Here is a 457,007-nt window from a genome sequence, read left to right on the forward strand (position 1 = left end):
GCACTTCGACCCGATCTCCATCGCGCGCACGGCCCGCAGGCACAAGCTGGCCTCCGAGGCGTCCAAGCGCTTCGAGCGGGGCGTCGACCCGGAGGCCGCGTCCGCCGCCGCCCAGCGCACGGTCGACCTGTTGGTCCTCCTCGCCGGCGGTACCGCCGACGCCGGGGTCACCGAGGTCATCGCACCGTCCGCGCCGCACACCATCTCCATCCCGGCGAACCACCCGGACAAGGTCGCGGGCGTCGACTACGGCCGCGAGACCGTCGTACGCCGCCTCCAGCAGGTCGGCTGCGACGTCTACGGGCAGGACGAGCTGATCGTCACCGTGCCGTCCTGGCGGCCCGACCTGACGGACCCTAACGACCTGGCCGAAGAGGTCATCCGGCTTGAGGGCTACGAGAACCTGCCCTCGACGCTGCCCAGGCCCCCCGCGGGCCTGGGCCTGACCGACCGGCAGCGGCTGCACCGCCGGGTAGGCCGCGCGCTGGCCGGCGCCGGGTACGTGGAGGCGCTGAACTACCCGTTCATCGGGACCGAGGTGCTCGACCAGCTCGGCCTGGACGACGACGACCCGCGCCGCACCGTGGTGACGCTGGTCAACCCGCTCTCCGACGAAGAGCCCGCGATGCGTACGACGCTGCTGCCGGGGCTCCTCGGCGCGCTGCGGCGCAACGACGGCCGGGGCTCGCACGACCTGGCGCTCTTCGAGACCGGTCTGGTCTTCCGGCCGACCGGCGAGGAGGGGACGGCCGGGCGGTTGCCCGTCGACCGCCGCCCCACCGACGAGGAGATCGCCGGGATCGACGCCGCGCTGCCGCGGCAGCCGCGCCGTGCCGCCGTCGTCCTCGCGGGCGCCCGTGAGCAGGCCGGCTGGTGGGGCAAGGGCCGTCCGGCGGACTGGGCGGACGCCGTCGAGGCCGCGCGAACCGTCGCCCGCGAGGCCGGGGTCGAACTGACCGTGCGCGGCGACCGGCACGCTCCCTGGCACCCGGGCCGCTGCGCAGCGCTGTACGTGAGCGTGAACGGCGAGGAGACGCTCGTCGGCCACGCCGGTGAGCTGCACCCGCGGGTCGTCAAGGCGCTGCATCTGCCGGAGCGCAGCTGCGCCATGGAGATCGAGCTCGATCTCCTGGAGCAGGCGGGCACCGGGGTGCTTGTCGCGCCGCGCATCTCGGCCTTCCCGGTCGCGACGCAGGATGTCGCGCTGGTCGTCGACCGGGACGTCCCGGCCGCCGACGTCGAGGCCGCGCTGCGTGAGGGTGCGGGTGAACTCCTTGAGTCCGTCCGGCTGTTCGACGTGTACGAGGGGGAGCAGCTCGGTGAGGGGCGGAAGTCGCTCGCTTACGCGTTGCGCTTCCGCGCGGGTGATCGGACGCTGACCGTGGACGAGGCATCGGCCGCGCGGGATGCGGCGGTTGCCCTCGCGGGCTCGCGTACGGGGGCTGTTCTGCGGAGTTAGCTCCGCTGGTTGGTGTGGTGGCGGGGGACTGCGGTCGCTGGTCGGGTGCGGGTGCATCGTGGCCGGTCGCGCAGTTCCCCGCGCCCCTTTGGGGGCCGGGCGCGCGGGTTCCCGCGCCGCTTGAGTGCTGAGGGCGCCTCCTTGTGGGGGCGTCCTTTGTGGTGTTTGTGGGGGAGTCACTCTTTTGGGTGACAAGTGTGGGTGATCCGGGTCGGGCAGGGTGTGCGGTCGACAGAATCGACCCGGCCGAAGTGGCCGGTGCCTGCGCTGAACAGGGCCTAGGGGGGCCGTCGGCATGATCCGTATCAAGGCTGGGGTGCCCCGTCGGGCGGGGCCCCGGGGGAACCACCTGACACTCGGTCGCGCCAGGGCTCGCGCCCGCCGCCGGCTCGGCCGCGCCGAGGCCCGGCGCCTCGACCGGGGCCGGCAGCGGCTGCGTCGCCTGCTCGCGCTGGGGCTGCCCACCGCCTGGGGCGCGGTGGCGATCACGTACAAGCTGGCGTGCCCGCTCGCCCAGCAGAACGGGCTCGGCGCGCGGATCGTCACCTGCGCCGTGTTCTTCGCCGTCGGCACGGGACTGATGCTGCACGTCAGACGAGGCCTGCTGCGGGAGTTGCGGCAGATCCGCAGAGTGGCGGGGGCCGCTCAGGGCGTCCTCCTGCGCCCGCTGCCGCCGAGCGTCGAGGGGCTGAACATCGCCGCCGCCCAGGTGTCCGCGGACCGTGGGGCCAGCGTCGGGGGAGACCTGTACGAGGTGATCGGCACGGAACACGGTGTCCGGGTCGTGATGGGCGACGTCCGCGGGCACGGGCTGGCCGCCATCGGGACCGTCGCCGCCGTACTGGGAAGTTTCCGCGAGGCCGTCCACGACGAACCCGAACTCCCGGGCGTGCTGAGGAAACTGGAGCGCGCCATGGGCCGGCACCTCAGGGAGCGCGCGAAGGCCGAGCACCCCTCGTCCGGGCTCGCCCCCGACAGCCCGGTCGCCGAGGAGTTCGTGACCGTGCTGCTTCTGGACATCGGCCGCGACGGCGAGGTGCGCGCCCTGAACTGCGGTCACCCATGGCCGTATCTGCTGCGCCCCGACGGCGGGCCGACCGATGTACGAGGACGCGTGGAGCACCTCGGCCCCGGCGATCCGCTGCCTCCCCTCGGAGCGTTCCCCCTCCCCGCCGAACTGCCGGTCGTCCACTGCGGACGACTGCTGCCCGGCGAGGCGCTGTTCCTCTACACGGACGGCGTCGAGGACGCCCGCGACGGCGCAGGCCGGTTCTTCCCGCTGCGCACCGCGCTCACCGAGGCCACCCGCACCCACCCCACCTCGCCACAGGCGGTACTGGGCACGGTCTTCACCCGACTGTTCGCCCACGCGGACGGCCTCCCGACCGACGACGTGGCCGTCCTGGTCCTGGGGAACGGCAGGACACAGGTCCCGACGTCACAGCGCGAGCAAGTGGCAACACCCCTTTAGGAGCGGCACCCCGGGGGCGCCCCCTGAGCGACGCGGGGCTGTCGCACGTGCGGCTCCGCCGCGTGGGCGCGACCAGCCACGACACACCCGCACCCGACGGACAACGCCCAGTCACCCGGCACAACCCGGCGGAGCCGTCCGCCCGCCACGGAGTGTCGGGCAGGCAGCTGGGCGGACGGCGTAATTCCGGGCCGCCGCACTGTACGAGGGGGAGCCGGCGGCCCGGCCGGCCTCTTGCGAGGCATTTCAGTCAACCGGTTCACAACTCTGAGCGACAGCGCGCGTACTGCCCGGATCCGGGCACTCCGTTCACACCCCGTGTGAAGGGGGAGGCGCTAGGTTGAACAGCACCGTCTGCACCGAGCCATCGGATGGCCTTCATGCAGCCCAACACTCTGCTCGACGCGATCCTCGACGAGGCCGGAGTCTCACACGCGGGACTCGCGGCCCATGTGAACCAGGCAGGACGGGTGCGCGGCCTCGCACTCCGCTACGAACACACCGCCGTGGCACGGTGGTTGAAGGGTCAGCGGCCCCGCGGCCAGGTGCCCGACCTGATCTGCGAGGTCCTCGCCGCCCGGCTCCAACGGCCCGTCACGCTCGACGACATCGGCCTCGGAGTGCCCGGCGAACCGGCCACCCCGCACGGCACGACCCTCTCCGGCTTCGTCGAGCGGGCCACCGCGCTGTGGCGCTCCGACGAACAGCAGCGCCCGCACATACTGGGCGCCCCCGCCGTCACCGGCACGCCCGCCGTGATGCCCGTGTGGGAGTGGGAGAACCCGCCGGAGGACGTGGACGTCTCGCGCGGCGGACGGCACCGCGTGCGCATGTCCGACATCGAGATGCTGCGCGCCGCCCGCGCCCACTACGAGCAGATGTACCGCAAGGCGGGTGGCGTCGCGACCCGTACCCGCATCGTCGGGTTCCTCAACTCCGAGACCGCGCCGCTGCTGCGGGGCAGCTACACCGACGCCACCGGCCGGCAGCTCCACCGTGCCACCGGCGGCCTGGTGGCGATCGCCGGCATCTGCGCGTACGACTCCGACGCGCACGGGCTCGCCCAGCGCTACTTCCACCAGGCGCTCAGGCTCGCGAAGGCCAGCGGGGACAGGGGACTCGGCGCCTATGTGATCGCGCTCCTCGTCAACCAGGCGCTGTTCATGCGTGAGCACCGGCAGGCCGTGGCCTTCGCCGAGGCCGCGCTGCGCGCAGCGGGACGGCACATCACCCCGGCGCTCGCGTCGGACCTCTCCGCGATGCAGGCCAAGGCGTACGCACACCTCGGTGACGGCAGCAGCGCGCTGTCCTGCATCCGGCGTGCCGAGCAGGCCGCAGACCGCATCCGGCGTGGCTACGAGCCGGACGAGACGGGCTATGTCCAGCCGGGCCTGGTCAACGTGCAGGTGGCGGAGGCGCTGTTGAGCCTCGGCGACCTGAGTGCCGCGCGGGAGCACGCCGCGGCCGCCGTGGACAACCCGGCGCACGACCGGGGCAGAGTGCACCGGCTCGCCATGCTCAGCCAGATCGAGTTGCGCCAGGGGAACGCCGACAGAGCGGTGGTCACCGCCGTCGAGATGGCGGAACGGGCACGGGGGATGGAGTCCCAGCGCCTGCGCGACAGACTGCGGGCGGTACGCGAACACCTGGTGGCCAGCGGGTGCGCGGGCACCTCCGAGGCCGCCGAACTCATCGACGGAGCACTGCGCGTGCCGCTCTAGGAGAATCCTTCACGCGAAGCCGTCCCACCGCTTCCGGGGGCCCCGAGCCCCCGGGCCGGCCGGCCCTGCGCCTACGACTGTCCCTCCGCCGTGCCTACCGCTGCGCTGCGAGTGGCCCACCGCGCGCCTGCTGTGCGGTCGCTCCTGCTGCGATATTGCCATCTACTCGGCGGAAGGTGGCAGAAAAGTGCAGTGGACGAAACAGAACGAACAAATCGTGTACGCAAATCGCTGGTTCAGCGTCAATCTCGCAGATGTCGAACTGCCGGACGGCCGACATCTCGATCACTTCTTAATCCGGCTGCGGCCCGTCGCCGTGGCCACTGTCGTGAACGAGGCGAACGAGGTGCTTCTGCTGTGGCGGCACCGCTTCATCACCGACAGCTGGGGATGGGAGCTTCCCGCGGGCGTCGTCGAGGACGGAGAGGACATCGCCGTCGCGGCGGCCCGCGAACTGGAGGAGGAGACCGGGTGGCGACCGGGACCTCTGCGCCATCTGATGAGCGTCGAGCCCTCGAACGGGCTCACCGACGCCCGGCACCACATCTACTGGGCCGACGAAGGCGCGTACATCGGGCATCCTGTGGACGACTTCGAGTCGGACCGCCGGGAATGGGTTCCTCTCAAGCTTGCTCCCGACATGGTCGCCCGCGGTGAGGTTCCGGCCGCCAACATGGCAGCCGCGCTGCTCCTGCTGCACCATCTGAGGCTCGGGCAGGACGCCGTGCCCTGATCCCCCACCGCGTCCACGGGCTCAGTGGCCCAGAGCCTGCCAGACCGCCACGGCCAGCGCGCCCACTGCCGTGACGACCGCGACCGCGCGCAGCGGCCAGCGGGTGTGTTCGAGAGCGATGACCCGCGTGCTCAGGTCGTCGATCTCCTTGGCGGTCTGTTCGGCGCGATGACTGAGCAGAGTCATGCACCCCTCGACGGTGGCGTGTGCCACGTCGAGACGGCGCCGTAACTCTGCGACTTCTCCTCGGACCACGGGATGCTCCGGGTCGGCGGTCACGTGTCCGCTCCTTTCTGTAGTCGTCACATCCCTTACATGTGCACGGAAAGTCAACAGGCCTGGTGGGTGCGTGGGGAGCGTGTGCGAGGGGCATATGCGAGCCCAGCGCGCACACGGTGTGTGAATGCGGCGGACCCGGCCCTCAAAAGAGAGCCGGGTCCGCACAGGCCAGCACTTATACGGAGAGTAGCCGTATCCGGGTGCTACCCGTAGGTGTAGAAGCCCGATCCCGACTTCCGCCCGAGACGCCCCGCGTCGACCATCCGCTGGAGCAGCGGCGGAGCCGCGTACAGCGGCTCCTTGTACTCCTCGTACATCGAGTACGCGACCGAGGCCACCGTGTCGAGGCCGATGAGGTCGGAGAGCTTGAGCGGACCCATCGGGTGCGCGCACCCCAGCTCCATGCCGTTGTCGATGTCCTCGCGGCTCGCCATGCCGGACTCGAACATCCGGATCGCGGAGAGCAGGTAGGGAATCAGCAGCGCGTTGACCACGAAGCCCGAGCGGTCCTGGGCGCGGATCGCGTGCTTGCCGAGGATCTTCTCCACCAGGGACTGCGCCCGGCTGATGGTGCCCTCGGAGGTGGTGAGGGCCGGGATCAGCTCGACGAGCTTCTGCACCGGGGCCGGGTTGAAGAAGTGGATGCCGATGACCTGGTCGGGGCGCGAGGTGGCGACGGCGAGCTTCACCAGCGGGATGGAGGAGGTGTTCGAGGCGAGGATCGCGTCCTGCCGGACCACCACCTGGTCGAGCACCTGGAAGATCTCCGTCTTCACCTGCTCGTTCTCGACGACCGCCTCGATCACCAGATCGCGGTCGGAGAACTCGCCGAGGTCCGTCGTGAAGGAGAGCCGCTCCTGTGTGGCGTCCCGCTCCTCCTCGGAGATCTTGCCGCGCTCGGCGGCCTTGGAGAGTGAGTTGTAGAGCCGGGTCCGGCCAATCTCCAACGCCTCACCAGTGGTCTCGGCGACCTTCACATCCAGGCCGGCGCGGGCGCACACCTCGGCGATGCCCGCTCCCATCTGGCCGCAGCCCACCACTCCGACGCGTTCGATGTCGGTCACATCGTCCCTTTCGCTCTCACTGTCCGCTCTCACTGTCATGGGGCCGGCAGGTATCCGTTGTCCGGTACCTGCCGCCGCCACGCACGTTACTCCGGATCTGTCCACGTTCGGCGGGCCGGGTCGGGCATGCTGTGCCAGGTGGACGGTCCGTGACCAGGCGGACCCACTGTGTTTGGGGTGTACGGCATGGGGCGTATGTCACGACGGGGATTCGCGGCGGTCGCGGCGGCAGGACTGTCGGGACTCGTCACGGCGGGACTGGCCGTGGCGGCGGAGATGTCCGAGGGCGGCGGAGGAGGCGGGGGCCGCGGCTCCGGTGGTACTCGCCGGCACCGGCGCCGGGACCCCGCCGGTGCGCTGCGCGGAATGTGGCTGGCGACCGTGGCGAACCGCGACTGGCCCTCGAAGCCCGGCCTGACCGCGCAGGCGCAGCGCGCCGAACTGCTCGCGCACCTCGACACGGCGGTGGAGCGCCGACTGAACGCGGTGATCTTCCAGGTGCGCCCGACGGCCGACGCGCTGTGGGCCTCGCCCTTCGAGCCCTGGGCGCAGTACCTGACCGGTGTCCAGGGCAAGGACCCCGGCTGGGACCCGCTGGGCACCGCAGTCGAGGAGGCCCACGCGCGCGGACTGGAACTGCACGCCTGGTTCAACCCGTACCGCGTCGCCAACCACACCGACCCGACGAGGCTCGTCGCCTCGCACCCGGCCCGCGTCCACCCCGACTGGGTCGTGCCCTACGGCGGGAAGCTCTACTACAACCCCGGTCTGCCCGAGGTCCGGGCCTTCGTCCAGGACGCGATGCTGGACGCGGTGAAGAAGTACGCCGTGGACGCCGTCCACTGGGACGACTACTTCTACCCGTACCCGGTCGCGGGCCAGGTCTTCGACGACGACGCCGCGTACGCCGCGCACGGCGGGCAGTTCCCCGACCGGGCGGCCTGGCGGCGCAACAACATCGACCAACTGGTGCTGGAGACGGCCGCCCGGATCAAGGAGGTCCGGCCCGGCACGCAGTTCGGGATCAGCCCGTTCGGGGTCTGGCGCAACGCCACGACCGACCCGCTGGGCTCGGACACCCGGGCCGGCGTGCAGACGTACGACGACCTGCACGCGGACACCAGGAAATGGGTCCGGGAGAACTGGGTCGACTACATCTGCCCGCAGCTGTACTGGAACATCGGCTTCGCCGCGGCCGACTACGCGAAGCTCGTTCCCTGGTGGTCGCAGACCGCGCAGGGCAGCAGGACGAAGCTGTACGTGGGGGAGGCGCTCTACAAGGCCGGTGACCCTGCGCAGCCCGCGGCCTGGCAGGACCCGGCGGAACTGTCCCGGCACCTGACCCTCGCCGGGAACCATCCGCAGGTGCGCGGGCACGTCTTCTTCTCGGCCAAGGAAGTGGCCGCCGACCGTGTCGGAGCCATGGCGAGGGTGGTCGCCGACCACTACCGGCAGCCCGCGAAGCCCACTCTCTGACCCGGCAGGTCCGCCGGGGCCGTCGGGTCCGCCAGGTTCCTCGGGTCCGTCAGGGCCTGTCCTCGCGGTGCTGGACCACACAGTCGGGGCCGGGAGACATCAGGGTCTCGTGACCGTCCTCGAAGCGGACCCGGTACGGGGGGTTCCCCTGCTGTCCGAGCACTTCGATGACTTCCGCGACCCGGTCGTGCTGCCCGACGATCCTGCCGTGCACCAGCAGCTGGTCGCCTACGGTTGCCTGCATCGGTGGGGCCTCCTCGTTCCGCACGGGAGTGGCGATTCGTGACCGCAAGTCTACGGCGGGTAGCGCCCGTTGGGATCGGCCCGGACCTACCCCTCGGCCCCTTGCCCGTCGTCAGCCCCGGGCCCGCTGGGTGACGGCGATGCAGACGAGTACGGCGGCGGCCGTCAGCGGGGCGGCCGGGGTCACCCGCTCGCCCAGCAGCAGCACCGACCACACCAGGGTGAGAAGCGGCTGGGCGAGCTGCAGCTGGCTGGCCTTCGGGATGCCGATCGCGGCCATCCCGCGGTACCAGACGACCAGGCCGAGGAACTGCGACCCGACCGCGACCCACAGCAGCCCGGTCACACTGTGCGCGGTCAGCCGCACGGGCTCGTACGACAGCGCGATCGCGGCGGCCGGCACCGTGAGCGGCAGGCACATGACCAGCGCCCAGCCGATGACCTGCCAGCCCGGCATCACCCGGGCCAGCCGGCCGCCCTCCGTGTAGCCCGCCGCGCAGATCAGGAGCGCCCCGAAGAGGTAGGCGTCCGCGCTGCTCAGGGCGCCGCCGCTCTGCTGCACGGTGAACGCGATGACGACTGCGGCGCCCGCGTAGGCCGCGACCCAGAAGGTGCGGGAGGGGCGGGTGCCGACGCGCAGCGCCGAGAACAGGGCGGTCGTCAGGGGAAGCAGACCGACGACGACCGCGGCGTGCGCGGTGGTCGACGTCTCCAGGGCGAGGGTGGTGAGCAGCGGGAAGCCGAGGACGACTCCGGCGGCGACGACGGCGAGGCCCGCCCAGTGGCGGCGGCCGGGGAGCGGCACGCGCAGGGCCAGCAGGCAGCCGCCCGCGACGAGCGCGGCCAGGACGCTCCGCACGGCCACGAGCGACCAGGGGCCGAAGCCCTCCAGGCCCCACGCGGTGGCGGGGAAGGTGAGGGAGAAGGCGGTGACGCCGAGCGCGGCGAGGAGGGTCCCGGTTCGGGGATCAGGCTGCTCCGGCCGGGCGGAGCCCCGGTCGCCGGCGGCGGTGTCACGGACCTCGGCGTCGGCGGGGCGACCGTCGGGGGAGGCCCGGACGACCCTCGAAAGAGTGCCGGGCACCGCTATCGAGGTCGGTGCGGTAGCGCTATTCTCTGCTCTCATGCACGAGCGTAGCAGTGTCGCTGATCTGGCCAACAGTCTGAGAAGTGAGCTGGACCGCTACTCTCCAGGTGGAAAGCTGCCGTCCAGCCGGGCGCTCGTCGAGCGGTTCCGGGTGAGCCCCGTGACCGTGTCACGGGCGCTGGCCCAGCTCTCCGCCGAGGGGCTTGTCGTCACCAGGCCCGGGGCGGGGGCGTTCCGGGCCGAGCCGCGCGCCGCCGGGCCGGCCGTGGGGGACACCTCCTGGCAGGAGGTCGCACTCAGCGCGGACGCCACGTCCGACCTCGTGCCCCGCACGGTGGACGCCTCCGGGGTACTGGTCTCGCTGGCCACCCCGCCGCCCGGAGTCATCGAGTTCAACGGCGGCTATCTGCACCCCTCGCTCCAGCCCGAGCGGGCGATGGCCGCGGCGCTGTCCCGGGCGGGCCGACGCCCCGGCGTCTGGGCGCGCCCGCCGGTCGACGGACTGCCGGACCTGCGCGAGTGGTTCGCGCGGGGCATCGGCGGCGCCGTGACCGCCGCCGAGGTGCTGATCACGGCCGGCGGCCAGTCCGCGCTGACCACCGCGCTGCGCGCACTCGCGCCGCCCGGCGCCCCCGTCCTCGTCGAGTCACCCACGTACCCCGGGATGCTGGCGATCGCCCGCGCGGCCGGGCTGCGGCCCGTGCCCGTGCCCGTGGACCGGGACGGGGTGAAGCCGGAGCTGCTCGCCGACGCCTTCCGGGCCACCGGCGCCCGCGTCTTCGTCTGCCAGCCGCTGTTCCAGAACCCGACCGGCGCGGTGCTCGCCCCGGAGCGGCGCGGCGAGGTGCTGCGGATCGCCCGCGAGGCGGGCGCGTTCGTCATCGAGGACGACTTCGTACGCCGGCTCGTGCACGAGGACTCGGGCCCGCTGCCGCGTCCGCTGGCCTCGGACGACGCCGACGGAGTGGTCGTGCACGTCTGCTCGCTGACCAAGGCCACCTCGCCGAGCTTCCGGGTGAGCGCGCTGGCCGCCCGCGGTCCCGTCCTGGAACGGCTGCGGGCCATCCAGGTCGTCGACACCTTCTTCGTACCGCGACCGCTCCAGGAGGCGGCCCTGGAACTCGTCGGCTCGCCCGCCTGGCCCCGCCATCTCCGGGCCGTCTCGGCGGAACTGCGCATCCGGCGCGACGCGATGGCCGCCGCGCTGGGCCTGCGGCTGCCCGAACTGGCCCTGCCCCACATCCCGTCCGGCGGCTACCAGCTGTGGGTGCGCCTGCCCGACGGCACTGGGGGTACCTCCCAGGCTTTCGGCTCCGGGGGAGAGACGGCGCTGCTGTCCGCCGCCCTGCGCGCGGGCGTGGCCGTCACCCCGGGCCGCCCCTACTTCAGCGCCGAGCCACCGGCGGCCCATCTGCGACTCAGCTTCGCGGCGGTCGCGAGCACCGCCGAGATCACCGAGGGGGTGCGCAGACTGCGTACGGCCTGCGCCGAAATCGGTTCGACAGCCGGATCCTGAGCTGGGACTCTCCCGCCATGAACGACACACCGAGTCTGCCCGAGGGCTACGAGATCTCCACCGACCCCGCGCGTATCGACGTCGACCGCGTCCACCGCTGGCTCTCCACCGACGCGTACTGGGCACTCGACCGGCCGCGCGAGCTGCAGGAGCGCGCCATCGAGGGATCACTCAACTTCGGTGTCTACGAGACGGTTTCGGGTGACCAGGTCGCGTATGCGCGCGTGGTGACCGACGGGGCGACCTTCGGGTGGCTCTGCGATGTGTACGTGGACCGGTCCGCGCGGGGCCGAGGGCTGGGGACCGCCTTCGTCGCCGCCGTGTGCGACCACCTCCAGCCCCTCGGTCTGCGCCGCGTGCTGCTCGCCACCCAGGACGCGCACGGGGTCTACGAGAAACTCGGGTTCAAGGGGCTCGACCGGCCCGACCGGTGGATGGCGCTCGGCCGCGAATGATCTTTCACCGGCCTTCGACCGGCCTCTCATCGGCCTTTGTCGATCTCCGTGCACGAGCCCGTCCACGCGTCTGTGCGCGAGCGTTCGCGTGAGCATTCCGTGAGCGCCGTCGATCAGCTCTTGACCTGCGCAGTTCCGGCCTTCACGATCGCCGCATGCATGTTCGGGTCACGCTGATCGCCGCCGCCCGCGGTTCCTCGTTGCTCGCCGAGCGCTTCGACGACGACCGGCCGCTCGACCAGGCGGGTTGGGGCGAGGTGCAGCGCGTCGCCCATGCCCTCATACCGTTGGCGGCGGCCGAGCTGCGGTACTGCTCGCCGACACCGCGCAGCCGGGCCACCGGTGACGCGCTGGGCCTGTCACCGCTGGCCCAGCCCGCCCTGCGGGACTGCGACATGGGCCGCTGGCGCGGTCTGACCCTCGGGGAGGCGATGGCCCGTGAACCCGAGGCCGTGGACGCCTGGCTCGCCGACCCGTACTCCGCGGCCCACGGCGGCGAGCCGTTGGCCGAGTTCGTCCAGCGTGTCGGCAGCTGGCTCGACACCCGCCCCGCCGACGACGGCGGAAGGATCGTCGCCGTGGCGGAACCCGCGGTCGTACGCGCGGCGCTCGTCTACGCCCTGCGGGCGCACCCGTCGACGTACTGGAACTTCGACGTCCGTCCGCTGTCGACGGCCACCCTCATCGGCTGGGCCGGCCGCTGGAATCTGCGCTTCGACGCTCAGTACGAACGCGTGTAGTCCGTCGTGAGGACCAGGTCCTTGGCGGGGCCGCCCACCCGCCACACCGTCCGCCAGCGGTCCACGTCGTACACGGTGAACTCGCCCCGGTAGAGGTCCGCCGAGCACGGATGGTCGGCGACGTACCGCCCCGACGTGAGGTCCAGGTCGTGGAAGGGGCGGCCGTCCGCGAACCGTACGTCGGCCCGTCCGGGAGCGCCGCCCGGCAGGAACCGCAGGGTGCGCTCGGCGGGCCGGGCCACGCCCTGCCAGGTGAAGGTGCCGGACTCACGGTGGAGCAGCCCCTCGGAGCGGCTGGAGCCGTCGAGCCGCTCGAAGACCGTCGTCCCGCTGAAGGCACCCGCCGCCCCGCTCGCGAGATCCCGCACCGAACGCTCCACCTGCCAGCTTCCGGCCAGGTACGCCAGCACATCGCTCACCGGCCGGAATCCGGCCATCCCCTCCGCCACAGCGGCCTCTCCTGTCCAACCCATTGACGTGCTCCTGCCTCCTACCTATCTTGCCGTTCGAAGTATTGATCAGCGTCCGGTATCTCGAACAAGTAATGCGCGTCATCACGTCATGTCGCACGCCTCTCAGAGCCGCGGAGGATCCATGTCACATGCCCGCACCCGCACTCGCTGGAGACTCGCCCTCACGGCCACCACACTGCTGGCCGCCTCCTTCCTCGTACCGGCACCGGTGGGTGCCGCCCCCGTGAACGCCGCCGCCGAGGACGTCACCGACTACGCGATCACCGTCGACCCCAGGGCCTCGGGCGCGAGAATCGACGACACGATGTACGGCGTCTTCTTCGAGGACATCAACCGGGCCGCGGACGGCGGTCTGTACGCGGAGCTGGTGCAGAACCGGTCCTTCGAGTACTCGACCGCCGACAACCGCTCGTACACCCCGCTCACCTCCTGGGCCGCCACCGGCACCGCGAGGACCGTGGACGACGACGGCCGGCTGAACGCCCGCAACCGCACCTACCTCGCGCTGGACGGCGGCTCGTCCGTCACCAACTCCGGCTACAACACCGGGATCCCGGTGCGGGAGGGCAACGCCTACGACTTCTCGGTGTGGGCCCGCGCCGACGCGTCCGCCACCCTCACGGTGACCCTGGGGGACGCCGACGGCGAGCTGGCACAGGCCCGCCGCGTCACCGCCCGCGGCGGCTGGGCCAAGTACACGGCACGCCTCACCGCGACCCGCACCAGCGCCACCGGCCGCCTCACGGTGGCCGCGGGCAGCCCCGTCGCGCTCGACATGATCTCGCTCGTCCCGCGCGACACCTACAAGGGTCACGGCCTGCGCGAGGACCTCGCCCGGAAGATCGCCGCCCTCGACCCTGCCTTCGTCCGCTTCCCGGGCGGCTGCCTGGTCAACACCGGCAGCATGAAGGGATACGACGAGGAGTCCGGCTGGGAGCGCAAGCGCGCGTACCAGTGGAAGGACACGATCGGCCCGGTCGAGCAGCGCGCCACGAACGCCAACTTCTGGGGCTACAACCAGAGTTACGGCCTCGGCTACTACGAGTACTTCCAGTTCTCCGAGGACATCGGAGCCATGCCGCTGCCCGTGGTGCCCGCCCTCGTCACCGGCTGCGGCCAGAACCAGGCCGTCGACGACGACGCGCTCCTCAGGCGGCACATCCAGGACACCCTGGACCTCATCGAGTTCGCCAACGGGCCGGTGACCAGCGAGTGGGGCAGGCAGCGGGCGAAGATGGGCCACCCGAAGCCCTTCCGCCTCACCCACCTCGCGGTCGGCAACGAGGAGAACCTGCCGAACGAATACTTCGAGCGGTTCAAGCAGTTCCGCGCGGCCGTCGAGGCGAAGTACCCGGACGTCACCGTCGTCTCCAACTCCGGCCCCGACGACAGCGGTTCGACCTTCGACACGGCCTGGAAGCTCAACCGGGAAGCGAACGTCGACATGGTCGACGAGCACTACTACAACAGCCCGCAGTGGTTCCTGCAGAACAACGACCGCTACGACTCGTACGACAGGAACGGCCCCCAGGTCTTCCTCGGCGAGTACGCCTCCCAGGGCAACACCTTCAAGAACGCCCTCTCCGAAGCCGCGTTCATGACCGGTCTTGAGCGCAACGCGGACGTCGTGAAGCTCGCCTCGTACGCCCCGCTGCTCGCCAACGAGGACTACGTGCAGTGGCGCCCGGACCTGATCTGGTTCAACAACCACGCGTCCTGGAACTCCGCCAACTACGAGGTGCAGAAGCTCTTCATGCGCAATGTCGGCGACCGGGTCGTACCGTCGCGCGCGACCGGCACACCGTCGGTCAGCGGCCCCATCACGGGCGCGGTCGGCCTGTCGACGTGGGCGACGAGCGCCGCGTACGACGAGGTGAAGGTGACCGGCGCGGACGGCACGGAACTGCTGGCCGACGACTTCTCCGGTGACGCCTCGCAGTGGACCCACACCGGCGGCGGCAGCTGGAGCGTGCAGGACGGCCAGTACGTGCAGAGCGACGAGGCCGCCGAGAACACCATGGTCTCCGCGGGTGACCCGGCCTGGCACGACTACGACGTGCACGTGAAGGCCACCAAGAAGGCCGGCAAGGAGGGCTTCCTCGTCGCCTTCGGCGTCAAGGACACCGGCAACTACTACTGGTGGAACCTGGGCGGCTGGAACAACACCCAGTCCGCCGTCGAACAGGCCGTGGACGGTGGCAAGTCGACGCTGATCTCCAAGGCCGGGTCCATCGAGACGGGCCGCGCCTACGACATCGACATCAAGGTGCGCGGCCGGCAGGTGACCCTCCTCCTCGACGGCCAGGAGTGGGGAAGCTTCACCGACGACAAGCCGGCCGAGCCGTTCCGGCAGGTCGTGACCGAGGACAAGAAGACCGGTGACCTGATCGTCAAGGTGGTCAACGCCCAGGCGGCGGACGCCCGTACGGCGGTCGACCTCGGGAGTGCGAAGGTCCGCTCGAAGGCCTCGGTGACCACCCTCGCCGCCGCCCCCGACGCCGTGAACACCGAGACGGACACGGCCGTCGCGCCGGTCACGTCCACCTTCTCGGGAGTCGCGAGGAAGTTCACGTACACCTTCCCGGCGAACTCGGTGACCTTCCTGCGTACCAGGAAGGGGTGACCGGCCGGGCGGCCCGGGTGTGGTGGCAGACGCCCGGGCCGCCCTCCGGCGTGAAGGCGGGTCAGCCCTTCTCGGTGGTGTCCTTGGTGCTCAGGAAGAGGTCCTGGCCGTCCTTCGTGACGGCGAAGCTGGCGTCGGCGCGGAGTTCCAGGACGGCTCCGCCTTCGGGGTATCCCGTGTTGGTCGCCCACAACGGCTTGTCGTCCGCGGTGTAGACGACCAGGTTGCCGTCCTCTTGGAAGACGGCCTTGTAGTTCTCGCCGGAGGTCAGGGACGCCCAGACGGGCCTGTCGGTCTCGTCGTAGGCGACGAGGTTGCCGTCCGTCTGCATGATCAGCTTCATGTGCGCGGTCTGCAGGAACTCACCGGGCTGCAGGGTCCGCCGGGGCTGCACCGTCAGCGTCTCCGGCAGGGGCGCGGGACTCGACGGCTTCTTGCTCGCCTCCGCATCGTCCGCGCCGGCCGTGCTCCGGTGGGAGTCGCCGCGGCTCGCGGACGCCTTCGGGTCCTTGGCGTTGTCGTCGGCCGAGCCGGAACTCTCCAGGGCGATCACGGTGGCCACCACGATCGCGACAGCGACCACGGCACCGCCGGCGATGAGCGGCTTACGGCGGCGGAGCCGGCCCGACCGTGTGCCGGGCGCGGACGGGCCGGACGGTTCGGCCTGCGTCGGAGGAGGCAGGAACCGCGTCTGGGCGGCGGCCACCGGAGCGGGAGCCGGGCCGTCCGGCGGGGCGGGAGCGGCACCGGGCGCGGTGACGTTGACCTTCGTGGGCGCGTACGGCGCCGCGGGTGCGTACGGCGCCGAGGGCGTGGGCGACCCGGGAGTCGCGGCCACGGTCGGGGTCGCGGCCGTGTCGGAGGCGGCCGCCATGGCGATGATCCGCTGATAGGCGGGGTGCCGCACGATGTCGGTCTCGCTGTCGCACAGCTCCACGATCCGCTGCGGCTGGGGTCGTCGCGCCGGGTCCTTGTGCGCGCAGAGAGCGATCAGCTCGGCCATCTCGGCGGGGATCCCGGCGAGGTCCATGTCCTCGTGGACGGTGCGGTAGGAGACGGTGGCCAGCGAGCCCTGCCCGTACGGCGCACGGCCGGTGAGGCAGTAGGCCAGGGTGACGCCGAGTGCGAACACGTCGGACGGCGGCCCCGCCTCGCTCCGGGTGAGGGTCTCCGGGGCGATGAACCCGGGCGTGCCGATGGCGGTGCCGACCTGCGTGATGTTCGACATCTCGTCGCTGCGGGCGATCCCGAAGTCGATCAGCTGAGGGCCGGTGGCCGAGAGGATGACGTTCTGAGGCTTGATGTCGCGGTGCAGCACACCGTGTACGTGGACGTCGGCGAGCCCTTCGGCCAGCGCGGCCAGCACGGCGCGGCCGAGGTCGACCGGGAAGGGCCCCGACGTCTCGACGGCGTCGGCCAGCGTCGGACCGGGCACGTACTCGGTCGCCATCCAGAACGGCGGATTGTCCACCTCGGCGTCGATGAGTGCCGCCGTGAACGCGTTGCGGATGGTCCCCAGGGTCTCCACCTCGCGACGGAAACGCTGCAACGCCGCCGGGTCGTCCTGGAGATGGGCGTTGATGACCTTGATCGCGGCGGGCCGCCCCCCGGGTGTCCGGCCGAGGTAGACGCTTCCCATGCCTCCGGAACCGAGCCGTCCGAGTAAACGGTAGCGACCTATGTTCGTCGGGTCGGAATTCTGCAGTGGGTACACCTGACACGCCCTCCAGGCAGTCGAGACACACGCGTCCGTAGTGACGTGGCTTGTGTCCAAGACTCTCTGCGGCGGGATGTCGGTTCCGGTGCCACCGTTCCCTCAGCTCCGCCCTGAGGACGAAGAATATAGCGCCCGTGACACCGGCCACTCCCCAGGGAAGCCCGGGCGAACCGAGGGAAGATTGCATAAACGTGCAGCGAAACGTATAGTCATGCCATCCAAGAGGAGGGTTCCATGGCGGTACGTGCGGCAGTGGCCGGAGCGAGTGGGTACGCGGGCGGGGAACTGCTGCGTCTGCTTCTGGTGCACCCCGAGATCGAGATCGGCGCCCTGACCGGCAACTCCAACGCGGGACAGCGCCTCGGCGCGCTGCAGCCTCATCTTTTCCCGCTGGCCGACCGCGTACTCCAGGAGACCACGGCCGATGTCCTCGCGGGACACGACGTCGTCTTCCTGGCGCTGCCCCACGGGCAGTCCGCCGCCGTCGCCGAGCAGCTCGGCCCGGAGGTCCTGGTCGTCGACATGGGCGCCGACTTCCGGCTGAAGGACGCGGCCGACTGGGAGCGGTTCTACGGCTCGGCGCACGCCGGGACCTGGCCCTACGGCCTCCCCGAGCTGCCCGGCGCCCGCGCGGCGCTGGAAGGCTCGAAGCGCGTCGCCGTGCCCGGCTGCTATCCGACGGCCGTCACGCTCGCGCTCTTCCCCGCCTACGCGGCCGGGCTCGCCGAGCACGAGGCCGTCGTCGTCGCCGCGTCCGGGACGTCCGGCGCCGGCAAGTCCCCCAAGACGCACCTGCTCGGCAGCGAGGTCATGGGGTCCATGTCCCCGTACGGCGTCGGCGGCGGCCACCGGCACACCCCCGAGATGATCCAGAACCTCGGCGCCGTCGCGGACGGGCCCGTCACCGTCTCCTTCACCCCGACCCTCGCCCCGATGTCCCGGGGCATCCTCGCCACGTGCAGCGCCAGGGCGAGGCCCGGCGTCACCGCGGAGTCCGTCCGGGCCGCCTACGAGAAGGCTTACGCGGACGAGCCGTTCGTGTTCCTGCTGCCCGAGGGCCAGTGGCCGGCGACCGCGTCCGTCCACGGTTCCAACGCCGTTCAGGTGCAGGTCGCGTACGACGAGGCCGCGGGGCGCATCATCGCGATCAGCGCCATCGACAACCTGACCAAGGGCACCGCGGGCGGTGCCGTCCAGAGCATGAACATCGCCCTCGGACTCGACGAGACCACCGGGCTTTCCACGATCGGAGTCGCACCGTGAGTGTCACGGCAGCAAAGGGGTTCACGGCGGCCGGTATCGCCGCCGGGATCAAGGAGAGCGGCGGTCCCGACCTGGCCCTCGTGGTCAACAACGGGCCCCGCCTCGCCGCCGCGGGCGTCTTCACCTCCAACCGCGTGAAGGCCGCGCCGGTGCTGTGGTCCGAGCAGGTCCTCAAGGGCGGCACGCTGACCGCCGTCGTCCTCAACTCCGGCGGCGCCAACGCCTGTACGGGACCCAAGGGCTTCCAGGACACGCACGCCACCGCCGAGAAGGTGGCCGAGGTCCTCGGGCAGAACGCGGGCGAGGTCGCCGTGGCCTCCACCGGGCTCATCGGCATCCTGCTCCCGATGGACAAGCTCCTGCCGGGCGTCGAGCAGGCCGCCGCCGCTCTGTCCGAACACGGCGGCGAGAAGGCCGCCATCGCCATCAAGACCACCGACACCGTCCACAAGACGTCGGTCGTCCAGGGCGACGGCTGGACCGTCGGCGGCATGGCCAAGGGCGCGGGCATGCTCGCCCCCGGCCTCGCCACGATGCTGGTCGTCCTCACCACGGACGCCGACGTCGACAGCGAGGCGCTGGACAAGGCGCTGCGGGCGGCCACGAAGGTCACCTTCGACCGCGTCGACTCCGACGGCTGCATGTCGACGAACGACACTGTGCTGCTGCTCGCCTCCGGCGCCTCGGGGATCACCCCGCAGTACGCGGAGTTCGCCGAGGCCGTACGGGCCGTCTGCGACGACCTCGGCCAGCAGCTGATCCGGGACGCCGAGGGCGCGGGCAAGGACATCAAGATCGAGGTCGTCAACGCGGCGAGCGAGGACGACGCCGTCGAGGTGGGCCGCTCCATCGCCCGCAACAACCTCCTCAAGTGCGCCATCCACGGCGAGGACCCCAACTGGGGCCGCGTGCTCTCCGCCATCGGCACCACCTCCGCCGCCTTCGAGCCCGACCTGCTGAACGTCGCCATCAACGGCGTCTGGGTCTGCAAGAACGGTTCTGTGGGCGAGGACCGCGACCAGGTCGACATGCGCTACCGCGAGGTCCACATCGTCGCCGACCTCGCCGCGGGCGACGAGACGGCCACGATCTGGACCAACGACCTCACCGCGGAGTACGTCCACGAGAACAGCGCGTACTCGTCATGAGCGCCACCCGTAAGCACACCGCGCTGCCCAAGGCCCAGATCCTCATCGAGGCGCTGCCCTGGCTGACCCGGCACAACGGGAAGACGGTCGTCATCAAATTCGGCGGCAACGCCATGATCGACGAGGACCTGAAGGCCGCGTTCGCCCAGGACGTCGTGTTCCTGCGCCAGGCCGGCCTCAAGCCCGTCGTCGTGCACGGCGGCGGCCCGCAGATCAGCGCGGCGCTGGACCGGCACGGCATCGTCAGCGAGTTCAAGGCGGGCCTGAGGGTCACCACCGAGGACGCCATGGACGTCGTACGCATGGTGCTCGCCGGACAGGTCCAGCGCGAACTGGTCGGACTGCTCAACCAGCACGGTCCGCTCGCCGTGGGACTCACCGGCGAGGACGCGCACACCATCACCGCCGTCAAGCACCAGCCCGAGATCGACGGGGAGTTGGTCGACATCGGGCGGGTGGGCGAGATCACCGCGATCGACACGGGCGCGATCGAGGCACTGCTCGCCGACGGCCGGATCCCGGTCGTCTCCTCGATCGCCCGTAGCGAGGACGACGGACATGTCTACAACGTCAATGCTGATACGGCGGCTGCGGCACTCGCTGCGGCGCTGGGCGCCGAAACACTGATGGTCCTCACCGACGTCGAGGGACTCTACGAGGACTGGCCCAACTCCGACGAGGTCATCAGCCGGCTCACCGCCAAGGAGCTGGAGAAGCTGCTGCCCGAGCTGGCCAGCGGCATGGTGCCCAAGATGGAGGGCTGTCTGCACGCCGTGCGCAACGGCGTGAACACCGCCCGCGTGATCGACGGCCGGGTCCAGCACTCGATCCTGCTGGAGATCTTCACCGACGAAGGCATCGGCACGATGGTCGTGCCCGATGCGGAGGGGGACGCTGACGCATGACCGCCAACGAGGAACTCACCCAGCGCTGGCAGGGCGCGCTCATGGACAACTACGGCACCCCCCGGCTGCCGCTCGTCCGTGGCGCCGGCACCAGGCTGTGGGACGCCGACGGCACCGAGTACCTGGACTTCGTCGGCGGGATCGCGGTCAACGCGCTCGGCCACGCCCACCCGGCGATCGTCGAGGCCGTGACCCGGCAGATCTCGTCCCTCGGCCATGTCTCCAACCTCTTCGTCGCCGAGCCGCCCGTCACGCTCGCCGAACGCCTCCTCCAGCTCTTCGGGCGGGACGGCCGCGTCTACTTCTGCAACTCGGGGGCCGAGGCCGTCGAGGGCGCCTTCAAGATCGGCCGGCTGACCGGGCGCCCGCACATGGTGGCGACCGACGGCGGCTTCCACGGCCGCACCATGGGCGCGCTCGCGCTCACCGGCCAGCCGGGCAAACGGGATCCCTTCCTGCCGCTCCCGGGCGACGTCACGCATGTCCCGTACGGGGACCCGCAGGCGCTGGCCGCCGCCGTCACCGAGGACACCGCGCTCGTCGTCATCGAGCCGATCCAGGGTGAGAACGGTGTGGTCGTGCCGCCCCCCGGCTATCTGAAGGCGGCCCGTGCCATCACCGCCGCCACCGGCAGCCTCCTCGTCCTGGACGAGGTGCAGACCGGCGTCGGCCGGACCGGGCACTGGTTCGAGTACCAGGCGCACGAGGGTGTCCTGCCGGACATCGTCACGCTCGCGAAGGGCCTCGGCGGCGGGCTGCCGCTCGGCGCGACGGTCGCCTTCGGGCGCGCCGCGCAGTTCCTGAAGCCCGGTCACCACGGCACGACGTTCGGCGGCAACCCGGTCGCCTGCGCCGCGGGGCTCGCCGTCCTCGACACGATCGAGTCCGAGGGCCTGCTGGAGAACGTGAAGCGGTCCGGCGAGAAACTGCGCGACGGAATAGAGTCCCTCGGCCACCCGCTGGTCGACCATGTCCGGGGCTCGGGGCTCCTCCTGGGTATCGTGCTCACCGAGCCGCTCGCGCCCCGAGCGCAACAGGCGGCTCAGGACGCCGGCCTCCTGGTGAACGCGCCCGCCCCCGATGTCGTACGGCTGATGCCGCCCCTGAACATCACCGAAGACGAGGTGGACACGTTCCTCCGGGCCTTCGCCGGTGTTCTCGACGCGGTGACCGACGTGACCGACGAGGACGGACGAACCGGAGAATGACCGGAGAATGAGACGACGATGAGTCAGGCGCAGGATCACGACCACGCGGGGCCCGCTGTCCCGCAGACCCGCACCGCACGCCACCGCCGGATCGTGGACATCCTCAACCGGCAGCCGGTGCGCTCCCAGAGCCAGTTGGCGAAGCTGCTCGCCGACGACGGGCTGAACGTCACCCAGGCGACGCTCTCCCGGGACCTGGACGAGCTGAACGCGGTGAAGATCCGCAACAACGACGGCGACCTGATCTACGCGGTGCCGAGCGAGGGGGGTTTCCGGACGCCTCGCGCTCCGCTGGGGGAGTCGGCGAAGGAGGAGCGGATGCGGAGGCTGTCCTCGGAGCTGCTGATCTCCGCGGAGGCGTCGGCGAACCTGGTGGTTCTGCGGACTCCGCCCGGGGCCGCGCAGTTCCTCGCCTCGGCCATCGATCAGGCGGAGTTGCAGGACATCCTTGGCACGATCGCGGGCGACGACACGCTGCTGCTGATCAGCCGCGATCCCACGGGGGGTCAGGCCCTGGCGGACCATTTGCTGCGGCTGGCCCAGAACCACCACTGAGGTGGCGCGCGGGGTTCGTTGTCGGGTGCGGGTGCGGGTGCGCTGTGGCTGGCCGCGCAGTTCCCCGCGCCCCTGAAAAACGGGGCTACGCCCCGGCTTTTCCCCCTGCCGGCGCGGGCCGTACCAATACACGCCCCCGCCCCGACCCCTAAGGGGCGCGGGGAACTGCGCGCCCAGCCACGACGGGCCCGCAGACGCCCTGGCGGGAGGGTCGTGCTTTAGGGGCGCGAGGAACTGCGCGAGCGACCACAGTGGGCCCGCAGCCGAAAGACAAGCCGTTTCAGCCCAGCCGGTTGGCCAAACCGCCCGTGCAGCGGACCTCGTCGCCCGCCGTGATCAGCAGCGCCTCGATGTCCGGGAGGGACTCCAGCCACGCGAGGGCCTGCCGCGAGCCCATCGCGAAGGCCGCAGTCGCCCAGGCGTCAGCCCAGGTGATCCGGGGGCCGACGACGGTCACCGCGACCAGGTCGGTGACCGCGGAGCGGCCCGTACGCGGATCCACTATGTGCGTACCGCGCTCGGCGGACCCCGACGTGGCCACGGCCAGCCGGTCGACCCCGGCCGCGGAGACGACGGCGGCAAGCCCGCCCGGCCGCAACGGGTCGGACACCCCGACCCGCCAGGGCCGGTGCGGCCCCGGCACGCCGAACATCTGCACGTCACCGCCGCCGTTCACGCTCACCCCGCTCGCCCCGGCCTCGACGAGCCGCAGGGCCGCCCGCTCGACGGACCAGCCCTTCACGATGCCGGTCGGATCGATGGCACCCGCGTACGTCGAACTGAACCAGCCGTCGCTCAACCGCTCGGCCTCGGCGCACAGTTCGAGGACCTCGGCGACCTCCGGATCGCACTCCTCCACGGTCAGCAGGCCCTGCGCCAGCCGGGAGATCTGGCTGTCCTCGCGATAGGTGCTGAAGACCTCGTCCACCACATGGAGCTGGGCGACGGCAGCCGCCAACGCGGCCTGTACCGCCTCGGGTTCACCCCCTCGTACGTCGAAGGAGAAGACCGTGCCCATCACCTCCTCCGCGTGACGCACCGCCAGAGGCGCCTCAGCGGGTTCGGCGGGCCCGGCGGGTTCAGCCACCGGCCTGGTCCAGGGCCGACTGCAGGGACTCCTTGTAGCCGCCGCTGGTGTAGGTGGCACCCGAGACGGCGTCGATGTCGGCGCTGCCCGCCGCGACCGCCGCCGCGTTCAGCTTCGGCACCGCGTCACCGCTGATCTGGTCGCTGCGACCACCCTTGGGCTGCTGCACCGCCTCGGCCTTGGTGATCTTCCCGCCGGTCACGGTGACCCGTACCTGCACGGGCCCGTAGTCGGTCGTGACGGCCTTGCCGGTGACGGTCTTCGCCTGCGCGGAGCCCGCCCCCGACCCGCTCGCGTCGCCGGACCCGCTGCCGCCACCGGTGGCGCTCCCCGTGCCACCGGTGCCGCCGCCCGTGCCGCTCGCCTCGGCCGAACCGCCGCCCGTCGCCCCCGCCTTGTCGAGAGCCGACTGCAGCGACTTCTTGTAGCCGCCGCTGGTGTAGGTGGCACCCGAGACGGCGTCGATGTCGGCGCTGCCGACCGTGACGGCCGCCTTGTTCAGCTTCGGCACGGCGTCGGTGCTGACCGTGGTGCTGCGTCCGCCGGTGGGCGACTGCAGGGCGGCGGCCGAGGTGATCTTCCCGCCGGCCACGGTGATGCGGACCTGGACGTTGCCGTACTCGGTCTTGACGACGTCACCGGTGAGGGTCTGGGCCTGCGTGCCGCCGGCGGCCTGCACTCCTCCGGAACCCTGCGGGGCGGCCGACTGCTGCTGTGACGCGCCGTCGGCGGACGCGGCCGCCGGGTCAGACGCGGGCTTCAGCGACAGCAGCAGGACGATCCCGGACACCGTGGCGGCACCGGCCAGCACGATGCGGCGCATGGGATGACTCTTCTTCATGGGTCCGGACTCCCGTTCCTCAGAGTTCGAAGGACTCGTGGTGGATGCGGCGGGCAGGCACGCCGGCGCCGCGAAGTGCGGTGTACGCGACCTCGGCGAAGCCGGGCGGCCCGCACAGGAACACGTCGTGATCGTCGATGTCGGGCAGCTTCTGGCGCAGCGTCTCCGGATTGATGTCGGGGCGCTCCCCGTCGGGGCTGTTCACCGCGTACATCAGCCGGGCACCGCGCTCGTCGGCGATGGCCGACAGCTCGTCCCACAGCGCCAGGTCCTGGGTGCTGTTGGCCCGGTACAGCAGGGTCAGGTCGCCACGTTCCGCGGGCAGCGTCTCGAACAGCGCCCGCATCGGGGTGATGCCCACGCCGCCGGCCATCAGCAGCACCTTGCCCTGGCTGCGCCGGGACGCCGTCAGCGCGCCGTACGGGCCCTCGGCCCACACCCGCGTGCCCCGCTTCAGCCCCTTCAGCGCGGTGCTGTGGTCGCCCAGCGCCTTGACGGTGATCCGCAGCAGACCGGGACGCGGCGCGGCCGACAGCGAGTACGGGTGTGAACTGAGCCGCATGCCCGGCGCCATGAACCGCCAGCGGAAGAACTGTCCCGGCTCGGCACCGATCCGGTGCAGCCGCTTCCCGCTGATCAGCACGGAGACGATGCCGGGCGCCTCCTCGACGACCTCCTCGACCTGCATCCGGTGGCGCAGGTTCAGCCGGACCGGCGTGATCACCCGGTACCAGATCACCAGTGCGGTGACCGTCCCGTACAGCGCGTACCAGGCCGTCGTCGCGGCCGGCTCGACCGCGAAGTCGTTGCCGGTGGACAGTTGGTGCCAGAACGACAGGTACACGGACACGTAGGTGAGCAGGTGGATGTGGTACCAGGTGTCGTACGGGATCCGCTTGCGCAGCCCGCCCACCGAGATCAGGCCGATGAACAGCAGCAGGCCCGTGCCGATCGCCGCCTTGCCCATGTCGGGCAGGGTCTTGACCGAGTCGATGGTCTGCTCGACGACCCCGGTGTTCGCCTGGAGGGCGTAGCCGTACATCGTCAGTCCGATGTGGGCGAGGACGAGACAGAGCGTGTAACGGCCGCTCATGGCGTGCCAGCGGGCGACCCGGTCCGAGCCGACCCGGCGTTCCAGAGCGGGCACCCGGGCCATCTGCAGGACCACGAGAGCCATCAGATACCCGGCGAGCAGACCGGTGATCCGGCCCGCGTTCAGGATCCGGCCCTTGTCGTCGGCGATGGACGGCGTGTTGCTCCACCACAGCCAGACGACGCCCGCCGCGCCCGCCCATACGGCGATCAGCAGCGGGATGGCGGGGGAGCGACGAGGGCGGATGCGGCGCATCGTCTGGCGCCGCGCCGCGCGACCGCCGGCGATCGTGCTCACGGTTCCTCCGTGGGGGACGCTGGGAAGGGGAGTGACCCCTCGGCCCACTGGTACGTCCCGGGACGGCCGTGTGTTCAACGGGCCGCGGGGCAAGCCGTGAACTGCTGAGACTCGCGGTAACCGGCGGAGGCTACCAACTAGTAATGAGTGAGGGCGGTCGGCCCGCCGTCCGTCCCGATGGCGATGTGCGGACTACGGGCGGGCCGGGCCCAGTCGAGGATCCGCCGCATGGCGTCCGCGGGCACGGACACACAACCGGCCGTCGCCCCGGACCCGTTGACGTGCAGGAAGATCCCCGCGCCCCGACCCCGTACGGGCCGCTCGTAGTTGAAGCCGATGACGAGCGCGTGCGCGTACTGCGTCCGGTACGAGATCAGGTGCTCGGACTCGGCGGCGCGGCAGTCGGCCGGGCGGGGGTCGGTCCACCGGTTGTAGGAGCTGGAGGCGTTGTCCTGGCACCACCAGGACGTCTGCTCCACCCGGCGGTACGGCGTGCGCGTCCCCTCGGGCGCCGGGTCGATCCCGAAGGCGTACGGCAGGTCGTACAGGCCGGTGGGTGTGGTGTTGGTGCCCTGCTCGCGGGAGCCGCCCTCGACGAGCCCCTCGGCGCCGAAGCGCGCGGGCGCGGAACCGGCCTCGACCCAGCGTCCGCCACGGCGGTTCCACCAGGTGACCGTGCCGGTCGTCGAGGAGGTTGAGGCGGCCCGCGCGGTGATGAGCTGGCTGCCCCCGCCCGTGTCCGCCATCCGCTCGGGCAGCGGGGGCGGACCGGTGGGAGCCGGTCCCGCGGCGAGCACGAGGAGGGACACGGACGCGAGGACGGCGGCTCCGAGGCGCATGCTCAGACGGTACGGGCCGGCATGGGCAGCGGCAGCCCGGGCAGGCCGTCCATGCTGGTCCCGATGTGCTCCTTCTTCTCGAAGTACGCGTTCAGTGAGACGTCGTCCTCGCGCGCGAAGCGCTTGGCGTGCAGGTCACGGTCCTCGTCGTACGACATGAAGGGCACGGCGTAACCGCAGCTGTCCCGGACGAGTTCGGCCGTCACCACGATGATCGCCCGTAGGCCGTGCGGGTCAGGGGCGATGTCCGGGAAGTGTGCGAGGAGGTCCTCGAACCGGGGGTCGTCACGGAAGACCGGCTCGCCCCGTCCGTGCACGCGGACGATGTTCGGCGGGCCCTGGAAGGCGCACCACATCAGGGTGATCCGGCCGTTCTCCCGCAGGTGCGCGATCGTCTCGGCGTGGCTGCCGGCGAAGTCCAGGTAGGCGACGGTGAGGTCGTCGAGCACCGCGAACGAACCGGTCAGCCCCTTGGGTGAGAGGTTGACCGTGCCGTCGCCCGACAGGGGGGCGGTCGCGGTGAAGAAGAGGGGCTGCGCCTCGATGAAGGTCCGCAGGCGACCGTCTATGCGTTCGTATGTCTTTCCCATGTCAAGTGATTATCGTCGTAGGTCTTTCGCCTGTCTAAGGATTTACGTTCCAGGGTGTCTTCACGCGGGTGGCGAGGACAGCCCCGGGACCCGCGGGCCTTGTGGCCCACGGGTCCCGGACTCGCCCCGGCCGGCGTGCGGGGCGCCCGTGGGGGGAACGTCGTCGCCGGTTCGGCGTGTTCGGTTACTGGTTCAGCTCGCAGGGGGCGAGTGCTTCGAGTCCTTCGGGCTTGGCGGCGGTGCGGCCGATGGCGGTCTCGATGCGGTTGAGTACGGCGACGCGCTTGTCCTCCAGGGGGCCGAGGATGGCGTTCTGGACGAAGTTGGCGCCGCCCTGGCCGACGGTGTCGATGAGCCGCTGGTTCGCTTCGGCGATCTGGGTGTCGAGGAGGGCGAGGTTCCTGGTGACCTCGTCCTGCGCGGAGGCGGGGATCGCGGGGAGACTGCCCTCCACCGCGGGGCAGTCGACCGTGCCGACGGCGCCCGCGTCGCCCGTGTCCTCGGCTCCGCCCGCGTTCCCGCCGGGCTCCTCCGTGGCGGCTTCGGTCGGCTCGGCCCCGGCCTCCTCGCCCGCCTCGTCGCCCGCTTCCGCCGCACCGTCGGCGTTCAGCTCGCAGGGGGCGAGTGCTTCGAGTCCTTCGGGCTTGGCGGCGGTGCGGCCGATGGCGGTCTCGATGCGGTTGAGTACGGCGACGCGCTTGTCCTCCAGGGGGCCGAGGATGGCGTTCTGGACGAAGTTGGCGCCGCCCTGGCCGACGGTGTCGACGAGTCGCTTGTTGGCCTCGGTGATCTGGGTGTCGAGGAGGGCGAGGTTCCTGGTGACCTCGTCCTGCGCGGAGGCGGGGATCGCGGGGAGACTGCCCTGCACGGCCGGGCAGCTGATCGTGCCGGGGGAGGCGAGGGTGCCGGCGGCCCGGCCGTTGTCGCTCTTGGACGTCTCCCCCGCGAGGGCGGAACCGGCGATGACCGCTCCGGACAGCGCCACCGCGGCGGCGCCGCCGATGATCGCCACGCGACGCTTGTTGTACTTCGGAAGAGCCCTGGACATGGGGATGCCTCACTTGGGTCAGGAGTGGGTGTACAGACGCGGCGCCGGCGTTCGCGGTGAAGTACGGGAAAGCGGTTTCTCGCGTTCAATGGGCGCGGGAAATTACTTGGCTTCGCGCTTTTTCGACCCTGAGCGGACCCCGAGCGGACCCCGGGCCGGGCCTAAGTGGACCCCGGGCCGGGTCCGAGCCGTCTCGGGCGCGCCTCGGATTGACGAATCATGCATTGGTCTGCATACTCATGCATGGCGGCGTGGTGACATGGTGCGAAGCGGGACCGGTGGGCGCGCGGTCAGGTGCGGGTCGTATCGGGCCGGTCGCGCGGTTCTCCGCCCCCCTGCCGGGCGTCCTCTCGGGCGCTTTCTTGTCCACTCTCGTCCACTTCTTGTCCACGGTTCTGAGGAGCGCAGTCAGTGAGCAGCAACAGTGGTGACGTACGGCTCTGGGGCGGCCGGTTCGCCGATGGTCCCGCCGAGGCCCTGGCGAAGCTGTCCGCGTCCGTCCACTTCGACTGGCGGCTGGCGCCCTACGACATCGCCGGTTCGCGTGCCCACGCGCGTGTGCTGCACAAGGCGCACCTCCTCGACGACGACGAGCTGAACCGCATGCTTGCGGGCCTCGACCGGCTGGAGACCGCCGTCGCGGACGGCTCCTTCGTCGGCACCGTCGCCGACGAGGACGTCCACACCGCCCTGGAGCGCGGGCTCCTGGAGCAGCTCGGCCCGGACCTCGGCGGCAAGCTGCGCGCGGGCCGCTCGCGCAACGACCAGGTGGCCACGCTCTTCCGTATGTACCTGCGCGACCACGCCCGGATCATCGGCGGACTGATCGCCGATCTCCAGGACGCGCTGGTCGGTCTGGCGGAGGCGCACCCGGACGTCGCGATGCCCGGCCGCACCCACCTCCAGCACGCCCAGCCGGTGCTGTTCGCCCACCATGTCCTGGCCCACGCGCAGGCACTCTCCCGGGACGCCGAGCGGCTGCGGCAGTGGGACGAGCGGACCGCGGTGTCGCCGTACGGCTCCGGTGCGCTCGCGGGCAGCAGCCTCGGGCTCGACCCGGAGTCGGTCGCCAAGGACCTCGGCTTCGAGAACGGCAGCGTCGGCAACTCCATCGACGGCACGGCTTCCCGTGACTTCGCCGCGGAGTTCGCCTTCATCACCGCGATGATCGGTGTCAACCTCTCCCGGATCGCCGAGGAGGTCATCATCTGGAACACGAAGGAGTTCTCCTTCGTCACCCTCCACGACGCCTTCTCCACCGGCTCGTCGATCATGCCGCAGAAGAAGAACCCGGACATCGCGGAGCTGGCGCGCGGCAAGAGCGGTCGCCTGATCGGCAACCTGACGGGTCTGATGGCCACGCTGAAGGCGCTGCCCCTCGCCTACAACCGTGACCTGCAGGAGGACAAGGAGCCGGTCTTCGACTCCTGCGACCAGCTGGAGGTCCTGCTGCCGGCCTTCACCGGGATGATGGCCACGCTGACGATCAACCGGGAGCGCATGGAGGAGCTGGCACCTGCCGGTTTCTCGCTCGCCACCGACATCGCCGAGTGGCTGGTCAAGCAGGGGGTGCCGTTCCGGGTCGCGCACGAGGTCGCGGGGGAGTGCGTGAAGGTAGCCGAGGCGGACGGCATCGAACTCGACGGGCTCACCGATGAGCAGTTCGCGAAGATCTCGGCGCATCTCACGCCGGAGGTGCGGTCGGTCCTGAACGTGCCGGGTGCGCTGGCGTCGCGCGACGCGCGTGGTGGTACGGCTCCGAGCGCGGTCGCCGTCCAACTCACCGAGGTGAAGTCGGACGTGGCGCTCCAGCACGGGTGGGCCGCGGCGAAGACCAAGCGGTAGGGCTGCGCCGCTTCAGGGGGTGCGGGCGTGGCGGTCCGGGGCTTCGTTGCGCCGTTCCCCGCGCCCCCGAGGGGTGAAGGCTGCTCGTCGGTGGCGGGCGGTCGTGGCTGGGCGCGCAGTTCCCCGCGCCCCTGAGGGGCGGGGTGGTGGCCGCAGTTGCTTGCGCCCCTGAGGGGTGAAGGCTGCTCGTTGGCTCCGGGCGGTCGTTGCTGGGCGCGCCGTTCCCCGCGCCCCTGAAAAGCGGGGCTGCGCCCCGGCCGCACGCCCTGAAGGGACGTGGGAACGGCGTGTCCAGCCACGTGCGCGACGTGCGGCGGGCGGTTGGCCTCGGCTTTTGAGGGGCGCGGGGAACTGCGCGCTCGGCAGCAGGTGACGTCCAGTGGGCGACTGGCCTCGGCTCTTGAGGGGCGCGGGGAACTGCGCGGCAAGCCGTGACTCACCCGCCCCGAAGGTCATCGGGTTACGTTGGTCGGACGGCCGTACCGGAGCCGACGCCGACCCACGGAGCTCGCGATGCCCTTCGCCCGACTGGCCTCAGCAACAACCCCCACCTGCCACCTCGGACTGGGCCTCGCCGCGGTGGGCCGCCCCGGCTACATCACCCTCGGCCGCGCCCACGACCTCGGAGAGGACCGCAGCGTCGAAGCGCTGCGCACCCGCACCCACGAACTCCTCGACGCCGCCTACGCCCAGGGCGTGCGCTACTTCGACGCCGCCCGCTCGTACGGCCGTTCGGAGGAGTTCCTCGCAGGCTGGCTGCGGGCGCGGCCGGCCGTCGACGACATCGTCGTCGGCAGCAAGTGGGGCTACACCTACACGGCCGACTGGCGTACCGACGCCGAGGCCCACGAGGTCAAGGACCACAGCCTCGCCACGTACGAGAGGCAGCGCGCCGAGAGCGCGGAACTGCTCGGCGACCGGCTCGACCTCTACCAGATCCACTCGGTCACACCCGAGAGCCCGGCCCTCACAGACAAGGAACTGCACGCCGAGCTGGCCGAGGCGGCGGCCCGGGGCCTGACCGTCGGGTTCTCCACCAGCGGCCCCGCCCAGGCCGACGCGATCCGCGCAGCCCTCGCCGTGACGGTCGGTTCGGAACCCCTCTTCCGGACCGTCCAGGCCACGTACAACGTCCTGGACACCTCCGCCGGGCCCGCGCTCGCGGAAGCACGCGAGGCCGGACTCACCGTGATCATCAAGGAGGGCATGGCCAACGGCCGTCTCGCCGACCCGCACGCGCCGGCCGCGGTGCGCGCCATCGCCGAGGAGGCGGGCGTCGGCTCCGACGCGGTCGCCCTCGCCTTCGTCCTGCGCCGCCCCTGGGCGGGCGTGGTCCTCTCCGGCGCGGCCACCACCAACCAGCTCGCGTCCAACCTGCACGCGGCGGTCGTCGACCTCGACGACGAACAGGCGGCCCGGCTCGACACGCTGGCCGAGGAGCCGGGCATGTACTGGGAGCGCCGCGGACAGCTCCCCTGGCACTGATCCACAGCCCCCCGGGGATCTTCCCACCCCCGATTCTTCGGCCTGCGCCATGGGCCGTGAGCGTCACGCGCCACTGGTGAGACAATCATGTCTCATATGGGTTATGGTTGTCTCATGGCCGTCGATCGTGAACACGTGCTGCGCACCGCAGCCGCCCTGCTGACCCGGAAATCCACCGCGACCACGGACGAGGTCGCCAAGGCGGCCGGGATCAGCCGGGCGACCCTGCACCGCCACTTCGCGGGACGGGACGCCCTCGTGCGTGCGCTCGAAGAGCTGGGCATCCAGGAGTGCGAGGCCGCGCTGGACGCGGCACGGCTCGACGACGGCACCGCCCGGGAGGCCGTACGCCGTCTGGTGGGCGAGTTCGAGAGTGCCGCGGGCCTGCTCGGCTTCCTCTACACCGAGAACCAGCTGTTCGAGGGCGAGGGGCAGAACGAGGGCTGGTCCCGGATCGACGCCCGGATCGCCGCGCTGTTCCGGCGGGGCCAGGAGAGCGGTGAGTTCCGTATCGACCTGACCCCGGCCTGGCTCACCGAAGCCCTCTACGGGCTCTTCGCCTCAGGGGCGTGGGCCGTGAGCGAGGGCCGGGTGGCGGCCAAGGACTTCCAGTACATGATCGTCGAGCTGCTGCTCGGCGGCGCACTACGGAGAGATGCATCATGACCAGCACCCTGCGGCCGGCGTCCGTGGCGGAGGCGGAGAAGCGACCGGGCCGTTGGCTCGCGCTCTCCGTCCTCGTCCTCGCCGTGCTGCTGGTGGCCGTCGACGCGACCGTCCTCGGTCTCGCGACCCCCTACATCAGCGAGGACCTGAAGCCCTCCGGCAACCAGCTCCTGTGGATCGGTGACGTCTACTCGTTCGTCATCGCCGGTCTGCTCGTCTCCATGGGCAGCCTCGGCGACCGCGTCGGCCGCAAGAAGCTGCTGCTCGTGGGCTCGGTCGCGTTCGGCCTGATATCCGTGCTCAACGCGTACGCGAGCACGCCCGAACTGCTGATCGTGGCGCGGGCGTTGCTCGGTGTCGCGGGTGCCACGCTGATGCCCGCCACCCTCGCCCTGATCCGCAACCTCTTCCACGACCCGCGCGAACGCAGCCTCGCCATCGGCATCTGGGGCGCCACCGCCTCGGCCGGCACCGCGGTCGGCCCCGTCCTCGGCGGCTTCCTGCTCGAACACTTCTGGTGGGGCTCGGTCTTCCTGATCAACCTGCCCGTGATGGCGGTCCTCGTCCTGGTCGGCGTGAAGCTGCTGCCGGAGTCCCGCAACCCCGAGCCCGGCCCCTGGGACCTCGTCAGCGTCGTACTGTCCCTCGTCGGCATGGTGGGCATCGTGTACGGCATCAAGGAGGCCGCGTCCCACGGCCCGAACCTGACGGCGGGCGCGGCGGCCCTGCTGGGCGCGGCGGCGTTGTACGGCTTCGTACGCCGCCAACTGACGCTCCCCGTCCCGCTCCTGAACATGCGGCTGTTCCGCCACCGCGGCTTCTCCGGAGCCGTGCTCGCGGACCTGCTGACCATCCTCGGCCTGTCCGGAGTGGTCTTCTTCCTCTCGCAGTACCTGCAACTCGTGCAGGGCCGCGGACCGTTGGAGGCCGGACTCGCCGAACTGCCCGCCGCGGTGGGCGCGGTGGCGGCGGGCCTCGTAGCCGGGACGTTCGCGCGCCGCTACTCGGTACGTGCCGTGGTGGCGGGCGGTCTCGCCGCGATCGGGCTCGCCCTGGGCGCGCTGACCGTACTGGACCAGTCCACCGGCTATCCGCTCCTCGGGGCGGCCCTGCTGGTGGTCGGCGTCGGCGCGGGCTTCTCGTTCACCGTGACCGCCGACGTGATCCTCTCCAGCGTGCCCAAGGAACAGGCGGGCGCGGCGTCCGCCGTCTCCGAGACGGCTTACGAACTGGGGGCGGCCCTCGGTATCGCGCTGCTCGGCTCGATCGTCACGGGCGTCTACGCCGGCTTCACGGCACCCGCGGGTACGCCGCAGGACGTGGCCGACGCGGCGCACGAGTCCCTCGGCGGAGCGGTGGAGGCCTCCTCGGCCCTGCCCACCCCCGAGCCGCTCCTCGACGCGGCCCGCACGGCCTTCGTCGACGGCATCGCCCTCGCGGCGGGCCTGGGCGCCCTGGTCCTACTGGCCGCGTCGGCAGCGGCCTGGGTACTGCTGCGTGGGCAGAAGCTGGACAACGGGGCTGAACACCCGTAGTCCCTGGCTTCGTGTCGGCCGACGGCTCCCCGCGTCCCGAAAGGGGCGCGGGGAACGGCGCGCCCAGCCCACGACGGCCGATTCGCACGAGCCGTCCCGGCCCCCACCCCCAGGGGCGCGGGGAACGGCGCACTCGACCTACGACGGCCTACACGTACGAACCGTCCTCGCCCCCCACCCCCAGGGGCGCGGGGAACGGCGCACTCGACCAACGACGGCCGATTCGTACGAACTGTCCCGGCCCTCACCCCCAGGGGCGCGGGGAACTGCGCGACCAGCCCCCACGTGCCCGCAGCCGACGAACAAGCTTCAGTGGACCCGCAGAACCAGCGGAGCTAAGCCGCTTCCTTGGCCTTGGTGGCGTACATGTCCACGTACTCCTGCCCGGACAGCCGCATGACCTCGGCCATCACGGAGTCCGTCACGGCCCGCAGCACATAGCGGTCACGGTCCATGCCCTCGTACCGCGAGAACTCCATCGCCTCGCCGAAGCGGACGGTGACCCGTCCGGGGCGGGGGAACCCGGCACCACCGGGCTGGATCTTGTCCGTGCCGATGATGGCGAACGGGACCACGGGCGCGCCGGTCATCAGCGCCAGCCGGGCGATACCGGTGCGGCCACGGTAGAGCCGGCCGTCGGGGGAGCGGGTGCCCTCCGGGTAGATGCTGAAGACCTTGCCCTCCTCCAGCACCCGGCGGCCCGTCATCAGCGCCGCGACACCGCCGCGGCCGCCGTCCCGGTCGACCGGGATCATGCCGCAGCCGGTGAAGAACCAGGCCATCAGACGGCCCTTGAGGCCCTTGCCGGTGACGTACTCGTCCTTGCCGATGAAGAAGACCTGACGGTCGCAGAACAGCGGCATGATCATCGAGTCGATGAACGTGAGATGGTTTCCGGCGAGGATGACCGGACCCGTGCCCGGGATGCGCTCCGCACCCTCCACCCGTGGGCGGAACATCAGGCGCATGATCGGTCCGAGCACTGCCTTGATGAGCGCGAAGCGGGACAACGGGCCCTCCTGTGTCACGGGGTGGGTTATGCAGGTCTATGCAGGTGAGGACGATACTCGCGCGTGCCGGGGTCTTGCACATCGGGTTCACCGACTGGATACGCACTGTTGACTCTTGTTTACCTGCGGTGGCGCCCCGTCACGCGCCTGTCATCCGAACGAGACGGTGTGACGCATTCCGCACGAGTTGGCCCTCTTGGGGCAAGTTCCCGACCACGGCTCCCCAAACTTCTGTCCGCGCCCTGACTTCTTTTCAGCCCGTCCGCTGTTCGAGGGCCCGCCCCCAACTCGCCCACCCTGTACGACACACACCGTCACCCGTGTGTTCCGTCCAAGGTCTCCCACCCGTCACCCCACCGCACCTACGATCAGTCCCGCTTTGACAGGTGCAGGGCAGTATGCGGAGGAGCGCTCATGGGCACGCACGGGACGCAAGGGACACAGGGGCCGAACGAGGGCCGCACCGGGGGAATCACCCCGGGACGACGCGCACTGCTCGGGGCCGCGGTCCTCGGCGCCGGCGGAGCGGTCCTCGGACTGCCGGCCACGGCGAGAGCCGACGACAAGCACGGAGGCGGCGGCTACCGGAGCCTGCCCAAGCCGACGATCATCGGGCACCGCGGAGCCAGCGGCTACCGCCCGGAGCACACGCTCGGCTCGTACCAGCTGGCGCTCGACCTCGGCGCGCACGTCATCGAGGCGGGCGACCTCGTGCCGACCAAGGACGGCCACCTCGTGTGCCGCCACGAACCCGAGATCGGCGGTACGACGGACGTCTCCGCGCACCCCGAGTTCGCCGGCCGCAAGGTCACCAAGCTCCTCGACGGGGTCTCCACGACCGGCTGGTTCACCGAGGACTTCACGCTCGCCGAGCTGAAGACCCTCCGCGCCAAGGAGCGCATCCCGGCCAACCGCCCGCACAACACGCTCTACGACGGCCGCTGGGAGATCCCCACCTTCGAGGAGGTGCTGCGCTGGCGGGACGAGCAGAGCAGGAAGCTCGGCCGGCAGGTCTGGATCTACCCCGAGCTCAAGCACCCCACCTACTTCCGCAAGCTGGGCCTCGGCCTGGAGGAGCGGGTCGCCAAGGTGCTGCGCAGGCACGGCCTGGACAAGAAGAACTCGCCGGTCATCCTCCAGTCCTTCGAGCCGACCAGCGTGCAGCGCCTGAACAAGCTGGTGGACAACGCGCTCGTGGTGCTGCTGTCCGCCGCGAACACCCGCCCCTGGGACTTCGTGGAGACGGGCGACCCGCGTACGGTCGCCGACCTGGTCAAGCCCGCGGGCCTGAAGCAGATCGCCTCCTACGCGCAGGGCATCGGGCCGACCCTCGACCTGATCATCCTCAAGGACGCGAGCGGCAACCTCACCACGCCGACCACCCTGGTCCGGGACGCGCACGCCGAGGGCCTGATCCTGCACCCGTACACGATGCGCAACGAGAACCCCTTCCTGCCCGCGAACTTCCGCAAGGGGACCGACGCGGACGCCTACGGTGACGTCTTCGGCGCCTTCGCCACGTACTTCGCCACCGGCATCGACGGGGTCTTCACCGACAACCCGGACACCGGCATCCTCGCCCGCGAGGACTTCCTCAAGAAGAACTGACCAGCCGGAAGAAGTGACCAGCCGGAAGAACTGGCCAGCGGGGGAGAACCGACCGGCAGGACGAACCGACCCGTCCGTGGTCCCGGTCGTCAACGGCTGAGCCCTCGGACCCGGTCGGGTGACGCACGGCCGTCCCGGCAACCTCGTGCCGGGGCGGCCGCGTCGTGCCGCATATGACCCACGACATGGTTGCCACACTGCGCCCCCTGCTCGTCGCCGAGGCCTCGGCCGAGGCATATGCCTCCGGAACCGAGTCCAGCGACCTGGAACAGGCCGTCTGGGTGCGCCTCCTGGAGCGCCTCGGCACGGACGGCCCGCCCGCCGATCCGGCCGCCTGGCTGCGCGGCGCCGTCCGCTCCGAGGCACGGCGCGCCGTGCGCACCGCGAGCATCGAACGGCCGTACGCGTCCGAGCCCGCCGACGACAGCCGGCCGGGCCCGGAGCAGCTCGCCCTCAGCGCCGCCCGGCGCCGCGCCCTGCACTCCGCCGTGCGGCGGCTGCCGGGTCGCTGCCCGCGTCTCATGGCCGCTCTGCTGTCCCCGAAGGACCTCACTTATCGGGAGATCGCGGGGGAGTTGGGTATCTCACAGGGGAGTCTCGGTCCGGATCGTTCCAGATGCCTGAGTTGTCTGCGCCGAATGCTCACATCGGAGGTTGCGGCGCATGAACCGCGGGGATAGGAGTGAGGGACAACCGGCGGAACAGGTGAGCGGGAGGCATGCACACATGGGCATGAGCGTGACCATCTCGGCGGCGACCGAACAGGACGCCGAACAGATCCTCAAACTGCAGTTCCTCTGCTACCAGAGCGAGGCCGAGCTGTACGGCGACTACAGCATCGAGCCCCTCACCCAGCCGCTCGACTCCCTCAAGGCGGAGCTCACGGACGGCACGGTCCTGGTGGCCCGGCTCGGCGACGAGGTGGTGGCCTCGGTGCGTGGCTCCGTGGGCGTGGATGGCACGGCCCGGATCGACAAGCTGATCGTGCATCCCCGGATGCAGCGGCATGGGCTGGGCGGGCGGTTGCTCGACGCGATCGAGTCCAGGCTCGCGTCCGACGCCGGGGCCAAGAGTTTCCAGCTCTTCACCGGACACCGCAGTGACCGCAATCTGCGGTTGTACCGGAAGCACGGGTACGAGCCCGTGTCGACCGAGCGGGTCGATGAGCGGCTCAGTCTGGTGACACTGGCGAAGGACGCGTCCGCCAGTGCCTTCGTGGCCAGCGCGTAGACCTGTTGTTCGTCTGCCGGTTCCGTCGTGGCTGGCCGCGCGGTTCCCCGCGCCCCTTGCGGGCACGGCCGGCTGCTCGTCCGTCTACGAACCTGTCCGAGCGGTCGTCCTGCTTCTGCGGAGCCAGAACATCGCCGTGACCGGGAGCAGGACCGGGATGAACAGATAGCCCATGCCGTAGTCCGACCAGACCGTGGCGTCGGGGAAGGCGGAGGGGTCGGCCAGGGTCCAGGTGCCCACGATCAGGACGCCCGCGAGTTCGGCGGCGCAGCACACCAGCGCCGCCCTGCGGGCCCGCTCGCCGCCGCGTACGAGCGAATAGGTGATGAAGCCGTAGACGAGGCCGGCCACCGCCGACAGCGAGTAGGCGAGGGGTGCCTTGTCGAACTCCGTCGCGATCTGCACGGCCGAGCGCGACACGGCGCCGACGACCATCACCCCGTACAGCCAGACCAGCAGCATGCCGGGGCCGCCGATCAGCCGCGCGCGGCCGGACTTTCCGGACTCCTCGGGCGAACCGGGCCCCTCGGGTGTCCTGGGCTCCTCGGCGGGCACCGCCATCTCAGCCTCCCCAGATGTCGTAGAGCCGGACCTGCAGCACGGCGAGCACCACGCCGCCCGCCGCGACCGTGATCGAACCCCAGCGGGTGCGCTCCGCCAGTGACATGAAGCCCGCCGCCGGAACGCACGCGAAGGCGCCGATCAGATAGGACACGAAGATCGTCGTGCCCTGCTCCGGCTTCTCGCCGCGGGCCAGCTGGACGATGCCGACCACGAGCTGGACGAGGGTGAGGAGTGTCACCACGGCCATACCGATGAAGTGCCAGTCCTTGGTCGGCTGGTCCCGGTAGGCGGCCCAGCCGCACCAGGCGGCGAGCGCTAGCGCGGCGACGGCCGTCGCGACCGTCAGGGCATCAAGCATGCCGCGACCCTATTACGGGCCAAAAGGCCCGATGCCCTCGCCCCCGGGGTGCCCCGTAGGGTCGAGGGCATGAAGATCCAAGCCGATGCCCTGCTGTTCGACAACGACGGAACACTCGTCTTGTCCCTTGAGTCGGTGTACCGATGCTGGAGCAGGTGGGCCGCGGAGTACGGGATCACCCCGGAGGAGTTCGCCCGGGTCGAACTGCACGGCCGCCCGGCCGCCGAGATAGCCGCCGACCTGCTGCCGGCCGCCAGGGTCCCGGAGGCCGTCGTGCGCATCGAGCAGCTGGAGGTGGAGGACGTCGCGGGCGGCGTGCGGCTGCTGCCCGGGACGAAGGCGCTCCTCGACTCGCTGCCGGCCGACCGCTGGGCCGTCGTCACCTCCGCCACCCGGCGGCTGGGTGAGGCCCGCCTCGCCGAGGTCGGCATCCGCCCCAAGAACCTGATCGCCGCCGATGACATCACGCGCGGCAAGCCCGACCCCGAGCCGTTCCTGCTCGCCGCCCGGCGGCTCGGCGTGGACCCGGCCCGCTGTGTCGTCTTCGAGGACGCGCCGGCGGGTCTTCAGTCCGGCCGCGCGGCCGGCATGACCACCGTGGCATTGACCACAACCCACCGGGCCGCCGAGCTGACCGCGGACATCGTGGTCGCGGACCTCTCGGCCGTGTCCGCACTGGTCACCGACGCCGGGGTGGAGCTCTCCGTCAGGGACTGAGCGGCGTCTTAAAGGTGTCCACCGCTGTCCGTCATGCGGACAGCGGTTCTCTGTCCCAGGCAAAGATCTGCTTTAATTTTCTCATGACCACGACGAGCAGCCGCATCCTTGCGACCGAGGCGACCATGACGCCCGGTGCTCGCTGTATGTGTCGAATGTGCGCCTTCTAGAGGGCCCCCGCACCACCCGCAGCCTCGCGCCCCGAAGCGAGTTCGCTCACGTCCGCCCGTACGCCCTTCTCGTACGCGACTGAGCCTGCCCCGCGCACGCAGTTCTGCCGAAGCCCGGTTCCCGACGCCACCGCGTGAACGACCGTGCCGCGTTCGACCGAATGCACCCGTGCCCGGCGCACACCCACGCCCTGCACTCGACAGTGACGGAAACCCCAGTGATCACGACAACAGGCCTGACCAAGGTCTACCGCTCCCGCGGCCGTGAGATCACCGCCCTGGACGGCGTCGATCTGCATGTCCGCGAAGGCGAGGTGTACGGCGTCATCGGACAGTCCGGCGCCGGCAAGTCCTCCCTCATCCGCTGCGTCAACCTGCTGGAGCGCCCCACCGCCGGCACCGTGACCGTCGCCGGACAGGACCTCACGGCTCTCGCCGGGCGCGGCCCGCGCGCCGGCAAGGAGCTGCGGCAGGCGCGCAGCCGTATCGGCATGGTCTTCCAGCACTTCAACCTGCTGTCGACGCGGACCGTCCAGGACAACGTCGAGCTGCCGCTGGAGATCCTCGGCAAGTCGGGCAGGGAGCGTTCCCGCAAGGCGCTGGAACTGCTCGACCTGGTCGGCCTCACCGACAAGGCCAAGGCCTACCCGGCCCAGCTCTCCGGCGGACAGAAGCAGCGCGTCGGCATCGCCCGCGCCCTCGCGGGGGACCCGAAGGTGCTCCTCTCGGACGAGGCGACCAGCGCCCTGGACCCCGAGACGACCCGCTCGATCCTCCACCTGCTGCGCGACCTGAACCGCCAGCTGGGTCTGACCGTCCTGCTCATCACGCACGAGATGGACGTAGTCAAGACCGTCTGCGACTCGGCGGCGCTCATGGAGAACGGACAGATCGTCGAGTCCGGCACCGTCACCGAGCTGCTCGCCACCCCCGGCTCCGAGCTGGCCGCCGCGCTCTTCCCGGTGAGCGGCGAGGCCTCGGGGGACGACCGCACGGTCCTCGACGTCACCTTCCACGGCGACGCCGCCACCCGGCCGGTCATCTCGCAGCTCTCGCGCACGTACAACATCGACATCTCCATCCTCGGCGCCGCGATGGACACCGTCGCGGGCCGGCAGGTCGGCCGTATGCGCATCGAACTGCCCGGGCGGTACGAGGACAACGTCGTGCCGATCGGCTTCCTGCGCGAGCAGGGCCTGCAGATCGACATCCAGGGTCACGCGCCCGCGCTGGTGAAGGAAGGTGCCAAGTGACCTGGTCCGAGATGCAGCCGCTGCTGGAGCAGGCGTGTTGGGACACCCTCTACATGGTCGGCTGGTCGACGGTCATCGCCGTCGTCGGCGGTCTGCCGCTGGGCATCCTGCTGGTCCTCACCGACCGGGGCGGCCTGCTGCAGAACACCGTGCTGAACAAGGTCATCGGGCAGGTCGTGAACATCGCCCGCTCGATGCCGTTCATCATTCTGATGGTCGCGCTGATGGGCTTCACCCGGTCGATCACCGGCACCACCATCGGCCGTGAGGCCGCCATCGTGCCGCTCGCGATCGGCGCCATCCCGTTCTTCGCGCGCCTGGTCGAGACGGCTGTCCGCGAAGTGGACGGCGGACTCGTCGAGGCCGTGCAGTCGATGGGCGGCAACACCTGGACCGTGGTCCGCAAGGTGCTCGTCCCCGAGTCGCTCCCGTCGCTGATCTCCAGCACCACGACGACGATCGTCGCGCTCATCGGCTACTCCGCGATGGCCGGCACCGTCGGCGCGGGCGGCCTCGGCGACATCGCCATCCGCTACGGCTACCAGCGCTTCGAGACCGAACTGATGTGGATCACCGTCGGCATTCTCGCCGTGGTCATCTCCCTCATCCAGTTCGCCGGCGACTACGCCGCGCGGGGGCTGCACCGGCGCGGCGGCAAGTCGGGGGCCGCGCCGCGGCTCAGGCTGCCGAGGAGCAGGGCCGCCGTGAACTCCGGTTCCCAGGCGTCGACCGACACCGGCTCCGGTACCGGCCCCGCTGACGCGGACACCTCCGCCCAAGCGCCCGCGGCCGACGTCGGCAAGGTCGCCTGAGGCCCTTCGCGCACGGCTCCCCGTACGCGTCCCCACCCCACCCGCAGACGTCCCCGCACACCCTTCGCGGGGTCACCCAGCCCAAATGGAAAGGCACTTTTCGTGCGTAACGCCGTAAAGCTCACCACCGCTGTCCTCGCCGCCGGAGCCCTCACCCTGGGCCTCACGGCCTGCGGCTCGGACAAGGACGACGCCTCCGACACCAGCGGACCGCTGATCGTCGCCGCCAGTCCGGTTCCCCACGCGGAGATCCTCACCTACGTGAAGGACAACCTCGCGAAGGACGCGGGACTCGATCTGCAGGTCAAGGAGTTCACGGACTACGTCCTGCCGAACACCGCGACCGAGGACGGCTCGGTCGGCGCCAACTACTTCCAGAACCAGCCGTACCTCGACGACTTCAACAAGAAGAACGGCACCCACATCGTGCCCGTCGTCACGGTGCACCTGGAGCCGCTCGGCCTCTACTCCAACAAGATCAAGAAGGCCGACGAGCTGAAGAGCGGTGCGACGGTCGCCGTCCCGAACGACACGGTCAACGAGGCGCGGGCGCTCAAGCTCCTCGACGCCAACGGGATCATCACGCTCAAGGACGGCGCGGGCAACGACGCGACCCCCAAGGACATCGCGAAGAACCCGAAGAACCTGAAGTTCAAGGAGCTGGAGGCGGCCCAGACCCCGCGCTCCCTGGACGACGTCGACGCCGCGGTGATCAACGGCAACTACGCCATCGAGTCCGACCTCAAGCCCTCCGACGACGCCCTCGTCCTGGAGTCCGCCGACGACAACCCGTACGGCAACTTCCTCGCCGTCAAGGAGGGCAACGAGGACGACCCGCGCGTCAAGAAGCTCGCCAAGCTCCTGACCTCGGCCGAGGTCAAGAAGTTCATCGAGGACAAGTACGCCGGTTCCGTCATCGCGTCGTTCTGACCGTTCCGAACCCGCTCCCGACCGCCTGAACCACCTGATCCATTCGAGGAAGGCCGACGATGCGCAAGCCCGTCATCTCCGCGGCAGCCGCCGCACTGGCCCTCGGCCTGACCCTGACCGCCTGCGGTTCCGGGGACGAGGGCTCCGGCGGCGGAGGTGACGGCGGCACGCTGATCGTCGGCGCCACCGCGGTCCCGGCCGGCGAGGTCCTCTCGTACATCAAGAAGGACCTCGCCGCGAAGAACGGACTCGACCTGGAGATCAAGGAGTTCACGGACTACGTCCTGCCGAACACCGCCCTCCAGGAGGGCTCGCTCGACGCGAACCTGTACCAGAACGAGCCCTACCTGGACGACTTCAACAAGTCCAAGGGCACCGACCTGGTCCCGGTCGTGGACGCGTACCTGCCGCCCATGGGCGTCTACTCGAAGAAGGTCAAGGATGTCGCCGACCTTCCCGACGGAGCCACCGTCGCGGTGCCGAGCGACATCACCAACGAGGGCCGGGCCCTGAAGCTGCTCGCCTCCGAGGGCGTCATCACCCTCAAGGAGGGCGCCGGTACGACCGCGTCCCCCGCGGACATCGCGAAGAACCCGAAGAACCTCGAGTTCAAGGAGCTGGAACCGGCGCAGCTGCCGCGCTCCCTGGACGACGTGGCCGCCGCGGTCATCAACAACAACTACGCCCAGGACGCGGGTCTCAGCCCGGCCGACGACGCCATCCTGCTGGAGTCCGCGAAGAACAACCCGTACGCGAACCTCCTCGCCGTGAAGAAGGGCAACGAGGACGACCCGCGGGTCGAGAAGCTCGCCAAGCTCCTGACCTCCGACGAGGTGCGCAAGTTCATCCAGGACAAGTACAAGGGATCGGTGCTGCCCGTCACTTCCGGGTGACACCGATCCCGGGACCTTCCCGCCGCGTCACGGTGTCGACTCGTCGACAAGGAGCCGACTCCGTGGTGCAGTTCGGTGCCTGCATGCTGCATGCTGGGCAGTTCAGCAGGCCCGACGGTCCCTGATGGTTACGGAGCGGCGCATGACTAACACCTTCCCCGACATCTCCCTGAACACGGAGCGGTTGGTGCTGCGCCCTCTTGAGGACGAGGACATTCCTGCCTTCACGGAGATGATGAACGACGAGCAGGTCGCCGCCTGGACGTCGGTTCCGCAGCCCTTCACCGAGGCCGCCGCCCGCAACTGGATCGACGAGTACGCGCCCGCCGAGCGCACCTCGGGCCGTGGACTCGACCTCGTCGTCACGGAGTTCCTGACCCAGCGCCTGGTCGGCATCATCCAACTCGGCAACACGAATTGGCATGTCCGCTCCACGGAGCTCTCGTACATCACCGCACCCTGGGCCCGCGGCGAGGGCTACGCCTCCGAGGCGTCGCTCGCCACCGCCCAATGGCTGTTCAACGACCAGAAGTTCGAACGTCTGGAGCTGCGCACCGCGGCGGACAACACCGCCTCCCAGCAGGTCGCGCAGAAGATCGGCTGCATCAGCGAGGGCGTCCTGCGGGGCGCCTGTATAGCGCGCACCCGCACCGAGGACGGCCGCTGGGAGGACCTGCGCACCGACTTCATCGTGTGGGGCCTGCTCCCCGAGGACATCGAGGGCATCGCCGAGCAGCTCGCCGACACCGGTGGTTTCACGGCGTACTCCGACTGGAACTGAACCGGAGGGGACCCGCGCCCCTGCCCGCACACCCTTCCGACCCCTGCCCCGACCCCCGGACGTCACGAGGTACGCTCACGGGGCTCCGCACGCCTGCCTGGCGGCCACACACCCACCTGACGACCTGCGAAGACTCCAGGAGACTGACAACGATGGCCGACCGGGTCACGGTGATCGGCTGTGACGGCTCGCCGCTGACCGACGCGGCGCGCTCGGCTCTCGGCGCCGCCACACTGGTGGCGGGCGCGGGACATCACCTGACTCTCCCCGAGGTGCCCCGGACCGCCGAGCGCATCCGGCTCGGCAGCGTCGCCCTCGCGGCCCGCCGCATCGCCGCCCACCGCGGCACGGCCGTCGTCCTCGCCGACGGCGACCCCGGCTTCTTCGGGGTCGTACGCACCCTGCGCGCCCCCGAGTTCGGCCTGGAGGTCGAAGTCGTCCCCGCGGTCTCCGCCGTGGCCGCGGCCTTCGCCCGCGCCGGGATGCCCTGGGACGACGCACAGGTGGTCGTCGCACACCGGCGCACCCTGCGACGCGCGGTGAATGTGTGCCGCGCCCACACCAAGGTCGCCGTCCTCACCTCACCCGGCGCCGGCCCCGCCGAACTCGGCCTCCTCCTCGAAGGGGTCCACCGCACCTTCGTCATCTGCGAGGAGCTCGGCACCGAGCGTGAGCGGGTCACGATGCTCACCTCCGACAAGGTCGCCGACCACACCTGGCGCGACCCGAACGTCGTCATCGTCATGGGCGGCCCCGTCACGGCTTCCGAGGGCGGCGGTTGGATCGCCGGCCGCGACCCGGGCACCGGCCCGCGCGGCTGGGCGCTGCCCGACGACATGTACGGCGACGCGCTCGGCGAGGGCGAGACCGAGGTGCTGCGCGCCGCCCAACTCGCCCGCCTCGGGCCGCGGATCGGCGACCTCGTCTGGGACATCGGCTCCGGCAGCGGTGCCTTCGCCACCGAGGCCGCGCGCTGCGGCGCCGCCGTCATCGCCGTCGACCGCGACCCGGACGCCTGTGCCCGCACCATGGCCACCGCCCGCCGTTTCGGCGTCCAGCTCCAGATCGCGCACGGCACCGCCCCGCACATCCTTGAGAACCTCCCCGAGCCGGACGTCGTGCGCGTCGGCGGCGGCGGCGCCGCAGTGGTCTCCGCCGTCGCCGACCGGCGTCCCGAGCGGATCGTCACGCACGCCGCGACCCGCGACGCCGCCGAACTCATCGGCAGGGACCTGACCGAGCACGGCTACCGGGTCGAGTGCGCACTCCTGCAGTCCGTCGAGCTGGACACCCGTGCCTGGACGGAGAAGGAGCGGAGCGTGGCGTTCCTGCTCTCGGGAGAACTGGGCCGGCGCCAGGCGCCGCGCTGAGCGTTCGGCGGGCTGTCCGCGGGCGCGTCGTGGCCGGCCGCGCCGTTCCCCGCGCCCCTTTCGGGCGGCGGCCGGTGCGGGGGGGGGGGTCACCCTTCGATCGCGGCCTGTGATCCTGTTGTCGTACTGCGCGCGGTAGGCTGGCCGATCGTTGTACTGCAATCGGGTTGTCCGGTATATCGCCGTTCAATGTCCGTAAATCACACCCATTTTGGGGTGCGTGTGGTACGGCAGAACCGGAGGACGCGCAAAGTGGCGCAGTCCACAGCGGGCCGTGACGGATCACCCTGTCGCGGTGGCGGGCCGACCGCGACAATGCCAGTTAATGGCTTTGTCGACCGGTCGTTCGTGCCGCCCGGCCCGTGTGCTCGTTCTCATGACGGGTGGTCGGTGCGCCGCCCCGGACGAAGCAGGTCGTAGGAGCACTAAACCGATGGGCGAGGGGTACGCATGACCGACACCGGCCAGGTCCCGGGCGAGGGACTGCCGGAGAACGCAGGCATGGTGGAGCAGCCGGGCGTCCCCGCCCCCGGCGCGTACACCTACCTCTCCGAGCCCACCGCCGAAGACGAAGACCTGTTGCTGCTGCCGGGCGCCCAGGGTGCGTGGGGCAACGAAGTGGCCCCACCGGCCCCGGTGCCGGTCGTCGAGACCGTCCACGAGCCCGGACCGCACGAGACGTCGGGCCGCGACAGCGGTTCGGTCGACCTCAGCGCCGTCCGGATGTCGTCGTCCGCGCCGCAGCCACCCGTCGCCCGCCGTCCGTTGCACCTCGGCCCGCCGACTCCGGACGGCGCCGGCAGCCCGGTGCGTTCGCTCGCCGACCGGGGTCCGGCGGGAGCACCGCCCACCCCCTTCCCCGTACGGCAGGCCGGTCCGGCCGCGTCCGGGCCCGAGTACCTCGATGTGCCGCGTGACGAGATCGCGTTGCAGGGCGGGTCTCCGTGGGGGGCCCAGACTCAGGTCCAGGTCGCGCCTGCGGTGGCACAGGTCGTTTCCGAGGGGACGGCTGCAGAAACGGTCTTCCCGGAGGGTGCGGGGGCATACGCGGGCGGCCCGGTGGCCGTCGAGTCCGCGCCGGTCGCGCAGGTGTCCGACGCGGGGGACGGTCCGTCGCCCGCCGAGGGCCAGGGTGTTCCGGTTCCGCAGGAGCAGGCCGAGGCCCCGGTGGCGGAGCAGCCGGCCGGAGTTCCGCAGACGCAGGACGCGCCGGGCGCCGACGAGCTTCCCGAGGCCGCGCACGCGCAGGCCGTCGCGGAGCCCGCCGAGCCCGCCGACGCTTTTGTGGAGCCCGCCGAGGACGCCGGGCGGGTTCCGGAGGCCCCGCCGGTCCCCGAGGAGGCGTACCTTCCTCCGCAGCCGGAACCGGTTCAGTTCCCGTCCCCCGATCAGCAGACGGGCATCGCCCAGGCCGCCGCCGAAGCCGCGCCGGCCCCGGAGGCCGGCCAGGTCCCGGCGGCGGTTCTGGTGCAGGACTACGCGCAGGCTCCTCAGCTCGCCGACGGTTCGCTGTTCCCGCACGCCCCGGAAGGTGGCCACGGCTCCGAGTTCGCCCAGGCTCTCCCCGAGTTCACGCACGCCCCTCAGTCCGAGCCCTTCCCGGCCGCACCCGCGGCCGTCCAGTTCGCCCGCCCCTCGGACGAGACCGGCCAACCCGCCCCTGAGGCGTCCGAGGCCCCGCAGGCCGAAGGCGCCGAGCAGCCCGTGCACCTGGCGCCGGTCCCGCAGCCCGTCCACCCGGTGGAGCCGCACGCTCAGGACGCGGCGGCCCCGTTCGCCGAGGCCGGACCGCACAACGGGTTCCAGGAGCCGCAGCCGACGGAGGCCGAGCCTTTCGTGGCGGCGGGCGTCCAGATCCAGGACGCCGCCGAGGCCCCGCAATTCACCGCGCCCGCCGGGCCCGTCGTGCCCGCGGAAGCGGCGGAGGGCGCCGTCGGTGCCCCCGACGCGGCACAGGCGGCGCAGACCGACCCCGCCGCGTACGCCGAGGCGCCCGCGGCACCCGCCGAGCACGCCGTCGGGGACGAGTCCCACGGCGAGGCGGCCCCGCTCCAGGACGTGTTCCCGCAGGCGGCGCAGCCGGACCAGGCAGAGCAGGCAGAGCAGGCCGAGCAGGTGGCGCAGCCCGTCGGTCAGTTCGTACCGGTCGAGGGCATGGTTCCGACCACCCCGCACCTGGCTCCCACCCCGCCGCACGGCATGACCGTGCCGCCCCTCCCGGAGGAGCGGGCCGAGCAGACGGCCGAGGGGACGGCGGCCCAGCCCGCGGCGTCCGTCGAGCAGCCCACCCCAGAACCCGCGCCCGAACCGGCACTCGCCCCGGCGCCCGACATCGAGTCGGACGAGGAGCCGATCCTCGTGCTGCCCGCGCCCCGGGAGCCCGAACTGGCCCCCGAGGCCGAGGCGCTCCCCGTACCGGAGGCTCCCGTGGCGGACGACGGCCCGGAACACGTGGTCGCACAGCAGGCGGAAGACCTGGACACCCGGGCCGCCGACCAGGAAGAGAGCACGGCCGCCGTGGACCGGACACGAGAGTCCACCGGCCCGGCAGCGCCCGGCTACGACGACGCCGAGCGCGAGGCGGTCCTGCGCGTGATGCGCGAGCGCCGCGACATCCGCAACGGCTTCCGCAGCGACCCCATCCCGCACGACGTGCTGCTCCGCGTCCTGGAGGCGGCCCACACGGCGCCGTCCGTCGGCCATTCCCAGCCCTGGGACTTCGTCGTCATCCGCTCCGCCGAGACCCGGCGCTCGATGCACGAACTGGCCGCGCGCCAGCGTGAGGCGTACGCCAAGTCGCTTCCCAAGGGCCGCGCGAAGCAGTTCAAGGAACTGAAGATCGAGGCCATCCTCGACACCCCGGTGAACATCGTCGTCACCGCCGACCCGACCCGGGGCGGCCGGCACACCCTGGGCCGCCACACGCAGCCGCAGATGGCCCCCTACTCCTCGGCGCTCGCCGTCGAGAACCTGTGGCTCGCGGCCCGTGCCGAGGGCCTGGGCGTGGGCTGGGTGAGCTTCTTCGACGAGCGGGAGATGGTCCGCGGTCTCGGCCTGCCCGAGCACCTGGAGGTCGTCGCCTACCTCTGCGTCGGATACGTCGACGAGTTCCCGGAGGAGCCCGAGCTGATGCAGGCGGGCTGGTCCAAGCGTCGCCCGCTGTCCTGGGTGGTCCACGAGGAGACGTACGGCCGCCGCGCGCTGCCCGGCGAGGAGCCGCACGACCTGCTCGCCGAGACGATCACGAACATCCGTCCGCTGGACGCCAAGGCACTCGGCGAGGCCTGGGAACGCCAGAAGCGCATGACCAAGCCGGCCGGGGCCCTCGGCATGCTGGAGATCATCTCCGCGCAGCTCTCCGGTCTCTCCCGGATGTGCCCGCCCCCCATCCCGGAACCGGCCGCCGTCGCGATCTTCGCGGGCGACCACGGCGTACACGCCCAGGGCGTCACCCCGTGGCCGCAGGAGGTCACGGGCCAGATGGTGGCCAACATCCTCGGCGGCGGCGCGGTCTGCAACGCCTTCGCCGCCCAGGTCGGTGCCGAGGTCTGCGTCATCGACGTGGGCGTGGCCTCCGACCTGCCCGCGACCCCGGGCCTGCTGCCGCGCAAGGTCCGGGCGGGCACGGCCGACATGACGACCGGTCCCGCGCTGACCCGCGAGGAGGTCAGGGCGGCCATCGAGGTGGGCATCGAGACCGCCCGCGACCTGGTGGCGGCCGGTAACAAGGCCCTGATCACAGGTGAGATGGGCATCGCCAACACCACGGCGTCGGCCGCCCTGATCTCCGTCTACACCGGCAGCGATCCCGCCGAGGTCACCGGCCGCGGCACCGGCATCAACGACGAGACCCTGGCCCGCAAGACCGAGGTGGTACGCCGGGCCCTGGAACTCCACCAGCCGGACCCGGCCGACCCGATCGGCGTCCTCGCGGCCATCGGTGGCCTGGAACACGCCGCGATGGTGGGCCTCCTCCTCGGCGGCGCCTCCCTGCGTACGCCGGTGATCCTGGACGGCGTCAGCGCCGGCGCGGCCGCACTGGTCGCCCGCGCGATCGCCCCCGAGGTCCTCGCGGCCTGCATCGCCGGCCACCGCAGCGCCGAGCCCGGCCATGTGGCCGCACTCAACAAGCTGGGCCTGCGCCCCCTGGTCGACCTCGACCTCCGCCTCGGCGAGGGCACGGGCGCCCTCCTGGCCCTCCCGGTCGTCCAGAGCGCGGCCAGGGCGATGCACGAGGTGGCGACGTTCGACTCGGCAGGCGTCACCGAGAAGTAGGGCCGGTGGTTGTGGGCAGGCGTTCCGCAGGGCGGAACGGGTGGGCACAACCACCGGCCCACCCGCAGGGTCGGGGGGCGCGTGGGGCGGAGCCCTCGGTTTCGGGAAGGGGCGGGCCAGGGGAAAGAACCCCCACCCACCCCGACCCCCACCACCCCGCCCCTTAAAATCCGCACGTCAGGCCCGCTCCACCGCCGCAGCGCGCCACCCCGTACCACCCGCATGAGGAGCCGTACCTCCATGGCCGAAAACCCCGCCTACCCCGTAGGTCTCCGCCTCTTTGGGCGCCGCGTAGTGGTCCTCGGCGGCGGCCAGGTCGCCCAGCGCCGCCTCCCGGCCCTCATCGCGGCGGGCGCGGACATCCAGCTGGTGTCCCCGTCCGCGACCCCCTCGGTCGAGGCCATGGCGGACGCCGGCGAACTGGCCTGGACCAGGCGCCGGTACGAGCCGGGCGACCTCGCGGAGTCCTGGTACGTCCTGATCGCCACCCCCGACTCCGCGGCGAACGCGGAGGCCTCCGCCGAGGCGGAGGCGCGCCGCGTGTGGTGCGTCCGCGCGGACGACGCCGACGAGGCCACCGCCTGGACCCCGGCGACGGGCCACAGCGAGGGCGTCACGGTGGCCGTCCTGACCACGAACGCCAAGGGCCGCGACCCCCGCCACACCGCGGCCATCCGCGACGCGGTGGTCGAGGGCCTGCGCGACGGCACCCTCGTGGCACCCCACCACCGCACCCGTACGCCCGGCGTCTCCCTGGTCGGCGGCGGACCCGGTGACCCGGACCTGATCACGGTGCGCGGCCGGCGCCTCCTCGCCGAGGCGGACGTGGTCATCGCCGACCGCCTGGGCCCGCGCGACCTGCTCGCCGAACTTCCGCCGCACGTCGAGGTGATCGACGCGGCGAAGATCCCGTACGGGCGCTTCATGGCCCAGGAGGCCATCAACAACGCGCTCATCGAGCACGCCCTGCAGGGCAAGTCGGTGGTCCGGCTCAAAGGCGGCGACCCCTTCGTCTTCGGCCGCGGCATGGAGGAGGCCCAGGCACTGGCCGAGGCGGGCATCTCCTGCACGGTCGTCCCGGGCATCTCCAGCTCGATCTCCGTGCCGGGCGCGGCGGGCATCCCGGTCACGCACCGCGGGGTCGCCCACGAGTTCACCGTCGTGAGCGGTCATGTGGCCCCCGACGACGAACGCTCCCTGGTCGACTGGGCGGCGCTCGCCAAGCTCCGCGGAACCCTGGTGATCCTGATGGGCGTGGACAAGATCGGCGCCATCGCCCGTACGCTCATGGACAACGGCAAGGCGCCCGGCACCCCCGTGGCGCTCGTCCAGGAGGGCACGACAGCGGCGCAGCGCCGGGTCGACGCGACCCTCGCGACGGTCGCCGAGACGGTCCGGGCCGAGGAGGTCCGGCCGCCGGCGGTGATCGTCATCGGGGAGGTCGTGACCGTGGGCGCGGACGGCTCGTTCGAGACATCTGAGTAACCCCGGGTAACACAACCCGTTCCAAGCCGTTGGCACCGCACCCAGGACAAGGCAGTATCACCCTGTGGCCGATCTCATCACCGTTGAGGACCCAGCCGACCCGCGCCTGCGTGACTACACAGGCCTGACCGACGTGGAGCTGCGCCGCAAGCGCGAACCGGCCGAGGGCCTGTTCATCGCCGAGGGCGAGAAGGTCATCAGACGGGCCAAGGACGCCGGCTACGAGATGCGCTCGATGCTGCTGTCCGCCAAGTGGGTGGACGTCATGCGCGATGTCATCGACGAACTCCCGGCCCCGGTGTACGCGGTCAGCCCGGACCTCGCCGAACAGGTCACCGGCTATCACGTGCACCGCGGCGCGCTCGCCTCCATGCAGCGCAAACCGCTGCCGACCCCCGACGACCTGCTGCGCACGGCCCGGCGGATCGTCGTCATGGAGTCGGTCAACGACCACACCAACATCGGGGCGATCTTCCGCTCGGCCGCCGCCCTCGGCATGGACGCGGTACTGCTCTCCCCGGACTGCGCGGACCCCCTGTACCGGCGTTCGGTGAAGGTCTCCATGGGCGCGGTCTTCGCGGTCCCGTACGCGCGTCTGGACTCCTGGCCCAAGAGCCTGGAGTCGGTGCGTGAGGCGGGCTTCGGCCTCCTCGCGCTCACCCCGGACGAGAAGGCCAAGTCCCTCGACGAGGTGGCCCCGCACCGCATGGAGCGGGTCGCCCTGATGCTCGGCGCGGAGGGCGACGGCCTGTCCACCCAGGCCCTGGTGGCGGCGGACGAATGGGTCCGCATCCCGATGGCCCACGGAGTCGACTCGCTCAACGTGGGCGCCGCGGCGGCGGTCGCCTTCTACGCGGTGGCGACGGGCAGACCCGCGCCCTGAGGGGACGCGGGGCTGCGCATTCGCGGCCCCGCCGCGGCGACCGGGGCGCCTCTTGAGGGGCGCGGGGCCGTCACATGCGCGGCTCCGCCGTGTGGGCGCGCCCAGCCACGACGCACCCGCGGACGACGACCGGACCCACCCGCCCCGCTAGAGCACGCTCAGCCGATACGGCTGCTCGTGCCCCGCAGCCCTGCCCGAGGCGCCCCCACCATCAAGGCCCCGGGCAGGCCCCTGGCACCCCTGCGCCGCGGCGATGGCCAGAGCCACCAACAGCGTCACCACGACGAACACGAACAGCCGCTGGCGCAGCAGCCGAGGATTGGCGGGCCGCCGCCCGGTCCCCGTGGTCCGTGGCCCGGTCCGTGGCCCGGCCCGCCCCGTCCCGCTGCGCGGCGCTCCGGTCCGGCCGCCGGACTGCCCCGTGCGGCTGCCGGACTGACCGGCCCGGCTGCCGGGACCCGACCGTGCCGAGTTGCCCCGCGAGGGCGCCGGACGCGCCCCGGACCGCGACGAGGGACCGGTGCCGCGCGGCGGGGGAGTGCCCTGCGTACGCCGCTGGGTGCGCTGCTCCGGATAGTCGTCGTAGCCGTCGGGGAGCCGCCCGGTGGGCCGGTCGGCCTCCGCCGCACGGGGAGCGGACGGCCGGGTCTCGCCCATGCCCTGCGCCTCGCGCGCCGCGATCTCCTTGAGCCGCAACGACAACTGCAGTGTGCTGGGCCGCTCCTCGGGATCCTTCGCCAGACAGGCGCGTACGAGCGGGGCCAGCGCGTCGGGCACACCGTGCAGTTGCGGTTCCTCGTGCACCACCCGGTAGAGCATCACCTCGGAACTGCCGTGCCCGAAGGGCGAGTCCTGCGTCGCGGCGTACGCCAGCGTGGCGCCGAGCGCGAAGACGTCCGTGGCCGGTGTGACGGCGGCGCCCCGCACCTGCTCCGGCGCGAGGAAGCCGGGCGAACCCACGGCCGTACCGACGTGCGTCAGGGTGCTCGCGCCGGTCGCCCAGGCGATACCGAAGTCGATGATGCGCGGCCCCTTGGGGGACAGCAGGATGTTCGACGGCTTCAGGTCCCGGTGGACGACCCCGGCCTCGTGCACGGCGACGAGCCCCTCGGAGAGGGCGGCGCCGACGGCCGCGACCTCGGACGCGAACATCGGTCCGTCCTCGGTGACCTTGTCGTGCAGCGAGGGCCCGGGAACGTACTGCGTCGCGAACCAGGGCCGTTCGGCCTCCAGGTCCGCCGCGACGAGCCGCGCGGTGCACCCGCCCCGGATCCTGCGCGCCGCCGACACCTCGCGGGCGAAGCGCGACCGGAACTCCTGGTCCTCCGCGAGGTCGGGCCGGATCACCTTCAGCGCGACCCGCTGGCCGCGCCGGTCGGAGCCCAGATAGACAACGCCCATCCCGCCCGCGCCGAGCCGTCGGTGAAGCCTGAACGAGCCGACGACACGCGGGTCCTCGCGCCTCAGGCGCATCATCGCCATGTCCATCCCCGCTGCCCGGTCCGTTTGACGAGCCACAGCTTACGTTTCCGCGGCCGGGTGCGCGCAGAGGCCGCGCCCTCACGGCCCGACCGATTGTCAGTGCCGGGTGGGAAACTTGAAAGGTGGTCAGGGGACGGGGGACTGCCGCGGCGTTGAGCTGCGCGGATTCCCAACCATCGCGCGCAGAAGGGGGATTGGACCCGTGAAGGGTGATCGCGTGGAGATAGTGGTCGACGCGGGAGACACGACCCGTACGTACGAGGTGGTGGCCAGCCGGGCGGGTCGGCGGGTGGAGACAGCGGTCCGCAGAGGGGTGGTCGAAGTGAGCGAAGTCACCCGAAGTGGATCAGTCGTCCGTACGGCCCGGTTCATGGCCACCAGGGTGCTCGCACTGGTCGAACAACCGGTCCCGAGAGAGGACAGCTCGGAACAGACCGGACGTCCCCTCCGGGAAACCCCCGAGACCTAGGACCTCTTCTCCACCCAGGGGAGTACTCCGCAGGTCACCGCTCATCCTCCGGGAGGCCCGGCAATAGGTACGAGGGCATGACGACCCACACGCCCCTCCCGCCTAGATTTGTTGTCAAGCGGCGGGTGGCAGCACTCGTCCCCCGAGGTCAGACACCCGCCGCTGCCAGATATTCAGAGTCGGACACCAGAAGCTTTCCAACAGAACGGTCAGGAGAGGGACCATGGCTGACACGGCATCGCGGACCATGATCCGCACGCAGGGACGCAAGGCGTACAGCGCCGCGTTCGGGCCCAGCCGGTCCGGTCGGCGCCACCCCCTGGTGGCGACGGCCATGGTCCTCCCACTGGCCACCCTGCTCGTAGTCGTCTTCGGCGGCTGGGAGGCAGTGGTCACACAGGCGTCGTCCGTGGGCGTGATGCTGGGGCGCTGAGCGGCGCCCCAGGCCCGGAAGAGCGGTCCGGGCGGGGACATCCGGCCATGAAACCCCGTGGGGACGGGGGTGCGGCGGACGGCAAAAAATGCGGGCGCAGCTGGGGAGCTGCGCCCGCATTGCTTTGCCCGCGCACGCACCTGAGACCCTGTGGACCCGCCCACGCGGGGACGGGACGTACGACTTCAGGGGGACCCGAGTGACCGCAGATGTGCTGCCCGCGCTCCGTGCCAAGGTGCGGGCCGCCGCCCATCCGGCGGCGGAGGCCTGCGCCTGCGGTACGGACACCTCCGTGCTGGCCGACCGTTCCGACGGCACCGTCGTCCGGCACGGCGGCACGGTGGCGAAGGCGCACGCCGCCGACACCGACCCCACGCGGCTCGCGGCGCGGCTGGCCGTGGCCGCCCACCCCGGGCTCGACGGTGTCCTCCTGCCGCCGCTCGGCCCTGGCGCGGTCGAACTGCACGGCCGGCCGGTCACCTTCTGGTCCTACGGCACCCCCGTGGACCGTGACGACCCCGACGCCGCTCCCTGGGAGGAGGCCGCGACCCTCCTCGCGCGACTGCACCGCACTCCCGACTCCGTCCTCCCGCCCGGACTGCCGCCCATGCGCGGCCCGGTGAAGGCCGCCCGGGCCGTCGCCCGCCTCCGGGCCGCAGGACCCCACCCGGCGGCCTCCCCCGTCCTGCGCGCCTGGGCCGTCCTGCCCCCCTGGGCACGCGACGAGGCCCCCATGCCGGACCTGCGCACCCTGTGCCACGGCGATCTGCACCTGGGCCAGCTGGTGCGGTCGGGGAGCGGCGACTGGCTGCTCATCGACATCGACGACCTCGGCCGGGGCGACCCCGCCTGGGACCTGGCCCGCCCCGCCGCCTGGTTCGCCTGCGGCCTCCTCCCGCCCGACGAGTGGACCCGCTTCCTCACCGCGTACCGGAAGGCCGGGGGCACGGCCGTCCCCGCGGACAGCGACCCCTGGCCCGCCCTCGACGTGCCGGCCCGCGCCCTGACCGTGCAGACCGCGGCCCAGGCGATCGCCAAGTCGGTCGCGGCGGGGCGCCCGTTGGACGAGGTCGAGACGTCCGTGATCGACGCATGTGACCGAATGGCCACGCACCCGCCCGAGTTGGCGGGAGGATTCGCGACGTAGGGTGCAACCGACCGCAGCCGGACAGAGTCTGTCCTGGCGGAAGCAGTAACGACCGGCGAGGAGTTGAGCCGAGCATGCAGTGTCCGAAGTGCCATGCGCCGATGCACACGTACAACCGCAATGGTGTCCAGATCGAGCAGTGCAGCGGCTGCCGCGGGATCTTTCTCGACTACGGCGAGCTGGAGTCACTGACCCGTCTGGAGGGTCAGTGGTCGCAGCCGGGCCCGCCGCCCCCGGGCGCCCAGCAGGCCTACCCGTCCGCACCCGCACCAGCCTGGGGCGCCCCGCAGCACGGCGGTCACGGTGGACACGGCGGTCAGTACGGCCACGGCCACAAGCGTCAGAAGAGCTTCGGCCACATGCTCTTCTCCTCCTGACCCGAGGAACGACGAAGCCCCCGACCGTACGAGACGGTCGGGGGCTTCGGGTGGTGCGCGATACTGGGATTGAACCAGTGACCTCTTCCGTGTCAGGGAAGCGCTCTCCCGCTGAGCTAATCGCGCGGGTGGGACCTGCCGGTGATGCGTACTGCCTGGTGGTACGTGCTGCGTGCGCGATACTGGGATTGAACCAGTGACCTCTTCCGTGTCAGGGAAGCGCTCTCCCGCTGAGCTAATCGCGCGGGACCGGATCCCACCGTACCTACCGGCAGATCCAGTGGACGATACTGGGATTGAACCAGTGACCTCTTCCGTGTCAGGGAAGCGCTCTCCCGCTGAGCTAATCGTCCTTGGAGGTGGAGACGGGATTTGAACCCGTGTAGACGGCTTTGCAGGCCGTTGCCTCGCCTCTCGGCCACTCCACCAGGAGCGCGGGGGGTCGGGAAGATCCCCCACTTCCTGCGAGCGGACGACCAGGTTCGAACTGGCGACCTCAACCTTGGCAAGGTTGCGCTCTACCAACTGAGCTACGTCCGCTTGTCGTTTCCGGTCGGCTCTCGCGTCCCGGCGACGTGTTGAACTCTAGCGGATACCCGGGCCAGCACAAAAACGCGTTTGCGCAGCGTGCTGCGCTACGCCCGCTCCAGGACACGGTCGAGGCACCCGCAGGTCACCCACCATAGACTCACAGTCGTGCACGACCTCCCAGCTCTCGCCCGCTTCGGCGGCCTCGTCGCGACCGGCCTCCTCGATGTCACCGGCGACCCCGCGGCGCTCGACTCCAGGGGTTTCTGGGCCGTCAGCGCCGACTTCGAGGGGCGCGTGGTCTGCGCCCGTTTCGCGGACGTGCGACGCGAGGCCGTACCCGCGCCGGTGCCGGGACGGTGGACGGGCCCCGCGGTCGACGACTGGACGTCGTCGCTCGACCGCACCGCGTACACGGCGGGGGTACGCCGCATACGTGAGCTCATCGCGGCCGGCGAGGTGTACCAGGCGAACCTCTGCCGGGTGCTGTCGGCGCCCGTCGCGCCGGACGCCGACGTGGACGCGCTGACCGCCCTGCTGGCACGCGGCAACCCGGCACCGTATGCCGGAACGATTCGGCTGCCCGGGCACGGCGTCGACATAGCCACCGCGTCCCCGGAGCTCTTCCTGCGCCGGACCGGCCGTGTCGTCGAGTCGGGGCCGATCAAGGGCACCGGGCGCACCGAGGCGGACCTGTTGCCGAAGGACCACGCCGAGAACGTGATGATCGTGGACCTGGTCCGCAACGACATGGGCCGGGTGTGCGCCACGGGCACCGTGACCGTGCCCGACCTGTGCGTCGTCGAGAAGCACCCGGGGCTCGTCCACCTCGTCTCCACCGTCCGCGGCGAACTGCGCGAGGGCGCCGGCTGGCCCGAGCTGCTGGGCGCGACCTTCCCGCCCGGATCCGTCACCGGCGCCCCCAAGTCCAGCGCCCTGCGGATCATCGAGGAACTGGAGACGGCGCCCCGCGGGCCGTACTGCGGCGGCGTCGGCTGGGTCGACGCCGACCGCGGCACCGGGGAGCTGGCCGTCGGGATCCGCACCTTCTGGATCGACCGGGCCCGCGGCCTGCTGTGCTTCGGCTCCGGCGCGGGCATCACCTGGGGCTCGGACCCCCGGCGCGAATGGGAGGAGACCGAGCTGAAGGCCGCCCGGCTGCTCGCTGTAGCGTCGGGGGAGTACCCAGGGGCGTACGACGCGGGTGACGTGGGCGGGGCCACGTCCGCGGACGGCCCCGGGGTCTCCGGCCGGAAGAGCACACAGGGCCGGTGACCCCGCACGTTCTCGGCGTTCTCGTGAGGTGAGGTTCAGTGAAGATCTGGCTCGACGGCAGGCTGCAGGACGGCGAGTCGGCCCGTGTCTCGGTGTTCGACCACGGGCTGACCGTGGGCGACGGCATCTTCGAGACCGTGAAGGCGGTCCACGGCCGTCCCTTCGCGCTCACCCGGCACCTCGACCGGCTGGCGCGCTCGGCGACCGGTCTCGGACTGCCCGAGCCCGACCGCGACGAGGTGCGCCGGGCCTGCACGGCCGTCCTGGAGGCGAATCCGATGCCACTCGGCCGCCTGCGGATCACGTACACCGGCGGTCATGGACCGCTCGGCTCGGACCGTGGTGAGCGCGGGCAGACCCTGGTCGTGGCCCTGGGGGAGACCAGCCGACGCCCCGACTCCACTGCCGTGATCACCGTCCCCTGGACCCGCAACGAGCGCGGCGCGCTGACGGGCCTCAAGACGACGTCGTACGCCGAGAACGTCGTCGCCCTCGCCCGCGCGCGTGAGCGGGGCGGGTCCGAGGCGCTGTTCGCGAACACCGTCGGGCAGCTCTGCGAGGGCACGGGCTCCAACGTCTTCGTCGTCCTCGACGGCGAGATCCACACCCCGCCCGTCGCCTCCGGGTGCCTCGCGGGCATCACCCGCGCCCTCACCGTCGACTGGACCGGCGCCCGGGAGACCGACCTCCCGCTGGACGTCCTGGAGCGGGCCGAGGAGGTCTTCCTGACCTCGACGCTGCGCGACGTACAGGCCGTGCACCGGGTCGACGACCGCGAACTGCCCGGCGCCCCCGGCCCGGTGACCGCCAAGGCCATGCGGATCTTCGACGAGCGGGCCGGCGACGACCTCGACCCCTGAGCCGTCCCCCGAGTCGGTCGCCGGTCGGAAACCGTCGGCCGAACTCGATGGCGTGAGGGTGTCCGGACGGGTACAACACCCCTGATGACCACCACCCTGCGGCCGACCGAGCCGCTTCAGCGAGACGGCGACGGTTCGCTGTCGCGCCACTACACGGTGTGCGTGAACAGTCGTCCCGTAGGAGCGATACACCTCGCCACCCGCTCCGGCCCCGAGTCGTCCGTCGCCCGGATCCGTGAACTGCGCATCGAGGAGCCGGACCGGGGACGCGGCCGGGGCACCGTGGCCGCGCTCGCCGCGGAGGAGGTGGCGCGCGGATGGGGCTGCCGGCGGATCGAGGTGTCGGTACCGGCCGACGCCGCGACGGCCCTGAGGCTCGTGACGGCCCTCGGTTACGTGCTGCGCAACCGTGCCATGGAGAAACGGCTCGGCGACACCGCGCCCGAACTGCCCGCCGGCAGCCGGGGACGCCCCATGACGGAGGCCGAGTTCGAAGCCTGGTCGGTGCGGGCCGAGGAGGAGCACACCCGGAGCCGGATCACCCGGGGCGTCCCCGAGGCCGAGGCCCGCGCCAAGTCCGAGCGGGACCACGCCACTCTGCTGCCGGACGGGCTCGGCAGCGAGGGCGTGGACCTCAGCGTTCTGGAGCACGAGGGGACTCCGGTGGGCATGCTGTGGCTGGCGTCGCGCGACGGCTGGGCGTTCGTCGACCGCGTCGAGGCCGACGAGAGACACCGGGGCCGGGGGCACGGCCGTTCACTGATGCTCCTGGCGGAGGCGCGGGCGTTCGCCGCCGGACACCCTGGTGTCCGCCTGAACGTCTCCGCCGGGAACACCCCGGCCGAGCGGCTCTACGAGTCACTCGGCTACGAGACGACCACGTATCACTTCTACAAGGACCTGCTGTAGGGGGTGGGGCTGGGCTGGGGGCGGGTGGGAGCCCATGCCGGGAGCCGGGAGCCGGGAGCCGGGAGGCAGGGGCGTCGGCCGGGTTCGTTCGGCAGGAGGCGGTGGTCGTCAGGCCTCCCGCTCGGCCAGCAAGCGGTCCACGATCTCCTCGATCCGCTCGCGCAGCCCCTCCTGGCTCTTGCCGCCGTCGAGCCGCTCACCGTCGATGACGTACGTCGGCGTGCCGGTCACGCCGATGGCCTTGCCCTCGGCCTGGTCGGCGTCGACGATCAGGATGTGCCGGCCGTCGATCAGGGCCGTGTCGAACTCCTCGACGTCCAGGCCGAGTCCGCGGGCCACATCGAGGAGAAGCGCCTCCCCCTCGCGGTCCAGCTCCGACACGCGCTCCAGCACCGCCTCGACGTACGGCCAGGCGCTGCCCTGTTCCGCGGCCTCCTCGGCGGCCTGGGCCGCCGCGAACGCGTGCTTGTGCTTCTCCAGCGGGAAGTGCCGCAGCCGCAGCTCCAGCCGGTCGCCGTAACGGGCACGCAGCGCGCGCAGGTCGTCCAGGGCGCTACGGCAGTCCGGGCACTGGAGTTCGCACCAGATGTCCAGGACGGGGACGGCGGGGCGGGCGGGGGAGGAGTCGCTCATGGGGCCAGTCTTCCAGCCGGGACCTGTGCGGCCCAACCGGGACCTCAGGAGGACCCGACCCGGAGATGTCCCTGAGGTATCCCCGGACCATGGCATACCGGGCACGGGGCGGTGCAGGATGGAAGGGACGAAGTGCCCAGCCCCGCCCCGCTCACCATGCCTGGAGGACCGGATGATTGCCGAGACCGTCTGTTCCGCCGTCGCCGCGGCAGGCCTGGGCATCGCCGCGGTCACCGCGTACCGCAAGCGTTTCCTCACCGCGGCCCGCCTTGCCGCCTACTCGCTGGTCCCGCTCGGTCTGGTGATGACCGGGGTCGTCGAATGGGCGGCCGACACCGCCTTCAGCCCGACGGCCTGGGCCGGCTTCGGCGTGCTCGGGGCGGCCTGGCTGCTGTTCATGACCACGCGCGCGGTGGAGCGGCGTTCGGGCGGGACCCGCAAGGAGCGCAGGGCGGCCAGGGCCGCGCAGCGCGAGGCGGTGGCCCCGGCGGCCTCGGCGCCCTCGCTGGGCCCGGCGACCGCCCGCCCGGCGGCCCGCCCCGAGGCCAAGCCGCGCAAGGCCGCGGCGGGGGACGACTTCAGCGACATCGAGGCCATCCTGAAAAAGCACGGGATATGAAGAATCAGCGGCACGCGAGGATTTTCTGAATCGCCCCCGCGAGCCGGATGGACCTGCGATCGTCCGCGGGCGCGCGCCTATCCCAGATCGTGGAACGCCGTGTCACGGATTTCGGCTAACTCCCCCATAATCCGGGCGTGTTGATCGCCCGGGGAGTCTCGGCTGCGTCATCATCGCGGCGAGATGCTGGACACAACCCAGAGCGACACCGTTGTTCCTCCCGAGGAACGGCGGGGTTGTCTCTTCGCGCTTTCCCAGCCACCGCTGATGATCTTCCTTGCGGTGATCGGCTGTTTGCTGCTCATGGCTTCGCTGCACGATCTGCTGCTGCTCTGAGCCGTAAACGGAGTCCCCGGCGTCACCCGCTGCGGACTCCGTCAGCCTGCCGCTTCCTTGCGCCGTGCCCGGTAGGCGGCCACATGAAGACGGTTTCCGCAGGTGCGGCTGTCGCAGTAGCGGCGGGAGCGGTTGCGGGAGAGATCGACGAAGGCGCGTCGGCAGTCCGGTGCCTCACAGCGACGCAGCCGTTCCTGTTCCCCCGCGACCACGAAGAAGGCCAGTGCCATGCCGCAGTCCGCGGCGAGATGGTCGGCGACGGACGCGCCCGGTGCGAAGTAGTGCACGTGCCAGTCATAGCTGTCATGGTTCGTGAGACGCGGCGTGGTGCCCGCGGCTGCGACGAGTTCGTTGATGAGCGAGGCGGCGGTACGGGCGTCGGGAGCGGCGAAGACCGCGGCGAAGCGGCCCCGGATCCGGCGCACCGCCGAGAGATCGAGCTCGGACAGGGTCCCGACATCGCTCATGTTGTGGTTTCGTACGAAATCGAGCAGCGCCGCGAGGTTGGCGAGTCCGTCCGTGGTGTCGTCCTCCGGTGCGGTGTTCACCAGATCGACCACGGTGTCGAGGGCGCACCGGGTGTCGTGGGTGATCAGCACGTTTCGCTCCCTGGCCTGGGGGTCGGGCGGACGCCCGCCGATGCAGGCCGATGCTAGCGGCTCCACACGAAGAGAACCCGGGCCCACCCGTCTGGGCCGCGGGAACCGGCGCGCCCAGCCGCAGCCGCCGGGCACTGGACGTCCGACCGGGACCCCTACTCACCTGAGGGGCGCGGGGAACGGCGCGCCCAGCGGAAGTCGCCGGGTACTGGATGTCCGACCGGGACCCCCACTCACCTGAGGGGCGCGGGGAACGGCGCGCCCAGCGGAAGTCGCCGGGCGCTGGACGTCCGACCTGGCCCCCGACCCACCCAGGGGCGCGGGGAACGGCGCACTCGGCCCAGGACACCCCGCACAGAACCCGCACCCCACCCCAGGGCACTGCAAAGGCGCCGCCCCCGCAAGTCGCACGGAGACGGCACCCATGTGATCCATATGCGGTTGTCTGAGCCCGAGCCGTCACCCCGAGTGGACGGCGCCGGGCGGCTTGGTGCGGAGTCCCGTCCTAGCTTTCGGCCAGGATGTGTGAGAGCTCCGTATCGAGATCGAAGTGCCGGTGTTCCGTGCCAGGGGGCACGGCGGCGTCGGTGCGCTTCAGGAACGACTCCAGGGCCCGCGCAGGGGCCTCCAGCAGTGCTTCGCCCTCCGGAGAGCTCAGGGCGATGCACACGACGCCCTGACCGTGGCTACGGGACGGCCAGACTCGGACGTCGCCGGTACCGGTGGGCCGGTGCAGACCCTCGGCGAGAAGGTCGCGGGCGAACACCCATTCGACAGTCTCCTCCGCTCCGGTGTGGAAGGTGGCGTGCACGGCGTAGGGATCGGCCGTGTCGTACCGCAGGCCTGCGGGGACAGGCAGAGAGGACTCGCTCGACACAACGAGGCGCAGGTGCAGCTCGCAGCTGACCGTGGTGTTCATAAGCGCCAGGGCCTTTCGCTCAGTGTGCGCTCGGGGATTCGCACGTCGGCGAAATCGACATGCCACCTACGGTGCCGTTGTAAACCCCTCTGAGTGTTTTGCGTGTCTTTAGGTACCTCATCCGGCCGAGTACCCGTTCGCGTACTACGACCATTCCGGTGACCGGTTTCCGTCCGGTAGGGTTTGGCCGTATGAATACGGGGAGTGACGGAACGGGGGAGGTCGCCATGGCGACCGACGAAACTAAGAGCGAGCCGGCGCTCGGGTCCCGTGCGCCGCAATTCATCAAGGCGCGCCGCATGCTGCACCTGAGCTGGCAGGTGGGCGTCTTCGTAGTGGGTCTCGCGGTCGTCGTGGCCGGTGTGATCATGCTGCCCCTGCCCGGTCCGGGCTGGCTGGTGATCTTCGGCGGTATGGCGATCTGGGCGACCGAGTTCGTCTGGGCGCAGCTGGTGCTCCGCTGGACGAAGCGCAAAGTCACCGAGGCGACACAGAAGGCACTCGACCCGAAGGTCCGGCGTCGCAACATCATCCTGACGAGCATCGGGCTGGTGATCATCGCGGTGCTGGTCGGGGTGTACGTGTGGAAGTTCGGCATCGAGATGCCGTGGAACATCAAGGAGTAGCGGGGGTCCGCGCACTCACGGGCCGGTCGGAAGCACGCCCTGACATGGGGTAATCTACTTCCTGCGCCCGGGCGATTAGCTCAGCGGGAGAGCGCTTCGTTCACACCGAAGAGGTCACTGGTTCGATCCCAGTATCGCCCACGTTGCCGACAGGCGGCTGGGTCCACGGAACTCGTGGACCCAGCCGCCTGTCGTCGTTCCTGACGGCCCGACTGCCGCACCCCGCCGCCCGCGTTCCCCTGACGGCAGCCACGGCTCGCACCTCGACCTCGTGCTTGGGGGTGGCGGCCCCGCGGCCCCATGCCGCGCCCGTCGCTGGGAGGCGGCACCCCACGGCCCGCATCCCGCGCCCCTCGCTCGGAGGCGGCACCCCGCGGCCTTGCCCCCACAACCCCGCCGCTCGTAGATGCCGGCTCCCGGCCGACACGGCATCCCGCACGCCCGCGGCCCCGCACACCCTCAGCCCGCGGTCCCGCCCCTCCCTTTCGGCCTTCCCCCACCGAACCCCCGCCCTTCATATTTGCGTTCGACCACTCGGCCCACCCCGCCCTACCTGCGGAGCAGCCCAACTCCGCGGTCAATTCGCCCCAGTTCACGCTGACGCGTCGGCGGGCCGCTTCACATCAATTCCTGTCCGAATCATTGACGACCGCTTAGGGCCTCCGTACCTTGTGCCAGCAAGCGCTTACTTGAAACGATTCATGGCAGCGGACAGCGACGTCGCGGGGAGGCCCGACTGTGGGAAAAAACGGGAGTGTTGAGAGGCGGACGGTCCTCAAGGCGGCCGGAGCGTCGCTGGCGACGGTCGGGCTCGCCGCGACGGCCGGCTGCGGGGGAGACGGCGGCGGATCGGGCGACGGCACGGTCGAGATCCGCTTCGCCTGGTGGGGCGCGGAGGAGCGGGCCAAGCGCATCAACCAGTCCATCAAGCTCTTCGAGAAGAAGTATCCGAAGATCAAGGTGAAGACGGACTTCCAGGATTACGTGGCCTTTTGGGAGAAGTTCCAGACCCAGGCCGCGGGCGGGAATCCACCGGACGTATTCCAGAACGCGGTCGCATTCCTGCGGAAGTACGACAAGAGAAGTATTCTTCTCGACCTCAAGTCCCAAGTGGACGCGGGAAATCTGGACCTCAAGAACTTCCGGGCCGGAGTCGAGAAGGTCGGCGAGGTCGACGGGAAACTGCTGGGCATACCCGTCGGCTCCAACACCATGTCGCTCGTCATCGACGAGAAAGTCTTCAAAGCCGCCGGTGTGAAGGCCGAGCAGGGCTGGACCTGGGACGAGTACTTCGCCGCGCTCAAGAAGATCCACGACACCCAGAAGGTGGCGGGCGACAGCGGCTACTTCGGGATCATGTACCTCTACGACCTCTATCTGCGCCAGAACGGCAAGGCGTTCTTCACCGAGGACGGACTCGGCTTCGAGGAGGCCGATCTGACGGAGTGGTGGCAGGACGGCTACAACCGTGTGAAGGCCGGAATCGTCACCGACCCGAAGAAGGTCGAGCAGCTCAAGCCGAAGTCGGCGCTGGCCTCCGGCGACGCCGGGTCCGAGTTCACCTGGGACAACTTCACCGTGCGCTACTCCGTGGAGGGCGACAGCACCTACGGGCTGGCGCCGATCCCGACGACCGACGGCAAGGAGACCGGCCAGTACCTCGGCTCGCTCATGCTGAGCGGTTTCGCCCGGACCAAGCACCCCAAGGAAGTGGCCCAGTTCATCTCCTTCATGGTCCACGACCCCGAGGTCGGCAAGATCATGGGCTACGACCGGGGCCTGCTCTCCACCACGGAGCAGTTCGACGCGTACAAGCCGACCGACGCCCCCAACCAGGCGATCGCGAAGTACGAGGCGGACGTCGCCGATGCCGGGCTGCTCGGGACCATCACGCCGCACCCGGCGGGCGCCGACACCGTGGAGGCCGCGTTCCTGCGCGTCGCCGGCGACATGTCGACGGGCAAGACGAAGGTCTCCGACGCGGTCAAGCAGTTCTTCTCCGAGGCGAAGACCGCCCTCGCCACCTGATGGGAACAGCAGTGACGACGCTCATCAAGGACTCTCCGCCGGATGCCCCGGAGAAGCGTCCCGGTCCCCCCGCCGCCGCCAAGCGGCGGGGCCGCCGGGAGAATCTGGCCGGCTACCTCTTCATGTCCCCCTGGATCGCGGGCTTTCTGCTGCTGACCGCGGGGCCCATGGCCGCATCGCTGTATTTCGCGTTCACCGACTACAACCTCTTCGACTCCCCGAAGTGGATCGGCCTCGACAACTTCACCCGGATGCTCGACGACCCCCGGTGGCAGAAGTCGGTCGAGGTGACGGCGAAGTACGTCATCATCGGCACCCCGCTGAAGCTGCTGCTCGCGCTGGGGGTCGCCCTGCTGCTCGCCCAGAGCCGGCGCGGGCAGGCCTTCTACCGGGCCGCGTTCTACGCCCCCTCGCTGATCGGCGCGAGCGTGTCCATCGGCTTCGTGTGGCGCGCGCTGTTCTCCGACGACGCCGCGGTGGACCGTACGCAGTCGTTCTTCGGGTTCGACGTCGGTGGCTGGGTCGGCAATCCGGACTGGGTGCTCTACAGCCTGGTGGCACTCACCGTCTGGCAGTTCGGCGCCCCCATGGTCATCTTCCTCGCCGGCCTGAAGCAGGTACCGAGGGAGCTGTACGAGGCGGCCGAGGTCGACGGCGCCGGACCGTTCAAACGGTTCTGGAGCATCACCCTGCCGATGATCTCCCCCGTGCTGTTCTTCAACGTGCTGCTGGAGACCATCCACTCGTTCCAGATCTTCGGTTCCGCGTACGTCGTCTCCAACGCCACCTGCGGACCGGCCGACGCCACGCTCGTCTACACCTGTTACCTGTACCAGAAGGGCTTCAAGGAGGCCCAGATGGGCTTCGCCTCCGCGATGGCCTGGATGCTGCTGCTCGCCGTGGCGCTGGTGACGGCGGTCCTCTTCTGGTCCCAGAAGCGATGGGTGCACTACGAGGAGGCCTCCCGATGAGCACCACCGGCACGACCACGGCCACGACCGTGACCACGCGTACGAACGCCACCCCGCCGAGCAAGTCCCCGGCACTCGGGCGGAAGAGCACCGGATCGCTCGCCTGGCACCTCGGCGCGCTGCTCGTCCTCGCGGTCGTCCTCTATCCCGTCGTCTGGGTCCTCGGCGCCTCGTTCAAGCCCAGCCGGGAGATCATCGGCAGCCTGCAGCTCTTCCCGACCAGCCCGATCCTCCAGAACTTCAAGGGGCTCGCCGACGGCATCGCGGACATCTCGATCGCCACGTTCTTCCAGAACTCCCTCTTCTACGCGCTCGGCTCCGTCATCGGCATCCTCATCTCCTGCTCGCTGACGGCGTACGCCTTCGCCCGCATCCGGTTCGCCGGGCGCAACCTGATGTTCTCGCTGATGATCGGCACCCTGCTGCTGCCGTACCACGTGCTGCTCATCCCGCAGTACGTGATGTTCCAGAAGATGGAACTGATCAACACGTACGTGCCGCTGCTGATCGGCAAGTTCCTGGCCACCGAGGCGTTCTTCGTCTTCCTCATGGTGCAGTTCATGCGGAACCTGCCCAAGGAACTGGACGAGGCGGCCCGGCTCGACGGCTGCGGTCACCTGCGGATCTACTGGTCGATCGTCCTGCCGCTGTGCCGGCCGGCCCTCATCACCAGTGCGATCTTCACCTTCATCAACGCCTGGAACGACTTCATGGGCCCGCTGATCTACCTCAACGAGCCCGCCAAGTACACCGTCTCCCTCGGCATGATGATGTTCCGCGACCAGGAGGGCGTCGCCAACTACGGCGGCATGATCGCCATGTCACTGGTGGCGCTGCTGCCCGTGCTGGCCTTCTTCCTCGCCTTCCAGCGCTATCTGATCGACGGTATGGCGACCTCCGGTCTGAAGGGCTGACCCACACATGAAGGCTCGTACGGCACCGGCGCCGGTGTCCGCGCAGAAGCGCCCCCAGCGGGAGTCCGCCCTCGCCGAGCGGTTCGCGCTCTTCGCCGAGTGTCTGCTCACCGGGGTGTGGATCGCGGTGGCCTCGCTGCCCGTGGTCACCTACCCCGCCGCGTTCGCCGCCGGGTCACGGCACCTCCGGCGGCGTACGGCTCATGAGGCCGGCGGCCTGCGGGAGTTCGTCGCGGACTTCCGTGCCGCCGTGCGCGGCGGGTGGCTCGCCGGACTCGCCGGGTGGGCGGCGGCCCTCGCGGTGTGGGTCGATGTGCAGGCCGTACGCGCCGGGATCCCGGGCGGCCCGTTCGTCGGGGCCGTGGGGCTGTTCGCGCTGATCGGGCTGGCCGTCGCCGGGCTGCGCGCGGCGGCGGTCTGGGAGCCCGGCGCCTCCTGGCGCGAGCTGCTCGGCGCCGCCGGGCGCCGTACGGTCCTCGACCCCGCGGGGTCCTTCCTGCTCGTCGGCGGACTGGTCGTCGTGGCCGTCTCCGCCTGGTTCGTGCCGCCGCTGGCGATCCCCGTCCTGGGGGCCGTGGCGGCGGCGGCCCTCGCCGTGGAGGAACGCGGTCGCCACCGCTGACCGGCGGTTTCTCACAAGAATTACAAGGCTCACAAGGTTCGCAAGGCTCAAGGCTCACAAGGCAGGCGCCCCGGCGTCGCCCCTCTCTCTGTCATGCCCCTGACTTCCTCGCAAGGACTCGTAAGGAAAGGAAGGCCATGTCCCCCATCCCCCGCAGGTCCCTCCTCAAGGCGGCCGCCGTCGCCGGAGCCGCCGCCCAGTTCAGCTGGGCCCTGGGCGCGCAAGATGCGCAGGCAGCGCAGGCCGCCCCGAGAGCCGAGGCCGCCGACGCGGACCCGGTGACCCTGGACTGGCTGGAGGACGGCGGCCTCGGCGAGGCACCGGGCTCGACCGTGGGCGTGCCCTGGCCGAAGGGCGCGTACGAGAAGGACCAGACCTTCGCGCTGACCGACGCCGACGGCAAGGCCGTGCCCGTGCAGTCCTGGCCGATCGGCTACTGGCCCGACGGCTCCCTCAAGTGGACCGCGCACGCGGTCGGGCCGGGAGCGGGCAGCGGCAAGCTCACCCTCGACGCGGGTTCGCCCGCCGCGCCCGCCAAGAAGGTGACCGTCGACAGGCGCGGCGGCTCCATCGAGGTGTCGACCGGGGTCATCACCGCGAAGCTCGGCAAGGGCGGTTCCACGCTGGTCAGGTCCGTACTGCGCGGCTGGACGGAGATCGCCAGGGACGGGCGTCTCGTGCTGCTGCGCCAGCCGGAGATCGAGGACGGCGACCAGGGCGCCGAGAAGTACGAGCGCTTCGAGAGCGTGATCTCCGAGGCCGAGGTCGAGCAGGACGGGCCGGTCCGCGCCGTCGTCCGTATCGACGGCAAGCACCGCAAGGGCAGCCGGAGCTGGCTGCCCTTCTCGGTGCGGCTCTACTTCTACGCGGGCGGCGAGTCGTTCCGCATGGTGCACACGATCACCTTCGACGGCACCCAGGAACCCGGCAAGGCCAGTGGCGACTTCATCCGCGGCATCGGCGTCCGCTTCAAGGTGCCGATGCGCGACGCCGCGTACGACCGGCACATCCGTATCGGCGGGGAGGGGACCGGGCTGCTGCGCGAGGCGGTGAAGGGGATCACCGGGCTGCGCCGGGACCCGGGCGCGGCCATCCGGACGGCCCAGTTCGAGGGACAGAAGCTGCCCGATCCGTCGACCTGGGACCAGCGGGTGACCACCCGGCTCCAGTACATCCCCGAATGGGGCGACTACACCCTCTCGCAGCTGTCGGCGGACGGCTTCGGCGTGCGCAAGCGCACCAAGAAGGGCCATGGCTGGATCTCCGCGGGCGGTGGTCGGCGGGCCAGCGGCTTCGGGTACGTCGGCGGCGCGAGCGGCGGACTGGCCTTCGGGCTGCGGGACTTCTGGGAGAAGTTCCCCGCCCAGCTCGACATCCGCGACGCCCAGACCGACGAGGCCGAGGTCACGCTCTGGCTCTGGTCGCCCGAGTCGCAGCCCATGGACCTGCGCTTCTACCACGACGGCATGGGCCAGGACACGTACCCCGAACAGCTCGAAGGCCTCAACATCACCTACGAGGACTACGAGCCCGGCTTCGGCACCCCCTACGGCATCGCCCGTACCAGCGAACTCCTCTTCTGGGCCCACGCGTCGACACCGAGTGCCGAGGCGATGGCCAAGCAGGTGGCCGCCGTACGTACCCCGGCGCAGCTCGCCGCTCCGCCCCGGCATCTGGTCAAGGCCGGTGTCTTCGGCCGACTGTTCTCCGAGCCGGACCGCTCCACCGCCGCCAAGGCGAAGATCGAGGACCATCTCGACTTCCTCTTCACCTATTACAGGGACCAGGTGGAGATGCGCAGGTGGTACGGCTTCTGGGACTACGGCGACATCATGCACACGTACGACCCGAGCCGCCATCAGTGGTGCTACGACGTGGGCGGCTACGCCTGGGACAACTCCGAGCTCTCGCCCGACCTGTGGCTCTGGTTCGCCTACATGCGCTCCGGCCGCTCCGACATCTTCCGTTTCGCCGAGGCCATGACCCGGCACACCGGCGAGGTCGACGTCTATCACCTGGGGCAGTGGGCCGGCCTCGGTACCCGGCACGGCGTCCAGCACTACGCCGACAGCGCCAAGCAGCAGCGCATCGCCAACACCACCTACCGGCGCTACTACTACTTCCTCACCGGCGACGAACGCGTCGGCGACCTCATGCACGCCAACGTCGACTCCGACGAGACGTTCCTCGTCCTCGACCCGATCCGCAAGATCCGCACCGAGCCGTACGAACCGGACCGCAACGCGCTCTCGATCGGCTTCGGCACCGACTGGAGCGGGCTGGTGTCGGCGTGGCTCACCGAGTGGGAGCGGCGCGGGCCCAAGTGGGAGAAGGCGAAGGCTCGGGTCCTGTCCACGATGGAGACCATCGCCGCGCAACCCAACGGGTTCGTCCAGGGCAGCGCGCTGTACGACCTCGACACCGGGAAGTTCGCCGTCGCGTCGAGTGCCGTGGTCGGGGTGTCGCACCTCTCGGCGATGTTCGGGCTCGTCGAGCTGAACGCCGAGCTGCTCGACCAGATCGACATGCCGGAGTTCAAGGAGGCGTGGCTCGACTACTGCCGGTACTTCAACGCGACGAAGGCCGAGCAGAAGGCGCGTTACGGGTCCGACTTCGGCTCTCTGCTGTTGTTCCAGGGGCACTCGAGGCAGGACGCGTACGCGGCGGTGGAGCTGGACGACGACGCGCTGGCCGCGCGGGCGTGGCGGCAGTTCTACAACAGTGCCGACACGTGGGACTACAAGGAGTCGACCGACTGGTCCACGAAGGAGGTCGGGGGGCCGACCGGGTTGGTGTCCGGTAGTGAGGCGGCCTGGGTGTCCACGAACACGACTGCGTTGTACGGGCTCGCGGCGATTCAGAATCTGGCGTTGATCGGTGATCGGATGCCGTGACGCTTCCGCTGGGGCCCTTCAGGGGTGCGGGGGACCGCGCGGGCGGCCACGACGTGCGCGCCGCACCCCTGCCGGGGGGGGGAAGGGGCTGGGTGCGGGTCCGTTGTGGCTGGGCGCGCCGTTCCCCGCGCCCCTCGGGAGTGCCCCTGCGGGGCGACTCCCTGTGGGGGTGGAACCCGTTCGGGGTGGGTTGTGACGTGCGGGTCCGTTGTGGCTGGGCGCGCCGTTCCCCGCGCCCCTCGGGAGCGCCCCTGCGGGGCGACTCCCCGGCCGGGGTGGCGGTGTCAGCGCATTCTGCTCAGGGCGTCCCTGGCCCGGCGGGCGTCTCGTAGGCGTTGTTCGTAGGTGGCGCCCAGGGAGAGGAGCAGGAGGCCGGCCAGGGCGGGGGGTACCCAGCGGGGGATCGCGCCCATGGCCTGGGCGATGTACGGGGCGAGTTCGTGCAGTGCGACCAGGACGAGCGTGCCGCCGCCGAGGACCAGCGGTGCCCGGAGGCGGTGACGGACGCCGACGAGGGTGACGGCGAGCGCCGCGGAGCCCAGCAGCAGAGGGCGCAGCCAGTTCGTGTCGCCCCACACCGCCAGGAGGCTCGGCACCAGCGTCACCGAGAGGCCGGGCCCGTACGCCGTCCAGGACGAGGCCTCCGCGTCACGGCTCCTGCGGACGTACCCGAGGATCAGCGCGGGCACCGTCACCGGCAGCGTGTACGCCTCGGGGGAGCCGACCTCCCAGGCGATCAGCCGGACCCAGGCGGCCAGCACGAACAGCACGGCCGCCGCATGACCGACCCGCCTGCGGTCCTCGCGTACGGCCGTGCCCGCGGCGATCACCGCGCACAGGGCCAGGACCAGGGCGAGAACGGGCAGTTCTGCGGTCGCGAGACCGATGGCCGGCAGGGCCGCGACGGCCCCGGTGATCTCGACGGACACCGTCGTCGTGGGGTCGCCGAGCCGGGGCGCCAGCAGCGCGGCAGCGGCCGGCACCACCAGGACGAGCAGTGCGATGTGCTGCGGCTGCCAGTCGAGGGACGCGCCGACGGCACAGGCGAGCCCCGTGGCGTACGCGAGGGAGGCGGCAGCCGAGACGGCCCGGATCGTGGCCGGTGTCCGCCGGGCGGCGACCGCCGCGAACACCGCGGTCAGGCTCGCGAGGACGGCGAGCGTGGCGGCCTCGGAGGCCAGGGAGAGGGCCACGAGGTGGAGTGAGCCGAGGAGCGTCAGGCAGAGTGCCGTGGGCACCACCGCAGCCTGTGTCAGGAGTGAGAACCGGCCGACGGCCGAAGGGCTGTCCGCGGTCGGAGGCGTGTGGGCCGCTGCCACGAGTGCCGCCGTGAGCGCCGCCGCCGTGATCGCCCCCTGCGCCGGCAATGCTGCCGGGTAGGGGAGTTCGGCGACGGCGGGCAGGACGAGGGCCGTGGCCCAGGCCAGGATCAGGGACCCGCTCAGGGCGAGGGAGCGGAGCGGGCCGCCCCGGAACGTCAGGGCCAGCACCGCCGCCACCGCCGCCAGCACCAGGGGTGCGCTCTCCGTGCCGGACGGCCAGGGCGCGGAGACCGTCACCGCGTCACGGGCGTCGGACGGCGCACCGGACCACACGCGTGACGCCCAGCCGGCCGGGCCGAGCAGCACCAGGGTCACGACGGGCAGGGTCCACGCCACGGCGAGGGCCTGCACCGTCGCGGAGGACCACCACAGGCCACGGCGCACGGTCGGGGGCAGCCAGGTGCCGCGTACCGCCAGCAGGGCGATGGCGCAGGCCAGACAGGCCGGGACCGTCCACACACCGGGCAGTGCCGACCGCAGCACGCCACCCGCCGCGGCGACGGCGAGCAGACCGCCGGCCGACGCCAGACCGAGAGCGGCCCGCGCCTCGGGGGCACGCCACGCCGTCCCCAGCGCGATCGCCGCGGCGAGGGCGAGGAGCGCCGCCGCACGGGCAGCGGCGCTCGGATCGGGGGCGTCCCACAGGAGGACGCCGGCTGCCAGGACGCCCAGGGCGCCCGTCCCGTACGCGCCGGCGGCGGCGACGACACGTACGGAGCGCAGCGCCGTCGCGAGGGTGACGGCCGCGTCGAGCGCGGCCGTCACCAGCAGCGCCGCCGTGATCGTGTGGTCGCCAGCGCCGGCCGCGACCGCCCAGAGCGGGAGCGGGAGTTGGGCCGCCGCCACGGCTGCCGGGAGCGGCAGGCGCAGGTCACCGAGAACACGGCCGTACGCCGTCCACAGCGCGGCCAGGAGCGCCGCGGACGCTGCCGCGTAGCCGGCGCCGTCCACTGCGGAGAGGGCGACCTCGTGCAGGGCGTACGCGTCGAGCACCGTCAGGGCGAGGCCCAGGCCCGCCACCGCCTCCGCCGTCGAGCGGAGCCCGCGCTTCAGCAGCGGCACCGGCGCGGCGAGCGTGGCCGCGGTGACCGCGCCGAGGACCGCCGCCCGTCCGGCGATGCCCATGTCGCCCCAGCTCACCAGGGTGAACGCGATCGCCGCGACGGTCAGCAGGACACCGCCGAGGACGAGCAGCACGTTCTGCACACCGGGGGCCGTGGCCTCCGGGCGTCGGGGGTGGTGGCTGCGGGAGGGCCAGGTGGTCGGGACAGGGGCCGGGGCCGCCTGGAGCCCGGCCGACCGGAGCGCGTCGAGCAGCCAGGCCCGGCGGGCCAGCAACTGGGCCCTTCGGGCGTCCAGTTGCCACAGCTCGTGGTCGAGGATCCGCAACTCCTCGGCCGGCGGCGGAATGTTCGTCATGTCCGGGAGTGTGGTCCGGGTCACGTCTCACGGCATGAGCACACATACTCAGGACGTACTCAGATCCGCCATGGGCCCGCCGTGTGCCCGTCGCGGGCGGGTGCCACGGACGGCTGCCGCGAACGGTTGCGGTGGACCGTCTGCGGTGGGCTCTTGTCACGGACGGACGGACCCGGATCATGAGGCGTATGGACTGGACGCACTACCGCTTCCGCAGCCTCTGGAGTCTCGCCGCCCCGCTCGGCGACGTCTACGGCGCGCTGGCCGACGCCGAGCGCTATCCGCGCTGGTGGCCACAGGTGCGCGAGGTGACGCCCGTCGACGGGGTCAGCGGTGTCATCCGCGTCCGCTCGGTGCTGCCGTACGACCTGGTGTTCACCGCCCGGGAGACGCGCCGCGACATGGCGGCCGGAATCCTGGAGATCACGATGACGGGTGACGTGGACGGCTGGGCACGGTGGACCCTCGTCGCCGACGGACCGGACACGCGTGCCCGCTACGACCAGGAGGTGCGTGTGACCAAGCCGCTGCTGCGGCGGTTCGCGGTGCCGGGGCGGCCCGTCTTCCGCGCCAACCACGCGCTGATGATGCGGGCCGGGCGGCGCGGGCTCGCCGCCCACCTTCGCGGGAACCGCGAAGCGGTTTGAAGGAAACGCACGGAGACCTGTATTGTTCGGTGCGTTCCCGGGCGATTAGCTCAGTGGGAGAGCGCTTCGTTCACACCGAAGAGGTCACTGGTTCGAACCCAGTATCGCCCACCGGGAAAGGCCGGTCCGTCACAGACGGACCGGCTTTTTGCATGCCCCGCGAGTGGCGTGGCTCAGGCGGCCTCCGCCGGGATCTCGGGGCGCAGGGGCCAGGACTGGTCGACCAGTTCGTCCGAGCCGCTGCGGGCGAACCACGCCTGCAGGCCACGGGCCTGCGCGGCATGCCAGCCGCCCTGCAACGTGTGCAGTTCGGCCGGCGAGAGCCGCTCCATGCGGGTTGCGAAACGCCGCCCGATCGCCCGTACGACCTCCAGCGAGGCCAGTGCGTCGGCCGCCGCGTCATGGGCACCCTGCAGCTCCACCTCGTAGTGCGCGCACAGGTCCGTGAGCGTGCGGCGGCCCTTGCGGTAGCGGTCCAGGTACTTGTCGAGGACCCGCGGATCGAGGACGCGCAGCGGCACGCCGTCGAACCAGTGGTCCAGCGAGGACGCCCGGTGCCTGCGCAACTCCCGGTCCAGGAGCGTCAGATCGAAGGGCGCGTTCATCACCACGAGCGGGCGTCCGGCCGCGCTCTGTTCGGACAGTTCCCTGACTATCTCGTTCATCACGGGCGCCGGCCAGCGGCCGCTCCGCCGCAGGTGTTCGTCCGTCAGGCCGTGCACCGCCGTGGCGCCCTCGGGCACCGGCACCCCCGGATTCACCAGCCAGCGCCGTACACGCGGGCGGCTGCCGGGGGAGTCCTGGACGACGACTGCGGCCGACACGATCCGGTCGGTCTCCACGTCGACACCCGTCGTCTCGGTGTCGAAAGCGGCCAGGGGGCCTTCGTACCAGCACGTCATACGCAAACAACTCCTCGATCACCTTCGGCAGTTGACGCGCCGTCCCCTGCCCTTTTTGTGATACCCGGGCTGTTTGCGCCGTACGCCGGAAGGAGACAACAGAGGTACGGGTCTTTGCAGTTCAGCGACCCGTCGCGGGGATTCACCGAATTCGGAAGGCTGTTGCACATGTCGCTCGCGCAGCCCGAGCAGGGCGGGCTGCTGCCCAGTCGCACGGCACCGCATCGAGGCTCACTGGCCACCACGGCCTGCATGGAGACATTGCAGGTCGGCTATCTGCACGCGGTCGCCGCCGCCTCGGGCTGCTCCCTGTCCCAGCCCTTTCCGGACAACGGCATCGACTGGCACGTCAGCCACAGCGCCCCCGGGCACACGGTCGACGACGAAGTCACCATCAAGGTGCAGCTCAAGTGCACGTACCAGATCCCGCCGAACCCGCCGGGCGCCGCCTTCTCCTTCACGCTCGACAACGCCCACCTGGAGAAGCTGGCCCGGACCCCGGTCTCGGTGCACAAAATACTGGTCGTGATGCTCGTGCCCAGGTCACAGGACGACTGGCTGCGCGCCGGCCACGACCGCCTCGACCTGCGGCACTGCTGCTACTGGATCAACCTCGCCGGCCAGCGGATCACCGGCCGGCGCAGGACCACCGTGCGGATACCGACCTCCCGCGTCTTCGACGACCGGGCGCTCTGCGAGATCATGACGCGGGTCGGTACGGGAGGCATACCGTGACGCACCGCCCCTTCGACGAGCCCCTACGCCCGGTCAGGCCCCACCCCGTCGAGCCGCCGGGCCAGTGGGACCAGCCGCCGCGGCCCGACCAGGTCGACCCCGCCGTCCTCGGCGCGCTGCTGCACCGGCACGGCTGGCAGCGCCGCGGAGGAGCGCCGGGCCGGTACGGCCGCTGGACCCCGCCCGGGCCCGGCTCCGGCACCAGCCTGCTCGTGCCGGAGAACCGGGCGTTCCCCGACAGCGAGGACCTCCTCGGTGAGGCCCTCGTCGCGCTGTCCCGCAGCGGCTCGCCCGCCGCCCGTGACGTCCTGGTCGGTCTCGCCGTGCCCAGCGACGAGATCCGCTGGTGGCGCGATGTGCCGACGGGCCCGGTCGGCGTCTCGCCGTGGACCGTCGAGGAGCAGATGCGCACGGCGGCGCGGCAGATACTCCTCGCGGGCGCCCTCGCCGAGCGCGGGCGGGCCGGCTACCACGGCGCCCGCCACCGCAGGCCCGCCGCCACCTCCCTGGAGAGCGTGCTCGTCGGAGCCGCCCCCGGCGGCCGCAGGCTCACCGCGTTCGTGCCGGTCGCCACCGGCCGCCCCCTCGCCGTCCGCCTCCACCAGGCGCTGTACGCGGCCCGTGAGGCGATCGACTACCGGCGTGCGACCGGTGGCATGGACGCCTTCGACGGGGCCGTGGAGGCGGGCGTGAGCCATGAGCTCACGGAGGCGCTCGTGGCCCTGGTGCGGGGCACGGAAGGTGCCAGGGTCGCCGTCGAATGGGCGCCCGCCGCCGGGGTCCCCGAGGGGTGCTCGGCGTCCGCGGAACCCGTCGAGTTCTCGCCGGGGGACCTGCCCGCACTCCGTGAGGCGGGGGCCCGCTATCTGCGCGAGGAACCCTCCGTGCCCGTGCGCATCACCGGCGCGGTGGTGCGGATGCGCAGGTCGGGGCCGCGCGGCGGCGGAACCGTACGGCTGAAGGTCATCGCGGGCGCCGAGGTGCCGCACGTGCGGATGACCCTCGACGAGGAGTCGTACCGGATCGCGGGGCACGCCCATCTCGTCGGACTGCCGGTGCGGGTGCACGGGCGGCTGGAGAGCCGCGGCGGATTCCGGCGGCTGACCGGGGCGTCCGGGGTGGCACCCGTGCAGGTGGACGAGGCGGAGCGCGACCGGCTGATGAAGTCGCTGCAGGAGAACCTCGACTTCTTCGAGGAGGCGTGCAGCGGGGACTGACGTGCTTCACGGCGGTGTGCGGCGGGGACCGACGTGCTCCACGGCGGTGTGCGACGGGGGCCGCCGGGTCGTGGTGGTTAACCGTTTCGCGGAGGGCACCCCCGGCTCGGTACGATCCTCTCCATTACGCACGTAAGAGAAAGTGCGTTCCCTTCAGGTAGGAGAGTCCGGTGTCAGACGTCCGTGTGATCATCCAACGCGATTCCGAGCGGGAAGAGCGCGTGGTGACGACGGGGACTACGGCGGCCGAGCTCTTCGCCGGTGAGCGCACCATCGTCGCCGCGCGGGTGGCAGGCGAGCTGAAGGACCTCGCGTACGAGGTGAAGGACGGCGAGACCGTCGAGAGCGTCGAGATCTCCTCCGTCGACGGTCTGAACATCCTGCGCCACTCCGCCGCGCACGTGATGGCGCAGGCCGTCCAGGAGCTGTTCCCCGAGGCCAAGCTGGGCATCGGCCCGCCGGTCAAGGACGGCTTCTACTACGACTTCGACGTGGCGAGGCCCTTCACCCCCGAGGACCTCAAGGCCGTCGAGAAGAAGATGCAGGAGATCCAGAAGCGCGGCCAGCGCTTCTCCCGCCGCGTCGTCACCGACGAGGCCGCCCGCGAGGAGCTCGCCGACGAGCCGTACAAGCTGGAGCTGATCGGCCTCAAGGGCTCCGCTTCGAGCGACGACGGCGCGGACGTCGAGGTGGGCGCGGGCGAGCTCACCATCTACGACAACCTCGACGCCAAGACCGGCGACCTGTGCTGGAAGGACCTCTGCCGCGGTCCCCACCTGCCCACCACCCGCAACATCCCGGCGTTCAAGCTGATGCGCAACGCCGCCGCCTACTGGCGCGGCAGCGAGAAGAACCCGATGCTCCAGCGCATCTACGGCACCGCCTGGCCCACCAAGGAAGAGCTCAAGGCGCACCTGGAGTTCCTCGCCGAGGCCGAGAAGCGCGACCACCGCAAGCTCGGCAGCGAACTCGACCTGTTCTCCATCCCGGAGCAGATCGGCTCGGGCCTCGCGGTCTTCCACCCCAAGGGCGGCATCGTCCGCCGCGTCATGGAGGACTACTCGCGGCGCCGCCACGAGGAGGAGGGGTACGAGTTCGTCTACACCCCGCACGCCACCAAGGGGAAGCTCTTCGAGACCTCGGGCCACCTGGACTGGTACGCCGACGGCATGTACCCGCCCATGCAGCTCGACGAGGGCGTGGACTACTACCTCAAGCCCATGAACTGCCCGATGCACAACCTGATCTTCGACGCGCGAGGCCGCTCCTACCGCGAACTGCCGCTGCGCCTCTTCGAGTTCGGGACCGTGTACCGGTACGAGAAGTCGGGCGTCGTGCACGGCCTGACCCGGGCCCGCGGCTTCACCCAGGACGACGCGCACATCTACTGCACCAAGGAGCAGATGGCGGAGGAGCTCGACAAGACGCTCACCTTCGTGCTCGGGCTGCTCCGCGACTACGGCCTGACCGACTTCTACCTGGAGCTGTCCACCAAGGACCCGGAGAAGTTCGTCGGCTCGGACGAGGTGTGGGAGGAGGCCACCGAGACGCTGCGGCAGGTGGCCGAGAAGCAGGGCCTCCCGCTCGTTCCGGACCCGGGCGGCGCCGCGTTCTACGGGCCGAAGATCTCCGTCCAGACCAAGGACGCGATCGGCCGGACCTGGCAGATGTCGACCGTGCAGCTCGACTTCAACCTGCCGGAGCGGTTCGACCTGGAGTACACCAGCCCCGACGGCTCCAAGCAGCGCCCCGTCATGATCCACCGTGCGCTGTTCGGGTCGATCGAGCGCTTCTTCGCGGTGCTCCTCGAGCACTACGCGGGCGCGTTCCCGGCGTGGCTCGCGCCCGTCCAGGCGGTCGGCATCCCGATCGGCGACGCGCACATCGACCATCTGCAGAAGTTCGCCGCCGAGGCGAAGAAGAAGGGTCTGCGGGTCGAGGTCGACTCGTCCTCCGACCGTATGCAGAAGAAGATCCGCAACGCGCAGAAGCAGAAGGTGCCCTTCATGGTCATCGCGGGCGACGAGGACATGGCGGCCGGCGCCGTCTCGTTCCGTTACCGCGACGGCTCCCAGGAGAACGGCATCCCGCTCGACGAGGCCATCGCGAAGATCGCGAAGGTCGTCGAGGAGCGGGCACAGGTCTGATCCGTACGCGCCTGAACGCGCTTGATCGCGTCCGGAAGCCCCCGGGAAGCTCAGCTGCCCGGGGGCTTCTCCTCGCTGGAGAAGACCTGGAGCAGCCAGGACGAGAACGATCCCGTCACCGCGCCGAGCAGGGCGAGCCCGCACGCCATCAGGCCCACCGCGATCACGCGCCCCACCGGCGTCACGGGAGCCACATCCCCGTACCCCACGGTCGCCATCGTCGCGCACGTCCACCACACCGCGTCGCCGAAGGTACGGATCGTCGCGCCCGGTGCCGCGTGCTCCTGCTGGTACACGGCGAGGGCGCCCGCGAAGCCGAGGAGGGACACGGCGAGACCCGCGTACGTGATCACCCGCGCGTGCAGGGCGAGCCGGGGCCGGCCACGGCGGCGCTGGACGGCCTCGTAGACCTTCACCACGCGCAGGGGGCGCAGCAGGGGCAGCAGCAGGACGACCGTGTCCAGCCAGTGCGTCCGCATGAAGCGGAGCCCCTGGCCGCTCAGCCGCCAGCGCACGGCGTAGTCGACGACGAAGACCGCCCAGGCCGCCAGCATCAGCGCCAGAAAGACACTCCGCAACGGCCCGGGCAGCCCGTGGCCCAGGACCCGGATCGCGTACGAGGTGAAGAAGAGCACCGAGGCGACGACGAGCGGCATCTCGGTGCGGCGCTCCCAGCGTGTCGTGCGGGTGTCGTCGTCCATCGCCTCAGCTTGGCCGCAGGCCCTTTCGCGCGGTACCCGGCGACACGCCGCGAACGGGCGAAGCCATATGCTTCACCACATGACGAGTGAGCCGGAGCAGCAGATCGGAGTCGGCACACAGGACGCGTTCCAGCGCCTGTGGACGCCCCACCGGATGGCGTACATCCAGGGTGAGAACAAGCCGACCGGCCCCGGGGCCGACGACGGCTGCCCCTTCTGCTCGATTCCGGCGAAGTCCGACGAGGACGGTCTCGTCATCAAGCGCGGCGAGCAGGTCTACGCGGTGCTCAACCTGTACCCGTACAACGGTGGGCATCTGATGGTCGTGCCCTACCGGCACGTCGCGGACTACACCGATCTGACCGTCCCGGAGACCGCCGAGCTCGGTGAGCTGACCAAGCAGGCGATGACCGCGCTGCGGACCGCGTCCGGTGCGCACGGCTTCAACATCGGGATGAACCAGGGCTCGGTCGCGGGGGCCGGTATCGCCGCGCACCTGCACCAGCACATCGTGCCCCGCTGGGGCGGCGACACGAACTTCATGCCGGTGGTCGGGCACACCCGGGTGCTGCCCCAACTCCTCGCGGACACCCGCAAGATGCTCGCTGAGGCCTGGCCCTCGGCCTGAGCCCGACAGGCACCGCGGAGCCGCGACCGCGTCGTGCGGCTCCGCCGGACCTCTCGCACGGCTCAGCCACCTGGGAGGTCCGCCGGGCGTCCACCTGCCGTTGAGGCCAGGCCTCCAGGATGTCCACCCGGCGTGGACGCCTACGCGTCGTACAGGTCCGCCTTCCTCGGGGAGGCCTCCTGGACGGCACCGCTGAGGGCGGACGAGCGGTTGCCGAACTTGGTGGTGTCCACGCCGTTGTCGTTGAGGACCCGGATCGCCGCCGCGTGCACCACACGCAGCACGGGCGTCGCGGCGCGCAGGGCGTCGTCCGCCATGAAGCGGTGCCGCCAGGGCTTGGCCGCCCAGGCGTGGCGCAGGCCGAACGGCTCCGGCAGGGTCAGCTTGCCGCCGAGCCAGTCGAGGATCGGCGGATACCAGGTGAAGGGCGCCCGCACCGCGAGCCGTACGACCTCGTCGGCGTCGATCAGCGGCAGCTTCTGGGTCTTGGTCTCCCAGAACCTGACGGTCTTGGGGACCACCTTCACCTTCGCGGCGGGACCGCTGGTGAAGAGCGAGTGCACGGGACCCAGTGCGTGGCCGGTGACCTCGATGCGCAGCGTCTCGTGCAGCACGGTCACGGTGATCAGCATCGTGATGATCAGCTGGCCGTCCCAGAGCGTCCACTGAACCCCGAGGTAGTGGCGGTCGCCGCTGCCGAACTGCTGCTTGTTGCAGATCTCCTGTATTTTGTGCGTCTTCACCTGGTACGCGTCCACGTCGGTGCCGCCCGGCCGGGAGACCGATCCGGCGTTCTCGTTGATCGGCGTGACCACCCAGTGCTTTATCGAAGGCGCCGGGAAACCACCGGTGTTGAGCGGGCCGCGCTCCAGCATGCGCAGCTGGTCGTGGATCGACCTGATGACGTCCCAGCTGCGGAACGGGTGGATCTCCTTGGTGGAGTCCGCCGACACCAGGTCCTCGGCGAGCTGCCAGGTGCCCCAGCGGGTGCCCATGCCGAGTATTCCCTTGGGGCCCGCGTAGAAGACGGAGTTGGACTGCTGCTCGGCGCTCAGCCGGGCCAGGCCCTGGCGCAGCCGCTCGGCCGTCGTCTCGCCGGGGCTGCCGGGCACCGCCTCGGGGATCTTGGCGCCGATGCCGCCGCCCGCCAGCAGACTGCTCCAGCGCTCCCGCAGATCATGGGCCGTGCGCTCGCAGATCTGCTTCGCCCAGACCCAGCCGAGGACGGGCGCGACGATCGCCGCGCGGGCGTACCAGGCCCAGAAGCCGGTGAACGGCATCTTCAGCAGGAAGAGGACCGCCAGGGCGCCCACCCCGACCAGGATGGTGGTGGCGAGGACTCCGGCCCGCTTGTCCTCGGACTTGGCGACCGACCGGCGGATCTGGAAGACCAGCAGCCAGATGAGCAGACCGGGCAGGAAGATCAGGCCGGTCAGCACCATCACGGCGGTGAGCCAGCTGTCCCGCTCCTTGCGGATGCGGTTCGCCGCCAGGCAGTGCTCGACGACCACCTGCGGCTCGGTGCCGAAGGACTGGATGAGCGCGCCGCGTCCGCCGCCCAGCATCCGGACCTGCACGGCCCGGGCGAAGGCCTCGCCCAGGTTCGGCTTGAAGATCGACGCCCACTTGCGGCCCGGCGAGACCTTCGACTGGTGCCACTCGCTGTTGGCGTCGAGAATCGCTTCGACGGGACTGTCCCGGTAGGCCGCGGAGGCGAGCGCGAACGTCGCCGCCGTCTGCCCCGCGGAACCCGAGAGCGGAACCTGTGCCCCCGGCCTGAAATCGAATGCCTCGTCCGCCATTACCGCCCCCATCGCCGCCTTGCCCCGCTGCTGCGGCATTCCCGACTTCCGTGCTCCGCACACCTGTTGATCAGGTCATCGTCTTGATCAGGTTCTCAGCGTATCGCCAGGGGCCGACATTCGTCGGCGGACGGCCACAGCCGCCCGCCGATCGAAGGGGAGATCAACTAGGGAGTGCCGTGCGCCTGTTCGCGAATCCTGTCGGTCAACTGGGCAGGCATCGGCTCGTGCCGGGCATAGGTGCGGTCGAAGCGCGCGGTGCCGTGCGACAGCGAGCGTAGATCGACGGCGTACCGCCCGATCTCGATCTCCGGCACTTCGGCCCGCACGAGGGTCCGGCCGCCCGCCGCCTGCTCGGTGCCGACGACCCGACCGCGCCGGCCCGACAGATCGCTCAGCACGGCCCCCACGTACTCGTCGCCCACCAGGACCGTCACCTCGGCGACCGGCTCCAGGAGATGGATCCGCGCGTCGGCCGCGGCCTCCCGCAGAGCGAGCGCGCCGGCCGTCTGGAACGCCGCGTCGGAGGAGTCCACGGAGTGCGCCTTGCCGTCGGTCAGCGTGATCCGTACGTCGATGAGCGGATAGCCCGCCGTCACGCCCCTGGCGGCCTGGGCGCGCACCCCCTTCTCCACGGACGGGATGAACTGCCGGGGCACGGCACCGCCCACCACCTTGTCGACGAACTCGATGCCGGAGCCGCCGGGCAGCGGCTCCACCTCGATCTCGCAGATCGCGTACTGCCCGTGCCCGCCGGACTGCTTCACATGGCGCCCGCGCCCGGCCGACCTGGCGGCGAACGTCTCCCGCAGGGACACCTTGTGCGGTACGACGTCGACCTGGACGCCGTACCGGTTGCGCAGCCGTTCCAGGGCGACGTCGGCGTGGGCCTCACCCAGACACCACAGGACGACCTGGTGGGTGTTCTGGTTCTGTTCCAGGCGCATCGTCGGGTCCTCGGCGACCAGCCGGCCCAGGCCCTGCGAGAGCTTGTCCTCGTCGGCCTTGCTGTGCGCCTGGATGGCGAGCGGCAGTAAGGGGTCGGGCATCTCCCACGGCTCCATGAGGAGCGGGTCGTCCTTGGCCGAGAGCGTGTCACCGGTCTCGGCGCGGTTCAGCTTGGCCACACAGGCCAGGTCGCCCGCGATCGCGTGGGTGAGGGCGCGCTGCTGCTTGCCGAAGGGTGCCGACAAGGCGCCGACGCGTTCGTCGACGTCGTGGTCCTCGTGGCCGCGGTCGGCGAGCCCGTGCCCGGACACGTGCACCGTCTCGTCGGGGCGCAGCGTCCCGGAGAACACCCGCACCATCGAGACCCGGCCGACGTACGGGTCGGAGGCGGTCTTCACGACCTCGGCGACCAGCGGCCCGTCCGGGTCGCAGGCCTTGACCCGGCGGGCCCGGCCGTCCGGGGTGGTGACCGTCGGGGCCTCGCGCTCCAGCGGGGTCGGGAAGCCGCCCGTGATCAGTTCGAGGAGTTCCACGGTGCCCAGCCCCTGACGGGCGCCCTCGGCGGCCGGCGCGGCGGCGAGCACCGGATGGAAGACACCCCGCGCGACGGCCCGCTCCAGATCCCGCACGAGTGTCTTGAAATCGATCTCCTCACCGCTGAGATAGCGGTCCATGAGGGTCTCGTCCTCGCTCTCCGAGATGATTCCCTCGATCAGCCGGTTGCGGGCCGTCTCGATGAGCGGCACCTGCTCGGGACCCGGCTCGGACTCCTTGCGCTCCCCGGAGGAGTAGTCGAACAGGCGCTGCGAGAGCAGCCCGATCAGTCCCGTCACCGGCACGTGCCCGTCGGGTCCCGGGGGGCCGTGCAGCGGCAGGTAGAGCGGCAGTACGGCGTCGGGGTCGTCCGCGCCGAAGGCGTCCGCGCAGATCCGGGTCATGTCGTCGAAGTCGGCCCGGGCCGATTCCAGGTGCGTCACCACGATGGCCCGGGGCATGCCGACCGCCGCGCACTCCTCCCACACCATGCGCGTCGAGCCGTCCACCCCGTCCGAGGCCGAGACGACGAAAAGGGCCGCGTCCGCCGCTCGCAGACCGGCCCTCAGCTCGCCGACGAAATCGGCGTAACCGGGAGTGTCCAGCACATTGATCTTGTATCCGTCCCAGTCGACCGGGACCAGCGAGAGCTGCACCGAACGCTGCTGCCGGTGCTCGATCTCGTCGTAGTCGGAGACGGTGCCGCCGTCCTCCACACGGCCCGCCCTGTTCACCGCTCCCGCCGTCAGCGCGAGAGCCTCCACCAGAGTGGTCTTGCCCGAGCCGCTGTGGCCGACCAGCACCACATTCCGTACGGACGCGGGGTGGTCGGCCGCCGTAGCCCTGCCGGCGGCTCCGGGGTGTGCGTTCGCCTTGTCGCCCATGGAATTGCCTCCCGTGCACGGTGAGGTCACTGTGGGCGCGGGCCTGCGGATCCGCGAATGGCGGCTCCGGTGACGCCCGCGGTGCCATCGAGCTTCGCACTCGTGTCACGGTGCGTCCATACAACGGACGCGATCGTGCCGCCTCCCGGATGCCACCCCGGACATCGCCCCGGATATCGCCCGGGATGTCACCAGGACGTGACACGGGGCGCGGGTGCCCGACCGTCGCACACGCGCACGCGTGACTACGATGGGCCAGCCGGTGGCCAGCAGGGGCCGCCCGGCCACACCGACCCTCGGGAAGGCCATGCTGAACAAGTACGCGCGTGCATTCTTTACGCGTGTCCTCACACCGTTCGCCGCGTTTCTCATCCGCCGAGGGGTGAGCCCCGACACGGTCACCATCCTGGGCACGGCCGGAGTGATCGCGGGAGCGCTGGTCTTCTTCCCCCGGGGAGAGCTGTTCTGGGGCACGATCGTCATCACGCTCTTCGTGTTCTCGGACATGGTCGACGGCAACATGGCGCGCCAGCTCGGCCGCTCCAGCCGCTGGGGCGCCTTCCTCGACTCGACGCTCGACCGGGTCGCCGACAGCGCGATCTTCGGCGGCTTCGCCCTCTGGTACGCGGGCGGCGGTGACAACCTCGTCCTGTGCGCCGTGTCGATCTTCTGCCTGGCCAGCGGTCAGGTGGTGTCGTACACCAAGGCCAGGGGTGAGTCGATCGGCCTGCCCGTCGCCGTCAACGGCCTTGTCGAGCGCGCCGAACGCCTGGTGATCTCCCTGGTCGCGGCCGGTCTGGCGGGCTTCCACAAGACCTTCGGCGTGCCCGGCATCGACGTGCTGCTGCCGATCGCGCTGTGGATCGTCGCCGTGGGCAGCGTCGTCACGCTGATCCAGCGCGTCGTCACGGTGCGCCGGGAGGCCGCCGAGGCCGACGCGGCGGTCACCGCCCCGCCCGGGAACACGCCGGGAAGCACACCCGGGAACACCCCGGGGAACGCTTCGCGCAACAGCGGGGCCACCTCGTGAGCGGTCCGCGGGACCAGCTGGCGTACGGCGCGTACGCCGCGGGCTGGGGAGCCGTCAAGCGACTCCCCGAGCCCGTCGCGGTGCGCCTCGGCCGGACCATCGCCGACATCGCGTGGAAGCGCCGCGGCAAGGGCGTACTGCGCCTCGAATCGAACTACGCGCGCGTGCTGCCCGACGCGAGCCCGGAGCGGCTCAGGGAGCTGTCCCGCGCGGGCATGCGCTCGTACCTGCGCTACTGGATGGAGTCGTTCCGGCTGCCCGCCTGGAGCAAGGAGCGCATCAGGAGCGGTTTCGAGCCGAAGGACCTCCACCATCTGACCGAGGGGCTCGCGGCGGGCAAGGGCGTCATCATCGCGCTGCCGCACCTGGGCAACTGGGACCTCGCGGGCGCCTGGGTCACCACCAAGCTGGGGATCCCGTTCACGACGGTCGCCGAGCGCCTCAAGCCGGAGAAGCTGTACGACCGGTTCGTGGCGTACCGCGAGGGCCTCGGCATGGAGGTGCTGCCGCACAGCGGCGGCACCGCGTTCGGCACGCTGGCCAGGCGGCTGCGCGACGGCGGCCTGATCTGCCTGGTCGCCGAGCGCGACCTGTCCGCCTCCGGCGTCGAGGTCACCTTCTTCGGGGACACCACCCGGATGCCCGCAGGGCCCGCGCTGCTCGCCCAGCAGACCGGCGCGCTGCTGCTGCCGGTGACACTGTGGTACGACGACTCGCCCGTGATGCGTGGCCGAGTCCATCCCCCTGTCGAGGCGCCCGAGTCAGGTACCCGGGCCGAGAAGACGTCTGTGATGACGCAGGCGCTGGCCGATGCCTTCGCCACGGGGATCGCCGACCATCCGGAGGACTGGCACATGCTGCAACGTCTGTGGCTCGCCGACCTGGAGCCCCGCCCGGGGCCGGCCGAGGGGGAGTCCCCGGCCCCCGCGGAGTCCGCCTCGAAGACCCCCGGCGGGGAGCACCCGTCCGGAGCGCACGGCGGACCGGTCCGGCCAGGGGAGCGGCCGTGAGGATCGGCATCGTCTGCCCGTACTCCTGGGACGTCCCCGGAGGAGTCCAGTTCCACATCCGCGACCTGGCGGACCACCTCATCGCGCTCGGGCACCACGTGTCCGTCCTCGCCCCCGCCGACGACGAGACACCGCTCCCGCCGTACGTCGTCTCGGCGGGCCGTGCCGTGCCCGTGCGGTACAACGGCTCGGTCGCGCGCCTCAACTTCGGGTTCCTGTCCGCCGCGCGGGTGCGCCGCTGGCTGCACGACGGCACGTTCGACGTGATCCACATCCACGAGCCGGCCTCGCCCTCCCTCGGCCTGCTGGCCTGCTGGGCGGCCCAGGGACCGATCGTCGCGACCTTCCACACCTCGAACCCGCGGTCCCGGGCGATGATCGCCGCGTACCCGATCCTGCAGCCCGCCCTGGAGAAGATCAGCGCGCGGATCGCGGTGAGCGAGTACGCGCGGCGCACGCTTGTCGAGCACCTGGGCGGTGACGCCGTGGTCATCCCGAACGGCGTCGACGTGGACCACTTCGCGAAGGCCGAGCCCAACCCCGAGTGGCAGGGCGGGACGATCGGCTTCGTGGGCCGCATCGACGAGCCCCGCAAGGGCCTGCCGGTCCTCATGAAGGCGCTGCCGAAGATCCTCGCCGAACGGCCCGGGACCCGGCTGCTGGTCGCCGGACGCGGTGACGAGAAGGAGGCCGTCGAGAAGCTTCCCGCCGAGCTGCGCCCGCGCGTGGAGTTCCTCGGCATGGTCAGCGACGAGGACAAGGCACGGTTCCTGCGCAGCGTCGACCTGTACATCGCGCCCAACACCGGCGGCGAGAGCTTCGGGATCATCCTGGTCGAGGCCATGTCCGCGGGCGCGCCCGTGCTCGCCTCCGACCTCGACGCGTTCGCACAGGTCCTCGACCAGGGCGCGGCGGGGGAGCTGTTCGCCAACGAGGACGCGGACGCGCTGGCCGCCGCGGCGGTACGGCTCCTCGGTGATCCGGGGCGGCGCGCGGAACTCAGCGAGCGGGGGAGCGCGCACGTGCGGCGCTTCGACTGGTCGACGGTCGGGGCGGACATCCTGTCCGTGTACGAGACGGTCACCGACGGGGCCGCGGCCGTCGCGGCGGCGGACGATCCGACCGAGCCGGGGGGTCTGCTGGCCCGCTTCGGCCTGGCCCGAGACTGAGAGGCGCCGTCCCCTGGGGGCTGCGCCCCCGGACCCCGCCGTCGGCCTGAACGGCCTCGTCCTCAAACGCCGGACGGGCTGAAAAGCCAAGCCCCGGCGAAGCCGGCTTTCAAGGGGCGCGGGGAACTGCGCGACCAGCACTCATCGGACCCGCACCCGACAACCCCGCCGCGGCAGCCGGCTTTCAAGGGGCGCGGGGAACGGCGCACTCGGCCCCATCGGACCCGCACCCGACAACCCCGGCGCCGGAGGCGCCGCCCAGGGGCCGACGCCGCGTCGGACGGCGAAGGCCCCACCGGTAGCGTGTGCCCCCGTGACCTCCACACTGATCTGGATCGTGGTCGCCCTCGTGGCGATCGGCCTCTACCTGAGCTGGACAGCGGGCCGACTCGACCGCCTGCACTCGCGGATCGACGCCGCCCGCGCCGCACTCGACGCACAGCTCCTGAGGCGCGCCTCGGTGGCACAGGAACTGGCCACCGCCGGAGTACTCGATCCGGCCGCGTCGATGGTGCTCTACGAGGCCGCGCACGCGGCCCGGCAGGCCGAGGAGGACAACAGGGAGGTCGCCGAGAGCGACCTCAGCCAGGCACTGCGGGCCGTCTTCGGAGAGGCCGAGCAGGTCGAGGCGGTCCAGGCGGCCCCGGGCGGCGAGGACGCGGCCAGGGAACTCGCCCAGGCGGTACGCAGGGTCCCGATGGCCAGGCGCTTCCACAACGACGCCGTACGGGCGGCCCGCGCGCTGCGCCGCCACCGCAAGGTGCGCTGGTTCCGGCTGGCCGGACACGCGCCCTTCCCGCTGGCCTTCGAGATGGACGACGAGCCCCCGACGGCGCTGGCGGACCGCCCCGGGACATAGTCCGCGAGCCCGCCGCGGCCCAGCCGGTGTGTGAACCCCGGACAATCCCCTGACCAGCGGCAACGCGCATCGCGGCGCGGAAAATGAGCCACCGCCTGTCCATTGGCCCTTGCTGTGGCCTGGTCCCCGGGCGTTTCCTCGGTGTTTGCAGAAGCCCTCTTTCACCGAGTGAGGTCAACCCTTGTCCAGCACGCTCTCCCACCCCGCCCAGCCCACCGACACCCCGGCCACCGGCACCGCGCGCGTGAAGCGCGGTATGGCCGAGCAGCTCAAGGGCGGCGTGATCATGGACGTCGTCACGCCCGACCAGGCGAAGATCGCCGAGGACGCGGGCGCCGTGGCCGTGATGGCCCTGGAGCGGGTCCCGGCCGACATCCGCAAGGACGGCGGCGTGGCGCGCATGTCCGACCCGGACATGATCGAGGGCATCATCGAGGCCGTCTCGATCCCGGTGATGGCGAAGTCGCGCATCGGCCACTTCGTGGAGGCCCAGGTCCTGCAGTCCCTCGGCGTCGACTACATCGACGAGTCCGAGGTCCTCACCCCCGCCGACGAGGTCAACCACTCCGACAAGTGGGCCTACACGACTCCCTTCGTCTGTGGCGCCACCAACCTGGGCGAGGCCCTGCGCCGCATAGCCGAGGGCGCCGCCATGATCCGCTCCAAGGGCGAGGCCGGCACCGGCAACGTCGTCGAGGCCGTCCGCCACCTGCGCCAGATCAAGAACGAGATCGCCCGGCTGCGCGGCTACGACAACAACGAGCTGTACGCCGCCGCCAAGGAGCTGCGCGCCCCGTACGAGATCGTCAAGGAGGTCGCCGAGCTGGGCAAGCTCCCGGTCGTGCTGTTCTCCGCCGGTGGCGTGGCCACCCCGGCCGACGCCGCCCTGATGCGCCAGCTCGGCGCCGAGGGTGTCTTCGTCGGCTCCGGCATCTTCAAGTCCGGCGACCCCGCCAAGCGCGCCGCGGCCATCGTGAAGGCCACCACCTTCTACGACGACCCGAAGATCATCGCGGACGCCTCCCGCAACCTGGGCGAGGCCATGGTCGGCATCAACTGCGACACCCTCCCCGAGTCCGAGCGCTACGCGAACCGCGGCTGGTAGTCGCCCTCGGGACGGCACGCACACTCCGGACGGCAGGCGTCGTCCGGACGTCAGACGTCATCCTGACGGCACTCACCCTCCGGACGGAAAGCACCCTCTTCAGGGCACCCCTTCACACAAGGCAGGCACTCCGTAGATGAGCACCACCCCCGTCATAGGCGTCCTGGCCCTCCAGGGCGACGTACGGGAGCACCTCATCGCCCTGGCCTCGGCGGACGCCGTGGCCAGGCCGGTGCGGCGCCCCGAGGAACTCGCCGAGGTGGACGGACTGATCGTCCCCGGCGGTGAGTCCACCACCATCTCCAAACTGGCCGTCCTCTTCGGCCTGATGGAGCCACTCCGCGCGCGCGTGCGAGCCGGTCTGCCCGTCTACGGCAGCTGCGCGGGCATGATCATGCTCGCCGACAAGATCCTCGACCCGCGCTCGGGCCAGGAGACCATCGGCGGCATCGACATGATCGTGCGCCGCAACGCCTTCGGACGGCAGAACGAATCCTTCGAGGCGAAGGTCGACGTGGCGGGCATCGAGGGCGATGCCGTGGAGGGCCTCTTCATCCGGGCCCCGTGGGTCGAGTCGGTGGGTGCCGAGGCCGAGGTGCTTGCGGAGCACGCCGGTCACATCGTCGCCGTACGCCAGGGCAACGCGCTCGCCACGTCTTTCCACCCGGAACTGACCGGCGACCACCGCGTGCACGGTCTCTTCGTCGACATGGTGCGCGCGAACCGGACAGCGGCGTCCTAGTAGGATCTGGGCGTCCCCCGCAGGCTCTCGCAGTCCCGGGGTGTTCGTACCGGTTGGGTTACGCGAAGGAGACAGGCAGATGTCCGGCCACTCTAAATGGGCTACGACGAAGCACAAGAAGGCCGTGATCGACGCCAAACGCGGCAAGCTCTTCGCGAAGCTGATCAAGAACATCGAGGTCGCGGCGCGGATGGGCGGCGTCGACCTCGACGGCAATCCGACGCTGTACGACGCCGTGCAGAAGGCCAAGAAGTCCTCTGTTCCCAACAAGAACATCGACTCCGCGGTCAAGCGCGGCGGCGGTCTCGAAGCCGGCGGCGCCGACTACGAGACGATCATGTACGAGGGGTACGGCCCGAACGGTGTCGCGGTGCTCATCGAGTGCCTCACCGACAACCGCAACCGCGCCGCCTCCGACGTACGTGTCGCCATGACCCGCAACGGCGGCAACATGGCCGACCCGGGTTCCGTCTCGTACCTCTTCAACCGCAAGGGCGTCGTCATCGTCCCCAAGGGCGAGCTGTCCGAGGACGACGTCCTGGACGCCGTGCTCGACGCGGGCGCCGAGGAGGTCAACGACCTCGGTGAGTCCTTCGAGGTCATCTCCGAGGCCACCGACCTGGTCGCCGTGCGCACCGCGCTCCAGGAGGCCGGTGTCGACTACGACTCCGCCGACGCCAACTTCGTCCCCACCATGCAGGTCGAGCTGGACGAGGACGGCGCCCGGAAGATCTTCAAGCTCATCGACGCCCTTGAGGACAGCGACGACGTGCAGAACGTCTTCGCCAACTTCGACGTGAGCGACGAGGTCATGGAGAAGGTCGACGCGTAACTCCGCACTCGGCGCTCCGCACTTCGCGCGTGACGCCGCGGCGAGCCGTACGGGCTCAACGGGCCGACGGGACACACCCCGTCGGCCCGTCCCGTTGTAGGCCCGACCCTTGTCGGGCGTCGATGGCGGGCGTTGTCGGTGGCACCCGATAACCTGCACGAATCGGGGGCAGCTCCCCGGTGGTGGCCGGGTGGGACCGAGGAATCGAAGGAGGGGGCCGGGTGCGCGTACTGGGCGTTGACCCCGGATTGACCCGGTGCGGCGTCGGTGTCGTCGACGGAGTGGCGGGCCGACCGCTCACCATGATCGCCGTCGGTGTCGTGCGCACCCCCGCGGACGCGGAGTTGGGGCAGCGTCTCGTCGCCATCGAGCAGGGCATCGAGAAGTGGCTCGACGACCACCGGCCCGAATACGTCGCCGTGGAGCGGGTGTTCAGCCAGCACAACGTCCGTACGGTGATGGGCACGGCCCAGGCCAGCGCCGTCGCGATGCTCTGCGCGGCCCGCCGCGGCATCCCCGTCGCCCTGCACACCCCCAGCGAGGTCAAGGCCGCCGTCACCGGCAACGGCCGCGCGGACAAGGCCCAGGTCGGCGCCATGGTCACCCGGCTGCTCCGGCTCGACGCGCCCCCCAAGCCCGCCGACGCCGCCGACGCCCTCGCCCTCGCCATCTGTCACATCTGGCGCGCCCCGGCCGTGAACCGCCTCCAGCAGGCACAGGCCGCGCACCGCCAGGCCCAGCTCTCCAGCCGGAAGGTCACCCGATGATCGCCTTCGTCAGCGGCCAGGTCGCCGCCCTCGCCCCCGACTCCGCGGTGGTCGAGGTGGGCGGCATCGGCATCGCCGTACAGTGCACGCCCAACACGCTCTCCGGACTGCGCATGGGCAAGGAGGCCCGGCTCGCCACCTCCCTGGTCGTACGGGAGGACTCGCTGACCCTGTACGGCTTCGTGGACGACGACGAGCGCCAGACCTTCGTGCTGCTGCAGACCGCGAGCGGCGTGGGCCCGCGGCTGGCCCAGGCCATGCTCGCCGTGCACAGCCCCGACGCCCTGCGCCGCGCGGTCTCCACCGGCGACGAGAAGGCCCTCACCGCCGTCCCGGGCATCGGCAAGAAGGGCGCCCAGAAGCTGCTGCTCGAACTGAAGGACCGCCTCGGTGAGCCGCTCGGCACGGGCGGCGCGGCCATCGGACGGCCCGTCGCCGCCGGGTGGCGCGAGCAGTTGCATGCCGCGCTCATCGGGCTGGGGTATGCGACCCGGGAGGCCGACGAGGCGGTCTCCGCGGTCGCGCCGCAGGCGGACGCCTCCGGCGAGGTGCCGCAGATCGGTCAGTTGTTGAAGGCCGCGCTCCAGACGCTCAACCGGGCTCGCTGACCCCCGCGGGAGGCTGTCGTGACGCTGCGGGTCCGCTGTGGCTGGTCGCGCAGTTCCCCGCGCCCCTACGAGGGCGCGCCTTCACGGGTCGCGCCCCCGTAGGAACGATCCCCGCCCGTACGACCCGGAACCACTACCCCGCGAGGCACGCCGAATGAACTGGGACGAGACGACCGACGACGACACCGCCGAGCGGCTCGTCGGTGCGGCCGGTGACCGTGAGGAGCAGGCCGTCGAGGCCGCCCTGCGGCCCAAGGACCTCGGTGAGTTCATCGGTCAGGAGAAGGTCCGCGAGCAGCTCGACCTCGTCCTGCGCGCCGCCCGCGCGCGCGGCGCCACCGCCGACCACGTGCTGCTCTCCGGGGCCCCGGGCCTGGGCAAGACCACCCTCTCGATGATCATCGCCGCCGAGATGGAAGCCCCGATCCGCATCACCAGCGGCCCCGCCATCCAGCACGCGGGCGACCTCGCGGCGATCCTCTCCTCCCTCCAGGAGGGCGAGGTCCTCTTCCTCGACGAGATCCACCGCATGTCGCGGCCCGCCGAGGAGATGCTCTACATGGCGATGGAGGACTTCCGCGTCGACGTCATCGTCGGCAAGGGCCCCGGCGCCACCGCCATCCCGCTCGAACTGCCGCCCTTCACGCTGGTCGGCGCCACCACACGCGCGGGTCTGCTGCCGCCCCCGCTGCGCGACCGCTTCGGCTTCACCGCCCACATGGAGTTCTACGAGCCCGCCGAGCTGGAGCGTGTCATCCACCGCTCCGCGCACCTGCTCGACGTGGAGATCGACACGGACGGAGCCGCCGAGATCGCCGGCCGCTCCCGGGGCACACCCCGTATCGCCAACCGTCTGCTGCGCCGTGTCCGCGACTACGCCCAGGTCAAGGCCGACGGAATCATCGACCAGGACATCGCCAGGGCCGCCCTCGCCGTGTACGAAGTGGACAGCCGCGGCCTCGACCGCCTCGACCGGGGCGTCCTCGAAGCCCTTCTGAAGCTCTTCGGCGGCGGGCCCGTCGGCCTCTCCACGCTCGCCGTGGCCGTGGGGGAGGAGCGCGAGACCGTCGAAGAGGTCGCCGAACCCTTCCTCGTACGCGAGGGACTGCTGGCGCGTACGCCCCGCGGGCGTGTGGCCACACCGGCGGCCTGGGCCCACCTCGGCCTGACGCCGCCCCGGTCGTCAACCGGTGGAAACGGACAAGGGGACCTGTTCGGGGCGTGACGGCGAGGGGGCTCGCGAGGTCAGGAACCCCGGTGCCATGCTGAGCGTTGTTCCTTGACGGCGGACTCGCTTAGACTCCGCCGATGCCGCCCTTGTCGACGGTGTACATACCCCCATCCATCAGGCCGCTCACCATCGCGGTCGAATGAAGGAAGTTCCGTCCCGTGAGTCTCGTGACCCTCCTCCCGTTCATCGTGCTCATCGGGGCCATGTTCCTGATGACCCGGTCGGCCAAGAAGAAGCAGAATGCGGCTGCGCAGATGCGCAACGACATGCAGCCCGGTACCGGCGTCCGCACGATCGGTGGCATGTACGCGACGGTGAAGGAGGTCAACGAGGAGACGGTCCTTCTTGACGCAGGCCCGGGCGTCGACCTGCTCTTCGCGAAGAACGCCATCGGCGCGGTCCTCGGCGACGACGAGTACAACCGCATCGTCCACGGCATCGAGCACGACCTGAAGTCCGACGAGTCGGTCGTGCCGGACGACGCCTCCTCCCTCACCGAGACGGACGAGCCCGCCGACGCCTCCGACGGCAAGGCCATCGACCTCGGCAAGAAGGACGCGGCCGACGAGCCCGTCGCCGAACCGATCGCCGAGCCGGCGGCCGAGCCCGCCGACGAGTCCGCCGTCGCGGAGCCGAAGAAGACCGACGGCGCAGAGCTGAAGAAGTCCGACGGCGAGTCCGACACGAAGTAGCCGCGACCGGGGACCGCGAAGCGCGCCGCTCGCGCGCCGCGGTTCCCGGACGTCCGGCTTCGCGCGGAACCTCCACACCATTTGATGCCCGTCCGCGAAGGTACCGAGAGACCGGGCGGACGAAGAGGGAGAACGAGAAGGTGGCAGCACCCAAGAAGGGCCGACAGGGCACCCAGGGCAGGCCGGGGCGCACCTTGGCCCTGATCCTGATCGCCATCGTGGCGCTCACCGGCGGCATGTTCGCCTCCGGGCACACGACACCGCGACTGGGCATCGACCTCGCCGGCGGTACGAGCATCACGCTCCAGGCGAAGAACGAGCCCGGTCAGAAGAACGCGATCAACAAGACCAACATGGACACCGCGGTCGACATCATGAACCGCCGTGTCAACGGTCTGGGCGTCAGCGAAGCGGAGGTGCAGACCCAGGGCGACAGCAACATCATCGTCAACATCCCCAAGGGTACGAACTCCGAGCAGGCCCGGGAACAGGTCGGTACCACCGCCAAACTCTACTTCCGTCCCGTCCTGGTGACCGAGGTCTCCGGCGCCGACGCCGCGACCCCCTCGCCGAGCGCTTCCGGCAGCTCCGGCGCGAGCCCTTCCGCCTCCGCCAAGGAGAGCGAGAAGGCCACCTCGTCCTCGTCGCCCTCCGCCTCCGCCACCTCGCAGGGCCGGGCGGTCACCGACGCGCTGAAGGCCGATCCCACTCCCTCGGCGAGCGGCACGGGCAGTGCCGCCGCCAGCCCCTCGGCGTCCGCGAGCACCGACCCGGCGACCGCGAAGCTCCAGGCCGAGTACACCGCCCTGGACTGCAGCAAGAAGACGGCTCGCGCCAAGGCGGGTGACGGCGCCAAGGCCGGCGACCCGACCGTGGCCTGCGGCCAGAACTCGCAGGGCCAGTGGCAGAAGTACATCCTCGGCCCGGCCGAGGTCGAGGGCACGGATGTCGACAAGGCCTCGGCCCTGTTCGACACCCAGGGTGCCGCGGGCTGGAAAGTCACCATGGACTTCACGGACAAGGGTGGCAAGAAGTTCGCGAGCATCACGGGCAAGCTGGCGAAGAACCAGTCCCCGCAGAACCAGTTCGCCATCGTCCTCGACGGTGAGGTCGTCTCCGACCCGTACGTCAGCCAGGCGCTGACCGGCGGCACCGCGGAGATCTCCGGCAGCTTCGACCAGCAGGAGGCGCAGGACCTCGCCAATATGCTGTCGTACGGCGCGCTGCCGCTCACCTTCACCGAGGCGAGCGTCACCACCGTCACCGCCGCGCTCGGCGGCGAGCAGCTGGAGGCCGGTCTGATCGCCGGCGCCATCGGCCTGGCCCTGGTCATCATCTACCTGGTGCTCTACTACCGGGGTCTGTCGCTCATCGCCATCGCCTCGCTGCTGGTCTCCGCGGTCATGACCTACGTGATCATGTCGCTGCTCGGCCCGACCATCGGCTTCGCGCTGAACCTGCCGGCGGTCTGCGGCGCCATTGTGGCCATCGGCATCACGGCGGACTCGTTCATCGTGTTCTTCGAGCGCATCCGTGACGAGATCCGCGAAGGCCGCACCATGCGCCCCGCGGTCGAGCGTGCCTGGCCTCGTGCCCGGCGCACCATCCTGGTCTCCGACTTCGTGTCGTTCCTCGCCGCCGCCGTGCTGTTCGTCGTCACCGTCGGCAAGGTCCAGGGCTTCGCCTTCACGCTGGGTCTGACCACCCTGCTCGACGTGGTCGTCGTCTTCTTCTTCACCAAGCCGCTGATGACGATCCTGGCCCGCAAGAAGTTCTTCGCCGAGGGCCACAGCTGGTCCGGCCTCGATCCGAAGCGACTGGGTGTCCAGCCGCCGCTGCGCCGCACCCGCCGTGCGTCCGCCCCCGTCGACACGAAGGAGGCGTGAGATGTCGAAACTCGGCACCCTCGGCGCCCGGCTCCACCGCGGCGAGATCGGTTACGACTTCGTCGGCAAGCGCAAGATCTGGTACGGCGTCTCGATCCTGATCACCATCACGGCCATCCTGGGCCTCGCGGTGCGCGGTCTGAACATGGGCATCGAGTTCCAGGGCGGCGCCGTCTTCACCACCGAGCGCACCAGCATCTCGGTGAGCCAGGCGGAGACGTACGCGGAAGAGGCCTCCGGCCACGACGCGATCGTCCAGAAGCTCGGCAACGGCGGACTGCGCATCCAGGTCGCCGGCGTCGACACCAGCAAGTCCGACCAGATCAAGCAGCAGCTCGCCAAGGACCTGAAGGTCGACTCGGAGAAGATCGCCGCCGACCTGGTCGGCCCCAGCTGGGGTGATCAGGTCGCCAACAAGGCCTGGCAGGGCCTGGCGATCTTCATGGTCCTGGTGGTGATCTATCTGGCCATCGCCTTCGAGTGGCGCATGGCCGCGGCAGCGCTCGTGGCGCTCATCCACGACATCACCATCACGGTCGGTGTCTACGCGCTCGTCGGCTTCGAAGTCACACCGGGCACCGTGATCGGTCTGCTCACGATCCTCGGTTATTCGCTGTACGACACGGTGGTCGTCTTCGACAGCCTCAAGGAGCAGACGAAGGACATCACCAAACAGACCCGCTACACGTACAGCGAGATCGCCGACCGCTCGATCAACGGCACCCTGGTGCGTTCCATCAACACCACGGTCGTCGCGCTGCTCCCGGTGGCCGGCCTGCTGTTCATCGGTGGCGGCGTCCTCGGCGCGGGCATGCTCAACGACATCTCGCTGTCGCTGTTCGTCGGCCTCGCGGCCGGTGCGTACTCCTCGATCTTCATCGCCACGCCGCTCGTCGCCGACCTCAAGGAGCGCGAGCCGCAGATAAAGGCACTGAGGAAGCGCATCCTGGCCAAGCGGGCCGCCGCCGCGGCGAAGGGCGAGTCCCTGGAGACCCCCGTCGTCGAGCGCTCGTACGACGACGAGGAGCCGGAGGACGACGCGACCCCCGCGGTCGTCGGACCCCGTGCCCAGCGCGCCCAGCCCTCGTCCCGGGGCAGGGGCCGCGGCCGTCCCTCGGGGAAGCGCCGATGACCGGCGTCCAGGAGCTGCTGCTCAGCCGGATCCGTGACGTGCCGGACTACCCGGAGCCGGGCGTGATGTTCAAGGACATCACCCCGCTCCTGGCGGACCCGGCGGCGTTCACCGCGCTCACCGAGGCACTGGCCGAGATCAGTGTCCGCAACGGCGCCACGAAGATCGTCGGCCTGGAGGCCCGCGGCTTCATCCTGGGCGCCCCCGTCGCGGTCCGCGCCGGGCTCGGCTTCATCCCCGTACGCAAGGCGGGCAAGCTCCCCGGAGCGACCCTCAGCCAGTCGTACGAGCTGGAGTACGGCTCCGCCGAGATCGAGGTGCACGCCGAGGACCTCACGCCGGGCGACCGCGTCATGGTCGTCGACGACGTCCTCGCCACCGGTGGCACCGCCGAGGCCTCGCTCCGGCTCATCCGCAGGGCGGGAGCCGAGATCGCCGGTGTCGCCGTTCTCATGGAGCTCGGCTTCCTGGGCGGCCGCGCCCGCCTGGAGCCGGTTCTGGACGGCGTTCCGCTGGAGGCACTGCTCACGGTCTGAGCGAGCCGGACGACCGGCCGCCCGCAAGAGGACGGCCACCCGCCCGACACCGCTCAGAACCCCGTAGGACACCGCGTGGGCGGGTCCCGGAGGAATCCGGGACCCGCCTCTCGTGTTTCTCCCGTAGAAGCCCGTCGCACCGGCCGAAGGGGAGACCCGGGCCCGGGATCGCTACCATGGGGTTTCCGGAGCCTGACCGGGGACCCGGATCGCGCACGAGGAGCCCTCTTGCCAGACGAGGCCCAGCCACTCGCCCCCAGGGCCGAACGCCCGGGTGTACCCACCGCCGCCAAGCCCGACCAGGCCGCGGCGCCCGCAGGCACGCCCGCGGCGCCGGCGCCCGCGCCCGCACCCGCGAAGAACGGGTCGGCAGCCCCGGCCACCGCCGCCAAGGCGGCCGATCAGCCACGCCCCGACCCGACGACGGCCACCGAGCGTCCGGCCTCCACGCCCGCGGCCCGCCCCGCACCCGCCGCCCGGCCCGCGGCCGGCCAGCCCGCGCGCTCCGGCGGCGGCTCCTCCAACCGCGTACGCGCCCGGCTCGCGCGTCTCGGCGTCCAGCGCTCGAACCCGTACAACCCGGTGCTGGAGCCGCTGCTGCGGATAGTGCGCAGTAACGACCCGAAGATCGAGACGTCGACGCTGCGGCAGGTCGAGCGCGCCTACCAGGTCGCCGAGCGCTGGCACCGCGGCCAGAAGCGCAAGAGCGGCGACCCGTACATCACGCACCCGCTCGCGGTGACGACGATCCTCGCCGAGCTGGGCATGGACCCGGCCACGCTGATGGCGGGACTCCTGCACGACACCGTCGAGGACACCGAGTACGGCCTCGACACCCTCCGCAAGGACTTCGGCGACCAGGTCGCCCTTCTCGTCGACGGCGTCACCAAGCTCGACAAGGTCAAGTTCGGCGAGGCCGCGCAGGCCGAGACCGTCCGCAAGATGGTCGTCGCCATGGCCAAGGACCCGCGCGTCCTGGTCATCAAGCTCGCCGACCGTCTGCACAACATGCGCACCATGCGCTACCTCAAGCGCGAGAAGCAGGAGAAGAAGGCGCGCGAGACCCTGGAGATCTACGCGCCGCTCGCCCACCGCCTGGGCATGAACACCATCAAGTGGGAGCTGGAGGACCTCGCCTTCGCGATCCTCTACCCCAAGATGTACGACGAGATCGTGCGCCTGGTCGCCGAGCGCGCCCCCAAGCGCGACGAGTACCTCGCCATAGTGACCGACGAGGTCCAGTCCGACCTGCGCGCGGCCCGCATCAAGGCGACCGTCACCGGCCGCCCGAAGCACTACTACAGCGTCTACCAGAAGATGATCGTCCGCGGCCGTGACTTCGCGGAGATCTACGACCTGGTGGGCATCCGCGTCCTCGTCGACACGGTCCGCGACTGCTACGCCGCCCTCGGCACCGTGCACGCGCGATGGAACCCGGTCCCCGGCCGGTTCAAGGACTACATCGCGATGCCGAAGTTCAACATGTACCAGTCGCTGCACACGACGGTCATCGGCCCCAACGGCAAGCCGGTCGAACTCCAGATCCGTACGTTCGACATGCACCGCCGCGCCGAGTACGGCATCGCGGCCCACTGGAAGTACAAGCAGGAGGCCGTCGCAGGCGCCTCCAAGGTGCGCTCCGACCAGCCGAGGACCACCGGCAAGGACGACCACCTCAACGACATGGCGTGGCTGCGCCAGCTCCTCGACTGGCAGAAGGAGACCGAGGACCCGGGCGAGTTCCTGGAGTCCCTGCGCTTCGACCTGTCGCGCAACGAGGTCTTCGTCTTCACGCCGAAGGGCGACGTGATAGCGCTGCCGGCCGGCGCCACGCCCGTGGACTTCTCCTACGCGGTGCACACGGAGGTGGGCCACCGCACCATAGGAGCACGCGTCAACGGACGCCTCGTGCCGCTGGAGTCGACCCTTGACAACGGCGACCTGGTGGAGGTCTTCACCTCCAAGGCGGCCGGGGCCGGACCGTCGCGGGACTGGCTGGGCTTCGTCAAGTCGCCCCGCGCCCGCAACAAGATCCGTGCCTGGTTCTCCAAGGAGCGCCGCGACGAGGCCATCGAGCAGGGCAAGGACGCCATCGCGCGGGCCATGCGCAAGCAGAACCTGCCGATCCAGCGCATCCTCACCGGCGACTCGCTGGTCACGCTCGCGCACGAGATGCGCTACCCCGACATCTCGTCCCTGTACGCGGCGATCGGCGAGGGCCATGTCGCGGCGCAGGGCGTCGTGCAGAAGCTCGTCCAGGCGCTCGGCGGCGAGGAGGCCGCCTCCGAGGAGATCGACGAGAGCGTCCCGCCCGCGCGCGGCCGCGGCCGCAAGCGCCGCTCCAACGCCGACCCGGGTGTCGTCGTCAAGGGCGTCGACGACGTGTGGGTCAAGCTGGCCCGCTGTTGTACGCCCGTTCCCGGCGACCCCATCATGGGCTTCGTGACGCGCGGCAGCGGAGTGTCGGTCCACCGCACCGACTGCGTCAACGTCGACTCCCTGTCCCGTGAGCCCGAGCGCATCCTTGAGGTCGAGTGGGCTCCCACCCAGTCCTCGGTCTTCCTGGTAGCCATCCAGGTCGAGGCGCTGGACCGCTCACGGCTCCTGTCGGACGTCACGAGGATCCTGTCCGACCAGCACGTCAACATCCTGTCCGCGGCCGTCCAGACGTCCCGCGACCGGGTGGCCACCTCCCGCTTCACCTTCGAGATGGGCGACCCCAAGCACCTGGGCCACGTCCTGAAGGCGGTCAGGGGAGTGGAGGGCGTGTACGACGTCTACCGCGTGACGTCGGCCCGCAGGCCCTCGGAGGCCTGACACAGCGGACAGCAACAGGAGAGGCCCCCGTACGGTGCGTACGGGGGCCTCTCCCATGTTGTCGAACAGCGCCCCCGAAGGGGCGCGGGGAACTGCGCGACCAGCCACAGCGCACCCGCGGACAACCAACCAACCAACCGACCGTCCGGCGGAGCGCAAAGGCGGGAGCGCTAGCCGCCGAACTCGTGCAGCCCCTTGAGCGCCTGCTCCAACAGCGCCTGCCGACCGTCGAGCTCCCGCTGGAGCTTGTCGGCCTTCGCGTTGTTCCCCGCGGAGCGAGCCGTCTCGATCTGCCCCTGGAGCTTGTCCACGGCCGCCTGCAGCTGACCGGTCAGACCCTCCGCACGCGCGCGTGCCTCCGGGTTCGTCCGGCGCCACTCGGTCTCCTCGGACTCCTGCAGAGCCCGCTCCACCGCGTGCATCCGGCCCTCGACCTTCGGGCGGGCGTCCCGCGGCACGTGACCGATGGCCTCCCACCGCTCGTTGATCGAGCGGAAGGCGGCCCTGGCCGCCTTCAGGTCCTGCACCGGGACGAGCTTCTCGGCCTCCTCGGCCAGCTCCTCCTTGAGCTTCAGGTTCTCCGTCTGCTCCGCGTCCCGCTCGGCGAAGACCGAGCTGCGCGCCGCGAAGAACACGTCCTGGGCGCCGCGGAAGCGGTTCCACAGGTCGTCCTCGTGCTCGCGCTGGGCGCGGCCCGCGGCTTTCCAGTCCGCCATCAGCTCGCGGTAACGGGCCGCCGTCGGGCCCCAGTCGGCCGAGGCGGAGAGCGCCTCGGCCTCCGCGACCAGCTTCTCCTTGGTCTTGCGGGCCTCCTCGCGCTGCGCGTCCAGCGACGCGAAGTGCGCCTTGCGCCGCTTGGAGAACGCCGAGCGCGCGTGCGAGAAGCGGTGCCACAGCTCGTCGTCGGACTTCCGGTCGAGCCTCGGCAGGCCCTTCCAGGTGTCCACCAGGGCGCGCAGCCGCTCACCGGCGGCCCGCCACTGGTCGGACTGGGCCAGCTCCTCCGCCTCGACGACCAGCGCCTCCTTGGAGTGCCTGGCCTCGTCGGACTGCTTCGCCCGCTGTGCCTTGCGCTCCTCGCGGCGTGCGTCGACCGTCTCGACGAGCTTGTCCAACCGCTTCTTCAGCGCGTCCAGATCCCCGACCGCGTGGTGGGCGTCCACCTGTTCGCGGATGTGTGAGATGGCGATCTGGGCGTCCTTGGAGGACAGGTCGGTGGTCTTCACCCGTCGTTCGAGGAGGCCGATCTCCACGACCAGGCCCTCGTACTTGCGCTCGAAGTAGGCCAGTGCTTCGTCGGGGGTTCCCGCCTGCCAGGAACCGACGACCTGCTCGCCCTCGGCCGTACGCACGTACACGGTCCCCGTCTCGTCGACGCGGCCCCACGGGTCGCTGCTCACAGCGCCTCCTCCACATGATGCCTGCGTGGGGCTGCTTTGCCCCCGGACATCGTCCACAGTTTCGTCACGGCCAACATAGGCGACCGGCGGGGCGGCTGTCCGCATCCCGCGCGACCGAAATTTCGCTGCTGGAGGTCAGGATTTCGTCACGGTCGCCTTGTCGATCACGACCGTCGCGTTGGGTGCCCCGTCGCCCTGGCCAGTGATCTCGCCGGCGCCCGCGATTTTCTTCAGCACCTTCATGCCCGATTCGGAAATCGTGCCGAACGGTGTGTAGTTGGCCGGCAACTGACTGTCCTGGTAGACGAGGAAGAACTGGCTGCCGCCGGTGTCGCGGCCTTCCTTCGTCTGCGCGTTGTACTGGTTGGCCATCGCGACCGTGCCCGCCGGATACACGTCGCCCTTGAGGCGCTTGTCCTTGAGGTTCTCGTCGGGAATCGTGTAGCCGGGGCCGCCCATGCCGGTGCCCTGCGGGTCGCCGCACTGGAGCACGTAGATGCCGTTCGTGGTCAGGCGGTGGCACTTGGTGTGATCCAGGTAGCCCTTGCCCGTCAGGAAGCTGAACGAGTTCACGGTGTGCGGGGCCTTCGAGGCCGGCATGTCGATGTCTATCGCGCCGCAGGTCGTCTGCAGCTTCATCGTGTAGTCCGCCGACTTGTCGATGGTGATCGCCGGCTCCTTCTTGTAGCTCAGCTTCTTCACCTTGCCCGCCGCGGCCTTGTCGCAGGGGTCGGGAGCCTTGCTGGGGGAGGCGCTCGGGGTGGCCTCCGCGGCCGCGTCGGACTTGTCGTCGTCCTTCTTGAAGACCCCGGTCGCGTACGACACCACGCTGCCCACGACGATGACGCCGAGGACCGACGCGATCACCGCGTTACGAGCGTGGGCCTTGCGCCGAGCGGACGTACGCCGCTGCTGTTGCCGCAAGAACTTCTCCCGGGCGAGCTGACGCCGCCGCTGTTCCTGGGTGACCACCGGGTTATCTCCTCATGCGTCTCGTACGTCAGGTGGGACGCGTGCGTCTTGTGAGCCGACCGCCTGCGTGTGCCCCGTACCGTATATGGGTTCGCTGTGGTTCCGGCAGCGCCGGTAGGCTCTGGACCGCAGCGAAACCATTCCCCGTACGACATTCCGTACGGCATACCGAAGGACGAACGTGCTCATTGCCGGGTTCCCCGCCGGGGCCTGGGGCACCAACTGTTATGTGGTCGCCCCCGCCGCCGGTGAGGAGTGCGTGATCATCGACCCGGGCCACCAGGCCGCCCAGGGAGTCGAGGAAGCGCTTGCCAAGCATCGGCTCAAGCCCGTCGCCGTCGTCCTCACACACGGCCACATCGACCATGTCGCCTCGGTCGTCCCGGTCTGCGGCGCGCACGACGTGCCCGCGTGGATCCACCCCGAGGACCGGTACATGATGAGCGACCCGGAGCGGGCACTCGGCCGCTCGATCGGCATGCCGCTGATGGGCGAACTCATTATCGGTGAACCGGACGACGTGCGGGAACTGACGGACGGCGCCGCGCTGAAGCTCGCCGGCCTCGACTTCTCCGTCGCGCACGCGCCCGGCCATACGAAGGGGTCGGTGACGTTCAGGATGCCCGAGACCACGGAGATCCCCTCCGTGTTCTTCTCCGGGGATCTGCTCTTCGCCGGCTCCATCGGACGCACCGACCTGCCCGGCGGCGACATGGACGAGATGCTCGGCTCGCTGGCACGCGTGTGCCTGCCGCTCGACGACTCGACCGTGGTGCTGTCCGGCCACGGCGCCCAGACGACCATCGGCCAGGAGCGCGCCACCAACCCGTACCTGCGGCAGGTGGCGGCGCCCGGCCCTGGAGCGGACCCCACCTCCGCTCCTCGACGAGGAATGTGACGAGAGACTTCCCGTGAGCACCTTCAAGGCCCCCAAGGGCACGTACGACCTGATTCCGCCGGACAGCGCGAAGTACCTCGCGGTGCGTGAGGCCATCGCCGCTCCGCTGCGCAACTCCGGTTACGGATACATCGAGACACCCGGATTCGAGAGCGTCGAGCTGTTCGCGCGCGGGGTCGGTGAGTCCACCGACATCGTGACCAAGGAGATGTACGCCTTCGAGACCAAGGGCGGCGACCTGCTGGCCCTGCGCCCCGAGGGCACGGCCTCCGTGCTGCGCGCCGCGCTGGAGGCCAACCTCCACAAGCTCGGCAACCTCCCCGTCAAGCTCTGGTACTCGGGGTCCTACTACCGCTACGAGCGACCGCAGAAGGGCCGCTACAGGCACTTCTCCCAGGTCGGCGCGGAAGCCATCGGGGCGGAGGACCCGGCGCTGGACGCCGAGTTGATCATCCTGGCCGACCAGGCGTACCGCTCGCTCGGCCTGCGCGAGTTCCGGATCCTGCTCAACTCGCTGGGCGACAAGGAGTGCCGTCCCGTCTACCGGGCCGCGCTCCAGGACTTCCTGCGGGGGCTCGACCTCGACGAGGAGACTCTGCGCCGGGCCGACATCAACCCGCTGCGCGTCCTCGACGACAAGCGGGACGACGTCCAGAAGCAGCTGGTGGGCGCCCCGCTCCTGCGGGACTACCTCTGCGACGCGTGCAAGGCGTACCACGAGGAGGTGCGCGAGCTGATCACGGCGGCGGGCGTCTCCTACGAGGACGACCCGAAGCTCGTCCGGGGCCTCGACTACTACACGCGGACGACCTTCGAGTTCGTGCACGACGGCCTGGGCTCGCAGTCCGCGGTCGGGGGTGGCGGGCGCTACGACGGTCTCTCCGAGATGATCGGCGGTCCCGCGCTGCCGTCCGTCGGCTGGGCGCTGGGCGTCGACCGTACGGTTCTCGCCCTTGAGGCGGAGGGGGTCGCGCTCCAGCTGCCCTCGGCCACCAGCGTGTTCGCCGTCCCGCTGGGGGAGGAGGCGCGCCGGGTGCTCTTCGGTGTGGTCACCGAGCTGCGTCGGAACGGGGTCGCGGCGGACTTCTCGTACGGGGCGAAGGGTCTGAAGGGTGCGATGAAGAACGCCAACCGGAGTGGGGCGCGGTACACCGTCGTCGCCGGTGAGCGGGACCTCTCCGAGGGGGTCGTGCAGCTGAAGGACATGGAGTCCGGGGAGCAGGTCGCCGTCGGCGTGAACGAGATCGTGGCGGAGCTTGAGTCCCGGCTGAGCTAGAGCTTTCTTCCGCCCCCGCCGCCCCTACCCGTTCCCGTCCACGCCTGGGGGCTGCGCCCCCTCGCCCCCCTTTCGCGCTGCGCGCTCGTCCTCAAACGCCGGACGGGCTGGTGATCCAGCCCCTCCGGCGTTTGAGGAGCGGGGGTTCGGGGGCCGGCCCCCGAGGCAGGTCAGTCCAGCAAGCCGAAGCGCATCGCGCTCGTGACCGCCGCCGTCCGGTCGTCGACCCCCAGTTTGCCGAACGCCCGCAGCAGATGCGTCTTCACCGTCGATTCGCCGATGAACAACCGCCGCCCGATCTCCGCGTTCGTGCACCCGTCGGAGACGAGCCGCAGAACCGCCACCTCCCGCGCGGACAACCGCGGAACCTCAGGCTTCGTCCGCAGCTGGTCCACCAGCCGCGCGGCGACCGAGGGCGCCAGCACCGTCTCCCCGCGCGCGGCGGCCCGTACCGCGTTCGCCAGTTCCCCGCGGGGCATGTCCTTGAGCAGATAACCCGCGGCCCCGGCCTCGACGGCCCGCAGGATGTCCCGGTCGGTCTCGTACGTGGTGAGCACCACGATCCGGCACGCCGACCCCGCCGCGGTCATCCGCACGATCGAGTCGACACCCCCGCCGCCGGGCATCCGCAGGTCCATCAGCACGATGTCGGGCCGGAGTTCCGCCGTGAGGGCCTCCGCCTCGGGACCGCTGGAGGCGTCGGCCACGACGTCGAGATCGGGCTCGGCGCTGAGCATCGCACGCAGCCCCTCGCGCACGACAGGGTGATCGTCGGCAAGGACGATCCGGATCACTGGATACCCCTTTCGAGTGGTACGGGTTGTTCGGGATGTACGGGTGGCGCGAGAGGCGCCTGTGGTGCCGGGAGCCGGACAGTGACCGTCGTACCGTCCCCCGGCGCGCCGCGGATCACCGCCGTCCCGCCCACCTCGGCGGCCCGCGCCCGCAGCCCCACGAGCCCGTAGCCGCCGGACGGCGCCGACGGATCGAAGCCGCAGCCATCGTCGCGCACGCACACCGAGAGCGTGTCGTCGGCGTAGGTGAGCTCGACGGCGACGGCGGCCGAACTCCCCGCGTGCTTGAGGGCGTTGGAGAGTGCCTCCTGACAGGCGCGCAGGATCACCACCTCGGCCCCGGCGGGCAGCGCGCGGACGGGCCCGGACACGGCCACCGACGCCTCGTGCCGTGCGGCGAGCCGGCTCAGCGCGTCGGGCAGCGACGCCCCGTCGAGGTCGGCGGGCGTACCTCCGGCGACCAGGGCCCGCGCCTCGGCGAGGTTCTGCCGTGCGGTCCCGTCCATCAGGGCCAGATGCCGGCGGGCCTCCGCCATGTCGGAGCGGTCCAGCTCCGCCTCGACCGCCTGCGTGAGCATCAGCAGACTCGTGAAGCCCTGCGCGAGCGTGTCGTGGATCTCCCGGGAGAGGCGCTCCCGCTCGGCCAGCGCGCCGTGCGCGGCCGAGAGCCGGGAGAGCTCGTGACGGCTGGCGTCCAGCTCGGCGATCAGCGTGGCCCGGTCCTGGCTCTGCTCGACGATCCGGATGATCCAGCTGCCGACGGCCACCGAGAAGACGAGGGTGACCACGGCGAACACCGAGTTGAAGAAGACGGCGTGGTCGCTGGGCCACCACAGCAGCGCCCAGCCCACCACCGGCGCGAGGTTGATGACGGTCACCGCCACCAGGGCCCGGCGCAGGCACAGCGCCATGAAGCACGGCGGGACGAGCGCGAAGGTCATCAGACGTGTCTCGCCGACCAGGACCGCGGAGGGGAGGAACAGCGCCAGGGATCCGACGATGTAGCCGAGCGCCCGCCGCTCGTCGGGCGGTTCGCCCCTGAGGATCGGGCGGCCCACCACCACGTACCAGGGGACCAGCGGGACCAGGAGGGCCGCGGCGACGACACGGGTGTGCCACCCCGGGTGGTCCGTGCCGAGCACGAACACCAGGGTGGCCGCCCAGACCACGGCGAAGTACGAGTCCCAGAGCCGGAAGGAGCGGTCCCAGGAGTAGGCGCCGCGGTCCATGGACCTGTCGCTCATCCGTCGCGGCGGCTCTTCCATCGGAAGGTCAGCAGACACAGCAGCAATCCTCCGACGCACCACGCCCCGAGCACCAGAGCGATCCGACCGAACTCCCAGCCGCCCGCCTGCTCCAGGACCCGCGCCGACTCCGGCAGGAACACTCCGCGCAGCCCCTGGCACATCCACTTCAGCGGGAACAGCGCGCTGATGTCGAGCATCCAGTCCGGGATGGTGTCGACGGAGATGTAGACCCCGGAGATGAACTGCAGTACCAGGAAGGGCAGTACGACCACGGAGGTGGCGCTCCTGCCGGTCTTCGGGACCGAGCTGATCGCTGTGCCGAGCGTGGCGCAGGCCGTCAGACCCAGCAGGAAGATCCAGCCGAAGTGCAGCCACTTCGTGGCGTCCGAGGGCAGCTCCACGCCGTAGAACGTGATGCCCACGGTGAGCAGGAACACCGTCTCCAGGAAACCGGTGACGAGAACCAGCCAGATCTTTCCGATGAAGTACGCGGTCGGCGGCATCGGGGTGCCGCGCAGCCGGCGCAGCACCTTCTCGTCCCGTTCGATCGCGATCGAGATGCCGAGCGACTGGAAACTGGTGCTCATGATTCCGGCGGCCATCATCGCCGGCACGTACAGCTGGGAGGCGGTGACGCCCGCCCCGGTCACGTCGTCGCTGAAGATCGACGCGAAGAGGAAGAGGAACACGATCGGAAAGGCGAAGGTGAAGACCACCTGGTCGCGCAGCCGGAAGAACTGCCTGATCTCCAGGGCGCCCCGGTGGAATCCGAGCAGCCAGGCCGCCGGGAGCCGCTGCGCGCCGCTCGCCTCCGTACGCACCCGTGTCGTGGTCGTGGTCGTGGTCATCGCGCGTCCTCCAGCCCCGTGAGCCGCAGATAGACGTCCTCCAGGGTCGGGCGGCTCACCCGTAGCCCCGGGATCTCCCCGTCGAAGCGGTGCATGAGCTCGGCGACCGTGCGTGTGGGCGTCCCGGTGCGCTCCGTACGGGGAGAGCCGTCGGACTCCGTCCATTCGACGGTGGCCTCGGTGCCGAGCCGGTCGCGCAGTGCCGCGGGTTCGCCCTCGGCCACGACCCGGCCGCGCGCGATCACCGCGAGCCGGTTCGCGAGCGCCTCCGCCTCCTCCAGATAGTGCGTGGTCAGCAGGATCGTCGTGCCCTCGTCCGCGAGCCTGCGGATCAGCTCCCAGAACTGCCGTCGGGCCGCCGGGTCGAAACCGGTCGTCGGCTCGTCCAGGAGCAGCAGGTCGGGGCCGCCGATCACGCCGAGCGCCACGTCGAGCCGGCGCCGCTGCCCGCCCGAGAGCGCCTTGATCCGGCTGCCGGTCTTCTCCTCCAGGCCCACCAGGCCGATGACCTCCGCCGGGTCGCGGGGCCTCGGGTAGTAGCGCGCGAAGTGCCGGACCGTTTCGCCGACCGTCAACTCCGGGGGCGCTGATTCGTCCTGCCAGACGATTCCGACACGTGAACGCCACGCGCGCGTGGCGTTCGACGGATCCGTGCCGAGCACCGAGACCTCGCCCGCGTCGCGGGTGCGGTTGCCCTGGAGGATCTCCACCGTGGTGCTCTTGCCCGCGCCATTGGGTCCGAGCAGGCCGAACACCTCGCCCCGCCGGATGCCGAGATCGATGCCGTCGACGGCGGTGACGTCCCCGTACTGCTTGCGCAGCCCCCGTACGTCGACCGCGAGTTCGTTCGCGTGTGCTGTCATGCGAACGAGCGTCCCGTCGAAGCGAGCGTTCCGGGACGACCGCACGTACTTCCTTATGTCCATCGAACGGTGGACACCCGCGCGTGTGCGGCACAATGACCGTGCCCGGAAGGTCCTCTCAAGCTACGGAAACGGCGTGATGAGCAAGACGACAGTCAGGGAAGGCGTCTCCACCGGCCCGGAAGCCGCCGGTGCCCCACGGACCGTGGGCGGCGGGCGTTTCCTCGCCCTTCTGCTGATGATCACGGGTGCGGCCGGACTGCTGGCCTCCTGGGTCATCACCATCGACAAGTTCAAGCTGCTGGAGGACCCGAACTTCACGCCGGGCTGCAGCCTGAACCCGGTCGTCTCCTGCGGCAACATCATGAAGAGCGACCAGGCCTCCGTCTTCGGGTTCCCCAACCCGATGATGGGCCTCGTGGCGTACGGCATCGTGATCGCCGTCGGCGTGAGCCTGCTCGGCAGGGCGACCTACCCGCGCTGGTACTGGCTGACCTTCAACGCGGGCACGCTGTTCGGCGTCGGATTCGTGACCTGGCTGCAGTACCAGTCGCTGTACAACATCAACTCGCTGTGCCTGTGGTGCTGCCTCGCCTGGGTCGCGACGATCATCATGTTCTGGGCCGTCACCTCGCACAACGTCCGCAACGGCCTGCTGCCCGCGCCCGGCTGGCTGAAGGGGTTCCTCGACGAGTTCGCCTGGGTGCTGCCGGTCCTGCACATCGGGATCATCGGCATGCTGATCCTGACGCGCTGGTGGGACTTCTGGACCAGCTGACGGAGCGGCCGGCTTGCGGGACAGGGGCCGGGGCGCGTTGTCAGTGGGGTGACATAGGGTTTCGCACGTGGAGCCCGACCTGTTTACCGCCGCAGCCGAGGAACGCCAGGAGAAGGACCCGTCCGGGAGCCCCCTGGCCGTCCGGATGCGCCCGCGCACCCTCGACGAGGTCGAGGGCCAGCAGCATCTGCTGAAGCCGGGCTCGCCCCTGCGCAGACTCGTCGGCGAGGGCGGCGGCGGCCCGGCCGGACCCTCCTCGGTGATCCTCTGGGGCCCGCCCGGCACCGGCAAGACGACCCTGGCGTACGTGGTCTCCAAGGCGACGAACAAGCGCTTCGTGGAGCTCTCCGCTATCACCGCGGGCGTCAAGGAGGTCCGCGCGGTCATCGAGGGCGCCCGCCGCGCCACCGGGGGCTACGGCAAGGAGACCGTCCTCTTCCTCGACGAGATCCACCGCTTCAGCAAGGCCCAGCAGGACTCCCTGCTCCCGGCGGTCGAGAACCGCTGGGTGACGCTGATCGCGGCGACCACGGAGAACCCGTACTTCTCGATCATCTCCCCGCTGCTGTCCCGCTCGCTGCTGCTCACCCTCGAACCGCTCACCGACGACGACCTGCGCGGGCTGCTGCGCCGGGCGCTCACCGACGAGCGCGGCCTCAAGGGCGCCCTCACCCTCCCCGAGGACAGCGAGGAGCACCTCCTGCGGATCGCCGGCGGTGACGCCCGGCGTGCCCTCACCGCACTGGAGGCCGCCGCCGGGGCGGCGCTCGACAAGAAGGACGCCGGGATCACCCTCCAGACCCTGGAGGAGACCGTCGACCGGGCCGCGGTGAAGTACGACCGCGACGGCGACCAGCACTACGACGTGGCCAGCGCCCTGATCAAGTCGATCCGGGGCTCGGACGTCGACGCGGCACTGCACTACCTGGCCCGGATGATCGAGGCCGGCGAGGACCCCCGGTTCATCGCCCGGCGGCTGATGATCTCCGCCAGCGAGGACATCGGCCTCGCCGATCCGAACGCCCTGCCGACCGCCGTCGCGGCCGCCCAGGCCGTCGCCATGATCGGCTTCCCCGAGGCCGCGCTCACCCTCAGCCACGCCACCATCGCCCTCGCCCTGGCCCCGAAGTCGAACGCCGCGACGACGGCGATCGGCGCCGCCATGGAGGACGTCCGCAAGGGCCACGCGGGACCCGTGCCGATGCACCTGCGCGACGGGCACTACAAGGGCGCGGCCAAGCTCGGCCACGCGCAGGGGTACGTGTATCCGCACGACCTGCCCGAAGGCATCGCCGCCCAGCAGTACGCGCCCGAGGAGCTCAAGGACCGCGAGTACTACACGCCGACCCGGCACGGCGCCGAGGCGCGCTACGCGGACGCGGTGGAGTGGACGAGGAAGCACCTCGGTCGAGGACGGCCCTGATCACCTGTAGACTCTCCGAAGCGCTGCGTCCCGTGTCCGGCTCCGGTCGGCACCACCAGAACGGGACATGCAGCCGGAGCCCCCACCCCCGGGTGAGGAATCCAGGAGCGTCGCGCACCGTCGAAGGTGTCGCGGGCAGCCCATCACCCTCTCGGAATTCTCCGGGAACCGGTCGGTGGGCCACTCGCGTGCTGCACATGTGCCCAGCTCAGGGAGCGGCTGCCCGCCAGGTCCGTCAGGACCCGAAGGGTTTCCCTGGCTGCGGATGCGACCTCCCCTAACCACTGGTGAAGCCGTATTCACATCAGAAATCACGAGGTGTTTGGTTCATGACGAACCAGTCCCGCCCCAAGGTCAAGAAGTCGCGTGCCCTCGGCATCGCGCTGACCCCGAAGGCCGTCAAGTACTTCGAGGCGCGCCCGTACCCGCCCGGCGAGCACGGCCGTGGCCGCAAGCAGAACTCGGACTACAAGGTCCGTCTGCTGGAGAAGCAGCGTCTGCGCGCGCAGTACGACGTGTCCGAGCGTCAGCTCGTCCGCGCGTACGAGCGTGCCGCCAAGACGCAGGGCAAGACCGGTGAGGCCCTGGTCATCGAGCTGGAGCGTCGTCTCGACGCGCTGGTTCTTCGTTCGGGCATCGCCCGCACGATCTACCAGGCCCGCCAGATGGTCGTGCACGGCCACATCGAGGTCAACGGTGGCAAGGTCGACAAGCCGTCCTTCCGCGTCAAGCCCGACGACGTCGTGATGGTCCGCGAGCGCAGCCGCAGCAAGACCCTGTTCGAGGTCGCCCGTGCCGGTGGGTTCGCCCCCGACGGTGAGACCCCGCGCTACCTCCAGGTGAACCTCGGCGCCCTGGCGTTCCGCCTGGACCGCGAGCCGAACCGCAAGGAAATCCCGGTCATCTGCGACGAGCAGCTCGTCGTCGAGTACTACGCCCGCTGATCAGGCGCAGTACCGCACCACCGGCCTAGCGCCTGCTTTCAGCCCGTCGCCTCCTCACCCTCGCGGGTGGGCGAGGCGGCGGGTTCTCGCATGTCCGGGGGTGCCGGGATGCCGCGCGGCGCGGGTGCCGCGCCGAGTGCCTCCTGCCGGGGGTGCCCCAGCGCCCGGACCACCGCCGCCTGCCGGCCCAGCCGCGCCCCGTCCCGTACGCACTCCTCGTACCGCTCGTCGCCCAGCCGCTCCCGGGCCGTCTCCTCGCACTGCTCGTGCGGGGCGTTGTAATAGGCGGAGCCGAACAGGGGCAGGCCCACCGACGGCCACATCCGGGAGGCGGAACCCTGGAGCACCGCAGCCTCGGCGGCGTCGCCCTCCGTCACGGTGACCAGCGCGAGCAGTTCCACCGCCAGCACCGTGCCGAGCAGGTCGTGGAAGACATGTGTGATGTCCAGGCACTCCGTCAGCAACTGCCGGGCCCCGGGCAGATCGGCCTCGGTCCAGGCCGCGTACGCCAGCACGTACAGCGCGTACGCCAGCGACCAGCGCTCCCCGTGGTCCACGCAGACCCGGCGCACCTCCTCGCACAGCCGCACCGCATCCGGCAGATCGCCCTGGAAGGCCAGCGCCATCGCCAGCTCGACCTGCCCCATCAGGACGTTGCTGTTGAGCTCGCCGATGTCGTGATAGCGGTCGAGCGCCGAGCGCAGCAGCGTCTCCGCGCGGGGCATGTCGTCGGTGACCAGGGCCAGGCAGCCGGTGCGGTGCTCGGCGTAGGCGAGCGCGGTGAAGTCACCGGAACGTTCCGCCGTCCGACGGCACTCGTCGAGCGCGGCGACCGCGGGCACGGTGTCGCCCTGGAGGATCGCCACATAGCCGAGCACCCACAGTGCCTTCAGCCGGGAGCGCTCGTGCTCGGTGTCCAGCTCCACGCTCCGCTCCAGCCAGTGCCGCCCCTCCGACAGCCGCCCGCAGCCCACCCAGTAGAACCAGAGGGTCCCCGCGAGGTACTGGCCCAGATGTCCGCCGTCCGGCTCGCTCAGACAGTGCTCCAGGGCGCGGCGCAGGTTCGGCAGCTCCGCCTCCACCCGCGCGGCCACCTCACGCTGCCGGGGCGAGAACCAGTCCAGCTCGCCCCACGTCGCGAGCCCCATGTACCAGTCGCGGTGGCGCCGCCGGAGCCGCTCCCCGTCCTCTGTGGCCTCCAGCCAGTCCGCCCCGTACGCCCGGACCGTGTCCAGCATCCGGTAGCGCACCCCGGCCGCCGTCTCCTCACGGGTGATCACCGACTGGGCCAGCAGCTCGCCGAGCACGTCGAGGATGTTGTCGGGGTGCAGCCCGTCGCCCCCGCACACGTACTCCACGGACTCCAGGTCGAACCGCCCGGCGAACACCGAGAGCCGCGACCACATCAGCCGCTCCTGCGGTGTGCACAGTTCATGGCTCCAGCCGATCGCCGTACGCAGGGTCTGATGTCGCGGCAGCATGTCGCGCCCCCCGCCCGTGAGCAGCCGGAAGCGGTCGTCGAGCCGGGCCAGCAACTGGGCGGGGGAGAGGGCCCGCAGCCGTCCCGCGGCCAGCTCGACCGCGAGCGGGACACCGTCCAGCCGCCGGCAGATCTCCCGCACGTCCGCGCGGTTGCCGTCGTGCAGGGTGAAACCCGGTGTGCCGGCGGCGGCCCGGTCCGCGAACAGCTCGGCCGCCTCCCGCTCGGTCAGCGGCGCCAGCGGGAACAGCTGCTCGCCCTCCACCGAGAGCGGCCTGCGCCCTACCGCGAGCACCCGCAGGCCCGCCGAGCGTCTCAGCAGCTCACCGACCAGCGACGCGCACGCGTCGACCAGATGCTCGAACCCGTCGAGCACGAGCAGGAGCCGGCGCTCCGCGAGATGTTCGAGCAGGACCTGGCGCGGCGGCCGCGAGGTGTGATCCGTCAGCCCCAGCGCCTCCACGACCGCGTACTCGACGAGTTCCGGCTCGCGCAGCGCGGCCAGCTCCACCCGCCACACCCCGTCGCGCGGCCGGACCAGGGCCGCCGCGCGCGCCGCCAGCCGCGACTTGCCGACTCCGCCCGGGCCCGTCACCGTCACCAGCCGCTCGGCGTCGAGGGCCGTGCCCAGCTGCGTCAGTTCGGCCGAGCGGCCCACGAACGAGTTGAGCTCCAGAGGCAGATTGCCGGCCCGGTGACCGCCCGCCCCCGCACCGGAACGCTGAGAACCATGAGAACGCGACATAGGCAACGGAGCGTACTCACCCATACGCACTCCGTACAATCGCTTCGCGCAACTCCGGTTCCGGCGGACGGTAATCCGGTACGGAGCCGCGGCCCCGGCGCGATAGGGTCACAGGACGACTTTTCGATGGTGAGGCACGAATTCAGGGAGCGGGTGCGCAGTGTCCGGTGGTGAGGTGGCCGGGATCCTGGTGGCCGTCTTCTGGGCGATCCTGGTCTCCTTCCTCGCGGTGGCACTCGCGAGGCTGGCCCAGACGCTCAGGGCGACCACCAAGCTCGTCGCGGACGTGACCGAACAGACGGTCCCGCTCCTCGCGGACGCCTCCGCGGCCGTGCGCTCCGCGCAGACACAGATCGAGCGGGTCGACGCCATCGCGTCGGACGTCCAGGAGGTCACGTCGAACGCGTCGGCGCTCTCCTCGACCGTCGCCTCGACCTTCGGTGGCCCGCTGGTGAAGGTCGCGGCGTTCGGCTACGGCGTGCGCCGGGCCATGAGCGGCGGCCGCCGCGAGGACGAGCCCGCCAAGCCCACGCGACGCACTGTGATCGTGGGCCGCACCGTCCCGTCGGCGCGACGGGGAAAGCGGAAGAAGGACTGACGCGATGTTCCGCCGTACGTTCTGGTTCACCGCGGGCGCAGCCGCCGGCGTGTGGGCCACCACCAAGGTCAACCGCAAGATCAGGCAGCTGACGCCCGAGAGCCTGGCGGCGCAGGCCGCCAACAAGGCGATCGAAGCGGGCCACCGCCTCAAGGACTTCGCACTCGACGTCCGTGACGGCATGGCCCAGCGCGAGGCGGAACTCGGTGAGGCCCTCGGGCTGAACGCCGACCCCGAACTGCCGTCCCCGCGCGATGTCGCAGCCCTGGAGAACGGCAGCGACCCCCGGCACGGCAAGAATGCGAAGTACAGCAAGAACCCGACGTACGTCGAGAGGTCGACGTACTCGTACAACCGGAATGAGGACCACTGATGGAGTCGGCCGAGATTCGTCGCCGCTGGTTGAGCTTCTTCGAGGAGCGCGGGCACACCGTCGTCCCTTCGGCGTCGCTCATCGCGGACGACCCGACTCTCCTCCTGGTCCCGGCCGGCATGGTTCCCTTCAAGCCGTACTTCCTCGGTGAGGTCAAGCCCCCCTTCGCCCGCGCCACCAGCGTCCAGAAGTGCGTCCGGACACCGGACATCGAAGAGGTCGGCAAGACCACCCGGCACGGCACGTTCTTCCAGATGTGCGGCAACTTCTCCTTCGGCGACTACTTCAAGGAAGGCGCCATCAAGTACGCCTGGGAGCTGCTGACCAGCCCTCAGGACAAGGGTGGTTACGGCCTGGAGCCGGAGAAGCTCTGGATCACCGTGTACCTGGAGGACGACGAGGCCGAGCGCATCTGGCACGAGGTCGTCGGCGTCCCCAAGGAGCGCATCCAGCGCCTCGGCAAGAAGGACAACTACTGGTCCATGGGCGTCCCGGGCCCCTGCGGCCCGTGTTCCGAGATCAACTACGACCGCGGCCCCGAGTTCGGCGTCGAGGGCGGCCCTGCCGTCAACGACGAGCGGTACGTGGAGATCTGGAACCTCGTCTTCATGCAGTACGAGCGCGGCGAGGGCACCTCGAAGGAGGACTTCGAGATCCTCGGCGACCTGCCGAGCAAGAACATCGACACCGGCCTCGGCCTGGAACGCCTCGCCATGATCCTGCAGGGCGTGCAGAACCTGTACGAGATCGACACCTCCATGGCCGTCATCAGGAAGGCCACCGAGCTGACCGGTGTCGAGTACGGCGCCGCCCACGGTTCCGACGTCTCCCTGCGCGTGGTCACCGACCACATGCGGACGTCCGTGATGCTCATCGGCGACGGCGTCTCCCCGGGCAACGAGGGCCGCGGTTACGTGCTGCGCCGCATCATGCGCCGCGCCATCCGCAACATGCGGCTGCTCGGCGCCACCGGACCGGTCGTGCAGGACCTCGTCGACGTCGTCATCGAGATGATGGGCCGGCAGTACCCGGAGCTCGTCTCCGACCGCAAGCGCATCGAGACCGTCGCCCTCGCCGAGGAGGCCGCCTTCCTCAAGGCGCTGAAGGGCGGCACCAACATCCTCGACACCGCCGTGACGGAGACCAAGGCCTCCGGAGGCACCGTCCTCTCCGGCGACAAGGCCTTCCTGCTCCACGACACCTGGGGCTTCCCGATCGACCTCACCCTGGAAATGGCCTCCGAACAGGGCCTCTCCGTGGACGAGGACGGCTTCCGGCGCCTGATGAAGGAGCAGCGGGAGCGCGCCAAGGCCGACGCCAAGGCCAAGAAGACCGGTCACGCCGACATGGGCGCCTACCGCGAGATCGCCGACGCCGCCGGCGAGACCGACTTCATCGGCTACACGAGCACCGAGGGCGAGTCCACGGTTGTCGGCATCCTCGTCGACGGTGCCTCCTCGCCGGCCGCCATCGAGGGCGACGAGGTCGAGATCGTCCTGGACCGCACCCCGTTCTACGCCGAGGGCGGCGGCCAGATCGGCGACACCGGCCGCATCAGGATCGACACCGGCGCCGTGATCGAGGTCAGGGACTGCCAGAAGCCCGTCCCCGGGGTGTACGTCCACAAGGGCGTCGTCCAGGTCGGCGAGGTGACCGTCGGAGCCAAGGCCCAGGCCGTCATCGACGTGCGCCGCCGCACGGCCATCGCCCGCGCCCACTCGGCCACGCACCTCACCCACCAGGCCCTGCGCGACGCCCTGGGCCCGACGGCCGCCCAGGCCGGTTCCGAGAACCAGCCAGGCCGCTTCCGCTTCGACTTCGGCTCCCCGTCCGCCGTGCCCACGGCCGTGATGACGGACGTCGAGCAGAAGATCAACGAGGTGCTCACCCGCGACCTCGACGTCCACGCCGAGGTCCTGAGCATCGACGAGGCCAAGAAGCAGGGCGCCATCGCCGAGTTCGGCGAGAAGTACGGCGAGCGGGTGCGCGTCGTCACCATCGGCGACTTCTCCAAGGAGCTGTGCGGCGGCACGCACGTGCACAACACCTCCCAGCTCGGCCTGGTGAAGCTGCTCGGCGAGTCGTCGATCGGTTCGGGTGTACGCCGTATCGAGGCCCTGGTGGGTGTCGACGCCTACAACTTCCTCGCCCGCGAGCACACGGTCGTCGCCCAGCTCCAGGAGCTGATCAAGGGCCGTCCGGAGGAGCTTCCGGAGAAGGTTTCGGCCATGCTCGGCAAGCTGAAGGACGCCGAGAAGGAGATCGAGAAGTTCCGCGCGGAGAAGGTCCTCCAGGCCGCCGCCGGTCTCGCCGGGTCCGCCAAGGACGTACGCGGCGTCGCCGTGGTCACCGGGCAGGTCCCGGACGGCACGAGCGCCGACGACCTGCGCAAGCTGGTCCTCGACGTGCGCGGCCGTATCCAGGGCGGACGGGCCGTCGTGGTCGCCCTGTTCACCGCCGTGGGCGGCAAGCCGCTCACGGTCATCGCCACCAACGAGGCCGCCCGCGAGCGCGGCCTCAAGGCCGGTGACCTGGTGCGCACGGCCGCCAAGACCCTCGGCGGCGGCGGTGGCGGCAAGCCCGACGTCGCTCAGGGCGGTGGCCAGAATCCGTCCGCCATCGGTGAGGCCGCCGACGCCGTCGAGCGGCTTGTGGCCGAGACCGCCAAGTGAGCGACGGCGAGCGGGTCATGCGCCGCGGTCGCCGGCTCGCCGTCGACGTCGGGGACGCCCGGATCGGGGTCGCCTCCTGCGACCCCGACGGGATCCTCGCCACGCCGGTGGAGACCGTGCCGGGGCGCGACGTCCCGGCCGCCCACCGGCGCCTGAGGCAACTCGTCGAGGAGTACGAGCCGATCGAGGTCGTCGTCGGTCTTCCTCGCTCCCTCAAGGGGGGCGAGGGCCCGGCCGCGGTCAAGGTCCGCGCCTTCGCCCAGGAGCTCGCACGGGGCATCGCACCCATCCCGGTGCGCCTCGTGGACGAGAGGATGACCACAGTGACGGCCAGTCAGGGACTGCGCGCCTCGGGCGTGAAGTCCAAGAAGGGCAGATCGGTCATCGACCAGGTGGCAGCCGTGATCATTCTCCAGCAGGCACTGGAGTCCGAACGGGCGTCAGGCACATCCCCCGGCGAGGGCGTCGAAGTGGTCATCTGATCGCGGTACGGTAACGTTCCGCGCGATGCGGTGGTGTTCGAATAGCCTCCGCACAGGAGAGAGGCGACGGAAGCCCAGCCACCGCGCGACCACCGCCTCGCGGCTCTAGGGGATCGATGACCGAGTATGGCCGGGGCCCAGGCTCCGAACCGTGGCATCCCGAGGACCCGTTGTACGGGGACGGCGGATGGGGAGGACAGGAGGCCCAGGCGGCCCAGTCCCCCTACGGCGGCCAGCCGCAGCATTATCCGGAGCAGCCGCAGCAGCCGCAGTACGGCGACTGGGGCACGGGCCAGCAGGCCGACTACGACCAGGGGCAGCAGCAGTACGCCCAGGGACAGCAGCAGCACTACGGCCAGGAGCAGCAGCAGTACGGCGGTCAGCCTCCGCAGCAGTACAACGGTCAGGGTGGGCAGGGCTACCCCGACCACGGCGGTCAGCAGTACGACCAGAACGGCCGGCCGTACAACGGCGGCGGCTGGGACACGGGTCAGCAGTACCAGCCGCAGCAGCAGGTCCCGTACAGCGGTGACCCGAACGACCCCTACGGCGGCCAGGCCGTGGCGTACGGCGGTCAGCAGCCCGACTACTACGGGACCCCCGACGCGTACCCGCCGCCGGAGCCACCGGGCCGCCGCCGCGCCGAACCGGAGCCGGAAGCGGAACCGGAATCGCAGCGGACCGACTGGGACCCGGGCCCGGACCAGGGCGAGCACGCGTTCTTCGCCGACGGTGACGACGAGGACGACACCGACGACGATCCGCAGAGCCGTCGGCGTGGAAAAAGCGGAAAAGGCGGCAAAGGCGGTAAGGGGAGCAAGGGCAAAGGCGAGAAGAAGAGCCGGAGCGGCTGTGCCTGCCTGGTCGTCTCGCTCGTCTTCACCTCGGTGATCGGCGGAGTCGGATATTTCGGCTACCAGTTCTATCAGAGCCGTTTCGGCTCGGCTCCCGACTACGCGGGCGACGGAACCGGTGAGCAGGTGACCGTCGTCATTCCCAAGGGCGCCTTCGGATCGGTGATCGGCCAGAAACTGAAGGCGGCCGGCGTCGTCAGGAGTGTGGACGCGTTCGTCGCGGCCCAGGCGCAGAACGCGGACGGCGACAAGATTCAGGCGGGTTCCTACCTCCTGAAAAAGGAGATGTCCGCAGAAAGCGCTGTCGCGCTGATGCTCGATCCCAAGAGCCAGAACAATCTGGTGGTCCGGGAGGGGCAGCGCAACGTCACGGTGTACGAGGCGATCGACAAGCAGCTGGAACTCTCCAAGGGAACCACCGCCAAGGTCGCCAAGAGCAAGTACAAGAGCCTCGGGCTGCCGGACTGGGCGAACGACGACAGCGACATCAAGGACCCGCTGGAAGGATTCCTCTATCCGGCGACCTATCCCGCCGACAAGAACATGAAGCCCGAGACCGTCCTGAAGGACATGGTTTCGCAGGCCAACAAGGAGTACGCCAAGTACGACCTGGAGGCGAAGGCCAAGGACCTCGGCCTGGAGGACCCGCTGCAGGTCGTCACGGTCGCGAGTCTCGTCCAGGCCGAGGGCATCACGCACGACGACTTCAAGAAGATGGCGTCCGTCGTCTACAACCGGCTGAAGCCGACGAACGACGTCACCAACCAGAAACTTGAGTTCGACTCGACGTACAACTATCTCAAGGGCCAGAGCAAGATCGATATCTCTGTCGCCGAGATCCGCAACTACGACGACCCGTACAACACGTACTTCTACAAGGGTCTGCCGCCCGGGCCGATCGGTAATCCCGGCGACGAGGCACTGAGGGCGGCGCTGAAGCCCGACGGCGGTGCGTGGATGTTCTTCATCTCCATCGACGGCAAGAAGACGGACTTCACCAAGACCTTGGCCGAGCACGAGAAGTTGGTTCAGAAATTCAATGAGCGGCGCAACAAGGACTGACGGAGAACGGCGGTTCCGAGCCGCCGTTCTCGGTTCCCCGATCGCCCATTCCCTTTCCCCGGTGCTGCACCGTGCCGCGTACGAGGAACTGGGTCTGCACAACTGGTCGTACGACCGTTTCCGGATCGACGAGGCGGCCCTGCCCGAATTCATCGGGGAACTCGGTCCCGAATGGGCCGGACTCTCGCTGACGATGCCGCTCAAGCGCGCGGTCATTCCGCTGCTCGACGAGATCAGTGGGACCGCGGCCTCCGTCGAGGCCGTGAACACGGTGGTGTGCACGCAGGACGGCCGCCGGGTCGGCGACAACACCGACATCCCCGGGATCGTCGCCGCCCTGCGGGAGCGGGGCATCGAACAAGTGGAATCCGCGGCGATCCTCGGCGCGGGCGCCACCGCCTCCTCCGCGCTGGCCGCCCTCGCCCGCGTCTGCACCGGCGAGGTCGTCGTGTACGTCCGCAGTGCGGCGCGCGCCGCCGAGATGCGGCAGTGGGGCGAGCGGCTCGACATCGAGGTGCGTACGGCCGACTGGGCGGACGCCGGACAGGCGCTGCGCGCACCCCTGGTGGTCGCGACCACCCCGGCGGGCGCCACCGACGCCCTCACCCCGTCCGTCCCCGAACGGCCCGCCACCCTCTTCGACGTCCTGTACGACCCCTGGCCGACCGACCTCGCGGCCCGCTGGTCCGCCTACGGGGGCGCCGTCGTCAGCGGACTCGACCTGCTTGTACACCAGGCGGTCCTCCAGGTCGAGCAGATGACGGGTCTGGCTCCGGGCCCGGTCGACACCATGCGGACGGCGGGGGAGAAGTCCCTCGCGGCCCGCCAGGACGGCCGCTAGGATCCGGCTCTCGATTCCGCAGGGGCGGAGCTCGATTCCGCAGGGGGCGGAGTCGGGGCATCGGGAAAATCGGGGGACAGATCCATGTACGTGACACAGGCGTCCTGGAAATCGGAGATCTTCCAGTCCGTGGTGGGCTTCCTGCCGGACTGGGCGCAGGGCACCGCGCTGGGGGTGTTCGTGCTCGCCGTCGTGACGCCCTGGGCCCTCAAGCTGAAGCGCAGGTTCGTGTACCACCGGGCGGTGCGTACGGGGCGGCCCATTCCCGAGTCGGCACGGTACGCACAGGGCCGCGGCGCCGACCATCTGGGCACCTACGCGCCGCTGCCCCGGCGGGACGACACCGCGGCCTGATCCCGGGTCCGCCGCCCCGGACCGTGCGCCCCGGCCGCGTCCGCCTGATGGACCTGCGGCCGGGCGGTCCGCCCGGACGTGGGAGGATCGACGGCGGCGGGCCAGGGCCGCGCACCCGGTCGCGCCGCCACCGTACGCGAGGACGCGTGTACGCAGAGCAGGACGCAGTACCAGGGCGCGAGCATGAGGAGCACCGTTGAGCAGGTTGCGCTGGCTGACCGCCGGGGAGTCCCACGGTCCCGCACTGGTGGCGACGTTGGAGGGTCTTCCCGCCGGCGTACCGATCACCACCGAGATGGTGGCGGACCACCTGGCCCGGCGGCGCCTGGGCTACGGGCGCGGGGCGCGGATGAAGTTCGAGCGGGACGAGGTCACCTTCCTGGGCGGCGTCCGGCACGGCCTGACGATGGGTTCGCCGGTCGCGGTGATGGTCGGCAACACCGAGTGGCCCAAGTGGGAACAGGTCATGGCGGCCGACCCGGTCGACCCGCATGTCCTCGCCGAGCTGGCGCGCAACGCCCCGCTGACCCGGCCGAGGCCCGGCCACGCCGACCTCGCCGGGATGCAGAAGTACGGGTTCGACGAGGCGCGGCCGATCCTGGAGCGGGCCTCCGCACGGGAGACCGCGGCGCGGGTGGCGCTGGGCGCGGTGGCGCGCTCGTACCTCAAGGAGACCGCCGGCATCGAGATCGTCTCGCACGTGGTCGAGCTGGCGTCGGCGAAAGCCCCCTACGGAGTTCTCCCCACTCCCAACGATGTCGAGAGGCTGGACGCGGATCCGGTGCGCTGCCTGGACGCGGACGCGTCGAAGGCGATGGTCGCGGAGATCGACCAGGCCCACAAGGACGGCGACACGCTCGGCGGCGTCGTGGAGGTCCTGGCGTACGGCGTGCCGGTCGGCCTCGGCTCGCACGTGCACTGGGACCGGCGCCTCGACGCCCGGCTGGCGGCGGCGCTGATGGGCATCCAGGCGATCAAGGGCGTGGAGGTCGGCGACGGTTTCGACCTCGCACGGGTCCCCGGCTCCAAGGCGCACGACGAGATCGTGCAGACGGACGAGGGCATCCGGCGCACCTCCGGCCGCTCCGGCGGCACCGAGGGCGGTCTGACGACCGGCGAACTGCTGCGCGTGCGGGCGGCGATGAAGCCCATCGCCACGGTGCCGCGGGCCCTGGCGACCATCGACGTGGCGACCGGCGAGGCGACCAAGGCGCACCACCAGCGCTCGGACGTGTGCGCGGTGCCGGCGGCGGGGATCGTCGCCGAGGCGATGGTCGCGCTGGTCCTGGCGGACGCGGTCGCGGAGAAGTTCGGCGGCGACAGCGTGCCGGAGACCCGGCGCAACGTGAAGTCCTACCTTGAGAACCTGGTCGTGCGGTGAGCGCTCCCAGGATCGTGCTGGTCGGCCCGATGGGCGTCGGCAAGTCCACGGTCGGCGCGCTGCTCGCGGAGCGGCTCGGCTGCCGCTTCCGGGACACCGACGGGGACATCGTGGCCGAGCAGGGCCGCACCATCGCGGACATCTTCGTGGAAGAGGGCGAGTCGGCCTTCCGGACCCTCGAAAAGCAGGCCGTGCGGCGGGCGCTCACCGAACACGAGGGCGTCCTGGCCCTCGGCGGTGGCTCCGTCCTCGACGCGGACACCCGGGCGCTGCTCGCCGGGCACGCCGTCGTGTATCTCTCGATGGACGTCGAGGAAGCGGTCCAGCGCACCGGCCTGAACGCGGCCCGGCCGCTGCTCGCGGTCAACCCGCGCCGGCAGTGGCGCGAGCTGATGGACGCCCGCCGCCCGCTGTACGCGGAGGTCGCTACCGCCGTGGTGGCCACCGACGGCCGCACCCCCGAAGAGGTCACCCGAGCGGTCCTCGACGCACTGGAGTTGAAGGAAGCATGAACGAGGCAGTGACGCGGATCCACGTCGGCGGCACGGCGGGCAGTGAGCCGTACGAGGTCCTGGTCGGCCGCCAACTGCTCGGCGAGCTGGGGCAGTTGGTGGGAGAGCGGACCAAGCGGGTCGCGGTGATCCACCCCGAGGCGCTCGCCGAGACCGGTGACGCGCTCCGCGCGGACCTGGCCGGACAGGGCTTCGACGCCGTCGCCATCCAGGTGCCCAACGCGGAGGAGGCCAAGACCGCGGAGGTCGCCGCCTACTGCTGGAAGGCGCTCGGGCAGTCCGGCTTCACCCGCACCGACGTCATCATCGGCGTCGGCGGCGGCTCCACCACCGACCTGGCCGGGTTCGTCGCGGCGACCTGGCTGCGCGGGGTGCGCTGGATCGCCATCCCCACCACCGTGCTGGCCATGGTGGACGCGGCGGTCGGCGGCAAGACCGGCATCAACACCGCCGAGGGCAAGAACCTCGTCGGCGCGTTCCACCCGCCGGTGGGCGTGCTGTGCGACCTCGCCGCGCTCGACTCGCTGCCCGTCAACGACTTCGTGTCGGGGCTCGCCGAGATCATCAAGGCCGGTTTCATCGCCGACCCGGAGATCCTCCAGCTCATCGAGGCCGACCCGCAGGGCGCCCGTACACCCGCCGGGCCGCACACCGCCGAGCTCATCGAACGCTCCATCAGGGTCAAGGCCGAGGTCGTCTCGTCCGACCTGAGGGAATCCGGGCTGCGCGAGATCCTCAACTACGGGCACACGCTCGCCCACGCCATCGAGAAGAACGAGCGCTACGAGTGGCGGCACGGCGCGGCGGTCTCGGTCGGTATGCACTTCGCGGCCGAACTGGGCCGTCTCGCCGGGCGTCTGGACGACGTGACCGCGGACCGGCACCGCACGATCCTGGAGTCCGTCGGGCTGCCGCTGAGCTACCGCTACGACCAGTGGCCCAAGCTCCTGGAGAACATGAAGGTCGACAAGAAGTCCCGCGGCGACCTGCTCCGCTTCATCGTCCTCGACGGACTGGCCAAACCGACCGTCCTTGAGGGCCCCGACCCGGCGGTGCTCCTCGCCGCCTACGGCGAAGTGGGCGAATAGCTCCCACAGGCGGTACTTGCGCCGATTCGCCTTGCGCGGACGGGCACTTCGGACCGCTCCCGGCCGTTCACCAAACGGCGGCCGGGGACGGTACCGTTCGGTAGGAGAGCGGGGCAGCGCCCCGCTGCCAGCGCCCATTGCCTGTACGAGACGGAGTGGCACCGGATGCAGCACGCAGTGGGGTCTCCGCTGCCGCCGCCCCATCAGCCGGGGCACGGACCGGCCGCCGGCTGGTCGGGGGCCGCACCACACCCGGGACAGCACCACCCGGGCCCGCACGTCGGCGCTCCCTCGGGACCGGCGCCGGTGAATCCGCCCGCGGGTCCGCCGCCGGTCTTCTCCGGAGCGCAGACGGGGCCCGCCGCCCCGCACCAACAGGGCCACCCGCACCCGCCGGGCCATCCGCCCGCGCCGCACCACGCGGTCCCGCACCACGCTCCCGTACCGCCGACGCCGGACACCACGGGCCACGTCCAGCTGCCGCCGGGCGGTCCCGTCCCGATGCCGAGCGCGCCACCCGCCACCGGCACCCCCGACCCGACGTCCACGACGCTCGCCGTGCTGCTCATCGGGCCCGCGGGCGCGGGCAAGACCAGCGTCGCCAAGTACTGGGCGGACCACCGCCGGGTGCCCACGGCGCACATCAGCCTGGACGACGTCCGTGAGTGGGTGCGCTCGGGCTTCGCCGATCCGCAGGCGGGGTGGAACGACATGTCGGAGGCGCAGTATCGTCTCGCCCGCCGCACCTGCGGCTTCTCGGCCCGCAACTTCCTGGCCAACAACATCTCCTGCATCCTCGACGACGCGGTCTTCCCCGACCGGCCCGTCGTGGGCCTCGGCGGCTGGAAGCGCCACGTCGGGCCCGGCCTGCTGCCGGTCGTCCTCCTGCCGGGTCTGGAGATAGTCCTGGAGCGCAACGCCGAGCGCTCCGGAAACCGCCGCCTCAGCGACGAGGAAGTGGCCCGCATCCACGGGCGGATGGCCGGCTGGTACGGCTCGGGTCTGCCGATCATCGACAACTCCCAACTCGACGTCCCCCAGACGGCCCGAGTCCTGGACGACGTCCTGGCCCGCTCCATCGCAAGCCCACCCCAGTGGTAGCCCCCGCCTGACACCCACCCCCGATGGCGCCCCCGAAGGGGCGCGGGGAACGGCGCGGGCAACCCCCACGGCCCCCGCAGGAAAGCTCCGGGGGCGCGGGCACCGGCACGCTTTTCAGGGGCGCGGGGAACGGCGCAACGAGCGGTCACGGCGCCGCACCCGCTTCTTGGGGGCGCGGGGAACGGCGCAACAAGCGCACCCCCACCCCACCCGGCCCCCTCAAACCGGCACAATCCGAGCGAAGCTCATACGCTCACACCATGCCAGAGGTGCACGAAACCCGCCGAGTCCGGCTAAAAGAACGCGTCAACGCCAGCGGCAGCGCCTCCGCGCTGGTCACCCGCCCGGCCAACGTCCGCTACCTCACGGGCGTGGCCCCGCACGGAGCGGTACTCCTGCTGGGCAGGACCGAGGACCTGCTCGTGCATGCCACTCCGCCCGGCACCCCCGGCACCGCCACCGCCGAGGGCCGCCCGGACGAGGCCCTGCGCGTCCATGCCCTGCCGAGCCCCGGCGGCGACCCCGCCGTCGCCGCCGCGGACCTCGCCGCGGCCCAGGGCGCCGACTCCCTCGCCGTGGAGGAGCACCACCTGACCGTCGGCCGGTACCGGGCGATCGGTTCCGTGGCGCCCCGCCTGCGCCTCGCGGACGTCGGCGGAGCCGTCGAACAGCTGCGGGTGATCAAGGACGAGGAGGAGATCTCCTGTCTGCGCATCGGCGCGGAGATCGCCGACCAGGCCCTGGGCGAACTCCTGGAGTCGATCCTCGTCGGCCGCACCGAACGGCACCTCGCGCTGGAACTGGAACGCCGCCTCGTCGACCACGGCGCCGAGGGACCGGCCTTCAGGACCTCGGTCGGTACCGGCCCGCACTCCGGGCGCCGCGGGCACCGGCCGACCGACCGCCGGGTCGAGGAGGGAGATTTCCTCTCCGTCTGCCTCGGGGCGACCTACCACGGGTACCGCTGCGAGATCGGCCGCACCTTCGTCATCGGCACCTCTCCGGCCGGCTGGCAGATCGAGCTGTACGACCTCGTCTTCGCATCCCAGAGGGCCGGTCGCGAAGCCCTGGTGCCGGGCGCCGCCTACCGTGACGTGGACCGCGCGGCCCGCCAGGTGCTGGACTCCGCGGGGTACGCGGAGGGCCTTCCCGAGGCCACCGGACACGGTGTGGGGCTCGAAATCGACGAGGAGCCGCAGTTGGCCCCCGCGGCCATGGGTAAACTGGACGCTTGCGTGCCGGTCACCGTCGAACCGGGGGTCCACCTCCCGGGCCGGGGCGGTGTCCGGATCGATGACACGCTCGTCGTGCGCCCTGAGGCGGACGGCGGACCCGAGCTACTCACCATCACGACCAAGGAACTGCTCGCGCTCTAGTTTGCGCGTGTTACCGGGGTCGTCCACGTCAGTCCAGGAGATTCCGCAACCGTGGCTTCCACGAACGACCTCAAGAACGGCCTCGTGCTCAAGCTCGACGGGGGCCAGCTCTGGTCCGTCGTCGAGTTCCAGCACGTCAAGCCCGGCAAGGGCCCGGCCTTCGTGCGCACCAAGCTGAAGAACGTGCTTTCCGGCAAGGTCGTCGACAAGACGTTCAACGCCGGCGTCAAGGTCGAGACGGCCACTGTCGACAAGCGCGACATGCAGTTCTCGTACATGGACGGCGAGTACTTCGTCTTCATGGACATGCAGACCTACGACCAGCTCATGGTCGACCGCAAGGCCGTCGGCGACGCCGCCAACTTCCTGATCGAGGGCTTCACCGCCACCGTGGCGCAGCACGAGGGCGAGGTGCTCTTCGTCGAGCTGCCGGCCGCCGTCGAGCTCGTCGTCCAGGAGACCGAGCCGGGCGTCCAGGGCGACCGTTCCACGGGCGGCACCAAGCCCGCCACCCTGGAGACCGGGCACCAGATCAACGTCCCGCTCTTCATCACCACCGGTGAGAAGATCAAGGTCGACACCCGTACGAGCGACTACCTCGGCCGGGTGAACAGCTAACCGTGGCTGCCCGCAATACGGCCCGCAAGCGCGCCTTCCAGATCCTCTTCGAGGGTGACCAGCGAGACGTCGACGTCCAGACGGTCCTCGCGGACTGGATCCGGCACTCCAGGACCGACACCCGGCAGCCGCCGGTGAGCGAGTTCACGATGCAGCTGGTCGAGGGCTACGCGAACTACTCACGGCGCATCGACGAGCTGATCTCGCAGTACGCCGTCGACTGGACGCTCGACAGGATGCCGGTCGTCGACCGCAACATCCTGCGCCTCGGCGCGTACGAACTGATCTGGATGGACGAGACCCCGGACGCGGTCGTGCTCGACGAGGCGGTGCAGCTCGCCAAGGAGTTCTCCACGGACGACTCGCCCGCCTTCGTGAACGGGCTCCTCGGCCGGTTCAAGGAGCTCAAGTCCTCCTTGCGCCGGGACGACGCCTGAGTCTCGGCGCTCCACTTCGCACGGTTCGCTGTCGTGTGCGGGTCGCCGGGGGCCGAGCGCGCAGTACCCCGCGCCCCTGAGGTACGCCGGAGGGCCCCCAGTGATCAACTGGGGGCCCTCCGGCGTACCTGCCCCGCCCTCGGGGTCGTACGGGCCGTGGAAATGCCCTCGGGGTGGCCGGAACCAACTGGTTCCGGCCACCCCGAGGGCACGTTTCTTCTCAGTGCTGGTGCGGGTCAGCCCTCGTCGTGGGAGACCGCGCGGCGCGCGTCCGCGTCCAGGACGCCCCAGCTGATCAGCTGCTCGGTGAGGACCGAGGGCGACTGGTCGTAGATGACGGCGAGAGTGCGCAGGTCGTCCTGGCGGATCGACAGCACCTTGCCGTTGTAGTCGCCGCGCTGGGACTGGATCGTCGCCGCGTAACGCTGCAGGGGGCCTGCCTTCTCGGCCGGCACGTGGGCCAGCCGCTCCAGGTCGAGGACCAGCTTCGGCGGCGGCTCGGCGGCCCCGCCCGGCGTGGTGCCCGGCAGCAGCTCCTGCACGGGAACACCGTAGAAGTCCGCCAGCTCCGCAAGGCGCTGTACGGTCACGGCGCGGTCGCCGCGCTCGTACGAACCGACCACGACCGCCTTCCAGCGGCCCTGGGACTTCTCCTCGACGCCGTGGAGGGAAAGGCCCTGCTGGGTACGGATGGCGCGGAGCTTGGCCCCGAGCTGTTTGGCGTATTCGCTGGACATATAGCTCCCCGGACACTGTGTCGACGTGCGGCTCGGCCGCGCGGCTGGTGACTCACTGTGAGGTTACGCAGCGTGACTCTGGCTCGTCAAGCCGAATGGTCCGGACCGGTCTCCCCGTGGAAGCGGAACACGGCCGGGACCAGGGTGGTGATCAGGGGCGTTGCCGGGCTGGTACCGTGGATGGCGCAATTCCGACGTCCTTTAATGATCCGTCCAGAGAGGCGGAGAAGGAGGTCCGTTTCGTATGGACACCGAACAGCAGAAGCAGCGGTACGAGTCCGACGCCCGGCCCGTTCTTGAGGCGCCCGACATCGCGCGGGTCCTGACCCGCATCGCCCACGAGATCGTCGAGCGCGCCAAGGGCGCCGAGGACGTGGTGCTCCTTGGCATTCCGACCCGGGGCGTCCACCTGGCCCGGCGGCTCGCCGCCAAGCTCCAGGAGATCACCGACCGCGCCATCCCGGTCGGCTCCCTCGACATCACCATGTACCGCGACGACCTGCGCATGCACCCGCCGCGTGCGCTGGCCCGCACCGACATCCCCGGTGACGGCATCGACGGCCGCCTCGTCGTCCTCGTCGACGACGTGCTCTTCTCCGGCCGCACCATCCGAGCCGCCCTCGACGCGCTGAACGACATCGGCCGCCCGCGCGCCGTGCAGCTCGCGGTCCTCGTCGACCGCGGCCACCGCGAACTCCCGATCCGCGCCGACTACGTCGGCAAGAACCTCCCCACGTCGTTGCGGGAGACGGTCAAGGTCCAGCTCGCCGAGGAGGACGGTCGCGACACCGTGCTGCTCGGTGTGAAGCAGACCTCCCCGGGCGGGCCGCAGTAGCTCTCCGGCGTACGGCACCGCCGTACGCCGCGCCCATTCGCGCCCCCGCCCGCCCGGCCGTGCCCCCGAGCGCCTCCGGACGCCCGCCTCCCGACCTGAACCGCCTTGCGCCTTCTGCCTTACGGAGCCTGAAAGATGCAGCGTCATCTCATCTCGGCCGCCGACCTCACCCGCGACGACGCCGTCCTGATCCTCGACACCGCCGAGGAGATGGCCCGGGTCGCCGACCGGCCGATCAAGAAGCTGCCGACCCTGCGCGGCCGCACCGTCGTCAACCTGTTCTTCGAGGACTCCACCCGGACCCGGATCTCCTTCGAGGCCGCCGAGAAGCGCCTCTCCGCGGACGTCATCAACTTCACCGCCAAGGGCTCCAGCGTCTCCAAGGGCGAGTCCCTGAAGGACACCGCCCAGACCCTGGAGGCGATGGGCGTCGACGCCGTCGTCATCCGGCACGGCGCCTCCGGAGCCCCGTACCGCCTCGCGACCTCCGGCTGGATCGACGCGGCCGTCATCAACGCCGGCGACGGCACCCACCAGCACCCCACGCAGGCGCTGCTCGACGCCTTCACCATGCGGCGCCGGCTCGTCGGCCGGGACGCGGGCCTCGGCCAGGACCTGGCGGGCAAGCGGATCACGCTCGTCGGCGACATCCTGCACAGCCGGGTCGCCCGTTCGAACGTGGACCTGCTGCACACCCTCGGCGCCGAGGTCACCCTCGTCGCCCCGCCGACCCTGGTGCCGGTCGGCGTCGAGGCCTGGCCCTGCGAGGTCTCGTACGACCTCGACAGCACGCTGTCCAAGTCCGACGCCGTGATGCTGCTGCGCGTGCAGCGCGAGCGGATGAACGCGGCGTTCTTCCCGACCGAGCGCGAGTACTCGCGGCGCTACGGCCTCGACGGCGACCGCATGGCGAAGATGCCCGAGCACGCCATCGTGATGCACCCCGGGCCGATGGTCCGCGGCATGGAGATCACCGCCGAGGTCGCCGACTCGGGGCGCTGCACCGCCATCGAGCAGGTCACCAACGGGGTCTCGATCCGGATGGCCGTCCTGTACCTGCTGCTCGGTGGCAACGAACCCGCCGTCACCCACACCCGTACCGAGGAGAAGTAAGTCACATGAGCAAGATCCTTATCCGTGGTGCGAAGGTGCTCGGCGGCGAGCCGCAGGACGTCCTCATCGACGGCGACACGATCGCCGAGGTCGGCAGCGGGCTGTCCGCCGAGGGCGCGGAGGTCGTCGAGGCCGACGGCAAGGTGCTGCTGCCGGGGCTCGTCGACCTGCACACCCATCTGCGCGAGCCCGGCCGCGAGGACTCCGAGACGGTCCTGACCGGTACGCGTGCCGCCGCGAGCGGCGGCTACACCGCCGTGTTCGCCATGGCCAACACCTTCCCGGTCGCCGACACCGCAGGCGTGGTCGAGCAGGTCTACCGGCTCGGCCAGGAGCACGGCTACTGCGACGTGCAGCCCATCGGGGCCGTCACCGTCGGCCTGGAGGGCAAGAAGCTCGCCGAGCTGGGCGCGATGCACGAGTCCGCCGCGGGCGTCACCGTCTTCTCGGACGACGGCAAGTGCGTCGACGACGCGGTGATCATGCGCAGGGCCCTGGAGTACGTGAAGGCCTTCGGCGGCGTCGTCGCCCAGCACGCCCAGGAGCCCCGCCTCACCGAGGGCGCCCAGATGAACGAGGGCGTCGTCTCCGCGGAGCTGGGACTCGGCGGCTGGCCCGCGGTCGCCGAGGAGTCGATCATCGCCCGGGACGTCCTGCTCGCCGAGCACGTCGGCTCCCGCGTCCACATCTGCCACCTCTCGACCGCCGGATCCGTCGAGATCGTCCGCTGGGCCAAGTCCCGCGGCATCGACGTGACCGCCGAGGTCACCCCGCACCACCTGCTCCTCACCGACGAGCTGGTGCGCTCGTACAACCCCGTCTACAAGGTCAACCCGCCGCTGCGCACCGAGCGCGACGTGCTGGCCCTGCGCGAGGCGCTCGCCGACGGCACGATCGACATCGTCGCCACCGACCACGCCCCGCACCCGCACGAGGACAAGGACTGCGAGTGGGCCGCCGCCGCCATGGGCATGGTGGGCCTCGAAACCGCGCTCTCGGTCGTCCAGCGGACGATGGTCGAGACGGGACTGCTCGACTGGGCCGGCGTCGCCGACCGCATGTCCCTCAAGCCCGCCGAGATCGGCGGGGCGAAGGGCCACGGCCGCCCCGTCTCGGCAGGTGAGCCCGCCAACCTCACGCTCGTCGACACCGCATACCGTGGTGAGGTGGACCCCGCGGGCTTCGCATCGCGCAGCCGCAACACTCCGTACGAGGGTCGTGAGCTGCCGGGCCGTGTCACGCACACGTGGCTGCGGGGCAGGGCCACGCTCGTCGACGGGAAGCTCGCGTGACATCACTCACCCCCCTTGCAGCGCAGATCACCACGGACCTCGGCACGCGCCTCGCGGCGGAACAGAAGTCCGCCGAAGTGACCGACTGGGCCGCCCGGGTCGGCTGGCTCGTCGGCCTCGCCCTGTTCATCGCGCTCGTCTACTGGCTGATGCGCGAGGGCTGGAAATGGCGCGGCACACTCCAGGGCGACCTGCCCGAGCTGCCTGACGCGCCGGAAGAGCCCGGTGCGGCGAGACTGACCATGAGCGGCCGCTACCACGGCTCCACCACCGCCGGGCAGTGGCTCGACCGCATCGTGGCGCACGGCCTGGGCACCCGCAGCCGGGTCGAGCTGACGCTCACGGATGCGGGACTGGATGTCGTCCGTCCCGGGGCGGCCGACTTCTTCGTGCCCCTCACGCAGGTGCGCGAGGCCAGGCTCGACAAGGGCATCGCGGGCAAGGTCCTCTCCGAGGGCGGCCTGCTGGTCGTCACCTGGGAGCACGGCGACAAGCTGATCGACTCCGGCTTCCGCTCCGACCACGCGGCGGAGCACACCGAGTGGGTCGAGACCCTGAACCACATGATCGACAAGAGCAGCGACATCGACCAGAGCAGCGACACGGAAGGCGCACGATGACCACCTCCGACCAGGGAACCGCCTCGCAGAGGCAGAAGGCGGCTCCCGCCGTACTCGTTCTGGAGGACGGCCGGACCTTCCGCGGCCGTGCCTACGGGGCCGTGGGGGTGACCTTCGGCGAAGCGGTGTTCTCCACCGGCATGACCGGCTACCAGGAGACCCTCACCGACCCGTCGTACCACCGCCAGGTCGTCGTGATGACCTCCCCGCACGTCGGCAACACCGGGGTGAACGACGACGACCCCGAGTCGAAGCGGATCTGGGTCGCGGGCTACGTCGTACGCGACCCCGCGCGCGTGCCCTCCAACTGGCGCTCCCGGCGCTCGCTGGACGAGGAGCTCGCCGCGCAGGGCGTCGTGGGCATCAGCGGCATCGACACGCGCGCGCTCACCCGCCACCTGCGTGAGCGCGGCGCCATGCGCGTCGGCATCTTCTCCGGCAACGCGCTGCCCGACGAGGGCACCATGCTGACCGAGGTGCGCCAGGCCCCCGAGATGCAGGGCTCCAGCCTCTACGAGGAGGTCGCCACCAAGGAGTCGTACGTCGTCCCGGCCATCGGTGAGAAGAAGTTCACCGTCGCCGCGATCGACCTCGGCATCAAGGGCATGACCCCGCACCGCATGGCCGAGCGCGGCATCGAGGTGCACGTGCTGCCCGCCACCGCCACCGTGGAGGAGATCTACGCGGTCGCCCCCGACGGCGTGTTCTTCTCGAACGGCCCCGGTGACCCGGAGCAGGCCGAGCACCCGGTCTCCCTGATGCGTGCGGTTCTGGAGCGGCAGACGCCGCTGTTCGGCATCTGCTTCGGCAACCAGATCCTCGGCCGCGCCCTCGGCTTCGGCACGTACAAGCTGAAGTACGGGCACCGGGGTATCAACCAGCCCGTGCAGGACCGTACGACCGGCAAGGTCGAGGTGACCGCGCACAACCACGGGTTCGCCGTCGACGCGCCGCTCGACCAGGTCTCCGAGACCCCCTTCGGGCGGGCCGAGGTCAGCCACGTCTGCCTGAACGACCAGGTCGTCGAGGGGCTCCAGCTGCTCGACCGGCCCGCGTTCAGCGTCCAGTACCACCCCGAAGCGGCCGCGGGCCCGCACGACGCCGCCTACCTGTTCGACCGCTTCACGTCTTTGATGAACACAGCCCAGATGGAGGGCCAGCGTGCCTAAGCGCTCCGATATCCAGTCCGTCCTGGTCATCGGCTCCGGCCCGATCGTCATCGGGCAGGCCGCCGAGTTCGACTACTCCGGCACCCAGGCCTGCCGGGTCCTCAAGGCCGAGGGCCTGCGGGTGATCCTGGTCAACTCCAACCCCGCGACGATCATGACCGACCCGGAGATCGCCGACGCCACGTACGTCGAGCCGATCACCCCGGAGTTCGTCGAGAAGATCATCGCCAAGGAGCGGCCCGACACGCTGCTGCCGACGCTCGGCGGCCAGACCGCGCTCAACACCGCGATCTCCATGCACGAGCAGGGTGTGCTGGAGAAGTACGGCGTCGAACTGATCGGCGCCAACGTCGAGGCCATCAACAAGGGCGAGGACCGCGACCTCTTCAAGGGCGTCGTCGAGGCCGTCCGCGAGAAGATCGGGCACGGCGAGTCCGCCCGCTCGGTCATCTGCCACACCATGGACGACGTGATCCAGGGCGTGGACACGCTAGGCGGCTACCCCGTCGTCGTGCGCCCCTCCTTCACCATGGGCGGCGCCGGCTCCGGCTTCGCGCACGACGAGGAGGAGCTGCGCCGCATCGCGGGGCAGGGCCTCACGCTCTCCCCGACCACCGAGGTGCTCCTGGAGGAGTCCATCCTCGGCTGGAAGGAGTACGAGCTGGAGCTGATGCGCGACAAGAACGACAACGTCGTGGTCGTCTGCTCCATCGAGAACTTCGACCCGATGGGCGTCCACACCGGCGACTCGATCACCGTGGCGCCCTCGATGACGCTGACCGACCGCGAGTACCAGCGGCTGCGTGACATCGGCATCGCGATCATCCGCGAGGTCGGCGTCGACACCGGCGGCTGCAACATCCAGTTCGCGGTCAACCCCGACGACGGCCGCATCATCGTCATCGAGATGAACCCGCGCGTCTCGCGTTCCTCGGCCCTCGCGTCGAAGGCCACCGGCTTCCCGATCGCCAAGATCGCGGCCAAGCTGGCCGTCGGCTACACGCTCGACGAGATCCCGAACGACATCACCGAGAAGACGCCGGCGTCCTTCGAGCCGACCCTCGACTACGTGGTCGTCAAGGCACCGCGGTTCGCCTTCGAGAAGTTCCCGTCCGCCGACTCCACGCTGACCACGACCATGAAGTCGGTCGGCGAGGCCATGGCGATCGGCCGCAACTTCACCGAGGCGCTCCAGAAGGCGCTGCGGTCGCTGGAGAAGAAGGGCTCGCAGTTCACCTTCGTGGGCGAGCCCGGCGACAAGGCCGAACTGCTCGCGGAGTCCGTACGGCCCACCGACGGGCGCATCAACTCCGTCATGCAGGCCATCCGCGCGGGCGCCACGCCCGAGGAGGTCTTCGACGCGACCAAGATCGATCCCTGGTTCGTGGACCAGCTGTTCCTGATCAAGGAGATCGCGGACGAGCTGGCCGCCGCCGACAAGCTGGAGCCCTCGCTGCTCGCCGAGGCCAAGCGGCACGGCTTCTCCGACGTCCAGATCGGCGAGATCCGGGGCCTGCGCGAGGACGTCGTCCGCGAGGTGCGGCACGCGCTGGGCGTCCGGCCGGTCTACAAGACGGTCGACACCTGCGCCGCCGAGTTCGCCGCCAAGACGCCGTACTTCTACTCCTCGTACGACGAGGAGACGGAGGTGGCCCCGCGCGAGAAGCCCGCGGTGATCATCCTCGGCTCGGGTCCGAACCGCATCGGCCAGGGCATCGAGTTCGACTACTCCTGCGTCCACGCCTCCTTCGCGCTGAGCGACGCGGGCTACGAGACCGTGATGGTCAACTGCAACCCCGAGACCGTCTCCACGGACTACGACACCTCCGACCGGCTCTACTTCGAGCCGCTCACCCTGGAGGACGTACTGGAGATCGTCCACGCCGAGACGCTTGCCGGACCGATCGCGGGCGTGATCGTCCAGCTCGGCGGCCAGACCCCGCTGGGCCTGGCGCAGGCGCTCAAGGACAACGGCGTCCCGGTCGTGGGCACCCCGCCCGAGGCCATCCATGCCGCCGAGGACCGCGGCGCCTTCGGCCAGGTGCTCGCCGAGGCCGGACTGCCCGCGCCCAAGCACGGCACCGCCACGACCTTCGCCGGGGCCAAGGCCATCGCCGACGAGATCGGCTACCCCGTCCTCGTCCGGCCGTCGTACGTCCTCGGCGGACGCGGCATGGAGATCGTGTACGACGAGACGCGGCTGGCCTCGTACATCGCGGAGTCCACCGAGATCAGCCCGTCCCGGCCGGTCCTGGTCGACCGCTTCCTGGACGACGCGATCGAGATCGACGTGGACGCCCTGTACGACGGCCACGAGCTGTACCTCGGCGGAGTCATGGAGCACATCGAGGAGGCCGGCATCCACTCCGGCGACTCGGCGTGCGCCCTGCCCCCGATCACGCTCGGCGGGTTCGACATCAAGCGGCTGCGCGCCTCGACCGAGGCCATCGCCAAGGGCGTCGGCGTCCGCGGACTGATCAACATCCAGTTCGCGCTGGCCGGGGACATCCTGTACGTCCTGGAGGCCAACCCGCGCGCCTCGCGCACGGTCCCCTTCACCTCCAAGGCGACCGCGGTGCCGCTCGCCAAGGCCGCCGCCCGGATCTCGCTGGGCGCGACCGTCGCCGAGCTGCGCGCCGAGGGGCTGCTGCCGGCCGTCGGCGACGGCGGTGAACTGCCGCTGGACGCGCCGATCTCCGTCAAGGAGGCCGTCATGCCGTGGTCGCGCTTCCGCGACATCCACGGCCGCGGTGTCGACACGATCCTCGGCCCGGAGATGCGCTCCACCGGCGAGGTCATGGGCATCGACTCGGTGTTCGGCACGGCGTACGCCAAGTCCCAGGCGGGCGCGTACGGTCCGCTGCCGACCAAGGGGCGCGCCTTCATCTCGGTCGCCAACCGCGACAAGCGCTCGATGATCTTCCCGGCGCGTGAACTCGTCGCCCACGGCTTCGAGCTGCTCGCCACGTCCGGCACGGCCGAGGTGCTCAAGCGCAACGGCATCAACGCCACCGTGGTGCGCAAGCAGTCCGAGGGCGAGGGCCCGAACGGCGAGAAGACGATCGTCCAGCTCATCCACGAGGGCGGGGTCGACCTCATCGTCAACACGCCGTACGGCACCGGGGGCCGCCTCGACGGCTACGACATCCGTACGGCGGCCGTGTCCCGCTCCGTGCCCTGCCTGACGACCGTCCAGGCGCTCGCCGCGGCCGTCCAGGGCATCGACGCGCTCAACCGCGGAGACGTGGGCGTGCGTTCCCTGCAGGAACACGCGGAACGCCTGACCGCGGCCCGCGACTAGCGACGACGAGGGGGACACCGGAAACGGTGTCCCCCTCTTCATGAGGCCCATCAGGCTCTTCTTGAGGACACCGACCATGTACAAGCTCTTCTTCCGGCTCGCGTTCCGGCGTATGGACCCCGAGCAGGCCCACCACCTCGCCTTCCGCTGGATCCGGCTGGCCGTCCGGATCCCCGTCCTGCGGACCTTCGTCGCCGCCGTGCTCGCGCCCCGGTACGAGGAACTGCGGACCGAGGCGTTCGGGCTGCGGATGCACGGCCCGTTCGGGCTCGCGGCCGGCTTCGACAAGAACGCGGTCTCTGTCGACGGCATGTCGATGCTGGGCTTCGACCACGTGGAGATCGGCACCGTCACCGGGGAGGCGCAGAGCGGCAACCCGAAGAAGCGGCTGTTCCGCCTTGTGCCGGACCGCGCGCTGATCAACCGCATGGGATTCAACAACGAGGGCTCCGAGGCCGTGGCGGAGCGTCTGAGGACCCGTACGCCCGTCTTCAGGACCGTCGTGGGCGTCAACATCGGCAAGACCAAGGTCGTACCGGAGGACGAGGCCGCCGCCGACTACGTGAAGTCCACCGTGCGGCTGGCCGCGTACGCCGACTACCTCGTGGTCAACGTCAGCTCCCCGAACACGCCCGGACTGCGCAACCTCCAGGCGACCGAGTCGCTGCGGCCCCTGCTCACCGCCGTGCGCGAGGCCGCCGACCGGACCGTGACCGCACGCCGCGTGCCGCTGCTCGTGAAGATCGCGCCGGACCTCGCCGACGAGGACGTGGACGCCGTCGCCGACCTCGCCGTCGAGCTGGGCCTGGACGGGATCATCGCCACGAACACCACCATCGCGCGCGAGGAACTGGGGCTGGCGTCCGACGCCTCCCTCGTCGCGGAGACCGGCGGGCTCTCGGGCGCCCCGCTGAAGGCACGCTCCCTGGAGGTGCTGCGTCGCCTCTACGCGCGCGTGGGCGACCGGATCACCCTGGTGGGCGTCGGCGGCGTCGAGAACGCCGAGGACGCCTGGCAGCGCATCCTGGCGGGCGCCACGCTGGTCCAGGGCTACAGCGCCTTCGTCTACGAGGGCCCCTTCTGGGGACGCGGCATCCACAAGGGTCTCGCCGCACGCCTGCGCACGAGCCCGTACGCCACCCTCGCCGACGCGGTCGGCGCCGACGTGAGGAACACGAGGAGAACGGTATGAGCCTGGAACCCTTCGGCGCGCGCCTGCGCCGGGCCATGGACGAGCGTGGCCCCCTGTGCGTCGGTATCGACCCGCACGCCTCCCTGCTCGCCGACTGGGGCCTGAACGACGACGTCGCGGGCCTGCAGCGCTTCAGCCGTACCGTCGTCGAGGCGCTGGCCGACCGGGTCGCCGTACTGAAGCCGCAGAGCGCGTTCTTCGAGCGCTTCGGGTCGCGCGGCATCGCCGTCCTGGAGAAGTCGGTCGAGGAGGCGCGCGCGGCCGGGGCGCTGGTCGTCATGGACGCCAAGCGCGGTGACATCGGCTCGACCATGGCGGCGTACGCCTCCGCCTTCCTGGAGAAGGGCTCACCGCTGTTCTCCGACGCGCTGACCGTCTCGCCGTACCTCGGCTACGGGTCGCTGAAGCCGGCGGTCGAACTCGCCCGGGAGAGCGGCTCGGGGCTGTTCGTGCTCGCGCTGACCTCCAACCCGGAGGGCGCCGAGGTGCAGCACGCGGTACGCCCGGAGGACACGGCCGTGCGGAACGTGGGCGCGACCGTGCTGGCGCACCTCGCGGAGGAGAACGAGGGGGAGACCCCGATGGGCTCCTTCGGGGCGGTGGTCGGCGCGACGCTCGGCGATCTGTCCTCGTACGACCTCGACATCAACGGCCCGCTCCTCGCTCCCGGGATCGGTGCCCAGGGCGCGACCCCGGCCGACCTTCCCCGGGTCTTCGGCGCGGCGGTGCGTCAGGTGGTGCCCAACGTCAGCCGGGGTGTTCTGCGTCACGGTCCCGACATCGGCGCGCTACGCGCGTCATCGGACCTCTTCGCGGAGGAGATCAGGGTGGCGGTGGAGGCGGCGTAGCGGCTTCGGCGCGCGTCTTCCGGACGTCCCGCGTCTGAATACATGCTCAAATCCGGGGAGTTTTGTCGTAAATGTCGGACTCGATAGAGGCTGACCAGGACTTTTCCTCTGTTCTCGCTGACTCCGGCGGACTTGCCCGCTAGTCTCCGACCAGAGTCAACGGGCAGAAGTGTTGCTCGTTGCTCGCCAGGTGTGGGGCGATTAGGTTCCTCACCGGTCCGTATCCGACAGTTCGACATCCGAGGTGACGTAGGCGTGGCTCTTCCGCCCCTTACCCCTGAACAGCGCGCAGCCGCGCTCGAAAAGGCCGCCGCGGCTCGCCGGGAGCGGGCCGAGGTCAAGAATCGACTCAAGCACTCCGGCGCCTCGCTCCACGAGGTCATCAAGCAGGGTCAGGAGAACGACGTCATCGGCAAGATGAAGGTCTCCGCTCTCCTGGAGTCCCTGCCGGGCGTGGGCAAGGTCCGCGCCAAGCAGATCATGGAGCGTCTCGGGATCTCCGAGAGCCGCCGTGTGCGAGGTCTTGGCTCCAATCAGATCGCCTCTTTGGAGCGCGAGTTCGGCGGCGGTGCGGCCTGACGTTCTCAGGCACCCCTGAGAACCTGGATAATCGCCGCATGGCTGCAACACCCCGGGGGACGACCCCCGTACCCCCGGACGTACGTCCGCGGCTGACCGTGCTCTCCGGCCCCTCCGGGGTCGGCAAGAGCACGGTCGTCGCCCATATGCGCAAGGCACACCCCGAGGTCTGGCTCTCGGTGTCGGCGACGACCCGCAAGCCGCGCCCCGGCGAGAAGCATGGCGTCCACTACTTCTTCGTCAGTGACGAGGAGATGGACAAGCTGATCGCCAACGGCGAGCTTCTCGAATGGGCGGAGTTCGCGGGCAACCGCTACGGCACGCCTCGCGACGCCGTGCTCGAACGGCTGGAGTCGGGCGAGTCGGTCCTCCTGGAGATCGATCTCCAGGGAGCCCGGCAGGTCCGCGAGTCCATGTCCGACGCCCTGCTGGTGTTCCTGGCCCCTCCCTCCTGGGAGGAGCTGGTCCGCCGGCTCACCGGGCGGGGCACCGAGCCGCCCGAAGTGATCGAGCGCCGGCTGGAGGCCGCCAAGATCGAGCTGGCGGCCGAGCCGGAGTTCGATATCACCCTGGTCAACACCTCTGTCGAGGACGTGGCGCGCGAGCTGCTAGCCTTGATGGAAGTTGTTTGATCTTTCAGGATCACCTTTAAGGTCGATTTCCACCTTTCGGAAGGCAGAGCGTGTCCTCTTCCATCACAGCGCCCGAGGGCATCATCAACCCTCCGATCGACGAGCTTCTTGAGGCCACCGACTCGAAGTACAGCCTGGTGATCTACGCGGCCAAGCGTGCCCGCCAGATCAACGCGTACTACTCGCAGCTCGGTGAGGGCCTCCTTGAGTACGTCGGTCCCCTCGTGGACACCCACGTCCACGAGAAGCCGCTGTCGATCGCCCTCCGGGAGATCAACGCGGGTCTGCTGACGTCGGAAGCCATCGAGGGCCCGGCTCAGTAGTATTTTCTGCTTGCAGTTCTCTTATCCACAGGCCCGGCAGCGCCCCTGCCGGGCCTGTGGTGTGTGATGGGGACGTACGTATCCGAGACGCGCGGTTTTGATCCGTACGGGTTCGAGGCGTACGGGTTCGTGTGTTTTCCGAGGCGCGGGGAGTGACGTGGACAAGCCGAAGGTAGTGCTGGGGGTCAGTGGTGGCATCGCCGCCTACAAGGCGTGCGAGCTGCTGCGCCGACTGACCGAGTCGGGACACGACGTGCGGGTCGTACCGACCGAATCCGCGCTGCACTTCGTCGGCGCCGCCACCTGGTCCGCCCTCTCCGGACACCCCGTCTCGACCGAGGTCTGGTCGGACGTGCACGAGGTGCCGCACGTGCGGATCGGCCAGGGCGCCGACCTGGTCGTCGTCGCGCCCGCCACCGCGGACCTGCTGGCGAAGGCGGCCCACGGCCTGGCCGACGACCTCCTCACGAACACCCTGCTCACCGCCCGCTGTCCGGTCGTCTTCGCGCCCGCCATGCACACCGAGATGTGGGAGCACCCGGCCACCCAGGAGAACGTGGCGACCCTGCGCCGCCGGGGTGCCGTCGTCATCGAACCGGCCGTGGGCCGGCTGACCGGCGTGGACACCGGCAAGGGGCGGCTGCCCGACCCCACCGAGATCTTCGAGGTCTGCCGCCGGGTGCTCGCACGGGGAGCGGCCGAACCGGACCTCGCCGGCCGGCACGTCGTCGTCAGCGCGGGTGGCACCCGCGAGCCGCTCGACCCGGTCCGCTTCCTCGGCAACCGCTCCTCCGGAAAGCAGGGGTACGCCCTCGCGCGCACCGCCGCCGCCCGGGGCGCCCGGGTCACACTGATCGCCGCGAACACCGGGATGCCGGACCCGGCGGGCGTCGACGTCATCCAGGTCGGCACGGCCGTGCAGCTGCGCGAGGCCGTGCTCAAGGCCGCCCCGGAGGCCGACGCCGTGGTGATGGCGGCGGCGGTGGCGGACTTCCGGCCCGCCGCCTACGCCTCGGGGAAGATCAAGAAGAAGGACGGCCAGGAACCGGAGCCCATCGTTCTCGTTCGCAATCCGGACATCCTCGCGGAGATCTCGAAGGACCGCACCCGAACGGGTCAGGTGGTCGTCGGTTTCGCCGCCGAGACGGACGACGTCCTGGCCAACGGACGCGTGAAACTGAAGCGCAAGGGCTGCGACCTCCTCGTCGTCAACGAGGTGGGGGAGCGCAAGACCTTCGGCTCCGAGGAGAACGAGGCGGTCGTGCTCGGCGCCGACGGAAGCGAGACCCCGGTGCCGTACGGGCCCAAGGAAGCACTGGCCGACACCGTGTGGGACCTCGTGGCACGCCGACTGGGATAGAACCGCGATGGAACGGCCCCATCATTTCAGGCCACCCCTTCATCACCCCAGGACACCCCTTTTCACCAGCGTGCAAGGGTGTGGGAACCTGGCGCAGACGGTTCTTCGTGTCGCAGAATGCCCGTGCCGCAGGTCACAGCGCTTCCGAGAGGCGAGACAGTAGCCCCGCGGCGGAGCGCGACCGATAAACTGTTACCGGACGACGCCGGGCGCAGCTCCCGGCCGTCCGCCAATGATCAGCCAGCAGCCGCTGCAACCACAGGGAGCGTTGTGTCCCGTCGCCTGTTCACCTCGGAGTCCGTGACCGAGGGTCACCCCGACAAGATCGCTGACCAGATCAGCGACACCATCCTCGATGCGCTTCTGCGAGAGGACCCGACGTCCCGGGTCGCCGTCGAGACGCTGATCACGACCGGCCTCGTACACGTGGCCGGCGAGGTCACGACCAAGGCCTACGCGCCGATCGCGCAGCTCGTGCGCGACAAGATCCTCGAAATCGGCTACGACTCCTCGAAGAAGGGCTTCGACGGCGCGTCCTGTGGCGTGTCCGTGTCGATCGGCTCTCAGTCCCCGGACATCGCGCAGGGCGTCGACACCGCGTACGAGAAGCGGGTCGAGGGTGCCGCCGCAGGTGAAGAAGGGGACGAGCTCGACAAGCAGGGCGCCGGCGACCAGGGCCTGATGTTCGGCTACGCGACGGACGAGACCCCGGAGCTCATGCCGCTCCCGATCCACCTCGCGCACCGCCTCGCGCGCCGCCTCTCCGAGGTCCGCAAGAACGGCACGATCCCGTACCTGCGCCCCGACGGCAAGACGCAGGTCACCATCGAGTACGACGGCGACAAGGCGGTCCGCCTGGACACGGTCGTCGTCTCCTCGCAGCACGCGTCGGACATCGACCTGGACTCGCTGCTCGCGCCCGACATCCGCGAGTTCGTGGTGGAGCCCGAGCTGAAGGCGCTCCTGGACGACGGCATCAAGCTGGAGACCGAGGGCTACCGGCTGCTGGTCAACCCCACCGGCCGCTTCGAGATCGGCGGCCCGATGGGTGACGCCGGCCTGACCGGCCGCAAGATCATCATCGACACCTACGGCGGTATGGCCCGCCACGGTGGCGGCGCGTTCTCCGGCAAGGACCCGTCCAAGGTCGACCGCTCCGCCGCGTACGCCATGCGGTGGGTCGCCAAGAACGTCGTCGCGGCGGGCCTCGCCTCCCGCTGCGAGGTCCAGGTCGCCTACGCGATCGGCAAGGCCGAGCCCGTCGGCCTCTTCGTCGAGACCTTCGGCACCGCCAAGGTCGACGCGGAGAAGATCGAGACGGCCATCTCCGAGGTCTTCGACCTCCGCCCGGCCGCGATCATCCGCGACCTCGACCTGCTGCGGCCGATCTACTCGAAGACCGCCGCGTACGGCCACTTCGGGCGCGCGCTGCCGGAGTTCACCTGGGAGAAGACGGACCGGGTGGACGCACTGCGCAAGGCGGCGGGGCTCTAGCCCGCGGCTCCTGTCCACGCACCGAGGCCCGGTCCCCTGAGGGGGGCCGGGCCTCGGTGTTGTCCGGCGTGTGCGCCGCGGACACCTGGCAGAAGCGCCCCGGGGCCACAAGCGCCTCGACGGCGTTCGCGATCCGTGGCCGGCCCGATCCCGGGCGCGTGGCGGTGTCAGTGCGGTCTGGTAGGAATGCTGCTGTGAGCAGCGAGCACGGGCAGGCGGGGGGCGGGGCCGACGGGGCGCCGCCCGAGCAGCTTGCGTTGATTCGGGACGCCGTGCGCAAGGCGCCGCGGGCCAAGCCGAGGACCTGGCGCGGGGCCGCGGTCGCCCAGGATCTGCCCGTCGCGCGAGTGCTCGTCGACAAGGGAGTGCTGCACCTCGACCGTTACTTCGACTACGCGGTGCCCGAGGAGTTGGACGCCGACGCACAGCCCGGAGTGCGGGTACGCGTTCGGTTCGGGGCCGGGCGGCATCGGGTGCGGGAGGGGCGGCGCGAGGGCGGCGGGCTGATCGACGGGTTCCTCGTCGAGCGGCTGGCCGAGTCCGACTACTCGGGCCCCCTCGCCGCGCTCGCCCAAGTCGTCTCGCCCGAGCCCGTGTTGAGCGAGGAGTTGCTCGGCCTCGCGCGCGCCGTCGCCGACCGGTACGCCGGAAGCCTGGCAGATGTGCTGCAACTGGCCGTCCCGCCACGCAACGCCCGGGCCGAGGGGAAGCCCTCACCCGAGCCGCTCCCCGTTCCCGCGGCGCCCGCGCCGGGGCCCTGGGTCAGGTATCCGCGGGGGGCCGCCTTCATCGAGTCGCTCGCGAGCGGTGGGGCACCCCGGGCCGTGTGGAACGCGCTGCCGGGGCCCAGCTGGGCCGAGGAGCTGGCGCGGGCCGTGGCGGCGACGCTGGCCTCGGGGCGCGGCGCGCTCGTCGTCGTGCCTGACGGACGGGCCGTCAGCCGGGTCGACGCGGCGCTCACCTCGGTACTGGGGGAGGGGCGCCATGCCGTGCTCACCGCCGAGGCCGGCCCCGAGAAGCGCTACCGGCAGTGGCTGGCCGTGCGGCGCGGGTCCGTACGGGCCGTGGTGGGCACCAGGGCCGCCATGTTCGCGCCCGTCCGGGATCTGGGCCTCGTGGTGATCTGGGACGACGGGGACGGCAGCCACAGCGAGCCGCACGCACCGCAGCCGCACGCCCGGGAGGTGCTGCTGCTGCGGGCCGCCCATGACAAGTGCGCCTTCCTGCTGGGGAGTTGGAGCTGCACCGTCGAGGCCGCACAGCTCGTCGAGACCGGCTGGGCGGCTCCGATCGTCGCCGAGCGGGTTCAGGTGCGGGCGGCGGCTCCGCTCGTACGCACCGTCGGCGACCAGGACCTCGCACGTGACGAGGCGGCGCGGGCCGCCCGGCTGCCCACCCTCGCCTGGCAGGCCGTCCGGGAAGGGCTGAGGCAGGGGCCCGTACTGGTGCAGGTGCCGCGGCGGGGCTACGTACCGCGGATGGCCTGTGCGCAGTGCCGCGCGCCCGCGCGCTGCCGGCACTGTGCCGGGCCGCTGGAGGGGCAGGACGCCGGGGGCCTGCGGTGCGGGTGGTGCGGCCGGGAGGAAGGCGGCTGGCACTGTCCCGAGTGCGGAGGGTTCCGGCTGCGGGCGCAGGTCGTCGGGGCACGGCGGACCGCCGAGGAGCTGGGTCGCGCGTTTCCCGCCGTCCCCGTGCGCACGTCGGGTCGCGAACAGGTGCTGGACACGGTGCCGGGGTCGCCCGCGCTCGTCGTCAGTACACCGGGCGCGGAGCCCGTGGCCGAGGGCGGCTACGCGGCGGCGCTGCTGCTCGACGGCTGGGCGATGCTGGGGCGTCCCGATCTGCGGGCCGGAGAGGAAGCACTGCGGCGGTGGATCGACGCCGCCGCGCTGGTACGGGGGCAGCCGGACGGCGGGACCGTGGTGGTCGTCGCCGAGCCGACGCTGCGGCCCGTACAGGCGCTGGTGCGGTGGGATCCCGTCGGGCACGCCGTCCGTGAGCTGGCCGAGCGGGCCGAGCTGGGGTTTCCGCCGGTGTCGCGGATGGCGTCCGTGTCCGGGACCGCGGAAGCGCTCGCCGAATTCCTCGCCGCGGTCGAACTGCCCGGCGAGGCCGAGCTGTTGGGGCCGGTGCCGGTGGCTCCGGCGGATCCGGGGCGGCCTCGGCGGGCCGGCGGGCCGCCCATGGGCGAGCAGTGGGAGCGGGCGCTGATCCGGGTGCCGCCGGGGAAGGGGGCCGCGCTGGCCTCCGCCCTGAAGCATGCGCAGGCCGCCCGGATGGCTCGCGGGGGAAGTGCTCGTGGCGGGGGCAGTGGGGGCAACGCGGGCGGCGGGGGCGGAAGTGAAGCGGTTCGGATTCGGATCGATCCGCCCGACATCGGGTGACCGCCCGGTCCCGGTGACCAGCGGAGAGCTGCGGAGAGCCGGGGATTCCGGGTGCCCGAGACCGCGGAGAACGCGGAGACCGCCGGGATACGCGTCTGCCCCCGAGCTTCTCGGGGGCAGACGGGGAACCGCTTCGGTTCGGCCGGGTGAGGGCGTCGGTCGTGGCGCGTCAGCCGTTGCGCGGGCCGGGGAAGGCGCTCGGCCTGACCTCCTCGCGGAGGGTGGGGCTGCCCGCCGTCGGCTGGGTCGGCATCGGCATGGGCATCGGCATGGAGCGGGCGGCCGGGACCGTGGGCATGCCGGTGTTGACGGCAACCGTGCGGGCTCCCGACGGCTCGGTCGCGCGCTCGGCCTCGGCGGCGGCCTGCGCGGCGGCCCGGCGGGCGCCGTAACGGCGGTGCACCGCCTGTTTGGTGACTCCGAGAGCCGAGCCCACCGCGTCCCACGAGAAACCCAGCGAACGGTCGAAGTCCACGGCGGCCGTGACCAGGGTCTCGACGCTGTCCCGCAGCTCCTGGGCGAGCCGGACGGTCGGAGCGGGAGCGCGTCCGTAGACGACGAAGCCCGTGGAGGGGCCGGAGCGGCGCGGGCGGTAGACGTTGCCCAGCTGGGCTGTCAGCGTGCGCAGTGCGTCCACCTGCCGGCGGACCCGCTCGATGTCCCGCACCAGCAAGTGCAGGCTTGCCCGAGCCTGGGCGTCGTGGGTTGCGTGGTCGGCCATGAACAAGCCTCTCGGACCGGCGTTGAAAAGGTCCGGGCCGCGATTGCGGCCCGTTTTGGTCAACTCTTTCTTGACCAACGCGTTTCGGGGTGAGTGGTCACGCATCAGGGGCGCGGGGGCTTGTCCGTACGCCCCCGGTGATCGGGCGAGCGCTCGGCTCGGCAACCGGTCTGACTAGGGTTTTTACCGTCCACAGCGGCTGAGCGGTGGTCCTGGAGGGCGCTTTCGACACGTCGGTGGCCGACCGCTCGGAGGTGCGCCGAACGAGGGCTGGAGCCGGTCCGGCGTCGTTGTGTGTTGCCGCCGGTGGGGAAGTGCGCAACGGAGGTCCGGGGGCGGAGCCCCCGGTCGGTGACGGGAGTCCGGCCGGGCTCCAGGGGCGCGGTGCGACGGCCGAGGGGCCCTCGGGTACGGCTCCCCATAGACTGGTGCGCTGCCCGTTGTGAATTCGCCCGAGAGGCCGACTGCCACCCATGAAGCTCGTCTTCGCCGGTACCCCCGAGGTCGCCGTTCCCGCTCTGGACGCCCTGATCGCCTCCGGGCGGCACGAGGTGGCCGCCGTCGTCACGCGGCCCGACGCGCCCGCCGGACGGGGGCGCAGGCTCGTCGCGAGCCCTGTCGCGCAGCGTGCCGAGGAAGCCGGCATCGAGGTGCTCAAGCCGGTCAAGCCACGGGACGAGGACTTCCTCGCGCGGCTGCGGGAGATCGCCCCGGACTGCTGCCCCGTCGTGGCCTACGGTGCGCTGCTGCCCCGCGTGGCGCTCGACATCCCCGCCCAGGGCTGGGTCAACCTGCACTTCTCGCTGCTGCCCGCCTGGCGCGGGGCGGCGCCCGTGCAGCACGCCGTCATGGCCGGGGACGAGATCACCGGGGCGTCCACCTTCCTCATCGAGGAGGGGCTCGACTCCGGGCCCGTGTACGGGACCGTCACCGAGGAGGTGCGGCCCACCGACACCAGCGGGGATCTGCTGACGCGGCTCGCCTTCGCCGGGTCCGGGCTGCTCGCGGCGACCATGGACGGGATCGAGGACGGCACGCTCAAGGCCGTGCCGCAGCCGGCCGACGGCGTGACCCTGGCTCCGAAGATCACCGTCGAGGACGCGCATGTGGACTGGGCCGCGCCGGCGCTCCGGGTCGACCGGGTCGTACGGGGGTGCACGCCCGCGCCCGGGTCGTGGACCGTGTTCCGGGGGGAGCGGCTGAAGTTGATCCAGGTCGTGCCGGTTCCTGAGCGGACGGATCTGGCGCCGGGGGCGTTGGCCGTCGGGAAGAACAACGTGTACGTCGGTACCGGGTCGTACGCCGTCGAGTTGTTGTGGGTGCAGGCGCAGGGGAAGAAGCCGATGCGGGCCGCCGACTGGGCCCGGGGGGTTCGGATCGCCTCCGGCGAGGTGGTGGGGGGCTGAGGGGGGCGCTCCGCGGGGTGGGGGGGCCTCGTCCGCCGGTCGTGGGGGCTGGGCGCGCAGTTCCCCGCGCCCCTGGGCGGTTGCCGTGCCCTCGGTGTGAGGTGAGGCCCCGCTGTCCTGGAGGTGCGCGGTTCCTCGCGCCCCTGGCGGGGTTGCGGTGAGCCGGGCCTGGAGGTGTGGGGCTTTGCCGGTGTGGAGGTGCGTGGTTCTCCGTGCCCCTGGCGGGGCGCGTAACCTGGGGACATATCTCTTCCCTTGAGCCGGAGCACCTTTTACGTGAACGAGCAGTCTCGTCGTCCCCGTCAGCAGGGCAAGCCCTACCGCCGTCCGAAGAAGGACCCGGTGCGGATGCTCGCCTTCGATGCTTTGCGGGCGGTGGACGAGAGGGACGCGTATGCGAATCTCGTGCTCCCGCCCCTGCTGCGCAAGGCGCGGGAGCAGGGCGACTTCGACGGGCGGGACGCGGCACTGGCGACGGAGCTGGTGTACGGGACGCTGCGCCGTCAGGGGACGTACGACGCCGTCATCGCCGCGTGTGTGGACCGGCCGCTGCGCGAGGTCGACCCGCCCGTCCTGGACGTGCTGAGCCTGGGCGCGCACCAGTTGCTGGGGACGCGGATCCCGACGCACGCCGCCGTGTCCGCGACCGTCGACCTCGCGCGGGTCGTGCTCGGCGACGGGCGGGCCAAGTTCGTCAACGCCGTGCTCCGCAAGATCTCGCGACAGGAGCTGGACGCCTGGATCGAGCAGGTCGCGCCGCCCTACGACGAGGACGCCGAGGACCATCTCGCGGTCGTGCACTCGCATCCGCGGTGGATCGTCTCGGCCCTGTGGGACTCGCTGGGCGGCGGGCGCGCCGGTATCGAGGACCTGCTGGAGGCCGACAACGAACGGCCCGAGGTGACCCTGGTCGCCAGGCCCGGCCGCGCCACCGCCGAGGAGATCCTCGGCGAGGTCGGCGAGGAGACCGCGCTGCCGGGGCGGTGGTCGCCCTACGCCGTGCGGCTGTCCGAGGGCGGGGAGCCGGGCGCCATCGACGCCGTGCGTGAAGGACGGGCCGGTGTTCAGGACGAGGGCAGCCAGCTCGTGGCGATCGCCCTCGCGAACGCGCCCCTCGACGGACCGGACAAGGCGTGGCTCGACGGGTGCGCGGGACCGGGCGGCAAGGCGGCCATGCTCGCCGGGCTCGCCGCCGAGCGCGGGGCCGTGCTGCTCGCCTCCGAGAAGCAGCCGCACCGGGCCAAACTGGTCGCGAAGGCACTCGCCGGGAACCCCGGGCCGTACCAGGTCATCGCCGCCGACGGGACCCGACCGCCGTGGCGTCCGGGGACCTTCGACCGCGTGCTGATGGACGTGCCCTGCACCGGGCTCGGTGCCCTGCGGCGGCGGCCCGAGGCGCGCTGGCGGCGGCGGCCCGCGGACCTGGACGGGTTCGCGCCGTTGCAGCGCGGGCTGCTGCGTACCGCGCTCGACTCGGTGCGGGTGGGCGGTGTCGTCGGGTACGCCACCTGCTCGCCGCACCTCGCCGAGACCCGGGCCGTGGTCAACGACGTACTCAAGGAGAAGGACGCCGAGCTCATCGACGCCCGTCCGCTCTTCACGGACGTACCGGCCCTGGGCGAGGGCCCGGACGTCCAGCTGTGGCCGCATGTGCACGGGACGGACGCCATGTATCTGGCGCTGATCCGCCGCACCGGCTGACCGGCCTCCGACCTCTGGTCCCCGGCCCACCAGTCCGCGGTGGGCCGGTTCGGGCTGTCCCGGCCCGGTTATTCGGACGGGCCGCCGGGGCGCGAAGCCGGTCCCGAAGACTCCGCGTCGGTCGTGGTGGGGGCGGCGGGTGATGAGGGTGTCGGCGGGTCGGCCGTCGGGGCGCTCCCGGTCTCGCTCCGGGGCTCGCGTCCGGCCCCGGTTCCCGTCTCCCGGGCCAGCCGGCTCGGCCACCAGACCTTCGGGCCGACGTCCAGGAACAGGGACGTCACGAGGACCGAGCGCACGATGAACGTGTCCAGCAGTACGCCCAGGGCCACCGTGAACCCGATCTCGGCGAAGGCCACCATCGGGAGCGTGCCCAGGGCGGCGAAGGTGCCCGCGAGGACCAGGCCCGCCGAGGTGATGACCGCGCCGGTGGCGGCGAGGCCCGTGACCACGCCCTTGCGCGTGCCCTGGCGGACGGCCTCCTCGCGGATGCGGGTGGTCAGGAAGATGTTGTAGTCGATGCCCAGGGCCACCAGGAAGACGAACACGAACAGCGGGAAGTCCGTCGACTCGCCCGCGTAGTCGAAGACGTACCGGAACGCGAGCGCGCTGATGCCCAGCGCGGCGGCGAAGGACAGCACCACCGTGCCGATCAGGAGCAGCGGGGCGATCAGGGCGCGGAGCAGCGCGCAGAGGATCAGCAGCACCACGACCAGCACCAGCGGGATGATCAGGAAGTTGTCGTGGGTCGTCGCCCTGTCCATGTCCAGCAGAGCCGCCGTACCGCCGCCCACCTGGGCGTCGGCGTCGGGCACCGCGTGCACGGCGTCCCTTACCCGCTCCACCGTCTGTTTCGCGGCCTCGCTGTCGGCGGGGTCCGTCATGGTGGCCTCGAAGAGGACCTTGCCCTCGAACTCGGGTTTCGTGCCGGGCGGCAGGCCGAGGGATTCCGGTACGACACCGCGGGTGTCCGCGACCGCCTGCCCGACCTCCTCGGCCCGGTCACGGTTGCCGACGATGACGAGCGGATCGCCGCTGCCCGCCGGGAAGTACCGCTCGGACACCTCCTGGCCGACGATCGAGTCGGGTTTGCCGGTGAAGGCGTCGGCGTTGCTGATGCCCTCCGCGCGCAGCTGGACGAGGCCGAGCGAGAGCAGCGCGAGCACGGCCGCCGTGACGCCCCAGACCAGCCGCGGCCGGTGCGAGAAGCGGTTGCCCATGCGCGCCCAGACACCGCGCTCGGTCGGGTCGGCGGAGCCGAAGTGCGGGACCACCGGCCAGAAGATCCAGCGGCCGCAGATCACCAGCAGGGCCGGGAAGAGCGTCAGCATGGCGACCAGCGCCACGGCGACGCCGATGGCGGCCACCGGGCCGAGGCCGCGCGTCGAGTTCATCTCGGCGGCGAGCAGCACCAGCATGCTCAGAACGACGGTGGCGCCGGACGCGACGACGGCCGGACCCGCCCGGTGCAGGGCCAGCGCCATGGCCTCGTGGCGGTCCTCGTGGCGGCGCAGCTCCTCCCGGTAGCGGGCCACCAGGAGCAGGGCGTAGTCCGTCCCCGCGCCGAAGACGAGCACCGTGAGGATCCCCGCGCTCTGCCCGTTGACGGTCAGCCCCGCGTGTTCCGCGAGCAGATAGACCAGCGCCTGCGCGGTGAACAGCGCGGCGACCACACCGAGCAGCGGGACCAGCAGCAGGGTCGGGCTGCGGTAGGTGAGCAGCAGCATCACGATGACGACGGCCATCGCCGAGAACAGCAGCGTGGAGTCGATGCCCTCGAAGGCCTCGGAGAAGTCGGCGGACGTGCCGCCCGGGCCCGTGATGTGCACGGCGAGCCCGTCCCCGCCCTTGCCGACGTCCTCGCGGATCGCGTCGACCGCTGGCGCGATGCGCTCCCAGCCCTTCTCGTCCATCGTGATCGGCACGGAGACCTGGGCCGCCCGCGGGGCCGGCCTCCGGTCGAACACGGGACCACGGGTCTCCGCGCCACGGATCCCGTGCGCGCGCAGTTCCCTGAGCTCCCGTACGTCCCTGGCGATCCGCACCCGGTCCTGTGCGGTGAGGCCGTCGGCCCGGGCGTACACGACGATCGCGGGGAGCTGTTCCGGCCTGAAGTTCTCGGAGGTCTGCAGGACTTGGGTGGACTCGGCGGAACCGGGCAGCCAGGAGGCCGCGTCGTTGTCCTGGGCGTCGGTGAGTTTCTGGGCGAAGGGTGCCGTGAGGACGAGCAGCACCAGCCACAGTCCCACCACGAGCCACTTGGACCGCCGCCCGCAGACGAGCCAGCCGATACCCCGACGCTGCTTCCCCGCTGTTTCCCGCGTTCCCTGTGTGTCCGTCATGGCATTCCCCGTAGCCGCTCATGGAGCCGGTGGGCCGACAAGGATGGCACGGGCGGTCCGGCCGGTGCAGCCCCTCGGCCCGAACGAGTTGGTACATACCGACCGGTCCGCGCCGGGACCGGGGAGGCAACCGGCTCCGGGCATGGCAGGCTGGTGACATGGCCGCGCAGATCAACCCCAGCATCCTCTCCGCCGACTTCGCCCGCCTTGCCGAGGAGGCAAAGGCGGTGGAAGGGGCGGACTGGCTGCATGTCGACGTGATGGACAACCATTTCGTCCCGAACCTCACGCTCGGTGTGCCGGTCGTAGAGTCCCTGGCGCGTGCGACGGACACACCGCTGGACTGTCATCTGATGATCGAGGACGCCGATCGGTGGGCGCCCCAGTACGTAGAGGCGGGTGCCGGTTCCGTCACCTTCCATGTCGAGGCGGCCGCGGCACCCGTGCGGCTCGCCCGCGAGATCCGGGCCAAGGGCGCCCGTGCCTCGATGGCGCTGAGGCCCGCGACCCCCATCGAGCCGTACGAGGACCTGCTGCCCGAGCTCGACATGCTGCTGATCATGACCGTCGAGCCGGGCTTCGGGGGCCAGGCGTTTCTCGACATCATGCTTCCGAAGATTCGCCGTACCCGCGAGTTGATCAGCAAGCACGGACTCGAACTGTGGCTGCAGGTCGACGGCGGGGTCTCCGCCTCCACCATCGAGCGCTGCGCCGAGGCGGGAGCCGACGTCTTCGTCGCCGGCTCGGCCGTCTACGGTGCCGCCGACCCCGCCCAGGCGGTACGTGCATTGCGCACGCAGGCGGAGGGGGCGACGGCCCAGGCAGCATGGGCATGCGGCCACTGAGCCAAGGGAACGTGAACGCCGCCCCTCAGGGCTGATCAAGTACGCCGGATCTGCAAGGATGAACGGCGAATCCAGAGTGTGAACAGCAGTGAGGAGAACGCCGTGTCGGGTATGTCGGCGGGCCGGTCAGCCATGCGGATGGGACCCGCTGAGCTGGTGCAGGCGGCGGCCATGGCCCGCCGCTTCTACCTTGAGGGCAAATCCAAGATCCAGATCGCCGAGGAGTTCGGCGTCAGCCGCTTCAAGGTGGCCCGGGTCCTGGAGACCGCTCTCGAACGGGATCTCGTGAGGATCGAGATCCGTGTCCCCGCGGAGCTGGACGCGGAGCGCTCCGACGCGCTGCGCGCCCGCTACGGACTGCGGCATGCCGTGGTCGTGGAGTCCCCGGCCGAGGCCGAGGAGTCGCCCGACCCGGAGAACCTCGGCGAGGTGGCCGCCGACCTGCTCGGTGAGCTGGTCGCCGAGGGCGATGTGCTCGGTCTCGCCTGGGGCCGCTCCACCATCCACATGGCGGCGGCGCTCGACCGGCTGCCGCCGTGCACGGTGGTGCAGCTGACGGGTGTCTACGACGCCGGGACGGCCGAGCGCGGCTCGGTCGAGGCCGTCCGCCGGGCCGCCCAGGTCTCGGGGGGCGACGCCCACCCCATCTACGCGCCGATGCTCCTGCCGGACGTGGCCACCGCGGCCGCCCTGCGCAGCCAGACGGGCATCGCCCGGGCCTTCGAGTACTTCGACAAGGTCACCGTGGCCTGCGTGTCCATCGGGTCCTGGGAAGCCGGCATCTCCACGGTGCACGACATGCTCACCGAGGAGGAGCGCGCCCACTACGCGTCCCTCGGGGTCGAGGCCGAGATGTCCGCGCACCTCTTCGACGTCGAGGGCCGCCGGGTCGGGCGCGACCTGGGGGAGCGGTGCATCACCGTCGAGGCCGACCGGCTGCGGCGGATCCCGGAGGTCGTCGCGATCGCCGGGGGGCAGCGCAAGGCCGCCGCCATCGACGCGGTGCTGCGGTCCGGCCTCGTCACCAGCCTGGTGACGGACACGGCCGCCGCGGACGCCCTGATGACGATGGGTCCGACACCGCGTCCGGCCCTCGACCGGGAGGACCCCGACGGGCTCTGACGGGCTTCGAGCCCGTCGCGGTACACCGGGGTGCACCGTGGCCCGGCTCGGATTGCCGTGACACCCGGCGATCCACGGGCGGTTCGACGGCGCGCCGTGAGGGGACGGCCGTGGCAGCATCGACGACATGCTGCTCCGGTCCGTCCCTCGTCTGTTTCGCGGACCGTGCCCCGGCCCGTTTCGCCGTCTGTGCGCGGGGCTGGTGGTCTGCCTCGCGGCCCTGCTCCTGGCCGGCTGCTCCTCGACGGACACGGCGGGGGAGACGGACACTGCGGTGGCCTCGGCTCCCGGGTGGGCCGCCGGGACGGACACCGTCCGCGCGGCCGAGCTGCCGGCCGAGGCCCGCCGGACGCTCACCCTCATCGACGCGGGCGGCCCCTTCCCGTACGCCAAGGACGGCGCCGTCTTCGGGAACTTCGAGCGCGAGCTGCCACGGCACGAACGCGGCCACTACCGCGAGTACACCGTGCGGACGCCCGGCGAGCGGGACCGCGGGGCCCGGCGCATTGTCACCGGGCGGGGCGGCGAGGTCTACTACACCGATGATCACTACAACTCGTTCAGGGCGGTGCTGAGATGACGCACGACGTGCCCGCGCCGGGCCGCCACGTGGTCACCCTGGACCTCGACGGGGTCGCGGACAAGGCCGGCCTCATGGAGCGCTGCGTACGCGCCCTGGAGCTGCCGGAGTGGTTCGGCCGCAACTGGGACGCGCTCGCCGACAGCCTCACCGACCCGTCCGTGTGGCCCCCGGCCGCCGCCGAGCGGGGACTGCTGGTCGTCGTCACCGGCTGGCGGGCGTACGCGCGCACGCGGCCCGACGAGTGGGCGACCGCCGAGGACGTCTTCGCCCAGGCGGCCGACCGCACGCCGGCGCTCACCGTGGCGCTGGCGCTTGGAGGATCCCACCAGCAGCCCTCTGACCAGCCTGGATGATCGGCCCAGGGCGTGGATGCCGCCCCGCATGGGACAATGAAGTACGTGCTCTCCCTCGGGCTGTCCTGTCCGGGGGCCGCCTCTGATCGACTGGGATGTGCAGCACGTGCGTTTCCTCAACGACATCCAGCCCGCGTACGACCTGACGTACGACGACGTCTTCATGGTGCCGAGCCGTTCCGCGGTCGGCTCGCGGCAGGGCGTCGACCTGGCTTCGCCGGACGGCACCGGCACCACGATTCCCCTGGTCGTCGCCAACATGACCGCGATCGCGGGACGCCGGATGGCCGAGACCGTGGCCCGCCGCGGCGGGCTCGTCGTCATCCCGCAGGACATCCCGATCGAGGTCGTCACCGAGGTCGTCTCCTGGGTCAAGAGCCGTCATCTGGTCCTCGACACCCCGATCATCCTCGCCCCGCACCAGACCGTCGCCGACGCGCTGTCCCTGCTGCCCAAGCGCGCGCACAACGCCGGTGTCGTGGTGGACGGCGAGGGCCGGCCCGTCGGTGTGGTCACCGACGCCGACCTGAACGGGGTGGACCGCTTCACCCAGCTGTCCGAGGTCATGTCCCGGGACCTGCTGCTGCTCGACGCGGACATCGAGCCGGGCGAGGCGTTCAACAGGCTCGACCACGCCAACCGCCGCTACGCCCCGGCCGTCGACAAGGACGGCAGGCTCGCCGGCATCATCACCCGCAAGGGCGCCCTGCGCGCCACGCTCTACACACCGGCCACCGACGCGGACGGCAAGCTGCGTATCGCGGCCGCCGTCGGTATCAACGGCGATGTCGCGGGCAAGGCCAAGCAGTTGCTCGCCGCGGGCGTCGACACGCTCGTCGTGGACACCGCGCACGGCCATCAGGAGTCGATGCTCTCCGCGGTGCGGGCCGTCCGCGGACTCGACCCCCAGGTGCCGATCGTCGCGGGCAACATCGTCGCCGCCGAGGGCGTACGCGATCTGATCGAGGCCGGCGCGGACATCATCAAGGTCGGTGTCGGACCGGGCGCCATGTGCACCACACGCATGATGACCGGCGTGGGCCGCCCGCAGTTCTCGGCCGTCCTGGAGTGCGCGGCCGAGGCGAAGAAGCACGGCAAGCATGTGTGGGCCGACGGCGGTGTGCGGCACCCTCGCGATGTCGCCATGGCGCTTGCCGCGGGCGCGTCGAACGTGATGGTGGGCTCGTGGTTCGCCGGTACGTACGAGTCCCCGGGCGACCTCCAGCACGACGCCAACGGGCGTCCCTACAAGGAGTCGTTCGGCATGGCGTCCGCGCGCGCGGTGCGCAACCGTACGTCGGAGGAGTCGGCGTACGACCGGGCGCGCAAGGCGCTGTTCGAGGAGGGGATCTCGACGTCCCGGATGTTCCTCGACCCGACCCGGCCGGGGGTCGAGGATCTGATCGACTCGATCATCGCGGGCGTGCGGTCTTCGTGCACGTATGCCGGTGCCAATTCTCTTGCGGAGTTCGCTGAGCGGGCCGTTGTCGGGGTGCAGAGTGCTGCGGGGTATGCGGAGGGGCAGCCGCTGCATGCCAGCTGGAGCTGACGGCTCCGCCGGTGGGGGTGGGTGTGTATGTGCGGGTCCGTTGTGGCTGGTCGCGCAGTTCCCCGCGCCCCTAAAAGCGAAAGACTGCGCCGTTCCCCGCGCCCCTGAAAGACGAAGGGGTGCGCCGTTCCCCGCGCCCCTGAAGGTGAAGGGGTGCGCCGTTCCCCGCGCCCCTGAAAGACGAAGGGGTGCGCCGTTTCCCCGTGCCCCTGGTGGGGCGCGCAACGAATGTCCGTTCGTTGGCGATGTGCGCAATGATCTTGCGGATGCGCGCAAGGTTGCTGCATTACGGGTGGAAAGCCCGGACTCATAGAGTCATGCGCTGAACGAAGTGTGGCGGGGACCCCGTGCACGGTGGTCCCCTCTGCCGGGCTGCCGTGGGGCCGCGCCGCCTCGACCTCGGCAGCGATGAAGGAGCCAGCCGCGTGCACGACCAAGGCGCACCCCCGCAGTCCCGAAGTCACCCCTCGTCCGCCGGGCCCGGCGCGCGCATGATGCGGCGCAAGCCCGTGGAGGCCCTGGTCGCCGAGGGTGGCCAGGGCGAGGGCGGCAGCCTGCGGCGCTCCCTCGGCCTCTGGCAGCTGACGATGATCAGCATCGGCGCCACACTCGGCACCGGCATCTTCGTGGTGCTCGGCGAGGCCGTTCCGAAGGCGGGCCCGGCCGTCACCGTCTCCTTCGTGATCGCCGGACTCACGGCACTCTTCTCGGCCCTCTCGTACGCCGAGCTCGCCGGCACCATCCCGGTCGCCGGATCCTCGTACTCGTACACGTACGCGACCATGGGCGAGCTCGTCGCCTGGATCTGCGGCTGGTGTCTCGTCCTGGAGTACGGCGTCTCCGTCGCGGCCGTGGCCGTCGGCTGGGGCGAGTACCTCAACGAGCTGCTCGACGGCACGATCGGCGTCACCATCCCGGACGCGCTCTCCGCGCCGCCCGGCGACGGCGGGATCTTCAACCTGCCCGCGCTGATCGTCGTGCTGCTCGCCATGGCGTTCCTGCTCGGCGGCGCCCGCGAGTCCGCGCGCGCCAACACCGTCATGGTCGTCGTCAAGATCGCCGCGCTGCTGCTGTTCTGCCTCATCGGTGTGCAGGGCTTCCGCTCCGGCAACTACGAGGACTTCATGCCGCTCGGCATGGCCGGCGTCAGCGCCGCCGGAGCGACCCTCTTCTTCTCCTACATCGGCTTCGACGCCGCCTCCACCGCGGGCGAGGAGGCCAGGAACGCCCAGCGCGACCTGCCCCGCGCGATCATGCTCTCCCTGATCATCGTGACCGCCCTGTACGTGCTCGTCGCGGCCGTCGCCGTCGGCGCCATGCCCTGGCGGGACTTCACCGACTCGGAGGCCGCGCTCGCCGGGATCATGAAGGACGTCACCGGCGACGCCGTGTGGGGCACGCTGCTCGCGGCCGGCGCGGTCATCGCCATCGCGAGTGTCGTCCTGACCGTGCTCTACGGGCAGACCCGCATCCTCTTCGCCATGTCCCGCGACGGTCTCGTGCCCAAGGTCTTCTCGCGCGTCCACCCGAAGAGCGGGACCCCGCGCGTCAACACGGTCATCGTGTCCATGTTCTGCGGCGTTCTCGCCGCCGCGATCCCGCTCGGGCAGCTCGCCGACGCGACCAGCATCGGCACGCTCTTCGCCTTCGCGCTGGTGAACGTCGCCGTCGTGGTGCTGCGGCGTACGCGGCCCGGGATGCCCCGGACCTTCCGGGTGCCGCTGTCACCGCTGATGCCCGCGCTCGGCTTCGGCTTCTGCGTGTGGATGATGGGCAGCCTCGACACCGTGACCTGGGTGGTCTTCGGAGTCTGGATGGCTGTCGGGCTCGTGTTCTACTTCAGTTACGGCTACCGGCGGTCGCGGCTCGCGACCGGTGCGACCAGTGCGGCGACCGGTGCGAACAGCGAAGAGAAGTGATCGACCCGCAGTGCTGAACGATCTCGACGAACGTATCGTGCACGCCCTTGCCGAGGACGCCCGGCGCTCCTACGCCGACATCGGGCAGGAGGTCGGGCTGTCCGCGCCCGCCGTGAAACGGCGGGTCGACCGGCTGCGGTCCAGTGGTGCCATCACCGGGTTCACCGTCCGGGTGGACCCGGCGGCGCTCGGGTGGGAGACCGAGGGGTTCGTCGAGATCTACTGTCGGCGGAACACCTCACCGGAGACGATCCAGCGGGGCCTTGAGCGGTATCAGGAGGTGGTGGCCGCTTCCACCGTCACGGGGGAGGCGGACGCGGTCGTGCAGGTCTTCGCCTCCGACATGCGGCACTTCGAGCGGGTGCTTGAGCGGATCGCGGGGGAGCCGTTCGTCGAGCGGACGAAGTCCGTGTTGGTGCTTTCGCCGTTGTTGCGGAGGTTTTCTTCGGGGGTCCCGACGTGACGCTGCCGCTAGGGGTGGGGTGGGTGGGGCTGTTGCGCCGTTCCCCGCGCCCCTGGACGCCGAAGACTGCGCTGTTTACCGCGCCCCTGAAGGACGAAAGATTGCGCCGTTCCCCGCGCTCCTAAGGGCGAAAAGACTGCGCCGTTCCCCGCGCCCCCAGGGATGGGTGGGGCTAGCATCGGGTGTGTGATCTGGCGACATTGAGTTGAGCGTTGTGCCTCCCGAGGGCCGCCTTGGATGCCGTGGTTCGGCGTCCGGATTCTCCGCGGTTCTTTCGGGAAGGCCCCATGACACTCTCTTCCGCGCAGCGGCTCACGGCCACGCTGTACGGCTACGCGTTCCTCGACGACTTCGTCCTGCTCTATCCGGTGTACGCGCTGCTGTTCGCCGACACCGGGCTCACGGTCTGGCAGATCTCCTCCCTGTTCGCCACCTGGTCGCTGACCGGGGTCCTGCTGGAGATACCGTCCGGCGCCTGGGCCGACGCCGTCTCACGGCGGCTGCTCCTGTGGATCGGTCCGCTGCTCACCGCCGCCGGATTCACGCTCTGGGTGCTCGTCCCCTCGTACTGGGCCTTCGCCCTCGGCTTCGTGCTCTGGGGCGCCAAGGGGGCGCTCGGCTCCGGCGCGCTGGAGGCGCTGGTGTACGAGGAGCTCGACCGGCTCGGCGCGGCCGACCGCTACGGACGCGTCATGGGCCGGGCCCGCGCGGCCGGGCTCGTCGCCGTGATGGCGTCGATGGCCCTGGCCGGACCGGTCTTCGCGTTCGGCGGCTATCCGGCAGCCGGGGTCGCCAGTGTGGCGGCCTGTCTGCTGACGGCCGCCGTCGCGACCCGGTTCCCCGAGCACCGGACGGCGGACTCCGGGGCCAAGTCAGGCGAGGGATGGGTCCGGCCGCTGCGGGCCGGGCTCGCCGAGGCCCGCGGGGACCGGTCCGTACGCGCCGCCCTGCTGCTCGTACCGGCCGTCACCGCGGTGTGGGGCGCGCTCGACGAGTACACGCCGCTGCTCGTCCGGGACACGGGGGTCGCCGAGAACGCCGTGTCGCACTGGCTGTTGCTGATCTGGGCGGGCGCGACGGTCGGCGGACTGCTGGCCGGACCGGCGCAGCGGCTGGGCAGGGGCGGGTTCGCCGGGATCCTGGCGGGCTCCGCGCTGGCCCTCGCCGCGGGCGCGGCGGCGCGGACCCCGGCCGGTATCGCCCTGGTGGCCCTCGCCTTCTGCGGATTCCAACTGGCGAGCGTCCTGGCCGACGCCCGGCTGCAGGAGACCATCGAGGGAACCGGCCGGGCCACCCTGACCTCCGTCGCCGGGGTGGGCACCGACCTGGCCACCGTCGCCGTGTTCGGCGCGTACGCGGCGGTCGGGTCGGTGACCTCGCACAGCGCCGCCTTCGCGCTGTCAGCGGTGCCCTACCTCCTCACGGCGCTGATCGTCGCCGCCGGGAGGAACGCGGCCGGAACCGCGGCTAGAACTCCGGAAGCCACGGCACGACGGTGAAGTCGCCCGTGCCCTTCTTCACCTTCTCGAAGGGCGCGGAGCTGACGCACTTGGGCAGCCCCACGGTCTCGACGGGGTTGCCCACGGAGGCCCAGCTGTAGCCGAGCCGGTCGTGCCGTCCGGTGTCGTGGACGGTGACGCCGACCCGCTTGCCCTTCGCACCGGGCAGATCGGAGTCGGTGATCACACCCGAGACGACCGCCACCCTGCCGCCGGTGAGCAGGCAGTCCACCTCGGCCTCCGCCCAGGCACCGTGGCCGTCGGCGTAGTGGCTCCACTCGAAGGTGCCCGTCGCCTTGAGCGGATCGTCGTTGTCCTTCGCCGCCAGATGCGCGTCGAAGGAGAACGTGATGTCGTCACCGGCGGAGCGGTACAGCTTCGCGCTGCCGGTGAGCGCGGCGGCCTCGCGCGCCGCCCCGGAGCCGGGCTCCCGCTGCGTGCGGGAGTCCGGCTCGCGCCCCGTGTCGGACGCGGCGGCGGATCCGGCGAGTCCGGCGGTGAGAAGCAGGGCCGCGCCCAGCACGGCGGACCTCGTACTACGGCTCCCGAGGGTCCGTGCGCGGCGGTTCGGGACGGTGTCCGTACGGTGGTTCGGCGGAGTCGTTCGGCGGTTCATGGTTCCCCCTTCGGCTGGTGGTGCTCAGCTGGTCGTGCGGGCAGCTCCCACTGTCCCGACACCGACCGCGTGCCACATCAAGCCGTGGGCGGCACTCGGCGTCAGCCACCCGGCTGACGGGCCGCCGCGACCTCAACCCACGGGATGAGGGCCCCCGGGCCCGGCGCACGCAACGAATCGCCGCCGGAGTGCCGACGGACGCAACGATTCCTCCACCGGCGCGCAACGGCTCCTCCTTGTCCCCCCGAACCCGTCGCCCGTACCGTCTATCTGGCTGTCCGTCCCGCCGCCTGTGCGGCTCCGGACCCCTTTCGTCAGACCCCTTTCGTCCCGGTGAGGAACACGCATGCGCACCGCCCTGCTCCAGAGCTCCGGCCGCCCCGGATCCGTCGTCGAGAACCTGCGGGTCCTGGACGAGGCCGCGGGCCGTGCCGCCGCCGCGGGCGCCGGGCTGCTGATCACCCCCGAGCTGTTCCTCACCGGCTACGCGATCGGCGCCGATGTGCGCCGGCTCGCCGAGCCCGCCGACGGGGACTCCGCGGACGAGATCGCCGACATCGCCGGCCGGCACGGTGTGGCCGTCGCCTACGGCTACCCGGAGCGCGCGTCGGACCTGGTCTTCAACTCGGTCCAGCTGATCTCCGCCGACGGCACGCGCCTCGCGAACTACCGCAAGACCCACCTCTTCGGCTGCTTCGAACAGGAGTGGTTCACCCCCGGCGACGAGCCGGTCGTCCAGACCGAGCTGCACGGCCTCCGTGTCGGCCTCATGATCTGCTACGACGTGGAGTTCCCGGAGAACGTCCGCGCGCACGCCGTGGCCGACACCGATCTGCTCGTGGTGCCGACGGCGCAGATGCACCCGTTCCAGTTCGTCGCCGAGTCCGTCGTCCCCGTGCGGGCCTTCGAGAACCAGCTGTACGTCGCCTACGTCAACCGGGTCGGCACGGAAGGGGAGTTCGAGTTCGTCGGGCTCTCCACCCTGGCCGGCCCCGACGGCGGCGCCCGGGCCCGCGCGGGCCGCGCCGAGGAACTCGTCCTCGGCGACGTGGACCCCGCGTTCCTCGCCGCCTCCCGCGAGGCCAACCCGTATCTGAAGGACCGCCGCCCCGGCCTCTACGGGTCCCTTGTCTGACACCCCCGCTCCACGAGCCCCACCAGCCCCACCCCGAGCTTTTCGCGCAAGGAGTCCGTACCCCATGACGTCCACGGTGCCCCCCGCCGTCCCGCACACCGACGCGCAGCCGCCGATCACCATGTTCGGGCCGGACTTCCCGTACGCCTACGACGACTTCCTCGCGCACCCCGCGGGTCTGGGCCAGCTGCCGGCGACCGAGCTCGGCACCGAGGTGGCGGTCGTCGGCGGTGGCCTGTCCGGCGTCGTGGCCGCGTACGAGCTGATGAAGATGGGCCTCAAGCCCGTCGTGTACGAGGCCGATCAGATCGGCGGGCGGCTCCGGACGGTCGGTTTCGAGGGCTGCGATCCCTCGCTGACCGCAGAGATGGGCGCGATGCGCTTCCCGCCGTCCTCCACGGCGCTCCAGCACTACATCGACCTGGTGGGGCTGCGGACCGAGCCGTTCCCCAACCCGCTCTCCGAGACCACGCCCTCGACCGTCGTCGACCTCAAGGGCGAGTCGCACTACGCCGAGACGGTCGCCGACCTGCCGCAGGTCTACCGGGACGTGGCGGCCGCCTGGAACACCTGCCTGGAGGAGGGCGCCGACTTCTCCGACATGAACCAGGCGATGCGCGAGCGTGACGTGCCCCGTATCCGCGAGATCTGGGGCAAGCTCGTCGAGAAGCTCGACAACCAGACCTTCTACGGGTTCCTCTGCGACTCCGAGGCGTTCAAGTCCTTCCGGCACCGCGAGATCTTCGGCCAGGTCGGCTTCGGCACGGGCGGCTGGGACACCGACTTCCCGAACTCCATCCTGGAGATCCTGCGCGTCGTCTACAGCGAGGCCGACGACCACCACCGCGGCATCGTCGGCGGCAGTCAGCAGCTCCCGCTGCGCCTGTGGGAGCGCGAGCCGGAGAAGATCGTGCACTGGGCGCGGGGGACCTCGCTGGCCACGCTGCACGGCGGGGAGCCCCGGCCGGCCGTGACCCGTCTGAACCGCACCGCGGGCAACCGGATCACCGTCACGGACGCCTCGGGCGACATCCGTACGTACCGGGCGGCGATCTTCACCGCCCAGTCCTGGATGCTGCTCTCCAAGGTGGCCTGTGACGACGCGCTGTTCCCGATCGACCACTGGACCGCGATCGAGCGCACCCACTACATGGAGAGCTCCAAGCTCTTCGTGCCGGTGGACCGGCCGTTCTGGCTCGACAAGGACGAGGAGACCGGGCGGGACGTCATGTCGATGACGCTCACCGACCGGATGACGCGCGGCACGTACCTCCTCGACGACGGCCCCGGCAGGCCGGCCGTCATCTGCCTCTCCTACACGTGGTGCGACGACAGTCTGAAGTGGCTGCCGTTGTCCGCGAACGAGCGGATGGAGGTCATGCTGAAGTCGCTCGGGGAGATCTATCCGAAGGTCGACATTCGCAAGCACGTCATCGGTAATCCGGTCACCGTGTCCTGGGAGAACGAGCCGTACTTCATGGGGGCGTTCAAGGCGAACCTGCCTGGCCATTACCGGTATCAGCGACGGCTGTTCACGCACTTCATGCAGGATCGGCTGCCCGAGGACAAGCGGGGCATCTTCCTCGCGGGGGACGACATCTCCTGGACGGCCGGGTGGGCCGAGGGGGCCGTGCAGACCGCGCTCAACGCGGTGTGGGGCGTGATGCACCACTTCGGTGGCGGGACCGATCCGTCCAACCCGGGTCCCGGGGACGTCTACGACGAGATAGCCCCGCTGGAACTCCCGGAGGACTGAGGGCGCCCTTCCGCGGGGCGGGGGCGGGTTGCTGTCGGTCCAGTCCCCGCTGCGGCCGGTGGGGGCCGATCGCGCAGTTCCCCGCGCCCCTGAAAGCAGGGGCACAGCCCGCCCATCAGCCGCCCAGGGCCCCCACCGAGCCCCGTCAGGGGCGCGGGGAACGGCGCGGTCAACCCCCACTGGGCCGCAGGCAAATCAGGGCCGGCCCCCATCAGGGGCGCGGGGAACTGCGCGACAAGCCCTCACCGGGCCGCAGGCACATCACTGCCGGGCCCTGTCGGGGGCGCGGGGAACGGCGCGGTCAACCCCCACCGCCCCGCAGGTCGGCTCACCGGCCGGGCGGCGCCGTCGACGGCGAGACGCCCAGCGGAGTGAGGAGACAGCGGCCGACCAACCCCACCCCCGCGTCGAGCCGCTCGGTGAACTCCTCGGCCAGTGCGGGGAGTTCGCGAAACGCCCACAGCCCCCGCGCAGCGGACCACGCCGCATCCCGGGCCCGCTCCAGACTCCACGCCCCCAGCAGATGGGTCAGCGGATCGGCGATCTGGAGCAGGTCCGGCCCCGGCATCAGGTCCTCCCGGATCCGCTCCTCCAGCGTGACGAGCACATCGCCCACCCGGTCGAACTCGTCCTCAAGCTCGGCCGGTTCGCAGCCGAGCGTACGACAGGCGTCCACCACCGCGAGCGCGAGGTCGTGCCCGATGTGCGCATTGATACCGGCGAGGGCGAACTGCAGCGGACGTACCCCCGGATGCCCCCGCAGCTGGAACAGCGGCCGCCAGCAGGCGGGCGGCCGGCGTTCCTGCGCGACCGCCTCGACGGCCCCGAGGTAGCGCTCCGCGAACCGCACGTCCAGCGTGCTCGCGGCCCGTGCGTCGGCGAAGTGCCCCGCTTCCAGGCGCCTGCCGACCTCCTCGGTGACGGCGAGGTAGACGCGGTTGAAGACCGCGACACCGTCACGCTCCGGCCAGAGCGCGTCGAGCGCGCGCATACGGCGTACCACCGCGTCGAGGCCGTGGACGTGGACCGTGTCTTTCGCGAAGCGTTCCAACCGCACCATGGGGGCAGCGTCCCAGGCCTAGGCTGTGCCGAGGGCCGCCGGGCCGGACGCTTCCCCAGAACGGGGGATTACGCGGGGCCCGGAGGAGGGGGAGCACCACGTGTCAGTCCGACGTGCCGAGCGCCTGGCCGCCCGGCGGGCGGAGCGCCGACGCGCCGCCCGGCGCGGCGCCATGGTGGCGATGGCCTCCGCCGTCGTCGTGGCCGGCACCGTGACGGGGATGATGTCCGCGCTGGACGACGGCCGGGGCGGCGACGAGGCACGCCCCGACGTGACCGGCACACCGTTCCTGCAGCCGCTGCCCGCTGTGCCCACCCCCTCGCCCTCGGCGACGTCCGGCTCCCCGTCGCCCTCGGCGTCCGCGGCGAAGGCGGAACCGAGCCCGAAGCCGTCGAAGTCCGCGTCGACGAGACCGAGGACCGAGCCCGCGTCCGTGCGGCTCTACCGCCATTCCGACTCCCAGGTCCTCGACTGGATCCGGGCCAACCCCGACGACCCGCGCCGCCCGGTCATCGAGTCCCGGATAGCCGACCGGCCCGCCGCGGTCTGGTTCGCGGACTACACGCCGTCGAACATCACCGCCCGCGTCAGGGCGGTCACCTCGGCCGGGGCCGCGAAGGGCGGCGTGCCCGTCGTCGTCCCGTACGCGATACCGGACCGCGACTGCGGCGGGGCCTCGCAGGGCGGCGCGCCCGACCTCGGCGCGTACGGCGGGTGGATCGAGAGGTTCGCGGCGGGCCTCGGCAGCCGCGAGGTCGTCGTGATCCTGGAGCCCGACGCGATCGCCCAGTCCGACTGTCTTTCCGAGGGTGAACGGACGGCCCGTTTCAGCGCGTTGGCCCGGGCGGGCCGTGTCCTGAAGGCGGCGAATCCGAAGGCGCGGGTCTACTTCGACGCGGGGCACTCGGACTGGAACTCGCCGCAGAAGCAGGCCGGACTCCTGCGCCGGGCCGGGGCCGCGTCAACCGCCTCCTCGGACGGGATCTTCAGCAACGTCTCCAACTTCAACCGCACGGGCGACGAGGTCGCGTACGTCCGCCGGACCCTCGACGCGCTCGGCGGGCCCGCGAGCCTGGGCGCCGTGATCGACACCAGCCGCAACGGCAACGGAGCCCCGGCCGACGGCGAGTGGTGCGACCCGGCGGGCCGCAAGCTCGGGCAGGCGCCGACCCTGGGCACCGGGGAGGCCCGGATCGACGCCTATCTGTGGGTGAAGCTGCCGGGTGAGTCCGACGGCTGCCGGGGCACGCCGGGGACGTTCACCCCGGACTACGCCTACGACCTGGCGCGCTGACCGTCCGCCGGGCCGGAGCCGGATCCGGAGCCGGGGTCAGGTTCGGAGCCGCCCTCGGTACCCGCCTCGCGCCCGGAGCTGTAGGAGGACGTGCCCTCGTCCAGCAGCGGTTCCTGCGACTTGAGGTGCGCGGGGGCCATCGCCCGCAGCGCGTGGTAGCCGGTGATGACGACGAGCGTGCCGAGCGCGATACCGCTCAGCGAGAAGGTGTCGGTGAACTTCATCGTGACGTTCCCGACGCCGATGATGATGCCCGCCGCGGCCGGCACCAGGTTCAGCGGATTGCGCAGGTCCACCCCGGCGTTGAGCCAGATCTGCGCGCCGAGCAGGCCGATCATCCCGTACAGGATGACGGTGATCCCGCCGAGCACGCCGCCCGGGACGGCGGCCACGACCGCGCCGAACTTCGGGCAGAGGCCGAAGAGCAGCGCGAAGCCGGCGGCGGCCCAGTAGGCGGCCGTGGAGTAGACGCGGGTCGCCGCCATGACGCCGATGTTCTCGGAGTACGTGGTGTTGGGCGGGCCGCCCACGGCGGTGGAGAGCATCGAGCCGACCCCGTCCGCGGAGATCGCGGTGCCCAGCTTGTCGTCCAGCGAGTCGCCGGTCATCTCGCCGACGGCCTTCACATGGCCCGCGTTCTCGGCGACCAGCGCGATGACGACGGGCAGGGCCACGAGGATCGCCGACCAGTCGAAGGCCGGGCCGTGGAAGGCCGGCAGCCCGATCCAGTCCGCCGAGCCGACTCCGGAGAGGTCGAGACGCCAGTGGTCGGTGAGCTTGCCGCTCGCGTCGGCCGAGTGGATCCGGCCGAAGACCAGGTCGAAGAGCCACGAGATGCCGTACCCGAAGACCAGGCCGAGGAAGATCGCGATCCGGGACCAGAAGCCGCGCAGGCACACCACGGCCAGACCGGTGAACAGCATCACGAGCAGGGCCGTCCACTGGTCCTGCGGCCAGTACGTGGCGGCGGTGACCGGGGCCAGGTTGAAGCCGATCAGCATGACGACCGCGCCCGTGACGATCGGCGGCATCGCGGCATGGATGATCCGCGCCCCGAACCGGCGCACCGCGAGACCGACCAGGAACAGCGCGACGCCCACGACGAACACGGCGCCGGTCACGGTCGCGCTGGAGCCGCCCTGCGCGCGGATCACCGCGGCGACGCCCACGAAGGAGAGCGAACAGCCCAGATAGCTGGGCACCCGGCCGCGGGTCGCGAGCAGGAAGATGACCGTCGAGACGCCCGACATCATGATCGCGAGATTCGGGTCCAGGCCCATCAGGACCGGTGCGACGAAGGAAGCCCCGAACATGGCCACGACGTGCTGGGCGCCGAGCCCGGCCGTCCGTGGCCACGAGAGCCGTTCGTCGGGGCGGACGACCGCTCCGGGTGCGGGTGTCCGCCCGTCACCGTGCAGCTTCCAGCGCACACCGAGGTCCATGGTGGGGATTCGCTTTCTCTGTACCTGAGGTTGCGTACCTGAGGTTCCGTACGTGAAGTCCGTGCCTGAGATTCACGCAGGCGAAGTTCCGTACGTGAAGATCAGCGCCATGGTAGGTCGCGGCCCGGGGAGCGGCCGGTTCAGGGCCGGGGATTCGGAATATTCACGTCCGCCGCGCTGACCTCGCCGGACGTCGTACGGCCGCTGGACCGCAGCACGCCCGCGAACGCGGCGAGCCCGAACGCCAGCACGGTCACCAGGACGAAGGACGTCACCAGGCTCGTCGCATCCGCGACGGTACCGATCGCGGACGGGGCGATCAGTCCCGAGGTGTAGGTGATGGTGGCCACGCCCGCGATGGCCTGCGCCGGGTTGGGGCCGCTGCGGCCCGCCGCCGCGAAGCAGAGCGGTACGACCACGGCTATGCCGAGGCCCAGCAGGGCGAAGCCGGTCATGGCCAGGGCCGCGTTCTGCGCCAGTACGACGAGCAGGGCGCCGGCGGTGGCGAGGAGTCCGCTGACCCGTACGGTGCGCACCGGGCCGAACCGGTCCACCACCGCGTCCCCGGCGAGGCGCGCGAGCGCCATGGTGAGGGTGAAGCCCGTCGTGCACGCGGCCGCGAGTCCCGCGGAACTGCCGAGGACGTCCCGCAGATAGACCGCCGACCAGTCCAGGCTCGCCCCCTCCGCGAACACCGCGCAGAAGCCGATCGCGCCGATGAGCAGCGCCGACCTGGGCGGCAGCGCGAAACGCGGGGGCGCTTCCTCGTCCTCGGTGGCCCGCAGGTCCAGTACGCCCTGGCAGGCGACCGTGCCGAGCAGGGTGAGCGCCGCGGCGGCGAGCGCGTGGTGCAGCCGGGCGTCCGTGCCCAGATGCGCGGCGAGCGTGCCGGCGGCCGAGCCGACCAGGGCGCCCGCGCTCCACATGCCGTGCAGTCCGGACATGATCGACTTGTCCAGCCGGTTCTCCACCTCGACGCCCAGCGCGTTCATCGCCACGTCGGCCATGCCCGCCGTGGCGCCGTAGACGAACAGGGCCAGGCACAGGGTGAGCAGGTTCGGCGCCAGGGCCGGCAGGACGAGTGCGAGCGTCCACAGCGCCATGAGTCCGCGCAGGGCCGTGCGGGCGCCGAAGCGGTGGCTGACGCTGCCGGCGAGAGGCATCGCCAGGGAGGCGCCGATCGCGGGGAAGGCGAGTGCCAGGCCGAGCTGGCCCGCGCTCACCGACGCGTGGTCCTGGATCCACGGCACGCGCGTCGCGAACGAGCCGGTGACGGCGCCGTGCACGGCGAACACCGCCGCCACGGCGTACCGGGAGCGCTTCACCTCGCGCCGGTCGTACACCACTTCACTCATGCTCCCGGCCCCTGTCTGTCATCTTCGGCGTTCTCCGGTGCGTCCTCTGTCGGCTTCCGGACGTGCCGCCGAAAACTATCAGGCAACCTGCCTGATAGATAGATTGTTTTTACGCCCGCCGCAGACGGCGGCCCTGATCTGGAAGGATCCCGGCATGCCCGCATCACCGAGCACCGCCCGGGCCATCAACGACCGGCTCGCCCTGCGGCTGCTGCAGCAGGAAGGCCCACTGACGGCAGGGGAGTTGAAGCAGCTCACGGGACTGTCCCGGCCCTCGGTCGCCGACCTCGTGGAGCGCCTCGCCGCGGCCGGGCTGATCGGTGTGGTCGGGGAGTCGGGCGAGCAGCGGCGCGGCCCGAACGCCCGGCTGTACGGCATCGTCGCCGACCGGGCGCACCTGGCGGCCCTCGATGTGCGCACCGAGGGCGTGTCGGTGGTCGTCGCGGATCTGCTGGGCACGGTTCTGGCCGAGGCGTCGGTGCCGATCGCGGACGAGACGGACACCGCGCCCGCCGTCGAGCAGGCGGTCGCGCTGGTCGAACGCACGGCCAAGGAGGCCGGTGTCGAAGGGCTGCACACCGTCGGCATCGGCGCCCCCGGCCTGATCGACCCCGCCACCGGTGAACTCCGCAACTCCTCCGGCCTGCCCGAATGGCACCGCCGGCTGGCCGCGGTCCTTCAGGAGCGCCTCCAGGCCCGCGTCGTCGTCGAGAACGAGACCAACCTCGCGGCCCTGGCCGAGCAGCGCGACGGGGCCGCCCGCGACCGCGAGACCTTCGTGCTGCTCTGGCTCGGCCACGGGATCGGCGCCGCCGTGGTCCTCGACGGGGTCCTGCGCCGGGGTGCCTCCGGCGGTACGGGGGAGATCGGCTTCCTGCCGGTGCCGGGCACGGACGGCCTGCCGTCCGCGACGGGCTGCGAGGGCGGCTTCCACTCCCTCGCGGGCGCGGCGGCGATCGCCGAACTGGCGCGGCGGTACGGGGTGGTGGCCTCCGCCGTGGAGCATGAGCCGCATGCGGCGGCGCTGGTGCGGGAGGCGGTGTCGCGCGCCTCGGGCTCTGCCTCGGGCCCCGCCTCGGAGTTCCTCGACGCGCTCGCCGATCGTGTCGCCCTCGGGGCCGCGTCCGTGATCGCCGTGCTGGACCCCGGATGCGTGGTCCTCTCGGGCGAGATCGGCCGGGCGGGCGGCGAGGTGCTCGCGGCCCGGGTGCGGGACCGGCTCGGCCGGATGACACCGCTGCCCACCGAGGTGCGGGCCGGCAGCCTGGGCGGCGGCGCCGTCCTGCGCGGCGCCCTGCTGATGGCGCGGGACGGGGCCCAGGACGAGTTGTTCGCACCTCCGGAGCGGTGAGGCCCGTGCGGCCCGTGCCGCGTCGCCCGGGACCGTACCGGGTCGCGCCGGGCCCGTACCTGGTGGTGCGGGCCCGTGCCGGGAAAGGAGACCCGGCGGCGGGGCAAGGGCCTCCGTCACCGCCGCCGGGTCGATCTGGGGCGGGTCGGCGAACGCGGACCCGGAGAGGCGCCGGTGAACGCAGACCCTAGAGAGGACTAGACCAAAGCGTCAATAGGTATGGACCACCAGCGAGACGCCTTGATCACCGAGAAGTTGATCAGAGCCTGACGCGTCACGAGTGTCCCGTGAAGTCCATCGGTACACCTTGTGAGCCACCCCACAGAATTCACCCGCATGGGCGTCGATCAGGCGTGGCACACTGAGTCTGTACCAGAAGCAGCGCACTCCGGGGTCGGTGAAAGTCCGAACCGGCGGTTACAGTCCGCGACCCGGTCGCTTCCAGCGGCCGGTTGACCAGGTGAAATTCCTGGACCGACGGTTAAAGTCCGGATGGGAGGCAGTGCGCGGCGGGCGGGCATTCGTGCGCGCCGCCGTCTGTTTCGACGTGTCCCACGGGCACGTCCTACGCGGCGTCGTCCCCGGTGTTCCCGCTCGTTTCACATCTGTCGTCATCGACAGGCCCCGGAGTCCGTGCCCTATGAGGCAGGAGGACCCGGGAAGTGTTCACCGGAATCGTTGAAGAGCTGGGTGAAGTCACCGCCGTCGAGAACCTCGGCGACGCCTCACGTTTCCGACTGCGTGGCCCTGTGGTCACCGAAGGTGCACGTCACGGGGACTCCATCGCCGTCAACGGCGTCTGTCTGACGGTCGTCGACCACGAGGACGGCGAGTTCACCGCCGACGTCATGGCCGAGACCCTGGACCGCTCCAGCCTCGGCGCCCTCACCGTCGGCTCCCGCGTCAACCTCGAACGGCCCATGGCCGTCGGCGAGCGGCTCGGCGGGCACATCGTGCAGGGCCATGTGGACGGCACGGGCGAGGTCATCGAGCGCAAGCCGTCCGAGCACTGGGAGATCGTGAAGATCTCACTGCCCGCGGACCTCTCGCGCTACGTCGTCGAGAAGGGCTCCATCACCGTCGACGGCATCAGCCTGACCGTCGTCGACGCCGGCCCCGACTTCTTCACCGTCAGCCTCATCCCGACCACCCTCGACCTGACCACCCTGGGCCGCAAGCAGCCCGGCGACCCGGTCAACCTTGAGGTCGACGTGATCGCCAAGTACGTCGAGCGGCTGCTCGGCCCGCAGGGGCAGCGACCTGTGGCCCTGCCCGGCACCGAGGGAGCGACACGGTGAACTGGCTCAACTCCGAGGCGTTCACGCTCTTCGGCCAGCACATCAAGTGGGCCGACATGATCGGCAACGTGATCGGGCTGATCGGCCTCGCCCTCGGCTGGCGCCGCTCCATCTGGACCTGGCCCGTCCAGTTCCTGTCCGGCGCCATCCTCCTCGCCGCCTTCGCCACCGCCCACCTCTCGGGCAGCGCGGGCAAGCAGCTGGTGGTCATGGCCGTCGCGCTGTGGGGCTACTGGCAGTGGAACCGCGGCAGGGGCGGCGCCCAGGACGGCTCCATCGCCGTCCGGTTCGCCACCTGGCGCGAACGCGGCTACCTGCTCGGCGCAGCCGCCGTGGGCACCCTCGCGGTCGGCAGCCTGTTCACCGCGTACCCGTCGCTCTCCTGGGACCCCTGGCCCGACGCGTACATATTCGTCGGCACGGTCGTCGCGATGTACGCCCAGGCGCGCGGCATGGTCGAGTTCTGGTTCGCCTGGCTGCTCGTCGACCTGGTGGGCGTGCCGCTCAACTTCGCCAACGGCTTCGCGTTCTCCGGATTCGTCTACATCATCTACGGCGCGCTCGTCCTGTGGGGCATGCGCGACTGGTGGCTGCGCTCCCGCAAGGCCGGGCAGCCCGTCCTGGAAGGAGCCCCGGCATGACGACAACGCCGGTTTGGTACAGCACAGGTCAGGACGAGGACGCCTCGGACTTCACCCTCGACCCGGTCGAGAAGGCCGTCGCGGACATCGCCGCGGGCCGTCCGGTCGTGGTCGTCGACGACGAGGACCGTGAGAACGAGGGCGACCTCGTCATCGCCGCCGAGAAGGCGACCCCCGAGATCATCGCCTTCATGATGAGCGAGTGCCGCGGTCTGATCTGCGCGCCCATGGAGGGCGACGAGCTCGACCGCCTCCAGCTCCCGCAGATGGTCGAGAACAACACCGAGTCGATGCGCACGGCCTTCACGGTCTCCGTCGACGCGGGCCCCGCCTCCGGCGTGACCACCGGCATCTCCGCCGCCGACCGCGCCACCACGCTGCGGCTGCTCGCGGGAGGACAGGCGGGGGCGGCCGACTTCGTACGCCCCGGTCACATCTTCCCGCTGCGCGCCAAGCCCGGCGGTGTGCTCGTCCGCAACGGCCACACCGAGGCCGCCGTAGACCTCGCCCGGCTCGCGGGCCTGCGCCCCGCCGGGGCCATCGTCGAGATCGCCGGCGAGGACGGGCGGATGCTGCGCCTGCCCGAGCTGATCCCCTTCGCCCGCAAGCACGGGCTGACGATCATCTCCATCGAGGACCTGATCGCCTACCGCCGCACCGCCGAGCCCACGGTCCGCCGCGAGGCCAGGACCCATCTGCCCACCGCCTTCGGCGAGTTCACGGCGTACGGCTACCGTTCCACCGTCGACGGCGTCGAGCACGTCGCGCTGGTCCACGGCGAGATCGGCGACGGTGACGACGTCGTCGTGCGCATCCACTCCGAATGCCTCACCGGGGACGTCTTCCACTCCCTGCGCTGCGACTGCGGCCCCCAGCTCGAAGCCTCCCTGCAGCGCATCCAGGCCGAGGGCCGCGGGGTCGTGGTCTACCTCCGGGGCCACGAGGGGCGCGGCATCGGGCTGCTGTCCAAGCTGCGCGCGTACGAGCTGCAGGAGCGCGGACGCGACACCCTGGACGCCAACCTGGAACTCGGCCTGCCCGCCGACGCACGCGACTACGCGGCGGGCGCGCAGATCCTGGAGGACCTCGGGGTGCGCAGCCTGCGGCTGATGACCAACAACCCCGACAAGACCGCGGCGCTCGTCCGCCACGGCCTCAAGGTCACCGACCGCGAGCCGATGCCCGTGACCGCGGGCGAGCACAACCTCCGGTACCTGCGCACCAAGCGGGACCGGATGGGGCACGACCTGCCCTGGCTGGACACGACCACCGTGTCGGCCTGCGGCAATCAGTGACCCGTAACCAGCAATCAGCAATCTGATCAGTAATCAGCATCAGTAACGGCACAGCGCAGCACTGCACTGCACTGCACGAGGAGACACAGACGTGAGCGGCAAGGGCGCACCCGAACTGTCCGTACGCAACTGCGGTGACCTGCGGGTCGCCGTCATCGCGGCACAGTGGCACGAGAAGGTCATGGACGGACTCGTCGACGGCGCGCTGCGCGCCCTGCACGAGCTGGGCATCGACGAGCCGACCCTCCTGCGTGTCCCCGGCAGCTTCGAGCTGCCGGTCGTCGCGAAGGTCCTCGCGGGCCGCGGCTACGACGCGATCGTCGCGCTCGGCGTCGTCATCCGCGGCGGCACCCCGCACTTCGAGTACGTGTGCCAGGGCGTCACCCAGGGCCTCACCCAGGTCTCCGTCGACACCGGTGTCCCCATCGGCTTCGGCGTGCTGACCGTCGACACGGAGGAGCAGGCACTGGACCGCGCGGGCATCGAGGGCTCGAACGAGGACAAGGGACATGAGGCGGTGACGGCGGCCGTGGCGACCGCGGCCACCCTGCGCTCGGTATCCGAACCCTGGCGCTGATGTAGGCCCGCGACCGCGTAGGGTGAGGACCACCATGTCCAAGAAGACTTTCGAGGAGCTCTTCACCGAGCTCCAGCACAAGGCAGCCACCGGCGACCCCGCCACCTCCCGCACCGCGGAACTGGTCGGCAAGGGGGTCCATGCCATCGGCAAGAAGGTCGTCGAAGAGGCCGCCGAGGTCTGGATGGCCGCAGAGCACGAGGGCAAGGAAGCAGCCGCCGAGGAGATCTCGCAGCTGCTCTACCACGTCCAGGTGATGATGGTCGCTCGCGGCATCACCCTGGACGACGTGTACGCCCACCTCTGAGCCCTCGCCCCCACCCCCGTACCCGCACGAACGAAGGAAGCCGACCTCATGCTGCGCATCGCCGTCCCCAACAAGGGTTCCCTGTCAGGCCCCGCGGGGGAGATGCTGCATGAGGCCGGCTACCAGCAGCGCCGGGAGGCCAAGGAGCTGCGGATCGTCGACCCGGAGAACGAGGTCGAGTTCTTCTACCTCCGCCCCCGCGACATCGCGATCTACGTCTCCTCCGGCAAGCTCGACATCGGCATCACCGGCCGTGATCTGCTCATCGACTCCGCGGCCGACGCGGAGGAGATCCTGCCCCTCGGCTTCGCCCGCTCCACCTTCCGCTTCGCGACCAAGCCCGGCACGGTCAAGACCGTCGACGACCTCGCCGGGAAGACCGTCGCCACCTCGTACGAGGGCATCGTCGGCAAGTACCTCGCCGACAAGGGCGTCGACGCGTCCGTCGTGCACCTCGACGGCGCCGTCGAGACGGCCATCGAGCTCGGCGTCGCCGAGGTCATCGCCGACGTCGTCGAGACCGGCACCTCGCTGCGCAACGCGGGCCTTGAGGTCTTCGGCGACCCGATCATGAAGTCCGAGGCGACCGTCATCCGCCGCACCGGTGCGGAGACCGCGGGGGACACCGAGCCCAAGGTCCAGCAGTTCCTGCGCCGCCTCCAGGGCGTCCTCGTCGCACGGACCTACGTGATGATGGACTACGACTGCCGCGTCGAGCAGCTGGAGAAGGCCGTCGCGCTCACCCCGGGCCTGGAGTCGCCGACCGTCTCGCCGCTCCACAACGAGGGCTGGGTCGCCGTGCGCGCCATGGTCCCGTCCAAGGAGGCCCAGCGGATCATGGACGACCTGTACGAGATCGGCGCGCGGGCCATCCTGACCACGGCCATCCACGCCTGCCGTCTCTGAGGACCTTGAGGAACAGCTTCGCCATGCCGGACCACACCGAGCCGCCCGCCCTCCCCGTGACCTTCAGGCCCGGGCGCACCCGGGCCGTACTGCTGACCGCCGGTGCCACGATCTTTGTGGTCATCACCACGGTCGCGCTGCTGCTCGAAAAGCTCGGTCCGGGGGAGCGGCTCAGCTTCGTCTTCACCGCGGCGCTCCTCTTCGGGGCGCTCGCACTGCTCTCCCGCCCGAAGGTCGTCGCCGACGAATCCGGGGTCACCGTCGTCAACATCACCAGCAGGCGGCGGCTGGCCTGGGCGGAGATCCTGCAGGTCAACCTGCGTCCAGGAGACCCGTGGGTGTTCCTGAACCTCAGCGACGGCACCAGCCTGCCCGTGCTCGGCATCCAGCCGGGCATCGCCAAAGCGCACGCCATCAGCGACGCCCGCGCGCTGCGCGCCCTCGCCGAGGCCCGCTCCCTCGGCGAGCGGGACGGGCGCTCCGACGGCCCGCACGACGAACATCACGGCTGACTCTCAGCCTTCCACCCTGCCGTACGGGCCCGTGTCTTGATTAATCTGTTGGCGGAGGCGTTTTCGTTGCGCCTCCGCCGCTGACTTCCCACCCGGAACTCAGAGGCCCCCTGCTATTCGAGGAGTGACTCCCTCCAGCGATGGACGGATCGTCCTGTAGTACCTGCGCCGCCCCCTCCCGACATATCGAGGCGGCGGCATGACCATCCCCCTGCTGCTCCTCGGGGCGGCGTTCCTGTTGATCCTCGCCAACGGCTTCTTCGTGGCGGCCGAGTTCGGCCTCGTCACGGTGGAGCGCCCCGATGCCGAGAAGGCCGCGGCCGAGGGCGACCGACGGGCCCGTACCGTCGTCAATTCCCTCAAGGAGCTGTCCTTCCAGCTGTCCGGCACCCAGCTCGGGATCACCATCACCTCGCTGGTCGTCGGCATGCTCGCCGAACCGGCGCTCGCCGAGCTGCTGAACGGCCCGTTCACCGCCGTCGGCGTCCCCGAAGGCGCCGTGTCCGGTGTCGCCGTCGTCGTCGGCATGCTGCTGGCCTCGGCCGTGCAGATGGTGATCGGCGAACTCGTGCCCAAGAACTGGGCGGTGTCCAGGCCCTTGCAGGTCGCGCGGTTCGTCGCGGGCCCGCAGCACGTCTTCTCGACCCTGTTCCGGCCGGTGATCGCCGGCCTGAACTCCGTCGCCAACCGGCTCGTACGCGCTCTGGGCGTCGAGCCCACGGCGGAACTGGCCTCCGCGCGCACGCCCGGCGAGCTGGTCTCCCTGGCCCGGCACTCGGCCCAGGCGGGCGCGCTGGAGCAGGACACCGCGGACCTGTTCGTACGGACCCTCTCCCTGGCCGACCTCACCGCGCAGCACGTCATGACCCCGCGGGTGAAGGTCAGCGCCCTCCAGTCCTCCGCGACCGCCGAGGACGTCGTCAACCTCACCCGCGCCACCGGCCTCTCCCGTTTCCCCGTCTACCGGGAGCGGATCGACGAGATCGTCGGCATGGTGCACCTCAAGGACGCCCTCGCGGTGCCCGCGCACGACCGGCTGCGCACGCCGGTCACCAGGATCGCCCAGACCCCGCTGCTCGTCCCGGAGACGCTGCCCGTGCAGCCCCTCCTGGAGCGGCTGCGCAACGAGCAGCCCATCGCCGTCGTCGTCGACGAGTACGGCGGCACGGCCGGGGTCGTCACCCTGGAGGACATCGTCGAGGAGCTCGTCGGCGAGGTCCGCGACGAGCACGACGGACAGGACGTGCCGGAACTCGCCGTTGCACCGCCCGAGGACGGCCGGCCCGCCTGGGACGCCGACGGCAGCTGCCGCGTCGACATCCTCCAGCGCATCGGCCTGGAGGTCCCCGAGGGCCCGTACGAGACCGTCGCGGGCCTCGTCGCCGATCTGCTCGGCCGTATCCCGGCGCCGGGTGACCGGGCCGAGCTGCCCGGCTGGCGCCTCTCGGTCCGCCAGGTCGGGCACTACCGCGCCGAGCGGGTCCGGCTCGTCAGGACCGCCGACGCGGAGTCCGCCCTCGCTTCCGCCCCTGTTTCCGTCTCCGCGGCGGAGGCCGTCCGATGAGCGTGCTCCAACTCCTCTTCGCAGGTCTGCTCGTGCTCGCCAACGGCTTCTTCGTCGGCGCCGAGTTCGCCCTGGTCTCCGTCCGCCGCAGTCAGATCGAACCGCTCGGCACGGCACGGGCCCGGCAGGTCATGTACGGCCTGGAGAACCTGCCGCACATGATGGCCGCCGCGCAGTTCGGCATCACCATGTGTTCACTGACCCTCGGCGCGGTCGCCGAGCCCACCGTGGCGCACCTCCTGGAGCCGGTCTTCCACGCCGCGCACCTGCCCGAGGGCATGATCCACCCGCTCGGGTACGTCATAGCGCTCGCCGCGGTCGTCTTCCTCCACCTGGTGGTCGGCGAGATGCTGCCGAAGAACCTGGCGATGGCCGCTCCCGAGAAGACCGCGTTGTGGCTCAGCCCCGGCCTGGTCGCCTTCGCCCGGCTGTGCAAGCCGGTCACCGTGGCCCTCGGTGCCTGCGCCCGCGTCATCCTGAAGCTCTTCGGTGTCGAGCCCAGGGACGAGGTCGAGGCGGTCTTCACCAGCGAGCAGCTCAACCGGCTCGTCGAGGACGCGGGCCAGGCCGGCCTGCTCGACCCCGGGGAGCAGGAGCGCCTGGAGGACGCGCTGGAACTGGGCTCCCGCCCGGTCACGGACGTGCTCCTGGACCGCGAGTCGCTGGTCAGCGTGGGCCCCTCGGTCACCCCGGGCCAGGTCGTCGCCCTCACCGCCCGCACCGGGTACTCGCGTTTCCCGGTGGTCGCGGAGAACGGCGCCTTCATGGGCTACCTGCACGTGAAGGACGTCCTCGACCTGGAGGAGTCCGAGCGGGCGGTGCCGCAGCAGGTCTGGCGCCCCATGACGACCCTCAGCGCCGAGCTTCCGCTGGACGACGCCCTGACCGTGATGCGCCGCGCCGCGACGCACCTGGCCCAGGTCGCCGACGCGTCGGGCCGGGTCCTGGGCCTGGTCGCCCTGGAGGACGTCCTGGAACTCCTGGTCGGCGAGGTCCGCGACCCGGCCCACCGGGACGCCCCACCGGTACGGGTGGGCGAGCCGCGCGCCGGTTCCCCGGAACCCGCGGAACCCCCACAAGAGGCCCTGGCCAGCTGACACGGCCGACCCGCGCCCCCACGTCCTGGGGGCGCGGGGAACGGCGCAATCCTTTTGCTATTGGCTTTGCAGGGGCGCGGGGAACAGCGCAGTCTTTTCGCTTTTCAGGGGGCGCGCGGAACGGCGCGACAAGCCCACGACGCCGCCGCACCCGCGACACCTCGGCAACCCACCGAGCCGGCGGGCGCACCCAACCCCGGAGGGTTCTCGGGGCGCGGGCCCGACGGGGGTCTCACACCCCGGAGGGACCGCGCCCCGAGAGAACCTCCCCATACGCCTGCATCAGATCGGCCAACCGAAGCGTCGCCAGATCATCCCGCGTCAGATGCCCCGGATACCCGGAAAGCCGCAGATCCCGATAAGCACAGCTCTTCTCGTACAACGTGCGCAAGAACCGCCCGTTCCCGAGCTCGTCGATCCACCCCTGGTCGACGACGTGCCCACTGATGGACCGCAGCTCGTCGAGCGCCTCCTCGTCCCACACGTCCCCGTTGTCCGCGGCCAGCACCTCACCGATCGAGGTCAGCTCCAGAGGCCGGTACGACGGAAAGTCGACCCGGGTCGTGAACCGCGACGACAGCCCGGGGTTGGCGGCGAGCAACCGGTCCATCCCCTCCGGATAGCCCGCGAGGATCACCACCAGATGATTGCGGTTGTCCTCCGCCCGCTTCAGCAGCACCTGGAGCGCCTCGTCCCCGTACGCGTCGCCCTTGCCGTACCCGGAGTTGGAGAGCGAGTACGCCTCGTCGACGAAGAGCACCCCGCCGATCGCGGAGTCGATCAGCTCGTTGGCCTTCACCGCGGTCTGGCCGAGATACTCGCCCACCAGGTCGGCCCGCTGCGCCTCGACGAGATGGTCGCCGCCGAGCAGACCGAGCGCGTAGAAGACCCGCCCGAGAATGCGTGCCACGGTGGTCTTGCCGGTGCCGGAGGGGCCGGAGAACACGAAGTGCCGTTTCGGCGGCTGGACCGGCAGCCCCTGCCCGGCCCGCAGCCGCGCCATGTTCAGCTGGGCCGAGAGTGCCTTCACCTGGCGCTTCACCGGTTCGAGGCCGACCATGCCCTCCAGTTCGGACAGTGCCTCTTCGAGCAGCGCGGGATCGGTGGGCCCGGTCGGCAGATGCGGCGGCAGCACCGGCACGATGGCCTTCTCGCGGACCCGGTCGGACTCGGACGCCAGCGCTCCGGGCGGCGGCAGCTCGGGCTCGGACAGCTTCAGGTCCCGGCCCTCGGCGCCGAACAGCGGGTCCACGCCGTCGGGCCCGTCCAGGATGTCCTGCCCGACCCCGGTGAGCGTGATCGCCGCGAGGTCGGCCGTCTCGTCGTACCCGTCGCCCTCGGAGATCGCGGCGAGCCGGGCCGAGGTGTCCATGAACGCCGGGTCGACCCGGTGGACCGCCCGGTACAGGGGGAGGGCCGCCGCGGAGCGGCCCGTGCCCTCGTGCGCCCGCGCCAGCCAGTACCGCAGCTCCTTGCGCTGCGGCTGCTCGCTGCGGCACCGCATCAGCGCCGACGACAGCAGCGGCTCGGCCTGCCCGTACATCTCCAGGCGCACGCGGGCCATCCCACCGAACAGGCCCGCCTCGATGCCCAGCATCGGGTCGTCGATCAGCGGGTCCGTGTGCCGGACCAACTGCTCCCAGTCCTTGACGAGATAGGCCCGGCAGGCGTGCAGGAACCGGACCTGCGGATCCGCGTCCACCGGGGGCAGGCTCGCCAACGCCCGGTCCAGCTCCGGGACATGACGTCCGTCGAGCCAGTGCGAGGAGTGCGCGAGCAGCAGATCACGGGGCGATTCCAGCACCGGCTGCACCCACCAGCCCAGCCAGTACCAGGAGTTGAGCGTGCGCCGGTGTCGGGTGCGCTGCTCGCCGAAGCGGTCGCGGTGCCGGAACATCCGGAGCAGTGCGGTCGTCGTGTCGATGCGCAGCGCGTGCAGTCCGAGCCAGCCGTCCGCCATCCCCGGATCCATCCGGACCGCGGCGCGGAACTCCTCCTCCGCCTGGGGGTAGGCCCCCATCGTGTAGGCATCCACACCTCGCAGCCAGGCGAGGTCGGCCGGGGCCTCGGGGCCCTGCGTGCCGAAGTCCATCACGTCCCCCACAAACCGTGCCCCCGTTGATCACCGGGCGGGCCGGTGCCCGTCGGCAGTCTTCGTCGAACCGCTGTGCCGCGGACGGGAGTTGCGTGCGGTGCGGAGAGCAGCCGTCCGAAGGTCGCACCAAGAGGCATCGTACCTGCGGGGGAGCGCCGGACCGTAGGGTGCCGCACGACGGGTTCTTCGAGGTGGGAGCAGACGCGACGCACTCAGGACGGTCACTGAGGGTGAACGAATTGCGCACCGGAGCGTCCGGAAAGCGTGTGAAGACAGAACGAAGCCCCCGATCACGGGGGAACAACCGGGGGCCTCGCGTCTGTGGGGCGGCCCCGAAGGCCGCTCATTGAGAACGTAAGACCTGTACGGCCCCTCGGTCAAGCCGAGTTGGGGCACTGAGGCAACTTCTCGGACAGGCGTCTTCACAAGTTCAGCACACAGGCGCAGGCCCGTCACGGTCCGTGATGGAAAGCTCTCCCGGCGGTGTCCCGGAAGGTCCGGGGAGTACCTCATATCCGTCTGAACACTGCCGTACCAGAAGGTCGGCGAACGGCTCCGAAGGGTCCTCGGCGAAGTGCCGGCGCTCGGCGCGGACCCATCCTTCCCAGAAGTCGCTCTGTGCCGAGCCGTCCCGCAGGCGCCCCCGTGCCCATGCGTCCTCGTGGGGCATCTCCATCCACAGCAGCCCGGCCAGATGCGGCCGCAGCGCGCGACGGCCCGCACCGACCCCCTCGACGAGGATCACGGGCGCCGGCGGCAGGGCGCGGGCCGGCCCGAAGCCGCCCAGCCGCCAGTCGTAGGGGTGATAGTGCGCGGTCTCCCCGCGGCCCAGTGGTCCGACGACCTCGTGGAACAGTCGTCCCGTCCACGCGAACAGCTCCTCGTGCGTGGCGATGTCGTCCAGGCGCAGCACGGGGGCGCCGTCCAGCGCCTCGGCGAGGCGGTCCGTGAAGGTGGTCTTGCCGGAGCCCGCGTGGCCGTCGACGCCGACGAGCCGGACGGGGCCGCAGGAGGGCGGCAGCCGGCGCAGCCGGTGGGCGAGGGTGTGGAGATGGATGGGGATTCCCTGGGGGCGGAGGGGGGTGTACGCATTCCGGAGGAACACTCTACCGATGTCGAAATAGGGTGAATCGGGTCACTTGACCCGCCAGTGGTCTCGACCAATATTGGTCGGCGCCGCGACGCCCGAAGTGCTGGCAGAAGCCGTGATCACGTTCCATAGTTGGCGCACACCCACACATCACCCACGCACTGGACCAGCCCGTTCCGGACACCTGGGGGTCTCCCGTCCATGACCAGAGCTGAACAGCCGTCCCGCAGAACCGTCCTGGCCGCAGCGGTGGCGGCGGCCGCCGCCGGAGCGGCGAGCCCGGCCGCCGCCGCGAGCCCGACGCCCCGCACCGTGAAAGCCCCGAACGCAGCCGCTTTGTCGAAAGCGCCCTCCGGCCTCGTGGACAACCACGCCTGGACCTCGTACGCGCACTGGCGCGGCGGCACCGCGGAAGGGACCCGTGCCGTGCAGGGGGCCCGCCCGGGTCTGGAGATCCGGACCCCCCAAGGCCGCGTCGACTACCCGGACCCGCACACGGGCACGACCGCCACCTGGGAGTACGCCCGCTGGACCTCGCCGGCCCACCGGCTCGGCGTCCCCTCCACCGAGGTCATCGCCTCCTGGAACGCGCGGACCCCGGCGGGCACCTGGCTGCAGATCGAGTTGAGGGGCACGTACTCCGACGGCACGGACACCCCCTGGTACGTGATGGGCCGCTGGGCGGCCGGCGACCAGGACATCCGGCGGACCTCGGTGGACGACCAGAGCGACGGCAGGAGCAGCATCTGGACCGACACCTTCGCCATCGACGACGCGGCCTCCGGGCTGCGCCTGGTCTCGTACCGGCTGCGGCTGACCCTCTACCGCAAGCCCGGAACCAAGGCCACGCCGACCGTGTGGCGGCTCGGCGCGATGGGCTCCGACGTCCCGGACCGCTTCACCGTCCCGGCGTCGGCGCCCGGTCTCGCACGGGAACTGACGGTGCCGCGCTACTCGCAGGAGATCCACGCGGGCCAGTACCCGGAGTACGACAACGGCGGCGAGGCCTGGTGCAGCCCCACCTCCTCCCAGATGATCATCGAGTACTGGGGGCGGAAACCCACGGCCGAGGCGCTGGCCTGGGTCAACCCCGCGTACGCGGACCCGCAGGTGTGCCACGCGGCACGGTTCACCTTCGACTACCAGTACGACGGCTGCGGCAACTGGCCCTTCAACGCGGCGTACGCGGCCACGTACAAGGATCTTCAGGGTGTGGTGACCCGGCTCCACTCGCTCACCGACCTGGAGACGCTGATCGCCGCCGGGATCCCGGCCATAACGTCGCAGTCGTTCCTCGCGGCCGAGCTGACCGGCGCGGGGTACGGCACGGCCGGGCACCTGATGACGGTCATCGGCTTCACCGCCGACGGCGACGTGATCGCCAACGACCCGAACTCGCCCGACAACGCCGCGGTGCGGCGCGTCTACAAGCGGCGCGAGTGGGAGAACATCTGGCTCCGCACGAAGAGGTACAACGCCGCCGGGAACGTCGCCTCCGGCACCGGCGGGGTCTGTTACCTCTACTTCCCGGCCCAGCTCACGACCGCCCAGCGCAAGGCCCTGGCGGCGGTGGGCGTGCACTGATCACGGACGCCGGTACGGCCCAGGGGCGGCTCCTCTCGCAGAGGGGCCGCCCCTGTGGCGCCTGCGACCTCCGTCCGGGACGCACTCCCGTCCGGCGCGCGTGACCAAGCTCTCCCCCGCAAAAGCCCGATCCGATGGCAAGGTGGACGAACCGGTGGGGGAATTCCATCCGAAACCGGCGGGGGAGTCCATCGCAAGCCGACCGTGAGTGAGCCGCCATGACCACCACCTCTGCCACCGCCGGACACGTCCGCGCCCGTACGGGCGGCCCCAAGGACGACGGGCCGAAGATCCTTGAGCACGTCATGGGCTGGACCTTCGTGCTGGTGCTCGCGATGTTCGTGACACAGCTCGGCCTGGTCTGACGCCAGGACCGCGCCGGCCGGTCGAAGAGACTCGAACAGGCTGATCGTACGGCTCTGCCATACTGCGAGGTCCCGCCCGCGGTTGGAGACCAGGTCCGGAATTGAGTAACAGCCCACAGCGCGGTGTCGACCGCCCCGTAGCGCGCGGCACCGATCGTTCCTTGGCGCGCCGAGCCGAACTCATCGTCATCGGGCGGAAGTTGTTCGCCGACACCTCCTACGACACCCTGTCGATGGACGACATCGCCAAGCAGGCGCACGTCGCCAAGGGGCTGATCTACTACTACTTCCGGTCCAAGCGCGGTTACTACCTGGCGATCGTCGAGGACTCGGTGGCCGAGCTGGTCTCCCGGGCGGCCGGCGGTCTCGAACTGCCCCCGGAAGAGCGGGTGCACCGCACCATCGACGGCTATCTGCGCTACGCCGAGCACAACCAGGCCGCTTACCGGACCATCATCAGCGGCGGTGTCGGTTTCGACGCCGAGGTGCACGCCATCCGCGACGGGGTGCGGGAAGCCATCGTCGAGACCATCGCCGAAGGGGCGTACGGGCGGCGGAAGGTGGGCCCGCTGCCGCGTACGGCGCTGCTGGGCTGGCTGTGCAGCGTGGAGGGGGCCACCCTCGACTGGATCGACCACCGCGGTCTGCCGCGCGACCTGATGCGCGAGCTGCTGGTGAAGATGCTCGGCGGCACGATGCGCGCCGTCGAGGAGCTGGACGTCTCCTATCCGGCCCCGCAGGCCGCGCGCCGCACCACCTGACACGGCAGTCGGGGCGGGGGCCGTTGCCGACCCCCGCCCCGACTGCCTTACCGGAGAGGCTAGTTGATCGCCTTGATCAGCTCGCCGTTCGACGTGTCACCGCTCAGCTCCCAGAAGAACGTGCCGCCCAGGCCCTGCGCGTTCTTGTAGTTCATCTTCCCGGCGATGGTCGACGGGGTGTCGTAGCTCCACCAGTTGCTGCCGCACTTGCCGTACGCAGTGCCGCCCACCGTGCCGGTGACCGGGCACTTCGTCTTGAGCACCTTGTAGTCGTCGATGCCCTGCTCGTACGTGCCCGCGGCCGGCCCGGTCGCCGTGCCGCCGGGCGCCGCCTGGGTCACTCCGGTCCAGCCGCGCCCGTAGAAGCCGATGCCGAGCAGCAGCTTCGAGGCCGGGACGCCCATGCCCTTGAGCTTGGCGATCGTCGCGGAGGTGTGGAAGTCCGCCTTCGGGATCCCCGAGTAGGAGTTCAGCGCGGAGTGCGGAGCCGTGGGCCCGGTCGCGTCCCAGGCACCGAAGAAGTCGTACGTCATCGGGTTGTACCAGTCGACGTACTGGGCCGCGCCCGCGTAGTCCGCCGCGTCGAGCTTGCCGCCCGCCGTGGCGTCGGCCGGGATCGCCGAGGTGACCAGCGCGGAGCCGCCGAACTTGGCGCGGACGGCCGACATCAGGTTCTTGTACGCGGCCCGCCCGCTGGTGTCACAGCTGAGGCCGCAGCTGTTGGGGTACTCCCAGTCGATGTCGATGCCGTCGAAGACGTCGGCCCACTTCGAGTTCTCGACCAGGTCGTAGCAGGACTGGGCGAAGGCCGCGGGGTTCTTGGCCGCCTCGGTGAAGCCGCCGGACCAGGTCCAGCCGCCGAAGGACCACAGGACCTTGAGGTTCGGGTGCTTCTTCTTCAGCTCGCGGAGCTGGTTGAAGTTGCCGCGCAGCGGCTGGTCCCAGGTGTCCGCGACGCCGTCGACCGACTCGGCCGCGGTGTGGGTGCGCTCGTTGGCCGCGTAGGCGTCGCCCATCGCGCACTTGCCGCCGGTGACGTTGCCGAAGGCGTAGTTGATGTGCGTCAGCTTGGCCGCGGACCCGGACGTCTCGATGTTCTTGACCAGGTACTTCCGGTCGTAGGTGCCCCATTCGGTGAAGTAGCCGACGACCTTGGAGCCGGCTGCTTCGGGGGCTGCCGCCGTGGGGGTGGCGGCCTTCTCTGTCGTGGCCGCCGTGGCGGCCGCGGTGGCCGTGCCCGCACCGGCGAGCAGTCCCGCGCCGAGGACGGCGCAACACGCGGCGGACAGGAGCGCCCGGAAACGGACGCGGGGGCGGAGCGAGGTGAGCATCGGATCTCCTCGTGGGGGAGAGGGGAACAGGCGCCGATTGGCATGAACGCGGTTAAGCGTTGGAGCGAAACAGTAGGAGGACTAGACCAGTTGGTCAATGGTTCGGACCAATACGCCACCGGAATTCTGTAGTCTTGAGTAAGCGGTCGTTAACTGGTGACGCGATGCCTCCGATCGGGCATACTCACAGCGCACAGCCGCTGATCAGGCGCTTCCGCGACCCGGAGGCGCGAGCATCACCGGTGCTCAGTGAGACCCGGCGGCGCGGCCCCACCCAGGCGCGCGCCCGCCGATGTGCCCGACAGGGAGGATCGTCGCCATGCCCGACCGCGCCCCGCAGCCGGTGGACCGTCAACTGCCCACGGACGAGGCCCGGGATCTGATCTCGCTCGTCCGCGACATCGCGCAGCGTGAGATCGCCCCGAAGGCGGCCGAGGAGGAGGATGCCGGACGCTTCCCGCGGGAGGTCTTCACCCTCCTCTCGGAGTCGGGACTGCTCGGCCTCCCCTACGACTCGGAGCACGGCGGCGGGGACCAGCCGTACGAGGTCTACCTCCAGGTCCTCGAAGAGCTCGCCGCGGCCCGCCTCACCGTGGGTCTCGGGGTCAGCGTGCACTCCCTCGCCTGCCACGCCCTCGCCAACTACGGCACCAAGGAACAGCAGGTCGAGCACCTCCCGAACATGCTCGGCGGCGGCCTCCTGGGCGCCTACTGCCTCTCCGAACCGGCCTCCGGCTCGGACGCGGCCTCACTGCGTACGAAGGCCGTGCGCGACGGCGACTCCTGGGTGCTCACCGGCACCAAGGCCTGGATCACGCACGGCGGGGTCGCGGACTTCTGCACCGTGCTCGCGCGGACCGGCGGCGAGGGGGCGCGGGGCATCACGGCATTCCTGGTGCCCGGTGACGCCGAAGGGCTGAGTGCCGCGGTGCCCGAGAAGAAGATGGGCATGAAGGGCTCGCCCACCGCGCAGGTCCACTTCGACGGGGTGCGGATCCCCGACAGCCGGCGCATCGGCGAGGAGGGGCAGGGCTTCGCCATCGCCCTGTCCGCGCTGGACTCCGGACGGCTCGGCATCGCGGCGTGCGCCATCGGGGTCGCCCAGGCCGCTCTGGACGAGGCGGTCGCCTATGCCACGGGGCGCGAACAGTTCGGCCGGCCGATCGCGGACTTCCAGGGCCTGCGCTTCATGCTGGCGGACATGGCGACCCGGATCGAGGCGGGCCGTTCGCTGTATCTCGCCGCGGCCCGGCTGCGTGACGCGGGACGGCCCTTCGCCCGGCAGGCGGCCATGGCGAAGCTGTTCTGCACCGACGCCGCGATGCAGGTCACCGTGGACGCCGTCCAGGTGCTCGGCGGGTACGGCTACACCGCGGACTTCCCCGTCGAGCGGTACATGAGGGAGGCCAAGGTGCTGCAGATCGTCGAGGGCACCAATCAGATCCAGCGGATGGTCATCGCCCGTCACCTCGCGGGTCCCGAGTCCCGCTGAACCGTCCGTACGCGTACATCGCCGAAGGGGCCACCAGCCTGGCCCACTCCGGGTCGTGGCGGCCCGGCAGGGTCCGCCCGCGGTCGGCCCAGGCGCGGACCATGGCGCGGTAGATGGGGGGATCCAGGGGCTGGTGAGGCCCCTGGGAGCCCTGCGGGCCCAGGGAGCCCTGGGGCATCTGTGACACCTGGGGCCTCTGGAGTCCATGAGGTCCTTGGGCTCCCTGTGACGCGTGGGATTCCTGGGGCTCGGGCAATACCCGCGTCCACTGAGTCTCCTGGGGCACCAGGCGCTGCGGGGGCGCCTGGTGCTGCTGCGTCCCCTGGTTTCCCTGGTTCCCCTGCGCCCCATGAGCTCCGTGAGTCCCCTGGGAAACCGATTCTGCGGGGGGAAGAAGAAACCCGCGACGACGGCCCGTCTCTGCGTATGTCTCTGCGTACGAAGGGGTCATACCGGGCCAACGCGCCTCGGGCCGGGCAGGTCACCGACTGGCGAATTCGTCTGTGCGTTCGCGGGGGTTCCGGGGCTCGGGAGGGCTGCCGGACTCTGGCCCCGCACACACTTCTGACGTACCGTCAGTTCCCCCGTGCCGCGTGCCCCGGGAGGCAGCCGATGCCCGACGACCGTCCCGTAGCCCTCGACGAGTACCCCGTGCACCAGGTCCCCCTTTCGATGAAGCACGTGGCGACAGGGGACCGGAACGCCTACGACCGGTGCATCTTCCACGTCTTCGACCATCAGGGCCGCGCCCTGCTCGTCCTGGGGCTCGGGGTCTATCCGAACATGGGCGTCATCGACGCGTACGCCACCCTGCGTGTCGGGGACACCCTGCACGCCGTGCGCGCCTCGGACGCCCTCGACGACGACGAGCGGATGAGGCCGGCCGTCGGCCCGCTCCGGATCCACGTCGAACGCCCCCTGAAGAACTTCGTCCTGAGCTGCGCGGCCGATCCCGACGACCCGGACGGACTGTCGTACGAGATCCACTGGTCCGCGGACTTCCCCGCGCTGTGGGAACCGCATCACGTCCAACGCCGGGGCGCCCGGCTCACGTTGGAGGGCAGGCGGTTCGTCCAGGCGGGCCGGTGCGACGGCTGGATCAAGGTCGCGGGGGAGGAGACGCGACTGTCGGACGGCGGCTGGACCGGCACCCGCGACCGCAGCTGGGGCACGCGTCCGCTCCCCGGTGAGGAGGGTGGCAGGCTGGCCGAGGAACACCGGACCGAGGGCTTCCACTGGCTCTGGTGTCCCGTCCGCTTCGAGGACCGATTCCTGATGGTCGTCACCCAGGAGGACGCCGACGGCCACCGGACCCTGAACGACGCCACACTCGTACGTGCCGGGCAGCGCGACCGCCAACTCGGCTGGCCCCAGGCGGAGATCGCCTACCGGAGCGGCACCCGCCACCCGGAGCGCGCGACCGTCCACCTCGGTGATCCCCGCAAGCCGCTCGAACTGGGCGTCGAGATCCTGGCCTCCTCCCCGCTCGCCGTCGGCGCGGGCTACCCGCCCGCCGAGGACTGGCAGCACGGCACCTGGCAGGGCAGGGGCTGGACCGACCGCCGCACGTACGACCTCTCGGACCCGGCCGTACTCGGGCTCGCCGCGTACGGGGTGACCGACCACGCCGCCCGCTTCACCCTCGACGGGCGGACCGGGTACGGGATCTTCGAGCACGGCTCGTTCGGACGGCACGACCCGAGCGGCTTCACCGGCTTCGACTCGGTCGCGCCGTGAACAGCGTCGAGGACGTGCAGGAAGCGCAGGGCGCGACGGACATGAAGGAGTGGAGAGATGGCGACCGCACCCCGTCCCCGGCCCCGCACGACGACCCGTGACCCGGAGGAGCTCGCACGACGGCTGACCGCCTGGCTCGCCGGCCGGCTGCCCGGCGCCGGAGCGGTCGACGTCCGCGTCCCCGCGTCCAACGGACTGTCGAGCGAGACCCTGCTCTTCGACATCGAACACCCCCAACCACCGTGTCGTGCCTGCGCGTTGCGGCTCGCGGCGGACCCGGCGGCGTACACCGTCTTCCCGGTCTACGACCTGCCGCGCCAGTACCGCACCATGCGGCTGGTCGCGGACCGCACGGACGTCCCGGTGCCGCGGGTGCTGTGGCTGGAGGAGGATCCGGGCCCGCTCGGGGCGCCCTTCTTCGTCATGGAACGCGTCGAGGGACGCGTACCGCCCGACGTCATGCCCTATACCTACGAGGGCAGTTGGCTGCACGCGGCGAGCGGGGCCGAGCGTGAACGGCTGGAGACGGCCTCGGTCGGACTCCTCGCCCGGTTGCACGACCAGGTCCCGGTGAAGGAGGCCGGTTTCCTCGCGTCCCCCGGAGACGGAAGCCCTCTGCGGAGCCACGTCGAGGCCCAACGCGCCTACTACGCATGGGTGGTCGACGGGCTGTCACGCTCGCCCCTCATCGAGGCCGCCTTCGACCGGCTCGACACGCTCTGGCCGCGGGACGAGGGCGAGACGGTGATCAGCTGGGGCGACGCACGCATCGGGAACGTCATCTACGACGGTTTCGAGCCCGTCGCGGTGCTCGACTGGGAGATGGCGGCACTGGCACCGCGCGAGGTCGACCTCGGCTGGATGATCTACCTGCACCGCTTCTTCCAGGACCTCACGGAGAGCTTCGGACAGCGCGGACTGCCCGGCTTCCTGAGCAGGGACCGGGTGGAGGCGCGCTATGCCGAACTCACCGGCCACCCACCGCGGGACATGGACTTCCACATCCTGTACGCGGCACTGCGGCACGCCGTCGTCATGCTGCGCGTCGCCTACCGCCAGGTGCACTTCGGCGAGGCCGACGTCCCGGCGGATCCGGACACACTGATCCTGCACCATGACAGCCTGCGAGCCATGGTGCGGGGCGGTTACCGGGAATGAGGACCCCCTCGGCGGGGACCGGGCCGAGAAGGGTCAGTGCACGTTCTAGGCGGCCTCGCGCCGCATCACCGGCACCTGCCGGGGCCGCGAACCGGGGCCTCCGACGTGCGAGAAGGGCTGGGTCCGCCAGTCGAGTCCCTGAGGGAGCGTCAACAGCAGGGCCATCTCCTGCTCCTGGGCTTCCATCGTCTCGTCGGCGGGCTGGGCGTCGGCCGCCGCGCGGCCCGTACCGGCGCAGACCGTGAGCCCGAAGGGGTTCCACGGCGACGCGCAGAGCGCGTGCTCCGGCAGGCTCTCCTCGTCGGCCAGCAGCGCGATGGGCTGCGCGCAGTCCGGGCAGATCACCCGGTACATCTCGAAGGTGTCGTACGCGTCGAGCTCCTCGCCGTCCAGGGCGTCAGATTCGACGCCCTCCGGCTCGGGCTCCACAACCGGCTGCTGCCGCTTGGACGCGGTACGACCAAGACGCTTCAGACTCTGCATGGGTTACTCCCCCTTGGATGGGCCGACAAGGTGCTGCGACCTCGGCCACAGCAAGCACTTCCCGTCCCGTCTCCGCGGTAATCACGAGAACATCACGGAAGCCGGCGGTGCCATGTGGCGTTCGTCACATGCTGCCCGCAGGTGCCCGACCCGGCTGGTTTGTACCCCGCGCATGCCGCGGGACCGCCCCGTCCACATCACAAAGCGGGTATGACCTGCGCAGCTGAGTACACGGGGGGATCAAGGGCACTGTAGGTTCTCCGCCATGGAGGAGCTGGACCGCCACATCGTGCAGCTGCTCGTCGAAGACGGGCGGATGAGTTACACCGACCTGGGCAAGGCCACGGGCCTGTCCACGTCGGCCGTGCACCAGCGGGTGCGCCGGCTGGAGCAGCGGGGCGTCATCCGCGGGTATGCCGCGGTCGTCGACCCGGAGGCCGTGGGACTGCCGCTGACGGCCTTCATCTCGGTGAAACCCTTCGACCCCAGTGCCCCGGACGACATCGCCGAACGGCTGGCGGGGGTCCCGGAGATCGAGGCCTGCCACAGCGTCGCCGGCGACGAGAACTACATCCTCAAGGTCCGTGTCGCGACACCGCACGAGCTGGAGGAGCTGCTCGCGCGCCTGCGCTCGCTGGCGGGGGTGTCCACGCGGACGACGGTGGTCCTCTCGACGCCGTACGAGGCCCGGCCGCCGAAGATCTGAGGCGGGGTCTTCACCAAGGTCGGCTCCTGCGTCTGCGGGCCGATGGTGGCTGCTCGCGCCCCGCGGCGGAGCCGCATACGGGCACGGCCTCGCTCCCCCCGGGGGCTGCGCCCCGCTGACCGGGTCGCGCTGCCGAGGGGCGAGACTGTTGTCCATGAGTGAGAGCACCACCGAACCCGAGCCGAGCCGCACCCCCTCGGGCACACCACGTACGACACCGTCCGGTCAGGACGACGGCTCCCGCGGAGCGCGGACCCTGCTGCTGCGGGGCGGCGAAGTGCACAGCCCCGCCGACCCGTTCGCCACCGCGATGGTCGTGGAACGCGGACAGGTCGCCTGGGTCGGCTCGGAGGGCGCCGCCGACGCGTTCTCGGACGGCGTGGACGAGGTGGTCGACCTCGAAGGGGCGCTCGTCACCCCGGCGTTCACCGACGCGCACGTGCACACCACGGCCACCGGCCTCGCCCTCACCGGCCTCGACCTCTCCGACGCCCGCGCCCTCGGCGACGCGCTGGCCCGCGTACGGGACTTCGCGGCCTCCCGCCCCGCCGACCGGGTGCTTCTCGGGCACGGCTGGGACGCGTCCCGCTGGCCCGAGCGGCGGCCCCCGCGGCGCGACGAGCTCGACGAGGCCACCGGCGGCCGCCCGCTCTACCTCAGCCGCATCGACGTCCACTCGGCCGTCGCCACCACGGCCATGCTCGACCTGGCGCCGGGCGTGCGCGGGGCGGCCGGGTTCGAGGACGGCGAACCGCTCACCCGCGACGCCCATCACGCCGTACGCGCCGCCGCGTTCGCGGCCGTGACGCCGGCGCAGCGCACGGAGGCCCAGCGCGCGGCCCTGCGGCACGCGGCCTCGCTCGGCATCGGCTCCGTGCACGAGTGCGCGGGCCCGGAGATCTCCTCCGAGGACGACTTCACCGGGCTGCTGCGGCTCGCCGCCGAAGAGGCCGGCCCCCGTGTCGTCGGCTACTGGGCCGAGCAGGACGTCACCAAGGCCCTCGCCCTGGGAGCCGCAGGCGCGGCGGGCGACCTCTTCGTGGACGGCGCCCTCGGCTCGCACACGGCCTGTCTGCACCGGCCGTACACCGACGCGGACCACACCGGCACGGCCTACCTGGACACCGCTGCCGTCGCCGCCCATGTGGTGGCGTGCACCGAGGCGGGGCTCCAGGCGGGCTTCCACGCCATCGGAGACGCCGCCGTGGCCTCGGTGGTCGACGGTATGCGCGCAGCCGCCGAGAAGGTCGGTCTGGCCCGCGTACGCGCCGCCCGGCACCGCGTCGAGCACGCCGAGATGCTCACGCCCGGGACGATCGCCGGTTTCGCCGACCTCGGCCTCACCGCATCCGTCCAGCCGGCCTTCGACGCGCTGTGGGGCGGCGAGGAGGGCATGTACGCCGAGCGCCTGGGTGCCGAGCGCGCCCGCACGCTCAACCCCTACGCGGCCCTGCTGCGGGCCGGCGTGCCGCTCGCCTTCGGTTCCGACAGCCCCGTCACGCCGCTCGACCCCTGGGGCACGATCCGTGCCGCCGCCTTCCATCGAACTCCTGAGCACCGGGTGTCCGTCCGCGCCGCCTTCACGGCGCACACGCGGGGCGGCTGGCGGGCGGTCGGACGGGACGACGGGGGGTCCCTGGTGCCGGGCGCGCCCGCGGACTACGCCGTGTGGCGCACCGAGGAACTCGTGGTCCAGGCCCCGGACGACCGGGTGGCCCGCTGGTCGACCGACCCCCGCTCCGGAACCCCTGGACTGCCCGACCTGTCACCCGGCGCGGGCCTGCCCGTCTGTCTGCGTACCGTGGTGGACGGTCGAACCGTATTCGTACGGCCGGACGAGTGATGTCCCGGGGTGGCGCGGAGCCGATCATGGCCCGGCGGCGCGTCGCGCGACCTGCGCATCCTCGGCGCTGACCAGGCATTTGATGGAAAACCCGCAGGTGGAACGACTGTTGACAGTGAGCGGCAGGTGGCCGGTAGGTTCGGCCGGGTCCACCACCGGACGTCCGACCGGTGAACTTCCGCGCAGTCGCCGCAGCGCAGTTGGGTCAGGGGTGGTGTGCCGCACCGGCGCACCACCACTGGGAGCCAGGCCCAGCGACCGTGCCACGGGGCGAGGGAACGTTCCGGCCGGATGGTGTGACCCGGGTGGGGCCCGGACGCTCAGTAGACAACGGCTTTCGGTCGACCCGCAGCCAGCGGGTCCCAGGTCGGCCCGAAGGGCGCCGGGCCCCGATCCGCAGTTCCGACCCTCTCTGCGAGACTTTCAAGTCGGCGCCTTACCTGCGTGAAGAGCGACGCTCGCTATGGTGGTGCCCCTTCGCACGGAAGTCTTAAGGGGAAGCTGTGAACGACGGCGTTGAGCGACATTTCGGTCCGCTCGGCACGACCTTGGTGATCATCCCGACCTTCAACGAGGCGGAGAACATCAAGAGGATCGTCGGCCGGGTGCGGGCCGCCGTGCCCGCGGCGCACGTCCTGATCGCCGACGACAACAGCCCCGACGGCACCGGCAAACTCGCCGACGAGCTGACCGTCGAGGACGACCACGTCCACGTGCTGCACCGCAAGGGCAAGGAAGGCCTCGGCGCCGCCTACCTCGCGGGCTTCTCCTGGGGCCTGGAACACGGGTACGGGGTCCTCGTCGAGATGGACGCCGACGGCTCGCACCAGCCCGAGGAACTGCCCCGGCTGCTGACCGCCCTCAAGGGGGCCGATCTGGTGCTCGGATCCCGCTGGGTGCCGGGCGGCAGGGTGGTGAACTGGCCCAAGTCCCGTGAGTTCCTCTCGCGCGGCGGAAGCCTGTACTCGCGCGTCCTGCTCGACGTGCCGATCCGTGACGTCACCGGCGGCTATCGGGCCTTCCGGCGCGAGACCCTGGAGCGCCTCGGCCTCGGAGAGGTCTCCTCGCAGGGTTACTGCTTCCAGGTCGACCTGGCCCGCCGGGCCGTGAGAGCCGGGTGTCACGTGGTCGAGGTGCCGATCACCTTCGTCGAGCGCGAACTGGGTGACTCCAAGATGAGCCGCGACATCCTGGTGGAGGCCCTGTGGCGGGTCACCACGTGGGGTGTGGGGGAGCGGGCCGGGCGAGTGCTGGGGCGCAAGCAGCCCTGAGGCTCGTCCGTTCCGGCCGAGTCCCACGGGCACCCAGGCCCCCAGGCGAGGCGCACAGGTGGGGCTGATCTCCTGTTTATGTCGTACTGAGCCCTGGCCAGGCACACTGGAGACATGACGACTGGCGCATCGATCCCGCCCTCCTCCTCCGCTTCCTCCGGTCGGCCCCGGCGCTCCCGGCTGCTGAGGTTCCTGCCGCTGGGCGTCGCCGCGTGGCTCGTGCTGGAGATCTGGCTGCTGACGGTGGTGGCGGGCGCGGCCAGCGGCTTCGCGGTGGTGGTGCTGCTGATCGCCGGGTTCGTCCTCGGGTCCGTGGTCATCAAGCGGGCCGGTCGGCGGGCCTTCCGTGCGCTGAGCGAGACGCTGCAACAGCAGCAGAGCGGGGCGCTGCCTGAGGGCCGGGCCAATTCCGAGGGCAACGGCCTGATGATGCTCGGGGGACTCCTCCTGATGCTGCCGGGGCTGATCTCCGACGCGCTCGGGCTGCTTCTGCTGGTGCCGCCGGTACAGAAGGCGCTGGGCCGGTATGCGGAGCGGACGTTCGAGCGCAAGGTGCGGGAGGCTTCGGGGTCCTTCGGCAGCGCGTTTCAGCAGGCGCGGATTCATCGGCCCGACGGGAAGGTCGTGCAGGGCGAGGTGATCCGCGAGGACGCGCCGCGGGACCGCCGGGACAACCCGGGCTCACACCCGCCGCTGACCGGCTGAGGCCCCGGCAGGGGGTCTTCCGCCCCCGCCGCCCCTACCCACCCCGTAACAACCAGGGGGCTCCGCCCCCGAACCCCCGCTCCTCAAACGCCGGAGGGGCTGAGAGCTCAGGGGCTCCGCCCCCACCCTCCTGCTCCACATGCGCCGGAGGGGCTGGGCTGCTCAGGGGCGCGGGGAACAGCGCAGTCTTTTAGGGGCGCGGGGAACGGCGCGATCAGCCACGGCGGACCCGCACCCGCGAAGACTGCCGGACGGTTGGTCGTTCTTCAGGGGCGCGGGGAACTGCGCACGGCCCCCAGCCCCAGAATGGCCGGCACCCGAAAAACCGAGCCCCACGCAAACGCACAGAACCGCAGGAACCGTACCCAAAGGTACGGCGCCCGCGGTCGCGTGCGTGCGCTGTATGCCGCTCAACCCCCGGAGGGGCTACGCGGACTTGCGGCTGTCCCGAGGGTGGACCGCAATGTTCATGGCTCCGGATCGAAGCACGGCCAAGCGCTCTTCGAGGACCTCTTCGAGCTCCTCTCGCGTACGCCGTTCCATCAGCATGTCCCAATGCGTACGCGCGGGCTTGGCCTTCTTCTCTTCAGGGCCGTCGCCGTCCACCAGGAGTGCCTGGGCCCCGCAGACCTTGCACTCCCACTCCGGCGGGATCTCCGCCTCCACCGAGAAGGGCATCTCGAATCGATGGCCCTTCTCGCATGCGTACTCCACGGCCTGGCGCGGGGCCAGGTCGATGCCGCGGTCCGTCTCGTAGCTAGTCACCACGAGGCGCGTGCCGCGAAGAGCTCGCTCACTCATGAATCGTGCCTCCCGGGCTTGTCGCCCACAGGACAGGTGTCGCTGTCGTCGTCATCCGGTCAACGTCCGGTCGGCGGTAAAGATTCCCGTTCCGGGTCGTGCGTCGCCGTCGTAGCCGCCCTTGTAGTACCCACCTGCGCCCGGTTTGTCACATCTGACAGCAGATGTGACCCGGTGTTGCGGCATCTTTGACGCGCAGTAACGGTACGCCTGGCAGGCCAAACGCGTACACTACCGCCCTTTGGCCCCGAGTGCTAAATCCTCGCGGGAACGGGGTTACCCGCGTCGCGCACCGCCTGCCGCACGGGTACCCGCGCGAGCAGGACGAATCCCAGCACGAAGAAGGCAACGAGCGAGATGATCGCGTCCCGATAGCTGCCCGTCAGCTGGTAGGTCAGACCGAACAGGAGCGGGCCCAGCCAGCTCATCCCGCGGTCGCTCATCTCGTACGCCGAGAAGTACTCGGCCTCCTTGCCGGGCGGCACCAGGTGCGAGAACAGGGACCGGGACAGCGCCTGGCTGCCGCCGAGGACGAGCCCGATGCCCGCGGCGAGCACGAAGAACCAGCCGGGCGCTCCCGCGGGCAGGAAGTATCCGGCGGCCAGCGTGAGGGTCCAGGCGACCAGGGACCCGAGGATGATCCGTTTGGCGCCGTACGTCCGGGCCAGCCGGCCCATCCCGAGGGCGCCGGCCACCGCGAGCAGCTGGACCAGCAGTACGGCGACGATCAGCGTCGACTGGTCGAGGCCCAGTTCCTCGGACCCGTACACGGAGGCCTGTGAGATGACCGTCTGGATGCCGTCGTTGTAGACGAGGTACGCCAGGAGGAAGGCGAGGGTGAGCGGTTGGCGGCGCATGTCGCGCACGGTCGCCGCCAGTTGCCGCCAGCCGGGCGCGAACCTGTCCGCGGAACCCGACGGCGCGCGCCGGTCGCGCAGCCGCTTGAGCGGTATCAGGGTGAAGGCGCCCCACCAGATGCCCGCCGAGGCCAGACAGATGCGGACCGCCATCGCCTCCGAGACGCCGAAGCTGTCGTGGGCGGTGTAGAGCACCAGGTTCGCCACCAGGACCAGCGAACCCGCCGCGTAGCCGAAGGCCCAGCCCCTCGACGAGACGGCGTCGCGCTCCTCTGGCGGGGCGATCTGCGGAAGATACGAGTTGTAGAGCACCATCGAGACGGCCAGCGAGGCGTTGGCCACGATGAGCAGGAGGCCGCCCAGCAGATAGCGGTCGCCGTCCAGGAAGAACATGCCCGCCGTGGCCGCGGCGCCCAGGTAGGCCGAGAGCGCGAGGAGCGGCTTCTTGCGGCCGCTGCGGTCGGCCGCCGCGCCCGCCAGCGGCATCACGAAGATCGACAGGATCACGGACGCGGACACGGAGTAGGCGAAGAACGAGCCCGCGCGCAGGGGGATCCCCAGCGGGTGCACGAATCCGTCCGCGTCCGCGGCGGCCTTGGCCACCGAGGTCAGATAGGGGCCGAGGAACACGGTGAGCACGCTCGTCGAGTAGACGGAACACGCCCAGTCGTAGAAGTACCAGCCGCGTTGCTCGCGCCGCCGTTCGGCGGCCCCGTCGGCCGCCCGTTCCCGCACGGTGTCGGTGCCCACCCGTGCCCTCGCTTCCCCGTCGTGTCCCTGTACGCGGAACGCTCTGTCGTGTCCCCGTACGCGGACGCCGCGCGGTGCGCCGGACCGTCAGGCCCAGGCGCCACGGTCCCGCAGGACCCCGCGCAGCGTCTCGATGTGATCGGTCATGATGCCATCGACTCCCAGGTCCAGAAGGCGGTGCATCCGCTCGGGTTCGTTGACCGTCCACACGTGGACCTGCAGCCCGCGCGCGTGGGCCGCGCGCACGAAGCGGCGGTCGACCACCGGGACGCCCGACTGGCTCTCGGGCACCTGGGCGCAGACCGCCGAGTTCCGCAGCGCGGCGGGCAGTCCCCACGACCGCAGGCGCAGCCCCAGGACGCCCCGGACGCCGTACGAGGTCGCCAGGCGGGGGCCGGCCACCCGCTGGGCGCGGGCGACCCGGGCCTCGGAGAAGGAGCCGACGCAGACGCGGTCCCAGGAGCCGGTGCGCCCGATCAGGTCGAGGAGCGGGCGCAGCGCGGGCTCCGCCTTCACGTCGACGTTCCACCGGATGTCGGGGAAGGCCTCCAGCAGCTCCTCGAACAGGGGGACCGGCTCGGCGCCCGCCACGCGCGCGTGCCGCACGTCGTCCCAGGGGAGGTCCGCTATCCGGCCCGCCCCGTCGGTCACCCGGTCCAGCGTCGAGTCGTGGAAGGCGACGAGTTTTCCGTCCGCCGTGGCGTGCACGTCGGTCTCGATGTACCGGTAGCCGGCCTCGACCGCGCGGCGGAACTGGGCCGCGGTGTTCTCCAGGCCGTCGGCGGCCCCGCCCCGGTGGGCGAAGGCTATGGGCCCGGGATGGTCGAGGTAGGGGTGGCGTATGTGCGAGATCACCCGCGCAGTATCGCCCGCTTTGATGGCCCGGTGGCAACGACCGCGCTGCCGCCCGGTGATGCCGTGGGGACGGCGGACACCCGCAGGAAGAACTGGGCCAGCGGTCCGATGGTCACCGCGTACAGGACCGTGCCCGCGCCGACCGTGCCGCCGAGGACGAAGCCCGTCGCGACCACGGCCACTTCGAGGGTCGTGCGCACCAGGCGGATCGAGCGGCCGGTGCGCCGGTGGAAGCCGGTCATCAGGCCGTCGCGCGGGCCCGGACCGAAGCGGGCCGCTATGTAGAGGCCGGTCGCCATACCGTTGAGCACGATGCCCGCCACCATCAGCGGGACCCGGATCGCGAGGGCGTGCACGTCCGGCAGCAGGGCGAGCGCGCCGTCCATCGCGATGCCGACCACGAAGACGTTGGACACCGTGCCGAGGCCCGGGCGCTGGCGCAGCGGGATCCACAGGAGAAGGACGACGGCCCCCACGACGATCGACACGACGCCGATCGTCAGCCCGGTCCGTTCGGCGAGGCCCTGATGCAGCACACCCCAGGGCTCCAGGCCCAGACCCGCCTCCACGAGGAGGGCCGAACTCGCTCCGTACAGGGCCAGACCCGCGTACAGCTGGAGGAGTCGGCGGGTGAGGTGCCCCGACGGCGGAGTGGGCAAGGTGTGCCTCCCTGGTGGTGGTAGTGGACTGACTCATGGCACTCTGTGGCTTGGAAAGAGATCTTATCCATGGCCAATTCGACAGAGGTGGACCGGTAATCATGGCGCAGTGGACTTCGGCGGTGGGGGCCGCTCAGCTCGCCCGGCTGCTCAACTCACAGCAGGAGCGCCCCGCGGGCCCCGGCACGCGTCGGCCGCCCGCCTACCGCGCCCTCGCCGACGGCGTCCGGCTGCTCGTCCTCGAAGGCCGGGTTCCCGTGGCCGCGCGTCTGCCCGCCGAGCGCGAACTGGCCCTCTCCCTGTCCGTCAGCCGCACCACCGTGGCCGCCGCCTACGAGGCACTGCGCGCCGAGGGCTTCCTGGAGTCCCGCAGGGGAGCGGGCAGCTGGACCGCCGTACCGGCGGGGAACCCGCTGCCCGCGCGCGGCCTCGAACCCCTGCCGCCCGAGACCCTCGGCTCCATGATCGACCTGGGCTGCGCCGCCCTGCCCGCCCCCGAACCCTGGCTCACCCGCGCCGTCCAGGGCGCCCTGGAGGAGCTGCCGCCGTACGCCCACACGCACGGCGACTATCCGGCGGGGCTGCCCGCGCTGCGCCAGACCCTCGCCGAGCGGTACACCGCGCGCGGCATTCCCACCATGCCCGAGCAGATCATGGTGACCACCGGGGCCATGGGCGCCATCGACGCCATCTGTCACCTCTTCGCCCCTCGCGGGGAACGCATCGCCGTCGAGTCGCCCTCGTACGCCAACATCCTTCAGCTGATGCGCGAGGCCGGTGCCCGGCTGGTGCCCGTCGCCATGGCCGAGGGGCTCGCGGGCTGGGACATGGACCGCTGGCGGCAGGTGCTGCGTGACGCGGCCCCCCGGCTCGCCTATGTCGTCGCCGACTTCCACAACCCGACCGGCGCGCTCGCCGACGAGGACCAGCGGCGGCAGCTCGTCGACGCCGCGCGGTCCGCCGGCACCGTGCTGGTCGTGGACGAGACCATGAGTGAACTGGACCTGGCCGAAGGGCTCGAACGGCCGCGCCCCGTCTGCGGGTTCGACCCGGCCGGGTCGACGGTCATCACGGTCGGTTCTGCCAGCAAGGCCTTCTGGGCCGGGATGCGGATCGGCTGGGTCCGCGCCGCGCCCGACGTGATCCGCAGCCTGGTCGCGGCCCGCGCCTACGCCGACCTCGGCACCCCCGTCCTGGAACAGCTTGCCGTCAACTGGCTGCTCAGCACGGGTGGTTGGGAGCAGGCCGTGGACGTGCGGCGTAACCAGGCCCGCGAGAACCGGGACGCGCTGGTGGGGGCGCTGCGCCGGGAACTGCCCGACTGGGAGTTCGACGTGCCCCGCGGTGGACTCACCCTGTGGGTGCGCACGGGGGGTCTGTCCGGGTCGCGGCTGGCCGAGGTCGGTGAACGGGTGGGCGTACGGGTGCCGTCGGGGCCCCGGTTCGGGGTGGACGGGGCCTTCGAAGGCTATGTGCGGCTGCCGTTCACGGTCGGCGGGGCGGTCGCCGACGAGGCCGCTGCGCGGTTGGCGGCGGCGGCGCGGATGGTTGCGAGCGGCGCGCACGGGGGGACGGAGACGCCACGCACGTTCGTGGCGTGACAGTGACCTCCGGTCGGGATTGCGGGTGCGGGTGCGTTGTGGTTGGCCGCGCCGTTCCTCGCGCCCCTGGGTGGGTGGGGGTTGAGGTCGGCTTTCACGTGCGGGTGCGTTGTGGTTGGCTGCGCCGTTCCTCGCGCCCCTGGGTGGGTGGGGGTTGAGGTCGGCTTTCACGTGTGGGTGCGTTGTGGTTGGCTGCGCCGTTCCCCGCGCCCCTGGGTGGGTGTCATGTGCGGGTGGGGTGCGGCCCTTTTAGGGGCGCGGGGAACGGCGCAGTCTTTTGGTTTTTAGGGGCGCGGGGAACTGCGCGGCCGACCACGGTGGACGGGCGGCCGAATTGTGGCGCCGGACCGGGGTCAGCCTTCGGCGGCCACGCTCAGCGGGCCCGGGGCCGTGACGTGTGCGGCGGGTACCGGTGTCGCGTCCGCCGGCGTCGTGTGGCCGGGCAGCAGACCGAGCACCGCCCGGCGATGGGTCTCGCTAGTCGCCTCGTCGTACGGGTCCGGGGTCGCCGGCACCTGGAGGCGATGGACCGGGCCCGCGCCCAGCCGCGCGTAACCACGGCCGGCGGGCACGTCGGGCGTGGGAGTCGTGTGCGGCGGCACCCCGAGCACCGCTTCGAGCTGACGCGCCGACGCCTGACCGAGGACGACACGCGCGCGTGTGTGCCCCAGTACCGTCTCGCCGAGCGACTCCACGGCGTCGAACTGCTCGGCCACCACGACCGTGACACCGGCCGCCCGGCCGTGGCGCAACGGAGTCTGGAGGAGGGTCTGCGGATCACTGCGGCTGTCGGCCGCCGCGAGGTGGCCGAGCGCGCTCGGCCGGTCCAGGAGGAGCCACAGAGGGCGCCGGGTGTCCTCCGGCGGGGTCAGGCCCGCCTGCCGCGCTCGGTTCGCCGCGATGAGACGGCGCTCCGTCTCGTGCGCCGCCCATTCGAGGGCGGCCAGTGCGCCGGACAGGCCGCATTCGATGCCCAGGACGCCGTCGCACCCCGTCAGGCACGCGTACTCGCCCGTACCGCCGCCCTCGACGATCAGTACGTCACCGTGCCGCAGGGCCTGCAGCGCGATCGAGCGCAGCAGCGTGGTCGTGCCGCTGCCGGGGCCGCCGACCGCGAGCAGATGCGGTTCGGTGGAGCGCACACCGGTACGCCAGACCACCGGGGGGACGTCCCGCTGCTCCTGGCCGAAGGCGAGCGGAAGCGTGCGCCGGACACCGGCCGGGTCGGTGAAGCCGAGGACGGTCTCGCCCGGAGCCGTGACGAACCGCTGGGCGGCGACGTCGGTGGCGAGCGGCGGCAGGACGGAGACCGAGAGCTGGTTGCTCTCCTCGTCCCACGCGAAGCGGTACTCCCGGCCGCGGCCCGACTTGGCGTGCAGCAACTGCTCGATACGGGCCCGGGAGTCCGCCTCCCCGTCCGTGAAGTAGGCGGGGTACCGCACGGACAGCTGCGAGACCCGGCCCGTGTCGTCGAACTCGTACGAGTCGAAGGCCTTGTTCCACTCGCCGCCGTGGGCATAGAGCGGCGCCGGGTCCTCGGGGACGGAGAAGTACGGGACGAGCGCCTCGTAGAGGGACTCCAGGCGCTTGCTCTGCGCGTCGTCGGGGCCGGTCGGCGCGGGCGGGGTGCGGTCCCTGCCCTGCCATGCGGCCGCCGCCATCAGGGTGATGACGGCGAGCAGCGGCCCGTACGGGATGAGGGCCACGATCAGGACGACCGAGGCCACCAGGAACAGCAGCGGACCGCGCCGGTCCTTGGGGGTGTCCGCCCATCTGCGCCGGCCGGCGCCCGCCAGCCGACGCAGTCCACGGCTGATGGTGATCAGCGGGTGGAGGACGTCGGTGGCGCTGTCGGCGGCCGTCCGGGCCAGGTCCCGGCTGCGGGCGATCTGCGCGCTGCCGGTGCTCAGAATGCGGGGGAGGGGGCGCCGGGCCACTGCTGTCTCCTGGAGGTGCGTGCGAACGGGATGGGGGTCAGAACTTGATCCCGCCGAGCAGTCCGGCCAGGCTCGCGCCGCCGGCCGTGATGCTCGGGGCGATGGCCGTGCCCGCGAGGTAGAAGCCGAAGAGGGCGCAGACCATCGCGTGCGAGGCCTTGAGGCCGTCCTTGCGGAAGAAGAGGAAGACGATGATGCCGAGCAGGACCACGCCTGACATGGACAGGATCATGAGAGTTTCTCCTGGATCGATGGGGACAGTCACCATGAGTACTTCCAGGCTCACAGGATGTATCCATACGATAAAAGGTGCAACTGGGTGAAATACTGCTTATTTCACCCCGATGGCTCCGCTCGGCGGGGTCCCTCGGTGGCCCCCTTGGTGATTTGCCGGTTTCGTGGTGATCTTTGCCTCCGGTGGGCCGGGTCATGTGCCCGCGAAGCCAGTACTCTGGCGATTCACCCGTACGGTCGCACCGCTGGCGGCCGCACGTTCCCGCAGTCCTGTTCGTCGTCGCTGTGATGCACAGCGGTCCAGCAGTGAGAGTCCCGCAGAGAGAGGCGGTCCCGTCGATGAGTGAAGCCCCCGACCCCGAGGTCGTGGAGCTGGCGACCAAGATCTTCGATCTGGCCCGGCAGGGGCGGACCGAGGCGCTCGTGGCGTACGTCGACGCGGGTGTTCCGGCCAACCTCACCAATGACCGCGGCGACTCGCTCGTGATGCTCGCCGCCTACCACGGTCACGCCGACGCCGTGAGCGCCCTCCTGGAGCGCGGGGCGGAGGCGGACCGTATCAACGACCGAGGCCAGACTCCGCTCGCCGGAGCCGTCTTCAAGGGCGAGGACGCCGTCATCCGCGTCCTCCTCGACGCGGGCGCGGACCCCTCGGCGGGGACTCCCTCCGCCGTCGACACGGCCCGCATGTTCGCGAAGGCCGAACTGCTCGACCTGTTCGGAGCACACTGAACCATCCGCCTTGACCAGGCGAAACAGCTTTTTTGGGGGAGGCGGAACGGGGCCGCCGGAAATGCGGTCGCGGCAGCGAGAACCGCTGGGTCATCATGACGTCGTGATTCACGGACGCGATGGCTGGGCAGGTGTTGCCGCACCGCGCGGACCGTGAAGCGGCCCGTACGGGCCACCGACGAGAGGCAGAGGAACATGGTCTACAGCAAGCAGGAAACGGCGGGCGCCCCGACGTGTTGTCACGTGGCCAGGTAGAGCAGGACCCCGGTTGCGTCGACGCTTGATGTGAGGCTGTTTCCCATGTTCGATCCGGTCATAGCGCCCAGCGGTACGCTGCTCGGCCTGCTCCAGAGGGGCCGCGGCGACGGCACGCTGCACGCGCTCACCGCACCGCGGGCCGAAGCGCTCGCGGCGCTCAACCACTGCGTGCTGAGCGACCCCCGCCACGACTGGCAGGTGGAGAACCGCTCTCTCTATTACGCCCGTCTCCACCTCGACCTGGGCGGAGGCCTCGACGAGATCGAGGCGCACCTCTTCGACGCGGCGGACGTGCTCGACACCGACGAGTCACGCACGGGCCTCGCGCTCGCCGTCCTCGGCCACCTCGCCTCGTACGGCAGGCGGGACGCCCTGGAGTTGCTGCGGCGGTACGCCGCCTGCGGCGCCAACTGGGCCTGGGCCCTCGACGAACTGGCACTGCGCGACGACGACGCCGGTCTGCGCGCGCTCGCGGCCCCCGTGCTCGCCCGGTTCCCCACCGATCCCGAGGGCGAGGCCGAGCTGGCGGCGGTCGTCCGGGACTCCTTCGAACCCCGGCCCTGGCGGCTGTGGGCCGACGATCCCCGCGAATCGATCGCCGCGCGGGTGCGTGCCGCCGGTGAAAGCGGTTCCTTCGACCGCTGGCAGCAGCAGATGCGACCCACCGGGCCACGCCCCGGATGGAGCGTGCGGGCCGTCTTCGAGTGGGCCCAGCAGGGCATCGAACGCGGAGCCGCACTCCATGTGCCCGCCGCTCGCTGCCTGACGGCCGTCGCCGGACCCGAGGACCGCCCCGAGATCGTCGAGGCCGCCCGCACCGGGGACGACGGCGCACGTTGCACAGCTCTGCGCTATCTCGCCGACAGCCATGATCCCGACGCCCTCGACCTGGTGGAGGCCGCGCAGGCCTCCGGCTCACGGCTCGTCGTGGACGCCGCCTTGGACGCCTTCGAACGCATGCGGAGCGTGGCCGCCGTGCAACGGGCCCGCGGCTGGGCCCACCGGCCCGACGCCCTGGGAGAGGCCGCCGGACGCGTCCTCGCCTGCCGGGGCGGCGCACAGGACAGCGAACTGGTCCTGGGCGCCCTGCGCGAAGCCGTACGGGGCGAAGGCCCTGACGCGCAGACGCTGTGGACCCTCGTCGACGGCGCCGGACGGCTCGGTATCGCAGGGGCGGCGCCCGTCCTGCGGCACGTCTACCGCGAGACGGCCTCCTCCCATCTGCGGGGGCGTGCGGCTCGGGCGCTGGCCGCCACCGATCCCTCCTTCGCCGCGGGATTCGCCGTCGAATGCCTGTGGGACTGCGAGGAGACCACCCGAGAGGTGGCCGCACGGCACGCCGAGACCGGGGACGCCCGAGTGGTCGACCAGCTCCGCCGGCTCGCCGCCGATCCGGCCGAAGAGGCCGACGTACAGACCGCGGTCCGCAGCCGCATCGGACCGGACGCGTCCGCCGTGTGAGACCGCGCGCGGCAGCCGTGCGGAGCGCCGTGCGCGACCGGCGGGTGAGCGTTTCGTCGTCGGCCCGTATCCCGTCGGTACGGGCCCGGACGCCGGAGCGTGACCGGTTCGTGATGCGGGGGCGTGCGGAGCACAACGCTCATGGGACGTTCCTCGTCCGGACAGATCCACGTTGACGCGGCCACGTCCAGCACGACGACAACACCCGTATGCGTGTCGTCATCGTCACCGAGTCCTTTCCCCCCGATGTGAACGGCGTGGCCCACTGCGCGCTCCAGACCGCCCGGCACCTCGTCGAGCGCGGTCACACCCCCGTCGTCGTCGCTCCGGCAACCTCCCCCAAGCTCTCGGCCCCCTCCGAACAGTCGGACTCCTCCTTCGGGACCGGGTCCGACGCCTCCGCACCGTGCCCCGTCGTCCGCATCCCGTCCCTCCCGCTCCCCGGCTACCCCCAGGTCCGCGTCGCCCTCCCCAGCCGACGCGTCGCCGCCGCGATCACCGCACACCGCGCCGACATCGTGCACCTGGCCGGCCCCTTCGTCCTCGGCGTCCGCGGCATGGCCGCCGCCGGCCGGCTCGGCATCCCCGCCGTGGCCGTCTACCAGACCGACCTCGCCGGCTACGCCCGTACGTACATGGGCACGGGCGAGGCCGCCGCCTGGCGCCGCATCCGCTCCGTCCACGCCGCGGCCGACCGCACGCTCGCCCCGTCCAGCGCCGCTCTGCACGACCTGGAGGCGCACGGTGTGCCCCGGGTGCGGCTGTGGCCGCGGGGCGTCGACACCGTCCGCTTCCGGCCGCGGCACCGGGACGAGGCCCTGCGCCGTGAACTCGCCCCGAACGGCGAACTGATCGTCGGCTACGTGGGCCGGCTCGCCCCCGAGAAGCAGATCGAACTCCTCGGCGGCGCCTGCGGTCTGCCGGGCGTCCGCGTGGTCGTCGTGGGCGACGGCCCCAGCGGGCCGAGCCTGGACCAGGCGCTGCCGGGGGCCGTCTTCCTCGGGCGCCGCACCGGCGACGAACTCGCCCGGATCTTCGCCTCCCTGGACGTCTTCGTGCACACCGGACCGTTCGAGACCTTCTGCCAGACCGTCCAGGAGGCGATGGCCAGCGGCGTCCCCGTCGTCGCCCCCGCCGCGGGCGGCCCGCTGGACCTGGTGGCGCACGGGCGCACCGGACTGCTCGTCCCACCGCGCGACGAGGCCGCCGTGCGCGACGCCGTGTGGTCGCTCGCCGCCGACCCCGCCCTGCGGGCCGCTTACGGCGCCGAGGCACGGCGTACCGTCGAGGGCCGTACCTGGGCCGCCGTCGGGGACGCGCTCATCGAGCACTACACGGACGTCCTGGCCGGCCGGGCGGTGGTGGCGGCATGAGCGGGTCCCTGAGCATCGTGCGGCTCGCCAACTTCGTCGCCCCCACCTCGGGAGGCCTGCGGACCGCGCTGCGCGAACTGGGCGCCGGCTACCAGGCGGCCGGACACCGGCCCGTACTGATCGTGCCCGGCGAGCGCGCCTCGGACCGCGAGACCGAACAGGGGCGCGTCATCACCCTGCCGGGCCCGCTGCTCCCCGGCACCGGCGGCTACCGCGTCCTCACCGACAGACGGCGCGTGGCGGCGCTCCTGGAGGCGCTCGCACCCGACCGCCTGGAGGTCTCCGACCGTACGACGCTGCGCTGGACCGGCGTCTGGGCGCGACGCGCCCGGGTGCCCGCGGTGATGGTCTCCCACGAGACCGCCGACGGCGTGCTGCGCACCTGGGGCATGCCGCCCGGCCTGGCCCGGCGCACCTCCGACGCCATCAACCTCCGTACCGCGCACCACTACGCGCGCGTCGTGTGCACCACGGAGTTCGCGGAGCGCGAGTTCGTCCGCATCGGCGCACGCAATGTCGTACGCGCCCCGCTGGGCGTCGATCTGGAGGGCCGGCACCCCGCGCTGCGGGACCCGGCGCTCCGGGCCCGGTACGCGCACGTGGACGAGACGCTGCTGGTGATGTGCTCCAGGCTGTCCGTCGAGAAGCGGCCCGGTACGGCACTGGACGCACTGGAGGCACTGATGCGCAGCGGGCAGCGCGCGGTGCTGGTCGTGGCCGGTGAGGGGCCGTTGCGGGCCCGGCTCGAACAGCGGGCGCGCGAGCGGCGGCTGCCGGTCACCTTCCTCGGGCACGTCGCCGACCGCGCGCTCCTCGGCGGGCTGCAGGCCTCCGCCGACGTCTGTCTGGCGCCCGGGCCCGCGGAGACCTTCGGACTCGCCGCCCTGGAGGCCATGGCCTGCGGCACGCCCGTCGTCGCCAGCGCCTCCTCCGCCCTCCCGGAGGTCATCGGCTCCGCCGGAGCCACCGCCGCGGACACCGGAACGGCCTTCGGCGCCGCGGTCAGGATGCTCATGGACCGGCCCGAGAACGAGCGCCGGGAGGCGGCACGCGCGCGTGCCGCCTGTTTCGGGTGGCCGGCCGCCGTGGAGGCCTTCCTCACGGCGCACGACGCGCCGGTCCGTGTGGGACCGCGGGACTCGATGCCCGCCGCCGTCGTCCGTTCCGTGCCACGGCCCAGGGAAGGTGTCGCATGAGACCCCTGCGGTTCGTGGCGCTGGGCGACTCCCTGACGGAAGGAGTGGGCGATCCGGTGGGTGAGGGGTGGCGCGGCTGGGCCGCGCTGCTCGCCGCGGGGCTGAGCCCGTCGGAGGCGCCGGTGGAGTTCCGTAACTTCGCGGTCAGCGGCGCCCAGACGCGCGACGTCCTGGAACGCCAGCTGCCCGCGGCGCTCGCCGAACGGCCGGACCTCGCCTCGGTCGTCATCGGCGTGAACGACACCCTGCGGTGCACCTTCGACATCCACGCCGTGGCCGAGCGGCTCGACGAGGTGTACGCGGCGTTCACCGGACAGGGCGCCGTCCTGCTCACCGCCTGTCTGCCCGACCCCGGGGCGATGCTGGGGCTGCCGGGGGCGCTCGCCCGGCCGCTCGCCCGGCGCCAGCGGGCCGTGAACGCGGTCGTGCACGCGCTGTCCGCGCGGTACGGGGCTGTGCATCTGCATGCCGCGGAGGGCGACTGGGTCGCCGACCGGGGCATGTGGAGCGCCGACCGGCTGCATCCGGGGGAGCGGGGGCATCGGCAGCTCGCGCTCCACTTCCACGCGCTGTTGGCGGAGACGGGGGTGGCCACCGGGCCCGTGCCTTGTCCCGAGCCGGAGTTTCCCGGGCCCACGCGGTCGGCGAGCCTCTGGTGGCTGGCCACCGCCGGGACCGGGTGGGTGGCTCGGCGGTGCACCGATCTGTTGCCGCAGCTTCTCGGGCTGGCCGCGGCGGAGGTTCGGCATCGGGTGCGGGGCACTGGCGTGCGGCTTGATCTTGTGGCTGCACGGGCGGTGGCTTCTGCGTTGGCCGGTCTTGCGGTGGCGGATCGGGCCGATGCGGTGTGACGCTTCGCGTGTGGCTCCGCCTGGGTGAGGCTGATTGTGGGGTGCGGGTGGGTGGGGGCTGGCCGCGCCGTTCCCCGCGCCCCTCAAAGGCAAAGGATTGCGCCGTTCCCTGCGCCCCTGAGGGCCAAAGGACTGCGCCGTTGCCCGCGCCCTTGAAGGCCAAGAGACTGCGCCGTTGCCCGCGCCCTTGAAGGCCAAGAGACTGCGCCGTTGCCCGCGCCCTTGAAGGCCAAGAGACTACGCCGTTGCCCGCGTACCTAGGTCGTGTGGCTGCCAGTGGGGACGAAGCGGATGGGGGTGCCCGGGGGGGCCTGGGCCGTGGGGGGGAGGTCTTGGGGGTGGATCACTGCGATCACCGGGTAGCCGCCGGTGGTCGGGTGGTCTGCCAGGAAGACGACCGGGCGGCCGTCCGGGGGGACCTGGACCGCGCCCAGGACCATGCCCTCGCTGGGCAGTTCGCCGCCGATCGCCCGCTCCAGGGCGCGCCCCTCCGTGCGCAGGCCGATGCGGTTGCTCGCCGAGGACACCCGGTAGGTGTGCGTGGTGAACGTGTGCCAGGCCGCGGCCGTGAACCAGTCGTCGCGTGGGCCGGGGATCACCCGCAGGACGAGTTCGGCCGGTGGGGACGGCTGCGGAACGACGTCCACGCGCGCGGGGATGTCGTACGGCTTCCCCAGGGGGAGCACCGCTCCGGCGACGAGGGGCGGCGGGCCGAGGCCCGAGAGGAGGTCGGTCGAGCGGCTGCCCAGCACCTGTTCGACGGTCACCCCGCCCGAGACGGCCACGTAGGCGCGTACTCCGGAGACCGCAGGTCCCACCGACAGCAGTGCTCCGCCGGGTACGTGCACCGGGGCGCCCCAGGCGGCCGGGCGGCCGTCCACGGCGACGGGGCACGGGGCGCCCCCCACGGCCACCGTGACCGCCGAACGCGGCCGCAGGTCACAACCGTTGAGTGTCGTCTCCAGGAGGGCCGCCTCGGGCGGATTGCCGACGAGCCGGTTCATCAGGGCGGCGGCGGGCGCGTCCAGCGCCCCGGAGCGCGGCACCCCGAGGTGCGCGTGGCCCGGGCGTCCCAGGTCCTGCACCGTGGTCAGCGCCCCGGCCCGTACGACGACCAGCGCGCGGTCCGTCATCAGGAGTCCACCGGGACGAAGCGGACCGGCGTGCCCGGCGACAGCAGCGCGGCCGGCACCCGCGCGTGGTCCCACAGGACGGCGTCCGTCGTGCCGATCAGCTGCCAGCCGCCCGGCGACGAGCGCGGGTACACGCCCGTGTACGGGCCCGCGAGGCCGACAGAACCCGCCGGGACCGTCGTACGGGGTGTCGCGCGCCGGGGTACGCCGTAGCGCTCCGGGAGCCCGGTCAGATAGCCGAAGCCGGGAGCGAACCCGCAGAACGCGACGCGGAACTCGGCAGCCGCGTGGACGCGCGCCACCTCGTCCGGGGACACGCCCCAGAGTTCGGCGACGTCCGCGAGGTCGGGGCCGTCGTAGCGTACCCGGATCTCCACGACGTCCTTCGCGGGCGGCGGCACGGGCGGGAGACGTGCGACGGACAGCTGCGCGGCCAGCCGGGACGGGTCGTCGAGACCGTCGAGGAGGACCGTGCGGGCGGCGGGCACGATCTCGCGCACGGAGAGGGAACCCTCCGCGCGACGGCGGAGCAGATCGGCGTGCAGGGCCTGTGCCTCCTCGTCCGTGGACACCTCGACGAGCAGGGCACGGTCGCCGACCGGCAGTGCCCTCATACGAACGCCTCGACGCGGACGCCCGAATCTTCCAGCCGTGCGCGGACCCGGCGGGCCAGGTCCACCGCGCCGGGCGTGTCGCCGTGCAGGCACAGGGACCGGGCCCGTACGGCGATGTCACGGCCAGAGAGGGACGTGACGACACCAGAACGGGCGAGACCCACCGAGCGTTCCACGACGGCGCCGGGATCGGTGATCACCGCATCCTTCAAGCGGCGAGGCACGAGTGTGCCCGCCTCGGTGTACGCGCGGTCCGCGAACGCCTCCGTGACGACCGGCAGGCCCACCGCGGCCGCCACGACGAGGAACCGCGAGTCGGGCAGGCCGAGCACCGGCAGCGTGGAGTCGGCCAGGAGCACCCCTGCCGCGACCGCCTCGGCCTGCTCCGCGTCGTGCATGACGCGGTTGTAGAGCGCCCCGTGCGGTTTGACGTAGGCCACGCGCGCGCCCGCCGCGCGGGCGAAGACCTCCAGGGCACCGATCTGGTACGCCACCTCGGCGGCCAGCTCGTCGGGCGGCACGTCCATCGCGCGTCGCCCGAAGCCCGCCAGGTCCCGGTAGGAGACCTGGGCACCGATCCGTACACCGCGCTCGGCGGCGAGGTCGCACACCCGCCGCATGGTCGAGGCGTCCCCGGCATGGAAGCCGCAGGCCACGTTGGCGCTGGTGACGACGGACAGCAGCTGTTCGTCGTCGGTCAGGTGCCAGCGGCCGAAACCCTCGCCCAGATCGGCGTTGAGATCGATCGAGGTACCGAGAGGGGTACCGGTGGAGGTCATGACGTGTCCGTTCTCCGGTCGGGCGACTCAGGCGACGCGGTACTGCTCGTCGCGGGCGTCGGTGATGAACATCTGGCCCGGCGCGTGGGTGATGGCGAACGGCGGGCGCGAGGCCATGACCGCGGCCTGCGGCGTCACACCGCAGGCCCAGAACACCGGGATGTCGTCCGGCTCGAAGTCCACCGGATCGCCGAAGTCGGGGCGGCCCAGGTCCTCGATGCCGAGGGCACCCGGATCGCCGCAGTACACCGGGCTGCCGTGCACCGCGGGCAGCAGACTGGTCTCCCGGATCGCCACGGGCAGGTGCTCGGGCGGCACCGGACGCATGGACACCACCATGGGCCCCTGCAGCCGCCCGGCGGGCCGGCACTGGCGGCCCGTCACATACATGGAGACGTTGCGTCCCTGCTCGATGTGGCGCATCGGCACGCCCGCGTCGACCAGCGCCCACTCGAAGGTGAAGCTGCACCCGATGAGGAACGACACGAGGTCGTCGCGCCAGTGCCCCACCACGTCCGTGGGCTCCTCCACCAGTTCGCCGTGCTCCCACACCCGGTAGCGGGGCAGATCGGTGCGCAGATCGGCGCCGTCGGCCAGGACCGTCGTCCGGGAACCGGCGTCGGTGACGTCCAGCACCGGGCAGGCCTTCGGGTTGCGCTGGCAGAACAGGAGCATGTCGTACGCCCAGTCGGCCGGCACCGAGATCAGGTTCGCCTGGGTGTGGCCCGCGGAGCAGCCCGCGGTGGGACCCGACACACCCGCGCGGAACCGCGAGCGGGCCTCCGCCGGGCTCCACGCGTGCGCGTGGTCGTCGAGAAGGTTGAGCGGGCGGTGCTGCGTGCGGTTCACAGAAGCTCCTTCCCACGGGTCTCGGGCAGACCGATCAGGGCCAGTGCCGCGAGACCGTAGCCGATCGCGCCGAAGACCAGCGCGCCCCCGACACCCCAACTGTCGGCCAGGAAGCCCACCAGGGTCGGGAAGACCGCGCCCACGGCACGGCCGGTGTTGTACGTGAAGCCCTGCCCCGTGCCGCGTACGGCCGTCGGGTACAGCTCACTGAGGAACGAGCCGAAGCCGCTGAAGATCGCCGACATGCAGAACCCGAGCGGGAAACCGAGCACGAGGACAAGGGTGTTGGCGCCGCTCGGGATGTTCGCGTAGGCCAGGATGCAGATCGCCGAGAGGATCGCGAAGAGCAGGATGTTCCGTTTGCGGCCCAGCTTGTCGGTGAGGTAACCGCCGGTCAGATAGCCGATGAAGGCTCCGGAGATCAGGAACGCGAGGTAGCCGCCGGTGCCGACGACGGACAGTCCGCGGTCCGTCTTCAGATACGTCGGGACCCAGGTGGCCAGCGTGTAGTAACCGCCCTGGACGCCCGTGGAGAGCAGGACCGCGAAGATCGTCGTCTTCAGCAGTCCGGGCGCGGCGGCCGTGCCCGGCTTGAAGATCGCGGCGAAGGAACCCTTCCCGGGGCTCTCCTTACGGCGTTCGGCCGCCTCCGGGGCGTCCTTCACCTGGCGGCGCACCCAGACGACCAGCAGGGCCGGCAGGGCGCCGGTCCAGAACATCACGCGCCAGGCGATGTCGTCGTCGAGGAACTGGAAGACCAGCGTGTAGACGACCACGGCGAGTCCCCAGCCCACGGCCCAGGCGCTCTGGACCGCGCCGAGCGTACGGCCCCGGTGTTCGGGGCTCGCGTACTCGGCGACCAGGATCGCGCCGACCGCCCACTCACCGCCGAAACCGAGGCCCTGGAGAGCGCGGAAGACCAGCAGGGTCTCGTAGTTCGGCGCGAAGCCGCAGGCCACCGTGAAGACCGCGTACGTGATGACGGTGATCATCAGTGCTTTGACGCGCCCGATCCGGTCCGCGATGACACCCGCGGCGGCGCCACCGATCGCGGACACGACCAGCGTGACAGTCGTGAACAGCCCGGTCTGGCCACTGCTGAGACCGAAGTACGCGGCCAGGGCCACCATGCTCAGCGGCAGTGTGAAGTAGTCGTACGAGTCCAGGCCGTAGCCGCCGAACGCGCCGCCGAAGGCGCGGCGGCCGCGCGGCCCGAGGGCCCGCAGCCAGGCGAACGCACCCTCGTCGGCGGTGGGTTCACCCGCTCCGGGGCGCGTCTCGGTGGTGGGCGGGGCCTGCGGTGGAGGGGTCGTGCTCATGGGCACCTCGCAGATGAGGGACGGGAGGGTGCTGGGGACTGAGCCGTGCCATGCCGTGCGGAAGCCGTCGGTGCCGGGAGGAGGAGACAGTGCCCGCCGGGCCCGGTGCCTGATAAGCAAGGTAGAGGATCGTTGAACGATCCTTCAATACCCATGTTGTTTCGTTCTTGTATCTGCGATTGAATTCGAGAGTGGCCGAACTGAACGGACTGGCGGACGACCGCGCGCTGCTGGGCCGCACCAGCACCGCCGAGCGGGTCTCGGACATCCTGCGGAGCCGGATCGCCGACGGGTACTTCCCGCCCGGCAAGCGCCTGTCCGAGGACAGCATCGGCGGCGCGCTCGGTGTCTCGCGCAACACGCTGCGCGAGGCGTTCCGGCTCCTCACGCACGAGCGGCTGCTGGTCCACCAGCTCAACCGGGGCGTGTTCGTACGGGTCCTGACCGTGGAGGACGTCGAGGACATCTACCGCACCCGCAGCCTCGTCGAATGCGCCGTCGTACGCGGACTCGGCAAGCCGCCGTACGCGGTGGACGGCCTCGCCGAGGCGGTCGCGGACGGCCGGCGGGCGGCCCACGAGGGTGACTGGAAGGGCCTGGGCACGGCCAACATCCACTTCCACCAGGAACTGGTGGCGCTCGCCGGCAGCGCCCGTACCGACGAGCTGATGCGCAGCGTTTTCGCCGAACTCCGGCTCGCCTTCCACCTCGTGGACGACCCGAAGCGCCTCCACGAGCCCTACCTGGCCCGCAACGGCCAGATCCTCCAGGCCCTCCAGACCGGCGACCGCGAGCAGGCGGAGAACTTGCTGGCGGTGTACTTGGACGACTCCCGCAAAAGGGTCACGGAGGTATACAGCCGCAGAGTGGCGGATCCCCTCTAGCGAAGCCCCTCCAGGGGCGCGGGGAACGGCGCAGTCTTCTGCCCCTAAGGGGCGCGGGGAACGGCGCAATCTTTTGCTTTTAGGGGCGCGGGGAACGGCGCGACCACCCCACCGCACCCAGCGGAGCGTTTCGGTGGATGTCAGACCAAGCACCTAGTCTGTGCACCGTGACTCCGCCCGCACCGACACCCCCCGCTCCGCCCCAGCTCAGCGCAGCGCCCCGCCCCGCACCGGGCCCGGCCGCCGACGAGGGCCTGGCGCGGCGGCTGCGCGCGCTCGCCTGCACGGCGCCGCTGCACGACCTCGACGTACGCAAGGCGAACCTCGCGGGCGAGTACTCGGTGTACGGCATGGCGGAGGTGGCCCTCGCCTCCATCGACCTCATCACTCTGAACATGGACTTCGACACGGGCGCCGACCACGACCAGATAGTGGCCAGGCTCATCCCGCGCATCGCCGCCCAGGCCCCGCGGCGGCCCGTCGCCGAGCACGAGCGGGTGGCCCGCTGGGTCCTGGAGAACCTGATCAACGTCGGCAGCGTCGACCGGGGCTTCCGGGCCGTGTACGGCACGTTCGCGACCGACGGCTCGTACGTGCGCCGTGACTACGACTTCAAGCTGATCGAGGAGGTGGCGGGTTACGGGGGGAGCGTGTACCTCCGTACGACGGACGAGGCGGTCAACGTCCTCGTGGGCGCCCTCGACACCGACGTCACCAGCGCGCAGATCGCCGCCGAGGTCAAGCTGGAGGTGCTGATCAGCCGGGGCCGCCTCGCGGACGCCCAGCTTGCCGCCGAGCAGGCCCGCTACCGGACCGTGCAGTACTCGGAGACGCTCCGCAGGGCCCTGGACGCGACCCGGCGCAACGTCCGGGCGGTGGACTGGCTGCAGGCCGTGCCCGACATGATCGCCGAGGCCCTCGACCACGTGGCCGACCGCTACCGGCACGAGAACGCGATCCTCACCAACATCCGCAAGGCGCGCGACGAGTCGGAGGACCCTGAGCAGAAGCGCCGCGCCGCCGAACTGGTCGACATCGTCAAGGACTGCATCCGGCGCCACACGCAGTTGCAGTCCCGGCTCCTGGAGGCCGGGCCGCTGTTCCGTGCCGAGCAGGACCGGCAGGCCTTCGCGACTCCGATGACGACCTCCGGGATAGACCTCTACGGGCATCTCGTCGCGCCCGTGCTGCCGCTGCCCATGGAGCAGGCGCTGCGGGTGACCGACGTCTTCTTCGCGCGCGGCACGGGGCTGCGCACCCCCGCGTCCGTCCGGGTCGGGGATCTGGTCGACCTGCTGCTGACACCGCCGGTGGAGCGGGAGCACCTGGGCGCCGAGATGCCCGAACCGGATCTGATCGCCACGCCGGACGACAGCCGGTTCAGCGAGGAGCAGCTCGCCGCGGCCATGGTGCTGCTCGACCTGCCGGCCGACGCGCCGCGCCGGCTGTCCGGGCTGCTCGCGGACGCGCGGCGGCAGGATCCCGAACTGCCGTACCTGGTCGCCCTGCTGGCGGTGCACGCGGCCAGTCCGCCGGTCGGTACCGCGTATCGGCAGGGCGAGGAGCGACTGCTGTTCGCCGTGGACGACGGGGTCGAGCTGGACGATCCGGAGTTCGGCGGGGCGGATCTCATCGTGGGGATGGCTCTGCTGGACGTGGCCGGGATGACGGCCGGCCGGACGGAGGTCGCGTGAGCGGTTTCCTGAGCAGGGCGGGGTGCTGCGGGCGGGTTGTGACGTGCGGGCCGTCCGTGGCCGGGCGCGCAGTTCCCCGCGCTCCTGGGGGCGCTCCCGAGGGGCCGCCTGACCTGGGCCCCGATATTCACGAGGGCCGTGTTTTCGTAGCAAGGAGTCTCAGTCGTGAGTGAGCAGGTCGAGTGGAGTGAGCCGGAGGCGGTCACCGCGGCGGTGAGTGCCCCCGTCACCCCTGCCGACACCGCGGACGCGGCACGGCTCGTGGCCTTCGGGCTGCAGCCCAAGACGCAGCCCGCGCGGGATCAGGAGTACGCCGAGCTGCTGCGGCGCTACCGCGAGGATCCCCCCTTCGCGCGGCTCGCCGACGCCGTGGCCACCGGGCTCGGGCTCGTCGTGCTTGAGGTGTCCCCGCGGGCCGGGATGGCGGTCACCGCCGCCGAGGACTCGGTGTTCGCCGTGCGCATGGGCGACTACGCGCGGCGGGCGTCCGCCGACTCGGGCGACCGGTTCCTGCACGGACTCGCCCACCTCGCCGTCGCCGCCCTGGCCTTCCCGCGGCCAGAGGATCTCGCGGACGACGGATACATCGGGCGCGTGTCGGTCAACGGCGTCGACGCGTTCGTACGGCAGGCCTGCCGGCGCCTGGAGGAGCGGGCCGAGGAGCTGGGGGAGAACACCGACCCGGCCACGGACGCGCCGGGCCTTGAGGCCGCCTGGCGGATCTGGGCGCGGCGCAGCTCCGCCGGGGCCACCAAGGACGCGCGAAGACTGGCCGGTTCGACCACCGGCATCGTCGGCAAGGCGGCCGCGTTCCTCACCGACTCCGGGTTCCTGCAGCGCACCGGGGACGACGGCGGAGGGACGTACCGGACGACCGCTCGTTATCAGCTCCAGGTACGGGACATGGCGGGCAGCGCCGCCCTGGCCGAGCTGCTGGAGCTGGGCGTCGTGCCGGTGACCGACGGCACCGCGAGCCTGATGCCCGCCGAGGACGGCGACGATCTGGAGCTGGCCGCCGACGCAGGGCTGCCGTTCCACTCGTAACCGACCCGGATCCGACCCGGCCGGGCCCGATCCCCCCGACCACTGACCCCCTCGAAACCCTCCCGCCACTTCCCCCCACCGCTTACGACTACGAGAGTCCGCCATGTACGAGCTGTCCCGGGTCCGCCTCTACTCCATCGGGCCGGCCGGTGCGCGCTACGCCGACACCGTGCTGGACCTGCGCGGAGTCGGCGGCCTTGTGCCCGACCCCGCGCCCACCCAGGCGGAGTTCTTCCAGGAGGAGCCCGTCGGACCGCCGCGCCGCCCCGCACCCGCCGGTGTGCTCTTCCTGGAGAACGGCGGCGGCAAGTCCGTACTGCTCAAGCTGATCTTCTCGGTGATGCTGCCCGGCCACCGGAACACCCTGGGCGGCGCCAGCTCCGGCGTGCTGCGCAAGTTCCTGCTCGCGGACGACTGCGGGCACGTGGCCCTGGAGTGGCAGCACACGCTCACCGGTGAGTGCGTCGTGGTCGGCAAGGTCAGTGAGTGGCGCGGACGGCAGGTCTCCAACGACCCGCGGAAGTTCGCCGAGGCCTGGTACTCCTTCCGGCCCGGACCCGGGCTGAGCCTGGACAACCTGCCGGTCGCCGAGGCCACCGTCGTGCGACCGCCCGTGGAGGGCGTCTCGGGCGCGCAGGGCCGACGGCGCACCATGAAGGGCTTCAGGGACGCGCTCACCGAGGCGGGCAAGGCGTACCCGCACCTCGAAGTGCACTGGGAGGAGATCCACGACCGGTGGATCGAACACCTCGGTGACCTGGGCCTGGACCCAGAACTGTTCCGCTACCAGCGCGAGATGAACGCCGACGAGGGCGAGGCCGCCGGTCTCTTCGCAGTCAAGAAGGACTCCGACTTCACCGACCTGCTGCTGCGCGCGGTCACCGACACCAGGGACACCGACGGCCTCGCCGACCTGGTGGGCGGATTCGGCAACAAGCTGGGACGACGCGCCGAACTCATCGCCGAACGGGAGTTCACCGCCGGATCCGTGGACCTGCTCGGACGGATCGTCGAAGCGGCCGGCGCACGCTCCCACGCGCGCGACATCCACACGGCCGCCGAGCGGCGTACGCGCACACTGGCCCGGCGGCTCTCCGCGCGCGCCGTGCTGGAGCGCGGCCGCACCGGCGACCTCGCCCAGCAGGTCACCACCGCCGCCCACCGGGTCACCGACGCGGCGGATGCCAGGGAACGCAGCGCACTGATCGCGGCCGAACTGGCCTACCGGCACGCCTCGCTGGCACTCGCCGGAGCGGAGAAGGGCGCGGCCGCGCAGAAGAAGGAACTCGCCGACGCGCGCACCCTGCACTCGGCATGGCAGGCGGCGGAAGCCGTGCTGCGGCACCGCGCGGCAGCCGACCGCTCCACGCGCGTGGCGGCCGCGATCCTTGAGGCCGAGCGGGACGCCGCACCGGCCCTCGCCGCACGTTCGCGGGCCGCCGTCGATCTCGTACGTGCCCTGCACGCGGCGGCCGAAGGGGCCGAGGCGGTCGCCAACGAGGAGGAGGAGCGGTCCAGTTCGCTCCAGGAGGTCGGCGAGGCCGCCCACCGGGACGCGACGGCCGCCGCCACCGAGGCCCAGCGCGCCCGCAGTGAGGTCGGCCATCTGCGCCAGCGCCTCGGCGAGGTCGAGCAGGAGACCGCCGAGGCGGTGCGGGCCGGCTGGCTCGACGACACCGCCCCCGACGCCGACCCGGCCCGTGCCGCGCTCGCCGCCAGCGACGCCGAGAAGACGGCCGTCGCCGCGTGGGACACCGCGCGCGAGGCGTCCCGCCGCACCGCGGACCATGCCCGGGAAGCCGCGTCCGTCGAGTCCCGGGCCGAGCTCACCGCGGCCCGCGCGGCCGACGCGGCGACGGCGGCCGAGCACGCGTACGACGCGGAACGGCGTATCGCCCAGGCGCTGGCGGGCGAGGAGCGGCTCGCCGAACTGCTCAGCCTGCCCGGCGCCTCCGGCGGTTCGGCAGGCTCCGGGCGCCCGTCGCTGCCCGGGCCCCGGCACGCGGTCGCCACCGACGACAGCGCCGACGGCGGGAGCGCCCCGGCGACAGGAGCCCCCGACGGCTCCGCGGCCGACGGGCCCCTCACGCCCCGCGAACTGGACCACTACGCCGACGAGCTCCGACAGCTCCTCGACGACACCGTCACCTCCGCCGAACGACAGCTCTTCGAACTGCGGACCGCCGCGGCCGACGACTCCCGCATCCTCGGCGCGCTCGGCGACGGCGGACTGCTGCCGCCCGGCCCCGACGTGCTCGCCACCGTGGAGTACCTCGGCGAGCACGGCATCCCCGCGCTGCCCGGCTGGCGCTACCTCGCGCAGGCCGTCGACCCCGTCGACCACGCGCGCGTGATGGCCGCCCGGCCCGAACTGGTCGACGGCGTGATCATCACGGACCCGGACACCCACGCGCGGGCCCGGGACGCACTCACCGACGCCGCGCTGCTCCCGCGCTCCACCGTGGCCGTCGGTACGGCCGCCGCGCTCCTCGCCCCGACCCCGGCCCCCGGCGCGGGCGGCGACGACGTCTTCCTCGTACCGCCGAACCCGGCCATGCACGACGAGCACGCCGCCGACGAGGAGCGGCAGGCGCTGCGCAGGCGCGCGGCCGAACGGGACGACGAGATCCGCGTGTCGGCGGCCCGGCTCGCCAAGGACCGCGAGCTCGCCGCGCGGCTCGCCTCCTGGCGGACGGGCTGCCCGGCGGGGCGGCTCACCGAACTGGCCACGGCGGCCGGTGACGCGCGTACCTTCGCCGAGGAGGCCGAGGCCGAGCTCGCCGAGGCGCGAGCCGCGCGGACCGAGGCCGACGAGGCGGCGGCCGAGGCGGCCCACGCGCGCGACGAACGGCAGGAGGCCGCACAGCGCGCCCGGCGCGGGGCCGACGCGCTCGCCGGACTCGCCTTCCGGCTGCGCGAACGCGCCGCCTGGCAGGTCAAGGTGCGCGAACTCGCCGACGACGCGGCCGAGTCGGAGGCCCGCGCCCAGGCCTGTCTGGAGCGGGCCCGCGCCGCCGACGAGGACCGGCGCGGCACCCAGCGCGCCGCCGACGACGCCCGCCGCACGGCGCGTGCGCTGCGCGCCGAGCGCGCGGAGATCGCGGGCGCCCCGGACGACCTGCCGGCGGAGGAGCCGGGAGCCGCGAAGTCGTCGCTGCCCGCGCTCCGCGAGGCTTACCGGGCCGCCTCCCAGCTGTACGAGAAGGTCGGCGTCGGCGCCGACCTGCGCTCCGAGCAGGCCCGGGCCGAGAGCGACGAGCGCACGGCCCTCACGGAGCTGAACCGGCTGACCAACAAGGTGCGCACGCGCGCCGCCCAGCTCCTGGAGTCCACCGACGGCTCCGACGGCCCGTCCCGGCAGGCCGCCGTGGCCCGTGCCGAGGAGCTGGTCCAGCTCCTCGAAGGCCGCGTGTCGACCGCGAGCGAACAGCTCGGCCGGCTGCGCGGAGAGGCGGAGCGGCACGCGCCCGAGGACGCCGACGCCCACACCGAGCTGCCCGAGGACCTCGTGCCGCGCGACGCGGAGCACGCACAGACGCTGCTCCGCACCGCCACCGGCCAACTGGCCTCCCGCACCGAGGCGTTGAACCAGGCACGCGCGGCGCACACCGAGCTGCTCGACGCCCACCGCGCCGCCGAGGACGCGGCCGGCGGCTTCGACGAGACGGCCGCCCTGCTCCGGGACCTCCTGCGGGAGCACTCGGACGACGAGCAGGAGGACACCGAGCCCTATCCGGGCACGCTCGAAGAGGCCAGGCAGTCCGCCGCCGAGGCCCGCCGCTCCCTGCGCGGTTGCGCCGCCGACCTCTCCGCCGCCGAGGCGGCCGTGCGCGAGGCGAGCGACATCCTCGTACGGCACGCCAACTCCACGCGGTACGAGCAGGTGCGCACCCCCGCGCGTCAGCAGATCCGGGAGCTGCCCGCGTCCGCGCTGCCCGAGCACGCGCAGAAGTGGGCGGACGCCTTCGCACCCCGACTGCGGGTCCTCACCGACGAGCTGGCGCAGCTGGAGCGCAACCGCGACTCCATCGTGGACCGGCTGCGCGGGATGGTCGAGTCCGCGCTCGCCACCCTGCGCTCGGCCCAGCGGCTGTCCCGGCTCCCCGAAGGACTGGGGGAGTGGTCAGGGCAGGAGTTCCTGCGGATCCGCTTCGAGGAACCCGACCAGGCCACGCTCGCCGAGCGGCTCGGCGAGGTCGTCGACGAGGCGACCAGGGCGGCGGTCAAGAAGAACTCCGACCTGCGCCGCGACGGGATGTCCCTGCTGCTCAGAGCGGTCGGCGCGGCCCTCCAGCCCAAGGGTGTGGCCGTCGAGATCCTCAAGCCCGACGCCGTACTGCGCGCCGAGCGCGTCCCCGTCGGACAGATGGGCGACGTGTTCTCCGGCGGCCAGCTGCTCACCGCGGCGATCGCGCTGTACTGCACGATGGCGGCCCTGCGTTCCAACGACCGGGGCCGGGACAAGCACCGGCACGCCGGCACGCTGTTCCTGGACAACCCCATCGGGCGCGCCAACGCGACGTACCTGCTGGAGCTGCAGCGCGCCGTCTCCGACGCGCTGGGCGTGCAACTCCTCTACACGACAGGTCTGTTCGACACGACCGCGCTCGCCGAGTTCCCGCTGGTCATCCGGCTGCGCAACGACGCGGACCTGCGGGCGGGGCTCAAGTACATCAGCGTGGAGGAACACCTGCGTCCGGGGCTCCCGAGGGAGGTCCCCACGGGGGAGGCCGCCCACACCGAGATCACGGCGACCCGCATGTACAAGCGGCCCGCGCCGAGCGCCCCGTAACCGGGCGGTGGTGGGGAACTGCGGGCCCGCTGGGGGCTGGTCGCGCAGTTCCCCGCGCCCCTAAGGGGCGCCTTACGCATCCTCTTTCAGAAGATCGGCGCACTTCTCGCCGATCATCATCGTCGTGATGCACGGATTCACGCTGACCAGATCCGGCATCACAGCCCCGTCAGCGACCCGCAGCCGTTCCACCCCCTTGACCCGCAACCGCGGGTCGAGCGGGGCGGAGGCGTCACCCGGCGCACCCATCTTCACCGTGCAGGACGGGTGGTAGACGGTGTTGTGGGTCTTGTGGATGTAGTCGAGCAGCTCGTCGTCCGTGCGGACGTCGGGGCCGGGGGCCAGCTCGGCCCCGGCCCACCCGCTCAGCGCGGGCTGCGAGGCGATCCGCCGGGCCAGCTTCAGCCCGTACGTCATCACGCGCGCGTCGTGCTCGTGCGTGAAGTACCGCGGATCGACCTTCGGCTTGTCCCGGTAGTCGCGGGTCCGCAGCCGCACCGTGCCGCGTGACTTCGCGCGGGTGACGTTCGGGGTGAGGCAGAACGCGTTCTCGGAGGTCGGGTAGCCCCACCGCGCGGTGTTCATGTCGAACGGCACCGAGCCGTAGTGGAACATCAGGTCGGGCCGGTCCAGACCCGGTTCGGTGTCGTAGAAGATGCCCGCCTCCCACCACTGGCTGGAGGTGGTCGTCATGGGCTGCTCGGCGTCCCACATGATGACGCCCTCGGGATGGTCCTGGAGGTTCTCGCCCACTCCGGCCGCGTCCACCACCACGTCGACGCCCACCTCGCGCAGATGCCCGGCGGGCCCGATGCCCGACAGCATCAGCAGCTTCGCGCTGTCGATCGAGCCGCAGGACACGATCACCTCGCGCCGGGCCCGTACCGTCCGGGTGTGGATCAGGTCCGGGTCCAGGTACTCGGCGCCGACACAGCGCCGCCCGTCGAGCACGAGCTTCTTGGCGCGCACCCCGGTACGGACGTCCAGGTTGGGCCGCTTGCCGAGGATCGGGTGCAGATACGCGACCGACGAGGACTGCCGGATGTTGTTCTCGTCGGAGTTGATCTGGAACCAACCGGCGCCCCGCACCACGGTCCTGCCCGTGTTGAACGGGGTGGTCGGAATGCCCGCCTGGGCGCAGGCCTCCAACAGGGCGGTCCCACAGGGGTCGTCGCTCTTCAGCGAACGAAGCTTCACCGGGCCGGTGCGGCCGTGGTGCTCGCCGGGAGCGTCGTTGTTCTCCAGCCGCCGGTAGAGCGGGAAGAGTTCGGCCGAGCTCCACCCCGTACAGCCCGCGGCGGCCCAGTCGTCCAGGTCCTCGGCCGGTGCCCAGAAGGCGATACAGGAGTTGTGCGAGGAACAGCCGCCGAGCACCCTGGCGCGGGCGTGCCGCATGAAACTGTTGCCGCTGGCCTGCGGCTCGACCGGGTAGTCCCAGTCGTAGCCCGACTCCAGCAGCCCCATCCAGCGCTCCAGCTTCATGACGGCGTCGTCGCCGACGTCACTGGGCCCGGCCTCCAGGACGCACACCGTGACGGACGGGTCCTCGGAGAGCCGGGCCGCCACCACATTGCCCGCGGTGCCCCCACCCACCACCACATAGTCGAACTCATCTTCTTGCATGGGGAGTTGACCTCCTTGGAGTCCTGGAGCTCTTGCGTTCCTTGCAGTTCTTGAGTCGTTCTGTCCGTGGGGTGGGCGGGGAGGGGGTTGTGTCGGCGGCTCAGTCGGCCGTCGGGGCCGACGCGGGGGAGGCGGGCGGAAGAGGCGCGTCGGCGGCCCGGTACTGGTGCTCCGCGAGCACGCCGGTGCGGTGCCGCTGAACGAACCAGTAGTAGGCGAAGCCGCCACCCATCACGATGCCGACGAACAGGACGGCACCCCACCGCAGATACCAGTGATACGGGGCCGCCGCGTTGTAGACCGCCGCGCGCGGCCAGATCAGGTTGATCATCATGGCCGTGCCCCACACCACGGCGACGATGTTGACGGGCAGTCCCCAGCGGCCGAGCGAGAACCTTCCCTCGCCCGCGGGCTGCCATTCACCACGCAGCCTGGCCACCAGCATGGGCCCGGTGACCAGCAGATACGCCAGGTAGATCAGGATGATGCCGATGCTGGTTACCACGGTGAAGATCTGCGGCTGACGGATGTTGACCACCAGGATGGCCAGCGCCAGGATGCCGATGATCACCGCGGGCAGGATCGGGGTCTGGAAGCGCGGATGGACCTTGGCCAGCTTGGAGGAGGCGGGCAGGTTGTTGTCCCGCGCCATCGCGAAGGCCAGCCGGATCGCCGCCGTGTGCACGGCCAGGGCGCACACGGTGACCGCGATGAACACGCACCACAGCATGGCCTTGCCCGCGTCCTCGCCGAGCACGTTGAGGACGACGTACTGCAGGCCGTCCGTGGAGAGCCGGTCGCCCTTGAGGCTGGACACGCTCATCAGCGCGAGCAGCAGGACGAGTCCGCCGAGGACGAACGAGGCGACGATGGCCCGGATGATCGCGCGCGGCGCGTTGCGCGACGGGTCGAGGGACTCCTCGCCGAGCGAGGCGGCCGTGTCGAAGCCGTACATCACGTACGCGGACGCCAGCGACGCGACCAGGAACGCGCCGAAGTAGCCGCCGGGCTGGCCCGCTCCCGTGCCGTTCGTCTCCAGCACGACCCCGGGTCCACGGGTGATGTGCACGGCGAACAGCACGATCAGTACGACGGTCGCGATCAGCTCGATGAAGACGCCCGCGGTGTTGATCCTCGCCATCAGCTTCACACCGAGGGCGTTGACCAGCGTGGTGAAGACGATGAGGACGGAGGCCAGCAGCACGGCGTTGGTGGCGACGTCGTACTTGCCCGTGCCGTCGCCCACGAACTGGAACGCGGAAGAGATCTGAGGAAGTGTCAGCTGATAGGCGAGGGCCACGGCGGCGATCGACACGACCGAGGCGATGAGCATCGTCCAGCCCGCCAGCCAGCCGATGTGCGGATTGCCGATCTTCTTGGACCAGTTGTAGACGGAACCGGCCACGGGATAGCGGGCGGCGAGTTCCGCGAAGCAGAGGGCGACCATGAACTGGCCTATGAAGACCATGGGCCAGGACCACCAGTAGGCGGGCCCGCCACTGCCGTAACCGAAGTAGAAGAGCTGGAAGGTTCCGGTGAGGATGGAGATGTAGCTGATGCCGGCGGCGAAGGTGTGGAAGTTGCCGAGGGTGCGTTTCAGCTCGGGCTTGTAGCCGAACTCGTTGAGTTCCGAGTCGTCGTGACCGTGCTTCTCGGCTGGTTGCTCCGAGGGTTGCTCGGTGGTGGTCATGAGCGGCCTCCTGGGGAAGGGGGAGTTCTCCCGGGCGGGAGGGGAGCGCGGCTCGTGCGGGGCCGTTGGCGTGCGGTGTTGGATCTCAGGGTGAAGAAGGCTGGATCTTACGGTGCTTGAGACCGGTTCTGACCATGGGGAGGGCCGGTTTCTTACGAGGGTTCCGCGGATTTCCCCGCGATGAATCCGCGGAACCGGCCCTACCGGTCTCACGGGCGCGGCTCACGAGAACCACCCCTGCGGACTCGGATTCGTCGTGCGCCAGATGTGCTTGGTCTCGCGGTACTCGGCGAGGCCGGCAGGTCCGAGTTCCCGCCCGAACCCGGACTGCTTGTAGCCTCCCCACTCGGCCTGCGGGACGTACGGGTGGTAGTCGTTGATCCAGACCGTTCCGATGCGCAGCGCCGACGCGACCCGCTGCGCCTTCGCCTCGTCGGACGTGAAGATGCCGCCGGCCAGCCCGTAGATCGTGGCGTTGGCCAGCCTGACCGCCTCCGCCTCGTCGGTGAACCGCTCCACGGTCAGTACCGGCCCGAACGACTCGTCCTGGACGACGGACATCTGCCCGGAGCACTCGTCGAGCACGGTCGGCGGGTAGTAGAAGCCGTCCGGGTGCGGGGGCTCGGCCGGCCGCTCCCCTCCGCAGCGCAGCACCGCCCCCTCCTCAAGACCCTTGGCGACGTACGCCTCGACCTTCGCCCGGTGGGCCGCCGAGATCAGCGGCCCGGTCTGCGCCCGCTCGTCGAACGGCCCGCCCAGCCTGATCAGCCGGGCCCTGCGCACCACCTCGTCCACGAAACGGTCGTGCAGGGAGTCCTCGACCAGCAACCGTGCCCCGGCCGAGCAGACCTGCCCGGAATGCAGGAAGACGGCCGTCAACGCCATGTCGACGGCCGTCTCGAAGTCCGCGTCGGCGAAGACGATGTTCGGGTTCTTGCCGCCCAGTTCGAGGGCGACCTTCTTCACCGTCCCGGCCGCCGCGGCCATGAGTCTGCGTCCGGTCTGCAGACCGCCGGTGAAGGAGACGAGGTCCACGTCCGGGTGGTCGCCCAGCGGAGCGCCCGCCTCGGGCCCGGCGCCGAGGATCAGGTTCGCCACCCCGGCGGGCACCCCGGCCTCCTCCAGAAGGCGCATCAGATGGATCGCGGTGTGCGGGGTCAGCTCGCTCGGCTTGAGAACGAAGGTGTTGCCCGCGGCCAGCGCCGGGGCGACCTTCCACGCCGTCTGGAGCAGCGGATAGTTCCAGGGGGTGATCAGCGCGCACACACCGACCGGTTCGTGCACCACCCGGCTGTCGACGCCCTCCGTGCCCGTCTCCACGACCCGGCCGGACTCGCTCCCCACGAGCCGCCCGAAATAGCGGAAGCAGTTCTCGATGTCGTCGATGTCGTACTCGCTCTCCACCAGGCGCTTGCCGGTGTCGAGGGACTCCGCCCGGGCGAGTACGTCCTTGTCGCGGGCGAGCAGGTCGGCGACCCGCAGCAGCAGATCGCCGCGCTCGTTCGCGGGGGTCCGCGGCCAGGGGCCCTCGTCGAAGGCGCGGCGCGCGGCCGCGATCGCGTCGGCCGTGTCCTCGCCGCCCGCCTCGTCGACGACCGCCACGAGCGAACCGTCGGCCGGACAGCGGATCTCACGGGTGCGCTTCTCCCGCGCGCCCGTCCAGGTGCCGCCGATGTAGAGATCCGCCATCCCTGCCTCCCAGCATGCCTATGAGCCACTCGTGGAACATCCCGATGTGGTGCTCGGTGGGCACCAGCACCCCGCCCCTGCGATAGGCGCGGGACGCCATGGCGGGCTGCGTTCGCTCGCACGCCTCGAAGTCCTGGGCGTTGACCCGGTGGAAAAGCTCCACGGACTTCGACACGTCGGCGCCCGACTCGACGACCTCGGGGGCGTAGAGCCAGTCGCACTCCACGATCGTCCGGTCCTCGGCGAGGGGGAACATGCGGTGCAGGATGACATGGTCGGGGACGAGATTGATGAACACAGTGGGTTTGACCGTTATCGCATAGTAACGACGGTCCTGATCCTCCGCGACCTCAGGGAGCCGCCCGAATCCCTCGCTGCCGTCGACCGTGAAGCCCTTCACCTCCTCGCCGAACTCGGCGCCGTGGCCCACGTAGTACTGGGCGGCGTAACCGTCCGCGAACTCCGGCAGGACATCGGTGAGTTCGGGGTGGATGGTCGCGCAGTGGTAGCACTCCATGAAGTTCTCGACGATCAGTTTCCAGTTCGCCCGCACGTCATAGGTGATGCGTTTTCCGAGCGCGAGGTTCTCGGTGCCGTAGTGCTCGATGGCCGCGACGTCCCCCAGGCGCTCGACGGCCGCGCCCATCACCGTCTCCTCGAAGGACGGCGGCCGGTCGGCCAGGCACACCCAGGCATACCCGAGCCACTCCCGCAGCGCGACCTTGACCAGTCCGTACTCGGTGCGGTCGACGTCCGGCATCTTCACCAGGTTCGGCGCCGCGATCAGTCTGCCGTCGAGGTCGTACGTCCAGGCGTGGTACGGGCACTGGAGGTTGCGCCGGACCTCGCCCGCCTCCTCGGTGCAGAGCCGGGCCCCGCGGTGCCGGCAGATGTTGAGGAAGGCGCGCAGCTCACCGGTACGGGACCGGGTGACCAGGACGTTCTCACGGCCGACCTGGACCGTGCGGAACGCGCCCGGTTTCGCCAGATCGGCGCCGCGGACCGCGCAGAACCACATCGACTCGAAGAGGTGTTCCTGCTCCTGCCGGAAGATCTCCGGATCGGTGTAGTAGTGCCCGGGAAGTGTGCTGATCAGGCTCGGGGAGGGCTGGGCGGAGGCGGCGGGGGAGACGGAGGTCGTCGACACGAGGGTGCTCCTCAGGCGGGCGCGGCGGCGAGGCGGTGGGGGTCGAACAGGCCGATCGGGTGACCGGTGGTCCCCGTCAGGGCCAGATCGGCGAGGATCTCGCCGACCACCGGCACGAACTTGAAGCCGTGGCCGGAGAAACCGCAGGCCACGGTCACGGACTCGGGATGCGCGGGGTGCGGGGCGATGACGAAGTGCTCGTCAGGGGTGTTGGAGTACATGCAGGTGGCGGCCTTGAGGAAGGTGCCGGGCAGGTCGGGGATGCAGCGGGCCATGTGGTCCGCCATCGCCCGGATCTCGTCCTCGTGGACCGTCCGGTCGATGGTCTCCGGGGTGCAGACCTGGCCCTTGCGGAAGAACGCGACCTTGGCGCCCAGCTCCGGCCCGTCGATGGCCGGGAAGCCGTACACCTGGACGTCGTCCGCGTCCTCCCAGATGTAGATCGGGTGGTTCCCGGGCACGAACGGCCGGACCCCGCCCCGGGGCTGGAACCAGTACATGACCTGCCGTTCGATGGTGAACGGCACCCCGATGTCGGTGAGCAGCTGCGGCGCCCACGCGCCCGGGCAGATCACCAGCCGGCCCGCCGTGTACGTGTTCTCGGCCGTATGTACCCGCACGCCGTCCCGGTACGGCTCCCAACGGGTCATCGGCTCGTCGAAGTGCAGGTCGGCGCCCTGCCGGGTGGCGAGCTGGAGATGGGCCGCGACCATGTTCTCGGGGCGGACCAGGCCGGCCTTCTCCTCGAAGAGCCCGACCTCGTCGTCCTTGGGGGCGAGGGTGGGGAAACGGCGGCGGATCTCGGCCGCGTCGAGCATCTCGTGGGGCAGATCCCACTGGGTGGCCGAGCGCAGCGAACCGGAGACGGTCAGCGAGTCGGGCCGGCCGATCATCACGCCGCCGCACAGCGTCGCGATCTCCCGCCCGGTGGTCCGCTCCACGTCCTCGTACAGCTCGTAGGCGCGCAGCAGCAGCGGCACGTACGCCGGGTCCTCGAAGTAGGACTGCCGGGTGATCCGCGAACCACCGTGACTGGAACCGCGGTTGTGCACCGGCCCGAACTTCTCCAGCCCGAGCACCCGCACACCGCGCGAGGACAGATGATGAGCGGCGGCACTACCCATACCGCCAAGACCGATGACGACGACGTCGTAGGTGGGGGACACGGTGACCTCCGTCTTTGTCCTTCTGGGGGCGCGGGGAACGGCGTAATCTTTTGTCTTTAGGGGGCGCGGGGAACGGCGCAACCTCTTGTCTTCAAGGGGCGCGGGGAACGGCGCGACCGGCCCCACCGTCCCACCACCCCCTCGCGGAGCGATCAGCACCGAATACGGCTCATCTTCGGATCGAAGATCGGCTCATCGACAACCGTCGCCGCAACCTTCTCCCCGAAGTACTCGACGGAGACCCCCGCCCCCACGGGCAACACCGGCAACCACGCGTACGCCACACACCGCCCCACCGTGTACCCGTACGCCGCACTGGTGACATACCCCGCGGGCGAACCACCGACGTACACCGGCTCCTTGCCGAGAACGACGTCCCCGGGATCGTCGAGCAGCAATGGCGTGAGCCGCCGCCGAGGCTCGCCGCGCCCCTCCAACGCCTCCATGCCCAAGAACTCCCCCTTGTCCAGCCGGACGGCAAAGCCGACCCCCGCCTCGTACGGATCGTGCTCGTCGGTCATGTCGACCCCCCACGCGCGATACCCCTTCTCCAGGCGCAGGCTGTTGAACGCCGAGCGCCCGGCCGCGATCACGCCGTGTTCCCGCCCCGCCTCCCAGAGCGTGTCCCAGAGGCGGAGCCCCAGGTCGGCGCTGGTGTAGAGCTCCCAGCCCAGCTCACCGACGTAGCTCAACCGCATGGCGGTGACGGGCACATGGCCGATGTACGTCTCCTTGGCGCGGAAGTATCCGAAGCCCTCGTGGGAGAAGTCGTCGTGGGTGAGCGGCTGGACGAGTTCGCGGGCGAGCGGCCCCCAGACACCGACACAACACGTGCCGGACGTGATGTCCCGGATGTGTACGCCGTCGGGGGCGTGCCTGGTCAACCAGTCCAGGTCCGCGGGGGAGTTGGCGCCCACCTGGAAGCGGTCGGGGCCCAGCCGCGCGACGGTGAGGTCGGAGCGGATGCCGCCCGTCCCGTCCAGGAGCAGGGTGTAGGTGACCGCGCCGGGCTTCTTGCGGAGGTTGTTGGTGGTCATGCCGTGCAGGAAGTCGAGGGCTCCGGGGCCGGTGACTTCGAGGCGGCGCAGGGGAGTCATGTCGTAGAGCGCGACCCTCTCGCGGGTCACCCGCGCCTCGGCCGCCGCGACGGGCGACCAGTGACGCGCCGACCAGGCATCGCGTTCGGGTACGTCCGGTCCGGCGGCGAGCGGGGCGTTCGCCTCGTACCAGTGCGGACGCTCCCAGCCGCCGCCCTCCAGGAAGTACGCGCCCAGTTCCTGCTGGCGGGCGTGGAACGGGCTGACCCGCAGGGGGCGCGGCCGCTCCATCGGCTGGAGCGGATGCAGCACGTCGTACACCTCGACGAACTGCTGCGAACCGCGCTCCCTGATGTACGAGGGTGAGCGCTGGGCGTCCTCGAAGCGCGTGAGGTCGCACTCGTGGGCGTCGATCCGCGGGCGGCCGTCGATCATCCACTCGGCCACGGCCTTGGCGACACCGGCCGAGTGGGTCACCCACACGGCCTCCGCCAGCCAGAAGCCGCGCAGCGCACGCGATTCGCCGAGCACCGGCATGCCGTCCGGGGTGAAGGAGAAGACGCCGTTGAAACCCTCCTCGATCTCGCTTCCGCGCAGCGCGGGCATCAGCCGGCGGCAGTCGTCCCAGCTGGGCGCCCAGTCCTCCTCGGTGAAGGGGAACGACGACGGCATCTCCAGGTCGTTCGCACGTGCCTCGTCGTAGCCGAGGACCGCGAACGGATCCACGGGGAGCGGCCGGTGGGCGTAACTGCCGATGCCGATGCGGTCGGCGTGCTCGCGGAAGTAGAGGTCGCGGTCCTGGAAGCGGAGGATCGGCCTCGACGCCTCCGGGTCGGCACCGGCACCGGCACCGGTCCTGGCCCCGGCCCCGGCCCCGGCTCCGGCCCCGGCTCCGGCCTCGGCACCGGCGTCGGTGTCGGCCAGTTCAGGGAGGGGCTTCGTCCGTGCGTACTGGTGGGCGAGCGGCTGCAGGGGTACGTCGACTCCGGCCATGCGGCCGATGACCGGCCCCCAGAATCCGGCCGCCGAGACCACATGGTCGGCGGGGAAGACGCCTTGGTCGGTGACGACGGCGGTGACCCTGCCGTCCTCCCGCTCGATCCCGGTGACGGTGTGCCGGTCCAGGAAGCGGGCGCCGCGGCTCTCGGCCCGCTCCATCTGGGCGCGAGCCGCGAGCAGTGCGCGGGCCAGTCCGTCGTCGGGCGTGTGGAAGCCGCCCAGGACCACCGACTCGTCGATCAGGGGCCAGAGCTCCTTGCAGCGGGCCGCGCTCACGATCTCGCCGCGTACGCCCCAGGAGGCGGCGTAACCGGCCCTGCGGTGCAGTTCGGCGAGCCGCTCGGGAGTCGTCGCGAGCTCCAGGCCGCCCACCTGGTTGAAGCAGGAAACCCCCTCCACCTCAAGGGAGTTGCACTTCTCGACCGTGTACCGGGCGAATTCGGTGAGCGTCTTGGACGGACTCGTCTGGAAGACCAGGCCCGGCGCGTGGGAGGTGGAACCGCCGGGAGCGGGCAGCGGACCCTGTTCGAGGACGGTGACATCGGTCCAGCCGCGGGCGGTCAGCTCGTCCGCGAGGGAGCAGCCGACGATACCGGCGCCGATGACGACCACTCGGGGGTTGGTTCCGGGCGTGCCCATGTGCGCACTCATGTCGGTGTGGGCGCCGACGTGCGTGTCCGTGTGGGCGCCCGTGTCCGTGGCTCGGCTGTTCACAGGACCACCACCGAGCGCAGCACCTCACCGCGTCGCATCCGCGCGAACGCCTCCTCGACCTCGTCGAGCGCGATGGTCTCCGAGACGAACGCGCCCAGGTCCAGCAGCCCGTAGAGGTACTGGTCGATGAGGAACGGGAAGTCCCGGCTCGGCAGGCAGTCGCCGTACCAGGAGGACTTGATCGCGCCGCCGCGGGAGAACACGTCGATCAGCGGGAGTTCGACCTTCATGTCCGGGGACGGCACGCCGACCTGAACCAGCAGGCCCGCGTGATCGCGCATGTAGAAGGCCTGCTCGAAGGTCTCCGGGCGGCCCACGGCGTCGATGGCGATGTCGACCCCGAAGCCGTCGGTGAGGGCGCGCACGGCCTCGACCGGGTCGGTGCCACGGGAGTTGACCGTGTGGGTGGCGCCGAACTTCTCCGCCCGGTCGAGCTTCTTGTCGTCGATGTCGACGGCGATGACCTTCATGGCGCCGTTGAGGCAGGCGCCCGCGATGGCCGCGTCACCGACACCGCCGCAGCCGATGACGGCGACCGTGTCACCGCGCCCGACGTTGCCGGTGTTCACCGCCGCGCCGTAACCGGCCATCACCCCGCAGCCGATCAGGCCGGCGGCCTCGGGGCGGGCCGCGGGGTTGATCTTCACGGCCTGGCCCGCCGCGACCAGGGTCTTCTCGGCGAAGGCGCCGATGCCGAGCGCGTTGCTGAGCGGGGTGCCGTCGAGGAGGGTCATCGGCTGAGTGGCGTTGCGCGAGTCGAAGCAGTACCAGGGGCGGCCACGGCGGCAGGAGCGACAGGAACCGCAGGGAGCCCGCCAGGCGAGGACCACGTAGTCACCGGCTTCGAGGTCGGTGACGCCCTCACCGACCGCCTCGATCGTGCCGGCCGCCTCATGGCCCAGCAGGAACGGGAAGTCGTCGTTGATCGCGCCCTCCCGATAGTGCAGATCCGTGTGGCAGACCCCGCAGGCCTGCACGGTGACGAGCACCTCGCCCGGACCGGGGTCGGGAACGACGATCGTCCGCACCTCGACGGGTGCGCCCTTCTTCACAGCGACTACGGCACGGACCTCAGATGGCACGACCTGGCTCCTCTGCTGTTGCGCAATGCACTATGGGTTGCGCTATGAGGAACATAGTGAGAACGCCCCCAGGGGGCCGTCAAGAGGTACGCGTTAACCCTTGGCAAAAGGAATCGGCCGCCCGAAATCTGTCCGACACACAGAGGCGCGGGGCCAGGTGTTCCTGGCCCCGCGCCGTGTCCCGCGTCCGATTCCGCCTCCGCGAGAAACCGGGTGTCCGGCTCAGGTCCGCGTCGGATTCCGCCTCCGTACGAAGACCGGTGTCCTGTTCCGGTCCGGGTGGGATTTGGCCTCTGCGGGAGGCCCGGTGCCCGGCTCCGGTTCGCGTCCGATCACGCGTCCGGTCCTGGGTCCGGATCCGCTTCCGTCAGAAGCCGTATCCCATCCGGCGCGAGAGGTCGGCCGCGGCCGCCACCGTGCGCTTGGCGAGCTCCGGCAGCCGGTCCGGCTCCAGCCGGTACACCGGACCGGAGACGCTGATCGCGCCGATCACCTTGCCGTCGTGCGCGCGCACCGGCGAGGCCGTGGCGGCCAGGCCCAGTTCCAGCTCCTCCAGGGCGAACGCGTACCCCTGCTCGACCACGGCCTCCAACTCGGCGCGCAGCGCGGCCGTACCGGTGATCGTGCGCTCGGTGAACCGCGGCAGGGTCCTGGCCAGCAGCCCTTCGCGGAGCGTCGGCGGCAGATGGGCCAGCAGCACCTTGCCGCTGGAGGTGGCGTGCAGCGGGGTGCGCCTGCCCAGCCAGTTCTGCGCGGTGACCGACGCGGCGCCACGGGCCTGCATGATGTTGACCGCCGCGTTGTCGTCCAGGACCGCGATGTTGACGGTCTCGCCCAGCTCGTCCGCGAGTTCGCGGCAGACGGGCACCCCCTCCTGCGAGATGTCCAGACGTACTGCCGCCGCCCCCGCCAGGCGTAGTACGCCGGCACCCAGGAAGTACTTCCCGCGGTCCTTCGCCTGGGCGACCAGGCCGCGGTTCTCCAGCACTCCGAGGAGCCGGAAGGCCGTGGACTTGTGCACCTCCAGCTCGTCGGCGATCTCGGTGACGCCCGCCTCGCCGAGCCGGGCCAGGATCTCCAGCACGCTCACCGCGCGGTCCACCGACTGGACGGCGCTCCCCGCGCCTCTGCTCTGCTTCTCCGGTGTCTCCCCTGTGCGGTCAGCCTGCTTCTGAGTGCGGGTCATAGCTCAACTCTCACCACCTGGCGGCTCGGTTTGAGCCGCATCTGCCGGAAGCCCTTGACGCGACGGGCATCCCGCGCGGATTCTGTTGCGCATAGCGCTCCCTCGTGCGCCATACGAAACATCATGTTACCGAAGAGTCCGTGACCTGGAAGGTCTCGGACCAGACCGGACCTGTGAGGCCCAGGACTGTGGGTCCTGGACCGAGAGGGGGGCCCGTGATTCCCGTCTGCCGCCTTGATGACCTCCCCGCGGGCGAATCCGTCCGTGTCGACACCATGCCGCCCGTCGCCGTCTTCAACGCCGACGGCGAGCTGTACGCCGTCGACGACACCTGCACCCATCAGGACGCGTCCCTCTCCGAGGGATGGCTGGAGGGCTGCCTGGTCGAATGTCCCTTGCACGCCGCCTCGTTCGATCTCCGCACGGGGCAGCCGACGTGCCTGCCGGCCCGCCGCGCCGTCCGCACCCACCGCGTCACCGTCGACGACGGCGTCATCCATGTCCACCTGGCAGCGAAGGAGGGCACGGCGGCATGACGACCCCCTGCGTGAGGGGCACGACAGCACGCGCCCCTCGGCTCCACCTTTTCACGGGCCCCGCCCGGCACACCGCCGCGAGGCTCACGGACCGCCCGGGGCACGGCGTTCTGGGAAGGCCCCGATCGGCGCCCGCCGGCCGGAAGGAGCCCCGCGCATGAGGACCGTCACCGTCGTCGGAGCCTCCCTCGCCGGGCTGTACGCGGCCCGCGAACTGCGCGCCCAGGGGTTCGACGGGCGGTTGGTGATCGTCGGAGACGAACCGCACCACCCGTACGACCGACCGCCCCTGTCCAAGGACTTCCTCACCGGCCGGACCGGCGAGGACGGACTCGCGCTCAGCGACGCCGAGGAGATCGCCGAACTCGACGCCGAGTGGCTGCTCGGCACCCGCGCCCGTGGCCTCGACGTCCGCGGTCGCACCGTCGTCCTGGACGACGGCCGCACCGTCTCCGGCGACGGCGTCGTCATCGCCACGGGAGCCTCGGCGCGCCGGCTGCCGGGCCCACGACTCGCCGGGGTCCACACCCTGCGCACCCTCGACGACGCCCGCGCCCTGCGCGCCGAACTGACCGCGGGTGCCCGCCGCGTCGTCGTCATCGGCGGGGGCTTCATCGGCGCCGAGACCGCGTCCTCGTGTGCGGGACTCGGTCACGAGGTCACCGTCGTGGAGGCGGCTCCGCTGCCGCTGGTGCCCCAACTCGGCCCGCGGATGGCGGCCTTGTGCGCCGCACTGCACCGCCGTGCCGGCGTCGGCCTGGTCACCGGCACGGGCGTCGCCGCTCTGCGCGGCACGGTCGCGGTCACCGCAGTGGAATTCTCCGACGGCCGGCTCCTCCCCGCCGATGTCGTGATCGTCGGCATCGGAGCCGTCCCCAACACCGGCTGGCTGGCGGGCTCGCCGCTCGCGCTGCAAGACGGCGTGCTGTGCGACGACGGCTGCGCGACGACCATGCCCCAGGTGGTCGCCGTCGGTGACGTGGCCCGCGTGGGCGGCACCCGCGCGGAACACTGGACCAGCGCCACCGAGCAGCCCCGGGTCGCCGTGCGCAACCTCCTGGCCGGGTACACCGCGGAGACCGTGCGCCCGGTGCCCTACTTCTGGTCCGACCAGTACGGGGCGCGTATCCAGTTCGCCGGACAGCGGCTCGACACCGACACCGTCCGCATCGCCGAGGGCACCGTCACCGACGGAGCGCCGGGTGAGGACGGCCTCCTCGCGCTGTACGAGCGCGAGGGCCGCACGACCGCGGTGCTCTCCGTGGACCGCCCACGCCCGTTCACGAGGGCCCGGCGCGAACTGGGCCGCGGGGCGGACGCGCGGGAGGCGGTGTCCTAGAAGAACCACCGCCCGACCCGCCCGACCCGCCCGACCCGCGCTCCACGCTCAGGAGCGCGACGACCGTCCCGCGCCGCCACCCCCATGCTCAGGAGTTGCGACGACCGTCCCGCGCCGCCCTCCACGTGCGTTCAGGAGTGCGACAACTGCCCGGTGCCGCCGCCCCGTCGGCGTATCCGCTCCTGGGTCCGCTCCGCCGACCGCTCCTGACGCCGGGCCTTGCGCCGCTCGCGCCGCAGGGCGCGGGCCGTGCTGCTCGGCTCCGACACCACTCCGTGGCGCTGGTTCCACACCTGGCGCGTCACCCAGACGTCCAGCGCGCCCCAGGTCGCCACCACCGTGCTCGCCACGCTGCTCAGCACCATGGGGAACGCGAGCCAGGAACCGGCCAGCGTGCACAGAAAGGCGACCATGGCCTGGATCAGCGTGACGGCGATGATGATGACGGCCCGCACCGCGGACGTACGCACGGGATCAGGCAGCCGACGCCTGGTCGCGGGTTCCTCGACCCACAAGGGCCGGTAGTACCCCTGCTCCGCGGGCTCCGTGAGGATCTGTTCCCCGGCATGTCCCACGGCCTCCGGCACCCGGCCGCCCCCGCTTCCGGCGAAGGGCTTCGCCCCGGCCTCCGTCACAGCCCCGGTCCTGCCCTCTCCCACAGCCGTGGTGTCCGCCTCCGAGGCAGACACCGCTACTTCCTCCGCCGCGGGCCCGGTTCCGGCCTCCGCCGCGATCACGGAGTCCCACCGGGCCTCCGCCGCACGGTCCGCTTCCGCCGCCGCGAGGTTCATCGCCGCGAGGTCGGCCGCAATGTCGGCCTGAACTCCCCGACGCGGGATCTGTGATCCCCGCTCCGCCTCCGCGACCGTCGCGGCACCCGTCCCGGATGCCGCGTAACGCTCCGCCGTGCCCATCAACTTGTCACTCCCCACCGCCTGACAGCCGCTCGCTCCGGTGTCACGAGACTCCGGCTCCCCATCGGCTGCCCGGCTTGCGCTGGTATACGCCCCCTGGACGCGGCATACGGCACCTGCAGCCGATTCCGCCTCCACCTTCCTTACAGACAGACGATCGACGTAAGCCGAAGATTCCCGGTGACCGAAAAATTTCGGCCAACTGATCTGCCGCGCGGACCAGATCACACCCCTTGTACCGCGTCCGATTCGGGGAGGCAATCTCCTCCAATGAACGGACAACTGCGGATGTCTTGTTCCCGATACGCACCGAATCGGCTCGGACAGGCTCGGACAGGCCTTCGAGATACCTGTGCGTCGGTAGTAGGCTCACGCCGTTTGTTGCCGTACATGTGTGCCCCCGGCCTGCGGGGGCCGAGCTGGGGGAGGCCATGCGCTTTCGCGGGAAGTCCATCCGCCGGAAGATCGTGGCGCTGCTTCTCGTGCCGCTGGTCTCCCTGACCGGGATCTGGGGCTTCGCCACGGTACTCACGGGGCGCGAGGTCAACCAGCTGTTCGACACGACGTTCATCGTGCAGGAGATCGGCTATCCCACCGAGGACGTCATCAGTGTCCTCCAGGCCGAGCGGCGCCAGACCCTCGTCTACCTCGCGGACCCCCGGGCCTCCGACGCCCTCACCGACCTGCGGCGCACCCGGACCGCCACCGACGAGGTCGTCTCGAAGATCCGCAGGAACGCCCGGGACGCCGAGGTACGGGACGAGATGGGTTCCGACGCCACCGAGCGGCTCACCGCGATCCTGGACGCCTTCGACGGCGTCGGGTCGCTGCGCCAGAGCGTCGAGGACAACACGGTCACCCGCGCCCAGGCACTGGACCTCTACAACCGCCTGGTGGACCCCTGTTACATCCTCCTGGCCAACCTCCAGGTCCTCGACAACGTGGACGTGGACAAGCAGGGCCGCGCACTCGTCAACATGTCGCGCTCCCGTGAGCTGCTCGCCCGCGAGGACGCCCTGCTCGGCTCCGCCCTCGTCGTCGGCAACGTCACCCGTGACGAGGCCCGCGACATCTCCGACCTCGTCGCCCAGCGCACGATCATGTACGAGATCAACCTCCCGCAGCTGCCCTCCGCCGAGCGCGTCCGCTTCGAGCGCTACTGGAAGAACGCCGCCACCGCGCCTCTGCGCGTGGCCGAGCAGTCCGTCCTCGCCTCCGCGCCGGGCACCCCGCGCGGAGTCACGGCGAAGAGCTGGGACGGCCTCGCCGACGAGGTCCTCGACGGCCTCGACAAGCTCAACACCCAGGCGGGCGACCGCTTCCAGGACCGCGTGCGCCCCGTCGCGGTCGGCGTCATCGTCAAGGCGGCCATCGCAGGCGTCCTCGGCCTGGCCGCGGTGCTGGTCTCGCTCTTCATGTCCGTACGCATCGGCCGCGGCCTCATCCGCGACCTGCGCCGCCTCCGCCAGGAGGCCCACGAGACCGCGGGCGTCCGGCTGCCCAGCGTGATGCGCCGCCTCTCGGCGGGCGAACAGGTCGACGTGGAGACGGAAGTCCCGCGCCTGGAGTACGAGAGGAACGAGATAGGCGAGGTCAGCCAGGCTCTCAACAGTCTCCAGCGGTCGGCCGTCGAGGCCGCGGTCAAGCAGTCCGAACTGCGCAGCGGCGTCTCCGACGTCTTCGTGAACCTCGCCCGCCGCAGCCAGGTCCTGCTGCACAAGCAGCTCACCCTGCTCGACACGATGGAGCGCAGGACCGAGGACACCGACGAACTCGCCGACCTCTTCCGCCTCGACCACCTGACGACCCGTATGCGCCGGCACGCGGAAGGCCTGGTGATCCTCTCCGGAGCGGCCCCCTCCCGGCAGTGGCGCAAGCCCGTCCAGCTGATGGACGTCGTACGGGCCGCCGTCGCCGAGGTCGAGGACTACGAGCGCATCGAGGTCCGCCGGCTGCCCCGGATGGCCGTCACCGGATCCGCCGTCGCCGACGTAACCCACCTGGTGGCCGAACTGCTCGAGAACGCCACGGTGTTCTCGCCGCCGCACACGGCCGTGCAGGTGCTCGGCGAGCGCGTCGCCAACGGTTTCACCCTGGAGATCCACGACCGCGGCCTCGGTATGGCCGCCGAGGCGCTCCTGGACGCCAACCTCCGGCTCGCCGAGACTCCCGAGTTCGAGCTCTCCGACACCGACCGGCTGGGCCTGTTCGTGGTCAGCCGGCTCGCCCAGCGGCAGAACGTACGCGTCTCCCTGCAGCCGTCCCCGTACGGCGGGACGACCGCGGTGGTCTTCGTGCCCGACGCGCTGCTCTCGGACGACGTGCCGGACACCAACGGCGTCGGGTTCCGCCTCGACCGGGCGACTCCCTCGCGGAACTCGAAGAGCGAGGCGGACGAGGGCCGCAGGGCCGCCCTGTCGCAGGTGCCGGTGTCGCTGCCCGGCCTGTCGACGTCGATCCTCGACGGACCGGTCGAACTGGAGGCGCCCGTCGGCCTGGACGCCCTCGACGACTTCCCGGGCGCCCTCGACGACGAGGACGGCGAACGCGGCGGCATCTTCCGCCCGCGCCGATCCATCGCCGGGACGGCCGGCGACGAGGCACGTGACGCTCCGCGCGAGTCGTCCCTCTCCTCCGAGATCCCCTCCGGGGACGACGAGCAGCCCGACGGCCTGCCGCCGCGGCGCCGCACCCCCAAACTCGTCAGCTCTCACGGACGCCCCGTGGCCCGGGCCAGATCACGGCGCGACGAACTGACGGACCGCACGGACACCGGTGAGGTCACCGAACTGCCCCAGTCGGCCCAGGAGCCGTCGGAAGGCTCCGGTGTGCTCGAAGAGCTGCCGAAGCGGTCGAGGGGCGCCAGACGGGGTCCGGGACGCCGTGAGGCCGGGGACCCGCTCTCCGCCCGCAGGGACACGGCCGACGACTGGCCCGCGGGCACCGGCCCGAGTACGGGCGCGGACACCGGTACGGGTATCGCTCCGGCGGACCGGGACCGTCGCCCGGCCCTGGACCGCGGCGTGGACCGTGGCGGCGAGCGCCCGGGCACGACGGGCAGGCCCACCGGGCCCGGTGGATCGGTCGCCCGCGGACCGGGCGCCGGAGAAGGCGGCATCGGTGGAGGCGGCCTGCCCCGCCGGGTGCGACAGGCCAACCTGGCCCCCCAGCTGAAGGAAGGGCCCGACCGGCGCACCACGCGCGACACGGCCCGTACGACGGACCCCTCGGAGCGTGACGCAGACGAAGTACGCAGCCGGATGGCCTCGCTCCAGCGCGGCTGGCGGCGTGGCCGCGAGGAGAACGCCGCGGGCGACGACGCCCAGGACGGCACAGCACCAGGAACGACTAAGGGAGACGGCCGATGACCGCACCGAAGGCCGCCGGCCACACCACGACCACCACGTCGACGGGGGAGCTCAACTGGCTCCTCGACGACCTGGTGGCGCGTGTCGCCAGCATCCGCAAGGCACTCGTGCTCTCCGGAGACGGCCTCCCCACGGGGGTCTCCACCGATCTGACGAGGGAGGACAGCGAGCATCTCGCCGCCGTCGCCTCCGGATTCCACAGCCTCGCCAAGGGCGTCGGCCGTCACTTCGACGCGGGCAGCGTCCGGCAGACGGTCGTCGAGCTGGACGAGGCGTTCCTGTTCGTCACGGCCGCCGGTGACGGCAGCTGCCTCGCCGTCCTCTCGGACGCCGATTCCGACGTCGGGCAGGTCGCGTACGAGATGACGCTGCTGGTGAAGAGGGTCGGTGTGCATCTCGCCGCCGCTCCGCGCACCGAACTGCCCACGGGCGGGTAGTGATTTGGCATGAGCGGAGACGGGCAGGGGCTGTCCCACTGGTTCGACGACGAGGCCGGACCGGTGGTCCGTCCGTATGCCATGACACGAGGCCGCACCACCAGCCCGAACCAGCACCGCCTCGACCTGATCGCGGTGGTGGTGACGGAGGAGTACGCGTCCGACCCGGAGGCGGACAACTCGCTGTCCCCGGAACACGTGGACATCGTCGAACTCTGCCGTGACGCACCCCAGTCGGTAGCCGAACTGGCCGCCGAACTCGACCTGCCCATCGGGGTCGTACGGGTCCTCATAGGCGACCTCGTGGAGGACGAGCTCGTCCATGTGACGCGTCCGGTACCCCCGGCGGAGCTGCCGGACGAAAGCATTCTGCGTGACGTGATCAGCGGCCTGCGGGCCCTGTGAACCCCGTGACCCCGAATGTCCGCGCACACCTGCGGGACAAGTGGCACCACCCGAACACGAGACACACCTGAGCGAGAAGCGAGAGAAGAGATCGATGATCTTCGGGCGCACTGAACGCGGCAAGGCCCCGGTCGAGCCCGTCACTCTCAAGATCCTGGTGGCGGGCGGCTTCGGCGTGGGCAAGACCACCCTGGTCGGCGCCGTCAGCGAGATCAAGCCGCTGCGTACCGAGGAGCTGCTGACCGAGGCGGGCCGTCCCGTCGACGACACCAGCGGTGTGGAGGGCAAGCACACCACCACGGTCGCCATGGACTTCGGCCGCATCACGCTGCGCGAGGACCTCGTGCTGTACCTCTTCGGCACACCCGGCCAGGACCGTTTCTGGTTCCTGTGGGACGAACTCGCGACCGGCGCCCTGGGGGCGGTCGTGCTCGCCGACACCCGCCGCCTGGAGGACTGCTTCGCGGCGGTCGACTACTTCGAGCGGCGCTCCATCCCCTTCGTGGTGGGCGTCAACTGCTTCGAGGGCGCCTCCCGTTACCCCGTCGAGGACGTCCGTCAGGCCCTCGACCTCGACTCCGCGGTCCCCGTGGTCCTGTGCGACGCCCGCGGCCGGGAGTCGGTCAAGGAGGTCCTCATCGAGGTCGTCCAGCACGCCATGGCGTACGCGGCCGACCGCCGCCGCACCCTCACCAGCTGACCTCACCGGTCGACGCGCCTCTCGTGCTCCACGCGCGCGTGGAGCACGAAAAGCGTAAGAAGCACGGGAAGCGCCGGAACGCGGCTCAGTCCGCGTCGTCGTGCCAGCCGAAGCTCTTCTCCACCGCCTTGTGCCAGTTGTGGTACTCGCGGTCGCGTACCGACGCCTCCATGGACGGCGTCCACTCGACGTCCTTCTGCCAGTGCGTCTTCAGCTCGTCGAGGTCGTTCCACACCCCGGTCGCCAGACCGGCCGCGTAGGCCGCTCCCAGGCAGGTCGTCTCGGAGACCTTCGGGCGGATCACCGGCACGTCGAGCACATCCGCCTGGTGCTGCATGAGCAGGTTGTTCTTGGTCATGCCGCCGTCGACCTTCAGGGTCGTGATGTGCACCCCGGAGTCCTGGTACATGGCGTCCACGACCTCACGCGTCTGCCAGCTCGTCGCTTCCAGAACGGCCCGCGCCAGGTGCCCCTTCGTGACGTACCGGGTCAGACCCGTGACGACCCCGCGCGCGTCGGAGCGCCAGTACGGCGCGAACAGACCCGAGAACGCGGGCACGATGTACGCGCCGCCGTTGTCGTCGACACTCGCGGCCAGGGTCTCGATCTCGTCGGCGGTACGGATGATGCCGAGCTGGTCGCGGAACCACTGCACCAGCGCGCCGGTGATCGCGATGGACCCCTCCAGGCAGTAGACCGGCGCCTCTGTGCCGATCTTGTACCCCATGGTCGTCAGCAGGCCGTTCTTCGAGGGCACGGGCCGGTTCCCGGTGTTGAGCAGCAGGAAACTGCCCGTCCCGTACGTGTTCTTGGCCGTGCCGACGTCGTAGCAGGCCTGCCCGAACACCGCCGCCTGCTGGTCGCCCAGCGCGGAGGCCACCGGGACCCCGGCGAGCTGGCCCACGGCGGTTCCGTACACCTCGGACGAGGATTTGATCTCGGGGAGGACCGCTTCGGGGACGTTCATCGCGGAGAGGATGGACTGGTCCCACTGAAGGGTTTCGAGGTTCATCAGCATCGTGCGGCCGGCGTTGGTGACGTCGGTGACGTGCCGGCCGCCGTCGGTGCCGCCGGTCAGGTTCCAGATCAGCCAGGAGTCGATCGTGCCGAAGGCGATCTCGCCCCGCTCGGCGCGGGCCCGCAGCCCCGGCACGTTGTCGAGCAGCCAGGCCGCCTTGGGCCCGGAGAAGTAGCTGGCCAGCGGCAGTCCCGTCTGCTCGCGGAAACGGTCCTGCCCGTCCGAGCCGCCGAGTTCGGTGCAGAGCGCGGAGGTACGGGTGTCCTGCCAGACGATCGCGTTGTGCACGGGTTTGCCGGTGGCGCGGTCCCACAGGACCGTCGTCTCGCGCTGGTTGGTGATGCCCAGCGCGCTGAGCTGGTCGGCGCGCAGCCCGGCCTTCGCGATCGCGCCCGCGACCACGGCCTGCACCTTCGACCAGATCTCGGTGGCGTCGTGCTCCACCCAGCCGGGTTTGGGGAAGATCTGGCGATGCTCACGCTGGTCGACGGCGACGATCGCGCCGTCCTGGTTGAAGACGATGCAGCGGCTCGACGTGGTGCCCTGGTCGATCGCGGCGACGAACTTGTCCGTCATGGCGTCCCCTTCGTCGGATTCTGCGGAAGGCCGCGGCCGGGTCCTGCTGTCACCTGCCTGTCGTCCGCCCGGCGGACGGCAGACGACCGCCGTCCGCCCGCAGACGGGGATGTGACGACAGGGCCTAGAAGGCCGCGTTGAAGATGACCCCGGACAGCGCTCCGCCGATCAGCGGTCCCACCACCGGGATCCACGAGTAGCTCCAGTCCGAAGTGCCCTTGTTGGGGATCGGCAGGATGGCGTGGGCGATACGCGGGCCCAGGTCACGGGCCGGGTTGATGGCGTACCCCGTCGGACCACCGAGCGACAGACCGATGCCGACCACCAGGAACGCGACGATCAGGATCGCGGTACCGGACTGGCCGAGTCCCTCGGTGAGCCCGAAGGCCAGGATCGGCAGGACCAGACCGACGGTCGCGATGATCTCGGTGATGAGGTTCGCCACGGGATTGCGGATCTCGGGCGCGGTGGAGAAGATCCCGAGCGTCGGCTGCGCGATCTCTTCCTCGGCGTTGGCCTGGAACTGCGCGAAGTAGACCAGCCAGCACAGCACCGCGCCGAGGAACGCGCCGACCATCTGCCCGGCGATGTAGATGTGGACCTGGTCCCAGTCGCCGGTGTCGATCGCGATGCCGATCGTCACCGCCGGGTTGAGGTGTCCGCCGGACAGCGGCGCGGCGGTGTACGCGCCGGCCAGCACGCCGAAGCCCCAGCCGAACGCGATGACGACCCAGCCGGCGTCCTTCGCCTTGGAATAGTTGAGTACGACGGCGGCGACCACGCCGGCGCCGAAGAGGATGAGGATCGCTGTGCCGATGACCTCACCGACGAAAACATCTCCGTTGCTCATGGCGGCTCCTAGGCCCAAACCCGGGGCGATCCGCCCCGGTCCACCGTGCAGGGTGCGTTCCCATGGCTACTTCAGCCGAGGGCAGGGAGGTCCCGCACCCCGCCCGGCGTCCGTGACGAGCGTGCCGTAGCAGTCGAATCGCCCGTGGGGGATGGCCCGTTGGCGCGGACGGGAGCCCACGCGGCGCAGTGCCTGAATACGCCAGAATGCGGCGACGCCGACTGACACCGGAAGTGTTCACCGGCGCTGTGGGAGCGTCAAGGTCGCGGGCGAGAACGGTTCGCGCCCACGTCCTCGGCCGACCGACAGCAGTCGGAAGTCCCGCCGGGCGCAGGCCTGTTGCCCGTCTGACCGCCGCGCCCGTCGCCCTGCGGGCCTCACGCACGGCTGCCCGGCGGCCTGCCTCCCGGCCCCCGCCGGCCTCGGCGCCGCTCCGGAACCGCGCCGGCCCGTGCGGCCCGGCAGCCCCGCACGGCCCGCCGCCTCATCTGACGGCGATCACGGCCGATCCGTGCCCGAACAGCCCCTGGTTCGCGCAGACTCCGACCCGGGCGCCCGCGACCTGCCGGTCGCCCGCCGCGCCCCGCAGCTGCCATGTGAGCTCGCAGACCTGGGCGATCGCCTGTGCGGGAACGGCCTCTCCGAAGGAGGAGAGCCCGCCGCTGACATTGACGGGTATGCGTCCGCCCAGGGCCGTGGCGCCCTCCGCGAGCAGCTTGGCGCCCTCGCCCTCGCCGCACAGCCCCAGGTCCTCGTACCACTGCAGTTCCAGGGCCGTGGACAGGTCGTAGACCTCGGCGAGCGAGAGGTCCTCCGGGCCGATCCCCGCCTCCTCGTACGCGGCCCGCGCGATCGACGCGCGGAACGTCTCGGCCGCGGGCTCCACAGCGACCGCCGAGTCCGTCGCGATGTCCGGCAGGTCCAGCACGGTGTTGGGATAGCGGGGCGTCACCGTGGACACCGCGCGGATCCGCACCGGGTCCGCCGCCCCGTGCCGACGCGCGAACTCCATGCTGGACAGCACCAGCGCCGCCGCGCCGTCCGAGGTGGCGCAGATGTCGAGCAGCCGGAGCGGATCGGCGACCACGGCCGACGCGGCGACCTCCTCGGCGGTGACCCGCTTGCGGTAGCGGGCGTTCGGATTGAGCGCCCCCATGGCCGCGTTCTTCACCTTGACCTGGGCGAAGTCCTCCAGGGTGTCCCCGTGGACCGCCATCCGCCGCCGCGCGTACAGCCCGAAGTACGTCGGATTAGTCGCCCCCAGGACGCGGAACCGCAGCCAGTCCGGATCGTCGGGCCGGTCCCCGCCCGCGGGCCGGAAGAACCCCTTCGGGGCCGCGTCCGCACCCACCACGAGCACCACCTCCGCGAGACCCGAAAGGATCTGCGCCCGCGCCGTGTCGACGGCCTGCGCCCCCGACGCGCACGCGGCGTACACGCTCGCCACCCGGGCCCCCTGCCAGCCGAGCGCCTTGGCGAACGTCGTCCCCGCCACGTATCCCGGATAGCCGCCACGCACCGTGTCCGCGCCGACGATCGAGTCGACCTGACGCCAGTCGAGGCCCGCGTCGGAGAGCGCCTCGCGCGCCGCCACCGTCCCGTACTCGACGAATCCCCGGCCCCACTTGCCCCACGGGTGCATGCCCGCGCCGAGCACCGCCACCTCACCCGTCATGCCGTCACCCCCGTCGGCCGCCAGTGCCAGGTCGTCCAGGTCGTCTCCGCGTCCTCGTTCAGCACGCCCGGGACGACCTCCACCTCCATGCCCACCGTCAGATCGGCGACGGCGACCCCGGGAACCGTCTGTCCGAGCACCACCAGGCGTTCGGATTCCAGCTCCACCGCGATCAACGCGTAGGGCTCCCATTCGAGTTCCCGTTCGGACACGTACGGTGACGGCGGCCGGTACCGGCTGTCCGTGTAGGACCAGACGCGGCCCCGCTTCGACAGCGGCACTTCGACGAGTTCCCCGCCGGAGCAACCCGGATTGCGGCAGAAGGCGTCCTCCCGGGGGAAGAACACGGACGCGCAGGCCGAGCAGCGCGTGCCGAGGAGCCGGAAGTCGTCTCCCTCGCCGGCGAACCAGCCGGTGACGACGGGTGTACGAGTGCGCGACAAGGTTCCTCCACGGCGCTGTATCTGACGGAACGTCAGAAGTCTGTCACGGGCCACGCCGATTGGGCAGTGCGTCGGAGTGGCCCGTCCGGAGGCGCGGAGAACCGCCGGGGCCTCCCGTGCGTCCGACTATCGGTAGGGACGACCGGGGCCCACGGGGGTGGTTCCGGCCGTCCCTCACCCGCAGTGACGGGAACGGCCCCTCGGGGCCCGGCCCGGTCGGCCGATCGGGCGCGGACTGTATCCGATCACTTCCCTCGGGGAACCCGCGCCTGATAGACGCATGGTCATGACCCGACTCACCACAGCGGTACGCGGTCTCGTCACCGCACTCGCCGCCCTGCTCGCCGTCAGCGCCGCCTCCGCCACCGCGACGGCGACATCCGAGCCGAAGGCCCCCGAGGACTTCGTGGCCCTGCGTTCCGTAGACCGCACGATCATCCAGGAGATCCGCTACTTCACCCCGCACAACTTCGTGGGCGAGCGCGTCGACGGCTACCGGGAGCCGCTGTGCATCCTCACCAGGCCCGCCGCCGAGGCCCTCCACAGGGCTCAGCAGCAACTGCTGCCCCAGGGCTACTCCCTGAAGGTGTACGACTGCTACCGGCCCCAGCGCGCCGTCGACCACTTCGTCCGCTGGGCCGAGGACCTCGACGACCAGACCATGAAGGACGAGTTCTACCCGGACGTCGACAAGACCCGTCTGTTCGAGGACGGTTACATCGCCGAGAAGTCCGGCCACAGCCGGGGCTCCACGACGGACCTCACGCTCGTGAAGCTCCCGGCGGCCCCGACCCGCCCGTACGTCCCCGGAGAGCCCCTCGTGCCCTGCTTCGCACCCCAGGCCGAGCGTTTCCCGGACAACTCCGTCGACATGGGCACGGGCTACGACTGCTTCGACACCCTGTCGCACACGCTCGACCCGCGCGTCCAGGGCCCGCAGCGCGCCAACAGGCTCCTCCTGAAGGACACCCTGGAAGGCCTCGGCTTCGTGAACCTGGCCGAGGAGTGGTGGCACTTCACCTACAAGCCCGAGGCCTATCCCGACACCTACTTCGACTTCCCGGTGTCGGCCAAATCCCTCATCAGGTCCCACTGAGGGGGCACCGAGGAGGTACTGAGCAGGCGCCGAGGCAGTACTGAGGCGGCCAGCCACAACAACATTGTGATCATCGGATACAGTCCGGGCGTGTCTCCATCCCAGATCCCGTCCGCCAACTCCGCGCCGGGCACCCACTGTTCGAGCTGCGGCGCGCCCTACGGAGAAGGCGTCTCCGGCTGGCCGCGTACCTGCGCCTCCTGCGGCGACATGGCCTACCGCAACCCGTTGCCGGTCGCGGTGGCCCTGCAGCCCGTGTACGACACCAAGGGCGCGGCCCTGGTCGTCATCACCCGAACCATCGCCCCCGCGCGCGGGGGAGTCGCTCTGCCCGGCGGGTTCATCGACCACAGGGAGGACTGGCGGCAGGCCGTCGTCCGTGAGCTCAAGGAGGAGACGGGAATCGTCGCGGCCAGCCGCGACGTACGCCTCGTCGACGCGCTGAGCTCACCCGACGGGCACCTGCTGCTCTTCGGCGCCCTCCCGGAGCGCCCCGCCGACGACCTGCCGCCGTCCGTCCCGACGGACGAGACCGAGGGCTACCACCTGCTGCGCAGATCGACCGAACTCGCCTTTCCGCTGCACACCATGGCGGCCCGGGCCTGGTTCGAGGGCCGCTACATCTGAGAGCCCCGTCGGGCCTTCTCAAGCCGGCCGTCAGCTCAACAGCCCACGCACCCGTACGGGAAGGGACGGCTCCTCCGGGCCGTCCTCCCCCTCCCGCTCCACGACCACACGTTTCCCCAGCCTGCGCGTCACATAGCGCTCGATCTCCGGCTCGTCCCAGCCGTCCCCGGCGTCGACGACCACCAGCCCGCCCCCGGTCCGTCCGCGGGCGGGCGCCCACACCTCCAGCTCCAGAGAGCCGTCGTCACCACGTACGGGCAGTACGGCCCCCGCGCGGACCAGTACCGGAATCCGTGACAGAGGGGCGTCGACCAGCACCTGGGCGGGCCCCTCGTACACCTCCTCGGTCACCACGTCGTACCAGCGGCCCCGCGGCACCCGCACGGCACGCCGCTCCGTCCCCGGAGTCAGCACCGGAGCCACCAGGAGACAGTCGCCGAGCAGGAAGGCGTCCTCGCAGTCGCGCAACGCCCGGTCCTCCGGGACGCCCCACCACAGCGGCCGTACGTACGGCGCACCCGTACGCCGTGCCAGATGCGCCAGCGTCATGAAGTACGGCAGCAGCCGCCGCCGCCCGACGAGCGCCACGCGCGCGTGCTCCAGCACCTCGTCACCGAACTCCCAGGGCTCCCTGCGCCCGGCCCGCGGGCCCGCGTGCGTACGGAACAGCGGCAGGTACGCGCCCAGCTGGAACCACCGGAGATACAGCTCGGGGGAGGGGCTCCCGTCGAAGCCGCCCACGTCGGGCCCCGAGTACGGCACGCCGCACAGCCCCAGCCCCAGCACCAGGGACAGCGACGCCCGCAGCCCGGGCCAGCCCGTGGCCACCTCCCCGGACCAGACCCCTCCGTAGCGCTGCGTTCCCGCCCACCCGGAGCGCGAGAACAGGAACGGCCGCTCCCGGGGCGCCAGTTCGCTCAGCCCCTCGTGGGCCGCCCGCGCCATGGCGAGCGCGTACACGTTGTGCGCCTCGCGATGGTCGCCGCCGCGCCCCTCCAGATCGTGCCGCGCCGAACGGGGCAGCGTGGACTCGCCGAAGGCGGTGAAGGACACGGGCTCGTTCAGGTCGTGCCAGAAGCCGGCGAACCCCTGGGAGAGCCGCTCCTCGTAGAGCCCGCCCCACCACCGGCGCGTACGCGCGCGCGTGAAGTCCGGATAGACCGCCTCGCCCGGCCGGACCACACCGCGCACCACCTCCCCGGCGGAGTCCCGAACGAAGGCGTCCTCGTCGCTCCCGCCGTCGTACACGGGATTCCCCGGCTCGGCCTTGACCGCCGGATCCACGATCGACACCAGCCGGATCCCGTCCCGGCGCAGCTCCTCCGCCAGCACCGGCAGCTTCGGAAAGCGGTCCCGGTCGACCGTGAACACCCGCTGCGCGTCGAAATGGTCGATACCCAGGTGTACGGCGTCCAGCGGCAGCCCACGCTCGTGGTAGCCGCCCACGATCCGCCGCACCTCCTGCTCGCTCCCGAAGCCCGACCGCGCGTGATGGTGCCCCAGGGCCCAGGCCGGCGGCAGCGCGGCGGCCCCGGTCAGCGACGCCCAGGTGTGCAGCACACGCGCGGGAGTGCCCACCATCACCCAGCAGCGCAGCGGACCACCGTCCATGCGCAGATCGCTCGCCCCGGCCCGGTCGTGCCCGGACCCGGCACCCTCCTCGCCCTCGCGCAGGGTCACGGTGCCGTCCCAGGAACTGTCGTGGAACACCAGGTGCGTGGCGGCGTCGGCCACCACCATCTGCACCGGCATGGTGAGATACAGCGGATCGTCACCTGAACCGAAGGCACGCCCGGGATCGGTGTTCCACAGCCGGTACGTCCCGTCGCGCAACCGGGGCCCCGAAGCACGCCCCCCGAGGCCGAAGAAGCGCGCGTCCGCCGCCACTTCCGACCGCTGCATCCAACGGGCCCCGCCACCACCGGCCGGCTCCCACCACCGCGGCGGCAGCTCGCGCCGCAGGCTCACCCCGCCCGGCGTGCACACCTCCACGGCGCCGAGCCGGGACACGACCACCGTCATCCGCTCCGCCACCACCCGCCAGGCACCGTCCTTGTCCGGCTCCAGCACGGCTCGCGGGTCGGGCTCGGGAGCGGCACCCGCGAGCGCGTACGAGGGCTCGGGGCCCGCGCCGTCCCAGCCCCAGAAGACCGCTCCATTGGCCGTGACGGTGATCCGCAGCTCCGACCGGGTGAACCGGATGACACCTCCACCGGGCGCCGGTTCCGCGGACAGCACCGGCCCGGGGACCCTCGCGCGTTCGGCCCCCCGCGCGGGCAGCCCCGAGGCGTCGATACGCCTCCTGCGCCACGCGGCCCGCACGGCGAGCAAGCCCTGAGCCGCCCCCGCCGAACCGACTGCTTTCACCGAACGCACCAGGTCACGACCGTTCATGCTGCTCAGCCTGCCACCCGAATGGCCCCCTGAGTGCTCCGTTCAGCTTCCGTTCACCCACGGCGGGACCACATGTTCACGAGCCGGACTATGTGGGGCCAACCCTGGTGTCAAAGTCGATCACATGGCATCGTCCGTCTCAGCCGCGTGACGCGCACACCCCAGTTCGTGCGCGGTACACGCACACGACGCGCGCAGTCCGGGAGCCGACCCATGACCTCATCGAACCCCTCGCCGCTCTGGCAGCCCGACCGGGAACGCGTCGCCCAGGCGCAGATCACCCGATTCCAGGCGTGGGCGGCCGAGCACCACGGAGCCCCGGCCGAGGGCGGATACGCCGATCTGCACCGGTGGTCCGTGGACGAACTGGACACGTTCTGGAAAGCCGTCACGGAATTCTTCGACGTACGGTTCTCCACCCCCTACGCGCGCGTGCTGGGCGACCGCTCGATGCCCGGAGCCCGGTGGTTCCCCGGAGCCACCCTCAACTACGCGGAACACGCACTGCGAGCGGCCGACACCCGAGCGGACGAACCGGCCCTCCTGTACGTCGACGAGACCCACGAACCCCGCCCCGTCAGCTGGTCCGAACTACGCCGACAGGTCGGCTCCCTGGCCGCCGAACTGCGTGCCCTCGGCGTACGCCCCGGAGACCGCGTCAGCGGATACCTCCCGAACGTCCCCCAGGCCGTGGTCGCCCTCCTCGCCACCGCCGCCGTCGGCGGAGTGTGGACGTCCTGCGCCCCGGACTTCGGCGCGCGCAGCGTCCTCGACCGCTTCCAGCAGATCGAGCCCGTCGTCCTCTTCGCCGTCGACGGCTACCGCTACGGAGGCAAGGAGCACGACCGCCGGGACACCGTCGCCGAACTGCGCCGCGAACTGCCCACGCTGCGCGCCGTCGTCCACGTCCCGCTCCTGGACACCGAGGCCCCCGAGGGCACCCTGGAATGGTCCGCCCTCACCTCGGCGGACGTGACACCCGTCTACGAAGAGGTGCCTTTCGACCACCCCCTCTGGGTCCTCTACTCCTCCGGCACGACCGGCCTGCCCAAGGCCATCGTCCAGTCCCAGGGCGGCATCCTCGTCGAACACCTCAAACAGCTCGGCCTGCACTGCGACCTGGGACCCGAGGACCGCTTCTTCTGGTACACGTCCACCGGCTGGATGATGTGGAACTTCCTCGTCTCCGGCCTCCTGACCGGCACCACGATCGTCCTGTACGACGGCAGCCCCGGCTATCCGGACACCGGCGCCCAGTGGCGCATCGCCGAACGCACCGGCGCCACCCTGTACGGCACCTCGGCGGCGTACGTCATGGCCTGCCGCAAGGCGGACGTCCACCCCTCCCGCGACTTCGACCTCTCCCGGATCAAGTGCGTCGCCACCACCGGTTCGCCCCTGCCGCCCGACGGATTCCGCTGGCTGCACGACGAGGTGCGCGACGACCTGTGGATCGCCTCCGTCAGCGGCGGCACCGACGTGTGCTCCTGCTTCGCGGGAGCCGTCCCCACCCTCCCCGTCCACATCGGCGAGCTCCAGGCCCCGGGCCTCGGCACCGACCTCCAGTCCTGGGACCCCAGCGGCAAACCCCTCATCGACGAGGTCGGCGAACTCGTCGTCACCAACCCCATGCCGTCCATGCCGATCCGTTTCTGGAACGACCCCGACGGCAGCCGCTACCACGACAGCTACTTCGACACGTATCCCGGAGCGTGGCGCCACGGCGACTGGATCACCGTCACCTCACGCGGCTCCGTCGTCATCCACGGCCGGTCGGACTCCACCCTCAACCGCCAGGGCGTACGCATGGGGTCGGCCGACATCTACGAAGCGGTGGAGCGCCTCCCGGAGATCCGCGAATCCCTCGTCATCGGCGTCGAACAACCCGACGGCGGCTACTGGATGCCGCTCTTCGTCCACCTCGCCCCGGGAGCCGAACTCGACGACGCGCTCCTCGCCCGCATCAAGCGGACCATCCGGGAACAGCTCTCACCCCGCCACATCCCCGACGAGGTCATCGAAGTCCCCGGCATCCCCCACACCCTGACCGGCAAGCGCATCGAGGTCCCGGTCAAACGCCTCCTCCAGGGCACGCCCCTCGACAAGGCGGTCAACCCCGGCTCCGTCGACAACCTCGACCTGCTCCACTTCTACGAGCGACTGGCCCGCGACCGCGCCTGACCACCCCGCGCAGAGGCCGTTGTCAGTGCCGCCGGTTACGGTGAGTGAGCATTGATCACTGCGCACAGGGGGAAAGATGGCGCACACCCAGCACCAGACCATGCGACGCGTCCTGCGCCGCGAAATCGCCGGAACCATCGGTCTGCTGACCGACGAGCAGGACTTCACGGCGATGCGGCGCCGCTACCGCACCTTCGCCTTCGACGACCACGCGAGCTATCTCCGGCAGGTGGAGACCCTCCTCAGGACACTCGCGTCCGAGGGCGGCCACACCACGGTGGCGCTCTTCGACCCCGAGGAGTACGCGGAGTTCTGCGCCGAGCACGGACTCGACCCCGACACCGCGTCCAGCCGCACCCGCTTCACGGCGGATCTCGCCGCGACCGGCGCGACCGTCCCCTACCAGGGCCAGGACCTCGACGCCCTCGTCCCCGACCTCATCGACGAAGCGGTCCGCCGGGCCACCTGGGAGTACGCGACCACGCTCCTGGCCCGGATCGGCAGTTGCGCCTCCTGCGGCGAGGACATCGGCCGAGCGGCCTTCCTACGAGCCTCGGATCTGCTCATCCGCATCCTCCAGGCCTCCGGCCCCGGAGAGCGGCACCTCGTGTGCAGCGTCTCCACCGAGCCCGAGGCACTCGTGTCGGTCCTGCGCACCGACGACGACCAGCACGGAACACCGCAGCTGGACGAGACCGAGGCCCTCGAATTCACCACCGTGCTCGCCCTCGGCATCGCCACCCGGAGCGCAGGCGGACTCGTCATGCGCACCAGCACGCCCGGCACGACCGACCGGGTCTACGGCTGGCGCCTGCGGGGCGAGGGACTGGAACCCCTCACCGCCGGAGAAGTCTTCGACGCCTACTGCACGGACGTCGAATCCGGAGACCTCGTCTCCCCGGAGTCGGGCGTCGACTACTGCGCACCACCGGACCTGGGCGACGACGGGCCCACGACCGCGCACACGCACTGAACAGCCGCACTGCGCACACGCACCGAACGCACGAGGGGCGCCCCACCCTTCGGTGGAGCGCCCCTCGATGCTCGGACTACTCGCCGGACAGCACCGCCTGAGCCGCAGTGCGCGCCTCCTCGGCGCTGTCGCAGGCACGCGCGGCCGCCGCGGCCCGCTCGCACTGCGCCAGCGTGTACTTGGCCAACGTCGCGCGGACGTAGGGAATCGACGCCGCACCCATGGAGAGGGAGGTGACACCCAGACCGGTCAGCACACAGGCGAGCAGCGGGTCCGAAGCGGCCTCGCCACAGACGCCACAGCTCTTGCCCTCGGCCGCGGCCGCGTCGGCGGACATCGCGACCAGGTCGAGCAGCGCGGGCTGCCACGGATCCTGGAGCCGGGACACGGCGCCCACCTGACGGTCGGCGGCGAAGGTGTACTGCGCGAGGTCGTTGGTCCCCAGCGAAAGGAACTCGACCTCCTGCAGGATCGAGCGCGCCCGCAGGGAAGCCGACGGAATCTCGACCATGGCGCCGAACTTCGCCCGCAGGCCCGCCGCACGGCACGCGTCGGCGAACGCCTTGGCGTCCGCACGGTCGGCGACCATCGGCGCCATGACCTCAAGGTGGACGGGCAGTCCCTCGGAAGCCTTCGACAGCGCCGTCAGCTGCGTACGCAGCACGTCGGGGTGGTCGAGCAACGACCGCAAACCGCGCACGCCGAGCGCCGGGTTCGGCTCGTCGGCGGGCGTCAGGAAGTCGAGGGGTTTGTCGGCGCCCGCGTCGAGCACGCGCACCACGACCCGCCCCTCGGGGAAGGCTTCGAGCACCTTGCGGTACGCCTCGACCTGCTTCTCCTCGGACGGCGCGTTCTTGCTGTCGTCGAGGAAGAGGAACTCGGTGCGGAACAGACCCACGCCTTCGGCGCCCGCCTCGATCGCCGCCGGCACGTCCGCGGGGCCGCCGATGTTGACCAGCAGCGGAACCTTGTGTCCGTCGGAGGTGGCGCCGGGCCCGGTCGACCCGGCGAGCGCCGCCTTGCGCGCAGCCGCAGCGGCCTCCATCTCGGCCTTCTTCTCCGCACTCGGGTTCACGAAGATCTCACCGGTGCTGCCGTCCACGGCGACCATCGTGCCCTCGGCCAGCTCACCGGCTCCCGGCAGTGCCACCACGGCGGGCACTCCGAGCGCCCGCGCCAGGATCGCGCTGTGGCTCGTCGGCCCGCCCTCCTCGGTGACGAAACCGAGGACCAGCGTGGGGTCCAGCAGCGCCGTGTCGGCGGGCGCGAGGTCCCGAGCGATAAGGACGTACGGCTCGTCACTGTCGGGAACTCCCGGCATCGGAACACCGAGCAGTCGGGCGACGATACGGTTCCGCACGTCGTCGAGGTCCGCCACACGGCCCGCGAGGTACTCACCGGCATTCGCCAGGAGCGCGCGGTACGAGGCGAACGCGTCGTACACCCCGCGCTCCGCCGTACTTCCGACGGCGATACGCCGTTCCACGTCGGCCATGAGCTCCGGGTCCTGGGCCATCATGGCCTGGGCCTCAAGAACGGCCTGGGCCTCGCCGCCCGCCAGATTGCCGCGCGCCATCAGGTCGGCGGCCACGGCTTCCACGGCCTGGCGGGCGCGACCCTGTTCGCGCTCCGCGTCCTCCACCGGTATCTGCTTGGCAGGCGGCTCAAGCACCGCCGTTCCCATGTGCCGAACTTCGCCGATCGCCACACCGTGGCTCACGCCGACGCCTCGCAGCGTTGTCTCCATGTCACCCGTCTCCGATAGAGCGGCGGGCCGTGCCGCCGTGATGTCGTGCTGTGCCTGCCGTCGTCGACGGCGATGAGGTCAGTGCCAGCTGAAGAGAGCGTCGCCAGCCTTCACGTCGCCGTCAACGCTGACGTCGGAGAGAGACTCGGCGGTGGCTTCGAGCGCCACGATGGGACAGATGGGGGACTTGCCGGCCGCTTCGACGGCGGCAGGGTCCCACCGCACCACGGCCTGTCCACGCTGAACCGTGTCGCCCTTGTTGACGAGCAGCTCGAAACCCTCGCCATTGAGCTGAACGGTGTCGATACCGAGGTGCGTCAGCACTCCGTGACCCTCGTCGTCGACCACGACGAAGGCGTGCGGATGAAGGGAGACGACGACACCGTCGATGGGTGCAAAGGCCTCCGAAGCCTCCCGCACGGGGTCGATCGCGGTACCGGGGCCGACCATGGCCCCGGAGAAGACCGGGTCCGGTACAGCGGTGAGTCCGATGGTGCGTCCTGCAAGAGGGGACGTCACGATGGTCATGGGAAGCCTCCCGGGGGGCGGGGATTCAGATGGGCCGTCACTGCCTGTCCCGGACGGCGCACTGTTGAGCAGCGTAAGTCATAAGAAGTGACGGTTCCGCGCCAGAGGACCCGGTTGGCGGTCGTAGTGCACAGCGCAAACGATTTGCGCCCGCTCCGGAGCCCCGTGTACTGTCGTACTCCTGCTTGAGGCCGAGTGATGCGAGTGTGCTTCTGTGCCTGGCAGCACCCAACTTGTCAGATCCTATCTCGGGGTCTGGTTCTGCATGTCCGCAGAATCGGTGGTCAGAGAGACGGAAATTCACTGATAGAGTTTGGGAACACGAAGGGAAGCGCCCGGAGGAAAGCCCGAGAGGGTGAGTACAAAGGAAGCGTCCGTTCCTTGAGAACTCAACAGCGTGCCAAAAATCAACGCCAGATATGTTGATACCCCGTCTCCGGCCGTTCGGTCGGGACGAGGTTCCTTTGAAAAAGTCCTGCCGGGCGTAAGCACGGTAGGCGCATCAGCGAGGACGCTGTGAACGGCCTTCCTTATTCCGGTTGGTCGTTCCGCTCTCATGATGTGATCCCGATTACGGGAAAACATTCACGGAGAGTTTGATCCTGGCTCAGGACGAACGCTGGCGGCGTGCTTAACACATGCAAGTCGAACGATGAAGCCCTTCGGGGTGGATTAGTGGCGAACGGGTGAGTAACACGTGGGCAATCTGCCCTTCACTCTGGGACAAGCCCTGGAAACGGGGTCTAATACCGGATGATACTTCCACTCGCATGGGTGGGGGTTGAAAGCTCCGGCGGTGAAGGATGAGCCCGCGGCCTATCAGCTTGTTGGTGAGGTAGAAGCTCACCAAGGCGACGACGGGTAGCCGGCCTGAGAGGGCGACCGGTCACACTGGGACTGAGACACGGCCCAGACTCCTACGGGAGGCAGCAGTGGGGAATATTGCACAATGGGCGAAAGCCTGATGCAGCGACGCCGCGTGAGGGATGACGGCCTTCGGGTTGTAAACCTCTTTCAGCAGGGAAGAAGCGAAAGTGACGGTACCTGCAGAAGAAGCGCCGGCTAACTACGTGCCAGCAGCCGCGGTAATACGTAGGGCGCAAGCGTTGTCCGGAATTATTGGGCGTAAAGAGCTCGTAGGCGGTCTGTCGCGTCGGATGTGAAAGCCCGGGGCTTAACCCCGGGTCTGCATTCGATACGGGCAGACTAGAGTGTGGTAGGGGAGATCGGAATTCCTGGTGTAGCGGTGAAATGCGCAGATATCAGGAGGAACACCGGTGGCGAAGGCGGATCTCTGGGCCATTACTGACGCTGAGGAGCGAAAGCGTGGGGAGCGAACAGGATTAGATACCCTGGTAGTCCACGCCGTAAACGGTGGGAACTAGGTGTTGGCGACATTCCACGTCGTCGGTGCCGCAGCTAACGCATTAAGTTCCCCGCCTGGGGAGTACGGCCGCAAGGCTAAAACTCAAAGGAATTGACGGGGGCCCGCACAAGCAGCGGAGCATGTGGCTTAATTCGACGCAACGCGAAGAACCTTACCAAGGCTTGACATCGCCCGGAAAGCCGTAGAGATACGGCCCCCCTTGTGGTCGGGTGACAGGTGGTGCATGGCTGTCGTCAGCTCGTGTCGTGAGATGTTGGGTTAAGTCCCGCAACGAGCGCAACCCTTGTTCTGTGTTGCCAGCATGCCCTTCGGGGTGATGGGGACTCACAGGAGACTGCCGGGGTCAACTCGGAGGAAGGTGGGGACGACGTCAAGTCATCATGCCCCTTATGTCTTGGGCTGCACACGTGCTACAATGGCAGGTACAATGAGCTGCGATACCGCAAGGTGGAGCGAATCTCAAAAAGCCTGTCTCAGTTCGGATTGGGGTCTGCAACTCGACCCCATGAAGTCGGAGTTGCTAGTAATCGCAGATCAGCATTGCTGCGGTGAATACGTTCCCGGGCCTTGTACACACCGCCCGTCACGTCACGAAAGTCGGTAACACCCGAAGCCGGTGGCCCAACCCCCTTGTGGGGAGGGAGCTGTCGAAGGTGGGACTGGCGATTGGGACGAAGTCGTAACAAGGTAGCCGTACCGGAAGGTGCGGCTGGATCACCTCCTTTCTAAGGAGCATTTCTTACCAGGAACCTTCGGGAACCTGGTCAGAGGCCAGTACATCGGCGAATGTTCGATGCTGGTTGCTCAAGGGTGGAACGTTGATTATTCGGCACTCTCAGTCTTCTTCTGGCTGCAAGTACTGTCCTTCGGGGCGTGGAAAGCAGACCCGGGGGGTCGAGAGGGTCGGGCACGCTGTTGGGTGTCTGAAGGTGCGGCCGTCATGGTCGTCCTTCGGTGCCGGCCCCAGTGCACTCACCTGGTAAGGGTGGGGTGATGGGTGGTTGGTCGTTGTTTGAGAACTGCACAGTGGACGCGAGCATCTGTGGCCAAGTTTTTAAGGGCGCACGGTGGATGCCTTGGTACCAGGAACCGATGAAGGACGTGGGAGGCCACGATAGTCCCCGGGGAGCCGTCAACCAGGCTTTGATCCGGGGGTTTCCGAATGGGGAAACCCGGCAGTCGTCATGGGCTGTCACCCACATCTGAACACATAGGGTGTGTGGAGGGAACGCGGGGAAGTGAAACATCTCAGTACCCGCAGGAAGAGAAAACAACCGTGATTCCGGGAGTAGTGGCGAGCGAAACCGGATGAGGCCAAACCGTATGTGTGTGAGACCCGGCAGGGGTTGCGCATGCGGGGTTGTGGGATCTCTCTTTCACAGTCTGCCGGCTGTGAGACGAGTCAGAAACCGTTGGTGTAGGCGAAGGACATGCGAAAGGTCCGGCGTAGAGGGTAAGACCCCCGTAGTCGAAACATCAACGGCTCGTTTGAGAGACACCCAAGTAGCACGGGGCCCGAGAAATCCCGTGTGAATCTGGCGGGACCACCCGCTAAGCCTAAATATTCCCTGGTGACCGATAGCGGATAGTACCGTGAGGGAATGGTGAAAAGTACCGCGGGAGCGGAGTGAAATAGTACCTGAAACCGTGTGCCTACAAGCCGTGGGAGCGTCGCTGTATGTGCTTGCACATGCAGTCGTGACTGCGTGCCTTTTGAAGAATGAGCCTGCGAGTTTGCGGTGTGTTGCGAGGTTAACCCGTGTGGGGAAGCCGTAGCGAAAGCGAGTCCGAATAGGGCGATATAGTAGCGCGCTCAAGACCCGAAGCGGAGTGATCTAGCCATGGGCAGGTTGAAGCGGCTGTAAGAGGTCGTGGAGGACCGAACCCACCAGGGTTGAAAACCTGGGGGATGACCTGTGGTTAGGGGTGAAAGGCCAATCAAACTCCGTGATAGCTGGTTCTCCCCGAAATGCATTTAGGTGCAGCGTCGTGTGTTTCTTACCGGAGGTAGAGCACTGGATAGGCGATGGGCCCTACCGGGTTACTGACCTTAGCCAAACTCCGAATGCCGGTAAGTGAGAGCGCGGCAGTGAGACTGTGGGGGATAAGCTCCATGGTCGAGAGGGAAACAGCCCAGAGCATCGACTAAGGCCCCTAAGCGTACGCTAAGTGGGAAAGGATGTGGAGTCGCACAGACAACCAGGAGGTTGGCTTAGAAGCAGCCACCCTTGAAAGAGTGCGTAATAGCTCACTGGTCTAGTGATTCCGCGCCGACAATGTAGCGGGGCTCAAGCGTACCGCCGAAGTCGTGTCATTCATGCAATAGGGCCAACGCCTGTATGGATGGGTAGGGGAGCGTCGTGTGCCGGGTGAAGCCGCGCCGGAAGGCAGTGGTGGACGGTTCACGAGTGAGAATGCAGGCATGAGTAGCGATACACACGTGAGAAACGTGTGCGCCGATTGACTAAGGGTTCCTGGGTCAAGCTGATCTGCCCAGGGTAAGTCGGGACCTAAGGCGAGGCCGACAGGCGTAGTCGATGGATAACCGGTTGATATTCCGGTACCCGCTGTGAAGCGTCAAACATCGAACCAGGCGATGCTAAGTCCGTGAAGCCGTTCCGGACCCTTCGGGGAATGGAAAGTGGTGGAGCCGACGGACCAGACCTGTAGTAGGTGAGTGATGGGGTGACGCAGGAAGGTAGTCCAGCCCGGGCGGTGGTTGTCCCGGGGTAAGGGTGTAGCCCGTTATCTAGGTAAATCCGGATGACGTTAAGGGTGAGACCTGATGCCGAGCCGATTGTGGTGAAGTGGATGATCCTATGCTGTCGAGAAAAGCCTCTAGCGAGTTTCATGGCGGCCCGTACCCTAAACCGACTCAGGTGGTCAGGTAGAGAATACCGAGGCGTTCGGGTGAACTATGGTTAAGGAACTCGGCAAAATGCCCCCGTAACTTCGGGAGAAGGGGGCCATTCTTGGTGATCCGATTTACTCGGTGAGCTGGGGATGGCCGCAGAGACCAGCGAGAAGCGACTGTTTACTAAAAACACAGGTCCGTGCGAAGCCGTAAGGCGATGTATACGGACTGACGCCTGCCCGGTGCTGGAACGTTAAGGGGACCGGTTAGTGCACCTTCGGGTGTGCGAGGCTGAGAACTTAAGCGCCAGTAAACGGCGGTGGTAACTATAACCATCCTAAGGTAGCGAAATTCCTTGTCGGGTAAGTTCCGACCTGCACGAATGGCGTAACGACTTCTCGACTGTCTCAACCATAGGCCCGGTGAAATTGCACTACGAGTAAAGATGCTCGTTTCGCGCAGCAGGACGGAAAGACCCCGGGACCTTTACTATAGTTTGATATTGGTGTTCGGTTCGGCTTGTGTAGGATAGCTGGGAGACTGTGAAGCATTGGCGCCAGCCAGTGTGGAGTCGTCGTTGAAATACCAGTCTGGTCGTGCTGGATGTCTAACCTGGGTCCGTGATCCGGATCAGGGACAGTGTCTGATGGGTAGTTTAACTGGGGCGGTTGCCTCCTAAAGAGTAACGGAGGCGCCCAAAGGTTCCCTCAGCCTGGTTGGCAATCAGGTGTTGAGTGTAAGTGCACAAGGGAGCTTGACTGTGAGACCGACGGGTCGAGCAGGGACGAAAGTCGGGACTAGTGATCCGGCGGTGGCTTGTGGAAGCGCCGTCGCTCAACGGATAAAAGGTACCCCGGGGATAACAGGCTGATCTTCCCCAAGAGTCCATATCGACGGGATGGTTTGGCACCTCGATGTCGGCTCGTCGCATCCTGGGGCTGGAGTCGGTCCCAAGGGTTGGGCTGTTCGCCCATTAAAGCGGTACGCGAGCTGGGTTTAGAACGTCGTGAGACAGTTCGGTCCCTATCCGCTGTGCGCGTAGGAATATTGAGAAGGGCTGTCCCTAGTACGAGAGGACCGGGACGGACGAACCTCTGGTGTGCCAGTTGTCCTGCCAAGGGCATGGCTGGTTGGCTACGTTCGGGAGGGATAACCGCTGAAAGCATCTAAGCGGGAAGCCTGCTTCGAGATGAGTATTCCCACCAACTAGATTGGTTAAGGCTCCCAGTAGACGACTGGGTTGATAGGCCGGATGTGGAAGCCCTGTAAGGGGTGGAGCTGACCGGTACTAATAGGCCGAGGGCTTGTCCTCAGTTGCTCGCGTCCACTGTGTTGGTTCTGAAACCACGAACAACCCCGCACTCCCTTGTTTGGTCACGGGGGGTGTGGTGCGGTTGATTTGAATCAGAGTTTCAAAGTGTTTCGGTGGTCATAGCGTGAGGGAAACGCCCGGTTACATTCCGAACCCGGAAGCTAAGCCTTACAGCGCCGATGGTACTGCAGGGGGGACCCTGTGGGAGAGTAGGACGCCGCCGAACTTCTTTTAGAGCTCCGGCTCCCTGGATTATCAATCCAGGGAGCCGGAGCTTTTTTTGTTTTCAGAGAGGCCGCCGAACCCCCTCCGCGCTGCGGGCAGATGCCTGAGGGTAAGGTCAGGGGGCAACGTTGGCACGTTCCCACAGGAGGCCCCCGGGTGGAGGTCCAGGAGACCCGCGTCCAGACAGACCGGGTCCTCACCATCCCGAACATCCTCAGCATGGCGCGTCTCGCGGGCGTACCGCTCTTTCTGTGGCTGATCCTCAGGCCGGAGTTCGGCGGCCCCAACAGCGACGGCTGGGCACTTCTGGTGCTCATGTTGAGCGGTATCAGCGACTATCTGGACGGCAAGCTCGCCCGGCGGTGGAACCAGATCAGCAGCCTCGGCCGGCTGCTGGACCCCGCGGCCGACCGGCTCTACATTCTGACGACCCTGCTCGGGCTCACCTGGCGCGAGATTCTGCCGCTGTGGCTGACAGCCGTCCTCCTGGCGCGCGAGCTGGTTCTGCTCGTGATGGTGGGCATCCTCAGGCGGCACGGCTATCCGCCGCCCCAGGTGAACTTCCTCGGGAAGGCTGCAACGTTCAACTTGATGTACGCGTTCCCGTTGTTGCTGCTCAGTGACGGAAGTGGATGGCTTGCGTCACTCGCTGCTATTTTCGGATGGGCGTTCGCAGGATGGGGTACAACTCTGTATTGGTGGGCAGGGATCCTCTACGTGGTTCAGGTCCGCCGCCTTGTTCGTGCGGACAACCATGGCCGACTGAGCTCGCCCAATGGGCGGCCGTAGAGGTCTCTGGATGGCCCGCAACGAGAATGTGCGGGACAATCTGACGGGTGAAGTCGGCTAGACCGTCTCTTCAAGGAGGACGCTTCCGACATGAAGGCCGTCGTGATGGCCGGAGGCGAAGGCACACGCCTTCGCCCCATGACCTCAAGCATGCCCAAGCCGCTCCTGCCTGTGGCCAATCGCCCGATCATGGAGCACGTGCTACGGCTGCTCAAGCGGCATGGGCTCAACGAAACCGTCGTCACTGTCCAGTTCCTGGCCTCGCTGGTCAAGAACTACTTCGGTGACGGTGAAGAGCTCGGTATGGAGCTCACCTATGCCAACGAGGAGAAGCCACTCGGTACTGCCGGCAGTGTCAAGAACGCCGAGGAGGCACTGAAGGACGATACGTTCCTCGTGATCTCAGGCGATGCTCTGACCGACTTCGACCTCACCGATCTCATCAACTTCCACAAGGAAAAGGGTGGGCTGGTCACGGTCTGTTTGACCCGCGTTCCCAATCCTCTGGAATTCGGCATCACCATTGTCGATGACGAGGGCAAGGTCGAGCGCTTTCTTGAGAAGCCGACCTGGGGCCAGGTCTTCTCGGACACGGTGAATACGGGCATCTATGTAATGGAGCCCGAAGTCTTCGACTACGTCGAGGCCGATGTCTCCGTCGACTGGTCGGGCGATGTCTTCCCTCAGCTCATGAAGGAGGGCAAGCCGATCTACGGCTATGTCGCCGAGGGCTACTGGGAGGACGTCGGCACGCACGAGAGTTATGTGAAGGCACAGGCCGATGTCCTTGAGGGCAAGGTCGACGTCGAGCTGGACGGCTTCGAGATATCGCCCGGAGTCTGGGTCGCCGAAGGCGCCGAGGTCCACCCCGACGCGGTGCTGCGGGGCCCGCTCTACATCGGGGACTACGCCAAGGTCGAGGCCGACGTCGAAATCCGTGAGCACACCGTGGTGGGCTCCAACGTCGTCGTGAAAACCGGGGCGTTCCTGCACAAGGCCGTACTGCACGACAACGTGTACATCGGTCAGCACAGCAATCTGCGTGGCTGTGTCATCGGCAAGAACACCGACATCATGCGCGCGGCGCGTATCGAGGACGGCGCCGTCATCGGGGACGAGTGCCTCGTCGGCGAGGAATCGATCGTCCAGGGCAATGTGCGGGTATATCCGTTCAAGACGATCGAGGCCGGCGCCTTCGTCAATACGTCGGTCATCTGGGAGTCCCGGGGCCAGGCGCATCTCTTCGGAGCCCGTGGGGTGTCCGGGATCCTCAACGTGGAGATCACGCCCGAGCTCGCGGTGCGCCTGGCGGGGGCGTACGCGACGACCCTCAAGAAGGGTTCCACCGTCACGACGGCCCGTGACCACTCCAGGGGCGCCCGCGCGCTCAAGAGGGCCGTCATCTCGGCTCTGCAGGCCAGCGCCATGGACGTACGGGACCTGGAGAACGTGCCGCTCCCGGTGGCGCGGCAGCAGACCGCGCGGGGCAGCGCGGGCGGGATCATGATCCGTACGACGCCCGGAGTTCCCGACTCGGTCGACATCATGTTCTTCGACGGAAACGGCGCGGACCTGTCGCAGGGCAGCCAGCGCAAGCTCGACCGGGTGTTCGCGCGGCAGGAGTACCGGCGTGCGTTCCCCGGTGAGATCGGCGATCTGCATTTCCCGGCCAGCGTGTTCGACTCGTACACCGGCTCCCTGCTCAGGAACATCGACACGACCGGGATCGCCGACTCCGGGCTGAAGGTGGTCGTGGACGCGTCCAACGGCAGTGCCGGACTGGTGCTGCCGAGCCTGTTGGGCAAGCTCGGGGTCGACGCGCTGACCATCAACCCGGGGCTCGACGAGTCGCGCCCCACGGAGACGGCGGACACCCGCCGGTCCGGGATGGTCCGGCTCGGCGAGATCGTGGCTTCCGCCCGGGCCGCGTTCGGAGTGCGGTTCGACCCGGTGGGCGAGCGGCTGTCGCTCGTCGACGAGAAGGGCCGGATCATCGAGGACGACCGGGCGCTGCTGGTCATGCTCGATCTGGTGGCGGCCGAACGGCGCAGCGGACGTGTGGCGTTGCCGGTGACCACCACGAGGATCGCCGAGCAGGTGGCGGCGTACCACGGGACGCAGGTCGACTGGACGATGACGTCCCCGGACGATCTGACGCGCGTCGGGCGCGAGGAGTCGACGATCTTCGGAGGCGACGGGCGCGGTGGGTTCATCGTGCCGGAGTTCAGCAGTGTCTTCGACGGCACGGCGGCCTTCGTCCGGCTCATCGGTCTGGTGGCACGGACGCAGCTCACGCTCAGTCAGATCGACGCGCGCATTCCGCGGGCTCACGTCCTCAAGCGCGATCTCGCGACTCCCTGGGCGGTCAAGGGCCTGGTGATGCGGCGCGTCGTGGAAGCGGCCGGTGACCGGTTCGTGGACACGACCGACGGTGTGCGTGTCGTGGAGACCGACGGACGCTGGGTGATGGTTCTGCCCGATCCGGCGGAGGCGGTCACCCATCTGTGGGCCGAGGGGCCCGACGACGCGTCGGCGCAGGCACTGCTCGACGAGTGGTCGTCGGTGGTGGACAGCGCAGGTCGCTGAGCAGTACCCGCGCGTGCCGGACGGTTCCCTCAAAGGGGCCCGTCCGGCACGTCGGTGGGGCCGTTCGGAGCTACAGGTCGCGACGTGCGACGATGTGCGGCATGCCGCAGCAGCCCCCCGTTCGGAGCACCCCCACGCGCCCCTCGCGCCCGGACGCGTCCATGTCGCTGCTCACCAACGTCATGGACCACAGTCTCGACGAGGGGTATGCCGAGGCCGCTGCCCGGCGGAAGGCCGAAGGTACGGGCGGGATGCCCAAGACGCTGCCGGCGAAGCTCGGTCTGGCGGCCGGTCTGGTGCTCGCGGCACTTCTGGTGACAGTGGGCGCGGCGCAGGCGCGGATAGCGGCCCCGGTCGTCGCCAAGGAGCGCGAGGAACTCATCGACCGCATCGACAGCGAGACGTCGGCGGCCGAGGACCTTGAGGACGCCATCGACGAGCTCCGCGACGACGTGGGCGCCCGGCAGCGCGAGGCATTGAAGAAGCACGGCGGTGACCAGGGCGAGCTGTTGGGCATCCTGTCCGGTGCGCTCGAAGTGCACGGGCCCGGTGTGAAACTCGTCGTGGACGACGCGAAGGAAGCCGACCACGCCGGTGACGGGGACGCGCGTGAGACATCGGGCTTCTCGGACACCGGACGCGTACGCGACCGCGACATGCAGCGTGTCGTCAACGGGCTCTGGGAGTCGGGCGCCGAGGCCGTCACGATCAACGGACAGCGGTTGACCGCCCTGTCCGCGATCAGGGCCGCGGGTGACGCGATACTGGTCGACAACAAGCCGTTGGTGCCGCCGTACACGGTGTTGGCCGTGGGGGACGGGGACCGGCTGAGCACCAAGTTCCAGAACAGCGGGGACGGGCAGTATCTGCACGCTCTGCAGGAGAACTTCGGGATCAGGACCAGTATTTCCGCCGAGGACGAGGTCCGGCTGCCCGCAGCACCGAGTGTGATCGTACGAACAGCAGAACCGAGCACAGAGAAAGGCACATCGTGATCGCCGTACTGGGCCTCGTCGTGGGAGTCGTGGCTGGATTGTTGGTCCGGCCCGAGGTGCCGGCGATGGTCGAGCCCTATCTTCCGATCGCCGTCGTCGCGGCGCTCGACGCCGTGTTCGGAGGTCTGCGGGCGATGCTCGACGGCATCTTCGACGACAAGGTCTTCGTGGTGTCGTTCCTGTCCAACGTGGTGGTGGCCGCGCTGATCGTCTTCCTGGGCGACAAGTTGGGCGTGGGCGCGCAGTTGTCCACGGGCGTCGTGGTCGTCCTGGGCATTCGCATCTTCTCCAACGCCGCGGCGATCCGCCGGCACGTCTTCCGGGCGTGACGGCGATGAGCAGCAAGGACGAGACGCCGGGGACCCCCGAGAACCCGCTGCGCGAGGAACTGCCCGAAGAAGTGGCGGCAAAGGCTCCGGAGAACGCGGCGGAGCCCCGGCCGCCCCAGGCCGAGCCGGAGCCGAGCGGGCCCGCCGCCCCTACCGGCCGTCAGCGGCTCGTGATGGGCCTGTGGCCGCCGCGGGTGTCCCGTGCGCAACTCATCGTCGCGCTTCTGCTGTTCGGCCTCGGCTTCGGCCTGGCCGTCCAGGTGGCCTCCAACAGCGACGACGACGGCGCCCTGCGCGGCGCACGTCAGGAGGACCTCGTACGCATCCTCGATGAACTCGATGACCGTACACAGCGTCTGGAAGAGGAGAAGCAGGGGCTGGAGGATCAGCGCACCGAACTGGAGAACAGCTCGGACCAGGCCGAGGAGGCCCGCAAGCAGACGGTCGAGAAGGAGAAGCAACTCGGCATTCTGGCGGGCACCGTGGCGGCGCAGGGCCCCGGCATCACACTGACGATCGACGACGGGAAGGGGACGGTCGAGGCCGACATGCTGCTCGACGCGGTCCAGGAGCTCCGGGCGGCCGGCGCGGAGGCGATCCAGGTCAATGGTGTACGGATCGTCGCGGGCACCTATCTGACGGATGAGAGCGGGGGAGTCGCCGTGGACGGGAACAAGATCAGCTCCCCGTATCGTTTCAAGGTCATCGGCAAGCCTCAGGACCTCGAACCGGCGCTCAACATCCCTGGCGGAGTGGTGCAGACTTTGGAGAAGGAGCAGGCCACTGTCACGGTGGAACGCTCGGACAAGATCGTCGTGGACGCCTTGCGACCGGCGAAGCGGCCTGACTACGCTCGGTCGTCCTCCCAATGAGCCGGGGGCGCTTGGAGGCAGCTGCTCCAGGGCATGAGGTTGCGGGGGGTCGGCGCACCGAATGGGTGGTGCGTGGTGGAAACTGTCTGGTGGATACGGACGTTGTGAGGGTGTCCGGCTCGACCGGTGTGTGCAATCAGGGTTCGTCCTGCCCCACGGGCGGGTCTGTTTCGGTCAAGGGGAATCGCCCGTGAAGTTGTTTGCGAAGTTGTTCGGCAAGAGCGCACGAGAGGGCAGCGACAACGCCACTGCCCGGCACCGTGCACCGCGGCCCTCGGACGCCGAGGGACAGGGAGACCGCCCGTTGTTCCGGGACGAGGTCGGTGGGCCGGGCGGTGACATTTCCGGTGGTCAGGGCGCGCCGTCTGTTGACCCTGCCCAGTCGGGGCGCATAGGTTTCGGAGATCCGTCAACCTCAGGTGCGGGTGGAGGTTTCGGCTCCGACCCGTACGCGTCCAATACCCCGGCGGGGCAGCCGCGGCAGGAGGATCCGTCCATGTCGGCCCTGGTGTGTACGAGGTGCGGTAACCGCAACGCGGAAGCGAGCCGCTTCTGCTCGAACTGTGGTGCGCCGTTGCGGGCCGGGGCGACCCCGGAGCGCCCGTCGGAGACCACTTCGACGATCTCCATCTCCGGCCTTGAGGCCTACGACGCCGAGGCCACCGGCCAGACGCAGATGCCGATGCTGTCTCCCGAGGCGCAGGCCGCCGTCGACGCCCTGCCGCTCGGCTCGGCGCTCCTGGTGGTGCGGCGGGGGCCCAACTCGGGCAGCCGCTTCCTGCTGGACGGCGATCTGACCACGGCCGGCCGTCATCCGCAGAGCGACATCTTCCTGGACGACGTGACCGTGTCGCGCCGCCATGTGGAGTTCCGCCGTGAGCCCGACGGTTCGTTCACGGTGGCGGACGTCGGCAGCCTCAACGGCACGTACGTCAACCGGGAGCGGATCGACCGGGTTCCCCTGTCGAACGGTGACGAGGTGCAGATCGGCAAGTACCGGCTGGTCTTCTACGCGAGCCAGCGGGGCATCTGACCCTCCCCCAGACTTTGTCCGGGGAGACCCCCAGGGAAGGTCCATGCTTCGAACACCGAGCGGCGGTGCCGGACACGGCGCCGCCGCCACGGACCACGGGCTGATGAGCATCGGCACGGTGCTGAACGTGCTGCGTGACGAGTTCCCCGAGGTCACTGTCTCCAAGATCCGGTTCCTGGAGTCCGAGGGCCTCATCGAGCCGCAGCGGACCCCGTCCGGGTACCGCAAGTTCAGCGCCGGCGACATAGAGCGTCTCGGGCACGTCCTGAGGATGCAGCGGGACCACTATCTGCCGCTGAAGGTCATCCGGGAACACCTGGACGCCATGGGACGCGGAGAGGCTGTCCCGCTGCCCTCCGTGGGGCGTCAGCGCGACGGTGAGGCACCGAGCGATCCGGAGGAGCCCACCGTGGCCCGGATCGGACGGGACGAGTTGCTGGCCGCCGCCGAGATCGGTGAGCAGGAGCTCGACGAGTGGGAGTCGTACGGACTCATCACCCCGGTGCTGGACGGGGTGTACGACGCCGAGGCGGTGACCGTCGCCGGACTGGTCCTGGAACTCGGGCGGTTCGGGATCGAGCCACGGCATCTGCGCGCCGTGAAGGCCGCAGCCGACCGCGAGGCGGGGCTGGTGGATCAGGTCGTGGCACCCCTGCGGCTCCATCGCAACCCGCAGACCAGGGCACACGCACAAGCGCGCACCAAGGAGCTGGCGGGACTCGCGGTGAAGCTGCACGCCGCCCTGGTCCAGTCGGCCCTCGGGGTGCGGCTGCCCTGACCCGGCGGCCCGCGCGGAACGTGGGATAGGGCACCCATTCCGTGCTCGACTACCCAAAGGTGCCGGGCACGGCCTAGGGTTGCTGTGTGAACGAGCTCGACGTCGTAGGTGTCCGGGTCGAAATGCCCTCCAACCAACCGATCGTGCTCCTGCGTGAAGTGGGAGGCGACCGTTACCTCCCCATCTGGATCGGGCCGGGGGAGGCGACGGCGATCGCCTTCGCGCAGCAGGGCATGGCCCCCGCGCGACCGCTGACCCACGACCTGTTCAAGGACGTGCTGGAGGCCGTCGGCCAGGAGCTGACCGAAGTGCGCATCACCGACCTGCGGGAGGGTGTCTTCTACGCGGAGCTGGTGTTCGCCAGCGGAGTCGAGGTCAGCGCGCGGCCGTCCGACGCCATAGCGCTGGCGCTGCGCACCGGGACGCCCATCTACGGCAGCGACGGCGTCCTGGACGACGCCGGCATCGCGATCCCGGACGAGCAGGAGGACGAGGTGGAGAAGTTCCGCGAGTTCCTCGACCAGATCTCGCCCGAGGACTTCGGGACCAACAGCCAGTGACGGCGTGAGAAGCCGGTCGGTGACCCTCCGGGGCCGTCGCACGACGGGCCGTGCGGCGGTCGTCCCGAGAGCATTCGGCTAGCCTTTCCCCGCGATGGGGTACGGGAAACCACTCTCAGGGTGATTATCACCCGGCGTGCCGAGTGTGGCGATCGTTGACGAGCCCCTGGTGACTGCCTACCGTCGAGAAGGCAGTTCAAGGACGGAGGTCGGCGTGAGAAGCAGCGGCGACGGTACGGCTGGGGGTGCTCCCGGACGCGGTCTGGGGGACAGCGGCCCGTACCCGCTTCACAGCAGCGCGGCCGATCACGTACAGCGGCCGACGGTGGTGCCGGGGGACGACGAGGTGGCGTCCGAGGAGATCGGTTATCGCGGGCCCACGGCCTGCGCGGCCGCGGGGATCACCTATCGGCAGTTGGACTACTGGGCGCGGACCGGGCTGGTCGAGCCCAGCGTGCGGCCCGCCTACGGGTCGGGGACACAGCGGCTCTACAGCTTCCGGGACGTGGTCGTCCTGAAGATCGTCAAGCGGTTCCTCGACACGGGGGTCTCGCTGCAGAACATCCGCACCACGGTCCAGCACCTCAAGGAGCGGGGATCCTGCGACCTGGAGCGGATGACGCTGATGAGCGACGGCGCGACGGTCTACGAATGCTCCTCGCCCGACGAGGTCCACGCCCTTCTCCAGGGCGGTCAGGGCATCTTCGGCATCGCCGTGGGCGTGGTGTGGCGGGACGTGGAGAGCGCGCTCTCACAGCTGCACGGGGAGCGTGTCGACACGGGTGAGACGCTCGTCGGGGCCAACCCCACGGACGAGCTGGCTCGGCGGCGCAACCGGGCGGTCTGAGCCGGCCGTGGAGGTCCCCCGCGGCCCGGTGGTCAGGCCGGTCGGCGTGCGGTCCCGCACCGTCTCGCGGGCGGTGTGCAGGGGCATTGTCAGTGGCGTAGGGCAGCATCGGACATGTGAGAACCGCGCCCACGATCCTGCATCTCGACATGGATGCCTTCTTCGCCTCGGCGGAGCAGGCGTCCAAGCCGAGCCTGCGCGGTAAGGCGGTCATCGTGGGGGGCCTCGGACCGCGGGGCGTGGTCTCCACCTGTTCGTACGAGGCGCGGGTCTTCGGGGTGCATTCGGCGATGCCCATGGCGCAGGCCCGCCGCCTGGCACCGAACGCCGCCTACCTCGTACCGCGCTTCGGGCTCTACCGGCAGATCAGCGAGCAGGTGATGGGGCTCCTGCGGGAGCTGTCGCCGCTGGTGGAGCCGCTGAGCCTGGACGAGGCGTTCGTGGATCTGGAGGCCGGGGAGACGGCCTGGGACGAGCGGTCCGCGCTGCTGGCCGGGAGGAAGCTGCGCGCCGACATCCGGGCCGTCACGGGGCTCACCGGATCCGTGGGTCTCGCGGCCTGCAAGATGCTCGCGAAGATCGCCTCCGAGCAGGCCAAGCCCGACGGGCTCGTGCTGATAGAGCCGGGCACCGAGCGGGCCCTGCTCGCGCCCATGTCGGTGCGCATCCTGCCGGGCGTGGGGCCCGCCACGGGGGACCATCTGCGGCGGGGCGGGATCAGCACGGTCGGGGAGATCGCCGAGGCGGGCGAGGACGAGCTCGTACGGCTGCTGGGGAAGGCCCACGGCCTCGCCCTGTACGCCATGGCGCTGGCCCGCGACGAGCGGCCCGTGGTGGCCGAGCGGGACACCAAGTCGGTGTCCGTCGAGGACACGTACGACGTGGACATCCATGACCGGGTGCGGGTGCGGATGGAGGTGCAGCGGCTTGCGGACCGGTGTGTCCAGCGGTTGCGGGGGGCGCATCTGTCGGGGCGGACCATCGTGCTGAAGGTGCGGCGGTACGACTTCTCGACGCTGACGCGGTCGGAGACGTTGCGGGGGCCCACGGACGACCCCTCGGTGGTGCGGGAGGCTGCCGCGCGGCTGCTGGAGGCGGTGGACACCACGGGGGGTGTGCGGTTGTTGGGGGTCGGGGTTTCGGGGCTTGCCGACTACACGCAGGAGGATCTGTTCGCGCAGGCCCAGGCGCAGCAGGCCCTGGAGCGGGCTGCTGAGGATGCCGCTGTCGTTGTCGACGAGGGGGCGGAGCGGGGTGGGGCGGAGGCGGTCGAGGAGGTTGCTGGGGAGGCGGTCGGGCCGGCGGCGGGGCGGGTGCCCGAGGTGCCGGAGCCTGCGGCGGAGCGGCAGTGGCGGGCGGGGCACGATGTTCGGCATGCCGAGTTCGGGCATGGGTGGGTGCAGGGGAGTGGGCTGGGGAGGGTCACCGTGCGGTTCGAGACGCCGGATTCCTTGCCGGGGCGGGTGAAGACGTTTCGTATCGATGATCCTGGGTTGGAGGTGGCTGAGCCGTTGCCTCTGGTTGCGCGGGTGCCTTCGGCGATGGATGCGGAGGGGTAGGGGTGGGGGTGCGTTTGTGGGTGCGGGGCCGTTGTGGCTGGTTGCGCAGTTCCCCGCGCCCCTAAAAGATTGCGCCGTTCCCCGCGCCCCTGGAGGGCGAGAGGATTGCGCCGATCGCCGCGTCCCCAAAGGGCCGCGGCCCCAGGTGGGGCGGGTGTCAGGTGGGGTCTTCTGTGGTTGCCAGGTGGCCGAAGTCGTGGTCCGGGAAGGGGGGTGGTGGGGCCAGGTCCAGGCCGTAGTGGTGGTAGAGCTGCAGTTCTTGTTCGGGGGAGAGGTGGCGGCCCACTCCGAAGTCGGGGGCGTCCTTGATCAGGGAGCGTTCGAAGGGGATGTGCAGGGAGTCGTCGACCACCTTGCTGGGCTCCAGGGGGACGAAGGCGTCCCGGCTGAACAGGCCGGTGCGTATGGCCGCCCACTCCGGCGCACCGGTCGCGTCGTCGAGGTAGACCTCGTCGACGGTGCCGATCTTCGTGCCGTTGCGGTCGAACGCCTTGCGGCCTATCAGGTTGCGCGGATCGATGTCGGTCTGCACGGTCCCTCCAGCTGCTCGCAACTCATCCGTAAGCACTACGAAAGAGCACTTTGAGGAGGGCGGCCACTTGAGGGAACCCCGCTGGTAGGCTGGGCGACGGCTGCTGACCCCGTGCGGGAGAGTCCTCCAGGCTTCATCGGAGGCGCCGAAGGAGCAAATCCTCCCCGGAATCTCTCAGGCACACGTACCGCATGGACGAGGTCACTCTGGAAAGCAGAGCGGTGTTCGAGTGTTCGACGGGCCTCCGCTCTCACCGACGGTGAAAGCCGGCGCGCCTTCACGGCGAGCCGGTGAAGCTCTCAGGTTGAGATGACAGAGGGGGAGGCCGTTCGGGCACCCACATCGTGGTGCCCCTCGAAGGTCGTCAGACCAGGAGGCCTCCGTAATGACCGCCCAACGTATTCCGCTCTCCGAGCTCGAACAGGGAATCCCCTTCGAGCAGCGTCACATCGGGCCCGACTCCGCGGCCCGCGCCAAGATGCTCGCGCAGGTGGGGTACGGCTCGCTCGACGAGCTGACGGCCACCGCGGTGCCGGATGTGATCAAGAACGCCGACGCGCTGGAACTGCCGGGTGCGCGTACCGAGGCCGAGGTGCTGGCCGAGCTGCGCTCCCTGGCGGATCGCAACCAGGTGCTGGACTCCATGATCGGGCTCGGTTACTACGGGACGTTCACGCCGCCCGTCATTCTGCGCAACGTCATGGAGAGCCCGGCCTGGTACACGGCGTACACGCCCTATCAGCCCGAGATCTCGCAGGGGCGGCTGGAAGCCCTGCTGAACTTCCAGACCGTGGTCGCCGACCTGACCGGACTGCCGACCTCCGGCGCCTCGCTGCTCGACGAGGGCACGGCCGCCGCCGAGGCCATGGCGCTGTCGCGGCGCATGGGGAAGAACAAGAAGGGCCTCTTCCTCATCGACGCGGACACCATGCCGCAGACCATCGCCGTGATCCAGACCCGTGCCGAGCCCACCGGCGTCGAGGTCGTCGTCGCCGACCTGAGCGACGGCATCCCCGCCGAGCTGGCCGAGCGCGAGATCAACGGCGTACTCCTCCAGTACCCCGGCGCCTCCGGTGCCGTGCGGGACCTCAAGCCCGTCGTCGACCGGGCGCACGAGCTGGGCGCGGTCGTCACCGTCGCCGCCGACCTGCTCGCCCTGACGCTCCTCACCTCGCCCGGTGAGCTGGGCGCCGACATCGCCGTCGGTACGACCCAGCGCTTCGGTGTGCCGATGGGCTTCGGCGGGCCGCACGCCGGATACATGGCGGTGCGCGAGAAGTTCGCGCGCAGCCTGCCCGGCCGGCTCGTCGGCGTCTCGGTCGACGTGGACGGCAACAAGGCGTACCGCCTCGCCCTGCAGACGCGGGAGCAGCACATCCGCCGCGAGAAGGCGACCAGCAACATCTGCACGGCTCAGGTGCTGCTCGCCGTGATGGCCGGGATGTACGCCGTCTACCACGGCCCCGAGGGACTGAAGGGCATCGCTCAGCGCACCCACCGCTACGCCACGATCCTCGCCGCGGGTCTGAGGGCGGGCGGTGTCGAGGTCGTCCACGAGGCGTACTTCGACACCCTCACCGTGCGGGTGCCGGGCCGGGCCGCCGAGACGCTCGCCGCCGCCCGCCAGGGCGGGGTCAACCTCCACCTCGTCGACGCGGACCACCTGTCCCTCTCCTGCGACGAGACGACCACGCGGGCCCAGCTGGGCGTCGTCTGGTCGGCGTTCGGAGTCGACGGCGATGTGACGGCACTGGACGGGACCGCGCAGGACACGCTGCCGGAGCCGCTGCTGCGCACCGACGAGTACCTCGCGCACCCGGTCTTCCACCAGTACCGCTCGGAGACGGCGATGCTGCGCTACCTGCGCCGCCTCGCCGACCGTGACTACGCGCTCGACCGGGGCATGATCCCGCTCGGCTCGTGCACCATGAAGCTCAACGCGACCACCGAGATGGAGCCGGTCACCTGGCCCGAGTTCGGGCAGCTGCACCCCTTCGCGCCCGCCGAGCAGGCGCAGGGCTACCTGACGCTCATCCGTGAGCTGGAGGAGCGGCTCGCCGAGGTCACGGGCTACGACAAGGTGTCGTTGCAGCCCAACGCCGGTTCGCAGGGTGAGCTGGCCGGTCTGCTGGCCGTCCGCGGCTACCACCGGGCCAACGGCGACGAGCAGCGCACCGTCTGTCTCATCCCGTCCTCCGCGCACGGCACGAACGCCGCTAGTGCCGTGATGGCAGGGATGAAGGTCGTCGTCGTCAAGACCGCGGACGACGGCGAGATCGACGTCGAGGATCTGCGTGCCAAGATCGAGCAGTACCGTGACGAGCTGTCCGTGCTGATGATCACGTACCCCTCGACGCACGGCGTGTTCGAGGAGCACGTCGCCGACATCTGCGCGCAGGTGCACGAGGCGGGCGGTCAGGTCTACGTCGACGGCGCCAACCTCAACGCGCTGGTCGGCCTCGCCAAGCCCGGTCACTTCGGCGGCGACGTCTCGCACCTCAACCTGCACAAGACCTTCTGCATCCCGCACGGCGGCGGCGGCCCCGGCGTCGGCCCGGTCGGCGTGCGCGAGCACCTGGCGCCGCACCTGCCGAACCACCCGCTGCAGCCCGCCGCGGGCCCGGAGACGGGCGTGGGCCCGGTCTCCGCGGCGCCCTGGGGTTCCGCGGGCATCCTGCCCATCTCGTGGGCGTACGTCCGTCTCATGGGCGGGGAGGGCCTCAAGCGGGCCACGCAGGTCGCGGTGCTCAGCGCCAACTACGTGGCCAAGCGTCTGGAGCCGCACTACCCGGTCCTGTACACCGGTCCCGGCGGGCTGGTGGCGCACGAGTGCATCATCGACCTGCGGCCGCTGACCAAGGCGACCGGTGTGAGCGTCGACGACGTCGCCAAGCGGTTCATCGACTACGGGTTCCACGCGCCGACCATGTCGTTCCCGGTGGCCGGCACGCTGATGATCGAGCCCACCGAGAGCGAGGACCTCACGGAACTCGACCGGTTCTGCGACGCGATGATCGCCATTCGCGCGGAGATCGAGAAGGTCGGCTCGGGCGAGTGGGCGGCGGACGACAACCCGCTGCGCAACGCGCCGCACACCGCTGCCGCGCTCGGCGGCGAGTGGGAGCACGCCTACAGCCGCGAGGAGGCCGTGTTCCCGGCCGGGGTCTCGGCCGCCGACAAGTACTGGCCGCCGGTGCGGCGGATCGACCAGGCGTACGGCGACCGGAACCTGGTCTGTTCCTGCCCGCCGCTGGACGCGTACGAGGACTAGCGGGAAGGCCGTAGTGGCGCACCCGGGTACTTCCGCACCCGGGTGCGCCGCGGGGCATGACCTGCCCCGCACGGCGTCACCTGTGTCCGTCCCACAGGGTGCGCTGCCGCGGGCGTGGGTCGGTGAGCGGCTTCGAGACCGTGTCGAAGCGCATGGTGGTGCGGTCCTCGGAGTCGTACGCGGGCCAGCCGGGGTCGCCGTGGGTCGCGAAGGAGACCCAGGCGCTGTGCATGGCGTCCGCGAGGTGCTGAGGCGGCTCGGTGCCGAGCAGCGGCTTCATGGCCGGATCGTCGAGACGGTCGAAGACGAAGGGCATTTCGAGGGTGTGGCAGGCGCCGAGGCGGCCGTCGAAGGTCGGCGGCCGCCAGCCGAACTCGTACACGAACGTGGAGCCCGCCCCGCCGGAGCGCTGCTCCGCGAGACGAATGGCGGGCAGGCGGTAGAACCAGTCGGTGACCAGGGCGGCGAACAGCTCACCGGGAGAGGCGTCCGGGCGCTCCGCGCGGTAGGCCGCTGTGGCCTCGTCGGGGTCCAGGCCGTAACCGGCGGCGGCGGCCCGCAGGTGGGGCTCGCCTATGTGGTCGAGTACGCCGGTGGGGACGAGGAAGAGCCGGAACTCGTCGCTGTTGGTGCCGATCAGGATGTCCACATCGGCGCCGGCGCCGGAGGAGATGGCCTCGATGGGGGCTACGGGGAGCAGGGCTCCGTCGACGACCGGTTCGAAGGGCATCATGTTCTGCGCGATCTCGCCCCACAGGACCGGATCCGGGTTGGCCGCGATGGTGGCGCGCAGTTCTTCCACGCCCCGCACGAGCCGCTCCGCCGGAACGTCGGCGATGGCGCGGCGGGTCGGGGGGACGCCGAGCAGCCCGGCCAGGCCGTGCCCGACAAGTCTGGCGGTGGCCGGGCTGATGGCGTGGTGTGCGGCGCCGCTCTGCAGCGCGGCGCGGCGGAAGAGGCCGGCGGACCGGGGTGAGGCGAGCAGGGCACCGATGCTCATGGCACCGGCGGACTCGCCGAAGACGGTGACGTTGGCGGGGTCGCCGCCGAACACGGCGATGTTCTCCCGCACCCAGTGCAGAGCGGCGAGCTGGTCGAGCAGACCGAGGTTGGCGGTGTCGCCGTCGTCGATCGCGAGGAAACCGTCGGCGCCGAGGCGGTAGTTGATGGTGACGCAGACGACGCCGTCGCGGGCGAAGCGGCTGCCGTCGTAGAGGGGGACCGACCCGGAGCCGTTGGTGAAGGCACCGCCGTGCAGCCACACCAGGACCGGCCGATGCCCGGCCGTGTCGGGGGTCCAGACGTTGAGGTTGAGGCAGTCCTCGCCGGGGAGATCCACCTCGGGGATGATCTCGTCGAGCGGGGCGGGGTACGGGCCCTTCGGCGCGGTGGGCCCGTAGGCGCGGGCGTCGCGGATGCCCTGCCAGCTCTCGACGGGCTGCGGCGGCCTGAAGCGGTTCGGGCCGGAGGGGGCCGCGGCGTAGGGGATGCCTTTGAACGCGGTGATACCGCCGGTGAGTTCTCCGAGCAGGGTGCCGTGCGGGGTGGTGACGGTGGGCATGGGGTTCCTTCTTGCTGGCTGGCTGGCTGGCTGGGGGCCGGGGGCTGAGGTACGCGGTGTGAGGGCTTGCGGTCTGCTGGGGCGGCGCGCGGAAGTGCGCAGGCTTCGGTGGCCTGTTCGGCTCATGCCTGATGGGGGGTTGGGGCGAGGGGAGAGGAGAGGGGCCGGCGACGACGTCGTACCGGCTGTTCGGGACTGCGCGTGGCAGACGTTCAGTTGTCGTCCGGCCGGGTGGCGAGGCGTGCCAGGCGGTCCGCTGTATCCGTACCGGGCTGGGGTCGCAGAATGATCAGACTGTGGCCGGCCGTCGCGCTCAGGACGATCTCGCAGGTCAGGTCGAGACGGCCGAGTTCGGGGTGCCGGAAGGTCTTGGCCGTCGATCTGTTGGGCTCGACCTCCATCTTTTCCCAGTACGACGCGAACTCAGGGCTCCTGGCCGTCAGGTCGGTGATGAGCCGGGTGACCGTGCTGTCGTGTCTGCGTGCGGCGGCCGCCGCACGCAGACTGGCGACGTATCCCTGACCCGTCGCCTCGTCCTCTTCGAGGAAATCCTGTGCCCGGGAGTCCGGTTCGGTGAACCATCGCCAAGTCGCGTTCGCCTGCCTGCCGGTGCGCTGGGCCCAGGGGCCGAACAGAGTGGCGCTGAGACGGTTCTGCGCGACGATGGTGGTGAGGTCGTCCACCACGTGGGCGGGTACAGCCGTGAGCGAGTCGAGCAGGAACATCATTCCCGGCTCCACGTACCGGTCCGCCGCGGGGTCCGCCGGAGGTTCGAAGCCGGCGAGGCGGTACAGGTAGTCCCGTCCGTCGGCCGACAGCCGCAGCGCGCGGGCCAGCCCGGCCAGGATCGGCTGTGAAGGGTGCGTCCCACGGCTCTGCTCAAGCCGTTCGTAGTAGTCGACGGAGATGTTGGCCAGCAGCGCCACTTCCGAACGTCTCAGCCCTGGGGCGCGTCTGCGTGGTCCGGGGAACAGTCCGACGTCCGCCGGGCGTAGTGCCTCGCGCCTGGCACGCAGGAATCGGCCCAGTTCGCCGTGGTCCAACGGCATTGTGTTCTCGTTCGGTCGCGCCTTGCCGGGCGGGTACGTGGGGGCCGGCACGGGAGTTGGTGTCGTCGTTCCGTGCGGCTCTGCGGGCTCGCGCATTGAACTCCGGCTCCTTGACGAGGGTCAACAACTGGCGGTCACCAGGCCCCGATGTCGGTGGTGCCCGCTCCGCAGTTTGAGTCTGGCCCGTGGCCGAGGGGGTTGCAGCGTCCTGTCCGGACCCGGTTCAGCGGGGCGACGGTGAGGCCTTGCGGTGTGATCCGGCTGGATGTATTGCGTGTGGTGATCTGGCGGCGGTGGGGCTCGTCGCGCCGTTCCCCGCGCCCCTAAAAGCAAGAGATTGCGCCGTTCCCCGCGCTCCCAAGAGCAAAAGATTGCGCCGTTCCCCGCGCCCCTGAGGGGGGTTGCGCCGTTCCCGCGTACCTGAGGGAGGTCGCGTCGGGACTCGTGTGCTTCAAGGCGAGGGGGGCGGGGGCCTGAGGTGAGGGCTGAGGGGAGTGGGGTTGTTACGGGGAGTAGTGGTGTGGACGTGCGTCGGGGCCGGTTCCGGGAGTGGTTCCCGGGCCGGCCCCTCTTGTTCTTCGGTCTCTCTTCTGCCGGGCGGCCTGCCCCGCCGCCCGTACTGCGCCGTGCCGCTCAGGCCGCGGTCATGACGTCCAGGGCCAATGGCCGGTGCGGTGCGATGATCCGGCCGTCCGGCAAGAGCTCACCGGTGTCCTCGAAGAGCAGGACGCCGTTGCACAGCAGGCTCCATCCCTGCTCCGGGTGGTGCGCCACGAGGAGCGCTGCCTCCCGGTCGGCGGAGTCGGCTGTCGGGCACGGTCGCTGGTGCTGGCACATTGATGGGATCTTTCGCTTCGGTGTGAGGTCGGTGTTCGATGTGTTGTCTGTTCTGCGGCTCGAACTGGTGTTCATGGCCGCCCCCCGATTGTCAGATGGTCCGGAACCCAGTGTTGCCCTACAAGCGTCAATCCGCAGGGATTTGACGTCAGCACTCCTCACAGGTTGATGACGCATCACCCGTGCGGACGGTTCATCTCAACTGGGTTGTCCCTTTGGGTGGTTCGGAATGGTCGGATGGGGCTAGTCCGGATGGGCCGGGAGTGCGCTGCGTTCTGCACGTGTCACTCCACGCAACGTTCTCCCCGTGTCCTTCCGGGATGTTCGGGTGCCCGCCCCGTCGGGTCGCCGCACACAGCGAGGTGCCCCGCGGCCGGAATGTCGGCCGCGGGGCACGGGAGCGCGGGTGTGCTCAGGCGGGTGAGCCGAGCAGCGGAGTGGTCGCTGGTGTCAGCCGGTGGGTGAGGACAGGCAGCAGTTCGGCCACGCGGTGCGGGCGGTGGGCGGCGATTCCGGGCGGGGCGGGTGCCAGTGGCACCAGCAGGTCGGTGGCGGCGAGGTGACCCTGCGTGCCGTCGGCGTCGGAGTCGCCGTGCAGCCAGAGTGTGAGCATGTAGAGACCGGGTACCGAGAGCAGACGCGGCTGGTACGACCCCGGCATCGTCTCGGCCTGGCGCAGGGCACGCTCGGTCGCGGTGACGTACGGGCCCTCGAAGAAGTGGGAGAAGGCCCAGCCGTCGGGGGTCAGCCGGGTCTCCGCGGCCGCTACGGCACGTTCGTGGCATCGGATGAGGAAACGCCATCCGGCGAGCCGGGTGGCCGAGGTGCCCACCGGGGTGATCTGGTCCAGTACGTGGACGGGCAGCGGGAGTTCGGGGGTGAGGGGTCCCTGGGTGTCACGGAGGGACGGGGTACGGGCTTCGCGGACCGCGGTCGGGGAACCGAGGGCCGTGAGGACGGAGCGCAATGCCGGCGCGGGAGCCGGAGGGACGTGCAGCGGCATGGTGGGTCGCCTCTCATTCGACAGGCATGGTGGCGCAGGGGCGGGGGCGGACGGCGCTGTCAGCTCTCGGGGTCAAAGGGGCGGGGGCATAGGGCCTGTCGCCGAAGTGATGCCTGCCGCGCGGTGTCCGGCACGCGTGCTCGCCGAGATGCCGGAGGGCTCCGGTAGCCTCGCTTCGCTACAAGATCCTTCCGGCAACTTTGCGATCGCACGCACAGGACGCCGCACGGGCCGCCCTTCGGGTAAATGCCGTCACCTCGACGACAGGCCCTGCGACCGCGAGCGCCAACTCTCTGCCTCGTTCGCGGAGTTTATACGACACGTGTTCAGGCCGTGTTTCAACTAGCCGCTCCGCACATTAAGTGCAAGAGGCAATTAGGTCGTCGTTACGTGTGTTTGGTCCTGGTTCTCGGCGGGTACCCGTCGATGACCTCGGAATACTCTTCCGAAGTGGACGGCCGGTTCTCGTCGACGTTTTTCACGACAGAGTCGACCGTCAAGAAAAATGTGGCGCCTCATGCCTAGTGAATGTGCCCGGAGAAAGCTGAGTTCAGAGTAGTGCCCGGGGGGTGGGTCCGGGGCGTTATCGATCACATTGCCTGGGCATCATCCCCCGTGACCCGGGACACCAGCGGCCGGTTCTTCGGGCGGCCCAGTCGAGGAGGGAAGCTTCGATGGGGGAGAAGGTCGTGGCGGGGACGATCGGTCTGTCCGACCGCCGACGGTACCGAGAGAAGCTGCAGCAGTGCCTGGAGGGACTGGCGCGGTTGCTGGCGGAGGAGCGGTTCGACCGCCCCAGGAATCTCATGGGTCTGGAGATCGAGCTGAATCTCGCAGGCCCCGACGGCATGCCGCGCATGATGAATGCGCAAGTACTTGAGCGCATCGCGAGCCGCGATTTCCAAACAGAACTCGCCATGTTCAATCTGGAAGTCAACATTGCTCCCCACCGGCTCGAAGGCCGGGTATTCGACCGGCTCGCCGAGGAGCTGCGCACCTCCCTCGCGTACGCGCACCGGAAGGCGAACGAGGTCGATGCCGGAATTGTGATGATCGGTATTCTGCCGACGCTCGCCCGTGACGACCTGGTCTCCGCGAACCTTTCGGACGTGGACCGCTACACGCTGCTCAACGACCAGATCGTGGCGGCCCGCGGCGAGGACTTCACGCTGGACATCGAGGGCGTGGAGCGGCTCAAATGCACCTCGGCGTCCATCGCGCCCGAAGCGGCCTGCACATCTGTGCAGTTGCATCTTCAGGTCACCCCCGACCGGTTCGCCGACGTGTGGAACGCCGCGCAGCTCGCGGCCGCGGCGCAGATCGTCGTGGGCGCCAACTCGCCGTTCCTCTTCGGCCGTGAGCTGTGGCGCGAGTCCCGGCCCCCGCTGTTCCAGCAGTCCACCGACACCCGTCCGCCCGAGCTCCAGGCGCAGGGGGTCCGGCCGCGCACCTGGTTCGGCGAGCGGTGGATCTCCTCGGCGTACGACCTCTTCGAGGAGAACCTGCGGTTCTTCCCTCCCCTGTTGCCGCTGCGCGACGAGGAGGATCCGATGCGCGTCCTCGACGAGGGCGGCATCCCGAGCCTCGCCGAACTCGTGCTCCACAACGGCACCGTCTACCGGTGGAACCGCCCGGTGTACGACGTCGCCGACGGCGTCCCGCACCTGCGGGTCGAGAACCGCGTGCTGCCCGCGGGCCCCACCGTGATCGACGTCGTCGCCAACACGGTCTTCTACTACGGGCTCGTGCGCGCCCTGGCCGCGGAGGCGCGGCCGGTCTGGACCCGGCTGCCCTTCGAGGCCGCGGCCGCCAACTTCGACCAGGCCTGCCGGTACGGCATCGACGCGCAGCTGGAGTGGCCGCGGCACGGCAGGTACGGCGGGGTCACGCGTGTGCCCGGGGTGCAGCTGGTGCTCGACGAACTGCTGCCCCTCGCGGCGGCGGGGCTGGACGCCTGGGGCATCGAGCCGGCCGACCGGGACCTCTATCTCGGTGTGATCGAGGAGCGGTGCAAGCGGGGAGTCAACGGGGCCTCCTGGCAGTCCCGTACGTTCCACAAGGCTCTGGAGAGCGGCATGGGACGGGATGCCGCGCTGGCCGCCACGACGAAGCGGTACAGCGAGCTGATGCACCTCGGCGAGCCGGTGCACACCTGGCCGGTCGGGCTGCGGGAGCCGGCGGTTCCGCTGGGGTGACGGGAACCGGCCGGCCCGGTGGAGCGACGGAGGCCGGCCGGCCGGGGTGACGGAAGCCGGCCGGTCCGCCGGGGTGATCGGACGCGGCTGGTCACCCCGGAGCGATGGGGGGCCGGTCCGCCGGAGTGACCGGAGGTGACCGGTCCGCCGGGGTGTCGGTCGGCCGGAGGTCGCCGGAGTGGCCGGAGCGCGGGCCGGTCGGTCGAAGTGAGGGCGGATCAGCCCGTGTTGCCCGCCTTCACGACGGCCTTCAGGATCACCGAGTGGATCTGGGACGGGTCGGTGACCAGGTGTCCCGAGCCGCCGGTCGCCTCCGCGATCTTGTTCAGCTCGTTCTTGTCGGCCTTGGGCCCCACGGCGATCGCGATCAGGGGGACGGGCCGCTCCGGGTCGGCGATCCTGCGGAGTTCGGCGATCAGACCGTCGCGCGAGATGCTCCCGGGGTCCTGGTTCACGCCGTCGGTCAGCAGGACCAGCGCGTTGAACTTGCCCTTCCGGTAGGAGGCGGCGGCAGCCTTGTACGCGGCCAGCGTGGTGTCGTACAGGCCGGTCGCGCCGTCCTTGACCGGCTTGAGGTCGCTGAAGGCGGCCGACAGCCGGTCCCGCTGCGTACTGCCGCCGACCTGGTCGCCGAGCCGGTCGGTCGGGACGAGGACGCGGTAGTCGCGCTTGCCGTCGAGCTTCCTGGAGAACTTCCACAGCCCGATCTCGTCCTCCGGGGTGAACGTCGCCAGGGCCTGGAGCAGTGCCGCCTTGGTCACGTCCATACGGGACTCGCTGGTGCCCGGCACCGGGTCCGACATGGACGAGGAGGCGTCGACGACCGTGGTGATACGGGCACTCTGCACCGTGATCGTCCACATGCCGAGGGCCTCCTCGATCTCCTTGTCCGAGGCCGGCCTCTCGGGCACCTCCTTGTACGGCTGCGGGGCGCGCCCACCGGCTCCGGCCACCATCGCGGCCGGGATCTCGTCCTCATCCGTACGGAAGCCGTGCTTCTCCAGGATTCTGCGTCCGTCGGGCTCACCGAGCAGGGTCATGAACCGCAGCGCGGCCCGGCTCTCGTCCGTCGTCAGTGTGGGTTCGTCGACCAGCGCGAACGGATGGTCGAGCCGGGGCGCGCCGTCCTTCGGATAGAAGAGGTCGAGGTCGTCGCCGCTGTCCGCCGACGCGTTGTACGCGAACGCCGCCTGTTCGGAGAGGATCAGCGCCTGGTTGCGCTTCGGGTTGCCCTGCTCGGTGCCGGAGAGGTCGCGCGGCAGGGTGTCCAGAACCTGGCTGTCGCTGTCCGAGGTGCGCTGCGAGAGGGCCTTGGCGGTGGCCGCCGCCAGGGTGTCGCCGCCCTTCGACCTGCCCGCAGTCTGGGCCAGCTGGGTCAGTGCGAGCAGACCCGTGGCGCTGCGCGAGGGGTCACCCGCGCCCAGTTTCAGGCGGTCGCTCGACATGGTGACGCCGGCCAGCTCGGTCCAGGAGTACGTCTTCTCGGGCCAGCCGAGTGACTTCGCGGCCGTCGAGACCATGGCGACGCCGATGGGTGAGGAGGCGACATTGCCCGCCGGTGTCACCGGTATCGACTGGTCGTCCGCCACGACCCTGTCCACCCACACGCCGGAGTCCGGTACCCACACCTCGAAGTCGGCCTCGCTCTTCCGCTTCGACCGGAGGGCGTCCGCGACCTTGAAGGTGTCCCGGGCGGTCACACTGATGTCGAGGCAGCTGCCGTCGGACGTGACGTCGTTGTCGCGGGCGTATTCGGCCGCGTCCCTGAGTGCGGGCGCGATGCCGGGAGCGGCGGCGATCCTCAGCCGTACGGCGCTGTCCCAGCAGGACGAACCGAAGGAGAGCAGGCCGCCGTCGATCGCGGCGACGGTGCCCCCGGCGAGGATGGTGACCAGGGCGGTCGCGAGCGCCACATTGCGGTGCCGTGTGCGTGACCGGGGGCCGGTGCCGTTCCTGCGCAACCCGTCGGGCAAGCTGTGACGTCCCATGGCGGTGGTGCCCCTCCCTGATCGAGCCCGGAGCCGTTGAAGCGGTGAAATGGCCGAATGGTATGGCACAAGGGGAGTGCACCCCACATGGCGTCCGTCCCTCGACGGCCTGTCACGCACGATCTTCGCAACTTCTTTCGAGACCCTAGCGGGGCGAAGATGGGCTTGAGGCGGGATTACGCAACTGGAGGCATGAGTGCAGGTGGGGCAGGGGCCGGTGGCTGATTCTTTTCCCGGGGATCCCGAGGGACGGCCCGAGCGGCGGCGGATTCTCCGCGACGAGACGCTCCTCGTACTGGGCGTCTCGCTCGGGGCGAGCGGGGTCTCGGCGCTGATCAGCTTTGTCGGCTCGGTCACCAGGCCGGGAGGTCTGAAGGACCAGGCGGCCACGCTCAACGCCTCGGCGGCCCCGGGCCGTCCATGGCTCGATCTGGCATGGCAGCTGTTCGGTATCGCGTCCTCGCTGGTGCCGGTCCTCCTCGTCGCGCACTTCCTGCTCCGGGAGGGCAAGGGGCTGCGCACGCTCGGATTCGACCGTACGCGGCCCTGGTTCGACCTCGCCCGTGGCGCCGGGGTCGCCGCGGTCATCGGCAGCTCCGGCATCGCCTTCTACCTGGCGGCGCGCGGACTCGGGTTCAACCTCACCGTGGTGCCGGAGGCGCTGCCCGAGGTGTGGTGGAAGTACCCGGTGCTGATCCTCTCCGCGCTCCAGAACTCGATTCTGGAAGAGGTCATCGTCGTCGGGTATCTGCTGCGACGCCTCGGCCAGCTGGGCTGGACGCCGGTCACCGCCCTGGTGGCCAGCTCGGTGCTGCGCGGCTCGTACCACCTCTACCAGGGCATCGGCGGGTTCATCGGCAACATGGTGATGGGCGTGGTCTTCGTCTGTCTCTACCGCCGGTGGGGCCGGATCGGGCCGCTGGTGGTCGCCCACTCGCTCCTCGACATCGGCGCGTTCGTGGGATACGCGCTGCTGGCGGGGAAGGTCGGGTGGCTGCCGACCGCGTGAGCGGCGGGGATGCGCGGGGCACACGAAGGGGCGTACGGGTGAGCCGTACGCCCCTTCGTCTTGTCCCGTCTCGCCCCGGCTACGGTCGATGGGCGCCGCTCACACGAGGAGGTCGCCCTCGATCACGGTGACCGCGCGGCCCGAGAGCAGCGTGCGGTCTCCGCGGAGCTCCGTGCGGACCCGACCGGAGCGGGCCGATGCCTGCAGGCCGGTCAGTCCGGTTCGGCCGAGGCGCTCGGACCAGAACGGCGCGAGGGCCGTGTGGGCGCTGCCGGTGACCGGGTCCTCGTCGATGCCGATGTTCGGGAAGAAGCAGCGGGAGACGAAGTCGTAACCCCGGGACGGGTCTTCGGCCCGGGCCGTGGCGATGATGCCGCGCTCGGAGTGGCGGCCCAGGGACGCGATGTCGGGGGTCAGGCCCAGGACGGTCTTCTCGTCGGCGAGTTCGACGAGCAGGTCACCGATGTTCGGGCCGGTGTCATGGGTACTGAGGGGCTCGGCACCCAGAGCCTCGGCGACACCCTGCGGGATCTCGACCGCGGTGAGCGGGGCGGTCGGGAAGTCCAGCGTGATGGAGCCGTCGTCCCCCGGGGTCGCGATGAGCACGCCGCTCCGCGTCGCGAACCGCACGGGGCCCTGTACGGCCCCGGTGGTGGCCAGCACGTGCGCGGTGGCGAGGGTCGCGTGGCCGCACATCGCGACCTCGGCGGCGGGGGTGAACCAGCGAAGCGCCCAGTCGGCCTCGCCTCCCTCCGGCAGGGGGTGGGCGAACGCCGTTTCGGCGTGATTGACCTCCAGGGCCACGTCCTGCAGCCAGGTGTCGTCCGGGAAGGACGTCGAGGAGTCGAGGAGGAGGACCCCGGCCGGGTTGCCGGCGAAGGGGCGGTCGGTGAAGGCGTCGACGATACGGATCCGCATGGGCCAGACGGTAGGCGCTGATCGCGCAAGGGGGCCAAGGCCAATTCGGGGTGGGTGGCCCGGACGGCGGGGCGGCCCGGACGGTCGGGGTGGCCCGGGGAGATGAGGCGGGCGCGCCCGGGGGCCTTGCCAGGCGAGTGCTTCCGATATATCGTTGACGCATCGCGACAGATCAACGATGGAATGGAGTGATTGCGATGCGTTCCCATGGAGAGGAATACGGACCGGGCTTCGGCCCAGGTCACGGGCATGGTCGTGGACGCGGCCGGGGTGGCCCCGGCGGCGGTCCTGGCGGTCCCGAGAGGGGCGGCTTCGAAGGACGGCGTGGGGCTTTCGGTCCCTTCGGTCCCGGCTTCGGTGGTCCGGGCTTCGGCCCGGGCCCCTGGGGTGGGCGCGGAGGCAGGGGCGGACCGCGTGGCAGGGCGCGGCGCGGTGACGTACGCGCGTCGATCCTGGCCCTGCTCAAGGACCGGCCCATGCACGGCTACGAGATGATCCAGGAGATCGCCGAGCGCAGCGGCGGGGCGTGGAAGCCCAGCCCCGGCTCGGTGTACCCCACCCTTCAGCTGCTGGAGGACGAAGGTCTCATCAGCAGTGCGACCGAGGGTGGCAAGAAGCTGTTCTCGCTCACCGAGGCGGGTCGCGTCGCGGCCGACGAGGGGCCGGAAGCGCCCTGGGAGGACGCGGGACGCGGGGTCGACTGGGAGGCGCTGAGCGACATCCGGCAGGCCGGCTTCGGTCTGATGGAGGCGTTCGGGCAGGTCTGGAAGACCGGCAGCAAGGAGCAGCGCGAGAAGGCGCTGGCCGTCATCAACGAATCACGCAAGAAGCTGTATCTGATCCTCGCCGACGAGGACTGATGGCTCACCCGGCCGAACCGGCCGTGGCAGAGGGGGGTACCTCGGCTTCGAGGTACCCCCTACGTGGTGGTGGGGGATCGAGTGGGAGCCGCGTGCGTGTGGAAGTGTGTGTGGCAGTGGCGGGGAGTCCTTCAGGCGACCAGGCCGCTCAGTTTGCGCAGGGACTCGTTGAGGGCCGCGGTCGCCGAGTCCTTGAGTTTGCCCGCCATCAGTGAGACGGCGGCGCCCGTGAACTCGCCGTCGATACGGACCGTGGTGGCGTCCCCTTCCGGGACCAGGGTGTAGCGCGTGGCGACCGTCACGGACATCGGCCCCTTGCCCCGGATCGCGAGCGTGCGGGCCGTCTCCAGTTCCTCGATGGTCCAGTTGACCTCGGCGGGGAAGCCCATGAGCTTCATGTTCTCCTCGAACGTGCCGCCGACTTCCAGGGTGTCGGGGCCGCCCTTCGGGAAGCTGGTGTGGGTGGAGTTCCACTCGCCGTACGAGGAGAAGTCCGTGAGCTGCGCCCAGACCTTCTCGGCGGGCGCCTCGATCCGTGCTTCCGCGCTGACTTCGGCCATGCGGCCACCCCCTTGTCTCGGGCGCTGCGCCGGGCGCAGCTGGCTACGGTGTCGCGGAACGTAGCCGTAGAGCCGTGAACATTCAATACTGATGAACCGTCAGGCGGTGTGGAGATGCTGTTTCGTCTGCCGTCTGCCGTCTGCCGTCTGCCGTCTGCCGTCTGCCGTCTGCCGGCCGCCGTCCCGCGGCTCCCGCGCCGTGGCGGGGCTCAGCCCACCCGCCGTATCACCGCCGCGTCGAACAGGTCCCACGCGCGCGGGAAAGGCCCTTCGTCGTGGCAGTGCCACGCCTCCCAGAACAGGTCGGCGAGCAGCGCGTCCTCGGGGGCGTAGACCCGGTACACGTACTGCCTGCCGTCCACCGACGGCAGAGCCACCAGCCAGCACCTGCTCTCCATGTCCCTGTGGACGAGTGCCGGAGCGGCACGGTTGCGTGAGGGAGTTGCACCGGAGGCCCCCTGAGGCGCGGAGCAAAGCGGCGCGCGCTCCTGGGGGAGAAAACGGCGCGATGTCATTCGTAAGGAGGAGGAGCCGGACACCGGTGCCCACCCTGTGTCGGACGCGAAGATGCTTCCCCGCGAGGATGACCGGTTGCCGGGGGGCTGATGAGGTGGGAGACGTGCAACACCGTATCTCCCACGAGCAGGACGCCGAGCTGGACGCCGGACGTGGCCCGGTCGGCCCCGATGTCGAGGCCCGCCTCAGCGCGGAGCTGGCGGCGGTGGTCGCGGGCGCGCGCCGAAGAGCGCTGCGGGACGGTGACCGGCAGATCGACACGGCTCATCTGCTGCACACGCTCCTGGAGTCGGACCCCGAGGCGCGCGAGGCATTCGGCAGCGGGCCGCAGATCGCCCGGCTGCTCGGCTACCTCGTCCAGCGCAGCATCGGCTACGGGCTCCGCTGGCAGAGCTCGGTCGAGAACTCGGGTGCCGTGCCGGTGGTGACCGAGGACGGGTGGTCACCGGTGGCGGCCGGCGTCATGGCGGCCGCGTACGAGCGCGCCGTGCGGCGGGGCGGCCTGCTCGCGGACGGCGTCGACCTGCTCGCCGCGCTCGCCGCCGAACCCGGGTCCCGGGCCGTGGAGGTGCTGGGACGCGCGGGGGTCGACGTACGGGAGCTGCTGGTGCGCCTGGACGGTGTGATGGCGGAGCGGGGCCTCGAAGCCTGAGTCGTTCGCGGACGCCTGCGCCGAGGAGTGGGCCGGGGTCGGGTGCCGGTTCAGGTTCGGCGTGTGCGTGTGTGTGCGCGTCCAATCGTTGAGACAGGTGTCAACGAGGGTGACGCTCATGTCGTCGCCTGTCATCATGTGCCGGTGCATACGTCAGAGATCAGTCACGGCCGGCGCGGCAGAGGCGTCGGGCTGGGGCTCGCGCTCGGGTCGGCGGTCGCCTTCGGAGGATCCGGCGTCGCCGCCAAACCGTTGATCGAGGCGGGTCTCGACCCCCTGGACGTGGTGTGGCTGCGCGTCGCGGGCGCCGCGCTGGTCATGCTGCCGCTGGCCGTACGCCACCGGAACCTGGTGCGTCGGCGCCCCGCGCTGCTCGCCGGATTCGGGCTGCTGGCCGTCGCGGGTGTCCAGGCCTGCTACTTCGCCTCGATCTCCCGGATACCCGTCGGGGTCGCGCTGCTCGTCGAGTACCTCGCGCCCGCGCTGGTCCTCGGGTGGGTGCGGTTCGTGCAGCGCCGGCCCGTCACCCGTGCCGCGGCCCTCGGTGTCGTCCTCGCCGTCGGCGGTCTCGCCTGTGTCGTCGAAGTGTGGGCGGGACTGAGCTTCGACGTCCTGGGACTGCTGCTCGCGCTCGGCGCCGCGTGCTGCCAGGTCGGTTACTTCGTCCTGGCCGACCAGGGCGGCGACGCGGGGGAGGAGGCACCGGCCCCGCTCGGCGTCATCGCGTACGGGCTGCTCGTCGGCGCGCTCGTCCTGACGGCCGTGGCGCGCCCGTGGGGCATGGACTGGTCGGTGCTCGGGGGCGGTGCGGACCTGGACGGGACGACCGTCGCGGCCTCGCTGCTGCTGGGCTGGATCGTGCTGATCGCGACCGTCGTCGCCTATGTGACCGGTGTCCTCGCGGTGCGCAGGCTGTCGCCGCAGGTGGCCGGAGTCGTGGCGTGTCTGGAAGCGGTCATCGCGACCGTACTCGCCTGGGTGTTGCTCGGAGAACACCTCTCGGCGCCCCAGATCATCGGCGGAGCGGTGGTGCTGTGCGGTGCCTTCATCGCGCAGACGTCCGCGCCCGCCAAGACTTCGCAGGAGCCGGTGGCACGCGGGGCGGGCGGCACCGAAAGGGAGATGTCCGAGCGGGGAACCGCCGTCTGACCCGTCTTCTGGCCCGTCTCCCGTCCCTGGAAACGTCTCGCCCGTTCGCCCGTCCCTGGGAAGAGCTCGTCGAATCGTCCGGGAGCGGCCATGACCAGCCGCGTGGGCCCACCCCTGTACGGCCCACGCGGCTGGTCAGGCGTGAGGCGAGCCCCCGTCTCAGGTCTTGCGGCGCCTCAGCAGATGCGCTCGTGCCGCCTCGTCCCGCGAGCCACCTCTACCGGACAGTTCGGCCGCGACACGGTCCTGGACTTCCTCCGTACGGTGATTCGCGTACTTGAATTTCGCCCGTACGCCCGTCACTTCGAGCCGGATGCCCCGAATCCCGGGCAGGAGACGGCCGTACGGGTCCTCCCCGACGGCAGCTCCGGCGGAACCGCCCTCCGGCTGGAAATGGCCGACCTGGCGGTTGAGGAGCTCGGCCTTCTCGGCGGGGTCGTCCACCACATGCGCGACGCAGCGGAGCTGGACCGCCGCGTAGAAGCTCGTCGGGGTGCCGTGCTCGGACGGGGTATCGGGTGGCGCCTGCCAGGGGCCCGGGACGTACACGTAGTCGTCGACCACGCTCAGCGTCACGACCGGGTCGGCCAGCAGCGCGGGCCACACCGGGTTCGGCCGGGCCAGATGGGCGAGCACCTCGCCGCGCCCGGGGTCGTGCGCGAAGTGGAGGGGCTGGACGTGCGGCGGCTCACCGGGCAGGCCGTTCACCGCGAGCTGCCCGAAGTCGTGGACGGCCAGCCACTGTTGCCACTCGGAGTCGTCGTGGGGCGCGTCCCAGGGATGTATGAGCATCAGAGGGTCGTCAGATAGTCGGGGACCTCGATGCCCGGAGCCAGGTCGTCGGCGGGCACGGGGGTTCCGTGACTCGTGCGGACGGGGAGCACGCCGGTCCAGTGCGGCAGCCCCAGGTCCTCGGGCTCGTCGTTCGGACCGCCGGTGCGCAGCTTGGCGGACACCTCGTCGAGGTCCAGCCGCAGTACGGAGGTCGCGGCCAGCTCCTTGGCGTTGGCGGCGCGGGAGTCGTACGAGCGGCCGGGCACCACGTGGTCGACGAGCGCGTCCAGGGCGTCCCGCTTCTCGTCCGGGTCCGTCACCTGGTGCGCCACGCCGTGCACCACCACCGACCGGTAGTTGATCGAGTGGTGGAAGGCCGAGCGGGCCAGCACGAGCCCGTCCACGTGCGTGACCGTGAGGCAGACCGCGAGACCCGGGTCGGCCTGTCCCGCCATGCGCAGCGGGCGCGAACCCGTCGAGCCGTGTATGTAGAGCCGCTCGCCGACCCGCCCGTACAGCGTGGGCAGCACGACCGGCGCCCCGTCGCGGACGAACCCGAGGTGGCAGACGTACCCCTCGTCGAGGATCGAGTGGACCATCTCGTGGTCGTAGGCGGCGCGGTCCTTGGAGCGGGTGGGGACCGTGCGGTCGGTCGGGGTGTAGGTGGCGGGGCGCGGGGCGGCCGTCTCCGTCATGGTGCTCTCCAGTGGGCGTTTGCGAGTTGTATTGCACTAGTGCATACTCTGCTTTGTGCTAGGAGAGTATCGGATCGAGGGCAGGCGCGCAGCCGAGATTGCGGCCAGTGTCGAGCGTGCGGTGGGTTCGGGAGAGCTGGAGCCCGGTCAACTGCTGCCGCCGATGCGGGAGTTGGCGTCCCGGCTGGAGGTGAATCCCAACACCGTCGCGGCCGCCTACCGCACCCTGCGCGAACGAGGGGTCATCGAGACCGCGGGGCGGCGCGGCAGCCGTGTGCGCTCCAAACCGGTGACGACCGCTCGTGAGCTGTCCCGCCTGGACGTGCCACCCGGAGTACGGAACCTGTCCGACGGCAATCCGGACCCGGCCCTGCTGCCCTCCCTCGGCGCGGCGTTCACGGCGGCGGCGGAATTCGCGGACCGCACACCGACGCTCTACGGAGAGGCCGCGGTGGACCCGGATCTGGCGCGGCTGGCCCGCGCGGAACTGGCGGCGGACGGGGTGCCGGACGGTCCGGTCGTCGTCACCTCCGGGTCGCTCGACGCCATCGAACGGGTGCTGGCCGTCCATCTCAGGCCCGGTGACGCGGTCGCCGTCGAGGATCCCGGCTGGCACAGCGTGCTCGACCTGGTGCCGGTCCTCGGACTGCGGGCCGTTCCCGTCGGCGTCGACACCGACGGTCCGCTGCCCGAGGACGTCCGAGCCGCACTGGCGGGTGGCGCGCGCGCCCTGATCGTCACCGACCGCGCGCAGAACCCGACCGGCGCCGCGGTGAGCGCTCCGCGCGCGCGTGCCCTGCGTGACGTGCTGGCGAAGTACCCGGAGACCCTGCTCGTCGAGGACGACCACGGGCATCGCATCGTCGACCTGCCCCTGTGCCCGCTGGCCGGTACGACCCGGCACTGGGCGTTCGTGCGCTCGGTCGCCAAGGCGTACGGGCCCGATCTGCGGCTGGCGGTGCTCGTCGGTGACGCCGTCACCACGGACCGGGTCCAGGGGCGGCAGCGGCTGGGGCCGGGCTGGGTGAGCCGGCTGCTGCAACGGGCCGTGGTCGGGCTGTGGTCGAGCGGCGCGGTGGACACCGCGGCGGTGGCGTCGGCGTACCGGGTCCGGCGTGACGCGCTGATCGGCGCGCTCGCGGAGCGGGGTGTCGAGGCGTGGGGGCGCAGCGGTATGAACGTGTGGGTGCCTGTCCCGGACGAGACCGGGGCGGTTGCGCGGCTGCTGCATTCCGGCTGGGCTGTGGCTGCGGGGGCGCGCTTCCGTATGAACGCGGCGCCCGGGTTGAGGATCACCGTCTCGACGCTCACGCCGGGCGAGGTGGGGGTGGTGGCGGACGCGGTCGCCGGGGCGGTGGGGTCGGCGCCGGCTCGCCGGTCTGTCTGACCGGCGTCGGGGTGGCGCCCGTTTTTTCGCCCCCGCCGCCCTTACCCTTCCCGTCACCGCATGGGGCTGCGCCCCTCGCCCCCGTATCGCGCTTCGCGCTCGACCTCAAACGCCGGACGGGCTGAAGATTCGTGGGCGGGCTGAGAGATGTCCGCCGGTCCGGCTGCGTCTCAGTCCGTACGGCGTTTGAGGACCGGGGGTTCGGGGGCAGCGCCCCCGAGGCAGGTGCGGGGGCGCAAAAAATGGGCGTCCGCCGGTCGGTCGGTGTCAGGGGCCGTTCGGGGCGGGCCTCGTTCGGGAGGGGTTCGGTTTGGACTGGGTGAGGGCCGCGCCCGCCAGCACGACGGCGGCACCCACCGGCGTCGACCAGGTCAGCGATTCGCCGAGGATCGCGACACCCGCGGCGGTGGCGATGACCGGGATGAAGTACGTGACCATCTGGGCCGTGGTCGGGCCGACCTCGGCGACCAGACCGTACTGGACGAGGACGGCGAACCCCGTGCCGAGGGCGCCGAGCGCGACCACCGCGAGCAGCGGTATGAGCGCGAAGCGGGTCGGCGCCGAGGTGAACAGCGGCGTCACGACGGCCAGTTGAAGCGTCGCGAGGAACAGCTGGGCACCGGTCAGCGACAGGTTGGAGTGGCTGGAGCCGGCCAGCGTGCGGCGGACGTAGATCCAGCCGATCGGGTAACTGAGCGAGGCCAGCAGCGCCATCGTGGTGCCCGCCGCGTCCAGGCCGTGGAAGCCCTGCCAGGCCCCGAGCACGGTCAGCACGCCTAGGAATCCGAGGCCGAGGCCGGCCACGCGACGGCGGGTGGGCCGGTCCTCGGAGAGCGCCACCAGGGACAGGGCCATGCCCCACAGGGGCGAGGTCGCGTTGCAGATCCCCGCCAGGGCGGACGGGATCGTCAGCTCGGAGTACGCGAACAGGGAGAACGGCAGGGCGTTGAGGAGGAGGGCCGCGACCGCCAGATGTCCCCAGGTGCGTGCCCCGCGCGGCAGGCGCTCGCGCTTCCAGAGCATCGCCGCGGCGAGCACCAGTGTGCCGAACAGCAGTCGCCCGAGCGTCACTTGGAAGGGCGCGTAGCCGTCCGTGCCCACCTTGATCAGAAGGAAGCTGAAACCCCAGACGAGGGAGAGGGCGCCGAACCGCAGGCGCCAGTCGAGAGCCGGGCGGGGCCGGGAGGCGACGTCCCCGAGCGGGGCCGCCTCCGGACGGGGGCCGGGCGAGGGCGAAGCGGCGTCGGAGGCGGCGGGAAGAGGCGTGCGGGGCTCGGTCGGGGCGCTCATGCGTCTCACGATGACGGAAATGATTGCGTAGAACAAGCGAGACTTTTCACTCGGTATCTCGTAGCATTGCTTACATGTTGAACCTGGAGCGACTGCGTACTCTCGACGCCCTCGCCCGCCACGGCTCGGTCGGTGGCGCGGCCGACGGGCTGCATGTGACGACCTCGGCGGTCTCCCAGCAGATGTCCAAGCTGGAGCGCGAAGTGGGACAGCAACTGCTCGCCAAGAACGGGCGGGGGGTGCGGCTCACCGACGCCGGACGGCTGCTCGCCGACCACGCCGCCCGGATCCTGTCCCAGGTCGAGCTGGCCCAGTCCGATCTGGAGGCGCAGCGCGGACAGGTGGTGGGGGAGCTGCGGCTGTCCGCCTTCCCCACGGCCGCGCGCGGGCTGTTCCCCACCGCCCTGGCCGCACTGCGCGCCGGGCATCCCGGACTGCGCGTCCGCTCACGCGAGTTGGAGCCGGAGGGCGGGGTCGCCGGGGTGCTGCGCGGCGACATCGACCTGGCGGTCGTCCTCGACTGGTACAACAAGCCGTTGCCCATGCCCGAGGGGCTGGTCAAGGCCGCGCTCCTCGACGACCCCATCGACGTGGCGATGCCCGCGGGACACCGCCATGCCGATCGCCCGGAGGTGGACCTGGAGGACTTCGCCGACGACGAGTGGATCGCCTGGGAGGAGGGCGAGTTCTGTCATGAGTGGCTGCTCTTCACCTTGCGGGGCAAGGGGATCGAGCCGGTGATCGCCCACCGCGCGGAGGAGCACCACACGCAGCTCGCCCTGGTCGCGGCGGGACTCGGCGTGTGCGTCGCGCCCAGACTCGGTCGCGGACCGGTACCGGCGGGTGTGCGGACGGTCCCGGTGCGACACCGGGTCACCAGGCACGTGTACGCCGTGTGGCGGGCGGACGCCGACCGCCGCCCGTCGATCAGGGCGGTGGCGGACGCGCTGCGGACGGCGGGCTCGGCGCACGAGTGACACGGTCGCTGTCGCCGTCTCCGTTCCGGCCTCCGTCACCGTTCCGGCACCGCTTCCGTCACAGGGCGGCGAGCTTGCGGAAGTCCCAGGAGGCCGTCGCCTCCGGTGTCAGCCGCATCCAGGCGTGCCTGCCGTCGTGCGGCATCTCCTCCAGGCCGAAGTTCTTGTGGGCGAACAGCCGCTCCACGGCGTCGAGTTCGGGGCAGGGCTCTCCCGTGCGCGGCACCTCACCGACGAACTCGACCGAGCCCGACACCTCGACGCCCCGCAGCTCCCCGTACTCCTCGCCGGCGTCGACGACCACGGCCACGCGCGGGTCGCGGCGCAGGTCGGCCCACCGCTTGCTGCGGGTGATCGAGTACAGCCAGAGCGACTTGCCGTCCCAGACGAACCAGAGGGTGCTGACATGCGGGGCGCCGTCCGCGGAGACGGTCGCGACGCGACAGGTGCGCTGCGCGGTCAGGAACTCGTCCAGCTCGTCGGGCGTCATCATGATCCTTCGTCCCCGGCGCTGCGTGGCGGCCATGCGGCTCCCTCTTCCTGACGTCGTGCCTGACGTGGTATTTGCCGTGGTGCCTGACATCGACGTCGTGGCTGACGTGACGCCTGACGTCGCGTCAGGAAAGCATGGGGCGTCTTCCGTCCGTACGCAATGGTGGCTACGCTCGCCCGCCACCGCCGGTCGGGCCGACCCGGCCACGGCCGATCCGATCCGATCCGGTCCGGGATCCGGCTCCGTAAGACCGGACAGCCGTAAGACCGGACAGCCGCAAGACCGGACAGCCGTAAGACCGTAAGACCGGAAGACCGCTCGCGACAGGGGAAGCCATGCCGTCGTACGAAGAGCTCAGCGAACTCCTCGATCCCGCGACCACGGTGCTGCTGACCGTCGAGTGCCAGCAGGGTGTCGTCGGCCCGGACAGCGCGCTGCCGGAACTCGCCCGGGAGGTCCGTTCGTCGGGTGTGCTGGACCGGGTCGCACGCCTGGTGGCCGCGGCCCACGAGAGCGGCGTACAGGTGATGCACGCGATCGCCGAGCGCCGCCCGGACGGCCGCGGCGCGAACCACAACGCCCGGCTGTTCCGCGCGGCCGAACGGCTGCCCGTGCAGCAGCTGGCGGGCAGTACGGCGGTCCGTGTCGCGCCGCCCCTGGAGGTCGCCCCGGAGGACCTCGTCGTACGCAGGCTGCACGGTCTGTCGCCCCTCGCGGGTACCGACGTGGACGCGCTGCTGCGCAACCTGGGCTGCCGCACGCTCGTCGTGACCGGCGTCTCCGCCAATGTCGCCGTACCCAACACGGTGTTCGACGCCGTGAACCGCGGCTACCGGGCGGTGGTCCCCGGCGACGCCATCGCGGGCGTGCCCTCGGACTACACCCCCGCGATGATCCGCAACACGCTCGCCCTGGTGGCCACCATCACCACCACGGACGACGTGCTGGCCTGCTTCAAACGGCCCCGCCCGGTCAGGCGAGCGTGATCGAGTCCCCGCTCACCTTGATCTTGGCGGCGGTCAGCCCGCTGGTCGCGGGGCCCTTCTTGACGCCACCGTCCGTGACGTTGAACTGGCTGCCGTGGGCGGGGCAGGTGATGACGCCGTTCTCCACGCTGTTCACACGCTGCTGCTGGTGCGGGCACACCGTCGAGAAGGCCTTGAACTCACCGGCCGTCGGCTGCGTCACGACCACGGACTGGTCGGCGAAGATCTTGCCGCCACCTTCCGGGATGTCGGTGGTCTTGGCGAGTGCCGCGCCGCCGGCGGATCCGGTCGACGCGCCGGAGGAGGAGTCGGACGAGGAGTCCGACGACTTGTCGTCGGAGCCCCCGCAGGCGGTCAGCGTGGCGGCCAGCCCGGCCCCGCCGAGCGCGGCCAGGAGGGTGCGACGACAGAGTGCCGGAGCAGGCTGAATCGATTCGCTGGACATAGTGGCGGTCCCTTCCACAGATGTGCAGGTGTGCGGATGTACAAGTGCGCGGACGTGCGGTTGTGCGGTTGTTCGTTTGCGTGGATGTGCGTCGATCCGACAAGGGGTACGGGCACGTCACCTGCATGGTTCAGGCGGTCCGGAGATCGAGCGACTTCTTGATGAAATCGAGATCCATTCGGAGCAGGGTGTCTATCACGCCTTCCTGTGCCACCAGATGGGTCGAGCCTGCCAGCGGGAGCACGGTGTGCGGCCGGCCCGCCGCCAGCAGTGCCGCCGAGAACCGCAGCATGTGTGCGGGCACCACATTGTCGTCGGCCAGCCCATGGACGAGCATCAAGGGGCGCGTGAGCTTGTGGGCGTGCGCCACCAGTGAGCAGCGATCGTAATGGTCCGGCTGCACGTCCGGGTGCCCCAGATACCGTTCCTTCCAGTGCGTGTCGTACAGCCGCAGATCGGTCGGCGCCGCGCCCGCGACGGCCGCGTGGAACACGTCGGGCCGGTGCAGTACGGCTCCCGCCGCGAGGTATCCGCCGAAGGACCAGCCGCGGACGGCCACCCGGCTCGTGTCCAGTTCCGGGAAGAGTTCCGCCGCCGCGCGCACGGCGTCGGCCTGGTCCTCGATCACCGGCATCAGCTGGTCGCCGTGGATGGCCGTCTCCCAGGCCCGGTCGCGCCCCGGGGTGCCGCGTCCGTCGACCGACAGCACCGCGAAACCCTGGTCGGCGAACCACTGGTTCACGGCGTGGTGCCACATGGCCGCCTTCACGACCTTCTGCGCGCCCGGCCCGGAGTACGAGTGCACGATCACCGGGAGGCGGTCCGCGCCCGGCCCGTACGAATCCGGCTCGTACGAATCCGACTCGGGCGAATTCGGCCCGTACGACGTCGGCAGGTACAGCGCCGCCCGGAGTCCGCGGGTGCCGAGAGTCAGGAAGCGGGGGCGCGGCCGGGTCACGGGGCGCTCGGCCAGTACCTCGATCCGCCCGGCCGGTGCGCCGTCCCGCAGCACCTCGACCATCTGCCCGTCGAGCGTCGAGCTGTCCAGCACCACGGTGCCGCCCCCGACGACGGCGCGGTGCACGCCCGGTTCGTCGGTCAGCCGCCGGAAGCCGTTCACCGCGTCGTACGACCAGACGTGCGCCTCGGTCGGCTCCTCGGCAGCCATGAAGTAGAGCCGGTCACCCGCTGTACCGAGCAGCTCATGGACGTACATGCCCTCCGGTGTGCGAACCCCGGTTCCGGTCATCAGCAGCCCGCGGGTCCCCTCCTGGGTGGTGAGGACGAGACCGGTGGCTGTGGTGGAGGCGGGTGTTCCGGGTGCGAACTCCAGCCAGGCGGCGTCCTTCAGGTGGTGCAGCGTCGTGGTCGCGCCGGTCGCCGGGTCGACGCGCAGCACATACGCCGAGCGCTGGTCCCGCGTCTGCACGACGGCGGTGGGCCCGGCCTCGCTCCAGTCGCAGTGCGCGAGGTACTCGAAGGCGGGGTCGGTCCACTCCCCGCCCGGATGCGACGTGGCCTCCTTGGGAAGCGCCACGTCTACGCGACCGCCGTCGAGGTCCACGACGTGCAGGGACAGCTGCGCGTTGGCGGTGCCCGCGGCCGGGTACCGGATCGCGCGCGGGGGACGCTCGGGGTGCGCCGGATCGCCGATGTACCACTGCCGGACCGGCGCGTTGTCGACCCGGACCACCAGCAGCGCGTCCCCGTCGGGCGACCACCAGAAGGACCGCGTACGGTCCAGCGACTCGGCCGACACATGGTCGGACAGGCCGTAGGTGATCTCCGGACCCTCCGGTTCGGCCAGTGCGCGATCACCGGTGCCGTCTGCGCGTACGACACGCAGGGCGCCCCCGCTCACGTACGCGATGTGTGTGCCGTCCGGGCCGGGGCGCGGGGCGACGACCGGGCCGGCCGTGGGGATCCGGCGGGGAGTGCCCTCGTCGGTGCGTACGACCCACAGGGCGCCCGAGAGGGCGAACGCGACCAGGCGGACGGCCGCGTCGGTGGCGTACGAGACGATTCCGGCGCTCGTCTCGCGGGCCCGTTCGCGGCGGATCCGCTCGGCCTCCGGGACCTCGCCGCCGTCCCCGAGGGCGAGCGGGTCCGCGAGCGGTCGCTCCTCGCAGTTCTCGTACAGCCAGAGCAGGCTCGTCGCGGAGCGGCCGCTCGCGGTGCGCAGGAAGAGCACACGGTCACCGTCGGGCGAGACGGTGAAGCCGCGCGGCACACCGAGGGAGAAGCGTTTCGTACGGGCGAACTGCAGGGGCAGGTCCTCGGCGGTCACAGGTGATCCCTTCATGCGGGTGGACGGGGACATGGACACGTACGTGTGCGTGGACGTGGAACGTCGCGTGGGCGGACCGGGAACACCCCAGTAACCTGGGGCGATGCTCAAGGAAGTCAGCGCGACCCGCTACATCACGCCCATGCGTGAGGGCGGCTCGCTGCCGGGACTCGTCGAGGCCGACGATCTCGGCACGTACGTCATGAAGTTCACCGGCGCCGGACAGGGACGCAAGACGCTCGTCGCGGAGGTCGTCTGCGGTGAACTCGCCCGACGCCTCGGCCTGCGCGTACCGGGGCTGGTCGCGATCGGGCTCGACCCGGTCATCGGACTCGGCGAACCGGACCAGCAGGTGCAGGAGTTGCTCAAGGCGAGCGGCGGGCTGAACCTCGGGATGGACTTCCTCTCCCGGGCGATCGGCTTCGACTCCCTCGCGCACCAGGTGAGCCCGGAAGAAGCCGGGAAGGTCGTCTGGTTCGACGCGCTGGTCAACAATGTCGACCGATCGTGGCGGAACCCTAACATGCTGGTCCGCGACGGCGACCTGTGGCTCATCGACCACGGCGCCACCATGATCTGGCACCACAACTGGCCCGGCGCACAGGCTTCGGCGGCCAAGCCGTACGACGCCACCGACCACGCGCTGGCCCCCTTCGGCCCCGACATCCGGGCCGCCGCCGCGGAGTTGGGGCCACGTGTCACCGAGGAGCTGCTCGCCGAGGTGACCGCCGCGATCCCCGAGGCGTGGCTGCGGGACGAGCCGGGCTTCGACTCGGCCGACGCGCTCCGGCGCGCGTACGCGCAGCCGCTCCTCGCCCGCGCCGCCACCGTCCACGAGCGCATCCGTACCCAGGACGTCCGGAACATCCAGGAGGGGGCGAAGTGAGCGGGCGCGACGGACAGGACGGGCGCTTCGTCTACGAGTACGCGGTGCTGCGTGTCGTGCCGCGCGTCGAACGGGGGGAGTACTTCAACGCGGGCGTGCTCGTGTACTGCCGTGCGCACTCGTTCGTGGCCGCCCGAACCCATCTCGACGAGCACAAGCTGCGCGCGCTCGACCCGGCGGCGGACCTGGCGGGCGTACAGGCGTCCCTGCGAGGCATCGAGGGTGTCTGCCTCGGGGGAGCGGCGGCCGGGCAGGCCGCGGGCGACGACGCCGGACGGCGCTTCCGCTGGCTGATCGCGCCCCGCTCCACGGTCGTGCAGCCGGGGCCCGTCCACACCGGTCTCACGGCGGATCCCGCGGCCGAAACGACGCGCCTGCTCGACCTGCTGGTCAGGTGATGGATCACCCGTCGGCCAGGTAATGGATCACATGGGCGCCGCTTGCCGTTGACACTGGGTGCCAAGGCTTCTAGCGTCTCGTCCGTTGAAGGTACTAAGCGGTCGCTCACCAGCGGGGTGTACCGTTCCAGGGCTTCCCCAAGGGCGAGGAGAACCAGCAATGTCCACCACTGAGCAGCGTGTCGCCGTGGTCACCGGTGCCGCGCGCGGCATCGGCGCCGCGACCGCCGTACGACTGGCCGCCGAGGGCCGAGCCGTCGCGGTGATCGACCTCGACGAGGCCGCGTGCAAGGACACCGTTGAGAAGATCACCGCCGCCGGGGGCAAGGCGATCGCGGTGGGCGCCGACGTCTCCGACGAGGCGCAGGTCGAGGCCGCCGTGGCACGGGTCGCCCAGGAGCTCGGGGCGCCGACGATCCTGGTGAACAACGCGGGCGTGCTCCGCGACAACCTGCTGTTCAAGATGAGCGTGTCCGACTGGGACACCGTCCTGAACGTGCACCTGCGCGGTTCCTTCCTGATGACGCGGGCCGTCCAGAAGTACATGGTGGAGGCCAAGTTCGGCCGGGTCGTCAACCTCTCCTCGTCCTCGGCGCTCGGCAACCGCGGCCAGGTCAACTACTCCGCCGCCAAGGCCGGTCTGCAGGGCTTCACCAAGACCCTCGCGTTCGAGCTCGGCAAGTTCGGCGTCACCGCGAACGCCGTGGCGCCCGGCTTCATCGTGACGGACATGACCGCCGCGACCGCCGAGCGGGTCGGCATGGGCTTCGAGGAGTTCCAGGCCGCCGCCGCCACCCAGATCCCGGTCCAGCGCGTCGGCAACCCGGACGACATCGCCAACGCGATCGCCTTCTTCACGGGCGACGACGCCGGATTCGTCTCCGGCCAGGTGCTGTACGTGGCCGGCGGACCGCTCAACTAGGACTGGGGACAGGGACATGACCACTGTGGAACTCTCGGGCAAGGTCGCCCTCGTCACCGGCGCCAGTCGCGGCATCGGCTACGGCGTCGCCGAGGCACTGCTCGCCCGTGGCGACCGGGTGTGCATCACCGGCCGCAACGAGGACGCGCTCAAGGAGGCCGTCGAGAAGCTCGGCGCCGACCGCGTCATCGGTGTCGCGGGCAAGGCCCACGACGAGGCCCACCAGGCCGTCGCCGTCGAGCGCACCATGGAGGCGTTCGGCCGCGTCGACTTCCTGGTCAACAACGCCGGTACGAACCCGGTGTTCGGGCCGATCGCCGAGCTCGACCTCAACGTGGCGCGGAAGGTCTTCGAGACCAACGTCGTCTCCGCGCTCGGCTTCGCCCAGCAGACGTGGAAGGCGTGGCAGAGCGCGAACGGCGGCGCGATCGTCAACATCGCCTCCCTCGCGGGTGTCTCGGCCTCGCCGTTCATCGGGGCCTACGGCATGAGCAAGGCCGCCATGATCAACCTGTCCCTGCAGCTGGCGCACGAGTTCGCGCCCCTGGTGCGGGTCAACTCGATCGCGCCCGCCGTGGTCAAGACCAAGTTCGCGCAGGCCCTGTACGAGGGGCGCGAGGAGGAGGCGGCCGCCGCCTACCCGCTCGGCAGGCTCGGTGTGCCCTCCGACATCGGGGGCGCCGCGGCCTTCCTCACCTCGGAGCAGTCGGACTGGATCACCGGACAGACGCTCGTCGTCGACGGCGGCATCTTCCTCAACGCCGGCGTTTCCTGACCGGGGCGCCGGCGTTTCCTGAGCGGAACGCCGGCGCGTTCCGGGCGGCGCCGCCCGACAACAAATTCGGCGTTTTAAACCCTGTGTCGTACACGGGATTTCCGCTCGGAAAATTCGTGCGGTAGACGGATATGTTCCGCACAGATTCCAAACAAGAGCCGCAGAGCCGAAAAAAATCGAACAGATGATGTTCATGCACGTCAAGTGCCCCGCCGTCAGAGCCGTTTGACGGGCGGGGCACTGCGATATGGTCCTGCCCACCTTGGCGGGGCCAGATCGAGGAGCGTGCGTGTGTACAAGCGGAACCGGTCTCTACGGCACTTGTCGGTGATCGCGTCCATCACGTCCATATCCCTGGTCGGGGGGTGCGGGGTGTTCTCCTCGGACACGTCCGAGGGCGAGGGTCCGGTCGTCGTGGGCACGACCAGCGCACCGAGCACCCTCGACCCCGCCGCGTCCTGGGACGGGTCGTGGGAGCTGTTCCGCAACATCTACCAGACCCTCCTGAGCTACCCCGCCGGGGCGGCCGAGCCCGAGCCGGACGCCGCCGAGAGCTGCCGTTTCACCGACACCTCGAACCGCAGGTACAGCTGCACGCTGCGGGAGGACCTGTCCTTCTCCGACGGGCACGAGCTGGACGCCGAGGCCGTGAAGCACTCCATCGACCGCATCCGGAAGATCGCCGTGGACGGCGGCCCGGCAGGTCTGCTCGGCAGCCTGGAACGGGTCGAGACGAAGGGGGACCGCGAGGTCGTCTTCCGCCTCAACAAGCCGGACGCCACCTTCCCGTTCGTGCTCGCCACACCGGCCATGTCGATCGTCGACCCCGAGGAGTACCCCGCCGACGCCCTGCGCGAGGGCAGCGGGGTCACCGGCTCGGGACCGTACGGCCTGGAGTCCTACGAAGAGGGGCAGGAGGCCCGGCTCGTCCGCAACGACAACTACAAGGGCTCCGCCGACCGCAAGAACCGCGCCGTCACCATCCGGTACTTCCAGGACTCGGACGAGATGGTCACCGCGCTGAGGGACCGCAAGATCGACGTCACCCTCCGGGGGCTCGCCGCCAAGGACGTCGTGGCCCTGGAGAACCGGCGGGGCAAGGACGAGATCCAGCTGGTGGAGGGCGCGGGCACCGAGATCCGCTACCTGGTGTTCAACCCGAAGGACCCCTGGGCGAAGAAGGCCGCCGTCCGCAAGGCCGTCGCCCAGGTCGTCGACCGGCCGGCCATCGCCCACAACATCTACAAGGACACCGTCGAGCCGCTGTACTCCATGGTCCCGCGCGGACTGGCGGGACACACCACCGGCTTCTTCGACGACTACGGCAGCCCCAGCACCTCCAAGGCCCGGCAGATCCTCCTGGAGGCGGGCATCGCCGAACGTGTGCCGCTCACCCTCTGGTACACGACGGACCGGTACGGCTCCACGACCAAGCCCGAGTTCGAGGAACTCAGGCGGCAGCTCAACGGGACCGGCCTGTTCAGCGTCACCGTCAAGGGCCGCCCCTGGAAGACGTACGAGGCCGGCTACCGCAAGGGCGAGTACCCGGTGTTCGGCCGCGGCTGGTTCCCCGACTTCCCGGACGCCGAGAACTTCATCGCGCCGTTCGTGGGCGAGCAGAACGCGCTCGGTACGCCGTACAAGTCACCCGAGATCACGGACGTACTGCTGCCCGAGTCGCGCCGCCGCAGCGACCGCGGTGACGTCGTCGAGCACTTCAAGAAGGCGCAGGACATCCTCGTGGACGACGCGCGGCTGCTGCCCCTGTGGCAGGGCAAGCAGTACATCGCCGCCAGTGAGGAGATCTCCGGCGTCGAGCGTTCCATCGACCCGTCGACGATCATGATGGTATGGGAGCTGGAGCGCAAGACCAGCTGGTAACGGGCGCGGGGGGACCGGCTCCGGTGGTGGCGGAGGACCTGCTCCGGCGGCGGAGGACCGGCCGGAGGCGGCTGAGGTTGGCGGGAGCCCGGCCGAGTGTCAGTGGGCGGCGGTAGGTTCTGTGGACCGGAAACAACCGCACCTGTAAGGAAGTTCACGTGACCGACACCGCCATGCTGCCCGAGTCCTGGCGCGGCGTCCTGGGCGAAGAGCTGCACAAGCCCTACTTCAAGGAGCTCACCGAGTTCGTCGAGGAGGAGCGAGAGAAGGGCCCCGTCTACCCGCCCCGGGACGAGGTCTTCGCCGCGCTCGACGCGACTCCGTACGAGCGGGTTAAGGTGCTCGTCCTCGGCCAGGACCCGTACCACGGCGAGGGCCAGGGCCACGGGCTGTGCTTCTCGGTCCGCCCCGGCGTGAAGACACCTCCCTCCCTGCGCAACATCTACAAGGAGATGAAGGAGGAGCTGGGCCACCCGGTGCCGGACAACGGCTATCTGATGCCGTGGGCCGAACAGGGCGTCCTGCTGCTCAACGCGGTGCTGACGGTCCGCGCGGGAGAGGCCAACTCGCACAAGGGCAAGGGCTGGGAGAAGTTCACGGACGCGGTGATCCGGGCCGTGGCCGACCGGCCCGACCCGGCGGTGTTCGTCCTGTGGGGCAACTACGCGCAGAAGAAGCTCCCGCTCATCGACGAGGAGCGGCACATCGTGGTCAAGGGCGCGCACCCCTCGCCGCTGTCCGCGAAGAAGTTCTTCGGCTCGCGTCCCTTCACGCAGATCGACGAGGCGGTCGCCGCGCAGGGGCACGAGCCGATCGACTGGCGGATCCCCGACCTCGGCTGACGAGACCGGGAGGCCCCCGCCGTGTCGGGCCGGTCAGGACCGGCCCGACACGGCGGTCACTGGGCCGACACAGCGGTCGCCGGGTCGGCCCAGCGGCGCGCACGGGGCCGCCTGAGCTCGAATGCCTGCGCCTGCCGTTAGCGTCGGGAGAGGTGACAACGGCAGGCGCGGGCGCGTCGGCCGGCCGACGAGCGGGTGGAGGGCGACGCGGTGGCGGAGCAGCAGGAGCAGGCGGCGGCGGACGCGATGACGACCAGGATCGGGCAGGTCATCATGCTTCTCCACGGCGGCGACCGCGAGGAGGCCCGGAGCCGCTTCCTGGACCTGTGGGCGGAGATCGGCGAGGAGGGCGACGCGCTCCACCGCTGCACACTCGCGCACTACATGGCCGACACGCAGGACGATCCCTCGGACGAACTCGCCTGGGATCTACGAGCCCTGTCGGCGGCGGACGAGTTCACGGAGGAGCCCGCGGACGAGCGGGTCGGGGAGCACCACAGGTCCCTCGCGGTACGGGCCCTCTACCCGTCCCTGCATCTGAACCTCGCCGCGGACTATGTGAAGCTCGGCCGCTCAGAGGCGGCCCGGGGCCATCTGGGCGTGGCGCGGGACAGCGTGGGCGTCCTCGGCGACGACGCCTACGGCGACGGGATCCGGGCCGGTATCGGCCGCCTGGAGTCGAGGCTGGACCGCGAGGACCCGGGCGGGGCACCGGAACCCACACCCAAGCAGGGGAGAGGGCCTGGAGGATCGGCCGGACCGGGAGGCGAGACGCTCGGGCCGCCGCGCCGGGAGCCCTAGCGCCGACAGAATCTTGAGCAGAGCCCTGAGCACGGTCTTGAGGCGGTCGCAAACCGCAACGATCGTAGGGCCCGCAGGGTCAACGGCCGTACACGTCCTTGCAGATGGCCGCCTGTGGACTGTCCGCCCGCCAGCCGCCGTACGCCCGGCCCAGGGCGCACACGTCCGCGTTCGTCGACGGCACGGACGCGGGCAGCCTCGGTACGGCCCGGTGTTCGGGTCGCCGGGGCTCCGGGCGCCGGGGCGGCTCGGCGCCGGCACGCCCGGGACGGTCCGCCGGGGCCGCCGCGGGACCCGCCGGCTCCGCGGGGACCGTACGGGCCGGTGCGGGCGCGGGTGCCGAAGGGCGGCGGGACGGGCCGATGAGCTCCAGGGCCTCCCGGGCCGGGGCCTGTACGACCTGTGGCTCGGCCCTGCCGTCCGGGCGCGGCTCCGACACCGGGGGCGGGAGGGACGGCAGGGCGGGCGAAGGCGTTCGCTGGACGGTCACACAGCCCGAGACGGCCGAAACGGCCACGGTGACCAGGAGTGTTGCGGTGGTCGCGGTTCGATGCACCCGCGCAACTCTGCTGTGTCCGCCGCGATTTGGGGAGCTGACGAGCGGAGGATGCCCCGCATGGGTGAAAGCCGGTGGGAAAGCACTTCGGAATGCCTCCGTGAGCGCCGGGCGGGCAGCCGGTGCCCCCGGGTGCCGTCGCCGGCGGCGGCTGCTCTCAGTCGCCGGTCGCCCCGTCGACGCGCTCGCGGATCAGATCGGCGTGGCCGTTGTGGCGCGCGTACTCCTCGATCATGTGCGTGTAGATCCACCGCAGGTTGAAGGGCTTGTCGGTGAACCTGCTCCTGCCCTCGGACAGGTCGTCCAGGCTCAGCCCCGCCGCGTTGCCGCGGGCGGTCGCGATCTCGCCCTGCCAGGTGGCGTACGCCTCCTCCCAGGTGTCCGCCTCGGTGAGGTGGAACTCGCCGTCCCGGTCCTCGTCGCTGTAGTAGATCGGGCCGGAGCCGTCGTTCGCGAGGACCCTGCGGAACCAGCTGCGTTCCACCTCCGCCATGTGCCGGACGAGACCGAGCAGCGACAGCTCGGACGGTGGTACCGCGGCCGTCCTGAGCTGGACGTCGTCCAGGCCCTCGCACTTCCAGGCGAGGGTCTCGCGCTGGTAGTCCAGCCAGCCCTCCAGCATGGCTCGCTCGCCGGCGTCCGTGGCGGGTTGTGTGCGTTCGATCGTCATGGCCGCATCATCGCGGACGACCGGCGTCCGGGCCCACCGCATTTCGCGCCTCGCCACCGGGCCCTGGCGGCGCACCCTTCAGTTCGGCCCAGACGGTCTTGCCCCAGCGGTGGGGCTCGGTGCCCCAGCGGTCCGAGAGGGCGTCGACCAGGACGAGGCCGCGGCCCCGGATCCGTTCGGAGCCGAAATCGGAGTCGGAGTCCGTCCGGATCCTCGGGACGTCGTGGGAGCGGTCGATGACCTTGAGGAGCACACGGTCGTCGGCGGGACGCGTGACGACGACCCGGATCACGGAGTGGCGCGTGTGATCGACGGCGTTGGAGACCAGCTCGGTGATGACGCACAGGGCGTCTTCGATCAGTTCGTCCCGGTGCCAGGCCGCGAGGGCCGTACGAACCAGGCTGCGGGCCACACCTGCGCTCTCCGGTACGCGTTCGAGCGTCTGGGAGTATCCGGGGTGCCCGGTAGGGCGTGGTGTTGCCGTCGCAGTCATCAAGACCTCGGGGGTGCGGGTGTGATGGGCCTTGTCCGAGTGAACGACTCCGGGATACGAGGCGGCAGGAAAAGTCCCACCGCTGTCGATTCGGCCCAACCGGAAATTTCTGGGCGAACCGCCCTCACGGACAGTAGATGGATGGCTACCTTGTGTGCGTGGACGGCAATGCGCGCTTCATCGGCGCGATGAGCGAGCGGGGCATGACCCAGGTCGAGCTGGTCGACGCGGTCAACGCCCGTCTGGTCTCCGCCGGGCAGCAGGGAACGGTCAGCGACCGGACCGTGCGCTACTGGCGAACCCGGAGAACCAGGTGGCCTCACCCCCGACAACGGGAGGCTCTGGAGGCAGTATTCGGATGTACGGCCGAGGAGCTGGGCTTCAGTCCTCCGGCCCGGACCCGTCCCGCCACTGAACCGGAGTCGCCTGTGGACCGCAGGAACTTCCTCACCGCCACCACCGGAACAGCCGCCACCGCGACGCCGTTCGTCGGTGCGCCGCCGCGGGTGGGCACATCCGATGTCATCCGTCTGCGCTCCGGCCTGGACACCTTGATGGAGCTGGACCGCAACAGAGGCGGCCACGACGCCCTGGAGCGCGCCGCGTTGGCCGGGGCCGCGGAGGCGCTGGAGAAACAGCAGCTCGGGGCCACCCAGCGAATCCGTCGGCGGCTCTTCTCCGTGGCCGCCGACTACACCGCCACAGCCGCCTGGAGCGCGATCGACGCCCGGCGGATGGACCGTGCCTCCCAACTGCTGGGCCGGTCCCTCTATCTGGCCGGGATGGCCAAGGACCCCGTGGCGGAGATGCGGGTCTGGAACGCCTACGCGATCCTCGCGCACCACCGGGACGAGGCCGCCGAAGCCGTCGACGCCGCCCACGCCGCCCAGGGAACGGCCGTCGCCCGGCGCCGGCCCCTCTACAGCTCCCTGGCCCATGCCAGGACGGCCATCGGCCACTCGAACCTCGGCGACCGGCAGGCCGCCCTGCGCTCCCTGGGGTATGCCCAGGAAGCCCTCGGCAAGGCGCGGCCGGACGAGCCCGAACCCTCGTGGATCGCCTTCTACGGCCCTGCCGAACTGCTCGCCATGACCGCCATCGTCCAGGACCGGATCGGGTGCTTCGCCGAGTCCGAGGCCGCCTCTCACAAGGCCCTGCGGACGATCCCGGAGGAGTTCCGCAGGAACCGGGCCCTGGCCACCGGGCGGCTCGCACTGGCCCAGCTCCATCAGCGCGACGTCGACCAGGCGTGCGCGACGGCCGCCTCGGTCTTCCCGCTGATGTCGGGCAACCCGATCCCGGGCCGGATGCGCTCCCTGCTCGGCGACTACTACCGCGACTTGATCACTCTTGCGCCGGACGCCAGGATCGCCCGAGAGTGGGGAGACCGCTTCCGATCCGAATGGAGCCGACTGTGAGCGCCGATGGCCTGGACCTCCGCCGCTTCGGGCATGACGACCTGCCGCGGATCCGGCAGACGATCATCGACCTGCACGCCGCGGCGGCGGGCCCCGACCGGGACGACGACTTCAAGAAGAAGTTCCCCTGGTTCGTGGACCACTGGGGTGGCAACCCGGGGTTCGCCTGTGTGCTCGCGTTCGAGGGCGACGAGGCGGCGGGCTTCGCGTACGGCGCTCCGGCGGTCGAGGGCCGCGAGTGGTGGCGCGAACATCTCGACGAGGCTCCGAAGAAGGCGGTGACCTTCTCGTACTCCGAGCTGGCCGTTCACCCGAAATGGCGGAAGCGGGGTGTGGCGGACAAGCTCTCCCGCGCGCTTCTGGAGGAGCGGCCCGAGGACCTCGCCGTCCTCCTGGTGGACGTCGAGCACCCCCGCGTACAGGCCCTGTACGAGGACTGGGGCTTCAGGAAGGTGGGGGAGCGCCGGCCCTTCCCGGACTCACCGCTGTACGCCGTGATGCTCGCCGAACTGCCGCTCGTGTAGCTTCCGACGGGACGGGCGTGCGTGTGCCCGGCACCGTATGACCTGCCCTGGACCCGCATTCCCTCGGAGGAGATCCCCGTGAAGGTCGGCTGCATCGGGCTCGGCGACATCGCCCTGAAGGCGTATCTGCCGGTGCTCGCCACCCGCCCGGGACTCGAACTGCATCTGCACACGCGGACGCCCGCGACCCTCACCAGGGTCGCCGACAGCCTGCACGTCCCGGCGGAGCGGCGGCACACCGACCTCGCCGCGCTGCTCGCGCAGGACCTCGACGCGGCGTTCGTGCACGCGCCCACGCACGCCCACCCCGAGATCGTGGCCCGGCTGCTCGAAGCGGGCGTCCCCACGTACGTCGACAAGCCGATCGCGTACGAACTCGCCGACTCGGAGCGCCTCGTGCGGCTCGCGGAGGACCGGAACACCAGCCTGGCCGTCGGCTTCAACCGGCGTTACGCACCCGGATACGCGCAGTGCGTCGAGCACCCGCGTGAGCTGATCCTGATGCAGAAGAACCGCGTCGGCCTGCCGGAACAGCCCCGCACGATGATCCTCGACGACTTCATCCATGTCGTGGACACCCTGCGGTTCCTGGTGCCGGGGCCGGTCGACGACATGACCGTGCGGGCCCGTGTCGAGGACGGACTGCTCCACCACGTCGTGCTGCAGCTGGCCGGGGACGGGTTCACGGCACTCGGCGTGATGAACCGGCTCAGCGGTTCCGCCGAGGAGATCCTGGAGGTGTCCGGACAGGACACCAAACGTCAGGTGGTCAACCTCTCCGAGATCGTCGACCACAAGGGGCAGCCGACGACCCGGCGGCGCGGCGACTGGGTGCCGGTTGCGCGCCAGCGCGGCATCGAGCAGGCCGTGCTCGCCTTCCTCGACGCCGTGCGCGCGGGCAAGGTCCTCAGCGCCCGGGACGCGCTGGCGACTCATGAACTGTGCGAGCGTGTGGTGCGCGCGGTGACGGAGCGCTCCGCCCGAGCCGCCTGAGCCGCAGCGCCCGCACGCCCTCGGTGGCGCCCAACGCGGCCAGGATCAGCACGGCCAGATACACCGGCCACTCGCCGAAGCGCGCGTACGGGGTGACTCCGTGCGCCAGCGGTACGTCGTACACGGCGGACGCGCTCGCGTCGGTGCCGAGCCAGGAGCCGACGCGCCCGCCGCCCGGACCGTAGACCGCCGAGACGCCGGTGAGCGTCGCGTGGACCATCGGCCGGCCCGTCTCGGCCGCCCGCAGCGCCGCGAGCGACGCGTGCTGCTCGGGCGCCCAGCTGCTCTGGAACGACGAGGTCGCCGACTGCGCGAGCAGCACCTGGGCGCCGTCCAGCGCGAGATGCCGGCTGATGTCGGGGAACGCCGACTCGAAGCACACCATCGGGCCCACCTTCAGCCCGTCGCCGACGCTCATCACGACCTGCTCGGTGCCGCGCATACGGTCCTCGCCCGCCGCCTTGCCCACGGAGGTGGCCCAGCCGAGGAGGGACCGCGCCGGAACGTACTCGCCGAAGGGCACGAGCCGCATCTTGTCGTAGCGGTCGCCGGTCGGCCCCTGTGGACCCACGAGCACGGAACTCTTGTAGATGCCCGGCCGGTCCGAGCGGCGCGCGTCGACGTTGACCATGATGTCGGCGTCGATCTCGCGGGAGAGCGCGGCGAGCCGGTCCGCCAGGTCGGGGCGGTCGGCGAGGTCGAAGCCGACACTGCTCTCGCCCCACACGACGAGGTCGACGTCCTGCCCGGCCAGCTTCCGGGTGAGCGCCTCCTCGCGCGCGAACCGCTTGCCCGGAGCGCCCACACCGTTGATCACGCCGGGCTGCACGACGGCGATCCGCGCCCGCTCGCCGTCCTCGTCGGGCCGGGGCGACCAGATCCAGACCGCCGAGGTGGCCGCGGCCGTCGCGACGAGTCCGGCGACCGCCGGGATCCGGGACGAGCGCACCGCGACGAGGACGGCGACCGCCACGTTCACGGCGACGAGCAGGAAGCTCAGCAGCCACACCCCGCCGACCGAGGCGAGCCGCAGCGCGGGCGCCACGTCCCACTGGCTCGACCCGAGCAGACCCCACGGCCCGCCCAACCCTTCCCAGGAGCGTACGAGTTCGACCATCAGCCAGCCGGAGGGCAGCACGAACAGGGCGGCCACCAGGCGGCCCGGGGAAGGCACCCCGGCCAGGAACCTGCGCACCAGCCAGCCCCACGGAGCCCACAGCGCACCCAGCAGCGCCGCGATCACGACGGTGAAGACATGCAGGCTCGGCAGCAGCCAGTGGTGCACGGCCAGCATGAATCCGAGCCCGCCGAGCCAGCCGTCGTACGCCGCGCGCCGTCCCGTCGGAGCCGAGCGCACGAGCAGGATCCACGGCACCAGCGCGACGTACGCGAACCACCACAGGGACGGGGCGGGAAAGCTCAGCATCGGCAGCGCGCCGGCGAGCACCGCCGCCGCGCCGCGCCACCACGGAGAGTCGAGCCGTCGGCGCCGGTCAGTGGCGGACAGGTTCATCGAGCGCCTCCCGCGGCCCCTCGAAGCACGGTGCGTGACTTCGGTGACTCCAGTGTGTCCCGTGTGCGGGCACCGAAACGATCTACATACCGGAACTCGCCCGGACGGTCGGCCCGGCTTCAGGGACGGCGGCTCCAGGGACGGCGGCTCCGGCCCAAGGGGCGGGGGGTCCGGCTCAAGGGGCGGCGGGCTCCTCGCGCCGCCGCGGGGTCCGGCGCCACTTCTCGTGCACGACCACCTCACGCAGCCGCCAGCCGTCGGCGGTCCGCAGCATCCCGAAGTCGTACCGGCCGCCGCACACGAAGTCGGGCTCGGTGGATCCGTCGTCCTGTCCCGCGAAGCGCATCGGGTTGACGTAGTCGGCCTGGACCCGGGCCGTGTCGCCCCTGTCCTGCTCCAACAGGCCGAAGCGCACCCGCCGGTTGACGATCAGATGCTGTCGCATCGGGAACAGCTCCATGGTCTGCGCGAGCCACGCGGCGATCTGCCCGGCGTCCCCCTCGACACCGCCCGCGGACCGGTAGTCCGCCCGCCCGTCCGGCGTGAAGAGCTGCCGGTACGCCTTCCAGTCCCCGTCGTCGACCGCCACCGCGTACTCGGTGACCACCTCGTCGACCGCGAGCCGGTCCATCACCGTCGCCAGTTCCACGCGCTGCGTCATCGGCTCAGTGTTGGCCACGGCGAGGACCGCGCCAAGGGGCGTGCAGGGTTATTCACCGGTCGTGCGCTGTACGGACGTCCTGGCGCGGGCCGTTCAGCACCTTCGCCGCGAAGGCGGCCAGCTCGGCCCGGAGCTGTTCGCGGGGTGCGTTCCGGCGGTCGATCAGGTGGGCGATGAGGTCGGCGCGGACCGCGGCGAGCAGTGCGTGCGCGGCGAAGTCACCGTCGCCGAACCCGGGCAGATCCTCCAGGACGCCTCGGAGTGTGTCGTGCCACCAGTCGTAGTGCCCGGCGCCGTAAGGGCTGCCGGTGCCCGCCTCCTCCAGTGCCAGGGACAGGTGGTGGTGGTCGAGCTTGAAGCACAGGAGGGCGTCCAGCAGTGCCGGAGCGCGCTGGATCGGCGGGGTGCCCGGCCCGAGGGGATGCGGACCCTCCGCGACGGCCTGACGGATCGGTTCCAGCCGGGTCTCGAAGAGCGCCTGGATCAGACCGGTGCGGTCTCCGAAGCCGCGGAAGAGCGTCCCCTTGCCGACGCCCGCCTCGGCCGCGATGTCGGCCATGGTCACGTGCTCGGGCCTGTCGCTGCGGGCGAAGAGCCGGTCGGCCGCGGCGAGTACGGCTTCCCGGTTGCGCAGGGCGTCCGCACGGGGCTTGCGTTCGGGCACGGGATTCCTCCGGGGTTCCGTCGGGTGCGTGGGGTGGGGCGGGGCGAGGTCGGGCAGGGCGGGGGTGCGCGAGTTGCATAAGCGGACCCGAGGTCCGTATAGTCGATTTCAAGCGGACCGCCGGTCCGTATTGTATCGGAGGAGAGCCCATGACCACGACCGCGACCACGCGACCGTCGGACCTGTTCCGCGAGGGCCTGCGGCTGCTGCTCGCCAAGGACATTCCCGGCTGGGTCGGTCTCTGGGCCGACCACGGCGTCTTCGAGTTCCCCTTCGCGCCCGACGGGTGGCCGAAGCGGCTGGAGGGCAAGGCCGCCGTCGCCGACTACATGCGCCACTATCCCGACCACATCGACCTGCACGACATTCCCGATCTGAAGATCCACGAGACCGGCGAGGCCGGGACGATCGTGGTGGAGATGCGCGGGGTGGGGCGGCTGGTGGAGACGGGGGCACCGTTCGACATGACCTACATCGCCGTGGTGACGGTCGCCGACGGACTCTTCACGCTCTACCGCGACTACTGGAACCCCCTCGCCATCTCCAAGGACAGCGCGGCCGACTTCACGCGGAGCGACCGATGACCGCCCCCGGGGCCGTCCTCGTGCTCGGTGCCACCGGCACGACCGGCGGCCGCGTGGCCTCCCGCCTCGCCGCGGAGGGCCACCGGGTCAAGGCCGCCGGCCGACGCGCCACGCCCGTCGAGGGCGCGGAGGCCGTCCGCTTCGACTGGCACGACCCGACGACGTACGCGCAGGCGCTGAGCGGCGCGGATCGCGTCTACCTCATCGCGCCGCTCGACTCCGCCACGCCGGCCGACGTCATGCTGCCCTTCCTGGAACAGGCCCGTGCGTCCGGAGTGCGCCGGGCGGTACTCCTCAGTTCCTCCGCGATCTCCGCGGGCGGACCGGCCGTCGGGCAGGTGCACCGGGCTCTGCCGGGCCTGTTCGGCGAGTGGGCGGTTCTGCGGCCCTCATGGTTCATGCAGAACTTCACCGGCGACCACATGCACGCCCGGAGCATCCGTGAGGAGGGGGTGATCCTTACGGCGGCGGGGGAGGGCCGGGTGGCCTTCGTCGACGCCGACGACATCGCGGCCGTCGCCGTGCACGCGCTGACCGATGTGCGGGCCCCCGACACCGATCTGGTCATCACGGGTCCGCAGGCGCTGAACCACACCGAGGTCGCGGCCGTCCTCACCGAGGTGACCGGGCGCGCGGTGGCCCATCGGCCGCTGGCGTACGAGGAGATGAGGGATCACCTGGCCGCTTCGATGCCGCTGGAGTACGCGGAGATGCTGGCCGGTATGGACCGCTCGAACGCGGCGGGGGCCGAGGACCGGACCACGGACACGGTCCGACGTCTAACCGGGCGTCAGCCGCGCAGTTTCCGTGACCACGTGGCAGGGGCGATGCCGTCACCGCGAGCGGTGTGAGGGCGACCCGTCACCGTCACCCCGCACTCCTCACCCGTCGCGCTCGGGCGGCCGGTTGAGGGCGGCAGGGCCCGGCGGGCGGCTGGTGGCGGGCTGAGAGGGCTCGGGCGCCGAGGGCTTGGCGACACTCGGGTGCTGCGGGTGGCTCGGGCGCCGGGGCGGTAAGGACCGGAGCGGGGAGCCGAGTGGAGGCCATGAGGGTGGCGGGGGTGCCGAGCCGAAGGGCTTCGACGGGTCCCATGAGCGGCGGGCGCCGGGCGGGAGACCGCGTGGGCGGCCGGGGTGCCGAGCCGAAGGGCCGTACGGGCGGCGGCGCCGAGCAGGGAGGGCCGTGCGCGTGGCCGGGGCGTCGGGCCGAAGGGCCGTACGGGGCCGGGTGTCGAGCCGGGAATCCGGAGGGAGGGGATGCGCGGGGCCGTCGGAGCCGGGACGGGTCGGCCGGGCGGCTGGGGCGGGGCTCCTCAGCGAGGTCCGCGCGCCACGGAGTTCAGGCCGCTTCGACGATCTCGTCGCGTACCGCCGCGGCCCACTGCACGACCAGCAGCTCGTACTCGATGCGCTCCTGGGGCGAGAGGTAACCGCCCGCACGTATCCATAACGCTCGGATCTGCTCATTCAGTGCGGCCGCTGACCGCACGGAACCAGGGGTCGGAGAATTGGTGGGCATGCGCATCAGCGTAAGGCCAAGGACTGACGGTGCGCTACCGGATGACTACCCGTGCCGTATGTGCTTGGTCACGCCATAAACGTTTCAGGGCCGCCGAGTTGGGAAACGGGACGGCGGGCGGGCCTCACTGCCGCGCCGCCCAGGTGTGTGACCAGTCGAGCAGCGGGCCCATCGCCGTCACGAGGCCGTCGCCCAGAGGCGTGAGGCGCCAGGTCGATTCGTCCGTGGGGGTGGCGATCCCCGCCTCGCGGAGTTCGGTGAGCCGGGCGGACAGCACGCTGGAGGACATGGCGTCACAGCGCCGCTGGAGATCGCGGAAACCGCTCGGCCCGTCGGCCTGGTGGAGTTCCCAGATCACCCGGAGCGTCCAGCGGCGGCCGAGCAGGTCCAGCGCGGCCATCACCGGACGGCCGGTCTCCGAACCGCGCACCGGCCGGCCGGGACGGGGTGCCGTGCCCAAACCCCCTCCCCTCCATGCCGTTCCATTGCCCGCCGGGTCGACTCACTGAACCGACAACTCTCCGTGCGGGCCTTTGCGTTCCGACTCTTGCGCTTCGAATTCAGAAGCGCAAGAGTCGGGAGTCATGAAGCAACGCATCGACGGCATCACGCCGCCCTACGATCCCGAGTCCGAACGCGCCTTACGCCGCTGGATGCCGCCCGGCGTCACCCAGGAACCCCTGATGCTCTTCAAGGTCCTGCAGCGCCACCCGGAACTCGCCTCCCGAATGCGGGAACTCGGCGCGGGCCTGCTCGTCCAGGGCCTGCTTCCCGACGCGGACCGGGAGCTGGTCATCGTCCGTGTCGCCGCCCGCTGCGGCTGCGACTACGAGTGGGGTGCCCACATGGTGGCGTACGCCGAGGCCGCGGACCTGAGTCCGGAGCAGGTCTCCCTGACCGTGACCGGTGCCCCGGACGACCCGGCCTGGACGCCCCGTCAGAGGGCTCTCCTCGAAGCCGTCGACCAACTCCACGACACGGCCCGCCTCGGCGACGGGGCCTGGACCGCGCTCCGCGACCACCTCGGGGAACAGGAAGCCCTGGAGTTCCTGGTCCTGGCGGGCTGGTACCGCACCATCGCCTACGTGCTCAACGGCCTGGAGATCGAGCGCGAACCCTGGGCGAAACCGTTCCCGACCGGGTGACCCGGTGACGGGGTGACCGGGGGGTGCCGGGCACCCGGGATTTATTCGGGTGCCTTCGGGAGCCCCGCCCGCTACCGTCATCCGTGTCCGGGTGCGAAGGCAGCGGCTCCTTCTCCTTGACAGAGAGAAACGCGGGTTCGAATCCCGTCGCCGGCTCAGGCCGGTGTCGTCCAGCGGCCCAGGACAATTGTGTTGCCGCCGCCGAGTCGGATCTCCGGACACCGAGCACGAAGCCGCCCGCCACGGGGGAATCAGGCGGGCGGCTTCGTTCTGTCCGGAAGTCCGGGACCACTGCGCGCGGCCGCGGGCGCGGGCGTGACCGTGGGCGTCAGCCCGACGACTCCGCCGCGTGCGGGCTCAGCGCACCCGTGGCGACCAGCACGATGATCAGGATGCCGAGCAGGACGCGGTAGTAGACGAACGGCATGAAGCTCTTCGTCGTGATGAACTTCATGAACCACGCGATGACCGCGTAGCCCACCACGAAGGCGATGACCGTCGCGAAGGCCGTGGGGCCCCACGAGACATGGCCGCCCTCACTGGCGTCCTTCAGCTCGAACGCGCCCGAGGCGAGGACCGCCGGGACGGCCAGCAGGAACGAGTAGCGGGCCGCGGCCTCGCGGGTGTAGCCCATCAGGAGTCCGCCGCTGATGGTGGCGCCGGAGCGCGACACACCGGGGACGAGGGCCATCGCCTGGCAGAAGCCGTAGATCAGGCCGTCCTTCACGCTCAGGTCCTTGAGCGTCTTGCGCTCGACCGCGGCCCGGTGCTTGCCGCCCGTCTCGTCACGCGCCGCGAGCCGGTCCGCCACGCCCAGGATGATGCCCATCACGATCAGCGTGGTCGCGGTGACGCGCAGATCGCGGAACGGCCCCTCGATCTGGTCCTTGAGGGTGATGCCCAGCACGCCGATCGGGATCGAGCCGACGATCACGAGCCAGCCCATCTGGGCGTCGTGGTCGCTTCGCATCTCCTTGTTCGTGAGCGAGCGGGACCAGGCCGAGATGATCCGTGCGATGTCCTTGCGGAAGTAGATCAGCACCGCGAGCTCCGTGCCGATCTGCGTGATCGCGGTGAAGGCCGCTCCCGGGTCCTCCCAGCCCGCGAACGCCGCGGTGAGCCGCAGGTGCGCGCTGGAGGAGATGGGCAGGAACTCGGTCAGCCCCTGGACGAGTCCGAGGATGAGGGATTCAAACCAAGACATGAAGTTACGTGATCCAAGTGCTGATGGCGGGAGCGCAGCGAATGGGCGGACGGACGTGCCCTGTTGTGGTCTGCGGTGATCAGGCGCGTCCGGGGCAGCGTAGCGCCCCCAGGTGACCGTGCGACGACAGGGCCTCCCCACCGGTGCTCGCGCGAGGTGACGGGGGTGTTGACCCGCGACGATGCCGCCGTTTACGTTTCCGCGAGGAGTGAAAGCGCTTGCTGCCGCCGGGGCCGTCTCGTGGGCACCGCGACGGGCAGGCGTCCGCCAGATCCGCTGTCACGTCCGTTGGAGTGCTGATCCCGTCCATGCGTACCGCCCGCGACGCCACCGCCAGCAAGACGACCGAGCACGAGGACATCGCGAACAAGAGCCACGAGGACATCGCGAACAAGAGCACGGAGTACCTGAACGCCCCGCGCGAGAGGCGGTCCGCGGTCCCGCTCGACGGCCGCCGCGTCAAGGCCGCCGTCATCGGCACCGGGGCCATCGCCTCCGGCAGTCATCTGCCCGCGCTCGCCGCTCTCGCCGCCGAGGGCGAGGTGGAGATCGTCGCCGCGGTCGACATCGACGCCGACGCGGTCGAGCGCTTCTGCGAGGACGGCGGTGTCCCGCACGGGTACACCGATCTCGACCGGATGCTCGCGGAACAGCGCCCGGACCTCGTCTCCATCTGCACCCCGCCGACCCTGCACCGCGACCAGACCGTCGCCGCGCTGCGCGCCGGTGCCTGGGTGTGGTGCGAGAAGCCGCCCGTGCCGACCCTCGCCGACTTCGACAGCGTGGAGGCGCAGGAGGGCACCGACGGCGGCCCGTACGCCTCCATCGTCTTCCAGCACCGCTTCGGCTCCGGCGCGCGGCACGTACGCCGTCTGATCGCCGACCGGGCCATGGGGCGGCCCCTGGTGGCCCACTGCCAGACCACCTGGTACCGCGACGCCGCCTACTACGCCGTGCCCTGGCGCGGCAAGTGGGAGACCGAGGGCGGCGGCCCCGCCATGGGCCACGGCATCCACCAGATGGATCTCCTGCTCGACCTGCTCGGGCCGTGGAGCGAGGTGCGGGCCATGGCCGGGCGCCTGGTGCACGACGTGCAGACTGAGGACGTCTCCACCGCCCTCGTGCGTTTCGGGAGCGGCGCCCTCGCGACCGTGGTGAACAGCGTCCTCAGCCCGGACGAGGTCAGCCGCATCCGGATCGACTGCGAGCGCGCGACGGTCGAACTCACCCATCTCTACGGGCACGGCAACGACGACTGGACGATCACCCCGGTGCCGGACGCACCGGCCGAGGACGTGGCGGCCTGGCGGGACTTCGGCACCGACGTGCCCAGTTCGCACCTGGCCCAGCTGCGTGACCTCGTCGCGAGCATGCGGGCGGGCGAACGGCCGCGCAGCAGCGGGGCCGACGGGCGCACCAGCCTCGAACTGATCACCGCGCTCTACAAGTCGGCCTTCACGGACACCACCGTCCGGGCCGGCGAGATCGGCCCCGGCGACCCCTATTACACGGCCCTGCACGGTGGCGCGCCCGGCTGGGCACCCGCGACATCCGTGACACCCGCGACGCACGAGGAGGCATCGGCATGACCGCACACGGCACCCCGCGCGACGACCTGCGCATCGTCCATGCCCACGGCGACCGCGTCACGGTCACCGAACCCACCACGGGCGTGGAGCTGTTCAGCTATGTCTACGGTCCGGAGGCGGCCTGGGAGGCCCCGAAGCCGTATCTGCATCCGCTCAGGACGCTCGCGGGCAACGTTGTCACGGACTACCGGCCCAACGACCACCGCTGGCACAAGGGCCTGCAGATGACCGCCTCGCATCTGTCGGGGTCGAACCTGTGGGGCGGCAACACATACGTTCACGGCGAGGGGTATCTCGAACTCCCCGAGCGCGTCGGGTCGATGCGGCACGTCACGTTCGACCAGGTCGAGGCAGTCGAGGCGGTCAGTACGGGATCGGGTGGCGCGGTCATCGCCGAGCGGCTGACCTGGCATCCGTACGACGGCACGCTCTGGGCGGAGGAGGAGCGGCGCGTCGAGGTGCACGACGTGGACCCGGCGTCCGGTTCCTGGGCGCTGACCTGGACGACCTCCGTCACCAACCGCCGTGACGAGCCCCTGCTGTTCGGCAGTCCCACGACGGCCGGGCGCGAGATGGCCGGCTACACCGGCCTGTTCTGGCGCGGCCCCCGCGGCTTCCGGGACGGGCGGATCATCGGCCCCGACGCGGAGGGCCCCGACCTGATGGGGCGGCAGGCGCCTTGGCTCGCCTACTCGGCGGAGCACGACGTCGCCGACGGGCACGCGACGCTCGTCTTCGCGCACGCCCCGGAGAACGACCACACGGGCGAGGGCGGCGCGCACCCCGCCCACTGGTTCGTCCGCAACGAGCCCTTCGCGGCCGTCGCGCCCTCCTTCGCCTTCTTCGACGAACTGGAGCTCGCGCCCGGCGACACGCTCACCCGCCGCTACCGCGTCGTCGTCGCCGACGGTGTCTGGGAACGCGAGGAGATCGGGAAGTACCTGGCGGAGCACCCGTGGTGAGCGCGGCGGAGGGCTCCGCCGGTCCACAGGCAGGCTCCGCCGGTACGCCGGGAGGCTTCGGGGGTCTGCCCGGCGGCGTCGCCGTCTCGCATCTCTCGGTCTACGACTGGCCCGCCGACGACGGCGTGTGCGGTGGAACCCCCCACCTCCATCTGACCTGTTCGGAGGCGTACGTCGTCACCGGCGGGCGGGGCGCGGTGCAGACCCTGACGGCCTCGGGGTACGAGGTCACGCCGCTCGCGCCGGGCACGGTCGCCTGGTTCACGCCCGGCACGATCCACCGCCTCGTCAACGAGGACGACCTGCGCATCACCGTCCTCATGCAGAACAGCGGGCTCCCGGAGGCGGGGGACGCGGTGCTCACGCTGCCGCCCGCGTACCTCACCGACCCGGAGACGTACGCCGCCGCGACCGTCATCCCGGCGGACGCGTCCGAGGGGGAGAAGGAGCGGATCGCCCGCAAGCGGCGCGACCTCGCCCTGGAGGGCTACCGGGTGCTGCGCGAGGCGGACGGGCCGGAGCCCCTCGCCGCCTTCCACCGGGCCGCCGCGGCCCTCGTACGGCCCCGGCTCGCCGAGTGGCGTGAGCGGTGGCGGCGGGGCGCCGAGGCGGCAGCGGCGGCGACGGGCGAGCAGCTCGAACGGCTGGAGCGGGGGGACGTGTCCCACCTCGCCGACGCGGCCGTACGGGCCGAGCAGCCGTCGGCGCACGGGAAGTTCGGGATGTGCGGGCGGCTCGACGTGTACCCGGGGGCGTAGGGCCCGGGAGGCGGGCCGCTGCCCGGCTCAGACCGCCGCGGGCCCGGTGACCGTCCAGCCCGGGGCCTGCGGGTGGGCCGTCAGGTCCTCGTGGCGGACCTCTTCGCCGCACTCGGCGCAGGTGACGACCGGCACCAGTTCGTGGCCGACGACGTGTCCGGTGATGTGTCCGCCGGTGTCTCCGCCGCCGAAGTGTTCCAGCACCATGGGGCGATCGCCGTCATTGAGATGGCGGTCGCCCCACGTCATGAGCGTGAGCAGTACGGGCTCCAGCTCCAGACCGGCCCGGGTGGGCCGGTACTCGAAGCGCGGCGGCTTCTCGCTGTAGGCGACCTTCTCCAGCAGGCCCGCGTCGACGAGCCGCTTAAGCCGCGTCGTCAGTACGTCGCGCGGGGCGCCGATGTTGCGGACCAGCTGGTCGAACCGGGTGGCGCCCAGGGACACCTCGCGCAGCACGAGCAGGGAGTACTTCTCGCCGACGAGGGCGAGCGTGCCGGCGATCGAACAGGGGCGGGCGTCTTTCATCGGACCAGTCTACGGGGTGGGTTGGTTCTTCCAACTTACTCGGTTACTGTGGAGTCACTTAGTGAGTTCGGAAATCAAACCCACCGACTCCGGAAGTGACTCCGGTAGTGATCCGAAACTGACTCCCAGGGGGCCAGACCATGCGTGACGCAGTCATCGTCGAAGCCGTACGCACCCCGATCGGCAAAGGGAAGCCGAACGGTTCGCTCGCCCACGTCCATCCCGTGGAACTCCTCGCCCACACCCTCCGTACGCTCGTCGAGCGGTCCGGTGTCGACCCCGCCCTCATCGACGACGTGATCGGCGGCACCGTCGACCAGGTCGGCGAGCAGGCCATGAACACCACCCGGTACGCCGTCCTGTCCGCGGGCTTCCCCGAGTCGGTGCCCGCGACGACGGTGGACCGCCAGTGCGGGTCCTCCCAGCAGGCCGTGCACTTCGCGGCGCAGGGCATCATCTCGGGGGCGTACGACCTGGTCGTGGCCTGCGGTGTGGAGTCCATGAGCCGGGTGCCGATGTGGTCGAACGTGCCGGAGGGCAAGGACCCCTTCGGGCCCGGAGTGGCCGAGCGGTATCCCGAGGGGCTGATCCCGCAGGGCATCAGCGCCGAGCTGATCGCGGCCAAGTGGTCGATCTCCCGCGAGCAGATGGACGCCTTCGCGGTGGAGTCGCACCGCAGGGCCGCGGCGGCGTGGGAGGACGGGCTGTTCGCCGACGAGGTCGTGCCTCTCGACGGGGTGACGCGCGACGAGTGCGTGCGGCCGGGGAGCAGCACGGAGGTGCTGGCCGGGCTCAAGTCCGCCTACTACGACCCGTCCTTCGGCGAGCGTTTCCCGCAGATCGACTGGAACGTCACCGCGGGAAACGCCAGCCCGGTCAACGACGGTGCCTCGGCCGTGCTCATCACGTCGAGCGAGACCGCGGCGCGGCTGGGGCTGCGTCCGCTGGCCAGGCTGCACAGCTTCGCCGTCACCGGATCCGATCCGCTGCTGATGCTCACCGGAGTCGTACCCGCCACCGAGAAGGTGCTGCGCGGGGCCTCGCTGACCCTCGACGACATCGACCTCTTCGAGGTCAACGAGGCGTTCTCCAGCGTTGTCCTCGCCTGGGGACAGGAGACGGGGGCGGACCTGTCCAAGGTCAACGTCCACGGTGGGGCGATCGCGATCGGGCATCCGCTCGGGGCGAGCGGGGCGCGGCTGACGACCACGCTCGTGCACGCGATGCGGGCTCGCGGGGCCCGGTACGCGCTGCAGACCATGTGTGAGGCGGGGGGTCTCGCCAACGCGATGGTGCTTGAAGGGCTGTAGGGGCGGGTTGCGGGGGTGTGCTGTCGGGTGCGGGCCGACTGTGGCTGGTCGCGCAGTTCCCCGCGTCGCTAAAGGCAGGAGCTGGGACGCAGCCCCACTTTCAGGGGCGCGGGGAACTGCGCGACCAGCCCCCACCGGGCCCGCGGACGACAGCGCACCCCCCCCCGGAGGGGCGGGCCCGCGTCAGCGGGACGGAAAGTGGTGGCGCTTGCGCCAGGCGACGATCGCGCCCGCCAGCGCGGGCAGGGCGATGAAGGCCATGGCGATCAGGAAGGCCGGCGAGGTCGGAGCCGAGGCACGGGCGCCCGCGACGGCGTACGCGGCGGTGTTGGGGATCGAACCCAGCGCCGTCGCGAGGAGGAAGGGGAACCAGCCCATGCGGGACACGGACGCGCAGTAGTTCGCGGCCCAGAACGGCACCCCGGGGAAGAGTCGCGCGGCCATCATCGAGCGGAAGCCGTGCCGGCTGAGCTGTCCGTCCGCGGCCTGCAGCCAGCGTCCGCGCAGCAGCGGCCGCAGCGCGTCCTGTCCGAGCATCCGGCCCAGCCCGAAGGCGATTCCGGCGCCGAGGACCGTACCGGTGATGGCGGCCCCGAGCCCCAGCTGCGAGCCGAAGAGGGCACCCGCTCCGAGGTTGAGGATCGGCCGGGGCACGAACGCGACCGTGCACAGCCCGTACGCCACCGCGAAGACCAGGGCCGCCGCGGCACCGGTCAGCTGGGGCGGCCAGCCGTCCGACAGCAGTCTCTGTGGCTCGAACAGCAGCACCGTTCCGGCGGCCGACAGCAGCAGCACGACCAGCAGCGAGAGCCGGGACCACGGCGAGAGCAGGGCTCTCGTGCAGCGTGCGGCCAGGCCTGTCGGCACGGCGGTGAACTCGACGGGGACGAGTTCTGTCGCGGGAAGCGGGGGAGAGACCGTGGCGGTGCCCCCAGAGCGGGTGGTGGCATCGAGCATCCGGTGACACTAACTGACCTATGTATGTGATCGCCGTATGGTTCGTCTCATGGGCGTCACAGCTTCCGGAACCCCGGACGGCCGTTCGGGGCCGCCGCACAGCGTTCTCGCGGACACCGTGCTGGAGCGGCTGACCGTCACCTACGCCGCCGCAGCCGATCCGGAGCGGGCCGTGACGGCGCGCGCGTACATGAAGGACATCGCCCCTTTCCTGGGCCTGACCACGCCTGATCGCCGCGCGCTGTCCCGCACGGTCCTGACGGGAACGCCCCGGCCGGACGAGGCCGACTGCACGGCGGTGGCGTTGCGCTGCTGGCGGCTGCCGGAGCGCGAGTACCAGTACTTCGCCGTCGACTATCTGCGCCGGCATGTGAGGCGTCTCTCGTCCGGATTCCTGCCCGTGGCCCGTCATCTCGTCTCCACGGCCGCTTGGTGGGACACCGTCGACCTGCTCGCCGCTCATGTGGTCGGCGGGCTCGTGACGGCCGACCCGAAGCTGCGGACCGACATGGACCGGTGGATCGAGGACGACGATCTGTGGGTCGTCCGTACCGCGCTCCTCCACCAGCTCCGCCACAAGGACGCCACCGACACCGAACGCCTTTTCGCCTACTGCGCCCGGCAGTCAGGACACCCCGACTTCTTCGTCCGCAAGGCCATCGGCTGGAGCCTGCGCGAATACGCCAGGACGGATCCGGACGCCGTACGGGAGTTCGTCGAGCGTGAGCGGGACCGCCTCTCGCCGCTCTCCGTGCGCGAGGCGCTCAAGAACATCGGCAGCCACACCAGCAGCATCAGCCCCTGACGTACCAAGCCCCTGACGTACCAGGGGAAACACCCGTAACCAGGCGGTCGGCGCGTGCGAAAAACCATTCGACGCGACCCGGCCCGTCAGCGATGATCGCCTCATGTTCCGGTACGCCTTCCCTCACGCAGCATCCGCGGTCGCGGATGCCACGAAGGCTGCCGTCCCGAACATCGTGGCCGCCGCAGTAGGCACCCGAAGCTGACCCTTCCCGGATCGTCCGGCGGACCCCGCAGGGGGAGGGTCGGCAGGACCTCGGGGTCCCCGTCCCGGCCGTTCGACGCCGGGACCGTCACTCAGCTCCGCTGACACCGAAGAGGCTTCGAGGTACAGCCATGCCCAAGACGGCTTACGTGCGCACCAAACCGCATCTGAACATCGGCACCATGGGTCATGTCGACCACGGCAAGACCACCCTGACCGCCGCCATCACCAAGGTCCTCGCCGAGCGCGGCTCCGGCACCTTCGTCCCGTTCGACCGGATCGACCGGGCGCCGGAGGAGGCCGCGCGCGGCATCACCATCAACATCGCGCACGTCGAGTACGAGACCGACACCCGGCACTACGCGCACGTGGACATGCCGGGCCACGCCGACTACGTCAAGAACATGGTCACGGGCGCCGCCCAGCTCGACGGGGCGATCCTCGTGGTCTCCGCGCTCGACGGGATCATGCCGCAGACCGCCGAACACGTGCTGCTCGCCCGGCAGGTGGGCGTCGACCACATCGTCGTCGCTCTCAACAAGGCGGACGCCGGTGACGAGGAGCTCACCGACCTCGTGGAGCTGGAGGTCCGCGAGCTGCTGACCTCGCACGGCTACGGGGGCGACTCCGTACCGGTCGTACGGGTCTCCGGACTCAGGGCGCTGGAGGGCGACCCCCGGTGGACCGAGGCGATCGGCGCGCTGCTCGACGCCGTGGACACCTATGTGCCCATGCCCGAGCGGTACGTGGACGCGCCGTTCCTGTTGCCGGTGGAGAACGTGCTCACCATCACCGGCCGCGGCACGGTCGTCACGGGCGCGGTCGAGCGCGGCACGATCAGGGTGGGCGACCGCGTCGAAGTGCTCGGCGCCGCCGTGGACACGGTGGTGACCGGTCTGGAGACGTTCGGCAAGCCCATGGACGAGGCGCAGGCCGGCGACAGCGTGGCGCTGCTGCTGCGCGGTGTCCCACGGGACGCCGTGCGCCGCGGACACATCGTCGCGGCGCCCGGCAGCGTCGTCCCCAGCAGCCGCTTCTCCGCGCAGGTCTACGTCCTGTCGGCGCGCGAGGGCGGGCGGACGACCCCGGTGGCCACCGGCTACCGGCCGCAGTTCTACATCCGCACCGCGGACGTCGTCGGTGACGTCGACCTCGGTGAGGGCGCGCTCGCGCGGCCCGGCGACACCGTCACCATGACGGTCGAGCTGGGGCGCGACGTACCGCTGGAGCCGGGGCTGGGCTTCGCGATCCGTGAGGGTGGCCGCACGGTCGGCGCCGGCACGGTGACCGCCGTCGGCTGACCGGTCGGCGCTCGCCGGCTGCCGGGCGGGTGCCCGCCTCCGTCGCGTACGGAGGCGGGCACCCGTGTGTCACCGTCCCGCGGGCCGCCGGTGTGTGAGGCGGGCGGGAAAGGGGCGGGTCCGGTCGTGGCCGCACAGGCACAATGGACGCGTGGACGAGCCGATACCCGTGACCAGGACCGTGGATCACGGGACCGCCAAGCTGATGCCGGACATCGACCGCGAGCGGGCCTGGCTGCTGACGGTCGACGGGGCGCCCCAGTCGTACGTCGACCTGGACGAGCCCACGTACCTGGAGTTCGAGTACGCGCGACGCCTCGGGCACGTCCTCGACTCGGTCGCGGAACCGGGGCTCCCGCTGGACGCGCTGCACCTCGGCGGCGGCGCGCTCACCCTGCCCAGGTATCTCGCCGCGACCCGCCCCGGCTCCCGGCAGGACGTGGTGGAGGCCGACCACGGCCTCCTGGACCTCGTCGTCGAGCATCTGCCCGTACCCGAGGACGCGGGTATCGCGCTGCACGGCGCGGACGCCCGCGCCTGGCTCGAAACGGCCCCCGCCGCCTCGGCCGACGTGCTGATCGCCGACGTCTTCGGCGGCTCCCGGGTTCCGGCGCACCTGACCTCGGTGGCGTACGCGCGGGAGACGGCGCGTGTCCTGCGGGGCGACGGCGTGTACCTGGCCAACCTCGCGGACGCCTCGCCCTTCGCCTTCCTGCGCTCCCAGCTCGCCACGTTCTCCACCGTGTTCGAGGAGCTCGCGCTGATCGCCGAGCCGGGCGTGCTGCGCGGCCGCCGCTTCGGGAACGCGGTGCTCGTCGCCTCGCACCGGCCGCTCGACACCGCCACCCTCATGCGCCGCACGGCCTCCGACGCCTTTCCGGCACGGGTCGAGCACGGGGACGCGCTGCGGATCTTCATCGGGGGCGCCAGGCCCGTACGGGACGAGGACGCGGTGCCGTCGCCGGAGCCGCCGACCGGGGCGTTCAGCATCGGCTGAGAGCGGGAGCCGAAGCCTGAGCCTGGTCGAAGGGTGGGATCGGGACTCAGGGCTCAGGGAGAGGTTGGTCAGCTCTCGGCGCGGGCCGGTTCGGTCTTCGCGGGCATTCCCTGCGTCACTTCCTTCGTGCGCCGGGTCAGATTCCGCACGTCGGGCACGAACAGCACCGCCGCCGTCACCACGACGACCAGCACCGCGCAGCCCCACAGGGCCGCCGAACGGCCGAAGAGGGACTCGGCCGGGCCCGCGAGCGCGGTGGCGAGCGGGACCATGGCGATCGAGCCGAACCAGTCGTACGCCGAGACGCGGGAGAGCTTGTCCTCCGGGATCTCCTGGTGCAGCGCGGTCATCCAGGAGACGCCGAACACCTCGATGGCGACGCCGGTCACGAACATCACCGCGCTCAGGGCGCCGACCGGGAGCGGCACGGCGAGCGCGGCCGACGGCAGGGCGAGCGGGAACACACAGAGCGTTCCGGCGAGGAGCAGCCTGCGGGGCTTCCAGCGCATCATCAGCAGCGCGCCGCCGACGGTGCCCGCGCCGAACGCGGCGAGGGCCAGGCCCCACGGACCGGCGCCGCCGAGACTGTCCCGGGCGACCAGGGGGCCGTACACCGCCTCGGCAGCGCCGACGACGGCGACCACGACCGAGAACTGGGCGACGATCGCCCACAGCCAGGGCCGCCCGACGACCTCCCGCCAGCCGTCGCGCAGATCGGTGAGCAGACCGGTGCCAGGGACCCTGGGCGGTATGTGCCCGACGTCGAGGAAGGCCCGCAGGGAACCCGCGACCGCGAAGGCCAGCGCGTCCACGGCGAGCACCCAGCCCGGCCCGACCAGCGCGACCATGACACCGCCGAGCGCGGCGCCGCCGAGGCCCGCGCCGTGCATCGCCAGGCGGAACACGGCGAAGGCGCGGCCCGCCTGCTTGCCGCTCACCGAGGAGAGCAGCATGCCCTCGGCCGCGGGGTTGAAGAACGCCTGGCCGGTGCCGCCGAGGGCGGTGAGGAGCATCATCTGCCAGAGCTGGGGCTCACCGGCGATCACGAGGACCGCGAAGGCCGCCTGGGAGAGGCAGTTGAGGGTGTTGGCCGCGACCATCACACGGTGCCGGGGGAGGCGGTCCGCGACCGCGCCGCCGATCAGCAGGAAGAGCACGAGGGGCAGGGTGCGGGCCGCCGCCACCAGGCCCACGTCGCCGCCGTCGCCGCCCTCGTCCAGGACGGCGAACGCCGCCGCGATCAACGCACCCTGGCTGCCCAGGTTCGTCACGATCGCGGCGGCGGTCAGCAGGGTGTAGTTGCGGCCCGCCCAGGAGGGGCGGCGCAGTCGGGCGGGAGAGTCGGCGGCGGGATTCACCTGGCGACTATCTCCGCCGACGGGCCGACTTGCCAAACGGATTGTCGGTTGTTCCGATCCGTTTCCGGCCGAGCCCCGCCGTGCGGTCCGTCAGGCGTTCCGGCGGCGGGGCGCGGACGGTTCCCGCGACGGTCTCAGCCGTCGGTCGGGGCGTCCTTGGTGAGGCGCACGGTGCTCAGGATCTTCTGGACGGTCGCCTCGGGGATCTCGTCCTTGACACCCTGGGCACCGAACAGGTTCCAGGTGACGAAGTCGCCCGCGCTGTTCTTGAACGCGAAGGTGATCGCCTTGCCCTCGCTGTCGCACTTGCCCTTCTGCGGCGTGTTGCTGGAGTGCGCGTTGGCGACGCTGCCCTTGAGGCCCGACTTCGTCGTGTAGGCCTTCGCCTTGTCCCACTTCACGCTCTTCTTGTCGGGCTGCGTGTAGCCACCGAAGATCCACCACGGCACGCGGGTCTCGGCCGCCTCGGCCGCGTCCTTGGCGCCGTTCTCGCCGCGCGTTCCGGCGGTGACCAGCGCCGTGTCCTCCTCGCGGCCGTCCTTGTCGCTGTCGCTGGTGCACCACTTGGACTTGAGGTAGGCGGGGGCGGTGACCGTCGTGCGGTCGGTCTTGCCCTTCTCCTCCCACTCGAAGCCGACGCTCGTGTCGGTGCTCTCGATCTCCCACTCGGCGGGCACGTCGAACATCGTGCCGAAGCGGGGATTGATGACGACCTTCCAGCCGGCGACCGTCGGCTTCTCGGCGTCCGTGCCGCGCGGGTTGTCCTCACCGGCGGACGCGGACGAGCTCGGGTCCTTGGCCGCGCTCGACGACGGCGACTGCTTCGCCTTGCCGTCCTTGTCGCCGGCCTCGTCGTCCTTGTTGCCGCCCAGGACAAGCACGCCCGTGACACCGGCCGCGACGACGACCGCCGAGGCGGCCACGATCGCGACGAGCTTCGTCCTGTTCCCGCCGCCGCCCTGCGGGGGCCGCGGGGCACCGGGCTCGGTCCAGCCGGGCTGCCCCGGCTGCGTGTACGGGCCCTGCGGCTGGGGTCCGGTCTGATACCCGGGCTGCTGGAATCCGGGCTGCTGATACGGATTCGGCTGCTGGTACCCCGGCTGCTGGTACGGGTTCTGGTTCGGGTCCTGCGGGTTCTGCTCGCCCCCGGGCGGCTGATTTCCTGGCCACATGGCCCGTAACACTAGTGCCGCACGGGACACGGTTGGGTCACTGCCCCTCGTCAGGCGCGTACCGGATCAGGAGTCAGATGGGTCCTTATGCAGACGTACCGGTACCGAGGAATCCCGTTCGGTGCCCGCAGTAAGGCGCGGCTCACATGGTCATGATCTGTTCAGGATTGGCTACCCGTGGGTAACCTGCGGCCATGAGCGCAGATCAGATGTCCATCGGCGAGATGCTCGCCGCCACGGTGCCGATGGTCAGGACCCTGAAGCTGGAGTACCTCCAGACCACCCCCGAGAAGGCCGTGCTCGCTCTGCCCGACCAGAGCGAGTACCACAATCACGTGGGCGGGCCCCATGCCGGCGCGATGTTCACGCTGGGGGAGTCGGCGAGCGGGGCGGTCGTGCTGGCCGCGTTCCGGGACCAGCTCGCGCGGGCCGTGCCGCTGCCCGTGACCGCCGAGATCGCGTTCAAGAAGCTGGCCAGGGGGCCTGTCACGGCCACCGCCACCCTGGGGCGGCCCGCCGCCGACGTCATCGCCGAACTCGACGCGGGGCAGCGCCCGGAGTTCCCGGTGGCCGTCGCCATCCAGCGCGAGGACGGCGCCGTCACCGGCGAGATGACGGTCGTCTGGACGCTGCGCCCCAACGGCTGAGCGGCCGCCGGGCCCGACGGCCGGGTCCGCCGCCCGGCCCGTTCACCCCTGACCGCCTCAGTGGCCGTCCGGCAGGGGCGACTCGGGCGGCATGTTGTACGGAGTGACGACCTGGATCGCCGACGGGAGCGAGGGACCCGTGTCGGCGGGCAGCGCGTCGTGGGCCCGCATCACGGCCTGGCAGGCGGTGCGCATGTCCTGGCGCAGATCGTGGTGGAGCACGGCGGACAGGCGCCCGGAGCGCAGCAGCCGGGCGTTGTCGTGGTCCAGGTCGTGGGCGATGAAGACGGAGCACGGCCTGTCCAGCGCGGCGAAGGCCTCCAGCGTGGCGTTGTTGCCCCCGCCCATCGAATAGACGGCCCTGATCCCGGGGTCCTGCCGCAGCGCGGCGAGCACCAGGTCGTACTGGGTGGCGTCCAGGCCGTCGCTGTCGGTGACCTCGACCAGCCGCCGGGCCGGCCGCAGCGTACGCATCGCGGCCCGGAAGCCCATCTCGCGCTCCTCCTCGCCGCGGAAGAAGCCACGGCTGATGGTGGTGAGGACGTGCCCCGGGCCCTCGCCCAGCCACTGGCCCATCAGATACCCGGCGGTGGCGCCCGCCGCCCGGTTGTCGATGCCGACGTACGCGAGCCTTCCGCTGGCGGGCAGGTCGGTCACCAGGGTCACCACCGGGATGCCCGCGGCCACCAGCCTGCCGACGGCCGCCGTGACCTCCGGCACGTCCGGGGCCTTGAGAATCACCCCCTGGGAGCCGCGTCTGGCGATCCGGTCCAGCGTCTCGATCAGCTCGTCCGGCGCGCCCGTCTCCCGGAAGTGGAACCGGCAGCGCAGCACCGCCGGGTGCAGTGACGGCAGTTCGGCCTCCAGCGCCGCGCGGACCGCTGTGGAGAACCGCTCCGGCGTCTGCATCACGATGTCGGTCATGAAGGTGCGCCCGGTGAGCCGGACCTGGGTGCGCTGCCGGTCCAGGTCCGCGACGGCCTGGTGGACCGACCGGGCCGTGCTCTCCCTGACCCCGCCCCGCCCGTTCAGGACCCGGTCCACGGTCGCCTCGCTCAGACCCGCCTGGCGGGCTATCTCCCTGATCGCGTACGGGTGGCCCATGCGCCGGCTCCTTGAGGGGTTTTTGATGGCTCGCTGACGATTGCTTGAGGGATGCGGCGCCTTAAGAATGACATCGACGCGTCGCCGCGACACCGGACGGTGCGCCGCGATCGCACAGAGGACTCTCCGAGAGGAGAACTCCAGGAGAAGAACTCCACGAGGAGTACTCCGCGAGGACGACCGTGAAAGGACGACGATGTCCCGCACCCTCTCAGGACTCCGCACCTGGCTCTCCGCGCACGACTGCGACCTCGACGCATTCCGTGAACTGGTCGAGCGGGGCACCGACCCGGCCGACCACCCGTACGCCGCCGCCGTCGAGGGGAACGTCCCGCTGTACGACAGCGGGAGCCTGCGCGCCGAGGCGCGTACGCCCGAGGGCCGCAGGAACGTACAGGCCGAGCTGGTCCGGGCGCTCGCCGACGGACCCGGCATCGTGGTGCTCCGGGGTGCCTTCCCCGACCGCGGGGTCCTCGACCGGGCGACCGGGACCTTCGACGCCCTGATCGCCGAGCAGCGCGCCTCGGGCGCCACCGCGGGCGACCACTTCGCCAAGCCGGGTGCCAACGACCGGATCTGGAACGCGCTGGAGAAGGCGGCGCTGCTGGACCCGGAGGCGTTCGCCGACTACTACGCCAACGACATGCTCGCCCTGGTCTCCCACGCCTGGCTCGGCCCCGGCTACCAGGTCACCTCACAGATCAACGTCGTGAACCCGGGCGGCGCAGCGCAGACGGTGCACCGCGACTACCACCTGGGCTTCCTGAGCAACGAGGTCGCCGCCGAGTACCCCGCGCACGTCCACCGCCTCTCGCCGGTGCTGACACTCCAGGGCGCCGTCGCCCACTGCGACATGCCCGTCGAGTCCGGCCCGACGATGTACCTGCCGCACTCGCAGAAGTACGAGCCCGGCTACCTGGCCTGGCGACTGCCCGAGTTCCACGCGTACTTCGAGGCCCACCACGTGCAGCTGCCGCTGGCCGCGGGGGACGCGGTGTTCTTCAACCCCGCCCTCTTCCACGCCGCCGGACACAACAGGTCCGCGGACATCCGCCGGATGGCCAACCTGCTGCAGGTCTCCTCCGCCTTCGGCCGGGCCATGGAGAGCGTCGACCGCGAGGCCGTGTCGAACGCCGTCTATCCGGTCCTGCTCAAGCGCAAGGCGGAAGGCGCGAGCCAGGAATGGCTGGACACGGTCGTCGCGGCCGGCGCGGAGGGCTACCCCTTCCCGACGAACCTCGACTCCGACCCGCCCGTCGACGGGCTGGCCCCGCCGTCCCAGGCGGACCTCGTCCGCCGCGCCCTGAGCGAGGGCCGGTCCCCGGAGTACCTGCGCGACGCGCTGCGGGCCGCCGCCGGCCGCCGTGAAAGCTGAGGAGAGAGCAAGCATGGGACTTCCGGAGACCAGCAGGGCCGCGGACCGGAGCACCGGACTGCTCGACGACAAGGTCGTCCTCGTCAACGGCGGAAGCCAGGGTGTCGGCGCGGCCGTCGCCCGGGCCGCCGCGCGCGAGGGCGCGACCGTCGCGGTCACAGGCCGCCGTCCCGAGCCCGGCGAGGCACTGGTCGCCGAGCTGACCGGGGCGGGAACCAAGGCCCTGTACGTACGGGCCGACCTCGCCGACGCGCGGCAGGCGCTCGGCAGCGTGGCCGAGGTGATCGCCGCCTACGGCCGCGTCGACTGCCTGGTCAACTCCGCCGGGCTCACCTCGCGCGGCACGCTCCTCGACACCACCCCCGAACTGTTCGACGCGCACATCGCGATCAACCTCAAGGGCCCGTTCTTCGCCATGCAGGCCGCCGTGGCCGACATGGTGGCCCGCGGGGCATCCGGCACGGTCGTCAACATCATCACCAGCTCCGAGCACGGCGGACAGCCCTTCCTCGCCCCGTACGTCGCCGCCAAGGCCGGCCTCGCCGGGCTGACGCGCAACGCCGCGCACGCCCACCGCTGGGACCGGATCCGGATCAACGGCCTGAACATCGGCTGGACGTCGACCGAGGGCGAGGACGCCACTCAGCGCACCTTCCACGACGCGGGCGACGACTGGCGCGAACAGGCGGCGAAGCGGCTGCCGATGGGCAAGCTCGGGCAGCCCGACGAGATCGCCGACTTCGTCGTGCTCCTGCTCTCCGACCGCAGCGGTGTCGTCACCGGCTCGGTCGTCGACTGGGACCAGAACGTCCTCGGCGGACTCGACTGACCCGCGGCACAACCGGCCTGTCGGGCAACCGGCCGGGCCGCCGCACGGCCGACCCGGCCACGTACCCAAGCACGTGATCAAGGAGCTCCTGAACCATGCGTATCGGCATCCTCGGCCTCGGCCGGATCGGCGCCTTCCACGCCGAGACCCTCTCCCGGCTCGACGCGGTCGAGTCCCTCGTCGTCGCCGACCCGTTCCCCGGCGCGGTCACGGCGGCCGTCGAGCGCTTCGGCGCCGAGGCCGTGGACTCCCCGGAGGCCGTACTGGCCGCGGGCGTGGACGGTGTGGTGATCGCCGCCGCGACCGACGCCCACCCAGGCCTGCTCCTCGCCGCGGTCGAGGCCGGTGTGCCGGTCTTCTGCGAGAAGCCCGTCGCCCGCACCATGAAGGAGGGCGTCGCGGTCCTCGACGCCGTGCGCGACAGCGGTGTCGAGATCCAGATCGGCTACAACCGCCGCTTCGACGCCGGGTTCGTGGCCGCCCGTGCCGCCGTCCGCAGCGGCGAACTCGGCCCGCTGCACACCGTACGGTCCACGACCCTGGACCCGGCGCCGCCCCCGGCCGCCTACATCGCCTCCTCCGGAGGCATCTTCCGCGACTGCTCCGTGCACGACTTCGACATCATCCGCTGGGTCACCGGCCGCGAGGTCACCGAGGTGTACGCGACCGGCAGCAACCGCGGTGAGCCCTACATCGCCGAGGCCGGCGACGCCGACACCACCGCGGCCATCCTCACCCTGGACGACGGCACGCTCGCCGTGGTCTCCAACTCCCGTCACAACGCGCGCGGTTACGACGTCCGCATGGAACTCCACGGCTTCCGGGACAGCATCGCGGTCGGCCTGGAGGACAAGCTGCCGCTGCGCTCCGTCGAGCCCGGCACCACCTTCCCCGCGGGCACTCCGCACGACTTCTTCATGGACCGCTTCGCCGAGGCGTACCGTGCCGAACTGAGCGCGTTCACAGACGTCGTCGCCGGCCGGCGGACCTCGCCGTGCACCGTCGCCGACGCGCTGGAGGCAGGCTGGATCGCCGACGCCTGCACGCTCTCCCTGCGTGAGCACCGCACCGTGACGATCAAGGAGGTACGCGGCGCATGACCATCCCCGTAGAGCCACTGCGCATCGGCGTGCTGGGCGCCGCCCGCATCGCCGACCTGGCCCTTGTGGGCCCGGCCCGCGCGACCGGCCACCGCCTGGTCGCGGTGGCCGCCCGGGACCGCTCCCGGGCCGAGGCCTTCGCCGCCGAGCACGACGTCGAAAGGGTCCTGGACTCGTACGCCGACCTGATCGCCGACCCCCGGGTCGAGGTGGTCTACAACCCCCTCGCCAACGGCCTGCACGGCCCGTGGAACCTCGCCGCGCTCGCCGCGGGCAAGCACGTGCTGACGGAGAAGCCCTCCGCCAGCAACGCGGAGGAGGCCGTGGAGGTCCGGGACGCCGCGGGCAAGGCGGGCACCGTCTTCATGGAGGCCTTCCACTACCTCTTCCATCCCGTCACCCGGCGTCTGCACGAACTGCTGGAGTCGGGCGAGCTGGGGGAGCTGCGGCACGTCGAGACGGTCGTCGCCGTGGCCGCCCCGCCCGCCGAGGATCCGCGCTGGTCGCTGCCGCTCGCCGGCGGCGCGCTCATGGACCTCGGCTGCTACGGCCTGCACGCCCTGCGCACGCTCGCTCCCTGGGCGGGCGGGGCGCCCACCCTGGTCGGCGCCAGGGGCGGTGCCCGCGAGGGCGCTCCCGGGGTCGACGAGTGGCTGGACGCGGACCTCGCCTTCCCTGGCGGTGCCACCGGTTCCGCGCGCTGCCACATGGATCACGGCGAGCTGCGGATGACCTGCCGGATCGTGGGGTCCCGTGGTGAGGCGACCGCGATGAACTTCGTGCTGCCGCATCTGGACGACCGTGTCGTCGTGCGGACGCCTGCGGGGGAGCGGGTCGAGCAGCTTGGGAAGCGGTCTTCCTATACGTATCAGTTGGAGGCGTTCGCTGCGCATGTGCGGGGTGGGGTGGCGCTGCCGCTCGATGCGGAGGATGCGGTCGATACCATGCGGTTGATCGACGCCTGTTACGTCGGGGCCGGGTTTGAGCCTCGGCCGCGCAGTTCCTCGCGCCCCTGACGGACAAAGACTGTGCCGTTCCCCGCGCCCCCAAAAGACGAAAGATTGCGCCGTTCCCCGCGCCCCTGAAGAGCCGGGGCCCGCCTTGAAGGCGGGCCCCGGTTCTGGTCACGCGTAGAACGCCGGGCGTTCCACGAGGTCCACCTTGATGCGGGTGCCCTCCGACTGCGCTCGGACTCCTGCTTCGCAGACCGCGGCCGTGGCGTAGCCGTCCCAGGCGCTGGGGCCGGTGACCTCGCCGCGGCGGGTGGCGTTCACCCAGGCCTGCATCTGCCGGTCGTACGCGTCCTCGAACCGCTCGGTGAAGTCCTGGGCGATGGTGCCGCCCCAACGGCCCGCCATGTTCGTCACCAGGGCGTGCCCGTCACCGATACGGGCCGTACCGCGCTCGCAGACCACCTCGGCCTGCACCTGGTAGCCGAAGCCGCAGTTGACGTTGATCTCGACGTCCACGATCGCGCCGCCGTCGGTCTCGAAGAGGACGAACTGCGGATCCTGCAGGCCCTCGGGGGCGTTGCCGGACGGGGTCGGCTTCAGCACGGTGATCGCGGTGATCTCCTGGCCGAGCAGCCACCGGGTGATGTCCATCTCGTGCACGACGGAGTCGTTGATGAGCATCTCGCTGGTGAAGCCGGGCGGGGTCGCCACATTGCGGTGCCGGTTGTGCAGCATCAGCGGCCGGCCCAACTGGCCGGTGTCCAGCAGGGACTTGAGCTTCCCGTACTCGGCGTCGTACCGGCGCATGAAGCCCACCTGGACCCTGCGGTGCCCGAGCTTCTGCTCGGCCTCCAGGACCCGCAGCGCGGAGGCCGCGTCGGGCGTGAGGGGCTTCTCGCACAGGACGGGCAGGTCGTACTCGAACGCGCTGAGCAGGGCCGCCTCGTGGGCGGGGCCCGGGGAGGCGATCAGTACGGCGTCGACGCCGTCCGAGGCCATCGCGGCGGCCGGGTCGGTGTACGCGGAGCAGCCCTCGATGCCGTCGGCGATCCGTTTGACCCGCTCCGCGTCGACGTCCACGACCGCGGCCACGCGGGCCCCGTTCGTCACCTCGTCGAGCCGGCGCACATGGTCGGCGCCCATCCTGCCGGTGCCGATGACGGCCACGCCGAGCGTTCCGCTCCGATCCATGGTCGGTTGATCCCTTCTCAGGCGCCGCAGGAGCGCAGGAACGTGCGGGTGCGTACCGCGATGGGCAGGGGCTTGTCCGGCGGGCAGGGGTACATGTCCTGCTCGACGATGGCGAACAGGTCGACGCCCAGCCGCTGGGCGGCCGCCAGCACCGGCTCCAGGGCGGGCACACCGGCCGGGGGCTCGCACATCACGCCGCGCCGCACGGCGGGTCCGAACGGGATCTCGTTCGTGACGACGTCGGCGAGGATCTCCGGGTCGACCTGCTTGAGGTGCAGATAGCCGATGCGCTCGCCGTAGGTCTCGATGAGCTTGACGCTGTCGCCGCCGCAGTAGGCGTAGTGGCCCGTGTCCAGGCAGAGACTCACCAGGCCGGAGTCGGTCGAGTCGAGGAAACGCTCGACGTGCTGCTCGGTGTCGATGTGCGTGTCGGCGTGCGGGTGCACGACGATGTCGAGCCCGAAGCGCTCCTTGACCTCGTGGCCCAGGCGCTCCATGCCCTTGGCGAGATACGCCCATTGGCGGACCGTCAGCTCTGGCGGCTCGATGAGGGCGGCGGTCTTGTCGTCCCGCCAGAAGGACGGGATGACCACCAGGTGCTCGGCGCCCATGGCCTGGGTCAGCGCGGCGACCTGGCTGACGTGCTCCCAGGTGGCGTCCCAGACGTCGGGCCCGCGGTGCAGGGCGGTGAACACCGTGCCGGCCGACACCCGCAGTTCGCGCTTCTTCACCTCGTCGGTGAGCCGGGCCGGGTCGGTCGGCAGATAGCCGTACGGGCCCAGCTCGATCCAGGAGTAGCCGGCCTCGGTGACCTCGTCCAGGAAGCGTTCCCAGGGCACCTGCTGGGGGTCGTCGGGGAACCAGACGCCCCAGGAGTCCGGAGCCGAGCCGACGCGGATCCGGTCGAGCGCGCCCGTCATCAGGACGTCCCCCTGGCTGCCGCGGCGGGGGCCTTGAGGTCCTGCTCCTCGGGGAGCTTGTCGACGTCCACGCCGCGTACCTGGGCGAGTTCGTGCTTGAGGGCGGCGAGTTCGGCGCCGCCTGCCATGTGGTTGGTGAGCTCTTCGAGGGTGACGTCGGCGCGGGAGGCGGAGAGCTCCATCGTGCCCAGGCGCAGGACGCTGAAGTGGTCGCCGACCATGTAGGCGTGGTGGGGGTTGTGCGTGATGAAGATGACGCCCAGGCCGCGGTCGCGGGCGGCGGCGATGTACTTGAGGACCACGCCGGACTGCTTGACGCCGAGGGCCGCCGTGGGCTCGTCCAGGATCAGGACGCGGGCGCCGAAGTAGACGGCACGGGCGATGGCGACGGACTGGCGCTGGCCGCCGGAGAGGGTGCCGATGGGCTGGTCGAGGTCGTCCAGGATGATGCCCATGGCACGCAGTTCGGTGTCCGCGGTCTGCTTCATGGCCGCGATGTCCAGACGGCGGACGGGCCAGGGGCCCTTGGTCATCTCGGAGCCGAGGAAGAAGTTCCGCCACACCGGCATCAGCGGCACGGTGGCGAGGTCCTGGTACACGGTGGCGATGCCCTTGTCGAGGGCTTCGCGCGGGGTGCTGAGGTGCACCGCCCGGCCGTCGATGAGGAACTCGCCCTCGGTGTGCTGGTGCAGGCCGGAGATGATCTTGATGAGCGTCGACTTGCCGGCGCCGTTGTCGCCGAGGACGCAGGTGACCTGGCCGGGGTGGACGGCCAGGTCCACGCCGTGCAGGGCGCGCACGTTGCCGTAGGCCTTGCCGGCCCCGCGCAGCTGGACGATCGGCTGCCCGTCACCGGCCGTGGGCCCGGTCCGGTCCTCGGCCGGCGCGTCCGTGACCGCGGCCTCGGTGACCGTCGCCTTCGTGGGCGCGGTGCCGCCGGCGTCGTTCGCGTCGGTGACGCCGCCGCTGCCGGTGCTGTCGTTGGAGGAGGTGGTGTTGTCGGTCATGGGTTACCTCCGGGTTGCCTGGCGGCGGACCCACAGATTGACGAGGGCGGCGAGCAGGAGCATGACGCCGAGGAAGGCCTTGAACCAGTCGGGGTTCCAGTTGGCGTAGACGATGCCCTGGGAGACCATGCCGAAGATGAAGGCACCGATGACGGCGCCGATCGCGGAGCCGTAGCCGCCGGTGAGCAGACAGCCGCCGATGACCGCGGCGATGATGTACAGGAACTCGTTGCCCACGCCCTCGCCGGACTGGACGGTGTTGAACGAGAACAGGATGTGCATGCCGACGAACCAGGCGCCGGCGCCGACGCCCATGAACAGGGCGATCTTGGTGAAGGTGACCGGCACGCCGACCGCGCGGGCGCTCTCCTTGCTGCCGCCGGTGGCGAAGATCCAGTTTCCGAACTTGGTGCGCAGCAGCAGCCAGGTCGCGGCGGCGGCGAGGATCAGCCAGTAGAAGACGGTGATCTTCACATCGACGCCGCCGATGCCTATCTCGGAGGCGAAGACCTTCTTGGCCTGGTCGAAGCCGTCCATGTCGCTGATGGAGTCGGTGGCGACGTTCCCGGTGAAGAGCTTGGTGATGGCGAGGTTGGCGCCCTGGAGGATCAGGAACGACCCCAGCGTGATCAGGAACGACGGCAGGCCGGTGCGGACCAGCATGTAGCCGTTGAACGCGCCGATCGCCAGGGCCACCACCAGGGCGACGATGACGCCCGTCCACACGTTCATGGACAGCTGGAAGCTCCACATGCTGGCCGTCAGCGCGGAGGTGGTGACGGCGACACCGGCGGAGAGGTCGAACTCGCCGCCGATCATCAGCAGGGCGACCGGCAGGGCCATGATGCCCATCACGGAGGCCTCGTACAGCACGTTGGCCAGCGAGCTCGCCTCACGGAAGGGGGAGGCGACCGCGAAGAAGAAGATGTACACGACGATCGCCGCGATCAGCGCGCCGATCTCCGGGCGGGCCGCCAGGCGGCGGCTCAGGGACCGTTCCGAGGTCCGGCCGTCCTTGGGGGCGGCCGGCGAAGCCGGCGGCGAGGAACTCGCCGCCGGTGCCGTTGCCTGGGTCATGGGTGTCACCGAGTACCCTTCGCGGCGAACTTCGCTATGTCGTCAACGTTCTCCTTGTCGACGAACGCCGGGCCGGTCAGCACGGGCTCCTGGCCACCACCGCTGAAGTTGCCGTTGGTCTTGTAGAGCCACAGCGAGTCCACCGACAGGTAGCCCTGCAGGTACGGCTGCTGGTCGACGGCGAACGCGATGTCGCCGCTCTTGACGGCGTCCACCATCTCCTTGTTCAGGTCGAAGGTCGCCACCTTCGCCTTGCTGCCCGCGTCGTCCACGGACTGCACGGCGGTCAGGGCGAACGGGGCGCCGAGCGTGACCACGTAGTCGATCGACGTGTCCTGCTTGAGCTTGGCGTTGATCGTCGACTTCACGGACGGCATGTTCGTGCCGTTCACGTTGAGGGTCGTGGTCTTGCCCTTGAACGTCTTCTTCACACCGGCGCAGCGCGCCTCAAGGGAGACACTGCCCTGCTCGTGGATGACGCAGATGTTGTTCTTGGAGCCGAGCTCGTTGAGCTTCTCGCCGAAGGCCTCACCGGCGACGAACTCGTCCTGGCCGAAGTAGGACAGGAGCCCCTGCTCCTTCCAGTCGTCGATGCCTCCGTTGAGCCCGACGACGGGGATGCCGGCCTTCTCGGCCTTGGCGACCACGGACTTCATGGCGTCGGGCTTGGAGAGGGTGACCGCGATGCCGTCGACCTTCTGGTCGATGGCGTTCTGGACGAGGTTGGCCTGCTTCGCCGAGTCCGGGTTGTTGGAGTAGACCAGTTCGACGTTGTCCTTGGCGGCGGCGGTCTCCGCTCCCTTGCGGACGAGGTCCCAGAAGGTGTCACCGGGGGCCGCGTGGGTGATCATCGCGATCTTCATACGGGGGGTGTCGGCCTTGCCGGCCGACGCGTTGCCCGAGTCCTCCTCGGCCTTCTTGCCACCGGAGTCGCTGGAGCAACCGGTGACTATCAGGGCCGCCGCGGCGGCCGCGGCGGCGAGGGCGATTCTGCGGGAACGGGGGCGAGACGTGCGGTCCATCTTTCCGGCACCTCACTGTGCGACAGGGGAGAGGGAGCAAAAAGGCGCTGTGCTGTTGGGAGGGGATGTAAGTCCCTGATATACCCCGCTGTCAATACTTTGTTAAGACATCATTTCACGATCACGTGAGAATGTAAGTACAAAGTCTTGACATGGCTCGGCTCCCGGTCTTACACCTAGGACACACCGGTCCCCTGCATCCCGCACCCCCACAAGTCCGCAGCCACCACGAGGAGCGACGCGTATGACCGAGTCCTTCGACCTGATCACCATGGGTCGCATCGGGGTCGATCTCTATCCTCTGCAGACCGGCGTACCGCTCGCACGCGTCGAGACCTTCGGCAAGTTCCTCGGCGGTTCGGCGGCCAACGTGGCGGTCGCGGCGGCACGTCTCGGGCGCGCCACAGCAATCGTCAGCCGTACCGGCGATGATCCCTTCGGAGCCTATCTGCACCAGGCTCTCAAGGAATTCGGGGTCGACGACCGCTGGGTCACCCCGGTCGAGGAGTACCCGACACCGGTCACGTTCTGTGAGATCTTCCCGCCCGACGACTTCCCGCTGTACTTCTACCGGCAGCCCAAGGCACCGGACCTGGTGATCCGCACCGACGAACTGGACTTCTTCGCGCTCCGGGCCGCGAAGATCTTCTGGATCACCGGCACCGGACTGAGCGAGGAGCCCAGCCGCTCGGCCACCCTCGCCGCCCTCAAGGCCCGCGACAAGGCCGGCACCACCGTCTTCGACCTCGACTGGCGCCCCATGTTCTGGAAGGACCCGGCCGAGGCCCGCCCGTACTACACCGAGGCACTGCGGCACGTCACCGTCGCCGTCGGCAACCTCGACGAGTGCGAGATCGCCACCGGCGTCCGCGAACCGCGGGCCTGCGCCGACGCCCTCCTCGAAGCCGGTGTGGAACTGGCCGTCGTCAAGCAGGGCCCCAAGGGCGTCCTCGCCGTCCACCGCGACGGCACCACCGCCGAGGTGCCGCCCGTACCCGTCGAGGTGGTCAACGGCCTCGGCGCGGGCGACGCGTTCGGCGGCTCGCTCTGCCACGGCCTGCTGGCCGGCTGGGAACTGGAGAAGACGATGCGGTACGCCAACGCCGCCGGCGCGCTGGTCGCCTCCCGCCTCGCCTGCTCCTCCGCGATGCCGACCGCCGCCGAGGTCGAGGACCTCGTCACCTCGCGCGGCCAGAACTCCCGCGGCTGACGCCGCCACCCCGAACGGAGCCAACCCTTGAGCATCACCATCCCCGACCTCGTCAGGGTGCGTGCCCGGCACCCGGAGGCCGTGGCCGAAGCGGCCGCCCGCCGCGGCCGGCGTCCCCTCGTCGGCGACAGCGGCCGCCTCATGATCGTGGCCGCCGACCACCCGGCCCGCGGTTCGCTCGGCGTCGGCGACCGCAGACTGGCCATGGCCAACCGCGCGGACCTGCTGGAGCGCCTGTGCGTCGCGCTGTCCCGGCCGGGCGTGGACGGGGTGCTCGCCACCGCCGACATCCTGGACGACCTCCTGCTGCTCGGCGCGCTGGAGAACAAGGTCGTCATGGGCTCCATGAACCGCGGCGGCCTGGCCGGCGCCGCCTTCGAGATGGACGACCGCTTCACCGGCCACCGTGCCGAGGACATCGAGCGGCTGAACTTCGACGCGGGCAAGCTGCTGCTGCGCATCGACTACGACGACCCCGGCTCGCTGACCACGCTGGAGTCCACCGCCCGCGCGATCGACGACATGGCCGCGCGCCGACTGCCCGTGTTCGTCGAGCCGTTCATCTCCCGCCGCGTCGAGGGGAAGGTCCGCAACGACCTCTCCGCGGAGGCCGTCACCCGCTCCATCGCCATCGCCTCCGGCCTCGGCGGCACCTCCGCGTACACCTGGCTGAAACTGCCCGTCACCAGCGACCCGGACGACATGGCCGCCGCGCTGGAGACCTCCACGCTGCCCGCCGTCCTGCTCGGCGGCGAGGTCGGCGGGGACCAGGAGGGCGCGTACGAGAAGTGGCGCAAGTGCCTGCGGCTGCCCACCGTCCAGGGCCTGGTCGTCGGCCGTTCCCTGCTCTATCCCGCCGAGGGCGACGTGGAGACCGCGGTGGACACCGCGGTCGGCCTGCTCTGAGCGCGGATCGGCCCGTCGTGACCGGAGACCGGAAGGACCACTCATGACCAGCGCACACCACCTGCCCGCGGGCAAGGCCGCGAGCGGCCCGTACGCCGTGGACGTCACCCCGGAGAGCGCGGGCTGGGACCACTCCAGCCTCCGTGTCCTCGAACTGCCGCCCGGCGGCACGCACCTGTTCACCGCCGGGGACAGCGAGTGGATCGTCACCTCGCTCGGCGGCGGCTGCACCGTCGCCGTCACGGACGACTACGGCCAGGACGAGTTCGTACTGCACGGCCGCCCGGACGTATTCAGCGGCGTCAGCGACTTCGTCTATGTGCCCAGGGACGCGACCGCGGCCCTCACCTCCCACGAGGGCGGCCGCTTCGCGCTCACCGGGGCCCGCTGCGAGCGCCGCCTGCCCGCCCGCTACGGCCCCGCCGAGTCCGTGCCCGTCGAACTGCGCGGCAGCGGCAACTGCTCCCGCAAGGTGCACAACTTCGGCGCGGCCGGGGTCTTCGAGTGCGACAAGCTCATCGCGGTCGAGGTGATCACCCCCGGCGGCAACTGGTCCTCGTACCCGCCGCACAAGCACGACGAGAACCGGCCGGGCGAGGAGTCCGAGCTGGAGGAGATCTACTACTTCGAGATCGCCGACCACGAGGGCACCCCCGGGCTCGGCTACCAACGCGTCTCGCCCTCCGGCAACGGCGGCGGCACGGACGTGCTCGCCGAGGTCCGCGGCGGAGACGTCGTCCTCATCCCGGACGGCTGGCACGGCCCCTCGATCGCCTCGCCCGGCCACGACATGTACTACCTCAACGTCATGGCGGGCCCCGGCGCCGACCGGGCCTGGTTGATCTGCGACCACCCCGACCACGCCTGGATCCGCGACACCTGGCCGAGCCAGCCGGTCGACCCCCGGCTGACCTCCTGACCTCCGTCCACCCCGCCACCTCCGCATCCGAGTGAGGAACCGATGAGCCGCTCCACCCTCCGCCTGACCGTCGCCCAGGCACTGGTGCGTTTCCTGGCCGCGCAGTACACCGAACGCGACGGCGAACGGCACCGGCTGATCGCCGGTACCTGGGGGATCTTCGGCCACGGCAACGTGGCGGGCCTCGGCCAGGCGCTCCTGGAGGCCGGCGAGGAGATCATGCCCTTCCACCAGGGCCGCAACGAACAGGCCATGGTGCACGCCGCGGTCGGTTACGCCCGCCAGCTCAACCGGCTCTCCGCCCAGGCCGTCACCACCTCCATCGGCCCCGGCGCGACCAACCTCGTCACCGGCGCGGCCCTGGCCACGGTCAACCGCCTGCCCGTGCTGCTCCTGCCCGGCGACTACTTCGCGACCCGCGTCGCCGACCCGCTGCTCCAGCAACTGGAGCACCCGGTCGAGGCCGACCTGTCCGTCAACGACACCCTGCGCCCGGTCTCCCGCTACTTCGACCGCGTCCACCGCCCCGAGGCGCTCATCCCCTCGGCCCTCAACGCGATGCGGGTGCTCGCCGACCCCGTCGACACCGGCGCTGTCACCCTCGCCCTGCCGCAGGACGTCCAGGCCGAGGCGTACGACTGGCCCGAGGAGTTCTTCGCCGAGCGGACCTGGCACGTGCGCCGCCCGGCGCCCGAACAGGCCGAGCTGGCCGCCGCGGTGGAAGCCGTACGCGGCTCCCGGCGCCCCCTGATCGTCGCGGGCGGCGGAGTCCACCACAGCGAGGCCGAGCCGGCCCTCAAGGCGTTCGTCGAGGCCACCGGCATCCCGGTCGCGTCCACCCAGGCGGGCAAGGGCTCGCTGCGCCACGACCACCCCGCCGACGTCGGCGGCATCGGCCACACCGGCACCGCGGTCGCCGACGACCTGGCCCGCACCGCCGACCTGGTCATCGGCGTCGGCACCCGCTACACGGACTTCACCACCGCCTCCGGCACGCTGTTCCAGGAGCCGGGCGTCCGGTTCGTGAACCTCAACGTCGCCGCCTTCGACGCGCACAAGCTCAGCGCGCGGACCCTGGTAGCCGACGCCCGCGCCGGTCTGGATGCCCTCACCGAGGCGCTCTCCGGCCACCGCGTGGACGAGGCGTACGAGGCCGAGTACCGCGCCGGCAAGGAGCGCTGGGAGCAGGTCGTCGACTCGGTCTACCGGGCCGACGACGAGCACGCCGTCCCCACCCAGACGCAGGTCCTCGGCGCCCTGGACTCCGTGGTCGGCGACGACGACGTGGTGATCAACGCGGCCGGCTCGCTCCCCGGCGACCTGCACAAGCTCTGGCGTGCGCGCAGTCCTCGCCAGTACCACCTGGAGTACGGCTACTCCTGCATGGGCTACGAGATCCCGGCCGGCATCGGCGTCCAGCAGGCCGCCCCGGGCACGCCCGTCTGGTCGCTGGTCGGCGACGGCACGTACCTCATGATGCCGACCGAGATCGTCACGGCCGTCCAGGAGGGACTGCCCGTCAACCTGGTGCTGATCCAGAACCACGGTTACGCGTCCATCGGCGGCCTCTCCGAGGCGGTCGGCGCCGAGCGCTTCGGCACCGCCTACCGCTACCGCGTCTGGGGGTCCCCCCGGACGAAGTCTGGGGGAGGCTCCTTCACCGGCGACCCGTTGCCGGTCGACCTGGCCGCCAACGCCGCCAGTCTCGGCATGGACGTCCTGCGCGCCAAGACCGTGCGCGAACTGCGCGACGCCCTGGCCACCGCTCGCGCGTCAGACCGGCCGACGTGTGTGTACGTCGAGACCGACCCGACGCCCACCGCGCCCGGCGCCGAGGCCTGGTGGGACGTACCGGTCGCCGAGGTCGCCTCCCGCGAGGCCGCCACCAGTGCCCGCGCGACCTACGACGAGCAGATCGCCGACCGCCGCCGCCACCTCTGATCCCGCCCCCCCCGCTCGCCCCGCTCATGAAAAGGACCGGCACCGCATGAAGAACATCGACCACTGGATCGGCGGGAAGCCCGTCGCGGGTGCCTCCGACCGCTTCGGCCCCGTCTACAACCCGGCCACGGGCGCCCAGGAGAAGCAGGTGCCCTTCGCCTCCGTGGACGAGGTGGACGCCGCCGTCGCCTCCGCCAAGGCCGCCTTCGAGAGCTGGGGCACCGCCTCGCTGGCCAAGCGCACCTCGGTCCTCTTCAAGTACCGCGAACTGCTCGACGCGCACCGCGACGAGATCGCCGAGCTGATCACCGCCGAACACGGCAAGGTGCACTCCGACGCGCTCGGCGAGGTCGCCCGCGGCATGGAGATCGTCGAACTCGCCTGCTCCGTACCGCAGTTGCTGAAGGGCGAGCTGTCCACCCAGGTCTCCACCCGGGTCGACGTGGCCTCGATCCGCCAGCCGCTCGGGGTCGTCGCGGGCATCACGCCGTTCAACTTCCCGGCCATGGTGCCGATGTGGATGTTCCCGCTGGCCGTCGCGTGCGGCAACACCTTCGTGCTCAAGCCGAGCGAGAAGGACCCCTCCGCCTCCTACCGGCTGGCCGAACTGGCCTCCGAGGCCGGACTGCCCGACGGCGTGCTCAACGTCGTCCACGGCGACAAGGCGGCCGTCGACCGGCTCCTGGAGCACCCGGACATCACGGCCGTCTCCTTCGTCGGCTCCACTCCCATCGCCAAGTACATCCAGATCAAGGGCATCGAGCACGGCAAGCGCGTGCAGGCCCTCGGCGGCGCCAAGAACCACATGCTCGTGCTGCCCGACGCCGACCTGGACTTCGCCGCCGACCAGGCCATCAACGCCGCGTACGGCTCGGCAGGCGAGCGCTGCATGGCCGTCTCGGTCGTCGTCGCGGTCGGCGACACCGGCGACGAGCTGGTCGGCAAGATCGCCGAGCGGGCCAAGGGCCTGAAGATCGGCCCCGGCGACGACCCGTCCTCCGAGATGGGCCCGCTCATCACCCGCGAGCACCGCGACAAGGTCGCCTCGTACGTGGCGGGCGCCGCCGCCCAGGGCGCCGAGGTCGTCGTGGACGGCACCGGCCTCACCGTGCCCGGTCACGAGGACGGCTTCTTCCTCGGCGTCTCGCTGCTCGACAGGGTCCCGGTCACCGCGGACGCGTACCGGGACGAGATCTTCGGCCCGGTGCTGTGCGTGGTCCGCGCCGAGACGTACGACGAGGGCATCGCGCTGATCAACGCCTCCCGCTGGGGCAACGGCACCGCGATCTTCACCCGGGACGGCGGCGCGGCCCGCCGCTTCCAGCTGGAGGTCCAGGCGGGCATGGTCGGCGTCAACGTGCCGATCCCCGTCCCGGTCGGCTACCACTCCTTCGGCGGCTGGAAGGACTCCCTCTTCGGCGGCCACCACATCTACGGCAACGACGGCGTCGCCTTCTACACCCAGGGCAAGGTCATCACCACCCGCTGGCCCGACCCGGCCGACGGCGGCGGCATCAACCTCGGTTTCCCCAGCAACTCCTGACGCTCCGACGCACACCACGTACGCACGTACATCCGATGGGAGGGGCACGAGTGGCAGAGACCGGAACCACACGTCCGGCCACCGCCGGGGCCTTCGACCGCCTGGAGGTCGCCCTGGACCGGGGCAGCCCGATCCCGCTCTACTACCAGCTCGCCCAGCAGCTGGAGTCCGCGATCGAGCACGGGGCGCTCGCCCCGGGCGACCTGCTGGGCAACGAGGTGGACATCGCCGCGCGGCTCGGCCTGTCCCGGCCCACCGTCCGCCAGGCGATCCAGTCCCTGGTGGAGAAGGGCCTGCTGGTACGCCGCCGGGGCATCGGCACCCAGGTGGTGCACAGCCAGGTCCGGCGCTCACTGGAACTGAGCAGCCTGTACGACGACCTCGCCGCCGCCGGACAGAGCCCGGGCACCCAGGTGCTGCGCAACGAGATCGAGTCGGCCTCGGCGGAGGTCGCCGCGGCCCTCGGCATCCCCGAGGGCCGGGACGTCATCGTGCTCGAACGGCTGCGCTACACCCATGGCGAACCCGTGGCCCACCTCCGCAACCACCTGCCCGCGGCCCTCCTCGACCTGGACACCGAAAGGCTGGAGGCGACCGGCCTCTACCGGTTGATGAAGGCCGCGGGAATCACCCTGCACAGCGCCCACCAGACCGTGGGCGCCCGCAGCGCCACCGCGGAGGAGGGCGCTCTGCTCGACGAGCCCGCGGGAGCCGCACTGCTCACCATGCGGCGCACGGCCTACGACGACACCGGGCGGGCCGTGGAGTACGGGACCCACGTCTACCGGGCGACCCGCTACACCTTCGACTTCCAGTTGCTCGTCCGCCCCTGACCCGTCGGCCCTTCCGCCCCTGATCGGATGCGGTTGCCGGGCTCGAAGGCCCTTCCCGGCGGTACGTTGGGCCCGTGCACCATGGGTGCACCGAGCGTGGCGCACGGGAAGACCACTCCCAGCGACGGAGAGGGTCAGGGTGTCGACGAGCGAGGAGAGCGGCGGGGCGGCGCGTCGGTTCGACGTGTCGGACGCCGCGGTGGTGCTGCTGGACGCCCACGTGGCGGTGTCCGGCTGGACCGCGGACGCCGAACGGCTGTTCGGCTACCGCGGCGCCGAGGCCGTGGGCCGTTCGGCGGCGGACCTGCTGATGCCCGAGGACGCCGCGCGCCTGCCCGGCCTGGCCCGCCGGTGTGTGCGGGACGGCCGCTGGACCGGGCTCCTCGCGGTGCGCCACCGGGACGGCCACCCGGTCGTCGCCACCGTACGGGTGCTGCCCGCCGTCGAGGCGGCGGACGGCCCGCGCCGCTGGGTGGCCCTGGCCGCCGACACGGCGGGCACCCCGGGCTGGGGCATGAGCCGCGGGGTGCTGGAGCGGATGGCCGCCCACTCGCCGATCGGCATAGCCATCGTCGACACCGACCTGCGGTTCGTCTGGTCGAACGCCGCCCTGGAGCAGTTCGGCGGCGGTCCCGGGCGCGCGCGCATCGGCAAACGGCTCGCGGACATACAGCCCGGCCTGGACGCCGAGGCCCTGGAGGCGGTGATGCGCCAGGTCCTGGAGACCGGTGAGACCGTCGCGGGCTACGAACACGTCGGCACGGTCCGCTCGGCACCGCACCGGGAGACCGCGCACGCCATGTCCTTCACCCGCCTCGACGACGACCACGGCAACCCGCTCGGCGTGTACTACACCGTCGTCGACGTCACCGAGCGCTACCGGGCCCGTGACCGCCTCACCCTCCTGGACCAGGCGGGCAAACGCATCGGCCGCACCCTGGACGTCACCAGGACCGCCCAGGAACTGGCCGATGTCGCCGTGCCGGGCCTCGCCGACTTCGTCACCGTCGACCTGCTGGAGACCGTCCTCGAAGGCGGCGAACTCGTTCCCGGGCCGATGAACGGGCCGCCCGGCGGGCCGGACGCCGTGCCGCTGCGCAGGGCGGGCCACCAGTCGGTCGACGAGGGCGTTCCGGAGACCTCCGTCGGTATCGGGCAGGTGGCCCGGTACCTCGCAGGCGCACCCCCGATCACCGCCCTGACCGGCGGCAGGTCCTGGATCGAGGAACGCCTCGACCCGCCGGCCGGGGAGTGGACCGCCGACCTGCCCCAGGGCGAGGCCGCCACCTTCCTCGGCCCCGGACCGCACAGCGCGATGATCGTGCCGATCAAGGCGCGCGGCACCACGCTCGGCATCACCACGTTCTTCCGGCGCCGCCGCAAGGAGCCCTTCGACCACGACGACCTGGTCCTCGCCGAGGAGTTCGTGGCCCGCGCCGCCCTGTGCCTCGACAACGCCCGCCGCTACACCCGCGAACGCGACGCGGCGCTGGTCCTGCAGCGCCATCTGCTGCCGCACCGGCTCCCCGAACAGGACGCGATGGAGGTCGCCGCCTGCTACCGGCCGGCCGACGAGCTGACGGGCCTCGGCGGGGACTGGTTCGACGTCATCCCGCTGTCGGGCGCCCGGGTCGCGCTGGTGGTGGGCGACGTGGTCGGGCACGGCATCGAGGCCGCCGCCACCATGGGCCGGCTGCGCGCCGCCGTGCAGACCCTCGCCGACCTGGATTTGCCGCCCGAGGAGGTGCTGGCCCACCTCGACGACCTGGTCGACCGGGCCGGACAGGAGGACGACCCGGAGACGGCGTCCCGCGCCGACGGCGTACAGGCCAGGGGCGCCAGCTGTCTGTACGCCGTGTACGACCCGGTCGGCGGCCGGCTGTCGATTGCCGCCGCGGGCCACGGTCTGCCCGCCGTCGTCACCCCGGACGGCACGGTGGACTTCCCCGGACTGCCGCCGGGGCCCGAGCTGGGCGTCGGCGGTCCGCCCTTCGAGTCGGTCGAGCTGTGGCTCGCGGAGGGCAGCGTGCTCGCCCTGTGCACCGACGGCCTGCTCGCCGCCGAGGGGCCCGCGGGCAGACGGGACGCCGCCGCGGACCGGGAGCGGCTGCGCCGCGTACTCGAACGGCGGGCCCCGGGCCTCGACGACGGCTGCCGGGCCGTGGTGGACGCCCTGGTCCCGGCGCGCCCGCCGGACGACGTGGTGCTGCTGATGGCCCGTGCCCGCCGCCTGCCCGCGGACCGGGTGGTCTCCTGGGAACTGCCCGGTGACCGGGCCTCGGTCGCCGAGGTCCGCAAGCGCACCTCGCGCCAGCTGTGCGAATGGGGTCTCGACGAGCTGACCTTCACGACCGAACTCGTCGTCAGCGAGCTGTTCACCAACGCGATCCGGCACGCGAACGGCCCGATCAGGCTGCGGCTGATCATGTCGAGGACCCTGGTCTGCGAGGTGTGGGACGCCAGCCCCACGGCGCCGCACCTGCGCCATCCGAAGACCACCGACGAGGGTGGCCGCGGCCTCTTCCTGATCTCCCAGTGCACTCAGCGCTGGGGGACCCGCTACACCCAGGACGGCAAGATCATCTGGACCGAGCAGTCGCTGGCCGGTCCGTCGATCTGAGCGGGCTGAACGGGCTGAGCGGGCGGCATGGCACGGACACGTTCCCCGCGCTTCCGTCGGTGTCATATTTTCTGCCGACAGTGGCGCCTAACGGACCGTCAAGTCACTTTTGTCGCATAGTGCGTCCGGAGGGCGAACCAGGACGGCCGCCCGCGCGCCCCGCGGTTCACCTCCTCGTGTCCGCACCCGACGAGGAGTGACGCCTCATGTCCGACCCTGTCTCCCGGCGGTCCGTGTGCCGGCGGCCCATGTCCCGGCGGTCCGCCCTGCGCCTGCTGGGCGGCGCGACCGCGGTGGCCCTCGCCGCCACCACCGGCAGCTCCGCCCCCGCCCGGGCGGCCACGCGGGAGCCGGCCGCGGGCCCCCGCGTCGAGGGCCTGCTCGTCCGGCTCACCCTGGACGAGAAGATCTCCCTGCTGCACGGCGCCACCGACCCGAAGTCCTTGGGCCAGGCCGGCTACGTCCCCGGTGTGGAACGGCTCGGCATCCCGCCCCTGCGCCTCGCCGACGGCCCCGCCGGTGTCCGGGTGAAGCAGCGCGCCACCGCCCTGCCCGCGCCCGTCCTGCTCGCCTCCGCCTTCGACCCCGACCTGGCCCGCCGCTACGGCCGGGTCATCGGCCACGAGGGCCGCGCACTGGGCCAGGACGTGCTGCTCTCCCCGATGGTCAACCTCGTCCGCACCCCGTACGCGGGCCGGAACTTCGAGACCTTCAGCGAGGACCCGCTGCTCTCCGCCGACCTCGTCGCCGAGGAGATCAAGGGCATCCAGGGCGAGGGACTCATCGCGACCGTCAAGCACTACGCGATGAACAACCAGGAGAAGGACCGCGAGACCGTCGACGTCCGGGTCGACGAGCAGACCCTCAACGAGGTCGAACTGCGCGGCTTCGAGGCCGCCGTCGGCGCCGGCGCCCGCGCCGCCATGGGCGCCTACAACAAGGTCAACGGCGTCTACGCCTGCGAGAACGCGGAACTCCTCACCGGCATCCTGCGCGACCGCTGGGGCTTCGAGGGCTGGGTGATGACCGACTGGTACGCCGCCCACAGCACCGTCGCCTCGCTCACCGCGGGCCTCGACATGGAGATGCCGAACAGCAGGTACTTCGGTGCCGCCCTGAAGACGGCGGTCCGGGACGGCGGCGTCTCGGAGGAGTACGTCGACCGGGCCGTACGCCGCGTCCTCACCGCGATGGACGACTTCGGCCTGCTCGACGGCAGCGCCCCGCCCCGCCCGCGCCGCGACCCGGCGGCGGGCGCGGCCGTCGCCCTGGAGGTCGCCAAGGCGGGCGCCACCCTCCTGCACAACAGGAGCGCCGCCCTGCCCCTCACCGGCGAGGCCGCCCGCAGCATCGCCGTCGTCGGCCCCACCGGCTCCCTGCCCTTCGTCAGCGGCGGCGGCAGCGCCCACGTCGTCCCCGACCACGCCGACAGCCCGCTCGACGCCATCAGGTCCCGCGCGGGCCAGGGCGCCCGGGTCTCGTACGCACTCGGCGAGGACCTGTACGGCAAACCCCTCCCGAAGAGGGCGCTCTCGGCGGGCATCAGCCCCGAGGCCCAGCGGGTCGCCGCCGGGAAGACCTGGACGTACGACGGAACGCTCACCGTCGGGGACGCCGACGAGTGGACCTTCGTCGTTCACTACTCCGGTACGCGGCCCAAGGTGCTCCTGGACGGAACGGAACTCTTCCCGGTGGTGGCCGGGCTCGCCGAGCAGTTCGCCGGCGGACTGGTGTCGGCCGCCCCCGACGGCCTCGCGGTACGGCGCAAGACCCTCGACCTCACCGCAGGCAGGCACCGGATCGAGATCACCGCGAAGGGCGGGGACACGGGGCAGACGTTCCGGCTGCGGCGCGTCACCGGCGCGACCCGCGCCCAGGACGTGGCCGAGGCCGTGCGGGCCGCGTCCGCCGCGCACAGCGTCGTCCTCTTCGCGTACGAGGACGCCACCGAGAACCAGGACCGCACGACCCTCGCGCTCCCCGGCCACCAGCCGCGTCTGATCGAGGCGGTGACCGAGGCGAACCCGCGCACGACCGTCGTCCTCAACACCTCGTCCTCGACCGCGATGCCGTGGCTGGAGCGCACCGCCGCCGTGCTGCAGATGTACTACCCGGGCCAGGAGGGCGCGGCGGCCACCGCCGCCGTCCTGTTCGGCGACTGCGACCCCGGCGGACGCCTCACCCAGTCCTTCCCGCTCGACGACGACCACCACCCCGTGGCCGGCGAACCACGCCGCTACCCGGGCGTGAGCGGCGTCGAGGAGTACTCCGAGGGCATCCACGCCGGCTACCGCTGGTACGACGCCAAGGGCGTACGGCCGCTGTTCCCGTTCGGGCACGGACTCTCGTACACCTCCTTCGTGTACGAGGACCTGGCGGTGGAACGGACCGGGGACGGGCTGGACGTCGCCTTCACCGTGCGGAACACGGGGCGGCGGGACGGCGTCGACATCCCGCAGGTCTATGTGGGCCCCTCGCCGGACCTCAGGGTCGAGCGGGCGGTACGGGTGCTGAGCGGCTACCGGCGGCTCGCGCTGGCGGCGGGGGAGTCGCGCAGGATCACCGTGCCCGTCGACGAACGCACGCTCTCCTCGTGGGACGCGCGCCGGCACGACTGGGTGCTCGGCACCGGGCGGCGGACCGTGTGGGTCGGGGCCTCGTCGCGTGACCTGCGACTCAGGACGACGGCGGCCGTGTGAGCGCCCGACGCGTCTCCGGGCCGGGGGCGTGAACCGGTAGGCTTCCCGGCGTGCGCGCGACCGAGCGCACGCCGGGCCCGGCCCGGACCGCGTTGCATGGGGAGGAACCGGCGTTGCACGTCCAGGAGTGGCTAGAGACCGTGCCTGCGGTCAGCATCTACGCGCTGGTGGGCCTGGTCATCGGCCTGGAGAGCCTGGGCATTCCGCTGCCGGGCGAGATCATCCTCGTCTCCTCGGCGCTGCTCGCCTCCCAGCACGGTGACATCAACCCCGTCATCCTCGGCGCCTGCGCGACCGCCGGAGCCATCATCGGGGACTCCATCGGCTACGCCATCGGCCGCAAGGGCGGACGCCCGCTGCTGGCCTGGCTGGGCGCGAAGTTCCCCAAGCACTTCGGCGAGGGCCATATCGCCACCGCCGAGCGGTCCTTCGAGAAGTGGGGCATGTGGGCCGTCTTCTTCGGCCGTTTCATCGCCCTGCTGCGGATCTTCGCGGGCCCGCTCGCGGGTGTGCTGCGCATGCCGTACTGGAAGTTCCTGATCGCCAACGTCCTCGGCGGCATCGTCTGGGCGGGCGGCACCACGGCGGTCATCTACTACGTGGGCGTGGTCGCCGAGTCCTGGCTCAAGCGCTTCTCCTGGCTCGGCCTGGTCCTCGCCGTCCTCATCGGCGTCGCCTCCATGCTGATCATGAAGCGCAAGGCAAAGAGGATGACGGCGGAGCGCGAGCCGGAGACGCCCCTGCCGGAGCCGGTCCCCGCAACAGACTGACAGCCCTCCGACCGTCCCTCAGGGTCACGGCGGCGACGAACCCGCACGTCTGAGGGTCGCGGGGACCGGCGCACCCGGCGGCAGCGGACCCGCACCCGCCCATCGGCCCCCGGCCCTACTCCTCGTGGGCGACCCGGTGGGCCTTCGCCAGCTCGACGTACAGCGTGCCGTTCAGGGAGACACCCTCCTGCTCCTCGGCGGTGAGTTCCCGCTTCACCTTGGCCGGGACACCCGCGACGAGCACCCCCGGAGGGACCCGCATACCCTGCGGCACCAACGCCTGCGCGGCGACGAGCGACCCCGCCCCGATCACCGCCCCGTTCAGGATCGTCGCCCCCATCCCCACGAGACAGTCGTCCTCGACGACCGCCCCGTGCACCACGGCGTTGTGCCCGATGGACACCCGCTCACCGATGCTGATCGGAAAACCCGGGTCGACATGAAGCGTGCAGTTGTCCTGGACGTTGCTGTCGGCGCCGATCACGATCGGACCGCAGTCCGCGCGCAGCACCGCGCCGTACCAGACGCTCGCACCCGCAAGCAGGGTGACGTCCCCGATGACCACGGACGTGGGCGCCACGAACGCCTCCGGGTCCACCTGCGGATCCTTGCCGCCGATCCCCATGACCAGCGCTTCGTGCGTCATCACCGTCTCCTCGTCGTCGGTACACCGGCACGGTAGGCGATGGACCGTCGGCACGGCCCCCCGGGTCCGTGTCACCCGTCCCGGGCGAGGCGTGGCCGCCCGGCGGGGGAGAGGGTGACGTGCCGACAGGTTTCCGAAGGGCCGGGAGGGCACGGACATGGTGTTCACTGGTCTCGTCCGGATGGTGACGGGCCGTATCGGGGGTCCCGTCGGCCGACAGCTCGTGAGTGTGAGCATCCTGGACATGGCGACCCGTCTCGCCGCGCAGGCCTTCCTGGCCGCGCTGCCGATGCTCTTCGCCATCGCGTCCTTCACCCCGCCCGCGATCCGCCAGGAACTGGTGGGGACGCTGCGCGACCAGCTGGGCACCAGGGGGCCGGTCCTGACCCAGGTCGACGAGGTCTACGACGGCACCGCCGAGTCGCTGGAGGCCTGGGGCGCGGTCGGCGTGCTGGTGGCGCTCCTGTCCGCGACCGCCTTCAGCCGGGCGCTGCAACGGCTGTGCGAGCGCTCCTGGCACCTGCCGCGCTCCGGGCTGCGGACGGTGGTGTGGCGCTGGGGCGTGTGGCTCCTCGTCTGGGTCACGGTCCTGGTGTCCCAGGGAACGCTGCGCGACGGGTTCGGCACCGGGCCCCTTCTGGGGTTCCCCCTGCAGCTCGTCTCCGCGGTCCTCATGTGGTGGTGGACGCAGCATCTGCTGCTGGCCGGGCGGGTGGCGTGGCTGCCACTGCTGCCGGGCGCCCTGCTCACCGGCCTCGGGGTCGTCCTGTACTCCGCGTTCTCCGGGCTCTGGCTGCCGCGTTCACTGGCGCTGAGCGTCGAACGGTACGGGCCGCTCGGCTCGGTCTTCACGGTGCTGTCGTGGCTCATCTTCTTCTTCGCGATCGTCGCCGGCGGAATCGCCATCGGTTACGTGCTCGCCCACGACGAGTTCCTCGCCCCCCGGCTGGGACTGCCCACACCACCGCACAGCGGATCCCCCGCCGGATCGCCCGCCGACACCCTCGTGGGATCCCCGGCCGGATCGCCTGCCGGATCGCCTGCCAGGGGTGATGCGCCCCGGCGGGCCACGAACGATCGTGACGTCATGGAACCCACTACACGGGGGCAGCGGTGGTCGGCGCGCGGCGCGCTGGCGGCGGCCGCGGCGGCGGTACTGGTGCTGGGCGTGTTCGCCGGACTGCGGACCTTCGCCCTGCTGGGCGTGGGACTGGCCGGTCTGGCGGTCACCGCGGCGGCGCTCTGGTGGGTGCTGACCCGGCGGAGCGTGTGGCGTCTGCTCGCCCTGGTCCTGGCCGTCGCGGCACCGGTGTGGATCGTCGTCGCGTACTCCCGGGCGCATCTGGCGTGGGTCGTCGCCGTGGCCGGGGCGCTGCTGCTGGTCGCCGTCGGGGCGGGCCGCAGCGCCCTCGTCGGTGCCGACGGACCGGCCCGGACGCCGGAACACCCCGCCCCGCCGGTCCGGCACCCCGTCCTGATCATGAATCCGCGCTCGGGCGGCGGGAAGGTGGAGCGGTTCGGACTGCGGGAGAAGGCCGAGGCACTGGGCGCGCAGGTACTCCTCCTCGAAGGACCGGGCGAGACCGACGTGGCCGAACTGGCGCGCAAGGCCGCGGCCGAGGGCGCCGATCTGCTCGGCGTCGCGGGCGGGGACGGCACCCAGGCACTGGTGGCCGATGTCGCCGCCTCGCTCGGCATCCCCTTCCTCGTGGTGCCGGCCGGCACCCGCAACCACTTCGCCCTCGACCTGGGCCTCGACCGCGACGATCCGGCCAAGGCGCTCGACGCGCTGACCGACGGGGTGCTGCTCCGCGTCGACCTGGGCCGGGCGGCCGACCACCCCTTCGTCAACAACGTGTCGTTCGGGGCGTACGCCGAGGTGGTGCAGAGCCCGTCCTACCGCGACGGCAAGACCCGTACGACCATGGAACTCCTCCCCGACCTGCTCATCGGCCACCGGGGCGCGCGGCTTGCCGCCCGGGCGGACGAGACGGCCTTCGCCGAACCGCAGGCACTGCTGGTGAGCAACAACCCCTACGGCACGGGCGACATCGCCGGGCTCGGACGCCGGTCCCGGCTGGACGGCGGCGAGTTGGGGGTCGTCGGTGTCGACGTGACCAGTGCCGCCCAGGCCGCCGGACTCCTGCGCGGGCGCCGTGCCACCGGGCTGACCCGGGTCACGGCGCGCGAGGTGGTCGTCGACGCCGACCGGGAGCTGATCCCGGTCGGCGTCGACGGAGAGGCACTGAACCTGAGGGTCCCCGTGCGCTGCGAGGCCCGGCCGGGCGCGCTGCGCGTCCTGGTGCCGCGGCACCGCCCGGGGATGCGCCGGCCGCTGCCCCGGCTCGACTGGGCCCGGATCGCCCGGCTGGCCCTGCCGTCGGCCGGCGGCCGCGCACGGTCGGCGGAGTCCGGTGGATGAACCCGGGCTACAGCGGCGCCCCGTACACCTTGTGGGCCTGCGCGTGGCCGTAGGAGGCCAGGGACCAGATCACCAGCACGTCGAAAGCGATGATCAGGATCGACCAGATCGGGTAGTACGGCGTGAAGAAGAAGTTCTCCAGCGCGCTCAGCGCGGCGACCGTGATCCCGACGACGCGCGCCCACGTCTTGCCCTTGAACACCGTGAAGGCGGCGGCCACGATGACGATCCCGGAGATCAGGTGGACCCAGCCCCACACATTGATGTTGAGGTCGTACGGGTAGTCGTTCGACCGGGTGTAGAAGTTGTCCTCCATCAACGCGCCCATGCCGACGAACACCTGGTACGCGCCCACGATGGCCATCATGCAGACGGCGAAGACGACCCCGCCGACCATCAGGGGCTTGACCCGGGGTTCCTGCGGGGGCGAGCCCTGCCGGGTCTGCCCTGTCGAAGTCTGCTCAGCCATGTCGGGTACCTCCTTGTCGGGAGGAGGAGCATCCCGCCGGTTCCAGGGGCTGAGCTTCACCCGCTGTGGATGAGTGTCGTGACGGAGTGAGTGCGAGGCGGCCGCCGCCGTCACCCCCGCTGTGTGATGTGTCCTCGGCACAGCCTGTGAGAATGGTGACGTGACCCGGCCCCGGCAGCGGAGGTGACGCGGCATGGGAACGGCGGAGGAACGCCCCGGACCCGAGCGGGACGAGGCGCGGCCCGTGGGCGGCGACTTCGAGATCCGTATCAAGGGCAGGGTCTCCCAGGCCTTCAGGTCTGCCTTCGCCGAGTTGACGGTCACGGTCAGTCCGCCGGAGACCGTCCTGCACGGCGCGCGGCTCGACCAGGCGGCTCTGTACGGGATCCTGGACCGCATTCAGGCCCTCGGACTCGAACTGGTGGAAGTGCGCCGATTGCCCGAGGGCCGTGGTCCCGGTGCGGAGTCCGCCTCCCCCAACTCGCCTTAGATCCCGTCCGGCATCGAGGTGAATTGGTGCTGGTCCCCTTCCCGTTCCAAGATCCAGCTCCCACGGTTGCTGTGTACCGCTCTCCGCCCTCTGCCGAGGAGGTGAGTCACATGCCCACCGTGCTGAACGCCGGACAGAGAGGAAGGCAAGCGCACTCCGACGGGCCGGAATTCGAGCGGGTGTCCGTGCTGCAGGGGCAGTTACGGGCCCTGGACCGGACCGCCGAGGACGCGGACACCGTGGTGACCGCGTGTCTGGTGTGGGTCGCCGACGCACTCATGGACATCGCCGCCGAGTCGGGCGACCCGCGCAGTACACACATGTTGCTGGACGAGGCGTCGGCCGCGCTGGCCGCCGTGCCCGACGGCGACGCCGGACGCCCGGACCTCGCGAAGCCGGCCGGCCTCCTGACGGAACGCGAGCACGCGGTGCTCGTCAGGCTCCAGGAGGACGTGCCGCTCCGGCAGATCGGCTCGGAACTCTTCATCTCGCACAACACGGTCAAGAGCCACGTGCGGGCCGTCTACCGCAAACTCAGGGTGTCGTCGCGTACGGCGGCCGTCGCCCGCGCGAGGCAACTGGCGCTCATCTGAACGCCCGGTCGTTCGCGTCAGAGCAGTTCGAGTTCACGGGCTCGCCGTACCGCGGCCGACCGCCGGGTCACGGCGAGCTTGCGGTAGACGCTCTTGAGATGCGTCTTCACCGTGTTGACCGACACGTACAGCTCGTCGGCGATCTCCTCCGTCGTCATCATCTGCGCCAGATGGAGCAGCACTTCGCGTTCGCGCGCGCTGAGCGGCTCGACCGGGGACCGGTCGTCCCGTGGCCGGGGATCCGGCATGCCGCGCGCGCCGGACACCGCCTGTGCCGGGAGGCGGTGGACACGCGTCTCGCCGAGCGAGGCGGCGCACGCGTGCCGCACCGACTGCCGCAGCCCCTCGGCGAGCCAGCCGTCCGCCGTGATGTCGGGGATGGCGTCCAGGGCCTCGGGGCGCGTGGCGCCGTTCTCCACCGCGGCCACGAGTTTGGTGACCAGCGAGCCGACGCCCGTGACGAAGGGGTCGGGCACCTGGCGCGATGCCGCCCGGGCCCGGGCGAGTTCGTTCCGCGCTCGCGGCACGTCGAGGCGGGTCAGACCGACCCAGGCCCGTACGACGTGCAGTGCGGCCGGTGAAGCGTCCGGCTCCGCACCGGTGCGCGGCGCGGGAAGCCGGGCGTGCCCGGCGAACTGGTCCGCGGCACGGAAACGACCGCGCAGCACCTCCAGCAGCGCCAGTTCGGAGAGGCAGTCCCGGCGCAGGACGCCGTTCTCGGCGGCGCAGGCGGACTTGAGGGCCGTGGTCAGGGACGCCTCGGCGGCCTTGAGGTCACCCTCCCGGAGCTCGGCACGGCCACGGATCGACAGGGTCAGCGCCACCAGTTCGGGCCGGTCCTCCAGCAGGCCGCGCGGCAGCCGCGTGAACAGCCGCTCGGCGTCCGCCGCGGCGGCCCTGGCCGCCGTGAGATGCCGGGGCCGGTCCCTCGTCATACGGATCACGGAGTGCGCCAGCCGGCACCGGGCGATCCGGTCGGTGCCGCCCCGGGGCAGCTCCTCGATCAGCCGGTCCGCGAGTGCCAGGGACTCCGTGCAGGCCGGCCCGTCACCCCGGGCGAGCGAGGCCGCCGCGGTGACGAGCGCGGACTCCGGTCCGGGGGCCTGCCGGGACGCCGCCGTGGGGCCGGCGGGCGGCTTTCGCGTCAGCAGTTCGCCCGGCAGCCGGCTCGCCGTCAGTGCGAGAACCTGCCCGATCGCCAGCTGATGCACCACGAGACGATCGGCGTAGCAGGGGTCGTCCGCGGCCAGGGCGTGGCGTACGGCCTCCGCGAGGAGCCCGTGTTCGCCCAGCCACTCGGCCGCCCGCCCGTGCAGATCGGGCACGAGGTCCGGCGCCTCGTGGCGCAGCCGCACCCGCAGTACGTCGCCGAACATCCGGTGGCACCGGTACCATCCCTGGCCGATGTGCTGAAGGAAGGAACTCTGCGCGACGAGCGTCGCGAAGTGCCGGCCCGCCTCCTGCCCCGCGACCTGGGTGGCCAGCTCGGCGTTCAGATGGTCCAGCACACTGGTCGTCAGCAGCAGCCGGCGCATCGCCGGGGGCTGGCCGTCGAGGACCTCCTCGACGAGATAGCTGACGATCGCCTCGTCCTCGCCCGCGAACCGCGCCACGAACCGCTCCGGGTGAGGGTGCCCCTGCATCGACATGGCGGCCAGCCGCAGGCCCGCCGCCCATCCGTCCGCCCGCTCGCGCAGCGTCTTCACCACCGCCCGGGGCACCTCGACACCGTGCTGTGCGAGCAGCGCCGTCGTCTCCCGGTCGTCGAAGGCGAGGTCACCGGTGCGCAGTTCGGTGAGGTCGCCGGCCAGCCGGTACCGGTGGAGGTGCAGCGGCGGGTCCCGGCGGGAGACCACGACCAGCCGCAGCGCGGGGCTCGCGTGCCTGAGCAGCCGGACCATGCCCTCGGCGACCGGCGAGCCGCTCTCGGGCTGGAAGTCGTCCAGTACGAGCACGACCGGCTCGTCCCGCGCGGCGAGCCCGGCCGCGAGGGCGGCCACCAGCAGCGGCTGTCCGCCCGCCGGGCCCGCCGGTACCGCCGCGGCCGGGAAGCCGGGCAGTTCGACCCCGTCGGCGGCGCCGCGGGCCGGCGGTGTGTCATCGAGAGAGGTGACGGGGAGGCCGGTGTTCCGGGGCGTGCCGCCGTTCGGTTCCGGAGTCTCGGGCGGGAGACCGGCCGCGGCACCGTCGTCGTACGCGTCGCCCGTCGGTGCGTCACCCGTGGGCGGGAGGCCGTGGACGGCGGCGCCGTGGAGGCCCGCGCCCTGAGCCGTGACGTCGTGACCGGCGACGCCGTGCGCGTGGGCACCGGGGACGGCGAAGCGCGGGGCCGCGGCCGGGGACAGCGGTGCGGCGGACAGCGGCCCGGTGGACAGCGGCCCTGCCGACAGCGGCGCGGCGGACCGCGCAGACAGCTCGACGCCCGCCTCGCGCAACGCGGTCAGGACCCGCGGCCAGAAGACGTCGGGCTGTTCCTCCGCCCCGTCGCAGGTGACCCAGGCCACCGGGCCCGGCGCACGCCGGGTGTGCGCCCACTCCATGGCGAGAGCCGACTTGCCCGCTCCCACCGGACCCACGACCACGGTCAGCGGCCCGAGCACGCCCTGCGAGAGACGGTCCGTCAGCCGGGGGCGGGGGACCAGCCACGTCGGCAGCGGCGGCACACCGGCGGGGGACATGTGGGGCGGCCGGGGGCGTTGGGTCCCCGCGGGGCCGACGCGGGCCGACGCGGGCGTGACAGAAGTGCTCGGCGGGCGCCTTCGTTCCGTCCGCTCTTCCATCGGCGGTACCTCGCTCCCGGAGCACAGTGGATGTCCGCCAGACGAGAGTGTGGCCCGCACCGGGAAGCCGCGAACCGGTGCGGGCCACAATCTCACCCGGGTGAAGTTCGCCCGGGAGGTTCGGCACTCCTCACTGCTGCAGGGTGGCGATCAGCTCTTCCTCGCGCTCCTTGGTCAACGACGTACGCAGCACGGTGGGTCCGAAGGGGCGCAGCGCCTCGCGCACCCGGTCGGGCGTCGAACGCCGTACGAGCGCGAAGACGGCGGCCCTGCCCGGTTCGAGAGTGCCCGCGATCTCCTTGATGAACGCGTCGTTGATCCCCACGTCCGTGAGTTTCCCGGCGAGCGCGCCCGTGCCCGCGCCGACCGCGGCACCGAACACCGGCATCAGGAACAGCATGCCGAAGAGCGTGCCCCACAGGGCGCCCCCGGCGGCTCCGTGCGCGGTGGGGCTGAAGGACTGGCGGACGTGGATCTTGCCGTCGGGGGTCCGCCAGGCGAGGGCCGCGTCCTCCAGGTCGAGGAGCTCCTGCTTGGACAGATCCTTCGACAGGCGCAGCACGGACTCGGCCTTCTCCTTGTCGGAGAAACCGAGCACGACGAGATCGGTCATCATGACCTCCTGGTGTTCCGGCCGGACGTCCGGCCCTTGCGGGTGTGTTCCGAGGCCGCGTCGTCCATGCGCGCCACGGCGTCGGTGAGTTCGGCGACCACCAGGCCGAGGGACTCCTCGGTGAGGAAGCCCTCCGCGACGGGCACCCCGCCCGCATCGCGGATCGATGCCCGCAGTTCCCTGGCCCAGGTGTGTTCGAGCAGCACGAAGCCCGCCGCGGTCCCCGGGGTCAACTGCCCCGCCAGGCCCAGGATGTCGTCCGGGGCGAGGCCGAAGGCGTTCCCCTCGGCCAGCGACGGGAACTCCGTCTCCGCGCCCTCCAGCACCTCGCGCGAGATGCCGAGCAGCGCGGCGACGGTCTGCCCCATGCCCTCCGCCTGGTAGTCGAGCGTGACGAGACTTCCGTCGGCCTCCTTCTGCACGAAGAGCAGGTCGAGCAGGCGGACTTGCCCGCTGCGGTCGAGTGCCACGAGCTCGTCGATGATCCTTCCCTCGAACTTCGCGTCGGGTCCGAACTCGACCGTCAGCAGTTGCACAGGTCCGATCCTGGCCATGGCCGCTCCCTTCGATGTGGTCCGACTCCATCCAGCCGCCTTCCGGCCCGGTGCGCGTCACCCGCCACAGGTGAGGGGCCCGGCCGCCCGGCTCCTCACCCGCGGGAGGTGAGGCGGCCGACGGGGCGGCTGGACAGACTGACGCCGCCCCGGTAGGTCTGTGACAGGGAGCCAGGATGAGCGCACGGACGAGCGGCGAGCGAATCGGTCCGACCGGCGACGACGGAGGCCGATGGAGGCTCTGGGGGCCCTATCTGAGTGAGCGTCAGTGGGGCACGGTCCGGGAGGACTACAGCGACGGCGGCGACGCCTGGTCGTACTTCCCGCACGATCACGCGCGCTCCCGGGCGTACCGGTGGGGCGAGGACGGACTGGGCGGCATCTGCGACGAGAAGCAGCGGCTGTGCCTGGCGCTCGCCCTGTGGAACGGCCGCGACCCGATCCTCAAGGAGCGCGCCTTCGGCCTCACCAACAGCGAGGGCAACCACGGCGAGGACGTCAAGGACCACTACTTCTACCTCGACAGCACGCCGAGCCACTCCTACATGAAGTACCTCTACAAGTACCCGCAGGCCGAGTTCCCGTACAACGACCTGGTGGCCGTCAACCGCGAACGGGGCAGGGAGGACTACGAGTACGAACTCCTCGACACCGGTGTCTTCGACGAGAGCCGCTACTTCGACGTGACCGTGGAGTACGCCAAGGCCGCGTCCGACGACGTACTGGCCCGGATCACCGTCGCCAACCGCGGCCCCGACGAGGCGACCGTGCACGTGCTGCCCACCCTCTGGTTCCGCAACACCTGGTCGTGGCAGGACGACCACGGCGCCGTGAAACCCCGGATGAGCGCCGTCGACAGCCCGGGCGGCACTCCCACGATCCGCGCCGAACACCCCGAACTGGGCAGCTACGACTGCTGGTTCGCGGCGCAGGTACCGCTGCTGTTCACGGAGAACGAGACGAACACCGAGCGGCTCTTCGGCTCGCCCAACTCCTCCCCGTACGTCAAGGACGGCATCGGCCGGCGGGTGATCGGCGGGGAGAGCGAGGCGGTCAATCCGGCGCGGGAGGGCACCAAGGCGGCCGCGCACCACACCCTGACCATCCCCGCGGGCGGCTCCGAGACCCTGCGGCTGAGGATCGCGCCCACGGACTCGCGGCCGTCCGTCACCGATGGTTTCGACGCGGTGTTCGAGGAACGGATCACGGAGGCCGACGCCTTCTACCGGAAGCTGACCCCCGAGGGCGCGGACGAGGACCGGGCCCGGGTGCAGCGGCAGGCGCTCGCCGGAATGCTCTGGTCGAAGCAGTACTACTGCTTCGACCTGGAGACCTGGCTGGCCGAGCACGGCCTGGACCCGTGGAGCATGCCGCGGCCCGGCGTACGCAACCGCGAGTGGTTCCACATGGTCAGCGACGACATCGTCTCCATGCCGGACAAGTGGGAGTACCCCTGGTTCGCCGCCTGGGACCTGGCCTTCCACACCGTGGCCTTCGCGACCGTGGACGTCCGCTTCGCCAAGGAACAGCTCGAACTGCTGCTCAAGGACACCTTCCTGCACCCCAACGGCCAGATCCCGGCCTACGAGTGGAACTTCGCCGACGTCAACCCGCCGGTGCACGCCTGGGCCGCGTACTTCGTCTATCTGATGGAGGAGCGCACCACCGGCCGCGCCGACCGCGAGTTCCTGGAGCGCGCCTTCCAGAAACTCCTCACCAACTTCACCTGGTGGGTCAACCGCAAGGACCCCGACGACCGCAACGTCTTCGAAGGCGGCTTCCTCGGCCTCGACAACATCGGCGTCTTCGACCGCAGCGCGCCCCTGCCCACCGGCGGCCGGCTCGAACAGGCCGACGGCACCGCGTGGATGGCCCTCTACTGCCAGGCGATGCTGCAGATCGCCGTGGAACTCGTCGAGCACAACCAGGCGTACGAGGAACTGGTCCTGAAGTTCTTCGAGCACTACCTGTGGATCGCCGCCTCCATGGACCGGGTCGGTGAACTCGGCGACGAACTCTGGGACGAGGAGGACGGGTTCTACTACGACGTCCTGCGCCTGCCCGACGGGCAGGCCGTGCGGCTCAAGGTCCGCTCGATGGTCGGGCTGCTCCCGCTGTGCGCGGCCACCGTCTTCCGGCCCGCCCAGCTGGCCAGGGTGTCGGGCATCGGTGACCGGCTGCGCCGCTTCGCGGACCGCCACCCCTCGCTCTCCGTCACGCTCACCTCGGTGCAGGCGGGCACGGCGGGCGGGCCCCGGCTGCTGTCCGTGGTCGACGAGAAGAAGCTGCTGCGGGTGCTCTCGCACCTGCTGTCCGAGAACGAGTTCCTCAGCCCGTACGGCATCAGGTCCCTCTCCCGCCATCACGCCGAACACCCCTACCGCTTCTGGGTCGACGGCGAGGAGTACCGGGTCGGCTACCTGCCCGCGGAGTCGGACACGGGGATGTTCGGCGGCAACTCCAACTGGCGCGGGCCCGTGTGGTTCCCGATGAACGCCCTCGTGGTCCGGGCCCTGCTCAACCTGTACGGCTTCTACGGCGACGACCTCACCGTGGAGTGCCCCACCGGGTCCGGCGTCCGGATGACCCTCTTCGAGGTCGCCCAGGAGATCTCGGAGCGGCTCACCCGGCTCTTCCTGCGCGGGGCCGACGGACGCAGGCCCGTCTACGGAGGCCAGCGGATCTTCCAGGACGACCCGCACTGGCGGGACCTGATCTCCTTCTACGAGTACTTCCACGGCGACAACGGCGCCGGGGTGGGCGCCTCCCACCAGACCGGCTGGACAGGCCTGGTCGCCACACTGATGACGGTCTTCGGCACGCTCACCCCCGCCGACTTCCTGACCGACCGCGCCAAGCACTCCGCCGGGAATCCGGGCGAGAATCCCGGCAGGAAGGGAACGCCATGACCGGGATCCCGGCACAGCCCGTCGTCCACGAGGTCAACACGCGTGTCTGGCTCCGCGAGGTCCAGCGCCGTAGCGGCCGCCACGGCGGACTGGTCGACGTCCCCAAGGACGCCTGGGACGAGATCACCCCGCACGGCATCGACGCCGTATGGCTCATGGGTGTGTGGGAGCGCAGCCCGCAGGGCAGGGCCATCGCCCTGCGCGACCCGTCGCTGCGGGCCGCCTTCACGCGGGCCGTGCCCGGCCTCCAGGACGAGGAGATCGCCGGGTCGCCGTACTGCGTCCGCCGCTACGAGGTCGACGCGGACCTCGGCGGGACCGCGGGGCTCGCCGCCGCGCGCGCCGAACTCGCCGTCCGGGGCATCGGCTTGCTCCTCGACCACGTGCCCAACCACGTGGCGCCGGACAGCCCCTGGACGGCCGCGCACCCGGAGTACTTCGTCCGGGGGAGCGAGGACGAACTGCGCCGCGATCCGGCCGCCTACCTCTCCGTGCAGGGCCAGGTCCTCGCCCGCGGCCGGGACCCCTTCTTCCCGCCCTGGCCGGACGTCGTGCAGCTCAACGCGTTCGAGCCCGCCCTGCGCGCGGCCACCACGGACGTGCTGACGCGGATCGGCGACCTGTGCGACGGGGTCCGCTGCGACATGGCGATGCTGATGATGAACGACGTCTTCGCCCGGACCTGGGGCGAACGGGCCGGCGGGCGGCCGGAGGAGGACTTCTGGCCCACCGTCATCTCCGGCGTACGGCACCGGCATCCCGGGATGATCTTCGCCGCCGAGGCGTACTGGGACCTCGAATGGGACCTGCAGCGGCAGGGGTTCGACTTCTGCTACGACAAGCGGCTCTACGACCGGGTGCTGCACGAGAGCCCCCACTCGGTCCGGGGGCACCTGACGGCGGACGAGTCCTACCAGCGCGGGCTCGTACGGTTCCTGGAGAACCACGACGAACCGCGGGCCGCGTACACGATGGACCCGGAGAAGGAGCGGGCCGCGGCCGTCCTGATCGCCACGCTGCCGGGGGCGACCCTGTGGCACGAAGGGCAGTTCACCGGCCGCCGCACCCAACTGCCGGTCTTCCTGGACCGGCGGCCGGACGAGACACCGGACGGCGCGCTGCGCGCCTTCCACGAGCGGGTGCTGGCCGCCGTCCACCGCAGCGGCATGCGCACCGGACAGTGGCGCCTCCTCGACTGCGAGGGCTGGCCCGACAACCCCACCCACCGGAACCTGCTCGCCTGGTCCTGGTCGGGCGGGGCGGGCCGCTTCCTGACGGTGGTCAACCTCTCCGGACACCCCGCCCAGGCGAGGATCCGGCTGCCGTGGCCGGAACTCGGATCCGCCGACCGGACGCTGACCGACCTGCTCGACGGCGCCTGGTACACGCGCTCCGGTGCCGAACTGACCGGCCCCGGACTCTTCGTCGACCTGGACGCCTGGCGCACGCACGTCTTCTCGATCGGCTCGACCGGACCGGACGGCGGTTGAGGCCACCGGCGGCTGAGACCACCGGACGGCGGTCCGGACCGACGTTCTCCTAGTCCCGGGACCAGTCCTAGTCCCGGGACCAGTCCTGGTCCCGGGACGCCGGCCGGTCCCGGTCTCGGTCCTGGTCCCGGTCCTGGTCCCGGTCCTGGCCCGGGTCCTGGGACGGCGGCCGGTCCCTCGCCGTCCACCGGGCGCCGGTCTGTTCACGGTAGGCGGCGACAGCGGCCTCGATGGTGGGGAAGAAGTGCGCCGGGTCGATGGTCCGCGTCAGCTCGTACCGCTCGATCTTGCGCCGTACGGGATCCTTCAGCTCGGCGAACACCAGGCTGATCCCGCGCTCGTTGAGCGCCTCGTCCAGCTCCTCCAGCTCGTCGGCGGCCGTGGTGTCCACGTCGGTCACCGGCTCGGCCGCGATCAGCACCCACACCGGCTGCGGTTCGCCGAGGGCCAGCCGCGTCACCTCGTTGCGGAAGGCCTTGGCGTTGGCGAAGAAGAGGGGACCGTCGAAGCGGTGGATCACCAGTCCGGGCAGGTGCTCGGCCTCCGGATAGGACCGGACGTCGTGATAGCCCTCAAGACCCCGCACCCGGCCCAGCACGGTGTTGTACGGCCACCACGCACGCCGGAAGACATTCAGGATCGACAGGCCCACGGCGACCGCGATCCCGGGCAGCACGCCGAGCAGGGCCACGCCGAGGAAGGCCGCGATCGACAGCAGGAACTCCGCCTTGCGCTGCTGCCACAGCCGTACCGTCCCCGAGAGGTCGGCCAGGGACAGCGACGCCGTGATCACCACCGCGGCCAGCGCCGGCTGGGGCAGATTGCGGAACAGCCCGGGAAGCAGCACCAGCATGAGAACGATCAGGGCGGCGCCGACGACCCCCGTGATCTGACTGCGGGCGCCCGCCCGTTCGGCCACGGCCGTCCGTGAGCCGCTCGTGCTGACGGGGAAGCCCTGGAACAGTCCGGCCGCCACGTTCGCCGCGCCGATCGCGGTCATCTCCTCGTTGCCGCGGATCTCCTGCCCGGTGCGGTTGGCGAACGCCGAGGCGTTGGAGATGGTGTCGGCGAGCGAGACGAGCGCGATGCCCAGGGCTCCGACGAAGAGCGGGCCGAGGTCGTCCCAGCGGACGCCGGGGAACGTCAGCGGCGGGAAACCCCGGGGCAGCTCACCGACCAGGCCCACGCCGTGCCGGCCCAGGTCGAAGAGCGAGGTCGCGGCGATCGCCAGCAGCACCATGACGAGGACCGCCGGTACCTTCGGCAGCCACCGCTGCAGGATCAGGATCAGCACGATCCCCGTACCGCCCACCGCCACGGCGGCGGGGACCGCCTTCCCGTCGGCCAGCCCCTGGACGAAGTCCCCGATCTCGCCGAGCAGCCCGTCGGCGTCCGTCTTGAAACCGAACAGCTTCGGCAACTGCCCGATCAGGATGGTCAGCGCCAGGCCGTTCATGTAGCCGATCATGGTGGGCTTGGAGATGAGGTCGGCGATGAATCCGAGCTTGGCCACCCCCGCCAGCATCGTGATCGCCCCGACCATCAGCGCGAGCATCGAGGCGAGCGCCACGGCACGCTCGCTGTCACCTCCGGCGACGATCAGGGGCAGGACCGTCGCGGCGATCATCGGGCCCAGCGAGGAGTCCGGGCCGAGCACCAGGATCCGGGACGGGCCGAACACGGCGTAGGCGAGGAGACAGAGCACGGACGTGTACAGGCCGGTGATCGCGGGCAGTCCCGCCAGTTCCGCGTACGCCATGCCCTGCGGCACGAGCAGCGTGGTGAGGACGACGCCCGCGACGACGTCCTTGACGAGCCATTCCCGCCGGTAGGCCAGGAGCGTACGCAGCCCGGGCGGGACGCTCGAAGCGCTCTTCCTGTCACCTGGCATCGCGGCCCTCCGCCCGGTCCCTCGCCCAACGACTTCTACCCTGTGGCGCACGAACCCGTCGTCACCTCGCAAGGGTGATGACGGGAGATCAGCCGACACGGACGATATCGGCATCCGAATGTCCGGGAGCCGACATGGCCATGCCGCCCACACCCCCCGAAGCGGGGTCCTCGGGACAGTCGTCGAGCACCGCGCGACGCGTCCTGGCCCCGCTCGCCCTCGCGCAGTTCATCTGCAGCTACGCCGGCTCCAACATGAACGTGATGATCAACGACATCAGCAAGGACCTGGACACCACGGTGCAGGGCGTGCAGACCGTCATCACGCTGTTCCTGCTGGTGATGGCGGCACTGATGATCCCGGGCGGCAAGCTGACCGACCGCTACGGCCGCAAGCGCTGCTTCCTGGCCGGTCTCACCGTCTACGGCGTGGGAGCCCTGCTCAGCGCGGCGGCTCCGGGCCTGGGGGTCCTCGCCCTCGGCTACTCGATCCTCCAGGGGGTCGGCACGGCCCTGCTCATCCCGCCCGTCTACATCCTCACCACGCTGCTGTTCACCGACGTGACCTCCCGGGCCCGCGCGTTCGGGACCGTCATGGCACTGGGCGGCGTGGGCGCCGCCGCGGGTCCGCTGATCGGAGGGCTCATCACCTCGGCGATCGGCTGGCGGGCCGCCTTCGTCTTCCAGGCGGTGGTGGTCGCGGTGATCATCGTGCTCAGCCGTCACGTCCGGGACCCCCTGCCACCGGAGCCGGACCGCCACTTCGACACGGGCGGGGCGGTCCTGTCCGCGGTCGGGCTCGTCCTCGTCGTCATGGGCATCCTGGCCGCCGACAACAACGGCTGGCTGATGGCCGGACTGCTGGTGCTCGGCGCGCTCGTCCTGGTGTGGCTCTTCCGCTGGGTGCGCGCGAAGGAACGGTCGGGCCGGGAACCGCTGTTCTCGACGAGCCTGTTCCACGACCGCACGTCGAACCTCGGACTCATCACCCAGCACGCCCAGTGGCTGATGCTGATGGGAGTGTCGTTCGTGGTGGCCGCGTACCTCCAGGTCGTGCGCGGGTACGACGCGATCCGGACCGGGGTGATCTTCACCGCGGCCACCCTGGGCCTGCTCACGGCGTCGCTCGCCGCCGAGCGCCTGGCGAAGCGGCGATCCCAGCGGACGCTCATCCTCGTGGGCTTCGCCGTCACGATCTGCGGGATCGGTCTGCTCATCGCGATGGCCGCGGGCTCGCCGAGCGTCTGGGCCTTCACGCCCGGACTGCTCCTCATCGGCCTGGGACTCGGTGTGATGCTCACCCCGTCGGTCAACGTGGTCCAGTCGAGCTTCGGCGAGGAGCGGCAGGGCGAGATCTCGGGGCTGTCCCGCAGTGTGTCGAACCTCGGTTCGTCGCTCGGCACGGCGATCGCCGGCACGATCCTCGTCGCCGACCCCGCGGCGGGGCCGTACGCGGTGGCCCTGGGCGTACTGGCCTTCGTCGGCCTCGGCGGGCTCGCCGCCGCCGCGCTGCTGCCCCGGCAGAACGCGCCGGTCGCCCGCTCGGAGGGCTGATCCCCGCCGAAGTACCGACGAGTACCGACGAGTAATGAACCGGTACCGACCGGTACCGACCGGTACCGACCGGTACCGACCGGTACTGAACGGGCGAACCGGGATGGCGCCCGTCAAGGCTTTTCGTACGCCTGGGGCTCCTGGGGCCCCTCGAAGTCCTCGTAGCGGACGGTGGTGGACAGGAGGAGGTCCTGGAGGGACGCACGGTGCCTGCTCACCGGGATCCACAGCAGCCCGAAGGGGAACACCAGGCACAACGCGGCACGCGAGAAGGCGCGGGGGACGCCCAGGAGCCCGCCCGAGCGGTCGGTGACGCGCAGGCCCAGCAGCCGGTCGCCCGCGGTGGTTCCGGTCAGGGTCCAGCTGCTGCCCAGGTAGAGCACGGCGATGACCCACCCGCACACACCGGAGAGCCAGGCCGGTGGGTCGAGCAGACGGAACGGTGGACCGGCGACGAGCAGACGCAGAGCGCCGGCCCCGAGCTGTGAGGCGAGACCGATCCCGGCCACCGTGAACGCGTCCACCAGTGCCGCGAGGATCCGTGACACGAGTCCTGCGGTGCCCTGCGGCGGGCCTGCGGTCCGGTCCACCCCGTCACGGTGTCCGCTCGTGGGGCGGCCCGGCCTCGTCGGCCGGTCCCGGAACGATGTCGGGTCTGTGCAGCAGGCGGTCGGCGAGACGGTTCACCATCCGGTCGGCCCGCATGCTCCGCGCCCGCAGCCCGTAGACGGTGTCCTCGGCCATTCCGCCGCCGGTGTCGCGGACGATACGGCCGAGATCGATCTCCTCCAGCACGTCCCTGGTGAGCACGACCAGATCGATGCGGGCGAGCACGGCGTCGAGGTTCAGCCGGGCCGCGATCCGGTCGACGTCGACGCGCTGGGCCACGAGGTCGACCTCGACGCGCTCGGCGACCCGGTTCACGTCCACCCGGTCGGCGACCCGGTCGACGTCCACCCGGTCGGCGACCCGGTTCACATCGACACGGGACACGAGGTCGTCCAGGTCGAGACGCTCGACGACCGCGGACGTCAGCCCGCGGATCAGCGTGTCGGCGACGGTGGTGACGGTCCCCAGCGCGAACCGCGCCAGGCGTCCGGCGACATCGACAGGATGGACAGCGCGGTACCAGGTCATTCCGCCAGCGCACCCCGGCCGGCGCGCGAGCACATCATCCGTTGCGGGTGAACCGCTGTCCCGTGGGGCGAAGATCACAGGTGAACGAGCTCTTGGGCGGACGTGACGCTGAGTACGGTGAGCGGGTGCCCAAGAATAAGAACACGTTCTCGTCCCGGCGGAGCCGCCTCGTGCAGCGGGCCGTCCACGCGGGCTGGGCCTGGGTGCAGCGGACCGGCGCGGTGACGGCCGAGCGGCCGGGTCGGCTGCGCTTCGCCGCGATGGGCACGGGAACCAGGCTGGCCTTTCCGCAGGGCACGGTCTTCGGTGAACCGTGGATCCACCTCGGCGACCACTGCATCATCGGTGAACAGGTCACTCTCACCGCCGGGTTGATGCCCGACCTCGACCTCGGCGCCGAGCCCATACTGCGTATCGGCAACGGGGTCGTCCTGGGCCGCGGCAGCCACGTCATCGCGGACACGACGGTCACGATCGGCAGCGACTGCTACTTCGGGCCCTATGTGTACGTGACGTCCACGAACCACTCGTACGACGACCCGCAGGAGCCCATCGGCAAGCAGTGGCCGCGGATGGAGCCGGTGGAGATCGGGCCCGGCTGCTGGATCGGCACGGGCGCGGTGATCCTGCCGGGGGCGCGGATCGGGCGGAACGTCGTGGTGGCGGCCGGTGCGGTGGTGCGCGGGGCCGTGCCCGACCACGCGGTGGTGGCCGGGGCGCCGGCCCGGGTCGTCCGCCGCTGGACCCCGGGCGACGGCTGGCAGCCACCCCTGCGAACCCCGGCCCCGGTCCCGATCCCCGACGGAGTGACCCCCGAACAACTCCTGGCCCTGTCAGAACTGGACGAGGAAGCCATCGCAGCACTACAAGCAACAGAGGACGCCCCCTGAACCACGCACCCCGCGAGGGGTGGCGCCCCGGGTTGGCGCCTGTCAGGGGCGCGGGGAACGGCGCACCCAGCCACAACGCACCCGCACCCGACGACCAACCCCGGCCGGGCGCCTGTCAGGGGCGCGGGGAACGGCGCACCCAGCCCCAACACACCCGCACCCGCACCCGACGACCACCCCTAGCCCGGGGCTGAAGCCGAGCGAACGGGCTCACCCCGTGGCCAGCAGCACAGAACCAACCAGCGCAAGCCCCGCGCCGGCGGCCTGCACCCCCCGCAACCGCTCCCGCAGAAACCCGCGAGCGGCCAGCGCGGTGACCACCGGATACAGCGAGGCGAGCACGGCGGCCACAGCCACCGGCCCCCGCTGAGCGGCCAGCGAATACGTGCCGTTGGCGGCCACATCGGCAAGGCCGACGAACGCGAAGGCCGGCAACGACTGCCACGCGACCTTCGGCGGAGCCGTACGGCCCCGCCGGACGGAGACGTAGAGAGCCGCGCCACCCGCGACGACATTGGTGACGCGCTGGACGAACAGGGCCAGGAAGAGGCCGGTGAGCGTCGACGACGCCTCGGCGATCAGGGCCATCACCGCGCCGAAGCCGAACGCCGCGAGCAGGGTGAGCAGGACGGCCTGCCGCTGCACGGGCGCACCCCTGAACTGCGGACCGCCCGCCAGTACGACTCCGGCGACGGCGACCGCGATGCCCGCGAACTGCACCGGTCCGGGGCGCTCCCCGAGGACGAGCCCGACCCCCACGGGCACGGCGACCCCGAGCGAGCCGAGCGGGGAGACGACGCCCATCGGGCCGAGCGCGAGTGCCTTGTAGAAGGCCAGCATCGCGACAGGTCCGACAAACCCCGCCGCCACCGCGAACCACAGCCGCGGCCCGGTCTCGCTCCAAGCGCCCGTCACGACGACGATCGCGCCGAGCACCACCGCGGCTATCGACTGCGAGACGACCACCACCGTCAGTGCGGGAGTACGCCGTGTCAGCAAGCCGCCGCCGAAGTCGGCCAGCCCCCACAGGAAGCTGGTGGCCAGGGCGAACAGTGCTGTCATCACGTACCTCGCAGTACAGTTCGGTGGACAATCCGGTGCACCCCACCGTAGTGCAGTGAATTGAACTCTGTCATCCAGAATATTGGACGGAATGTGTCGGACCTCGACCTCCTGACCCAGTCGCTGGCGCGCAACGTCAAACGCTGGCGCACCGAGCGCGGCTTCACCCTCGACGCTCTCGCCGCCCGCGCCGCGGTGAGCCGCGGCATGCTCATCCAGATCGAGCAGGCCCGCACCAACCCCAGCCTCGGCACCGTCGTCAAGATCGGTGACGCGCTCGGCATCAGCATCACCACCCTGCTCGACTACGAACAGGGCCCCAAGGTCCGCATCGTCCCGGCGGAGCAGGCCGTGCGGCTCTGGCACACCGACGCCGGCAGCTACAACCGGCTCCTCGCGGGCACCGAGGCGCCCGGCCCCCTGGAGATGTGGGACTGGCTGCTGATGCCGGGCGAGGGCAGCCCCTCGGACCCGCACCCCACCGGCACGGTCGAACTCCTGCACGTCACCAAGGGCGAGCTCGCGCTCACCGTCGACGGCGCGGAGTACCGCGTACCGGCGGGCGCGAGCGCCTCCTTCGAGGCCAACACCCCCCACACGTACGCCAACGCGGGCGACGTACCCGTGGAAATGGTCATGGCGGTGTCGGTCCCCGGCGTGCACTGAGGGCCGTCGGGGAGGCCGTCCACAGCTGCCCGAGGCCCCCGGCGGGAGCCGCCCGGGAGGCTGTTAGCGTGCCGTCATGCGCGCACCCATCGGACACTTCGACGACGCCACGCCCGCCATCGAACGCCTCGACGTGCTGACCCGCCCGGTCGCCGACGCCGTACGCGAGTGGCGCGGCAGCGTCCCCGCCGAGCAGATCGTGTACGTCGACACCGAGCCGGAGTGGGCCGACACCGCGACCTTCCTGGAGCACTACGGTCCGGAGCTCCTCGACCGGTCCGCGAACTGCGTGGTCGTCGCGGGCAAGCGCGGCGGGGAGACCACGCTCGCCGCGTGCGTGGTGCTGTCCGCCACCCGCGTCGACGTGAACGGCGTGGTCCGGCGGCAACTCGGCGCGCGCAAGGCGTCGTTCGCGTCGACGGACACGGCGACCGGCGAGACCGGCATGGAGTACGGCGGCATCACCCCGCTCGGACTGCCCGCCGAGTGGCCGGTGTTGGTGGACTCGGCCGTCGTCGACCTGCCGTACGTGCTGGTGGGCAGCGGCCGGCGGCGCGGAAAGCTGCTCGTACCCGGGAAGGCCTTCGCGGAGCTGCCGAACGCCGTGGTCCTGGAGGGACTCGGGGGCGCCTGACCCCCGCCCGACCTCCGCCCGGCCTCCGGGTCAGCCCGTCGTCGTGTGGTGGGCCAGCGCCAGATGCGGGTCCGACTCGCCGGGCGCGGGTGACGGGTCGGCGTGCACCAGGGCCGCGGTGAGGCCCGGTACGGCGTGCAGCAGGGCGTGTTCGGCCGCGACCGCCACGCGGTGGGCCTGCCGTACGCTCGCCTCCCCGTCGACGACCACGGCCACCTCGGCGCGCAGCCGGTGGCCGATCCAGCGCAGCCGCAGCTCACCGATCCCGTGCACGCCCGGCACCTCCCGCAGTGCCCGCTCGGCCGAGTCGAGGAGCGCCGGGTCGACCGCGTCCATGACCCGGCGGAACACCTCGCGCGCGGCGTCACGCAGCACCAGCAGCAGGGCCGCCGTGATCGCCAACCCGACCACCGGGTCGGCGAGTTGCCAGCCGATCGCCGCGCCGCCCGCGCCCAGCAGCACGGCGAGCGAGGTGAAGCCGTCCGTCCGGGCGTGCAGTCCGTCCGCGACCAGCGCGGCCGAGCCGATCTCGCGGCCGACGCGGATGCGGTAGCGGGCCACCCACTCGTTGCCCACGAAGCCGATGACGGCCGCCGCGGCGACCACCGGCAGATGCTCGACGGGGCGCGGATCGAGCAGCCGGTCGATCGCCGTCCAGCCCGCGAAGACCGCGGAGGCCGCGATCGTCAGCACGATCACGAGTCCGGCCAGGTCCTCCGCCCGGCCGTAGCCGTAGGTGAAGCGGCGTGTCGCGGCCCGCCGGCCCAGCACGAAGGCGATGCCGAGCGGTACGGCGGTGAGCGCGTCCGCCGCGTTGTGCACGGTGTCGCCGAGCAGTGCCACCGAGCCGGAGACGGCGACGACGACCGCCTGCGCCACGGCGGTCACGCCGAGGACGGCCAGCGAGATCCAGAGCGTACGGACACCCCGGGCCGAGGACTCCAGGGCGGAGTCGACCTTGTCGGTGGTCGCGTGGGAATGCGGAGTGAGGAGGTGGGTCAGCCTGTGCCGGAGCGGGTGCCCGGACCGGGACGGGTGCCCCGAGCCGTGCGCGTGGCCGGGACGGCCGTGCGCGTGGCCGGACGTGGGCGCCCGGTCGGGTGCGTGATCATGCCCGTACCCGTCCTCCCCATCCCCGTACCCGTGGTCGTGCCGGTGCCCGCCCTGCTCGGTGCTCACACGTTCCCCTTCCCGGGACTCCGGTGCGCTCGGTGGACCCGGACCCGGACCTGGCCGGGCCCTGGACCCGGATCTGGCCCCGATGTCACTCGATGGACTTGCCCGGCCCACCGCGCCATTATGTGCGTATGAGCGCACGCATGCACCTGTCACCTGCGCACGATGAGCATCCGCGCACGCCGGGCGAGGAGCAGTTCGCCCTGGCCGCCGAACTTCTCGCCCTCCTGGGGGATCGCACCCGTCTCGTCCTGCTGCACTTTCTGGCCGAGGACGAGGCGGACGTCACGACGCTGACGGAGCGGTGCGGCGCCGCCCGCCCGGCGGTCAGCCAGCACCTGGCCCGCCTGCGGCTGGCGGGCCTTGTCAACACGCGCAAGGAGGGCCGCCGGGTGATCTATTCGCTGCGGGACGGGCATCTGCGCCGGGTCGTGGACGAGGCGCTGAATCTGGCCGACCACCGGCTGAGCGACAGGCCGGCGCACGATTGAGCGGTCCTGTCCGCCGTCCTGTTTCGGGTGCGGCCTCTGGGTACTCGGGGCGTGAGAGCCAGCCTGCCTCCGGGCGGGGGAGGCGCGACCGGGGGATGCTGAGGAGGCGGAACCACGGCACGGCCCGGCGAGTTCTTCCGGCGCCGTCGGCCGTCCGCCCACACCCCTCGGCACGATTCAGGAACGGTACTGCCATGAACCGCGACGCAAGAGTCCGAAGCGACGTCGTCTCCAGCCATTCGGTGGCGGGCGCCCCGTGCTGGGTCAGCCTGACGGCGCGCGACCAGGAGACCTCCGAGGCCTTCTACCGGGCGGTCCTGGGCTGGCGGTTCCGGACGACCTCACTGATGGACCGCTTCCGGATCGCCTACGCGGACGGGGTGCCCGTCGCGGGCATCGCGGCCGTGGCCACGATGTGGCAGATGGCAGTCGCCTGGACCCCGTACTTCGCCGTGGACAGTGCCGACGAGGCGGTGGCCCGGGGCCAGGAGCGCGGTGGCACGACGGCGGTCGGGCCCATCGGCTTCCCGCCGGGCCGGGCGGCCCTGCTGGCGGACCGCGACGGAGCCGTCTTCGGCATCTGGGAGGGCCAGCTCGTCGTCGGCTGGGAGACCTGGCGGCGGGCCGCCCCCGCCTTCCTCAGGCTTCACACCCGCAACGCCTTCGACGCCGCGATGTTCTACGGCGAGGTGCTGGAGTGGGCGACCTCGCGGCCCGGCTGCTGCGAGGTGCACTACGACGGGGACGAGGTGGTCCTGCGCAGCGACGGCGCCGTGGTGGCCCGTATCCACTCCGGTGCGGTGGAGGCCGCTCCCGACCCCACGATCCGGCCGCACTGGCAGGTCCACTTCCCGGTCCCGGACGTGGAGGCCTGTGTCCGTGCGGCGCTGGCTCACGGGGGCACGGTCCGGGACGGCGCGACCACCACGGAGGCGGTGCTGCGGGATCCCGACGGCGCGCAGTTCACGGTGACGTCGAAGCCTCAGCCGTGAGTTCCGCGGCCGGCGGATCGCGCCACCAGAATGATTCCTTCCGGCTCAAAGAAGCCTATTCATGACCGGAAGTGACTGATAAAGAATCGGGTTGTCTGTCAATTGCACGAAACCCCTTGCTGCCGCCCCGTCACGGCACGTACATCTGTCCCCGCAACAGTCGTATTCCGGGGGGATGTTGGCATATGCAAGGTACGGTCGACGGATTCAGCTATGGAACGGTCACACCGGTCACGGCTTATGTGATGGCCTGTCTGGGAGCCGCCCTGGGACTGCGTTGCATCACCCGCTCCCTGCGCAACGACAAGTCGTGGAAACCGGGTTGGCTCGCGCTCGGGGCGGCTTCGATCGGCTGCGGGATCTGGACCATGCATTTCATCGCCATGATCGGATTCCAGGTCGAGGAGAGCCGTATCCGCTACGACGTCGGCCTGACCGTGCTCAGCCTCGCGGTGGCGATAGCCGTGGTAGGTATCGGCGTCCTCGCCGTCGGCTATCGCGGTGCGAGCACGACGACCCTGGTCATCGCGGGCACGTTCACCGGCCTCGGGGTCGCGGCCATGCACTACATCGGCATGGCCGCCATTCGCCTCAACGGCAGCCTGCGGTACGAGGTCCGTACCGTCGCGCTCTCCGTCCTGATCGCCGTCGTCGCCGCGACCGCCGCGCTCTGGGCGGCGGTCGCGATCCGCGGCTTCCTGACCAGCCTGGCGGCGAGCCTCGTCATGGGCGTCGCCGTGACCGGTATGCACTACACGGGCATGGCGGCCGTCAGCGTGCACCTGCACGGTGCGGCCGGCTCGCCCGACGTGGGCGACTCCGCCCACTCGCTGCTGCTGCCGATGCTCATCGGCCCGGTCCTCTTCCTGGCGCTCGCGGGAGTGGTGGTGATGTTCGACCCGATGCTCGTCCTCGGGGACGGCGACTGGAACCGGACCGCGTCCCGCCGCCGGGGGCCCGGCCCGCGCACGGAGCCGCCCGCCTGGTCCGGCTCGGCGTTCGAGGCCCCGCCGAAGGCGACGGACCGGCGCGCGTACGAGCCCGGTGCGCCGGGGCGGCGCAACGGGTGAACGCTGCCGGGACGGCCCAGGAAGGTCAGCCCATCCGGGTCAGCCCAGGCGGGGGATCTCGATCGCCGGGCAGCGGTCCATGACCATGTCGAGGCCGGCCGCGCGGGTGCGCTGGTACGCGGCCTCGTCGATCACGCCGAGCTGGTACCAGACGGCCTTGGCGCCGATGGCGACGGCCTCGTCGGCGACGGCGCCGGCCAGGTCGCTGTTGACGAACACGTCGACCACGTCGACCTCGAAGGGAATGTCCGCCAGGGAGGCGTATCCCTTCTCCCCGTGGACCGTCTCGGCCTTCGGGTGGACGGGGATCACGCGCTTGCCGTAGCGCTGGAGCACGTCCGCGACGCCGTACGCGGCACGGCGTTCGTTCGACGACAGGCCCACGACGGCCCAGGTGTCGCCGCTCTCGGTGAGGATCTTGCGGATCGTTGCCGGGTCGCCGTACACGGTGGGCCTCCTGCGGGTGTGAGTGTGTCTGGGCCCGACAACAGCGGGGGTGGCCCGGTGATTCCCGACGTCGGGCAGGCGCCCCGTCCAGTTCATGGGAGGGGGTGGGGCTGCGGGCCTGGGCGGGGTGCGGCCCGGTGGGGGTTGTTCACGCAGTTCCCCGGGCCCCTGGCGGTGTGCAGTTCCCGTGCCCTGAAAGGGGGCCCCTGACGCGGCGGTGATCAACAGAAACTCTGCGTTGCTTCGGCGATGGGTGCGACGTGCGATGGGTGCGATGGGTGCTGCGGGGGAGCCGTGCGGCTGCCGCGGGACGGGAGCCGGAGCCCTGCGCCACTGCCGAGTGGCCCCGAAAGCCGCCGTGATAGCTTGCGAAAGCCAGTCGAACCCATGTACGTGGGTCAGGGAATCCGGTGGAAATCCGGAGCTGACGCGCAGCGGTGAGGGTGACGGGCGTGGCATCGGCCACTGGACCGGATCGACGGTCCGGGAAGGCGCCTCGTCCGGATGAACCCGAGTCCGAAGACCTGCTGGCGGCCTCCGTGGTCCCGAGACGGCGGGGGAGCACCGTACGACCGGGCTTCGCGTTCGAGCCCTCGACGTCTGAGGAACTTCCGTGCCCATCGCACGCCCCGCCCGCCCTGCCGCCCTGCTCATTTCCGGGGTCATCCTGTTGACCGGCTGCGGCGGCGCCTCGCCCGCCGACGGCAAGGCCTCCGAGGCCGCCGTCACCCTGGACAACTGCGGCCACACCGTCCGCGTGGAGTCCCCGCCCCGGCGGGCCGTCTCCCTCAACCAGGGCACCACCGAGATCATGCTCTCGCTGGGCCTCGCCGACCGTATGGCCGGCACCGCCACCTGGACCGACCCGGTCATGAAGGGCCTGGAGAAGGCCGACGCGAAGGTGAAGCGGATCGCCGACAACAACCCTTCCTTCGAACGGGTCCTGGACGCCGACCCCGACTTCGTCGCCGCCTCGTTCGAGTCCACGCTCGGCAAGGGAGGCGTCGCCACCCGGGAGCAGTTCGAGAAGCTCGGCGTACCCGCGTACGTCTCGCCCTCCGACTGCGCGGGCAAGGACAACACCGGAGACGGCGACGGCGCCCGCAAAAAGCCTCTCGGTATCGACGCGATCTACGGCGAGATACATGATCTGGCCGAGGTGTTCGGCGTGCAGGAGCGGGGCGACAAGCTCGTCGCCGAGCTGAAGCAGCGCATGAAGAAGGCCACCGCGGGCGTCGACGCCTCGGACGTCTCCCTCCTCTACTGGTTCGCCAACTCCGAATCGCCCTACATGGCGGGCTGCTGCGGCGCCCCCGGCATCATCACCCGGGCGTTCGACGCGAAGAACGTCTTCGACGACACCCACGAGGAATGGCCCCAGATCAACTGGGAGACGGTCGCCGACCGCGACCCCGACGTCCTCGTGATCGGCGATCTGACCCGCAAGTCGCAGACCGCCGAGTCCGCGAAGAAGAAGATCGAGTTCCTGGAGTCCGACCCGGTCACCAAGAACTTGACCGCCGTCAGGAAGAAGCGGTACGTCCTGCTCAGCGGGCAGGCCATGAACCCGACCATCCGCACCGTCGAGGGCGTCGAACAAGTGGCCGCCGCCCTGCGGGAGTTCGGGCTCGCCGGGTGACTCGCGAGGCGATGCGCGGGGCGACACGGCCGCGCGTGGGGCTGCTGTGCGCGGCCGGTGTGGCACTGCTCGTCGCATCCGTAGCCGTCGCGATCACCATCGGTCCGGCGGACATCCGCGTGGCCGACGTCTGGTCCGTGGTCGCGTCCCATCTCGGCTGGGGGAGTACGGAGCTGAGCCCCATCCGGGACGGGATCGTCTGGCAGCTGCGGCTGCCGCGCACCCTGCTGGCCGCCGTCTGCGGGGCCGGGCTCGCGGTGTGCGGCGCCGTGATGCAGTCCCTGCTGCGCAACCCGCTCGCCGACCCGTTCGTCCTCGGGGTGTCCTCGGGAGCCTCGACCGGCGCGGTCGTCGTGGTCGTCCTCGGCGCCGGCGGCGGCCTGGTGTCGGTCTCCGCCGGAGCGTTCCTCGGAGCGCTGCTGTCGTTCGGACTCGTGCTGCTGCTCAGCCACACCCTCGGCGGGACGACGGACCGGGTGGTGCTCAGCGGGGTCGCCGCGATGCAGCTCTTCTCCGCGCTGACCTCGTTCGTCGTGATGACCGCCGCCGACGCCGAGACCACCCGCGGCGTGCTGTTCTGGCTGCTCGGCTCCCTGGGCGGGGTCGGCTGGACCGACGTCTGGGTCTGCCTCGCGGTCCTGGTGGTCGCGCTGGCGGTCTGCCTGGCGTACGCGCGCACGCTGGACGCGTTCGCCTTCGGGCAGGACGCCGCCGCGAGTCTCGGGGTGTCCGTGGCCCGCACCCGGCTGGTGCTGCTGTGCGTGACGGCGCTCCTGACGGCCGCGCTCGTCAGCTCGGCGGGCGCCATCGGCTTCGTCGGACTCGTCCTGCCGCACGCCGCCCGGGCGCTGGTGGGCTCCGGTCACGCCCGGCTGCTGCCGGTCGCCGCCCTCGCCGGGGCGGTGTTCCTCGTGTGGGTGGACACCCTGGCCCGTACCGTCCTCGACCCCCAGGAGGTGCCCGTGGGCGTGGTCACCTCACTCATCGGCGTACCGGTGTTCGTGCTGGTGCTGTACCGGACACGGAGGACGCGATGACGGCCGAGCGCATCGAAGACGTCGAGTGCGGCGTCGGCGTGGAGGGCGTCGGGAAGGGGGAGGCCGTCCCGGCTGCCGGGCTCCGGGCCCGGCGCGTGACCCGTACCGCCGACGGGCGCGTCATCCTGGACGGCGTCAGCATCAGTCCCGCCCCGGGTACCACCGTCGGCCTCCTCGGTCCGAACGGCTCCGGCAAGTCCACCCTCCTGCGCCTGCTCTCCGGCGTCCTCGCCCCCGCCTCCGGCGTGGTCACCCTCGACGGCCGCCCGCTCGCCGAACTGGGCCGCCGCGACATCGCCCGCCGTATCGCGGTCGTCGAGCAACAGGCGGACACCCAGGTCGAGCTGAGCGTCCTGGACGTCGTACGCCTCGGTCGTACTCCGCACCGCCGCGCCTGGACGCCCCCGTCCCCGGCCGACGAGGAGGCCGTGCGCGAGGCACTGGACCGCACCGGCCTGGCCGACCGCGCCCACCAGTCCTGGCACACCCTGTCCGGCGGCGAACGCCAACGCGTGCAGATCGCCCGCGCCCTCGCCCAGGAACCCCACGAACTCCTCCTGGACGAACCGACGAACCACCTGGACATCCAGCACCAGCTCGACCTGCTGGGCCTGGTCACCTCGTTGCCGGTCACCAGTGTCGTCGCTCTGCACGACCTCAACCTCGCCGCGATGTACTGCGACCGGCTCGTCGTCCTGCGCGAGGGGCGCGTGGTGGCCGTCGGGACACCGGCCGACGTCCTCACGGAGAAACTCATCGCCGAGGTGTACGGCGTGCGGACCGCCGTCACCCGCGACGGTTCCGACGGCCGGCCGCACGTGCGTTTCCTGGGCACCGTGAGGCGGACCGCGCCCCCGGAACTCGCGAACACGTGTCCGGAATGATGTCGGCATCCCTGCGCGCGGCCTTCCACACGCCTACGCTCAGCCCGTGCTGCGTATCACCGACGCCCGAACCGGCGACTCCGTCACCGCCACCCCGGCCCGCCGGGGCCTGACCCGCGTCGAGGCGCATGTGCCGCGCCCCGACACCACCGGCCTGCGCGTGCTCCTGATCGCCGATGTCCTCGTACGGGCACTGGAGATCGGCGGGACGCCCGTCTGGACCGTCCTGACCGGCACGGAGGGACGCGCGGAGCTCCGGGCCCGGGCCAGGGCGCTCGGCATCCGCCCGTTCGAGGACGAACGGGACAGCAGCCCCGGCCTCGGCGAGTCCCAGGTACTGCGTGTACGCGGCCCGGACGACGAACGGGTGGGAGACGAGCCGGCGGATGGCGGCCCCACTTCCGAGGCGGCGGCGGCCGGTGGGACCACGACCGGCGGGAGGGCGGGCGGGCTGCGCGTCGAGGTCGCCCCGGCCGACATCGAGAGCGGCGTGGCGCGGGACGACGAGAACGCCACGGCCCTGCGCCTCGCCCTGCTCGCCCGCCCCCGCGGTGAAACCCTGCGGCTCGGCGCGGCCGACCTCGCGGAGGCCGAGGACCAGCTGAAGCGCTGGCGGGGCGCCGTCGCCACCTGGGCCACCCGGCCCTCAGGACCCATCCCCGACCCCGTACGGGACCAGCTGCGCGCCGCGTGGGAGGACGACCTCGACGTACCCGCCGTACTGGGCGTGCTGCGGAAGGTGGAGACGTCGGGCACCGTTCCGGACGGGGCCCGCTTCGAGACGTACGCCTACGCGGACCGGCTGCTCGGTCTTGAGCTCACCCGGGACATCGGCCGCGGGGCTCCGGCGTGATCGCGCGCGCCGGAGCGGGCCCGCTGCGGCGGCTGGTGGTGCTGCGGCACGCCAAGTCCGCCTGGCCGGACGGCGTCCCCGACCACGAACGCCCGCTGGCGTCGCGCGGGCGCCGGGACGCCCCGGCCGCCGGGCGCGTCCTCGCCGACGCCGACTGCCTGCCGGACCTCGCGCTCTGCTCCACCGCCGTACGCGCCAGGGAGACCTGGGAACTGGCCGCCGCCCAGTGGGGTACGCCCCCTCCGGTACGCCACGACGCGCGCCTGTACGCGGCCGATGTGCCCGAGTTGCTGGAAGTCGTGGGCGAGGCCCCGCCGGAGGCCGAGACCCTGCTGATCATCGGGCACAATCCCGGCCTGGAGGAACTCGTCCTCACGCTGGCCGCGGACAGCCTCGACGACGCTCTGGACGACGTCCGCGTGAAGTTCCCCACCTCGGCGATCGCGATCCTCGCCTGGCACGGCAGCGGCTGGGCGGGACTCGGCCCCGGCACGGCACTGCTCACGGACATGATCGTGGCGCGCGGCAAGAAGGCGCGCGGCGAGAAGGGGCACCGCGGGCGGGGGTGGTAGGCGGGCGGTGCCGCTCACCGGGACCGTCGGCCGGTGGTCGCACGCGTGTGCGCGGCACGCATACGCTGGTCCGATGCAGGACGAGTACCGCACCGTGGCCCGCGCAGGGGTGCACGAGACCGAGATCAACCGCTCCCGTTTCCTCTGCGCACTGGCACCGGCGGCCACCGAGCGGGAGGCCCAGGACTTCGTCGCGGCCGTCCGCAAGGAGCACGCGGACGCGTCGCACAACTGCTTCGCGTACGTCATCGGCGCCGACGCCTCCGTACAGAAGGCGAGCGACGACGGCGAACCGGGCGGCACCGCGGGCGTCCCCATGCTCCAGATGCTGCTGCGCCGCGACATGCGCTACGTGGTCGCTGTCGTCACCAGGTACTACGGAGGCGTCAAACTCGGCGCGGGCGGTCTCATCCGGGCCTACGGCGGCGCGGTCGGAGAAGCACTGGACACCCTCGGCACCCTCATGCGCAGACGCTTCCGGCTCGCGACCGTGACCGTCGACCACCAGCGGGCGGGCAAGGTGCAGAACGAGCTGCGGTCGACCGGCCGCGAGGTGCGTGACGTGCGCTACGGAGAGGCGGTCACCATCGAGATCGCACTGCCGGACGCCGACGTCGAGGCTTTCCGGAGCTGGCTGGCCGATGTCACGGCCGGGACAGCAGGGTTCGAACCGGGTGGAGAGGCGTACGGGGACGCATAGGCCGCACATCGGGCTGATACGGGAGTAGCCGCCCGTGATGTCCGACCCGGCCGTTAGTCTCGGGGATCATGAGGCTTCTGCACACTTCCGACTGGCATCTGGGCCGGGCGTTCCACCGGGTGAACATGCTCGGCGCCCAGGCCGAGTTCATCGGTCACCTCGTCACGACCGTGCGCGAGCGCGATGTGGACGCGGTGGTCGTGTCGGGGGACGTGTACGACCGGGCCGTGCCCCCGCTGGCCGCGGTCGAGCTCTTCGACGACGTGCTGCACCGCCTGGCCGGCCTCGGCGTACCGACGGTGATGATCTCCGGGAACCACGACTCCGCGCGCAGGCTCGGCGTCGGCGCCGGGCTCATCGACCGCGCGGGCATCCACCTGCGGACCCAGCCCGCGGCCTGCGGCACACCGGTGATACTGAAGGACACCTTCGGGGACGTGGCCTTCTACGGACTGCCGTATCTCGAACCGGCGCTGGTGCGGGACGAGTTCGGAGTGGAGAAGGCGGGCCACGAGAGCGTGCTCGCCGCCGCCATGGACCGGGTGCGCGCCGACCTCGCCACGCGGGCGCGGGGCACCCGTTCCGTCGTCCTCGCCCACGCCTTCGTCACGGGCGGCGAGGCCAGCGACAGCGAGCGGGACATCACCGTGGGCGGGGTCGCCGCCGTCCCGGCGGGCGTCTTCGACGGGGTCGACTACGCGGCGCTCGGCCATCTCCACGGCAGCCAGACCATCACGGAGCGCGTGCGCTACTCGGGCTCCCCGCTGCCGTACTCCTTCTCGGAGACCGACCACCGCAAGAGCATGTGGCTGGTCGACCTGGCGGCCGACGGTTCGGTGGAGGCGGAGCGCCTCGACTGTCCCGTACCGCGCCCGCTGGCCCGTATCCGGGGGGAGCTGGAGGAACTGCTCGCCGATCCGGAGCTGGCGCGTCACGAGGAGGCGTGGGTCGAGGCGACCCTCACCGACGCGGTGCGTCCAGCCGACCCCATGGCGCGGCTCACCGAGCGGTTCCCGCACACACTCAGCCTCGTCTTCGACCCGGAGCGGGGGCCCGACGACCCCGACGTCTCGTACGCCCGGCGGCTCGCGGGACGCAGCGACCAGCAGATCGCGGAGGATTTCGTGGCCCATGTGCGTGGCGCCGGTCCCGACGAGCGGGAACAGGCCGTGCTGCAGGACGCGTTCGACACCGTCCGCGCCGACGACACGGTCCGCGAGGTCGCCAGGTGACCGCCACGCTGGACTTCGAGGGGGCCCGATGAGGCTGCACCGGCTGCACATCACCGCTTTCGGGCCCTTCGGCGGTGCCCAGGAGGTCGACTTCGACGACCTGTCGACCGCCGGACTCTTCCTGCTGCACGGGCCGACGGGCGCGGGCAAGACCTCCGTCCTGGACGCCGTCTGCTTCGCGCTGTACGGCTCCGTGCCGGGCGCCCGGCAGGGCGGTTCGCTGCGCAGCGACCACGCGCTCTCCGACACCCGCACCGAGGTGACACTCGAACTCACCGTGGCCGGGCGGCGGTTGGAGATCACCCGGCAGCCGCCCTTCGAGCGTCCCAAGCGGCGCGGCACGGGCACCATGACGGAGAAGGCGCAGAGCTGGCTGCGCGAGTACCACGCGCCCGCCGGCTCCTGGAAGGACCTCAGCCGTTCCCACCAGGAGATCGGCGAGGAGATCACCCAGCTGCTCGGCATGAGCCGTGAGCAGTTCTGCCAGGTCGTGCTGCTGCCCCAGGGCGACTTCGCGCGCTTCCTGCGGGCCGACGCGGAGGCCCGCGGCAGGCTCCTCGGCCGTCTCTTCGACACCCGGCGCTTCGCCGCCGTCGAGCAGAGCCTGGCCGAACGCAGGCGCACGGCCGAGACACAAGTGCGCGCCGGGGACGCCGAGTTGCTCGCCGACGCCCACCGGATGCAGCAGGCGGCCGGTGACCTCGTCGAGCTGCCGCTCCCTGAGCTCACGCCCGGTGAACCGGGACTGGCCGAGGCCGTCCTGGAGTGGGCGGCGATCAACAGGAGCACGGCCCGCGAGAGATTCACGATCGCCCACTGCGCACAGGCGGCCACCGACTCGGCACAGGCCGCCGCGAGCCGCGTACTGGAAGACGTACGCGAAGTGGCGCGGCTCCAGCGGCGGTTCGCCGAGGCGCGGGAGCGGGCCGCCCGGCTGGAGGAGCGCTCGGGGGCCCATCGGGAGGCCCGGACACGGATGGAGCGGGGTCGCAAGGCCGAGGCCGTGGCCCCCGCGCTCGGGCTGCGCGAGGCCACCGAGGCCGAGCACCGGCGGGCGGCCGACGCCGAGGCACGCGCGCGTGCACAGCTGTCCCAGGCCTTCTCCGAGGTCTACGCCGAGGCCGGGGCCACGGGTCTCGCGGCCGCCGCCCGCAAGGCCGCCGAAGAGCTGGGCGGACTGGAGTCGGCCCGCCGAGGTGAGCAGCGGCTCGCCGAACTCGCCACCGAACGCCACGTGTTGGACCGCCAGGAGCGGGCCGACGAGGACGTGCTGCACGACGCCGAGCAGTGGCTCTCCGAATGGGAGACCACCAGGTCCGGGCTCCAGGCCCGTATCGAGGCCGCGCAGGAGGCCGCCACCCGGGCCGAACAGCTCGCCGTCCAGCGCGAACCGGCCCGGTCGCGGCTGGCGGCCGCCCGGCTGCGCGACCAGCTCGCGGGGGACACCGACAAGGCCCACGCGCGCGTGCTCGCCGCCCGCGAACAGGCGGCGGACGCGCGCACCCACTGGCTGGACCTCAAGGAGCAGCGGCTCAAGGGCATCGCCGCCGAGCTGGCCGCGGGCCTCGTGGACGGTGAGGCCTGTGCCGTCTGCGGCGCCACCGAGCACCCCGCTCCCGCCCGCAAGGTCGACGGACACATCGACCAGCGGGCCGAGGAGGCGGCTCTCGCCGCGTACCAGGGCGCCGACGAGCGGCGTGCCGAGGAGGAGCGGCGGCTCGGGGTGGTGCGCGAGGCACTGGCCGCCGCGACCGCCGAGGCGGGAGACACGCCCACCGGCCGACTCGCCGAGCAGGCCGAGGAGCTGGAGCTCCGACACGCCGAGGCGCGAGGCGCGGCCTCGGGGCTGCACGCGGCCAGTGAGGCGCTCCGGCAGGCCGAGCACGAGCACGGGCGCCGGCTCACCGCCCACCAGGAAGCCGCCGTGCGCGGTGCGTCACGGACCGCCCGCAGAGACGCCCTCGCCCGTGAAACGGTCACCCTGGAAGAGGAGTTGGCGCAGGCCAGGGGATCGGCGGGCAGCGTGGCCGAGCGGGCCGCCCAGCTGGAGCGGCAGGTCTCGACGCTCACGGAGGCCGCGGACACCGCGCGCGTCGCGGCGGACACCGCGCAGCGGCTCAAGGACGCCGACGCGCGACTCGCCGACGCGGCCTTCCGCGCCGGGTTCGACACGCCGCAGGCCGCCGCGGCCGCCCTCCTCGACGACGTGGCCCACCGGGAGCTGCAGCGGCGGCTCGACGCCTGGCAGCAGGAGGAGGCGACGGTCCGCGCGGTGCTCGCGGAGGCCGAGACGGCCGCCGCCGCACACCAGCCGCCCGCCGACGCACGGGCCGCCGAGCAGGCCGCCGCCGTGGCCGTCCGGCGGATGCGCGAGGCCGCCTCCGCGCGCGACGAGGCGGCCCGCCGCTGCACGGAACTGGACCGGCTCACCCACCGGGCCGTCACGTCCGTGCGCCGCCTCGGACCGCTGCGCGACGAATACGACCGGGTGGCCCGGCTCGCGACACTGGCGGCGGGCACCTCCGCGGACAACGAACGCAGGATGCGCCTGGAGTCGTACGTCCTCGCCGCCCGTCTGGAACAGGTCGCGGCGGCGGCCACCGCCCGATTGCAGCGCATGTCCTCCGGGCGGTACACCCTCGTCCACTCCGACAACCGGGCCGGGCGCGGCCGCAGCGGGCTCGGACTGCACGTCGTCGACGCGTGGACCGGGCGCGAGCGTGACACGGCGACGCTCTCCGGCGGCGAGACGTTCTTCGCCTCCCTCGCGCTCGCGCTGGGCCTCGCCGACGTGGTCACCGACGAAGCGGGGGGTGTACGCCTCGACACGCTCTTCATCGACGAGGGCTTCGGCAGCCTCGACGACCAGACGCTCGACGAGGTCCTCGACGTACTGGACTCGCTGCGGGAACGGGACCGCAGCGTCGGCATCGTCAGTCACGTCGCGGACCTGCGGCGCCGCATCCACGCGCAACTGGAGGTCGTGAAGGGGCGGTCGGGGTCGGTCGTCCGGCAGCGGGGCGGCTGAGGCGTTCGGGCATCGGCGCCGGCGCGTGGCGGGTCGCCGGGCGGCGGGCAGGAGGCGGGACGGACGGTCGGGGCTTCAGCGGCCGAGCGGGCGCCGTGGCAGGGGCGACGAGTAGACGACGCTCGTCGTCACCGAGCCGAGCGTGCCGATCCTGCCCGACACCTCCTCCAGGTGACTCATCGAGCGGGTCGCGACCTTGATCACGAAGCAGTCGTCGCCCGTGACGTGGTGCGCCTCCAGGATCTCGGGGGTGGCGGCGATCAGGTCGTGGAACGGCTTGTAGTTGCCGTTCGGATAGCGCAGCCGCACGAACGCGAGGATCGGCAGGCCGAGGCTCTCCGGGTCCACGACCGCCGCGTACCCCTGGATGACGCCCGCCTCCTCCAGCCGCCGCACCCGCTCGGTGACCGCGCTCGCGGACATGGAGACGGCGCGGGCCAGCTCGGCGAAACCGGTGCGGCCCTCGCGCTGGAGGACTTCGAGGATGCGCCAGTCGGTGGCGTCCGGGGAATACGCGGTCATGGTCGAGGAATAGCAGGGGAATCCCCGGCCGATCAAGCCCGAGGCCGGGGATCGCTCCTTCAACGGGGTGTGTCACCGGCCGTAGATTTCGGGGCATGAAGAGCAGCACCGTTCCCCGTAACCCCGTTCTGCGCGTCGCCCCGGCGTCGCCCGCCGCGGCCGTCGCCCACTTCGCGGCGAGCCTCGCCTTCCACGCCGACGTGTCCGACGTCGCCGCCGCGCTGGCGGCCGACGGCGACCCCGGCTTCGTCGTCGTCGACTCCCGCTCCACTGAGTCCTGGGACCAGGGCCATGTGCCCGGCGCCGTCCATCTGCCCACCGCCCTCGTCCCCGAACAGGCCGGGCAACTCCTCGACAGGGCGGTGCCGGTCGTCACCTACTGCTGGGGCCCGGGCTGCAACGGTGCGGCCCGCGCCGCCCTCGCTCTCGCCGAACTCGGCTTCCAGGTCAAGGAGATGCTCGGTGGGTTCGAGTACTGGGTGCGCGAGGGCTTCGAGTTCGAGACCTGGGAGGGCCGCGAGCGGCGGGCCGCGGACCCGCTGACGGCGCCGGCCGGAACGGACGACTGCGGCTGCTGAGGACCGTTCGGCACAGGTGCCGCAGGCCGTGCGGTGGGCCCGTAGCGGGCCCGCTACGGCCGCGCGGCGTCCCTTCTGCGGACCGCACGGACTCAGTCGCGTATCAGCTCGGCGGCCGGGCAAAGGAATCGTCAACTACGGTCCGCCCGGGCGTGTAGTTTCTGTCCATGTCGAGTTATGCGGACCCCAGTTCGGTCGAACAGGTCGAGTGGATCGAGTCGGGCGGTGGACCGCTCATAGCGATACCGGAAGTGGTGCTGCCGTTCTGGACGGGGGCCGACGGCGACGAGCTGGCCTCCGACTACGACCGGGCGTGTGAGGTGGACGGCTTCGTCGGTCTGCTGCCCGTCGGCAACACCACGGCCCTCGTCCTCGGTGACGAACCGGCCGCCACCTCCTACCTGCCCGAACACGGCACATTCGTACGGTGGTCCGCCGGCGACTCGGAGCGTGAGCTGCTGGCCGGGGTCCCGGCCGCCCTCGACACCGCCGCGTGGGGGCGCGAGGTGTACTGGGAGGTGCCCGGGGCCGTCGTGCTGTTCGACGCGGCCTGGCCGGGAGCGGGGTCCACGAGGGCGGGGCATCTGCGGATCGCCCTCGAACCGGGCCGGTACGCGGTGCGCGCGGCGCACGCCGAGCCGGGCCCGGAGACATGGATCGGACTCGTCCAACTGAGGCCGCTGGGACGGTGAACAGGGGCGGCCCCGAAGAGCCGCGGGACGCCGGAGCGGCCGTGCGAGGTCGAAACGGCCGCGCGGTAGCGGTGGCGTACCGGTGCGTCGCAGGTCAAGGGGGCCTGGGGGCATGCGGGCCCCGGATAGACTCCTCGTATGGTCCGATCGTCCCGTGGTGACGCGAGCCCCGGGATGTGGCGGCGCGAGGCGGGCACCGTGGTGCTCCGGGTCCCGCCCTTCCCGGAGCGGGCGACAGCCCCTTTCGCCATCGTCGCCGGGCTGCAGGTGCCCCGCGTTCCCACGGAGTGGGCGCCGCACTCGCACCCCCGGCACGAGCTGGTCTGGGTACGCGGGGGAACGCTGACGTCACGGGTGGAGGACCGCGTCTTCACCGTGTCCGAGGGGCACGGGCTGTGGATGCCCGCCGGAGTGGTGCACGGGGGCCGGGCGACAGCGGGCGCGAAGTTCTACGAAGCCTTCTTCGCCCCCGACCGCGCGCCCCTGGCGTTCGCGTTCGAGGAGCCGAGAGCGATCGCGATGACGCCGTTGCTGGAGTCGCTGCTCACTCATCTGTCCCGTACGGATCTCGACGCCGCGGCCCGGGCACGGGCGGAGTCGGTCGTGTTCGACGTGCTCCAGCCGTCGGAACACCGGTTCGCGTTGCAGCTGCCCGGTGACGCCCGGATCGACGCGATCGCCGACGCCCTGCTGGACGATCCCGCCGACGACCGCTCGCTGGAGGAGTGGGCGCGGTGTCTGGGGATCAGCGACCGCACGATCACCCGCGCGTTCCGCCACGCGACGGGCCTGTCCTTCGCGCAGTGGCGGCAGGTGCTGCGCGTGCATCGGGCGCTGACGCTCCTCGCCGAGGGTTTCGACGTGACGACCGTCTCCGAGACGCTCGGCTACGCGCAGCCCAGCACCTTCATCGCCTCCTTCCGGAGGGTCATGGGAACCACGCCGGGCGCGTTCTTCGACGCGGCCGACGGCGCATCCGGGATCACCGCGGTCTCAGAGACCCCCGAGGGTGTCCGGAATCCCGTATTGCCTGTCCAAAACTCCTGATTGCCGACATGACAAGCGGAACATACGCTTCTCGAAGTTAGGCAACCCTTAGTTCCTGCTCGCCGTGCACGGTGCTGTCCGTGTGCGGGAGCGTCCGCTGCCCGGCCGGCGAAAGCCGGACGGAGGGTGCCGCAGCCCCTGCCCATGCCCCTGCGACCGTCCGGATTCCCTGATGTTCACAAGTCCCTTCCGGTACGCCGGTCGTCCCGTGGCCGACCCCGCCGTGCCGGTGGCCGCCCTCAACGGGCACGACCTGGTACTGCGGTACGGCGGCACACCGGTCGTCCACGGTGTCTCGCTGTCCCTGGCACCCGGGTGCGCGACCGCCCTGGTGGGGCCGAACGGCAGCGGGAAGTCCACGCTGCTGCGGGCGCTGTCCCGACTGCACCGGGTGGACGGCGGCCGGGTGACGCTCGGCGCCGCCGACGGACCGTCCGAGCGGGACGCGGCCCTGCTCAGTGCCCGTCAGTTCGCCCGCGAGGTCACGCTGTTCAGCCAGTCGAGGCCCGCACCCCAGGGGCTGACGGTCGCGGAGGTCGTGGCGTTCGGACGCCACCCGTACCGGCGCGGCTTCGCCGGACAGACCGCCGAGGACCGGACCGCCATCGACCACGCCATGGGCGTCACCGGCGTACGGGACATGGCCGGCCGGCCGGTCGGGGAACTCTCCGGCGGTGAGATGCAGCGTGTCTGGCTCGCGGCCTGCCTGGCCCAGGACACCGGCGTCGTACTGCTGGACGAACCGACCAACCACCTGGACCTGCGCTACCAGATCGAGACTCTCGACCTGATACGCGATCTGGTCGAGGAACACGGCATCGCGGTCGGGGTCGTACTGCACGACCTCGACCAGGCGTCCCGCGTCGCGGACACGCTGGTCCTGATGCGCTCCGGCCGCGTGCACGCGGCCGGCAGACCCGCCGACGTCCTCACCGCGCAGAACATCGGCGAGGTCTACGACATCCGTGTCGAGGTCGGCGTCGACCCCCGCACGGGCCGCCTCCGCATCGACCCACTCGGGCGACACCCTGCCTGAACCATCGGGCGACATCCCGCTGCCTCAACGGCCGAAACAGTCGGGTGACACCCCGTCTGGACGGTCGGGCGGCACCCCGCTCGGGCAGCCGGGCGGCACCGACTGAGGCGGCACCCCGCTGTACGGCGACACCAGTTGAGGCGGCACGTCCGCCGCCGCACCGCATTGCACCGCACCTCATCTCACCTCACCGCAGTGCACCCCATCGCATCGCGTCGCAGTGAATCCCAGCCGCGACGCGTCCCACCGCAAGAAACAAGAAAGAGGACCGTTCATGAACCGTGCCCGTCTCCTGGCGGCGTCAGCCTCGACAGGGCTCATCGTCCTGGCCGCAACGGCCTGCGGTACGACCGACGTCGACGACAAGGCCGAGGCCGCCGGCACCGCGAGCGCGTCGCCCGCGTCGAAGAGCTGTGCCCAGGACACCACGACCACCTCGACGGAGCCGGTCTCCTTCAAGGACGGCGTGGGCCGGACGGTCAAGCTCGACAAGCCGGCCGAACGGATCGCCGTACTGGAATGGCAGCAGGTCGAGGACGCGCTGACCCTGTGCGTCACTCCCACCGCGGTCTCCGACGCGAAGGGATACAGCACCTGGGTCAGCGCGGAGAAGCTGCCCAGCGGGGTGACCGACATCGGCACCCGTGAGGAGCCCGACCTCGACACCCTCTACGCGGCGAAGCCCGACCTCATCGTCGTGGAGGCGTTCGACGCCGACGACGAGACCATCGCGAAGCTGGAGAAGCGAGGCGTCCCCGTGATGGCCACGCGGGGAGCGAACCCCAAGGACCCGATCGGGAACATGCGCGAGGTGTTCAGCATGATCGGCGAGGCCACGGGCCGCACCGAGCGTGCCGACCAGGTGCTCAAGGAGTTCGACAGCCACCTCGCGGCGGCGAAGAAGCAGGTCGAGGACTCCGATCTGCCGACGAAGGACTTCCTGTTCTTCGACGGATGGCTGGAGGGAGGCAACCTCACGGTCCGCCCCTACAGCGACGGCGCCCTGTTCACCGAGATAGGCAAGGAGCTCGGCATGAACCCCGCCTGGACGGCCGACGTCAACAAGGCCCACGGGGACGGGGGCGTCGACAAGTCCTACGGCCTGGCGCAGACCGACGTCGAGGGACTCACCTCGGTGGGCGACGCCAACCTCTTCTACGCCAACGACGAGGGGGCCGGGGGATACGTCGCCGCGCTGGAGAAGAACCCGCTGTGGAAGTCCATGCCGGCCGTGAAGGAAGGCCGCTCGCACGCGTTCCCTGCGCGGGTGTGGGGCGCCGGCGGTCCGCGTTCCTGCGCACAGGCGATCGACGCCTACGTCGACGTACTCGACAAGAAGTGAGCACGACGCGAAAAGAGGTGCGTACGACGCAGAGAGAGGTGCGTACGACGCACAAAGAAGTGCGTACGACGCGGGCTTCGGCACCCCGGACGGAGGCGTCGCCGCGCGTCGAGCACGGCGGCGGTCCCACCGGGGCGGCCGTCCTGACGCTCCTTCTCGCCGTGACCGCCCTGGTCGGCATGTGGCACCTGACGCAGGGGACGTCGGGCATCGGCGTCGGCGACCTCGTGCGGCACTTCACCGGGGAACGCGAGAACACCGGCGGGGCAGCGGTCGACGAGATCCTCATCGGCTCGCGCCTGCCCCGCCTGCTCGCGGGCGTGGCGGTGGGCTTCGCCCTCGGCTGCGCCGGCGCGCTGCTGCAGTCCGTCACGCACAACGCGCTCGCCTCCCCCGACACCCTCGCGGTCACGGCAGGGGCCTACTTCACGCTCTCGCTCGTCGCGGCCTTCGGCCTGGCCGTCCCGTTCTGGGCGTCGGGCGCGGTCGCCTTCGCCGGCGGCCTGGTCGCGGCGGCACTCGTGCTGCTCCTCGCGGGCCGGGCCGCGGGCACCTCGGGCACCCGTCTCATCCTCGCCGGATCGGCTACGGCGATGGCCCTGGACGCGGCGAGCGGCATGTTCCTCATCCTGTTCAAGCAGAACACGACCGGTCTCTTCGCCTGGGGGAGCGGTTCGCTCGCCCAACTGAACATCGACGCCTCGGTACGCGCCTTCCCCCTCGTCGTGATGATGCTGGGCGTCGCCCTGGCCCTGTCCCGGCGGCTGGACGTGATGAGCCTCGGTGACGACGCCGCGGCCACCCTCGGCGTGCCCATCCGGTCCACCCGCGTGGCCGCCGTGCTCTGCGCGGTGCTCCTGACCAGCACGGCGGTGACCCTCGCGGGCCCCATCGCCTTCGTCGGCCTCGGCGCCCCCGTCCTGGCCCGCCTGATCGCGGGGCGGGTCCGGGCGCTGCGCCGGCACCTCCTGCTGGTGCCCGCGGCCGGGCTGCTCGGCGCGCTGCTCATCCTGCTCGCGGACGCTTCGCTGCGCGCCGTGCAGGGCGCGGACGGAGCCGCCGCCATTCCCACCGGCGTACCAACCGCACTGCTCGGCGCCGTCGTGATCGTGGTCCTTGCGCTCCGCCTCCGCGACACGGGCGGACTCCGGCAGCCACCGCACGCGCGGGTCGCGGCACGCTCGCGCCGCGCGTTCCTCCTCGTCGTACTCGGCTCGGTGATCCTTCTGGCCGGGGCGGCCCTCGTGGCGGTCCTGGCGGGAAGCCTCTGGCTGCGTACGGGAGACATCGCGCTCTGGGCCCAAGGCGCCGCCCCGGCCCTGATCGGGCAGGCGCTCGACGACCGGGTCCCGCGCGTGGTCGCCGCGGTCCTCGCGGGCGCGGCGCTCGGACTGGCCGGCTGCGTCGTGCAGAGCGCGGTACGCAACCCGCTGGCGGAGCCGGGCGTACTCGGCATCACGGCGGGCGCCGGGCTCGGAGCCGCGGCCGTCGTCACCTCGGGTCTGTCCGGCGGGCGGCCCCTGCTGATCGTGACCGCGGTCGCGACGGGGCTCGCCACGTTCGCGGTGATCGCCCTGCTGTCCTGGCGCGGCGGCTTCCTGCCCGACCGGTTCGTCCTGGTCGGCATCGGCTGCGGATACGGGCTCAGCTCCGTCACCACCTTCCTCCTGCTGCGGGCCGACCCGTACAACACGCCCCGGATCTTCACCTGGCTCTCCGGCACGACCTACGGGCGCACACTGCCCGACGTCGTACCGGTCGCGGTGGCCCTGGCGCTCGCGCTCCCCGTGCTGCTCGCCATGCGGCGCCAACTCGACCTGCTCGCCGTCGACGAGGACACCCCGCGCATCGTCGGCGTCAGGCCGGTACGCGCACGCGTGGCCGCACTGACGATCGCCGCCGTGCTCGCGGCGCTCAGCGTGATCGCCGTCGGCGTCGTCGGTTTCGTGGGGCTCGTCGCGCCACACCTCGCCCGGTCCCTGGTGGGCGCCCGGCACGGTCGCGCGATACCGGTCGCGATGCTGCTCGGCGCACTGCTGGTCTGTGTGGCCGACGCCCTCGGCCGCACGGTCGTCGCACCCGCCCAGGTGCCGGCGGGCCTCATGGTCGCCCTGGTCGGCGCCCCGTACTTCGTCTGGGTGCTCCGGCAGTCCCGAGCATGACGCCGAATGCAGCCTCAGCCCCGGCAACAGCGACAAAAAGCAGGAACCGCAGCAGGAACAGCAGGACCAGATGGAACGGCAGGAGCAGATGGAACAGCAGGGAACGTCCGTGAAGAGTGTCGTCGTCCCGTTCGAGTCCGGCTCGTCGCCGACCGCCCTGAAGCAGCTCGGACCCCACAACGTGCCGGAGCGCTGGCATACGGTCGACCGCTCAGCGCACGCCCCCCACATCGTGGCCGTTCCGGGGGACGACGGTGGCGCCGAGGACGAGGACGCGGAATGGGTCGCGGCCGCGCTCGTGACGGCCCGTCCGCACACGGCCTACCTGAAGATCGTCGACGCCGTCGGCGACGTGCCGGCAGCCGTCCGGGCCGTCGTCGCCCGCGCACGCAGCCGCGGGCTCGCCCAGGTCAAGTGGGAAGGATGGACGGCGACTCCGGAGAACGCCGCTGCCGCCGGATTCGTACCGTTGAGTCCTCCGCTCGCGCAGTCGGAGGGTGCGGCGGGGCCCGATGCCGGTTACGTTCGCTGGCTGCACGACGGCACGGTGACGGAGCCCCCGTACTACGGGCAGACCACCCACTTCACCTGCGGCGCCGTCACCGCACTGGTCGCGCAGGCGCACGCGGGGACGCTGTCACCGGAGGCGCTCGACCGCGAGGCGGAACTGACACTCTGGCGCGACGCGACCAACTTCCCCGCGTGCGAGCCCGTCGGCCTGGGCGTCGCCGTGCGCCGGGCGTGGCCGTCGTCCCCCGTGACGGTCCATCTGGACACGGACCGGCCCGTCCTGCTCGACCACTACCCCGACAACGACCAGGACTGGCGTGCCCTGCTCCAGCGCACGTCACGTACGGAGGCCGGACGGATCGGCGTACCGGTCGCCCCGGGCCACCTCTCCCTGACCGCGATCCGGGGCGCGATCGGTCGAGGCGAGCACGTACTGCTCCTCGTCTCGCTCGCCGGGATGCAGGGTTTCGACGTGCCGCACTGGGTGCTCTGCCACGGCGCCGTACCCGGTGCTGTCGTCATCGACGACCCGTGGGCCAACGGGGCCGCGGGGGACACCTGGGTCGACGCCCACCTGCTGCCCGTCCCCGACCGGTCCCTCGACACCATGTCCATCATGTCGACGGACTCGACGGACTCGACGGACTCGACGGATCCGGCGGACTCGGCGGATCCGGCAGGCACCGCGGACTGCTTCCGCGGTGCCGTGACCATCGGCCGCCCGGCCTGACAGGTGTGCCGGGTTCCGTCAGAGCCGGGACAGCTCGTCCACCAGGTCGTCCAGGCCCAGCGAACCCTGCGACAGCGCCGCCATGTGCCACGCCTTCGCGTCGAACGCGTCGCCGTGGCGCTTGCGCGCGTTCTCCCGGCCCAGCAGCCAGGCGCGCTCGCCGAGCTTGTAGCCGATGGCCTGACCGGGGATGGAGAGGTAGCGGGTCAGCTCGCTCTCCACGAAGTCCGCCGGGCGGCTGCTGTGCGAGCCGAAGAACTCCTGGGCCAGCTCCGGAGTCCATCGCTCGCCCGGGTGGAACGGCGACTCCGCCGGAATCTCCAGCTCCAGGTGCATGCCGATGTCGACGATGACACGGGCCGCGCGCATCATCTGCGCGTCCAGGTAACCGAGCCGCTCCTCGGCGTCCTTGAGGTAGCCGAGTTCGTCCATGAGCCGTTCCGCGTACAGGGCCCAGCCCTCGCAGTTGGCGCTGACCCCGCCGATGGTCGCCTGGTAGCGGGAGAGGTTCTCGGCGACGTGGGCCCACTGGGCGAGCTGGAGGTGATGGCCGGGGACGCCCTCGTGGTACCAGGTCGACACCAGGTCGTACACCGGGAAGCGGGTCTGTCCCATCGTCGGCAGCCAGGTACGGCCGGGACGTGAGAAGTCCTCCGTCGGTGCCGTGTAGTACGGGGCGGCAGCGCTGCCGGGCGGGGCGATGCGGGACTCCACCTTCCGGACCCGCTCGGCGAGTTCGAAGTGGGTGCCGTCCAGTTCCTCGATCGCCCGGTCCATCAGGCTCTGCAGCCACTCGCGGACCTCGTCGACCCCTTCGATGTGCCTGCCGTGCTCGTCGAGATGGGAGAGCGCCACCCACGGGGTCGCCGCCCCCGGCAGGACCTTCTCGGCCTCCTTCCTCATCTCGGCGAGCAGCCGGTGGTACTCGGCCCAGCCGTACGCGTACGCCTCGTCCAGGTCGAGATCCGTACCGTTGAAGTAGCGTGACCAGCGCGCGTACCGGTCGCGGCCCACCGTGTTCGGCGCGCCCTCGATTGCGGGCGAGTACACGTCACGCATCCAGTCGCGCAGCGCGACCACGGCGGCGGTCGCCGTCCGCGCGGCCTCGTCGAGCTCCGCGCGCAGGGACTCCGGTCCGGCCGACGCGAAGTCCTCGAACCAGCCGCGGCCCGAACCGTCCGTGTCCGACCACTCGGTGAGCTGTCCGACAAAGGTCGCGGTGGGGCGCGGGCCCGCGTGCAGCTTGCGCTCCAGGCCGAGGGTGAGGCATTCGCGATAGCCGTCGAGGGCCGTCGGCACCGCGCGCAGCCGCTCGGCGATCGCGGCCCAGTCCTCGTCCGTGTCCGTGGGCGTCACGGTGAACACCTCGCGCACCGCGTGCACGGCCGTGTGCATGTTGCCGACGGCCCGCAGGCTCTCCTCGGTGTCGTGCACGCCGAGTTCGGCGGTGAGGCGCTCGCGCAGCAGGCGTGCGCACCGGCGCTCGATGTCACTGTCCGCGCCCGGCTGCCGCTCCGCCTCGTCGAGCCGGGCCAGCGTCGCCCTCGCCAGTCGCGCGAGCGCCTCCTGTCCGGCGGGCGAGGTGTCGGGCAGCCTGCTGGAACTCTCCTTCACACCGAGATACGTACCGGTGACCGGGTCGAGGGCGATGAGCTCGTCGACGTAGGTGTCGGCGATCTCTCGGGGCAGCGGGTTCTTCGTCTGTGACATGCGGCCATCCTCATACGGGGACGGTCGCCGCGTCAGCCCGGTTTTCCAGGCCCTTTCCCGGGTCAGCCCGATTTCGCCGAGGACGCGGAGCCCGCAGCCGTGGTGCCCTGCGGGGCGGGCGGCAGCAGCGGACCGCAGTCCCACTGCTGGAAGATCAGCCGGGTTTCGACGCGGGCCACCTCACGGTGCGCGGTGAACCCGTCGAGAACCAGCCGCTGCAGATCCGCCATGTCGGCGACCGCCACATGCACCAGATAGTCGTCGGGCCCGGTGAGATGGAAGACGGTACGGGACTCCGGCAGCGACCTGATCCGCTCCACGAACGGCCCGACCAACTCCCGCCGGTGCGGCCTGACCTGCACGGACAGCAGCGCCTCCAGGCCCCGCCCCAGCTTGGCCGGGTCGAGCCGCAGCTGATGGCCGAGGATCACGCCCGAGCGGCGCAGCCGGGTGACCCGGTCCAGGCAGGTGGACGGCGCCACACCGATCTGCGCGGCGAGATCCCGGTACGTGGTCCGGGCGTCGTTCTGCAGGAGGCGCAGAAGATGAAGGTCCACCGGGTCCAGTACGACGGATTCGGCCATGTGCCGAACGTAACACGGCGTTCCGGGCCGAGGTCCCGGCTGTTGTTCAGGCTGCCGTCCATGGATCTCGGCAGCACTGACATACGCGACGTGTGCGACGACTACGGGAGCGACGGCACGGCGGACAGGACACCGGGCGGGAGCGGAACGCCGGGCGGCAGCGGAACCCCTGGCGGGAGCGGCCGGACGACCGGGGTGGTGAAGGCCCCGAGCGCCGGCGTGCGGGCCGCGGGCGCCGCCGGCGCACGGGGCGCCGTTCGGGCTCTGGACACCGAAGCCGTGCACGCGGGGCGGGACGACCTCGCCCGGCAGGGCCTGCACGCCGCGCCGATCGATCTGTCCACGACCTATCCGTCGTACGACAGCCGTGGCGAGGCGGCCCGTATCGACGCCTTCGCCACCGACGGGGCCGAACCGGACGGGCCGCCGGTCTACGGACGGCTCGGCAACCCGACCGTCGCCCGCTTCGAGACGGCGCTCGCCCGGCTGGAGGGCACGGAGAGCGCCGTCGCCTTCGCCAGTGGCATGGCCGCGCTGAGCGCGGTGCTGCTCGTCCGCAACTCCATGGGGCTGCGCCATGTCGTGGCCGTGCGGCCCCTGTACGGGTGCAGCGATCACCTGTTGACGGCCGGGCTGCTCGGCTCCGAGGTGACGTGGGTCGACCCCGCCGGGATCGAGGACGCCCTGCGGCCGGACACCGGTCTCGTCGTGGTCGAGTCACCGGCCAATCCGACGCTCGCCGAACTCGATCTGCGGGCGATCGCCCACGCCTGCGGGAGCGTTCCGCTGCTCGCCGACAACACCTTCGCCACCCCGGTGCTGCAACGGCCCGTCGAACAGGGGGCGCGGCTCGTTCTCCACAGCGCCACCAAGTACCTGGGCGGGCACGGCGACGTGATGGCCGGGGTCGTGGCCTGCGACGAGGAGTTCGCCGGGCGGCTGAGGCAGGTCCGGTTCGCCACGGGAGGCGTGCTGCATCCGCTCGCCGGCTATCTGCTGCTGCGCGGCCTGTCGACGCTGCCCGTACGGGTGCGCGCCGCCTCCGCGAACGCCACGGAACTGGTCCGGCGGCTGTCCGCCGATCCGCGTGTCGCCCGCGTCCACTATCCGAGGCTCGGCGGCGCCATGATCGCCTTCGAGGTCCACGGCGACCCGCACGAGGTGATCGCCGGGGTCCGGCTCGTCACCCCGGCGGTGAGCCTCGGCAGCGTCGACACACTGATCCAGCATCCCGCCTCGATCAGCCATCGCATCGTGAACGCCGAGGACCGGCGTGGCAGCGGGGTGAGCGACCGGCTCCTGCGGCTGTCGGTGGGGCTGGAGGACGTGGAGGACCTCTGGCAGGACCTGGACACCGCGCTGGGGACGGCGGGGCGGGGGAGCGGCGTGGAGCCGCGACGAGCACTTCACCGCGACGCTTGAGGCGCTGAGGCGTGGAAGGCACCGCCTGTCTGACGGGGCGGCGGCGCCCGTAACGCCAACGGCGGCAGGCCCGGTGCGCTCACCGGGCCTGCCGCCGTAGGACGCTTTCGGTGCGGGACGGGACGAGTGGCCGCTCGGCCGTCTCGTCAGTCACGCACGGAGTGCTCCCGCTCGTGCCCGGCGCCCTCCGCCTGCTCCACCCCGGCGTGCGGCGACGCCGTCTCCAGGCGGGCGGTGATGACGAGGGTGCCCTCCTCGATCTGGTAGTCGAGGGGCAGATCGAGGCCGCGCATCGCGGCGACCATGCCGGTGTTGGACGCCTGCGTGACGGCGTACACGCTGTCGCAGCCCGCCTCGACGGCCATCGCCACCAGACGGCGGAGCAGTTCACCGCCGATCCCGCGCCGCTGCCAGTCGTCCTCCACCAGCAGCGCGATCTCCGTCTCGTCGCCGTCCCACAGGAGGTGCCCGAGCCCGACGACCCTTCCCGAGGCGGTCTGTACGGCGAGGGTGCGCCCGAAGTGAGGGCTGAGGAGGTGCTTGAGGTACTTGTCGGCGTCGCCGACAGGCCCGTGATAGCGCATGCTCAGCGTCCGCTGCGAGCACCGCTCGTGCATGGCCTTCGCGGCGTCGGCGTCACCCGCGTCGGCGCGGCGCACGGTGATGTCCTTGCCCTGCGGCAGGGTCAGTACGTCGTGGCTGCGCGGAACCCGCGGGCCGAGCCGCGCGTCCAGTTCGACCAGCGCCCGCGCCCGGGCGAACTCCGTGGGCGTGAAGGGCAGATAGGGCCGCTCCACGGTGATCACTCCACCTTCCGGTGCGCGCAACCGCATCACCGTGTCCTCGAGCGCCCCCTCGACGGGCGCCCCCGCCTCCGGGCGATCCCCGCCCACCGACGTGGCGGGCAGCGAACGGATCGTGCACCGGCCCAGCAACTGCCGCAGCGCCAAAGGCAGTTCCGCCGCGTCCAGCGCGGTGCGTGTCGCGAGGCCCAGCACCCGGGTGGGCGCGTCCACCAGGTCGTGCGCGTCGGCCCGCTCGATCCAGGTGCCGAAGCCGCCCGACAGCGACACCGCACGCGAGACCTCGGACGCCGCCACCGGCGCCGGAGCACGCAGCAGGAACTCGTCCACGGTGCCCTCGGCCAGCGGATGCGTCTGCAGGCTCAGGATGTCGATCCGCAGCTCCGCCAGCGCCACGCACAGCGCGGCCAGCGAACCCGGCTCGTCCCGCACGGTGGTGCGCATCCGCCACAGCACGGTCTCCCCGGAACCGGCCTCCGGCGCGCTCGGATCCTCTTCGGCCGCCCCGGTCGCCCCGGCCGGCCGCACGGACGCGGTCGGCCGGGCGCCGGTATCGCCTGTCGGAGGAGCGTGACCGTGGCGTCGTGACCACCATGTGTGGAAGCCCGCCGTGGCGATCAGCGCGACCGCCGAGATGGCGAGCAGGGCGGGGCCGTCGGGGCCGTGCCCGATCAGGTTCGCCACGGCGTCGGCGACCGCCACCGCCGTGAACAGAGCGGCCAGTTCGACGAGATCCCTGCGCCAGTGGTGGACCGGCCGGCCATTTTTCGCACGCGTCACATCAGACATGTCTGGAGTCATACGGTCACTGTGAAGTACGGGTGTTGCGTGATCGCGAACGCTTTGTGACTGATCGGTTAAGTATGCATCTGTCTTCTTTGTTGCATATTTTATGATTCTCCGGCGTGACCGGACCGCTTGAGTGAACGACCCGGTCAGCCACGGGTGTCCGCATCAGGCGGCCACCTCCTGTCCCAGCGTGGCGCGCAGCCGACGGGCCTGGGTCACGAACCGCGACGAACCACTCCGCTCCGCCACCTGCGCGAGATGCTCCACGTCGCCGTGCGCCCCGCTCCGCTCGGCACACTCGGCGGCGACGGCCAGCAACTCGCCCATCCCACGGGCGGCCGGAGCGGAGCCGTCCGCGGCCGGACCCGCGAGCAGTACGGGCAGCGCGGCCCCGAGTATCGACCAGACGGTGGCGTACGCGCCGGTCGTCGCCGCGATCCGTACGGACTCGGCGAGCCGCAGCGGCTTCACCGCCCCCTGCCGCACCAGCTGTCCCAGATCCCTGCCGAGCCCCTCCGCGTCCAACTGCCCTTGTGCGGCGATGACCAGCAGGGCGTCCACCGCGCTGAGCCGGTCCTCCGGGTGACGCGCGCCCATTCCGTACGCCACGCAGAGGTGCACGGCCTCACCGGCTTCGCCCGCCGCCTCGGCGATCAGCGGCAGGACCGCGGCCACACCCCGGGTGTCCTCCACCGCGACCGTGGAGACCTCGCGGACCAGGCGCGCGGCCACCATCTCCCGCCGTCCGGGCACCACGGCCAGCCAGTGCTGGCGCTCGACCCGGTTCCAGTAGTGGGGGCAGTACCTGCGCGCCTCGGAGACACCCACGGGCAGGCCGAGCCGACGGAACGCCGGTGGGATGCTCCCGGGCAACCCGTCGAGTTCGTCGAGACCGCCGAGTTCGAGCAGGACGCGTTCCCCCGAGCGGTGGCGTGTGCTCGTGGGCGTCGCCGCGCCCTCGCTCGTGAGCCATCGGGCCAGCCGGTCTCCCTCCGCCGTACCGAGTGCGGCGGCCCGTCCGGCGGCGGCCGTGCTCACCGCCCGGTCGTCGCGGCGCACCCGGAGCAGCGCCTGCGTGAAGTCGGCCTCCCCGGGCCGGGCACCGAGCCGGTGGTACTCGCCGAGGCGGGTCACCAGCTCGTCCGGCTCCACATGTCCCGACGACCAGGTGGGCGTGGCCAGAAGAAACGGCATCGGATCGGTCCGCACCCGGTAGGCCGCCTCCCACAGACGCGCGTTGAAGGCGGCGGACAGCGCGGTGTGCACACAGGGGTCGTCCATCGGGCCGTGCTGATGGGCCTTGTGGAGCGTGGAGGTGCGCACCCGGCCCAGCAGCGCCGCGAGCACCACCTCAAGGCCGTACGGAGCACGCCGGAAGTATTCGTCCGCCGAGTGGTAATGGCGATCGGTGTCCATCCACCAGCTTCGTGCGACCGCCGGCTTCAGGGCCTCGGCCAGCTCCTCCTGACGCAGGTACGTGTGCCGCACCAGGCCGTCCAGGACGCGCTCGAAGACTCCCATGTCGCCGTCGCCGGACACCAGCAGGGCTCCGACCTCCTCGGCCAGCTCGACGACCGAGTCCGGCGCCGGCGCGAGCCGTGACGGCTCCGGCGCGGGTGGCAGCAGCTCCAGGTAGGGCTGCGATGCCAGGTCACTCGCGTCCAGCCCCAGGGCCGCGCTCGCGCGTGCCCGCAGCCCGGCACTCAACTGGGTTGCCGCGTCCGCCACTTCGGCCCGCGTCTGTGGGCCCGCCTTGTCCGCCTGGCCGATGTACCGCTCCACCAGCTTCAGCGCCCGCTCCTGCACGTCCGTGTCCTCGTGCCCGAAGGCGTGCGCCACCGCGGGCAGCAGCTCCGCCGCGCTCGACGGGTCGCGCCGGAGCAACTTCCCGAGGAGCACGAGCTGGGCACGCACCAACTTCTTCTCCGTGCGGAACAGCACGACCGCGGACATCTCGGCGACCTGCCGGGCCGTGATCTCGCCGGCCAGCGCCAGTGAACCCAGCACCGTCCGGGCGTGCGACGCCACGGTGGAGGCCGGGTGGGAGGCGAGCGCCAGCCAGTCCGTCACGCGCTCCCGCTCCTCGGCCGAGGTCGGCTCAAGTGCCGTCAGCAGCCTGAGGAAGACCCGGCAGTCGGCCGGTGCGACACCGCGCAGCAGCCGGGCGACACAGGCGTCGATCATGGCCCGGCGGTCGAGGAGCCCTTCCTCGGTGAGTTTCGCGAGAGCGTCGATCCAACTGTCGGGGCCGTCACCGAACAGCCAGTCCAGCCGGCTGCCGATGTCCGGGATCTGGAAGAGCGCGGGGACGAGTTCCGTCGTGTACGGATCCTGGCGGAGCCGCTGCAGGACGGTGTCGCCGCGCTGCCACAGGCTGCCGATCTCCTCGACCCAGCCGACGACGTAGGTCTCGGTGGTCGGCACCGGGCAACCGGACAGCCGTACCAGCCCCGCCATCAGCTCGTAGGGGACCTGGGCGGTCTCCGGGCGGTCCGCGAGTCGCTGCGCGAGGTTGCCCAGCCAGTCCTGTTCCCGGTCGCCCAGCACATGGAGCAGGGCCGCGGGAGAAGCCTGGGACCAGCGCATGTCGGCCGCCGTGATCCAGGCCGCCGTCCCGGCCGCTCCGGTGTGGCAGGCCGCACCTGCCGCGTGCAGGGTGGGGTACGCCTTGCGGGACGGGGCGTCCCACCGTGCGACCCGCAACTCCTTGCGCAGTTCCTTGAGCGCCGGCAGGCAGAGCCGTCGCTCGGGATCCGTCATCCCGTCCAGCAGGCCCACGACCTCGCTCGTCCGCCCCGCCCGCACGGCCTCCAGCAACGCGTCGCTCACCGATACCGCCTCGCCCACCGACACCACCCCGCTCACCGAGACCGCCCTGTCCCGCGACACCGCCCCACGCATCGGCATCGCACGGTTCACCGCCACCGCCACCGCGTCGCGCACCGAAACCGCGCCGCTCATCGCACACCCCCGTCGACCAGAACCTCCGCCTGCCCGGACACCGCGCCGCGGCGGACCATCCGTACCGCCAGCGCGTGCTTGCACGGACCGCGCCCGCCGCGGTATTTGGCCCACCACAGGCAACTGCACGTCAGCACCCCCGCGTCGTCGCGCACCCGGTGCGCGTGCCCGTCCTGCGCGGTCACCGTGCCGAGGACGCCGTCCAGGACCACCGCGCCCGCGCTCACGAGGTCGCGGGCTGCCCGCAGCCGGGGGTTGTGCCGCTCCACGCGCTCGGCGTCGTAGGGGAGTTCACGATGGAAGTAGGCCGCCTCCGCCGTGTCGTAGCCCACGCGCCCCGAGGTGCCCAGCCGGACGAGGGCCGCCCGCACCCGCTCGGCGGGCAGTCCCGAGGAGGCGGACAGATCCCCGACATCGATCCTGGGCTCCCATGCCAGCAGGACCGAGATCAGTTCCGCGTCCTCGGCCGCCTCGTCGGTGGCCAGCGCGTCGAGCACTCCACCCTCACCGGAGAAGCCCCGGGAGGCCTCCGGGGACAGTGTCAGCGTGAGTCGCATCCCGGGCAGTACGACCTCCCAGGCGCTGGCCGCCGCGGCGCCACCGGCGAGCGCGGGACCGTACACCCGCAGTGCCGACGCGTGGCGGAGCACCCTCTGGAGGGCGATCAGCCGCTCCGGCCCCGGGAGGCAGACCGCTCCGGGGACCGGCCGGGTGGTGGGCCGCAGAACACGCCCCGCGGGCACGACCCACTGCGCGCCCCGGGAGGCGCCGCGCGCACCGCCACGGGGCAGCGAGCGCAGGAACCGCACGGCCTCGGCCGCGGGCAGTTCGGCCCGCAGGTCGAAATCGGCCGCCGTCACCTGCGCCTCGGCGAAGCCCCGCAGCCACCGGTCCGGCAGGGGCACCTTCTTCTCCACGACCGGCCCGTCCAGGGTGGTCACGGCCATCTCGTCCGGACCGACGCGCATGTGCAGCGGGTCGTCGGAACCGATCCTCGACAGTGCGTCACGCAAGGGGTTGTTGACGTCGACGTTCGTCGTGCCGTGCCCCACCTCGCCGCCGTCGAGCCCTGCCTCCAGCACGTCCAGACGCGCGTACACCCCGCCGCAGCCGGAGAACGACTCGAAACGCAGCCGGTCGCCGTTGCCCGTGACCACCGGGTCCAGCGACGACGGCAGCTGCCGCTGGTAGTAGCGCGCACCCGCCACGTCGGCGACCGCGAGCAGCCCCGCCGAAGCCACCTGAGGCGAGGTCAGGAACCCCGCGAAGAAGCGGGGATGGTCCTCGACACCCCGGGGCGTCGTACCCCGCGAGGTCTCAAGTCCCAGGCGCTGTCCGCCCGGTGCGGATTCCAGCGTGGAGGGTCGGGTGTAGGCCACGGCCTGCAGAGATCGCGTCATGGAAAAACCGTAGAGGCGACCACTGACAATCGGCCCTGACCTGCGAAGACGCGGGGATCTGGAAGAATTTGGGCAACCCGACGTGCCGCGTACCGGGGGATGACGCCGGTACGCGGCACGAGGTATGAGATTACGGGAGCCGGCGCCCCGCACACGGCCGAGTCCGCCTTGTCCGAGGCGGACTCGGCCGTGGTGAACTCGGCCGTGGTGAACTCGGCCGTGGTGAACTACTGGCCCACGCGCCCCGGTTGCAGCACCTTCGTGAACAGCACCGATCCGCCGGTCGCCCGCAGGCGGACCGTCAGTTCGCCGCTCCCGCCGTCGATGTCGACCTCGCCGAAGTACTGGGGCGACTCCATGGGCGAGACGTTCGCCCTGTCGGGAGCCTGGACGAAGACCCGGTCCGGACCGAACGTGCCGTCCAGCGCGTTCGCCTGGAAACCGCCCGCGGCGAGCGGACCGGAGACGAACTCCCAGAACGGCGCGAAGTCCTTGAAGGCGGCGCGCGACGGGTCGTAGTGCTGCGCCGAGGTGTAGTGCACGTCCGCCGTCAGCCACACCGTGCCGGTGATCCGGCGGTGCTTGACGAACCGCAGCAGCTCCGCGATCTGCAGTTCGCGTCCGAGCGGCGCGCCCGGGTCGCCCTGCGCGACGGCCTCGATGTCCGTCGCGCCGTCCGGCACGACCAGGCCGAGCGGCATGTCGGAGGCGATCACCTTCCACACCGCACGCGAACGAGCCAGCTCCCGCTTCAGCCAGACCAGCTGCTCCGCCCCCAGGATGCCGGTGGTGTCGTCGGTCTGCCGGCCGGGGGAGTTGGCGTTGCGGAACGTCCGCATGTCGAGCACGAAGACGTCCAGCAGGGGACCGTGGCGCACGACCCGGTGCACCCTGCCCTCCTTGCCCGTGGCGGGCAGGGTGGAGATCGGGAAGTACTCGCTGAAGGCCTTGCGCGCGCGGGAGGCCAGCGTGTCGACGTCCTTCACCGTGTAGCGGGCGTCGGTGAGGATCTCGCCCGGGTACCAGTTGTTGACGACCTCGTGGTCGTCCCACTGGGTGATCGTCGGGACCTGCGCGTTGAACCGGCGTACGTTCTCGTCGAGGAGTGAGTAGCGGAAGTTGCCGCGGTACTCGGCGAGGGTCTCCGCGACCTTCGACTTCTCCTCGGTGGTGACGTTCCGCCAGACACGGCCGTCCGGGAGCGTCACGGACGCCGACAGCGGGCCGTCCGCGTAGATCGTGTCGCCGCTGCACAGGAAGAAGTCGGGGTTCCGGCGGCGCATCTCCTCGTACGCGTAGAGGCCGCCGATGTCCGGGTTGATGCCCCAGCCCTGGCCCACGATGTCGCCGGACCACAGGAACCGGACGTCCTGGCGCCGCTTCGAGGGCGCGGTCCGGAAGGTGCCCGGTACGGGGTCGCCGGTGCGGCGGTAGTCGTCGGGGTCGGCCAGCGTCACCCGGTAGTGGATCTGCTCCCCGGACGGCAGGCCGCGCAGCGGGACCGTGCCCGTGAAGTCCGTGTCGGCGCCCAGGAGCGGGCCGTGCCATTTTCGCGACCTGTGGAACGACTCGGTCGCGGAGGTCTCCACGATCATGCGGGCGGGGCGGTCGGAACGGGCCCATACGAGGCCGGAGTCGGTGGTCACGTCTCCGGCCTGCACGCCCCATCGCGCCTGGGGGCGTCCTGACAGGGCGAACGCCGGGGCCGCGGTGGCGATGGCGGCGGCGCCGGCTCCGGCGGAGGGCAGGGCGAGTGCCGCCGACGCGGCGAGCGTGCCGCGCAGGACGCTGCGGCGGCCGGGGAGCGGGCTCGGCGGGCTGAGTGACATGGGACGCCTCCTGGGGCGGGTTCGGCCGATGTGCATGGCTATGGATACAACTACTGGTGTGCCGCAGCGCACGCGGAAACCGCAAGTGAACAACGCGCTCCGCTGGGTTTTGCGGGTTTGCCCGGTTGGACGGGGCCGGGGGACATGTGCGGGTCGGTAGGGCTGGTCGCGCGGTTCCCCGCGCCCCTGAAAGCTGGGGGGATGTTTGGTGCGGGCGGTGAGGGTTGCTCGCGCCGTTCCCCGCGCCCCTGGGGAGAGCAGGTTCGCTGTCGGGTGCGGGTCGGTGGGGGTTGTCCGCGCCGTTCCCCGCGCCCCTGAAGGGCGTGGCCGGAGTTCGGGTGCGGGTTGGTGAGGGCTTGTTGCGCCGTTCCCCGCGCCCCTTGGAGACCGGCTGTCGGCTGCACGTCGTACGTGGTTGCTCGCGCCGTTCCCCGCGCCCCTGAGGGGCGTCCCTCTGGCCTTCGAGGCAAGGGTGGCCGGACCGCCTGTCTTTAGGGGCGCGGGGAACGGCGCACCCAGCCCTCACTGGGCCGCAGACGACAGTGGTCAGCCCCCACTCGGCGGCAGACGACAGGTGCCGACCCCGACTCGGCCACAGACGTAAGGGCCGGCCCCCGCTCAGCCGCAGGCGTGGCGGTCGGCGGTCGCCGCGGCCATCGCTTGGACTCCCTCCCGGATGCGGGCAGGGGAGACGTGGGCGTAGCCCAGGACGAGGCGGACCACCACGTCCGACGACGGCGCGCGCGTGCAGGAACGCAGCGCACGGACCGCGATCCCCGCCGAGGCCGCGGACGCGAGGAAACGGCCGGCCGGACCGTACCGCGACGGAAGCGCGGCGATGACGTGCAGCCCGGCAGCGATGCCGGAGACCTCCGTCCCGGGAAAGTGCTCGGCCAGCGCCGCCACCAGCGCGTCGCGCCGCTCGCGGTACTCCCGCCGGCAGCGCCGCAGCTGACGGTCGTAGTCGCCGCGCTCCACGAAGCGGGCGAGCAGCGCCTGGTCGACGACGGGATTGCCGAGATCCATCGTGCGTTTGCGTTCGACGACCTCCTCCGCGAGCGATGCCGGCACCAGCAGCCACCCGAGCCGCAGCCCGGGTGCCAGCGACTTGCTGACGGACCCGGTGTACGCGACATGCTCCGGATCGAGCCCCTGAAGGGCTCCCACAGGTGCTCGGTCGTAGCGGAAGTCCCCGTCGTAGTCGTCCTCGACGACGAGCCCGTCCACCGCGCGCGCCCAGTCGAGGAGTTCCGCGCGGCGCCGCGCGGAGTAGGCGATCCCCGTCGGGAACTGGTGCGCGGGCGTCGTCACCACGACCCCTACCCCCGACGCCCGCAGCGCCCCGGTGTCCAGCCCCTCGTCGTCCAGCGGCAGCGGTACGGCGTCGAGGCCGGCCGACGCGTACAGGGTCTCGTGCTCGGGGCTGCCGGGGTCCTCCATGCCCACGGCACGCGTCCCGCGCGCGTGGAGCACGATTCCGAGCAGGGTGGCCGCCTGGGCCACCCCGGAGACGACGATCACCCGCTCCGGATCCGCGACCACTCCCCGGCGCCGGGTCAGCAGTTCGGCGAGTGCGGTACGCAGCCGGGGCAGCCCGCGCGGATCCGGGTAGCCCAGCGCGTGGTGGGGCAGTTCCGCGAGTACAGCGCGCTGCGCGACGGACCAGGCCGCACGCGGGAACAGCGACAGGTCGGGCGTACCGGGCAGGAAGTCCGCCACGGCGCCCACGGGGCGGGGAGCGAGATCCCGTGCGTGCGGGAGGGCGGCCCGGACGGCCCCGCCGACCCAGGTCCCGGCGCCCCGGTCGCTGCGCAGGTATCCCTCCGCGGTCAACTGCTCGTACGCCTCCGTGACCAGCCCCCGGGACACCCCGAGGTCGGCGGCCAGTTCACGGCTGGCCGGCAACCGGGTGCCGGGCGCGAACCGGCCCGAGCGGACCGCCTCCCGCAGCGCCGCCTGCAGAGCACGGCCACGCGCGCGTGGCGGCGCCGAGACGGCAGGCAGGAGCATCTCCCAAGCGCCGGCCCTGCCCGCCGCCGTCGCGGACGGATCCGGATTGGTCCCCGATGGCGTCATGGAAGTGGACCTTAAACCGGACCGCCGTCCTTCATAGCGTCACTCGTATGAACGTCACCACGCGCGGGGCCCTGCTCGCCGCCTTCGCCGCCGTCCTCGTCGGAGGATCCTTCACCGCCAACAGCGTCCTCGGCCACTATCCGTACGCGGGCGGCCAGTTCCTGCGCTACGGCCTCGCCTTCCTGCTGCTCCTGCCCCTGGTCGGACGGGGCGGCGCGGCCCCGCTGCGCATGCTGACACTGCGCCAATGGGTACGCCTCGCGCTGCTCGCGGCGGTCGGCATGGTCGGCTTCAACCTCGCCGTGATCGCCGCCGAACACACCGCGGAACCCGCGATACCGGGGGTCTTCGTAGGCTGCGTCCCGGTCGTCGTCGCCGTCCTGGTCCCCCTCCTGGAGGGCCGCAGGCCCCAACGGATCGTCCTGTACGGGGCGTTGCTCGTGGCCGGCGGCGCCTTCACGGTCCAGGGCTGGGGCCGCACCGACGGAGCGGGAATCGCCTTCTCCCTGTGCGCGCTCGTCGGCGAGGTCGGCTTCGCGGTGCTCGCCGTGCCCGTCCTGCGGCCGCTCGGACCGCGGCTGCTCTCCGCGACGGTGTGCGGGGTCGCGGCGGCCGAGTCGGCACTGGCCGGCGTCGTCCTCGACGGGCGCGCCTGGCTGCGCACCCCGGACTCCACCGAGACCCTCGCGCTGCTGTGGCAGGCGGCGATCGTCACGGTGGTCGGCTTCGTCTGCTGGTACATGGGCATCCAGCGCATCGGCGCCGAGCGCGCGACGCTCTTCTCCGGCCTCATCCCGGTGGCCGCGGCCTGCACGGCCCCGCTCGTCGGAACGGGCTCCTACGGGGCGGCGCAGGCCGCGGGCAGCGCCCTGGTGGGGGCCGGAGTGGTCATCGGATCAGGCGCGCTGCTCCGCGGGGCGGGACGTACGGCTGCCGTCCAGGAGGACGCGCGCGACCAGCGCGGGGTCGTCGTTCATCGGGACGTGCCCGCAGCCGGGCAGCCGCACCAGCCGGGCCCGGGGAATGATCTGCTTGGCACGGACTCCCTGGCGGCGCACCAGGATGCGGTCCCGGGTGCCCCAGGCGACGGTGACGGGAAGCCCGGGGACGTCGTCGGTGAACCGGACCGAGCCGCCCGCCCTGAGGGTCTCGGTGAATCCCTCGGCGTTGGCCAGCGCGAGGGTCTCGGCGACCACCGCCTCGGGTGAACGGCGGGCCGGGCGGGCGTAGATGCTGCTGGTGAGCACCGTGCGTCCGGCCGCCGACCGCGACAGCCGCTCGACCAGCGGGAGCGGCATGCTCCGCGCGGCCCGCCGCATCGCCTGCAGCAGACCGAACGCGTACCGCCGCTCATTGGGCGACCAGAACCCGGCGGGCGACAGCGCCGTGACGGACCGTACGAGCTTCTCGCGGCCCAGCTCCAGGGCCAGCAGCCCGCCCAGGGAGTTGCCCGCCACATGCGGCCGGTCGAGCTCCAGCGTCTCGCACAGCGCGGCGAGCGCCGCGTTCATCGTCGCCAGGTCGTGGCCGAGCCCTTCGGGCAGCGCGGGGGACTCGCCGAAGCCGGGCAGGTCCACCGCGATCACGTCCCGCTCGACCGCCAGGAGGTCGACGACCGGGTCCCACGCCTGCCGGTGATGGCCTATGCCGTGCAGCAGCAGAAGCGGTTCGCCGCTGCCCACGCGCCTGTACGCGAGGGTCACGGTCCGCGGGCCGTGCGGAGAGGGGACGCTGAAGGAGACCGTGGCGGCCATGGGCTGCTCCTCGACTGGAACCGGCCGACTCGGAGCCGGCTGACTCCTGGACAGCTTGTCAGCAATTACTACCGGCGGGTAGCCCTCGCTCCTCGCTCGTCCGGACACGACATATCGCCTGGACACGACCTGACGCCTCGGGATGGGATGGTCCGGTGGCTACCGACACCGTGACCGAGGTCTTCGAAGAGCACCGTCCCGTTCTGATGGGCGTCGCCTACCGCATGCTCGGCCGGGTGGCCGACGCGGAGGACGTGGTCCAGGAGGCCTGGCTGCGCTGGTTCGGCGGCGACCGCTCCGACGTCCGCGAACCACGCGCCTATCTGGTGCGTATCACCACCCGGCTCGCCATCGACCGGCTGCGGCAGGCTCAGTCGCGCAACGAGGCCTATGTCGGGCCCTGGTTGCCCGAGCCGTACGTCACCGACTTCGGGAACACCGTCGCCGACACGGCGGAGCGGGCCGTCCTAGCGGACTCGGTGTCACTGGCCGTCCTTGTCGTCCTGGAATCCCTCTCCCCGTTGGAGCGGGCGGTGTTCGTCCTCCGGGAGGCGTTCGGCTACCCGTACGCCGACATCGCGGTCACGCTCGACCGCAGCGAACCCGCGGTGCGGCAGCTCGCCGGACGGGCCCGCAGGCACGTCGAGGAGAAACGGCCGCGCTACGAGGTGGACCCCGTCGCGCAGCGGGCTCTCACGGAACGGTTCCTGGCGGCCGCGACCGAGGGCGACATCGAGGGACTGATGTCCGTGCTGGCCCCGGACGTGCGCCTGGTGGGCGACAGCGGCGGCCTGGCCCAGGCGCCGGTGCGGGTCATCGAGTCGGCCGACAAGGTGGGCCGCTTCGTCGAGGGCATCACACGGAAGGGTGTGGTGGACGCGTCGTTCCGCTTCCTGGAGGTCAACGGCGGCCCCGCGCTGCTGGTGCTGTCCGGCGGCAAGCCCGACAGCGTCATCCAGATGGGCGTCGCGGACGGCCGCATCCAGTGCGTCTACATCATCCGCAACCCGGAGAAGCTGCTGTCCCTCCCCGTCGCCTGACAGCGGCGACCGACAGGGCCTGTCCGGCCGAAGCCCCCGTCCAGCGACGGGGGCTTTGCCGTTGTGTCACGTATGGGGCGTATCGAGAACACCGTATGAACGCTCTGAGGCAACAAGCCTGTGCGAGCTGTAACGGATCGAGGATTGGTCTTGACCAAGGGTGGGGGCCGCCATATGGTCGCTGGGATAGTGCAGGAACCTTTAATAAACAAGGGCGCTAAAAGCCGCCGGGACACGGCGATTGCGGAGGACACGGTGGGGACCACGCAGTTGGATACGGTGCCGGAGCCCAAGTACTGGCATCTGAAGACCGTGCTCAGCGAAGCACTGGACTCCGAGTTCTCGGTGGGTGAGATCCTCCCCAACGAGCGCGATCTGGCGGCCCGGTTCGGCGTCGCCAGGGCCACGCTCCGCCAGGCCCTCGAACAGCTGGAACTGGAAGGCCGACTGCAGCGCCGCCGCGGCGTCGGCACGACCGTGGCACCGCCGCGGATGGGCGTGGCCGTCGCGTCCGAGCAGCACTCGTGGCCGGGCGCGGCCGGTGACGCCTGGCAGCCCGCGGACTGCGCGACGGCGGCCCCGCCCTCGGCGGTGGCCCAGGCCCTGGAGACAGAGCCCGACGACCAGGTGCACGTCGTGCGCCGCTCCCGGGTGACGCACGGCCAGCCGGTGGCCGCCGAGCTCCTCTACATTCCCGCCTCGTCGGTGCCCGACCTGTCCGGCATCGACGCCCCGTCGGGCACGGCACGCGCGCGTGCCGTGCTGCGTGAGCTCCAGCATCTGGAGCTGGAGGGCGAGGACCGCGCCGTGGAGCTGGGCTCGGCCCGCGCCGACGACGCCAAGGAACTGGACCGCCTCCCCGGTGCGCCCGTCCTCGTCGTGACGACCCGCTACTTCACCGAGGGGCGCACGGCGGCGGTCTCCGTCGCCACCTACCGCGCCGACACCTGCCGGCTGACCTTCGGCGCCTCGGGCGGTGTGGAGATCCACCACGACCCGGAGCGCCGCGCCTCCTGACCGCACGGTTCCTGACCGCAAGCATTCTGACCGGCAGGCTTCCTGACCGTCGCCACCCGCTCACAGACGTAACCCACTCGCGGACGTCACCCACTCGCACACGTCGCGCCCCGGCCTCCGGTGCGCGACGTTCTGCCGCCGGAAACACCCCGGACGGTTTCAGCGGCGGGCCGTGACCGTGCCCTCCACCGCGAAGAGCTGCTCCTCCACATGGTCGAGAGCCAGGCGCAGCGCGCCCGTCGCCACGGCCGCCTCACCCAGCAGCGACAACGTCACCCGGGGCGGCCGCAGACAGTACCGGGCCAGCTCCTTGCGCAGCGGCTCCAGTACGCCGTCGATACCCGCCGCCCAGCCGCCGATCACGACGAGCTCGGGGTCGAGGGCCAGGACGAGGGCCGCGACGTCGTGCACCAGCCGCTGTATGAAGCGCTCGACGGCCGCTAGGGCCCGTTCGTCGCCCGCGCGGGCGTGCGTGAAGACCTCCGCCACCGCCTGCTCGTCGAGCGGGTGCAGCGGCTCGTCGGTCGTGGACAGCAGCGTCTCCGGAGTGACCTCACGGCCCAGCAGATGGAGCGCGCCGATCTCACCGGCCGCGCCCCCGAAGCCGCGGTGCAGCCGCCCGCCGATGAGCGAACCGGCCCCGGGACTCAGCCCGGCCAGCACGAACACCATGTCGTCGGATTCGGTCGCCGCGCCCTTCCAGTGCTCGGCGACCGCCGCCGCGTTGGCGTCGTTCTCCACGATCACCGGGCACTTGAAGGAGCGGCGCAGCCGCTCGCCCAGCGCCAGCCCCGTCCACTCCGGCAGCGCCGTACAGAGGCGTACGGTGCCGTCGGCCTCGACGATGCCGGGCGAGGTCGCTCCGACGGCCCGCAGGGAGCCGCGCGCGACCCCGGCACGGCGCAGCAGCTCGGCGACGGCCGTACGCAGCCGTTCGAGCCGTTCGTCGGCGGACGCCGTCTCGCACACGTCCTTGGCGAGCGAACCGAGCACCCGGCCGTCCAGGTCCGACAGGAGCACGGCCACCCGGTGCGGGCCGATCTCCAGGCCCAGCAGATGGCCCGCCTCCGCCCGGAAGCGGAACCGGCGCGCGGGCCGGCCCTGGCGTCGTGCGGCGCTCTCGTCGGCCGCGGTCTCGACGACCAGGCCGCCGTCGATGAGCCCCTCGACGACGCCTTCGACGGTGGGCCGGGACAGGCCTGTCACCCGCGTGATCTCGGTGAGTGTCGCGAAGTCCGTCGCCCGCAGGGCGTGCAGCACCACCGCGGAATTGATCCTTCGCAGCAGAGAGGGATCCCCGCCGGTCAACTGCCCCAACGTCCGTCCTCCCAGCTCGTTGCGCGTGTCGGTTGGCCGGATCGTACTCGGCGCGGAGGGTCCCGGCGAGTGCCGGGGATCACCTGCCCGCCCCGGAGCCGCGCCACGGACCGGAATCAGCCGAGTGGGACCGGAATCAGCCGGGTGCCACGAACCCCGACTCGTACGCCGCGATCACCGCCTGGGTGCGGTCCCGGGCCCCCAGCTTCGACAGTACGGCGCTGACGTGGGACTTCACCGTCTCGCCGCCGACCACCAGCCGTGCGGCGATCTCCGCGTTCGACAGGCCCCGTGTCATCAGCCGCAGCACCTCCGCCTCGCGCTCGCTCAGCGCCGCCCGCTTCAGCGCGGCCCGGGCCGCGGGATTCCCGTCACTGTTCCCGTACTCGGCGGCCAACTGCCGTACCGAGGCCGGGAACAGCAGTGACTCGCCCTCGGCGACCAGCCGCACGGCGTGCACGATCTCGGCCGGCCGCGACCGCTTCAGGAGGAAGCCGTCGGCGCCCGCGCGCAGCGCCTCGTACACGTACTCGTCGTTCTCGAAGGTCGTCACCACGAGGATCTTCGGCGGCCGGTCGACGGTCCGCAGCACCGCGCGGGTGGCCTCGATGCCGTCCATCAACGGCATCCGGACGTCCATCGCGACGACATCGGGCCGCAGCCGCCGCACCAGGGGGATCACCGCCGCGCCGTCGGCGGCCTCACCGACGACCTCGATGTCGGGCTGCGCCTCCAGGATGGCCCGCAGACCGGCTCGTACGAGGGGTTCGTCGTCTACGAGGAGAACGGTGACGGGCATCCGGTCAGCGTAGATCAGCGCAGCGGCAGTTCGACGTGCACCTGCCAGTCACCGTCGTCCGGGCCGGTTCTCGCCCGGCCGCCGAGCAGCGCGGCCCGCTCCCGGATGCCCCGCAGACCGCTGCCCCGGCCGGGCCCCGATATCGCCGCCGTCAGCGGGTTCCGCACCTCCAGGGCGAGCGTCCGGTCCTCGACCGCGATACGAATGCGGACGGGCACCGCGCCCGCGTGCCGCAGCACGTTGGTGAGCGCCTCCTGAAGGATGCGGTAGCCCTCGCGGGACACCGGCCCCGGCACGGTCTCCAGGGGGCCTGTCAGCTCGGCGTCGATCTTCGCCCCGGAAAGGCGCGCGGACTCCATGAGCCGGTCGGCCTCCACCAGGGTCGGACGGCTGCTCGCGGGCCGCCGCGACTCCCGCAGCACCCCGAGCACCCGCTCCAGGTCCTCCAGCGCGGCACGGCCGGTGTCCTCGATGGCGAGCAGCGCCCGGTCGGTGAACTCGGGGTCTCCCGCGGCCCGCGCGGCCCCCGCCTGCACCACGGCCACCGTCAGCGCGTGGCCGATCGAGTCGTGCAGCTCGCGGGCGATACGGGTGCGCTCCAGGAGCTGTTCGGTGCGCTCCTCCAGCGCGGCCACCCGCTCGGCGGGCGACGGCCCCAGGAGGCGGCGTGCGATGACCGTGATCAGCCGGCCGAGACCGATGAACGCCCCGTAGAAGGCGATCAGCGTCAGCGGCGCGAGCAGGGCGTACGCCCAGTGCGGGTGCGACACAGGCAGGAACGGATTGTCGTCGGGTACGTAACCGGTCGAGATCCGGATCAGGTCCACGGTGACCAGCGGAAGCCAGACGCTGACTCCCGCCGCCGCCCAGCCGAACACCATGCGCGTCCCCAGCCACAGCACGGTCCGCAGCCGGTCCCCCCACGTGGCCGACGGGACGACCGAGATCGCCGGGTCCTGTCCGTCCCGCATCAGCATGAACTGCGCCTGCACACCCTCGTTCCGCCGCACGGCCGGAATCAGCCCCAGCAGGGGCAGCGCCAGCGCGGGGGCCCACGGCGTGGCGGGGTGGATGAAGATCCACACGCTGCTGACCAGCATGGGAACCCACAGGTGAATGAAGCGCGTGTACGTCGTCCCGGAGGTCAGCGGGCGCAGCAGGCGGGCCATCGCGTCATCGTGTCAGCCGCCACTGACAACGGGCCTCCCCCGAGCGGGGGAGACGTCCTCCCCGGGCGGGGGAGGACCAACCACCCTCCCGGCGGCCAGCCTTGGGCCATGACCAGCATCGACGTCCAAGAACTCACCAAGGAGTACGGCACCACCCGCGCCGTGGACCGGCTGACCTTCCGGGTCGAACCGGGCCGGGTCACCGGCTTCCTCGGCCCCAACGGCGCGGGCAAGTCCACCACCATGAGGCTCGTGCTCGGCCTCGACCGGCCCACGTCGGGCACCGTCACCGTAGGCGGCCACGCGTACGCGGCGCTGGAGGAGCCGTTGCGTCACGTCGGCGCCCTGCTCGACGCGCAGGCCGCGCATGGTTCGCGTACCGCGCGGGACCATCTGCGGGCGCTCGCGGCGAGCAACCGCCTTCCCGAGACCCGCGTCGACCAGGTTCTGGAGGAGGCGGGCCTCGCCTCGGTGGCCCGCCGCCGCGTCAGGACGTACTCCCTGGGCATGCGGCAGCGCCTCGGCATCGCCGCGGCTCTGCTGGGCGACCCGCAGGTGGTCCTGCTCGACGAACCGTCCAACGGGCTCGACCCCGAAGGCATCATCTGGATCAGGGAACTGCTGCGCCGGCTCGCCCGCGAGGGCCGCACCGTGCTCGTCTCCAGCCATCTGATGAACGAGACCGCCTCGTTCGCCGACCACCTCGTCGTGCTGGGCCGCGGCCGGCTGCTCGCCGACATGGCGATGCGGGAGTTCGTCCAGGCGCGCGTGGACCCCCGGGTACGGGTACGCACCACGGACGGCGCCGCCCTTCGCGACCTGCTCGCGCGGCACGGATACGACGCCGTCGAGAGCGAGAGCGAGAGCGAGGGCGAGGGCGAGGGCGGTGACGGGGCCGAGGGCGGGCGCGAACGGTGGATCGTGCACCACGCGCGCGTGGACGACATCGGCCGCCTCGCCTCGGACGCGGGTCTGCCCATCCTCGAACTGGCGGCGGAGGAAGGCACGCTGGAACAGGCCTACCTCGATCTGACCGCCACGGAGGCCGAGTTCGCCGCCCAGCCGGCCGCCCCGTCCCCGACCCAGCCGCAGGAGGCCTGACCGTGCCGTTCGCACCCGTACTCCACTCGGAGTGGCTCAAGATCCGTACCCTGCGGTCGCTCGTCGCGGGACTGTGCGCCCTCGTGGTCGTCACCGCGGCCTTCACCGCGCTGGCCGGAGCCGACAGTTCCGACGGCGGGGAAGCGGACTTCGACCCGCTGTTCACGGCGTTCTTCGGTGTCAACTTCGGACAGATCGCTGCGATCACCTTCGGCGCGCAGGCCGTGTCGTCCGAGTTCCAGGGAGGCGCCCTGCGGGTCTCGCTGACCGCCGTGCCCCGGCGCGGACGGTGGTTCGCGGCGAAGACGACGGCCATCGGCGCCCCCGTCCTGGTCGTCGGCCTCCTCACCGGGTTCGTGAGCCTCGCCGTGGGCAAGGCCGTCCTCGGTGACCGGGCGAGCGGGATGAGCTGGGCCGAGGGACTGCAGGCAGTGGTGGGCTGCGGGATCTACCTGGCCCTGATGGCGCTGTTCGCGGCCGGACTGACCGCGGTGCTGCGCAGCGGCGTCACCACGCTGAGCATCCTCATCCCCTTCCTCCTGCTGGTCTCCTTCGTGGTCGGCGACATGTCCGGGAACGCCGCCGACTTCCTGCCCGACAGGGCGGGGCAGGTGGTCCTGCACGAGACGTGGGACGGCATGCTCGGGCCGTGGGCGGGGCTCGCGGTGACAGCGGTGTGGACGTCGGCCGCGCTCCTGGCCGGATCGTGGAGTGTGCGCCGCCGGGACGCGTGAACCAGGGCGGCCGTTGTCGCCTGACGGGCCGCCAAATGTCAGTGGTGACCGCTTTACTGGACTTCATGACCACTGAGCGACACCTCGCCACGATCGACGAGCTGTGCGTCCGCGACTTCCCCGCGGCGCACGGCTGGTCGGACGTCGGCGCGGGGGGACCCGGCTACCACCTGGTGGTGCTGGAGACGACGCGTGGCTTCGGGACGGGTGACCGGTCCGGGCGGGAGGAGATCGCGGACCAGTTCGCCGCCTACAGAGAGGGCGTCTCGCAGCGGCTGGGGGAGCGCTGGGGCGAGGCGGAACCGAAGAGCCTGGCCGGTGTCTTCCTGCGCTCCGAGAACCCCGACGAGCGAATACCGAAGCCGTGGGCCTACCTCAGCGCGTACGTGGGACACGTGGACCTGTGGGAGGCCGACGGCACCGGGCGGTGGGTGGCCGTGGGGGTTTCCGAGCCGACGGAAGGTCAGGAGTTCCAACTCTTCGCCCTGGTGACGGAGGTGGCTCCGCCCTGACATGTGCGTGGGCGCTCCGCTGGGAGCGTGGTGATTGGTCTGCGGGGCGGTGGGGCCGGTTGCGCCGTTCCCCGCGCCCCTAAAGGATCGCGCCGTTCCCCGCGCCCCTGGAGACGCAAAAGATTGCGCTGTTCCGCGCGCCTTTGGAGACGGAAAAGATTGCGCCGTTCCCCGCGCCCCTAAAGGATCGCGCCGTTCCCCGCGCCCCTGGAGACGCAAAAGATTGCGCCGTTCCCCGTGCCCCCTAGGAGCGCGAGGTTCGCGCGGTCTTGCGTAGGCGGGCGAACTCCTCTGCCATCGTTGCCGCCGTCCAGTGTGCGTTCAGGCCGCTGGGGTTGGGCAGGACCCACACGCGCGTGGAGCCGAACGTCCGTTCCTGCGGCCCGATCACGGCCTTGCGGTCGTCGAAGGCGGCCCGGTAGGCGGTCACGCCCACCACCGCGAGCCAGCGGGGCCGCAGCCGCGCCACCTTGGCGGCGAGCAGCCGCCCGCCCTCCCGGTACTCGTCCGCGCTCAGCTCGTCGGCCCGGGCGCTCGCCCGCGCCACCACATTGGTGATGCCGAGCCCGTACGAGAGCAACTCGTCCTGTTCCGAGGGCTTCAGCTGCCGCGGGGTGAAGCCGGACAGGTGCAGGACCGGCCAGAAGCGGTTGCCGGGGCGGGCGAAATGGTGGCCCGTCGCGGCGGTCATCAATCCCGGGTTGATACCGCAGAACAGCACCTGGAGACCGTCCGCGGCGACATCCGGTACGAGCCGGTCGCGGGCGGCCTCCAGTTCGGCGGGGGTGAACCGCGTCAGAGGATCGCCCCCGGCGTGTAACCCGCTGCCTCCGGGTGCTGCTTGAGGATCTCCTCGACGCGGACGACGACCGCGGCCACCTGGTCGGCGGCGGCCCCCGTGAAGGACAGCTTGTCGGCCATCAGGGCGTCCAACTGCGCCCGGTCGAGCGGGATGCGCTCGTCCGCGGCCAGCTTGTCGAGGAGCTCGTTGCGCTCGGTGCCCTGCTCACGCATGGCGAGGGCGGAGGCGACGGCGTTCTCCTTGATGGCCTCGTGCGCGACCTCACGGCCCACACCCGCGCGCACCGCGGCCATGAGGACCTTCGTCGTCGCGAGGAACGGCAGGTAGCGGTCCAGCTCGCGCGCGACGACCGCCGGGAAGGCGCCGAACTCGTCGAGGACGGTGAGGAAGGTCTCCAGCAGGCCGTCCAGCGCGAAGAACGCGTCGGGCAGCGCGACCCGGCGCACCACCGAGCAGGACACGTCCCCCTCGTTCCACTGGTCGCCCGCCAGCTCGCCCGTCATCGAGGCGTAGCCGCGCAGGATCACCATCAGGCCGTTGACGCGCTCGCAGGAGCGGGTGTTCATCTTGTGCGGCATCGCGGAGGAACCGACCTGGCCGGGCTTGAAGCCCTCGGTCACCAGCTCGTGCCCTGCCATCAGCCGGATGGTCTTGGCGGTGGAGGACGGAGCCGCGGCCAGCTGCACCAGAGCGGTCACGACCTCGTAGTCCAGCGAGCGCGGGTAGACCTGGCCCACCGAGGTGAACGCCTGCGAGAAGCCGAGGTGCCGGGCGATCCGCTGCTCCAGGTCGGCGAGCTTCGCCGCGTCCCCGCCCAGCAGGTCGAGCATGTCCTGGGCCGTGCCCACCGGGCCCTTGATGCCGCGCAGCGGATAGTGGGCGAGCAGCTCCTCCACCCGGCCGTGCGCGACGAGCAGCTCGTCGGCGGCGGTCGCGAAACGCTTGCCGAGGGTGGTCGCCTGCGCCGCCACGTTGTGCGAGCGGCCCGCGACGACCAGCTCGCCGTACTCGCCCGCGAGCCTGCCGAGGCGCGCGAGGACGGCGACGGTGCGGTCGCGCACCAGCTCCAGGGAGAGCCGGATCTGCAGCTGCTCGACGTTCTCGGTGAGGTCGCGGGACGTCATGCCCTTGTGGACGTGCTCGTGCCCGGCGAGGTCGTTGAACTCCTCGATCCGCGCCTTCACGTCGTGCCGCGTGACCTTCTCCCGCTCGGCGATAGAGGCCAGGTCGACCTGGTCCAGGACCCGCTCGTAGTCGGCGAGCGCGGCGTCGGGCACCTCGATCCCGAGGTCCTTCTGGGCCCGCAGCACGGCGAGCCAGAGCTGACGCTCCAGCCTCACCTTCTGCTCGGGGGACCACAGGGTGGCGAGCTCGGCCGAGGCGTAGCGGCCGGCGAGGACGTTCGGGATACGGGGCTTTGCGGGCGCAGTCACGTGTACGGATTCTACTGGCGGTTCCTGCAGGCCAGCGCCACGGGCTGATTTGTCGGGACCTACGAAGCCGTCAGGACCCCGCCGGGCGTCCCCGCTCCACGGACCCCTTGTACTCGTCGTAGGGCAGCAGTTCCGGTCGTTTGGGCAGGCGGCCGTCGCCCGAGGAGCGGCCGGTCAGCCGGCGGCCGATCCACGGCAGGAGGTACTGGCGGGCGAAGCGCACGTCGGCGGTCCGGCGGGCGGCCCAGCCGGGCGGGTCGGAGGGCGGCATCGGGGTGTGCCACTCGGCGTCCTCGGCCGCGTGCCCGAGCGCCTGCCACACCGCCTCGGCGACCCGGCGGTGCCCCTCGCCCGTCAGATGCAGCCGGTCCACGTCCCACATGCGGGGGTCGCCCAGGGACTGCGCTCCGTAGAGGTCGACCACGAGTGCGCCGTGCCGGGACGCGAGCTCGTCGATACAGACGAACAGCTCCTCCATGCGGGGGCGGAACCGCTCCATGACCGGGCCCTGGCGGCCGGGGCTGCGCATCAGGACGAGCTGCTTGCATGCCGGTGCCAGGCGCTCCACGGCCTCTTCCAGGAGTCCCCGGACACGCGCCATGTCGACCTTGGGCCGCAGCGTGTCGTTGAGGCCGCCGACCAGCGTGATCACGTCGGGCCGCATCTCCACCGCGACGTCCACCTGCTCGGCGACGATCTGTCCGATGAGCTTGCCGCGCACCGCGAGGTTGGCGTAGCGGAAGCCGGGCGTCTGCGCGGCCATCCGGGCCGCGAGGAGGTCCGCCCAGCCCCGGTACGTACCGTCGGGAAGGAGGTCCGACATGCCCTCGGTGAAGGAGTCGCCGACGGCGACAAGGCTGGTGAAGGTGGCATTCGTCTGCATGGCGGAAGAAATGATAGCGCGTGCACATACCCACCGGTCTGCCGCGCGGGCCGGCCGCCCGGCGTGACCGGTGGGCGCGGGATTCAGGCCGGCTGGCCGAACAGTTCCCGCAGCACGTCCTCCATCGTCACCATCCCGGCCAGCCGCCCGTCCGCGCCGAGCACCGCCGCCAGATGCGTACGGCCGCGCCGCATCGCGGTCAGTACGTCGTCGAGCGGCGTGCTCTCCCGGACCCGGGCGATGGACCGCATGTCCCGCACCTGGAACGGCAGGTCACGCGGCATCGCGTCCAGGGCGTCCTTCACGTGGAGGTAGCCGACGATGCGCAGTCCCTCGTCCACGACGGGGAAGCGGGAGAACCCGGACTCGGCGGACAGGGCCTCCAGCTGCTCGGGGGTGACGCCCACGCGCGCGTGGACGACGTTCTCCAGCGGCAGCACCACGTCCCGCACCGGTCGCCGGCCCAGCTCCAGGGCGTCGTGCAGACGCTCCTGGGCGCGGTCGTCGATCAGTCCCGCCTCGCTGGAATCCTTCACCAGACGGGCCAGCTCCGTGTCGGAGAAGGTCGCGGACACCTCGTCGTGGACCTCGACACGCAACAGCTTCAGCAGCCCGTTGGCGAACGCGTTGACCGTGAAGATCACCGGCCGCAGCCCCCGCGACAGGGCGACCAGCGGCGGCCCGAGCAGCAGCGCCGTCCGTACCGGTTCGGCGAGCGCGATGTTCTTCGGCACCATCTCGCCGAGCAGCATGTGCAGATACGTGGCCACGGTGAGCGCGATCACGAACGAGATCGCGTGACCCGTGCCGGTCGACAGACCCACCGCGTGGAAGACCGGCTCCAGCAGATGCGCGATCGCGGGTTCGGCGACCACACCCAGGACCAGCGTGCACAGCGTGATGCCGAGCTGTGCGGCGGCCATCAGCGCGGACACGTGCTCAAGACCCCAGATCACCCCGCGCGCCCGGCGGTCTCCCGCCTCCGCGTAAGGCTCGATCTGGCTGCGGCGTACGGAGATCAGCGCGAACTCGGCCGCCACGAAGAAGGCGTTCACGACCAGGGTCGCCAGCCCGATCAGCAGTTGTACGGCTGTCATCGTCCCCGCCCTCCTTCGGATCCGGCCTCTTCGGAGCGGGTGTCCCCGGCGTCCGGCGCGTGCATCAGCACCCGCGCGGCCCGCCGCCCCGTCGCGTCCACCACGTCAAGACGCCACCCGGCGACCTCGACCGTGTCCCCCTCGACGGGGATGCGCCCCAGCTCCGCCGCCATCAGGCCCGCGAGCGTCTCGTACGGCCCGTCGGGCGCCCGCAGTCCGACGCGGGCGAGCCGGTCGGTGCGGACGGACCCGTCGGCCGAGTACAGCGTGCGGCCCTCCTCGTCCGTGCCGGCCTGCGCCAGGTCGGACGTCTCGTGCGGGTCGTGCTCGTCGCGCACCTCGCCGACGACCTCCTCGACGATGTCCTCCAGGGTGGCGACCCCCGCGGTGCCGCCGTACTCGTCGATGACCACGGCCATCGTGCGCTTGCCGGACAGCCGGTCGAGCAGCCGTTCGACGGTCAGCGTCTCCGGTACGAACAGGGGCTCGCGCATCACCTGCGACACGGCCGTACGGGCCCTGCGGTCGGCGGGCACCCTGATGACGTCCTTGATGTGCGCGACCCCGACGACCGAGTCGAGGTTGCCGCGGTGGACGGGGAAGCGGGACAGGCCGGTCGCCCGCGTCGCGTTCGCCACGTCCTCGCAGGTCGCCTGGACGTCCAGGGAGATGACCTGGACCCGCGGTGTCATGACGTTCTCCGCGGTGAGGTCGGCGAGGTTCAGCGTGCGTACGAACAGTTCGGCAGTGTCCGCCTCCAGGGCGCCCTGTTTGGCGGAGTGCCGGGCCAGGGCCACCAGTTCCTGCGGGCCGCGCGCGGAGGCCAGCTCCTCGGCGGGCTCGATGCCGAAGCGGCGTACGACACGGTTGGCGGTGTTGTTGAGGTGGGAGATGAACGGGCGGAACACCGCGCTGAACCAGCGCTGCGGCGTCGCCACCCGCTTGGCCACGGCCAGCGGTGAGGAGATCGCCCAGTTCTTGGGCACCAGCTCGCCGACGACCATCAGGAAGACCGTCGACAGGGCCGTACCGATCACCAGCGCCACCGACGAGGTCGCCGAGCTGGGCACCCCGGCCGCTTCGAGGGGCCCGGCGATCAGCTGGGCGACGGACGACTCGGCGAGCATGCCGACGACCAGGTTGGTGACGGTGATGCCGAGCTGAGCGCCGGAGAGCTGGAAGGTGAGGTTCTTCACGGCCCTCAGGGCGCCCGCCGCGCCGACCTCACCGCGCTCGACGGCCCGTTCGAGCTGGCTGCGCTCGACCGTGGTCAGGGAGAACTCGGCCGCGACGAAGGCACCGCAGGCCAGCGAGAGCAGCACCGCCACGGCGAGGAGGAGCACTTCTGTCATCGGGTCACCTCCGTTCCATGATCGGGCAGGTACGGAAGGTTCGCGCGGTGTCGGCGCCGCGGGACGCCGTGGCGTCGGATGTCGGGACTGTCGGAAGGCTCGCCCATGGGCGGACGCTCACATCTTTCCTGGGTGGGGTGTCACTCGACCAGCGGCTTGACCCAACGCCGCCAGTGCTCTTCCGGCGCGTACCCCGCAGCGCGCCAGGCATGGTGCGCGGTTTCGTTGCGCGCCAGCACCATCGCGTCCCCGCGGCGCCCGCCGAGCCGTACGAAGCGTTCCTCGGCGGCGGTCAGGAGGGCCGAGCCGATGCCCTGGCGGCGCCGGGCCGGGTCCACCGCGAGCCGGTACAGATGGCAGCGCCAGCCGTCGAAGCCGGCGATGACCGTGCCCACGAGCTCCCCGTCCCGCTCGGCGAGGATCAGCGCCTCGGGGTCCGTGCCGATCAGCCGCTCCACGCCGTCCCGGTCGTCGCTGATGCTGGTGCCCTCGGCGGCGGTCCTCCAGAACGCGAGGACGGTGTCGAGGTCGCCGGGTCCGGCGGCCCGTATCTGAAGATCACTCATGCCGCGATCCCATCACGGGTGCCGGACATGGACACCGGATTCCACGATTCGGACACGCTCCCGGAAGTGGTCGCCGCCCCGCAGCCGCTCGCCCCGGAGCCCGGCGACGACCGCCCCGAACGCCCGTGCCGGTGACTCGTCCGTTCGCGCCCCCCGGCCGGTCACTCGTGTGCGATGGCGGCCAGTACGTTCATGCGGGACGCGCGCAGGGCCGGCAGCAGGGCCGCCACGATGCCCACGACCGCCGATCCCACGACGACCGCGACGAGCGTGGTCCACGGGATCGCGAACGCCGTCATCCCCTGCAGGGCGAGGACCTGCTGCACGCACACGCCCCACACGAGCCCGAGCGCCAGCCCGAGGACCGCGCCGAACACGGCGATCACCACCGACTCCAGCCTGATCATCCGGCGCAACTGCCGCCGGGCGAGCCCGATCGCGCGCAGCAGCCCGATCTCACGGGTGCGCTCCACGACCGACAGGGCGAGGGTGTTGACCACGCCGAGCACCGCGATGACGATCGCGAGCCCCAGCAGGGCGTACACCAGGTAGAGCAGCACGGCGATCTGATCGTGGATCAGTTTCTTGTAGTCGGCCAGGTCGCGCACCTGCACCTGGGGATAGGGGTCGAGTGTCTTGTCGAGGCTGGCGCGCAGGGTCTTGTCGGAGGCGCCCGAGGCCGCGTTCACGTACAGCGCGGAGTCCTGGCCGCCCGGCACGAACTTCTCGACGGTCGCGAAGCCGAGGAACAGCCCGCCCTGCGTTCCGAAGCCCTCCGCGGCGTCCTGGTCGGTCAGCGCCGCGACCTTCAGCTCGGTCTTGCGCCCGGCGGGGAACTCGACGGGGATCGTGCTGCCGAGCCGCACGCCGTGGTCCTCGGCGAAGCCGGCGTCCATGGCGATGCTGCCGTCCGCGAGCGCGGCGGCCGTGTTCCCCTCGGCGTAGGTGATGCGGGCGACCTCGTCGAGATCCGGGTCGTAGCCCGCCGCGGTCGTCTCGACGCGGTCGCCGTCCGGCAGCCGGACGGCGACCGGCGCGAACCGCTGCCGTACGACGAGCCCGGCGCCCTCGGTGGCCTCGACCTTCTCGGTGATCTCCTGCGGGAACGGCATGAAGTTGGCGTTCTGCACCACGAAGTCGGCGCCCAGCGTCTTGTCGATCTGCTCGTCGAAGGACTTGGTCATGGACGCGCTCGCCACGGACATGCCGCCCACCAGGGCGAGGCCCACCATCAGGGCGGCCGCGGTGGCGCCCGTGCGACGCGGGTTGCGCAGCGCGTTGCGCTGGCTCATCCGGCCGACCGAGCCGAACAGGGCGGGGAAGAATCCGCCCAGGACACGGATCACGGGACGGACGAGCAACGGCCCGGCGATCACCGTCGCGATGAGGGTGAGGACGACACCGAGACCCAGCAGCGACGCGGCGGACGAGGTCTCCGTAGCCGTCACGCAGCCCACGAGCGCGGCGGCGCCCAGCGCGCCGACGATCGACCCGACGACGGCCCGGACCCGCAACGGCCGCCCCACACCGGCGATCTCGGCGTCGGCCAGCGCGGCCATCGGTGACACCGTGGCGGCCCGGCGGGCCGGCAGGTACGCCGCGACGAAGGTGACGCCCACCCCGACGACGTACGCCGCGACGGGCGTTCCCCACCCGATGACCATCTCGGTGGTCTTCAGGTTCATCCCGAAGACGCCCATGAGCTTGATCAGGCCGAACGCGAGCCCGATGCCCGCGGCCAGGCCGAGCGTCGAGCCCACCAGGCCCAGCAGTATCGCCTCCGTGAGCACGGACCTGCGCACCTGCCGCCGGTCGGCGCCGAGCGCGCGCAACAGGCCCAGCTCGCGCGTGCGTTGGGCGATCAGCATGGAGAAGGTGTTGACGATCAGGAAGACCCCGACCAGCACCGCGATGCCCGCGAAGCCGAGCATCACGTACTTGATCACGTCGAGGAATCCGCCGAGTTGGGACGCGGCCGACTCGGCCTGCTCGTCGGCGGTCTCCAACTCGTACCTGCCCGAGCCGAGTTCGGTGGCGATGCGCCGCTTGAGCTGCGCGTCGGTCACTCCCTGGTCCGCGTCCACCTGGATGCTGGTGGCGACCCCGCCCCGGCCCAGCAGCTTTTCCGGTGCGACGGCCGGGTCGAGGAAGACGAGTGCGGCGCCCGGGTTGGTGGTCTTGAAGGTCGCGATGCCGACGACCTGCACCTTGAACGAGCCGGGCTGCGCGATCACGGTCAGCGGATCACCGATGTCCACGTGCTTCTCGTCGGCCGTGTCCGCGTCGAGGAGCGCCTCGCCGGGCCCGCGCGGGGCGTGCCCCGAGGTCAGCTCCACGGGGCTGCGGTCGGTGACGTACCAGTCGGCGGCGATGGTGGGCGCGCCCGTGGTCGGGCCCACCGACTCGTTGTCCTTGTCGACGACGGTGACGTTCTCGACGGACACGTCCGGCCGGGCGAGGGCGACCCCGTCGACCTTCGCGATGCGGTCCAGGAGGGTCGTGGGCACCGTCTCGACGGCCCCGGAGGGGATCTGCGACTCCAGATCCTCCTTCGGGCTCACGGTGACGTCGGCCGAGGTGGACGCGAAGAGCCGGTCGAAGGTCCGGCTGACCGTGTCCGAGAAGATCAGGCTGCCCGCGACGAACGCCACGGACAGGACGACGGCCAGCGCCGAGAGCAGCAGCCGGCCCTTGTGAGCGAGGAAACTCCGGAGTGTCGCCTTCAGCACGACGGCCCGCCCCCTCAGTCCCTGTCGGGGGCGATGCCCTGGCCGGGAACGCTCTTACGATCGGGGTCGGCGTCCCCCTCGGGAATCCCGGACGCCCCGGATGCTCCGGACGTCCCGGAGGCCTCGGATGTCCCTGGCGGCTCGGAGGTCTCGGCCGTCCCGCGGACCGTGTCGAACCTCTTCATGCGCTCCAGCACCGCGTCGGCGGTGGGCCGGGCCATCTCGTCCACGATCCGCCCGTCCCCGAGGAAGAGGACCAGGTCGGCGTGGCCCGCCGCACCCGGATCATGGGTGACCATGACCACGGTCTGCCCCAGCTCGTCGACGGCTTCCCGCAGGAAACCGAGCACCTCAAGGCCCGCGCGCGAGTCGAGGTTGCCGGTCGGCTCGTCCGCGAAGATCAGCTCGGGGCGCGAGGCGAGGGCCCGGGCGCAGGCCACCCGCTGCTGCTGACCGCCGGAGAGCTGCGCGGGCCGGTGCTTGAGGCGGTCGCGCAGCCCGAGCTGGTCGATGACCTGGTTCAGCCACTTCTCGTCGGGCTTCTGGCCCGCGATGTCCATGGGCAGCGTGATGTTCTCCGCCGCGTTCAGGGTCGGTATCAGGTTGAACGACTGGAACATGAAGCCGATCCGGTCCCGCCGCAGCCGGGTCAGCTCGCGCTCCTTCAACCCGGTGATCTCCGTGTCGCCCAGCCATACCTGTCCGGCCGACACGGAGTCGAGGCCCGCCAGACAGTGCATCAGGGTGGACTTGCCGGATCCCGAGGGACCCATGACCGCCGTGAAACGGCCACGCGCGATGTCCACGTCGACCGAGTCGAGGGCGAGCACGGCCGTCTCACCCGACCCGTACGCCTTCGTGAGGCCCCGGGCACGGGCCGCCGTCCCCTCCGGGCCCGTGCGCCCGAGGGCGTGCTCCGCAGCTGCTGTGGACAAGGCCGCCTCCCCGTGGTCGGACTTCGGTGTCCGCGGGTGAGCCTAGTGTGATGCGGGGCACACCCGGTATCCCCCCGAAGTGCCGGGTGGTCTCCGTCGCAGGTCGGTTACCTCAGGGTTCATGTAAGGGGCACCCTTAGGGGATGCGTGCGGACCGGCCCCTCTTGCCCTTGCTAGCGTTTCGGCGCTAGCTTCGAAGTATGGCTAAGACCCAGCTGAACGTGCGCGTGGACGAGGGCACCGCCCGGGCCGCGCGTGAACGCGCCCTGGCCCGCGGGATGAGTGTCAACCGCTACATCGAGGAACTGGTCAGACAGGACACCGGGGAAGCCGGCCACACCTTCGTGGAGGCCGCCGCCGACTTCATGAAGCAGTACGAGTCCGTCTTCGCCGAGGAGTTCGGCACGGACCGGGGTGCGGACCGAGGTCGGGCTGCGGACCGGGGCGCGGACCGGGAAGGCCGTCGCTGAGCCCTTGAACGAACCACTGAACATCAGAGTCGACCTCGCCTGGCTCCTCATGGTCGCCGAGCACAAGACGCCGGGGGACCCGCAGGTCGTCGACTGGGGTGCCCTCGTCGCCGCGGTGGGCCGGCACGAGGCCGAGATCTTCGGCGTCCCCGTGTACGACAGCCCGCACGCCCGCGCCGCCGCACTGCTCCAGGTCCTGCTGCACGTCCCGGCGCTCGAACGCTCGAACGCCATGTTCGCGATGGCCGTCGCGTACGCCTACCTCGTGGCCAGCGGCCTGAAGGTCGTCACCTCGCCCGAGCAGGTCCGCGACCTGGCCAGACTGGTCAAGACGGGCGATGCGACGGTGCAGGACATCGCGCACGAGCTGCGCCAGTGGACGCTGTGACGCCTTCCCGGCGTGAGACTTCCTGGTGTCAGACTTCCCGGCGTGAGACTTTCCGGCTTCGGGACCTCGGGGCCCTCAGGAACTCGGGAGCTCAGGACTTCCGGAGGCCGACGGCCGGCGCGCGGTGCCCAGCACACAGTACGAACTAGGCGTCCGCGGTCCCTTCTCGGGCACCAACAACCGCCGGTAGGGGCCGAGTTCGTACCCCGCGTCCCGGATCGCGCCGACCGGGTCCCGGCCCACGTGGCAGCCGCCGAACAGCAGGGGCCACACCGTGCGGTCGAGGATGCGCTGTCCGGCCGTCATCGCCCGCCCGCCGCCGCTGCCGTGCTCGAAGAAGCGCAGCTCACCGCCCGGACGCAGCACGCGGTGGATCTCGGCGAGGGCCCGCGGCAGGTCCCGTACGCTGCACAGCACCAGTGACACGACGGCTCCGTCGAACGCCTCGCTCTTGACCGGCAGGGCCTCCGCGACCCCCGGCACCACGTCGACCGGCACGTCGGAACGCAGCGCGGCGGTCACGGCCAACTGCCGTAGCCGGCGCTCGGGTTCGATCGCGACGACCTCCGAGACCGTGCTCGGATAGTGGGCGAAGTTCAGTCCGTTGCCCGCGCCGATCTCGATGATCCGGCCGGAGAGCCCGGCGAGCAGTTCGTCGCGGTGGACGCCGATCGTCGGCTCGGCGGCCACGCTGAGCCGGGCGTAGAAGCGGGCGAACAGCGGGTGGTGCACCGGAGTCGCGGACAGCGTGCCGGTCGGGGCGGTTCTGGAGCCGCGCGGTCGCATGAGGCCTCCCCTTGGGGCGTGGACCTACCGCGATTGTCCCCCCGGAGGGCCGCGCTCACCCGTCGGTCGCCGCGCGTTCCCGCCGCGGACCGCGCGAGTCCGTGCTGTGGTCCCCGCCGCGCCGGGACCACAGGACGGACCGGGACGGGCTCCTGGGACGTCAGGCGATGAAGTCCCGCACCTGCTCGTAGACGCCGTAGTCGTTGTTCATGTCGGTGTGCGAGACGCATCCGACCTCTACATTGGTGGCGCCGCTGAGGATCGCGCTGGTGTCGGGGGTCAGCGCGTCGTCGCAGTTCGACCAGTAACTGGCGTAGGAGACACCGCCGGGTGTCTCGTCCCCCGAGTTGAGCGACGTCAGGAACGAACTGCCGGTGTACATCTCCGCGCAGGACGTGTAGAGCCACGTGCACCAACCGGCCGTCGTGGTGCCGTGGTTGACGCCCGCCGTCGAGACGAAGTCGTCCACGTACGCGGTGCCGCCGAGGTTCTTCAGGTAGTAACGGGAGTTCAGCGCGCCCATGGAGTGGACGACCAGGTCGACCTTGGCCGCGCCCGTCTGGGTGCGCACGCTCTGGATCTTGGTGGCCAGCTGCTGGGCGGTCGTGGCGTTCGACCGGCCCCAGTCGTACGACCAGGAGAAGAGCTCGGAACCGGTGTAGCCGTCGGCCTTGAAGTCGGCGACCCAGTCGTCCCAGCTGCTCGACGAACTGCTCAGTCCGTGCACGAACACGACGGGGTTGCGGGCGGCGGCGTGGGCCGGGGACGCGGGGAGGGAAAGGAACATGAGCAGTGACGCGAGCGCGGCTGTGAAGACCGTGCCGGCAGTGCGAATGCGGCGGGTCATGACGCCTCCTGACGGGGGTGGGTTCGTCAGGAGTGTCCGGTGGGGTCTACGCGCGCCGCATCGGTGAACTCGCCGGTCTTTACGCACCAATTAACTCGCCAGTAACGTGAGCGCTGTGGTGACCTCGGTGAACCCCCCGCCTCTCCCGCACCATTCGCCACCGCCCCTCATGAACGCCCCGGAACAACCGGGCAACGCCTCGCGGCCCCCCACGCGAACGCCGTTGTCCGAGGGCGTTCGGGTCAGGGTGCTGTGCGCCGCGCACGGTGATCCGCTCGCCGCCGCGGAGCTCGCGGACGCCCTCGGCGAGCGCCAACGGGCCGGTCTCGAACCGCTCCCGGCCGACCCCGTCGGTGCGGTGCCCGGCCTTCTGCGGTCCCGTCGGCCCGAGTTGCGCTCGCTCGCCCCGGACACCCGGCGCCTGCTGCTGATCGCCGCCGCCGACCAGCACCCGATCGCCACGCACGCCTACCAACGGGCGGTGACCGCGGCCCGCCTGGACACCGGCCTCCTCGACGACGCCGAAGCGGCCGGGCTCGCCCGCGCGACCTCAGCCGGCGTCGTGTTCCGGGACCCCTGGACCCGTATCGCCGCCTACGAGACGGCGTCCGCGGTCGACCGGCGCGAGACGCACCGCCTCCTCGCCCGGGTCCTGCGCGGCGAGGGCGAGGCACCCCGCCGGTCCTGGCACCGCGCCGCCGCGGCACTCGGCCCCAGCCGGCGCCTCGCGGCGGAACTGCGCGCCTCGGCCCACGAGGCACGCGTCGCCGGTGAACACGCCCTGGCCTGCGGGCTCCTGGAACGGGCGGCGGCCCTGACCCCGGACCCGCGCGAACGCCCGCGCCTGCTGGCCAGGGCCGCCGCCGACGCCTGGCGTTCCGGGGACGGCGACCGGGCCCGCCGCCTGGCCGCCCACGGGGATGTCGACGGGCTCGGCGGACTGCTCGCTCTACGCGCGGGGAACGCCACGGAAGCCTTCGACGCGCTGATCGAAGCCGCGGGCGGAACCCGGGTAGTCCTGATCGAGGGCGCGGGCGGAACCCGGGGGGCCCTGGCCGAGGGCGCGGGCGGAACCCGGGGCGGGCGCCCGGTGGGTTCCGGCACCGCCGCGCACCTGGTGGCACGTGCCACCGAAGCCGCCATCTACACCGGCGACCTGCGCCGCTGCCGGGAGGCCGCCGCCGTCGCCGCCCGGCTCGGCATCGCGGGTCCCGGCACGCTCGGGGGACTGACCGCGGCGTTCGAGGGGCGGTACGAGGACGCCCGCGACCTGCTGAGAGCGGCAGCCGGTCGCTGCGGACCGGGCGGCGACCCCACTTCCCTCATCCACTCCTCCATCGCGGCGCTGCTGCTCGGCGACCACACCCGCGCCGCGTCCGCGGCCGTCCGGGCCGCCGCTTCGGCCCGTGCCGTGGGCGAGCCCGCGACCGTTCCGCAGGCCATGGAGTTCCAGGCGTACGCCGAGTTCTGGACGGGCCGCCCGCGATCCGCCGGGGCCGCCGCGCTGGAGGCACTGCGGCAGGCGTACGCCACCGGGCAGGACAACGGGGCCTGCCATCTCCAGGCGGCCCTCGCCATGTTCGCGGCCGTCACCGGGGACGAGGAACTGTGCAGGGCGCGCGCCGCGTTGGCCCGCGCACACGCCCTGGAGCACGGCCTCGGGCTCCCCGCCGCGCTCGCCCTGTGGGCGCTCGCCTTCCTCGACCTCAGCATGGGCCGTTACGCGGCGTCCGCGTCCCGGCTGCGCGCGCTCGCCGGATTCGGTCCCGGGCACGGGCACCGGGCCGTCCGCCACCTCGCCACCCCGCACTACGTGGAAGCCGCCGTCCGTACCGGCGACACCCGGGTCGCGCGCAGGGCCCACGCCGACTACGACCGGTGGGCTCGCGTTGTGCGCAGCGCGGACGACCTGGCGCTGAGCGCCCGCTGCCGGGGCCTGCTGGCCACCGGGCACGAGGCCGCCGACCACTACCGGACGGCCCTCGACCTCCACGCGGGCGGCACCCGGGACTTCGAACGTGCCCGTACGGAGCTGCTGTTCGGCGGGGCCCTGCGCAGGCTGCGCAATCGCACGGAGGCGCGGGACCGGCTGCACAGCGCGCTTGAGGCCTTCGAGTACTTCGGGTCGCCGCACTGTGCGGCCGAGGCTCGGGCGGAGCTCCGGGCGCTGGGGGAGCCGGCGCGGGCGCAGGCTGCTGCGCGGAGCATGGCCGGGCTGTTGACCGCGCAGCAGCTCACGGTGGCGAGGATGGCCGCCGAGGGGGCGACCAATCGGGAGATCGCGGCCCGGCTGCTGCTCAGTCCGCGGACCATCGACCATCACCTGAGGGGTGTCTTCAACCGCCTCGGCATACGATCCCGGATCGAACTGGTCAGACTCCTGGCAGCGGAGGAGTGAAAGTGCCCCAGCCGGGAGGTCGTCCGTCATCTGCGCCCAGATGGGGGCCGATCGCGCCGTTCCCCGCGCCCCCAAACAGGGGTGCGTGGAACGGCGCAGTCTTCTGGGGGCGCGGGGAACGGCGCGATCGGCCACACTCGACCCGCGACTCACCACCGGCCCGAGCCACCCCCCCTGTTCAGAAGCGCTGGCACTCGGCCGTGAACGCCTCCACATCCCAGCTCCCCCCGAGCCCCGGCGCAAGCCAACCCCCCGCCCCGCTCCGGAAACTCGCAGGCGAGAGCCGCCCCACACCCCCGGGCAGAGCCCCCAACAACGGCACCCCCGCCACCACCGGAAGATCCACCACATTGCAACGCGCCGCCAGATCCGGCTCGTCGGGCCAGCTGCCGATGACGACGCCGAGCAGTTCGAGCTGTCGAAAACGCAGCTCGCGAGCAGTCAGCTCCGTCGTGTTCAGCGTCCCGAGCCCGGCGGAGGCCACCACCACCACAGGAGCCCCCAACAACCGCGCCGCGTCCGCGAGCGTGCCGCCCTCGTCGTCGAACCGCACGAGCAGCCCGCCCGCCCCCTCCACCAGCACGAGGTCGTGATCGGCGGCCAACTTGCCCGCGGCCTCGGCCACCTCCGCGGGCCCCACCGGCGCGAGACCGGCCCGCCGGGCAGCCGTGGCGGGGGCCAACGGCTCGGGATAGCGGGCGAGTTCGACGGCCGTGACCGCCCCGGCGAGCCGTACCACCTCGTCGGCGTCCCCGGCCTCACCCGGCAGCACACCCGTCTGCGCGGGCTTGAGCACGGCCACCGACCGCCCGGCCGCGACGGCCGCCGCGGCCACGGCGGCCGTAGTGACGGTCTTGCCGACCTCCGTGCCCGTCCCCGTGATCACCAGTACCGTCATGTCAGCCCTCAACCCTCCCGCGCCGCCGCGCACACGGCCGCCGTGATCCGTGCCAGATCGGCGTCACCGGTGACGTACGGCGGCATCGTGTAGACGAGGTCCCGGAACGGCCGCAGCCACACGCCTTCGCGCACCGCCGCCCGGGTCGCCGCCGCCATGTCGATCTCGTGGTCCAACTGCACCACCCCGATGGCACCGAGGACGCGTACGTCCCGGACCCCGGGCAGTTCCGCCGCCGGCGCCAAACCGTCCCGCAGACCCGTCTCGATGCGCTTGACCTCGGTCTGCCAGTCCTGGCCGAGGAGAAGGTCGATCGAGGCGCAGGCCACGGCGGCGGCGAGGGGATTGCCCATGAACGTCGGGCCGTGGGCGAGAACCGGTACCTCGCCCCGCGAGATCCCGTCAGCCACCCGCGAGGTGCACAGCGTCGCCGCCATCGTCAGATATCCGCCGGTCAGCGCCTTGCCGACGCACATCACATCCGGGGTCACCCCCGCGTGCCCAGCCGCGAACAGCGCCCCCGTACGCCCGAAGCCCGTCGCGATCTCGTCGAACACGAGCAGTACGTCGTGCGCGTCGCACGCCTCGCGCAGCACCCGCAGATACGCGGGGGAGTGGAACCGCATCCCGCCCGCGCCCTGCACCACCGGCTCCACGATCACCGCGGCCAGTTCGTCCGCGTGCCGCTCGATCAGCGTCCGCAGATGCTCGGCGTACGCCTCCTCGTACGCGACCGGTGGCGCGTCGGCGAAGACCTGGCGCTGGAGCACGCCCTGCCACAGCTCGTGCATCCCGCCCTCGGGGTCGCACACCGACATCGGTTGCCAGGTGTCGCCGTGATAGCCGCCGCGCCAGGTCAGCAGGCGCTGCTTGCCGGGTCGGCCGAGCGAACGCCAGTGCTGGAGGCACATCTTGACGGCGACCTCGACGGACACCGAGCCCGAGTCGGCCAGGAAGACATGCTCAAGCCCTTCGGGTGACATGTCGACAAGACGCTTCGCCAGTCGTACGGCGGGCTCGTGCGTGAGCCCGCCGAACATCACATGGCTCATCCGGCCGAGCTGGTCGCGGGCCGCCTCGTTGAGCGCCGGGTGGTTGTAGCCGTGGATCGCCGACCACCAGGACGACATGCCGTCGATCAGCTCGTCGCCGCCGCCGGCCAGTCGCAGCCGCACCCCGCTCGCCGACTCCACGACGAGCGGTTCCTGCCGGCCGGGCATCGGCCCGTACGGATGCCAGACGTGCCGCCGGTCCAGTTCGAGCAGCTCACGCACGGCCCTGTCGGGCGGGGACAGATCAGGCATTGGGCGCGAGATCCGTTCCGGCGCCCCGACGGCGTACCGAGACCAGGTCCGTACGCGCCGCGGAGACCGGTTCCTTCGAGACCGGTTCCTTCGGGGCCTGGGCCTGCTCCTGGCCCGCCGAGCCGCAGCCGCCGCCCCCGTGCGAGCCGCACCCCGCGTCACTGGCCGCGTCCGCGTGCGAGCCGCATCCCGGTCCCGCGTGCGCGGCGACGCGGTGCTCCGGGAGCGTCACCTCGCCCGTGCCCTCCACCTCGAACCCGGCGTCCGTGATCATGTCCAGGTCGGCCTTGCCCGCCTGGCCCTCGCTGGTGAGGTAGTCGCCGAGGAAGATCGAGTTGGCGAGGTGCAGGGCGAGGGGCTGCATCGTACGGAGATGGACCTCGCGGCCGCCCGCGATGCGCACCTCGACGTCCGGGCAGACGAACCGGACCATCGCGAGGATGCGCAGACACCGCTGCGGGGTGAGGTTCCACTCCTTGGCGAGCGGGGTGCCCTCGAACGGGATCAGGAAGTTCACCGGGACCGAGTCGGGGTCGAGCGCCCGCAGCGCGTAGACGACGTCGACCAGGTCCTCGTCGCTCTCGCCCATGCCCGCGATCAGACCGGAACAGGCGGACAGACCCGCCGCGTGCGCCTTCTGGACCGTGTCCACCCGGTCGGCGTACGTGTGGGTGGTCGTGATGTCCCCGTACGTCCCCTCGGACGTGTTGAGGTTGTGGTTGTAGGCGTCGGCCCCCGCCTCGCGCAGCCGCTCGGCCTGGCCGTCCGAGAGGAGCCCGAGGCAGGCGCACACCTCGACGCCCTCGTTCTGGTCCTTGATCGCCTTGATGGTGTCCGAGACCCGGTCGACGTCACGGTCCGTCGGGCCGCGCCCGCTCGCCACCAGGCACACCCGCTTGGCGCCGCCCGCGAGCCCGGCCGCCGCGGCCTCGGAGGCCTGGTCGGGCTTCAGCCAGGTGTACTTGAGGATCTCGGCCTTCGAGCCGAGCCGCTGCGAGCAGTACGAGCAGTCCTCGGGGCACAGGCCCGACTTCAGGTTGACGAGGTAGTTGAGTTTCACCCGTCGGCCGAACCACTGGCGGCGTACCTTGCCGGCCGCGGCCACCACATCGAGGAGTTCGTCGTCGGAGGTGGCCAGCACGGCCAGTGCCTCTTCGCGGGTCGGCAGCTCGCGCCGAAGCCCCTTGTCCAGCAGCGTGTTCAGCAGGTCCATGAGGTCCGATCCTGGCCTATCCGACCGCGCCGGGCCAAGGAGGGACCGGACAACAGAGACGGTTCGACGTGTGGGTATTGCCACATCATGGGCGGCTGGTGGTCCGGCTAGGGTCTGTGCGTTGCCTACAAAAGGCATCTGTGCGTTGCCTGCACAAGGCAGTGGGGACGGCCGGGCGGAAAGTCGTGTGTCGGGGCCCCATGGGACACCCTCACCCACACCCCGCATCATGGCCCGGAGGACACATGGCCCGATCGCCGTTCGAGTGGATCGACGAGCAGGCGCGGGCACGCCGCCGGGCCGGACTCGTCCGTACCCTGCGGCCGCGCCCCGCCGACTCCGCGCTCCTCGACCTCGCCGGGAACGATTATCTGGGCCTGGCCCGGCACCCCGAGGTCACGGAGGGCGCCGCGCGCGCCGCCCGTGCCTGGGGCGGCGGCGCCACCGGCTCCCGGCTCGTCAGCGGCACCACGGAACTGCACGCCGAGCTCGAAGCCGAGCTGGCCGAGTTCTGCGGCTTCGAGTCCGCGCTCGTCTTCTCCTCGGGGTACGCGGCCAACCTCGCCGCCGTCACCGCGCTGGCGCCGCACGGCTCGCTCATCGTCTCCGACGCGGGCAACCACGCCTCGCTGATCGACGGCTGCCGTCTCGCGCGGGGCACCACTCAGGTCGTCGCCCACGCCGACCCCGACGCCGTCCGCAAGGCGCTGGACACGCGCACCGGGCCCGCGCTCGTCGTCTCCGACACGGTCTTCTCGGTGGACGGCGACGCGGCACCCCTGTCCGCGCTGGCCGCCGCCTGCCGGGAATCCGGCGAACCCGGTGACTCCGGCAGACCCGGCGCTGCGCTGCTCCTGGACGACGCCCACGGTCTGGGCGTCCTCGGCGACGGCGGGCAGGGCGCCGCGTGGGCGGCCGGACTCGCGGGCGCGCCCGACGTCGTCACCACCGTCACCCTCTCGAAGTCGCTCGGCAGCCAGGGCGGTGCCGTCCTCGGACCGGCCCACGTCATCGACCATCTGGTGAACGCGGCCCGCACCTTCATCTTCGACACGGGTCTGGCCCCCGCGTCGGTGGGCGCGGCCCTCGCGGCCCTGCGTCTGCTGCGCAGGGAGCCGCAACGGGCCACGCGCGCGCGTGCGGTGGCCACAGCGCTGTACGAGCGGCTGACGGCCGCGGGTCTCGAAGCCGTACGGCCCGACGCCGCGGTGGTCTCCGTGCGGGCCTCTTCCCCGGAGCGGGCGCTGCGCTGGGCCGCGGACTGCCGGGAGGCGGGTCTGGCCGTCGGCTGCTTCCGTCCCCCGTCGGTACCGGACGGGATCTCACGGCTGCGGCTCACGGCCCGCGCGGATCTCACGGACGGGCAGCTCGGCCGGGCCGTCGGCGTGATCATCGAAGCGAGCCGATAAAGCCTTCCCAGGCCGCGGCGGCGAAGACAAGAGCGGGCCCCGAGGCGTTCTTGGAGTCGCGTACCGCGAGCAGTCCGGCCCACGGGCCGGAGTCCGGCCGGGCCGTCTCGACGCAGTTGTTCATTCCCGTGCTGCGGCTGCTGCGCTGCCACCGCACGCCGTGCAGAAGGGTGCTGGAAGGTACGTACCGAGGCGTGGCGGGCATGGTGCCTCCTTATGCGCCGTCAGCTACACCGGCGATGAAATCCAACGTGTCCGCGGGCGAAAGGGCCTGGCCCTGAAGGGAGTTGAAGGCCTCTTCGTACGACTGGAGGTCTTCTCTCTGTTCGAGATAGAGGCTACTCGTCAAGTGGTCGAGAACAACCACGTCCAGATCAGATCTGTTCGTAAACGAAAAAATAACAAAGGGCCCGGTGACGCCGACGTGAGCCCCAACTCCGAAGGGAAGCACCTGAATCCGCACGTGAGGGAGTTGCGCGGCCTCCCGCAGCCGGTCCAACTGCCGTGCCATGACCTCCGGCCCGCCGACGGTCCGCCGCAGCACCGCCTCGTCCAGAACGGCACTAAGTCGGAGCGGTTTGTTCGAACGCAGCACCTCCTGGCGCGCGAGGCGCACTTCCACCAGCGCGTCCACTTTTCCGTCGTGCGCCCCGTCCACCGCGGCCCGCGTCACCTCGCGGGCGTACTCCGGCGTCTGCAGAAGGCCCGGCACCACGGAGTTCTCCAGCGTCCGCATGGACCCCGCCTGCGCCTCAAGACTGATGAAATCGCTGTACGTCGACGGCAGCAGGCCGCGGTAGGCGTGCCACCAGTGGTGCCGGCCGTCGTTGTCCGAGCCCGCCAGCACGACGAGCAACTCGTGCAGCTCAGGGTCCCGGACGTCGTACGCGTCCAGGAGCAGCCGTACGTCCGTGGGCTTGACCCCGCTGCGGCCGGTCTCGATCCGGCTGACCTTCGACTGGTGCCAGCCCACGAGGCGGGCCGCCTCGCCGCTCGTGAGGCCCGCGAGGGCACGCAGGGCACGAAGTTCGGCGCCGAGTTTACGTCGGCGCACCGCGGGGCCGTACTGCATGGCCGTCTCCTTCCGACCGTCGCGCGGACGCTATGGCGTCCGGCGTCACGCCGACGGTAGAGGACAAACCGGTTGCCCGCCCAAATACGGTCGACCGTTGCAGAGTTCACCGCTTCGAGCGACAGATATATGCATATCTTGGTGGATCGGCACCACGAACGCCGAGGTAGTGGCACTCTGGCGCAAGCACCAGTCCGGTACCGACTCGAAGTCATCCGCTTCGGTCGGACTCCGGTCCCGTGGGAAAGGGACGACGTCGCATGGCAGATCACCAGGAAGCATCCGTCACTCTGCCGAGCGATCCCGCCTCGGTCTCCGCCGCCCGGACGTATGTCACCGACGTCCTGGCCGAATGGGGACTGCCGTCCGACTCGGAGGCGGCCGACACGGTGCGGCTCATCGTCTCAGAACTCGCGACGAACGCCGTACAGCACACGTTCGGGCTGTCACCCACCTTCACGGTGGACATCGTGCTCGACCGCGACGAGCAACTGCGCATCGGAGTGACCGACAGCCACCCGCGCTTTCCGAAGCGGCTGCCCGCCGCAGTCCAGCAGGACAACGGCCGCGGCATGGTGATCATCCGCTGGCTGACCGCGGAGTCCGGCGGCAAGCTCACGGTCCGGCCCACCAGAGAGGGCGGGAAGACCGTGTCGATCATGCTGCCCTGGACGGTACCGGTGGAGCCGGTTCCGGCCGACTGAGCTCCGCGCGGGCTACTCGTCCCGCGCGCTCTTGTCGGAGGTCTTGTCGGCGGCCCGTTTCACCAGGTAGGGCAGGACCTCCCACAGCCCGACGCACAGGAGCAGGGTGGTCGCCCCGGCCACGATCCCCTCGGTCCGGTCCACCGCCACGTCCACGACGAGCAGCACGGAACCGGCGAGAGCCAGCCCGAGCACGGCCAGGCCGAGCTGTGCGAGCCGGGACGAGGCATTCACCACCTGGGGCTTGGCGCCCTGCTGGAACAGCCGGCGGTGCAGTGCCGCAGGGGCCGTGAAGAGCGCGGCCGCCAGGACCGAGAGCAGCAGGGTGACGACGTACGTGGTCCGCTGCACGGTGTCGAGGGACGGGAACCGCGGGGTGAAGGCGAGGGTCAGCAGGAAGGCGAAGAGGATCTGGACGCCGGTCTGGGTGACCCGCAGCTCCTGGAGGAGCTCGTTGAAGTTCCGGTCGGCGCGTTCGAGCCGGGTCTCGTCGCGCTCCTCGTGGTGGTGCGGTTCGGCCATGGTCGAACGAGTAACCATTCGGCCGCCGAATTCACGCATCACACGCCCGGGGACCGCACGGGACGGCCGCGGCGCTCGCCGCGGCCGTCCCGCGGGCAGATCACCTGACCCGGCCGTACCAGACGCTCTTCGTCCAGATCTTCTGGAGCTTCACCACGTCCCCGGTCTTCGGGGAGTGCCAGATCCGTCCCTTCCCGGCGTAGATGCCCACGTGGTAGACGTTCCGGCCCGAGTGGAAGAAGACCAGGTCCCCCTGCTTGCGCTTAGAGGAGGAGACGTGGTTCGTCTTGTTGTACTGGGCCGCGGCCGTGCGGGGCAGGTTCTTGCCCGCCTTCTTGAACGAGTAGAGCGTGAGGCCGGAGCAGTCGAAGCGCTTGGGCCCCGCGGCCCCGTACTTGTACGGGGCACCCTTCTTGGAGGCCGCCACTTTGAGTGCCTTCGTCGCGGGAGTGGCCGCTTCCGCGTCGGACGCGAAGCCAGGGGCCACTATGCCGCCGCCTACGGCGGCGATGGTGAGGACCGATGCGGTACCGGCCCTGCTGAACAGCGACGGGACACGATTGAGCGCAGTCATGCGCAACCCTTCGTCAGCCGCCTGTGAAGGATGACCTGTCGGATTCGGGCTGGCGAAGTTGCCCGGCCGCTGCTGCGGCTTCACCCCAAGGGCCACTCGGATCTCTCCGGCGGCCCGTCGTGCCTGGGTCCTCCACTCCTGCCGATGCACTTCTGTCGACCGGTCATCCGGGCAGCGGCAGGACTCGGCGTCCGCCCGGACCGCCCCGCCGCTTCTGGCGGGGGCTTGTCGTCGGAGGGATCTTGACGCACTGATGTCCCAAAAGCCGAGCGGAATCGGCGATTTGTGGGCTTACTCACCACTCACCCGTTCGGGTGGACAGCCCTTTCTACGGCTGGGCGTCGAGAGCCGCAAGGACCCCCGCACCAGCACCGGAATGGTTGATTCCGCCCCGGAGGTACGCGCGTTGCGCAACTCCCAGGGGCTTGTGAAGGCAGCCCCGAATACGCCGATCGGGGGTACGCCTTCTGGTCCGTTTCAACCCTGGCGCGGACGTCTCGTCAAGTGCCTGCGTGACGCCCGGCCGAGGGGGGTACGTCAGGTGTCGGAGCCGGGCGGCAGAGCGACCCGGCCCGCCCGGCGCTCACCGTCAAGGACGCGCAGAGCCCGCGCGAGGGTTCCCGCGTGCACCTCGTGCTCGCCCCGCTGGTGCATCAGGGCCAGGGCGTCGCGCAGCGCGGTGGCCCGGCCTACCAGCGCCTGGGCCGCGCGCAGCCCCCCGTAGGTGTCGCCGGAGTGCGCCGGGTTGATCCGGCCGAGCAGGTCGACCACCTCCAGATAGCGGTCGATCAGCTCGGCCTCGGCCCGCGTCAGGGCCGGCAGCGGGGGCAACTCGGGTGGGAACATCGGCGGTTCACCTCGCGCCGGATGCGCCGAGGGCGGACTTGCGGCCGGGGACGATCCGGTCCACCAGCCCGTACTCCAGCGCCTCCCGGGCGTCGAAAATCTTGTCCCGCTCGATGTCCGCGCCGATCCGCTCCCGACTCTGTCCCGTGTGCCGGGCGAGCATCTCCTCCATCCGCGCGCGGGTGCGCAGCAGTTCGTCGGCCTGGATGGTCAGGTCGGACGCCTGTCCCCGGACCGGCTCGGACAGGAACGGCTGGTGGATCAGCACGCGGGCCCCCGGCAGCGCGTACCGCTTGCCCGGTGTGCCCGCCGCCAGCAGCACCGCCGCGGCCGACGCGGCCTGCCCCAGGCAGACGGTCTCCACCTCACAACCGACGAACCGGATCGTGTCGTAGACGGCCGCCATCGCGCTGAAGGAACCGCCGGGGGAGTTGATGTAGAGGGAGATGTCCCGGTCGGGTGCCTGGTACTCAAGGTGCATGAACTGCGCCATCACGTCGTTCGCGGACGTGTCGTCGATCGGCGTCCCGAGAAACACGATCCGCTCTTCGAGGAGCTTGGAGTACGGGTCCATGGTCCGCGTGCCCGAACTGGTGCGCTCGGTGAACTCGGGTAGGACGTGGCGGGCTGACGGTCGGTCGGACGGTCGGGTCATGGCGCGTGCCTCCTCCGGCAGAGGTTCTGTAAAAAATGTACAAGACGTACAAGACGTCATGTGGAGAGCATGCCCCAGGAGTTCGCCGGAAACAGCAGGTCGGAGGAGTTGTGTGCGTTCGCCAGGGGTGAAACGGTCCGCGGTGCCTCGTCGGAGTCGGGCCGTCAGGCGGCGCGGGCCGCGCGACGGCAAGAGTCACTGAGAGTCGGCGCACCGGCTCTCAGTGACGTGGTGTTCAGGGTGTTGCCGTCACACCCCGGGACGCACCGGGTGTCCTTGCGGAGGGACGACGCGGGGCCACCCGGTGCGGTGGGTCACGGCGTTCCGTCGGCTCCGTTCGCGCAGGGGCTGCCGCCGCCGAAGGTCCCGCCGGCACCGCCGGCACCGCCGGCACCGCCCTGGAAGAGGATGCCGCCGGTTGCGTTGCCACCGGCGCCGCCGATCCCGCAGGCGCCGTCGGCGCCGGCGCCCGACTTGGCACCGCCGTTGCCCCCGGCGCCGCCCTGGCCGCCGAAGTTGCTGATGCCTCCGGAACTCAGACCGCCGGCCCCGCCGATACCTGCGGCACCACCCGGGTAGGCGCCGCCCGAGCTGCCGTTTCCGCCGTTGCCGGCCTTGCCGCCCTTGCCTCCGTTGCCGAAGCCGTTGACGCCGCCGGCGCCGCCGTTGCCGCCCGCGCCACCACCGTGGCCGGTCCCGCCCTTGCCTCCGTTGCCGCCCGCACCGCCGGTGGATCCTCCGGCGCCGCCGAGGCCGCCGAGGCCACCCGCGCCGGCGTTGGCGCCGGAGCTGCCGCCGGCCCCGCCGATACCGCCCGCACCTCCTTGGGTGCCCACGCCGCCCGCTCCGCCCGCACCGCCGGCGCCGGTCAGGCCGCCGACAGCGCCGGTGCCGCCGTTACCGCCTGCGGCGCCGTTGGGGCCCGCGTTGCCGCCCAGAGCGCCCGCCCCGCCGGAACCGCTGCCCAGGCCGGCGCCACCGTTGCCGCCCTTACCGCCGACACCGCCCAGGACCCCGTTGCCGCCGGGGCCTCCCGCGCCACCGGCGCAGTCCCCGGTTCCCGTCGCGGCGCCACCCGCGGTGCCGGGGAAGCCGTTGGGATGACCGGCGTTGCCGTTGGCCCCCGCGACACCGGCGGTGCCCGCGGTACAGGCCGGCGCCGAGGCGCCGGCCGGAGCGCCGAGGAAGAGTACCGCGCTCGCAAAGAGAGCGGGGAGGGCGACGAGGACGGTGGTCTGTTTCCTGTTCATGACGGGGATTTCCTCTGGCTCAGGTGAAGCAGTCGTCCGTGCCGCTTGCCGTTGGACCGGCAGCGATTTCCGGACTATTTCCATAGGACTCGCAATTCTTCCTGTTTGTAATCGAATGGCGAGAGTGACCTTTATCGAGATTCACCCGGGAAGGCGGTCCTCCGTCTGCGGTACGCAAGCTCGCGTGACGTGAATGTTTGGGCGTTTTCCGCCAGTTCGATCACAAAGGGTCGGAATGGAGGCGCCATTCCTCGATTTTCTGGGATCATGGGCGCTGAGCTGCTGTTCCTGCTCGATTGTGGTGGCCGGAGGCCACTTCTGACCACCCGGCGCCCGGGGTCTGGGAGCGCGCCGGTACAGCGCCGGGGCGGATGGGGCCGGATGACGGAACTCCATTGCTTCTTATTGAGGCCTATTGCGTCGACCGCGTTCCTTTTCCCTGTTTGGCGAGCGTTGCCGAATCCCCGACATTTGCCACCACCCGCATTCGAACGGAAGTTGTCGCCCCCATGTATTTCTCATGGAGACCCGGTGGAAAACACCGGCCGTGGGTGGTCGGGGTGCGCGTAATGCGGAACTGCCACGAGTTCGACGATCGGGGCGGCGACGGACTCGCATTCGCTTCCGCGCGGCTTGGTCCGCGGCGATCGGTCGAGCGACCTGGGTGAGGGTCCATCGGGTCGCGCCGTCTCGCGCAGGTCTCATGGGCTGCGCGTCGGACGACCGGCTAGGAGCCTCTGACCTGCTGTTTCTCGTTTCTTCCTGGACCTCACGGACGTAACGGGCGCCACGTAAGCTGGGGAGCATGGCCTACGAGATTCCGGTGACGCAAGCCAGGGCTGAGCTCGCCGACCTGATCAACCGCGTGGTGTACGGCGCCGAGCGCGTCGTCGTGACGCGGCACGGAAAGCCCCTCGTCGCCCTGGTGTCCGCGGCTGACCTGGAGCGACTCGAAAAGCTCGATGCGGTGGGGGAGGAGCGGGTGATCAGCTCGGTCTCCGGCGTCCACGGGGTCGCTGCCGCTTCCGCCTCGGCCTCCGGTTCCGGGGAACGGCAGCGGTTCGGGATCGCGGCGGAGACGCGGGGGTCGGGGGCGACCTAGGGGTGGCTCGGCCACGTCGCCGGGTGCGGCCGCGTCGGGGCTGGTCGCGCAGTTCCCCGCGCCTCTGGGTGGGTGGGGGTCTGGGTGGGTGTGTTCGGTTCCTCGCAATCAAGGTCCGCGCGTCCCTGGGTGGGTGAGGGCTCCTCAGTTGTTGTTCGGCCCCCGGCCTGGGGTCACTGAACGGGCTGCCTTCGCTGTCGCTTACCCAGGGGCGCGGGGAACTGCGCGACCAGCCCCGCCCACCCGCCCCCGACGACCAAGCGCAGGCATGCAAAAAGGACCGTGCACCCCCGTCCGCTACTGCGGAGGTGCACGGTCGGTTCCGGGCGGGTGGACGACAGGGCCCGCGATCAGCCGGTGGGAGCAGGCGACCTACGCCGCTTCAGCGCGCTGCCCAGCAGAACCGCCCCCAGCCCCAGCGCGGCCCACCAGGCCAACGTCAACGCGGGCCCCGACGCCGCCGCCCCGTCGAAGAAGGACACCGAGCGCAGAAGCGAGGCCCCGGCCCCCGGCGGCAGCCACTGGCCGATCACACCGACCGGCGCGGGCAGCATCTCGGGCGCGGAACTCGCCCCGGAGAACGGGTTGCCGAGCATCATCAGCACGAACGCGCCGACCCCGATCCCCGGCGTGCCGATCAGGGCCGCGAGGCCCGCGACGGCAGCGCTCACGGCCAGCGTCGAGAGCGCCAGCGCGCCCGCCTCGGGCCACCAGCCCCCGGTGAAGGCCCCGAGCCAGTTGCCCGCGATGAAGGCGGCCACCGTACCGACCACCACGGCCGCGCCGATCAGCGCGGCGACCGCGCGCCGGCCGCGCAGGCCCAGCAGGGTCACCACGGCTCCCGCGGCGATACCGGCCAGCGTCATGGGCAGCACGCTCGACGTCAGGACCGCGCCGCGCGGGTCGTCCGGGGAGGCGGGTACGACGTCGACGGTCCTCACCGGGGTCTCACCGGCCTGTTGGGCCACGGCCAGCTGAAGCGACTGCGCCACGAGCGGGCCGGCCGCCGAAGCGGTGAGCAGCTTGGGTCCCTGTGCGGTGACGACGACCGCACCGTATACGGTCCGGTCCTCGATCGCGTCCCGGGCGGCGGCCTCGTCCGCGTAGCGGTGGATCTCGAAGGCACCCTCGTGGGCTTCGAGTTGCTTCTGCACCTTGGCGGTCGCGGTCGCCGGACCCGCCAACCCGAGCGGCAGATCGTGGGGAGCGGTACGGGCCGCGGGCCAGGCGAAGGCCCACAGGGCCAGGGCCGCCAGGACCGGGATCAGCAGCACGACGGCTGCGATGTTGCGGCGGTGCGACTGCGGTGACGGCTGCCGCGCCGGCGGTGGCGACGGCTCCTGGAGCGGTGCGGCTCCCGAGGTCGGCGTCGTGGGCGTAGCGGAGGCGGCGGACATGCTTCTTCCCTCGATTCGGATGGGGTGCGGACGGGGTTCGGATGTGGGCCCCGGCGGGGGCCGGATGCGCCTGGACTAAAAAGAAGGATCGTTCGTTTTAAGTTGTGGGGCCACTGTCTCGCCGGGTCCCGGACTTGTCAAGAAGGAATGTTCGTTTTAGCTTTTGAGCATGGCTCGCGTATCCCAGGAACACCTCGACGCCCGTCGCCGTCAGATCCTCGACGGCGCGGCCCGCTGCTTCGCCCGCAACGGGTTCCATGCCACGTCGATGCAGGACGTGCTGAAGGAGGTGAACCTCTCCGCGGGGGCCGTCTACCGCTACTTCAGCGGCAAGGACGAACTGATCGCGGCGATCGTCACCGAGGTCCTCGGTGGCATCCGCGGGGCCTTCGAGGACGCGGCCCGGCACTCACCGCCGCCGATGCCCGACGTGCTGGTGGGCCTCGTCCTGACCCAGGTGCTCGGGATGGGGGGCCAGGCGGGCAAGTACGGCCTGACCTGGGACGGAGAAGCGTCCTTCCCCCGGCTGATGGTCCAGGTCTGGACCGAGACGCTCCGCGACAGCGAGTTGTCGGCGGTGCTGCGTGAGGGGTTCGGCACGGTGCGCGATGCCTGGGTGAGGATCGTCGAGGGTTATCAGGAGGCGGGGCTGATGCGGGCGGACGTTCCTGCCGAGCATGTCGCCAGGACGCTGATCGCTGCGGCGCAGGGGTTTGCCGCGCAGCAGGCGCTGTTCGGGACCGCGCCTGCGGAGGTTTTGCAGGATGGGTTGCGGGCGCTGATGAGTATGGGGGCCGCTGTTCCTGCGGGGACGTCGGCTGCGGGTTGATCGTGGCTGGTTGCGCCGTCCCCCGCGCCCCTGAAGGATTGCGCCGTTCCCCGCGCCGCCAGACGGCTGCGCCGTTCCCCGCCTCCCAGAAGGTTGGGCCGCTCCCTGGGGCCCCAGGAGATTGTGGTGTTCCCCGTGACCCGGGAGGTCGCGCGCCTCGGGGGGGCGTCCCCGTTGCGACGTGGTTTCTCGCGTGGCGGTTAACGTGTTTGAAACTCTGCGCAACTAGCCTCCTCCACCATGTCACCAGGGGTTTTGGGGGCCGGGGCGTGCAGAGTCGCGCTTTCAGGTCTTCGCGTACCGCAGTCGCGTACCGCGGACACGGGAACGGGATCCGTCACGGTGGCTGCGGCAGCCGGACCCCGCACGGTCCGGAGCGAGGACTGTGAGGTGGACGCCGTGCAACTGACGCCGCACGAGCAGGAGAGGCTGCTCATCCATGTGGCCGCCGATGTGGCAGAGAAGCGCCGGGCCCGGGGGTTGAAGCTGAATCATCCCGAGTCCGTCGCACTGATCACCTCGCACATCCTCGAAGGGGCCAGGGACGGCCGTACGGTGGCCGAACTCATGGCCTCCGGACGCAAGATCCTCACCCGCGAGGACGTTATGGAGGGCATCCCCGAGATGATCCACGACGTGCAGGTCGAGGCGACCTTCCCCGACGGCACCAAGCTCGTCACCGTCCACGACCCGATCGTCTGACGGGGGAGGGACAGCCATGATTCCCGGAGAGATCCTGTTCGCCGACGGGCCGGTCGCCTTCAACGAAGGCCTCGCCGTCACCCGGCTCACCGTCCTCAACGCAGCCGACCGGCCCGTCCAGGTCGGCTCCCACTACCACTTCGCCGAGGCCAACCCCGGTCTCGACTTCGACCGCGCCGCCGCACACGGCAAGCGGCTCAACGTCGCCGCGGGCACCGCCGTGCGCTTCGAGCCCGGCATCCCGGTCGAGGTCGAACTCGTACCGATCGCCGGTGCCCGTGTCGTGCCGGGCCTGCGCGGCGAGACCGGAGGAGCCCTCGATGCCTGAGATCTCGCGTGCCGCGTACGCCGACCTGTTCGGCCCCACCACCGGCGACCGGATCCGGCTCGCCGACACCGATCTCCTGATCGAGATCGAGGAGGATCGTTCCGGCGGGCCCGGACTCGCCGGTGACGAGGCCGTGTTCGGCGGCGGCAAGGTCATCCGTGAGTCCATGGGGCAGGCGCGAGCGACGCGTGCCGAGGGCACCCCTGACACGGTCATCACGGGCGCGGTGATCGTCGACCACTGGGGGATCATCAAGGCCGACGTGGGGATCCGCGACGGGCGGATCACCGGCATCGGCAAGGCGGGCAACCCCGACACCATGGACGGGGTGCACCCGGACCTGGTGATCGGGCCGGAGACCGAGATCATCGCGGGCAACGGGCGCATTCTCACGGCCGGCGCCATCGACGCCCATGTGCACCTGATCTGCCCGCAGATCGCCGACGAGGCGCTCGCTTCCGGGATCACCACCCTCGTCGGCGGCGGTACCGGGCCCGCCGAGGGGTCCAAGGCCACCACCGTCACGCCCGGCCCCTGGCACCTGGCCCGGATGCTGGAGGCGATGGAGCAGTACCCGCTCAACTTCGGGCTCCTCGGCAAGGGCAACACCGTCTCCGAGGAGGCGATGCTCTCCCAGCTGCGCGGCGGCGCCCTCGGTCTCAAGCTCCACGAGGACTGGGGCTCCACGCCCGCCGTCATCGACGCCGCGCTCACCGTCGCGGACCGGACCGGCGCCCAGATCGCCATCCACACGGACACCCTCAACGAGGCCGGGTTCGTCGCCGACACGCTCGCCGCCATCGCGGGGCGCACGATCCACGCGTACCACACGGAGGGTGCGGGAGGCGGGCACGCGCCGGACATCATGACCGTGGTCTCCGAGGCGCACGTGCTGCCCAGTTCGACCAACCCGACCCGGCCCTACACCGTCAACACCGCCGAGGAACACCTCGACATGCTGATGGTCTGCCACCACCTCAACGCCGCGGTGCCGGAAGACCTGGCCTTCGCGGAGTCCCGGATCCGGCCCACCACCATCGGGGCCGAGGACATCCTGCACGACCTCGGCGCGATCTCGATCATCTCCTCCGACGCCCAGGCGATGGGGCGCGTCGGCGAGGTCATCATGCGCACCTGGCAGACCGCGCACGTCATGAAGCGGCGCCGGGGGGCGCTGCCGGGGGACGGGCGGGCGGACAACCATCGTGTACGTCGCTATGTCGCCAAGTACACGATCAACCCTGCCGTCGCTCAGGGTCTTGCCCGCGAGATCGGCTCCGTCGAGACGGGCAAGCTCGCCGACCTCGTGCTGTGGGAGCCCGCGTTCTTCGGGGTCAAGCCGCATCTCGTCGTCAAGGGCGGGCAGATCGCGTACGCGCAGATGGGCGACGCCAACGCGTCCATCCCGACTCCTCAACCGATCCTGCCCCGGCCCATGTTCGGGGCGATCGGGCGGGCGCCCGCGTCCAACTCCTTCAACTTCGTGGCGCCGATCGCGATCGAGGACGGGCTGCCGGAGCGGCTCGGGCTCGGGAAGCGGTTCGTGCCGATCGAGTCGACGCGCGGGGTGACCAAGGCGGACATGCGGGAGAACGACGCCCGGCCGCAGGTGCGGGTCGATCCCGACAGCTTCGCCGTCACGATCGACGGGGAGCTGGTGGAGGCCACGCCTGCGGCCGAACTGCCCATGGCCCAGCGGTATTTCCTGTTCTGAGGCCCGGCCCTGGCTGTCCCGGCCTCCCCTGCCGGCCCAACAACGACTTAGCGTTCTGAGGTTCGTCATGTCGCGTGCTGCGTTGCTCGTACTGGCCGACGGCCGGTTTCCCGCCGGAGGGCATGCCCACTCCGGCGGGGCCGAGGCGGCGGTCAAGGCGGGCCGGATCACCGGGGCGGCGGACCTGGAGGAGTTCTGCCGCGGGCGGCTGCACACCGCCGGGCTGGTGTCGGCCTCGCTCGCTGCGGCGGCAGCACTCGGTCTCGACTCGGTGGAACTCGACGGCGCCGCGGACGCCCGTACGCCCTCGCCCGCTCTGCGGGTTGCCGCACGCAAGCTCGGCCGACAGCTGATGCGGGCCGGTCGGGCGACCTGGCCGTCCGCCGAACTCGACGCGCTGGCAGGGCGGTTCCCCAAGGGCGCGCATCAGCCCGTGGTGCTCGGGGTGGTCGCACGGGCTGCCGGGCTCGGGCCTGAGGACGCCGCGTACTGCTCCCTGTACGAGTGTGTCAGTGGGCCGGCGAGCGCGGCGGTGCGGTTGTTGAGTCTTGATCCGTTCGATGCGACGGGGGTGTTGGCGCGGTTGGCTCCTGAGGTTGATCTCGTTGCGCATCGGGCGGTTGAGGGGGCTCGGTGTGCGGGTGAGGGTGGGGTGGGGGTGTTGCCTGCGGGGGGTGCTCCGCTGTTGGAGATCGGGGCGGAGGTGCATGCTGCCTGGGCTGTGCGGTTGTTTGCGTCCTAGGGGGTTCGCCCCCGCCGCCCCTACCCGTCCCGTACCTGGGGGCTGCGCCCCCAGACCCCCCATCGGCCTGGACGGCCTCGTCCTCAAACGCCGGACGGGCTGAAAGACGACCGCCGGACGGGCCGAAGACGAACCCCGGACGGGCTGGAAAGACGAACGTTGGAGTTGTAGTCATGCATCTCGATCATCAACACACCCACGACGGGCCCCTGGCCGTCAGTGCCGATGCTCATCGGGCCGATGGGCGGCGGCGGGCTCTGCGGATCGGGCTCGGGGGGCCCGTCGGGTCCGGGAAGACCGCCACCGTGGCCGCGCTGTGCCGGGCGTTGCGCGACGAGTGGTCGCTGGCCGTCGTCACCAATGACATCTACACGCGTGAGGACGCCGAGTTCCTGCTGCGGGAGGCCGTGCTGCCGCCCGAGAGGATCACCGCCGTCGAGACCGGGGCCTGCCCGCACACGGCGATCCGTGACGACATCTCCGCGAACCTCGAAGCGGTCGAGGACCTGGAGGACGAGGTCGGGCCGATCGATCTGATCCTCGTCGAGTCAGGGGGTGACAACCTCACGGCGACCTTCTCGAAGGGGCTCGTCGACGCGCAGATCTTCGTGATCGACGTGGCGGGCGGGGACGACATTCCGCGCAAGGGCGGGCCCGGGGTCACCACCGCCGACCTGCTCGTGGTGAACAAGACGGACCTCGCCCCGTACGTCGGCTCGGATCTCGGACGGATGGCCGCCGACGCGAAGGCGCAGCGGGGCGAACTGCCGGTCGTGTTCCAGTCGCTGCGGTCCGAGGACGGGGTCAAGGGCGTCGTCGACTGGGTGCGGGAGCAGCTCGCCGCGTGGGCGGCGTGACGGCCGGATCGGCCGGGGTGCGGGCCACCGCGCGGATCGGTGCCCGTCCGGACGGGCGGGGCGGCACCGCGCTCCCCACCCTGGAGGGCGAGGGCCCGCTCGCCCTGCGGCGGACCCGGGCGAGCGGTTCCGAGGCGCGGGTCATGCTGGTCGGCGCGATGAGCGGGCCGCTGGGCGGCGACCACTTCACCGTCATGGCCGAGGTCGCCGAAGGGGCACGCCTGCACGTCGGGTCGGCCGCGGCCACCATCGCGCTGCCGGGACAGGCCAAGGGGGAGGCGCGCTACGACGTACGCCTCACCGTCGGGGAGGGTGGTGAACTGTGCTGGCTTCCCGAGCAGTTGATCTCCGCGGGCAGCAGTGAGCTGTCTGTCACGACTCGGGTCGACCTTGCGGCCGGCGCCCGGCTGACGTTCCGCGAGGAGCAGGTTCTCGGGCGGGTCGGGGAGGAGCCCGGGCGGCTGACGAGCCGGCTCACCGTCATGCTCGACGGGCAGCCCCTGCTCGATCAGGAGCTGTCCTGCGGTCCCGGGGCGCCCGGCGGATGGGACGGGCCCGCCGTGCTGGCCGGGCACCGCGCGCTCGGGCAGCTCCTCGTCGTACGGCCGGAGTACGTGTCGCGGCCCGTCGAGCCGCGGTTGCTGGGGGACAGCGCCGTGCTCACCCCGCTCGCCGGGCCGGGAGCCCTGGTGACCGCCGTCGCCACCGACGCGCTGCGGCTGCGCCGCACCCTCGACGAGGCCTTGCGGCTACTGGGGTGAAGGCCGGTCCGACCGTCGGCCGAAGCATCGGCGAAACGAACATCACCGCTCAACGGACAGAGATGTTCCGGTTATCGGATTGGCAAAGAAGACACATCGCCCCTGTTCTCAGGTACCTCACAGCCGAAAGGATCCCCCGTACTGACCACGACGACAGTAGGGGGAGAACTCTCTTGAGAGGTATGAGAAAGGTGACGGCGTTCGGCTCGGCCGGAGCGCTCGTCACCGCGACACTCATAGCCGGTGCCGTCGCGGCTCCGACGGCCAACGCGGAATCCCGCCACGGTCGGAACAGCCACGTCAGCCAGACGCGCGGCGCCGAGATCGCCGCCGCCCGCGCGGCCAAGGCCGGCATCGACTGGCAGGACTGTCCGGCGGACTGGGGTATCGCGAAGCCCATCCAGTGCGGCTGGGTCACCGTGCCGCTCGACTACGCGAAGCCCGACGGCAAGAAGATCAAGCTCGCCGTCGACCGCATCGGCAACACGGGCACCAAGGCGGAGCGCCAGGGCGCCCTCGTCTACAACCCGGGCGGCCCCGGCGGCTCCGGACTGCGCTTCCCGACCCGGGTCACCAACAAGAACCCGCTGTGGGTGAACACCTCGAAGGCGTACGACTTCGTGGGCTTCGACCCGCGCGGTGTCGGCCACTCGGCGCCCATCTCCTGCATCGACCCGCAGGAGTTCGTGAAGGCGCCCAAGATGGACCCGGTGCCGGACTCCGAGGCCGACAAGCGCGCCCAGCGCAAGCTCGCCGCCGAGTACGCGGACGGCTGCGCCGAGCGCAGCGGCGAGATGCTGCCGCAGATGACGACCCCGAACACCGTCCGCGACCTGGACGTCATCCGGGCAGCGCTCGGCGAGAAGAAGCTCAACTTCCTGGGCGTCTCCTACGGCACGTACATCGCCGCCGTCTACGGCACGCTCTACCCGAACCACGTGCGCCGCATGATCGCGGACAGCGTCGTCAACCCGTCGCGCGAGAAGATCTGGTACGAGGCCAACCTCGACCAGGACGTCGCCTTCGAGATGCGCTGGAAGGACTGGCAGGACTGGGTCGCCAAGAACGACGCGGCCTTCCACCTCGGCGACACCCGGGCCGAGGTCCAGGCCCAGTGGCTGAAGCTGCGCGCCACCGCCAAGAAGAACCCCATCGGTGGTGTCGTCGGCCCGGCCGAGCTCATCGGCTTCTTCCAGAGCGCGCCCTACTACGACTCCTCGTGGGTGCCGGTCGCGACCGTCTTCAGCAAGTACGTCGCCGGTGACACCCAGGCGCTCGTCGACGCCGCCGCGCCGGACCTCACCGACACGGCGGGCAACATCGCCTCGGAGAACGGCAACGCCGTCTACACGGCCGTCGAGTGCACCGACGCCAAGTGGCCCACCAGCTGGAAGAAGTGGGACCGCGACAACAGCAGGCTGCACAAGAACTACCCGTTCATGACGTGGGCCAACGCCTGGCTGAACCTGCCGTGCGCGACCTGGCCCGCCAAGCAGCAGACCCCGGTGAACGTGAAGACCGGCAAGGGTCTGCCGCCCGTCCTGATCGTGCAGTCCACGCGTGACGCCGCCACGCCGTACGAAGGCGCCGTCGAACTGCACAAGCGGTTCAAGGGCTCCCGCCTGATCACCGAGAAGGACGCGGGCTCGCACGGTGTGACGGGGCTGGCCAACCCGTGCGTCAACGAGAAGGTGGACACCTACCTGCTCACCGGCAAGGTCGGCGCGGCCGATGTGACGTGCACGCCGCACGCCACGCCCAAGCCGTAGCGGTACCGGAGTCGGAGGGGAGGGGGCGGCCGTTCCTACGGCCGCCCCCTTCGCACGCTCTGCCTCCTTGCCTCGCTTCTCGCGTTCGTGCCTCAGGCGTCCCGCCCGGCCAGCCAGGCGTCCTCGGCCGCGTAGTCGAAGAGGTCGCCGTACGTCGCGAACATCTTCGGGTACGCCTCCCGCCAGTCCCCGTCGGCCCGCCGGCCCCCGCCGTCCTGTCGGCGCCCGGTCGGCCGGCCCTCGATCCAGGCGATCGTCTCCGGCAGCGTGTCGGCGTACCGCGTCACCGGCCGGTACCCCAACTCCCGCTCCGCCGCCGTCATGT

At 71.1% G+C, this 457,007-nt stretch carries 400 protein-coding genes, 7 tRNA genes, 3 rRNA genes, 2 pseudogenes and 4 riboswitches (2 of these 416 running past the window's edge); of the genes and pseudogenes, 259 read left to right on the forward strand and 153 right to left on the reverse strand.

Features of this window, described 5'->3' with window-relative positions; translation table 11 throughout:
- The 4 genes from pheT to OHS59_RS35660 form a co-directional block, all read left to right on the forward strand.
- Nucleotides 1-1,459, forward strand: the 3' portion of a protein-coding gene (pheT, locus tag OHS59_RS35645) for a phenylalanine--tRNA ligase subunit beta (protein ID WP_328497458.1). 1,043 nt of this gene lie to the left of the window's left edge; only the last 1,459 of its 2,502 coding nucleotides appear in the window; its start codon lies off the left edge, out of view; the stop codon is at nt 1,457-1,459.
- A 295-nt stretch (nt 1,460-1,754) separates the two neighbouring features.
- On the forward strand, nt 1,755-2,930 hold the full coding sequence (locus tag OHS59_RS35650) for a PP2C family protein-serine/threonine phosphatase (protein WP_328497459.1): 1,176 nt from the start codon (nt 1,755-1,757) through the stop codon (nt 2,928-2,930).
- A gap of 380 nt (nt 2,931-3,310) precedes the next feature.
- A complete protein-coding gene (locus OHS59_RS35655; protein WP_328497460.1) occupies nt 3,311-4,651 on the forward strand; it encodes a transcriptional regulator in 1,341 nt (446 codons plus the stop codon).
- A 187-nt stretch (nt 4,652-4,838) separates the two neighbouring features.
- Nucleotides 4,839-5,384: an NUDIX hydrolase gene (locus OHS59_RS35660; protein ID WP_328497461.1), complete on the forward strand. Its 546-nt coding sequence runs from the start codon at nt 4,839-4,841 to the stop codon at nt 5,382-5,384.
- 21 nt (nt 5,385-5,405) lie between these two features.
- On the opposite strand, the gene OHS59_RS35665 is transcribed toward OHS59_RS35660, so the two are convergent.
- Nucleotides 5,406-5,663, reverse strand: coding sequence for a hypothetical protein (locus OHS59_RS35665; protein ID WP_328497462.1), 258 nt, complete (start codon nt 5,661-5,663; stop codon nt 5,406-5,408).
- Nucleotides 5,664-5,866: 203 nt separating this feature from the next.
- Nucleotides 5,867-6,727: a 3-hydroxybutyryl-CoA dehydrogenase gene (locus OHS59_RS35670; RefSeq protein WP_328497463.1), complete on the reverse strand. Its 861-nt coding sequence runs from the start codon at nt 6,725-6,727 to the stop codon at nt 5,867-5,869.
- 186 nt (nt 6,728-6,913) lie between these two features.
- Between OHS59_RS35670 and OHS59_RS35675 the strand changes: the two genes are divergently transcribed.
- Entirely contained in the window at nt 6,914-8,203 is a 1,290-nt protein-coding gene (locus OHS59_RS35675; RefSeq protein ID WP_328497464.1) for a glycoside hydrolase family 10 protein, read from the forward strand.
- Between the two features lie 49 nt (nt 8,204-8,252).
- Here OHS59_RS35675 and OHS59_RS35680 read toward each other — a convergent pair whose 3' ends face one another.
- Both OHS59_RS35680 and OHS59_RS35685 read right to left on the reverse strand, forming a co-directional pair.
- Nucleotides 8,253-8,447 carry a DUF1918 domain-containing protein gene (locus OHS59_RS35680; protein WP_328497465.1) on the reverse strand — a complete coding sequence of 65 codons (195 nt, stop codon included), beginning with the start codon at nt 8,445-8,447 and terminating at the stop codon, nt 8,253-8,255.
- A 111-nt stretch (nt 8,448-8,558) separates the two neighbouring features.
- Complete coding sequence (locus OHS59_RS35685) at nt 8,559-9,572, reverse strand: DMT family transporter (protein WP_328497466.1); 1,014 nt, start codon at nt 9,570-9,572, stop codon at nt 8,559-8,561.
- Here OHS59_RS35685 and OHS59_RS35690 point away from each other — a divergent pair.
- The 3 genes from OHS59_RS35690 to OHS59_RS35700 all read left to right on the forward strand — a co-directional run bounded on the left by OHS59_RS35690 (nt 9,571) and on the right by OHS59_RS35700 (nt 12,244).
- The gene (locus OHS59_RS35690) at nt 9,571-11,049 is read left to right on the forward strand and encodes an aminotransferase-like domain-containing protein (RefSeq protein ID WP_328497467.1); all 1,479 of its coding nucleotides are present in this window, start codon (nt 9,571-9,573) and stop codon (nt 11,047-11,049) included. The genes OHS59_RS35685 and OHS59_RS35690 overlap by 2 nt on opposite strands.
- 17 nt (nt 11,050-11,066) lie before the next feature.
- Nucleotides 11,067-11,504, forward strand: coding sequence for a GNAT family N-acetyltransferase (locus tag OHS59_RS35695; protein ID WP_328497468.1), 438 nt, complete (start codon nt 11,067-11,069; stop codon nt 11,502-11,504).
- Between the two features lie 155 nt (nt 11,505-11,659).
- On the forward strand, nt 11,660-12,244 hold the full coding sequence (locus OHS59_RS35700; protein WP_328497469.1) for a histidine phosphatase family protein: 585 nt from the start codon (nt 11,660-11,662) through the stop codon (nt 12,242-12,244).
- Here OHS59_RS35700 and OHS59_RS35705 read toward each other — a convergent pair.
- Entirely contained in the window at nt 12,226-12,681 is a 456-nt protein-coding gene (locus OHS59_RS35705; protein ID WP_328499486.1) for a DUF6314 family protein, read from the reverse strand. The genes OHS59_RS35700 and OHS59_RS35705 overlap by 19 nt on opposite strands.
- A 157-nt stretch (nt 12,682-12,838) precedes the next feature.
- On the opposite strand from OHS59_RS35705, the gene OHS59_RS35710 reads away from it, so the two are divergent.
- Nucleotides 12,839-15,340, forward strand: coding sequence for an alpha-L-arabinofuranosidase C-terminal domain-containing protein (locus OHS59_RS35710; protein WP_328497470.1), 2,502 nt, complete (start codon nt 12,839-12,841; stop codon nt 15,338-15,340).
- 61 nt (nt 15,341-15,401) lie between these two features.
- Here the strand turns inward: OHS59_RS35710 and OHS59_RS35715 are convergent, their stop codons facing one another.
- Nucleotides 15,402-17,054, reverse strand: coding sequence for a protein kinase domain-containing protein (locus OHS59_RS35715; protein WP_328497471.1), 1,653 nt, complete (start codon nt 17,052-17,054; stop codon nt 15,402-15,404).
- A gap of 237 nt (nt 17,055-17,291) precedes the next feature.
- On the opposite strand from OHS59_RS35715, the gene argC reads away from it, so the two are divergent.
- The 5 genes from argC to OHS59_RS35740 are packed head-to-tail and all read left to right on the forward strand — an operon-like array spanning nt 17,292 to nt 22,136.
- The gene (gene argC / locus OHS59_RS35720; RefSeq protein WP_328497472.1) at nt 17,292-18,320 is read left to right on the forward strand and encodes an N-acetyl-gamma-glutamyl-phosphate reductase; all 1,029 of its coding nucleotides are present in this window, start codon (nt 17,292-17,294) and stop codon (nt 18,318-18,320) included.
- Nucleotides 18,317-19,468, forward strand: a complete 1,152-nt coding sequence (gene argJ, locus OHS59_RS35725; RefSeq protein ID WP_328497473.1) for a bifunctional glutamate N-acetyltransferase/amino-acid acetyltransferase ArgJ — start codon at nt 18,317-18,319, stop codon at nt 19,466-19,468. Before argC ends, argJ begins: the two co-directional genes overlap by 4 nt.
- Nucleotides 19,465-20,373, forward strand: a complete 909-nt coding sequence (argB, locus tag OHS59_RS35730) for an acetylglutamate kinase (protein ID WP_328497474.1) — start codon at nt 19,465-19,467, stop codon at nt 20,371-20,373. Before argJ ends, argB begins: the two co-directional genes overlap by 4 nt.
- Nucleotides 20,370-21,581 carry an acetylornithine transaminase gene (locus tag OHS59_RS35735; protein WP_328497475.1) on the forward strand — a complete coding sequence of 404 codons (1,212 nt, stop codon included), beginning with the start codon at nt 20,370-20,372 and terminating at the stop codon, nt 21,579-21,581. Before argB ends, OHS59_RS35735 begins: the two co-directional genes overlap by 4 nt.
- 18 nt (nt 21,582-21,599) lie before the next feature.
- Nucleotides 21,600-22,136 carry an arginine repressor gene (locus OHS59_RS35740; protein ID WP_328497476.1) on the forward strand — a complete coding sequence of 179 codons (537 nt, stop codon included), beginning with the start codon at nt 21,600-21,602 and terminating at the stop codon, nt 22,134-22,136.
- A gap of 280 nt (nt 22,137-22,416) precedes the next feature.
- On the opposite strand, the gene OHS59_RS35745 is transcribed toward OHS59_RS35740, so the two are convergent.
- The 6 genes from OHS59_RS35745 to OHS59_RS35770 all read right to left on the reverse strand — a co-directional run bounded on the left by OHS59_RS35745 (nt 22,417) and on the right by OHS59_RS35770 (nt 27,931).
- Nucleotides 22,417-23,154 (reverse strand): FAD:protein FMN transferase, encoded by a 738-nt coding sequence (locus tag OHS59_RS35745; RefSeq protein WP_443061666.1) that lies wholly within the window; start codon nt 23,152-23,154, stop codon nt 22,417-22,419.
- A 61-nt stretch (nt 23,155-23,215) separates the two neighbouring features.
- Complete coding sequence (locus OHS59_RS35750; protein ID WP_328497478.1) at nt 23,216-24,064, reverse strand: FMN-binding protein; 849 nt, start codon at nt 24,062-24,064, stop codon at nt 23,216-23,218.
- A gap of 19 nt (nt 24,065-24,083) precedes the next feature.
- A complete protein-coding gene (locus OHS59_RS35755; protein WP_328499487.1) occupies nt 24,084-25,412 on the reverse strand; it encodes a ferredoxin reductase family protein in 1,329 nt (442 codons plus the stop codon).
- Between the two features lie 179 nt (nt 25,413-25,591).
- Nucleotides 25,592-26,293 carry a L,D-transpeptidase family protein gene (locus tag OHS59_RS35760; protein ID WP_328497479.1) on the reverse strand — a complete coding sequence of 234 codons (702 nt, stop codon included), beginning with the start codon at nt 26,291-26,293 and terminating at the stop codon, nt 25,592-25,594.
- 2 nt (nt 26,294-26,295) lie between these two features.
- On the reverse strand, nt 26,296-26,883 hold the full coding sequence (locus tag OHS59_RS35765; protein ID WP_328497480.1) for a pyridoxamine 5'-phosphate oxidase family protein: 588 nt from the start codon (nt 26,881-26,883) through the stop codon (nt 26,296-26,298).
- A gap of 184 nt (nt 26,884-27,067) precedes the next feature.
- Nucleotides 27,068-27,931, reverse strand: a complete 864-nt coding sequence (locus tag OHS59_RS35770) for a hypothetical protein (protein ID WP_328497481.1) — start codon at nt 27,929-27,931, stop codon at nt 27,068-27,070.
- 411 nt (nt 27,932-28,342) lie between these two features.
- On the opposite strand from OHS59_RS35770, the gene argH reads away from it, so the two are divergent.
- From argH to OHS59_RS35790, 4 genes are all read left to right on the forward strand, one after another.
- The gene (gene argH / locus OHS59_RS35775) at nt 28,343-29,776 is read left to right on the forward strand and encodes an argininosuccinate lyase (RefSeq protein ID WP_328497482.1); all 1,434 of its coding nucleotides are present in this window, start codon (nt 28,343-28,345) and stop codon (nt 29,774-29,776) included.
- Between the two features lie 513 nt (nt 29,777-30,289).
- On the forward strand, nt 30,290-31,261 hold the full coding sequence (locus OHS59_RS35780) for an aldo/keto reductase (protein ID WP_328497483.1): 972 nt from the start codon (nt 30,290-30,292) through the stop codon (nt 31,259-31,261).
- A gap of 114 nt (nt 31,262-31,375) precedes the next feature.
- The gene (locus OHS59_RS35785; RefSeq protein WP_328497484.1) at nt 31,376-31,927 is read left to right on the forward strand and encodes a TetR/AcrR family transcriptional regulator; all 552 of its coding nucleotides are present in this window, start codon (nt 31,376-31,378) and stop codon (nt 31,925-31,927) included.
- Nucleotides 31,924-33,462 carry an MFS transporter gene (locus OHS59_RS35790; RefSeq protein WP_328497485.1) on the forward strand — a complete coding sequence of 513 codons (1,539 nt, stop codon included), beginning with the start codon at nt 31,924-31,926 and terminating at the stop codon, nt 33,460-33,462. Before OHS59_RS35785 ends, OHS59_RS35790 begins: the two co-directional genes overlap by 4 nt.
- 335 nt (nt 33,463-33,797) lie before the next feature.
- Here OHS59_RS35790 and OHS59_RS35795 read toward each other — a convergent pair whose 3' ends face one another.
- The gene (locus OHS59_RS35795; RefSeq protein WP_328497486.1) at nt 33,798-34,472 is read right to left on the reverse strand and encodes a lysophospholipid acyltransferase family protein; all 675 of its coding nucleotides are present in this window, start codon (nt 34,470-34,472) and stop codon (nt 33,798-33,800) included.
- A 414-nt stretch (nt 34,473-34,886) separates the two neighbouring features.
- Between OHS59_RS35795 and OHS59_RS35800 the strand changes: the two genes are divergently transcribed.
- From OHS59_RS35800 to OHS59_RS35810, 3 genes are all read left to right on the forward strand, one after another.
- Nucleotides 34,887-36,080: a glycerophosphodiester phosphodiesterase gene (locus tag OHS59_RS35800; RefSeq protein WP_328497487.1), complete on the forward strand. Its 1,194-nt coding sequence runs from the start codon at nt 34,887-34,889 to the stop codon at nt 36,078-36,080.
- A 173-nt stretch (nt 36,081-36,253) separates the two neighbouring features.
- Entirely contained in the window at nt 36,254-36,760 is a 507-nt protein-coding gene (locus tag OHS59_RS35805) for a sigma-70 family RNA polymerase sigma factor (protein WP_328497488.1), read from the forward strand.
- Between the two features lie 46 nt (nt 36,761-36,806).
- The gene (locus tag OHS59_RS35810) at nt 36,807-37,310 is read left to right on the forward strand and encodes a GNAT family N-acetyltransferase (RefSeq protein ID WP_328497489.1); all 504 of its coding nucleotides are present in this window, start codon (nt 36,807-36,809) and stop codon (nt 37,308-37,310) included.
- An 84-nt stretch (nt 37,311-37,394) separates the two neighbouring features.
- Here the strand turns inward: OHS59_RS35810 and OHS59_RS35815 are convergent, their stop codons facing one another.
- Together OHS59_RS35815 and OHS59_RS35820 are read right to left on the reverse strand one after the other, a co-directional pair.
- On the reverse strand, nt 37,395-37,772 hold the full coding sequence (locus OHS59_RS35815) for a hypothetical protein (protein WP_328499488.1): 378 nt from the start codon (nt 37,770-37,772) through the stop codon (nt 37,395-37,397).
- A gap of 100 nt (nt 37,773-37,872) precedes the next feature.
- A complete protein-coding gene (locus OHS59_RS35820; RefSeq protein ID WP_189772666.1) occupies nt 37,873-38,232 on the reverse strand; it encodes a hypothetical protein in 360 nt (119 codons plus the stop codon).
- A gap of 69 nt (nt 38,233-38,301) precedes the next feature.
- On the opposite strand from OHS59_RS35820, the gene OHS59_RS35825 reads away from it, so the two are divergent.
- From OHS59_RS35825 to OHS59_RS35870, 10 genes are all read left to right on the forward strand, one after another.
- Nucleotides 38,302-38,949, forward strand: coding sequence for an HAD family hydrolase (locus OHS59_RS35825; protein ID WP_328497490.1), 648 nt, complete (start codon nt 38,302-38,304; stop codon nt 38,947-38,949).
- Nucleotides 38,950-39,280: 331 nt separating this feature from the next.
- Nucleotides 39,281-40,372: a methionine ABC transporter ATP-binding protein gene (locus OHS59_RS35830; protein ID WP_328499489.1), complete on the forward strand. Its 1,092-nt coding sequence runs from the start codon at nt 39,281-39,283 to the stop codon at nt 40,370-40,372.
- On the forward strand, nt 40,369-41,184 hold the full coding sequence (locus OHS59_RS35835; protein ID WP_328497491.1) for a methionine ABC transporter permease: 816 nt from the start codon (nt 40,369-40,371) through the stop codon (nt 41,182-41,184). Before OHS59_RS35830 ends, OHS59_RS35835 begins: the two co-directional genes overlap by 4 nt.
- A gap of 102 nt (nt 41,185-41,286) precedes the next feature.
- Nucleotides 41,287-42,114, forward strand: a complete 828-nt coding sequence (locus OHS59_RS35840; protein ID WP_328497492.1) for a MetQ/NlpA family ABC transporter substrate-binding protein — start codon at nt 41,287-41,289, stop codon at nt 42,112-42,114.
- A gap of 59 nt (nt 42,115-42,173) precedes the next feature.
- Entirely contained in the window at nt 42,174-43,007 is an 834-nt protein-coding gene (locus OHS59_RS35845) for a MetQ/NlpA family ABC transporter substrate-binding protein (protein WP_328497493.1), read from the forward strand.
- Nucleotides 43,008-43,149: 142 nt separating this feature from the next.
- On the forward strand, nt 43,150-43,788 hold the full coding sequence (locus OHS59_RS35850) for a GNAT family N-acetyltransferase (RefSeq protein WP_328497494.1): 639 nt from the start codon (nt 43,150-43,152) through the stop codon (nt 43,786-43,788).
- 152 nt (nt 43,789-43,940) lie between these two features.
- Nucleotides 43,941-45,158: a precorrin-6y C5,15-methyltransferase (decarboxylating) subunit CbiE gene (gene cbiE / locus OHS59_RS35855; protein WP_328497495.1), complete on the forward strand. Its 1,218-nt coding sequence runs from the start codon at nt 43,941-43,943 to the stop codon at nt 45,156-45,158.
- Between the two features lie 450 nt (nt 45,159-45,608).
- Nucleotides 45,609-49,433 (forward strand): nicotinate-nucleotide--dimethylbenzimidazole phosphoribosyltransferase, encoded by a 3,825-nt coding sequence (cobT, locus tag OHS59_RS35860; RefSeq protein ID WP_328497496.1) that lies wholly within the window; start codon nt 45,609-45,611, stop codon nt 49,431-49,433.
- A gap of 240 nt (nt 49,434-49,673) precedes the next feature.
- A complete protein-coding gene (cobA, locus tag OHS59_RS35865) occupies nt 49,674-50,918 on the forward strand; it encodes a uroporphyrinogen-III C-methyltransferase (protein ID WP_328497497.1) in 1,245 nt (414 codons plus the stop codon).
- Between the two features lie 64 nt (nt 50,919-50,982).
- Nucleotides 50,983-51,801 carry a TrmH family RNA methyltransferase gene (locus tag OHS59_RS35870; protein ID WP_328497498.1) on the forward strand — a complete coding sequence of 273 codons (819 nt, stop codon included), beginning with the start codon at nt 50,983-50,985 and terminating at the stop codon, nt 51,799-51,801.
- 147 nt (nt 51,802-51,948) lie between these two features.
- Here the strand turns inward: OHS59_RS35870 and OHS59_RS35875 are convergent, their stop codons facing one another.
- Nucleotides 51,949-53,289: a serine/threonine-protein kinase gene (locus tag OHS59_RS35875; protein ID WP_328499490.1), complete on the reverse strand. Its 1,341-nt coding sequence runs from the start codon at nt 53,287-53,289 to the stop codon at nt 51,949-51,951.
- Between the two features lie 196 nt (nt 53,290-53,485).
- Between OHS59_RS35875 and OHS59_RS35880 the strand changes: the two genes are divergently transcribed.
- The 4 genes from OHS59_RS35880 (at nt 53,486) to OHS59_RS35895 (ending at nt 55,709) form a co-directional block, all read left to right on the forward strand.
- The gene (locus tag OHS59_RS35880; RefSeq protein ID WP_055511046.1) at nt 53,486-53,752 is read left to right on the forward strand and encodes a hypothetical protein; all 267 of its coding nucleotides are present in this window, start codon (nt 53,486-53,488) and stop codon (nt 53,750-53,752) included.
- Nucleotides 53,753-53,975: 223 nt separating this feature from the next.
- Entirely contained in the window at nt 53,976-54,185 is a 210-nt protein-coding gene (locus OHS59_RS35885; RefSeq protein ID WP_328497499.1) for a hypothetical protein, read from the forward strand.
- 199 nt (nt 54,186-54,384) lie between these two features.
- Nucleotides 54,385-55,332: an aminoglycoside phosphotransferase family protein gene (locus tag OHS59_RS35890; protein WP_328497500.1), complete on the forward strand. Its 948-nt coding sequence runs from the start codon at nt 54,385-54,387 to the stop codon at nt 55,330-55,332.
- Nucleotides 55,333-55,406: 74 nt separating this feature from the next.
- Complete coding sequence (locus OHS59_RS35895) at nt 55,407-55,709, forward strand: TFIIB-type zinc ribbon-containing protein (RefSeq protein ID WP_328497501.1); 303 nt, start codon at nt 55,407-55,409, stop codon at nt 55,707-55,709.
- Nucleotides 55,710-55,760: 51 nt separating this feature from the next.
- Here OHS59_RS35895 and OHS59_RS35900 read toward each other — a convergent pair.
- The 5 genes from OHS59_RS35900 to OHS59_RS35920 form a co-directional block, all read right to left on the reverse strand.
- Nucleotides 55,761-55,835 (reverse strand) — tRNA-Val (locus tag OHS59_RS35900).
- A 47-nt stretch (nt 55,836-55,882) separates the two neighbouring features.
- A tRNA-Val gene (locus OHS59_RS35905) sits at nt 55,883-55,954 on the reverse strand.
- 36 nt (nt 55,955-55,990) lie between these two features.
- A tRNA-Val gene (locus OHS59_RS35910) sits at nt 55,991-56,062 on the reverse strand.
- 1 nt (nt 56,063) lies between these two features.
- Nucleotides 56,064-56,137: transfer RNA gene (locus OHS59_RS35915), tRNA-Cys, on the reverse strand.
- Nucleotides 56,138-56,176: 39 nt separating this feature from the next.
- Nucleotides 56,177-56,249, reverse strand: a tRNA-Gly gene (locus OHS59_RS35920).
- A 156-nt stretch (nt 56,250-56,405) separates the two neighbouring features.
- Here OHS59_RS35920 and OHS59_RS35925 point away from each other — a divergent pair.
- The 3 genes from OHS59_RS35925 (at nt 56,406) to OHS59_RS35935 (ending at nt 59,281) form a co-directional block, all read left to right on the forward strand.
- Nucleotides 56,406-57,512, forward strand: a complete 1,107-nt coding sequence (locus OHS59_RS35925; RefSeq protein WP_328497502.1) for a chorismate-binding protein — start codon at nt 56,406-56,408, stop codon at nt 57,510-57,512.
- A 38-nt stretch (nt 57,513-57,550) separates the two neighbouring features.
- The gene (locus tag OHS59_RS35930) at nt 57,551-58,372 is read left to right on the forward strand and encodes an aminotransferase class IV (protein ID WP_328497503.1); all 822 of its coding nucleotides are present in this window, start codon (nt 57,551-57,553) and stop codon (nt 58,370-58,372) included.
- An 84-nt stretch (nt 58,373-58,456) separates the two neighbouring features.
- Nucleotides 58,457-59,281 (forward strand): GNAT family N-acetyltransferase, encoded by an 825-nt coding sequence (locus OHS59_RS35935; RefSeq protein ID WP_328497504.1) that lies wholly within the window; start codon nt 58,457-58,459, stop codon nt 59,279-59,281.
- A gap of 108 nt (nt 59,282-59,389) precedes the next feature.
- Here the strand turns inward: OHS59_RS35935 and OHS59_RS35940 are convergent, their stop codons facing one another.
- Nucleotides 59,390-59,914: a DsbA family protein gene (locus OHS59_RS35940; protein ID WP_328497505.1), complete on the reverse strand. Its 525-nt coding sequence runs from the start codon at nt 59,912-59,914 to the stop codon at nt 59,390-59,392.
- Nucleotides 59,915-60,086: 172 nt separating this feature from the next.
- Here OHS59_RS35940 and OHS59_RS35945 point away from each other — a divergent pair, with 172 nt between their 5' ends.
- Nucleotides 60,087-60,533 carry a hypothetical protein gene (locus OHS59_RS35945; protein ID WP_328497506.1) on the forward strand — a complete coding sequence of 149 codons (447 nt, stop codon included), beginning with the start codon at nt 60,087-60,089 and terminating at the stop codon, nt 60,531-60,533.
- Nucleotides 60,534-60,716: 183 nt separating this feature from the next.
- Nucleotides 60,717-60,869: a hypothetical protein gene (locus tag OHS59_RS35950; RefSeq protein ID WP_189772695.1), complete on the forward strand. Its 153-nt coding sequence runs from the start codon at nt 60,717-60,719 to the stop codon at nt 60,867-60,869.
- Between the two features lie 41 nt (nt 60,870-60,910).
- Here the strand turns inward: OHS59_RS35950 and OHS59_RS35955 are convergent, their stop codons facing one another.
- The gene (locus OHS59_RS35955; RefSeq protein WP_328497507.1) at nt 60,911-61,468 is read right to left on the reverse strand and encodes a CGNR zinc finger domain-containing protein; all 558 of its coding nucleotides are present in this window, start codon (nt 61,466-61,468) and stop codon (nt 60,911-60,913) included.
- 505 nt (nt 61,469-61,973) lie between these two features.
- On the reverse strand, nt 61,974-62,387 hold the full coding sequence (locus OHS59_RS35960; RefSeq protein WP_003959770.1) for an SsgA family sporulation/cell division regulator: 414 nt from the start codon (nt 62,385-62,387) through the stop codon (nt 61,974-61,976).
- 191 nt (nt 62,388-62,578) lie between these two features.
- Between OHS59_RS35960 and OHS59_RS35965 the strand changes: the two genes are divergently transcribed.
- The 7 genes from OHS59_RS35965 to OHS59_RS35995 all read left to right on the forward strand — a co-directional run bounded on the left by OHS59_RS35965 (nt 62,579) and on the right by OHS59_RS35995 (nt 70,442).
- Nucleotides 62,579-63,013: a TIGR02611 family protein gene (locus OHS59_RS35965; protein WP_328497508.1), complete on the forward strand. Its 435-nt coding sequence runs from the start codon at nt 62,579-62,581 to the stop codon at nt 63,011-63,013.
- Nucleotides 63,014-63,082: 69 nt separating this feature from the next.
- Nucleotides 63,083-63,154 (forward strand) — tRNA-Val (locus OHS59_RS35970).
- Nucleotides 63,155-63,751: 597 nt separating this feature from the next.
- Nucleotides 63,752-65,041, forward strand: coding sequence for an ABC transporter substrate-binding protein (locus OHS59_RS35975; RefSeq protein ID WP_328497509.1), 1,290 nt, complete (start codon nt 63,752-63,754; stop codon nt 65,039-65,041).
- The gene (locus OHS59_RS35980; protein ID WP_328497510.1) at nt 65,041-66,012 is read left to right on the forward strand and encodes a carbohydrate ABC transporter permease; all 972 of its coding nucleotides are present in this window, start codon (nt 65,041-65,043) and stop codon (nt 66,010-66,012) included. Before OHS59_RS35975 ends, OHS59_RS35980 begins: the two co-directional genes overlap by 1 nt.
- On the forward strand, nt 66,009-66,926 hold the full coding sequence (locus tag OHS59_RS35985) for a carbohydrate ABC transporter permease (RefSeq protein WP_328497511.1): 918 nt from the start codon (nt 66,009-66,011) through the stop codon (nt 66,924-66,926). Before OHS59_RS35980 ends, OHS59_RS35985 begins: the two co-directional genes overlap by 4 nt.
- A gap of 7 nt (nt 66,927-66,933) precedes the next feature.
- Entirely contained in the window at nt 66,934-67,548 is a 615-nt protein-coding gene (locus OHS59_RS35990) for a hypothetical protein (RefSeq protein ID WP_328497512.1), read from the forward strand.
- A 137-nt stretch (nt 67,549-67,685) separates the two neighbouring features.
- On the forward strand, nt 67,686-70,442 hold the full coding sequence (locus OHS59_RS35995; RefSeq protein ID WP_328497513.1) for an exo-rhamnogalacturonan lyase family protein: 2,757 nt from the start codon (nt 67,686-67,688) through the stop codon (nt 70,440-70,442).
- A 284-nt stretch (nt 70,443-70,726) separates the two neighbouring features.
- Here the strand turns inward: OHS59_RS35995 and OHS59_RS36000 are convergent, their stop codons facing one another.
- A complete protein-coding gene (locus tag OHS59_RS36000) occupies nt 70,727-73,183 on the reverse strand; it encodes an SCO7613 C-terminal domain-containing membrane protein (RefSeq protein WP_328497514.1) in 2,457 nt (818 codons plus the stop codon).
- A 188-nt stretch (nt 73,184-73,371) separates the two neighbouring features.
- Here OHS59_RS36000 and OHS59_RS36005 point away from each other — a divergent pair, with 188 nt between their 5' ends.
- Together OHS59_RS36005 and OHS59_RS36010 are read left to right on the forward strand one after the other, a co-directional pair.
- Complete coding sequence (locus tag OHS59_RS36005; protein ID WP_328497515.1) at nt 73,372-73,830, forward strand: SRPBCC family protein; 459 nt, start codon at nt 73,372-73,374, stop codon at nt 73,828-73,830.
- Nucleotides 73,831-73,869: 39 nt separating this feature from the next.
- A tRNA-Val gene (locus OHS59_RS36010) sits at nt 73,870-73,941 on the forward strand.
- A gap of 62 nt (nt 73,942-74,003) precedes the next feature.
- Here the strand turns inward: OHS59_RS36010 and OHS59_RS36015 are convergent.
- Complete coding sequence (locus OHS59_RS36015; RefSeq protein WP_328497516.1) at nt 74,004-74,732, reverse strand: 3'-5' exonuclease; 729 nt, start codon at nt 74,730-74,732, stop codon at nt 74,004-74,006.
- Between the two features lie 168 nt (nt 74,733-74,900).
- Between OHS59_RS36015 and OHS59_RS36020 the strand changes: the two genes are divergently transcribed.
- From OHS59_RS36020 to thrS, 3 genes are all read left to right on the forward strand, one after another.
- On the forward strand, nt 74,901-75,467 hold the full coding sequence (locus OHS59_RS36020) for a DUF4365 domain-containing protein (RefSeq protein WP_328497517.1): 567 nt from the start codon (nt 74,901-74,903) through the stop codon (nt 75,465-75,467).
- Nucleotides 75,464-76,684, forward strand: a complete 1,221-nt coding sequence (locus OHS59_RS36025) for a hypothetical protein (protein WP_328497518.1) — start codon at nt 75,464-75,466, stop codon at nt 76,682-76,684. The genes OHS59_RS36020 and OHS59_RS36025 overlap by 4 nt, the downstream gene beginning before the upstream one ends.
- Nucleotides 76,685-76,854: 170 nt before the next feature.
- A complete protein-coding gene (gene thrS, locus OHS59_RS36030) occupies nt 76,855-78,831 on the forward strand; it encodes a threonine--tRNA ligase (RefSeq protein ID WP_328497519.1) in 1,977 nt (658 codons plus the stop codon).
- A 50-nt stretch (nt 78,832-78,881) separates the two neighbouring features.
- Here the strand turns inward: thrS and OHS59_RS36035 are convergent, their stop codons facing one another.
- The gene (locus OHS59_RS36035) at nt 78,882-79,532 is read right to left on the reverse strand and encodes a potassium channel family protein (RefSeq protein ID WP_328497520.1); all 651 of its coding nucleotides are present in this window, start codon (nt 79,530-79,532) and stop codon (nt 78,882-78,884) included.
- 67 nt (nt 79,533-79,599) lie between these two features.
- Between OHS59_RS36035 and OHS59_RS36040 the strand changes: the two genes are divergently transcribed.
- Nucleotides 79,600-80,160, forward strand: coding sequence for an HIT family protein (locus tag OHS59_RS36040; RefSeq protein ID WP_328497521.1), 561 nt, complete (start codon nt 79,600-79,602; stop codon nt 80,158-80,160).
- A gap of 140 nt (nt 80,161-80,300) precedes the next feature.
- On the opposite strand, the gene OHS59_RS36045 is transcribed toward OHS59_RS36040, so the two are convergent.
- Together OHS59_RS36045 and OHS59_RS36050 are read right to left on the reverse strand one after the other, a co-directional pair.
- Complete coding sequence (locus OHS59_RS36045) at nt 80,301-81,962, reverse strand: hypothetical protein (RefSeq protein ID WP_328499491.1); 1,662 nt, start codon at nt 81,960-81,962, stop codon at nt 80,301-80,303.
- 167 nt (nt 81,963-82,129) lie between these two features.
- The gene (locus OHS59_RS36050; protein ID WP_328497522.1) at nt 82,130-84,328 is read right to left on the reverse strand and encodes an elongation factor G-like protein EF-G2; all 2,199 of its coding nucleotides are present in this window, start codon (nt 84,326-84,328) and stop codon (nt 82,130-82,132) included.
- 250 nt (nt 84,329-84,578) lie between these two features.
- Between OHS59_RS36050 and pgsA the strand changes: the two genes are divergently transcribed.
- From pgsA to OHS59_RS36125, 15 genes are all read left to right on the forward strand, one after another.
- Nucleotides 84,579-85,358 carry a phosphatidylinositol phosphate synthase gene (gene pgsA, locus OHS59_RS36055; RefSeq protein ID WP_328499492.1) on the forward strand — a complete coding sequence of 260 codons (780 nt, stop codon included), beginning with the start codon at nt 84,579-84,581 and terminating at the stop codon, nt 85,356-85,358.
- Nucleotides 85,355-86,368 (forward strand): phosphatidylinositol mannoside acyltransferase, encoded by a 1,014-nt coding sequence (locus OHS59_RS36060; RefSeq protein WP_328497523.1) that lies wholly within the window; start codon nt 85,355-85,357, stop codon nt 86,366-86,368. The genes pgsA and OHS59_RS36060 overlap by 4 nt, the downstream gene beginning before the upstream one ends.
- Nucleotides 86,365-87,537 carry a glycosyltransferase family 4 protein gene (locus tag OHS59_RS36065; RefSeq protein ID WP_328497524.1) on the forward strand — a complete coding sequence of 391 codons (1,173 nt, stop codon included), beginning with the start codon at nt 86,365-86,367 and terminating at the stop codon, nt 87,535-87,537. Before OHS59_RS36060 ends, OHS59_RS36065 begins: the two co-directional genes overlap by 4 nt.
- 313 nt (nt 87,538-87,850) lie before the next feature.
- Entirely contained in the window at nt 87,851-88,396 is a 546-nt protein-coding gene (locus tag OHS59_RS36070; protein WP_328497525.1) for a hypothetical protein, read from the forward strand.
- A gap of 181 nt (nt 88,397-88,577) precedes the next feature.
- A complete protein-coding gene (gene pdxS / locus OHS59_RS36075; protein ID WP_328497526.1) occupies nt 88,578-89,501 on the forward strand; it encodes a pyridoxal 5'-phosphate synthase lyase subunit PdxS in 924 nt (307 codons plus the stop codon).
- Nucleotides 89,502-89,637: 136 nt separating this feature from the next.
- A complete protein-coding gene (gene pdxT, locus OHS59_RS36080) occupies nt 89,638-90,243 on the forward strand; it encodes a pyridoxal 5'-phosphate synthase glutaminase subunit PdxT (protein ID WP_328497527.1) in 606 nt (201 codons plus the stop codon).
- Nucleotides 90,244-90,322: 79 nt separating this feature from the next.
- Nucleotides 90,323-91,075 (forward strand): YebC/PmpR family DNA-binding transcriptional regulator, encoded by a 753-nt coding sequence (locus OHS59_RS36085; RefSeq protein ID WP_328497528.1) that lies wholly within the window; start codon nt 90,323-90,325, stop codon nt 91,073-91,075.
- A 221-nt stretch (nt 91,076-91,296) separates the two neighbouring features.
- Nucleotides 91,297-91,842 carry a crossover junction endodeoxyribonuclease RuvC gene (gene ruvC, locus OHS59_RS36090; RefSeq protein ID WP_328497529.1) on the forward strand — a complete coding sequence of 182 codons (546 nt, stop codon included), beginning with the start codon at nt 91,297-91,299 and terminating at the stop codon, nt 91,840-91,842.
- On the forward strand, nt 91,839-92,450 hold the full coding sequence (ruvA, locus tag OHS59_RS36095) for a Holliday junction branch migration protein RuvA (protein ID WP_328497530.1): 612 nt from the start codon (nt 91,839-91,841) through the stop codon (nt 92,448-92,450). The genes ruvC and ruvA overlap by 4 nt, the downstream gene beginning before the upstream one ends.
- Nucleotides 92,451-92,604: 154 nt before the next feature.
- The gene (ruvB, locus tag OHS59_RS36100) at nt 92,605-93,675 is read left to right on the forward strand and encodes a Holliday junction branch migration DNA helicase RuvB (protein ID WP_328497531.1); all 1,071 of its coding nucleotides are present in this window, start codon (nt 92,605-92,607) and stop codon (nt 93,673-93,675) included.
- A gap of 164 nt (nt 93,676-93,839) precedes the next feature.
- Entirely contained in the window at nt 93,840-94,373 is a 534-nt protein-coding gene (gene yajC, locus OHS59_RS36105; RefSeq protein WP_328497532.1) for a preprotein translocase subunit YajC, read from the forward strand.
- Nucleotides 94,374-94,513: 140 nt separating this feature from the next.
- Nucleotides 94,514-96,259, forward strand: a complete 1,746-nt coding sequence (secD, locus tag OHS59_RS36110; protein ID WP_328497533.1) for a protein translocase subunit SecD — start codon at nt 94,514-94,516, stop codon at nt 96,257-96,259.
- Between the two features lies 1 nt (nt 96,260).
- Complete coding sequence (gene secF / locus OHS59_RS36115) at nt 96,261-97,391, forward strand: protein translocase subunit SecF (protein ID WP_328497534.1); 1,131 nt, start codon at nt 96,261-96,263, stop codon at nt 97,389-97,391.
- On the forward strand, nt 97,388-97,927 hold the full coding sequence (locus tag OHS59_RS36120; protein ID WP_328497535.1) for an adenine phosphoribosyltransferase: 540 nt from the start codon (nt 97,388-97,390) through the stop codon (nt 97,925-97,927). Before secF ends, OHS59_RS36120 begins: the two co-directional genes overlap by 4 nt.
- A 228-nt stretch (nt 97,928-98,155) precedes the next feature.
- Nucleotides 98,156-100,744, forward strand: a complete 2,589-nt coding sequence (locus tag OHS59_RS36125) for a RelA/SpoT family protein (protein ID WP_328497536.1) — start codon at nt 98,156-98,158, stop codon at nt 100,742-100,744.
- Nucleotides 100,745-100,914: 170 nt separating this feature from the next.
- Here OHS59_RS36125 and OHS59_RS36130 read toward each other — a convergent pair whose 3' ends face one another.
- Nucleotides 100,915-102,144: a DUF349 domain-containing protein gene (locus OHS59_RS36130; RefSeq protein ID WP_328497537.1), complete on the reverse strand. Its 1,230-nt coding sequence runs from the start codon at nt 102,142-102,144 to the stop codon at nt 100,915-100,917.
- Between the two features lie 135 nt (nt 102,145-102,279).
- Nucleotides 102,280-103,116, reverse strand: a complete 837-nt coding sequence (locus OHS59_RS36135; RefSeq protein WP_328497538.1) for a peptidylprolyl isomerase — start codon at nt 103,114-103,116, stop codon at nt 102,280-102,282.
- A 181-nt stretch (nt 103,117-103,297) separates the two neighbouring features.
- Here OHS59_RS36135 and OHS59_RS36140 point away from each other — a divergent pair, with 181 nt between their 5' ends.
- Complete coding sequence (locus OHS59_RS36140) at nt 103,298-104,014, forward strand: MBL fold metallo-hydrolase (protein ID WP_328497539.1); 717 nt, start codon at nt 103,298-103,300, stop codon at nt 104,012-104,014.
- Between the two features lie 13 nt (nt 104,015-104,027).
- Nucleotides 104,028-105,290 carry a histidine--tRNA ligase gene (gene hisS, locus OHS59_RS36145; protein ID WP_328497540.1) on the forward strand — a complete coding sequence of 421 codons (1,263 nt, stop codon included), beginning with the start codon at nt 104,028-104,030 and terminating at the stop codon, nt 105,288-105,290.
- A gap of 170 nt (nt 105,291-105,460) precedes the next feature.
- Here hisS and OHS59_RS36150 read toward each other — a convergent pair whose 3' ends face one another.
- From OHS59_RS36150 to OHS59_RS36165, 4 genes are read right to left on the reverse strand one after another with little or no spacing between them, the layout of a single operon-like run.
- Nucleotides 105,461-106,084 (reverse strand): response regulator transcription factor, encoded by a 624-nt coding sequence (locus OHS59_RS36150; protein ID WP_328497541.1) that lies wholly within the window; start codon nt 106,082-106,084, stop codon nt 105,461-105,463.
- Nucleotides 106,081-107,328 carry a sensor histidine kinase gene (locus tag OHS59_RS36155; protein ID WP_328497542.1) on the reverse strand — a complete coding sequence of 416 codons (1,248 nt, stop codon included), beginning with the start codon at nt 107,326-107,328 and terminating at the stop codon, nt 106,081-106,083. The genes OHS59_RS36150 and OHS59_RS36155 overlap by 4 nt, the downstream gene beginning before the upstream one ends.
- The gene (locus OHS59_RS36160) at nt 107,325-108,179 is read right to left on the reverse strand and encodes an ABC transporter permease (protein ID WP_328497543.1); all 855 of its coding nucleotides are present in this window, start codon (nt 108,177-108,179) and stop codon (nt 107,325-107,327) included. The genes OHS59_RS36155 and OHS59_RS36160 overlap by 4 nt, the downstream gene beginning before the upstream one ends.
- Nucleotides 108,176-109,042: an ABC transporter ATP-binding protein gene (locus tag OHS59_RS36165; protein WP_328497544.1), complete on the reverse strand. Its 867-nt coding sequence runs from the start codon at nt 109,040-109,042 to the stop codon at nt 108,176-108,178. Before OHS59_RS36165 ends, OHS59_RS36160 begins: the two co-directional genes overlap by 4 nt.
- A 139-nt stretch (nt 109,043-109,181) precedes the next feature.
- On the opposite strand from OHS59_RS36165, the gene OHS59_RS36170 reads away from it, so the two are divergent.
- The 3 genes from OHS59_RS36170 to rpsD all read left to right on the forward strand — a co-directional run bounded on the left by OHS59_RS36170 (nt 109,182) and on the right by rpsD (nt 112,187).
- Entirely contained in the window at nt 109,182-109,820 is a 639-nt protein-coding gene (locus OHS59_RS36170) for a vitamin K epoxide reductase family protein (protein WP_328497545.1), read from the forward strand.
- Nucleotides 109,821-109,887: 67 nt separating this feature from the next.
- A complete protein-coding gene (locus tag OHS59_RS36175; protein ID WP_328497546.1) occupies nt 109,888-111,243 on the forward strand; it encodes a replication-associated recombination protein A in 1,356 nt (451 codons plus the stop codon).
- A gap of 329 nt (nt 111,244-111,572) precedes the next feature.
- Nucleotides 111,573-112,187 carry a 30S ribosomal protein S4 gene (gene rpsD, locus OHS59_RS36180; protein ID WP_107019683.1) on the forward strand — a complete coding sequence of 205 codons (615 nt, stop codon included), beginning with the start codon at nt 111,573-111,575 and terminating at the stop codon, nt 112,185-112,187.
- Nucleotides 112,188-112,225: 38 nt separating this feature from the next.
- Here the strand turns inward: rpsD and OHS59_RS36185 are convergent, their stop codons facing one another.
- Complete coding sequence (locus OHS59_RS36185) at nt 112,226-114,412, reverse strand: ATP-binding protein (RefSeq protein ID WP_328497547.1); 2,187 nt, start codon at nt 114,410-114,412, stop codon at nt 112,226-112,228.
- 160 nt (nt 114,413-114,572) lie between these two features.
- Between OHS59_RS36185 and OHS59_RS36190 the strand changes: the two genes are divergently transcribed.
- The 14 genes from OHS59_RS36190 to nusB all read left to right on the forward strand — a co-directional run bounded on the left by OHS59_RS36190 (nt 114,573) and on the right by nusB (nt 128,161).
- Nucleotides 114,573-115,010 (forward strand): DUF948 domain-containing protein, encoded by a 438-nt coding sequence (locus OHS59_RS36190; RefSeq protein WP_328497548.1) that lies wholly within the window; start codon nt 114,573-114,575, stop codon nt 115,008-115,010.
- Nucleotides 115,011-115,014: 4 nt separating this feature from the next.
- Entirely contained in the window at nt 115,015-115,383 is a 369-nt protein-coding gene (locus OHS59_RS36195; protein ID WP_328497549.1) for a DUF6167 family protein, read from the forward strand.
- The gene (gene alaS, locus OHS59_RS36200) at nt 115,383-118,055 is read left to right on the forward strand and encodes an alanine--tRNA ligase (protein ID WP_328497550.1); all 2,673 of its coding nucleotides are present in this window, start codon (nt 115,383-115,385) and stop codon (nt 118,053-118,055) included. Before OHS59_RS36195 ends, alaS begins: the two co-directional genes overlap by 1 nt.
- Before the next feature lie 17 nt (nt 118,056-118,072).
- Nucleotides 118,073-118,537 (forward strand): Holliday junction resolvase RuvX, encoded by a 465-nt coding sequence (gene ruvX / locus OHS59_RS36205; RefSeq protein WP_328499493.1) that lies wholly within the window; start codon nt 118,073-118,075, stop codon nt 118,535-118,537.
- A gap of 116 nt (nt 118,538-118,653) precedes the next feature.
- Complete coding sequence (gene mltG / locus OHS59_RS36210) at nt 118,654-120,453, forward strand: endolytic transglycosylase MltG (protein ID WP_328497551.1); 1,800 nt, start codon at nt 118,654-118,656, stop codon at nt 120,451-120,453.
- Entirely contained in the window at nt 120,431-121,294 is an 864-nt protein-coding gene (locus tag OHS59_RS36215) for a shikimate dehydrogenase (protein ID WP_328497552.1), read from the forward strand. The genes mltG and OHS59_RS36215 overlap by 23 nt, the downstream gene beginning before the upstream one ends.
- Before the next feature lie 84 nt (nt 121,295-121,378).
- On the forward strand, nt 121,379-121,648 hold the full coding sequence (locus tag OHS59_RS36220) for a hypothetical protein (RefSeq protein WP_328497553.1): 270 nt from the start codon (nt 121,379-121,381) through the stop codon (nt 121,646-121,648).
- Nucleotides 121,649-121,844: 196 nt separating this feature from the next.
- Nucleotides 121,845-123,029: a chorismate synthase gene (gene aroC / locus OHS59_RS36225; protein ID WP_328497554.1), complete on the forward strand. Its 1,185-nt coding sequence runs from the start codon at nt 121,845-121,847 to the stop codon at nt 123,027-123,029.
- On the forward strand, nt 123,026-123,541 hold the full coding sequence (locus OHS59_RS36230) for a shikimate kinase (RefSeq protein WP_328497555.1): 516 nt from the start codon (nt 123,026-123,028) through the stop codon (nt 123,539-123,541). The genes aroC and OHS59_RS36230 overlap by 4 nt, the downstream gene beginning before the upstream one ends.
- A complete protein-coding gene (gene aroB / locus OHS59_RS36235) occupies nt 123,538-124,629 on the forward strand; it encodes a 3-dehydroquinate synthase (protein ID WP_328497556.1) in 1,092 nt (363 codons plus the stop codon). Before OHS59_RS36230 ends, aroB begins: the two co-directional genes overlap by 4 nt.
- A gap of 165 nt (nt 124,630-124,794) precedes the next feature.
- On the forward strand, nt 124,795-125,730 hold the full coding sequence (locus OHS59_RS36240; protein ID WP_328497557.1) for a Pro-rich N-terminal domain-containing protein: 936 nt from the start codon (nt 124,795-124,797) through the stop codon (nt 125,728-125,730).
- Nucleotides 125,731-125,990: 260 nt separating this feature from the next.
- Complete coding sequence (locus tag OHS59_RS36245; RefSeq protein ID WP_328497558.1) at nt 125,991-127,106, forward strand: aminopeptidase P family protein; 1,116 nt, start codon at nt 125,991-125,993, stop codon at nt 127,104-127,106.
- Nucleotides 127,107-127,157: 51 nt separating this feature from the next.
- Nucleotides 127,158-127,724 carry an elongation factor P gene (gene efp / locus OHS59_RS36250; protein ID WP_055513022.1) on the forward strand — a complete coding sequence of 189 codons (567 nt, stop codon included), beginning with the start codon at nt 127,158-127,160 and terminating at the stop codon, nt 127,722-127,724.
- Between the two features lie 2 nt (nt 127,725-127,726).
- On the forward strand, nt 127,727-128,161 hold the full coding sequence (gene nusB, locus OHS59_RS36255; protein ID WP_328497559.1) for a transcription antitermination factor NusB: 435 nt from the start codon (nt 127,727-127,729) through the stop codon (nt 128,159-128,161).
- A 236-nt stretch (nt 128,162-128,397) separates the two neighbouring features.
- Here the strand turns inward: nusB and bldD are convergent, their stop codons facing one another.
- Entirely contained in the window at nt 128,398-128,898 is a 501-nt protein-coding gene (gene bldD, locus OHS59_RS36260) for a transcriptional regulator BldD (protein ID WP_067366005.1), read from the reverse strand.
- Nucleotides 128,899-129,142: 244 nt separating this feature from the next.
- Between bldD and pyrR the strand changes: the two genes are divergently transcribed.
- The 14 genes from pyrR to OHS59_RS36330 all read left to right on the forward strand — a co-directional run bounded on the left by pyrR (nt 129,143) and on the right by OHS59_RS36330 (nt 146,040).
- Nucleotides 129,143-129,733 (forward strand): bifunctional pyr operon transcriptional regulator/uracil phosphoribosyltransferase PyrR, encoded by a 591-nt coding sequence (gene pyrR / locus OHS59_RS36265; protein ID WP_328497560.1) that lies wholly within the window; start codon nt 129,143-129,145, stop codon nt 129,731-129,733.
- 135 nt (nt 129,734-129,868) lie between these two features.
- A complete protein-coding gene (locus OHS59_RS36270) occupies nt 129,869-130,846 on the forward strand; it encodes an aspartate carbamoyltransferase catalytic subunit (RefSeq protein ID WP_328497561.1) in 978 nt (325 codons plus the stop codon).
- Between the two features lie 5 nt (nt 130,847-130,851).
- The gene (locus tag OHS59_RS36275; RefSeq protein ID WP_328497562.1) at nt 130,852-132,138 is read left to right on the forward strand and encodes a dihydroorotase; all 1,287 of its coding nucleotides are present in this window, start codon (nt 130,852-130,854) and stop codon (nt 132,136-132,138) included.
- On the forward strand, nt 132,135-132,758 hold the full coding sequence (locus OHS59_RS36280; protein WP_328497563.1) for a PH-like domain-containing protein: 624 nt from the start codon (nt 132,135-132,137) through the stop codon (nt 132,756-132,758). Before OHS59_RS36275 ends, OHS59_RS36280 begins: the two co-directional genes overlap by 4 nt.
- Nucleotides 132,755-133,927, forward strand: a complete 1,173-nt coding sequence (carA, locus tag OHS59_RS36285; RefSeq protein WP_328497564.1) for a glutamine-hydrolyzing carbamoyl-phosphate synthase small subunit — start codon at nt 132,755-132,757, stop codon at nt 133,925-133,927. Before OHS59_RS36280 ends, carA begins: the two co-directional genes overlap by 4 nt.
- Nucleotides 133,920-137,228: a carbamoyl-phosphate synthase large subunit gene (gene carB, locus OHS59_RS36290; protein ID WP_328497565.1), complete on the forward strand. Its 3,309-nt coding sequence runs from the start codon at nt 133,920-133,922 to the stop codon at nt 137,226-137,228. The genes carA and carB overlap by 8 nt, the downstream gene beginning before the upstream one ends.
- Nucleotides 137,229-137,304: 76 nt before the next feature.
- A complete protein-coding gene (locus OHS59_RS36295; protein WP_328497566.1) occupies nt 137,305-138,420 on the forward strand; it encodes a quinone-dependent dihydroorotate dehydrogenase in 1,116 nt (371 codons plus the stop codon).
- Nucleotides 138,417-139,268 (forward strand): orotidine-5'-phosphate decarboxylase, encoded by an 852-nt coding sequence (pyrF, locus tag OHS59_RS36300; protein ID WP_328497567.1) that lies wholly within the window; start codon nt 138,417-138,419, stop codon nt 139,266-139,268. Before OHS59_RS36295 ends, pyrF begins: the two co-directional genes overlap by 4 nt.
- Nucleotides 139,269-139,523: 255 nt before the next feature.
- Nucleotides 139,524-139,847 carry an integration host factor gene (locus OHS59_RS36305; RefSeq protein WP_005319887.1) on the forward strand — a complete coding sequence of 108 codons (324 nt, stop codon included), beginning with the start codon at nt 139,524-139,526 and terminating at the stop codon, nt 139,845-139,847.
- Nucleotides 139,848-139,885: 38 nt separating this feature from the next.
- Nucleotides 139,886-140,479: a guanylate kinase gene (gene gmk, locus OHS59_RS36310; RefSeq protein WP_328497568.1), complete on the forward strand. Its 594-nt coding sequence runs from the start codon at nt 139,886-139,888 to the stop codon at nt 140,477-140,479.
- 50 nt (nt 140,480-140,529) lie between these two features.
- Entirely contained in the window at nt 140,530-140,802 is a 273-nt protein-coding gene (gene rpoZ / locus OHS59_RS36315; RefSeq protein ID WP_005319902.1) for a DNA-directed RNA polymerase subunit omega, read from the forward strand.
- 157 nt (nt 140,803-140,959) lie between these two features.
- On the forward strand, nt 140,960-142,162 hold the full coding sequence (gene coaBC, locus OHS59_RS36320; RefSeq protein WP_328497569.1) for a bifunctional phosphopantothenoylcysteine decarboxylase/phosphopantothenate--cysteine ligase CoaBC: 1,203 nt from the start codon (nt 140,960-140,962) through the stop codon (nt 142,160-142,162).
- A 270-nt stretch (nt 142,163-142,432) separates the two neighbouring features.
- The gene (metK, locus tag OHS59_RS36325) at nt 142,433-143,656 is read left to right on the forward strand and encodes a methionine adenosyltransferase (RefSeq protein WP_328497570.1); all 1,224 of its coding nucleotides are present in this window, start codon (nt 142,433-142,435) and stop codon (nt 143,654-143,656) included.
- A gap of 194 nt (nt 143,657-143,850) precedes the next feature.
- Entirely contained in the window at nt 143,851-146,040 is a 2,190-nt protein-coding gene (locus OHS59_RS36330) for a primosomal protein N' (RefSeq protein WP_328497571.1), read from the forward strand.
- Between the two features lie 169 nt (nt 146,041-146,209).
- Here OHS59_RS36330 and OHS59_RS36335 read toward each other — a convergent pair whose 3' ends face one another.
- Complete coding sequence (locus tag OHS59_RS36335; protein WP_328497572.1) at nt 146,210-146,761, reverse strand: hypothetical protein; 552 nt, start codon at nt 146,759-146,761, stop codon at nt 146,210-146,212.
- Between the two features lie 473 nt (nt 146,762-147,234).
- On the opposite strand from OHS59_RS36335, the gene fmt reads away from it, so the two are divergent.
- Together fmt and OHS59_RS36345 are read left to right on the forward strand one after the other, a co-directional pair.
- Entirely contained in the window at nt 147,235-148,167 is a 933-nt protein-coding gene (gene fmt, locus OHS59_RS36340; protein ID WP_328497573.1) for a methionyl-tRNA formyltransferase, read from the forward strand.
- Between the two features lie 276 nt (nt 148,168-148,443).
- Nucleotides 148,444-149,868: an RsmB/NOP family class I SAM-dependent RNA methyltransferase gene (locus tag OHS59_RS36345; protein WP_328497574.1), complete on the forward strand. Its 1,425-nt coding sequence runs from the start codon at nt 148,444-148,446 to the stop codon at nt 149,866-149,868.
- Nucleotides 149,869-149,936: 68 nt separating this feature from the next.
- On the opposite strand, the gene OHS59_RS36350 is transcribed toward OHS59_RS36345, so the two are convergent.
- Nucleotides 149,937-152,207, reverse strand: a complete 2,271-nt coding sequence (locus tag OHS59_RS36350) for an MMPL family transporter (RefSeq protein ID WP_328497575.1) — start codon at nt 152,205-152,207, stop codon at nt 149,937-149,939.
- Nucleotides 152,208-152,365: 158 nt separating this feature from the next.
- Here OHS59_RS36350 and rpe point away from each other — a divergent pair, with 158 nt between their 5' ends.
- From rpe to OHS59_RS36390, 8 genes are all read left to right on the forward strand, one after another.
- Nucleotides 152,366-153,052, forward strand: a complete 687-nt coding sequence (rpe, locus tag OHS59_RS36355; protein ID WP_328497576.1) for a ribulose-phosphate 3-epimerase — start codon at nt 152,366-152,368, stop codon at nt 153,050-153,052.
- A 78-nt stretch (nt 153,053-153,130) separates the two neighbouring features.
- A complete protein-coding gene (locus OHS59_RS36360) occupies nt 153,131-154,174 on the forward strand; it encodes a sugar-binding transcriptional regulator (RefSeq protein ID WP_328497577.1) in 1,044 nt (347 codons plus the stop codon).
- Nucleotides 154,175-154,301: 127 nt separating this feature from the next.
- A complete protein-coding gene (locus tag OHS59_RS36365) occupies nt 154,302-154,754 on the forward strand; it encodes a ribonuclease domain-containing protein (protein WP_328497578.1) in 453 nt (150 codons plus the stop codon).
- Nucleotides 154,751-155,110, forward strand: a complete 360-nt coding sequence (locus OHS59_RS36370) for a barstar family protein (RefSeq protein ID WP_328497579.1) — start codon at nt 154,751-154,753, stop codon at nt 155,108-155,110. Before OHS59_RS36365 ends, OHS59_RS36370 begins: the two co-directional genes overlap by 4 nt.
- 106 nt (nt 155,111-155,216) lie before the next feature.
- Nucleotides 155,217-156,659: a GuaB1 family IMP dehydrogenase-related protein gene (locus OHS59_RS36375; protein WP_328499494.1), complete on the forward strand. Its 1,443-nt coding sequence runs from the start codon at nt 155,217-155,219 to the stop codon at nt 156,657-156,659.
- A gap of 425 nt (nt 156,660-157,084) precedes the next feature.
- Entirely contained in the window at nt 157,085-158,578 is a 1,494-nt protein-coding gene (locus OHS59_RS36380) for an amino acid permease (protein WP_328497580.1), read from the forward strand.
- 10 nt (nt 158,579-158,588) lie between these two features.
- On the forward strand, nt 158,589-159,041 hold the full coding sequence (locus OHS59_RS36385; protein ID WP_328497581.1) for an Lrp/AsnC family transcriptional regulator: 453 nt from the start codon (nt 158,589-158,591) through the stop codon (nt 159,039-159,041).
- Nucleotides 159,042-159,328: 287 nt separating this feature from the next.
- The gene (locus OHS59_RS36390) at nt 159,329-160,540 is read left to right on the forward strand and encodes an MFS transporter (protein ID WP_328497582.1); all 1,212 of its coding nucleotides are present in this window, start codon (nt 159,329-159,331) and stop codon (nt 160,538-160,540) included.
- Here the strand turns inward: OHS59_RS36390 and OHS59_RS36395 are convergent.
- Entirely contained in the window at nt 160,509-161,156 is a 648-nt protein-coding gene (locus tag OHS59_RS36395) for a Repetin (RefSeq protein ID WP_328497583.1), read from the reverse strand. The two genes, OHS59_RS36390 and OHS59_RS36395, sit on opposite strands and share 32 nt — an antisense overlap.
- Before the next feature lie 346 nt (nt 161,157-161,502).
- Here OHS59_RS36395 and OHS59_RS36400 point away from each other — a divergent pair, with 346 nt between their 5' ends.
- The gene (locus OHS59_RS36400) at nt 161,503-162,291 is read left to right on the forward strand and encodes a carbon-nitrogen hydrolase family protein (RefSeq protein WP_328497584.1); all 789 of its coding nucleotides are present in this window, start codon (nt 161,503-161,505) and stop codon (nt 162,289-162,291) included.
- Between the two features lie 64 nt (nt 162,292-162,355).
- Nucleotides 162,356-164,047: a flavin monoamine oxidase family protein gene (locus OHS59_RS36405; RefSeq protein WP_328497585.1), complete on the forward strand. Its 1,692-nt coding sequence runs from the start codon at nt 162,356-162,358 to the stop codon at nt 164,045-164,047.
- Nucleotides 164,048-164,375: 328 nt separating this feature from the next.
- On the opposite strand, the gene OHS59_RS36410 is transcribed toward OHS59_RS36405, so the two are convergent.
- Complete coding sequence (locus tag OHS59_RS36410; protein ID WP_328497586.1) at nt 164,376-165,107, reverse strand: DUF5995 family protein; 732 nt, start codon at nt 165,105-165,107, stop codon at nt 164,376-164,378.
- 172 nt (nt 165,108-165,279) lie between these two features.
- Between OHS59_RS36410 and OHS59_RS36415 the strand changes: the two genes are divergently transcribed.
- Nucleotides 165,280-166,401 carry a glycoside hydrolase family 6 protein gene (locus OHS59_RS36415; protein ID WP_328499495.1) on the forward strand — a complete coding sequence of 374 codons (1,122 nt, stop codon included), beginning with the start codon at nt 165,280-165,282 and terminating at the stop codon, nt 166,399-166,401.
- On the opposite strand, the gene OHS59_RS36420 is transcribed toward OHS59_RS36415, so the two are convergent.
- Nucleotides 166,383-167,843, reverse strand: a complete 1,461-nt coding sequence (locus tag OHS59_RS36420; protein ID WP_328497587.1) for a uracil-xanthine permease family protein — start codon at nt 167,841-167,843, stop codon at nt 166,383-166,385. The genes OHS59_RS36415 and OHS59_RS36420 overlap by 19 nt on opposite strands.
- A gap of 140 nt (nt 167,844-167,983) precedes the next feature.
- Nucleotides 167,984-169,198 (reverse strand): MFS transporter, encoded by a 1,215-nt coding sequence (locus tag OHS59_RS36425; protein WP_328497588.1) that lies wholly within the window; start codon nt 169,196-169,198, stop codon nt 167,984-167,986.
- Nucleotides 169,199-169,352: 154 nt separating this feature from the next.
- Between OHS59_RS36425 and OHS59_RS36430 the strand changes: the two genes are divergently transcribed.
- From OHS59_RS36430 to OHS59_RS36475, 10 genes are all read left to right on the forward strand, one after another.
- A complete protein-coding gene (locus OHS59_RS36430) occupies nt 169,353-170,549 on the forward strand; it encodes an ROK family transcriptional regulator (protein WP_328497589.1) in 1,197 nt (398 codons plus the stop codon).
- Nucleotides 170,550-170,928: 379 nt separating this feature from the next.
- Nucleotides 170,929-171,059, forward strand: a riboswitch (FMN riboswitch).
- Nucleotides 171,060-171,211: 152 nt separating this feature from the next.
- Nucleotides 171,212-171,847, forward strand: a complete 636-nt coding sequence (locus OHS59_RS36435) for a riboflavin synthase (protein ID WP_328497590.1) — start codon at nt 171,212-171,214, stop codon at nt 171,845-171,847.
- On the forward strand, nt 171,844-172,488 hold the full coding sequence (locus tag OHS59_RS36440; protein ID WP_328497591.1) for a nicotinamide mononucleotide transporter family protein: 645 nt from the start codon (nt 171,844-171,846) through the stop codon (nt 172,486-172,488). Before OHS59_RS36435 ends, OHS59_RS36440 begins: the two co-directional genes overlap by 4 nt.
- Nucleotides 172,485-173,783, forward strand: coding sequence for a bifunctional 3,4-dihydroxy-2-butanone-4-phosphate synthase/GTP cyclohydrolase II (locus OHS59_RS36445; RefSeq protein WP_328497592.1), 1,299 nt, complete (start codon nt 172,485-172,487; stop codon nt 173,781-173,783). Before OHS59_RS36440 ends, OHS59_RS36445 begins: the two co-directional genes overlap by 4 nt.
- 91 nt (nt 173,784-173,874) lie before the next feature.
- The gene (ribH, locus tag OHS59_RS36450) at nt 173,875-174,360 is read left to right on the forward strand and encodes a 6,7-dimethyl-8-ribityllumazine synthase (protein WP_328497593.1); all 486 of its coding nucleotides are present in this window, start codon (nt 173,875-173,877) and stop codon (nt 174,358-174,360) included.
- A 34-nt stretch (nt 174,361-174,394) separates the two neighbouring features.
- Nucleotides 174,395-174,667 (forward strand): phosphoribosyl-ATP diphosphatase, encoded by a 273-nt coding sequence (locus tag OHS59_RS36455; RefSeq protein ID WP_149510532.1) that lies wholly within the window; start codon nt 174,395-174,397, stop codon nt 174,665-174,667.
- Between the two features lie 48 nt (nt 174,668-174,715).
- Nucleotides 174,716-175,573 carry an ATP phosphoribosyltransferase gene (gene hisG / locus OHS59_RS36460; protein WP_328497594.1) on the forward strand — a complete coding sequence of 286 codons (858 nt, stop codon included), beginning with the start codon at nt 174,716-174,718 and terminating at the stop codon, nt 175,571-175,573.
- 23 nt (nt 175,574-175,596) lie between these two features.
- Nucleotides 175,597-176,085 carry a PH domain-containing protein gene (locus OHS59_RS36465; RefSeq protein ID WP_328497595.1) on the forward strand — a complete coding sequence of 163 codons (489 nt, stop codon included), beginning with the start codon at nt 175,597-175,599 and terminating at the stop codon, nt 176,083-176,085.
- A 199-nt stretch (nt 176,086-176,284) separates the two neighbouring features.
- Nucleotides 176,285-177,649 (forward strand): hemolysin family protein, encoded by a 1,365-nt coding sequence (locus OHS59_RS36470; RefSeq protein ID WP_328497596.1) that lies wholly within the window; start codon nt 176,285-176,287, stop codon nt 177,647-177,649.
- Nucleotides 177,646-178,746, forward strand: a complete 1,101-nt coding sequence (locus tag OHS59_RS36475; protein WP_328497597.1) for a hemolysin family protein — start codon at nt 177,646-177,648, stop codon at nt 178,744-178,746. Before OHS59_RS36470 ends, OHS59_RS36475 begins: the two co-directional genes overlap by 4 nt.
- Before the next feature lie 232 nt (nt 178,747-178,978).
- Here OHS59_RS36475 and OHS59_RS36480 read toward each other — a convergent pair whose 3' ends face one another.
- Both OHS59_RS36480 and OHS59_RS36485 read right to left on the reverse strand, forming a co-directional pair.
- Nucleotides 178,979-180,838 carry an AAA family ATPase gene (locus tag OHS59_RS36480; protein ID WP_328497598.1) on the reverse strand — a complete coding sequence of 620 codons (1,860 nt, stop codon included), beginning with the start codon at nt 180,836-180,838 and terminating at the stop codon, nt 178,979-178,981.
- Nucleotides 180,839-181,271: 433 nt separating this feature from the next.
- A complete protein-coding gene (locus OHS59_RS36485) occupies nt 181,272-181,904 on the reverse strand; it encodes a uridine kinase family protein (RefSeq protein WP_328499496.1) in 633 nt (210 codons plus the stop codon).
- 228 nt (nt 181,905-182,132) lie between these two features.
- Between OHS59_RS36485 and OHS59_RS36490 the strand changes: the two genes are divergently transcribed.
- The 3 genes from OHS59_RS36490 to OHS59_RS36500 all read left to right on the forward strand — a co-directional run bounded on the left by OHS59_RS36490 (nt 182,133) and on the right by OHS59_RS36500 (nt 184,641).
- Nucleotides 182,133-183,515: a peptidase C39 family protein gene (locus tag OHS59_RS36490; RefSeq protein WP_328497599.1), complete on the forward strand. Its 1,383-nt coding sequence runs from the start codon at nt 182,133-182,135 to the stop codon at nt 183,513-183,515.
- 218 nt (nt 183,516-183,733) lie between these two features.
- Nucleotides 183,734-183,880, forward strand: coding sequence for an SCO1431 family membrane protein (locus OHS59_RS36495; protein WP_189772871.1), 147 nt, complete (start codon nt 183,734-183,736; stop codon nt 183,878-183,880).
- A 101-nt stretch (nt 183,881-183,981) separates the two neighbouring features.
- On the forward strand, nt 183,982-184,641 hold the full coding sequence (locus tag OHS59_RS36500) for a TetR/AcrR family transcriptional regulator (RefSeq protein WP_328497600.1): 660 nt from the start codon (nt 183,982-183,984) through the stop codon (nt 184,639-184,641).
- Nucleotides 184,642-184,700: 59 nt separating this feature from the next.
- On the opposite strand, the gene OHS59_RS36505 is transcribed toward OHS59_RS36500, so the two are convergent.
- On the reverse strand, nt 184,701-185,972 hold the full coding sequence (locus OHS59_RS36505; RefSeq protein WP_328497601.1) for a glycoside hydrolase family 18 protein: 1,272 nt from the start codon (nt 185,970-185,972) through the stop codon (nt 184,701-184,703).
- 319 nt (nt 185,973-186,291) lie between these two features.
- Between OHS59_RS36505 and OHS59_RS36510 the strand changes: the two genes are divergently transcribed.
- From OHS59_RS36510 to OHS59_RS36525, 3 genes are all read left to right on the forward strand, one after another.
- The gene (locus tag OHS59_RS36510) at nt 186,292-187,464 is read left to right on the forward strand and encodes an acyl-CoA dehydrogenase family protein (protein ID WP_328497602.1); all 1,173 of its coding nucleotides are present in this window, start codon (nt 186,292-186,294) and stop codon (nt 187,462-187,464) included.
- A gap of 612 nt (nt 187,465-188,076) precedes the next feature.
- On the forward strand, nt 188,077-189,201 hold the full coding sequence (locus OHS59_RS36520; protein WP_328497604.1) for a hypothetical protein: 1,125 nt from the start codon (nt 188,077-188,079) through the stop codon (nt 189,199-189,201).
- Nucleotides 189,202-189,258: 57 nt separating this feature from the next.
- Entirely contained in the window at nt 189,259-190,359 is a 1,101-nt protein-coding gene (locus tag OHS59_RS36525; RefSeq protein WP_328497605.1) for a phosphotransferase family protein, read from the forward strand.
- Nucleotides 190,360-190,404: 45 nt separating this feature from the next.
- On the opposite strand, the gene OHS59_RS36530 is transcribed toward OHS59_RS36525, so the two are convergent.
- Nucleotides 190,405-190,842, reverse strand: a complete 438-nt coding sequence (locus tag OHS59_RS36530; RefSeq protein ID WP_328497606.1) for a hypothetical protein — start codon at nt 190,840-190,842, stop codon at nt 190,405-190,407.
- A gap of 265 nt (nt 190,843-191,107) precedes the next feature.
- On the opposite strand from OHS59_RS36530, the gene OHS59_RS36535 reads away from it, so the two are divergent.
- From OHS59_RS36535 to fxsA, 4 genes are all read left to right on the forward strand, one after another.
- On the forward strand, nt 191,108-191,548 hold the full coding sequence (locus tag OHS59_RS36535) for an Lrp/AsnC family transcriptional regulator (RefSeq protein WP_107019623.1): 441 nt from the start codon (nt 191,108-191,110) through the stop codon (nt 191,546-191,548).
- 154 nt (nt 191,549-191,702) lie between these two features.
- Entirely contained in the window at nt 191,703-193,391 is a 1,689-nt protein-coding gene (locus OHS59_RS36540; RefSeq protein ID WP_328497607.1) for an amidohydrolase, read from the forward strand.
- Nucleotides 193,392-193,894: 503 nt separating this feature from the next.
- Entirely contained in the window at nt 193,895-194,662 is a 768-nt protein-coding gene (locus tag OHS59_RS36545; protein WP_328497608.1) for a polyprenol monophosphomannose synthase, read from the forward strand.
- 114 nt (nt 194,663-194,776) lie between these two features.
- Complete coding sequence (fxsA, locus tag OHS59_RS36550; RefSeq protein ID WP_328497609.1) at nt 194,777-195,367, forward strand: FxsA family membrane protein; 591 nt, start codon at nt 194,777-194,779, stop codon at nt 195,365-195,367.
- A gap of 426 nt (nt 195,368-195,793) precedes the next feature.
- On the opposite strand, the gene OHS59_RS36555 is transcribed toward fxsA, so the two are convergent.
- The 4 genes from OHS59_RS36555 to yczE all read right to left on the reverse strand — a co-directional run bounded on the left by OHS59_RS36555 (nt 195,794) and on the right by yczE (nt 199,289).
- Nucleotides 195,794-196,168, reverse strand: coding sequence for an RNA polymerase-binding protein RbpA (locus tag OHS59_RS36555; RefSeq protein WP_003977404.1), 375 nt, complete (start codon nt 196,166-196,168; stop codon nt 195,794-195,796).
- A gap of 254 nt (nt 196,169-196,422) precedes the next feature.
- A complete protein-coding gene (locus OHS59_RS36560) occupies nt 196,423-197,775 on the reverse strand; it encodes an MFS transporter (RefSeq protein WP_328497610.1) in 1,353 nt (450 codons plus the stop codon).
- Nucleotides 197,776-197,862: 87 nt separating this feature from the next.
- Nucleotides 197,863-198,630, reverse strand: coding sequence for a glycerophosphodiester phosphodiesterase (locus OHS59_RS36565; RefSeq protein ID WP_328497611.1), 768 nt, complete (start codon nt 198,628-198,630; stop codon nt 197,863-197,865).
- Entirely contained in the window at nt 198,627-199,289 is a 663-nt protein-coding gene (gene yczE / locus OHS59_RS36570) for a membrane protein YczE (RefSeq protein ID WP_328497612.1), read from the reverse strand. The genes OHS59_RS36565 and yczE overlap by 4 nt, the downstream gene beginning before the upstream one ends.
- A gap of 101 nt (nt 199,290-199,390) precedes the next feature.
- Here yczE and OHS59_RS36575 point away from each other — a divergent pair, with 101 nt between their 5' ends.
- Nucleotides 199,391-200,890: an SCO1417 family MocR-like transcription factor gene (locus OHS59_RS36575; protein ID WP_328497613.1), complete on the forward strand. Its 1,500-nt coding sequence runs from the start codon at nt 199,391-199,393 to the stop codon at nt 200,888-200,890.
- A 353-nt stretch (nt 200,891-201,243) separates the two neighbouring features.
- Here OHS59_RS36575 and OHS59_RS36580 read toward each other — a convergent pair whose 3' ends face one another.
- The gene (locus tag OHS59_RS36580; RefSeq protein WP_328497614.1) at nt 201,244-202,827 is read right to left on the reverse strand and encodes a hypothetical protein; all 1,584 of its coding nucleotides are present in this window, start codon (nt 202,825-202,827) and stop codon (nt 201,244-201,246) included.
- Between the two features lie 37 nt (nt 202,828-202,864).
- Nucleotides 202,865-203,059: a hypothetical protein gene (locus OHS59_RS36585; protein WP_114658195.1), complete on the reverse strand. Its 195-nt coding sequence runs from the start codon at nt 203,057-203,059 to the stop codon at nt 202,865-202,867.
- 341 nt (nt 203,060-203,400) lie between these two features.
- Here OHS59_RS36585 and OHS59_RS36590 point away from each other — a divergent pair, with 341 nt between their 5' ends.
- From OHS59_RS36590 to OHS59_RS36610, 5 genes are all read left to right on the forward strand, one after another.
- On the forward strand, nt 203,401-203,793 hold the full coding sequence (locus tag OHS59_RS36590) for an ankyrin repeat domain-containing protein (protein WP_328497615.1): 393 nt from the start codon (nt 203,401-203,403) through the stop codon (nt 203,791-203,793).
- Nucleotides 203,794-204,093: 300 nt separating this feature from the next.
- Nucleotides 204,094-205,512 carry a HEAT repeat domain-containing protein gene (locus tag OHS59_RS36595; protein ID WP_328497616.1) on the forward strand — a complete coding sequence of 473 codons (1,419 nt, stop codon included), beginning with the start codon at nt 204,094-204,096 and terminating at the stop codon, nt 205,510-205,512.
- Nucleotides 205,513-205,721: 209 nt separating this feature from the next.
- Nucleotides 205,722-206,885, forward strand: coding sequence for a glycosyltransferase family 4 protein (locus OHS59_RS36600; RefSeq protein ID WP_328497617.1), 1,164 nt, complete (start codon nt 205,722-205,724; stop codon nt 206,883-206,885).
- Nucleotides 206,882-208,081 carry a glycosyltransferase gene (locus OHS59_RS36605; protein ID WP_328497618.1) on the forward strand — a complete coding sequence of 400 codons (1,200 nt, stop codon included), beginning with the start codon at nt 206,882-206,884 and terminating at the stop codon, nt 208,079-208,081. Before OHS59_RS36600 ends, OHS59_RS36605 begins: the two co-directional genes overlap by 4 nt.
- The gene (locus OHS59_RS36610) at nt 208,078-208,932 is read left to right on the forward strand and encodes an SGNH/GDSL hydrolase family protein (RefSeq protein ID WP_328497619.1); all 855 of its coding nucleotides are present in this window, start codon (nt 208,078-208,080) and stop codon (nt 208,930-208,932) included. Before OHS59_RS36605 ends, OHS59_RS36610 begins: the two co-directional genes overlap by 4 nt.
- A 257-nt stretch (nt 208,933-209,189) precedes the next feature.
- Here OHS59_RS36610 and OHS59_RS36615 read toward each other — a convergent pair whose 3' ends face one another.
- Genes OHS59_RS36615 through OHS59_RS36635 form a run of 5 tightly spaced genes read right to left on the reverse strand, consistent with a single transcriptional unit; the run spans nt 209,190 to nt 213,626 of the window.
- Complete coding sequence (locus OHS59_RS36615) at nt 209,190-210,065, reverse strand: biotin-dependent carboxyltransferase family protein (RefSeq protein WP_328497620.1); 876 nt, start codon at nt 210,063-210,065, stop codon at nt 209,190-209,192.
- Nucleotides 210,065-210,679, reverse strand: a complete 615-nt coding sequence (pxpB, locus tag OHS59_RS36620; protein ID WP_328497621.1) for a 5-oxoprolinase subunit PxpB — start codon at nt 210,677-210,679, stop codon at nt 210,065-210,067. The genes OHS59_RS36615 and pxpB overlap by 1 nt, the downstream gene beginning before the upstream one ends.
- Nucleotides 210,676-211,458 (reverse strand): LamB/YcsF family protein, encoded by a 783-nt coding sequence (locus OHS59_RS36625; protein WP_328497622.1) that lies wholly within the window; start codon nt 211,456-211,458, stop codon nt 210,676-210,678. Before OHS59_RS36625 ends, pxpB begins: the two co-directional genes overlap by 4 nt.
- 27 nt (nt 211,459-211,485) lie before the next feature.
- Complete coding sequence (locus tag OHS59_RS36630) at nt 211,486-212,307, reverse strand: putative hydro-lyase (protein ID WP_328497623.1); 822 nt, start codon at nt 212,305-212,307, stop codon at nt 211,486-211,488.
- On the reverse strand, nt 212,304-213,626 hold the full coding sequence (locus tag OHS59_RS36635; RefSeq protein ID WP_328497624.1) for an MFS transporter: 1,323 nt from the start codon (nt 213,624-213,626) through the stop codon (nt 212,304-212,306). The genes OHS59_RS36630 and OHS59_RS36635 overlap by 4 nt, the downstream gene beginning before the upstream one ends.
- 191 nt (nt 213,627-213,817) lie before the next feature.
- On the opposite strand from OHS59_RS36635, the gene OHS59_RS36640 reads away from it, so the two are divergent.
- The 4 genes from OHS59_RS36640 to OHS59_RS36655 all read left to right on the forward strand — a co-directional run bounded on the left by OHS59_RS36640 (nt 213,818) and on the right by OHS59_RS36655 (nt 222,040).
- Nucleotides 213,818-214,510 (forward strand): GntR family transcriptional regulator, encoded by a 693-nt coding sequence (locus OHS59_RS36640; protein ID WP_328497625.1) that lies wholly within the window; start codon nt 213,818-213,820, stop codon nt 214,508-214,510.
- A gap of 167 nt (nt 214,511-214,677) precedes the next feature.
- Complete coding sequence (locus tag OHS59_RS36645; protein WP_328497626.1) at nt 214,678-216,204, forward strand: hypothetical protein; 1,527 nt, start codon at nt 214,678-214,680, stop codon at nt 216,202-216,204.
- Between the two features lie 165 nt (nt 216,205-216,369).
- The gene (locus OHS59_RS36650) at nt 216,370-217,248 is read left to right on the forward strand and encodes a hypothetical protein (protein WP_328497627.1); all 879 of its coding nucleotides are present in this window, start codon (nt 216,370-216,372) and stop codon (nt 217,246-217,248) included.
- A gap of 103 nt (nt 217,249-217,351) precedes the next feature.
- Nucleotides 217,352-222,040, forward strand: coding sequence for a hypothetical protein (locus tag OHS59_RS36655; protein WP_328497628.1), 4,689 nt, complete (start codon nt 217,352-217,354; stop codon nt 222,038-222,040).
- 72 nt (nt 222,041-222,112) lie between these two features.
- Here the strand turns inward: OHS59_RS36655 and OHS59_RS36660 are convergent, their stop codons facing one another.
- The 8 genes from OHS59_RS36660 to OHS59_RS36695 all read right to left on the reverse strand — a co-directional run bounded on the left by OHS59_RS36660 (nt 222,113) and on the right by OHS59_RS36695 (nt 234,373).
- Complete coding sequence (locus OHS59_RS36660) at nt 222,113-223,663, reverse strand: GMC family oxidoreductase (RefSeq protein ID WP_328497629.1); 1,551 nt, start codon at nt 223,661-223,663, stop codon at nt 222,113-222,115.
- 100 nt (nt 223,664-223,763) lie between these two features.
- On the reverse strand, nt 223,764-225,353 hold the full coding sequence (locus OHS59_RS36665; RefSeq protein ID WP_328497630.1) for an APC family permease: 1,590 nt from the start codon (nt 225,351-225,353) through the stop codon (nt 223,764-223,766).
- A gap of 222 nt (nt 225,354-225,575) precedes the next feature.
- A complete protein-coding gene (locus OHS59_RS36670) occupies nt 225,576-227,042 on the reverse strand; it encodes an aldehyde dehydrogenase family protein (protein ID WP_328497631.1) in 1,467 nt (488 codons plus the stop codon).
- Nucleotides 226,984-228,189, reverse strand: coding sequence for an aromatic ring-hydroxylating oxygenase subunit alpha (locus OHS59_RS36675; protein ID WP_328497632.1), 1,206 nt, complete (start codon nt 228,187-228,189; stop codon nt 226,984-226,986). Before OHS59_RS36675 ends, OHS59_RS36670 begins: the two co-directional genes overlap by 59 nt.
- A gap of 11 nt (nt 228,190-228,200) precedes the next feature.
- Nucleotides 228,201-229,355, reverse strand: coding sequence for an N-methyl-L-tryptophan oxidase (gene solA, locus OHS59_RS36680; protein ID WP_328497633.1), 1,155 nt, complete (start codon nt 229,353-229,355; stop codon nt 228,201-228,203).
- A 152-nt stretch (nt 229,356-229,507) separates the two neighbouring features.
- Complete coding sequence (locus OHS59_RS36685; protein ID WP_328499497.1) at nt 229,508-232,030, reverse strand: GcvT family protein; 2,523 nt, start codon at nt 232,028-232,030, stop codon at nt 229,508-229,510.
- 71 nt (nt 232,031-232,101) lie between these two features.
- Entirely contained in the window at nt 232,102-233,187 is a 1,086-nt protein-coding gene (locus OHS59_RS36690) for an S-(hydroxymethyl)mycothiol dehydrogenase (protein WP_328497634.1), read from the reverse strand.
- A 367-nt stretch (nt 233,188-233,554) separates the two neighbouring features.
- Nucleotides 233,555-234,373: an IclR family transcriptional regulator gene (locus OHS59_RS36695; protein WP_328497635.1), complete on the reverse strand. Its 819-nt coding sequence runs from the start codon at nt 234,371-234,373 to the stop codon at nt 233,555-233,557.
- A 215-nt stretch (nt 234,374-234,588) separates the two neighbouring features.
- Between OHS59_RS36695 and OHS59_RS36700 the strand changes: the two genes are divergently transcribed.
- The gene (locus tag OHS59_RS36700; RefSeq protein WP_328497636.1) at nt 234,589-234,909 is read left to right on the forward strand and encodes a bifunctional 3-phenylpropionate/cinnamic acid dioxygenase ferredoxin subunit; all 321 of its coding nucleotides are present in this window, start codon (nt 234,589-234,591) and stop codon (nt 234,907-234,909) included.
- Nucleotides 234,910-235,066: 157 nt separating this feature from the next.
- On the forward strand, nt 235,067-236,248 hold the full coding sequence (locus tag OHS59_RS36705; RefSeq protein WP_328497637.1) for an NAD(P)/FAD-dependent oxidoreductase: 1,182 nt from the start codon (nt 235,067-235,069) through the stop codon (nt 236,246-236,248).
- 131 nt (nt 236,249-236,379) lie between these two features.
- Here OHS59_RS36705 and OHS59_RS36710 read toward each other — a convergent pair whose 3' ends face one another.
- Nucleotides 236,380-237,039: a hypothetical protein gene (locus tag OHS59_RS36710; protein ID WP_443061667.1), complete on the reverse strand. Its 660-nt coding sequence runs from the start codon at nt 237,037-237,039 to the stop codon at nt 236,380-236,382.
- Nucleotides 237,040-237,593: 554 nt separating this feature from the next.
- Here OHS59_RS36710 and OHS59_RS36715 point away from each other — a divergent pair.
- The 4 genes from OHS59_RS36715 (at nt 237,594) to OHS59_RS36730 (ending at nt 242,072) form a co-directional block, all read left to right on the forward strand.
- Complete coding sequence (locus OHS59_RS36715) at nt 237,594-240,530, forward strand: sensor histidine kinase (RefSeq protein WP_328497638.1); 2,937 nt, start codon at nt 237,594-237,596, stop codon at nt 240,528-240,530.
- On the forward strand, nt 240,527-240,967 hold the full coding sequence (locus OHS59_RS36720) for a roadblock/LC7 domain-containing protein (protein ID WP_328497639.1): 441 nt from the start codon (nt 240,527-240,529) through the stop codon (nt 240,965-240,967). The genes OHS59_RS36715 and OHS59_RS36720 overlap by 4 nt, the downstream gene beginning before the upstream one ends.
- Nucleotides 240,968-240,976: 9 nt before the next feature.
- Nucleotides 240,977-241,372, forward strand: a complete 396-nt coding sequence (locus tag OHS59_RS36725; protein ID WP_328497640.1) for a DUF742 domain-containing protein — start codon at nt 240,977-240,979, stop codon at nt 241,370-241,372.
- A gap of 94 nt (nt 241,373-241,466) precedes the next feature.
- A complete protein-coding gene (locus tag OHS59_RS36730) occupies nt 241,467-242,072 on the forward strand; it encodes a GTP-binding protein (protein WP_328497641.1) in 606 nt (201 codons plus the stop codon).
- An 85-nt stretch (nt 242,073-242,157) separates the two neighbouring features.
- Here OHS59_RS36730 and glpK read toward each other — a convergent pair whose 3' ends face one another.
- The 4 genes from glpK to OHS59_RS36750 form a co-directional block, all read right to left on the reverse strand.
- On the reverse strand, nt 242,158-243,666 hold the full coding sequence (glpK, locus tag OHS59_RS36735) for a glycerol kinase GlpK (protein WP_328497642.1): 1,509 nt from the start codon (nt 243,664-243,666) through the stop codon (nt 242,158-242,160).
- 124 nt (nt 243,667-243,790) lie between these two features.
- Nucleotides 243,791-244,516: an MIP/aquaporin family protein gene (locus OHS59_RS36740; protein ID WP_328497643.1), complete on the reverse strand. Its 726-nt coding sequence runs from the start codon at nt 244,514-244,516 to the stop codon at nt 243,791-243,793.
- 484 nt (nt 244,517-245,000) lie between these two features.
- Nucleotides 245,001-246,191 carry a lipid-transfer protein gene (locus OHS59_RS36745; RefSeq protein WP_328497644.1) on the reverse strand — a complete coding sequence of 397 codons (1,191 nt, stop codon included), beginning with the start codon at nt 246,189-246,191 and terminating at the stop codon, nt 245,001-245,003.
- Nucleotides 246,188-246,634, reverse strand: coding sequence for a Zn-ribbon domain-containing OB-fold protein (locus OHS59_RS36750; RefSeq protein WP_328497645.1), 447 nt, complete (start codon nt 246,632-246,634; stop codon nt 246,188-246,190). Before OHS59_RS36750 ends, OHS59_RS36745 begins: the two co-directional genes overlap by 4 nt.
- Nucleotides 246,635-246,920: 286 nt before the next feature.
- Here OHS59_RS36750 and OHS59_RS36755 point away from each other — a divergent pair, with 286 nt between their 5' ends.
- Both OHS59_RS36755 and OHS59_RS36760 read left to right on the forward strand, forming a co-directional pair.
- Entirely contained in the window at nt 246,921-247,730 is an 810-nt protein-coding gene (locus tag OHS59_RS36755) for a M15 family metallopeptidase (RefSeq protein WP_328497646.1), read from the forward strand.
- A 90-nt stretch (nt 247,731-247,820) separates the two neighbouring features.
- Nucleotides 247,821-248,357 carry an NUDIX domain-containing protein gene (locus OHS59_RS36760; RefSeq protein WP_328497647.1) on the forward strand — a complete coding sequence of 179 codons (537 nt, stop codon included), beginning with the start codon at nt 247,821-247,823 and terminating at the stop codon, nt 248,355-248,357.
- A 30-nt stretch (nt 248,358-248,387) separates the two neighbouring features.
- Here OHS59_RS36760 and OHS59_RS36765 read toward each other — a convergent pair whose 3' ends face one another.
- The gene (locus OHS59_RS36765) at nt 248,388-250,751 is read right to left on the reverse strand and encodes a glycoside hydrolase family 31 protein (protein WP_328497648.1); all 2,364 of its coding nucleotides are present in this window, start codon (nt 250,749-250,751) and stop codon (nt 248,388-248,390) included.
- A gap of 213 nt (nt 250,752-250,964) precedes the next feature.
- Between OHS59_RS36765 and OHS59_RS36770 the strand changes: the two genes are divergently transcribed.
- Entirely contained in the window at nt 250,965-252,932 is a 1,968-nt protein-coding gene (locus OHS59_RS36770; protein WP_328497649.1) for an acetoacetate--CoA ligase, read from the forward strand.
- 76 nt (nt 252,933-253,008) lie between these two features.
- On the forward strand, nt 253,009-253,905 hold the full coding sequence (locus OHS59_RS36775) for a hypothetical protein (RefSeq protein WP_328497650.1): 897 nt from the start codon (nt 253,009-253,011) through the stop codon (nt 253,903-253,905).
- A gap of 76 nt (nt 253,906-253,981) precedes the next feature.
- On the opposite strand, the gene ptsP is transcribed toward OHS59_RS36775, so the two are convergent.
- Entirely contained in the window at nt 253,982-255,652 is a 1,671-nt protein-coding gene (gene ptsP, locus OHS59_RS36780) for a phosphoenolpyruvate--protein phosphotransferase (protein ID WP_328497651.1), read from the reverse strand.
- Between the two features lie 78 nt (nt 255,653-255,730).
- A complete protein-coding gene (locus OHS59_RS36785) occupies nt 255,731-256,180 on the reverse strand; it encodes a PTS sugar transporter subunit IIA (RefSeq protein ID WP_328497652.1) in 450 nt (149 codons plus the stop codon).
- Nucleotides 256,181-256,764: 584 nt separating this feature from the next.
- Here OHS59_RS36785 and OHS59_RS36790 point away from each other — a divergent pair.
- The 13 genes from OHS59_RS36790 to OHS59_RS36850 all read left to right on the forward strand — a co-directional run bounded on the left by OHS59_RS36790 (nt 256,765) and on the right by OHS59_RS36850 (nt 272,306).
- Nucleotides 256,765-258,292: ribosomal RNA gene (locus OHS59_RS36790) — 16S ribosomal RNA — on the forward strand.
- 319 nt (nt 258,293-258,611) lie between these two features.
- A 23S ribosomal RNA gene (locus OHS59_RS36795) occupies nt 258,612-261,733 on the forward strand.
- A gap of 109 nt (nt 261,734-261,842) precedes the next feature.
- Nucleotides 261,843-261,959, forward strand: a 5S ribosomal RNA gene (gene rrf, locus OHS59_RS36800).
- Together the 16S, 23S and 5S rRNA genes form the textbook arrangement of a ribosomal RNA operon.
- 155 nt (nt 261,960-262,114) lie before the next feature.
- Nucleotides 262,115-262,747, forward strand: a complete 633-nt coding sequence (locus OHS59_RS36805; RefSeq protein WP_328497653.1) for a CDP-alcohol phosphatidyltransferase family protein — start codon at nt 262,115-262,117, stop codon at nt 262,745-262,747.
- Nucleotides 262,748-262,837: 90 nt separating this feature from the next.
- On the forward strand, nt 262,838-265,333 hold the full coding sequence (locus OHS59_RS36810; protein ID WP_328497654.1) for a mannose-1-phosphate guanyltransferase: 2,496 nt from the start codon (nt 262,838-262,840) through the stop codon (nt 265,331-265,333).
- A gap of 92 nt (nt 265,334-265,425) precedes the next feature.
- On the forward strand, nt 265,426-266,328 hold the full coding sequence (locus tag OHS59_RS36815; RefSeq protein ID WP_328497655.1) for a DUF881 domain-containing protein: 903 nt from the start codon (nt 265,426-265,428) through the stop codon (nt 266,326-266,328).
- Nucleotides 266,325-266,657 carry a small basic family protein gene (locus OHS59_RS36820; protein ID WP_046587749.1) on the forward strand — a complete coding sequence of 111 codons (333 nt, stop codon included), beginning with the start codon at nt 266,325-266,327 and terminating at the stop codon, nt 266,655-266,657. Before OHS59_RS36815 ends, OHS59_RS36820 begins: the two co-directional genes overlap by 4 nt.
- 5 nt (nt 266,658-266,662) lie before the next feature.
- Nucleotides 266,663-267,529, forward strand: coding sequence for a DUF881 domain-containing protein (locus OHS59_RS36825; protein ID WP_328497656.1), 867 nt, complete (start codon nt 266,663-266,665; stop codon nt 267,527-267,529).
- 61 nt (nt 267,530-267,590) lie between these two features.
- Nucleotides 267,591-268,562: an FHA domain-containing protein gene (locus OHS59_RS36830; RefSeq protein WP_328497657.1), complete on the forward strand. Its 972-nt coding sequence runs from the start codon at nt 267,591-267,593 to the stop codon at nt 268,560-268,562.
- A gap of 43 nt (nt 268,563-268,605) precedes the next feature.
- On the forward strand, nt 268,606-269,340 hold the full coding sequence (gene ftsR, locus OHS59_RS36835) for a transcriptional regulator FtsR (RefSeq protein ID WP_328497658.1): 735 nt from the start codon (nt 268,606-268,608) through the stop codon (nt 269,338-269,340).
- 86 nt (nt 269,341-269,426) lie between these two features.
- A complete protein-coding gene (locus tag OHS59_RS36840; RefSeq protein WP_006123076.1) occupies nt 269,427-269,900 on the forward strand; it encodes a bifunctional nuclease family protein in 474 nt (157 codons plus the stop codon).
- A gap of 214 nt (nt 269,901-270,114) precedes the next feature.
- Nucleotides 270,115-270,747 (forward strand): MerR family transcriptional regulator, encoded by a 633-nt coding sequence (locus OHS59_RS36845; RefSeq protein WP_328497659.1) that lies wholly within the window; start codon nt 270,115-270,117, stop codon nt 270,745-270,747.
- A gap of 116 nt (nt 270,748-270,863) precedes the next feature.
- A complete protein-coding gene (locus OHS59_RS36850; RefSeq protein ID WP_328497660.1) occupies nt 270,864-272,306 on the forward strand; it encodes a DNA polymerase IV in 1,443 nt (480 codons plus the stop codon).
- 157 nt (nt 272,307-272,463) lie between these two features.
- Here the strand turns inward: OHS59_RS36850 and OHS59_RS36855 are convergent, their stop codons facing one another.
- Complete coding sequence (locus tag OHS59_RS36855) at nt 272,464-272,838, reverse strand: PRC-barrel domain-containing protein (RefSeq protein WP_328497661.1); 375 nt, start codon at nt 272,836-272,838, stop codon at nt 272,464-272,466.
- A 104-nt stretch (nt 272,839-272,942) separates the two neighbouring features.
- Nucleotides 272,943-273,038: riboswitch (glycine riboswitch) on the forward strand.
- A gap of 185 nt (nt 273,039-273,223) precedes the next feature.
- Here OHS59_RS36855 and gcvP point away from each other — a divergent pair.
- Nucleotides 273,224-276,109 carry an aminomethyl-transferring glycine dehydrogenase gene (gene gcvP / locus OHS59_RS36860; RefSeq protein ID WP_328497662.1) on the forward strand — a complete coding sequence of 962 codons (2,886 nt, stop codon included), beginning with the start codon at nt 273,224-273,226 and terminating at the stop codon, nt 276,107-276,109.
- Nucleotides 276,110-276,185: 76 nt separating this feature from the next.
- Here gcvP and OHS59_RS36865 read toward each other — a convergent pair whose 3' ends face one another.
- The 4 genes from OHS59_RS36865 to OHS59_RS36880 form a co-directional block, all read right to left on the reverse strand.
- The gene (locus OHS59_RS36865) at nt 276,186-277,670 is read right to left on the reverse strand and encodes a carboxylesterase/lipase family protein (RefSeq protein WP_328497663.1); all 1,485 of its coding nucleotides are present in this window, start codon (nt 277,668-277,670) and stop codon (nt 276,186-276,188) included.
- A gap of 212 nt (nt 277,671-277,882) precedes the next feature.
- The gene (locus OHS59_RS36870) at nt 277,883-278,815 is read right to left on the reverse strand and encodes a helix-turn-helix transcriptional regulator (RefSeq protein WP_328497664.1); all 933 of its coding nucleotides are present in this window, start codon (nt 278,813-278,815) and stop codon (nt 277,883-277,885) included.
- 537 nt (nt 278,816-279,352) lie between these two features.
- Complete coding sequence (locus OHS59_RS36875; protein ID WP_107018633.1) at nt 279,353-279,556, reverse strand: DUF5999 family protein; 204 nt, start codon at nt 279,554-279,556, stop codon at nt 279,353-279,355.
- 412 nt (nt 279,557-279,968) lie between these two features.
- Entirely contained in the window at nt 279,969-280,559 is a 591-nt protein-coding gene (locus OHS59_RS36880) for a hypothetical protein (protein WP_328497665.1), read from the reverse strand.
- A gap of 674 nt (nt 280,560-281,233) precedes the next feature.
- Between OHS59_RS36880 and OHS59_RS36885 the strand changes: the two genes are divergently transcribed.
- A complete protein-coding gene (locus tag OHS59_RS36885; RefSeq protein ID WP_328497666.1) occupies nt 281,234-282,754 on the forward strand; it encodes a glutamate--cysteine ligase in 1,521 nt (506 codons plus the stop codon).
- A gap of 218 nt (nt 282,755-282,972) precedes the next feature.
- On the opposite strand, the gene OHS59_RS36890 is transcribed toward OHS59_RS36885, so the two are convergent.
- Nucleotides 282,973-284,742, reverse strand: a complete 1,770-nt coding sequence (locus OHS59_RS36890; RefSeq protein WP_328497667.1) for a substrate-binding and VWA domain-containing protein — start codon at nt 284,740-284,742, stop codon at nt 282,973-282,975.
- Between the two features lie 196 nt (nt 284,743-284,938).
- Between OHS59_RS36890 and OHS59_RS36895 the strand changes: the two genes are divergently transcribed.
- Nucleotides 284,939-285,751: a CPBP family intramembrane glutamic endopeptidase gene (locus OHS59_RS36895; RefSeq protein ID WP_328497668.1), complete on the forward strand. Its 813-nt coding sequence runs from the start codon at nt 284,939-284,941 to the stop codon at nt 285,749-285,751.
- Nucleotides 285,752-285,850: 99 nt separating this feature from the next.
- Here the strand turns inward: OHS59_RS36895 and OHS59_RS36900 are convergent, their stop codons facing one another.
- Nucleotides 285,851-286,669: a PhzF family phenazine biosynthesis protein gene (locus tag OHS59_RS36900; RefSeq protein ID WP_328497669.1), complete on the reverse strand. Its 819-nt coding sequence runs from the start codon at nt 286,667-286,669 to the stop codon at nt 285,851-285,853.
- A gap of 197 nt (nt 286,670-286,866) precedes the next feature.
- Between OHS59_RS36900 and OHS59_RS36905 the strand changes: the two genes are divergently transcribed.
- Nucleotides 286,867-287,529 carry a PadR family transcriptional regulator gene (locus tag OHS59_RS36905; protein WP_328497670.1) on the forward strand — a complete coding sequence of 221 codons (663 nt, stop codon included), beginning with the start codon at nt 286,867-286,869 and terminating at the stop codon, nt 287,527-287,529.
- A 131-nt stretch (nt 287,530-287,660) separates the two neighbouring features.
- On the opposite strand, the gene OHS59_RS36910 is transcribed toward OHS59_RS36905, so the two are convergent.
- Together OHS59_RS36910 and OHS59_RS36915 are read right to left on the reverse strand one after the other, a co-directional pair.
- On the reverse strand, nt 287,661-288,089 hold the full coding sequence (locus tag OHS59_RS36910) for a type II toxin-antitoxin system Rv0910 family toxin (RefSeq protein WP_328497671.1): 429 nt from the start codon (nt 288,087-288,089) through the stop codon (nt 287,661-287,663).
- 209 nt (nt 288,090-288,298) lie between these two features.
- A complete protein-coding gene (locus OHS59_RS36915; RefSeq protein WP_217459888.1) occupies nt 288,299-288,487 on the reverse strand; it encodes a hypothetical protein in 189 nt (62 codons plus the stop codon).
- A gap of 221 nt (nt 288,488-288,708) precedes the next feature.
- Here OHS59_RS36915 and OHS59_RS36920 point away from each other — a divergent pair, with 221 nt between their 5' ends.
- Nucleotides 288,709-289,257, forward strand: a complete 549-nt coding sequence (locus OHS59_RS36920; protein WP_443061556.1) for a Clp protease N-terminal domain-containing protein — start codon at nt 288,709-288,711, stop codon at nt 289,255-289,257.
- A 138-nt stretch (nt 289,258-289,395) separates the two neighbouring features.
- Nucleotides 289,396-290,406: an EamA family transporter gene (locus tag OHS59_RS36925; RefSeq protein ID WP_328497673.1), complete on the forward strand. Its 1,011-nt coding sequence runs from the start codon at nt 289,396-289,398 to the stop codon at nt 290,404-290,406.
- A 159-nt stretch (nt 290,407-290,565) separates the two neighbouring features.
- Here OHS59_RS36925 and OHS59_RS36930 read toward each other — a convergent pair whose 3' ends face one another.
- Both OHS59_RS36930 and OHS59_RS36935 read right to left on the reverse strand, forming a co-directional pair.
- Nucleotides 290,566-291,198, reverse strand: a complete 633-nt coding sequence (locus OHS59_RS36930; protein WP_328497674.1) for an FMN-binding negative transcriptional regulator — start codon at nt 291,196-291,198, stop codon at nt 290,566-290,568.
- The gene (locus tag OHS59_RS36935; RefSeq protein WP_328497675.1) at nt 291,198-291,875 is read right to left on the reverse strand and encodes a pyridoxamine 5'-phosphate oxidase family protein; all 678 of its coding nucleotides are present in this window, start codon (nt 291,873-291,875) and stop codon (nt 291,198-291,200) included. The genes OHS59_RS36930 and OHS59_RS36935 overlap by 1 nt, the downstream gene beginning before the upstream one ends.
- Before the next feature lie 55 nt (nt 291,876-291,930).
- Here OHS59_RS36935 and OHS59_RS36940 point away from each other — a divergent pair, with 55 nt between their 5' ends.
- Nucleotides 291,931-293,262 (forward strand): aminotransferase class I/II-fold pyridoxal phosphate-dependent enzyme, encoded by a 1,332-nt coding sequence (locus tag OHS59_RS36940; RefSeq protein ID WP_328497676.1) that lies wholly within the window; start codon nt 291,931-291,933, stop codon nt 293,260-293,262.
- A gap of 267 nt (nt 293,263-293,529) precedes the next feature.
- Here OHS59_RS36940 and OHS59_RS36945 read toward each other — a convergent pair whose 3' ends face one another.
- Nucleotides 293,530-294,552 carry a DMT family transporter gene (locus OHS59_RS36945; RefSeq protein ID WP_443061557.1) on the reverse strand — a complete coding sequence of 341 codons (1,023 nt, stop codon included), beginning with the start codon at nt 294,550-294,552 and terminating at the stop codon, nt 293,530-293,532.
- Nucleotides 294,553-294,626: 74 nt separating this feature from the next.
- Between OHS59_RS36945 and OHS59_RS36950 the strand changes: the two genes are divergently transcribed.
- Nucleotides 294,627-295,529 (forward strand): LysR family transcriptional regulator, encoded by a 903-nt coding sequence (locus tag OHS59_RS36950; protein ID WP_328497678.1) that lies wholly within the window; start codon nt 294,627-294,629, stop codon nt 295,527-295,529.
- Nucleotides 295,530-295,587: 58 nt separating this feature from the next.
- Here OHS59_RS36950 and OHS59_RS36955 read toward each other — a convergent pair whose 3' ends face one another.
- Nucleotides 295,588-296,055 carry a pyridoxamine 5'-phosphate oxidase family protein gene (locus tag OHS59_RS36955; RefSeq protein WP_328497679.1) on the reverse strand — a complete coding sequence of 156 codons (468 nt, stop codon included), beginning with the start codon at nt 296,053-296,055 and terminating at the stop codon, nt 295,588-295,590.
- Nucleotides 296,056-296,357: 302 nt separating this feature from the next.
- Here OHS59_RS36955 and OHS59_RS36960 point away from each other — a divergent pair, with 302 nt between their 5' ends.
- On the forward strand, nt 296,358-297,008 hold the full coding sequence (locus OHS59_RS36960) for a cysteine hydrolase (protein ID WP_328497680.1): 651 nt from the start codon (nt 296,358-296,360) through the stop codon (nt 297,006-297,008).
- On the opposite strand, the gene OHS59_RS36965 is transcribed toward OHS59_RS36960, so the two are convergent.
- Together OHS59_RS36965 and OHS59_RS36970 are read right to left on the reverse strand one after the other, a co-directional pair.
- Nucleotides 296,995-297,453, reverse strand: coding sequence for a Rieske (2Fe-2S) protein (locus OHS59_RS36965; RefSeq protein ID WP_328497681.1), 459 nt, complete (start codon nt 297,451-297,453; stop codon nt 296,995-296,997). The two genes, OHS59_RS36960 and OHS59_RS36965, sit on opposite strands and share 14 nt — an antisense overlap.
- A 130-nt stretch (nt 297,454-297,583) precedes the next feature.
- Nucleotides 297,584-299,773, reverse strand: a complete 2,190-nt coding sequence (locus tag OHS59_RS36970) for a prolyl oligopeptidase family serine peptidase (protein ID WP_443061558.1) — start codon at nt 299,771-299,773, stop codon at nt 297,584-297,586.
- Nucleotides 299,774-299,843: 70 nt separating this feature from the next.
- Here OHS59_RS36970 and OHS59_RS36975 point away from each other — a divergent pair, with 70 nt between their 5' ends.
- From OHS59_RS36975 to OHS59_RS37005, 7 genes are all read left to right on the forward strand, one after another.
- On the forward strand, nt 299,844-300,626 hold the full coding sequence (locus OHS59_RS36975; protein WP_328497682.1) for a HipA family kinase: 783 nt from the start codon (nt 299,844-299,846) through the stop codon (nt 300,624-300,626).
- Nucleotides 300,623-301,024 (forward strand): DUF3037 domain-containing protein, encoded by a 402-nt coding sequence (locus tag OHS59_RS36980; protein WP_328497683.1) that lies wholly within the window; start codon nt 300,623-300,625, stop codon nt 301,022-301,024. The genes OHS59_RS36975 and OHS59_RS36980 overlap by 4 nt, the downstream gene beginning before the upstream one ends.
- A gap of 160 nt (nt 301,025-301,184) precedes the next feature.
- On the forward strand, nt 301,185-301,946 hold the full coding sequence (gene fabG, locus OHS59_RS36985) for a 3-oxoacyl-ACP reductase FabG (RefSeq protein ID WP_189779686.1): 762 nt from the start codon (nt 301,185-301,187) through the stop codon (nt 301,944-301,946).
- Nucleotides 301,947-301,962: 16 nt separating this feature from the next.
- Nucleotides 301,963-302,721, forward strand: a complete 759-nt coding sequence (locus tag OHS59_RS36990; RefSeq protein ID WP_328497684.1) for an SDR family oxidoreductase — start codon at nt 301,963-301,965, stop codon at nt 302,719-302,721.
- A 291-nt stretch (nt 302,722-303,012) separates the two neighbouring features.
- Nucleotides 303,013-304,602, forward strand: a complete 1,590-nt coding sequence (locus OHS59_RS36995; protein ID WP_328497685.1) for an ABC transporter substrate-binding protein — start codon at nt 303,013-303,015, stop codon at nt 304,600-304,602.
- Nucleotides 304,603-304,760: 158 nt separating this feature from the next.
- Entirely contained in the window at nt 304,761-305,444 is a 684-nt protein-coding gene (gene ung / locus OHS59_RS37000) for a uracil-DNA glycosylase (protein ID WP_328497686.1), read from the forward strand.
- A gap of 210 nt (nt 305,445-305,654) precedes the next feature.
- The gene (locus OHS59_RS37005; RefSeq protein ID WP_328497687.1) at nt 305,655-306,245 is read left to right on the forward strand and encodes a hypothetical protein; all 591 of its coding nucleotides are present in this window, start codon (nt 305,655-305,657) and stop codon (nt 306,243-306,245) included.
- 79 nt (nt 306,246-306,324) lie between these two features.
- Here OHS59_RS37005 and OHS59_RS37010 read toward each other — a convergent pair whose 3' ends face one another.
- The 3 genes from OHS59_RS37010 to OHS59_RS37020 all read right to left on the reverse strand — a co-directional run bounded on the left by OHS59_RS37010 (nt 306,325) and on the right by OHS59_RS37020 (nt 307,883).
- Nucleotides 306,325-306,801: a hypothetical protein gene (locus OHS59_RS37010; RefSeq protein ID WP_328497688.1), complete on the reverse strand. Its 477-nt coding sequence runs from the start codon at nt 306,799-306,801 to the stop codon at nt 306,325-306,327.
- A gap of 157 nt (nt 306,802-306,958) precedes the next feature.
- Nucleotides 306,959-307,471, reverse strand: coding sequence for a DinB family protein (locus tag OHS59_RS37015; RefSeq protein WP_328497689.1), 513 nt, complete (start codon nt 307,469-307,471; stop codon nt 306,959-306,961).
- Nucleotides 307,472-307,478: 7 nt separating this feature from the next.
- Nucleotides 307,479-307,883: an ATP-binding protein gene (locus OHS59_RS37020; RefSeq protein ID WP_443061559.1), complete on the reverse strand. Its 405-nt coding sequence runs from the start codon at nt 307,881-307,883 to the stop codon at nt 307,479-307,481.
- Nucleotides 307,884-308,122: 239 nt separating this feature from the next.
- Here OHS59_RS37020 and OHS59_RS37025 point away from each other — a divergent pair, with 239 nt between their 5' ends.
- The 3 genes from OHS59_RS37025 (at nt 308,123) to OHS59_RS37035 (ending at nt 310,899) form a co-directional block, all read left to right on the forward strand.
- Nucleotides 308,123-309,382, forward strand: coding sequence for an XRE family transcriptional regulator (locus tag OHS59_RS37025; RefSeq protein ID WP_443061560.1), 1,260 nt, complete (start codon nt 308,123-308,125; stop codon nt 309,380-309,382).
- Nucleotides 309,367-309,906 carry a GNAT family N-acetyltransferase gene (locus OHS59_RS37030; protein WP_443061561.1) on the forward strand — a complete coding sequence of 180 codons (540 nt, stop codon included), beginning with the start codon at nt 309,367-309,369 and terminating at the stop codon, nt 309,904-309,906. The genes OHS59_RS37025 and OHS59_RS37030 overlap by 16 nt, the downstream gene beginning before the upstream one ends.
- A gap of 78 nt (nt 309,907-309,984) precedes the next feature.
- Entirely contained in the window at nt 309,985-310,899 is a 915-nt protein-coding gene (locus OHS59_RS37035; RefSeq protein ID WP_328497692.1) for a Gfo/Idh/MocA family protein, read from the forward strand.
- On the opposite strand, the gene lnt is transcribed toward OHS59_RS37035, so the two are convergent.
- From lnt to OHS59_RS37050, 3 genes are all read right to left on the reverse strand, one after another.
- Nucleotides 310,814-312,412 carry an apolipoprotein N-acyltransferase gene (gene lnt, locus OHS59_RS37040; protein ID WP_328497693.1) on the reverse strand — a complete coding sequence of 533 codons (1,599 nt, stop codon included), beginning with the start codon at nt 312,410-312,412 and terminating at the stop codon, nt 310,814-310,816. The genes OHS59_RS37035 and lnt overlap by 86 nt on opposite strands.
- A gap of 175 nt (nt 312,413-312,587) precedes the next feature.
- Nucleotides 312,588-313,073: a nuclear transport factor 2 family protein gene (locus OHS59_RS37045; RefSeq protein ID WP_328497694.1), complete on the reverse strand. Its 486-nt coding sequence runs from the start codon at nt 313,071-313,073 to the stop codon at nt 312,588-312,590.
- Nucleotides 313,074-313,125: 52 nt separating this feature from the next.
- Entirely contained in the window at nt 313,126-313,737 is a 612-nt protein-coding gene (locus tag OHS59_RS37050; protein WP_328497695.1) for a TetR/AcrR family transcriptional regulator, read from the reverse strand.
- A 149-nt stretch (nt 313,738-313,886) separates the two neighbouring features.
- Between OHS59_RS37050 and OHS59_RS37055 the strand changes: the two genes are divergently transcribed.
- Both OHS59_RS37055 and OHS59_RS37060 read left to right on the forward strand, forming a co-directional pair.
- On the forward strand, nt 313,887-314,321 hold the full coding sequence (locus OHS59_RS37055; protein WP_328497696.1) for a nuclear transport factor 2 family protein: 435 nt from the start codon (nt 313,887-313,889) through the stop codon (nt 314,319-314,321).
- Nucleotides 314,318-315,172: an NAD(P)H-binding protein gene (locus OHS59_RS37060; protein WP_328497697.1), complete on the forward strand. Its 855-nt coding sequence runs from the start codon at nt 314,318-314,320 to the stop codon at nt 315,170-315,172. Before OHS59_RS37055 ends, OHS59_RS37060 begins: the two co-directional genes overlap by 4 nt.
- 487 nt (nt 315,173-315,659) lie before the next feature.
- On the opposite strand, the gene OHS59_RS37065 is transcribed toward OHS59_RS37060, so the two are convergent.
- Nucleotides 315,660-315,839 carry a hypothetical protein gene (locus OHS59_RS37065; protein ID WP_328497698.1) on the reverse strand — a complete coding sequence of 60 codons (180 nt, stop codon included), beginning with the start codon at nt 315,837-315,839 and terminating at the stop codon, nt 315,660-315,662.
- 124 nt (nt 315,840-315,963) lie between these two features.
- The gene (locus OHS59_RS37070; protein ID WP_328499501.1) at nt 315,964-316,239 is read right to left on the reverse strand and encodes a winged helix-turn-helix transcriptional regulator; all 276 of its coding nucleotides are present in this window, start codon (nt 316,237-316,239) and stop codon (nt 315,964-315,966) included.
- Nucleotides 316,240-316,423: 184 nt separating this feature from the next.
- On the opposite strand from OHS59_RS37070, the gene OHS59_RS37075 reads away from it, so the two are divergent.
- The gene (locus tag OHS59_RS37075; RefSeq protein ID WP_328497699.1) at nt 316,424-316,984 is read left to right on the forward strand and encodes a carboxymuconolactone decarboxylase family protein; all 561 of its coding nucleotides are present in this window, start codon (nt 316,424-316,426) and stop codon (nt 316,982-316,984) included.
- Between the two features lie 328 nt (nt 316,985-317,312).
- Here OHS59_RS37075 and OHS59_RS37080 read toward each other — a convergent pair whose 3' ends face one another.
- Nucleotides 317,313-318,188, reverse strand: a complete 876-nt coding sequence (locus OHS59_RS37080; protein WP_328497700.1) for an undecaprenyl-diphosphate phosphatase — start codon at nt 318,186-318,188, stop codon at nt 317,313-317,315.
- Between the two features lie 308 nt (nt 318,189-318,496).
- On the opposite strand from OHS59_RS37080, the gene OHS59_RS37085 reads away from it, so the two are divergent.
- From OHS59_RS37085 to OHS59_RS37095, 3 genes are read left to right on the forward strand one after another with little or no spacing between them, the layout of a single operon-like run.
- Nucleotides 318,497-319,777 (forward strand): Gfo/Idh/MocA family protein, encoded by a 1,281-nt coding sequence (locus tag OHS59_RS37085; protein WP_328497701.1) that lies wholly within the window; start codon nt 318,497-318,499, stop codon nt 319,775-319,777.
- Complete coding sequence (locus tag OHS59_RS37090; protein WP_328497702.1) at nt 319,774-320,739, forward strand: PmoA family protein; 966 nt, start codon at nt 319,774-319,776, stop codon at nt 320,737-320,739. The genes OHS59_RS37085 and OHS59_RS37090 overlap by 4 nt, the downstream gene beginning before the upstream one ends.
- Nucleotides 320,736-321,497, forward strand: coding sequence for a cupin domain-containing protein (locus OHS59_RS37095; RefSeq protein WP_443061562.1), 762 nt, complete (start codon nt 320,736-320,738; stop codon nt 321,495-321,497). Before OHS59_RS37090 ends, OHS59_RS37095 begins: the two co-directional genes overlap by 4 nt.
- A gap of 27 nt (nt 321,498-321,524) precedes the next feature.
- Here the strand turns inward: OHS59_RS37095 and OHS59_RS37100 are convergent, their stop codons facing one another.
- Nucleotides 321,525-322,022 carry a winged helix-turn-helix transcriptional regulator gene (locus tag OHS59_RS37100; protein WP_328497703.1) on the reverse strand — a complete coding sequence of 166 codons (498 nt, stop codon included), beginning with the start codon at nt 322,020-322,022 and terminating at the stop codon, nt 321,525-321,527.
- A gap of 140 nt (nt 322,023-322,162) precedes the next feature.
- Here OHS59_RS37100 and OHS59_RS37105 point away from each other — a divergent pair, with 140 nt between their 5' ends.
- Complete coding sequence (locus OHS59_RS37105; protein WP_328497704.1) at nt 322,163-323,332, forward strand: thiolase family protein; 1,170 nt, start codon at nt 322,163-322,165, stop codon at nt 323,330-323,332.
- Nucleotides 323,333-323,515: 183 nt separating this feature from the next.
- On the opposite strand, the gene OHS59_RS37110 is transcribed toward OHS59_RS37105, so the two are convergent.
- On the reverse strand, nt 323,516-324,289 hold the full coding sequence (locus OHS59_RS37110) for a TVP38/TMEM64 family protein (protein WP_328497705.1): 774 nt from the start codon (nt 324,287-324,289) through the stop codon (nt 323,516-323,518).
- A 49-nt stretch (nt 324,290-324,338) separates the two neighbouring features.
- Here OHS59_RS37110 and OHS59_RS37115 point away from each other — a divergent pair, with 49 nt between their 5' ends.
- The 3 genes from OHS59_RS37115 (at nt 324,339) to OHS59_RS37125 (ending at nt 327,596) form a co-directional block, all read left to right on the forward strand.
- Nucleotides 324,339-325,094, forward strand: coding sequence for a DNA alkylation repair protein (locus OHS59_RS37115; RefSeq protein WP_328497706.1), 756 nt, complete (start codon nt 324,339-324,341; stop codon nt 325,092-325,094).
- A gap of 335 nt (nt 325,095-325,429) precedes the next feature.
- Nucleotides 325,430-326,599: an elongation factor Tu gene (gene tuf / locus OHS59_RS37120; RefSeq protein WP_328497707.1), complete on the forward strand. Its 1,170-nt coding sequence runs from the start codon at nt 325,430-325,432 to the stop codon at nt 326,597-326,599.
- 151 nt (nt 326,600-326,750) lie between these two features.
- Nucleotides 326,751-327,596 carry a spermidine synthase gene (locus tag OHS59_RS37125; RefSeq protein ID WP_328497708.1) on the forward strand — a complete coding sequence of 282 codons (846 nt, stop codon included), beginning with the start codon at nt 326,751-326,753 and terminating at the stop codon, nt 327,594-327,596.
- A 68-nt stretch (nt 327,597-327,664) separates the two neighbouring features.
- On the opposite strand, the gene OHS59_RS37130 is transcribed toward OHS59_RS37125, so the two are convergent.
- Nucleotides 327,665-328,954, reverse strand: a complete 1,290-nt coding sequence (locus OHS59_RS37130) for an MFS transporter (protein WP_328497709.1) — start codon at nt 328,952-328,954, stop codon at nt 327,665-327,667.
- 134 nt (nt 328,955-329,088) lie between these two features.
- Entirely contained in the window at nt 329,089-330,126 is a 1,038-nt protein-coding gene (locus OHS59_RS37135) for a hypothetical protein (protein ID WP_328497710.1), read from the reverse strand.
- A gap of 209 nt (nt 330,127-330,335) precedes the next feature.
- On the opposite strand from OHS59_RS37135, the gene OHS59_RS37140 reads away from it, so the two are divergent.
- Nucleotides 330,336-330,773 (forward strand): DUF4442 domain-containing protein, encoded by a 438-nt coding sequence (locus OHS59_RS37140; protein WP_328499503.1) that lies wholly within the window; start codon nt 330,336-330,338, stop codon nt 330,771-330,773.
- 57 nt (nt 330,774-330,830) lie between these two features.
- On the opposite strand, the gene OHS59_RS37145 is transcribed toward OHS59_RS37140, so the two are convergent.
- Nucleotides 330,831-331,877, reverse strand: coding sequence for a LacI family DNA-binding transcriptional regulator (locus OHS59_RS37145; protein ID WP_328497711.1), 1,047 nt, complete (start codon nt 331,875-331,877; stop codon nt 330,831-330,833).
- 196 nt (nt 331,878-332,073) lie between these two features.
- Between OHS59_RS37145 and OHS59_RS37150 the strand changes: the two genes are divergently transcribed.
- The 4 genes from OHS59_RS37150 to OHS59_RS37165 all read left to right on the forward strand — a co-directional run bounded on the left by OHS59_RS37150 (nt 332,074) and on the right by OHS59_RS37165 (nt 336,197).
- Entirely contained in the window at nt 332,074-333,252 is a 1,179-nt protein-coding gene (locus OHS59_RS37150; protein ID WP_328497712.1) for a phytanoyl-CoA dioxygenase family protein, read from the forward strand.
- A 13-nt stretch (nt 333,253-333,265) separates the two neighbouring features.
- The gene (locus OHS59_RS37155) at nt 333,266-334,081 is read left to right on the forward strand and encodes an SDR family oxidoreductase (protein ID WP_328497713.1); all 816 of its coding nucleotides are present in this window, start codon (nt 333,266-333,268) and stop codon (nt 334,079-334,081) included.
- Between the two features lie 95 nt (nt 334,082-334,176).
- Nucleotides 334,177-335,181, forward strand: a complete 1,005-nt coding sequence (locus OHS59_RS37160; RefSeq protein WP_328497714.1) for a Gfo/Idh/MocA family protein — start codon at nt 334,177-334,179, stop codon at nt 335,179-335,181.
- The gene (locus tag OHS59_RS37165; RefSeq protein WP_328497715.1) at nt 335,178-336,197 is read left to right on the forward strand and encodes a Gfo/Idh/MocA family protein; all 1,020 of its coding nucleotides are present in this window, start codon (nt 335,178-335,180) and stop codon (nt 336,195-336,197) included. Before OHS59_RS37160 ends, OHS59_RS37165 begins: the two co-directional genes overlap by 4 nt.
- Nucleotides 336,198-336,305: 108 nt before the next feature.
- Here OHS59_RS37165 and OHS59_RS37170 read toward each other — a convergent pair whose 3' ends face one another.
- The 5 genes from OHS59_RS37170 to OHS59_RS37190 are packed head-to-tail and all read right to left on the reverse strand — an operon-like array spanning nt 336,306 to nt 341,351.
- A complete protein-coding gene (locus tag OHS59_RS37170) occupies nt 336,306-337,325 on the reverse strand; it encodes a Gfo/Idh/MocA family protein (protein ID WP_328497716.1) in 1,020 nt (339 codons plus the stop codon).
- Nucleotides 337,326-337,342: 17 nt separating this feature from the next.
- Complete coding sequence (locus OHS59_RS37175; protein WP_328497717.1) at nt 337,343-338,245, reverse strand: sugar phosphate isomerase/epimerase family protein; 903 nt, start codon at nt 338,243-338,245, stop codon at nt 337,343-337,345.
- Nucleotides 338,245-339,252, reverse strand: a complete 1,008-nt coding sequence (locus OHS59_RS37180; protein ID WP_328497718.1) for an ATP-binding cassette domain-containing protein — start codon at nt 339,250-339,252, stop codon at nt 338,245-338,247. Before OHS59_RS37180 ends, OHS59_RS37175 begins: the two co-directional genes overlap by 1 nt.
- A gap of 3 nt (nt 339,253-339,255) precedes the next feature.
- On the reverse strand, nt 339,256-340,329 hold the full coding sequence (locus OHS59_RS37185) for an ABC transporter permease (RefSeq protein ID WP_328497719.1): 1,074 nt from the start codon (nt 340,327-340,329) through the stop codon (nt 339,256-339,258).
- A 5-nt stretch (nt 340,330-340,334) separates the two neighbouring features.
- A complete protein-coding gene (locus OHS59_RS37190; RefSeq protein ID WP_328497720.1) occupies nt 340,335-341,351 on the reverse strand; it encodes a sugar ABC transporter substrate-binding protein in 1,017 nt (338 codons plus the stop codon).
- A gap of 244 nt (nt 341,352-341,595) precedes the next feature.
- Between OHS59_RS37190 and iolC the strand changes: the two genes are divergently transcribed.
- The 9 genes from iolC (at nt 341,596) to OHS59_RS37235 (ending at nt 354,792) form a co-directional block, all read left to right on the forward strand.
- Nucleotides 341,596-342,561 carry a 5-dehydro-2-deoxygluconokinase gene (gene iolC / locus OHS59_RS37195; protein ID WP_328497721.1) on the forward strand — a complete coding sequence of 322 codons (966 nt, stop codon included), beginning with the start codon at nt 341,596-341,598 and terminating at the stop codon, nt 342,559-342,561.
- Between the two features lie 27 nt (nt 342,562-342,588).
- Entirely contained in the window at nt 342,589-343,467 is an 879-nt protein-coding gene (locus tag OHS59_RS37200) for a Cgl0159 family (beta/alpha)8-fold protein (RefSeq protein ID WP_328497722.1), read from the forward strand.
- A gap of 43 nt (nt 343,468-343,510) precedes the next feature.
- Nucleotides 343,511-344,386 (forward strand): 5-deoxy-glucuronate isomerase, encoded by an 876-nt coding sequence (gene iolB / locus OHS59_RS37205; RefSeq protein ID WP_328497723.1) that lies wholly within the window; start codon nt 343,511-343,513, stop codon nt 344,384-344,386.
- Between the two features lie 42 nt (nt 344,387-344,428).
- The gene (gene iolD / locus OHS59_RS37210; RefSeq protein ID WP_328497724.1) at nt 344,429-346,327 is read left to right on the forward strand and encodes a 3D-(3,5/4)-trihydroxycyclohexane-1,2-dione acylhydrolase (decyclizing); all 1,899 of its coding nucleotides are present in this window, start codon (nt 344,429-344,431) and stop codon (nt 346,325-346,327) included.
- 46 nt (nt 346,328-346,373) lie between these two features.
- Complete coding sequence (locus OHS59_RS37215; protein ID WP_328497725.1) at nt 346,374-347,870, forward strand: CoA-acylating methylmalonate-semialdehyde dehydrogenase; 1,497 nt, start codon at nt 346,374-346,376, stop codon at nt 347,868-347,870.
- 50 nt (nt 347,871-347,920) lie between these two features.
- Nucleotides 347,921-348,703, forward strand: coding sequence for a GntR family transcriptional regulator (locus OHS59_RS37220; RefSeq protein ID WP_328497726.1), 783 nt, complete (start codon nt 347,921-347,923; stop codon nt 348,701-348,703).
- A 139-nt stretch (nt 348,704-348,842) separates the two neighbouring features.
- On the forward strand, nt 348,843-351,323 hold the full coding sequence (locus OHS59_RS37225) for a SpoIIE family protein phosphatase (RefSeq protein ID WP_328497727.1): 2,481 nt from the start codon (nt 348,843-348,845) through the stop codon (nt 351,321-351,323).
- 206 nt (nt 351,324-351,529) lie between these two features.
- A complete protein-coding gene (locus OHS59_RS37230; RefSeq protein ID WP_328497728.1) occupies nt 351,530-354,022 on the forward strand; it encodes a beta-glucosidase family protein in 2,493 nt (830 codons plus the stop codon).
- Nucleotides 354,023-354,135: 113 nt separating this feature from the next.
- Nucleotides 354,136-354,792 carry a DedA family protein gene (locus OHS59_RS37235; protein ID WP_328499504.1) on the forward strand — a complete coding sequence of 219 codons (657 nt, stop codon included), beginning with the start codon at nt 354,136-354,138 and terminating at the stop codon, nt 354,790-354,792.
- Nucleotides 354,793-354,907: 115 nt separating this feature from the next.
- Here OHS59_RS37235 and OHS59_RS37240 read toward each other — a convergent pair whose 3' ends face one another.
- Complete coding sequence (locus OHS59_RS37240) at nt 354,908-355,438, reverse strand: gamma carbonic anhydrase family protein (RefSeq protein ID WP_328497729.1); 531 nt, start codon at nt 355,436-355,438, stop codon at nt 354,908-354,910.
- Nucleotides 355,439-355,682: 244 nt separating this feature from the next.
- Between OHS59_RS37240 and OHS59_RS37245 the strand changes: the two are divergent.
- Together OHS59_RS37245 and OHS59_RS37250 are read left to right on the forward strand one after the other, a co-directional pair.
- Nucleotides 355,683-356,351: pseudogene (locus OHS59_RS37245) on the forward strand (YhjD/YihY/BrkB family envelope integrity protein); the annotation flags it as partial.
- Between the two features lie 174 nt (nt 356,352-356,525).
- Entirely contained in the window at nt 356,526-357,860 is a 1,335-nt protein-coding gene (locus tag OHS59_RS37250) for a diacylglycerol/lipid kinase family protein (RefSeq protein WP_328499505.1), read from the forward strand.
- A 7-nt stretch (nt 357,861-357,867) separates the two neighbouring features.
- Here OHS59_RS37250 and OHS59_RS37255 read toward each other — a convergent pair whose 3' ends face one another.
- On the reverse strand, nt 357,868-358,329 hold the full coding sequence (locus OHS59_RS37255) for a DUF7144 family membrane protein (RefSeq protein WP_328497730.1): 462 nt from the start codon (nt 358,327-358,329) through the stop codon (nt 357,868-357,870).
- Between the two features lie 193 nt (nt 358,330-358,522).
- Between OHS59_RS37255 and OHS59_RS37260 the strand changes: the two genes are divergently transcribed.
- Together OHS59_RS37260 and OHS59_RS37265 are read left to right on the forward strand one after the other, a co-directional pair.
- Nucleotides 358,523-358,819, forward strand: a complete 297-nt coding sequence (locus OHS59_RS37260) for a hypothetical protein (RefSeq protein ID WP_328497731.1) — start codon at nt 358,523-358,525, stop codon at nt 358,817-358,819.
- Nucleotides 358,820-358,929: 110 nt separating this feature from the next.
- Entirely contained in the window at nt 358,930-359,412 is a 483-nt protein-coding gene (locus OHS59_RS37265; protein ID WP_328497732.1) for a LuxR C-terminal-related transcriptional regulator, read from the forward strand.
- A 17-nt stretch (nt 359,413-359,429) separates the two neighbouring features.
- Here the strand turns inward: OHS59_RS37265 and OHS59_RS37270 are convergent, their stop codons facing one another.
- The 3 genes from OHS59_RS37270 to OHS59_RS37280 all read right to left on the reverse strand — a co-directional run bounded on the left by OHS59_RS37270 (nt 359,430) and on the right by OHS59_RS37280 (nt 363,359).
- Complete coding sequence (locus OHS59_RS37270) at nt 359,430-362,090, reverse strand: LuxR C-terminal-related transcriptional regulator (RefSeq protein WP_328497733.1); 2,661 nt, start codon at nt 362,088-362,090, stop codon at nt 359,430-359,432.
- A gap of 232 nt (nt 362,091-362,322) precedes the next feature.
- Nucleotides 362,323-362,808, reverse strand: coding sequence for a DUF1269 domain-containing protein (locus OHS59_RS37275; RefSeq protein ID WP_328497734.1), 486 nt, complete (start codon nt 362,806-362,808; stop codon nt 362,323-362,325).
- On the reverse strand, nt 362,805-363,359 hold the full coding sequence (locus OHS59_RS37280) for a DUF1269 domain-containing protein (protein WP_328497735.1): 555 nt from the start codon (nt 363,357-363,359) through the stop codon (nt 362,805-362,807). Before OHS59_RS37280 ends, OHS59_RS37275 begins: the two co-directional genes overlap by 4 nt.
- A gap of 176 nt (nt 363,360-363,535) precedes the next feature.
- Here OHS59_RS37280 and OHS59_RS37285 point away from each other — a divergent pair, with 176 nt between their 5' ends.
- Nucleotides 363,536-366,268, forward strand: coding sequence for an MGH1-like glycoside hydrolase domain-containing protein (locus OHS59_RS37285; protein WP_328497736.1), 2,733 nt, complete (start codon nt 363,536-363,538; stop codon nt 366,266-366,268).
- On the forward strand, nt 366,265-367,758 hold the full coding sequence (locus OHS59_RS37290; protein ID WP_328497737.1) for an alpha-amylase: 1,494 nt from the start codon (nt 366,265-366,267) through the stop codon (nt 367,756-367,758). The genes OHS59_RS37285 and OHS59_RS37290 overlap by 4 nt, the downstream gene beginning before the upstream one ends.
- A gap of 67 nt (nt 367,759-367,825) precedes the next feature.
- Here OHS59_RS37290 and OHS59_RS37295 read toward each other — a convergent pair whose 3' ends face one another.
- On the reverse strand, nt 367,826-369,649 hold the full coding sequence (locus OHS59_RS37295; RefSeq protein ID WP_328497738.1) for a SulP family inorganic anion transporter: 1,824 nt from the start codon (nt 369,647-369,649) through the stop codon (nt 367,826-367,828).
- Nucleotides 369,650-369,789: 140 nt separating this feature from the next.
- On the opposite strand from OHS59_RS37295, the gene OHS59_RS37300 reads away from it, so the two are divergent.
- Nucleotides 369,790-371,202: an MFS transporter gene (locus OHS59_RS37300; RefSeq protein ID WP_443061668.1), complete on the forward strand. Its 1,413-nt coding sequence runs from the start codon at nt 369,790-369,792 to the stop codon at nt 371,200-371,202.
- 113 nt (nt 371,203-371,315) lie between these two features.
- Here the strand turns inward: OHS59_RS37300 and OHS59_RS37305 are convergent, their stop codons facing one another.
- Both OHS59_RS37305 and OHS59_RS37310 read right to left on the reverse strand, forming a co-directional pair.
- The gene (locus OHS59_RS37305) at nt 371,316-371,792 is read right to left on the reverse strand and encodes an RDD family protein (protein ID WP_328497740.1); all 477 of its coding nucleotides are present in this window, start codon (nt 371,790-371,792) and stop codon (nt 371,316-371,318) included.
- Nucleotides 371,793-371,796: 4 nt separating this feature from the next.
- Nucleotides 371,797-372,339, reverse strand: a complete 543-nt coding sequence (locus OHS59_RS37310) for a hypothetical protein (protein WP_328497741.1) — start codon at nt 372,337-372,339, stop codon at nt 371,797-371,799.
- A 125-nt stretch (nt 372,340-372,464) separates the two neighbouring features.
- Here OHS59_RS37310 and OHS59_RS37315 point away from each other — a divergent pair, with 125 nt between their 5' ends.
- On the forward strand, nt 372,465-373,229 hold the full coding sequence (locus OHS59_RS37315) for an acyltransferase (protein ID WP_328497742.1): 765 nt from the start codon (nt 372,465-372,467) through the stop codon (nt 373,227-373,229).
- Between the two features lie 210 nt (nt 373,230-373,439).
- Here OHS59_RS37315 and OHS59_RS37320 read toward each other — a convergent pair whose 3' ends face one another.
- Nucleotides 373,440-374,291, reverse strand: a complete 852-nt coding sequence (locus tag OHS59_RS37320) for a DMT family transporter (protein WP_328497743.1) — start codon at nt 374,289-374,291, stop codon at nt 373,440-373,442.
- Between the two features lie 93 nt (nt 374,292-374,384).
- Here OHS59_RS37320 and OHS59_RS37325 point away from each other — a divergent pair, with 93 nt between their 5' ends.
- Entirely contained in the window at nt 374,385-374,957 is a 573-nt protein-coding gene (locus OHS59_RS37325; RefSeq protein WP_328497744.1) for a helix-turn-helix domain-containing protein, read from the forward strand.
- A 76-nt stretch (nt 374,958-375,033) separates the two neighbouring features.
- On the forward strand, nt 375,034-375,591 hold the full coding sequence (locus OHS59_RS37330) for a YbaK/EbsC family protein (RefSeq protein WP_328497745.1): 558 nt from the start codon (nt 375,034-375,036) through the stop codon (nt 375,589-375,591).
- 30 nt (nt 375,592-375,621) lie between these two features.
- On the opposite strand, the gene OHS59_RS37335 is transcribed toward OHS59_RS37330, so the two are convergent.
- A complete protein-coding gene (locus OHS59_RS37335) occupies nt 375,622-376,770 on the reverse strand; it encodes a cation diffusion facilitator family transporter (RefSeq protein WP_443061563.1) in 1,149 nt (382 codons plus the stop codon).
- Between the two features lie 128 nt (nt 376,771-376,898).
- Between OHS59_RS37335 and OHS59_RS37340 the strand changes: the two genes are divergently transcribed.
- The 3 genes from OHS59_RS37340 (at nt 376,899) to OHS59_RS37350 (ending at nt 379,320) form a co-directional block, all read left to right on the forward strand.
- Nucleotides 376,899-377,258, forward strand: coding sequence for an ArsR/SmtB family transcription factor (locus tag OHS59_RS37340; RefSeq protein ID WP_328497746.1), 360 nt, complete (start codon nt 376,899-376,901; stop codon nt 377,256-377,258).
- 194 nt (nt 377,259-377,452) lie between these two features.
- The gene (locus tag OHS59_RS37345; protein ID WP_328497747.1) at nt 377,453-378,250 is read left to right on the forward strand and encodes a VOC family protein; all 798 of its coding nucleotides are present in this window, start codon (nt 377,453-377,455) and stop codon (nt 378,248-378,250) included.
- Nucleotides 378,251-378,435: 185 nt separating this feature from the next.
- A complete protein-coding gene (locus tag OHS59_RS37350) occupies nt 378,436-379,320 on the forward strand; it encodes an MHYT domain-containing protein (RefSeq protein WP_328497748.1) in 885 nt (294 codons plus the stop codon).
- Between the two features lie 39 nt (nt 379,321-379,359).
- On the opposite strand, the gene OHS59_RS37355 is transcribed toward OHS59_RS37350, so the two are convergent.
- Nucleotides 379,360-379,767 carry a CoA-binding protein gene (locus OHS59_RS37355; protein WP_328497749.1) on the reverse strand — a complete coding sequence of 136 codons (408 nt, stop codon included), beginning with the start codon at nt 379,765-379,767 and terminating at the stop codon, nt 379,360-379,362.
- A gap of 359 nt (nt 379,768-380,126) precedes the next feature.
- A riboswitch (cobalamin riboswitch) is annotated at nt 380,127-380,313 on the forward strand.
- A 67-nt stretch (nt 380,314-380,380) separates the two neighbouring features.
- Between OHS59_RS37355 and OHS59_RS37360 the strand changes: the two genes are divergently transcribed.
- From OHS59_RS37360 to OHS59_RS37395, 8 genes are all read left to right on the forward strand, one after another.
- Entirely contained in the window at nt 380,381-381,406 is a 1,026-nt protein-coding gene (locus tag OHS59_RS37360; RefSeq protein WP_328497750.1) for an ABC transporter substrate-binding protein, read from the forward strand.
- 11 nt (nt 381,407-381,417) lie between these two features.
- Nucleotides 381,418-382,443, forward strand: a complete 1,026-nt coding sequence (locus tag OHS59_RS37365; RefSeq protein WP_328499507.1) for a FecCD family ABC transporter permease — start codon at nt 381,418-381,420, stop codon at nt 382,441-382,443.
- The gene (locus OHS59_RS37370) at nt 382,440-383,327 is read left to right on the forward strand and encodes an ABC transporter ATP-binding protein (protein WP_328497751.1); all 888 of its coding nucleotides are present in this window, start codon (nt 382,440-382,442) and stop codon (nt 383,325-383,327) included. The genes OHS59_RS37365 and OHS59_RS37370 overlap by 4 nt, the downstream gene beginning before the upstream one ends.
- A 46-nt stretch (nt 383,328-383,373) precedes the next feature.
- Complete coding sequence (locus tag OHS59_RS37375) at nt 383,374-384,180, forward strand: hypothetical protein (protein ID WP_328497752.1); 807 nt, start codon at nt 383,374-383,376, stop codon at nt 384,178-384,180.
- Entirely contained in the window at nt 384,177-384,752 is a 576-nt protein-coding gene (locus OHS59_RS37380; RefSeq protein WP_328497753.1) for a SixA phosphatase family protein, read from the forward strand. Before OHS59_RS37375 ends, OHS59_RS37380 begins: the two co-directional genes overlap by 4 nt.
- 73 nt (nt 384,753-384,825) lie before the next feature.
- Nucleotides 384,826-385,452: a YigZ family protein gene (locus tag OHS59_RS37385; RefSeq protein ID WP_328497754.1), complete on the forward strand. Its 627-nt coding sequence runs from the start codon at nt 384,826-384,828 to the stop codon at nt 385,450-385,452.
- A gap of 68 nt (nt 385,453-385,520) precedes the next feature.
- Nucleotides 385,521-386,684, forward strand: a complete 1,164-nt coding sequence (locus OHS59_RS37390; protein WP_328497755.1) for an exonuclease SbcCD subunit D — start codon at nt 385,521-385,523, stop codon at nt 386,682-386,684.
- Nucleotides 386,685-386,712: 28 nt separating this feature from the next.
- Nucleotides 386,713-389,712: an SMC family ATPase gene (locus tag OHS59_RS37395; RefSeq protein ID WP_328497756.1), complete on the forward strand. Its 3,000-nt coding sequence runs from the start codon at nt 386,713-386,715 to the stop codon at nt 389,710-389,712.
- Between the two features lie 75 nt (nt 389,713-389,787).
- On the opposite strand, the gene OHS59_RS37400 is transcribed toward OHS59_RS37395, so the two are convergent.
- Nucleotides 389,788-390,234: an Lrp/AsnC family transcriptional regulator gene (locus OHS59_RS37400; protein WP_107018741.1), complete on the reverse strand. Its 447-nt coding sequence runs from the start codon at nt 390,232-390,234 to the stop codon at nt 389,788-389,790.
- Nucleotides 390,235-390,329: 95 nt separating this feature from the next.
- Between OHS59_RS37400 and OHS59_RS37405 the strand changes: the two genes are divergently transcribed.
- The 7 genes from OHS59_RS37405 (at nt 390,330) to OHS59_RS37435 (ending at nt 398,331) form a co-directional block, all read left to right on the forward strand.
- Complete coding sequence (locus OHS59_RS37405) at nt 390,330-390,812, forward strand: rhodanese-like domain-containing protein (RefSeq protein WP_328497757.1); 483 nt, start codon at nt 390,330-390,332, stop codon at nt 390,810-390,812.
- Nucleotides 390,813-390,979: 167 nt separating this feature from the next.
- Nucleotides 390,980-391,504, forward strand: a complete 525-nt coding sequence (locus OHS59_RS37410) for an immunity 21 family protein (RefSeq protein ID WP_328497758.1) — start codon at nt 390,980-390,982, stop codon at nt 391,502-391,504.
- Nucleotides 391,505-391,642: 138 nt separating this feature from the next.
- On the forward strand, nt 391,643-392,551 hold the full coding sequence (locus OHS59_RS37415) for a helix-turn-helix domain-containing protein (protein WP_443061564.1): 909 nt from the start codon (nt 391,643-391,645) through the stop codon (nt 392,549-392,551).
- A gap of 172 nt (nt 392,552-392,723) precedes the next feature.
- The gene (locus OHS59_RS37420) at nt 392,724-393,587 is read left to right on the forward strand and encodes an ABC transporter ATP-binding protein (protein WP_328497759.1); all 864 of its coding nucleotides are present in this window, start codon (nt 392,724-392,726) and stop codon (nt 393,585-393,587) included.
- 274 nt (nt 393,588-393,861) lie between these two features.
- Nucleotides 393,862-394,929, forward strand: a complete 1,068-nt coding sequence (locus OHS59_RS37425; protein ID WP_328497760.1) for an iron-siderophore ABC transporter substrate-binding protein — start codon at nt 393,862-393,864, stop codon at nt 394,927-394,929.
- A gap of 59 nt (nt 394,930-394,988) precedes the next feature.
- Nucleotides 394,989-397,091 carry an iron ABC transporter permease gene (locus OHS59_RS37430; RefSeq protein ID WP_328499509.1) on the forward strand — a complete coding sequence of 701 codons (2,103 nt, stop codon included), beginning with the start codon at nt 394,989-394,991 and terminating at the stop codon, nt 397,089-397,091.
- An 88-nt stretch (nt 397,092-397,179) separates the two neighbouring features.
- Nucleotides 397,180-398,331 carry a peptidase C39 family protein gene (locus tag OHS59_RS37435; RefSeq protein ID WP_328497761.1) on the forward strand — a complete coding sequence of 384 codons (1,152 nt, stop codon included), beginning with the start codon at nt 397,180-397,182 and terminating at the stop codon, nt 398,329-398,331.
- 18 nt (nt 398,332-398,349) lie between these two features.
- Here OHS59_RS37435 and OHS59_RS37440 read toward each other — a convergent pair whose 3' ends face one another.
- Both OHS59_RS37440 and OHS59_RS37445 read right to left on the reverse strand, forming a co-directional pair.
- Complete coding sequence (locus OHS59_RS37440) at nt 398,350-400,041, reverse strand: DUF885 domain-containing protein (protein WP_328497762.1); 1,692 nt, start codon at nt 400,039-400,041, stop codon at nt 398,350-398,352.
- A 62-nt stretch (nt 400,042-400,103) separates the two neighbouring features.
- Nucleotides 400,104-400,625, reverse strand: a complete 522-nt coding sequence (locus OHS59_RS37445; protein WP_328497763.1) for an Lrp/AsnC family transcriptional regulator — start codon at nt 400,623-400,625, stop codon at nt 400,104-400,106.
- A 60-nt stretch (nt 400,626-400,685) separates the two neighbouring features.
- Here OHS59_RS37445 and OHS59_RS37450 point away from each other — a divergent pair, with 60 nt between their 5' ends.
- Nucleotides 400,686-402,047 carry a trans-sulfuration enzyme family protein gene (locus OHS59_RS37450; protein WP_443061565.1) on the forward strand — a complete coding sequence of 454 codons (1,362 nt, stop codon included), beginning with the start codon at nt 400,686-400,688 and terminating at the stop codon, nt 402,045-402,047.
- A gap of 146 nt (nt 402,048-402,193) precedes the next feature.
- On the opposite strand, the gene OHS59_RS37455 is transcribed toward OHS59_RS37450, so the two are convergent.
- The 5 genes from OHS59_RS37455 to pdxR all read right to left on the reverse strand — a co-directional run bounded on the left by OHS59_RS37455 (nt 402,194) and on the right by pdxR (nt 411,905).
- Nucleotides 402,194-403,639 (reverse strand): GNAT family N-acetyltransferase, encoded by a 1,446-nt coding sequence (locus tag OHS59_RS37455; protein WP_328497765.1) that lies wholly within the window; start codon nt 403,637-403,639, stop codon nt 402,194-402,196.
- Nucleotides 403,640-403,804: 165 nt separating this feature from the next.
- The gene (locus OHS59_RS37460) at nt 403,805-406,600 is read right to left on the reverse strand and encodes a DUF7824 domain-containing protein (RefSeq protein ID WP_328497766.1); all 2,796 of its coding nucleotides are present in this window, start codon (nt 406,598-406,600) and stop codon (nt 403,805-403,807) included.
- The gene (locus OHS59_RS37465; protein WP_328497767.1) at nt 406,597-408,000 is read right to left on the reverse strand and encodes an SWIM zinc finger family protein; all 1,404 of its coding nucleotides are present in this window, start codon (nt 407,998-408,000) and stop codon (nt 406,597-406,599) included. The genes OHS59_RS37460 and OHS59_RS37465 overlap by 4 nt, the downstream gene beginning before the upstream one ends.
- Nucleotides 408,001-408,227: 227 nt before the next feature.
- Nucleotides 408,228-409,829, reverse strand: a complete 1,602-nt coding sequence (locus tag OHS59_RS37470) for an alkaline phosphatase D family protein (RefSeq protein WP_328497768.1) — start codon at nt 409,827-409,829, stop codon at nt 408,228-408,230.
- 618 nt (nt 409,830-410,447) lie between these two features.
- Nucleotides 410,448-411,905, reverse strand: a complete 1,458-nt coding sequence (pdxR, locus tag OHS59_RS37475) for a MocR-like pyridoxine biosynthesis transcription factor PdxR (protein WP_328497769.1) — start codon at nt 411,903-411,905, stop codon at nt 410,448-410,450.
- 47 nt (nt 411,906-411,952) lie between these two features.
- Between pdxR and OHS59_RS44635 the strand changes: the two are divergent.
- Nucleotides 411,953-412,306 (forward strand): annotated as a pseudogene (locus OHS59_RS44635) (EamA family transporter); the annotation flags it as partial.
- Between the two features lie 495 nt (nt 412,307-412,801).
- Here OHS59_RS44635 and OHS59_RS37485 read toward each other — a convergent pair.
- The gene (locus tag OHS59_RS37485; RefSeq protein WP_328497770.1) at nt 412,802-413,659 is read right to left on the reverse strand and encodes an alpha/beta fold hydrolase; all 858 of its coding nucleotides are present in this window, start codon (nt 413,657-413,659) and stop codon (nt 412,802-412,804) included.
- Between the two features lie 155 nt (nt 413,660-413,814).
- On the opposite strand from OHS59_RS37485, the gene OHS59_RS37490 reads away from it, so the two are divergent.
- Together OHS59_RS37490 and OHS59_RS37495 are read left to right on the forward strand one after the other, a co-directional pair.
- Nucleotides 413,815-414,699 carry an RNA polymerase sigma-70 factor gene (locus tag OHS59_RS37490; RefSeq protein ID WP_328497771.1) on the forward strand — a complete coding sequence of 295 codons (885 nt, stop codon included), beginning with the start codon at nt 413,815-413,817 and terminating at the stop codon, nt 414,697-414,699.
- 255 nt (nt 414,700-414,954) lie between these two features.
- Entirely contained in the window at nt 414,955-415,716 is a 762-nt protein-coding gene (locus OHS59_RS37495; RefSeq protein WP_328499510.1) for a GntR family transcriptional regulator, read from the forward strand.
- A 159-nt stretch (nt 415,717-415,875) separates the two neighbouring features.
- Here the strand turns inward: OHS59_RS37495 and OHS59_RS37500 are convergent, their stop codons facing one another.
- The 3 genes from OHS59_RS37500 to OHS59_RS37510 all read right to left on the reverse strand — a co-directional run bounded on the left by OHS59_RS37500 (nt 415,876) and on the right by OHS59_RS37510 (nt 419,001).
- Complete coding sequence (locus OHS59_RS37500; RefSeq protein ID WP_328497772.1) at nt 415,876-417,033, reverse strand: ROK family transcriptional regulator; 1,158 nt, start codon at nt 417,031-417,033, stop codon at nt 415,876-415,878.
- 136 nt (nt 417,034-417,169) lie between these two features.
- Nucleotides 417,170-417,832 carry a response regulator transcription factor gene (locus OHS59_RS37505; protein ID WP_328497773.1) on the reverse strand — a complete coding sequence of 221 codons (663 nt, stop codon included), beginning with the start codon at nt 417,830-417,832 and terminating at the stop codon, nt 417,170-417,172.
- 14 nt (nt 417,833-417,846) lie between these two features.
- On the reverse strand, nt 417,847-419,001 hold the full coding sequence (locus tag OHS59_RS37510; RefSeq protein ID WP_328497774.1) for a sensor histidine kinase: 1,155 nt from the start codon (nt 418,999-419,001) through the stop codon (nt 417,847-417,849).
- Between the two features lie 108 nt (nt 419,002-419,109).
- Here OHS59_RS37510 and OHS59_RS37515 point away from each other — a divergent pair, with 108 nt between their 5' ends.
- The 3 genes from OHS59_RS37515 (at nt 419,110) to OHS59_RS37525 (ending at nt 421,348) form a co-directional block, all read left to right on the forward strand.
- Entirely contained in the window at nt 419,110-420,102 is a 993-nt protein-coding gene (locus OHS59_RS37515) for an ABC transporter ATP-binding protein (protein ID WP_328497775.1), read from the forward strand.
- A 2-nt stretch (nt 420,103-420,104) separates the two neighbouring features.
- Nucleotides 420,105-420,836, forward strand: coding sequence for an ABC transporter permease (locus tag OHS59_RS37520; RefSeq protein ID WP_328497776.1), 732 nt, complete (start codon nt 420,105-420,107; stop codon nt 420,834-420,836).
- 65 nt (nt 420,837-420,901) lie between these two features.
- Nucleotides 420,902-421,348: a hypothetical protein gene (locus OHS59_RS37525; RefSeq protein WP_328497777.1), complete on the forward strand. Its 447-nt coding sequence runs from the start codon at nt 420,902-420,904 to the stop codon at nt 421,346-421,348.
- A gap of 244 nt (nt 421,349-421,592) precedes the next feature.
- On the opposite strand, the gene mug is transcribed toward OHS59_RS37525, so the two are convergent.
- From mug to OHS59_RS37565, 8 genes are all read right to left on the reverse strand, one after another.
- Nucleotides 421,593-422,147 (reverse strand): G/U mismatch-specific DNA glycosylase, encoded by a 555-nt coding sequence (mug, locus tag OHS59_RS37530; protein ID WP_328499511.1) that lies wholly within the window; start codon nt 422,145-422,147, stop codon nt 421,593-421,595.
- Nucleotides 422,144-423,583: an adenylosuccinate lyase gene (gene purB, locus OHS59_RS37535; protein ID WP_328497778.1), complete on the reverse strand. Its 1,440-nt coding sequence runs from the start codon at nt 423,581-423,583 to the stop codon at nt 422,144-422,146. Before purB ends, mug begins: the two co-directional genes overlap by 4 nt.
- Before the next feature lie 70 nt (nt 423,584-423,653).
- Nucleotides 423,654-424,466, reverse strand: coding sequence for an SGNH/GDSL hydrolase family protein (locus OHS59_RS37540; protein WP_328497779.1), 813 nt, complete (start codon nt 424,464-424,466; stop codon nt 423,654-423,656).
- Nucleotides 424,467-424,549: 83 nt separating this feature from the next.
- Nucleotides 424,550-425,563, reverse strand: a complete 1,014-nt coding sequence (locus OHS59_RS37545; RefSeq protein ID WP_328497780.1) for a hemolysin family protein — start codon at nt 425,561-425,563, stop codon at nt 424,550-424,552.
- Nucleotides 425,560-426,915, reverse strand: a complete 1,356-nt coding sequence (locus OHS59_RS37550) for a hemolysin family protein (protein WP_328497781.1) — start codon at nt 426,913-426,915, stop codon at nt 425,560-425,562. The genes OHS59_RS37545 and OHS59_RS37550 overlap by 4 nt, the downstream gene beginning before the upstream one ends.
- 140 nt (nt 426,916-427,055) lie before the next feature.
- A complete protein-coding gene (locus OHS59_RS37555) occupies nt 427,056-427,481 on the reverse strand; it encodes a GNAT family N-acetyltransferase (RefSeq protein ID WP_328497782.1) in 426 nt (141 codons plus the stop codon).
- 161 nt (nt 427,482-427,642) lie between these two features.
- On the reverse strand, nt 427,643-430,210 hold the full coding sequence (locus tag OHS59_RS37560; RefSeq protein ID WP_328497783.1) for an ABC transporter permease: 2,568 nt from the start codon (nt 430,208-430,210) through the stop codon (nt 427,643-427,645).
- 14 nt (nt 430,211-430,224) lie between these two features.
- Nucleotides 430,225-431,145 carry an ABC transporter ATP-binding protein gene (locus tag OHS59_RS37565; protein WP_328497784.1) on the reverse strand — a complete coding sequence of 307 codons (921 nt, stop codon included), beginning with the start codon at nt 431,143-431,145 and terminating at the stop codon, nt 430,225-430,227.
- Nucleotides 431,146-431,345: 200 nt separating this feature from the next.
- On the opposite strand from OHS59_RS37565, the gene OHS59_RS37570 reads away from it, so the two are divergent.
- Both OHS59_RS37570 and OHS59_RS37575 read left to right on the forward strand, forming a co-directional pair.
- Nucleotides 431,346-431,615 (forward strand): toxin-antitoxin system HicB family antitoxin, encoded by a 270-nt coding sequence (locus OHS59_RS37570; RefSeq protein WP_328497785.1) that lies wholly within the window; start codon nt 431,346-431,348, stop codon nt 431,613-431,615.
- A gap of 49 nt (nt 431,616-431,664) precedes the next feature.
- Nucleotides 431,665-432,003 (forward strand): fic family toxin-antitoxin system, toxin component, encoded by a 339-nt coding sequence (locus OHS59_RS37575; protein WP_328499512.1) that lies wholly within the window; start codon nt 431,665-431,667, stop codon nt 432,001-432,003.
- Nucleotides 432,004-432,078: 75 nt separating this feature from the next.
- On the opposite strand, the gene OHS59_RS37580 is transcribed toward OHS59_RS37575, so the two are convergent.
- Nucleotides 432,079-432,789 carry a class I SAM-dependent methyltransferase gene (locus OHS59_RS37580; RefSeq protein WP_328497786.1) on the reverse strand — a complete coding sequence of 237 codons (711 nt, stop codon included), beginning with the start codon at nt 432,787-432,789 and terminating at the stop codon, nt 432,079-432,081.
- Between the two features lie 160 nt (nt 432,790-432,949).
- Nucleotides 432,950-433,636, reverse strand: a complete 687-nt coding sequence (locus OHS59_RS37585; RefSeq protein WP_328497787.1) for an esterase/lipase family protein — start codon at nt 433,634-433,636, stop codon at nt 432,950-432,952.
- A 169-nt stretch (nt 433,637-433,805) separates the two neighbouring features.
- Between OHS59_RS37585 and OHS59_RS37590 the strand changes: the two genes are divergently transcribed.
- Nucleotides 433,806-436,034: a helix-turn-helix transcriptional regulator gene (locus OHS59_RS37590; protein WP_328497788.1), complete on the forward strand. Its 2,229-nt coding sequence runs from the start codon at nt 433,806-433,808 to the stop codon at nt 436,032-436,034.
- A 178-nt stretch (nt 436,035-436,212) separates the two neighbouring features.
- Here OHS59_RS37590 and bioD read toward each other — a convergent pair whose 3' ends face one another.
- The 3 genes from bioD to bioB are packed head-to-tail and all read right to left on the reverse strand — an operon-like array spanning nt 436,213 to nt 439,449.
- Nucleotides 436,213-436,932: a dethiobiotin synthase gene (gene bioD, locus OHS59_RS37595; RefSeq protein WP_328497789.1), complete on the reverse strand. Its 720-nt coding sequence runs from the start codon at nt 436,930-436,932 to the stop codon at nt 436,213-436,215.
- A gap of 8 nt (nt 436,933-436,940) precedes the next feature.
- Complete coding sequence (locus tag OHS59_RS37600; protein ID WP_328497790.1) at nt 436,941-438,236, reverse strand: adenosylmethionine--8-amino-7-oxononanoate transaminase; 1,296 nt, start codon at nt 438,234-438,236, stop codon at nt 436,941-436,943.
- A complete protein-coding gene (gene bioB, locus OHS59_RS37605; protein WP_328497791.1) occupies nt 438,229-439,449 on the reverse strand; it encodes a biotin synthase BioB in 1,221 nt (406 codons plus the stop codon). The genes OHS59_RS37600 and bioB overlap by 8 nt, the downstream gene beginning before the upstream one ends.
- Before the next feature lie 245 nt (nt 439,450-439,694).
- On the opposite strand from bioB, the gene OHS59_RS37610 reads away from it, so the two are divergent.
- Nucleotides 439,695-440,858, forward strand: a complete 1,164-nt coding sequence (locus tag OHS59_RS37610; protein WP_328497792.1) for an 8-amino-7-oxononanoate synthase — start codon at nt 439,695-439,697, stop codon at nt 440,856-440,858.
- On the opposite strand, the gene OHS59_RS37615 is transcribed toward OHS59_RS37610, so the two are convergent.
- Both OHS59_RS37615 and OHS59_RS37620 read right to left on the reverse strand, forming a co-directional pair.
- Nucleotides 440,839-441,063, reverse strand: a complete 225-nt coding sequence (locus OHS59_RS37615; protein ID WP_328497793.1) for a DUF397 domain-containing protein — start codon at nt 441,061-441,063, stop codon at nt 440,839-440,841. The two genes, OHS59_RS37610 and OHS59_RS37615, sit on opposite strands and share 20 nt — an antisense overlap.
- 9 nt (nt 441,064-441,072) lie before the next feature.
- Nucleotides 441,073-441,930, reverse strand: coding sequence for a helix-turn-helix domain-containing protein (locus OHS59_RS37620; RefSeq protein ID WP_328497794.1), 858 nt, complete (start codon nt 441,928-441,930; stop codon nt 441,073-441,075).
- 260 nt (nt 441,931-442,190) lie between these two features.
- Here OHS59_RS37620 and OHS59_RS37625 point away from each other — a divergent pair, with 260 nt between their 5' ends.
- Nucleotides 442,191-442,634, forward strand: a complete 444-nt coding sequence (locus OHS59_RS37625) for an ATP-binding protein (protein WP_328497795.1) — start codon at nt 442,191-442,193, stop codon at nt 442,632-442,634.
- A gap of 12 nt (nt 442,635-442,646) precedes the next feature.
- Here the strand turns inward: OHS59_RS37625 and OHS59_RS37630 are convergent, their stop codons facing one another.
- From OHS59_RS37630 to OHS59_RS37650, 5 genes are all read right to left on the reverse strand, one after another.
- Complete coding sequence (locus OHS59_RS37630; RefSeq protein ID WP_328497796.1) at nt 442,647-443,156, reverse strand: DUF6328 family protein; 510 nt, start codon at nt 443,154-443,156, stop codon at nt 442,647-442,649.
- A gap of 100 nt (nt 443,157-443,256) precedes the next feature.
- Complete coding sequence (locus tag OHS59_RS37635) at nt 443,257-443,730, reverse strand: C40 family peptidase (RefSeq protein WP_328497797.1); 474 nt, start codon at nt 443,728-443,730, stop codon at nt 443,257-443,259.
- 3 nt (nt 443,731-443,733) lie between these two features.
- A riboswitch (cyclic di-AMP (ydaO/yuaA leader) is annotated at nt 443,734-443,889 on the reverse strand.
- 378 nt (nt 443,890-444,267) lie between these two features.
- A complete protein-coding gene (locus OHS59_RS37640; RefSeq protein ID WP_328497798.1) occupies nt 444,268-444,576 on the reverse strand; it encodes a hypothetical protein in 309 nt (102 codons plus the stop codon).
- Between the two features lie 7 nt (nt 444,577-444,583).
- Complete coding sequence (locus OHS59_RS37645; protein ID WP_328497799.1) at nt 444,584-445,231, reverse strand: ATP-dependent Clp protease proteolytic subunit; 648 nt, start codon at nt 445,229-445,231, stop codon at nt 444,584-444,586.
- A gap of 314 nt (nt 445,232-445,545) precedes the next feature.
- Nucleotides 445,546-446,481, reverse strand: a complete 936-nt coding sequence (locus OHS59_RS37650; protein WP_328497800.1) for a hypothetical protein — start codon at nt 446,479-446,481, stop codon at nt 445,546-445,548.
- An 805-nt stretch (nt 446,482-447,286) separates the two neighbouring features.
- Here OHS59_RS37650 and OHS59_RS37655 point away from each other — a divergent pair.
- Complete coding sequence (locus OHS59_RS37655; protein WP_328497801.1) at nt 447,287-447,583, forward strand: type II toxin-antitoxin system Phd/YefM family antitoxin; 297 nt, start codon at nt 447,287-447,289, stop codon at nt 447,581-447,583.
- Between the two features lie 350 nt (nt 447,584-447,933).
- On the opposite strand, the gene OHS59_RS37660 is transcribed toward OHS59_RS37655, so the two are convergent.
- Nucleotides 447,934-448,980: an ABC transporter permease gene (locus tag OHS59_RS37660; protein WP_328497802.1), complete on the reverse strand. Its 1,047-nt coding sequence runs from the start codon at nt 448,978-448,980 to the stop codon at nt 447,934-447,936.
- 169 nt (nt 448,981-449,149) lie between these two features.
- Here OHS59_RS37660 and OHS59_RS37665 point away from each other — a divergent pair, with 169 nt between their 5' ends.
- The 8 genes from OHS59_RS37665 to OHS59_RS37700 all read left to right on the forward strand — a co-directional run bounded on the left by OHS59_RS37665 (nt 449,150) and on the right by OHS59_RS37700 (nt 456,682).
- Nucleotides 449,150-449,809 carry a TetR/AcrR family transcriptional regulator gene (locus OHS59_RS37665; RefSeq protein WP_328497803.1) on the forward strand — a complete coding sequence of 220 codons (660 nt, stop codon included), beginning with the start codon at nt 449,150-449,152 and terminating at the stop codon, nt 449,807-449,809.
- 399 nt (nt 449,810-450,208) lie between these two features.
- The gene (locus tag OHS59_RS37670; protein ID WP_107018782.1) at nt 450,209-450,511 is read left to right on the forward strand and encodes an urease subunit gamma; all 303 of its coding nucleotides are present in this window, start codon (nt 450,209-450,211) and stop codon (nt 450,509-450,511) included.
- A gap of 16 nt (nt 450,512-450,527) precedes the next feature.
- Nucleotides 450,528-450,839 (forward strand): urease subunit beta, encoded by a 312-nt coding sequence (locus tag OHS59_RS37675; protein WP_265648811.1) that lies wholly within the window; start codon nt 450,528-450,530, stop codon nt 450,837-450,839.
- On the forward strand, nt 450,832-452,553 hold the full coding sequence (locus OHS59_RS37680; RefSeq protein ID WP_328497804.1) for an urease subunit alpha: 1,722 nt from the start codon (nt 450,832-450,834) through the stop codon (nt 452,551-452,553). Before OHS59_RS37675 ends, OHS59_RS37680 begins: the two co-directional genes overlap by 8 nt.
- A gap of 67 nt (nt 452,554-452,620) precedes the next feature.
- Nucleotides 452,621-453,295, forward strand: coding sequence for an urease accessory protein UreF (locus OHS59_RS37685; RefSeq protein WP_328497805.1), 675 nt, complete (start codon nt 452,621-452,623; stop codon nt 453,293-453,295).
- 173 nt (nt 453,296-453,468) lie between these two features.
- Complete coding sequence (ureG, locus tag OHS59_RS37690; protein WP_328497806.1) at nt 453,469-454,152, forward strand: urease accessory protein UreG; 684 nt, start codon at nt 453,469-453,471, stop codon at nt 454,150-454,152.
- Nucleotides 454,140-454,913: an urease accessory protein UreD gene (locus tag OHS59_RS37695; protein WP_328497807.1), complete on the forward strand. Its 774-nt coding sequence runs from the start codon at nt 454,140-454,142 to the stop codon at nt 454,911-454,913. The genes ureG and OHS59_RS37695 overlap by 13 nt, the downstream gene beginning before the upstream one ends.
- Before the next feature lie 182 nt (nt 454,914-455,095).
- On the forward strand, nt 455,096-456,682 hold the full coding sequence (locus OHS59_RS37700; protein ID WP_328497808.1) for an alpha/beta hydrolase: 1,587 nt from the start codon (nt 455,096-455,098) through the stop codon (nt 456,680-456,682).
- A gap of 92 nt (nt 456,683-456,774) precedes the next feature.
- Here the strand turns inward: OHS59_RS37700 and OHS59_RS37705 are convergent, their stop codons facing one another.
- Nucleotides 456,775-457,007: the 3' portion of an NAD-dependent epimerase/dehydratase family protein gene (locus OHS59_RS37705; RefSeq protein WP_328499513.1), read on the reverse strand. The gene runs 835 nt beyond the window's last position; 233 of the gene's 1,068 nt are visible here — the last part of the coding sequence; the start codon falls outside the window, past its right edge; the stop codon is at nt 456,775-456,777.

The sequence above is a fragment of the Streptomyces sp. NBC_00414 genome (assembly GCF_036038375.1).
Classification (GTDB): domain Bacteria; phylum Actinomycetota; class Actinomycetes; order Streptomycetales; family Streptomycetaceae; genus Streptomyces.

Excerpts from the sequence above, each read along its gene's own strand:
- OHS59_RS35650 (WP_328497459.1), top strand. The coding sequence starts at position 1,755 with ATGATCCGTATCAAGGCTGGGGTGCCCCGTCGGGCGGGGCCCCGGGGG.
- OHS59_RS35655 (WP_328497460.1), top strand. The coding sequence starts at position 3,311 with ATGCAGCCCAACACTCTGCTCGACGCGATCCTCGACGAGGCCGGAGTC.
- OHS59_RS35675 (WP_328497464.1), top strand. The coding sequence starts at position 6,914 with ATGGGGCGTATGTCACGACGGGGATTCGCGGCGGTCGCGGCGGCAGGA.
- OHS59_RS35680 (WP_328497465.1), bottom strand. The coding sequence starts at position 8,447 with ATGCAGGCAACCGTAGGCGACCAGCTGCTGGTGCACGGCAGGATCGTC.
- OHS59_RS35690 (WP_328497467.1), top strand. The coding sequence starts at position 9,571 with ATGCACGAGCGTAGCAGTGTCGCTGATCTGGCCAACAGTCTGAGAAGT.
- OHS59_RS35685 (WP_328497466.1), bottom strand. The coding sequence starts at position 9,572 with ATGAGAGCAGAGAATAGCGCTACCGCACCGACCTCGATAGCGGTGCCC.
- OHS59_RS35695 (WP_328497468.1), top strand. The coding sequence starts at position 11,067 with ATGAACGACACACCGAGTCTGCCCGAGGGCTACGAGATCTCCACCGAC.
- OHS59_RS35700 (WP_328497469.1), top strand. The coding sequence starts at position 11,660 with ATGCATGTTCGGGTCACGCTGATCGCCGCCGCCCGCGGTTCCTCGTTG.
- OHS59_RS35705 (WP_328499486.1), bottom strand. The coding sequence starts at position 12,681 with ATGGCCGGATTCCGGCCGGTGAGCGATGTGCTGGCGTACCTGGCCGGA.
- OHS59_RS35710 (WP_328497470.1), top strand. The coding sequence starts at position 12,839 with ATGTCACATGCCCGCACCCGCACTCGCTGGAGACTCGCCCTCACGGCC.
- argC (WP_328497472.1), top strand. The coding sequence starts at position 17,292 with ATGGCGGTACGTGCGGCAGTGGCCGGAGCGAGTGGGTACGCGGGCGGG.
- argB (WP_328497474.1), top strand. The coding sequence starts at position 19,465 with ATGAGCGCCACCCGTAAGCACACCGCGCTGCCCAAGGCCCAGATCCTC.
- OHS59_RS35735 (WP_328497475.1), top strand. The coding sequence starts at position 20,370 with ATGACCGCCAACGAGGAACTCACCCAGCGCTGGCAGGGCGCGCTCATG.
- OHS59_RS35740 (WP_328497476.1), top strand. The coding sequence starts at position 21,600 with ATGAGTCAGGCGCAGGATCACGACCACGCGGGGCCCGCTGTCCCGCAG.
- OHS59_RS35745 (WP_443061666.1), bottom strand. The coding sequence starts at position 23,154 with ATGGGCACGGTCTTCTCCTTCGACGTACGAGGGGGTGAACCCGAGGCG.
- OHS59_RS35750 (WP_328497478.1), bottom strand. The coding sequence starts at position 24,064 with ATGAAGAAGAGTCATCCCATGCGCCGCATCGTGCTGGCCGGTGCCGCC.
- OHS59_RS35755 (WP_328499487.1), bottom strand. The coding sequence starts at position 25,412 with ATGCGCCGCATCCGCCCTCGTCGCTCCCCCGCCATCCCGCTGCTGATC.
- OHS59_RS35760 (WP_328497479.1), bottom strand. The coding sequence starts at position 26,293 with ATGCGCCTCGGAGCCGCCGTCCTCGCGTCCGTGTCCCTCCTCGTGCTC.
- OHS59_RS35765 (WP_328497480.1), bottom strand. The coding sequence starts at position 26,883 with ATGGGAAAGACATACGAACGCATAGACGGTCGCCTGCGGACCTTCATC.
- OHS59_RS35770 (WP_328497481.1), bottom strand. The coding sequence starts at position 27,931 with ATGTCCAGGGCTCTTCCGAAGTACAACAAGCGTCGCGTGGCGATCATC.
- OHS59_RS35780 (WP_328497483.1), top strand. The coding sequence starts at position 30,290 with ATGCCCTTCGCCCGACTGGCCTCAGCAACAACCCCCACCTGCCACCTC.
- OHS59_RS35785 (WP_328497484.1), top strand. The coding sequence starts at position 31,376 with ATGGCCGTCGATCGTGAACACGTGCTGCGCACCGCAGCCGCCCTGCTG.
- OHS59_RS35790 (WP_328497485.1), top strand. The coding sequence starts at position 31,924 with ATGACCAGCACCCTGCGGCCGGCGTCCGTGGCGGAGGCGGAGAAGCGA.
- OHS59_RS35800 (WP_328497487.1), top strand. The coding sequence starts at position 34,887 with ATGGGCACGCACGGGACGCAAGGGACACAGGGGCCGAACGAGGGCCGC.
- OHS59_RS35805 (WP_328497488.1), top strand. The coding sequence starts at position 36,254 with ATGACCCACGACATGGTTGCCACACTGCGCCCCCTGCTCGTCGCCGAG.
- OHS59_RS35810 (WP_328497489.1), top strand. The coding sequence starts at position 36,807 with ATGGGCATGAGCGTGACCATCTCGGCGGCGACCGAACAGGACGCCGAA.
- OHS59_RS35815 (WP_328499488.1), bottom strand. The coding sequence starts at position 37,772 with ATGCTGCTGGTCTGGCTGTACGGGGTGATGGTCGTCGGCGCCGTGTCG.
- OHS59_RS35820 (WP_189772666.1), bottom strand. The coding sequence starts at position 38,232 with ATGCTTGATGCCCTGACGGTCGCGACGGCCGTCGCCGCGCTAGCGCTC.
- OHS59_RS35825 (WP_328497490.1), top strand. The coding sequence starts at position 38,302 with ATGAAGATCCAAGCCGATGCCCTGCTGTTCGACAACGACGGAACACTC.
- OHS59_RS35830 (WP_328499489.1), top strand. The coding sequence starts at position 39,281 with ATGCACCCGTGCCCGGCGCACACCCACGCCCTGCACTCGACAGTGACG.
- OHS59_RS35845 (WP_328497493.1), top strand. The coding sequence starts at position 42,174 with ATGCGCAAGCCCGTCATCTCCGCGGCAGCCGCCGCACTGGCCCTCGGC.
- OHS59_RS35850 (WP_328497494.1), top strand. The coding sequence starts at position 43,150 with ATGACTAACACCTTCCCCGACATCTCCCTGAACACGGAGCGGTTGGTG.
- cbiE (WP_328497495.1), top strand. The coding sequence starts at position 43,941 with ATGGCCGACCGGGTCACGGTGATCGGCTGTGACGGCTCGCCGCTGACC.
- cobT (WP_328497496.1), top strand. The coding sequence starts at position 45,609 with ATGACCGACACCGGCCAGGTCCCGGGCGAGGGACTGCCGGAGAACGCA.
- cobA (WP_328497497.1), top strand. The coding sequence starts at position 49,674 with ATGGCCGAAAACCCCGCCTACCCCGTAGGTCTCCGCCTCTTTGGGCGC.
- OHS59_RS35875 (WP_328499490.1), bottom strand. The coding sequence starts at position 53,289 with ATGGACATGGCGATGATGCGCCTGAGGCGCGAGGACCCGCGTGTCGTC.
- OHS59_RS35885 (WP_328497499.1), top strand. The coding sequence starts at position 53,976 with ATGGCTGACACGGCATCGCGGACCATGATCCGCACGCAGGGACGCAAG.
- OHS59_RS35895 (WP_328497501.1), top strand. The coding sequence starts at position 55,407 with ATGCAGTGTCCGAAGTGCCATGCGCCGATGCACACGTACAACCGCAAT.
- OHS59_RS35935 (WP_328497504.1), top strand. The coding sequence starts at position 58,457 with ATGACCACCACCCTGCGGCCGACCGAGCCGCTTCAGCGAGACGGCGAC.
- OHS59_RS35940 (WP_328497505.1), bottom strand. The coding sequence starts at position 59,914 with ATGAGCGACTCCTCCCCCGCCCGCCCCGCCGTCCCCGTCCTGGACATC.
- OHS59_RS35945 (WP_328497506.1), top strand. The coding sequence starts at position 60,087 with ATGATTGCCGAGACCGTCTGTTCCGCCGTCGCCGCGGCAGGCCTGGGC.
- OHS59_RS35950 (WP_189772695.1), top strand. The coding sequence starts at position 60,717 with ATGCTGGACACAACCCAGAGCGACACCGTTGTTCCTCCCGAGGAACGG.
- OHS59_RS35960 (WP_003959770.1), bottom strand. The coding sequence starts at position 62,387 with ATGAACACCACGGTCAGCTGCGAGCTGCACCTGCGCCTCGTTGTGTCG.
- OHS59_RS35965 (WP_328497508.1), top strand. The coding sequence starts at position 62,579 with ATGAATACGGGGAGTGACGGAACGGGGGAGGTCGCCATGGCGACCGAC.
- OHS59_RS35980 (WP_328497510.1), top strand. The coding sequence starts at position 65,041 with ATGGGAACAGCAGTGACGACGCTCATCAAGGACTCTCCGCCGGATGCC.
- OHS59_RS35985 (WP_328497511.1), top strand. The coding sequence starts at position 66,009 with ATGAGCACCACCGGCACGACCACGGCCACGACCGTGACCACGCGTACG.
- OHS59_RS35990 (WP_328497512.1), top strand. The coding sequence starts at position 66,934 with ATGAAGGCTCGTACGGCACCGGCGCCGGTGTCCGCGCAGAAGCGCCCC.
- OHS59_RS35995 (WP_328497513.1), top strand. The coding sequence starts at position 67,686 with ATGTCCCCCATCCCCCGCAGGTCCCTCCTCAAGGCGGCCGCCGTCGCC.
- OHS59_RS36000 (WP_328497514.1), bottom strand. The coding sequence starts at position 73,183 with ATGACGAACATTCCGCCGCCGGCCGAGGAGTTGCGGATCCTCGACCAC.
- OHS59_RS36005 (WP_328497515.1), top strand. The coding sequence starts at position 73,372 with ATGGACTGGACGCACTACCGCTTCCGCAGCCTCTGGAGTCTCGCCGCC.
- OHS59_RS36015 (WP_328497516.1), bottom strand. The coding sequence starts at position 74,732 with ATGACGTGCTGGTACGAAGGCCCCCTGGCCGCTTTCGACACCGAGACG.
- OHS59_RS36020 (WP_328497517.1), top strand. The coding sequence starts at position 74,901 with ATGTCGCTCGCGCAGCCCGAGCAGGGCGGGCTGCTGCCCAGTCGCACG.
- OHS59_RS36035 (WP_328497520.1), bottom strand. The coding sequence starts at position 79,532 with ATGGACGACGACACCCGCACGACACGCTGGGAGCGCCGCACCGAGATG.
- OHS59_RS36040 (WP_328497521.1), top strand. The coding sequence starts at position 79,600 with ATGCTTCACCACATGACGAGTGAGCCGGAGCAGCAGATCGGAGTCGGC.
- OHS59_RS36045 (WP_328499491.1), bottom strand. The coding sequence starts at position 81,962 with ATGGCGGACGAGGCATTCGATTTCAGGCCGGGGGCACAGGTTCCGCTC.
- OHS59_RS36050 (WP_328497522.1), bottom strand. The coding sequence starts at position 84,328 with ATGGGCGACAAGGCGAACGCACACCCCGGAGCCGCCGGCAGGGCTACG.
- pgsA (WP_328499492.1), top strand. The coding sequence starts at position 84,579 with ATGGGCCAGCCGGTGGCCAGCAGGGGCCGCCCGGCCACACCGACCCTC.
- pdxT (WP_328497527.1), top strand. The coding sequence starts at position 89,638 with ATGAGCACCACCCCCGTCATAGGCGTCCTGGCCCTCCAGGGCGACGTA.
- OHS59_RS36085 (WP_328497528.1), top strand. The coding sequence starts at position 90,323 with ATGTCCGGCCACTCTAAATGGGCTACGACGAAGCACAAGAAGGCCGTG.
- ruvA (WP_328497530.1), top strand. The coding sequence starts at position 91,839 with ATGATCGCCTTCGTCAGCGGCCAGGTCGCCGCCCTCGCCCCCGACTCC.
- ruvB (WP_328497531.1), top strand. The coding sequence starts at position 92,605 with ATGAACTGGGACGAGACGACCGACGACGACACCGCCGAGCGGCTCGTC.
- secF (WP_328497534.1), top strand. The coding sequence starts at position 96,261 with ATGTCGAAACTCGGCACCCTCGGCGCCCGGCTCCACCGCGGCGAGATC.
- OHS59_RS36120 (WP_328497535.1), top strand. The coding sequence starts at position 97,388 with ATGACCGGCGTCCAGGAGCTGCTGCTCAGCCGGATCCGTGACGTGCCG.
- OHS59_RS36155 (WP_328497542.1), bottom strand. The coding sequence starts at position 107,328 with ATGAGCGACAGGTCCATGGACCGCGGCGCCTACTCCTGGGACCGCTCC.
- OHS59_RS36160 (WP_328497543.1), bottom strand. The coding sequence starts at position 108,179 with ATGACCACGACCACGACCACGACACGGGTGCGTACGGAGGCGAGCGGC.
- OHS59_RS36165 (WP_328497544.1), bottom strand. The coding sequence starts at position 109,042 with ATGACAGCACACGCGAACGAACTCGCGGTCGACGTACGGGGGCTGCGC.
- OHS59_RS36170 (WP_328497545.1), top strand. The coding sequence starts at position 109,182 with ATGAGCAAGACGACAGTCAGGGAAGGCGTCTCCACCGGCCCGGAAGCC.
- rpsD (WP_107019683.1), top strand. The coding sequence starts at position 111,573 with ATGACGAACCAGTCCCGCCCCAAGGTCAAGAAGTCGCGTGCCCTCGGC.
- OHS59_RS36185 (WP_328497547.1), bottom strand. The coding sequence starts at position 114,412 with ATGTCGCGTTCTCATGGTTCTCAGCGTTCCGGTGCGGGGGCGGGCGGT.
- OHS59_RS36195 (WP_328497549.1), top strand. The coding sequence starts at position 115,015 with ATGTTCCGCCGTACGTTCTGGTTCACCGCGGGCGCAGCCGCCGGCGTG.
- alaS (WP_328497550.1), top strand. The coding sequence starts at position 115,383 with ATGGAGTCGGCCGAGATTCGTCGCCGCTGGTTGAGCTTCTTCGAGGAG.
- ruvX (WP_328499493.1), top strand. The coding sequence starts at position 118,073 with ATGCGCCGCGGTCGCCGGCTCGCCGTCGACGTCGGGGACGCCCGGATC.
- mltG (WP_328497551.1), top strand. The coding sequence starts at position 118,654 with ATGACCGAGTATGGCCGGGGCCCAGGCTCCGAACCGTGGCATCCCGAG.
- OHS59_RS36215 (WP_328497552.1), top strand. The coding sequence starts at position 120,431 with ATGAGCGGCGCAACAAGGACTGACGGAGAACGGCGGTTCCGAGCCGCC.
- OHS59_RS36220 (WP_328497553.1), top strand. The coding sequence starts at position 121,379 with ATGTACGTGACACAGGCGTCCTGGAAATCGGAGATCTTCCAGTCCGTG.
- aroB (WP_328497556.1), top strand. The coding sequence starts at position 123,538 with ATGAACGAGGCAGTGACGCGGATCCACGTCGGCGGCACGGCGGGCAGT.
- OHS59_RS36240 (WP_328497557.1), top strand. The coding sequence starts at position 124,795 with ATGCAGCACGCAGTGGGGTCTCCGCTGCCGCCGCCCCATCAGCCGGGG.
- OHS59_RS36245 (WP_328497558.1), top strand. The coding sequence starts at position 125,991 with ATGCCAGAGGTGCACGAAACCCGCCGAGTCCGGCTAAAAGAACGCGTC.
- bldD (WP_067366005.1), bottom strand. The coding sequence starts at position 128,898 with ATGTCCAGCGAATACGCCAAACAGCTCGGGGCCAAGCTCCGCGCCATC.
- pyrR (WP_328497560.1), top strand. The coding sequence starts at position 129,143 with ATGGACACCGAACAGCAGAAGCAGCGGTACGAGTCCGACGCCCGGCCC.
- OHS59_RS36270 (WP_328497561.1), top strand. The coding sequence starts at position 129,869 with ATGCAGCGTCATCTCATCTCGGCCGCCGACCTCACCCGCGACGACGCC.
- OHS59_RS36275 (WP_328497562.1), top strand. The coding sequence starts at position 130,852 with ATGAGCAAGATCCTTATCCGTGGTGCGAAGGTGCTCGGCGGCGAGCCG.
- carA (WP_328497564.1), top strand. The coding sequence starts at position 132,755 with ATGACCACCTCCGACCAGGGAACCGCCTCGCAGAGGCAGAAGGCGGCT.
- OHS59_RS36295 (WP_328497566.1), top strand. The coding sequence starts at position 137,305 with ATGTACAAGCTCTTCTTCCGGCTCGCGTTCCGGCGTATGGACCCCGAG.
- pyrF (WP_328497567.1), top strand. The coding sequence starts at position 138,417 with ATGAGCCTGGAACCCTTCGGCGCGCGCCTGCGCCGGGCCATGGACGAG.
- gmk (WP_328497568.1), top strand. The coding sequence starts at position 139,886 with ATGGCTGCAACACCCCGGGGGACGACCCCCGTACCCCCGGACGTACGT.
- OHS59_RS36335 (WP_328497572.1), bottom strand. The coding sequence starts at position 146,761 with ATGGCCGACCACGCAACCCACGACGCCCAGGCTCGGGCAAGCCTGCAC.
- fmt (WP_328497573.1), top strand. The coding sequence starts at position 147,235 with ATGAAGCTCGTCTTCGCCGGTACCCCCGAGGTCGCCGTTCCCGCTCTG.
- OHS59_RS36350 (WP_328497575.1), bottom strand. The coding sequence starts at position 152,207 with ATGACGGACACACAGGGAACGCGGGAAACAGCGGGGAAGCAGCGTCGG.
- rpe (WP_328497576.1), top strand. The coding sequence starts at position 152,366 with ATGGCCGCGCAGATCAACCCCAGCATCCTCTCCGCCGACTTCGCCCGC.
- OHS59_RS36365 (WP_328497578.1), top strand. The coding sequence starts at position 154,302 with ATGCTGCTCCGGTCCGTCCCTCGTCTGTTTCGCGGACCGTGCCCCGGC.
- OHS59_RS36370 (WP_328497579.1), top strand. The coding sequence starts at position 154,751 with ATGACGCACGACGTGCCCGCGCCGGGCCGCCACGTGGTCACCCTGGAC.
- OHS59_RS36390 (WP_328497582.1), top strand. The coding sequence starts at position 159,329 with ATGACACTCTCTTCCGCGCAGCGGCTCACGGCCACGCTGTACGGCTAC.
- OHS59_RS36395 (WP_328497583.1), bottom strand. The coding sequence starts at position 161,156 with ATGAACCGCCGAACGACTCCGCCGAACCACCGTACGGACACCGTCCCG.
- OHS59_RS36400 (WP_328497584.1), top strand. The coding sequence starts at position 161,503 with ATGCGCACCGCCCTGCTCCAGAGCTCCGGCCGCCCCGGATCCGTCGTC.
- OHS59_RS36405 (WP_328497585.1), top strand. The coding sequence starts at position 162,356 with ATGACGTCCACGGTGCCCCCCGCCGTCCCGCACACCGACGCGCAGCCG.
- OHS59_RS36410 (WP_328497586.1), bottom strand. The coding sequence starts at position 165,107 with ATGGTGCGGTTGGAACGCTTCGCGAAAGACACGGTCCACGTCCACGGC.
- OHS59_RS36415 (WP_328499495.1), top strand. The coding sequence starts at position 165,280 with ATGGTGGCGATGGCCTCCGCCGTCGTCGTGGCCGGCACCGTGACGGGG.
- OHS59_RS36420 (WP_328497587.1), bottom strand. The coding sequence starts at position 167,843 with ATGGACCTCGGTGTGCGCTGGAAGCTGCACGGTGACGGGCGGACACCC.
- OHS59_RS36425 (WP_328497588.1), bottom strand. The coding sequence starts at position 169,198 with ATGAGTGAAGTGGTGTACGACCGGCGCGAGGTGAAGCGCTCCCGGTAC.
- OHS59_RS36430 (WP_328497589.1), top strand. The coding sequence starts at position 169,353 with ATGCCCGCATCACCGAGCACCGCCCGGGCCATCAACGACCGGCTCGCC.
- OHS59_RS36445 (WP_328497592.1), top strand. The coding sequence starts at position 172,485 with ATGACGACAACGCCGGTTTGGTACAGCACAGGTCAGGACGAGGACGCC.
- OHS59_RS36455 (WP_149510532.1), top strand. The coding sequence starts at position 174,395 with ATGTCCAAGAAGACTTTCGAGGAGCTCTTCACCGAGCTCCAGCACAAG.
- hisG (WP_328497594.1), top strand. The coding sequence starts at position 174,716 with ATGCTGCGCATCGCCGTCCCCAACAAGGGTTCCCTGTCAGGCCCCGCG.
- OHS59_RS36465 (WP_328497595.1), top strand. The coding sequence starts at position 175,597 with ATGCCGGACCACACCGAGCCGCCCGCCCTCCCCGTGACCTTCAGGCCC.
- OHS59_RS36470 (WP_328497596.1), top strand. The coding sequence starts at position 176,285 with ATGACCATCCCCCTGCTGCTCCTCGGGGCGGCGTTCCTGTTGATCCTC.
- OHS59_RS36475 (WP_328497597.1), top strand. The coding sequence starts at position 177,646 with ATGAGCGTGCTCCAACTCCTCTTCGCAGGTCTGCTCGTGCTCGCCAAC.
- OHS59_RS36480 (WP_328497598.1), bottom strand. The coding sequence starts at position 180,838 with ATGGACTTCGGCACGCAGGGCCCCGAGGCCCCGGCCGACCTCGCCTGG.
- OHS59_RS36490 (WP_328497599.1), top strand. The coding sequence starts at position 182,133 with ATGACCAGAGCTGAACAGCCGTCCCGCAGAACCGTCCTGGCCGCAGCG.
- OHS59_RS36495 (WP_189772871.1), top strand. The coding sequence starts at position 183,734 with ATGACCACCACCTCTGCCACCGCCGGACACGTCCGCGCCCGTACGGGC.
- OHS59_RS36505 (WP_328497601.1), bottom strand. The coding sequence starts at position 185,972 with ATGCTCACCTCGCTCCGCCCCCGCGTCCGTTTCCGGGCGCTCCTGTCC.
- OHS59_RS36510 (WP_328497602.1), top strand. The coding sequence starts at position 186,292 with ATGCCCGACCGCGCCCCGCAGCCGGTGGACCGTCAACTGCCCACGGAC.
- OHS59_RS36520 (WP_328497604.1), top strand. The coding sequence starts at position 188,077 with ATGCCCGACGACCGTCCCGTAGCCCTCGACGAGTACCCCGTGCACCAG.
- OHS59_RS36525 (WP_328497605.1), top strand. The coding sequence starts at position 189,259 with ATGGCGACCGCACCCCGTCCCCGGCCCCGCACGACGACCCGTGACCCG.
- OHS59_RS36530 (WP_328497606.1), bottom strand. The coding sequence starts at position 190,842 with ATGCAGAGTCTGAAGCGTCTTGGTCGTACCGCGTCCAAGCGGCAGCAG.
- OHS59_RS36535 (WP_107019623.1), top strand. The coding sequence starts at position 191,108 with ATGGAGGAGCTGGACCGCCACATCGTGCAGCTGCTCGTCGAAGACGGG.
- OHS59_RS36540 (WP_328497607.1), top strand. The coding sequence starts at position 191,703 with ATGAGTGAGAGCACCACCGAACCCGAGCCGAGCCGCACCCCCTCGGGC.
- fxsA (WP_328497609.1), top strand. The coding sequence starts at position 194,777 with ATGACGACTGGCGCATCGATCCCGCCCTCCTCCTCCGCTTCCTCCGGT.
- OHS59_RS36555 (WP_003977404.1), bottom strand. The coding sequence starts at position 196,168 with ATGAGTGAGCGAGCTCTTCGCGGCACGCGCCTCGTGGTGACTAGCTAC.
- OHS59_RS36575 (WP_328497613.1), top strand. The coding sequence starts at position 199,391 with ATGGCGCAGTGGACTTCGGCGGTGGGGGCCGCTCAGCTCGCCCGGCTG.
- OHS59_RS36585 (WP_114658195.1), bottom strand. The coding sequence starts at position 203,059 with ATGATCCTGTCCATGTCAGGCGTGGTCCTGCTCGGCATCATCGTCTTC.
- OHS59_RS36590 (WP_328497615.1), top strand. The coding sequence starts at position 203,401 with ATGAGTGAAGCCCCCGACCCCGAGGTCGTGGAGCTGGCGACCAAGATC.
- OHS59_RS36595 (WP_328497616.1), top strand. The coding sequence starts at position 204,094 with ATGTTCGATCCGGTCATAGCGCCCAGCGGTACGCTGCTCGGCCTGCTC.
- OHS59_RS36600 (WP_328497617.1), top strand. The coding sequence starts at position 205,722 with ATGCGTGTCGTCATCGTCACCGAGTCCTTTCCCCCCGATGTGAACGGC.
- OHS59_RS36605 (WP_328497618.1), top strand. The coding sequence starts at position 206,882 with ATGAGCGGGTCCCTGAGCATCGTGCGGCTCGCCAACTTCGTCGCCCCC.
- OHS59_RS36610 (WP_328497619.1), top strand. The coding sequence starts at position 208,078 with ATGAGACCCCTGCGGTTCGTGGCGCTGGGCGACTCCCTGACGGAAGGA.
- OHS59_RS36615 (WP_328497620.1), bottom strand. The coding sequence starts at position 210,065 with ATGACGGACCGCGCGCTGGTCGTCGTACGGGCCGGGGCGCTGACCACG.
- pxpB (WP_328497621.1), bottom strand. The coding sequence starts at position 210,679 with ATGAGGGCACTGCCGGTCGGCGACCGTGCCCTGCTCGTCGAGGTGTCC.
- OHS59_RS36625 (WP_328497622.1), bottom strand. The coding sequence starts at position 211,458 with ATGACCTCCACCGGTACCCCTCTCGGTACCTCGATCGATCTCAACGCC.
- OHS59_RS36635 (WP_328497624.1), bottom strand. The coding sequence starts at position 213,626 with ATGAGCACGACCCCTCCACCGCAGGCCCCGCCCACCACCGAGACGCGC.
- OHS59_RS36655 (WP_328497628.1), top strand. The coding sequence starts at position 217,352 with ATGTACGAGCTGTCCCGGGTCCGCCTCTACTCCATCGGGCCGGCCGGT.
- OHS59_RS36660 (WP_328497629.1), bottom strand. The coding sequence starts at position 223,663 with ATGCAAGAAGATGAGTTCGACTATGTGGTGGTGGGTGGGGGCACCGCG.
- OHS59_RS36665 (WP_328497630.1), bottom strand. The coding sequence starts at position 225,353 with ATGACCACCACCGAGCAACCCTCGGAGCAACCAGCCGAGAAGCACGGT.
- OHS59_RS36670 (WP_328497631.1), bottom strand. The coding sequence starts at position 227,042 with ATGGCGGATCTCTACATCGGCGGCACCTGGACGGGCGCGCGGGAGAAG.
- OHS59_RS36685 (WP_328499497.1), bottom strand. The coding sequence starts at position 232,030 with ATGGGCACGCCCGGAACCAACCCCCGAGTGGTCGTCATCGGCGCCGGT.
- OHS59_RS36695 (WP_328497635.1), bottom strand. The coding sequence starts at position 234,373 with ATGACCCGCACTCAGAAGCAGGCTGACCGCACAGGGGAGACACCGGAG.
- OHS59_RS36705 (WP_328497637.1), top strand. The coding sequence starts at position 235,067 with ATGAGGACCGTCACCGTCGTCGGAGCCTCCCTCGCCGGGCTGTACGCG.
- OHS59_RS36710 (WP_443061667.1), bottom strand. The coding sequence starts at position 237,039 with ATGAACCTCGCGGCGGCGGAAGCGGACCGTGCGGCGGAGGCCCGGTGG.
- OHS59_RS36715 (WP_328497638.1), top strand. The coding sequence starts at position 237,594 with ATGCGCTTTCGCGGGAAGTCCATCCGCCGGAAGATCGTGGCGCTGCTT.
- OHS59_RS36720 (WP_328497639.1), top strand. The coding sequence starts at position 240,527 with ATGACCGCACCGAAGGCCGCCGGCCACACCACGACCACCACGTCGACG.
- OHS59_RS36725 (WP_328497640.1), top strand. The coding sequence starts at position 240,977 with ATGAGCGGAGACGGGCAGGGGCTGTCCCACTGGTTCGACGACGAGGCC.
- OHS59_RS36730 (WP_328497641.1), top strand. The coding sequence starts at position 241,467 with ATGATCTTCGGGCGCACTGAACGCGGCAAGGCCCCGGTCGAGCCCGTC.
- glpK (WP_328497642.1), bottom strand. The coding sequence starts at position 243,666 with ATGACGGACAAGTTCGTCGCCGCGATCGACCAGGGCACCACGTCGAGC.
- OHS59_RS36740 (WP_328497643.1), bottom strand. The coding sequence starts at position 244,516 with ATGAGCAACGGAGATGTTTTCGTCGGTGAGGTCATCGGCACAGCGATC.
- OHS59_RS36745 (WP_328497644.1), bottom strand. The coding sequence starts at position 246,191 with ATGACGGGTGAGGTGGCGGTGCTCGGCGCGGGCATGCACCCGTGGGGC.
- OHS59_RS36755 (WP_328497646.1), top strand. The coding sequence starts at position 246,921 with ATGACCCGACTCACCACAGCGGTACGCGGTCTCGTCACCGCACTCGCC.
- OHS59_RS36765 (WP_328497648.1), bottom strand. The coding sequence starts at position 250,751 with ATGAACGGTCGTGACCTGGTGCGTTCGGTGAAAGCAGTCGGTTCGGCG.
- OHS59_RS36770 (WP_328497649.1), top strand. The coding sequence starts at position 250,965 with ATGACCTCATCGAACCCCTCGCCGCTCTGGCAGCCCGACCGGGAACGC.
- OHS59_RS36775 (WP_328497650.1), top strand. The coding sequence starts at position 253,009 with ATGGCGCACACCCAGCACCAGACCATGCGACGCGTCCTGCGCCGCGAA.
- ptsP (WP_328497651.1), bottom strand. The coding sequence starts at position 255,652 with ATGGAGACAACGCTGCGAGGCGTCGGCGTGAGCCACGGTGTGGCGATC.
- OHS59_RS36785 (WP_328497652.1), bottom strand. The coding sequence starts at position 256,180 with ATGACCATCGTGACGTCCCCTCTTGCAGGACGCACCATCGGACTCACC.
- OHS59_RS36810 (WP_328497654.1), top strand. The coding sequence starts at position 262,838 with ATGAAGGCCGTCGTGATGGCCGGAGGCGAAGGCACACGCCTTCGCCCC.
- OHS59_RS36815 (WP_328497655.1), top strand. The coding sequence starts at position 265,426 with ATGTGCGGCATGCCGCAGCAGCCCCCCGTTCGGAGCACCCCCACGCGC.
- OHS59_RS36825 (WP_328497656.1), top strand. The coding sequence starts at position 266,663 with ATGAGCAGCAAGGACGAGACGCCGGGGACCCCCGAGAACCCGCTGCGC.
- OHS59_RS36830 (WP_328497657.1), top strand. The coding sequence starts at position 267,591 with ATGGGTGGTGCGTGGTGGAAACTGTCTGGTGGATACGGACGTTGTGAG.
- ftsR (WP_328497658.1), top strand. The coding sequence starts at position 268,606 with ATGCTTCGAACACCGAGCGGCGGTGCCGGACACGGCGCCGCCGCCACG.
- gcvP (WP_328497662.1), top strand. The coding sequence starts at position 273,224 with ATGACCGCCCAACGTATTCCGCTCTCCGAGCTCGAACAGGGAATCCCC.
- OHS59_RS36865 (WP_328497663.1), bottom strand. The coding sequence starts at position 277,670 with ATGCCCACCGTCACCACCCCGCACGGCACCCTGCTCGGAGAACTCACC.
- OHS59_RS36870 (WP_328497664.1), bottom strand. The coding sequence starts at position 278,815 with ATGCGCGAGCCCGCAGAGCCGCACGGAACGACGACACCAACTCCCGTG.
- OHS59_RS36875 (WP_107018633.1), bottom strand. The coding sequence starts at position 279,556 with ATGTGCCAGCACCAGCGACCGTGCCCGACAGCCGACTCCGCCGACCGG.
- OHS59_RS36880 (WP_328497665.1), bottom strand. The coding sequence starts at position 280,559 with ATGCCGCTGCACGTCCCTCCGGCTCCCGCGCCGGCATTGCGCTCCGTC.
- OHS59_RS36885 (WP_328497666.1), top strand. The coding sequence starts at position 281,234 with ATGGGGGAGAAGGTCGTGGCGGGGACGATCGGTCTGTCCGACCGCCGA.
- OHS59_RS36890 (WP_328497667.1), bottom strand. The coding sequence starts at position 284,742 with ATGGGACGTCACAGCTTGCCCGACGGGTTGCGCAGGAACGGCACCGGC.
- OHS59_RS36900 (WP_328497669.1), bottom strand. The coding sequence starts at position 286,669 with ATGCGGATCCGTATCGTCGACGCCTTCACCGACCGCCCCTTCGCCGGC.
- OHS59_RS36905 (WP_328497670.1), top strand. The coding sequence starts at position 286,867 with ATGCGTTCCCATGGAGAGGAATACGGACCGGGCTTCGGCCCAGGTCAC.
- OHS59_RS36910 (WP_328497671.1), bottom strand. The coding sequence starts at position 288,089 with ATGGCCGAAGTCAGCGCGGAAGCACGGATCGAGGCGCCCGCCGAGAAG.
- OHS59_RS36915 (WP_217459888.1), bottom strand. The coding sequence starts at position 288,487 with ATGGAGAGCAGGTGCTGGCTGGTGGCTCTGCCGTCGGTGGACGGCAGG.
- OHS59_RS36930 (WP_328497674.1), bottom strand. The coding sequence starts at position 291,198 with ATGCTCATACATCCCTGGGACGCGCCCCACGACGACTCCGAGTGGCAA.
- OHS59_RS36935 (WP_328497675.1), bottom strand. The coding sequence starts at position 291,875 with ATGACGGAGACGGCCGCCCCGCGCCCCGCCACCTACACCCCGACCGAC.
- OHS59_RS36945 (WP_443061557.1), bottom strand. The coding sequence starts at position 294,552 with ATGAGCGCCCCGACCGAGCCCCGCACGCCTCTTCCCGCCGCCTCCGAC.
- OHS59_RS36950 (WP_328497678.1), top strand. The coding sequence starts at position 294,627 with ATGTTGAACCTGGAGCGACTGCGTACTCTCGACGCCCTCGCCCGCCAC.
- OHS59_RS36955 (WP_328497679.1), bottom strand. The coding sequence starts at position 296,055 with ATGGCCGCCACGCAGCGCCGGGGACGAAGGATCATGATGACGCCCGAC.
- OHS59_RS36960 (WP_328497680.1), top strand. The coding sequence starts at position 296,358 with ATGCCGTCGTACGAAGAGCTCAGCGAACTCCTCGATCCCGCGACCACG.
- OHS59_RS36965 (WP_328497681.1), bottom strand. The coding sequence starts at position 297,453 with ATGTCCAGCGAATCGATTCAGCCTGCTCCGGCACTCTGTCGTCGCACC.
- OHS59_RS36970 (WP_443061558.1), bottom strand. The coding sequence starts at position 299,773 with ATGTCCCCGTCCACCCGCATGAAGGGATCACCTGTGACCGCCGAGGAC.
- OHS59_RS36975 (WP_328497682.1), top strand. The coding sequence starts at position 299,844 with ATGCTCAAGGAAGTCAGCGCGACCCGCTACATCACGCCCATGCGTGAG.
- fabG (WP_189779686.1), top strand. The coding sequence starts at position 301,185 with ATGTCCACCACTGAGCAGCGTGTCGCCGTGGTCACCGGTGCCGCGCGC.
- OHS59_RS36990 (WP_328497684.1), top strand. The coding sequence starts at position 301,963 with ATGACCACTGTGGAACTCTCGGGCAAGGTCGCCCTCGTCACCGGCGCC.
- OHS59_RS37015 (WP_328497689.1), bottom strand. The coding sequence starts at position 307,471 with ATGACGATCGAACGCACACAACCCGCCACGGACGCCGGCGAGCGAGCC.
- OHS59_RS37030 (WP_443061561.1), top strand. The coding sequence starts at position 309,367 with ATGGAGCCGACTGTGAGCGCCGATGGCCTGGACCTCCGCCGCTTCGGG.
- lnt (WP_328497693.1), bottom strand. The coding sequence starts at position 312,412 with ATGAACCTGTCCGCCACTGACCGGCGCCGACGGCTCGACTCTCCGTGG.
- OHS59_RS37045 (WP_328497694.1), bottom strand. The coding sequence starts at position 313,073 with ATGACGCAGCGCGTGGAACTGGCGACGGTGATGGACCGGCTCGCGGTC.
- OHS59_RS37055 (WP_328497696.1), top strand. The coding sequence starts at position 313,887 with ATGACCACGACCGCGACCACGCGACCGTCGGACCTGTTCCGCGAGGGC.
- OHS59_RS37060 (WP_328497697.1), top strand. The coding sequence starts at position 314,318 with ATGACCGCCCCCGGGGCCGTCCTCGTGCTCGGTGCCACCGGCACGACC.
- OHS59_RS37065 (WP_328497698.1), bottom strand. The coding sequence starts at position 315,839 with ATGCCCACCAATTCTCCGACCCCTGGTTCCGTGCGGTCAGCGGCCGCA.
- OHS59_RS37070 (WP_328499501.1), bottom strand. The coding sequence starts at position 316,239 with ATGGCCGCGCTGGACCTGCTCGGCCGCCGCTGGACGCTCCGGGTGATC.
- OHS59_RS37075 (WP_328497699.1), top strand. The coding sequence starts at position 316,424 with ATGAAGCAACGCATCGACGGCATCACGCCGCCCTACGATCCCGAGTCC.
- OHS59_RS37080 (WP_328497700.1), bottom strand. The coding sequence starts at position 318,188 with ATGTCTTGGTTTGAATCCCTCATCCTCGGACTCGTCCAGGGGCTGACC.
- OHS59_RS37085 (WP_328497701.1), top strand. The coding sequence starts at position 318,497 with ATGCGTACCGCCCGCGACGCCACCGCCAGCAAGACGACCGAGCACGAG.
- OHS59_RS37090 (WP_328497702.1), top strand. The coding sequence starts at position 319,774 with ATGACCGCACACGGCACCCCGCGCGACGACCTGCGCATCGTCCATGCC.
- OHS59_RS37100 (WP_328497703.1), bottom strand. The coding sequence starts at position 322,022 with ATGAAAGACGCCCGCCCCTGTTCGATCGCCGGCACGCTCGCCCTCGTC.
- OHS59_RS37105 (WP_328497704.1), top strand. The coding sequence starts at position 322,163 with ATGCGTGACGCAGTCATCGTCGAAGCCGTACGCACCCCGATCGGCAAA.
- OHS59_RS37110 (WP_328497705.1), bottom strand. The coding sequence starts at position 324,289 with ATGCTCGATGCCACCACCCGCTCTGGGGGCACCGCCACGGTCTCTCCC.
- OHS59_RS37115 (WP_328497706.1), top strand. The coding sequence starts at position 324,339 with ATGGGCGTCACAGCTTCCGGAACCCCGGACGGCCGTTCGGGGCCGCCG.
- tuf (WP_328497707.1), top strand. The coding sequence starts at position 325,430 with ATGCCCAAGACGGCTTACGTGCGCACCAAACCGCATCTGAACATCGGC.
- OHS59_RS37135 (WP_328497710.1), bottom strand. The coding sequence starts at position 330,126 with ATGTGGCCAGGAAATCAGCCGCCCGGGGGCGAGCAGAACCCGCAGGAC.
- OHS59_RS37140 (WP_328499503.1), top strand. The coding sequence starts at position 330,336 with ATGTCCATCGGCGAGATGCTCGCCGCCACGGTGCCGATGGTCAGGACC.
- OHS59_RS37145 (WP_328497711.1), bottom strand. The coding sequence starts at position 331,877 with ATGGGCCACCCGTACGCGATCAGGGAGATAGCCCGCCAGGCGGGTCTG.
- OHS59_RS37150 (WP_328497712.1), top strand. The coding sequence starts at position 332,074 with ATGTCCCGCACCCTCTCAGGACTCCGCACCTGGCTCTCCGCGCACGAC.
- OHS59_RS37155 (WP_328497713.1), top strand. The coding sequence starts at position 333,266 with ATGGGACTTCCGGAGACCAGCAGGGCCGCGGACCGGAGCACCGGACTG.
- OHS59_RS37160 (WP_328497714.1), top strand. The coding sequence starts at position 334,177 with ATGCGTATCGGCATCCTCGGCCTCGGCCGGATCGGCGCCTTCCACGCC.
- OHS59_RS37165 (WP_328497715.1), top strand. The coding sequence starts at position 335,178 with ATGACCATCCCCGTAGAGCCACTGCGCATCGGCGTGCTGGGCGCCGCC.
- OHS59_RS37170 (WP_328497716.1), bottom strand. The coding sequence starts at position 337,325 with ATGGATCGGAGCGGAACGCTCGGCGTGGCCGTCATCGGCACCGGCAGG.
- OHS59_RS37175 (WP_328497717.1), bottom strand. The coding sequence starts at position 338,245 with ATGACGGGCGCGCTCGACCGGATCCGCGTCGGCTCGGCTCCGGACTCC.
- OHS59_RS37180 (WP_328497718.1), bottom strand. The coding sequence starts at position 339,252 with ATGACCGACAACACCACCTCCTCCAACGACAGCACCGGCAGCGGCGGC.
- OHS59_RS37185 (WP_328497719.1), bottom strand. The coding sequence starts at position 340,329 with ATGACCCAGGCAACGGCACCGGCGGCGAGTTCCTCGCCGCCGGCTTCG.
- OHS59_RS37190 (WP_328497720.1), bottom strand. The coding sequence starts at position 341,351 with ATGGACCGCACGTCTCGCCCCCGTTCCCGCAGAATCGCCCTCGCCGCC.
- iolC (WP_328497721.1), top strand. The coding sequence starts at position 341,596 with ATGACCGAGTCCTTCGACCTGATCACCATGGGTCGCATCGGGGTCGAT.
- iolB (WP_328497723.1), top strand. The coding sequence starts at position 343,511 with ATGACCAGCGCACACCACCTGCCCGCGGGCAAGGCCGCGAGCGGCCCG.
- iolD (WP_328497724.1), top strand. The coding sequence starts at position 344,429 with ATGAGCCGCTCCACCCTCCGCCTGACCGTCGCCCAGGCACTGGTGCGT.
- OHS59_RS37215 (WP_328497725.1), top strand. The coding sequence starts at position 346,374 with ATGAAGAACATCGACCACTGGATCGGCGGGAAGCCCGTCGCGGGTGCC.
- OHS59_RS37230 (WP_328497728.1), top strand. The coding sequence starts at position 351,530 with ATGTCCGACCCTGTCTCCCGGCGGTCCGTGTGCCGGCGGCCCATGTCC.
- OHS59_RS37240 (WP_328497729.1), bottom strand. The coding sequence starts at position 355,438 with ATGACGCACGAAGCGCTGGTCATGGGGATCGGCGGCAAGGATCCGCAG.
- OHS59_RS37250 (WP_328499505.1), top strand. The coding sequence starts at position 356,526 with ATGGAACCCACTACACGGGGGCAGCGGTGGTCGGCGCGCGGCGCGCTG.
- OHS59_RS37255 (WP_328497730.1), bottom strand. The coding sequence starts at position 358,329 with ATGGCTGAGCAGACTTCGACAGGGCAGACCCGGCAGGGCTCGCCCCCG.
- OHS59_RS37260 (WP_328497731.1), top strand. The coding sequence starts at position 358,523 with ATGGGAACGGCGGAGGAACGCCCCGGACCCGAGCGGGACGAGGCGCGG.
- OHS59_RS37265 (WP_328497732.1), top strand. The coding sequence starts at position 358,930 with ATGCCCACCGTGCTGAACGCCGGACAGAGAGGAAGGCAAGCGCACTCC.
- OHS59_RS37270 (WP_328497733.1), bottom strand. The coding sequence starts at position 362,090 with ATGTCCCCCGCCGGTGTGCCGCCGCTGCCGACGTGGCTGGTCCCCCGC.
- OHS59_RS37275 (WP_328497734.1), bottom strand. The coding sequence starts at position 362,808 with ATGATGACCGATCTCGTCGTGCTCGGTTTCTCCGACAAGGAGAAGGCC.
- OHS59_RS37280 (WP_328497735.1), bottom strand. The coding sequence starts at position 363,359 with ATGGCCAGGATCGGACCTGTGCAACTGCTGACGGTCGAGTTCGGACCC.
- OHS59_RS37285 (WP_328497736.1), top strand. The coding sequence starts at position 363,536 with ATGAGCGCACGGACGAGCGGCGAGCGAATCGGTCCGACCGGCGACGAC.
- OHS59_RS37290 (WP_328497737.1), top strand. The coding sequence starts at position 366,265 with ATGACCGGGATCCCGGCACAGCCCGTCGTCCACGAGGTCAACACGCGT.
- OHS59_RS37295 (WP_328497738.1), bottom strand. The coding sequence starts at position 369,649 with ATGCCAGGTGACAGGAAGAGCGCTTCGAGCGTCCCGCCCGGGCTGCGT.
- OHS59_RS37300 (WP_443061668.1), top strand. The coding sequence starts at position 369,790 with ATGCCGCCCACACCCCCCGAAGCGGGGTCCTCGGGACAGTCGTCGAGC.
- OHS59_RS37310 (WP_328497741.1), bottom strand. The coding sequence starts at position 372,339 with ATGACCTGGTACCGCGCTGTCCATCCTGTCGATGTCGCCGGACGCCTG.
- OHS59_RS37320 (WP_328497743.1), bottom strand. The coding sequence starts at position 374,291 with ATGACAGCACTGTTCGCCCTGGCCACCAGCTTCCTGTGGGGGCTGGCC.
- OHS59_RS37330 (WP_328497745.1), top strand. The coding sequence starts at position 375,034 with ATGCGCGCACCCATCGGACACTTCGACGACGCCACGCCCGCCATCGAA.
- OHS59_RS37340 (WP_328497746.1), top strand. The coding sequence starts at position 376,899 with ATGAGCGCACGCATGCACCTGTCACCTGCGCACGATGAGCATCCGCGC.
- OHS59_RS37345 (WP_328497747.1), top strand. The coding sequence starts at position 377,453 with ATGAACCGCGACGCAAGAGTCCGAAGCGACGTCGTCTCCAGCCATTCG.
- OHS59_RS37350 (WP_328497748.1), top strand. The coding sequence starts at position 378,436 with ATGCAAGGTACGGTCGACGGATTCAGCTATGGAACGGTCACACCGGTC.
- OHS59_RS37365 (WP_328499507.1), top strand. The coding sequence starts at position 381,418 with ATGCGCGGGGCGACACGGCCGCGCGTGGGGCTGCTGTGCGCGGCCGGT.
- OHS59_RS37370 (WP_328497751.1), top strand. The coding sequence starts at position 382,440 with ATGACGGCCGAGCGCATCGAAGACGTCGAGTGCGGCGTCGGCGTGGAG.
- OHS59_RS37385 (WP_328497754.1), top strand. The coding sequence starts at position 384,826 with ATGCAGGACGAGTACCGCACCGTGGCCCGCGCAGGGGTGCACGAGACC.
- OHS59_RS37390 (WP_328497755.1), top strand. The coding sequence starts at position 385,521 with ATGAGGCTTCTGCACACTTCCGACTGGCATCTGGGCCGGGCGTTCCAC.
- OHS59_RS37395 (WP_328497756.1), top strand. The coding sequence starts at position 386,713 with ATGAGGCTGCACCGGCTGCACATCACCGCTTTCGGGCCCTTCGGCGGT.
- OHS59_RS37400 (WP_107018741.1), bottom strand. The coding sequence starts at position 390,234 with ATGACCGCGTATTCCCCGGACGCCACCGACTGGCGCATCCTCGAAGTC.
- OHS59_RS37405 (WP_328497757.1), top strand. The coding sequence starts at position 390,330 with ATGAAGAGCAGCACCGTTCCCCGTAACCCCGTTCTGCGCGTCGCCCCG.
- OHS59_RS37410 (WP_328497758.1), top strand. The coding sequence starts at position 390,980 with ATGTCGAGTTATGCGGACCCCAGTTCGGTCGAACAGGTCGAGTGGATC.
- OHS59_RS37415 (WP_443061564.1), top strand. The coding sequence starts at position 391,643 with ATGGTCCGATCGTCCCGTGGTGACGCGAGCCCCGGGATGTGGCGGCGC.
- OHS59_RS37420 (WP_328497759.1), top strand. The coding sequence starts at position 392,724 with ATGTTCACAAGTCCCTTCCGGTACGCCGGTCGTCCCGTGGCCGACCCC.
- OHS59_RS37425 (WP_328497760.1), top strand. The coding sequence starts at position 393,862 with ATGAACCGTGCCCGTCTCCTGGCGGCGTCAGCCTCGACAGGGCTCATC.
- OHS59_RS37435 (WP_328497761.1), top strand. The coding sequence starts at position 397,180 with ATGGAACAGCAGGGAACGTCCGTGAAGAGTGTCGTCGTCCCGTTCGAG.
- OHS59_RS37440 (WP_328497762.1), bottom strand. The coding sequence starts at position 400,041 with ATGTCACAGACGAAGAACCCGCTGCCCCGAGAGATCGCCGACACCTAC.
- OHS59_RS37445 (WP_328497763.1), bottom strand. The coding sequence starts at position 400,625 with ATGGCCGAATCCGTCGTACTGGACCCGGTGGACCTTCATCTTCTGCGC.
- OHS59_RS37450 (WP_443061565.1), top strand. The coding sequence starts at position 400,686 with ATGGATCTCGGCAGCACTGACATACGCGACGTGTGCGACGACTACGGG.
- OHS59_RS37455 (WP_328497765.1), bottom strand. The coding sequence starts at position 403,639 with ATGTCTGATGTGACGCGTGCGAAAAATGGCCGGCCGGTCCACCACTGG.
- OHS59_RS37460 (WP_328497766.1), bottom strand. The coding sequence starts at position 406,600 with ATGAGCGGCGCGGTTTCGGTGCGCGACGCGGTGGCGGTGGCGGTGAAC.
- OHS59_RS37465 (WP_328497767.1), bottom strand. The coding sequence starts at position 408,000 with ATGACGCGATCTCTGCAGGCCGTGGCCTACACCCGACCCTCCACGCTG.
- OHS59_RS37470 (WP_328497768.1), bottom strand. The coding sequence starts at position 409,829 with ATGTCACTCAGCCCGCCGAGCCCGCTCCCCGGCCGCCGCAGCGTCCTG.
- pdxR (WP_328497769.1), bottom strand. The coding sequence starts at position 411,905 with ATGACGCCATCGGGGACCAATCCGGATCCGTCCGCGACGGCGGCGGGC.
- OHS59_RS37485 (WP_328497770.1), bottom strand. The coding sequence starts at position 413,659 with ATGGCCGCCACGGTCTCCTTCAGCGTCCCCTCTCCGCACGGCCCGCGG.
- OHS59_RS37505 (WP_328497773.1), bottom strand. The coding sequence starts at position 417,832 with ATGCCCGTCACCGTTCTCCTCGTAGACGACGAACCCCTCGTACGAGCC.
- OHS59_RS37510 (WP_328497774.1), bottom strand. The coding sequence starts at position 419,001 with ATGGCCCGCCTGCTGCGCCCGCTGACCTCCGGGACGACGTACACGCGC.
- OHS59_RS37515 (WP_328497775.1), top strand. The coding sequence starts at position 419,110 with ATGACCAGCATCGACGTCCAAGAACTCACCAAGGAGTACGGCACCACC.
- OHS59_RS37525 (WP_328497777.1), top strand. The coding sequence starts at position 420,902 with ATGACCACTGAGCGACACCTCGCCACGATCGACGAGCTGTGCGTCCGC.
- OHS59_RS37540 (WP_328497779.1), bottom strand. The coding sequence starts at position 424,466 with ATGCAGACGAATGCCACCTTCACCAGCCTTGTCGCCGTCGGCGACTCC.
- OHS59_RS37545 (WP_328497780.1), bottom strand. The coding sequence starts at position 425,563 with ATGACAGCCGTACAACTGCTGATCGGGCTGGCGACCCTGGTCGTGAAC.
- OHS59_RS37550 (WP_328497781.1), bottom strand. The coding sequence starts at position 426,915 with ATGACAGAAGTGCTCCTCCTCGCCGTGGCGGTGCTGCTCTCGCTGGCC.
- OHS59_RS37555 (WP_328497782.1), bottom strand. The coding sequence starts at position 427,481 with ATGAGTGATCTTCAGATACGGGCCGCCGGACCCGGCGACCTCGACACC.
- OHS59_RS37570 (WP_328497785.1), top strand. The coding sequence starts at position 431,346 with ATGGCTAAGACCCAGCTGAACGTGCGCGTGGACGAGGGCACCGCCCGG.
- OHS59_RS37575 (WP_328499512.1), top strand. The coding sequence starts at position 431,665 with ATGGTCGCCGAGCACAAGACGCCGGGGGACCCGCAGGTCGTCGACTGG.
- OHS59_RS37580 (WP_328497786.1), bottom strand. The coding sequence starts at position 432,789 with ATGCGACCGCGCGGCTCCAGAACCGCCCCGACCGGCACGCTGTCCGCG.
- OHS59_RS37585 (WP_328497787.1), bottom strand. The coding sequence starts at position 433,636 with ATGACCCGCCGCATTCGCACTGCCGGCACGGTCTTCACAGCCGCGCTC.
- OHS59_RS37590 (WP_328497788.1), top strand. The coding sequence starts at position 433,806 with ATGAACGCCCCGGAACAACCGGGCAACGCCTCGCGGCCCCCCACGCGA.
- bioD (WP_328497789.1), bottom strand. The coding sequence starts at position 436,932 with ATGACGGTACTGGTGATCACGGGGACGGGCACGGAGGTCGGCAAGACC.
- OHS59_RS37600 (WP_328497790.1), bottom strand. The coding sequence starts at position 438,236 with ATGCCTGATCTGTCCCCGCCCGACAGGGCCGTGCGTGAGCTGCTCGAA.
- bioB (WP_328497791.1), bottom strand. The coding sequence starts at position 439,449 with ATGGACCTGCTGAACACGCTGCTGGACAAGGGGCTTCGGCGCGAGCTG.
- OHS59_RS37610 (WP_328497792.1), top strand. The coding sequence starts at position 439,695 with ATGGCCCGATCGCCGTTCGAGTGGATCGACGAGCAGGCGCGGGCACGC.
- OHS59_RS37615 (WP_328497793.1), bottom strand. The coding sequence starts at position 441,063 with ATGCCCGCCACGCCTCGGTACGTACCTTCCAGCACCCTTCTGCACGGC.
- OHS59_RS37620 (WP_328497794.1), bottom strand. The coding sequence starts at position 441,930 with ATGCAGTACGGCCCCGCGGTGCGCCGACGTAAACTCGGCGCCGAACTT.
- OHS59_RS37625 (WP_328497795.1), top strand. The coding sequence starts at position 442,191 with ATGGCAGATCACCAGGAAGCATCCGTCACTCTGCCGAGCGATCCCGCC.
- OHS59_RS37630 (WP_328497796.1), bottom strand. The coding sequence starts at position 443,156 with ATGGCCGAACCGCACCACCACGAGGAGCGCGACGAGACCCGGCTCGAA.
- OHS59_RS37635 (WP_328497797.1), bottom strand. The coding sequence starts at position 443,730 with ATGACTGCGCTCAATCGTGTCCCGTCGCTGTTCAGCAGGGCCGGTACC.
- OHS59_RS37640 (WP_328497798.1), bottom strand. The coding sequence starts at position 444,576 with ATGTTCCCACCCGAGTTGCCCCCGCTGCCGGCCCTGACGCGGGCCGAG.
- OHS59_RS37645 (WP_328497799.1), bottom strand. The coding sequence starts at position 445,231 with ATGACCCGACCGTCCGACCGACCGTCAGCCCGCCACGTCCTACCCGAG.
- OHS59_RS37650 (WP_328497800.1), bottom strand. The coding sequence starts at position 446,481 with ATGAACAGGAAACAGACCACCGTCCTCGTCGCCCTCCCCGCTCTCTTT.
- OHS59_RS37655 (WP_328497801.1), top strand. The coding sequence starts at position 447,287 with ATGGCCTACGAGATTCCGGTGACGCAAGCCAGGGCTGAGCTCGCCGAC.
- OHS59_RS37660 (WP_328497802.1), bottom strand. The coding sequence starts at position 448,980 with ATGTCCGCCGCCTCCGCTACGCCCACGACGCCGACCTCGGGAGCCGCA.
- OHS59_RS37665 (WP_328497803.1), top strand. The coding sequence starts at position 449,150 with ATGGCTCGCGTATCCCAGGAACACCTCGACGCCCGTCGCCGTCAGATC.
- OHS59_RS37675 (WP_265648811.1), top strand. The coding sequence starts at position 450,528 with ATGATTCCCGGAGAGATCCTGTTCGCCGACGGGCCGGTCGCCTTCAAC.
- OHS59_RS37680 (WP_328497804.1), top strand. The coding sequence starts at position 450,832 with ATGCCTGAGATCTCGCGTGCCGCGTACGCCGACCTGTTCGGCCCCACC.
- OHS59_RS37685 (WP_328497805.1), top strand. The coding sequence starts at position 452,621 with ATGTCGCGTGCTGCGTTGCTCGTACTGGCCGACGGCCGGTTTCCCGCC.
- ureG (WP_328497806.1), top strand. The coding sequence starts at position 453,469 with ATGCATCTCGATCATCAACACACCCACGACGGGCCCCTGGCCGTCAGT.
- OHS59_RS37700 (WP_328497808.1), top strand. The coding sequence starts at position 455,096 with ATGAGAAAGGTGACGGCGTTCGGCTCGGCCGGAGCGCTCGTCACCGCG.